This is a genomic window from Pseudoalteromonas aliena SW19, from assembly GCF_014905615.1.
In the GTDB taxonomy this organism is placed as follows: Bacteria; Pseudomonadota; Gammaproteobacteria; order Enterobacterales; family Alteromonadaceae; genus Pseudoalteromonas; species Pseudoalteromonas aliena.
Map to the genome: position 1 here is coordinate 807401 of NZ_AQGU01000025.1, position 461373 is coordinate 1268773.

414 protein-coding genes, 13 tRNA genes, 3 pseudogenes, 2 riboswitches and 1 other annotated feature (2 of these 433 only partly in view) are annotated in these 461373 nt (G+C 38.8%); of the genes and pseudogenes, 165 read left to right on the plus strand and 265 right to left on the minus strand.

The window, feature by feature from the left end; translation table 11 throughout:
- From PALI_RS09095 to ttcA, 7 genes are all read left to right on the plus strand, one after another.
- Positions 1-693: the final stretch of a heavy metal translocating P-type ATPase gene (locus PALI_RS09095; protein WP_193155644.1), read on the plus strand. The gene continues 1683 nt to the left of window position 1, outside the view; only the last 693 of its 2376 coding nucleotides appear in the window; its start codon lies beyond the left edge, outside the window; the stop codon is at positions 691-693.
- A complete protein-coding gene (gene ccoS, locus PALI_RS09100; RefSeq protein WP_002963071.1) occupies positions 690-857 on the plus strand; it encodes a cbb3-type cytochrome oxidase assembly protein CcoS in 168 nt (55 codons plus the stop codon). The genes PALI_RS09095 and ccoS overlap by 4 nt, the downstream gene beginning before the upstream one ends.
- A complete protein-coding gene (locus tag PALI_RS09105) occupies positions 850-1521 on the plus strand; it encodes a sulfite exporter TauE/SafE family protein (protein WP_138586837.1) in 672 nt (223 codons plus the stop codon). Before ccoS ends, PALI_RS09105 begins: the two co-directional genes overlap by 8 nt.
- A 41-nt stretch (positions 1522-1562) precedes the next feature.
- Positions 1563-2300, plus strand: coding sequence for an FNR family transcription factor (locus PALI_RS09110; RefSeq protein WP_193155645.1), 738 nt, complete (start codon positions 1563-1565; stop codon positions 2298-2300).
- A 412-nt stretch (positions 2301-2712) separates the two neighbouring features.
- A complete protein-coding gene (locus tag PALI_RS09115) occupies positions 2713-3864 on the plus strand; it encodes a right-handed parallel beta-helix repeat-containing protein (RefSeq protein ID WP_193155646.1) in 1152 nt (383 codons plus the stop codon).
- Between the two features lie 196 nt (positions 3865-4060).
- Positions 4061-4993: a universal stress protein UspE gene (gene uspE / locus PALI_RS09120; RefSeq protein ID WP_138584747.1), complete on the plus strand. Its 933-nt coding sequence runs from the start codon at positions 4061-4063 to the stop codon at positions 4991-4993.
- Positions 4994-5170: 177 nt separating this feature from the next.
- The gene (ttcA, locus tag PALI_RS09125; RefSeq protein ID WP_193155647.1) at positions 5171-6085 is read left to right on the plus strand and encodes a tRNA 2-thiocytidine(32) synthetase TtcA; all 915 of its coding nucleotides are present in this window, start codon (positions 5171-5173) and stop codon (positions 6083-6085) included.
- A gap of 67 nt (positions 6086-6152) precedes the next feature.
- On the opposite strand, the gene PALI_RS09130 is transcribed toward ttcA, so the two are convergent.
- The 4 genes and pseudogenes from PALI_RS09130 to PALI_RS09145 form a co-directional block, all read right to left on the minus strand.
- Positions 6153-7220, minus strand: a complete 1068-nt coding sequence (locus PALI_RS09130; protein WP_193155648.1) for a hypothetical protein — start codon at positions 7218-7220, stop codon at positions 6153-6155.
- Between the two features lie 298 nt (positions 7221-7518).
- Positions 7519-8589, minus strand: coding sequence for a hypothetical protein (locus tag PALI_RS09135; RefSeq protein ID WP_077538313.1), 1071 nt, complete (start codon positions 8587-8589; stop codon positions 7519-7521).
- A gap of 544 nt (positions 8590-9133) precedes the next feature.
- Positions 9134-9517, minus strand: a pseudogene (locus tag PALI_RS09140) (GNAT family N-acetyltransferase); the annotation flags it as partial.
- A gap of 404 nt (positions 9518-9921) precedes the next feature.
- Positions 9922-11115, minus strand: coding sequence for an IS4 family transposase (locus PALI_RS09145; RefSeq protein ID WP_193154469.1), 1194 nt, complete (start codon positions 11113-11115; stop codon positions 9922-9924).
- A 340-nt stretch (positions 11116-11455) separates the two neighbouring features.
- Here PALI_RS09145 and PALI_RS09150 point away from each other — a divergent pair, with 340 nt between their 5' ends.
- From PALI_RS09150 to PALI_RS09165, 4 genes are all read left to right on the plus strand, one after another.
- Complete coding sequence (locus tag PALI_RS09150; RefSeq protein ID WP_193155649.1) at positions 11456-11842, plus strand: AbiJ-NTD4 domain-containing protein; 387 nt, start codon at positions 11456-11458, stop codon at positions 11840-11842.
- Positions 11843-11853: 11 nt separating this feature from the next.
- Positions 11854-12426 (plus strand): STM4504/CBY_0614 family protein, encoded by a 573-nt coding sequence (locus PALI_RS20330; RefSeq protein ID WP_404935933.1) that lies wholly within the window; start codon positions 11854-11856, stop codon positions 12424-12426.
- 6 nt (positions 12427-12432) lie between these two features.
- Complete coding sequence (locus PALI_RS09160) at positions 12433-13056, plus strand: hypothetical protein (protein ID WP_193155651.1); 624 nt, start codon at positions 12433-12435, stop codon at positions 13054-13056.
- A gap of 272 nt (positions 13057-13328) precedes the next feature.
- On the plus strand, positions 13329-14522 hold the full coding sequence (locus tag PALI_RS09165; protein WP_193155120.1) for an IS4 family transposase: 1194 nt from the start codon (positions 13329-13331) through the stop codon (positions 14520-14522).
- 350 nt (positions 14523-14872) lie between these two features.
- Here the strand turns inward: PALI_RS09165 and PALI_RS09170 are convergent, their stop codons facing one another.
- Both PALI_RS09170 and queE read right to left on the minus strand, forming a co-directional pair.
- Positions 14873-15616, minus strand: a complete 744-nt coding sequence (locus PALI_RS09170; RefSeq protein WP_193155652.1) for a class I SAM-dependent DNA methyltransferase — start codon at positions 15614-15616, stop codon at positions 14873-14875.
- A gap of 144 nt (positions 15617-15760) precedes the next feature.
- Complete coding sequence (gene queE / locus PALI_RS09175) at positions 15761-16426, minus strand: 7-carboxy-7-deazaguanine synthase QueE (RefSeq protein WP_024591014.1); 666 nt, start codon at positions 16424-16426, stop codon at positions 15761-15763.
- Between the two features lie 145 nt (positions 16427-16571).
- Here queE and queC point away from each other — a divergent pair, with 145 nt between their 5' ends.
- The gene (gene queC, locus PALI_RS09180; protein ID WP_007583902.1) at positions 16572-17228 is read left to right on the plus strand and encodes a 7-cyano-7-deazaguanine synthase QueC; all 657 of its coding nucleotides are present in this window, start codon (positions 16572-16574) and stop codon (positions 17226-17228) included.
- A 93-nt stretch (positions 17229-17321) separates the two neighbouring features.
- On the opposite strand, the gene PALI_RS09185 is transcribed toward queC, so the two are convergent.
- The gene (locus PALI_RS09185; RefSeq protein WP_193155653.1) at positions 17322-17771 is read right to left on the minus strand and encodes a methyltransferase family protein; all 450 of its coding nucleotides are present in this window, start codon (positions 17769-17771) and stop codon (positions 17322-17324) included.
- 344 nt (positions 17772-18115) lie between these two features.
- On the opposite strand from PALI_RS09185, the gene PALI_RS09190 reads away from it, so the two are divergent.
- Positions 18116-19771, plus strand: coding sequence for a tetratricopeptide repeat-containing response regulator (locus PALI_RS09190; RefSeq protein ID WP_193155654.1), 1656 nt, complete (start codon positions 18116-18118; stop codon positions 19769-19771).
- 5 nt (positions 19772-19776) lie between these two features.
- Here PALI_RS09190 and msrB read toward each other — a convergent pair whose 3' ends face one another.
- From msrB to PALI_RS09230, 8 genes are all read right to left on the minus strand, one after another.
- On the minus strand, positions 19777-20217 hold the full coding sequence (gene msrB, locus PALI_RS09195) for a peptide-methionine (R)-S-oxide reductase MsrB (RefSeq protein WP_182701382.1): 441 nt from the start codon (positions 20215-20217) through the stop codon (positions 19777-19779).
- A 92-nt stretch (positions 20218-20309) separates the two neighbouring features.
- A complete protein-coding gene (locus tag PALI_RS09200) occupies positions 20310-20750 on the minus strand; it encodes a hypothetical protein (protein ID WP_182701381.1) in 441 nt (146 codons plus the stop codon).
- 8 nt (positions 20751-20758) lie between these two features.
- The gene (locus PALI_RS09205) at positions 20759-21271 is read right to left on the minus strand and encodes a DUF2919 domain-containing protein (RefSeq protein ID WP_138585826.1); all 513 of its coding nucleotides are present in this window, start codon (positions 21269-21271) and stop codon (positions 20759-20761) included.
- Entirely contained in the window at positions 21268-21612 is a 345-nt protein-coding gene (locus tag PALI_RS09210; protein WP_138585825.1) for a DUF3392 family protein, read from the minus strand. The genes PALI_RS09205 and PALI_RS09210 overlap by 4 nt, the downstream gene beginning before the upstream one ends.
- Positions 21605-23623, minus strand: coding sequence for an NAD-dependent DNA ligase LigA (gene ligA / locus PALI_RS09215; RefSeq protein ID WP_193155655.1), 2019 nt, complete (start codon positions 23621-23623; stop codon positions 21605-21607). The genes PALI_RS09210 and ligA overlap by 8 nt, the downstream gene beginning before the upstream one ends.
- 80 nt (positions 23624-23703) lie before the next feature.
- Positions 23704-24471: a cell division protein ZipA gene (gene zipA / locus PALI_RS09220; protein ID WP_193155656.1), complete on the minus strand. Its 768-nt coding sequence runs from the start codon at positions 24469-24471 to the stop codon at positions 23704-23706.
- A 74-nt stretch (positions 24472-24545) separates the two neighbouring features.
- A complete protein-coding gene (locus tag PALI_RS09225; RefSeq protein WP_193155657.1) occupies positions 24546-27947 on the minus strand; it encodes a chromosome segregation SMC family protein in 3402 nt (1133 codons plus the stop codon).
- Between the two features lie 67 nt (positions 27948-28014).
- Complete coding sequence (locus PALI_RS09230; protein ID WP_193155658.1) at positions 28015-28746, minus strand: RNA methyltransferase; 732 nt, start codon at positions 28744-28746, stop codon at positions 28015-28017.
- Between the two features lie 221 nt (positions 28747-28967).
- Here PALI_RS09230 and PALI_RS09235 point away from each other — a divergent pair, with 221 nt between their 5' ends.
- Genes PALI_RS09235 through PALI_RS09245 form a run of 3 tightly spaced genes read left to right on the plus strand, consistent with a single transcriptional unit; the run spans position 28968 to position 31485 of the window.
- Positions 28968-30068: a YjgN family protein gene (locus PALI_RS09235; protein WP_193155659.1), complete on the plus strand. Its 1101-nt coding sequence runs from the start codon at positions 28968-28970 to the stop codon at positions 30066-30068.
- 9 nt (positions 30069-30077) lie between these two features.
- Positions 30078-31100 carry a M48 family metallopeptidase gene (locus PALI_RS09240; protein WP_193155660.1) on the plus strand — a complete coding sequence of 341 codons (1023 nt, stop codon included), beginning with the start codon at positions 30078-30080 and terminating at the stop codon, positions 31098-31100.
- Positions 31087-31485, plus strand: coding sequence for a DoxX-like family protein (locus tag PALI_RS09245; RefSeq protein WP_193155661.1), 399 nt, complete (start codon positions 31087-31089; stop codon positions 31483-31485). The genes PALI_RS09240 and PALI_RS09245 overlap by 14 nt, the downstream gene beginning before the upstream one ends.
- A gap of 54 nt (positions 31486-31539) precedes the next feature.
- Here PALI_RS09245 and speB read toward each other — a convergent pair whose 3' ends face one another.
- The 9 genes from speB to PALI_RS09290 all read right to left on the minus strand — a co-directional run bounded on the left by speB (position 31540) and on the right by PALI_RS09290 (position 41088).
- On the minus strand, positions 31540-32463 hold the full coding sequence (gene speB / locus PALI_RS09250; protein ID WP_193155662.1) for an agmatinase: 924 nt from the start codon (positions 32461-32463) through the stop codon (positions 31540-31542).
- 3 nt (positions 32464-32466) lie between these two features.
- Positions 32467-34380, minus strand: coding sequence for a biosynthetic arginine decarboxylase (gene speA / locus PALI_RS09255; protein ID WP_193155663.1), 1914 nt, complete (start codon positions 34378-34380; stop codon positions 32467-32469).
- Positions 34381-34655: 275 nt separating this feature from the next.
- The gene (locus PALI_RS09260; RefSeq protein WP_193155664.1) at positions 34656-35147 is read right to left on the minus strand and encodes a hypothetical protein; all 492 of its coding nucleotides are present in this window, start codon (positions 35145-35147) and stop codon (positions 34656-34658) included.
- Between the two features lie 59 nt (positions 35148-35206).
- Positions 35207-35539 (minus strand): YnfA family protein, encoded by a 333-nt coding sequence (locus PALI_RS09265; protein ID WP_193155665.1) that lies wholly within the window; start codon positions 35537-35539, stop codon positions 35207-35209.
- Between the two features lie 77 nt (positions 35540-35616).
- Positions 35617-36486, minus strand: a complete 870-nt coding sequence (locus PALI_RS09270) for an MYG1 family protein (RefSeq protein WP_193155666.1) — start codon at positions 36484-36486, stop codon at positions 35617-35619.
- 213 nt (positions 36487-36699) lie between these two features.
- The gene (locus tag PALI_RS09275) at positions 36700-36897 is read right to left on the minus strand and encodes a CPXCG motif-containing cysteine-rich protein (protein ID WP_138585814.1); all 198 of its coding nucleotides are present in this window, start codon (positions 36895-36897) and stop codon (positions 36700-36702) included.
- A 342-nt stretch (positions 36898-37239) separates the two neighbouring features.
- Entirely contained in the window at positions 37240-39495 is a 2256-nt protein-coding gene (locus tag PALI_RS09280) for a sensor domain-containing phosphodiesterase (protein ID WP_193155667.1), read from the minus strand.
- 276 nt (positions 39496-39771) lie between these two features.
- Positions 39772-40233 carry a GNAT family N-acetyltransferase gene (locus PALI_RS09285; RefSeq protein WP_193155668.1) on the minus strand — a complete coding sequence of 154 codons (462 nt, stop codon included), beginning with the start codon at positions 40231-40233 and terminating at the stop codon, positions 39772-39774.
- Between the two features lie 237 nt (positions 40234-40470).
- A complete protein-coding gene (locus PALI_RS09290; RefSeq protein WP_193155669.1) occupies positions 40471-41088 on the minus strand; it encodes a sulfotransferase in 618 nt (205 codons plus the stop codon).
- Positions 41089-41502: 414 nt separating this feature from the next.
- Here PALI_RS09290 and cysZ point away from each other — a divergent pair, with 414 nt between their 5' ends.
- Positions 41503-42213 (plus strand): sulfate transporter CysZ, encoded by a 711-nt coding sequence (cysZ, locus tag PALI_RS09295; protein WP_193155910.1) that lies wholly within the window; start codon positions 41503-41505, stop codon positions 42211-42213.
- Positions 42214-42259: 46 nt separating this feature from the next.
- On the opposite strand, the gene rlmM is transcribed toward cysZ, so the two are convergent.
- From rlmM to hemA, 12 genes are all read right to left on the minus strand, one after another.
- Complete coding sequence (gene rlmM, locus PALI_RS09300) at positions 42260-43345, minus strand: 23S rRNA (cytidine(2498)-2'-O)-methyltransferase RlmM (RefSeq protein ID WP_193155670.1); 1086 nt, start codon at positions 43343-43345, stop codon at positions 42260-42262.
- Positions 43346-43362: 17 nt separating this feature from the next.
- Positions 43363-43731, minus strand: coding sequence for a DUF423 domain-containing protein (locus tag PALI_RS09305; protein WP_193155671.1), 369 nt, complete (start codon positions 43729-43731; stop codon positions 43363-43365).
- Entirely contained in the window at positions 43731-44378 is a 648-nt protein-coding gene (locus PALI_RS09310) for an alpha/beta family hydrolase (RefSeq protein WP_193155672.1), read from the minus strand. Before PALI_RS09310 ends, PALI_RS09305 begins: the two co-directional genes overlap by 1 nt.
- A gap of 1 nt (position 44379) precedes the next feature.
- The gene (locus PALI_RS09315; protein ID WP_077538372.1) at positions 44380-45276 is read right to left on the minus strand and encodes a transcriptional regulator GcvA; all 897 of its coding nucleotides are present in this window, start codon (positions 45274-45276) and stop codon (positions 44380-44382) included.
- A gap of 123 nt (positions 45277-45399) precedes the next feature.
- The gene (gene kdsA / locus PALI_RS09320; RefSeq protein WP_138584945.1) at positions 45400-46254 is read right to left on the minus strand and encodes a 3-deoxy-8-phosphooctulonate synthase; all 855 of its coding nucleotides are present in this window, start codon (positions 46252-46254) and stop codon (positions 45400-45402) included.
- A 9-nt stretch (positions 46255-46263) separates the two neighbouring features.
- Positions 46264-47517 carry a DUF819 family protein gene (locus PALI_RS09325; RefSeq protein ID WP_138584944.1) on the minus strand — a complete coding sequence of 418 codons (1254 nt, stop codon included), beginning with the start codon at positions 47515-47517 and terminating at the stop codon, positions 46264-46266.
- 62 nt (positions 47518-47579) lie between these two features.
- Positions 47580-48407: a tetratricopeptide repeat protein gene (locus tag PALI_RS09330; protein ID WP_193155673.1), complete on the minus strand. Its 828-nt coding sequence runs from the start codon at positions 48405-48407 to the stop codon at positions 47580-47582.
- A gap of 145 nt (positions 48408-48552) precedes the next feature.
- Positions 48553-48927 carry a SirB2 family protein gene (locus PALI_RS09335; RefSeq protein WP_193155674.1) on the minus strand — a complete coding sequence of 125 codons (375 nt, stop codon included), beginning with the start codon at positions 48925-48927 and terminating at the stop codon, positions 48553-48555.
- Positions 48928-48958: 31 nt separating this feature from the next.
- Entirely contained in the window at positions 48959-50503 is a 1545-nt protein-coding gene (locus PALI_RS09340; protein WP_171037472.1) for a response regulator, read from the minus strand.
- Positions 50504-50557: 54 nt separating this feature from the next.
- Entirely contained in the window at positions 50558-51397 is an 840-nt protein-coding gene (prmC, locus tag PALI_RS09345) for a peptide chain release factor N(5)-glutamine methyltransferase (RefSeq protein ID WP_138584941.1), read from the minus strand.
- 2 nt (positions 51398-51399) lie between these two features.
- On the minus strand, positions 51400-52485 hold the full coding sequence (prfA, locus tag PALI_RS09350) for a peptide chain release factor 1 (RefSeq protein WP_077538380.1): 1086 nt from the start codon (positions 52483-52485) through the stop codon (positions 51400-51402).
- 7 nt (positions 52486-52492) lie between these two features.
- Positions 52493-53749: a glutamyl-tRNA reductase gene (hemA, locus tag PALI_RS09355; protein WP_171037471.1), complete on the minus strand. Its 1257-nt coding sequence runs from the start codon at positions 53747-53749 to the stop codon at positions 52493-52495.
- Positions 53750-53831: 82 nt separating this feature from the next.
- Here hemA and lolB point away from each other — a divergent pair, with 82 nt between their 5' ends.
- The 16 genes from lolB (at position 53832) to PALI_RS09435 (ending at position 60948) form a co-directional block, all read left to right on the plus strand.
- Positions 53832-54419: a lipoprotein insertase outer membrane protein LolB gene (gene lolB / locus PALI_RS09360; RefSeq protein ID WP_193155675.1), complete on the plus strand. Its 588-nt coding sequence runs from the start codon at positions 53832-53834 to the stop codon at positions 54417-54419.
- Between the two features lie 2 nt (positions 54420-54421).
- Complete coding sequence (gene ispE / locus PALI_RS09365) at positions 54422-55279, plus strand: 4-(cytidine 5'-diphospho)-2-C-methyl-D-erythritol kinase (RefSeq protein ID WP_193155676.1); 858 nt, start codon at positions 54422-54424, stop codon at positions 55277-55279.
- An 88-nt stretch (positions 55280-55367) separates the two neighbouring features.
- On the plus strand, positions 55368-56315 hold the full coding sequence (locus PALI_RS09370; RefSeq protein ID WP_077538386.1) for a ribose-phosphate pyrophosphokinase: 948 nt from the start codon (positions 55368-55370) through the stop codon (positions 56313-56315).
- Between the two features lie 148 nt (positions 56316-56463).
- Positions 56464-57075, plus strand: coding sequence for a 50S ribosomal protein L25/general stress protein Ctc (locus PALI_RS09375; RefSeq protein WP_138584938.1), 612 nt, complete (start codon positions 56464-56466; stop codon positions 57073-57075).
- Positions 57076-57094: 19 nt separating this feature from the next.
- A complete protein-coding gene (gene pth, locus PALI_RS09380) occupies positions 57095-57679 on the plus strand; it encodes an aminoacyl-tRNA hydrolase (RefSeq protein ID WP_138584937.1) in 585 nt (194 codons plus the stop codon).
- 53 nt (positions 57680-57732) lie between these two features.
- Positions 57733-58824 (plus strand): redox-regulated ATPase YchF, encoded by a 1092-nt coding sequence (gene ychF / locus PALI_RS09385; RefSeq protein ID WP_193155677.1) that lies wholly within the window; start codon positions 57733-57735, stop codon positions 58822-58824.
- A gap of 889 nt (positions 58825-59713) precedes the next feature.
- Positions 59714-59790, plus strand: a tRNA-Met gene (locus PALI_RS09390).
- A 45-nt stretch (positions 59791-59835) separates the two neighbouring features.
- Positions 59836-59920, plus strand: a tRNA-Leu gene (locus PALI_RS09395).
- Between the two features lie 39 nt (positions 59921-59959).
- Positions 59960-60034, plus strand: a tRNA-Gln gene (locus PALI_RS09400).
- 5 nt (positions 60035-60039) lie between these two features.
- Positions 60040-60116 (plus strand) — tRNA-Met (locus tag PALI_RS09405).
- Between the two features lie 93 nt (positions 60117-60209).
- Positions 60210-60294 (plus strand) — tRNA-Leu (locus tag PALI_RS09410).
- A 39-nt stretch (positions 60295-60333) separates the two neighbouring features.
- Positions 60334-60408, plus strand: a tRNA-Gln gene (locus tag PALI_RS09415).
- Positions 60409-60479: 71 nt separating this feature from the next.
- Positions 60480-60564 (plus strand) — tRNA-Leu (locus PALI_RS09420).
- A 39-nt stretch (positions 60565-60603) separates the two neighbouring features.
- Positions 60604-60678 (plus strand) — tRNA-Gln (locus PALI_RS09425).
- Between the two features lie 71 nt (positions 60679-60749).
- A tRNA-Leu gene (locus tag PALI_RS09430) sits at positions 60750-60834 on the plus strand.
- A 39-nt stretch (positions 60835-60873) separates the two neighbouring features.
- A tRNA-Gln gene (locus tag PALI_RS09435) sits at positions 60874-60948 on the plus strand.
- Positions 60949-60963: 15 nt separating this feature from the next.
- Here PALI_RS09435 and PALI_RS09440 read toward each other — a convergent pair.
- Complete coding sequence (locus PALI_RS09440) at positions 60964-62541, minus strand: putative bifunctional diguanylate cyclase/phosphodiesterase (RefSeq protein ID WP_193155678.1); 1578 nt, start codon at positions 62539-62541, stop codon at positions 60964-60966.
- A 622-nt stretch (positions 62542-63163) separates the two neighbouring features.
- Positions 63164-64333, minus strand: coding sequence for an FAD-dependent monooxygenase (locus PALI_RS09445; protein WP_226894527.1), 1170 nt, complete (start codon positions 64331-64333; stop codon positions 63164-63166).
- A gap of 256 nt (positions 64334-64589) precedes the next feature.
- Between PALI_RS09445 and miaB the strand changes: the two genes are divergently transcribed.
- From miaB to lnt, 5 genes are read left to right on the plus strand one after another with little or no spacing between them, the layout of a single operon-like run.
- Positions 64590-66038, plus strand: a complete 1449-nt coding sequence (gene miaB, locus PALI_RS09450) for a tRNA (N6-isopentenyl adenosine(37)-C2)-methylthiotransferase MiaB (RefSeq protein ID WP_024598305.1) — start codon at positions 64590-64592, stop codon at positions 66036-66038.
- A gap of 51 nt (positions 66039-66089) precedes the next feature.
- Positions 66090-67145, plus strand: a complete 1056-nt coding sequence (locus PALI_RS09455) for a PhoH family protein (protein ID WP_193155680.1) — start codon at positions 66090-66092, stop codon at positions 67143-67145.
- 4 nt (positions 67146-67149) lie between these two features.
- Positions 67150-67608: an rRNA maturation RNase YbeY gene (gene ybeY, locus PALI_RS09460; protein ID WP_077538397.1), complete on the plus strand. Its 459-nt coding sequence runs from the start codon at positions 67150-67152 to the stop codon at positions 67606-67608.
- Between the two features lie 22 nt (positions 67609-67630).
- The gene (gene corC / locus PALI_RS09465) at positions 67631-68515 is read left to right on the plus strand and encodes a CNNM family magnesium/cobalt transport protein CorC (RefSeq protein WP_193155681.1); all 885 of its coding nucleotides are present in this window, start codon (positions 67631-67633) and stop codon (positions 68513-68515) included.
- The gene (gene lnt / locus PALI_RS09470; protein WP_193155682.1) at positions 68496-70046 is read left to right on the plus strand and encodes an apolipoprotein N-acyltransferase; all 1551 of its coding nucleotides are present in this window, start codon (positions 68496-68498) and stop codon (positions 70044-70046) included. The genes corC and lnt overlap by 20 nt, the downstream gene beginning before the upstream one ends.
- Positions 70047-70096: 50 nt before the next feature.
- On the opposite strand, the gene PALI_RS09475 is transcribed toward lnt, so the two are convergent.
- The 8 genes from PALI_RS09475 to PALI_RS09510 form a co-directional block, all read right to left on the minus strand.
- Complete coding sequence (locus tag PALI_RS09475) at positions 70097-70441, minus strand: 2OG-Fe(II) oxygenase (protein WP_193155683.1); 345 nt, start codon at positions 70439-70441, stop codon at positions 70097-70099.
- Positions 70442-70481: 40 nt separating this feature from the next.
- Complete coding sequence (locus PALI_RS09480) at positions 70482-70931, minus strand: ATPase (protein WP_193155684.1); 450 nt, start codon at positions 70929-70931, stop codon at positions 70482-70484.
- Positions 70932-71020: 89 nt separating this feature from the next.
- Positions 71021-71227, minus strand: a complete 207-nt coding sequence (locus PALI_RS09485; protein ID WP_226894528.1) for a hypothetical protein — start codon at positions 71225-71227, stop codon at positions 71021-71023.
- Positions 71228-71332: 105 nt separating this feature from the next.
- Positions 71333-72217: an IS982 family transposase gene (locus PALI_RS09490; RefSeq protein WP_077538070.1), complete on the minus strand. Its 885-nt coding sequence runs from the start codon at positions 72215-72217 to the stop codon at positions 71333-71335.
- Positions 72218-72289: 72 nt separating this feature from the next.
- Entirely contained in the window at positions 72290-72865 is a 576-nt protein-coding gene (locus PALI_RS09495) for an alpha/beta hydrolase (RefSeq protein WP_226894529.1), read from the minus strand.
- An 81-nt stretch (positions 72866-72946) separates the two neighbouring features.
- A complete protein-coding gene (locus PALI_RS09500; RefSeq protein WP_193155685.1) occupies positions 72947-73237 on the minus strand; it encodes a type II toxin-antitoxin system RelE family toxin in 291 nt (96 codons plus the stop codon).
- Positions 73227-73478, minus strand: a complete 252-nt coding sequence (locus PALI_RS09505) for a type II toxin-antitoxin system Phd/YefM family antitoxin (RefSeq protein ID WP_193155686.1) — start codon at positions 73476-73478, stop codon at positions 73227-73229. The genes PALI_RS09500 and PALI_RS09505 overlap by 11 nt, the downstream gene beginning before the upstream one ends.
- Before the next feature lie 88 nt (positions 73479-73566).
- On the minus strand, positions 73567-74577 hold the full coding sequence (locus PALI_RS09510; protein ID WP_193155687.1) for an RDD family protein: 1011 nt from the start codon (positions 74575-74577) through the stop codon (positions 73567-73569).
- A 215-nt stretch (positions 74578-74792) separates the two neighbouring features.
- Here PALI_RS09510 and PALI_RS09515 point away from each other — a divergent pair, with 215 nt between their 5' ends.
- From PALI_RS09515 to PALI_RS09525, 3 genes are all read left to right on the plus strand, one after another.
- Positions 74793-75368, plus strand: coding sequence for a hypothetical protein (locus tag PALI_RS09515; RefSeq protein ID WP_077539072.1), 576 nt, complete (start codon positions 74793-74795; stop codon positions 75366-75368).
- Between the two features lie 10 nt (positions 75369-75378).
- Positions 75379-75927: a hypothetical protein gene (locus PALI_RS09520; protein WP_193155688.1), complete on the plus strand. Its 549-nt coding sequence runs from the start codon at positions 75379-75381 to the stop codon at positions 75925-75927.
- A gap of 536 nt (positions 75928-76463) precedes the next feature.
- Positions 76464-76988, plus strand: a complete 525-nt coding sequence (locus tag PALI_RS09525) for a CIA30 family protein (protein ID WP_193155689.1) — start codon at positions 76464-76466, stop codon at positions 76986-76988.
- Positions 76989-77009: 21 nt separating this feature from the next.
- On the opposite strand, the gene PALI_RS09530 is transcribed toward PALI_RS09525, so the two are convergent.
- From PALI_RS09530 to PALI_RS09545, 4 genes are all read right to left on the minus strand, one after another.
- Complete coding sequence (locus tag PALI_RS09530; protein ID WP_193155690.1) at positions 77010-77534, minus strand: hypothetical protein; 525 nt, start codon at positions 77532-77534, stop codon at positions 77010-77012.
- Positions 77535-77730: 196 nt separating this feature from the next.
- Positions 77731-78207 carry an FKBP-type peptidyl-prolyl cis-trans isomerase gene (locus tag PALI_RS09535; RefSeq protein WP_193155911.1) on the minus strand — a complete coding sequence of 159 codons (477 nt, stop codon included), beginning with the start codon at positions 78205-78207 and terminating at the stop codon, positions 77731-77733.
- 2 nt (positions 78208-78209) lie between these two features.
- On the minus strand, positions 78210-80642 hold the full coding sequence (locus PALI_RS09540) for a Lon protease family protein (protein WP_226894530.1): 2433 nt from the start codon (positions 80640-80642) through the stop codon (positions 78210-78212).
- Positions 80643-80718: 76 nt separating this feature from the next.
- Complete coding sequence (locus PALI_RS09545) at positions 80719-81177, minus strand: zinc ribbon-containing protein (protein WP_138584836.1); 459 nt, start codon at positions 81175-81177, stop codon at positions 80719-80721.
- Between the two features lie 196 nt (positions 81178-81373).
- Between PALI_RS09545 and leuS the strand changes: the two genes are divergently transcribed.
- From leuS to PALI_RS09615, 14 genes are all read left to right on the plus strand, one after another.
- Entirely contained in the window at positions 81374-83962 is a 2589-nt protein-coding gene (gene leuS / locus PALI_RS09550; protein WP_193155691.1) for a leucine--tRNA ligase, read from the plus strand.
- A 1-nt stretch (position 83963) separates the two neighbouring features.
- The gene (locus PALI_RS09555) at positions 83964-84455 is read left to right on the plus strand and encodes an LPS-assembly lipoprotein LptE (protein WP_182701294.1); all 492 of its coding nucleotides are present in this window, start codon (positions 83964-83966) and stop codon (positions 84453-84455) included.
- On the plus strand, positions 84455-85492 hold the full coding sequence (gene holA / locus PALI_RS09560; protein WP_138584838.1) for a DNA polymerase III subunit delta: 1038 nt from the start codon (positions 84455-84457) through the stop codon (positions 85490-85492). The genes PALI_RS09555 and holA overlap by 1 nt, the downstream gene beginning before the upstream one ends.
- A 14-nt stretch (positions 85493-85506) precedes the next feature.
- Positions 85507-86142, plus strand: coding sequence for a nicotinate-nucleotide adenylyltransferase (gene nadD, locus PALI_RS09565; protein WP_193155692.1), 636 nt, complete (start codon positions 85507-85509; stop codon positions 86140-86142).
- A 55-nt stretch (positions 86143-86197) separates the two neighbouring features.
- A complete protein-coding gene (gene rsfS / locus PALI_RS09570) occupies positions 86198-86515 on the plus strand; it encodes a ribosome silencing factor (RefSeq protein ID WP_024610964.1) in 318 nt (105 codons plus the stop codon).
- 37 nt (positions 86516-86552) lie between these two features.
- Entirely contained in the window at positions 86553-87023 is a 471-nt protein-coding gene (gene rlmH, locus PALI_RS09575; RefSeq protein ID WP_002958522.1) for a 23S rRNA (pseudouridine(1915)-N(3))-methyltransferase RlmH, read from the plus strand.
- A gap of 9 nt (positions 87024-87032) precedes the next feature.
- Positions 87033-88901: a penicillin-binding protein 2 gene (mrdA, locus tag PALI_RS09580; RefSeq protein ID WP_193155693.1), complete on the plus strand. Its 1869-nt coding sequence runs from the start codon at positions 87033-87035 to the stop codon at positions 88899-88901.
- Positions 88898-90004: a rod shape-determining protein RodA gene (gene rodA, locus PALI_RS09585; protein ID WP_077538438.1), complete on the plus strand. Its 1107-nt coding sequence runs from the start codon at positions 88898-88900 to the stop codon at positions 90002-90004. Before mrdA ends, rodA begins: the two co-directional genes overlap by 4 nt.
- A complete protein-coding gene (locus tag PALI_RS09590) occupies positions 90004-90768 on the plus strand; it encodes a septal ring lytic transglycosylase RlpA family protein (protein ID WP_193155694.1) in 765 nt (254 codons plus the stop codon). The genes rodA and PALI_RS09590 overlap by 1 nt, the downstream gene beginning before the upstream one ends.
- Positions 90769-90821: 53 nt before the next feature.
- Entirely contained in the window at positions 90822-91982 is a 1161-nt protein-coding gene (locus PALI_RS09595; protein ID WP_077539074.1) for a serine hydrolase, read from the plus strand.
- A gap of 389 nt (positions 91983-92371) precedes the next feature.
- The gene (gene ybeD, locus PALI_RS09600) at positions 92372-92650 is read left to right on the plus strand and encodes a DUF493 family protein YbeD (protein WP_002958517.1); all 279 of its coding nucleotides are present in this window, start codon (positions 92372-92374) and stop codon (positions 92648-92650) included.
- A gap of 19 nt (positions 92651-92669) precedes the next feature.
- Positions 92670-93323 carry a lipoyl(octanoyl) transferase LipB gene (gene lipB, locus PALI_RS09605; RefSeq protein ID WP_077538442.1) on the plus strand — a complete coding sequence of 218 codons (654 nt, stop codon included), beginning with the start codon at positions 92670-92672 and terminating at the stop codon, positions 93321-93323.
- Entirely contained in the window at positions 93320-94285 is a 966-nt protein-coding gene (gene lipA / locus PALI_RS09610) for a lipoyl synthase (protein ID WP_138584842.1), read from the plus strand. The genes lipB and lipA overlap by 4 nt, the downstream gene beginning before the upstream one ends.
- Before the next feature lie 171 nt (positions 94286-94456).
- On the plus strand, positions 94457-94696 hold the full coding sequence (locus PALI_RS09615; RefSeq protein ID WP_077538446.1) for an RNA recognition motif domain-containing protein: 240 nt from the start codon (positions 94457-94459) through the stop codon (positions 94694-94696).
- Positions 94697-95130: 434 nt separating this feature from the next.
- Here PALI_RS09615 and PALI_RS09620 read toward each other — a convergent pair whose 3' ends face one another.
- The 21 genes and pseudogenes from PALI_RS09620 to PALI_RS09725 form a co-directional block, all read right to left on the minus strand.
- On the minus strand, positions 95131-95346 hold the full coding sequence (locus PALI_RS09620) for a TIGR02450 family Trp-rich protein (protein WP_077538448.1): 216 nt from the start codon (positions 95344-95346) through the stop codon (positions 95131-95133).
- Between the two features lie 75 nt (positions 95347-95421).
- A pseudogene (locus PALI_RS09625) lies at positions 95422-95702 on the minus strand (cupredoxin domain-containing protein); the annotation flags it as partial.
- A 358-nt stretch (positions 95703-96060) separates the two neighbouring features.
- Complete coding sequence (locus tag PALI_RS09635) at positions 96061-98307, minus strand: heavy metal translocating P-type ATPase (RefSeq protein WP_193155695.1); 2247 nt, start codon at positions 98305-98307, stop codon at positions 96061-96063.
- Positions 98297-98740 carry a MerR family transcriptional regulator gene (locus PALI_RS09640; RefSeq protein WP_193155696.1) on the minus strand — a complete coding sequence of 148 codons (444 nt, stop codon included), beginning with the start codon at positions 98738-98740 and terminating at the stop codon, positions 98297-98299. Before PALI_RS09640 ends, PALI_RS09635 begins: the two co-directional genes overlap by 11 nt.
- A gap of 141 nt (positions 98741-98881) precedes the next feature.
- Positions 98882-99379: a DUF2059 domain-containing protein gene (locus PALI_RS09645; protein ID WP_193155697.1), complete on the minus strand. Its 498-nt coding sequence runs from the start codon at positions 99377-99379 to the stop codon at positions 98882-98884.
- Between the two features lie 128 nt (positions 99380-99507).
- Positions 99508-99840, minus strand: a complete 333-nt coding sequence (locus PALI_RS09650) for a Na+/H+ antiporter subunit G (RefSeq protein WP_138584491.1) — start codon at positions 99838-99840, stop codon at positions 99508-99510.
- A 9-nt stretch (positions 99841-99849) separates the two neighbouring features.
- Positions 99850-100119 carry a K+/H+ antiporter subunit F gene (locus PALI_RS09655; protein WP_077538458.1) on the minus strand — a complete coding sequence of 90 codons (270 nt, stop codon included), beginning with the start codon at positions 100117-100119 and terminating at the stop codon, positions 99850-99852.
- On the minus strand, positions 100113-100649 hold the full coding sequence (locus tag PALI_RS09660; protein WP_077538460.1) for a Na+/H+ antiporter subunit E: 537 nt from the start codon (positions 100647-100649) through the stop codon (positions 100113-100115). The genes PALI_RS09655 and PALI_RS09660 overlap by 7 nt, the downstream gene beginning before the upstream one ends.
- Positions 100649-102166, minus strand: a complete 1518-nt coding sequence (locus tag PALI_RS09665; RefSeq protein ID WP_193155698.1) for a monovalent cation/H+ antiporter subunit D — start codon at positions 102164-102166, stop codon at positions 100649-100651. Before PALI_RS09665 ends, PALI_RS09660 begins: the two co-directional genes overlap by 1 nt.
- Entirely contained in the window at positions 102163-102516 is a 354-nt protein-coding gene (locus PALI_RS09670; RefSeq protein WP_077538464.1) for a Na+/H+ antiporter subunit C, read from the minus strand. Before PALI_RS09670 ends, PALI_RS09665 begins: the two co-directional genes overlap by 4 nt.
- Entirely contained in the window at positions 102516-105308 is a 2793-nt protein-coding gene (locus tag PALI_RS09675; RefSeq protein ID WP_193155699.1) for a monovalent cation/H+ antiporter subunit A, read from the minus strand. The genes PALI_RS09670 and PALI_RS09675 overlap by 1 nt, the downstream gene beginning before the upstream one ends.
- Before the next feature lie 216 nt (positions 105309-105524).
- Positions 105525-106703, minus strand: a complete 1179-nt coding sequence (locus PALI_RS09680; protein ID WP_193155700.1) for a hypothetical protein — start codon at positions 106701-106703, stop codon at positions 105525-105527.
- On the minus strand, positions 106687-107565 hold the full coding sequence (nlpI, locus tag PALI_RS09685) for a lipoprotein NlpI (protein WP_193155701.1): 879 nt from the start codon (positions 107563-107565) through the stop codon (positions 106687-106689). Before nlpI ends, PALI_RS09680 begins: the two co-directional genes overlap by 17 nt.
- Positions 107566-107706: 141 nt before the next feature.
- The gene (gene pnp, locus PALI_RS09690) at positions 107707-109833 is read right to left on the minus strand and encodes a polyribonucleotide nucleotidyltransferase (protein WP_193155702.1); all 2127 of its coding nucleotides are present in this window, start codon (positions 109831-109833) and stop codon (positions 107707-107709) included.
- Positions 109834-110360: 527 nt separating this feature from the next.
- Entirely contained in the window at positions 110361-110630 is a 270-nt protein-coding gene (gene rpsO, locus PALI_RS09695; protein ID WP_024610129.1) for a 30S ribosomal protein S15, read from the minus strand.
- A 153-nt stretch (positions 110631-110783) separates the two neighbouring features.
- On the minus strand, positions 110784-111743 hold the full coding sequence (gene truB / locus PALI_RS09700; protein WP_193155703.1) for a tRNA pseudouridine(55) synthase TruB: 960 nt from the start codon (positions 111741-111743) through the stop codon (positions 110784-110786).
- Positions 111727-112212, minus strand: a complete 486-nt coding sequence (rbfA, locus tag PALI_RS09705) for a 30S ribosome-binding factor RbfA (RefSeq protein WP_193155704.1) — start codon at positions 112210-112212, stop codon at positions 111727-111729. Before rbfA ends, truB begins: the two co-directional genes overlap by 17 nt.
- A gap of 109 nt (positions 112213-112321) precedes the next feature.
- Complete coding sequence (infB, locus tag PALI_RS09710; protein WP_193155705.1) at positions 112322-114982, minus strand: translation initiation factor IF-2; 2661 nt, start codon at positions 114980-114982, stop codon at positions 112322-112324.
- Positions 114983-115007: 25 nt separating this feature from the next.
- A complete protein-coding gene (gene nusA / locus PALI_RS09715) occupies positions 115008-116507 on the minus strand; it encodes a transcription termination factor NusA (RefSeq protein ID WP_077538480.1) in 1500 nt (499 codons plus the stop codon).
- A gap of 39 nt (positions 116508-116546) precedes the next feature.
- Complete coding sequence (gene rimP / locus PALI_RS09720; protein ID WP_077538482.1) at positions 116547-117002, minus strand: ribosome maturation factor RimP; 456 nt, start codon at positions 117000-117002, stop codon at positions 116547-116549.
- A 281-nt stretch (positions 117003-117283) separates the two neighbouring features.
- A tRNA-Met gene (locus PALI_RS09725) sits at positions 117284-117360 on the minus strand.
- A 713-nt stretch (positions 117361-118073) separates the two neighbouring features.
- On the opposite strand from PALI_RS09725, the gene PALI_RS09730 reads away from it, so the two are divergent.
- Positions 118074-118544, plus strand: a complete 471-nt coding sequence (locus PALI_RS09730; RefSeq protein WP_193155706.1) for a globin — start codon at positions 118074-118076, stop codon at positions 118542-118544.
- An 86-nt stretch (positions 118545-118630) separates the two neighbouring features.
- Here the strand turns inward: PALI_RS09730 and PALI_RS09735 are convergent, their stop codons facing one another.
- Both PALI_RS09735 and PALI_RS09740 read right to left on the minus strand, forming a co-directional pair.
- Complete coding sequence (locus PALI_RS09735) at positions 118631-118963, minus strand: hypothetical protein (protein WP_193155707.1); 333 nt, start codon at positions 118961-118963, stop codon at positions 118631-118633.
- 297 nt (positions 118964-119260) lie between these two features.
- Positions 119261-119668, minus strand: coding sequence for a hypothetical protein (locus tag PALI_RS09740; RefSeq protein WP_193155924.1), 408 nt, complete (start codon positions 119666-119668; stop codon positions 119261-119263).
- Between the two features lie 111 nt (positions 119669-119779).
- Between PALI_RS09740 and PALI_RS09745 the strand changes: the two genes are divergently transcribed.
- From PALI_RS09745 to PALI_RS09760, 4 genes are all read left to right on the plus strand, one after another.
- Positions 119780-121336, plus strand: coding sequence for a cryptochrome/photolyase family protein (locus PALI_RS09745; protein WP_193155708.1), 1557 nt, complete (start codon positions 119780-119782; stop codon positions 121334-121336).
- 111 nt (positions 121337-121447) lie between these two features.
- Positions 121448-122461 carry a phospholipase C/P1 nuclease family protein gene (locus PALI_RS09750; RefSeq protein ID WP_182701277.1) on the plus strand — a complete coding sequence of 338 codons (1014 nt, stop codon included), beginning with the start codon at positions 121448-121450 and terminating at the stop codon, positions 122459-122461.
- The gene (locus tag PALI_RS09755) at positions 122461-123654 is read left to right on the plus strand and encodes a peptidyl-prolyl cis-trans isomerase (protein ID WP_226894531.1); all 1194 of its coding nucleotides are present in this window, start codon (positions 122461-122463) and stop codon (positions 123652-123654) included. Before PALI_RS09750 ends, PALI_RS09755 begins: the two co-directional genes overlap by 1 nt.
- Positions 123651-124157 carry a hypothetical protein gene (locus tag PALI_RS09760; RefSeq protein WP_226894532.1) on the plus strand — a complete coding sequence of 169 codons (507 nt, stop codon included), beginning with the start codon at positions 123651-123653 and terminating at the stop codon, positions 124155-124157. The genes PALI_RS09755 and PALI_RS09760 overlap by 4 nt, the downstream gene beginning before the upstream one ends.
- Before the next feature lie 91 nt (positions 124158-124248).
- Here PALI_RS09760 and PALI_RS09765 read toward each other — a convergent pair whose 3' ends face one another.
- Positions 124249-124692, minus strand: coding sequence for an Hsp20 family protein (locus PALI_RS09765; RefSeq protein ID WP_182701275.1), 444 nt, complete (start codon positions 124690-124692; stop codon positions 124249-124251).
- A 222-nt stretch (positions 124693-124914) separates the two neighbouring features.
- Positions 124915-125442, minus strand: coding sequence for a redoxin domain-containing protein (locus PALI_RS09770; protein WP_193155709.1), 528 nt, complete (start codon positions 125440-125442; stop codon positions 124915-124917).
- 337 nt (positions 125443-125779) lie between these two features.
- Here PALI_RS09770 and PALI_RS20120 point away from each other — a divergent pair, with 337 nt between their 5' ends.
- The 5 genes from PALI_RS20120 to PALI_RS20125 all read left to right on the plus strand — a co-directional run bounded on the left by PALI_RS20120 (position 125780) and on the right by PALI_RS20125 (position 131506).
- A complete protein-coding gene (locus PALI_RS20120) occupies positions 125780-126058 on the plus strand; it encodes a TlpA disulfide reductase family protein (protein ID WP_264299771.1) in 279 nt (92 codons plus the stop codon).
- Positions 126059-126185: 127 nt separating this feature from the next.
- Positions 126186-128270: a TonB-dependent receptor plug domain-containing protein gene (locus tag PALI_RS09780; RefSeq protein WP_226894533.1), complete on the plus strand. Its 2085-nt coding sequence runs from the start codon at positions 126186-126188 to the stop codon at positions 128268-128270.
- 147 nt (positions 128271-128417) lie between these two features.
- On the plus strand, positions 128418-128681 hold the full coding sequence (locus PALI_RS09785; protein WP_193155710.1) for a GrxA family glutaredoxin: 264 nt from the start codon (positions 128418-128420) through the stop codon (positions 128679-128681).
- A gap of 160 nt (positions 128682-128841) precedes the next feature.
- Positions 128842-130692, plus strand: a complete 1851-nt coding sequence (locus tag PALI_RS09790) for a DEAD/DEAH box helicase (RefSeq protein WP_138585193.1) — start codon at positions 128842-128844, stop codon at positions 130690-130692.
- Positions 130693-131170: 478 nt separating this feature from the next.
- Positions 131171-131506, plus strand: coding sequence for a hypothetical protein (locus PALI_RS20125; protein WP_226894534.1), 336 nt, complete (start codon positions 131171-131173; stop codon positions 131504-131506).
- A 73-nt stretch (positions 131507-131579) separates the two neighbouring features.
- Here the strand turns inward: PALI_RS20125 and PALI_RS09800 are convergent, their stop codons facing one another.
- From PALI_RS09800 to PALI_RS09825, 6 genes are all read right to left on the minus strand, one after another.
- On the minus strand, positions 131580-133136 hold the full coding sequence (locus PALI_RS09800; protein WP_138586260.1) for an AbgT family transporter: 1557 nt from the start codon (positions 133134-133136) through the stop codon (positions 131580-131582).
- Positions 133137-133281: 145 nt separating this feature from the next.
- The gene (locus PALI_RS09805; protein ID WP_077538508.1) at positions 133282-133557 is read right to left on the minus strand and encodes a YfcL family protein; all 276 of its coding nucleotides are present in this window, start codon (positions 133555-133557) and stop codon (positions 133282-133284) included.
- Complete coding sequence (locus tag PALI_RS09810; RefSeq protein ID WP_193155712.1) at positions 133554-134717, minus strand: ATP-NAD kinase family protein; 1164 nt, start codon at positions 134715-134717, stop codon at positions 133554-133556. The genes PALI_RS09805 and PALI_RS09810 overlap by 4 nt, the downstream gene beginning before the upstream one ends.
- Positions 134707-135261, minus strand: a complete 555-nt coding sequence (locus tag PALI_RS09815) for an elongation factor P hydroxylase (RefSeq protein WP_193155713.1) — start codon at positions 135259-135261, stop codon at positions 134707-134709. The genes PALI_RS09810 and PALI_RS09815 overlap by 11 nt, the downstream gene beginning before the upstream one ends.
- A 117-nt stretch (positions 135262-135378) precedes the next feature.
- Entirely contained in the window at positions 135379-135840 is a 462-nt protein-coding gene (locus tag PALI_RS09820) for a zinc-ribbon domain containing protein (RefSeq protein WP_193155714.1), read from the minus strand.
- Between the two features lie 111 nt (positions 135841-135951).
- Positions 135952-136356 carry a DUF4112 domain-containing protein gene (locus PALI_RS09825; RefSeq protein ID WP_193155916.1) on the minus strand — a complete coding sequence of 135 codons (405 nt, stop codon included), beginning with the start codon at positions 136354-136356 and terminating at the stop codon, positions 135952-135954.
- Between the two features lie 347 nt (positions 136357-136703).
- On the opposite strand from PALI_RS09825, the gene PALI_RS09830 reads away from it, so the two are divergent.
- The 4 genes from PALI_RS09830 (at position 136704) to PALI_RS09845 (ending at position 139532) form a co-directional block, all read left to right on the plus strand.
- Positions 136704-137243 (plus strand): carboxypeptidase-like regulatory domain-containing protein, encoded by a 540-nt coding sequence (locus PALI_RS09830; protein WP_226894535.1) that lies wholly within the window; start codon positions 136704-136706, stop codon positions 137241-137243.
- 1 nt (position 137244) lies between these two features.
- Positions 137245-137442: a hypothetical protein gene (locus PALI_RS09835; RefSeq protein WP_193155716.1), complete on the plus strand. Its 198-nt coding sequence runs from the start codon at positions 137245-137247 to the stop codon at positions 137440-137442.
- A gap of 306 nt (positions 137443-137748) precedes the next feature.
- On the plus strand, positions 137749-138390 hold the full coding sequence (locus PALI_RS09840) for a DUF6795 domain-containing protein (protein ID WP_193155717.1): 642 nt from the start codon (positions 137749-137751) through the stop codon (positions 138388-138390).
- A complete protein-coding gene (locus tag PALI_RS09845) occupies positions 138387-139532 on the plus strand; it encodes a lipase family protein (protein WP_193155718.1) in 1146 nt (381 codons plus the stop codon). The genes PALI_RS09840 and PALI_RS09845 overlap by 4 nt, the downstream gene beginning before the upstream one ends.
- Positions 139533-139619: 87 nt before the next feature.
- On the opposite strand, the gene aroC is transcribed toward PALI_RS09845, so the two are convergent.
- The gene (gene aroC / locus PALI_RS09850; RefSeq protein WP_193155719.1) at positions 139620-140720 is read right to left on the minus strand and encodes a chorismate synthase; all 1101 of its coding nucleotides are present in this window, start codon (positions 140718-140720) and stop codon (positions 139620-139622) included.
- A 64-nt stretch (positions 140721-140784) separates the two neighbouring features.
- Positions 140785-141720, minus strand: a complete 936-nt coding sequence (gene prmB, locus PALI_RS09855; protein ID WP_182701261.1) for a 50S ribosomal protein L3 N(5)-glutamine methyltransferase — start codon at positions 141718-141720, stop codon at positions 140785-140787.
- A 152-nt stretch (positions 141721-141872) separates the two neighbouring features.
- Here prmB and smrB point away from each other — a divergent pair, with 152 nt between their 5' ends.
- The 7 genes from smrB (at position 141873) to PALI_RS09890 (ending at position 146370) form a co-directional block, all read left to right on the plus strand.
- Positions 141873-142430 carry an endonuclease SmrB gene (smrB, locus tag PALI_RS09860; protein WP_138586251.1) on the plus strand — a complete coding sequence of 186 codons (558 nt, stop codon included), beginning with the start codon at positions 141873-141875 and terminating at the stop codon, positions 142428-142430.
- A gap of 26 nt (positions 142431-142456) precedes the next feature.
- Positions 142457-143383, plus strand: coding sequence for an AEC family transporter (locus tag PALI_RS09865; protein ID WP_193155720.1), 927 nt, complete (start codon positions 142457-142459; stop codon positions 143381-143383).
- Positions 143384-143687: 304 nt separating this feature from the next.
- Entirely contained in the window at positions 143688-144146 is a 459-nt protein-coding gene (locus PALI_RS09870) for a hypothetical protein (RefSeq protein WP_138586249.1), read from the plus strand.
- 73 nt (positions 144147-144219) lie between these two features.
- On the plus strand, positions 144220-144822 hold the full coding sequence (locus tag PALI_RS09875; protein ID WP_138586248.1) for a DUF2589 domain-containing protein: 603 nt from the start codon (positions 144220-144222) through the stop codon (positions 144820-144822).
- A 29-nt stretch (positions 144823-144851) separates the two neighbouring features.
- The gene (locus tag PALI_RS09880) at positions 144852-145511 is read left to right on the plus strand and encodes a DUF2589 domain-containing protein (protein WP_138586247.1); all 660 of its coding nucleotides are present in this window, start codon (positions 144852-144854) and stop codon (positions 145509-145511) included.
- A gap of 54 nt (positions 145512-145565) precedes the next feature.
- The gene (locus tag PALI_RS09885; RefSeq protein ID WP_138586246.1) at positions 145566-145787 is read left to right on the plus strand and encodes a hypothetical protein; all 222 of its coding nucleotides are present in this window, start codon (positions 145566-145568) and stop codon (positions 145785-145787) included.
- A 232-nt stretch (positions 145788-146019) separates the two neighbouring features.
- Entirely contained in the window at positions 146020-146370 is a 351-nt protein-coding gene (locus PALI_RS09890; RefSeq protein ID WP_138586245.1) for a hypothetical protein, read from the plus strand.
- A 350-nt stretch (positions 146371-146720) separates the two neighbouring features.
- Here PALI_RS09890 and PALI_RS09895 read toward each other — a convergent pair whose 3' ends face one another.
- The 4 genes from PALI_RS09895 to sixA are packed head-to-tail and all read right to left on the minus strand — an operon-like array spanning position 146721 to position 148781.
- Positions 146721-147458, minus strand: a complete 738-nt coding sequence (locus tag PALI_RS09895; RefSeq protein WP_138586244.1) for an SDR family oxidoreductase — start codon at positions 147456-147458, stop codon at positions 146721-146723.
- Complete coding sequence (locus PALI_RS09900; RefSeq protein WP_193155721.1) at positions 147448-147954, minus strand: ASCH domain-containing protein; 507 nt, start codon at positions 147952-147954, stop codon at positions 147448-147450. Before PALI_RS09900 ends, PALI_RS09895 begins: the two co-directional genes overlap by 11 nt.
- Positions 147938-148288: a RidA family protein gene (locus PALI_RS09905; RefSeq protein ID WP_138586242.1), complete on the minus strand. Its 351-nt coding sequence runs from the start codon at positions 148286-148288 to the stop codon at positions 147938-147940. The genes PALI_RS09900 and PALI_RS09905 overlap by 17 nt, the downstream gene beginning before the upstream one ends.
- A 22-nt stretch (positions 148289-148310) precedes the next feature.
- Positions 148311-148781, minus strand: a complete 471-nt coding sequence (sixA, locus tag PALI_RS09910) for a phosphohistidine phosphatase SixA (RefSeq protein ID WP_182701255.1) — start codon at positions 148779-148781, stop codon at positions 148311-148313.
- A 192-nt stretch (positions 148782-148973) separates the two neighbouring features.
- Between sixA and PALI_RS09915 the strand changes: the two genes are divergently transcribed.
- Together PALI_RS09915 and PALI_RS09920 are read left to right on the plus strand one after the other, a co-directional pair.
- Complete coding sequence (locus PALI_RS09915; protein WP_193155722.1) at positions 148974-151697, plus strand: insulinase family protein; 2724 nt, start codon at positions 148974-148976, stop codon at positions 151695-151697.
- A 54-nt stretch (positions 151698-151751) separates the two neighbouring features.
- Positions 151752-154010: a sensor domain-containing protein gene (locus PALI_RS09920; protein ID WP_193155723.1), complete on the plus strand. Its 2259-nt coding sequence runs from the start codon at positions 151752-151754 to the stop codon at positions 154008-154010.
- Here PALI_RS09920 and PALI_RS09925 read toward each other — a convergent pair.
- The 9 genes from PALI_RS09925 to PALI_RS09965 all read right to left on the minus strand — a co-directional run bounded on the left by PALI_RS09925 (position 154007) and on the right by PALI_RS09965 (position 169345).
- Positions 154007-154201 (minus strand): hypothetical protein, encoded by a 195-nt coding sequence (locus tag PALI_RS09925; protein WP_138586238.1) that lies wholly within the window; start codon positions 154199-154201, stop codon positions 154007-154009. The two genes, PALI_RS09920 and PALI_RS09925, sit on opposite strands and share 4 nt — an antisense overlap.
- Before the next feature lie 332 nt (positions 154202-154533).
- Positions 154534-155106, minus strand: a complete 573-nt coding sequence (gene efpL, locus PALI_RS09930) for an elongation factor P-like protein EfpL (RefSeq protein ID WP_077538539.1) — start codon at positions 155104-155106, stop codon at positions 154534-154536.
- 146 nt (positions 155107-155252) lie between these two features.
- Positions 155253-163943, minus strand: coding sequence for an Ig-like domain-containing protein (locus tag PALI_RS09935; RefSeq protein ID WP_226894536.1), 8691 nt, complete (start codon positions 163941-163943; stop codon positions 155253-155255).
- 59 nt (positions 163944-164002) lie between these two features.
- A complete protein-coding gene (locus tag PALI_RS09940; RefSeq protein ID WP_193155724.1) occupies positions 164003-164827 on the minus strand; it encodes a sulfotransferase family protein in 825 nt (274 codons plus the stop codon).
- Between the two features lie 6 nt (positions 164828-164833).
- Positions 164834-165535, minus strand: coding sequence for a phage tail protein (locus PALI_RS09945; RefSeq protein ID WP_193155725.1), 702 nt, complete (start codon positions 165533-165535; stop codon positions 164834-164836).
- 31 nt (positions 165536-165566) lie between these two features.
- Positions 165567-166493, minus strand: coding sequence for a hypothetical protein (locus PALI_RS09950; RefSeq protein WP_193155726.1), 927 nt, complete (start codon positions 166491-166493; stop codon positions 165567-165569).
- Positions 166480-167730 (minus strand): hypothetical protein, encoded by a 1251-nt coding sequence (locus PALI_RS09955; protein WP_193155727.1) that lies wholly within the window; start codon positions 167728-167730, stop codon positions 166480-166482. The genes PALI_RS09950 and PALI_RS09955 overlap by 14 nt, the downstream gene beginning before the upstream one ends.
- Before the next feature lie 145 nt (positions 167731-167875).
- Positions 167876-168016 carry a hypothetical protein gene (locus PALI_RS09960; RefSeq protein WP_193155728.1) on the minus strand — a complete coding sequence of 47 codons (141 nt, stop codon included), beginning with the start codon at positions 168014-168016 and terminating at the stop codon, positions 167876-167878.
- A 270-nt stretch (positions 168017-168286) separates the two neighbouring features.
- Positions 168287-169345, minus strand: coding sequence for a phytanoyl-CoA dioxygenase family protein (locus tag PALI_RS09965; RefSeq protein WP_193155729.1), 1059 nt, complete (start codon positions 169343-169345; stop codon positions 168287-168289).
- 137 nt (positions 169346-169482) lie between these two features.
- Here PALI_RS09965 and PALI_RS09970 point away from each other — a divergent pair, with 137 nt between their 5' ends.
- From PALI_RS09970 to PALI_RS09985, 4 genes are all read left to right on the plus strand, one after another.
- Positions 169483-170754: an SAM-dependent methyltransferase gene (locus PALI_RS09970; protein ID WP_193155730.1), complete on the plus strand. Its 1272-nt coding sequence runs from the start codon at positions 169483-169485 to the stop codon at positions 170752-170754.
- Positions 170751-171296, plus strand: a complete 546-nt coding sequence (locus PALI_RS09975; protein ID WP_138584009.1) for a hypothetical protein — start codon at positions 170751-170753, stop codon at positions 171294-171296. Before PALI_RS09970 ends, PALI_RS09975 begins: the two co-directional genes overlap by 4 nt.
- An 18-nt stretch (positions 171297-171314) precedes the next feature.
- The gene (locus PALI_RS09980) at positions 171315-172112 is read left to right on the plus strand and encodes a hypothetical protein (protein ID WP_193155731.1); all 798 of its coding nucleotides are present in this window, start codon (positions 171315-171317) and stop codon (positions 172110-172112) included.
- Positions 172113-172562: 450 nt separating this feature from the next.
- The gene (locus PALI_RS09985; protein WP_077538566.1) at positions 172563-172949 is read left to right on the plus strand and encodes an MmcQ/YjbR family DNA-binding protein; all 387 of its coding nucleotides are present in this window, start codon (positions 172563-172565) and stop codon (positions 172947-172949) included.
- Between the two features lie 41 nt (positions 172950-172990).
- Here the strand turns inward: PALI_RS09985 and PALI_RS09990 are convergent, their stop codons facing one another.
- The 3 genes from PALI_RS09990 to fadI all read right to left on the minus strand — a co-directional run bounded on the left by PALI_RS09990 (position 172991) and on the right by fadI (position 177357).
- Positions 172991-173500, minus strand: coding sequence for a GNAT family N-acetyltransferase (locus tag PALI_RS09990; protein ID WP_193155732.1), 510 nt, complete (start codon positions 173498-173500; stop codon positions 172991-172993).
- Positions 173501-173836: 336 nt separating this feature from the next.
- The gene (fadJ, locus tag PALI_RS09995) at positions 173837-176047 is read right to left on the minus strand and encodes a fatty acid oxidation complex subunit alpha FadJ (RefSeq protein WP_193155733.1); all 2211 of its coding nucleotides are present in this window, start codon (positions 176045-176047) and stop codon (positions 173837-173839) included.
- On the minus strand, positions 176047-177357 hold the full coding sequence (gene fadI / locus PALI_RS10000; protein WP_077538572.1) for an acetyl-CoA C-acyltransferase FadI: 1311 nt from the start codon (positions 177355-177357) through the stop codon (positions 176047-176049). The genes fadJ and fadI overlap by 1 nt, the downstream gene beginning before the upstream one ends.
- A gap of 328 nt (positions 177358-177685) precedes the next feature.
- Between fadI and PALI_RS10005 the strand changes: the two genes are divergently transcribed.
- The 9 genes from PALI_RS10005 to PALI_RS10045 all read left to right on the plus strand — a co-directional run bounded on the left by PALI_RS10005 (position 177686) and on the right by PALI_RS10045 (position 186974).
- Positions 177686-178642, plus strand: coding sequence for an AAA family ATPase (locus PALI_RS10005; protein ID WP_193155734.1), 957 nt, complete (start codon positions 177686-177688; stop codon positions 178640-178642).
- A gap of 3 nt (positions 178643-178645) precedes the next feature.
- Positions 178646-179590, plus strand: coding sequence for a DUF58 domain-containing protein (locus PALI_RS10010; RefSeq protein WP_193155735.1), 945 nt, complete (start codon positions 178646-178648; stop codon positions 179588-179590).
- A 2-nt stretch (positions 179591-179592) separates the two neighbouring features.
- Positions 179593-180027, plus strand: coding sequence for a DUF4381 domain-containing protein (locus PALI_RS10015; RefSeq protein ID WP_193155736.1), 435 nt, complete (start codon positions 179593-179595; stop codon positions 180025-180027).
- A complete protein-coding gene (locus tag PALI_RS10020; protein WP_193155737.1) occupies positions 180020-181006 on the plus strand; it encodes a vWA domain-containing protein in 987 nt (328 codons plus the stop codon). Before PALI_RS10015 ends, PALI_RS10020 begins: the two co-directional genes overlap by 8 nt.
- Positions 181006-182928: a VWA domain-containing protein gene (locus tag PALI_RS10025; protein ID WP_193155738.1), complete on the plus strand. Its 1923-nt coding sequence runs from the start codon at positions 181006-181008 to the stop codon at positions 182926-182928. The genes PALI_RS10020 and PALI_RS10025 overlap by 1 nt, the downstream gene beginning before the upstream one ends.
- Positions 182922-184580, plus strand: coding sequence for a BatD family protein (locus PALI_RS10030; RefSeq protein ID WP_193155739.1), 1659 nt, complete (start codon positions 182922-182924; stop codon positions 184578-184580). The genes PALI_RS10025 and PALI_RS10030 overlap by 7 nt, the downstream gene beginning before the upstream one ends.
- A 60-nt stretch (positions 184581-184640) precedes the next feature.
- On the plus strand, positions 184641-185198 hold the full coding sequence (locus tag PALI_RS10035) for a sigma-70 family RNA polymerase sigma factor (protein ID WP_077538584.1): 558 nt from the start codon (positions 184641-184643) through the stop codon (positions 185196-185198).
- Positions 185198-185950: a DUF3379 family protein gene (locus PALI_RS10040; protein WP_193155740.1), complete on the plus strand. Its 753-nt coding sequence runs from the start codon at positions 185198-185200 to the stop codon at positions 185948-185950. The genes PALI_RS10035 and PALI_RS10040 overlap by 1 nt, the downstream gene beginning before the upstream one ends.
- A 163-nt stretch (positions 185951-186113) precedes the next feature.
- Positions 186114-186974, plus strand: a complete 861-nt coding sequence (locus PALI_RS10045) for a Tim44 domain-containing protein (protein WP_193155741.1) — start codon at positions 186114-186116, stop codon at positions 186972-186974.
- 117 nt (positions 186975-187091) lie between these two features.
- Here PALI_RS10045 and PALI_RS10050 read toward each other — a convergent pair whose 3' ends face one another.
- The 4 genes from PALI_RS10050 to PALI_RS10065 form a co-directional block, all read right to left on the minus strand.
- Entirely contained in the window at positions 187092-188282 is a 1191-nt protein-coding gene (locus PALI_RS10050) for an amino acid aminotransferase (RefSeq protein WP_182703112.1), read from the minus strand.
- Between the two features lie 80 nt (positions 188283-188362).
- Positions 188363-189022, minus strand: coding sequence for a GAF domain-containing protein (locus PALI_RS10055; RefSeq protein WP_182703111.1), 660 nt, complete (start codon positions 189020-189022; stop codon positions 188363-188365).
- Positions 189023-189077: 55 nt separating this feature from the next.
- Positions 189078-190727, minus strand: a complete 1650-nt coding sequence (locus tag PALI_RS10060; RefSeq protein WP_193155742.1) for a fused response regulator/phosphatase — start codon at positions 190725-190727, stop codon at positions 189078-189080.
- Entirely contained in the window at positions 190727-191032 is a 306-nt protein-coding gene (locus PALI_RS10065) for an STAS domain-containing protein (protein ID WP_077538596.1), read from the minus strand. Before PALI_RS10065 ends, PALI_RS10060 begins: the two co-directional genes overlap by 1 nt.
- A gap of 133 nt (positions 191033-191165) precedes the next feature.
- Here PALI_RS10065 and PALI_RS10070 point away from each other — a divergent pair, with 133 nt between their 5' ends.
- Positions 191166-191495, plus strand: a complete 330-nt coding sequence (locus tag PALI_RS10070; protein ID WP_077538598.1) for an SUI1 family translation initiation factor — start codon at positions 191166-191168, stop codon at positions 191493-191495.
- Here the strand turns inward: PALI_RS10070 and PALI_RS10075 are convergent.
- Positions 191492-194518 (minus strand): bifunctional diguanylate cyclase/phosphodiesterase, encoded by a 3027-nt coding sequence (locus tag PALI_RS10075; protein WP_193155743.1) that lies wholly within the window; start codon positions 194516-194518, stop codon positions 191492-191494. The genes PALI_RS10070 and PALI_RS10075 overlap by 4 nt on opposite strands.
- Positions 194519-194920: 402 nt before the next feature.
- Positions 194921-195036: a sequence feature (Phe leader region), on the plus strand.
- A 45-nt stretch (positions 195037-195081) separates the two neighbouring features.
- Here PALI_RS10075 and PALI_RS10080 point away from each other — a divergent pair.
- Positions 195082-196239 (plus strand): chorismate mutase, encoded by a 1158-nt coding sequence (locus PALI_RS10080; RefSeq protein WP_193155744.1) that lies wholly within the window; start codon positions 195082-195084, stop codon positions 196237-196239.
- Positions 196240-196414: 175 nt separating this feature from the next.
- Here PALI_RS10080 and tyrA read toward each other — a convergent pair whose 3' ends face one another.
- The 6 genes from tyrA to ffh form a co-directional block, all read right to left on the minus strand.
- Complete coding sequence (gene tyrA / locus PALI_RS10085; protein WP_193155745.1) at positions 196415-197548, minus strand: bifunctional chorismate mutase/prephenate dehydrogenase; 1134 nt, start codon at positions 197546-197548, stop codon at positions 196415-196417.
- A gap of 242 nt (positions 197549-197790) precedes the next feature.
- Positions 197791-198150, minus strand: coding sequence for a 50S ribosomal protein L19 (rplS, locus tag PALI_RS10090; protein WP_007378355.1), 360 nt, complete (start codon positions 198148-198150; stop codon positions 197791-197793).
- Positions 198151-198183: 33 nt separating this feature from the next.
- Entirely contained in the window at positions 198184-198951 is a 768-nt protein-coding gene (gene trmD / locus PALI_RS10095) for a tRNA (guanosine(37)-N1)-methyltransferase TrmD (protein WP_193155746.1), read from the minus strand.
- The gene (gene rimM / locus PALI_RS10100; RefSeq protein ID WP_007378357.1) at positions 198951-199487 is read right to left on the minus strand and encodes a ribosome maturation factor RimM; all 537 of its coding nucleotides are present in this window, start codon (positions 199485-199487) and stop codon (positions 198951-198953) included. The genes trmD and rimM overlap by 1 nt, the downstream gene beginning before the upstream one ends.
- A 17-nt stretch (positions 199488-199504) precedes the next feature.
- Positions 199505-199753 carry a 30S ribosomal protein S16 gene (gene rpsP / locus PALI_RS10105; protein ID WP_011327633.1) on the minus strand — a complete coding sequence of 83 codons (249 nt, stop codon included), beginning with the start codon at positions 199751-199753 and terminating at the stop codon, positions 199505-199507.
- 260 nt (positions 199754-200013) lie between these two features.
- The gene (ffh, locus tag PALI_RS10110) at positions 200014-201393 is read right to left on the minus strand and encodes a signal recognition particle protein (protein ID WP_077538606.1); all 1380 of its coding nucleotides are present in this window, start codon (positions 201391-201393) and stop codon (positions 200014-200016) included.
- 250 nt (positions 201394-201643) lie between these two features.
- Here ffh and PALI_RS10115 point away from each other — a divergent pair, with 250 nt between their 5' ends.
- Positions 201644-202450 (plus strand): cytochrome C assembly family protein, encoded by an 807-nt coding sequence (locus PALI_RS10115; protein WP_077538607.1) that lies wholly within the window; start codon positions 201644-201646, stop codon positions 202448-202450.
- Between the two features lie 61 nt (positions 202451-202511).
- Complete coding sequence (locus tag PALI_RS10120) at positions 202512-203780, plus strand: HlyC/CorC family transporter (protein ID WP_138585703.1); 1269 nt, start codon at positions 202512-202514, stop codon at positions 203778-203780.
- A gap of 45 nt (positions 203781-203825) precedes the next feature.
- On the opposite strand, the gene PALI_RS10125 is transcribed toward PALI_RS10120, so the two are convergent.
- On the minus strand, positions 203826-204434 hold the full coding sequence (locus tag PALI_RS10125) for a transglycosylase SLT domain-containing protein (protein WP_193155747.1): 609 nt from the start codon (positions 204432-204434) through the stop codon (positions 203826-203828).
- 137 nt (positions 204435-204571) lie between these two features.
- Positions 204572-206149 (minus strand): glutamate--cysteine ligase, encoded by a 1578-nt coding sequence (gene gshA / locus PALI_RS10130; RefSeq protein WP_193155748.1) that lies wholly within the window; start codon positions 206147-206149, stop codon positions 204572-204574.
- A 630-nt stretch (positions 206150-206779) separates the two neighbouring features.
- On the opposite strand from gshA, the gene PALI_RS10135 reads away from it, so the two are divergent.
- Positions 206780-208330, plus strand: coding sequence for a methyl-accepting chemotaxis protein (locus tag PALI_RS10135; RefSeq protein ID WP_193155749.1), 1551 nt, complete (start codon positions 206780-206782; stop codon positions 208328-208330).
- A gap of 786 nt (positions 208331-209116) precedes the next feature.
- Here the strand turns inward: PALI_RS10135 and PALI_RS10140 are convergent.
- The 8 genes from PALI_RS10140 to rlmE all read right to left on the minus strand — a co-directional run bounded on the left by PALI_RS10140 (position 209117) and on the right by rlmE (position 217188).
- Complete coding sequence (locus PALI_RS10140; protein ID WP_077538610.1) at positions 209117-210742, minus strand: methyl-accepting chemotaxis protein; 1626 nt, start codon at positions 210740-210742, stop codon at positions 209117-209119.
- Between the two features lie 200 nt (positions 210743-210942).
- Positions 210943-211027, minus strand: a tRNA-Leu gene (locus PALI_RS10145).
- A gap of 71 nt (positions 211028-211098) precedes the next feature.
- Positions 211099-211452, minus strand: a complete 354-nt coding sequence (gene secG / locus PALI_RS10150) for a preprotein translocase subunit SecG (RefSeq protein ID WP_193155750.1) — start codon at positions 211450-211452, stop codon at positions 211099-211101.
- A gap of 1 nt (position 211453) precedes the next feature.
- Positions 211454-212203: a triose-phosphate isomerase gene (tpiA, locus tag PALI_RS10155; protein ID WP_193155751.1), complete on the minus strand. Its 750-nt coding sequence runs from the start codon at positions 212201-212203 to the stop codon at positions 211454-211456.
- Positions 212204-212275: 72 nt separating this feature from the next.
- Complete coding sequence (gene glmM, locus PALI_RS10160) at positions 212276-213625, minus strand: phosphoglucosamine mutase (protein ID WP_193155752.1); 1350 nt, start codon at positions 213623-213625, stop codon at positions 212276-212278.
- Positions 213625-214470, minus strand: coding sequence for a dihydropteroate synthase (folP, locus tag PALI_RS10165; protein ID WP_193155753.1), 846 nt, complete (start codon positions 214468-214470; stop codon positions 213625-213627). The genes glmM and folP overlap by 1 nt, the downstream gene beginning before the upstream one ends.
- 78 nt (positions 214471-214548) lie before the next feature.
- Positions 214549-216492: an ATP-dependent zinc metalloprotease FtsH gene (gene ftsH, locus PALI_RS10170; protein WP_226894537.1), complete on the minus strand. Its 1944-nt coding sequence runs from the start codon at positions 216490-216492 to the stop codon at positions 214549-214551.
- A gap of 66 nt (positions 216493-216558) precedes the next feature.
- Positions 216559-217188, minus strand: coding sequence for a 23S rRNA (uridine(2552)-2'-O)-methyltransferase RlmE (rlmE, locus tag PALI_RS10175; protein WP_193155755.1), 630 nt, complete (start codon positions 217186-217188; stop codon positions 216559-216561).
- Positions 217189-217276: 88 nt separating this feature from the next.
- Here rlmE and yhbY point away from each other — a divergent pair, with 88 nt between their 5' ends.
- Complete coding sequence (gene yhbY / locus PALI_RS10180) at positions 217277-217573, plus strand: ribosome assembly RNA-binding protein YhbY (protein WP_077538615.1); 297 nt, start codon at positions 217277-217279, stop codon at positions 217571-217573.
- Between the two features lie 322 nt (positions 217574-217895).
- Here yhbY and PALI_RS10185 read toward each other — a convergent pair whose 3' ends face one another.
- The gene (locus PALI_RS10185) at positions 217896-218390 is read right to left on the minus strand and encodes a SixA phosphatase family protein (protein WP_193155756.1); all 495 of its coding nucleotides are present in this window, start codon (positions 218388-218390) and stop codon (positions 217896-217898) included.
- Positions 218387-219541 carry a serine hydrolase domain-containing protein gene (locus PALI_RS10190; protein ID WP_193155757.1) on the minus strand — a complete coding sequence of 385 codons (1155 nt, stop codon included), beginning with the start codon at positions 219539-219541 and terminating at the stop codon, positions 218387-218389. Before PALI_RS10190 ends, PALI_RS10185 begins: the two co-directional genes overlap by 4 nt.
- A 108-nt stretch (positions 219542-219649) precedes the next feature.
- Here PALI_RS10190 and PALI_RS10195 point away from each other — a divergent pair, with 108 nt between their 5' ends.
- The 6 genes from PALI_RS10195 to PALI_RS10220 all read left to right on the plus strand — a co-directional run bounded on the left by PALI_RS10195 (position 219650) and on the right by PALI_RS10220 (position 225365).
- Positions 219650-220453: a hypothetical protein gene (locus PALI_RS10195; protein WP_193155758.1), complete on the plus strand. Its 804-nt coding sequence runs from the start codon at positions 219650-219652 to the stop codon at positions 220451-220453.
- An 89-nt stretch (positions 220454-220542) separates the two neighbouring features.
- Positions 220543-221400, plus strand: coding sequence for a MipA/OmpV family protein (locus PALI_RS10200; RefSeq protein WP_193155759.1), 858 nt, complete (start codon positions 220543-220545; stop codon positions 221398-221400).
- The gene (locus PALI_RS10205) at positions 221390-221773 is read left to right on the plus strand and encodes a DUF3019 domain-containing protein (protein ID WP_193155760.1); all 384 of its coding nucleotides are present in this window, start codon (positions 221390-221392) and stop codon (positions 221771-221773) included. Before PALI_RS10200 ends, PALI_RS10205 begins: the two co-directional genes overlap by 11 nt.
- Before the next feature lie 21 nt (positions 221774-221794).
- A complete protein-coding gene (locus PALI_RS10210; RefSeq protein ID WP_077538627.1) occupies positions 221795-222499 on the plus strand; it encodes a response regulator transcription factor in 705 nt (234 codons plus the stop codon).
- A gap of 19 nt (positions 222500-222518) precedes the next feature.
- A complete protein-coding gene (locus tag PALI_RS10215) occupies positions 222519-223823 on the plus strand; it encodes a sensor histidine kinase (protein ID WP_193155761.1) in 1305 nt (434 codons plus the stop codon).
- 186 nt (positions 223824-224009) lie between these two features.
- Positions 224010-225365: a sodium-dependent transporter gene (locus tag PALI_RS10220; RefSeq protein ID WP_193155762.1), complete on the plus strand. Its 1356-nt coding sequence runs from the start codon at positions 224010-224012 to the stop codon at positions 225363-225365.
- Between the two features lie 129 nt (positions 225366-225494).
- On the opposite strand, the gene glnB is transcribed toward PALI_RS10220, so the two are convergent.
- Entirely contained in the window at positions 225495-225833 is a 339-nt protein-coding gene (glnB, locus tag PALI_RS10225; RefSeq protein ID WP_077539086.1) for a nitrogen regulatory protein P-II, read from the minus strand.
- 153 nt (positions 225834-225986) lie between these two features.
- On the opposite strand from glnB, the gene PALI_RS10230 reads away from it, so the two are divergent.
- Positions 225987-226568, plus strand: coding sequence for a GspH/FimT family pseudopilin (locus PALI_RS10230; RefSeq protein ID WP_193155763.1), 582 nt, complete (start codon positions 225987-225989; stop codon positions 226566-226568).
- 79 nt (positions 226569-226647) lie between these two features.
- Positions 226648-227184: a GspH/FimT family pseudopilin gene (locus PALI_RS10235; RefSeq protein WP_193155764.1), complete on the plus strand. Its 537-nt coding sequence runs from the start codon at positions 226648-226650 to the stop codon at positions 227182-227184.
- Between the two features lies 1 nt (position 227185).
- On the opposite strand, the gene PALI_RS10240 is transcribed toward PALI_RS10235, so the two are convergent.
- The 13 genes from PALI_RS10240 to murJ all read right to left on the minus strand — a co-directional run bounded on the left by PALI_RS10240 (position 227186) and on the right by murJ (position 242232).
- Positions 227186-227608 (minus strand): type IV pilin protein, encoded by a 423-nt coding sequence (locus PALI_RS10240; protein WP_193155918.1) that lies wholly within the window; start codon positions 227606-227608, stop codon positions 227186-227188.
- Between the two features lie 10 nt (positions 227609-227618).
- Positions 227619-230780, minus strand: coding sequence for a pilus assembly protein (locus PALI_RS10245; RefSeq protein ID WP_193155765.1), 3162 nt, complete (start codon positions 230778-230780; stop codon positions 227619-227621).
- A 15-nt stretch (positions 230781-230795) separates the two neighbouring features.
- On the minus strand, positions 230796-231302 hold the full coding sequence (locus PALI_RS10250; protein ID WP_193155766.1) for a pilus assembly PilX family protein: 507 nt from the start codon (positions 231300-231302) through the stop codon (positions 230796-230798).
- Positions 231290-232285 carry a PilW family protein gene (locus PALI_RS10255; protein WP_193155767.1) on the minus strand — a complete coding sequence of 332 codons (996 nt, stop codon included), beginning with the start codon at positions 232283-232285 and terminating at the stop codon, positions 231290-231292. Before PALI_RS10255 ends, PALI_RS10250 begins: the two co-directional genes overlap by 13 nt.
- Before the next feature lies 1 nt (position 232286).
- Entirely contained in the window at positions 232287-232838 is a 552-nt protein-coding gene (gene pilV, locus PALI_RS10260) for a type IV pilus modification protein PilV (RefSeq protein WP_193155768.1), read from the minus strand.
- Between the two features lie 344 nt (positions 232839-233182).
- A complete protein-coding gene (locus tag PALI_RS10265) occupies positions 233183-233884 on the minus strand; it encodes a LytR/AlgR family response regulator transcription factor (RefSeq protein WP_193155769.1) in 702 nt (233 codons plus the stop codon).
- On the minus strand, positions 233881-234915 hold the full coding sequence (locus PALI_RS10270) for a sensor histidine kinase (RefSeq protein WP_193155770.1): 1035 nt from the start codon (positions 234913-234915) through the stop codon (positions 233881-233883). The genes PALI_RS10265 and PALI_RS10270 overlap by 4 nt, the downstream gene beginning before the upstream one ends.
- A gap of 30 nt (positions 234916-234945) precedes the next feature.
- On the minus strand, positions 234946-235875 hold the full coding sequence (gene ispH, locus PALI_RS10275) for a 4-hydroxy-3-methylbut-2-enyl diphosphate reductase (RefSeq protein ID WP_193155771.1): 930 nt from the start codon (positions 235873-235875) through the stop codon (positions 234946-234948).
- Positions 235875-236315 carry an FKBP-type peptidyl-prolyl cis-trans isomerase gene (gene fkpB / locus PALI_RS10280; RefSeq protein WP_077538652.1) on the minus strand — a complete coding sequence of 147 codons (441 nt, stop codon included), beginning with the start codon at positions 236313-236315 and terminating at the stop codon, positions 235875-235877. The genes ispH and fkpB overlap by 1 nt, the downstream gene beginning before the upstream one ends.
- On the minus strand, positions 236312-236812 hold the full coding sequence (lspA, locus tag PALI_RS10285) for a signal peptidase II (RefSeq protein ID WP_193155772.1): 501 nt from the start codon (positions 236810-236812) through the stop codon (positions 236312-236314). Before lspA ends, fkpB begins: the two co-directional genes overlap by 4 nt.
- Positions 236813-236824: 12 nt before the next feature.
- On the minus strand, positions 236825-239653 hold the full coding sequence (gene ileS / locus PALI_RS10290) for an isoleucine--tRNA ligase (RefSeq protein WP_193155773.1): 2829 nt from the start codon (positions 239651-239653) through the stop codon (positions 236825-236827).
- Positions 239654-239658: 5 nt separating this feature from the next.
- The gene (gene ribF / locus PALI_RS10295) at positions 239659-240609 is read right to left on the minus strand and encodes a bifunctional riboflavin kinase/FAD synthetase (protein ID WP_193155774.1); all 951 of its coding nucleotides are present in this window, start codon (positions 240607-240609) and stop codon (positions 239659-239661) included.
- 84 nt (positions 240610-240693) lie between these two features.
- Entirely contained in the window at positions 240694-242232 is a 1539-nt protein-coding gene (gene murJ, locus PALI_RS10300) for a murein biosynthesis integral membrane protein MurJ (protein WP_404935934.1), read from the minus strand.
- A 294-nt stretch (positions 242233-242526) separates the two neighbouring features.
- On the opposite strand from murJ, the gene rpsT reads away from it, so the two are divergent.
- On the plus strand, positions 242527-242787 hold the full coding sequence (gene rpsT / locus PALI_RS10305; protein ID WP_008166555.1) for a 30S ribosomal protein S20: 261 nt from the start codon (positions 242527-242529) through the stop codon (positions 242785-242787).
- A gap of 268 nt (positions 242788-243055) precedes the next feature.
- Here rpsT and PALI_RS10310 read toward each other — a convergent pair whose 3' ends face one another.
- Positions 243056-243439, minus strand: coding sequence for a response regulator (locus PALI_RS10310; protein ID WP_077538659.1), 384 nt, complete (start codon positions 243437-243439; stop codon positions 243056-243058).
- A gap of 542 nt (positions 243440-243981) precedes the next feature.
- Between PALI_RS10310 and PALI_RS10315 the strand changes: the two genes are divergently transcribed.
- Together PALI_RS10315 and PALI_RS10320 are read left to right on the plus strand one after the other, a co-directional pair.
- Positions 243982-244227: a hypothetical protein gene (locus PALI_RS10315; RefSeq protein WP_077538661.1), complete on the plus strand. Its 246-nt coding sequence runs from the start codon at positions 243982-243984 to the stop codon at positions 244225-244227.
- A gap of 234 nt (positions 244228-244461) precedes the next feature.
- Complete coding sequence (locus tag PALI_RS10320; RefSeq protein WP_193155775.1) at positions 244462-245097, plus strand: SDR family oxidoreductase; 636 nt, start codon at positions 244462-244464, stop codon at positions 245095-245097.
- 55 nt (positions 245098-245152) lie between these two features.
- Here the strand turns inward: PALI_RS10320 and PALI_RS10325 are convergent, their stop codons facing one another.
- Both PALI_RS10325 and PALI_RS10330 read right to left on the minus strand, forming a co-directional pair.
- Positions 245153-245911: a sulfite exporter TauE/SafE family protein gene (locus PALI_RS10325; protein ID WP_193155776.1), complete on the minus strand. Its 759-nt coding sequence runs from the start codon at positions 245909-245911 to the stop codon at positions 245153-245155.
- 74 nt (positions 245912-245985) lie between these two features.
- The gene (locus tag PALI_RS10330) at positions 245986-246594 is read right to left on the minus strand and encodes a flavin reductase family protein (protein ID WP_193155777.1); all 609 of its coding nucleotides are present in this window, start codon (positions 246592-246594) and stop codon (positions 245986-245988) included.
- Positions 246595-246692: 98 nt separating this feature from the next.
- Between PALI_RS10330 and PALI_RS10335 the strand changes: the two genes are divergently transcribed.
- The 4 genes from PALI_RS10335 to PALI_RS10350 all read left to right on the plus strand — a co-directional run bounded on the left by PALI_RS10335 (position 246693) and on the right by PALI_RS10350 (position 250846).
- A complete protein-coding gene (locus tag PALI_RS10335) occupies positions 246693-248222 on the plus strand; it encodes a cryptochrome/deoxyribodipyrimidine photo-lyase family protein (protein WP_077538668.1) in 1530 nt (509 codons plus the stop codon).
- A 2-nt stretch (positions 248223-248224) separates the two neighbouring features.
- On the plus strand, positions 248225-248362 hold the full coding sequence (locus PALI_RS10340) for a DUF2256 domain-containing protein (RefSeq protein WP_077538670.1): 138 nt from the start codon (positions 248225-248227) through the stop codon (positions 248360-248362).
- Between the two features lie 294 nt (positions 248363-248656).
- The gene (locus PALI_RS10345; RefSeq protein WP_193155778.1) at positions 248657-249805 is read left to right on the plus strand and encodes a N(5)-(carboxyethyl)ornithine synthase; all 1149 of its coding nucleotides are present in this window, start codon (positions 248657-248659) and stop codon (positions 249803-249805) included.
- A 276-nt stretch (positions 249806-250081) separates the two neighbouring features.
- Positions 250082-250846, plus strand: a complete 765-nt coding sequence (locus PALI_RS10350) for an EAL domain-containing protein (RefSeq protein WP_193155779.1) — start codon at positions 250082-250084, stop codon at positions 250844-250846.
- A 106-nt stretch (positions 250847-250952) separates the two neighbouring features.
- Here the strand turns inward: PALI_RS10350 and PALI_RS10355 are convergent, their stop codons facing one another.
- The 3 genes from PALI_RS10355 to PALI_RS10365 form a co-directional block, all read right to left on the minus strand.
- Positions 250953-256268: a DNA repair ATPase gene (locus tag PALI_RS10355; protein ID WP_193155780.1), complete on the minus strand. Its 5316-nt coding sequence runs from the start codon at positions 256266-256268 to the stop codon at positions 250953-250955.
- An 88-nt stretch (positions 256269-256356) separates the two neighbouring features.
- Positions 256357-258459, minus strand: a complete 2103-nt coding sequence (locus PALI_RS10360) for a flotillin family protein (RefSeq protein ID WP_193155781.1) — start codon at positions 258457-258459, stop codon at positions 256357-256359.
- A 61-nt stretch (positions 258460-258520) separates the two neighbouring features.
- Positions 258521-259141, minus strand: coding sequence for an OB-fold-containig protein (locus tag PALI_RS10365; protein WP_193155782.1), 621 nt, complete (start codon positions 259139-259141; stop codon positions 258521-258523).
- Between the two features lie 377 nt (positions 259142-259518).
- Here PALI_RS10365 and PALI_RS10370 point away from each other — a divergent pair, with 377 nt between their 5' ends.
- Positions 259519-259782, plus strand: a complete 264-nt coding sequence (locus PALI_RS10370; protein WP_193155783.1) for a hypothetical protein — start codon at positions 259519-259521, stop codon at positions 259780-259782.
- 363 nt (positions 259783-260145) lie between these two features.
- Here the strand turns inward: PALI_RS10370 and PALI_RS10375 are convergent, their stop codons facing one another.
- A complete protein-coding gene (locus tag PALI_RS10375; protein WP_193155784.1) occupies positions 260146-261633 on the minus strand; it encodes a dipeptidase in 1488 nt (495 codons plus the stop codon).
- A gap of 136 nt (positions 261634-261769) precedes the next feature.
- Between PALI_RS10375 and PALI_RS10380 the strand changes: the two genes are divergently transcribed.
- The gene (locus PALI_RS10380) at positions 261770-261976 is read left to right on the plus strand and encodes a DUF2986 domain-containing protein (RefSeq protein WP_193155785.1); all 207 of its coding nucleotides are present in this window, start codon (positions 261770-261772) and stop codon (positions 261974-261976) included.
- A 28-nt stretch (positions 261977-262004) separates the two neighbouring features.
- On the opposite strand, the gene PALI_RS10385 is transcribed toward PALI_RS10380, so the two are convergent.
- From PALI_RS10385 to PALI_RS10395, 3 genes are all read right to left on the minus strand, one after another.
- Entirely contained in the window at positions 262005-264143 is a 2139-nt protein-coding gene (locus PALI_RS10385) for a TonB-dependent receptor (RefSeq protein WP_193155786.1), read from the minus strand.
- Between the two features lie 88 nt (positions 264144-264231).
- A complete protein-coding gene (locus PALI_RS10390) occupies positions 264232-265278 on the minus strand; it encodes an NAD(P)-dependent alcohol dehydrogenase (RefSeq protein ID WP_193155787.1) in 1047 nt (348 codons plus the stop codon).
- Positions 265279-265415: 137 nt separating this feature from the next.
- Positions 265416-266129 (minus strand): DUF1499 domain-containing protein, encoded by a 714-nt coding sequence (locus tag PALI_RS10395; protein ID WP_193155788.1) that lies wholly within the window; start codon positions 266127-266129, stop codon positions 265416-265418.
- A gap of 305 nt (positions 266130-266434) precedes the next feature.
- Here PALI_RS10395 and PALI_RS10400 point away from each other — a divergent pair, with 305 nt between their 5' ends.
- The 3 genes from PALI_RS10400 (at position 266435) to PALI_RS10410 (ending at position 269222) form a co-directional block, all read left to right on the plus strand.
- The gene (locus tag PALI_RS10400; protein WP_193154366.1) at positions 266435-268054 is read left to right on the plus strand and encodes an IS1634 family transposase; all 1620 of its coding nucleotides are present in this window, start codon (positions 266435-266437) and stop codon (positions 268052-268054) included.
- A gap of 94 nt (positions 268055-268148) precedes the next feature.
- Complete coding sequence (locus PALI_RS10405; RefSeq protein WP_193155789.1) at positions 268149-268364, plus strand: hypothetical protein; 216 nt, start codon at positions 268149-268151, stop codon at positions 268362-268364.
- 30 nt (positions 268365-268394) lie between these two features.
- A complete protein-coding gene (locus tag PALI_RS10410) occupies positions 268395-269222 on the plus strand; it encodes an alpha/beta hydrolase (protein WP_193155790.1) in 828 nt (275 codons plus the stop codon).
- A gap of 1159 nt (positions 269223-270381) precedes the next feature.
- On the opposite strand, the gene PALI_RS10415 is transcribed toward PALI_RS10410, so the two are convergent.
- From PALI_RS10415 to PALI_RS20335, 10 genes are all read right to left on the minus strand, one after another.
- Complete coding sequence (locus PALI_RS10415) at positions 270382-273564, minus strand: efflux RND transporter permease subunit (protein WP_193155791.1); 3183 nt, start codon at positions 273562-273564, stop codon at positions 270382-270384.
- On the minus strand, positions 273561-274805 hold the full coding sequence (locus tag PALI_RS10420; protein WP_193155792.1) for an efflux RND transporter periplasmic adaptor subunit: 1245 nt from the start codon (positions 274803-274805) through the stop codon (positions 273561-273563). The genes PALI_RS10415 and PALI_RS10420 overlap by 4 nt, the downstream gene beginning before the upstream one ends.
- 17 nt (positions 274806-274822) lie before the next feature.
- The gene (locus PALI_RS10425) at positions 274823-275875 is read right to left on the minus strand and encodes a DUF418 domain-containing protein (protein WP_193155793.1); all 1053 of its coding nucleotides are present in this window, start codon (positions 275873-275875) and stop codon (positions 274823-274825) included.
- A gap of 248 nt (positions 275876-276123) precedes the next feature.
- Complete coding sequence (locus PALI_RS10430; RefSeq protein WP_193155794.1) at positions 276124-276309, minus strand: hypothetical protein; 186 nt, start codon at positions 276307-276309, stop codon at positions 276124-276126.
- Positions 276310-277671: 1362 nt separating this feature from the next.
- Positions 277672-279150 (minus strand): lytic polysaccharide monooxygenase, encoded by a 1479-nt coding sequence (locus tag PALI_RS10435; RefSeq protein ID WP_193155795.1) that lies wholly within the window; start codon positions 279148-279150, stop codon positions 277672-277674.
- 323 nt (positions 279151-279473) lie between these two features.
- Positions 279474-280685, minus strand: a complete 1212-nt coding sequence (locus PALI_RS10440; RefSeq protein ID WP_226894538.1) for a pyridoxal-dependent decarboxylase, exosortase A system-associated — start codon at positions 280683-280685, stop codon at positions 279474-279476.
- Between the two features lie 16 nt (positions 280686-280701).
- Entirely contained in the window at positions 280702-282267 is a 1566-nt protein-coding gene (locus PALI_RS10445; protein ID WP_193155797.1) for an acyl-CoA ligase (AMP-forming), exosortase A system-associated, read from the minus strand.
- A 17-nt stretch (positions 282268-282284) separates the two neighbouring features.
- Positions 282285-284027: a lipid A export permease/ATP-binding protein MsbA gene (gene msbA / locus PALI_RS10450; protein ID WP_193155798.1), complete on the minus strand. Its 1743-nt coding sequence runs from the start codon at positions 284025-284027 to the stop codon at positions 282285-282287.
- Positions 284028-284051: 24 nt separating this feature from the next.
- A complete protein-coding gene (locus PALI_RS10455) occupies positions 284052-284891 on the minus strand; it encodes a lysophospholipid acyltransferase family protein (protein WP_193155799.1) in 840 nt (279 codons plus the stop codon).
- Between the two features lie 3 nt (positions 284892-284894).
- Positions 284895-285035 (minus strand): hypothetical protein, encoded by a 141-nt coding sequence (locus PALI_RS20335; protein ID WP_404935931.1) that lies wholly within the window; start codon positions 285033-285035, stop codon positions 284895-284897.
- A 386-nt stretch (positions 285036-285421) separates the two neighbouring features.
- Between PALI_RS20335 and PALI_RS10465 the strand changes: the two genes are divergently transcribed.
- Both PALI_RS10465 and PALI_RS10470 read left to right on the plus strand, forming a co-directional pair.
- Positions 285422-286114 (plus strand): response regulator transcription factor, encoded by a 693-nt coding sequence (locus tag PALI_RS10465; RefSeq protein WP_226894539.1) that lies wholly within the window; start codon positions 285422-285424, stop codon positions 286112-286114.
- A 16-nt stretch (positions 286115-286130) separates the two neighbouring features.
- Entirely contained in the window at positions 286131-287402 is a 1272-nt protein-coding gene (locus tag PALI_RS10470; protein WP_193155801.1) for an ATP-binding protein, read from the plus strand.
- Between the two features lie 295 nt (positions 287403-287697).
- Here the strand turns inward: PALI_RS10470 and PALI_RS10475 are convergent, their stop codons facing one another.
- The gene (locus PALI_RS10475; RefSeq protein ID WP_193155802.1) at positions 287698-288162 is read right to left on the minus strand and encodes a nuclear transport factor 2 family protein; all 465 of its coding nucleotides are present in this window, start codon (positions 288160-288162) and stop codon (positions 287698-287700) included.
- Between the two features lie 356 nt (positions 288163-288518).
- Positions 288519-290945, minus strand: coding sequence for an ATP-dependent helicase HrpB (gene hrpB, locus PALI_RS10480; RefSeq protein WP_193155803.1), 2427 nt, complete (start codon positions 290943-290945; stop codon positions 288519-288521).
- A 380-nt stretch (positions 290946-291325) separates the two neighbouring features.
- On the opposite strand from hrpB, the gene PALI_RS10485 reads away from it, so the two are divergent.
- Positions 291326-292219 (plus strand): hypothetical protein, encoded by an 894-nt coding sequence (locus PALI_RS10485; protein ID WP_193155804.1) that lies wholly within the window; start codon positions 291326-291328, stop codon positions 292217-292219.
- A gap of 186 nt (positions 292220-292405) precedes the next feature.
- Here PALI_RS10485 and PALI_RS10490 read toward each other — a convergent pair whose 3' ends face one another.
- The gene (locus PALI_RS10490; protein ID WP_077535644.1) at positions 292406-293284 is read right to left on the minus strand and encodes a LysR family transcriptional regulator; all 879 of its coding nucleotides are present in this window, start codon (positions 293282-293284) and stop codon (positions 292406-292408) included.
- 93 nt (positions 293285-293377) lie between these two features.
- Here PALI_RS10490 and PALI_RS10495 point away from each other — a divergent pair, with 93 nt between their 5' ends.
- The 6 genes from PALI_RS10495 (at position 293378) to PALI_RS20340 (ending at position 296969) form a co-directional block, all read left to right on the plus strand.
- Complete coding sequence (locus PALI_RS10495; RefSeq protein ID WP_182719141.1) at positions 293378-293998, plus strand: LysE family translocator; 621 nt, start codon at positions 293378-293380, stop codon at positions 293996-293998.
- 14 nt (positions 293999-294012) lie between these two features.
- Positions 294013-294705 carry a glutathione binding-like protein gene (locus tag PALI_RS10500; RefSeq protein WP_182719140.1) on the plus strand — a complete coding sequence of 231 codons (693 nt, stop codon included), beginning with the start codon at positions 294013-294015 and terminating at the stop codon, positions 294703-294705.
- 18 nt (positions 294706-294723) lie between these two features.
- Positions 294724-295395, plus strand: a complete 672-nt coding sequence (locus PALI_RS10505; protein WP_182759236.1) for a glutathione S-transferase N-terminal domain-containing protein — start codon at positions 294724-294726, stop codon at positions 295393-295395.
- 81 nt (positions 295396-295476) lie between these two features.
- A complete protein-coding gene (locus PALI_RS10510; RefSeq protein WP_077535648.1) occupies positions 295477-295857 on the plus strand; it encodes a hypothetical protein in 381 nt (126 codons plus the stop codon).
- A 242-nt stretch (positions 295858-296099) separates the two neighbouring features.
- Positions 296100-296366, plus strand: coding sequence for a hypothetical protein (locus tag PALI_RS10515; RefSeq protein WP_077535649.1), 267 nt, complete (start codon positions 296100-296102; stop codon positions 296364-296366).
- 180 nt (positions 296367-296546) lie between these two features.
- A complete protein-coding gene (locus PALI_RS20340) occupies positions 296547-296969 on the plus strand; it encodes a tetratricopeptide repeat protein (protein WP_226894546.1) in 423 nt (140 codons plus the stop codon).
- Positions 296970-297153: 184 nt separating this feature from the next.
- On the opposite strand, the gene PALI_RS10525 is transcribed toward PALI_RS20340, so the two are convergent.
- The 26 genes from PALI_RS10525 to PALI_RS10650 all read right to left on the minus strand — a co-directional run bounded on the left by PALI_RS10525 (position 297154) and on the right by PALI_RS10650 (position 320869).
- On the minus strand, positions 297154-297570 hold the full coding sequence (locus PALI_RS10525) for a hypothetical protein (protein WP_193155805.1): 417 nt from the start codon (positions 297568-297570) through the stop codon (positions 297154-297156).
- The gene (locus tag PALI_RS10530; protein ID WP_138585935.1) at positions 297560-298912 is read right to left on the minus strand and encodes a FliI/YscN family ATPase; all 1353 of its coding nucleotides are present in this window, start codon (positions 298910-298912) and stop codon (positions 297560-297562) included. Before PALI_RS10530 ends, PALI_RS10525 begins: the two co-directional genes overlap by 11 nt.
- On the minus strand, positions 298905-299537 hold the full coding sequence (locus PALI_RS10535; protein ID WP_193155806.1) for a FliH/SctL family protein: 633 nt from the start codon (positions 299535-299537) through the stop codon (positions 298905-298907). Before PALI_RS10535 ends, PALI_RS10530 begins: the two co-directional genes overlap by 8 nt.
- Positions 299538-299539: 2 nt before the next feature.
- The gene (locus PALI_RS10540; protein ID WP_077538704.1) at positions 299540-300559 is read right to left on the minus strand and encodes a FliG C-terminal domain-containing protein; all 1020 of its coding nucleotides are present in this window, start codon (positions 300557-300559) and stop codon (positions 299540-299542) included.
- Entirely contained in the window at positions 300540-302279 is a 1740-nt protein-coding gene (gene fliF, locus PALI_RS10545) for a flagellar basal-body MS-ring/collar protein FliF (RefSeq protein WP_226894540.1), read from the minus strand. The genes PALI_RS10540 and fliF overlap by 20 nt, the downstream gene beginning before the upstream one ends.
- A 6-nt stretch (positions 302280-302285) precedes the next feature.
- Positions 302286-302609, minus strand: a complete 324-nt coding sequence (locus PALI_RS10550; RefSeq protein ID WP_182703002.1) for a flagellar hook-basal body complex protein FliE — start codon at positions 302607-302609, stop codon at positions 302286-302288.
- Positions 302610-302624: 15 nt separating this feature from the next.
- Positions 302625-303938, minus strand: coding sequence for a sigma-54-dependent transcriptional regulator (locus PALI_RS10555; protein WP_193155807.1), 1314 nt, complete (start codon positions 303936-303938; stop codon positions 302625-302627).
- Positions 303939-303955: 17 nt separating this feature from the next.
- Positions 303956-304837 carry an OmpA family protein gene (locus tag PALI_RS10560; RefSeq protein ID WP_193155808.1) on the minus strand — a complete coding sequence of 294 codons (882 nt, stop codon included), beginning with the start codon at positions 304835-304837 and terminating at the stop codon, positions 303956-303958.
- 100 nt (positions 304838-304937) lie between these two features.
- Positions 304938-305020, minus strand: a riboswitch (cyclic di-GMP riboswitch).
- A gap of 152 nt (positions 305021-305172) precedes the next feature.
- Positions 305173-307248, minus strand: a complete 2076-nt coding sequence (flhA, locus tag PALI_RS10565; protein WP_182702999.1) for a flagellar biosynthesis protein FlhA — start codon at positions 307246-307248, stop codon at positions 305173-305175.
- 16 nt (positions 307249-307264) lie between these two features.
- The gene (gene flhB / locus PALI_RS10570) at positions 307265-308395 is read right to left on the minus strand and encodes a flagellar biosynthesis protein FlhB (RefSeq protein ID WP_077538716.1); all 1131 of its coding nucleotides are present in this window, start codon (positions 308393-308395) and stop codon (positions 307265-307267) included.
- Positions 308396-308398: 3 nt separating this feature from the next.
- Positions 308399-309178: a flagellar biosynthetic protein FliR gene (gene fliR / locus PALI_RS10575; RefSeq protein WP_077538718.1), complete on the minus strand. Its 780-nt coding sequence runs from the start codon at positions 309176-309178 to the stop codon at positions 308399-308401.
- Positions 309175-309444, minus strand: a complete 270-nt coding sequence (locus PALI_RS10580; protein WP_077538720.1) for a flagellar biosynthetic protein FliQ — start codon at positions 309442-309444, stop codon at positions 309175-309177. The genes fliR and PALI_RS10580 overlap by 4 nt, the downstream gene beginning before the upstream one ends.
- The gene (gene fliP, locus PALI_RS10585; RefSeq protein ID WP_077538721.1) at positions 309441-310193 is read right to left on the minus strand and encodes a flagellar type III secretion system pore protein FliP; all 753 of its coding nucleotides are present in this window, start codon (positions 310191-310193) and stop codon (positions 309441-309443) included. The genes PALI_RS10580 and fliP overlap by 4 nt, the downstream gene beginning before the upstream one ends.
- A 4-nt stretch (positions 310194-310197) precedes the next feature.
- Positions 310198-310536, minus strand: a complete 339-nt coding sequence (locus PALI_RS10590; protein WP_077538723.1) for a FliM/FliN family flagellar motor switch protein — start codon at positions 310534-310536, stop codon at positions 310198-310200.
- The gene (locus tag PALI_RS10595; RefSeq protein WP_193155809.1) at positions 310529-311452 is read right to left on the minus strand and encodes a FliM/FliN family flagellar motor C-terminal domain-containing protein; all 924 of its coding nucleotides are present in this window, start codon (positions 311450-311452) and stop codon (positions 310529-310531) included. The genes PALI_RS10590 and PALI_RS10595 overlap by 8 nt, the downstream gene beginning before the upstream one ends.
- A gap of 27 nt (positions 311453-311479) precedes the next feature.
- Positions 311480-311878 carry a PilZ domain-containing protein gene (locus PALI_RS10600; protein WP_077538727.1) on the minus strand — a complete coding sequence of 133 codons (399 nt, stop codon included), beginning with the start codon at positions 311876-311878 and terminating at the stop codon, positions 311480-311482.
- Positions 311871-312863 carry a flagellar motor protein MotB gene (locus PALI_RS10605; protein WP_077538729.1) on the minus strand — a complete coding sequence of 331 codons (993 nt, stop codon included), beginning with the start codon at positions 312861-312863 and terminating at the stop codon, positions 311871-311873. The genes PALI_RS10600 and PALI_RS10605 overlap by 8 nt, the downstream gene beginning before the upstream one ends.
- Positions 312864-312865: 2 nt before the next feature.
- The gene (gene motA / locus PALI_RS10610; protein WP_077538731.1) at positions 312866-313729 is read right to left on the minus strand and encodes a flagellar motor stator protein MotA; all 864 of its coding nucleotides are present in this window, start codon (positions 313727-313729) and stop codon (positions 312866-312868) included.
- A gap of 17 nt (positions 313730-313746) precedes the next feature.
- A complete protein-coding gene (locus PALI_RS10615) occupies positions 313747-314469 on the minus strand; it encodes a FliA/WhiG family RNA polymerase sigma factor (protein WP_138585928.1) in 723 nt (240 codons plus the stop codon).
- 12 nt (positions 314470-314481) lie between these two features.
- The gene (locus tag PALI_RS10620; protein WP_077538735.1) at positions 314482-314931 is read right to left on the minus strand and encodes a flagellar basal body-associated FliL family protein; all 450 of its coding nucleotides are present in this window, start codon (positions 314929-314931) and stop codon (positions 314482-314484) included.
- 29 nt (positions 314932-314960) lie between these two features.
- A complete protein-coding gene (locus tag PALI_RS10625; protein WP_193155810.1) occupies positions 314961-316268 on the minus strand; it encodes a flagellar hook-length control protein FliK in 1308 nt (435 codons plus the stop codon).
- On the minus strand, positions 316265-316582 hold the full coding sequence (locus PALI_RS10630; protein WP_138585926.1) for a hypothetical protein: 318 nt from the start codon (positions 316580-316582) through the stop codon (positions 316265-316267). The genes PALI_RS10625 and PALI_RS10630 overlap by 4 nt, the downstream gene beginning before the upstream one ends.
- Before the next feature lie 492 nt (positions 316583-317074).
- The gene (gene fliS, locus PALI_RS10635; protein WP_193155811.1) at positions 317075-317467 is read right to left on the minus strand and encodes a flagellar export chaperone FliS; all 393 of its coding nucleotides are present in this window, start codon (positions 317465-317467) and stop codon (positions 317075-317077) included.
- Positions 317468-317476: 9 nt separating this feature from the next.
- Positions 317477-318778, minus strand: coding sequence for a flagellar filament capping protein FliD (gene fliD, locus PALI_RS10640; RefSeq protein ID WP_193155812.1), 1302 nt, complete (start codon positions 318776-318778; stop codon positions 317477-317479).
- 126 nt (positions 318779-318904) lie between these two features.
- Positions 318905-319744 (minus strand): flagellin N-terminal helical domain-containing protein, encoded by an 840-nt coding sequence (locus tag PALI_RS10645; RefSeq protein ID WP_193155813.1) that lies wholly within the window; start codon positions 319742-319744, stop codon positions 318905-318907.
- Between the two features lie 291 nt (positions 319745-320035).
- Complete coding sequence (locus tag PALI_RS10650) at positions 320036-320869, minus strand: flagellin N-terminal helical domain-containing protein (protein WP_193155814.1); 834 nt, start codon at positions 320867-320869, stop codon at positions 320036-320038.
- Positions 320870-321447: 578 nt separating this feature from the next.
- Between PALI_RS10650 and PALI_RS10655 the strand changes: the two genes are divergently transcribed.
- Positions 321448-321891 carry a hypothetical protein gene (locus PALI_RS10655; RefSeq protein WP_193155815.1) on the plus strand — a complete coding sequence of 148 codons (444 nt, stop codon included), beginning with the start codon at positions 321448-321450 and terminating at the stop codon, positions 321889-321891.
- 34 nt (positions 321892-321925) lie between these two features.
- On the opposite strand, the gene PALI_RS10660 is transcribed toward PALI_RS10655, so the two are convergent.
- From PALI_RS10660 to flgB, 12 genes are read right to left on the minus strand one after another with little or no spacing between them, the layout of a single operon-like run.
- Positions 321926-322951, minus strand: coding sequence for a flagellin (locus tag PALI_RS10660; RefSeq protein WP_193155816.1), 1026 nt, complete (start codon positions 322949-322951; stop codon positions 321926-321928).
- Positions 322952-322972: 21 nt separating this feature from the next.
- A complete protein-coding gene (gene flgL, locus PALI_RS10665; protein WP_193155817.1) occupies positions 322973-323869 on the minus strand; it encodes a flagellar hook-associated protein FlgL in 897 nt (298 codons plus the stop codon).
- A gap of 11 nt (positions 323870-323880) precedes the next feature.
- Positions 323881-325188: a flagellar hook-associated protein FlgK gene (flgK, locus tag PALI_RS10670; protein WP_193155818.1), complete on the minus strand. Its 1308-nt coding sequence runs from the start codon at positions 325186-325188 to the stop codon at positions 323881-323883.
- Between the two features lie 7 nt (positions 325189-325195).
- The gene (locus PALI_RS10675) at positions 325196-325663 is read right to left on the minus strand and encodes a rod-binding protein (protein ID WP_077535681.1); all 468 of its coding nucleotides are present in this window, start codon (positions 325661-325663) and stop codon (positions 325196-325198) included.
- Between the two features lie 12 nt (positions 325664-325675).
- On the minus strand, positions 325676-326785 hold the full coding sequence (locus tag PALI_RS10680; protein WP_077535682.1) for a flagellar basal body P-ring protein FlgI: 1110 nt from the start codon (positions 326783-326785) through the stop codon (positions 325676-325678).
- A gap of 17 nt (positions 326786-326802) precedes the next feature.
- A complete protein-coding gene (locus tag PALI_RS10685) occupies positions 326803-327522 on the minus strand; it encodes a flagellar basal body L-ring protein FlgH (RefSeq protein ID WP_138584240.1) in 720 nt (239 codons plus the stop codon).
- A 2-nt stretch (positions 327523-327524) separates the two neighbouring features.
- A complete protein-coding gene (gene flgG, locus PALI_RS10690) occupies positions 327525-328310 on the minus strand; it encodes a flagellar basal-body rod protein FlgG (RefSeq protein WP_077535684.1) in 786 nt (261 codons plus the stop codon).
- A 14-nt stretch (positions 328311-328324) separates the two neighbouring features.
- Positions 328325-329056 carry a flagellar basal body rod protein FlgF gene (locus PALI_RS10695; RefSeq protein WP_077535685.1) on the minus strand — a complete coding sequence of 244 codons (732 nt, stop codon included), beginning with the start codon at positions 329054-329056 and terminating at the stop codon, positions 328325-328327.
- An 11-nt stretch (positions 329057-329067) separates the two neighbouring features.
- Positions 329068-330447: a flagellar hook protein FlgE gene (locus PALI_RS10700; protein WP_193155819.1), complete on the minus strand. Its 1380-nt coding sequence runs from the start codon at positions 330445-330447 to the stop codon at positions 329068-329070.
- A 26-nt stretch (positions 330448-330473) separates the two neighbouring features.
- Positions 330474-331127, minus strand: coding sequence for a flagellar hook assembly protein FlgD (locus tag PALI_RS10705; RefSeq protein WP_182702027.1), 654 nt, complete (start codon positions 331125-331127; stop codon positions 330474-330476).
- Positions 331128-331131: 4 nt separating this feature from the next.
- Positions 331132-331548: a flagellar basal body rod protein FlgC gene (gene flgC, locus PALI_RS10710; RefSeq protein WP_077535688.1), complete on the minus strand. Its 417-nt coding sequence runs from the start codon at positions 331546-331548 to the stop codon at positions 331132-331134.
- A complete protein-coding gene (gene flgB / locus PALI_RS10715) occupies positions 331548-331922 on the minus strand; it encodes a flagellar basal body rod protein FlgB (RefSeq protein WP_077535689.1) in 375 nt (124 codons plus the stop codon). The genes flgC and flgB overlap by 1 nt, the downstream gene beginning before the upstream one ends.
- A gap of 106 nt (positions 331923-332028) precedes the next feature.
- Between flgB and flgA the strand changes: the two genes are divergently transcribed.
- From flgA to flgN, 3 genes are all read left to right on the plus strand, one after another.
- The gene (gene flgA / locus PALI_RS10720) at positions 332029-332793 is read left to right on the plus strand and encodes a flagellar basal body P-ring formation chaperone FlgA (RefSeq protein ID WP_193155820.1); all 765 of its coding nucleotides are present in this window, start codon (positions 332029-332031) and stop codon (positions 332791-332793) included.
- A 95-nt stretch (positions 332794-332888) separates the two neighbouring features.
- The gene (gene flgM / locus PALI_RS10725; protein ID WP_138584244.1) at positions 332889-333176 is read left to right on the plus strand and encodes a flagellar biosynthesis anti-sigma factor FlgM; all 288 of its coding nucleotides are present in this window, start codon (positions 332889-332891) and stop codon (positions 333174-333176) included.
- Entirely contained in the window at positions 333176-333604 is a 429-nt protein-coding gene (gene flgN / locus PALI_RS10730; RefSeq protein ID WP_226894541.1) for a flagellar export chaperone FlgN, read from the plus strand. The genes flgM and flgN overlap by 1 nt, the downstream gene beginning before the upstream one ends.
- Before the next feature lie 347 nt (positions 333605-333951).
- Here flgN and PALI_RS10735 read toward each other — a convergent pair.
- The 5 genes and pseudogenes from PALI_RS10735 to PALI_RS10755 form a co-directional block, all read right to left on the minus strand.
- Positions 333952-334242: pseudogene (locus PALI_RS10735) on the minus strand (hypothetical protein); the annotation flags it as partial.
- Positions 334243-334324: 82 nt separating this feature from the next.
- Positions 334325-335674: a Fic family protein gene (locus tag PALI_RS10740; protein WP_077535692.1), complete on the minus strand. Its 1350-nt coding sequence runs from the start codon at positions 335672-335674 to the stop codon at positions 334325-334327.
- 175 nt (positions 335675-335849) lie between these two features.
- Positions 335850-338480, minus strand: a complete 2631-nt coding sequence (gene metH / locus PALI_RS10745) for a methionine synthase (RefSeq protein ID WP_193155821.1) — start codon at positions 338478-338480, stop codon at positions 335850-335852.
- Positions 338481-338489: 9 nt separating this feature from the next.
- Entirely contained in the window at positions 338490-339563 is a 1074-nt protein-coding gene (locus PALI_RS10750; protein WP_138584252.1) for a homocysteine S-methyltransferase family protein, read from the minus strand.
- The gene (locus tag PALI_RS10755; protein WP_138584253.1) at positions 339553-340500 is read right to left on the minus strand and encodes a homoserine O-succinyltransferase; all 948 of its coding nucleotides are present in this window, start codon (positions 340498-340500) and stop codon (positions 339553-339555) included. Before PALI_RS10755 ends, PALI_RS10750 begins: the two co-directional genes overlap by 11 nt.
- A gap of 221 nt (positions 340501-340721) precedes the next feature.
- Here PALI_RS10755 and ettA point away from each other — a divergent pair, with 221 nt between their 5' ends.
- The 4 genes from ettA to PALI_RS10775 all read left to right on the plus strand — a co-directional run bounded on the left by ettA (position 340722) and on the right by PALI_RS10775 (position 344447).
- Complete coding sequence (ettA, locus tag PALI_RS10760) at positions 340722-342395, plus strand: energy-dependent translational throttle protein EttA (protein WP_077535696.1); 1674 nt, start codon at positions 340722-340724, stop codon at positions 342393-342395.
- 155 nt (positions 342396-342550) lie between these two features.
- Positions 342551-342919 carry a PilZ domain-containing protein gene (locus PALI_RS10765; protein WP_182702037.1) on the plus strand — a complete coding sequence of 123 codons (369 nt, stop codon included), beginning with the start codon at positions 342551-342553 and terminating at the stop codon, positions 342917-342919.
- Positions 342920-342972: 53 nt separating this feature from the next.
- The gene (locus tag PALI_RS10770; RefSeq protein WP_138584255.1) at positions 342973-343881 is read left to right on the plus strand and encodes a histone deacetylase family protein; all 909 of its coding nucleotides are present in this window, start codon (positions 342973-342975) and stop codon (positions 343879-343881) included.
- Positions 343882-343943: 62 nt separating this feature from the next.
- Complete coding sequence (locus PALI_RS10775) at positions 343944-344447, plus strand: TlpA family protein disulfide reductase (protein ID WP_193155822.1); 504 nt, start codon at positions 343944-343946, stop codon at positions 344445-344447.
- A gap of 1 nt (position 344448) precedes the next feature.
- Here the strand turns inward: PALI_RS10775 and PALI_RS10780 are convergent, their stop codons facing one another.
- Together PALI_RS10780 and PALI_RS10785 are read right to left on the minus strand one after the other, a co-directional pair.
- Positions 344449-345450, minus strand: coding sequence for an AraC family transcriptional regulator (locus PALI_RS10780; RefSeq protein ID WP_193155823.1), 1002 nt, complete (start codon positions 345448-345450; stop codon positions 344449-344451).
- Complete coding sequence (locus PALI_RS10785; protein WP_193155824.1) at positions 345434-346354, minus strand: GGDEF domain-containing protein; 921 nt, start codon at positions 346352-346354, stop codon at positions 345434-345436. Before PALI_RS10785 ends, PALI_RS10780 begins: the two co-directional genes overlap by 17 nt.
- 299 nt (positions 346355-346653) lie before the next feature.
- On the opposite strand from PALI_RS10785, the gene PALI_RS10790 reads away from it, so the two are divergent.
- The 4 genes from PALI_RS10790 (at position 346654) to PALI_RS10805 (ending at position 352776) form a co-directional block, all read left to right on the plus strand.
- Positions 346654-348957, plus strand: coding sequence for a TonB-dependent receptor plug domain-containing protein (locus PALI_RS10790; protein ID WP_193155825.1), 2304 nt, complete (start codon positions 346654-346656; stop codon positions 348955-348957).
- 56 nt (positions 348958-349013) lie between these two features.
- Positions 349014-349988 carry a purple acid phosphatase family protein gene (locus PALI_RS10795; protein ID WP_193155826.1) on the plus strand — a complete coding sequence of 325 codons (975 nt, stop codon included), beginning with the start codon at positions 349014-349016 and terminating at the stop codon, positions 349986-349988.
- Between the two features lie 11 nt (positions 349989-349999).
- Positions 350000-351979: a phytase gene (locus tag PALI_RS10800; RefSeq protein WP_193155827.1), complete on the plus strand. Its 1980-nt coding sequence runs from the start codon at positions 350000-350002 to the stop codon at positions 351977-351979.
- A gap of 131 nt (positions 351980-352110) precedes the next feature.
- Entirely contained in the window at positions 352111-352776 is a 666-nt protein-coding gene (locus PALI_RS10805; protein WP_193155828.1) for a hypothetical protein, read from the plus strand.
- Positions 352777-353468: 692 nt separating this feature from the next.
- On the opposite strand, the gene nqrM is transcribed toward PALI_RS10805, so the two are convergent.
- From nqrM to PALI_RS10860, 11 genes are all read right to left on the minus strand, one after another.
- Entirely contained in the window at positions 353469-353681 is a 213-nt protein-coding gene (nqrM, locus tag PALI_RS10810) for a (Na+)-NQR maturation NqrM (RefSeq protein ID WP_007376137.1), read from the minus strand.
- 102 nt (positions 353682-353783) lie between these two features.
- Positions 353784-354815 carry an FAD:protein FMN transferase gene (locus PALI_RS10815; protein ID WP_138584577.1) on the minus strand — a complete coding sequence of 344 codons (1032 nt, stop codon included), beginning with the start codon at positions 354813-354815 and terminating at the stop codon, positions 353784-353786.
- Between the two features lie 107 nt (positions 354816-354922).
- Complete coding sequence (nqrF, locus tag PALI_RS10820) at positions 354923-356152, minus strand: NADH:ubiquinone reductase (Na(+)-transporting) subunit F (RefSeq protein WP_096793557.1); 1230 nt, start codon at positions 356150-356152, stop codon at positions 354923-354925.
- A gap of 18 nt (positions 356153-356170) precedes the next feature.
- Positions 356171-356779: an NADH:ubiquinone reductase (Na(+)-transporting) subunit E gene (gene nqrE, locus PALI_RS10825; RefSeq protein WP_193155829.1), complete on the minus strand. Its 609-nt coding sequence runs from the start codon at positions 356777-356779 to the stop codon at positions 356171-356173.
- A 10-nt stretch (positions 356780-356789) separates the two neighbouring features.
- On the minus strand, positions 356790-357422 hold the full coding sequence (locus PALI_RS10830; RefSeq protein ID WP_077535711.1) for an NADH:ubiquinone reductase (Na(+)-transporting) subunit D: 633 nt from the start codon (positions 357420-357422) through the stop codon (positions 356790-356792).
- Positions 357422-358174 carry a Na(+)-translocating NADH-quinone reductase subunit C gene (locus PALI_RS10835; RefSeq protein ID WP_077535712.1) on the minus strand — a complete coding sequence of 251 codons (753 nt, stop codon included), beginning with the start codon at positions 358172-358174 and terminating at the stop codon, positions 357422-357424. The genes PALI_RS10830 and PALI_RS10835 overlap by 1 nt, the downstream gene beginning before the upstream one ends.
- Complete coding sequence (locus tag PALI_RS10840; protein WP_007376131.1) at positions 358167-359369, minus strand: NADH:ubiquinone reductase (Na(+)-transporting) subunit B; 1203 nt, start codon at positions 359367-359369, stop codon at positions 358167-358169. The genes PALI_RS10835 and PALI_RS10840 overlap by 8 nt, the downstream gene beginning before the upstream one ends.
- Positions 359370-359373: 4 nt before the next feature.
- Entirely contained in the window at positions 359374-360717 is a 1344-nt protein-coding gene (locus PALI_RS10845; RefSeq protein WP_138584576.1) for a Na(+)-translocating NADH-quinone reductase subunit A, read from the minus strand.
- Positions 360718-361091: 374 nt separating this feature from the next.
- Positions 361092-362285 carry an enoyl-ACP reductase FabV gene (gene fabV / locus PALI_RS10850; RefSeq protein WP_193155830.1) on the minus strand — a complete coding sequence of 398 codons (1194 nt, stop codon included), beginning with the start codon at positions 362283-362285 and terminating at the stop codon, positions 361092-361094.
- 110 nt (positions 362286-362395) lie between these two features.
- Positions 362396-362707: a BolA family protein gene (locus PALI_RS10855; RefSeq protein ID WP_138584574.1), complete on the minus strand. Its 312-nt coding sequence runs from the start codon at positions 362705-362707 to the stop codon at positions 362396-362398.
- Between the two features lie 63 nt (positions 362708-362770).
- A complete protein-coding gene (locus PALI_RS10860; protein WP_193155831.1) occupies positions 362771-363379 on the minus strand; it encodes an alpha-ketoglutarate-dependent dioxygenase AlkB family protein in 609 nt (202 codons plus the stop codon).
- Between the two features lie 41 nt (positions 363380-363420).
- Between PALI_RS10860 and PALI_RS10865 the strand changes: the two genes are divergently transcribed.
- Genes PALI_RS10865 through PALI_RS10880 form a run of 4 tightly spaced genes read left to right on the plus strand, consistent with a single transcriptional unit; the run spans position 363421 to position 367169 of the window.
- Positions 363421-364554 (plus strand): methyltransferase, encoded by a 1134-nt coding sequence (locus PALI_RS10865; protein ID WP_193155832.1) that lies wholly within the window; start codon positions 363421-363423, stop codon positions 364552-364554.
- Between the two features lie 7 nt (positions 364555-364561).
- Positions 364562-365116 (plus strand): YajG family lipoprotein, encoded by a 555-nt coding sequence (locus tag PALI_RS10870; protein ID WP_193155833.1) that lies wholly within the window; start codon positions 364562-364564, stop codon positions 365114-365116.
- A 2-nt stretch (positions 365117-365118) separates the two neighbouring features.
- On the plus strand, positions 365119-365739 hold the full coding sequence (locus tag PALI_RS10875) for a peptidylprolyl isomerase (protein ID WP_193155834.1): 621 nt from the start codon (positions 365119-365121) through the stop codon (positions 365737-365739).
- A 50-nt stretch (positions 365740-365789) separates the two neighbouring features.
- Positions 365790-367169: an AmpG family muropeptide MFS transporter gene (locus PALI_RS10880; protein WP_193155835.1), complete on the plus strand. Its 1380-nt coding sequence runs from the start codon at positions 365790-365792 to the stop codon at positions 367167-367169.
- A 79-nt stretch (positions 367170-367248) separates the two neighbouring features.
- Here PALI_RS10880 and PALI_RS10885 read toward each other — a convergent pair whose 3' ends face one another.
- On the minus strand, positions 367249-367488 hold the full coding sequence (locus tag PALI_RS10885) for a helix-turn-helix domain-containing protein (protein ID WP_193155836.1): 240 nt from the start codon (positions 367486-367488) through the stop codon (positions 367249-367251).
- A 450-nt stretch (positions 367489-367938) separates the two neighbouring features.
- Between PALI_RS10885 and PALI_RS10890 the strand changes: the two genes are divergently transcribed.
- The gene (locus tag PALI_RS10890) at positions 367939-368127 is read left to right on the plus strand and encodes a hypothetical protein (protein WP_077535722.1); all 189 of its coding nucleotides are present in this window, start codon (positions 367939-367941) and stop codon (positions 368125-368127) included.
- A gap of 49 nt (positions 368128-368176) precedes the next feature.
- Here PALI_RS10890 and erpA read toward each other — a convergent pair whose 3' ends face one another.
- The 3 genes from erpA to PALI_RS10905 all read right to left on the minus strand — a co-directional run bounded on the left by erpA (position 368177) and on the right by PALI_RS10905 (position 370905).
- Positions 368177-368515, minus strand: coding sequence for an iron-sulfur cluster insertion protein ErpA (erpA, locus tag PALI_RS10895; protein ID WP_077535723.1), 339 nt, complete (start codon positions 368513-368515; stop codon positions 368177-368179).
- A gap of 415 nt (positions 368516-368930) precedes the next feature.
- A complete protein-coding gene (locus PALI_RS10900) occupies positions 368931-369707 on the minus strand; it encodes a substrate-binding periplasmic protein (RefSeq protein WP_193155837.1) in 777 nt (258 codons plus the stop codon).
- Between the two features lie 10 nt (positions 369708-369717).
- The gene (locus PALI_RS10905; RefSeq protein ID WP_193155838.1) at positions 369718-370905 is read right to left on the minus strand and encodes a porin; all 1188 of its coding nucleotides are present in this window, start codon (positions 370903-370905) and stop codon (positions 369718-369720) included.
- A 96-nt stretch (positions 370906-371001) separates the two neighbouring features.
- Between PALI_RS10905 and PALI_RS10910 the strand changes: the two genes are divergently transcribed.
- The 6 genes from PALI_RS10910 to PALI_RS10935 all read left to right on the plus strand — a co-directional run bounded on the left by PALI_RS10910 (position 371002) and on the right by PALI_RS10935 (position 379661).
- A complete protein-coding gene (locus PALI_RS10910) occupies positions 371002-372882 on the plus strand; it encodes a methyl-accepting chemotaxis protein (RefSeq protein ID WP_193155839.1) in 1881 nt (626 codons plus the stop codon).
- A gap of 182 nt (positions 372883-373064) precedes the next feature.
- Entirely contained in the window at positions 373065-374747 is a 1683-nt protein-coding gene (locus tag PALI_RS10915) for a chloride channel protein (RefSeq protein WP_077535727.1), read from the plus strand.
- 15 nt (positions 374748-374762) lie between these two features.
- Complete coding sequence (locus tag PALI_RS10920; RefSeq protein ID WP_193155840.1) at positions 374763-375197, plus strand: CopD family protein; 435 nt, start codon at positions 374763-374765, stop codon at positions 375195-375197.
- Positions 375198-375313: 116 nt separating this feature from the next.
- Positions 375314-376330, plus strand: a complete 1017-nt coding sequence (locus tag PALI_RS10925; protein ID WP_077535729.1) for an aspartate carbamoyltransferase — start codon at positions 375314-375316, stop codon at positions 376328-376330.
- Positions 376331-376363: 33 nt separating this feature from the next.
- On the plus strand, positions 376364-377644 hold the full coding sequence (hemL, locus tag PALI_RS10930; protein WP_193155841.1) for a glutamate-1-semialdehyde 2,1-aminomutase: 1281 nt from the start codon (positions 376364-376366) through the stop codon (positions 377642-377644).
- A 175-nt stretch (positions 377645-377819) separates the two neighbouring features.
- Complete coding sequence (locus PALI_RS10935) at positions 377820-379661, plus strand: methyl-accepting chemotaxis protein (protein WP_193155842.1); 1842 nt, start codon at positions 377820-377822, stop codon at positions 379659-379661.
- 1053 nt (positions 379662-380714) lie between these two features.
- Here PALI_RS10935 and PALI_RS10940 read toward each other — a convergent pair.
- From PALI_RS10940 to PALI_RS10965, 6 genes are all read right to left on the minus strand, one after another.
- On the minus strand, positions 380715-380987 hold the full coding sequence (locus PALI_RS10940; protein ID WP_193155843.1) for a hypothetical protein: 273 nt from the start codon (positions 380985-380987) through the stop codon (positions 380715-380717).
- 158 nt (positions 380988-381145) lie between these two features.
- Positions 381146-384052, minus strand: coding sequence for a TonB-dependent receptor domain-containing protein (locus tag PALI_RS10945; protein ID WP_193155844.1), 2907 nt, complete (start codon positions 384050-384052; stop codon positions 381146-381148).
- A 258-nt stretch (positions 384053-384310) separates the two neighbouring features.
- Positions 384311-386647 carry a penicillin-binding protein 1B gene (gene mrcB, locus PALI_RS10950; protein ID WP_193155845.1) on the minus strand — a complete coding sequence of 779 codons (2337 nt, stop codon included), beginning with the start codon at positions 386645-386647 and terminating at the stop codon, positions 384311-384313.
- 148 nt (positions 386648-386795) lie between these two features.
- Complete coding sequence (locus PALI_RS10955) at positions 386796-388025, minus strand: ammonium transporter (protein ID WP_193155846.1); 1230 nt, start codon at positions 388023-388025, stop codon at positions 386796-386798.
- A 9-nt stretch (positions 388026-388034) separates the two neighbouring features.
- Positions 388035-388373, minus strand: a complete 339-nt coding sequence (locus tag PALI_RS10960) for a P-II family nitrogen regulator (RefSeq protein ID WP_004587162.1) — start codon at positions 388371-388373, stop codon at positions 388035-388037.
- Between the two features lie 204 nt (positions 388374-388577).
- On the minus strand, positions 388578-389801 hold the full coding sequence (locus tag PALI_RS10965; RefSeq protein ID WP_077538810.1) for a response regulator: 1224 nt from the start codon (positions 389799-389801) through the stop codon (positions 388578-388580).
- A 634-nt stretch (positions 389802-390435) separates the two neighbouring features.
- Here PALI_RS10965 and PALI_RS10970 point away from each other — a divergent pair.
- A complete protein-coding gene (locus PALI_RS10970; RefSeq protein ID WP_193155847.1) occupies positions 390436-391953 on the plus strand; it encodes a S10 family peptidase in 1518 nt (505 codons plus the stop codon).
- A gap of 151 nt (positions 391954-392104) precedes the next feature.
- Here PALI_RS10970 and PALI_RS10975 read toward each other — a convergent pair whose 3' ends face one another.
- Entirely contained in the window at positions 392105-392788 is a 684-nt protein-coding gene (locus PALI_RS10975) for an START domain-containing protein (protein ID WP_193155922.1), read from the minus strand.
- Complete coding sequence (locus PALI_RS10980; RefSeq protein ID WP_182701595.1) at positions 392785-394308, minus strand: CYTH and CHAD domain-containing protein; 1524 nt, start codon at positions 394306-394308, stop codon at positions 392785-392787. Before PALI_RS10980 ends, PALI_RS10975 begins: the two co-directional genes overlap by 4 nt.
- Positions 394309-394521: 213 nt before the next feature.
- Here PALI_RS10980 and PALI_RS10985 point away from each other — a divergent pair, with 213 nt between their 5' ends.
- Entirely contained in the window at positions 394522-395127 is a 606-nt protein-coding gene (locus tag PALI_RS10985) for a TIGR04211 family SH3 domain-containing protein (RefSeq protein ID WP_193155848.1), read from the plus strand.
- Positions 395128-395185: 58 nt separating this feature from the next.
- Here PALI_RS10985 and PALI_RS10990 read toward each other — a convergent pair whose 3' ends face one another.
- The gene (locus tag PALI_RS10990; RefSeq protein WP_193155849.1) at positions 395186-395668 is read right to left on the minus strand and encodes a winged helix-turn-helix transcriptional regulator; all 483 of its coding nucleotides are present in this window, start codon (positions 395666-395668) and stop codon (positions 395186-395188) included.
- A gap of 169 nt (positions 395669-395837) precedes the next feature.
- Here PALI_RS10990 and putA point away from each other — a divergent pair, with 169 nt between their 5' ends.
- Both putA and PALI_RS11000 read left to right on the plus strand, forming a co-directional pair.
- The gene (gene putA, locus PALI_RS10995; protein ID WP_193155850.1) at positions 395838-399641 is read left to right on the plus strand and encodes a bifunctional proline dehydrogenase/L-glutamate gamma-semialdehyde dehydrogenase PutA; all 3804 of its coding nucleotides are present in this window, start codon (positions 395838-395840) and stop codon (positions 399639-399641) included.
- A 378-nt stretch (positions 399642-400019) separates the two neighbouring features.
- Positions 400020-401213, plus strand: a complete 1194-nt coding sequence (locus PALI_RS11000; protein WP_193155851.1) for an HD-GYP domain-containing protein — start codon at positions 400020-400022, stop codon at positions 401211-401213.
- Between the two features lie 262 nt (positions 401214-401475).
- On the opposite strand, the gene PALI_RS11005 is transcribed toward PALI_RS11000, so the two are convergent.
- From PALI_RS11005 to PALI_RS11030, 6 genes are all read right to left on the minus strand, one after another.
- On the minus strand, positions 401476-402519 hold the full coding sequence (locus PALI_RS11005; protein WP_193155852.1) for a general secretion pathway protein GspB: 1044 nt from the start codon (positions 402517-402519) through the stop codon (positions 401476-401478).
- 10 nt (positions 402520-402529) lie between these two features.
- Positions 402530-403450 carry an ExeA family protein gene (locus PALI_RS11010; protein ID WP_193155853.1) on the minus strand — a complete coding sequence of 307 codons (921 nt, stop codon included), beginning with the start codon at positions 403448-403450 and terminating at the stop codon, positions 402530-402532.
- A 140-nt stretch (positions 403451-403590) separates the two neighbouring features.
- The gene (locus PALI_RS11015) at positions 403591-404109 is read right to left on the minus strand and encodes an Lcl C-terminal domain-containing protein (RefSeq protein ID WP_193155854.1); all 519 of its coding nucleotides are present in this window, start codon (positions 404107-404109) and stop codon (positions 403591-403593) included.
- A 9-nt stretch (positions 404110-404118) separates the two neighbouring features.
- Entirely contained in the window at positions 404119-405777 is a 1659-nt protein-coding gene (locus PALI_RS11020; RefSeq protein WP_193155855.1) for an Lcl C-terminal domain-containing protein, read from the minus strand.
- Positions 405778-405844: 67 nt separating this feature from the next.
- Entirely contained in the window at positions 405845-406177 is a 333-nt protein-coding gene (locus PALI_RS11025) for a hypothetical protein (protein WP_193155856.1), read from the minus strand.
- A 21-nt stretch (positions 406178-406198) separates the two neighbouring features.
- Positions 406199-406897, minus strand: a complete 699-nt coding sequence (locus tag PALI_RS11030) for a DUF2982 domain-containing protein (RefSeq protein WP_182701589.1) — start codon at positions 406895-406897, stop codon at positions 406199-406201.
- Between the two features lie 247 nt (positions 406898-407144).
- On the opposite strand from PALI_RS11030, the gene PALI_RS11035 reads away from it, so the two are divergent.
- From PALI_RS11035 to msrA, 3 genes are all read left to right on the plus strand, one after another.
- A complete protein-coding gene (locus tag PALI_RS11035) occupies positions 407145-408197 on the plus strand; it encodes an efflux RND transporter periplasmic adaptor subunit (RefSeq protein WP_077535748.1) in 1053 nt (350 codons plus the stop codon).
- A gap of 3 nt (positions 408198-408200) precedes the next feature.
- Positions 408201-411299: an efflux RND transporter permease subunit gene (locus PALI_RS11040; protein ID WP_193155857.1), complete on the plus strand. Its 3099-nt coding sequence runs from the start codon at positions 408201-408203 to the stop codon at positions 411297-411299.
- An 85-nt stretch (positions 411300-411384) separates the two neighbouring features.
- Positions 411385-411921 carry a peptide-methionine (S)-S-oxide reductase MsrA gene (msrA, locus tag PALI_RS11045; RefSeq protein WP_193155858.1) on the plus strand — a complete coding sequence of 179 codons (537 nt, stop codon included), beginning with the start codon at positions 411385-411387 and terminating at the stop codon, positions 411919-411921.
- A gap of 67 nt (positions 411922-411988) precedes the next feature.
- On the opposite strand, the gene PALI_RS11050 is transcribed toward msrA, so the two are convergent.
- Together PALI_RS11050 and PALI_RS11055 are read right to left on the minus strand one after the other, a co-directional pair.
- Positions 411989-413818 (minus strand): TonB-dependent receptor domain-containing protein, encoded by a 1830-nt coding sequence (locus PALI_RS11050; RefSeq protein ID WP_193155859.1) that lies wholly within the window; start codon positions 413816-413818, stop codon positions 411989-411991.
- Positions 413819-413855: 37 nt separating this feature from the next.
- Positions 413856-414039: riboswitch (cobalamin riboswitch) on the minus strand.
- 163 nt (positions 414040-414202) lie between these two features.
- Positions 414203-414685: a YajQ family cyclic di-GMP-binding protein gene (locus tag PALI_RS11055; protein ID WP_024611901.1), complete on the minus strand. Its 483-nt coding sequence runs from the start codon at positions 414683-414685 to the stop codon at positions 414203-414205.
- A gap of 313 nt (positions 414686-414998) precedes the next feature.
- Between PALI_RS11055 and PALI_RS11060 the strand changes: the two genes are divergently transcribed.
- Together PALI_RS11060 and PALI_RS11065 are read left to right on the plus strand one after the other, a co-directional pair.
- Entirely contained in the window at positions 414999-415352 is a 354-nt protein-coding gene (locus PALI_RS11060) for a VanZ family protein (protein ID WP_193155860.1), read from the plus strand.
- Positions 415345-416247: a ketopantoate reductase family protein gene (locus PALI_RS11065; protein ID WP_193155861.1), complete on the plus strand. Its 903-nt coding sequence runs from the start codon at positions 415345-415347 to the stop codon at positions 416245-416247. Before PALI_RS11060 ends, PALI_RS11065 begins: the two co-directional genes overlap by 8 nt.
- A gap of 26 nt (positions 416248-416273) precedes the next feature.
- Here PALI_RS11065 and thiI read toward each other — a convergent pair whose 3' ends face one another.
- Entirely contained in the window at positions 416274-417731 is a 1458-nt protein-coding gene (gene thiI / locus PALI_RS11070; RefSeq protein WP_193155862.1) for a tRNA uracil 4-sulfurtransferase ThiI, read from the minus strand.
- 97 nt (positions 417732-417828) lie between these two features.
- A complete protein-coding gene (locus tag PALI_RS11075; protein WP_193155863.1) occupies positions 417829-418482 on the minus strand; it encodes a TetR/AcrR family transcriptional regulator in 654 nt (217 codons plus the stop codon).
- 184 nt (positions 418483-418666) lie between these two features.
- On the opposite strand from PALI_RS11075, the gene coaD reads away from it, so the two are divergent.
- Positions 418667-419155 carry a pantetheine-phosphate adenylyltransferase gene (gene coaD / locus PALI_RS11080; RefSeq protein WP_138586620.1) on the plus strand — a complete coding sequence of 163 codons (489 nt, stop codon included), beginning with the start codon at positions 418667-418669 and terminating at the stop codon, positions 419153-419155.
- 177 nt (positions 419156-419332) lie between these two features.
- Here the strand turns inward: coaD and PALI_RS11085 are convergent, their stop codons facing one another.
- From PALI_RS11085 to argC, 7 genes are all read right to left on the minus strand, one after another.
- Positions 419333-419866 carry a hypothetical protein gene (locus PALI_RS11085; RefSeq protein WP_193155864.1) on the minus strand — a complete coding sequence of 178 codons (534 nt, stop codon included), beginning with the start codon at positions 419864-419866 and terminating at the stop codon, positions 419333-419335.
- A 16-nt stretch (positions 419867-419882) separates the two neighbouring features.
- The gene (locus PALI_RS11090; RefSeq protein WP_193155865.1) at positions 419883-420077 is read right to left on the minus strand and encodes a hypothetical protein; all 195 of its coding nucleotides are present in this window, start codon (positions 420075-420077) and stop codon (positions 419883-419885) included.
- Positions 420078-420484: 407 nt separating this feature from the next.
- Complete coding sequence (argH, locus tag PALI_RS11095) at positions 420485-422350, minus strand: argininosuccinate lyase (protein ID WP_193155866.1); 1866 nt, start codon at positions 422348-422350, stop codon at positions 420485-420487.
- A gap of 48 nt (positions 422351-422398) precedes the next feature.
- Positions 422399-423601 (minus strand): argininosuccinate synthase, encoded by a 1203-nt coding sequence (locus tag PALI_RS11100; protein ID WP_007581653.1) that lies wholly within the window; start codon positions 423599-423601, stop codon positions 422399-422401.
- Complete coding sequence (locus tag PALI_RS11105; protein ID WP_138585088.1) at positions 423598-424530, minus strand: ornithine carbamoyltransferase; 933 nt, start codon at positions 424528-424530, stop codon at positions 423598-423600. The genes PALI_RS11100 and PALI_RS11105 overlap by 4 nt, the downstream gene beginning before the upstream one ends.
- A 7-nt stretch (positions 424531-424537) precedes the next feature.
- A complete protein-coding gene (argB, locus tag PALI_RS11110; protein WP_193155867.1) occupies positions 424538-425305 on the minus strand; it encodes an acetylglutamate kinase in 768 nt (255 codons plus the stop codon).
- Positions 425306-426316 carry an N-acetyl-gamma-glutamyl-phosphate reductase gene (gene argC, locus PALI_RS11115; RefSeq protein WP_193155868.1) on the minus strand — a complete coding sequence of 337 codons (1011 nt, stop codon included), beginning with the start codon at positions 426314-426316 and terminating at the stop codon, positions 425306-425308.
- 221 nt (positions 426317-426537) lie between these two features.
- Here argC and argE point away from each other — a divergent pair, with 221 nt between their 5' ends.
- Complete coding sequence (argE, locus tag PALI_RS11120) at positions 426538-427698, plus strand: acetylornithine deacetylase (protein WP_193155869.1); 1161 nt, start codon at positions 426538-426540, stop codon at positions 427696-427698.
- 98 nt (positions 427699-427796) lie between these two features.
- On the opposite strand, the gene PALI_RS11125 is transcribed toward argE, so the two are convergent.
- Positions 427797-428729: a hypothetical protein gene (locus tag PALI_RS11125; protein WP_193155870.1), complete on the minus strand. Its 933-nt coding sequence runs from the start codon at positions 428727-428729 to the stop codon at positions 427797-427799.
- A gap of 75 nt (positions 428730-428804) precedes the next feature.
- Entirely contained in the window at positions 428805-430190 is a 1386-nt protein-coding gene (gene radA, locus PALI_RS11130; RefSeq protein ID WP_138585093.1) for a DNA repair protein RadA, read from the minus strand.
- Between the two features lie 359 nt (positions 430191-430549).
- Between radA and PALI_RS11135 the strand changes: the two genes are divergently transcribed.
- On the plus strand, positions 430550-433015 hold the full coding sequence (locus PALI_RS11135; RefSeq protein WP_193155871.1) for a PilZ domain-containing protein: 2466 nt from the start codon (positions 430550-430552) through the stop codon (positions 433013-433015).
- Between the two features lie 133 nt (positions 433016-433148).
- Here the strand turns inward: PALI_RS11135 and serB are convergent, their stop codons facing one another.
- The gene (serB, locus tag PALI_RS11140) at positions 433149-434177 is read right to left on the minus strand and encodes a phosphoserine phosphatase SerB (protein ID WP_193155872.1); all 1029 of its coding nucleotides are present in this window, start codon (positions 434175-434177) and stop codon (positions 433149-433151) included.
- A gap of 150 nt (positions 434178-434327) precedes the next feature.
- Between serB and PALI_RS11145 the strand changes: the two genes are divergently transcribed.
- Positions 434328-434948 carry an AhpA/YtjB family protein gene (locus tag PALI_RS11145; protein ID WP_096793605.1) on the plus strand — a complete coding sequence of 207 codons (621 nt, stop codon included), beginning with the start codon at positions 434328-434330 and terminating at the stop codon, positions 434946-434948.
- Here PALI_RS11145 and PALI_RS11150 read toward each other — a convergent pair.
- The 4 genes from PALI_RS11150 to prfC all read right to left on the minus strand — a co-directional run bounded on the left by PALI_RS11150 (position 434915) and on the right by prfC (position 440261).
- Positions 434915-435682 carry a TatD family hydrolase gene (locus PALI_RS11150; protein ID WP_193155873.1) on the minus strand — a complete coding sequence of 256 codons (768 nt, stop codon included), beginning with the start codon at positions 435680-435682 and terminating at the stop codon, positions 434915-434917. The two genes, PALI_RS11145 and PALI_RS11150, sit on opposite strands and share 34 nt — an antisense overlap.
- Positions 435683-435703: 21 nt before the next feature.
- On the minus strand, positions 435704-436342 hold the full coding sequence (pdxH, locus tag PALI_RS11155; protein ID WP_096793607.1) for a pyridoxamine 5'-phosphate oxidase: 639 nt from the start codon (positions 436340-436342) through the stop codon (positions 435704-435706).
- 529 nt (positions 436343-436871) lie between these two features.
- A complete protein-coding gene (gene argS, locus PALI_RS11160) occupies positions 436872-438614 on the minus strand; it encodes an arginine--tRNA ligase (RefSeq protein WP_138585097.1) in 1743 nt (580 codons plus the stop codon).
- 57 nt (positions 438615-438671) lie between these two features.
- Positions 438672-440261, minus strand: coding sequence for a peptide chain release factor 3 (gene prfC / locus PALI_RS11165; RefSeq protein ID WP_138585098.1), 1590 nt, complete (start codon positions 440259-440261; stop codon positions 438672-438674).
- 556 nt (positions 440262-440817) lie between these two features.
- Between prfC and PALI_RS11170 the strand changes: the two genes are divergently transcribed.
- Entirely contained in the window at positions 440818-443490 is a 2673-nt protein-coding gene (locus tag PALI_RS11170) for a hybrid sensor histidine kinase/response regulator (RefSeq protein WP_193155874.1), read from the plus strand.
- A 14-nt stretch (positions 443491-443504) separates the two neighbouring features.
- On the opposite strand, the gene rimI is transcribed toward PALI_RS11170, so the two are convergent.
- The 5 genes from rimI to guaB all read right to left on the minus strand — a co-directional run bounded on the left by rimI (position 443505) and on the right by guaB (position 447761).
- A complete protein-coding gene (gene rimI / locus PALI_RS11175) occupies positions 443505-443972 on the minus strand; it encodes a ribosomal protein S18-alanine N-acetyltransferase (protein WP_193155875.1) in 468 nt (155 codons plus the stop codon).
- The gene (locus tag PALI_RS11180; protein ID WP_138586825.1) at positions 443959-444309 is read right to left on the minus strand and encodes a hypothetical protein; all 351 of its coding nucleotides are present in this window, start codon (positions 444307-444309) and stop codon (positions 443959-443961) included. Before PALI_RS11180 ends, rimI begins: the two co-directional genes overlap by 14 nt.
- Before the next feature lie 65 nt (positions 444310-444374).
- Positions 444375-444451 (minus strand) — tRNA-Trp (locus PALI_RS11185).
- Positions 444452-444606: 155 nt separating this feature from the next.
- Positions 444607-446184 carry a glutamine-hydrolyzing GMP synthase gene (gene guaA / locus PALI_RS11190; RefSeq protein ID WP_138585700.1) on the minus strand — a complete coding sequence of 526 codons (1578 nt, stop codon included), beginning with the start codon at positions 446182-446184 and terminating at the stop codon, positions 444607-444609.
- Between the two features lie 107 nt (positions 446185-446291).
- On the minus strand, positions 446292-447761 hold the full coding sequence (gene guaB / locus PALI_RS11195; RefSeq protein WP_007377818.1) for an IMP dehydrogenase: 1470 nt from the start codon (positions 447759-447761) through the stop codon (positions 446292-446294).
- Positions 447762-447908: 147 nt separating this feature from the next.
- On the opposite strand from guaB, the gene xseA reads away from it, so the two are divergent.
- Positions 447909-449240 (plus strand): exodeoxyribonuclease VII large subunit, encoded by a 1332-nt coding sequence (gene xseA / locus PALI_RS11200; protein ID WP_193155876.1) that lies wholly within the window; start codon positions 447909-447911, stop codon positions 449238-449240.
- 224 nt (positions 449241-449464) lie between these two features.
- Here xseA and cysE read toward each other — a convergent pair whose 3' ends face one another.
- Together cysE and PALI_RS11210 are read right to left on the minus strand one after the other, a co-directional pair.
- Positions 449465-450283: a serine O-acetyltransferase gene (gene cysE / locus PALI_RS11205; protein ID WP_138585698.1), complete on the minus strand. Its 819-nt coding sequence runs from the start codon at positions 450281-450283 to the stop codon at positions 449465-449467.
- A gap of 338 nt (positions 450284-450621) precedes the next feature.
- Positions 450622-453504, minus strand: coding sequence for a M16 family metallopeptidase (locus PALI_RS11210; RefSeq protein WP_193155877.1), 2883 nt, complete (start codon positions 453502-453504; stop codon positions 450622-450624).
- Between the two features lie 250 nt (positions 453505-453754).
- Here PALI_RS11210 and PALI_RS11215 point away from each other — a divergent pair, with 250 nt between their 5' ends.
- A complete protein-coding gene (locus PALI_RS11215) occupies positions 453755-454711 on the plus strand; it encodes a methylenetetrahydrofolate reductase (protein WP_193155878.1) in 957 nt (318 codons plus the stop codon).
- A gap of 179 nt (positions 454712-454890) precedes the next feature.
- On the opposite strand, the gene PALI_RS11220 is transcribed toward PALI_RS11215, so the two are convergent.
- The 6 genes from PALI_RS11220 to PALI_RS11245 form a co-directional block, all read right to left on the minus strand.
- Positions 454891-456624, minus strand: a complete 1734-nt coding sequence (locus PALI_RS11220; RefSeq protein WP_193155879.1) for a response regulator — start codon at positions 456622-456624, stop codon at positions 454891-454893.
- Positions 456625-456626: 2 nt separating this feature from the next.
- A complete protein-coding gene (locus tag PALI_RS11225; protein ID WP_193155880.1) occupies positions 456627-457166 on the minus strand; it encodes a heme NO-binding domain-containing protein in 540 nt (179 codons plus the stop codon).
- A gap of 210 nt (positions 457167-457376) precedes the next feature.
- Positions 457377-458348 (minus strand): sensor domain-containing diguanylate cyclase, encoded by a 972-nt coding sequence (locus PALI_RS11230; protein ID WP_193155881.1) that lies wholly within the window; start codon positions 458346-458348, stop codon positions 457377-457379.
- A gap of 58 nt (positions 458349-458406) precedes the next feature.
- Positions 458407-459654: a DEAD/DEAH box helicase gene (locus PALI_RS11235; RefSeq protein ID WP_193155882.1), complete on the minus strand. Its 1248-nt coding sequence runs from the start codon at positions 459652-459654 to the stop codon at positions 458407-458409.
- Between the two features lie 122 nt (positions 459655-459776).
- Positions 459777-460478 (minus strand): DUF3581 domain-containing protein, encoded by a 702-nt coding sequence (locus PALI_RS11240; RefSeq protein ID WP_182197588.1) that lies wholly within the window; start codon positions 460476-460478, stop codon positions 459777-459779.
- A gap of 242 nt (positions 460479-460720) precedes the next feature.
- A protein-coding gene (locus PALI_RS11245; RefSeq protein WP_193155883.1) for a serine hydrolase domain-containing protein crosses the window boundary here: on the minus strand, positions 460721-461373 show its 3' portion. It continues 778 nt past the right edge of the window; only the last 653 of its 1431 coding nucleotides appear in the window; its start codon lies beyond the right edge, outside the window — the gene reads right to left on this strand; it ends in the stop codon at positions 460721-460723.

Consider the following 461373-nt stretch of genomic DNA (forward strand, 5'->3'; position numbering starts at 1 on the left):
CGCACTTTTGTCGATGTTGAAATTCACCCGGGGTTAGGAATTAGCGCGCAAGATGATATGAATCATTACGCAATAGGTAAAAGTGGCTGGTTTGATAGTAAAAAAACCAATGCACAAGCGAGCTTATATATAAACAAACAGGTAGTCGCACGTTTTTACTTTATTGATAAGATTAAAAAAGATGCCAAGCAACTTGTAGACTCACTACAATCACAAAAGCTGACATGCCACATGTTAACTGGCGATGCATCAGATGCAGGGCAAAAAATTGCTAAGCAGCTTAAGCTTAACAGTGTGCAGTCTGGATGCTCGCCACAGGATAAACAAACAGCCGTTGAGCAATGGGCTTCACAAAACGAAGTCGTTGCAATGGTCGGCGATGGCGTGAACGACAGCCCTGTATTTGCCAGCGCACATTTATCAATTGCCATGGAAACCGGTGCTGACATATCAAAAAATAGCGCTGATGTAGTGCTTCTTAATAGCGATTTAGCTTCAATCGATCATTTACTTAATGTGGCAAAACAAACCAGACGGATTATTAAGCAAAACCTTGCGCTGTCTTTATTGTACAATGGTTCGATATTACCGCTTGCTGCATTGGGCCTAGTTGCTCCGTGGATGGCTGTCATTGGCATGTCTGCCAGCTCAATTATTGTGATCTGTAATTCACTAAGGCTATTAAAGTTATGAGCATAATTTACATTTTGATCCCCATTGCTATTTTATTTGTCATTATTGCCATTGGTGTCTTTTTTTGGGCTGTAAAAAGCGAGCAGTTCTCGGATTTAAACAAGCAAGGCCACAGTATTTTGTTCGAAGACGACAAAGAGCAGCATAACAAAAGCAATGATTGACCCTCTTTATACCAGTGCATTTTTAATGGGCCTCATTGGTAGCGGCCATTGCATTGCTATGTGCGGCGGTATAGCTGGTTCATTGCAGTTAGCCAGCGACAAGCGTAAAACATTCACTTACTCATTAGCGTATAATATCGGTCGTGCACTAAGTTACATGATTGCGGGCGCGCTAGTTGCAGGAATTAGCAGCCAATTTGCCAAGCAAAATACATCTTTTTCTTTAATACTTTCATTTATTGCTGCCATTTTTATGTTACTTGTAGGCGTTTATATAATGCGTCTAGGGCCCACTTTACAATGGTTAGAAAAAATTGGAAAAACTTTAATATGGCAGCATATTGTTAAGCTTAATAAATATTTAATGCCAATAAACTCCCCTTTTAAAGCTTTAGGTTATGGTGCTTTATGGGGCTGGCTGCCTTGTGGTCTGGTATACTCAGCTTTAACTTGGGCCATGACCAGCCCAAGCGCACTAGATGGCGCTTTAGTTATGTTATGTTTTGCCTTGGGCACTTTTCCAGCAATGATCACATTAGGTGTTACCGCGCAAAAGCTAAACACACTAATTAACCATCCTTGGACCCGAATTGTATTAGGCAGCGTTATAATTTGGTATGGTATCTACTTATTGATTATTGCAACCGACAAGCTGGTACTTTAATCTAGACAACGTCGTGAATAAAAATTAAAACGGATTAAATTATGGATTTCTCTCAAAGTCGCGCTAAAGGTAATTGTGCTATTAGCTGTAATAATTGCAGTATCAGTCAATTGTGTTTGCCATTCTCACTTAATGGCCAAGAAATGGATAAGCTTGACGAAATCATTGAACGAAAGAAACCACTTCACAAAGGCGACTATTTATTTGAATCTGGTGCATCTTTAAAGGCTATTTATGCAGTGCGCTCTGGTTCATTCAAATCATATACATTATCAGAGCAAGGCGATGAGCAAATTACTGGCTTTCACCTCGCGGGCGATCTTGTTGGCTTTGATGCAATAAATAAAATGACACACCCAAGCTTTTCACAAGCATTAGAAACATCAATGGTGTGCGAAATCCCATTTGATACCCTCGATGAGCTATCAGGTAAATTACCAAAACTACGCCAACAAATAATGCGCTTAATGAGCAGTGAGATTACATACGATCAAGAAATGCTGCTATTACTCAATAAAAAATCAGCAGAGGAACGCTTAGCTAGTTTCATTTATAACTTGTCAGAGCGTTTTGGTGAGCGTGGTTTTTCGCGTAAAGAATTTAGATTTACCATGACACGCGGAGAGATTGGTAACTATTTAGGTCTAACCGTTGAAACTATAAGCCGTTTACTGAGTCGTTTTCAAAAAGCCGACTTAATAAAAGTAGAAGGCAAGTTCATTACTATTTTAGACAATAATGCACTCGCTAAAACAGCCGCAATAGTAAAGCCTTGTTAATAAATACCTCCCCCTAAAAATCAGCACTTTATTCGTAATTAGAGTGTAATTATTGCAATTACACTTCCCCTCAACTAATACTTTAGAAGTGAACTTATACAAATCAGTATAAGTATGAAAACTATTTAACGATATGAAAACTGCGATCTAATTCAGTGTAATTATCCTTACAGTGCGTTTTCATTTATACCAATCTGCTTATATATGGGGTCTATTTAATGTTAAGAAAATTACGCTAGAACAGGCAAAAATTTTTGTATTTAGTTGTTCTAAATAAAAATTTTTAACGACGTTATAGTGCAATTTAATTCGTTAAATTGATCAACGATTTATGCAGTTTGGTATTAGTCATATTGCAATCCTTATCATAGTTATAAACTTCTATTTATTAACAATATAAAAGGAATAACCTATGCCTAATATTTTATATTTCCTGTTTATCTTCTCTTTAAGTATCTTCAGTAGTCAAGCATCAAGTTCAATGTTACCTGATGATAATATTGATGACTCCCAAGTATTAAAAGAGTTAATTTTAAACACTGCGGAAAATAGCGAGTTAGTGATAGAGCAACCAGGTATTTATGATATTTGCTCAGCCATCATTTTTAGAAATATTAATAATATCGTTATTTCTGCGCAAAAAGGGGTAGTACTAAGAAAGTGTGAAAAATTTGACGGTGAATATATTTTAGCTTTTTATAACTCGCGCTTTATCACTATTGAAGGCTTCACCTTTGAAGGGTTAACAAAAGACACTGTTAATTATGTGTGGGGTGAGCAAGGCATACTCTTTGCTGGTTCTTCTGATATATCGGTACGTGATAATCAGTTTTTTAACTTTGGGGATGCCGCAATCAGAGCGACCTCTTCTCATTTATCTTCTTATGATGCGCCAATTAATTCTTTTAGAGTCAAAATTACCAATAATTACTTTGAAAATATCACGCAAGTTACCACCACTCACCCTTGGAATAATAACTTTGGTGGTACGCATGATATTACTGTTGAAAATAATATTTTTGAAGGTTTAAAAGGCTCTTTAAAATTTGCTTCCGTAAAGCCAGTGTCAAAGGGGCTAATAAAATATAATACATTTAAAAATACCAAAGGGACTGCAATTGAGCTGACCTATTATTCCGATGTTAAAATAATTGCGAATACGTTTGTAGATACAGATAAATTTATACTCAATGCGTACCCAAATAAGCCAAGCAGCGTGACAACACCATTTAATTGGGGAAATATATATTTTACGCACAACAGTATTATACGTTCTAAAGGGGGGATCAGAATACAGTCTGATGTCACAAATGAGCTCATTGACGATAAATACGTCAGAGGTATTTATATCAATAATAATCACTTTCTCAATATTGATATGACTGTTTACCCTGAAAAAAAATACTGGGATCTAATTAACTTATTCTCTCGTGGTGGGAAAAGCTATGTATTTTCTACAATTAAGAACAATACTTATAACTTACTCCCAGAAGTAAACTTTGTGAAAAAAACGAGTGGATTTATCGAGAAAAATAATACATTACTCACACCTAAAAGTGATTAGAGCGTGTTGACCTTTCGTGATTGATTTTGGTTTAAATTAACTTTCAGTCTGTTTTATAGCCATTTTAGGTTATTAATTTTTAATAACCTTGGATAAAAAATTTCTTGATTTAGAACAACAATTTTTATGCTATTCCTTTAACTGTCTTGTATTTAAGTTACACTAAAATACACCTGTTCAGTAAATGGAGTAGCATATGGACACTATTAAACGCATTATTGCGATAATCGACCCTACCAAAGACGACCAACATGGTTTGGCGCGTTCAATCGACTTAGCTAAAAAATCTGGCGCAAGTATTACCGCTTTTATGACCGTTTACGATTTTTCTTACGAGATGACGACAATGCTCTCAGGAGATGAACGTGAAGCAATGCGAAAAGCCGTTATTAAAGACCGTGAACTATGGCTAAACGATCTGGTCTCTCCTTATCAAGACCTTGATATTGAAACCCAAGTTGTGTGGCATAATCGCCCTTACGAAGCCATTATCAACACTGTTATTGAGCAGCAATATGATCTCGTTATAAAAAGCACACATCAACATGGCGCACTTAAGTCGGTTATTTTTACTCCTACTGACTGGCACTTAGTGCGGAAATGCCCTACTCCTGTATTGTTTGTGAAAGAAATGGCATGGCCTGCACACGGTAATATTTTGGCAGCTGTAAATGCTGTTAGTGAAAACGAGCAGCATATGGCGCTTAACAAACGCATTATTAAAGATGCGCAATTTCTATGTGAACTCGCCAATGCCAAGCTCAATTTAGTTAACGCCTACCCTGCAACCCCAATTAATATAGCCATTGAAATTCCTGAGTTTAATCCAGGGCTTTATAATGAGTCAGTTAAAAAACACCATATTGATTCAACCAATGAGCTTGCCGCTGAGTTTAATTTACGCCAAGAACAATGTTTTATTGAAGAAGGCTTACCTGAGGATGTAATTCCTGATGTAGCTAAGCGATTAAATAGCGAGTTAGTCGTTATTGGCACTGTTGGCCGCACGGGTTTAAGCGCAGCGCTTGTAGGTAACACCGCAGAGCATGTAATTGATAGCTTAGATTGCGATGTACTTGCACTAAAACCCGATGGTTACGTGAGCCCGATGGCAAAAAAGCGGGATTAATACCAAACTGCATAAACCTTTTAGCAGGTAACAACCCGCATGCTACTTGCTAAAAATACCTTGTTTAATTTCTTTTTTAATTACACCCTAAACTCGCATATTCAGGTGGTTTGGGTATAATACGCCCCTTTATTTTTAGCAAATAACTTTGCTGTGTTGTTTTACTAGGGGGCGTAATTGTCACATTCAGATCAAGCTAAAGCTCAATTTAACTTAAATAAGCTGCAAAAGCGTTTACGTCGCCAAACTGGTCAAGCCGTTATGGACTTCAATATGATTGAAGAAGGCGACCGTATAATGGTATGCCTTTCTGGCGGTAAAGACAGCTACACAATGCTTGAAATGCTCCAGCATTTAAAACGTGTGGCACCGATAAAGTTTGATCTTGTTGTTGTAAACCTTGATCAAAAGCAACCAGGCTTTCCTGAGCATGTTTTACCCCAGTATCTTGATAAACTAAATGTTGAATACAAAATTGTAGAAGAAGATACCTACAGTATTGTTACCGATATTATTCCTGAAGGTAAAACAACCTGTTCACTTTGCTCTCGCTTACGTCGTGGTATTTTATACCGCACAGCAAAAGAATTAGGCGCGACTAAAATTGCGCTTGGCCATCATCGCGACGATATGATTGAAACCCTATTTTTAAACATGTTTTACGGCGGTAAGCTAAAAAGTATGCCGGCTAAACTGATGAGCGATAATGGCGAGCACATGGTTATTCGCCCACTTGCATACTGTAGAGAAACCGATATAGCTCAATACGCATTTGCACAAGGCTACCCTATTATTCCGTGTAATTTATGTGGCTCACAAGAAAACCTACAGCGTAAACACACAAAAGCAATGCTTGCTAAATGGGATGCCGATCATCCAGGTCGTATCGAGAGTATTTTTACCGCGATGCAAAATGTAGTGCCTTCGCATTTAGCTGATGCCGAACTATTTGATTTTAAAAACTTACAAACAGGCGACGTTATTGACGGTGGCGATATTGCCCTTGATAAACCCGATATTCCTAAAGTCCCTGTTAATAGCGAATTTGATGAACCAAAAGTTCCTGACGTAGTAACTATCAATCTAAGCTAGCTATCGTTACGGGTTTGTATGGATATACAAACCCGTAATATTTGCCAACTCGAGCTTACTCTTTATTTTACCCCTGTGCTAAACCTTGTAAAAACTCTAAACTTAATTTTTCTTGTGCATTTACCTGATATGGTAATTGCTGCAAACTATCATAAGCAAAGTCAGTGATCTCAAAATAGCTAATTTCACTGCTGCCAAAACTATTTTTCTCGCCTGGGCTTGGCGACATTCTTTCGATGACAAAATCGCTTAGGCGCATACTTGTTATACCTTGCGGTAACACTGACCAATGCGATTTTAAATCAAGTAATTGATTACCTTCAGTCAGACGCTCTTTTGCAACCAAATGGGCAAGCGGCGTATTCCCATCATATAAATTAGCTCGAACACGGTATAAACCACTTTTTATAACGTTTAAATTAGCAGGCACAATCATATTATCATTCTGTGCATACGCTTTATTAAAGCCTGTTAACGTTGCGCTTGGTGCCATGTATTGAATTTCAGCCACAGCAGGGACTTTTTTACCCGCAATATCTGCTTGAACAAACAGTTGTATATTTCGAGGGTAACTTTCCTCCCCCTTAAACGTTATAATTGCTTCGCCTTCACGTGCACTGCCTTTGTGCGTACTAATTACTTCTTTCGTATCGGTATTGGAAAGTTCAACCACTACCTTGCCTAACCTCTGTGCATTTACATTGACAACTATGTCTTGTGGGTATGTAAAGCGATACTGTTTAAGACTAACGGTAAGCGCTGCGCCGCTTTCATCAATAGGACTCGATACAGGGTAAAACTGATTTGGTTTTAAGCGGTCTTCATCCAAAGCGCTTATCGGCTGAGAGTATGGAGGAAACTTTAGCGCATTTTCGTATTGCATTGCTACCAGATCAGCTGCTTGCGATAAATTATCATCAAAAATAACGTGTTGTTTTGACGCTTGAGCTGGCTTTTTATTTTTAGGTAAATCGATAGGAATAACTTTAACTGGCTGTGTATCAAGCGTACTTTGCATTTTTTTTACCGGTAACGTAGTATGTTCAACCGACTTATTAGACTCATTTTTATTCGTAAACCACAGCGCAAATAAAGTAACGCTAACAATTAAAGCTATCGCATAAAATTTTTTCATCGTTTATGTCTTTATCCTTTATAAAACATGAGGCTTTGTACCAATTCGCTTAATTAAATAATTTATTTTGAGGTAAGCAAACCGTGTCGATAACAAGGCAAATTTTTAACGCCGTTAGCACCTGGTTTAATCCCTCAAGTTGATTACGTATTATTGCAAATTGGTATTATCTTTAATCACACACTTTTTTGCTTTTATAATTAGTGTGTGCTCATCAGATAAAAGCTCAATAAAACGTTAAACAATATTATTGAGCCATTTAACTCGTTAAAATAAACTTAATAAAATTGAGAGTAAATCACGGGATCACGTTATAAATAAGCGCTGATGCACTCACGTTATTTGAATCCTTGACGTAACGGTACTCTTTTTTCCAAAACCAACTCCCCGTTGTTTTATCAAATGTCTTAAAGCCTATATTGTTGTCTTCTACATTTACATTATTCATCGCAATGGTTACATTGCCTTTTCGTTGCGCATTATGAATTTCGCTATGATTGTAGCTTTTACTCATCATTATTGGGTAGTGATTCGGCATAAAACTAGTCACAGCATTTCCTTGTGACTTTAAATGACCATCTGTATCAATATTACCACTGCAGCTACCAAACGATTTTGCAGCACTCGCGCCACACGATGAATGCGATGCAACAACCGAATCATCATTTCCTTTTAAAAAACCACCCGTTAAACCCAAATAAGCATTTCCGTCGGCAACAAAACGTAAACGCGGTGTGCGTGCATCTGGAAACGGTGAAATTTTACGCGCATTATTTACTTTTAAATCGTGTAGAACACCTACAGCTTCAGTAACCTCGCCCCCAAGCCACCATTTGAGTGCAGCATCAACCGCAAAGTTCCATGATGCCCCAGTTAATGCACTTACAGCAACATCAGCCAATTCACTTCCGCCACCAGCACCTGCTAAATCGAACGTAGCAACAATATTAAGTGGTTTTAAACCTGCATTTTCCAGCCAGTTTTCTTGGTTATCTATAATATGGCGAGCAATTAAATCCCCTGTTGAATGGGTTACAAACACACAACCTTGCTCACACAAGTTAGACTGTGACATTTGCTTTAATTTAGGCCACACCCAATCAGTGGCTATCTTTCCTTCCACCCTTTCATAAGCGGGCCAATCAATTCGCTCATCCGCACGGCTATTCCAATATGATTGCCAATATGTTTCACCATCATTAACAACATCACTCCCCGACTTATTCACTATTTGTGATACCTGTAAACCATGAATAAGTACAATTTTGTAGTCTTTACTCGCGGCAGAAAAGCTCATAAGCATAGCCAGTCCTGCGCCAAGTAAATGGCTGGCTTTTATTAGCCCTAATGTGCGCTTTTTATTGTTCATACCATTCCTTAATGTTGTGTGTTCAGTGTTTTTTATTATTTAAGGTATTCGTGTATAACCTGCGCAAACGTGTTAGTTCACACATTCATCAGTATTAGGATTAAACAACAAAATTGCAACAATTTATTATCATTTAACTTGTTCTAAAATTAAATTCACTTATAAACAAGTAATTAAAAAAATATCGTTGTGGTATTTGAAATTATAACGAGGAAGTATCAGTAACTAACCTGAACTTTGGTTAAGAGATTTACTAACGTATTGAACAATGGTGATATTTAAATTTATTTTCTCTAGCCAGAGATTTTCAGTGAAAACAAGGCGAATTTACGCGTCAATAGCGGGCCTATTGCAAGTAAATTCAACGCAGTTAGCGCTGAAAATAGCTGCTCGAGATAGATTTATTATCCAGTTAACTAATAAGGCAAGGCTTGTATGAGTGTAGTGGCACAGTAACCCACTTTAAGCCGCCGTTTTGGGGAAGTTTATTTTTTGAGGTCTTTTAAAGGCTGCATTTAGCACATTAAAGACGTGATAACAACAGTCACAACCCGACCCGATATATGTTGAGCTGCTGCATGGTATTGTTAGCAAATGCAAAGTCGGGGATCGTATCCACTAAACTTGCACCTGATTTTAAAGCAATGTTAATGCTAGCTACATTTTGTTCTAAACATCTAAACTCAATGACTTTAGCGCTTGTATTTTTGAGTATGTTTGGCACTCTGGCGATTACTTGACTGATAATACCATTTCCTTGTGTATCACTACCTAACCAGTAACCAAGTTCCGCTATATTCAGCTCAGGACAAATAGACTTAACAGCAAAAACACCACTCAGATTATCTTTAAAATAAATCTTAAACCACCGCGAACCATTAAGCCCGCTGTTTACTCTGTCAGATACATATTTTTTAGTCGACTCAAAATTATTTACATCCTCTACTCAAGGCAAAAACTGCCCTAAACTTGCTCTACTTAAATTAACAACCCTTAATATATCCGCAGCATCGCTTTCCACTAAAGGAGCTAATTTAATCTGTTCTGTAATTTGAATATGCAAGTGTTCTTCCTTGTGAGTATTAATTTTTATAGTTGTAAGTTTAAGACTACAGCTCACTCTTAAGTAGCCCCAAACTCATTTAACGGCTGAATAACCTTTTATTTATTAAAAGATACAGAAAAGTATTACTCTAGGGCAACGCTTTTTTTATGTTACTTACTTAAAGTTTGATTAAGTAAAAGCATGAGCGAGGGATAAGTAGGCGTTCCATAATTTTGATGTACGGAGTCAAGATTTGACCCTGAGGGATCCCCACAATTGCTAATGAGCTACAAGCACTCACGGCAATCCTTATTTAATTGCTTGAGTGCTTCTAAAAAAGTTTTCAGTTTTATTTTATAACCAAATTTTTCGAAGTATTGCGTCCCCAAACTAAAGCTAGACAGCACGTTTCTATCCTTTATCGTATTCGCCTGAAAGCTTCTATGCACATTCAATATTTTTGCCGTTAAACCTGCTAGCCAAAGGATAAAATTAGCAATTAATGCAATCAATAATGCGATATTCAAGCGGCCTTTTTCATAGCTACGACAATGACGTAAGTTCAAACCATTACTCGTGTTTTTTAAGTCTCGAAAGGACTCTTCTATCTGCATTCGCTGGCTGTAAATTTTAACCATATCTTGCGCTGAATAATTAATATTGCACAGTGAGGTAAATAATAACCATGGCTCCGTGGCGCCTTTAGCATGTTTCAAGCTTACGCTGCAGCGAATCGTTTTTCCTCGAAGATTTTTCTTTTTTCTTTGTTTAGGCTTTGATTTAAACAAGTAAAAGTGACCACTCAATGAATTGGCTTTAGCGAGTTGTGTTTCAAATAGATAAGCGGGTTTTGCTGTCGCTTTAGAATAAAGTGTTTTTACTGGTGACCAACACGTATCATCTTCTGGCTTTTGATATTGTGTTTGATGCCTCACTCTGCCTAAAAAATCCCAACCAAATTTAAGCACTAATTTAAACCAAGGGTTACGAAATCCTGCATCGGTAACGATGATCGGCTTGCAATCAGAAGGTAATATTGATTTAAGTGTTTTGAGGAAATCCTTATGCACGCTTTGCTTCATGTATTCACATTCACGAAAGCTTTGCTCATAGATTGTCATTGCTCGACCTTTAACTGGCACTGCTGCTCGTAATAAATGAAACTCGCCACAAGGTGTTAACCCTGACCAATCAATCGTCACGCATGGGCGTCTAATTTGACCTATAACGCGGCGAGTAATTTCTTGGTAATAATGGTAGCGAGAATGCAGGACGCGAGGGTTGCCAAATAACCTATCTATTCGTTTAATATTGTGTTTAACCTTCGCGTTGCTCTTTAATTTTCGCCCTAAAGCAGCAATGGATAAGAACTTATGTTGGCAGAGTGTTTCTACAGCTTTCATTAATGTGCAGTGGTTACGCTTATCAATAATACCCGCTGTGTTAGAAAAAGTTTTATGTAATAATTTACCCAAGTGCATAGTCGATTTACTCTGTAATTTCTTTGGTCGGAAAAAACATATAAGATCAAAATTGGCTGTGCACTTCAACTGTTTTTTAAGCTACTTTATTGATTTATAGTATCAAATTGTGGGGATTCGTCAGGATTTGACCCTTAGGATTTATTTGAAAAGCAAAGCAATTCACAGTTCAAAAGCTAAGAGAAGCTAAAGTAATAGTGGCTGATGTATTCTTAGATGGTGTATCACTTTCAAATCAATTACTTGATAATAAGCTAGCTGTTACATATTCTGGCGGCAAGAAAAAACATGACTGGTGTAATATTAAGTCTTTAAAAAGTTAATTTAAGAGGGAATTTAAATGAGTACCTATGAAACTTACTCTAAACGACAAGCTAGATTAAATGGCGATCAAGTTGATGTTTACCAATATGACTACTTGCCTGATAAATTGAAAAATCAAATTATTCATATTTGGAATGATGTGATCGGTAACTATGAAAATTGGGATAATGGTCATGTGTACCAAATATATGGACACTTTCATAATATTTTGTGTCGAGAAATGGGCGTATTTGAACTTCCACATAATAATTTATTGACCAAAGATAAACCAAGTTTAGCAATAATAAATTTTTTTACTAAAGCCCAAAGAATAAATCAGAACCTTGACGTTATTGAGCTGATTTTTAGAGGGATAAATAGTTTTCACGATAGATTCAATAAAGATGAAGTTGAAAAGCCATAAATGAGTTAAATATTCGACTCAAAGAAAATGCGGTAGGTTACCAATTCTTAAATAATGAAATTATCCGAATTGATTCTGAGATCATACACGCAGAAGCAGTTGTACCAGCTTTAAGGTTACTCAACCTAAAAGATTATGAAGGTGCAGAAGCTGAGTTTCTAAAGGCTCATGAAGCATACAGAAAAGGTGAAAATAGCACTGCTATTATAGAGTGCAATAATGCTTTTGAAAGTGTAATGAAAGTTATCATTCATAAACAAGGTTGGCTTTATGATTCAGCTGAAAATGCAACTGATTCTTCTGAAAGGAAAGCTAAGACAAGAGCAAGTGCTAGTGGTTTAATTAAAATATGCTTTGAAAATAAGTTATTTCCAGATTATTTACAATCTCAATTGACTTCTTTAAGAACATTGCTTGAAAGTAGTATACCAACTATAAGAAACAAAAATGGTCCTCATGGGGCTGGTTTACAGACTGTAGATATTCCCACTTCATTAGCATCGTTCACGCTGCATATGACTGCTTCAACAATATTGTTCCTAATAGAGTCAGAAAAAAATTTAGCAATTATTGAAAGGATTTAAGAATTTATGGATAAAGCCACATATGGGTTAATAGGTGTTTGTCTTGGTTTTGTTTTAGGGATATTTAAAGATTGGTATCTTCAACACTTAAAACGTAAAAAAGAATATGAGTACCTTTCTATTCGGGTCGTATGTGAGCTTGATCGTTTTGTATATGGCTGCATAGATGTAATTAATGATAACGGAACTGTATGTGGTCAATATGATAAAAACGGCTATGCGATTGTACAAGTTGAACCACCAAGCTTTGAACCTTATAAGTTAGATGTAGAATGGAAATCACTACCGCACAAATTGATGTATGAGACTTTAAACTTTCCGAATAAAATAGAAAATGCGAATGAAATAATATCAGCAGCATTTGAGTATGATGATCTACCAACTTATGATAGAGGGTTCGATGCTCGGCATTTTCATTATACTGAATTAGGAATTCAAGCATTAGAATTAGCAAGTAAGCTGAGAATTTTGGCTGGACTACCTCCTTCAGAAGCATCAGTGTATTGCGATCCAAGTGAAATATTGCCTAAGAAAAAAATAGAGTTAGAAGAACGTAAAAAGTTGAAAGAGCAACATTATAGAGAAGTTGTAGAAAATTTAAATAAAAGTTCAGACGGTACTAAGAGCTAAATTTACTTTTTGTTTACAATTCACTTGCTGAATTCAACAATCTTATATTCAATATAATATCTATATAAGGAAGATAGATTATGGTGATTTTTATTTTAGTTCTACTCGGGGCTTTTCTATAAACCAGAGAAACCAGAGGGGTCAAATCCTGACGAATCCCCACAATTTGATACTATAAATCAATAAAGTAGCTTAAAAAACAGTTGAAGTGCACAGCCAATTTTGATCTTATATGTTTTTTCCGACCAAAGAAATTACAGAGTAAATCGACTATGCACTTGGGTAAATTATTACATAAAACTTTTTCTAACACAGCGGGTATTATTGATAAGCGTAACCACTGCACATTAATGAAAGCTGTAGAAACACTCTGCCAACATAAGTTCTTATCCATTGCTGCTTTAGGGCGAAAATTAAAGAGCAACGCGAAGGTTAAACACAATATTAAACGAATAGATAGGTTATTTGGCAACCCTCGCGTCCAGCATTCTCGCTACCATTATTACCAAGAAATTACTCGCCGCGTTATAGGTCAAATTAGACGCCCATGTGTGACGATTGATTGGTCTGGGTTAACACCTTGTGGCGAGTTTCATTTATTACGAGCAGCAGTGCCAGTTAAAGGTCGAGCAATGACAATCTATGAGCAAAGCTTTCGTGAATGTGAATACATGAAGCAAAGCGTGCATAAGGATTTCCTCAAAACACTTAAATCAATATTACCTTCTGATTGCAAGCCGATCATCGTTACCGATGCAGGATTTCGTAACCCTTGGTTTAAATTAGTGCTTAAATTTGGTTGGGATTTTTTAGGCAGAGTGAGGCATCAAACACAATATCAAAAGCCAGAAGATGATACGTGTTGGTCACCAGTAAAAACACTTTATTCTAAAGCGACAGCAAAACCCGCTTATCTATTTGAAACACAACTCGCTAAAGCCAATTCATTGAGTGGTCACTTTTACTTGTTTAAATCAAAGCCTAAACAAAGAAAAAAGAAAAATCTTCGAGGAAAAACGATTCGCTGCAGCGTAAGCTTGAAACATGCTAAAGGCGCCACGGAGCCATGGTTATTATTTACCTCACTGTGCAATATTAATTATTCAGCGCAAGATATGGTTAAAATTTACAGCCAGCGAATGCAGATAGAAGAGTCCTTTCGAGACTTAAAAAACACGAGTAATGGTTTGAACTTACGTCATTGTCGTAGCTATGAAAAAGGCCGCTTGAATATCGCATTATTGATTGCATTAATTGCTAATTTTATCCTTTGGCTAGCAGGTTTAACGGCAAAAATATTGAATGTGCATAGAAGCTTTCAGGCGAATACGATAAAGGATAGAAACGTGCTGTCTAGCTTTAGTTTGGGGACGCAATACTTCGAAAAATTTGGTTATAAAATAAAACTGAAAACTTTTTTAGAAGCACTCAAGCAATTAAATAAGGATTGCCGTGAGTGCTTGTAGCTCATTAGCAATTGTGGGGATCCCTCAGGATTTGACCCCTTTGGTTTCTGTAATTTCTTTGGTCGGAAAAAACATATAAGATCAAAATTGGCTGTGCACTTCAACTGTTTTTTAAGCTACTTTATTGATTTATAGTATCAAATTGTGGGGATTCGTCAGGGTCAAATCTTGACTTCATACATCATAATTAATTAGCTGTTTATATTCGCCGAAACTCAAATAAGTTACTGTGTCGGATGGCGCTTCGCTTATCCGACCTACGTTTTCAAATATATAATGCGGGGTTATTGGGTGTGGGTATTGGAGGTTCGTTGGGTTTCGCTACGCTCTACCCAACCTACGCGTTTGTCTTAAATTTTTACGCAGACAAAAATGGCGTTGCCTGAGCGCTCTGCCCATAGGGTTATTTTGTCGTAGTCATGTTCAAATATCTGGATTTCGAAGTACGGCTTTAGGGCTTCTTTAAGCTCGGTATAACTAAAAGCAACCATTGGGTGCTCGTCGTGCCATACGAGTGTTTTGTCTGCGGTGGTTTTTTCTATGCTGAGTTTTAATAACTGTTTGCTACCGCTGCCACTGTAGTGCCAACCTGAGCGAAATGTGAAGAAGCTATTTTCGCTTGTTGCGGTGTGCTCTACAAATGAATCGCTGTCGATTTTGTTTTTATCAACCGTGTTAAAACAAAATATTCCACCCACGTTTAATGCATTATGTACACTGGCAAGGCACTCTTTTAACTTATTAATGCCATCGCAGTAATGGATTGAATACAAAAAGCAGGTAATTAAATCCACGTGCTTGGTGACTTTAAATTCACTCATGTTTTGCAATGAAAATTGTGCTTCTGGGCAACGAATTTTTGCTTTATCAAGCATTGGCTGATTAATATCAAGCCCACTACTTTGATAGCCGTTATCAATAAAGTGGCGTACATGCGGACCTGTACCACAGGCTAAATCGAGATGGATATTTCCGCTATTACCAAAAATTTGGTGCAGCCTGTGAATAGAATTGCTCTGGGCTTGATAATCTATATCTGCGCACATTAAGTCGTAGTAATCAGAAAGGTCTGTGTAAAGCGCGTTTGCGGACATATAGGCCTAGTGGTAAGTAGTAGAATATTTTTAAGTCGCGCATAGTAAACTAATTATGACTATTAGCGAAGAAGATATGAGCTTTAGGGTTGTCGGATGGCGCTTCGCTTATCCGACCTACGTAATATAACTTTAAGCTGCGCTTTAACTAATTCCTAAATACTTATGCACTTGTATTGATAGGCGCCAGTTTTTAGCAATACAGGTGTCGATTGCGAGTTTAGTTGCTGATACTTTTTGGCTAATTGGCTGTAAATAAACAAGCTTTGGGTTAACGCCTGTTTTAGCAAATAATTCTTCTAGCTCTTCTACGTGCTTTTGCATAGCAACGGGGTGTTTAATCTCGTTTGCACGCTTCATCGCGCTGGTAAGTACTTCGTAACCGCCGCGCATATTAATTTTTGGCGATACCGTTACCCATGTTTGCTCTGGTGCGAGTATTTCAAACGTGCCGCTGGTTTCTATTTGTGTGCTAAACCCGTGTTCGTGTAATAAGTTACAGACTGGATTTAAATCAAACATGCATGGCTCGCCGCCGGTAATTACAACATGCTTTGCGGTATACCCACGCGATTGAAACAAGGCTAAAATTTGCTCTGCACTGGCGTTAGCCCAATGATCTGAGTCGGCTTTTTTTTCTACGGTTTCATCCAGCGATACTTTATATACATTATCAACATCCCACGTTTGCTTAGTGTCGCACCAAGAGCAACCTACAGGGCAGCCTTGCAGGCGTAAAAATATTGAGGGTGTGCCAGTAAAGCTAGCTTCACCTTGAATGGTTTCAAACACTTCATTAATTTTGTACAAAAGAGATCTCACTTACTACCTAGCAGCCAAATTGCTACTATTAAAAAACCAAAAAGCGCTGTGCAAAAATTGTTATTTAAGCTGCGGCCGTGTAGTATATCGCGCCCTGATATAAACCTCTATTAAAACTAAGAGCAAAACAGATATGACGCAAAAAGTAGTTGTTATTTATTCCGGCGGTATGGATTCATTTACCGTATTAAATAAAGCCCTGCAACAAGGCCATGATGTATATGCCCTTTCATTTGACTATGGGCAGCGTCATGTAAAAGAGCTTAAAGTGGCAGCAAGTGTGTGTGAGAAACTAAACGTGCCGCACAAAATTGTTGATATTTCGGCGATTAACCAACTTATTGGTGGCTCATCACTTACTGATGATATTGATGTGCCTGAAGGCCACTACGAAGAAGAGAGCATGAAAAGTACGATTGTACCTAATCGTAATATGATTTTGCTCTCGCTTGCTGTTGGTTACGCGGTATCACTTAAAGCTGGCCAAGTTTATTACGGCGCTCACTCTGGGGATCATGCTATTTACCCTGACTGCCGTCCTGAATTTGTGCAAAAAATGGATGATGTGTGTCGTATTGCGAACTACGACGCGGTAGAAATTTTTAGCCCGTATTTAAATAATACTAAAATTGGTATTTTAACCGACGGTATTGAAATGGGTTTAGATTACAGCCAAACGTGGACCTGTTATAACGGCCGTGAAAAGGCCTGTGGTAAATGTGGCGCGTGCCAAGAACGCCTTGAAGCATTTGCACTAAATAACATTACAGATCCGTTAGAATACGAATAAGCCGCAATTAATTAGTAATGTAATTGCTGCAAATAAAAAAGGCTATCATCGATAGCCTTTTTTGTTTGTCAGGTTTTAAGTGACTGGTATTGATTACAACCAGCGTTTTACACGCGCTTTATAGGCGGTAAACTCTTCGCCAAATAATTTAGTGAGCGCGCGTTCCTCTGGAATTATTTGAAAAAGCGTTAAATACGCAATAAATCCAACAATACAAAGCATTGCCCACAACGAGCCTAACCAAATACCCCACCCCGTTAAAATAAATGCAAAACCCACATACATTGGATTACGAGAGATTTTATAAATACCGCTCGTAATAAGTTTTGACGCTTGTTCAGGTTTATTAGGGTTTACCGTGGTATTTGCTATTTTAAAACTCGCCACACCCGCAATACAAAACGCACACCCAATAATGACTAAACTTGCCGCTAAGTAGGTAATAAATGCGGTGAAATCAATAACACTGTAATGCGCAATAAGCGCCATTATGCCTGCAAAAAACAGCACAACAATAACCGGTGGAATTTTATTATTTAACATGGCAACTCACTGTATTGACAAAAGTATGTTTATTATATGGTGGCTATGCAGCCATTAAACAATATCTTAAGTGTATAAATGATGAACGCTAATTAGCTAAAAGAAATTCAGCAACACCTTAACTTAACTGGTGCAGAACTCCACGTATTAGTTATCGCTTAAGTCGCTTTTAAATTAACTTAGTCTCAATAAAACAACACACTACACATCACTCATCTAATTTTCTTTTTTACTGCCATATAAATGTATTAGTTAAAATTAAGTACCTAATAAATACAGCTATTCCTTGTAAGCAGTTAAACTGTTGATTATAGTCAGTGTTAAATGTAATAACGCTTAAGCCAATGCCAACTAAGATCTATTCAAAAGCCAAAATACTTATAGTCGAAGAGCAGCCGCTTGCTCAAAGCTATATGAAACAGTCGTTAGAAAGACTTGGCTTTCAACAATTGCGCTTTGCCGATCATGCAAAATCAGCAAAAGAGCAATGCTTAAGTGAAGAGTTTGATCTAATTGTTTGCTCGTTCAATTTAAGTAAACAACAAGATGGCTATCAGCTTTATGAAGAGCTTAGGGTAAAACGCTTAATAAAAAATTCGACTGGATTCATTTTTATTTCTGCAGAAACAACTGGCTCACTGGTGCATAGTGTACTTGAGTTGCAACCCGATGACTTTTTAGTAAAACCATTTACAGTACAAGAATTAAAAGTACGAATAGAGCGTGTTTTAAAGCGTAAACACGATTTACAAACTATTTATACTTTGATCGATGATGGTAACGATCCAAAAGCAATTACATATATAGATACTATTTTAAATAAAGAAAATAATAGCTACAGCCCTATTTTATTACGATTAAAAGGGGATGCACTGCTTCGCTTAAACAGTAAACAAGAAGCTAAAGATTTTTTTAAATCAGTACTTAACATTCAAAAGTTTGCTTGGGCGAAAGTTGGTTTAGTCGAGGCGCTTATAGCTAATAATGAGCACATTCTTGCCCAGCGTATGCTCAAAACTATGTTGGAGCGGCAAGAAACACGCTTAGTTGCTTTAGACTTGTTAGGCCAATTAGAAATAAAACTTAATCAATTTGAATTAGCACAAGAGTTTTTAAGTCAAGCCGTTAAAATTGCTCCGCGTAACATTTCGCGCCAAAAATCGTTAAGTAATGTGTCGTTAATTAATCACGATTACGAAACCAATTATTTAACTCAAAAAGATATAGCAAGCTACGCAAAATACTCTATACACGACCACCCTAGTATCTATCTCAATGCAGCACGTGCAGGCATTGATTTTGCTCTAACAACGGATCAAACGGACCAAATACAACGAATTTCTAGGCAAACAAATCAATATATCAATGATTTAAAAAAGCTATTTCCTAATAGCAGTAATCAAGCTCAAATTGATGTGCTTAATGCCCGATTGCATTATTTAAAAGATGAACATCAAAAAGCAAAAAAACTCATCGAGCAACTTGATGATGACGACGTTATTATTGGCTCAGTTGATAGTGCGCTTGATAAAGCAAAAGCATTTCATGAGTTAGGTTTTCACCAAAAAGCCCAAACACTTTTCACTCAAATAATTAATCATTGTGAGCAACACCCTAATCAAGAAGATATCACTTATTTACGGTACATCCAACAACAACAAAGTGAACGCCGTGATATAAAAATAGGGCCAAAAGAGCTAAACAATCATGCGGTTAATCAATTTAATAGAGGGCAGTTAAATACTGCTTTAGAGGCGTTTACGCAGGCATTTAGGGTCATGCCTCGCAATCCCAGCATTGCACTTAATTTATTACAATGCTTACTTGATTCAAATAAACAACTGGGCCGATCATTTAACCTTGAGCTTGCAAAAAAATGCTACGCCCTGCTTAGTAAAACTCAGCTACCAGCAGAGCAGATGCAGCGTTTAGATAAAATTTTGGATATTGCAAAAGAAATGAAATTAGAACTTGAAACAGACACTAAATCACAAAAGTAACAACGTTAAAGCTTTTTCATTGATGCTGCATTTACGCAGTATCGCAAACCTGTAGGCAATGGGCCATCAGGAAAAATATGCCCCAAATGTGCATCACACACGTTGCAAACAACTTCAATTCGCTCCATGCCATGGCTTATATCACTCACATAACCAATCGCTTCAATTGTGGCGGGTTGTGTAAACGAAGGCCAGCCCGTACCACTGTCAAATTTTTCATCAGCATCAAAAAGTAGATTATCGCAACAAACACACGCGTATTTACCTGGCTCTAACAATGTGCAACTAGCTGAGCTATGCGGACGCTCTGTGCCTTTATTACGTGTTACGTAGTACGCATTCTCTGATAATTGCTCACGCCACTGAGCGTCCGTTTTAATCACTTTTTTACTTGGTGTAGGATTGCCGTTATTGGCAAAGTTAATAACATCATTCCACTTCAACATAATGACCTCATTGAATCGTTAATTAGCGGTACTTTTTAAATTTATAAAAAATATCGTTAAGTATTACGTTATTGATTAGAGTGGAGATCAGCCTAATCAAAGGTAATGGTTTGCTTTTCTGAATCGGTAAGTATTCGTTTAATAAAACTATCTAACTGTGCTTTTTTTACAGGTAGACTTACGCACAATTGGCGCTCGTTGTTGCTGTAGATCGTCAGCTCATCGTCTTTGCTGGTTATGCGTTCGATGCTTTTAATAACCAACCAGTTGGGGCCGTGTTTTTTATCAAAAAATCCCATCAAACTAAAGAGTAATAAATGTTGCGCATCTCGTTGGATAAAATGCTCTAAACGGTTTCTCGATTTAAAAAGCGGTGTGAGCCTATAAATACTTGAACAAAAAATAAATATCCATAAGCCAAATAGTACTTTAAACCACATAAACTCTAAAAGCTCAGTGCTAATCGTTAAAATAATAAGCACTAATCCTATTAGCGAAATCGTTATCGCTATTGTTTTATTTACAGCGTCCACAACCAGTCCTATTTAAGTAACTTTTTCTCTTCGGCTGCTTTTTCTGTTGGCTCAGGCCAATCGTTAAAAAAAACGGTTAAATAACGGCTCTTAACTAAATACCACAGCACCCATAAAACAATCATCATTTGTACTGCTAAAAATAATGAAAATCGATAATGACTATGTGCGGCTTGAATACTTAACCATGTTAAATCAACAACAGCACATAAAATAAGAGGCCAGCGCATATGCTGCCAAATTTTGGCTAACCTGTCGCTCGCACTGTGTGAGTCTCGCGGCCGCCGTAAACAAAATAAAATAGTCGGTATTATTGCAATACTACCAATCGTTATTGCGATAAAAAAATCATTTTTATTTTTAAAAAATAACGACATTAAATCCAGTTCAGGCCTGCGGCTTAAAGCCGCAATAACCCAAATGAAATAGCCGCGTAAGAGCACCAGCAAACTCAAATGAAATGCAATAGGAGTACGGTAACTCCCATACTTATCCCAGTATTCGGGTCCATATCGGCTCATAGTTGATTCTTTTTATCTGCAATCGTACCAAGAATAAAAAATGCAACGATGAGTGTCGCAGTCAGCCATTTTTTTCCAAAGAATAACAACCCTTTGGCTATTAAAGGGCTTAACCATACAACGATAAAACCAAAGCCAAAAGCGGTAATTAATACAAAGCACAAAACTCTAATCACAAAGTTATACCTGGTAACTGTGCTTTTTGTTAGCTTGATCACGTCATTGGCATATAACGACACTAAACACACCGTTAATAACATTGCGATATTATTTACGTAACCAAGCAGCCATTGCCCTGTGTCTAGTTGTAGTGTGTTCAAAAAATGTAAAATACTATCCATTATATTTTTCCAAAAGCGTTATTAAATCGTCTTCCGTTAGAATTTCTATCCCTAAATCTTGTGCTTTAGTTAATTTAGAGCCTGCTTTTTCGCCAGCGACTAACGCATCCGTTTTAGCCGAAACACTACCTGACACCTTAGCGCCAAGTTGTTGCAAACGTGCTTTTGCATCATTACGGTTAAGTGTATTAAGCGTGCCAGTAAGGACGTATATAAGCCCTGCAAGTGGCTGTTCGTCTTCAGACGGCGCACTTAGTGCAGGCCAATTTACACCTTGCTCTATAAGTGCGTTTACTACCGCTAAATTATGCTCTTCATCAAAAAAACCACGCACATGCGCTGCGACGATTTCACCTACATCACTTACTTGCGTTAGATTGTCAATGCTGGCATTTATTATATTTTCAAGGGTTAAAAAGTGATTAGCCAAATTTTGTGCCGTCGCCTCGCCCGCCTCACGAATACCCAGAGAATATAAAAACTTAGCAAGCGTAGTGCCTTTAGCCTCTTCAAGTGCTGTTACTAAGTTTTTAGCTGACTTAGGTCCCATACGTTCAAGCGACTCAAAATGCCCTTGCTTTAAAATAAACAAATCCGCAGGTGTTTTTATAAGTTCTCTATCTACCAGCTGATCAACAATTTTATCGCCAAGACCATCTATATCTAGTGCTTTTCGTGATGCAAAATGCTTAATCGCTTGCTTACGCTGTGCAGGACATACAAGTCCACCCGTACAACGGGCTACAGCTTCGCCTTCAACCTTTTCAACATGCGAATCGCAAATTGGACAAGTCACTGGAAACTCAATATCTCTCGCGTCATCAGGGCGGCGTTCAAGCACCACTTGCGTTATTTGTGGGATTACATCTCCTGCACGGCGAATAATAACTGTATCACCTACTTTCACGCCTAAACGCGCAATTTCATCACTGTTATGCAGTGTTGCATTTGATACGGTTACACCGCCGACAAAAACAGGCTCTAAACGTGCAACGGGCGTAATTGCCCCTGTGCGCCCGACTTGAAAATCAACATCAAGTAATTGAGTTATTTCCTCTTGCGCCGGAAACTTATACGCAATAGCCCAACGCGGAGCACGCGCTACAAAACCTAACCGCTCTTGTAAGGCCTTTTGATTTATTTTTATTACTACGCCATCTATTTCATATTTAAGCTCACCACGGCGCGTTAAAATATCGCTATAATACGCAAGCGCGGCATTTGGACCTTCCACTAATTTTGTTTCTGGGCACAAAGGTAGTCCCCAATCAGTCAGTTTTTCTAATTGCTGATAATGATCCTCAGGAATGCTGCCATCAGCAACAAGCCCTGTGCTGTAGGCATAAAACATGAGCGGGCGTTTAGCGGTAATTTTAGAATCGAGTTGACGTAAACTACCAGCAGCTGCATTACGTGGGTTAACAAATACTTTTTCACCGCGTTTTTGCGCTTCAGTATTCAATTTATCAAAGCCAGCGCTGTCCATAAATACTTCACCGCGCACTTCAAGCTCTTTTGGGTAATCGCCACGTAACTTAAGTGGTACATTACGAATGGTTTTAACATTTTGAGTAATGTTTTCGCCAGTAAAACCATCGCCTCGGGTCGCGGCCTGCACCAGCACACCATCGCGATAAATAATTGAAACAGCCAAACCATCGAGTTTTGGCTCACAACAAAAAGTAAGCTCATCAGCGCTCATTAAACGCTCTTTTATACGGCGATTGAACGCAATAAACTCTTCTTCACTAAAGGCGTTATCAAGCGATAACATAGGTACTTGGTGCGCGACTTGCTCAAATTTACTCAGTGCTGCACCGCCTACTTTTTGTGTGGGCGAGTCGGCGGTTAAAAATTCTGGATGCTCGGTTTCCAATGCACTTAGTTCGCGTAACAACCTATCATACTCAGAATCAGGAATACTGGGGGTGTCGAGCACATAATAATTGTAATTGTGTTGCTCTAAAATAGTACGAAGATGATTAACTTGCTCACTAATGCTGCTAGACATTTAAACCTCAATAAACATAAAAAAAGCCACTTTGATGAGTCATCATCCAGTGGCTTACAAAAATATAATATATGCGCTATTTACGCTGAAAAAGAACGAACCTGTTCAACATACTGCCTGATGCGCTCTACGGTCATTTCTTCACGTTCTGCATCTAAAATTTGCGCACCAAACTCATCCGCTAACTTTTTAGCTGCACTGTGCAACATATTAAATGCCGCTAAGCCATCACCGTCGCACGGCAATGTCATAAATAAGCTAACCCCTGCGGTACTAAACTGTTCCATATTATCAATATCAAACGTACCTGGGTTGTACATATTTACTAATCTAAATAACACAGGGCCTTGTCCTGCGGGATCGAGATGGCGATTAAAAAAGCCTTCCTCTGAGTATTTAAACCCTAACGTGTTAACGGCTGGCAATAATTTACTGCCCTGCATGCTAAGCCCTTCTGGCATTTGAATATGCACAATAACAAAGTCAGACATTTGAGCTGACGATTCTTCATCGCTTTGCTCTTTTGTTTCTAGGTCATCGACTATTTCTAGGTCATCTTCAATCGGCACTTCTGGCACGCTTGTATCAATTTGCGGCTCATCTGCAGCAAAGTTAAGCTCACCAAATTGAGGTTCGTCACGTTCTTCTATCACAGGCTCCTTTGGCTCAGCCTCAGGACGAGAAGTATGCGATGACGCTGGTGCACTTTGTTGTAATGGTTCAACCCGTTCGTTATTTGACGCTTCAGGGCGATCTTTTTTTCTGACCGACCACAAACCATGCACTAACAAACCACCAATGACAATTACACTGATAACGATTAAAACCCATCTTAATTGTTCGGCCATCCCCTCACCTTTTATTATTTGATATGCCTAAAACCTGTATATTAATTAAAAACCAATACACGTGTTATAAAAATTTATGCATGTGCAAGTTGCACAGCTTGTTCTATATCTACAGCAACCATCCGCGATACGCCAGGTTCTGCCATAGTTACACCCGTTAATCTACCTGCCATTTCCATCGCAATTTTATTATGACTAATATAAATAAACTGCACCGATTGTGACATTTCTTCAACCAAACGGCAAAAACGAACAACGTTAGCATCATCTAATGGTGCATCTACTTCGTCCAGCATACAAAATGGCGCTGGATTGAGCCTGAATATAGAAAACACTAATGATAATGCGGTCAGCGCTTTTTCTCCACCACTTAACAAATGAATTGTTGAATTTTTCTTACCTGGTGGTCGTGCCATTATACTAACACCACTTTCGAGTAAATCATCACTGGTTAATGTTAAATACGCACTGCCACCACCAAAAACTTTAGGAAATAGTTCAGCAAAATCGTCATTAACCTGATCAAAGGTCTCTTTAAAGCGCGTTTTGGTCTCTCTATCAATTTTACCAATAGCACCTTCAAGCGTGCTTAACGCTTTTGTTAAATCTTCTAATTGATTATCAAGATAATCACTTCGCGCTTTAGCTAAATCGAACTCTTCTATTGCCGCTAAATTTACCGCACCTAATTTATCCAACTGATTAGTAAATCCGGTTAACTGATTTTGTGCAGCGCTTAAACTTAGCGAGTCTGGTAACTCATTAAGTATCGCTTTTAAGCTTTGTTTTAATTCTTCTAATGGCTCAAGCGCCACTTGTGCTTTTATCAATAAACTTTGCTCTTCAATCGCTAACTTTTGATGCTGCTGTTGTAAGCCCACCAGCTCACCTTGTGAATTTTTAAGGCTCGCTTGCTTGGTGTTTAAACTTTCCTTCGCTTGAGCCAGTTCTTTTTGCAGTGATACAAAAACCCACTCACCTTTTTGATGCTGCGCCAAAAGCAGGGCTATTTTATCACTCAATTCTTGCTCTGGGATCAGCAGCTCTTTTATTTCATTAAGTAGTTCTTGTGCGCCTTCAGAAGCACTAACGTGCTCTTGCTCTGCATGGCTCAATTTAGTTTGACTCAATTGCCATTCACTGCGCGATTTTTGCAGGGCAAGCGTTCCATTGTGTGCTTGCGTTTTATATTGCTCGAGCATGTTTAATGCTTGGCTATAATTTTTATCGCTTTGTGAATGTAGGCTATTTGCAGCGTCTACCTCATTTTTTAAATTGAGTTGCTGCTCATTTAATACTTCATGTAGTTTGTTTTGCTCGCCAAGCACAGTATTTAATTGCAAAAGCTGAGTTATTAATTGCTGCTTTTGCTGCTGTAACTTTTCTAACTGTTGCAGATGCTGCGCTACTTGCTGTTTAAGCATGTCAGTGCGCGTACTGGCGACGGCACTATTTTGCGCAAGCTCATGTATGGCTTCTTTTAGCTCACTTTGCTCGTTAATTAATTGCGCTTGCTTGAGTGTATATTTATCAAGAGTGAGCGTGACGTGATGTAGCTCGTCCTCGACATCAATTAACTGCTGAGTTTTATCTTGTAACTGCTTATGCTTTAAAAGCAATGAGTTGTCAGCATTACGATCGGCGCTTACATGCCAATTACGACCATGTAACGCACCGTTTTTATCCATAACGGCTGTATAAAAACCATCATTTAATATTGTTAAATCACCGTTTTCGTTATAAGCAATACGCGTTAAATGCTCTGGATACACGCCGCTTGTTATAAATACCGCTAAGCTATTTGTTGGCATGTGATCATCATGACTTGCCCACACGCTGTTACTAGTTTGCTGCTCGCTTACATTTAAATGCTCTAGCGACTTAAGTGCTTGCTCTATTAAAGGTTCAAAGCCTTCTTTGACGCTTAGCTGGTTAAACAATCCGTTAGTACGCTCAGTTTCTTCATCGAGTCCGAGTGTACTTTTAAGCCCTGTTATACTTGCTTTTAACTCGTTTGCTTTTTGAGTGAGCAAAGAGTGCTGCTTTTGTGTATCGTTAACATGTGTGTTTTGTAATTCAAGTTTAGCGCTGCACTGTGTATGCGCAGTTTGTTTTGCGGCAAGCTGTTGAGTTAATATTTGCCTTTGCTGTATTTGCTGCGTTAATTGTTGCTCTACATCACTACTTTGTAGCTCGCTAAGCTGATCCTTTAGCTGATTAATTTGCTCGTTAACGTGGCTTATTTGCTGTTGAGTTTGTTTGATATGACCACTATGCAGTTGCGCATTAGTATTAAGCTGCTGCTGTTGCTCACTCAAAGCTTGCCAATGAGTACTGTACTGCTGCTTAAGTGCTAATAACTCTTTAAGCTCAAGCGTTAACTCGTTAACTTGCTCTTCGCACATTAAGGCATTTTCACTTGCCTCTTGCAGGGTTTCATTTAGTTGCTCGCACACAATTTGCTGCTGCACTTTAACTTCAAGGCTATGTGTTTGGCGTTGCTGTAATTTAATTAAATTTTGCTTAAGCGTTTGAGTTTGTTGTTTTACGTTTATTTGTTGTTGCTCAGCGCGAGTAAGCTCGGTGTGTATTACATGTTGTTGATGCTGGGCATCGCTTAATTTATCTTGCTGGGTTTGTACTTGCCCTTCTAAGCTTGCAAGTACATCGTCATGCCCTGAATGAGCTGTTTCAAAAAACAAAATTTGATCATTAAGTTTATTAATTAGGGCGCTTTTTTCAAGTTGCAGCTGGTGTAACTTTTGCCATTTTAAAACCGCTATTTGCCCTTTTAATGTACGTTCTTGCGCTTTTAACTCGCGGTATTTTTTTGCATCAACCGACTGCACAGCCAATTTATCTAACTGACTTTGCAGCTCTTTTCGCACATCTAACAGACGTTCAAGATTTTCGCGGGTGCTTTTAATACGAGTTTGTGTTTCGCGGCGGCGCTCTTTGTATTTTGATACACCGGCAGCTTCTTCTAAAAATACGCGTAATTCTTGTGGTTTACTTTCTATTAAACGCGAGATCATACCTTGTTCAATAATCGCGTAACTACGCGGACCAAGGCCAGTACCTAAAAATATATCGGTAATATCACGTTTACGACATTTACTGCCATTTAAAAAGTACAGTGACTCTCCATCACGCGTTACTAAACGCTTAATAGCTATTTGGTTTCGATCGGCAAATGTATTTGAAGAACTACCACTATGGTTATCAAAAACCAGCTCTACAGAGGCTTGCGATATGGCTTTACGATTAGTGGAACCATTAAAAATAACGTCGGTCATGGCATCGCCACGCAGGTTTTTAGCAGAGCTTTCACCAAGCACCCATCGCACTGCATCAATAACGTTTGATTTGCCACAGCCATTAGGGCCTACAACACACGTCATTTGATCAGGAAATGGAATTTTAGTGGGCTCTACAAACGATTTAAAGCCCGCTAATTTAATAGTGCTTAAGCGCATCTTGTTGTTATTACCAATTATTATTGTTATTGATTACAAACAATTTAACTCATAAACAGTTAAATTGTTAAGCTTGTCGTTTAAAATTATCTAAAATAATACCGGTTGCCATTGCAACATTAAGCGATTCTGCACCACCAAAAGCGGGGATGGTGATTTTATTGGTTACTAACTTTGTACATGCCTCACGTATACCATGCGACTCACTGCCCATTAGCAAAACGCCTGAGCCAGTAAATTGGGTTTTATGTACACTTTGGCCATCTAAAAAAGCACCGTAAACAGGTAAATTTAAAGACTTTAGGTAATCAGGTAAATCAACTTGGCTTACCGATACCCTTACAAACGAGCCCATTGTGGCGCTAATTGTTTTTGGGTTATAAGCGTCAGCACTGTCGGCGCTAGTTACTATATGTTTAATACCGTACCAGTCTGCCACTCTTATTATTGTGCCTAAATTACCAGGGTCTGATACGCCATCAAGCGCGAGTATTAAGCCATTTGCGTGTGGTAAAGCCGCCGTTGGCATATCAACAATAGCAATGGCTGCATTATTGCTAACTAGCGTGCTGGCTTTGGTGAGGACTTCTTCATCCGCTTCAATAAAATTAGCGTGCTGATACTTACCTTGATACGCGTTTATAAATTCGTTTGTAGCAAAAATATTAACCACATTTAATGGGCTGTTTAATAACTCAAGTACGTTTTTTTCACCCTGCACAAGGTATTGATTATATTGCTTTCGGTACTTTTTTTGGCCAAGTTGGCGGATAAGTTTGAGTTGGTTTTTTGAAATCATAACAGCCCCATAAAATTGTCCGCCCAGTATAACAGATTTAGCTATAACATCTGAACTCGAAAAATAGCAAGGAAGGTCAATTTATACTTTTTTTTATTACCCGATCAGAACTCGTGGATAACTAAAATTAAGATCTGCTGAACTGTTGACGTAATTATAAACATTGAATTTTTCACTAAAAACAGGTAAATTAACAAAAAAATCATGGAGATAGACTTTAAATGGAATCAATACACCCAACCCCTCCCGAATCTAATGAGACAATAAGCCAACCTGCAACGCCAATTTTTAGCGGCAAAGTACAATTTAGTGGTAAAGGCGCTGAGTTTTTTGGTATTTGGATTGTAAATATTTTACTTAGCGTTATAACACTCGGCATATACTCTGCTTGGGCAAAAGTGCGCACGTACCGTTATTTTTATGGTCATACCCGCATAGATGGTCATAGTTTTGATTACCTAGCAACGCCAATACAAATTTTAAAGGGCCGGATTTTAGCGGTTATTGTGTTTTTTATTTACACCTTTACCACCAGCTTTTTACCAATCGTCGGCTTTCTGTTTGCCATTGGTTTTCTATTCTTAATGCCGTGGATCATAAATCAAGGTCTACGTTTCAATATGCGTATGACACGCCATCGTAACGTCCGCTTTACATTTAAAGGCGATTACGGCGAAGCGTTTGTTAACTTTATACTCTTACCTATCGCCAGTGTATTTACGCTTTATTTATTGATGCCTTATGTTATAAAACGTATCGATAGCTATATCCATAGCAACATTAGTTACGGTGACAAACCGCTTAATGTTAATTTAAAAGGCGAAACCTATTACCTGACAGCGCTCATTTGTTTTGTGGTTAGCTCAATCACTATGGTGCTCTTTATGGGTGTTTTAGGGTTATTTGGGTTCGGTTTAATGGACATAGAAAATCAGCAGAATTCGGCAGTAATGGTTATACTTCCTATCATTATGATGATTGCCTATGTACTAATGATAGCCATAGTCACCGCCGTATGGACAGCCGCTATTCGTAATCATATTTTTGATAATAGCCAGTTTGAAAATGTTGCAACATTTAACTCAGAGTTAAAACCAATTCCATTTGCCATTTTACTACTCACTAACATGTTAGCAATTGTATTTTCACTAGGGCTAGCTTACCCATGGACAAAAGTACGCACATCAAAAATGCTTGCTGATGTAACAACGGTAACTATTTACCCTGAGGCATTAAACTTAATTGATACACAACAAGAGCAGCAGTCGTCATTCGCTGAAGAAGCTGCAAACGTATTTGATATTGACCTTTCTCTAACTTAAGAGCTCACCATGCATGTAAAGGGACATTTTTTCCCCAAAGCATCGAGTAATTATCAAGTGTGTGTTGCAACTATTAGCGACACACACATTGAGATTATTCACGATGAACACGTTATCGCTCGCCATACAATCTCAAGTCTTAATTTAAGCTCGGGGATGGCAGGACTTGCCGATGAACTAAACTTTGAAGATGGCAGTCGTTTTATTCCTCTAGATGTAAGTTACAGATGGCCATTTAAAGAAAAGAGCCATCACGTAATGGAACGGCTTGAAAAAAGTAAATGGGCAATTTTAGCCGCTGTTGTTTTTACGCCTTTATTTATGTGGTTAGTGCTTTATAAAGCCGTACCAGCCATTGCGGTTTACAGCGTAGATACGTTACCACACAATGTTATTAACCAAATGGGCGAACAAAGCTTTACGGTTATCAAAAAACTGGCACTCGATCCAAGTGAACTACCTATTGAGCAACAAGCGAAAGTACAAGCACATTTTAAAAGTATGCTTAATGCGTTATCGCTTGATCAATCGGTTTATAGGTTATCGTTTTATAAATCAGACAGCTTTGGTGCTAACGCATTTGCGCTGCCCCATGGGCGTATAGTCGTTACTGATGAGTTGGCAAATTTACTTGCCGATAAACCCAATGCCCTAAAAGCGGTATTACTACACGAAATGGGCCATGTAGTCCACCAGCACAGCGTACGTATTACAGCGCAATCTGCCGCAAGTACGATTGTGTTAGCGGTTGTATTTGGTGATTTAGAGGGTGTTGCAGAAATTGCCCTTGGTACCGGTGCATCGTTTGCTCAGCAAGGGTTTTCACGAGATATGGAGCGTGAGGCCGACAGCTTTGCACTCACCCAATTAGAATCGCTAGGGTATTCGAGTAATGACTTTGCTGATGCAATAGAAGCGCTACAAAAAAGCCATACCAGTGAAAACGAACACCTAGAAAAAGTGAATAACTTATTAGAGTACTTATCTAGCCACCCAAGTGCACAAGAGCGTATTGACAATGCTAGGAAATAATCACGGTTACATTCAACTTGCTCGCTACATAGTGAGTTTAAGTTGGATATACCACGGTTTTTTTCCAAAGCTTTACCACGTAGCGCCACTTGAAAAGTTAATGACGGGCAGTGCTGGTTTTTCAGCCGAAGTGTCTGACTTAATTACACGTTCGGCGGGTGTTGCCGAAATTATATTTGGACTGTGTTTATTTGTGTTTTATAAACATAAGCACCTAGTCACTTTAAATATATTAGCGCTTATTGGGCTTTTACTCGCTGTAGTTGTTATGCAGCCACAATTACTGATTGAAGCATTTAACCCTGTAACCACCAACTTGCCGCTTATTGCGTTAAGCTTTATTTGGTTAAAGGAAATTAAGCTGCAGAATAATCGATACCTCTAACTAAAAAAGGGTATGCGAGCGCATACCCTTTTTTGTAGTATTTAATTTGTAAAGTTAGTACTTATTTTTATGCGTCCACAAATGCAATAATTCGCTCGCAATGGTTGCTGCAGCAATAGCGGTAAGCTCGCTTTGGTCGTACGAAGGTGATACTTCTACCACATCCATACCTACCATGTTTATGCCTTTTAGCGCACGCAGTACTTTAAGTACTTTATCTGACGTTAAACCGCCGCACACAGGAGTGCCTGTACCAGGCGCAAACGCAGGGTCTAAACAATCTATATCAAACGTTAAGTAAACAGGTAGGTCACCTACTCGTTTAAGTATTTGTGCTGCAATATCATTTGCATGTAAATCGTTGGCTTGCATTGCATCAATCACAGCAAACTCATGTTTACTTTGATCAAAGTCGGTACGAATACCTATTTGTATACTGTGCTCAACATCAATCAACCCTTCCATTGGTGCATGATAAAACATAGTGCCGTGATCAAAACGCGAGCCATTGCTATAGGTGTCGGTGTGCGCATCAAAGTGCACTAACGCCATTTTGCCATGTATTTTTGCATGCGCACGTAACAGCGGAAGCGTCACAAAGTGATCGCCCCCTAAACCTAATAGCGTTTTACCTTGACGAAGTATTTGCTCAGCAGCCATTTCTAGTTGCGCAGTAAAATATTCAGGATCGCCAACGGGGTAAGTAAAGTCTCCTGCGTCTGCTACTTTTAAGCGCTCAAACAACGGGAACGTCCACGGGTATTTAGTGTCTTCCCATGCTAAATGAACCGATGCACGACGAATTGCATCAGGGCCTAAGCGTGCACCTGGGCGACCCGATGTTGCTAAGTCAAACGGTAAGCCTAAAACCACTACGTCTGCATCAATTGCATTAATGTTTTGCACCATAGGACGACGTAAAAACGTCATCCCATTTGAGTACAATGAGTGATCTGCGTGACCAAACAAAGTTGACATTGCTTATAACTCTTCTAAATAAGTGTAGCCGTCTAGGCCGCTTTGCAACTCGTCTAAAACGCTTTGCTGTTCATTTTTTTCTATCTTTGCAGACACTAACTGTTCGTATGATTGCTGAAAAATTTCAACATCTAAATGTACATAGCGCATCATATCGGCAACAGTGTCACCTTGGTTTATCTCGGTAATACTTGCAACGCCTTGCTCATCCATATTGACAATTGCGCTGTGTGTATCGCCAAACAAGTTGTGCATATCACCTAAAATTTCTTGATAAGCGCCCACCAAGAAAAAGCCCATTAAATAAGGTTTGTCAGCACTAAACTCTGGTACAGGTAATGTGCTTTCAATACCTTGTCCATCTACGTAATGCTCAAGTGCACCGTCTGAGTCACAGGTTATATCAAGTAATACAGCACGTTTTTTTGGTGCTTCAGTTAAGCCACTTAATGGCAGTACCGGAAACACTTGATCAATGCCCCATGCGTCTGGAAGCGATTGAAATAACGAGAAGTTTACAAAAAACTTATCGGCTAAACGTACGTTTAACTCGTCAATAATAGGACGATGAAAACGGTTTTTATTATCCATGTGCTTGTTAAGTTCATAACAAATACGAATATTAATTTGCTCAGCCCATGCACGTTGCGATAAATCAAGTAAACCGAGTGCAAATTGGTTATGCGCTTCAGCTAAATCACCTTGGCTGTCGTGATAAATCTCAATTAATGCACGGTCATCCGTTAAATCAGTTAACTGTACAAACGATGCCCACATGTTTTTTAATAACAGGGGTGCATCTGCTGCTGGCGCTACTAACTCTTCTGGCGTGTAACTTTCAGTACCAATAACATTAGAAATAAGCACAGCATGATGCGCCGTAAGCGCACGACCTGACTCAGAAATAATAGTCGGCATTGGTTGCTCATATTGCTTACATGTATCACCAATGGTGTACACAATGTTATTTGCGTACTCAGCTAAGCTGTAATTCATAGAGTTATGCGATTGGCTACGTGTGCCGTCGTAATCAACAGCTAAGCCACCACCTACATCAAGGCAATCAATTTCTGCGCCTAATTTGCGTAACTCACAGTAAAAACGCGCAGCTTCGCTTACACCTAAACGTACGTCACGAATGTTCGCCATTTGTGACCCTAAGTGAAAATGTACTAGCTGGAGTAAATTAAGCTGGTTTGCGTCTTTTAAACGATTAACTACATGCAAAACTTGCGATGCAGATAAACCAAATTTTGATTTTTCACCGCCACTCGCTTGCCATTTACCTTTACCTTGCGACGCTAAACGTACGCGAATACCAATGCGTGGTTTTACGTTAAGCTCTTTTGCTTGGCTAAGTACCATGTCTAGCTCAGAGAGCTTTTCAAGTACGATATATACTTTATGACCTAGCTTTTCGCCAATCAGTGCTAAACGCACGTATTCTTTATCTTTGTAGCCATTACAAACAATAACGGCGCTGGTTTTTTCAGCCAGTGCTAGTACCGTTAGTAATTCAGGCTTGCTGCCTGCTTCTAAACCAAGTTGCTTTTTTTCTACTTGTGCTTGGCTTGCTACTATTTCTTCAACCACTTCACGTTGTTGATTTACTTTTATTGGATAAACTAATAAGTAGTCTTTAGGGTAACCATAGTTTTCAATCGCAGTATTAAATGCGCCGCATAAGCTGTGTACACGATGGTGTAAAATCTGCGGAAAACGAACTAAAGCAGGTAAGCTTAAACCTTTATCTTGTAGTTGCTTTGCGATATCTGTTAATGCAATGGTTTGCTCTGGGGCATGAGCCTTGGGCGCCACATACACATCACCTTGATCATTAATACCAAAAAAACCTTGGCTCCAATGACGAACATTGTAGCTCGTACGAGCTTGTTCTAGTGATGTTGTTTCTTTCATTTATCTTTCTCTTTTATTTGATGAATGCCAATAGTGAGTATCGGCTGATTGCGCGCATTAAAAGAAAAATAGGGATTTAAGTCCAACAAGTATTTTTACTCGTAACGAGTAATTTTTAATATTAAAAAAACAATCAATAGCGTTCAGCTCGCTAGCACAGATAAAATAAGGTGTAGATAACTATTCGAGATGAAAAAAATTTACTAGAGGAGTCATTTTAAATACAGTCGACGGTGAATTTTATTAGTAAAAATGTGCAACTCGATTAGGTAAAATCAACCTTGGGTTACTTTGGTAATAGAGTCTGCTTTTGATGATTTAGAACCAACTATTCTCCACGCTTCATATTGCTCACTGTTTAGCCAAGTGATACCTATATATTCTTCAAAATGAATAAAATCTGTACTTCTAAAACGCTCAGTATTGCACCCACCAGCACCCATAGCCGTTCGGCACATATTAAACGTTAGGTATTGTCCATCGTACTGAAGCTGATTAGTTCTATTATACTGGCAGTTTGTAAATAATCGAGGTGGGACTTTTAGGATAATATTTGCCGTTTTTACGCCATTTTGGTTAATAACACGGGTAATTGACTCGCAGGGCTTTACGTAAAATTCATTATTACTAATAACTATATTGGGCGATAACGTTGACCACCAAAAGGCTTTGGCTGAAGATGTTTGGACTAGGGCTTTATCACTGCAGGCAACTAGCTGTATCATGTTAAGGTATAAGATTAAAAGCACCTCTTTACTATTTTTCATAATAACATTCATCATTTACTCAAAAAATAGGCGTGTTCTATTTAGTGAGTATAAGCTAACTACGCGTTTTTGGGTGCGAACATAATTATTGCCATACCAAGCAGTGCAACTAAACCACCGATAATATCCCACATAGTTAGCTTTACGCCATCAACAACCCATAACCATAATAGCGCAACGCAAATATACACGCCGCCATAAGCTGCATACACCCGCCCTGCGGCAGTAGGATGTAAAGATAGCAACCATGCAAATAGTGCAAGACTTAAAGCAGCAGGAATTAAAAGTAAAATGCTTTTATCTTGCTTAAGCCACAGATAAGGCAAATAGCAACCTACTATTTCTGCTAAGGCAGTAATTGTAAAAAGTGCGATTATTTTTAATTCAAACATAATGCTCCGCGCTAAAATAAAAGCATAACAACCCATATGAGTTGTTATGCTTTATCACTCTTTGTTAATCTGCGCTTTTATTCACTAAGCGCCATTGTGGCAAGTTTCATTGTGCTTTCAAACGATTTAGTACCGGCTATAAATAAACCATTGTGACAGAACACAGCGTCGTCAATACCGGTTTCATCTACAAATGCTTGATCAGATAAACCTGACCATGCTTTAGGAAGCGGTTTTCTGTCTTCAAATGATCCAGGCTCAACGGGTACTGTTTGTAATATCCATTGCCCAGAATGCGATGGGTAAACCATGTATAGCGCATCACTTGATAAAATATGCACTGTTTTTTTCCACGGTGTGTACTTTTCAAGCACGATAACTCTGGCGTCTTCTGCATTTTCAATTGCTTTAGCAACAATCTCTTTTGCATTTACACTTCCGTGGGCTGAGGCGATAAAACGAATGAGCATACGAGCTGCAAATTCAACAGCTTCATCAAAACAGGTATCAAAGTTACTTTCTTCTTCCCATGTAGGATTAAACATTGAGATTGTTTGGCTCAGGCTTATCCCTTTTGAGACACCTTCAACATGACCACAATCAATGGCGTCAATGGTTGAAACTAAGCCTGAATCAACTCTGTCGGCTACCGCTTGGTTATCATTACACAGTGCTAAACCATATTTTTTCCACACTAAACCAAACGATGAAAAAGGAATGCCATTTTCACGCTCGCCTGCACCACCACGTTGATGATGATCAAAGCGATTCGTTTGAGGGTCGTATTCGCCACCTACATCAATTACAAAGTCGGCACTTTCTATCAGTGTTTTATCGCGAGTACGTACCAGTTTAAATGTTGGCAAAACATGTTTGAGTACTGCAATACTAAAAACGTCATCTGCATGAAAATTACCATTGTGAGTTACTACTGTTATATCTGTCATTGATTTAGTGTCATTTTTAGAAAGGATAAGAAAGTCTCGCTATTTAAACGTTATGATTTGAAGGTTTGATGATAAAAATTACAAGGCGGATTTTATACGAAGCGCACTAAAAAAAACAGCAAACAGTTTTGCACTGTCTACTGGAAATCATTTTAAAAAAAGGAGATAGTAAAAACGCAGAGAGCTAAATGTACAGCTAAATCAGTTCAAACGCTAATACGCTTCATCTTCACCATATACATTAACAATCAATTCATCATCAACATTGTGCGAAACTAAAAAATTTATAGGCTTGCAACACACTTGGCAATCTTCAATGTACTGCTCGTTTAAATCCGACGCATCAATTAAAATATCAATTGCTTCACCGCAATAAGGACACTCTATTGTTCTTTCTGTTAATTGGTTCATTTTAATACCTTATGAGAATTAACTATCTAATAAACCTGAACTCTGAATAATAAATCTATCTCGAGCAGCTATTTTCAGCGCTAACTACGTTGAATTTACTTACAATAGGCCAGCTATTAACGCGTAAGTTCGCCTTGTTTTCACTGAAAAGTTCAGGTTAATAAATATATTTGGATAAATTATACCCATTGCATTAAATTAGTGATCTATTATAGCGATAAGAAAATAGCTTAATAACAAGGCTAAAGTTAGGACATAGTGTTGTTCTATATAAATAATTTTTAACGCAGTTAGTGAGTTATTTAACACGCTAGAATGATCATGTTTTTAATAAAATTGGTATTATAGTGTCTTTTCAAAGTGATCTTTGTGCCATTGCAAGTAATGATTGTGAGGCATGGGCTTTGCAATTAAATAGCCTTGAATTGAGTCAATATTCATTAATTTAAGCATTTCATATTGTGCTAATTGTTCAACACCTTCAGCCACCACCGATAAATTTAAGCTTTTACCTAAATTTATAATTGTTTGTACAATGCTAAAGCCTGTGCCGTTATCTAAAACCTTATCAATAAAGCTTTTATCTATTTTTAATTCTTTGACCGGAAAAGCACTTAAGTGCGTTAAACAAGAATAACCGGTACCAAAGTCGTCGATGGAAAACATAAACCCTTTATCTTTTAGCTCTTCCATTTGATAAATCATGCTGACTATATCACCAGATAACATTGACTCAGTGATTTCTAGCTTAATTTGTGATGGCAGTACATTAAAATGAGTAATGGCTTTGAGTAACTCACTTTTTAAAGTGGACGAATTAAATTGGCATTGGCTTATATTAATTGAGATGCAAAATGATTCATTAATGATTTTATTGCTACTCAATTCATTAATTAGAATACATATATCGCGAAGTACAATATTTTGTAACTTTTGAATCAGCCCGTATTGTTCTGCTATCGGAATAAATTCATTGGGCGCTATTAACCCTTTATTCGGGTGTTCCCATCTAATAAGTGCCTCGGCCCCAACAATGTGTCCTGTGGCATTTATTTGAGGTTGAAAATACGCACAAAATTCATCACACGCTATCGCTCTTACAATGTCTGTTTCAAGTTCAGCTTGATTCTCTAGTAAGGTTTGCAGCGCCGGATCATAAAAACTACAGCTGTTGCCTCCTTTCATTTTAGAACGGTACATAGCTGTATCAGCAAACTTTAATATATTGTCAGGAATTAAATTTATATCATCAATTAAGCAAATACCAATGCTACAACTCACCTGAAATGCTAAATTGCCAACTTCAAACTTCTCATTGAATACGCCTTGTAGTTTTTTTGCAATATTTTCTGATTCTATATTAGCGTGATTTTGTTTTTCGCCAACATGCTCTAACAAAACAATGAATTCATCCCCTCCGACTCGTGCTAATGTACCTGAATTATTTAAAACGGCACTGAGCCGATTCGCCAATTCAATTAACACTTCATCACCTGCACTATGCCCTAGCGAATCATTAATTCTTTTAAAATTATCTAAATCTAAAAATAATAAAGCCGCCGTCTTATGAGTGTGTTTTATTTTTTCTACACATAAAGCGAGTTTATCACTTAACATTCGCCTATTGGGTAGGCCCGTGAGTGCATCAAAAAAGGCGAGCTTTTCGATTTCTTTTTCTGCATTTTTACGGATCGAAATATCTCTAGCCATCCATACAACATGCCTTTGCGATGGATTATTTGGGTGATAATGATCCAAAGGAGCTGTTCGCCCTTCAAAAGTAATTTTACCTTTTTGGGTTTCAAGCTCATATTCAAAAAATTGAACATCGTTGGTTGCTAATGTTTGCGCAATCACATCCATAACCAACAATGCCTCTCTTTCAGGAAGCGCGTCACTCACATTTTTATTAATTATTTCCCTTGGTGATTTACACAATAAATCGTTAGAGGAACCATAAATGTCAGTGTATTTACCTTCTTCACTTAAAATTAAAATCAGATCAGGCATAACTTTAGTGAATGCTTTAAATTTTTCATTACTTTGCTGTAAATCAGCTATCAGTTTTTTAGCATTGAGTGATTCAACATTTTTTTCTAATGCAATACTTGAAAAGTGTACAAAATAATCAATTAACTCTAAATCTTGAACTGATGGTGATTTGGCTGTCCCATGATAAATAGCAAAAGTGCCTAAAGTCTTTGATTGTGTTGAAATAATAGGTGTTGACCAACATGACTTCAAACCAAAACCCAAAGCAAGTTCTTTAAATTCTAGCCAAAGAGGAGAAACCGCAATGTCTTCAACGATGACACGACGATTAGAATAAGCGGCAGTACCACATGATCCCATGTTAGGACCGATCGCAACTCCATTTATAGCTTGGCAATATTTTTCGTCAATATTGGGGGCGGCACAATGAAAAAGTTGCCCATCTTTTAACGATAGAATTGAGCACTTAGCTGATTCATCTTCAATAATTTCTTCAATAGATAAACAAATGTCATTAAGAATATCATTTAGGGGAGTGCCTAATGCAATTTTAGACAAGATCCCTTGTTGATGGGATAATAACTTTCTTAACCTAGTTGTATCCATATTCCACCATACGTATTAATTATTTTTATTCTTGATTTATAATATGTTAATTAAAGATTCACACTAGAGCTAAAGCGGTTCACCCTCAATTATTTAATGTAGCTGCCATAACCTGTAATTATAGTCATGATTTATGAGGTTTTTTAATTCCCACGAATTATATTAAGTTAATAATATACATATTGTTAATTATTGACATTAAAATATACATTTATGGGTACGTGATACAATTTAACAAGATGAGGTAAATTTAATACAGAAAAATACGTTCAACGCTTATTGACTCAGTCCTAGTTCCATAAATACGCTTTGTGGGTTGTCTTGATAAGCTCCAAAACTGCTACATTGCTTAAAACCAAGGTTTTCGTATAACTTTATTGACTTAATTTGTTTAGGTCCAGTTTCTAACCTTATCAGCGGAATTTGTTCTTCGCCCGCATGATGCAATAAAATTTGCATAATACGACGAGACAATCCTCGATTACGGTAGTTGGGGTTTACATAAAGTCGTCGGATCTCACCGTAAGCAACTTCATCAAACTGCTTAACAATGGCCCCACATGCAATAATTCCATCTTCATTCTTTAATCCAATAGCATAAACATTTGCATCATTGAGTTCACCAACGGTAAGCGATTGTGCTGTTGCAACAGGGTACAAAGAATTTATAAGTCGGTCGATATCAGAAAAAACATTAATCACATCCTGGTCATTTGGGTTTAAATCGACTAACTGCATAGAGAAAATCTCAATTTTATTTAAAAATATGTTAGCAAACTATACCGAATTGTAATAAATGAACAACCTTGTTTAGTTTATTTATCATTGATTTGAATATTTACTTAAGATTACTTCGATATAGAGAGATGGCCTGCTGGCTATTAATTTATAATGCCTATAACAATAGAATTGAATTAAAGAGTATTTAGTCGCCTCTAAATAGAACGAATTGTAATCCACAAAGGTCAACACGCCCTAGTAATCAAAGTATTTTCTATGCTCTGCGCCGGCCAAATTAGAGTTAATTTTATTTGGATGTTTATACTCCTTCCAATTCGCAACTTGGCGACCAACATTTAATTTAGGAAAATCAGTGTCTCCTTCTACTGTTTTGCCTAAAAATTGTTTTAATTTAAGTAAACTATTAGGTTCACTAACGTCAATGGCTAAAAAATCATTACGGTCTTTAAAATAGGTGAAAACAGCACGTTCGTGGTTTAAATAACACTCAGCTAATGCATTGTGGGTTAAAGGCAATGTTGCCGGAAATAAAGAATGAAAACTACGTTTGAGAATAGGATTAAATTTACCTGTTTTTGGCTCCAAATGCGGTGCCATTTTCTGAAGTAGCATGGTGATTGAAGGTACCCATTTATCTACATCTCGGCTTAGATAAATAAATTTTGCGCCAGGAAATAACGTATCTAAATGCATATAATCACTGAAACAAGGCGCATCTGATACAGCATCTGCCATCTCGAATGCTTTTTTGGTAAACGCGGTGTGCGCTACTAACAACCCCATTTCTAACAAGGCTACACTAATACTGGTAGTACCGGTTCTTGGCAAACCAATGATAAATATTTTAGACATCAAACGTTACTCGTTTTAAAACAGCAACGTATTATTACATGTTTGCCATACGACCATAAATAAATTAACAACGATTGTTGTAAATTGATAAGTAACCTGAACTCTAGTTAAGAGATTTATTAACATATTGAACCATAATGATATTTAAATTTATTTTTCTCTAGCTAGAGATTCTCAGTAAATTCAACGCAGTTAGCGCTGATAATAGCTGCTCGAGATAGATTTATTATCCAGAGTTCAGGTTAAGTATCAATGAAGCAGCCAGAATTCAGGTTATTTAACTTTATTACTTTGTATCTTAATACGTAAAATTAAACACTTTGTTACTTAAAAATACTGTTCAAAAAAGCTCAGCTACTTATACTAGCCTCAGTAGTAAACATTTTTGAGGTTGCTGTGCAGATCACACAAGGTATGGAATATTTTTTTTCAGGTTTTAAATTAATTAGTCAAAAAGGATTAAAGCGCTTTGTTTTGATCCCGCTGTTAATTAATATTTTACTTTTTGGTAGCTCGCTGTTTTTTTTATTTGGATGGCTAAGCGACAGCTTCAGTTACATTAATAATATGCTTCCTGAGTGGTTAAGTTGGCTTGAATGGTTAATGTGGCCTATTGCTATATTAATCGTTTTATTTAGCTACAGCATGCTATTTACGGTGATCACCAACTTTATTGCAGCCCCCTTTAACGCTTTATTGAGCGAAAAAGTGGAGCTTTATTTAACAGGTCAAAAAATTAATGATGATGGTTTTGCCGATTTAGTTAAAGACGTACCTCGTATGCTTGCCCGTGAATGGACAAAGTTGTGCTATTACCTACCACGCGCAATTGGCTTTTTTATATTACTGTGGATATTACCTGTTATTGGGCAAGTACTGTGGGTACTATTTACCTGCTGGATGTTCGCTGTGCAATATGAAGACTATGCATTCGATAACCATAAAGTTAGCTTTAAACACATGAAAGATGATTTAAAAAGCAAACAAGGTTTGTCGTATGGGTTTGGCTTTGCCGTTATGTTATTAACAACCATACCATTTATAAATTTAATCGTAATGCCGGTAGCGGTATGCGGCGCAACTCGCTTATGGGTTGATAATTACAGGTCTAAATATCGTAATTAAATCTATAAAAATGGGTCAAGTGACCCATTTTTATTGCTAATAAAGCTTAGCTGTATAGATTTTGTGGCACCTTAATAACGTTTAAATGAACCGTTATTTCCTCACGATCATGATACAAATGCTTAGCTTGCAACTCATAATTAATACCCTGTTTTTCAAGTTCTTTTCGGATCATTGAGAGGCATTCGTAAACACTATCAAAGCGTTTTTTCATCGGTAACTTTAAGTTAAATATAAATTCTTTTGCATAGGCGTTCACGGCCCAGTCAATCATTAACGTGGTCACCTTAGTTGGTTTTTCTACCATGTCACAGACTAACCACGTGATGTTTCTTTTTTCTGGGCGATATTTAAAGCCATCAGCTCTAAAGTGCTTAACTTGCCCTGTTTCCATTAAATCATCGTTCATTGGGCCATTATCAATCGCGCTTACAAACATGCCTCGACGTACAAGCTGATAGGTCCAACCACCTGGGCATGCACCTAAATCAACGCTGCGCATACCCGCTGCCACGCGTGACTCGCGTTGTTGTTCAGGAATAAACACATTAAATGCTTCATCTAGCTTTAACGTTGAACGACTTGGTGCATCACTTGGCATACGTAAACGTAAAATACCCATAAAAAATGGAGAATTATTAAAGCTATAAGAGTAACCCACGTAAGCCGTGTTATTTGTTAAAAACATAACATGCATTACTGGACGATTTGCTTTTGGTTCACGTAATACTGTGTTTTGTTTTTCAAGCGCTTTTTTTAGCGGGGTTGATATTTTTTTACAAAACGTTAAAAGCTCTTTACCTTCGTTTGTATCAGGTGTTTCAACGCGTAATTCAGAGCACAGTGTAAACTCTTTTGCAGCTTCAACTACCGCGCCTACACGATCCTCTACTGGCATGTTTTCTAGTAATGTACCGGCAAACCATTGGCGTGCAAACACCATATTTTTAAAATCGACTTTTTTGATTATTTCGTCGCTGTGATGCGCTTCAAAGCATTCATAAACAACGTAACCTGTATTTGGTTTTGCTTTTACATAACCTGCAAACCCTTGCTCGGCAGCGTGAAATGTTATTTCAGCAGCGGCATCGTTTTCAAAACCATTACGACAGTAAATCACAACACTAGACATATTAACCCTTAAACTCTTTAAAACTTAAATCGTGCAACTTGCACTAAAATAACAATCCAACCAATAATAAAGCACAACCCACCAATTGGTGTTATTGGCCCTAGCCATTTCATCTCCGTTAGAGCAAGTAAATATAAACTGCCACTAAAAAGTAGTGTGCCTGTTATAAAAAAACCACCAGCCCAGCTCAGATTTATGCCCCACTTAATTAAAATGGCAACCGTAATAAGCGCAAGTCCATGCACCATTTGATACTCAGCGGCGGTTTTAAATACTCCCAACGAATACTCCGATAAACGACTTTTTAAACCATGAGCCGCAAATGCACCTAACATGACCGAAAACATACAAAAAAGACTGCCCGCCATCAAAAATAACTTAACCATTAATTACTCTCTAAATTTGAATCCAAATTGTTTTTAATAAACTCAACTGCGCCAAGGGCAGCAGTTTCTCTATTTTGTAACTCAGTAACACCACTTTTTTTACGAGGTTTAAGTGAGTGATCACCGTCAGTTAACCATATATATTGAGGCTGCATAGGCATAGCCATTGTTGCAAGCTCCTCGCGGGTACCAAATGTATCTCGCTCGCCTTGCAGTACTAAAAATGGACAAACAACATCCGCAAAGTGATCAGTGCGAAGCTTTTCAGGCTTACCAGGAGGATGAAACGGGTAGCCAAACGCAAGTACACCTAAAACTGGGTGCTCTGTCGTACACGCAAGCATGGATGCCATTCGCCCCCCCATAGACTTACCTCCAATAAATAACGGAACGTTTGGCTGAATGTGGTTAAGTATTTGCTCAAAATAACTGAGTAATTTGGGTGCTCGCTCAGGCGGCCTGCGCTTATTCGTTTGTTTGGCTATTTGCATATATTCAAAATCAAATAAGCCAACATCTACGCCCTGATCACTGATTAATTTAGCCATTTGCTGCATAAAGTCAGAGTCACTGCCTGCACCTGCGCCATGGGCAAATATAAATTGTGCAAAAGCAGTCTGCTTAGTACTTTTAAACCATTCAATCATATTAATATTCTTGCTCTTGCTCAACTAAACTCAACATCCACTCTTTAAAGGATACTATTTTACCTAGCTCTGTTTGTGATTCTCTAAGGACTAAATAATAGGCGTTTTTACTTTCAAGACTGTGATTAAATGGGATCACTAAGCGCCCCGCGTCAATGTCAGGTTTAGCTAACACACTGTTACCAATTGCAACTCCTTGCCCGTGCACAGCAGCTTGCAACACCATAGAAGAGTGACTAAAAATAGGTCCTTGGTTAACTTGAACGTTGCGCACACCGGCCGTTTTCATCCACGTTTTCCAATTTTTACGTGTGGTATCGTGCAATAAAGTGTGTTGTGCTAAATCGCTAGGCTGATCAAGCGGCTTTGGACCGCTCAACAACATCGGGCTGCACAAAGGGACTAAATATTCAGTATGCAACTTATACGTTTGTACACCGCTCCAATGACCGCGACCATAATAAATCGCCACATCAACATCATCTGTTAATGAGTTTTCGTCTTGGTCTTGTGCTTTGATCCGTACGTCAATCTCGGGATGTAACTCATTAAATAAACTTAAGCGTGGCACCAGCCATTGAATTGCAAAACTTGGAGTTAAACTTACCGTTAATGATCCCTTAGCCCCTCGGGCTAATAACTTTTCAGTTGCATCAATAAGCTGTGTAAAAATCTCTTTAATATCGAGGAAGTAACCTTGCCCCTCTTCGGTTAATAATAACGAGCGATTTTTACGTAAAAACAGCTTTAATCCTAAATGTTCTTCAAGTGTTTTTATTTGATGACTGACAGCCGCTTGCGTTACATAAAGCTCTTCCGCCGCTTTTGTAAAACTTAAATGACGCGCTGCCGCTTCAAAAGCTTTTAGTGCGTTTAATGGAGGTACCCGTCTTGACATGATAACCAAGCTTAGAATTAGTTTTTCTTATGCGGTGAATTATATACCTATGCTGAGAAAGAGTATATTTAAGGTGTAAAAAAAGCGACCTAAGTCGCTTTTAAATATAACCCGAACATAGAATTATAAGTCGTTTGCGCTTGTATCAAGTGGTGCAAAACTTTTAATTAAATCGTCAACCGCCTTCATTTGCGATAGATAACCTTCTAACTTGCTAAGCGCTAGCGCACAAGGACCATCACATTTAGCTTCGTTAGGGTTAGGGTGCGCTTCTATAAATAAACCAGCAATCCCTAATGCCATACCACTGCGTGCAAGCTCTGCAGCTTGTGCACGACGCCCATCAGCCGAATCTGTACGACCACCAGGGCGTTGTAATGCATGTGTAGCATCAAAAATGACAGGCGCCATAGCTTTCATGTCATCCATGCCTAGCATATCAACTACCAGGTTATTGTAACCAAAGCTCGAACCACGCTCACAAAGCGCGATGTTATTGTTACCCGCCTCATTAAATTTAGTAATGATATGACGCATTTCGTGCGGCGCTAAAAACTGTGGTTTTTTCACGTTAATAATTGCACCCGTTTTTGCCATCGCAACCACTAAATCTGTTTGGCGCGCTAAAAATGCAGGTAACTGAATCACATCAACTACTTCAGCAACAGGTGCGGCTTGATGTGGTTCATGTACATCGGTAATAAGTGGAATATTGAAGGTTTTTTTAATCTCTTCAAATATTTTTAAACCTTCTTCCATACCCGGTCCACGGTACGAATTAATTGAAGAGCGATTAGCTTTATCAAACGAGGCTTTAAATACATAAGGAATATTTAATTTAGTGGTTACTTCGACGTAATGCTCTGCAACACGCATAGCTAAATCACGAGATTCTAATACGTTAATACCACCAAACAACACAAATGGTTTGTTGTTTGCTAATTCTATTTCATTGATTTTAATAATTTGGTCTTTCATTTTAATTCCTTATGGTGCAACTGCTTGCATCATTAATCCACAAAAATAAGCCATATACGTACCCACGCCATAACCAAGTACAGCTAATAATACACCCACTGGTGCAAGCGACGGATGAAATGCTGATGCAACAATAGGCGCTGAAGCGGCTCCGCCCACATTAGCTTGTGAGCCCACTGCCATATAAAATAATGGTGCTTTAATTAGTTTAGCAACTAATAACATTAAGCTTGCATGCACCAGCATCCAAATAGCCCCCACTAAAAACAAGCCAGGATTATCAAAAATGGCGGTTACATTCATATGCAAACCAATCGCAGCAACTAAAATATATAAAAAGCTAGAGGCCACTTTTGAAGCACCAAACGCTTCTATTTGCCTCACTTTAGTAAACGATAAACTAATACCAATTGTCGTTGATATAACTATTAACCAAAAGAACTTACTGTTTAAGCTGTATTCTTTTGCCCATTCATAGGTGCTACCAAAATAAGGTCCAAGAAAGTCAGCGCAAAAATGCGCAAAACCAGTAATACCAAATGCAATAGCAAGCAACACCATATAATCATTAAGTGTTGGTATACGAGCATGTTCTGCATGGTACGCTTCTATCCGACGTTTTAAACCTTCAATTGCGCTGGTATCTGCACCAATTGCGGCATCAATTTTTTTATGATTTGCTGCCATTAATAATAAAACAGCCATCCAAATATTTGCCACGATAATATCAACCGTCACCATAACAGAAAAGATATCTCCCCCGACTTCAAACATCTCTTTCATAGAAGCTTGGTTTGCACCACCACCAATCCAGCTACCAGCAACCGTTGTCATACCGCGCCAAACAGCATCAGGACCGTGGCCACCAACAATACTCGGATCAACAGCACTGACGACTAAAATAGCTAGAGGCCCACCTATAACGATACCCAAGGTACCGACTAGAAACATAATAAGTGCTTTAGGGCCTAAATTAAGTATGGCTTTTAAATCAATGCTAATGGTAAGAAGTATTAAACAGGCAGGCAGTAAATAGCGCGAAGCTACATAATAAACATTCGACTTATTGCCATCAACAATACCGAATGTATTGAGCAATGATGGTAAAAAGTAACAAAGTAATAAAGCGGGTACGTATTTATAAAAGGTTTTTAGGGCTGGGCGTTCGCTGCTCGAGGTTTTAAAAATAAACCCTAAAATAACAGCAAGTAAACCAAGTACAACGGCATCATTGGTGATTAATGCGCTTTGAGCTTCAACCATAACTATTCCTATTCTGTAGATGTATTAATCTTTCAACATCAATTTTGAAAGGTCAACACACCTCAATGGTGAGTTTTATTATTATCTTCTAGTTCTTCTATTTGATATTGAATGATCTCAATAGCGGGATCGTCTGGGCACTCATCAATAAAAAACTGTAAATCTGCGCGTGCCATTTTAGGGCAATCTAATTGATTTAATAAATAGCCTCTGTCGCGTCTTTCATAAGGGTCATCACCTATTAATTCCATTAGCATTTCTACACAGGCTAAAGCGTGACCAAATTTATTTTCACTAATAAACGACCATTTTTGCTGCGCTAAAAACAACTTATATACCTCATCATCAAAAATGAGTTCTAGGGGTTCTTGCTCTTGACCATCATCTTCATCAGCATTTTCAGGGATTATATACCAGCTTTGTTGCCCACTACTTGGCTCTATTATGTAACCTTCTTCATCACTGATGGCAACATGAACACCTAGTTCACCTTGGTTCAAGCTGATGCTGGCATCAAGTTTAGCATGTTGTAAAAAATGGCAAAGCAAAATAGCTAACGTTGTTGGAGAACCACTTCGCATCGTTAGTGCGTAACTTAAACTATTTAATTTATACTCAGGTACTTTCAAGCTAGAAGCACTGAATAGCCAATTGCTGTAAAAAGTATCAAGCAATTTATCTAAGCGTTCGTGCTCGTCTCTTAATTTTAAACAAAACGCATCAATTTTCTGCTCAAAGTCAGTTAAGGTTTCGAAACTTGCTGTTAAATCTATCTGAGGATCCCATTTAGATTCCGCTTTTATACAACGATAGATGGCCGCTGGCGTAAATTCGTCATAAGCATCATCAATATATGATTCATCGTGTTCATCAAACCCGAGGGTGGTCATCAATACTACAACATTTCTAGAAAACGAAGACGTAGTTTACCTAATTTTAAAGTTAGATACCAATATAGTAATGTGTTGATTATTTAAGGGGGGAGCTGCAACGAGGGCTTTACAAAACAAGTATAAAGCCCTAATTATTAAATCGTTAAAATAATAAAGCGGATTTAGACGTCGCTAAATAGCCTATAGCTAAAATAACTAACGTATTAATAATTGTGTAAATAATTTTTGCTTGCACTTGCGTTTGTTTAGAACTTTTAATGCCAATAAAAATATAAGCCACTACTAATACTATCTTTTCTAAAAGCCATAATTGCTCAAGCGGGTTGATTTTTGCCACATATACTAGTGCCAATGCAGAAATTAGTAGCAAGGTGTCTGTACTGTGGCTACCAATAAATACCAGTTTGTTCTTTGCTATTTTACCACTTCCCATTCTCGAAAAAGAACGAACATAAAATAAAATCACACTTAATAATGCAATTGCCATGTGTGAGTGTTTTACTGCTAAATAATCCATATGCCTCTAAACTTCTGTTTTAAAAAATACTTTAATCGGGAAAACGGATAAGAACCGCTTCCAACTCATTAATTTTGTCGTTAAAGATGTCAACAAGCTTAGGCTCAAAATGCTTGCCCTTTTGCTCATTTATTTCATCGATTACATTTTGTAATGTCCAAGACTCTTTATAACAACGTTTGTGGCGAAGTGCATCGTATACATCTGCTAATGCAACAATGCGGCCAAATATATTAATATTTTCACCTTTCAAACCTTGAGGATAACCTGAACCATCCCACTTTTCATGGTGTTCTTTAGCTATAACCGCACCGGCATTCACTATTTCATGCGGTGAATCTTTTAAAATAATATACCCTTTTTCTGTATGGGTTTTCATCACCTCCCATTCTTGGGCATCTAATTTGGCAGGTTTGTTCAACACTGCATCAGGAATACCGACTTTACCGACATCGTGCAATGGTGATGCTAAGCGGATCAACTCCGCATTATGCTTAGATAAACCATAACCTGTTGCTAAAATATGGCAAATATGTGCAACACGTTTAACATGATTACCTGTCTCACTTGAGCGCTGCTCAACGGCTTCACTTAATCTAAAAACAAGCTCTTGCTGCGTCGCTTCAATTTCAGATTGTAACTGTACATTTTCAAATGCTAATTGCACATTTTGCGAAAAAATTTCAATTAAATGGCGCTGCGTCTCTGTTAAATTTTTCGGTATGCCTGATATAAACAGCATTGATTTATGATTATATTCACTCGTACAGTATGCAAAAAGATAATTATCTTTGTATATAATCGACTTATTAATTAGCGCTTGTTCACAAGCCATTAATTGGCCTTCTTCTAGTACCTGCTCTAACTCTTTACCTTCACTTTTCTCAAAATCCCCCGTGCCAGAACACACAATTAGTTTTTTATTATTTCTTTCCTCTGGATTTTTGGCTACTAATGTGGTCGCGTACATAGCTTGTTCGGCGATACCTAAGAGAGAAACGAGCTGTTGCATCACACCTTCAATAAAGCTCTCTATTGAATGCGCCGAAAATATATCTCTTGATGCTTTTATTATTTTTTCTAGCCCTTCTCGCGATTGCTCTATGGTTATGATATCGCGATAAGAGCGAAGGCTTGACATAATAACAGTAAATAGCTTTTGCGCGGTTAATTCTGTTTTCGATTTGTAATCATTAATATCGTAATTAACAATTACTTGCCTCTCGGGCGCTTGGCCTGGCTGGCCTGTTCTTAATATAATACGGATATGGTTGTTTTGTGCTATTTCACGGATATACTTAGCGACCTGTAAGCCAGCATCATCCGTTTCCATGACAACATCGAGCAATACAATCGCTGCATCTGTATGCACGTCTATTAGTTGTTTTGCTTCAGCACCAGAATAAGCGCTTATAAATTCTAAGCGCTTATTCTGAAACTCAAAATCACTCAATGCTAACTTTGTAACAGCATGAACTTCAGGCTCGTCATCAACGATTAATACTTTCCAGGTGCCTTGCTCAATCTCACTAACTGATTCTTCTGGCTCGTCCGAAAACAAAAAATCACCCATCATAATAAAAATTCCTTCATGGCATTATTTAACACACAAGCAGGCAATTGTTATTTTTCAAGTCCACTGTGCGAGTGTTACACGGTCATTATCACCAAGATCTTTAACTGTTTTAATATTAATAAACGCCATTTGTTTAAAAAAATCACGAACAGCTTTACCTTGATCAAAACCGTGCTCTATTAAAAGATAGCCATTAGATAGTAAATAGTCACGTGATTGTATAATTATTTGTTTTATATCAGACATTCCCGAATCATCAGCAACCAAAGCTGAAAGCGGCTCAAAGCGAACATCACCTTGATTTAAATGTATATCATCACTCTCAATATAAGGAGGGTTAGTGACAATTAGGTTAAATTTTTCATTTTCCAGCGCACTAAACCAATTGCTTTGTTTAACGTTTACATTATTGATCGCCAAGCGCTGTTGGTTGCGCTTAGCCAATGCTACCGCTTCATTCACTCTATCTACTGCAATAATATTCCAGTTAGGCATTTCACTGCCAAGCGCCAGTGCGATTGCCCCCGTGCCAGTGCCTAAATCAAGCACTTTAGCTGTAGCAGGTACAGCCACTTCAAGTGCTTGTTCTACTAACGTTTCGGTATCAGGTCGAGGTATTAAAGTTGTTGCGTTAACTTCAAGCGACAAGCTCCAAAATTCACGTTGCCCCGTAATATGTGCAACAGGTTCACCGTTTAAACGTCGTTGGCAAAATGTATTAAATTGCTGTTGTTGTTCAGCATTAAGCGCATGCTCTGGCCAAGTGAAAAGGTAACTGTGAGGTTTTTGAAGAATATGAAGCAGTAAAACTTGTGCGTCTAATTTGGCGCTTTCGCTGCTAGCGGCTAATAATTCAGCCCCTGCAGCAATAGCTTGTTCGAGGGTTTGGCTCACAATTACTCGTCGCCCATCGCGGCAAGTAAATCAGCCTGATGCTCTTGCATTAACGGGTCAATAATCGCGCTTAAATCACCGGCTACCACTTCGTTTAAACGATAAAGTGTTAAGTTAATACGGTGATCAGTAATACGACCTTGCGGATAGTTATAAGTACGGATTCGTTCAGAACGATCGCCACTTCCTACTAAATCACGACGTTCAGATGCTTCTGCTGCATGACGCTTTTCATCTTCAGCTTGCTGCAGTCGAGCTGCAAGTACAGACATCGCTTTAGCACGGTTTTTATGCTGCGAACGTTGGTCCTGACACTCAACCACAACCCCTGTTGGTATATGCGTAAGTCGAATAGCAGAATCTGTTTTATTAACGTGCTGGCCACCTGCGCCTGATGCACGAAATGTATCTACTTTTAAATCAGCAGTATTAATTTGAATCGCTTCGGCCTCCGGTACTTCAGCCATTACCGCAACAGTACACGCAGAAGTATGAACACGGCCCTGAGATTCAGTTTCAGGAACGCGTTGTACGCGGTGTACACCTGATTCAAACTTTAATTGACCGTAAACGCCTTCGCCACTGATATTCGCTATAACTTCTTTGTAACCACCGTGCTCACCTTCATTGGTGCTCACAACTTCTACTTTCCATTTTTTAGTTTCTGCATAACGGCTGTACATACGAAATAAGTCACCAGCAAAAATAGCCGCTTCATCACCGCCCGTTCCAGCACGTACTTCAACAAACACATTGTTGTTATCTCGCGGATCTTTTGGCAGCATTAATACTTGAATTTGATCTTCAATTACCAGGATTTGTGCTTTAGCTTCTTTATATTCTTCTTGCGCCATTTCACGCATATCAGGGTCAGAATCTTTAAGCATTTCTTCTGCACTGGCTAAATCGTCTTGCGTTTCTTTATAAGTTAAAAACGTTTTTACGATTTCTTCAAGCTCAGAATATTCTTTTGAAAGCCCACGAAAACGATTTTGATCACTAATGACCGACGGATCGCTTAGTAGCGCTTGTACTTCTTCATAACGCTCAACTAAGGTTTCTAATTTGTTGTAAACAGACTCTTTCATTTAACGGTTATTCCTGGTCAATACCTAACATTTTTTTCAATTGATTTAATTGAGCCACTTCACCTTTTTTCGCTGCATCTTGAATAGCACGGGTAGGCGCGTGCATTAAGCGATTGGTTAATTTATTGGCCAACTCTAAAATTACTTTTTCTGCATCTTTACCACTAGAAAGTTGGCTAACAGCTCTTTCTACTAATTCCGACTTTATTGTTTGAACATCGTTTCGATAATGACGAATTAACCCCACTGAATCGAGTGAACGCAACCACATTAAAAACTCTTTAGTGCGTTCGGTAATAATAATTTGCGCTTGCTGTGCTGCTTGCTCGCGCGCAGCCATATTTTCGCTGACAATCGTTTGCAAGTCATCAACTGAATATAGATAAGCCGCATCGAGTTCACCAACTTGGCTTTCTATATCGCGCGGCACAGCAATATCAATAAACAACATAGGTTTATTGCGACGCTGTTTAAGCGCCTGCTCTACCACGCCTTTCCCTATAATAGGAAGTGTACTTGCAGTAGAACTTATAATTATATCCGCTTTATGTAAACGCTCTGGTAACTGCGCCAATGCAATAACATCAGCCGACACTTCATCAGCTAAATTGCGTGCTCGCTCTATTGTTCTGTTTGCTACTGTAATTTTTTGTGGCTCATTTTGATATAAATGTTTAGCAACAAGCTCTATGGTTTCACCCGCGCCTATCAATAGCACATTTGTTTTATCAAGTTTGCCATAAATATGCTTTGCTAAATTAACAGCTGCAAATGCAACAGACACGGCACTGGCGCCTATATTTGTTTCTGTGCGAACTTCTTTAGCTACCGAAAATGTTTTTTGAAATAAGCGATCAAACGTAACACCTACAGCGTCGTGGGTTTTAGCACTATAATAAGCTTGCTTTATTTGCCCAAGAATTTGCGGTTCGCCTAGGACTAATGAATCTAAGCCACACGCGACACGCATCAGATGATTTATTGCGTCATTGTCTTCGTGACAATATATATTACTACTCAGTTCATGTTCATCTAAACCATGGAAACTGGCAAGCCAAGTCAACAGTATTTGGGAATTTTGCTGAGCAAGGCTACAATAGATTTCGGTTCTATTGCACGTAGAGACAATAACCGCTTCATTAAAGTCAGCATGACCGCTTAATTGTTGTAACGCCTCTGAAATTTGCTCAGGCGAAAAAGCTACTTTTTCACGTAGTTCTACGGAAGCGGTTTTGTGATTTATACCTAGTGCTATTATGGTCATATTTGCCAAATATTGCTGAGCCCTACTTTAGGACGGCAATTTTACCAAAAATCAGCGGAATATGGAAAGTAAGGAACAACATTTGACTCGACAATATTTATTTTTAGCTATAACTTTTTTATTTTTAGGCGGCTGCGCTCAACAAATCGCATCTAAAACAGTGCTTTATGATGATTGGAAGCCTCGCCTTGTGAATCAAAAAACTTGGCATGTAGAAGGTAAACTTGCGTTTATAAGCCCCGATGAACGCCAATCTGCAAACTTAAATTGGCAACAAAGGGAAAATAATAATGATTTAGTGCTCACATCATTTATTGGTACACGTATTTTGCAGCTTAAGCAAACAAGTAAAATGGCTGAACTTGAGTTTGATGACAAAAAGTATTTCGATACGGATGCTGCACGACTTCTTAAGCGGTTAACAGGTTTTACACTGCCCGTAAATAATGCCGGCAGTTGGCTAAAAGGCACCATTGACGATCAAAGCTTAGTCGTTGATCAACTTGGTCGGGCAAAGCAAGTACTGTGGTTTGATAACAACGGAAAAAAATGGCAAATAGATTACAGTAGCTACATACAAAGTGAAGGCTATTGGCTACCAACCAAACTGACGTTAAAGCATCAACAGATTAAAATTAAAATTCAACTCTACGATTGGCGATTTAATTAAACATGGTTAGAACAACTTCTTTTTCAGTTATTGCACCTGCAAAGCTCAATTTATTTTTACACATTAATGGTCGTCGTGCTGATGGCTATCATGAGCTTGAAACGCTATTTACCTTTTTGAACTTTGGCGATGAACTGTCTTTTGAACTTACAAGCACACCCACTATTTTAGTAACGGGTGATACTAAAGACATACCTTTAAAGGATAATCTCATCTACAAAGCCGCTTTATTATTACAAACGCAGAATAAATCGCAGTTAGGTGTAAAAATAAATTTAATTAAACGCCTGCCTATGGGAGGCGGTGTTGGAGGAGGTTCATCAGACGCAGCCACAACATTATTAGCACTTAATAAACTCTGGAATATAAATAGTAGTGTGGATGAATTAGCTGATTTAGGGCTACAATTAGGCGCGGATGTTCCCGTATTTATACGCGGTCAAAGCGCCATAGCACAAGGCATTGGCGAGAAATTACAGCATGTAGAACTTGAACGAAAATGGTACTGTGTTGTGCATCCAAATCAGCATGTAAGTACGGCTAAAATATTCACGCATCCAGATTTAAAACGCGATACGCCAAAAATTTTAGGTGATTGGAAATGCCAAACTTTGAGCAACGATTGTGAGCCTTTAGTTAAAAAGCTCTGTCCTGAGGTTGAAAAAACCCTCCAGTGGTTGCTAAAATACGCCCCGTCGAAGATGACCGGAACAGGTTCATGTTGTTTTGTTGAATTTGCTAGTCAAGTTCAAGCACAAGATGTACTTGCTAATCTCCCCCATACTTGGCAGGGGTTTATCGCATCAAGCGTTAATACTTCCCCTGCTCATACGGAGTTAGCCGCCATATTCGATCAATGAAGTAACGTAAAAGTAATCATAAGTTAACTCGCAATGATCTTTATCATTGCTCGTTAGTCCAAAATTTCAGTGCCTGAGGAACCCAACCGTGCCTGACATGAAGCTCTTCGCTGGTAACGCAACACCTGAGTTAGCTCAAAAAGTTGCAAAACGTTTATATATTGAATTAGGCGATGCTGTTGTTGGCCGTTTTAGCGACGGTGAGATCAGTGTTCAAATAAATGAAAATGTTCGTGGCTCGGATGTTTTTATCTTGCAATCAACCTGTGCCCCTACAAACGATAACCTTATGGAACTTATCGTTATGGTTGATGCCCTACGTCGTGCGTCTGCAGGTCGTATTACTGCCGTCATTCCTTATTTTGGTTATGCCCGTCAAGATCGTCGTGTACGTTCTGCTCGAGTACCAATTACAGCAAAAGTTGTTGCCGATTTCTTATCAAGCGTAGGCGTTGACCGTGTTCTTACGGTTGATTTACATGCTGAACAAATCCAAGGCTTCTTTGATGTACCTGTTGATAACGTATTTGGCAGCCCAGTATTGCTTGAAGATATGAAAGCTCGTCATTTTGAAGATGTTGTTGTTGTATCTCCAGATATTGGTGGTGTTGTACGTGCTCGCGCAATTGCAAAACTTCTAAACGACACTGATTTAGCTATTATTGATAAACGTCGCCCTCAAGCGAACGTTTCACAAGTAATGCATATTATTGGTGATGTTGAAGGCCGTGATTGTATTATCGTTGATGATATGATTGATACCGGTGGTACGTTATGTAAAGCTGCTGAAGCACTTAAAGAACATGGCGCTAAGCGTGTATTTGCTTACGCTACGCACCCTATTCTTTCTGGTCAAGCGGCTGAAAATTTGCGTAATTCGGTTATCGATGAAGTAATCGTAACTGATTCAATTCCGTTATCTGAAGAACTAAAAGCACTTGATATAGTAAAAGTACTAACGTTAGCAGATATGTTAGCAGAGACTATTCGTCGTATTAGTAACGAAGAATCTATTTCAGCGATGTTTGAACATTAAAGTTAAACATTTTTGAATATAAAAGCGCCTTTTGGCGCTTTTTTTGTGGACTGTGTATATTTTACAAGTTCGCAGTGGTATGATAGCGCGCCTTTTGGCTGGGGTCCTTGGTCGCAAAGGCCCCACACTTATAATTATTGGAGACATTATGTCTAACAAAACTTACACTTATGACGCTGAACTTCGCGTAGAAACTGGTACTGGTGCGAGCCGCCGCCTACGTCGCGAAGACAAAGTTCCTGCAATCCTTTACGGAGCTGATAAAGAAGCCCTATCTCTTACTTTTGCTCATAAAGATATGATCAAAGCACAAGAAGACGAAGGTTTTTACACGCATATCCTTACGCTTAACGTAGATGGCGAAGCTGTTGAAGTAATCTTAAAAGATATTCAACGTCACCCATTCAAGCCTAAGCTTACTCACCTTGATTTCCAACGTGTAGATGCTACTCATAAATTTCAAACTAAAGTTCCTCTACACTTCATCGGTGAAGAGATTGTAACTAAAGCTGGCGCAACTGTTGTTCACCAGTTAACTGAAGTTGAAATTACGTGTCTTCCAAAAGCACTTCCAGAATTCATCGAAGTAGATGTTTCTAAGTTTGTTGTTGGCGATTCAGTTCATATCTCAGACCTTACTTTCCCTAAAGGCGTTAGCTCTGTAGATTTAGCTAAAGGCGAAGGCCATGATCAGTCTATCCTGACTATCAAAGCAAACAAAGCAGCTCCAGTTGAAGACGACGCTGCAGCAGCAGAATAATTTTTAAGGTCTCGCAACCTTGAATTCTATTCAAATGCTTGTGGGCCTGGCTAATCCAGGCCCCGAATACGCAAACACACGCCACAATGCAGGTGCTTGGTTCATCGAGCAAATCGCTGCACGCTATAACTGCACTCTAAAACACGATCCTAAATATCACGGCCTTACAGGCAAAGTGATCATTCAAGGCCAAGAATTCAAATTATTGATCCCCACTACTTACATGAATTTAAGTGGTAAAGCGGTCGGTAGTTTAGCTAATTTTTTCAAAATCCCTGTCGAAAGCATTTTAGTTGCTCATGACGAATTGGATTTAGACCCAGGCGTTGCCAAATTAAAAAAAGGCGGCGGGCATGGCGGTCATAATGGCTTAAAAGACATTATTGCAAAAATGGCAAATCAAAAAGACTTTATGCGCTTGCGCATTGGTGTAGGTCATCCGGGGCATCGTGAAATGGTAACTGGTTGGGTGCTTGGAAAAGCGGCCAAAGAAGACCAAGAAAAAATGGATGCTGCTGTTGATGAAGCAGTTCGTTGCATGGAAATACTTGCAAAAGATGGTGTGTTAAAAGCACAAAACAGACTACATTCGTTTAAACCCTAGTAACTTGGGTCCAAGTACACCGTTTAAACGAATTCTAAACAAGGTATCTTACTATGGGTTTTAAATGTGGCATCGTTGGCTTGCCTAACGTTGGTAAATCAACGCTTTTCAATGCACTAACCAAAGCGGGTATTGAAGCCGCTAACTTTCCTTTTTGTACCATTGAACCTAATACAGGTGTGGTGCCGGTGCCAGATCCTCGCTTAGACGAACTTGCTAAAATTGTTAACCCGCAACGAGTTCTTACCACGAGTATGGAATTTGTAGATATTGCCGGTTTAGTTAAAGGCGCATCCAAAGGTGAAGGCCTTGGTAATCAGTTTTTAGCTAATATTCGTGAGACTGATGCAATTGGCCACGTAGTTCGCTGTTTTGAAGATGAAAACATCATCCACGTAGCAGGCACTATTGACCCTGCTGACGATATTGATGTAATCAACACTGAGTTAGTACTTGCTGATATGGATAGCGCTGAAAAAGCCCTTTTCCGTAATGCAAAAAAAGCAAAAGGTGGCGATAAAGATGCTAAAGAGCAAAATGCTGTACTTGAAAAAGTAAAAGTGCATCTTGACGAAGGCTTAACTTTACGTGCTTTAGTATTAACTAAAGAAGAAAAAGCAGCAATCAGCTCTATAAACTTTTTAACTATCAAACCAACAATGTATATTGCAAATGTTGCTGAAGATGGTTTTGAAAATAACCCATACCTTGACCGTGTTCTTGCTATAGCTGCTGCTGAAGATGCGATTGTTGTTCCTGTATGTGCCGCTATCGAATCTGAGCTTTCAGAATTAGATGACGAAGACAAGCTTGAGTTTATGGCTGATCTTGGTCTAGAAGAGCCAGGTCTTAACCTTGTTATTCGTGGTGGTTATGAATTACTACAATTACAAACTTACTTCACAGCTGGCGTAAAAGAAGTACGCGCATGGACAATCCCTGTCGGTGCAACTGCACCACAAGCAGCGGGTAAAATCCATACCGACTTCGAGCGTGGCTTTATCCGTGCGCAAACGATTGCTTTTGACGACTTTGTTGCTTTTAAAGGCGAAAGCGGTGCAAAAGAAGCTGGTAAGATGCGTCAAGAAGGTAAAGAGTACATTGTTAAAGATGGCGATGTAATGAACTTCTTGTTTAACGTATAAATAAAATTAAACCCATTTAGATGGGAATTAATTTTTAAAGGCTCGTGTTTACGAGCCTTTTTTGTATCAGCTAAATACAACAGCCACTCAGCATAACCCCCTCCACTGCATTAGCAAAGCACCTAAAAGCGTGTTTATACCAACCTGTATAAGTATAGGAGCTATTTAACCTGAACTCTGGATAATAAATCTATCTCGAGCAACTATTTTCAGTGCTAACTGCGTTGAATTTACTTGCAATAGGCCAGCTACTGACGCGTAAATTCGCCTTGTTTTCACTGAAAATATCTGGCTAGAGAAAATAAATTTAAATATCACCATGATCCAATACGTTAGTAAATCTCTTAACCAGAGTTCAGGTTATTTAACGATAAGAAATAACCCATTAATGAGGCTAAAATTTTGAATAACGTTATCATGTGCTCCAAAGGGCAGCACATGTTTGGCATTAATACTGCGTTATAACGTATTAATGCCAAACATCACAGGCACAGTCTTACATAAAACCAAACACACTACAGCCAAATTTAACCACCAAAGATAAACAGGCCCTAAGTTCTCTTAATGCGTGTACGCGCATTATGATCAAACAAGTTTAAGTTTAAATTTAAATCATTAAAAACCAACCATCTCGAATGTTAAAAGGCACTAGTTGCTAATTTCTCTACTTTGGTTATGAGGCTGAATTAAAAAATTTCAGAATAAACGAGATGTTGAACTTTAAAGGGTGTTAAAAAAACAGCATTTTTATTAAAATTTAGCCGGTTAGCTTAATTTTCCTGCAAACAAACACAGTTAAGTGTTTTTTTGCAAAAAAGGTGTTGACGAATTTGGGTCATATCAGCATAATACGCCCCGCACTCAGCGATGAAGTGCTAACAAAAAAGATGGCTAAGTAGCTCAGCTGGTTAGAGCACATCACTCATAATGATGGGGTCACAGGTTCAAATCCCGTCTTAGCCACCATATTTTTTGTTGCTCAATGAAGAGTTTAAAATAACTACCTTGTGTGCGGGAGTGGCGGAATTGGTAGACGCGCTGGATTTAGGTTCCAGTATCTTAGGATGTGAGAGTTCAAGTCTCTCCTTCCGCACCATAATTCTTGATAAGAATTAAAACTATCAATTGTTATTGTTGGGATATCGCCAAGCGGTAAGGCACCAGGTTTTGATCCTGGCATTCCCAGGTTCAAATCCTGGTATCCCAGCCAACAATGGCTAAGTAGCTCAGCTGGTTAGAGCACATCACTCATAATGATGGGGTCACAGGTTCAAATCCCGTCTTAGCCACCATTTCTTTTTTAGAAGTGGCTCTGCAAGAGTTAAATTGCACTCAATGAAGAGTTTAAAATAACTACCATTTCTTTGATTAATTCAAAGTGATATGCGGGAGTGGCGGAATTGGTAGACGCGCTGGATTTAGGTTCCAGTAACTTAGGTTGTGAGAGTTCAAGTCTCTCTTTCCGCACCATGTTCTTGATAGGAACTCAAATTATCAAATATTCTTAGTTGGGATATCGCCAAGCGGTAAGGCACCAGGTTTTGATCCTGGCATTCCCAGGTTCAAATCCTGGTATCCCAGCCAACTTCTTCTACCAAAGAAAGTTGGATATAAGAATTACTCTTGCTTAGAGTTTAAATTAGCAGACTAGTAATGCGGGAGTGGCGGAATTGGTAGACGCGCTGGATTTAGGTTCCAGTAACTTAGGTTGTGAGAGTTCAAGTCTCTCTTTCCGCACCATGTTCTTGATAGGAACTCAAATTATCAAATATTCTTAGTTGGGATATCGCCAAGCGGTAAGGCACCAGGTTTTGATCCTGGCATTCCCAGGTTCAAATCCTGGTATCCCAGCCAACTTCTTCTACCAAGGAAAGTTGGATATAAGAATCACTCTAGCTTAGAGTTAAAATTAGCAAATTAGTGATGCGGGAGTGGCGGAATTGGTAGACGCGCTGGATTTAGGTTCCAGTAACTTAGGTTGTGAGAGTTCAAGTCTCTCCTTCCGCACCATGTTCTTATTAAGAACTAAAATTAATTCAAATTTATAGTTGGGATATCGCCAAGCGGTAAGGCACCAGGTTTTGATCCTGGCATTCCCAGGTTCAAATCCTGGTATCCCAGCCAATTTGTTAAACAATTTTATACCTCCTCATAAAAATATTTTTTAATAAAATCATCAATACTAATTGGCTTACTATAATAATATCCTTGTAAATAATCACAATTCATTGATATTAGCGCTTCTTGTAAATATTCATTTTCAATCCCTTCTGCAACAACCTTGCAGTTAAGTCTATTAGCTAAAAATAACGTTGATTCAACAATCGCGTAATCTGCAATCTGTGTCAGCATCTCTTTAATAAACGACTGATCTATTTTTATTTGGCTAATTGGTAATTCTCTTAAGAGTGATAACGAAGAAAACCCAGTACCAAAGTCATCAATACTAAACTCAAAACCATGTGCATTTAGTTTGTACATCATACTGCGTGCTGTATCTATATTAGTCATCATTGCACCTTCTGTAATTTCAAACATAATAAAATCACTTAAAGTCGGATCTAAATTAATTAACGGCTCTATAAATTCATAAAAGTCTAAGCTCTCTAAGTCCCTTGTTGAAAGGTTGACATGTAACGAGCCTTTAAACCCTGCTTTTTTGAGTTTTTTTAAATGCTGGATTGTTTCTAACACCACCCATTTTGATATAGCTAAAATTTGCCCCGTTTGCTCCGCCGTTTTTATAAATATATCAGGGCCAATGAACGTGCCATCATTTTGTGGCCAGCGAATTAATACCTCTGCGCCATGCATATCATCGTGTTTTGAAGCAAAGATGGGTTGTAAAAAAAGCTCGAACTCTTGGTTTTTTAATGCTCTTTTAATTTTTGTCGACATATTAAACAAATCGTCTGCTCGTGCACTCAAATCGCTGAAATAATTAACAACCTGTTGCTGTGTTTTTTTTGCTTCATGAAGAGCTAAATCGGCTTGCTTAAATAACTCATTTGTCTGCATGCTGTCTTTTGGGTAGTCGCTCACTCCTATTTTTAAGTAAACTCGTATACTTTGCTCATGAATAGAAAACGGGTTTGCTATAGCGTCGTTAATTAAGCGTATGCAGTTAATATAAGCGTGTTGAGAAACCGCATTTAATACCACAGCAAACTCGTCGCCACCTATTCGATACAATTTAGCAAATTCAGATAAATACTGGCTAAGGACTTTAGAAAACAAGCATAATAACGAGTCACCAAAGCTATTACCATAAGCATCGTTAACGCGTTTAAAGTTACTCAAATCGATCAGTAATAAAATGAAAGGTTCGTTGCATTCTATTTTTTTATTAACAACTTTAAAAAACTTTTTCCGATTAGGAAGGTTTGTTAGGCTATCGTGCTCTGCTAAAAAACGCTGATGTTCAGCAGAGCGTTCAATTTCTAAAATGCTTTTTAGACTTAGCCGAATAACCAAATAAACAAATGCACCACCTCCTAATAAAATAACCGAGACGCTTAACGCTATAGATTGATTAACATCATTATTAACAAAGTAATAAAGTACCCACCAGTAGCCAAAAATAAAGCACACAATAAAAACAAGTAATAAACCCCAAGCAAATCTATTTGTTTTTGTGCATATTTTTAAGGCCGGCTTTATGCTTACAGCTAAAAGTAACACTCCTACTGAAATCATAAAAATAAATAAATTGTCCACACACACTCTTTTAATACGCTTTGTTATCTATTTATTATGGCTAATAAAACAGATAACGGAATAAAATACATAAAAAATGTGGGGGATATCAAGGAGAAACTAAGCGCTGTTGTGCTTTTAGGATTGGAATTTTTTCTATCTTGAAGAATCTAATCGCGCCGTAAGATTTGTAATCGAAAGGGCTTAGTAACTGCTCCTGCGTTATTCTTATATCAATCTGCTTATATATGGGGTCTATTTAACGTTTAGAAAATTACAGATTTATGCAAGTTGGTATTAATGCTTACGTCCCTGTAAGCATTAATCGGCTCACTGTTCATGAGCAATTAATTGTATCTATCGTTGAGCATGCTTTATTAGGGTCTGTTGATCTTTGCGGATTAAAATTTGTTCAAACTAGGGGCTATTTAATCGCGGCGCGAGGTTTGTAATCGAGTGGGCTAAGTAAAAACCGAGCAACAAAGAGTAAATAGCCCCTAGGAAGAACCCTTTGGGCAGCGCCTGTTTGGCATTAATGCTACGTTATCGCCCATTTATGGGGAATAACCACACTACATAGGCTCTGCCTTGCCTAAATACCAAACAGACTGCTGCAAATTTAACCTTGAAAGATCAACAGACCCTAGCCAATTTCACCACTAATGGCGTATTTTAAAACCCAATTTTTTATCGGTCCGGTATTATTAGCCATTTTTAAAAACTGGCTACGTGCCCATTTAAGTGGCGTAATTTGATTAGAAAACCCAAAGTAACACGCATCCATCATGCTCATCATTAATAAATTAGCCCTACGGCGAGCTCGTTCGTATTCTTTAAGTTTTAGCGGGCAACCTATATCTCCTGCTTCATTTAAAGCCTCAGCAAGTGCCACTACGTCCTGAAAACCTAAATTAACGCCCTGCCCTGCAAGTGGGTTAATTGTATGTGCCGCATCGCCCACTAAAACCAAGCGCCCTTGCGAATAATTGTTTGCATGTTGTCGAGTAAGCGGAAATATCGCATGGCTTTGTACTTCAAAATCCCCAGCAAGCTCAGGGAATTTACTCAATATGTGGGTTTTCAACTGAGCTGAGTTTAGCCCTTTAAACGCTTGCAGTGTGTTGGCATCGTCGTACCAAATTAAATTAGCGTATGGTGCCTGCATTGGTAAAAAGGCTAACGGCCCACTTGGCGTAAACTGTTGCCATGTTTTAATTTGTTGCGGTGCATCGAGTTTAATTAACACCCCCATGCAATGCTGCTGATACTCCCAGCCAGTCATACCTATATTTGCTTTGCTTCGAAGTTGCGACTGCCCGCCATCGGCTGCAATCACTAAATCGGCTGTATAACTCTGCTTGTCATAAATAAGCGTAATTAAATCTGCCGTTTGCTCTATTTTGGTTATTGGTGCTGCTTGCTCTATAACCTCGATATTATATTGTGAAAATTGCTGCCACAAACTCGCTTGAATTAAATTATTTTCAATCAAGTGGCCTAAATGGGTCGTATTTATATCGGCGCAATCAAATAACAAATTGTCGCCACCGCGCTCAAATGCTTCTAATTGTTGATAAGGCGCTATGCGGTTTTGCCTTAAAAGCGCCATTGCCCCTAATTCATCAAGTAAATTTTCTGAAAAACGATTAATAGCCGACACTCTAATATCCACCTTATCGCTACTAAGAATTTGCGATGGGTCTATTAGGTGTTTTTCAATTATACGTACGCCAAAGCCTTGCTGAGCCAACTTTATCGCCATAGCCGCGCCAACCATGCCCCCGCCAACCACTATCACATTATTTTTGGTCATGTTTTTCATCATTTTATTATTACTTGAGTCTGTTTTGATTGTATCAAAATTAATTTGTTTTATACCAGAGGATATCCCTAACAGCTGATTAAACTCGCCCTGTATTGATTTGAGATCACAAACATGAAAACTATACTTGGATCTGGGCGGGTATCCAGCTAAAATACGCGTCCTTTAAGTGAGCATGCTTGCTCCTTAATCCTGTTTTAAGCACATTTTTGTGCCACTATCGAATTGAACACGAGGCTATATTTCAATGAGTAAAAAGCTGCATATTAAAACCTGGGGTTGTCAGATGAACGAATACGACTCTCAGAAAATGGCTGAACTTTTAGATGCGACCAACGGCTATCAGCTAACTGACGATGCAACAGATGCCGACGTAATCTTACTCAACACCTGTTCAATTCGTGAAAAAGCACAAGAAAAAGTATTTCACCAATTAGGCCGTTGGAAGTTGTTAAAAGACGACAAGCCAGACTTAATAATTGGTGTAGGTGGTTGTGTTGCCTCACAAGAAGGTGACTCTATTCGCCAACGCGCCCCGTTTGTAGATGTTATTTTTGGCCCGCAAACGCTACACCGTTTACCAGAAATGATTAAACAAGTGCAAGGCGATAAAGGCTCATCGGTTGTTGATATTTCATTCCCAGAGATTGAAAAGTTTGACCGCCTGCCAGAGCCAAAAGCGGATGGCCCATCTGCCTTTGTATCAATAATGGAAGGCTGTTCTAAATACTGTACTTTTTGTGTTGTACCGTATACTCGCGGCGAAGAAGTTAGCCGCCCAGTCGATGACGTATTACTTGAAATTGCACAGCTTGCTGAGCAAAACGTACGTGAAGTAAACCTGCTAGGTCAAAACGTAAACGCCTACCGCGGGGACACGCACGATGGCGAAATATGTTATTTCTCAGATTTAATTCGTTTAATAGCTGCTATTGATGGTATTGACCGCATTCGTTACACCACATCGCATCCGGTAGAATTTACGCCAGACATCATTGACGTTTACGCCGATGTACCTGAGCTTGTAGATCATTTACACCTACCAGTACAAAGTGGTTCAGACCGTATATTAAACTTAATGAAACGTGGCCATACGGCAATTGAATACAAATCGACAATTCGTAAGTTACGCAAAATTCGCCCTAACTTAAGCATGTCGTCAGATTTCATTATTGGTTTCCCAGGCGAAAGTAAAGAAGACTTTGAAGCAACTATGAAGCTTATTAGCGACATTGGTTTTGATATGAGCTTTAGCTTTATTTACAGTGCACGCCCAGGTACACCAGCGGCAGATTTGCCAGATGATGTAACAGAGCAAGAGAAAAAAGAACGCTTATACTTATTACAAAATCGTATTACACAAATGGCGCAACAAATTAGCCGTCAAATGTTCGATACAGAGCAACGTATACTTGTTGAAGGTCCTTCAAAAAAGAACCCAATGGAATTACGTGGCCGTACCGAAAACAACCGTGTAGTAAATTTTGTTGGCCCGCACACGGTGATCGGACAGTTTGTTGACGTACGTATTACCGAAGCACTACCTAACTCTTTACGTGGTGACTTAATTCGTACAGAATCAGAAATGAACTTACGACGTGAAATCGCGCCTTCAGCTATTTTAACTAAAGCTGCAGCTGCAGAGCCAAAACCAGACACTGTTAACGAAATTGGCGTAGCTACTTTCGTTCCTTAGTCAAAATTATTAGCGCCAGTTAACACTGGCGCAGTACGATAGGAAGCAATTTTGAGTAATCAGTTAAAAACATTAGAGATTTATTTAGAACCTGCCGATAACAAACGCCTTTCTTCTTTATGTGGCCCGTTTGACGAAAACATCAAACAAATTGAACGCCAACTAACTGTTGAAATAATTCACCGTGACAACTTTTTTAAAGTAACCGGTAAACTACACAACTGCGCCGGCGCTGTAGAAATCTTAAAAAACCTTTATGTTGATACTCAGCCAGTGCGTGGTATTTTAGGCGAAATAGAACCCGATGCCGTTCATTTAGCTATTACCGAATCAAAAGCCCTAGAGCAAGATGCATCAAGCAGCGCTTACGGCAAAGAAATGGTGATTAAAACGCGCCGTGGTGTTATTAAACCACGTAACGATAACCAAGGTGTTTATGTGGCTAATATTTTAAACCACGACATTACCTTTGGTATTGGCCCTGCTGGTACTGGTAAAACCTACCTTGCCGTTGCTGCCGCCGTTGACGCCCTAGAGCGCCAAGAAATTCGCCGCATATTATTAACGCGCCCCGCTGTAGAGGCAGGCGAAAAGCTTGGCTTTTTACCTGGTGACTTAAGCCAAAAAATAGACCCATATCTGCGCCCGCTTTACGACGCTTTGTTTGAAATGCTAGGTTTTGAAAAAGTAGAAAAACTCATCGAAAAAAATATTATTGAAGTCGCACCGCTTGCTTACATGCGCGGACGTACTTTAAACGATGCCTTTATTATTTTAGATGAAAGCCAAAATACCACCGCCGAGCAAATGAAAATGTTTTTAACCCGTATCGGGTTTAACTCAAAAGCGGTTATTACGGGTGATATAACACAAGTCGATTTACCTCGTGGTACGCGCTCAGGCCTTCGCCATGCAATTGAAGTGCTTGATGGTGTAAACGAAATTAGCTTTAACTACTTTAAGGCTCACGATGTAGTACGCCACCCTGTTGTAGCGCGCATAGTTGAAGCCTACGAGCGTAACGACGAAAGCGAGCGACTAAAGCGCATTGAAAAGCAAAATGCAAAAGACGCACTTGCCGCTCAACAACTGTCTACAAAAGAGTAATGCCTTGACAACAGAACTTGATTTACAAATAGCCTGTGAGTTTGACAACCTCCCAAGCGAAGCACAATTTGCACTGTGGGCCGACAAAGCCCTTAGCCAATACCGTGACGAGTCAGAGCTCAGCATCGTTATTAGCGACGAAGCGCAATCGCAACAACTTAATAACGACTATCGCGGTAAAAACAAACCGACCAACGTATTGTCGTTCGAATTTGAAGCACCACCGGGAATCGATATTCCCTTGGTTGGTGATTTAATTATTTGCCCAGCCATTGTATTAGCTGAAGCAATTGAGCAAGAGAAGTCATTTCATGATCACTTTGCGCATATGGTTATTCATGGATGCTTGCATTTACTTGGATTTGACCATATAAAGAGTGAAGATGCTTTTGAGATGGAAAGCATCGAAAAGCAATTACTTGCAGAGCTAAACATAGCAGACCCATATCGGGACGATATTTAAATTAACGGAGCAATTAGACGCAATGAGCGACGGTAACTCGCAATCTAGCCAGGGTTCTTCTGGCAAAACGTGGTTGGGCAGAATAGCTCAAATGTTGCAAGGGGAACCCCAGAATAGAGAAGAGCTGGTCGAAGTAATTGCCGATGCGCAAGAACGAGACGTAATCGATCCAGAAACAAAAGAGATGATAGAAGGTGTGCTTGGTGTTTCCAAGCTTAAAGTGCGAGACATTATGGTTCCGCGCTCACAAATGATCACTCTTGAGATCGACAGCCCGCTTGAAGAGCTAATTCCAATGATGGTCGATTCAACTCACTCACGCTTTCCGGTGGTGATTGAAGACAAAGACCATGTAGAAGGGATTTTACTTGCTAAAGATCTATTACCACTGATCTTAAATAAAGACGAGCTACTCCCTTCGCTGCGTGATTATTTACGTCCAGCTATGGTAGTGCCTGAAAGTAAACGTGTTGATACACTGCTTAACGAGTTTCGTCAGCAACGATACCATATGGCGATTGTAATTGATGAGTACGGCGGCGTATCGGGTTTAGTGACCATTGAAGATATTCTTGAAATAATTGTTGGCGAAATAGAAGATGAGCACGACGAAGAAGAAGATCAACAAGATATTCGTCGCCTCGCTAAACATGTTCACGTTGTACAAGCACTTACGCCTGTTGATGACTTTAACGAGCATTTTAAAACAGGTTACAGTACCGATGAAGCAGATACCATAGGTGGCACTGTACTGCATGCCTTTGGTCATATGCCAAGTCGTGGTGAAACAATTGACATAGAAGGTTACCAATTTAAAGTAACCAACGCCGACAATCGCCGTATATTGCAACTGCAAGTCACCGTTCCTAAGGCTGATGATCACGACAGTGAAGAAACTGCTAACTAGACTTACCCTACTAGCAAAAGATAAAAAAGCATGGCTCGCATTTATTGCGGGCCTTGTTTTAACTTTTGGCTATGCCCCTTTTGAAATTTGGCCCATTGTATTTTTAAGCCTTGCTGCCATAATTTTTTGCGTTAATCCTAATAATACCGGTAAAGCACACGCAAAAACCGCTGCTAAATATGGTTTTATATTTGGCCTAGGCTGGTTTGGCGCGGGCATTAGCTGGGTACATGTATCTATTGCTACCTTTGGCGGCATGCCCCTTATAGCATCACTGTCGTTAATGGCCTTGCTGTGTTCATACTTAGCGTTATTTCCAGCACTCGCCTTTTATTTAGCGTCTCGCCTTGCCAGCGGTCCGAAAAGTTTTGGTGCGCTGCTTATTACCAGTTTTGCGATTAGCGAATATTTACGTAGTACACTGCTCACTGGTTTCCCGTGGTTAAGTTTTGGCTATACACAAACTGACGGACCACTTAGGCTATTAGCCTCTTATATTGGCGAGTTTGGCCTGACTCTTGTGTGTATTATCATTGGTTTTGCGCTTTATCGTGCAACTCAAAAAGATTTTAAAACCCCTGTAGTTACCGCGATTACCTTTGCCCTTATTTTTACAGCAGCACTTACCACAGGGTCGGTGCAATATTCAGGTAAAAGCATGTCGACTTTACTGGTGCAAGGTAATATAAAACAACACCTGCGCTTTGAGCCAAGTGAGTTTTGGACCACCATGAGCAAATACCAAGACATGACGCGTCCACATTGGGATGCCGACTTAATAGTCTGGCCAGAAGCCGCAGTGCCTGAAATAGAAATGCTTGCTGACTCCTACCTAGCAGGACTCGACAGCGCCGCCTCGTTTAATAAAACCGCCCTTGTAACCGGCATTGTTGACTACCAGCGAGACACCAAAAACATATTCAATACGCTTATTGTGGTTGGTAATAAAGAACGCGGCGACGAGCACGGCCATTACCGCTACCTCGATAAAAACCGTTATCAAAAACACCAATTATTACCGATTGGCGAATTTGTGCCATTTCAAGACTTTTTGCGCCCTATTGCCCCATTATTCGATTTACCTATGTCGTCCTTTACGCGTGGCGACAAAGTGCAAAACAACTTGCGCGCCAATGGCTATAACTTACTCCCTGCTATTTGCTACGAAATAGTATTTGCCGACTTAGTACGCGGTAATTACAAAAGCGATTCCGACCTACTATTTACTGTCAGTAACGATGCTTGGTTTGGCGACTCTATTGGGCCTTTGCAACACATGCAAATAGCCCGCATGCGGGCGCTCGAACTACAACGCCCTCTAGTGCGCGTTACCAACAATGGGGTAAGCGCCGTATACGACCCCATAAGCCACACACAACAAACCATGCCTCAGTTTGAAGCTACTATATTAAAAGCCAACATTAAGCTTATACAAGGCGACAGCGTATACAGCCAATACGGCAACATGTTTGTGTGGGGATTTGTGGTGTTATTAGGGATTGGTGCATTTGGAGTTAGGTTAAGGAAGTAAATTGAAGTTTATAGTTGGGTTTCGCTTCGCTCTTCCCAACCTACGTCAATTTACTTTTTAATCCAACCTATACTTAAAATATAACGAATACCTTGTTCTATTTTTAATACTTGATGCTGCTCAATATCGGGCCTGAAAAGTTTAACTCGGCTGTAATTTATAATTGGATTTCCACAAATAAACTCACCACCTTTTGCGGCATGCTTCAACACAATATTGAGCCTAAAATGTCTGCCAGTTTTTACTTCATCGATATGCGGTTTTATTTCACTCCCTTGTGGGAATTTAATTAAGTATACATCAAATTTTAAAGGGAATAGTATGCGGCACAATAACATTTTATCGTAGCCCGACTCTTGTCGCCCTTGCTGCCAACTAAATAATTTTCTTGCCATAACTACACTTTCACTCGTTCTAAAAATCCTTTTTAAAATGTTAAAACCACTTAAACTTTAATTCTGCAGAGTGTACTCTGCTCGCCTGCGGTCTTAATAGATTGCAGTGAATATCAATATAGCTACTCTTATTTGGTTCTATAAATATGTCATCGCTTTTACTTAAACAATTACCAACAAATTTGCCGTTCTCATCAAATGTAGAAGCAATAACTCCACCAGCATATATGCTTTCGTTGGTTATATTTTTTAGCTCTGCAGTTATTCTTACACGCCCATTTTCTTTAAAAATATCAGAAAGAGTAAGTTTGTAATCATTACTTAAATCAGACGTGCTATCTAATACGTTATTAGAAACCAGCTCTTTAAATCCACTATCCACTTCAGCGGCTATTGTTAGCGCGTACACACTAATACCACCTAGAGTTGCAATTACAAACCCTACTCCCCAAAAAAAGCCTTTTATAATGTCATTGAAATTATTATTCATTTAATTCCCTTTTAATTTTTACCACTGAATTTCGTAAATACTATACCCAAAGTAACTCCTTTTCTCTTACCAAGTTTACAGGTTAAAGTTTACCGTTTTAATAAGCTTTTTAACCCATAATACCAACTAAGTGCGGCGGCTGTGCCATGAGTTTCATCTTCAAAGTAACGTTGATTTATAATTAGATTATCGCTTGAGTGTGCTTTTAACTTTTCAACAAATGCTAAACCCCATCGGTAATTTGTTTTACCAATTTCGCCAAACGCTTCGCCGTTATTTGCAAAGGTAAAATACACATTGCCTTTAAGCAGCTTATTTATTAGCTGCTTCTCATCAAAATAACGGTTTAGGAAGTTATTATCCCACAGGTAGGTTGCATCAATAATTAACCTGAGATCTGCTTAAGCGATAACTAATGCATTAAGCTCTACGTCAGTTAAATTAAGGTGTGGCTTATTTTCTTTAAAGCAATAAGCCACCAATCCAGCCACTAAATTCAACATAAAGCCGTTCATACTCCGATGTCTCGAATGTTCAATGAAGGATATATTCTTGAGTTGGTCATTAATTGTTTCGATTATAAAACGCTTTGAAAGCATCGCTCTATCCCATAATGACATCGCTTTTGCCTTCATATTTTTGCGAACCGTCGTAATGAGCTTTACCCCTTTATCGAGCAAATCCGCTTCTAAAGCCTTACTTAAATATCCTTTGTCACCGTATAATTTATCCGTCAGGCAGCTCGCTAATTCGCGGACTGGTTGAGTATCATGTACATTTCCTGTTGTCACTTTCGCAGCAACAATTTCACCATGATGATTAACGACTAAATGCAGCTTGAAGCCGTAAAACCATCCCATCGTTCCTTTACCTCGCTGGGCTATTCCATCAAAGGTTTTGTGTCTTGGAATACGAATATTGTGGCAGACCTTAATAGATGTAGAGTCAATGAATTCAACGCCTGTGGGTTTACCTTTAAGTGAAGTGAAATAGGCACACATTGGCACAATTACTCTCGGCATAACGGCTAGAAATCGTGTGTAACTGAGTAAGTTAGGAAATTCACTTTTGTACATAAGTGATACATAACCAAGGTAGTAGTTTTTGAAATCACGATGATGTGACATGTGAAAACTAATAACAATAGTCATAATTTCACTGGTCGTCATACGCCCTGCTCGCTGACGTTTTTGGGTGCCATCTTCGAGTAATTGTTTTTTCCATTGGGGTATAAATACTTTGCAAAAATCATCGACATCGCAAAACAATTCAACTAATTTAATCATGCCTGTTCCTTGTTTATCCAATCGTTCTTGGTCGAAAGATCGGATCTCGGAACAGGCATTTAGTTCAATTTCTTAAACGAGATTCAGGTTAATTAAGTAATCTGTAAATAGCGCATGGTTGGAAAGCAATACATAGCTGGCAAACAAACCACCAAAAGACTCGCCAATTAATACGCGTTTAGTTGATGTGCGGTAATTTTTATTAATCAGTGGAATCAGTTCTTTTTCAAAAAAGGCGCTGTAGTTTGCAGCGTTGCCAATATTTTCAAACTTTTCTAGAAGTTTACCGTTAAATATCCAATCAACATTGGTTGGGGTAAAGTCACGTTCTCTTATCGCATATTTACTATTAGGAATGGCTACTATAATTGCTTGTTGTATTTGCTGCTCTAGCCGTTCCGTACTAAGTGCCTCTACTAGCCCGGCGACAGCTTTTAGATGTGTTTGGTCACCATCGAGCAAGTAAATAACTGGGTATACTTTATTAGAATTTTCATTATAGCTTGGCGGTAAATAGACACTAAAGCTGCGTTGCTCATCTAAAATAATAGACTTAAGCTGGTGGGTTTTAGCTAAAATAATAGGCTCTGAGGCATTTACATTTACTGTAAAAAATAAATATAAAAATATTATTGATAAGACTTTCATACCTATCCTTGTATTAATAACAAACCAAGAAGAAACGTCTGGCTTTCTTTGAACAAGCAAAACACTGCTTTTATTGCTAAGCTACTCCTTAGTTCGTGACGCTAACTTTTTATATATTGCATCTTTATCGCGTTTACCAATTGCCAGTACATAAACCACAATTTCGTCATCAATAACTTCGTAAGCTAGGCGATATCCTGCCGTACGCAATTTTATTTTGTAAACATTATCGAAGCCGCGTAATTTAGAGGCTGGCACATGCGGATTATCTAAGCGCTCAATGAGCTTCTTTTTAAACTGGCTTTTAAGTGGAGGTGCAAGCTTCCCCCACTCCTTTAGTGCCGCAGGTAAAAACTTTAACTTATAAGTCATCTATACTAACTGCAATCGCTTGAGATAAATCGCCTCTGCGGCTCTGAACAACTTTCGTTAGTTCATAATCATCCAGTTGTTCCATTAGTAGCTCATACATTTGTGCAGGCACTAAGTAAGCTGCGGGCTTATTATGATTTAATATGGCTATTGCAGCACCATCTGCTTCATTCAAAAGCGCGGTTGGATTTTTTTTAAGCTCTGAAATACTTGCCGAACAATCAGCTAAAACCTGTCTCATAAAACACCTAAAAAGAACTAAATTAAGCTCTAATTTTAGACCTTTTTTTATTTTTAGCTATACTTTTTTATAATTTCGTCAGTTTTTGTTACTCTTTCACTGTATCTACAACGGTTTCAACATTTACAACTTGATTCAAGTTACCTTTAATAACCACTGTTGCTGATATTTTATCTTGAATGGCTTGTCTGTTTGGATCCCAGTATATCTGCAGGAACCCCAATAACCCCGTAGCAAAACCTGCGCCGTAGCCGCCGTAACGGCCAAAGCAATCGAGCAACCCTAATGCCTCACCATTTAAAGCAACAACACGGATATTGCATGCTTTTTTACCCGGTGTTTGGCCGCGCCAAAGTAAGGAGAACAACGTAAAGTAAACAGCAGCCCAGCCAAAGCCTAGTCCTAAATCTTCAATAATGCCTTTGCCCCACTGCAAAATACTATTTGTGGTTGTTTGTGCTGGTTTTTCTTCTATTGACTGTGCAGCCTTTATTTCGTTATTTTCACTGAGCACTAAGAGTTGTAAAAATACAGTAGCAAGTTGTGGGTTTTGTAGGTCATCCATTTCTGCTAACTTGGGAACTTGCCCAATTAAATTATCAAGTGCGTTTTGTTGGCAAGGTTGATCACAGCTTTCATCGGCTGTTTGCGTTAAATAAGCATTTACGCGTTGTTTTTCTGCGGGAGTAAGCTCAATTTCATCTTGTATTTTTACGCCCTGAACAGCCAAACTTTGATCTGCGTTATCGTCTTCTAGGTAATCTATGCCAATTGAAAGTACAGTAAGTGCGCTTACAAATAAAAAACCTGCTGCAAAAACTTTTAGGGCTCTGCGCCAAAACGATGACATTTTTGGAAGGTATTGCTGCGCAGTGCCTTTATAAAAAGCCATTGCAGCGACAAGTGCGATTAAAGCCGCGCTGAGTTTAGCGGCTAAAAATATCAGCGCTACATCAATTATTATCGCGAATGCGCGTCGTGTGGGTGTTGCTAAAGGCAAACCTAGTAAGGTCTGATCAATTTTAAAGGCGTATGGCGTAATAACCTCTCTAGTTTCAGAGCTCGATAATTGTAATTGCTCTATTTCTTTGGCTTTCATTTATATGCTTATTATTAAAATAGGTACTCGTACTAACTTACCCGTTTTTGATTTTTTGCTCAAGATTAAAAATTATAAAAAAATCACATGCTTATAATACTTTACAAACTTTAACAAACCAACAAATTACATTATTTACAATTATGTAAACTTTATCTATATTTACCGCCCCACATAGCATTTTTAGCTGTGTATTTAAATATATGGAGTATATTTTGAAGTTTATATTAAATTTATTTTTCTTGTTTTCGGTGGTTGTGTTGAGCGGTTGTGCTCACCAAATAAGTTTAAATCCCGATACAGAAAAACTACAAGTGACAGAAAAAAAATCAGCATCGATTGTAGGCTATTATATTTCTGAAGATGACATTAAAAAACAAGTAAAAACACCAGGCGGTGGTGGCGATAATGTTAGCTATAAGCCTTATAAAGACACAGAAGCGGCTTTGTATACCGTACTTTCAAATAAATTTGAAAACGTTTATAAAATCGAATCTTTAACCGATAGTGCTTTTTTAAAAGACAAGAATATAAAGTACGTATTTATTCCAACAATAACAACAAACTCTAGCTCAGATAGCTTATTTACATGGCCACCAACAGAGTTTACATTTACGCTAAATTGTAAAGCTTTAAATAATGATGGTGATATAGCGTGGAATAAGGAAGTTAAAGGTTTTGGTAAAGCTGAATTTGATGAATTTAAAAGCGATTTTTCTTTATCAGCAAAACGCGCAACAGAAGAAGCATTTAGCAAGTTAGTTGTAGAACTTGATAATTCAAATTTATAAAGGAATAAAAATGAAATTCAAAAGCTCATTTGGATTGATTGCTGCTTTGTTTCTAAGCGCATGTACTATACAAGTCCCACCTTACAATGCTGACATTAGCAATGTATCAAAATTAAAAGAAGTATCAAAGAATCCTATTTCTGTTGGTAAAATTGAATCAGAAAAAAAATTAAACAAAATATCGTTACGTGGTTCTCCTTTAATTTCCTCTGTGGGTACTAGCTACGGTGAGTATATTGAAAACGCTTTATTACAAGAATTAAAGCTTGCTAAGCTGTGGTCTGGTGTTGCAAAAAAACAAGTAACTGGAAAGCTAGTTGATCACGATATAGATGTGACTGGTTTTTCAAATGGTAGTGCATTTATAAAAGTTAACTTTGTTGTTTCAGAAGGAGATAGCATTTTATTCGAAAAAGTAGTGTCTGCTGAGCATACCTTTGATTCATCTATTATGGGTGCAATTGCAATTCCAAATGGTCAAAGAAGTTATGTGGCGTTAATTCAGAAACTACTTAAAAACTTATATTCTGATGAAAAATTTATTGAATCAATACAATAAAATACATAACATCTAACTAAAATAACTAATTTAAGTTCACAAGGAGCGGTATTATCTACCTCTCCTTTTTTATAATACACGCTAATTAGTATACCTACCATTGCTAAAAAAAATCACTCCAACCATGCTAACGTTATGTAAAAGAAGTAATCTGAATTCTGAATAATAAATCTATTTCAAACAGCTATTCTCAGCGCTAACTGCATTAAATTTACTCTAGAGAAAAACCCATATCCTTTAATAATGACTAAGTGGATGCGTAAACATAAATTAGTTTTGAAATAAGTGAACAAATAAAGTGCGAAGCCGTATATCTAACCTGAACGCTGAATAATAAACCTATTTCAAGCAGCTATTTTGTGCTAACTGCGCTGAGTTTACGTGCAATAGGTTCTCTATTGACGCGTAAACATGCCTTGTTTTCACTAAAAACCTCTGGCTAGAAAAACAAACTTAAATATAATTATGATTCAATATGTTAGTAAATCTCTTAACCCGAGTTCAGGTTAACTATTTAAATCAACTAGGAAAACTCTATGACCACTAAGCAACTTTCATCACTTTTTATATTTAACGCATTACTATTAAGCACTGAGGCCAATGCTGATCAACGCTGGTATGTTGTTAATGATTCTGTAATGGGGGGTATGTCTAATAGCCAAGTGGTTCAAACGCAAGACAGTTTAGTGTTTACGGGTAATGTATCGCTCGATAATAATGGGGGCTTTGCATCAATACGTACGGAGCTAAATACACAAAGTCAAAATACTAAAGGTATAACGCTGCGTGTTAAAGGTGATGGGCAAACTTATCAGCTCAGACTCAGGACCACAGATTATCTTGATGGTGCAGCGTACACACACTCATTTAAAACAGTAAAAAACGAGTGGGTAAATATTAATTTTATCCCGAGCGATTTTACGCTAACCTTTCGCGGAAGAGTGCTAGATCAACAACCTACTATTGATTTTAACGATATAAAACAGCTCGGCTTTATGATTGCAGGTAAGCAAGAAGGTAAATTTAAGCTTGAAGTGAGTAAAATTCAGTTTAGGCCCTAATCCACCAGCATGTTGGTGGCGCTAAATAGTATAGTCATCGCCTCGCCTTCTCATTTCGTTAATTATCAGCTCAATCATTTGTTGCTTTAGTGCAGCTTGCTCTGTTTTTAACTCACCTAGTTGCAGCTCTAACATATTTATTTGCTGCTGTTGTTGCTCGCTTTTATATTTTTTAGAACCCATATGCTCGGTATCTATAGTCAAACGGGCATCGTCTTTATCTTGTTCATATGCGCTACTATCTATGGTTAAGCTACGTTGTAGCGGGCTCTGTTTAAGCTTGTTAATTTGCTCCTGTAATGCAACAACCTGCTGCGTGAAGTACTTATATGCTTTTTCTAGATTTTTATACTGATCACTAAATGTTGCATTATCTTCACTGTACTTTTGCACCTTAGCGTCTAAAAATTCTGATAAAACATACTCAGGTTCTTCTTCAGGGACTTCTTCAGATGTGTCTTCAGCACGTTGCTGTCCTAATTGTATTAAAGGCTGGTTGCTGTAGTTGTATGCTTGATGTTGAATGGGTGCGGGTGAAATTTTCATTATTTTATCCCTAAAATAGCTTTGTCACATTTATACCAATTTTATTAGCGCTATAATAGAACACTAATTTAATGCAATTGGTATTATAACTATCGACCTCGTATTAAAATCCTTGAGTAAATTTTAACGTGAACTAAAAGCAAAAAGCCCCACTTTATTAAAGTAGGGCTTTAGCAATTAATTACTTCAAATCAAGTTACGACTCAATTGCCAGTAACTCTACTTCAAAAATAAGTACTGAGGCAGGAGGAATACTCCCCACACGTTTTTCGCCGTATGCTAATTGGTGCGGTACATAAAAAGTGTATTTATCGCCAGGGCTCATTAGCTGTAAGCCTTCTGTCCACCCTTTAATCACTTGGTGCAACCCAAAACTAATCGGTGTTTTACGCTCTACTGAACTGTCAAACACAGTGCCATCGATTAATGTGCCATGATAATGCACGTTAACCATGCTTCTTGAAGTTGGTTTATTTACGCCTTCACCTTTGTGCACTACTTTGTATTGCAAGCCAGAAGCGGTTTCAACTACCCCTTCTACTTTTGCGTTAGCCGCTAAATAGTCAGCGCCTATTTGTGCATTTATGCCTGCTTGTTGTTTTGCTTTTTTACTATTTTGAAATATTAAAAAACAAAAAATAGCGATTACCACCGCCAAAATTATATTGATCATCATTAACCTTTTTCGGTGCCTAGCTTTTCATTATCTAGCTCTTCGTCTTTTTCATCATCGCCGTTTACTATGTCGGCAATCTCTTTTAGGCGAGCAAGCGCAATACCGTTTACTGAGTTTTCTGGATACTGGTCATCAATAATATCGCCTGCTTCTATATCCATTAGTAAGTTAAGCGCTTGATCAACAGTTTCTACCGCGTAAATATTAAATTTACCACTTTCTACTGCGTTGAGTATTTCATCGTCTAGCACTAAGTTAACTTGGTTTGATTTAGGAATAATAACGCCTTGCGAGCCAGTTAAACCACGCATTTTGCACAGTTTAAAAAAGCCTTCTATTTTTTCGTTTACGCCGCCAATGGCTTGTACATCACCGTGTTGGTTAATAGAACCTGTAAGCGCGATAGACTGGCTAATAGGCAAACTAGTGATGGATGATATAAGTGCACAGAGCTCAGCTAAAGATGCACTATCGCCATCTATGTAACCATAGCTTTGCTCAATAGCAATGTTTGCACTAAGCGTTAAGCTAAAGTGCTGGGCGTATTTATTGCCTAAATAACCAGTAAGCAACATCACCCCTTTTGAGTGAATTGCTTTGCCAAGCTCGGCTTCACGTTCTACATCAATGACCCCATCAGCGCCGGCATAAACGGTTGCCGTAATACGCGCCGGTGTACCAAATGAAGTGTCACCAATGTGCAGTACCGTTAAGCCATTTACTTTACCAATAGCTTGGCCGTCGGTTGCAATAAGCGTGTGACCTTCTTTTATATCACTTAGCATATTTTCGCTAATTTGACCAGTACGGTATTGCTTGCCTTCAATAGCTTCATCAATATGGTGCGCATCAACTAATGTTTGATTATCTTGCTTGGCGTAGTAACTCGCCTCTGCAACAAGCTCTAAAACATCAGCAAAACGAGCAGATAATTTATTGTGATGCTCTGCTTGTCGATAGCTAAATTTAAGTAACCTCACCATCGCCGCTTGCGTAGTGGTGCATTTTAAAGTTTGCTCGCAATACTCTGTAACTTTGGTAATAAACTGGTACTGTAATTTATCGCTGCTTGGCAGGTAGTAGTCAAAGTCGGCTAATACTCTAAATAGTTCAGCAAATTCTTCGTCATATTCACCTATGGTGTAGTACAGCTCGCGAGAGCCTAATAAAATAATTTTCACATCGAGTGGAATGAGCTGCGGGCGAAGTGTAAAACTCGTCCCGACTGTACTATCTTGATACGGTAAATCATTTTTTATCTGATGCGTTTTTAAACACAATTTCAAACCATCCCACACTTGCGGGTTTGCCATTATTTTTTCAGCATCCATTATTAAGTAACCGCCATTAGCACGATGCAATGCACCTGGCTGAATTGACCGGTAACTCGTAATTAACGTGCCTTGTGATGTCGCGTATTCAATTTTACCAAATATGTTACCAAAGGTTGGGTTTGGCTCATACACCACTGGCGCTGCATCGTCTTCTTTAAACTCAACTAAAATATTGGGTGCAAAAAAGTCGGTCAGCATGCCTTTGCGGTCAAAGTCTTCTTTGCTTTCTTCACTTTCATCTTCGTCATCTAGCCATTCAAGTACAGCATCGATAATTTCAACGCGTATATCTTTTAAATAACGCAGTACGCCAATGTGTGTGGCGTACTTATGTTCTAAATCTTTTAGAAGTGGTTTAGTGGCTTGCTCTGCAGTCGACTTTTTAAGATTACGAAGTTTTTCTTTTGATTCACGCTTCCAACGCGGCAATTCTATTAACGCTTCTATTAGTGCGTCTTCTAGCTTTTCTATTTTTTCAAAAAACTCTTCGCGTAATGTTTCTTCAAGTTCGCCAAATTCACTGTCGCTTAATTGTTTACCGTCAACAAGTGGTGCAAACCCTACTGAGCTTTTTTCTTCGACTAGTGCAACGCTTTGCTCAAGTGCCGCTATTTCTACAGCCGTGATGGCGCTGTCGTAAGCGTCATTAAATTCGCGATCGATTGATTTTTTCTTGCGTTGATACGCTGGGTTATCGAATGCAGCGGGAAACGTATCGAGCACTTCATCTAAAAATGAGTCGATGTCGTCACTGAGTAGTTTGCTTTGCCCTGCTTGCATAAACAATGCAATGGGCTCTCGGTGATCGGCGTAATTATTTACGTATAACCATTCGTTAGGTGTCGCTCTGTCTTTTGCATGTTGTTTGAGTTTATCTTTTACGAGTGTATAACGCCCATGAGCCGCCTCGCCCATTACATAAACGTTATAACCAGGTAGATCCATCCCCAAGGAAAAATCTAGCGCACTTTGGGCACGTTGTTGGCCTATAAAAGTAAGTGGCTCTGGATATGGATTACTCATACATGTGTTTACATGATGAGTCGAAATACTCGGTGCGAGTGCAGATACAGGTAATGGCAGCAATTTTTTCGTCATTCTAACTTCTTTGTTTACCAGCATATTCACTGGCTTTAAATGCATTAAGTGGCTTAGCGCCACTCAATACTACTATTTAGGGTTGCAAAGCCTTGCGGCTAAACTCTATTGAATCACATTCTATGCAAGGCGTTATTTGCGTCGCGTGATAAATGTCGTGGCTATGGTTACAATTCTTACATACTAATGTGCCTATGGCTATCCATTCGCCTACGTGATACACACCATTATGCTTAAAATCTTGACTTAACGATTGCCATTCAAGCTGTGTTTTATCTTCTATGTGCGATAGTTCAAGCCAAATAGACTCTTTAAGTTCTTGCCATGCAAGTGAATTATAATGAGCCTCGTGCTCTACAAGATGTTCAATGTCGTTCTTTAAATAGCTTTTATAAAGCTCATATCTTTCTTGGCTTAAATCTTTTAGTGCCTGCTCAGATCCAACAAACCCAGAAATCACGTCTTTTACACCATGCTCTTTCACCTCTTTTAGCCAATGGGTAAAACTGCCAAGCCATGTTTTGTAATCAGTCATTTTTTACTCCTTCAAAATTGCTGTTAAATCAGTCTGTAACTTATGTTTTTAGCTAACTACAGTATAAAAAGGCAGGTTAACCTGCACTGAAAGTTACAATTTAATAAAAGCATGTTTTTGACGCTGTGAATAGTGTTTTATTTGGGGTATCCTAACGGCAATTTTTTATTAGTTTGCAAGAAGTCTGGAACCATAGATGCAAGAGCAATATAACCCGCAAGATATAGAGTCAAAAGTACAAAGCTACTGGGAAGAAAACCAGGTATTTAAAGTCACTGAAGATGAGAGCAAAGAAAAGTATTACTGCCTTTCTATGTTCCCTTATCCGAGTGGTCGACTGCATATGGGTCATGTGCGTAACTACACCATTGGTGATGTTGTTTCTCGTTTCCAGCGCCTGCAAGGCAAAAACGTAATGCAACCTATGGGTTGGGATGCGTTTGGTTTACCTGCAGAAAACGCTGCTATTAAAAACAAAACAGCACCAGCAAAGTGGACTTACGAGAACATTGACTACATGCGTAACCAACTTAAGCAATTAGGTTTTGGTTATGACTGGGATCGTGAAATTGCAACCTGCCACCCAGAATACTACAAATGGGAGCAGTGGTTTTTCACTAAGCTTTACGAAAAAGGCCTAGTGTATAAAAAAATGTCTACAGTTAACTGGGATCCAGTGGATCAGACAGTACTCGCTAACGAGCAAGTTATTGACGGTCGCGGTTGGCGTTCAGGCGCTGTGGTTGAGCAAAAAGAAATTCCACAGTGGTTTATTAAAATTACCGACTACGCACAAGAGCTACTTGACGATTTAGATAAGCTTGAAGATTGGCCAGAGCAAGTTAAAACAATGCAGCGCAACTGGATTGGCCGCTCTGAAGGGTGTGATATTGAATTTAAGCGCACCGATAACGACGAAACATTTAGCGTATACACAACTCGTCCAGATACCTTTATGGGTGTTACGTATGTTGCTGTTGCCGGTGGCCACCCGATTGCACAAGAAGCCGCTAAAAATAGCGATGCTATTGCAATGTTTGTTGAAGAATGCAAAAACACCAAAGTTGCCGAAGCAGATATGGCAACAATGGAGAAAAAAGGCATAGCAACAGGCTTTTACGCCACTCACCCATTAACGGGCGAGCAAGTACCAATTTGGGTCGCTAACTTTGTATTAATGCATTATGGCTCAGGCGCTGTAATGGCAGTACCTGCACACGATCAACGCGATTTTGAATTTGCAACCGCTTACGGTCTTGATATAAAACAAGTCATTGCACCGGTTGAAGGTTCAGACCTTGAAGTAAACCTTAAAGAATCAGCATTTACCGATAAAGGTGTACTTGTAAATTCAGGTGAATTTAACGGCCTTGATTTTGACGCTGGTTTTAAAGCGATTGCCGATAAATTAGAAGCACTCGGTGTGGGTGAGCGTAAAGTAAACTTCCGCCTGCGTGACTGGGGTGTTAGCCGCCAGCGTTACTGGGGCTCACCAATCCCAATGCTTAGCGACGAAGAAGGCAAAGAACTTGCTGCAACAGAAGATATGCTCCCCGTTCGCTTACCTGAAGATGTGGTAATGAACGGTGTAACGTCACCACTTAAAGCAGACCCAGAGTGGGCTAAAACAACAGTCAATGGCGCACCTGCGTTTCACGAAACTGATACGTTTGACACCTTTATGGAATCGTCTTGGTACTACGCCCGCTACTGTAGCCCACGCTACGACGAAGGTATGCTAGACCCAGCTGCTGCTAACTACTGGTTGCCAGTAAATCAATACATTGGTGGTATTGAGCACGCTATTTTACATTTATTGTACTCGCGCTTTTTCCATAAATTATTACGTGACTTTGGTTTAGTAAACTCAGACGAGCCGTTTGACCGCTTACTTTGTCAAGGTATGGTGCTTGCTGAAACATTTTATCGTAAAGATGAAAAAGGCGGCGATATTTGGATTTCGCCAAGTGATGTAAATACCGAAACCGACGACAAAGGCCGCGTAACTAAAGCATGGCATAAAGAAGATGGCGAGCCGGTATTCTCATCTGGCATGAGCAAAATGTCTAAATCTAAAAATAACGGTATAGACCCACAACATGTAATTGCCCAGTACGGTGCAGATACAGTGCGTTTATTCATGATGTTTACAGCACCACCAGAGCAAACGCTTGAATGGTCAGACTCGGGTGTTGAAGGCGCGCATCGTTTCTTAAAACGTGTATGGAAATACGCGGTAGACGTTAAAACTGTGGGTTACCAAGCACTTGATAAATCAGCGCTCACTAATCCGCAAAAAGTACTTCGTCGCGATTTACATAAAGCGATTGCTAAAGTGACTGACGATGTTGAACGCCGTCAAACCTTTAACACCGCTATTGCAGCTATTATGGAGCTTTCTAATAAATTATTGAAAGCACCGCTTACAGATGCACAAGATGTGGCGATTGCAAACGAAGCGCTTGAAGCGCTTGTTATTATGCTTGCACCTATAACGCCGCATTTATCGCATGAGCTTTGGAAAGAGCTTGGCAAAGAAGGCGAAATTTTAGATGCAGCATGGCCAAAAGTTGATGAGTCGGCACTTGTTGAAGACGAAAAGTTAATTATTGTCCAAGTAAACGGTAAGCTTCGCGCTAAGTTAACAGTTGCAGCAGATGCTACACAAGAGCAAGTAGAAGCCCTTGCGTTTGCTGAATCTAACGTCACTAAATTTACTGATGGCGCAACTATTCGTAAAATCATTTATGTGCCGGGTAAACTACTTAACGTGGTAGCTAACTAACATGGCGACATTTAACGCCATTAAAAATGGACTAGCCTTAGTGCTAGTCTGTTTTTTGTTATCGAGCTGTGGCTTTCATTTTAAGAAAGCCTCTAGCCTGCCTGATAACTTAAAACAGCTAACACTAGTAGGCGATGATGAAAAATCGGCCTTGTTCGAAAGCCTTAAAAACGAGCTAAAAGCCAGTAATGTAGAGCTAATACCGTCAGCTAAAGGCAAAGCTCAATTGTATTTACGTCAAGAAACAGTTGAACGTCAAACACTTTCGTTATTTAAAAATGGTCAAGTTGCTGAATACGAACTTGCTTATGGTGTGTCGTATATCGTTAAGCGCCCAGGCGAAAACGCAATAGAAAAGCGCTTCGAGCTTTATCGTAATTATCAAGACGATCCAGATCATGCGTTAGCTAAAGCAAAAGAGCTTGAGCTACTCATTAGCGAAATTCGTGAGCAAGCTAGTCGTCGTATTGTTAGAGAGCTGTCGCAACTCTAATGCGCTGCTACGCAAATCAACTACCGAGCGAATTAAATAAAGGGCTAAAGCCCTTTTATTTAGTATTTGGGGAGGAGCCTTTTCAAGAAGCGCAGTGTGTACGGCAAATTCGCGACACGGCTAAAGCGCAAGGCTTTGATGAGGTAATTAAATTTACTTTAATGCAAGGATTTGATTGGCAAGAGATTATAGCTCAGTACCAAAGCATGTCACTGTTTAGCGCACGTACTATTATTGAGCTTGATTTAAACCAACAAAAACCTGGTATTGTTGGCAGTAACACATTTAAAAAAGTTATTGAACTGGTCAATCCTGATACCATCCTTATTATTAAAGGCGCTAAGGCTAGTCAAGAAGTACAACGCGGTGCGTGGTTTAAAGCTCTCGATAAGCTTGGTGTATTTGTCCCTTGCTACCCACTAACTGGCTCACATGTAAAACGATGGCTTGACGAGCAGTGCCAACGCTTATCGCTTAACATGCAAAACGATGCCAAACTTAGTTTAATAAATGCCACCGAAGGTAATTTATTAGCGTGTTTTCAAGAACTCGAAAAACTCTCGTTATTACACGGCAATGCGCTTATTAATCAGCAGTTAGTCATGCAAGGGCTATTAAATCAGGCCAAGTTCGATATTTTTGATTTAAGCGACGCCCTATTAAATGGCCACGCTAAACAAGCTATTAAAGTATTAAACAAACTGGCCAGTGATAACACCGAAGTGGTGAGCATTTTGTGGGCTATAACCAAAGAACTTACTACACTTATAAATGTGCAACTTGGTTTATTAAATGGCGAGCCTATTGCTAATTTATTTAAACAAAATGCAATTTGGAAAAATCAGCAAGGCCCAGTTCAAAACGCAATAAATCGTTTAAACATGCATACACTTGAACACATAAACAGTGATGTTGCTTTGTTTGATGCCAGTTATAAGCAAGGTAATTTAATTGCACCTTACCAAGCGCTTGCTCATATTTGTATTAAATTTTGCCAGCCGCTCGACATCCCAATGCCTTGCCACACGGTTAATTAACGGGTGTATGTGAAATGATTGCAATTTTTGGTGGCACATTCGACCCTGTCCATTTAGGGCATTTAAATATGGCGCAGCAATGCGTTAAAACATTTAATTTAAATACACTCTATTTTATGCCTTGTGCATTACCTGCCCACAAAGCAGTACCGGGTATTAGTACACAGCACCGTATAAATATGCTAAACGCGGCGATTGAACCTTATCCGTATTTTGATCTCGATTTAAGAGAGCTTAACAGAGCCGGTCCATCCTATTCGTTACTTAGCTTGCAAGAATTGCGTAAAGAACACCCAGCTACGCCTATTTTATTTTTGATTGGTATGGACTCGTTTAACAACCTCGACAAATGGTTTGAGTGGCAAACAATAACGCAGCTATGCCATATCGTCGTTTATCAGCGCCCTGCTCAAGATTGCAGTGTCAATGGTGAACTTAAAAGTTACTTGCAACATGCAAAGGTAGACGAAGTAACGGCACTTGAACAAACTCTCGCTGGGAAACTTTATTTTTTATCCGGTGAAACCCATAATGCAGCCTCGAGTATTATTCGAGAACAGCTTAAAAAAAGTAATAAAAAGAATGAACTATTACCCGATGCAGTGAGTCATTACATACAAATGCATCAGCTCTATCAAATTGATGCTTAAAAACGCCTACCGTGTTAAAATGCGCGCCATTAAATTTTTAAATTGAGACAAAACCTTGGATTCAAAACAATTACTCGCTTTTGCTATGGATAAAATTGACGATATGAAAGCGCGTGACATTATTCATATTGACGTAACAAAGACATCTGACATCACTGACTATATGGTTATTTGTTCAGGCACATCGAAGCGCCACGTACAATCAATTGCCGATCATTTAGCAAAAGAAGCACGTCACGCAGATTCAGAACCTCTAGGTTATGAAGGCGAAAGTGATGGCGAATGGGCACTGGTTGACTTAGGTGACGTGGTTGTTCACGTAATGCAAAGTGAAGCACGTATCTATTACGATCTAGAAAAACTGTGGGGCTAAACCCTTACTCATTTTAGACAATGCTTGGAAGTAATTCGTGAAAATACAAATGATTGCTGTTGGTACAAAAATGCCAGCATGGGTAGAAACGGGATTTGCAGAATATCAGCGCCGTTTCCCTAAAGACATGGCCCTTGAGTTAATTGAAATTCCAGCCGGAAAACGTGGCAAAAATGCAGATATAAAACGTATTTTACACATTGAAGGTGAAAAAACATTAGCGGCTATTCCAAAAGGCAATCGTATTGTTACGTTAGAAGTCACAGGGAAAGCGCTAGATACTCACCAGCTTGCTAAAAACATGGAAAAATGGCAACTCGACGGCCGCGATGTAAGTTTACTTATTGGCGGACCTGAAGGACTTGCTCCAGAGTGCATTGCAGCTTCAGAGCAAAAATGGTCGTTATCTAATTTAACATTACCGCACCCATTAGTGCGCATTATTGTTGCAGAGAGCCTTTACAGAGGCTGGAGCTTAAATAACAACCATCCTTATCATCGCGAGTAACCTCTTGCCATGCTAAAACAAAGACCCACTATTCGTGACCACTCCGCAGAAGCAAACTTATTTGCTAGGCGTGCATTCGTGGGTTTTGTTTTTGTATTAGGGTTAATGGCTGTACTGCTTTCTAATTTATATACAATTCAAGTAAAAGATCACGATGGCTACCAAACCCGCTCTAATGATAATCGTATTAAAGTTATACCTATCCCCCCCAACCGTGGTTTAATTTACGATCGTAATGGTGTTCTCCTTGCTGAAAACAAGCCTGTTTATAACCTTGAAGTGATACCTGAAGAGGTGGATGACTTAGCCAAAGCACTGGTGCAAATAAGTAAATTAATCGCGCTTACTGAGCAAGAAAAAGAAGACTTTTTAGAAGATATAAAACATACGCGCCGTTTTAAATCACAGGTTCTTAAAGCCCATTTAGATGAAACTGAAGTCGCTAAATTTTCGGTTAATCAACATAAATTCCCTGGATTTAGTATTGAAGCACGACTGGCCCGTTATTATTCATTTGGCGATACCCTCACCCATGCTTTAGGCTATGTAGCTAAACTCAATAAAAAAGAGCTCAATCAATTAGAGCAAGAAGGCCGCGATACAAATTACCGTGCCACTCACGATATTGGTAAACTCGGAATAGAGAAATACTACGAAGAAACACTCCATGGTAACGTTGGCTCGCAACGCGTAGAAGTTAACAATCGTGGACGAATTATCCGCACGCTAAGTATAACCCCCCCACAACCAGGTAGCGATTTGGTGCTTACCCTCGATGTCGGCTTACAGCAAATAGCGCAACATGCACTTAAAGATATGCGTGGTGCTGTAGTGGTTATGGACGCTAAAGATGGCGGCGTACTGGCACTTTATTCAAACCCAAGTTACGACCCTAATTTATTTGTGCATGGCATTAGCAGCAAAAATTACAAAGCGTTACTTAATCAAGACAGTCCATTAATAAACCGTACTACGCAAGGTCGTTATGCACCCGCCTCTACGGTAAAACCTTTAATGGCAGTATTAGCGCTTGAAGAAAACATCGTAAACGAAACAACATCAATGTGGGATCCTGGTTTTTTTCAAATTCCTAATGTGGATCATAAATGGCGTGACTGGAAACGCTGGGGTCATGAGCACGTTGATGTATATAAAGCAATTGAAGAGTCGTGCGATACTTACTTTTACGATGCAGCCTATCGGTTAGGGATCACTAAAATAAGTGACTTTATGACCCGTTTTGGCTACGGTGATTTATCAGGTATTGATATACATGAAGAAACCACGGCTATATTACCTTCAAAAGAATGGAAAGAAGGCCGCTTTAAAGAATCCTGGTGGCGCGGCGACACGATTTCAGTTGGTATTGGCCAAGGTTATTGGACGGCGACCCCGATTCAAATTGCGAACGCGACTAATATATTAGTTAATCGCGGCATTAATCACCCGCCTCATTTAGTACAAGTGGTCAGAAAAGACGGTGATGTAACGCAAATTAACAATGAAGAAAAACCGCCTATTATTTTGAAGAACCCACACCATTGGCAGGTGTCTTTAGATGCAATGCACAATACAGTTAAAAAAGTATCCGGCACAGCACATAAAGCTTTTAAGGGGACTCGCTACGACTCTGCAGGAAAAACAGGGACTGCGCAAATAGTTAGCATTGCACAGGGTGAGCGTTACGATGCAAAATCACTAAAAGAACGACAACGCGATAACACCATTTACATTGGTTTTGCACCGTTTGACGATCCTAAAATAGTCGTTTCTGTGGTATTGGAGAATAACCATGGCGGGATCCAAATCGCTCGACAACTTATGGATTATTACTTTGCAGCTAACCCCATTAATATTGCTAGGAATACCACACCATGACTAGGTTGCATGATGAACGCTCTATTTGGATGCGTATGCACCTTGATTTGCCGCTATTTATTGCACTAATTGTGATGATGATAGGCAGCATAATGGTTGTTTACAGCGCCAGTGGTCAAGAATCGTCAATGATGATTAGACACATGACGCGTATGGGAGGTGCTGTTGTTGCGATGATTGTTTTAGCCCAGTTATCGCCAGCTGCGCTAAAACGCTTAGTGATCCCACTTTATTTTGTTGGTTTATTAATGTTGGTCGCAGTACTTTTATTTGGTGTAAGCTCAAAGGGTGCACAACGTTGGCTCGATTTAGGAGTTACTCGATTTCAGCCTGCGGAGCTAATGAAACTAGCAGTACCTATGATGGTTGCGTGGTATATAGGCCGTAATCACCTTCCCCCTCGTCCAATGCATTTAATTATTGGTTTTATGATTGTTATGCTTCCTACGCTGCTAATTAAAGAGCAGCCTGATTTAGGCACTGCCATCCTCATTGCAAGTTCTGGTATATTTGTATTGTTTTTATCAGGTTTGAGTTGGCGATTAATTGGCTTTTTAAGTTCAATGGTAACGCTTGCCGCGTGGCCTTTTTGGCATTATGGGATGCATGATTACCAAAAGCAGCGCGTGCTGACATTTTTAGATCCTGAAAGCGACCCTCTAGGGTCGGGTTATCATATTATTCAGTCAAAAATAGCGATAGGCTCTGGTGGCGTTGAAGGTAAAGGCTGGTTACAAGGTACACAATCTCAACTAGAGTTTTTGCCTGAGCGCCATACCGACTTTATATTTTCGGTGCTAAGTGAAGAGTTTGGGCTATTCGGGGTATGTATTTTACTTAGCCTCTATTTATTTATTATTGGCCGTGGTTTATATATTGCCGTTAACGCACAAGATGCATTTGGAAAATTACTAGCCGGCGCGCTTACTCTCACTTTTTTTGTTTATGTGTTTGTAAATATTGGCATGGTATCAGGCCTTTTACCGGTTGTTGGCGTTCCTTTACCATTAATTAGCTACGGTGGCACATCAATGGTCACGCTAATGGCTGGTTTTGGCATAATAATGTCCATTGCCACAGACAAAAGGATGCTTTTAAAATAATGCGACTTTATATACAGCTGTTACTAAGTACACTGTTAATTATATTTTTAAGCGCCTGTAGTAATTCAGGTAGCCGCTACCATATGCGCCATGACACTGCTCCACTTAGAGCGCCAACGGTGCTTGAAATGCAAGATGCTGTAATCACCGACGTTACTAAAAGTGCAAGCACGAGTCGCCCATATACAGTACTTGGTAAGCGCTATACGCCAATGCTTGATGAATCAGGCTACTCTGAAGAAGGCATTGCTTCGTGGTACGGCCGTAAATTTCATGGATATCATACTTCAAACGGTGAAGTTTATGATATGTTTGCTATGACGGCTGCACATAAAACGCTGCCGTTACCTAGTTTTTTGCGTGTGACTAACATGAGTAACGGCAAATCAGTTATTGTACGTGTTAATGACCGTGGCCCCTTTCATGATGACAGGATAATCGACCTCTCGTACGCTGCCGCTTATAAGCTTGGTTACTATACTCATGGTACAGCAAAGGTTAAGCTCGAGGCAGTTACGCTAGGTGGCTCAGCTAAAACGAATGAAACTTATATTCAGGTTGCTGCTGGGAGTACACTGGAAAATATTGAAGCACTGGCAAGTACCTTGCGCCTTCAATACAAGTTGCCAACTAATATTGTACAAAAAGACGCTATTTATAGACTGCATTTAGGTCCAATTAAAGACGCTCAACATGCACATCAAGTCTTAGAAAAATTAAAACAAGATCAATTTCAAAACGCGTTCTTGCTTTACACTCAGTAAGGCCTTTAGAATGGCGTAACGCGAATTTTTAACTTTAACCATTAATGAGTATGATGAAATCTATTAAATATAAAATCCTCAAAGGTGTATGCGGCTTAGTTTGTTCTGCCGCCGTATTTTCAGCCAGCGCCCAAATTATTCCGGCACCACCTCAAGTTAATGCAAAAGGCTATTTTTTAGTGGACTTTACAACGGGTAAAGTAATAGCTGAAGGTGAAGCTGATACACAACTCGCTCCTGCTAGTTTAACTAAAATGATGACCAGTTATGTAATTGGTACTGAAATTAAAGCCGGTAATATCGCCCCTACAGACATGGTTACTGTGAGCGAAAAAGCGTGGGCTAAAAACTTTCCTGAATCGTCTAAAATGTTTATTGAAGTAGGCAAACAGATTAGTGTAGATGAGCTTAACCACGGAATAATTATTCAATCAGGTAACGATGCGTGTGTTGCAATGGCTGAGCATATTGCAGGTAGCGAAAGCGCATTTTCTGACTTAATGAATGCACATGCGGCTAAATTAGGCATGAGCAACAGCCATTTTATCAACAGCCACGGCCTAGATACTAATGAGCACTATACAACACCACGTGATATGGCAACGTTAAGCGCGGCACTTATTCGTGATGTGCCAGACGAATACGCTCTTTATAAACAAAAGTCATATACCTACAATGGCATTAAGCAATATAACCGTAACTCGCTGTTATGGGATGAAAGTTTAGATGTAGACGGCATTAAAACAGGCCACACATCTGAAGCGGGCTATAGTTTAGTAACATCGGCTACTAAAAACGGTATGCGTTTGATTGCCGTTGTTATGGGTACTTCAAGCGAACGTGCGCGCAAAATAGAAAATAAAAAATTACTTAATTACGGTTTTCGCTTTTTTGAAACAATTACACCGTACAAGGCAGGCGACAGCTTTGCAGAGCAACGTATTTGGATGGGTAATAAAGAAAACGTATCGTTAGGTATTTTAGAAGATACACCAATCACTATTCCACGTGGTCAGCATAAAAACCTTAAAGCCAATTTTGAGCTAGACAATACACTTGAAGCGCCTCTAGCGAAAGGTACTAAAGTAGGGACTTTATTCTTGCAATTAGAAGGGGAAGATATCGCTCAATACCCACTAGTAACGCTTGAAGAAGTGGAAGAAGGCAGCTTCTTTAGTAAAATTTATGACTACCTACGTTTACAAATAATGTAAGTGTAAAAATAAACTCACAGCGATTGTGAAGTTAAACGAAACGCCTCCATTATGAGGCGTTTTTTTTTGCTTGAAAAATGCTAGAATGCGCCCCATATAAAGCAATCATAATGAGTTTTTATTTTGGGTTTCCCAAAATAATATCAATCTGTTTAAATATGAGGTTTATTTAACGATAAAAAATCGCACTATAACAAGGCAAAAGTTTTTATATCTAATTGTTCTAAATGAAAACTTTAACGTCGTTATGGAATGATTTAGTTTGTTAAATTGTCCAAATACTTATGTCGATTGATTATTACATTAACTCAGATTGTCATCACCCTGTCAGTTTAGCGCCTAGCATTATGCTCAGAGCCAATACTTTATTTGTTTGAGGAGTCACCGTCGTGGTTCAACCTGTTAAAGATACAAAATTTGATGAGTACTTAGAGTACCCTTGCCCATTTACATTCAGAATTATGGGTTTAGCTAACGTAAACCTAACTGATCAAATTTTAGCTAAGTTACAACCTATTGCACCTGGCGACTATGCACCTAAAGTAAAACCAAGCAGCAAAGGCAATTACGAATCAGTAAGCCTTGTAGCAACGGTTACAAGTGGCAAACACATTGAAGAAATTTATAACGTGATCAGTAATATTGATGACGTACGCCACATGCTTTAAGCCATAGTTGAGATTTGTTGTGAACGAAAACACCTTAATCGTACGCCAACTGGGTCGCCAGCGTTATATGCCTATTTGGCAAAAAATGCAGGACTTTACCGACACCCGAGATGAAAATACACCAGATGAAATTTGGCTTGTAGAGCACGAGAGTGTATTCACTCAAGGTCAAGCCGGTAAAGACGAGCACTTACTTGCCCCAGGCGACATTGAAGTTATTAAAGTGGATCGTGGCGGACAAGTAACGTACCACGGCCCCGGCCAGCAAATGATGTATGTATTATTTAATCTTCGACGTTTAAAAATTGGCGTACGTGAACTGGTTACGTGGCTTGAAGAGTGCATTATTGAATCACTCGCCGAGTACGATATTAAAGCGTACGCTAAAGCTGACGCACCGGGTGTTTACGTCAACGACAGTAAAATAGCATCACTTGGACTTAGAGTTCGTCGTGGCTGCTCGTTTCATGGTTTAGCATTAAATGTTAACATGGACCTAAGTCCATTTTTACGTATTAATCCGTGTGGTTATGCGGGCATGAATATGGTGCAAACTAAAGAATTAGATGGTCCTCAAAACCTAGAAAGTGCGGGTGAAGGATTGGTAAAACACATGATCAATAAGCTTAATGCAACACAGGTTAAGCATACTGAAGGGTTTGAAAACGAATGAATAAACCAGTCAAAATGGAACCAGGTGTAAAACTACGCGACGCAGCAAAAATGGCGTTGATCCCAGTTAAAGTTTTACCTACAGAAAAAACCGAAATGTTGCGTAAGCCAGAATGGTTAAAAATTCGCTTACCTAAATCAACCGAGCGTATTGACGGTATAAAACAAGCGCTACGTAAGCATGGCTTGCACTCAGTATGTGAAGAGGCTTCATGCCCTAACCTCTCTGAATGTTTTAACCACGGTACAGCCACCTTTATGATCTTAGGTGCAATATGTACTCGCCGTTGCCCATTTTGTGATGTTGCCCACGGTCGTCCATTAAAACCTGATGCCGCTGAGCCTGAAAAACTAGCACTGACAATTAAAGATATGAAGCTAAACTACGTCGTGATCACGTCAGTTGACCGTGATGATTTACGTGATGGTGGTGCACAACATTTTGCCGATTGTATTCGCGAAATCCGCAAACACAACCCAACAATTACTATCGAAATTTTAGTGCCTGACTTTCGTGGCCGTATGGATCGCGCACTCGAGATTTTAATCGAAACACCACCAGATGTATTTAACCACAATCTTGAGACTGCGCCACGTTTATACAAACTGGCTCGCCCAGGTGCCGATTATAAATGGTCGTTAGAATTACTTCGTCGCTTTAAAGAAGCTCACCCAGAAGTTAAAACTAAATCTGGCTTAATGGTTGGCTTAGGTGAAGAAATTAGCGAGATTGAAGAAGTACTCCGTGATTTACGTGCGCACAACGTTGACATGCTAACAGTGGGTCAATACCTACAACCTTCTAAGCATCACTTACCAGTTAAACGCTACGTGCCACCAGTAGAATTTGACGGCTTAAAAGTATATGCAGATGAAATTGGCTTTACTCACGCGGCTTCGGGCCCGTTTGTACGTTCAAGCTACCATGCAGATCAACAAGCTGCGGGTAAAGAAGTAAAATAAATAGACCTAAGTACTAAATTACTTGTAGAGTCATTAAATGCCGTTAGTTAATAAATTAAACTAACGGCATTTTTGTTTATAATAAGTTTTTTTAACTGTTTATCAAATAAAATTAGGTTAAATCCACCTAAGTTGAGATAATTAATACTGATATAATTATTTAGGTTCATTATGAAACTATTAGTTCGTAACTTGTCTCGCGCTACAACAGAGCATGAGCTTCGTATTTTGTTTGCAGAGCACGGTAAAGTGACTACTTGTAACTTAGTACTTGATAAAGAAACAGGCCAATCTAAAGGCTTTGCCTTTGTAGAAATGCCAAACGACATTGAAGTTAAGGCTGCGATTAATGCACTTAACCAAACGAGTGTTGATAAAAGCAAAATCCGCGTAAAATTAGCAGATGCTTAATACCAATCTGCTTATATATGGGGTCTATTTAACGTTAAGAAAATTACGCTAGAACTAGGCAAAAATTTTGTATCTAGTTGTTCTAAATAAAATTTGTATCTAGTTGTTCTAAATAAAAAATTTTAACGACGTTATAGTGCAATTTGATTCGTTAAATTGATCAAAGATTTATGCAGTTTGGTATAAATAATTACTTATTCGTTACTTAACCTTAAAAACCAGCATATGCTGGTTTTTTGCTAACCGCGATAATAATTTTTACGTTTTTTTCAGTGAAAACAAGGCGAATTTACGCGTCAATAGCGGGTCTCTTGCGAGTAAATTCAACGCAGTTAGCGCTGAAAATAGCTGCTTGAGATAGATTTATTACCAGAGTTCAGGTTACTTAACTTTAGTTCTGTATTTATCAGCGAGATTTACTAAAACGATTTAAATTACTTCCAGCCTTGGCACCACTTTTGAGTATCTTTTAGATCTCGCCAGCTAATTGGATATTGGTTTTTAGAAAATACTGACTCAGTAATACACTCTATTACGTTGGCATCTTCATCGTACTCTACAGCGACTATAATAAAGTGCTTTTCTTTATTGATGGCAGGAGTTGCCGTCCATTTACTATTTAGTAATTTTTTAGGGTTTAAATTATTCACAATATACAAAAGCTCCAATTTTCTTAATAAGCACTAATACGACCCAGCCACTTGTTTAGCTCAACAACTATTTTTCTACTGTACTATTAACTTGCCTTTGTACATTTTCATTTGGCAATGAAATTCATACTCACCGACTTCAAGTGCAGGTAGTTTAACTGTATTGCCATCACCCATTACCAGAGTTTTATTATATCAAGCTGTGGAAATACTACTGTCTCGGCGCATGGCGCGCTGTCTTTTCTATCAAAGGTAAGTACAGCCTCTTTGTTAGCTGCCACTTTAATGTGTCCTGGCTTATAAACACCGTTATCAACAACTATCGTTACTTTATTGTCATCACTTTGTGTTTGCTCTAGGGCGTGTTGACCTTTGTGGATTGAAATTTGTTCAATCTAGGGGCGATTTAATCGCGGCGCGAGGTTTGTAACCTAGTGGACTAAGTAAAAACCGAGCAACAAAGAGTTAACCGTCCCTATAAAGAACCCTTCGGGCAGCGTATGTTTGGCATTTATGCTGCGTTATCGCCTATTTATGGGGAATAATCACACGACATAGGCTCAGCCTTGCCTAAAAACCAAACAGTCAGCTGCAAAATCAATCACGAAAGGTCAACACGCTCTGGTTTGTATAGCCAAAACCAATAAATAATTGCGGCTATTAACAGTGCACCACCTATATTAATCATCAACATAATGTACTCCTTAGCTTAAATTACGATTTATTTGGTTTGAAAAAACGTAAGCGATTAGCGTTACTTACCACTGTAAGCGATGAAAGTGCCATAGCTGCACCTGCAACAACAGGGTTTAGTAGTATGCCAAAAAATGGATACAACACGCCGGCTGCAATCGGAATACCCGCCACGTTATAAATAAAGGCACCAAATAGGTTTTGTTTAATATTTGAAATAGTTGCATTACTCACTGCAATTGCATCAGCAAGTCCATGTAACGAACCACGCATTAAGGTAATGTCTGCACTTTCTATTGCAACATCGGTACCTGTGCCAATTGCAAACCCTACATCGGCTTGCGCAAGTGCGGGAGCATCGTTAATACCGTCACCGGTCATACCCACTATTTCACCGTTTGCTTGACGCTTTGTTACTTCGTTTACTTTGTCATCGGGCATTACTTCTGCAATAAAGTCATCAATACCAACTTGCTTAGCAACGGCTTGTGCAGTGGCTTTGTTGTCACCTGTTAGCATAACTAAGTGGATACCTTTATTTTGCAGGCGTTTAATAGCGTCAACTGAATCCTCTTTGATAGGATCTGCTACTGCAATAATAGCGTGGAGCTTATTATTACTTGCAAAATACATGAGCGTTTTAGCATCACTGGCAAGTGTTTGAGCTTGCTCGGTTGCATCATCAACGGCTACATCGTATTTATCCATTAGCGTTTTATTACCAAACAACAATGTTTGCCCGTCAACACTGCCGGCTACACCTTTACCTGTAATTGCGTTAAAGTCAGCTACTTTACTTAAAGCTAAGCCCTGCTTTTTAGCGTGTGCCGTAATTGCCTCTGCCAGTGGATGCTCTGAGCTACTTTCAAGGCTTGCAACAAGTTGCATTACTGTATTTTCATCACTGTTGTTAAAGGTAACTACATCGGTAACTTGCGGTGTGCCTTGAGTAATAGTGCCTGTTTTATCTAAAATCATGGTGGTGATTTTAGATGTCGTTTGCAGCGACTCACCATTTCGAATTAATATTCCTGACTCAGCGGCTTTACCAATACCCACCATAACCGACATAGGGGTTGCGAGTCCTAACGCACAAGGACAAGCAATAATAAGTACCGTAGTTACCGCAACAACGGCATAAGCAATTGATGGCTCAGGTCCAAAGTTTAACCATGCAAGGCCCGCAAGTACTGCAATAATCATAACTGTTGGGACAAATATGCCTGATATAACATCGGCTAAGCGCCCTATTGATGGCTTAGAGTTTTGTGCACGCTTTACCATATTGATAATATTAGCAAGTGTGGTTTCGCTACCAAGGTGCGTGGCTTTAAATAATAAAGTACCACTTTTATTAATACTTCCGGCAACGACTTTGTCGCCCGTTTTTTTGCGGGCAGCCATTGGCTCACCAGTAAGCATTGACTCATCAACCGTACTCCTGCCTTCAATAACATCGCCATCAACAGGGATTTTTTCACCAGGGCGTACGCGTACTTCATCATTTTTTACAACATCACTAATGTCGATGTCTTGCTCTTCGCCACCACGAATTACGCGTGCCGTTTTTGGTTGCAGGCCAATTAAGCGTTTAATTGCTTGTGAGGTGCGCCCACGTGCTTTTACTTCAAAAGCGAGCCCTAAACTAATTAAACCGATGATCATCGATGATGCTTCAAAATATACGTGTCTTGCGACTTGTGGTAATAAGTTTGGTGCTATTACTACGAACATTGAATACAACCACGCAGTACCTGTACCAAGTGCTATTAATGTATCCATATTCGCAGCATGGTTTTTAAATGCCTGCCATGCGCCGTTGTAAAATTGCTTACCTGATATAGCCATAATCACAAGCGTGACGATACCCACTAAAAACCAGGCTATTCTTTGTGTGTCCGTGGTCACACTCATGTCAAAAATAAGCCCGTATATCATTAACGGCGCACCGACCCCTAGCGCTAATATCATATTACGCATTAGCTTTTTGTAATGTGCCGCGTCCAACTTTGCTTTTTCATCAAGTGTATCTTGATCGGACTCATTACTCATTGGCTTAGCTGAGTAACCAATATTTTTAACTGCGTTAATAAGGGTGGTTTCGTCGGCTTTACCTTCTACACGTACTGTGCGCTCTGCAAAGTTCATTTCTACATTTTGTGCACCTTGTACACTATTGAGAGCTTTTTCAATTTTGGCCACACAACTGCCGCAATTAGCGCCTTCAATAATAAAGTTTTGCGCGGTGTCTTTTGTATTAATCGTCATTACGCTGCTCCTTATTTACGGAATCGTTTATTGGATCAACAAACGATTCTATTAAACTACACACGTCACTGGCATTTGCACCATCGACTGATGTCTCCCATTGCGTTATGGCTGCATGCATTCGGTTTCGTAGTTTTAATGTTTCTTGAAACAGTACTTCGGTTTCTTCTAAGCGTTTAGCTATGAGTTTACGTGTTAATGGGCATGGACAATTCCCCTGCTCTGACTCATCTACAATTTGCTGAATATCTTTGAGTGAAAAACCAAGTTGGCGGGCGCTAATAATAAACTTTAAACGTTGCTGGTCTTGCTTTGTATATTCTTGATAACCATTTTCTGCACTGCGTACAGGATTCAATAACCCTACACGTGTGTAATGACGTACAGTGTCTGCAGTCACGTTCATTAATTTGGCGAGTTGTTTAACATACATAATCTAGCTCCGTCGCTTTCCAATAGCGTCATAATAAACCTAGGTGTAACACACAGGTCAATGGCTATTTTTAAACTAGATAAATAATGGCATAAACATAATCTGGGGGCTGAAAGAAAAAGCGCCTAAGGCGCTTAAAAGTTAGTTCGATTCGTTACGACTTTGTTGAAGTTCTTCGCCTAGTTGTTGTGCTAAAGCTTGGATTTTAGGCATAGCACCTTGCACTAAATTTTGTGACATTTGCATAGACTCTTGCATTACCACTGGCATTTTAGCAAGAATAGCTTGCCCAGTTTTAGTTTTGTAAAATGCGAGCATGTCGCTAATTTCTTCTTCATTAAAATGCTTATCGTAAACATTAACCATTGTTGGCTGCATTTTAGCCCAGCTCATTTCTGTTTTTAATACATCGGTCATATCGCCATAGTACTTATCAAAAATAGCTTGCTCAGACGGTTTGACACCCATCTGATCAGACATACCTTTCATCATGCCTTCTACTTGAGCATACATAGAGTCAACCATAGAATCCATGTTCATTACATTAATCAGTTCATCTATTTTTTGCTGTTTTGGTGTTTGTGCTGCATATAAGCTGCTTGAAAAAATAAATAATGAAAGAAGTAGTGCCTTACCCATAATAATATCCTTTTGTGCTTTTAAGGCCTTAATACTCACATGATTTAATACAGTTGTAAATGGGAGGAAATAGCAAAAACCCGAATAAATTAACGTTATTCGGGTTTAAAAACAAGCAGTGATAGGAGTTAGCTATCTTCAATATTATCGAGGCCTTTGGTGCCCTCTTTAGCCTTAAGTTTATGATGTATTGCAGACTTAATTAACATATAGCCACTAATTGGCGCTGTGATTAATAAAAAAATCGTAATGAGTATTTCTTTAACACTAAGGCCAGTTTTTGTATTAGCAAAAAATACCATAGCGGCAATTAAGATACTCGCCATCCCTAACGTTGTTGCTTTTGTTGGGCCATGTAAACGCATAAAAAAGTCTGGTAATTTAATTAACCCGATAGAGCCAATTAAAATAAACGTTCCGCCAAACAATAATAAAATTGATACAACCCATTCACTAATCATCTTTTCACCTTATTCGATTATATCGCCACGTAGTAAATACTTACATACTGCTACCGTACTAATAAAGCCAAGCATAGCTATTAGCAAGGCTGCTTCAAAGTAAAGTCCGGTTCCCATGCTGATGCTATACAAAATAATTAAAGCAATAACGTTAATATACATAGTATCGAGCGCTAAAACACGATCGGGTACTGATGGGCCTATAATAAGTCGCCATAAATTAAGTAGTAACGACAATCCAATCATTGAAAAAACAATGAGTAATACGATATCTAACATTTAAATATCTCCTTTAATGGAGCTTCGTAGCGCTGTTTTATTTGCTTTATAAGTGCTTCTTCGTCTTTTAGATCAAGTACATGTATCAGTAAAAAACGCTGTGTTGTCTCATCACCTTCAGCTAGCGCTTCATTAATAGGGTAGACCTCAGCGCTCACCGTACCTGGCGTTAACGACACACAGCTTGCCAATATAGTAATTGGCATGTCATGGGTTAAATCTATAGGTACTTTTATAAACGCTGGACGTAACTTTCTAGATGGCCCTAGTATAAGCAAAGACACTTGTAAGTTTGCAACAATAATATCGTAAAGCACAATGAGTAATTGTTTAAACGCTAAGCCTGGTTTTAAAATAAGTGGTTGCGGATCTCGAAATGAAAAACTGAGTAAAGGAATAGATATTGCAAAAAACGTTGCTAATACCAAGTGCCCAGCCGACACGCTATTATTTAATAGCAGCCACACTATAAATAAAAACAAACTACGAAATGGCGTTGGTAGCCAGCGAAAACGAGCTTGTAATCTCATCACATGCCTCCTTTAAGTACTGCATTAATACCGCCATTTATGTCATGTAACTGAGTCGCAGCAGCCATCATATATTCGCTAATTGGTCCGCCAAAAATAACCATTAATGGAGAGCATGCTAATAACCCTAGAATTACGATTACTTGCAGTGAACGAGCATTTTTATATTCAGCACTTTCACTGCGTTTATCTTTACACTCCCAAAATAAGCTAGTGCCTGCTCGAGAAAGTGCTATTAATAGTGCAAAGCTAGTTACTAGATATACAGGCCAAAACAAAAGGGCCTGTTCACTGTTTAATGTTGCTTTAAGTATCCAAATTTTACCCACAAATCCCGATAAAGGTGGCATACCAACGACGGTTAACGCAGCAATAATAAAGCATACGCCTAATAAAAAAGGCTGTTTAACTGAACGCCCTGCTACAAGCCTATCGGCTACTTTACCTCGTTGTGTGGCAATTAAATCAGCAAGTAAAAATAGCGCTGCACATACAAGTGTTGAATGCACTAAATAATACAGAAGCGCAGCGGTGGCATTTACATTTTGCAGTGCAACGAGTGCAACGAGTGTCCCTACCGACACCAATACTAGGTTGGCAGTTAATTTTCGTAAGTCTTGCGATGCTATAACACCAATTGCACCCACTATAATAGTTGCAATTGCTAAACCCCAAAGCCAAGGTTGCGCAACATGCTCAAGTGCACCGGCTTGTTCGCCAAATACAACCGTGTATACACGTAACATAGCGTAAACACCTACTTTGGTCATAATAGCAAATAGAGCAGCAACTACGGGCTTAGCACTTGCGTATGTATTTGGAAGCCATAAATGCAGCGGTAACAGCGCCCCTTTTAAGGCAAATACAACCAGTAGTAATAAACCACCGGCTTTTGCTAGGTATACATCGTCACCAGTAAGAAGCGAAACTTTATGAGCCATATCTGCAATATTAAGCGTACCTAATACACCATACAAAATCCCTAAACCAATTAAAAATACGCTTGAACCAACTAAGTTTAATATTACATACTGCAGCGCAGCACGTGTATTTTGTTTATCTCCCGCATGCATAAGTAATGCATATGAAGCAATAAGCAGTACTTCAAAAAATACAAATAAATTAAACAAATCACCCGTTAAAAATGCACCATTCACACCTAAGACTAGAAAGTGGACAAGCGGATGAAAAAAGCTACCTTTTTCGTCATCGCCAGCACTGCCATATAAAATAGCGCCCAGCCCTAAAAAGGAAGTTAGCGCGACCAACAAAGTAGATAGCATATCGGCTACTAACACAATGCCAAATGGTGCAGACCAATTGCCAATCGCGTAAACATTAATACCCGTGTGATGAACATGCATTAATAGCAGCGCACTCACAACAAAAGTAATAATTGCCATTACACTTGAGACAATACGACGGATTTTAACGCTTTTACCACATGGCGGAAGCAGTAAAATAACCGCCGTTAGCATGGGGAGTAAAATAGGCAAAGAAGCTAAATGTTGAATCATTTTTGCTCCTTACTGTCAGTAGATGCATTAGGCACGTAACCATCAACATGGTCGCTACCTAAGTCGGCGCGCCCACGTATTGCCAAAATAACCACAAATGCAGTCATCGCAAAACCAATTACAATAGCAGTAAGCACTAATGCTTGTGGTAACGGATCGGCATATTCTGCGCCTGTACCAAGTACTACCGCTTTATTAATAGTAAGACGCCCTGCTGAAAACAAAAACAAGTTCACAGCATATGAAATCATAGTAAGCCCAAGTACAACAGGGAACGTACGAGCTCTTAGCAGTAAAAATATACCGCAACTGACTAATACTCCAACGCAAGATGCGTACAATAATTCCATTAAATATTTACCTCTTTTTTCTGGGTATCTGCCGTCATATTACCTAAGCTTGCTAAAATCATTAGCGTAGCGCCAACAACAGTGAGGTATACACCTAAATCAAACACAATTGCACTGGCAAGCTCTGTTTTACCGATAAATGGAATATCAAAGTAATCAAACCACGTCGTTAAAAATGGCTTATCGAAGAACCAGCTACCTACACCGGTAAATAGTGCAATACCAATACCTGAAGCTATAATTTTACGGTAATTAACATCAAAGCGTTCATTTATCCATGAAGTACCATGCGCCATGTATTGTAAAATAAACGCGATAGATGTTACTAACCCAGCAATAAATCCACCACCTGGTAAGTTATGACCGCGTAAGAAAATATACGCAGAGACTAATAACGCAAGTGGTAGTAAGCTTTGTGAAATACTCGCCAGCAATATTGGATGACGCTCTCGTGCCCATGGGCGGCCTTCGCCGTCACTGGCTGGCATAAATAATGGAATTCTAGAGAGTACTTTAAATATACCTAAAGCAGCGATACCCAATACCGTAATTTCACCAAGTGTATCAAAGCCCCTAAAATCGACCAAAATAACGTTAACCACGTTGGTACCCCCACCACCTATTTTTGCATTAGCGATAAAGAAGTCGGAGATTGAATCTAATGGACGAGTAAGTAGCGCATAACAAATGCTCGCAATAACGACTCCCAGTGTAGAGGCTATTGCTAGGTCTCGTAGAATTCGTAATGAACTCGATTCTTTGGGCGTATACTGCGGTAAGAAAAACAACGCCAGCATAAGCAAAATAATAGTCACAACCTCAACTGTTAGTTGGGTAAGCGCTAAATCAGGTGCCGAAAAACGTGTAAATAAAACCGACACCATTAGCCCCACAATGGATAGCATTAACAACGATACCATTCGAGAACGGTGCCAAAGAACTGTAGCGAGGGCACCAATAATCAACAAGCCTGCACCAATCGCATTGTGCACATCAACAGGAGTACGCGGCATACTACCGGCCAATTGCTGCATTTCAAATAATGGCCAACCTGCACACAATAATACGACAACTAACATAATTACAAGGTAGCGCTGCAATGAGCCATTTTCTGTGCTATTTATTTTTGACTGACACCAAGCAATGACGGTTAAGATCACCCGCTCATATGTTTTCTTAGCATTAAGAGGGGGTAACGATGCTTGAAATTGGTATAGGTATTTACGATTAATGTAAATAAACAAACCACCAACAATAGCCATTGCACTCATCAACAGTGGTAAGTTAAATCCATGCCAAATAGCCAATTCATAAACAGGCATTTCTTTGCCAAGTACGGCTAAAGACGCAGCCGATAAAATACCGTCAATAGTAAAGTGTGGAAACATGCCTACCAATAAACAAATCACGACTAATATTTCTATTGGTACACGCATATAACGCGGTGGTTCGTGTGGTGTACGAGGTAAATCAATAGGTTCACCATTAAAAAACACATCATGAATAAAGCGTGCTGAATACGCAACCGCTAATGCACCAGCAACCGTTGCCAACACTGGGATCAACCAGGACATAGAGCCGAGTACTTGCTGGTGCAAGGTTTCTGCAAAGAACATTTCTTTGGATAAAAAACCATTTAACAACGGTACACCGGCCATTGCAGCTGCAGCAACCATGGCGAGTGTTGCTGTGTAAGGTAAGTATCGCCACATCCCATTGAGCTTACGCATATCACGCGTGCCTGTTTCATGGTCAATAATACCCGTTGCCATAAAGAGTGAGGCTTTAAATGTTGCGTGGTTTATTATGTGAAAAATGGCTGCAACGGTCGCAAGCTCAGTATCAAGACCTAACAACAGCGTTATTAAACCTAAATGACTTATTGTTGAATACGCCAACAACCCTTTTAAGTCATGTTTAAAGAGCGCAATATAAGCACCAAATAACAACGTAGCTAAACCCGTTAATCCCACTAGGATAAACCACGTCTCGGTACCCGCTAGAGCAGGGTAAAAACGCGCCAATAAAAATATACCGGCTTTTACCATAGTCGCAGAATGTAAATACGCACTTACTGGCGTAGGTGCAGCCATTGCATGTGGTAGCCAAAAATGAAACGGAAATTGTGCCGATTTTGTAAACGCACCTAGTAGCACTAATACCAATGCTAGCTCGTATAACTCATGCGATTGAATGATCGCCTTGCTTGCTAAAATAACATCAAGGTCGTAACTACCAACAATATCTCCGAGTAACATTAACCCAGCAAGTAACGCTAAACCGCCCGCACCTGTAACAGCCAGTGCCATACGCGCGCCTTTGCGTGCTTCCGATTTATGCCACCAAAAACTAATTAACAAGAATGAACTAATACTGGTTAATTCCCAAAATAACCAAAGTTGAATAACATTATTTGACATCACAATGCCAAGCATTGCGGTCATAAACAGCATTAAATAACTGTACAGTTTGGCCATGGAGTCATTAGCGCTGAGGTAGTAACGAGTGTATAAAATAACAAGCAAGCCTATGCCTAAAATCATAAACATAAACAATAAACTGAGGCCGTCTAATCGCAGCGATAAATCCAGACCGATTGAAGGGATCCAAGCCAAAGAATAACGAATAGTTTCGCCCGCTAATACCGCAGGTGCATGGTATAGAGTAATCCCCAAAGCAGTTAAAGGCGCAAGAGCCGTTAAGCTAGCGCTTTGATTGCGAGAGAGCTTACTTGTGCATGCAGAAATAACACTGCCAATCAAGGATAACAAGGGTATCCAGAGCAAAGTCATAATATAGGGCCTTTTATAATCATAAATTTATCAGGACGTCACCCATTTAGAACTAAGTGATGCTTTTACTGCCTGTTTTTTAACGACATTAATAGTTATAGTTATACTGAAAAACACTTATTTTGTCTATAAAAAGCGGGTCTATATGGATGTTTTTCAAGCAAGAAACAACAATTTTTAAAGCATAAAAAAACCGTAAACTAATATTAAAAATTGTTAATTCAATATAGCCTTGTTTGCTGGTGTAAGCGTATCAAAGTAACGAGAGATATGACCATTGGTCATATCTAGGTGTTTTAACCAAAGTGTCCTGTATTGCGCTGAGAGTCCTAATTGTTGATACTGCATAATAGACCATTTTTCACTTGGTTTATAAGCTACACCATAGTATTGACAACTTTGGCTTTTATGCCAACCTCTTGGAGGCATTTCACCATGAGAAATAAATAAGTTAGGCGCAACCAATCCGCTTTTTTTACACAACCATGCTTGTTTAGATAGTGGTAAAACATATTCGTCTTCAAATCCACTAAAATGCATCAGCTCATGCAAAAACACCGCATAATTCGCTTGAGAGCTCAAATGCATTATTTCATTTCTCACATTAGCGCTACCGTATTTTGGCATCATTATTATAAAATCGAAGTTATCAGGAAGGTGCTTTTTTAGTAATGATGACGGCCAGTTGCACTGCGCCATTTTAGTGGCTTCATTATTACAATCAATAGCCCCTGCAACATACATAGGCTTAGAAAAACAAAATACATTCTTAGCGGGCTCTGGTTGCTTATCAAAAATGTTTACCAATTCAGCCAGTTTATAAAGACCGCTGCGATGATCGCTCATCATTAAAACGTTAAATCTACATTGAGGATCTGGTTCAACATTCGGATTGACTGATAAAAAACCAAGCCTTTGTAAAAATAGCTTAGGTATAACGCGATAAGACCTGCCTACTTCTAAGTTTAAATGACTCAAAACATCACTGCGTGGAAGGCGATTGTTATTAGCTAATAATTTCAGATCACCCCAACGCGATTGCTCAAGTAACTGCTCAGCTAATTCTATTTTTTGCTGAGAAGTTAAACTGCCTAAACTAGGCAGCCAGAATAGCTTAGCAGTTTCACTTTGACCCTTGCCTAATAAGGTTAACGAATATTCATATTGTGCTAAAGGGATTTTGTTTCGCGCTAACAAAGCCAATGTGCTCTGCGGGAGTTGTTTTAAATGCGTCGAAAAATAACGGGGAAATAACCAAAAGCTTTCAAAGGGATTGGCTTTTGCATTTAAAACCTGCCAAAAGCCAATTTCATTAGATCTATTACTCGATGCTGTTATGAGTAAACTACAAAGTAATATGCCAACTAACTTTAAAATATTAACCGGCGTTTTCATCTGTCATTAGTTCAAGCTCTAAACGCGCATATTTGTATTCAATAAATTCATGCACGTTAGTTGCAAGAGCTAATTTAAAGTAATCAGCTGCTAGATAGTTATTACCCGCTGCTTGATGTAATTTAGCTAAGTAAAAATAAGCCTCGCATAGACGCTGCGCGTATTCTTGTTCTGATTTAACACCATCGCTTATACCCGATAAAAACGTATTTTCACTCATATCTCCGACAAAAAGAGCAATTAACTGATATGCCCATTGTGACTCATCCAGCGCTTTTGCATTCGCTTTAAGCTCTACAAGTGCTTGCTCTTTATTATCTTGAGCCTGCGCTAAATAAAGCCATAACACACGATAAGGATCATTTGGAGAGCGCGCCAAAAATTCAATAAAGTCACTTTTAGCTATACTTGCACGATCGCCATAATAAAGCGCTATACCACGATTTAAATAAGCATACTCATGCCCTTCATCAAGCTCTAATGCTGAGTCGAAAAATTCATAAGCTTTTTCATATTGTTGCATTAACGTATGTTGAATACCTAAAAAATTATACACCTCAGCAAGATCGGGCTTAAGCTTTACTGCGCGGTTAAAATCAATACGTGAAAGCGTAGTCATACCTAAGCTGTCAAATAATACGCCACGGTCGTAATACAGCTTTGCCTGTTGTTCAGGGCTTAAGTCTGCTCGATTAAGTAGTTCAGAATAACGTGCAATAGCTATTTCGCTTCTAAAGTCAGAAACTAAAGGTGCAGTAAAGGGCACATTAACAATCGGAGTTAGTTCTGATTCTGTAGTCGTTTGGCAAGCGCTTAAAGACAAAATAGCAAAAGATGCCAAAGCTAAATGTTTGAGTATCATTAAAATCCTTAATACCTAGATATATCGCGATAAGTATAAGACAGACCTTATCTTATAAGGTTTCATTAAAGCATAAAAAAAGGGGCTAAACAGCCCCTTTTTTACTATCTAGCTAATATAACTAGATTGATAAGTTCGCAATTACGCGTCAGTTGTCGCGTCAGCTGCAGGTGCTGCTGATTCCATTGCTTCTTTAATACTTAGACGTACACGGCCTTGGCGATCTACTTCTAGTACTTTAACTTTAACTTCTTGACCCTCAGAAAGGTGATCAGCCACGTTATTAACGCGCTCAGTACTAATTTGAGAAATATGTACTAAACCATCTTTACCAGGAAGAATATTTACAAACGCACCGAAATCTACGATACGTACAACCTTACCTTCGTAGATAGTACCTACTTCTAGCTCAGCTGTTAATTGCTCAATACGGCTAATTGCATTAGCTGCACTTTCGCCATCTGTAGCGGCAATTTTAATTGTACCGTCATCACCGATTTCAATCGTTGTGCCCGTTTCTTCAGTAAGCTGACGAATAGTTGCGCCACCTTTACCGATAACTTCAGCGATTTTCTTCTGTGGGATCTTCATTGTGTAGATACGAGGAGCAAACATTGATAGCTCTTCAGAAGGAGCAGAAATCGCTTCATCCATCACTTCTAAGATATGTAAACGTGCAGCTTTTGCTTGTTTAAGCGCAATTTGCATGATTTCTTGAGTGATACCTTCGATTTTGATATCCATTTGAAGTGCAGTAATACCCGCAGCAGTACCCGCAACTTTAAAGTCCATGTCACCTAAGTGATCTTCATCACCTAAGATGTCAGAAAGAACAACGAATTTTTCGTCTTCTTTAACTAGACCCATTGCGATACCCGCAACAGACGCTTTAATTGGAACGCCAGCATTCATAAGTGCAAGTGACGTACCACACACAGAAGCCATTGAAGATGAACCGTTTGATTCAGTAATTTCAGATACTACACGGATTGAATATGGGAATTCAGTCAGTGTTGGCATTACAGCAGCAATACCACGCTTAGCAAGGTTACCATGGCCGATTTCACGACGCTTAGGAGAACCAACAAAACCCGTTTCACCTACACAGAATGGAGGGAAGTTGTAGTTAAGCATAAAGTGGTTTTTGTGAGTACCCGTTAAATCGTCGATTAACTGTGAATCACGTTCTGTACCAAGTGTCGCTGTTACTAACGCTTGAGTTTCGCCACGAGTAAAGATTGCAGAACCGTGAGTACGCGGTAATACGCCAGTCATTACGTCTAGTGCACGAATCATATCTGGTTCACGACCATCGATACGTTTTTCGCCAGCAGCGATACGGCCACGAACAATTTTCTTCTCAAGTGAACCGAAGATTTTACCAACTTCTTGCTTGTCTAAAGACTCGCCTTCAGCAAGTTCAGCTGTTAATACAGCAACAACTTCGTCTTTCGCTTCGCCAAGTGCTTCTTTACGCGCTACTTTATCAGTGATTAAGTAAGCTGCGCCTACTTTATCAGCAGCAATTGCAGCTACTTTATCTGCTAGTGCAACGTTTTTCTCAGGTGCAGTCCAATCCCAAGTAGGCTTGCCCGCTTCTGCTTTAAATTCTTCAATTGCAGTGATGATCGCTTGAGATTGCTCATGACCATATACAACAGCGCCAAGCATTACGTCTTCTGCAAGTACATTAGCTTCTGATTCAACCATAAGTACCGCTTTATCAGTACCGGCTACCACTAAATCAAGTTGGCTTTCTTCAAGCTCTTTAAGTGTAGGGTTAAGTACGTATTCGCCGTTGATGTAACCAACACGAGATGCACCAATTGGGCCACTGAATGGGATACCAGAGATAGCAAGTGCAGCTGAAGTACCAATCATTGCAACCATATCAGGTTGAATTTCAGGGTTTACAGATACAACTGTCGCGATAACTTGTACTTCGTTTACAAAACCGCTTGGGAAAAGTGGGCGAATTGGACGGTCAATTAGACGTGCAATAAGTGTTTCGCCATCGTTAGGGCGACCTTCGCGCTTTAAGAAACCACCTGGGATACGACCAGCAGCGTACATACGCTCTTGGTAGTTAACTGTTAGTGGGAAAAAGTCTTGACCTGGTTGTGCTTCACGCTTACCAACAACAGTAACTAAAACTGAAGTATCGCCAATGCTAGCAAGTACAGCGCCGTCTGCTTGACGAGCGATTGCACCAGTTTCTAGCGTAACTGTATGTTGACCAAGTTGAAATTTTTTAATAATTGCTTGCACTTAAAATGTTCCTTAAATGTGTTCTTAAGTAAGTTGCCATCAAAGTACCAATTACAGTACTTAATTGTATTTATTTTAAAATCAATTAAGTACTACAATTGGCGATGACGTAAATAATCAAGCTAAACCTTTTTAGCTTGTGCCGTAGTATATACCAAAGCACCGTTAAAATGCGAGCTTAGCAATCAGATAAACACGACTCTAAACTCGTATTTAAAATCATTTTTGTTACTTTGAATAGTGGGGTTTTTATTTTGAAATTCAAGAAGTTTATACCGATTGGCATTAATACCAAACTGCATAAATCTTTGATCAATTTAACGAATTAAATTGCACTATAACGTCGTTAAAAATTTTTATTTAGAACAACTAGATACAAAAATTTTTGCCTAGTTCTAGCGGAATTTTCTTAACGTTAAATAGGCCCTATATATAAGCAGATTGGTATAAATTATATTCTAGGTCTTTAGAAGAATTTTAGGCACAAAAAAAGGAGCTAAAAAGCTCCTTTTTCTGTAATCAAGTTCTTAGCGACGTAGGCCAAGCTCTTGGATTAATGCAGTATAACGCGTGATATTTTTACCTTTAAGGTAATCAAGCAGTTTACGGCGAGTACTTACTTTACGAAGCAGACCACGACGTGAGTGGAAGTCATGCTTGTGGTCAGCAAAGTGACCTTGAAGCTTGTTGATATCAAAAGTAAGTAAAGCTACTTGTACTTCAGGTGAACCAGTGTCGCCTTCAGCACGTGCAAATTTAGCAATGATATCGATTTTTTCTTGATTACTTAGTGACATAATAACTCCAAAAATTAAATTTAAAAGGTGTCTTAGCCGATCACTAATTCAGCCAAAAACGATTAAGCGGGCGTATTCTACCAAGTATGGAGATAACTACAAGTTAATTATCCCACCGTATAGCTAATAGCCAGCTTTAAATAACAACATTAGCTATTCAGGTTTTACGTAATCATCTTGCTGACTGGCAAGTCCACGCTTCACTTTTAAGTGACCGTTAACATTCGCTTCGCCTGTACCGATGAAAACACCATCAGCCAATACCTTAATTGAACCATCAGGTAACGCTATTGGTAATTCGACCGCTTGCCCGTGACTAAACACCGAGCCCTGCTCTTTCGTTATTTCAACCACAGGTAAATCAACTAAAGCGGTATCAATTGGTAGCAGCAATGGATCGATATAAGTAGAAGGTGCAATTTCTTCACTTTTTGCTTTTGCTAATAACGCTTCAACGTCATCGAGCGAAACCATTTTATCTGCAGGGTACTGACCAACCGCAGTTCTGTGAAGCATTATGACATGTGCGCCACAGCCTAGATTTTCACCTAAGTCATCAACAATAGTACGAATATAAGTCCCTTTTGATACATGGGCCGTCATTTGCAATACGTTGTTTTCTTCATCAAACTCGTCAAATGATAAACTAAACACGTTTATCTTTCTGCATTTACGAGGTACTTCAATACCTTCACGTGCATACTTATATAACGGTCTACCTTGATATTTAAGTGCCGAATACATAGATGGATATTGATCAGACTCGCCAACAAACGCAGCAATTTCTTTTGTTAGCTGTTCACGCGTTACATTAACGTCTTTGGTACTGACAATTTCACCATCAGAGTCTGATGTTGTTGTACGCTCACCTAACTTAGCGCGAACAACATAGGTTTTGTCAGTATCAAGTAAGAACTGCGTAAATTTAGTCGCCTCACCAAAACAAATCGGCAGCATGCCTGTTGCAAGCGGATCAAGTGCACCTGTATGGCCCGCTTTTTGTGCAAAATAAGCACCCTTTGCCTGTTGCAGTGCTTTATTTGATGAAATGCCTTGGGGTTTGTTTAACAACAAAATACCGTCTACTGCACGGCCTTTACTGCGCTTTGCCATCTGTATCAGTGCCTTTTTCGCTATCTGTTTCGTCTTCGTGTTCAATACTTTCTTCGCTATCTGACACATCAGCAGCATCAACACTTTCTACGTCTTCATCAACATGTTTTGCGTTATCTTCGCGGATAATAGAGTCCACCAAGTTAGAGATACGCATGCCTTCCATAAGTGAGTTATCAACTAAAAACTTTAACTCAGGCATTATACGTGCACGAATACGCTTACCCAGTAACGAGCGAATATAACCCGTTGCTTCATTAAGTACTTTTGCGCTTTGCTTTGCAGCATCTTCATCTTGTGTATTAAACACAGTAATAAAAATTTTGGCATAAGATAAATCGCGCGATACTTCTACCGCTGACACTGTCACCATACCTAGGCGTGGATCTTTAATTTCGCGTTGTAAAATTACAGCAATTTCTTTTTGGATTTGCTGTGCAACACGATCAGTGCGAGAAAATTCTCTCATTGCATTTGTCCTAAAATCATAACTTATTGAAATTTAATAATAAGCTAATTAAATAATGGATACACAAATGGGGGCTAAGCCCCCATTTATTAGTTTAGCGAGCTAACAATTAAAGAGTACGTTGTACTTCAACTGTTTCAAATACTTCGATTTGGTCACCAACACGTACGTCATTGTAGTTCTTAACACCGATACCACATTCCATGCCGTTACGAACTTCAGCAACATCGTCTTTAAAGCGACGAAGTGACTCAAGCTCACCTTCATAGATAACCACGTTTTCACGTAGTACACGGATAGGCGCGCTACGTTTAATAACACCTTCAGTAACCATACAACCAGCGATTGCGCCAATTTTTGGAGACTTGAATACGTCACGAACTTGAGCAAGACCAATGATTTCTTGTTTAAACTCTGGCGCTAGCATACCTGACATGGCTTGCTTAACTTCTTCGATTAAGGCATAAATTACGCTGTAATAACGAAGATCTAAGTTTTCAGTATCAATCACTTTACGAGCAGAAGCATCAGCACGAACGTTAAAGCCAACTACAATTGCGTTAGACGCTGCAGCAAGCGTTGCATCAGTTTCGGTAATACCACCAACACCTGAACCTACAATCTTCACTTTTACTTCATCAGTAGAAAGTTTAGTTAGTGAATCAGAGATTGCTTCGATAGAACCTTGAACGTCTGCTTTAAGTACCACGTTAACTTCAGACACATCGCCTTCAGTCATGTTAGTAAACATGTTTTCAAGCTTCGCTTTTTGCTGACGTGCTAGTTTAACATCGCGGAACTTACCTTGACGGTATAAAGCAACTTCACGCGCTTTACGCTCATCTTTAACAACAGTCGCTTCGTCGCCCGCAGCTGGAATACCAGAAAGACCTAAAATCTCAACTGGAATAGATGGACCAGCTGATTTAATGTCTTTACCGTTTTCATCGCGCATTGCACGAACACGGCCATACTCAAGACCACATAATACAATGTCACCTTGATTAAGTGTACCAGATTGAACAAGTACTGATGCTACTGGACCACGGCCTTTATCAAGACGAGATTCAATAACAACACCTGCAGCCATACCTTCAGTAGGTGCAGTTAATTCTAAAAGCTCAGATTGCATAAGCACAGCTTCAAGAAGGTCATCAATACCTAAACCAGTTTTAGCTGATATATGAACATACTGTGTATCGCCGCCCCATTCTTCTGGGATAACGTCTAGTACAGCTAGTTCGTTTTTAACGCGGTCTGGATCTGCGCCTTCTTTATCCATTTTGTTTACAGCAATGATTAAAGGAACGCCAGCTGCACGTGCGTGCTGTACCGCTTCTTTAGTCTGTGGCATAACGCCATCATCTGCTGCAACCACTAGGATTACGATATCTGTCGCTTTAGCGCCACGAGCACGCATTGATGTAAATGCAGCATGTCCTGGTGTATCTAAGAACGTGATCATATTGCCGTTTACATCAACATGGTATGCACCAATATGCTGTGTAATACCACCGGCTTCGCCTGAAGCAACCTTTGCAGAACGAATGTAATCAAGAGTCGATGTTTTACCATGGTCAACGTGACCCATAACAGTTACTACTGGCGCACGTGGCTCTGACTTACCATCTTCATGGCGGTCATTAAGTACTGTTTGCTCTAATTCGTTTTCTTTAACAATGATAACCTTGTGGCCCATTTCTTCTGCAACTAGTTGTGCAGCTTCTTGGTCAATCACTTGGTTAATGGTAACCATGTCACCCATTTTCATCATTGTTTTAACAACTTCAGCGCCTTTAACGGCCATGCGTGATGCAAGCTCAGCTACTGTAATTGTTTCGCTAATACGCACTTCATTTTTAACATCAACAGTTGGTTTTTGGAAACCATGTTGCAGCGATGCTGGTGCTTTTAACTTAGACTTGTTACGGCCTCTTGACGCTGCAAATTTATCTTTTGCTGGCGCTTTTTTCTTTTTCTTAGCACGGCGTGTACCTTGCTCATCACGAGCATCGGCAACATCTTCTGCTTCACGTGCATAAGTAGAAGTCGTAAGATGGTGATCCGCTGTTTCTTCGCGTTTCTTACGTTCTTCTTCTTCTTTCTTCCAGCGTGCCGAGTTTTCTTCAGCTAGCTTTCTTGCTTCTTCTGCTTGACGTTTCGCTTCTTCTTCAGCTTTCTTCAATGCGGCCTCTTCTGCTTCTTTTTGCAGACGCTCAGCTTCTATGCGATCTTTCTCAGACTTAGCACTTTGCTCTGGGGTCATCTGCTTTTGTTTCGCTTTACGCTCTGCATCAGCTTTGCGTTTAGCTTCTTCTTTGGCTTTACGGTCAGCGTCTTCTTTTGCTTTGCGTTCTGCCTCTTGTTTCGCTTTTAATTCTGCGGCTTCTTGCTCAGCTTTTTGCTGCTCTTCAAGACGTACTTTTTCTTCAGCGGCTAAGCGTGCTTGCTCTTGTTCTTGTTCCATTGCGCTTTTCTTCACGTAAGTACGTGTTTTGCGAACTTCAACTTGAACAGCTTTAGCTTTACCCGTAGAGCCAGTCACACTTAATGTGCTCTTGCTCTTGCGTTGTAAAGTCATACGCGCTGGACCATCTGAACCAGTACCGCCATGGTGCTTGCTTAAATGATCAAGTAACGTTGCTTTTTCTGCTTCAGTTACATTATCAGTTGCTTGCTTAGTGATACCTGCTTGTGAAAACTGCTGTAGCAATTTATCAACAGTTGTACCTATATCGCCGGCTAGTTTTTCAACATTTACTTCTGCCATAGTGTGTAATACCTCCGTTAATAAATTACTCGTCTGCAAACCAACAAATGTTTCGTGCAGCCATAATTAGTTCACCCGCTTTTTCAGATGAAAGTTCTGTAATATCGACGAGTTCATCAATACCTTGCTCTGCCAAGTCTTCAAGTGTAACAACACCCTTACTTGCCATAACAAAAGCCAGATGACGCTCTAAGCCTTCAAGCGCAAGTAAGTCTTCAGCTGGCTCTGCGCCTTCTAAACTTTCTTCCGTTTTAAGTGCTTTAGTTGTTAATGCATCTTTTGCGCGTGAACGCAGTAGATCAACTGTTTCTTCGTCCAGACCATCAATTTCTAAAAATTCAGAGGCTGGTACATACGCCACTTCTTCAAGTGTCGAGAAACCTTCATTAATAAGCAATGAAGCAAATTCATCATCAATTTCTAAATTTTCAGTGAATAAGTTAAGTAGCTTATCTGATTCAGCTTCATTTTTAGTACGCATGTCTTCAACAGTCATAACGTTTAGTTCCCAACCTGTTAGTTGGCTTGCTAAACGAACATTTTGACCATTACGACCAATCGCTTGCGCTAGGTTATCTGCATCAACTGCAATATCCATTGAGTGAGTGTCTTCATCCATTACGATTGAAGCAACTTCTGCAGGTGACATTGCATTAATTACAAACTGTGCTGGGTTGTCGTCATAAAGAACGATATCAACACGCTCGCCACCAAGTTCTGACGATACCGCCTGAACACGTGCGCCACGCATACCAACACATGCGCCAATTGGGTCAATGCGTTTGTCATTAGATTTTACAGCTATTTTAGCGCGTGAACCTGGATCACGTGCTGCGGCACGTAATTCAATCATTTCTTCGCCAATTTCTGGCACCTCAATGCGGAATAATTCCATTAGCATTTCTGGCTTAGAACGCGTTACAAATAATTGTGCTCCGCGTGCTTCTGGCTTAACTTCGTATAAAAGACCACGGATTCGGTCACCCGGACGAAAGTTTTCACGAGGAAGCATATCATCACGAAAAATAACCGCTTCAGCATTATTGCCCAAGTCAAGTACGATAGAATCACGTGTTGCTTTTTTAACAACACCCGTGACTAACTCACCTACTTGATCTTTGTATGCATCAACAACTAAAGCACGCTCAGCTTCACGTACTTTTTGTACGATCACTTGTTTTGCCATTTGCGTTGTAATACGGTCAAATTTAATTGAATCAATTTGCTCTTCAACGTAATCGCCAAGCTGCAAATCAGGTTCATCAACCTGCGCTGCTTCTAGTGTGATTTCGCTGTAAGGATTCTCTAATGAACCATCTTCTTGCACTGCTGCAATTTGCCAACGACGGAACGTATCGTAATCACCCGTTTTACGGTCAATTGCTACACGCACTTCAATTTCGCCATCGTGTTTTTTCTTTGTCGCTGTCGCTAATGCGAACTCTAGAGCTTCAAAAATCTTTTCTTTTGGAACCGCTTTCTCATTGGAAACGGCTTCAGCAACCAATAATATCTCTTTTGCCATGGGTAATGCCTCGCTTGCCCTATTCCTTCGCACTCGAATTTAAAACTTTGCGATTAAATTCGCACGTTCGATGTTACTAAGCATGATTAGATGCTCTGCACCATCACTAGATAGTGTGATCATATCGCTGCTAACTGCTACTAAGTCGCCTTTAAAATTACGACGACCATCTTGTGGAAGCTTAGTACGTACACGTACTTCCTCTCCTTGCGCCTGCTCGTAATGATCTTGTTTGAATAATAGACGATCAACACCAGGAGACGATACTTCCAAATCATATTCATTTGTAATCGGGTCTTCGACGTCTAAAATCGCACTAATTTGGCGACTCGCATCCGCACAGTTATCAACTGAGATCCCATCCTCATGAGCAATGTATACTCTCAAGGTAGAATGGCGACCCGCTTGTACAAATTCAAGACCATATAATCCAAAGCCTAACATTTCTACCGCAGGCGATAACATGGTTACTAAATCTTGTTCAAGTTTTGTCACGAAAATCCTCCATACAAACAAAAAAAGGGCTTATAGCCCTAAAATACTGAGTTTAAATTTTAATTTGATGAAAATAAACATCAAACCGAAAGGTGCAGATACAACAACGCCCCGAACCAAGCGGGGCGTCACACCAAAAAGCATAAAACTGTGTGGCCTAGGGCCGAGCTTGGCTGCGAGTCAGCTATCTGACCAAATTAAACTACACTAGCTTAAACGCAAAACGCGCATTACTTAGAATGCGCGACATAAATTAATAAGCTTTCGCTTATTATTAGAATTGGTTGCGGGAGCCGGATTTGAACCGACGACCTTCGGGTTATGAGCCCGACGAGCTACCAGACTGCTCCATCCCGCGCCAATAGATATTAAAATCTTAATTTAATATCGCTGTTAGCTTTTTAGAACAAGCTAAACAATGGCGGCTATTATAAGGATGCGTGGGGTAATTAGCAACTATAATCACTAATAACTTTACAAATTATCTAATTCAACATAGTTGTCAATTTAATGTGTATTTAATTAACACGCATAATTAGGGCTCGTTTATCTTTCGAGGTTGAATTTGTAGCAGACCGTTTGGCTTTTAGGCAAGGCAGCGGCTATGGTAGGTGATTACTTTCCACAAAAAACTTGAGTCATTACCAAACTAACCTGAACTCTAGTTAAGAGATTTTCAGTGAAAACAAGGCGAATTTACGCGTCAATAGCGGGCCTATTGCAAGTAAATTCAACGCAGTTAGCGCTGAAAATAGCTGCTCGAGATAAATTTATTATCCAGAGTTCAGCTTAACTAAGTTACAAGTATTACATTACTGTTAAACCATCTCTAGATTACCTAAATTCCAGCTTTCAAAAATCAGTAAAGCACTACTGTATAATCTATGAGATAGTTCTTTATAGATAATCACTCTCATTATTAATTATAAAAATAACATACAAATCAAAATATTGGTCGCAGCTTTGTGTTTTGTCATTAAAAAACCGTGCGATTTTTTATCTACTGGCTATACTAAAAACCAAAATATAGACTCTAAAAACCAATGATGACCTGATGCAGCGAGGCATTTAATGAAAACACATCAACCAGAATTATTAAAAAGCCTTAGCATTATAAAACCAAATTTTCATGCTTTCACTAAGCGTTTTCACACCAAATTAACTCAATCTTGTATTACCATGAGTTACCCCACTGCTGCGCAATTTAATGAAAGAAGTTATACCCTTTACTGTATGTTAGAACGTATTATTAAGCATTTGGATAACCCTTTATCTGTTGCTCCTTTTTTATCATATCAATTACAGTTTTTGAATAATGATAATATTCAACAATCCGACATTAAAGTATTGTGTGACACGTTTTATGCCACACTAGAAGAGCACCTTGGGCAACGTTTTAGTTCAGAGAAAAAAGTAGCTTGGCGTAAAGTTTTAATGTTTTTTGAAAATTTTTCGAATAACAGTCTGTTTCATACCTCAAACGTAATTTCACTGGAACAACGGATGCTTAAAAAAGCAAGCCATGAGGAAGCAAATAGTTAATTGCCTCAGGTAGCAAAAATTTTAACTCTGAAAGATCAACAACCCCTTATGTCATGGTAAATAAATAGCCTGATCGTTTAAGCGATTTAGCTTTCTATTTCTATCAGTAATCCGTAATGTGTACTTAAAGCATCTATTCGCTTAGATAAGGCAAGATGAAAGGTGGTATCGGCTTCACTACTGCCTTGGTAGTCCATCCGTTGCTCTAATTTTAATGTTTCTTCTTTGAGTTCATTACTTAATGTGATTACTTTACTACTTGCGGCTTTTATTTCCCGATGTAATTGCTCTTTACGAATGAAACCATCAATATTTTCATTGCCAGTCTGATTTGCGTTATCACTTTTTTTTGTCTTTTCAAGATTTTTGATCTGCTGAGTTACTCTGTCTATACTCATTTGTTGATTTTTAATAAGCACATCAAACTTTGATATGGTCGCAATTATTTGCTCAGCAATTGCTACACTTTGCTTGGGGCGTGTTAACCTTTGTGGATTGAAATTTGTTCAATCTAGGGGCGATTTAATCGCGGCGCGAGGTTTGTGACCTAGCGGGCTAAGTAAAAACCGAGCAACAAAGAGTTAATCGCCCCTAGAAAGAACCTAAAGGGCAGCGCATGTTTGGCATTTATGCTGCGTTATCGCCTATTTATGGGGAATACCACACCACATAGGCGCTGCCTTGCCTAAATACCAAACAGTCTGCTGTAAAATCAATCACGAAAGGTCAACACGCCCTAGACCTGCTAAGTTATTAGCTTGCAAATCAAAACTGTTATTAAACATGCTAAGTTGTTTTTGCATTTGTGACTTATACGTTTCGATTTTATTTTGATGCTCACCAAGTTGCTTTTTCAGAGCCGTCATTTTTATGTACGAATCGATTGTATTTGAATCAGCACTCGGTTTTGGGTTAATACTATTTTGCTCGCCGCTATGTCGTTTATCATCGCGTGGCGTCATTACATTTAAATGCAAAATTTGTGGATTTTCAGCGCATGGTTGTTGACTAAACTCCACTGCGCCGCTCGTCTCACATTTATAAATAGCGGTGGTTTCGGCTGAGCCGGTAATTGGACTCCCGCAAACAAATAGCATTAAAACCGTTTTTAATTTTTTCCTCACTTCTCACCTGAAATATGCATTGCTAAAAATTAACTTTAAGGTAATAACTTAAAATTCAACAAAGCGATCTGCTAATTAAACATACCCGTATACTATTAATTTGGCTTAACTATGACTCATTATAAAACATTAAGACTTATTTTAGGTGATCAACTTAACCCGTCTCACTCCTGGTTTAAACATAAGGACAATGACACTCTTTATCTTGTCGCAGAGCTTAAGCAAGAAACTGATTATGTTAAGCATCATATTCAAAAGATATGTGCATTTTTTAGTGCTATGGAAAACTTTGCTCATGCGCTAAGTTGCGCAGAGTTTAATGTATTACACTTAACCCTAGATGAAACCCAAAATGATAAAAATTTACCCAGTTTACTTAATCGAATAGCGAAAAAATATCACTGCTCAGCCATACAGTATCAATATACTGATGAGTTCAGACTCAAAGAGCAACTTTCACTATTTAAACAAGCAAGCACATATAATGTAACCGCAGTCGATAGCGAGCATTTTTTACTTCCCTTTTCGCAAATAAAAGAGCGTTTTTCAAAAAACAAACATGTAACGATGGAGCATTTTTATCGCGCTATGCGTAAGCAATTTGATGTACTTATGGAGCAAGGAAAACCTGAAGGCGGTAAATGGAATTTTGATAGTAATAATCGTAACAAGTTTTCTAAAAACGACTTAGTGGATATACCTTTACCCAAGGTTTTTAATAATGATGTAAGTACAATTATTGATCGCTTAGATAAACATCAAGTGAGCTACCTTGGTGAAATAAAAAATCAACGTTTACAATGGCCAACCACTAGAAAACAAGCTATTAGCTGCCTTGAGTACTTTTGTGAAAATTTACTTATTAATTTTGGTCAGTTCCAAGATGCAATGACAAATCAAAGTGAGCACAACACTAGCCTTTATCATAGCCGATTGTCGTTTGCCATAAACGCAAAATTGCTTCATCCTCTTTATGTCATTAATCGAGTCATAAACGAATATAGGCAAAGGCCTAATGAAATATCAATCTCACAAGTAGAAGGCTTCGTTAGACAAATTTTAGGGTGGCGAGAGTATGTCCGGGGTATTTATTGGATCAATATGCCCGACTACGCACGTAAAAACCAATTACAGGCGAAAAATAAATTACCTGAATACTTTTGGCATGGCTCTACAAAAATGAACTGTTTGAGCCACTCTCTTTCGCAAAGTTTAACAACGGCTTATGCCCATCATATTCAACGCTTAATGGTTATTGGAAACTTTTGTATGCTCACGGGAATTAATCCTGATGACGTAGATAACTGGTATTTAGGTGTTTATATAGATGCTATTGAATGGGTAGAAATGCCTAATACACGTGGCATGAGCCAATTTGCCGATGATGGTATTATTGCGACAAAACCCTACGCAGCAAGTGGAAACTACATTAATAAAATGAGCGATTACTGCAAGAGTTGCCAATACGATGTTAAACAAAAAGTGGGAGAAAAAGCATGCCCCCTTAATAGCCTATACTGGAACTTTATGCACACCCACCGCAGTAAATTAGAGAAAAACCCGCGTATAGGCATGGTTTATAAAAACTGGGACCGACAAACCGAAGAGCAAAAAGCAGCGCTATTAAAACAAGCTGCTGCGTATTTAGTTGATTTAGAAAGTCTGTGACATATGAAATAGGTAAATTTGTTAATTAAATGTTTAATTTTTCTGTCATTGTACTGTAATAGCGCTATCTTTTAATAGCGTTAATCCTTTAAATACAGCAATGAGATAAAAATGAAAAAAATATTAACATCGGCAATTATATTACTTACAAGTATCAACCAAGCACATGCATTTAGCCAAGAAACCCATAAGCGGATTGTTATTGACGCTGTAAGTTATATGGAGCAAAACCCACAATCAACGCAATATGCGGCGCTGTCGCAATATGCTTTACAAAATAAAATGTCAGTTTCACAGCTGGCTGAGCTACTAGGGCAAGCAGCCTATGATGTTGATGATTTTGAAGATACTTTTTTATGTGGTGCCATTACGGGCTCTTGTGTCCAAGCTCCTCTTTGGGGCGCGGCTGAAAGCATTGTAAAATATACTAGCTATTGGCACTTTCAAAACCATACGCAAGGCGCTGATCAGCATGGTAATGATTTTGGCGGCTATAACTACGACAAACTCACTGTATGGGGCACCATTGATAGCTTAGCTGCGGCTTGGTTAAAAGGGGACTATTTAGATGATGGAAAGGGAAGAGAAACAGGCTGGTTTAATGCTGACTCTTCAAAATATAATAGTTATGACATTACCGAAGCTCATTACCGAATTGATAGTCAATCAAACTATAATATGTATGATGATTTTGAAAAAATTCCTTTTCAACCAATCGATAACTTAGGCCAATACTGGTTTCAAAGCTATTTAGACAGTGGTAATCCACAAGTACTGGGGTTTGTATTTCATACAACTGATTTACTTCAGCCGCATCACACATGGACAACTTCAGATTTAAATCACTCTAGCTGGGAAGGCTGGGTAAAGGATTATTATGATCAAGAACAACTCAATGATCCTAGCTTAATACGTCAAGCAATAAATACCTTTTCACCGTTAGATGAAGCCTCAACGGATGTACGTCCATTGCTAACCCAAGGCGGTTCTTTTTCGTACGCTCAAGGAGGTATTGTGCTTAATTCGAAAGATCATTACGATCGTGTCGATACCGCTAAACAAGTTATCCCTCATGCTATTGCAATGGTTGTACATTTATTAAATCATGCCATGGTTGCCCGCTAATGAGGTATTTCGTCTACCTATTTGTAGTAATGTTTGGGCTGCTTTACAGCAGCCAAGCATTTACGAGTGTTGAAAAGTACACACCCGCTGAAATACAGTTGATGCATCAAATATATCAACAGCAAAATAGTGACATTAGTCTTTCGCAAACACGTTATCGTTTATACGAGAACCAATTTTTGCTAAGTGAAGCACAGCGCCTAATGCCCGACAAGGTAGCGCGTTTGTCTGATGTAGGTTTTACCACCGGTTACCATGTAGAGCGCTACCTAAATAACCTTTTTATAAAGCAACTACATTTACCACCGACCATCGAAGCTTCTAATAATGTTAAACATTTTACGGCCAGCTGGCTTACGAACACATTAGGTGAATATCCTGCGAATGGACAATATTCTGAAACGCAAAAAAACACATTAAATTTAGTAAAACTTGAACATTTTGCGTTTCCTGCAATGTCTGTTTATGACTTCATTAAACCACTTTCTATGCAAATACGGTTTAGGTTGCATCAAGGCGATAACCAGTTATTTCAAGCAGAAATAGCTAAAAAGCATCAATATTTTATAAATTTAGAAAAAGCGACCAACGCATTTAAAGCAAAAGATATCAACATTGATAATTTAATAAGCATTGCTCAAGGTGACATATTGCGTCCTTCGATTCAAAGCTGGCTTGGCGTAAAAGACATGATGCATGGACAAAGCCCGATACTCGAACAATTAGAAAAACAAGTTTCTGAACAACAAATAAATCAGTATTACCAAGCAAATAAAAGTCGCTTCAAATATTTATATCAAATAACAGCCCAAGGTGCTGAATTTAAAAATAGAACTGACGCGGTTAAATTTAAGAATGAAGTGGCAAAGAGTACTTTCAAAGCGGCTTTAAGAGCGGCTAATATGAATGATATTTATAGTAAATTTGATAATAATATCAATCGAGGGCATAAAAAAGAGTGGGTAGTACAACTTGCATTTACTCAAAATGAAAATGAGCTTTCTGAAGTCATTCGTTCGCCAGCGGGATTATGGGTTGTGGTGTTAACTAATGACTATGAATATAGATATTTTGCAGCAACGGGCCAAACAGTTCGCTATCAAGCGATTAAATCTGTGGCGTTACAAAATGCTCATCAGCAATACCAGCAAAAGTGGGCTGCGTGGCACACACAAAATGAGATTAAGTTATGAAAATAAAGCTCACGGCACTCATCACAATATCTTTAGCCATTACCTTCATATACTATTTCTCTGGCTCCACCGAGCAGAAAAAAATGGTACTAGCGACTAAACAACCAACAGGTGAGCGACCTATAATAAAGCAAGCTGTACACACCGTAAAAAAAATTGAAGATGTACATCCTTCAAATATTAAAAAAAGCACCTTGGATGGGCATATTCAACAGGTAATTACTGAACCGAATTACTTACCCCCACTAAATAAAAGTAAACTAAGCAGTGTTCAATACAAGGGAGATTTAGACGATCATAAAGCCTACCAACAATTTCAACAAGAGAAGCAGCACGCACTAGAAAGTAGCTTTATCAGTGCTGTTAATACCAAAGTTACAACGTTAGAAAGCTTAATTACTAAAGGGCGTAAACAAGGGATGAAGCAAGAGCAGCTTCAAGAAGCGATTGATAAAATCGCTCTGCTGAAAAAAACACAACAGAGTTTACTTAACCAAGATTAAGAGGGCGTTGTAGATTTAAATTCAATTGCATAAAAAAGCCGTCTCAAGTGAGACGGCTAAATAATCAAGGGAAACTAAGGTTAAACAGGGTTTATTTATCTTCGATTAAATGACCTTGCCCTATCTCTATTTTACGAGGTTTAAGTGCTTCTGGTATTTCACGCTGAAGCTCTATAGTAAGCAAACCGTTAGCTAGGTCGGCACCAAGCACTTTTACATGGTCGCCAAGCTGAAACTTACGTTCAAAGTTGCGCTCTGCGATACCTTGATGAATAAATTTACGCTCTTTGTCATCTTTATTGGCTTTAATACCAGCCACTTTCAATGTGTTGTTTTCTGACTCAATGGTCAATTCGTTATCACTAAAACCAGCAACGGCCATAGTAATTCTGTATCTGTCTTTATCGAGAGCTTCAATGTTATAAGGAGGAAAACTTGGCTGCTTGTCTGTACTTGCCGCCGCGTCCATAAGTGATGCTAAATGTTCGAAGCCGATGAATGAACGATAAAGTGGTGATAAGTCTACTGTACGCATAATAATATCCTCATATTTAAGCGATATTTTGCAAGTGCTTTTCCGTAGAACAAGCGCTAGCAAATATTATTTAATAATATAAATTTCAATTGTTTAAGTTTAATTTAGGACCCATCAGGCGCCCTACTAAACTATATATGGACGGTAAAAATGTTTTCAAGTAAAAAAATTAAATAATTTAAAAAATAAAAGACACGTATAATAAATACGTGTCTTAATAAACTATTCAGTCAACGTGCCACGAATGGGGTAATCGTTTTCGCGAATAAACTTAATTCCCGAGAGTAAATCGTTTAAATCGGGTCTTGAGAATGGCGCATTTGATTTATCAACTATCTGAATTTGATCCTGCTCGTTAACAATAAAAATTGCCGGCTCTGCAAATGGATGATCGGTTTCATTTTCATTACGCGGCTCACTAATATACAAGCCAAGATCTGTCATCTGCACGAGCGAAAGACTACTGTACAATGGAAAATTCACTTCTAAATCTTTTAGGTGTTCCGTCAGTTGTTCGTGGCTATCGCCACTAACAGCCGCAAGCTCAACACCGGCATCAATAAATTGGCCTTTCATTTTCGCTAATGCATTAAGTTGTTTAGTACACAATGGACAGTGCTTACCACGATAAATAACAATCATTTTCCATGATAAATCTGTTTGTCTAACTGTAATATCAGCCTGCTTATTATCACTGTCTTTAACAACAAGTGCTGGTATTTTCATCGCTGGTTGTAGGTCGTTACTCATAATCATATTCTCCTTTGTAAAAGTTAAATATTGTTATTGCTTGCTAAGTAGAGCTTAGGGTTAAACTTATTAATTCAAGCATTAAAATGTAATCAATCTTATTTAACTGAGGAGGAACGCATGAAAATACGATGTAGTGCGTTTATAAATATAAGCTTGCCAATATTAGTCTTTCATTTAGTAAGTACTTTTCAAGAACGCAATTTACTTCAAACGAATGATGTACCAGCGCCCTATTTTAATTTACCACTTTTAAACCAACCGACTGAAAGAATAAGCATTACACAATTTAAAGGCAAAACCACTACTGTCTACTTTTTGCGCGCCATGGTGCACAATTTGTCGTTACAGCATGCCGAATTTAGAAGCTGTACTAGAGAGTTCTAATATTAATGCAATTGGTATTGCGCTTGATTATAGAAACCCACAGGAAGTAGTTGATTTTGTATCAGATCTTAACTTAACAATGCCAATTCTATTAGGTGATCGCCATACTCAAAGCAATTATAAAATAAGCGCGTTTCCAACTTATTATATCATCAACGAACAGTTACACATCACCGCACGCTCAATGGGGTATTCAAGTGAACTTGGCATAAAAATAAATGCTTTATAAACCACGAAACATTTTGTAACAGCTCCCTACATTTAGGTACATTTTCACAACATTTTTCTAAGCATTTATACGATTTTTAGCTCTATCATACGTGGCAATCACATTTGTTCACAACCATGGAAGAGACATGATAGCCAACCAACTGCACACACTTTTTCGTTTAACACCGCTTGCCCTTTGCTTGCCACTTTTAGCACAGGCAAATACTAATACATCAACAAATAAAGACACAATGGAACATATAGACGTTGTCTATAAACGCAGCAGTATCACCAGTGAAATAACAGAAAACACCGAAAAATTAGTCACTATGCCCGGCGCAATGGGCGACCCGCTACGTGCTGTTTTTGCATTACCAGGTGTAGTTGCTGCGGGTGGCTCAATGAGTGAGCCAGCTGTACGTGGTTCATCACCTGATGACAACCTATTTGAAGTTGACTTTATGCCTGCAGGCTATATCTTTCATGATTTTGGCAGCTCTATTTTTAATCGTTATTTAATTCAAGATTTCCAGCTTTACTCTGCAGGCTACGGTTCCAGCTATAGCAATGCCACTGGTGCCGTATTTGACGTAACACTGCGTAACCCAAAGTACCAACCGATTACAACCACACTGGATTTTACAATGTTTAATGCCGGTGTCTTTATGGAAGGACAGTTAACAGAAAACACCGCATTTTATTTATCAGGGCGAAAAAGTACCTTACCCCTATTTTTCTCAAAGGGTGAAGAGCTTAAAGATGACGATGGAGAGCTCAGTGGTGTCACCATCAACGATGCGCCTGATGATCATGACTATCAAGGAAAGTGGATTTGGGACATCAATGATAAAAATGCACTTACGGTATCATTTACAGGCGCTAAAGATTCAGTTGCAGCAGGTTTTAATCAGCGTGCCGAATTATCACTAAAAAATCCAGAGTATCAAGGCGATGCTGATTTCATTCGCGAATTTACCAGCCAAAGTATTTTGTGGGATCACTTCAATAAAGACTTTAGTTTACGGTTAGGTATTGGTGCACTCGATCATTCAGGGCGATTAGAATACGGTAAACGCGCCACCTCAAGTGATGGTTTCTTTGAAGAAGAACAAGAAAAACAAATCACCTATAAAGGACGCGTAAATTGGCGTATAAACAAAACTCAGCAACTCGTGTTTGATGCTGCTTATTTTGATAACGACACAACTTACAGTTACGATGGGTTTCAGTATCTTTGCACTGAGCTGGACCCTGATTGTGATTTAAATAAAGGCGAACGCATCACGGGTAAAGACAGCTTGGCCCTAGACAAGTACTTTATTGGAGCTAGCCACATTTGGAATATTAATGACCAATGGCAAAGTGAAGTGGGTGTGCAGTATCAAAGCAATGATTACACCGATGAAGATTTTGTAATGCCACGCCTTGCGCTTACCTACTTTATTAATGAGCGTAACAGTATTAATGCCAAATATGGCCACTATAACCGCATGCAAGATGTTGACTACATATTACCAGAGCACGGTAACCCTAATTTACGTTCGCAAACCTCAAAACACAGCAGCCTAGGTTTTGCTCAGGAACTTGCGGGGGATTGGACATGGTCTATTGAGGGATATTACAAAACCATGGATGATTTACCATTGGCATTAAATAATTATCCTGATGCAGCAACACTTTACAGCAACGATGTCACAGGGCGTGCATACGGTGTTGATTTATTAATTAATAAAAATAAAACCGATAAATGGTATGGCTGGCTCGCTATAAGCTATGCAAAAAGTGAGCGTACTGATCAGCGCCAAAACATAACCCGAGACTATTACGCTGACACCCCTTTAGTAGTAAACATAGTATTTAATTACCAAATCAGTGAAAAGTGGCAAGGTGGCTTTAACTTTACAGCACGCAGTGGCCAAACTTACACCCCTATTATTGGTGTAAAAGAAAACCCTGAATTTGAAGGCCGCTTTTTGCCCGAGTACGGTGACCCTTTCTCAAAACGTTTTGATGTATATCATCGTATTGATTTACGCTTTGAGCGAAAAACGGACTTCTGGGGCCTAGATGGTGTGTTAATTTTAGAATTAATGAACGCCTACGGCCAAGCAAACACCAGCAACATAGATTTAGATTATCAAAAAATTACCTCAACCAATAACTTGATCATTAAAGAAAGTGAAGATGACTTTGAAATGCGCCCTTCTATTGGTTTTAGCTTAACCTTTTAACCTAGCACAAGTGAGCCACTCAATAATATTGAATGGCTCACTTGTAACTGCTCTAATCATAAAAATAGAACAACACAATCGGTTTTTTACGCTTTAAAATATTTTTTAATCATTTAAACTGAAAAAAATCAACTAAAGGAGAGCGTTATGCTTACTGTAATTTTTGGCCGAGAAGGTTGTCCATTTTGTGTACGTGCAAAAGACGTAGCAGAACAACTAGCAAATGAACGCGATGATTTTAAATTTCGTTATATCGATATTATAAAAGAAGGGATAAGCAAAGTTGATTTAGAAAAGTCAGCGGGTAAACCTTGCCCTACCGTACCACAAATTTTTGTAGACCAAAATCACATTGGCGGGTTTACCGAATTTGAAGCATATGCAAAAGAAAGCTTAGGTTTGTACAAATAAGTTCTGTATTAAATATGTTAACCAGTTTCATAAAGCCTATATTGAACTGGTTAAATTTCGACCACTTTCAAATACATATAAATTAGTTTCAATTTATACAAGCATTTGCCTCGCTAATCCTATATAATGCGCGCCTCTTTAAATTCGTTGAGGCGTATTAATGTCAGAACCAGTCACGTTTGAATCTCTAAATCTTTCTCCTGCAATTTTGAAGGCAGTTGAAGAGTTGGGTTACAAGACACCATCTGAAATCCAAGCTCAATGTATACCGTTATTGCTAGAAAGAAAGGACGTACTGGGACTAGCTCAAACGGGTACAGGTAAAACCGCAGCATTTGCACTGCCATTACTTAATAATATTGACCCGTCTGTGAAGCAGCCACAGATCCTTGTACTCACACCAACACGTGAGCTTGCGATCCAAGTAGCTGAGGCATTCGAACAATATGCTAAACATGTTCGTGGTATTGAAGTATTGGCACTATATGGTGGCCAAAGCTACAGTATCCAATTAAGCGCACTTCGTCGTGGCGCTCAGGTTATTGTTGCAACTCCAGGTCGTTTAATCGATCACATTAACCGTGGCACAATCAAGTTTGATGCTCTACAAGCGCTTGTACTTGATGAAGCCGATGAAATGTTACGTATGGGCTTTATCGATGATGTAGAAAGCATCATGGAAAAAACACCGCGCGAAAAGCAAACATGTCTTTTCTCTGCGACTATGCCTAAGCAAATTCAAAACATCAGCAGCAAATATATGAACAATCCTGAACAGGTTCATATTTCTGCGCGTAACTCAACAGTATCATCTGTTGAGCAAGTATTTTGGAATGCAAGCGTACATAAAAATAAAGCAATTGTTCGTTTCTTAGAAGCTGAGCAATATGAAGGTGCTATTGTTTTCGTTCGTACACGTAACGATACTGTACAACTTGCTGAATTATTAGAGCGCGAAGGTTTCTCGGCGGCTCCACTTAACGGTGACATGAACCAGCAAGCACGTGAACGCACTGTAGATCGTTTAAAAAGTGGCATGCTAAACATTGTTATTGCAACAGATGTAGCGGCACGTGGTCTAGATGTTGACCGTTTAAGCTTAGTTATCAACTACGATATTCCACAAGATTCTGAAGCCTACGTTCACCGTATCGGCCGTACAGGTCGTGCTGGTCGTACTGGTAAAGCAATTTTATTCGTAAAACATAACGAACGTTATTTACTTAAAAATATCATTCGTCATACGAAGTCTGAAATTGCACAAGTTGAATTACCAACTGCAAAAATTGTTGAAGAAAAACGTATCGAAGCGTTACAAGCAAAATTAACTATTGCGCTTGAAAACAAAGACATTACATTCTTCAATGATGTAGCTACTAACATGGCTGAAAAACTTGACCTTCCTCTTGAAAGCTTAGCGGGTGCGTTACTGTGTTTAGCACAGCAACAGTCGCCAATTAAAGTTGAAGAAGTTAAGATTCAACCTCGTGAACGTAACGAGCGTAACGACCGCAACCCACGTAATGACCGCAACGATCGTGGTGACCGTGGACGTCGTAACGAGCGTGGCGGCGAACGTGGTGGTGAACGCGCTGAGCGTAAACCTCGCGAACGTAACAGCCGTGATGCAGGCCCTATGGATACGTACCGTATCGAAGTAGGTCGTGAACATGGTGTTCAAGTTAAAAACATTGTTGGCGCTATCGCTAACGAAGCTGACATCTCAAGCAAGTTTATTGGTGATATTCGTCTGCACGATAATCACAGTACGGTTCAATTACCGCAAAACATGCCTAAAGATGTACTTGATCATTTCCAAAAAGTGTTTATTTGTAAACGTCCTATGGGCTTAACAATCACACAAGATCAAGGCCCTGCTGAACCACGCGGCGAACGCTCTGAGCGTCCAGCTGGTGATAAACGCAGCTTTAACAAAGACGACAGTGCACGCGGTGATAAGCGCAGCGGTCCTCGTAAAGAACGTCGCCCAGTAAGCTTCACAGCTAAATAGCAACAACTCTTTAATAAAAAAACCTTGCCACGAAAGTGACAAGGTTTTTTGTTTTTAAGCTGCTGTTACAGTGAAAACAAGGTAAACTTTCGCGTCAATTCAATAGCGGCTTGAGATAGTTTTATTAGCTTACTTAATGCCTATAAATATATTTTCTTTCATCTTAAAACAACAAAAATTCTGTAAACTAGACAAAGGCTATAATTCACGGACGAATTAAAAATTGAAAAAGATTTACGACAACTTGCTCCTTCTAGCAATAATACTCCCCATTTTATTATGCATTACTATTCCTATTTTAATGGACTTTACAGATCCGCCATTCATCTCAAATGAACTATACGACGTTGTTTTCTTTATAGCCCTCCCTGTTATCTGTTGTGCACTATTTATTTATTTAAATATTCTTATATTCAATAAATATAAACGCTGCAGTAAATATAGAGAATCACTTAAATACAATTTTTCAGATACTAAAATGAAATTGGCATCCATTTTCATGTACCCGTTATCCCCTTTATTAATCTATGGAATACTCTATATTTTTATCTCTGATCCTATTAAATTATGGGCTTACTACACGCAAGGCGACTATTGGTATAAAGAATATATCCTGACCAATGTACAAGAGTGTGGCACTGAGTATGAAGATAGTTGTACTCGTTTATACTTCAAAGACCCTAAAACGAATAAAATTCATGATTTTAGATGGTATGACGATAAGTCTACAATAATGAGCAACAAAAACGATTATATGTATATTGTCGGTGAGGCCAGCTTGTTTGGCTATATAGTGAGAGATTTAGAAAGGTAACTTATTTTTACATTACAGGGCGTTTATTTAAAAACCTCACCAAATGAGTGAGGTTCATAAATCAAGATTTAGGTTAAGGCGCTACTGCCGGATACACATAGCTGGCATCAAGACCTAGCGGGATACCGAGTGCCCAGTAGCCTAGCAAGAAGATACTCCAGCCAATCATAAAGGCGATTGAATACGGTAGCATCAGCGCAATGAGCGTGCCTATGCCAGTGCCTTTGACATACTTTTGACAATACACAACAACAAGCGGAAAGTAAGGCATAAGTGGTGTAATGATATTAGAGCTTGAGTCTCCGACTCTGTAAGCCGCCTGGGTTAAATCTGGCGAGATCCCCAATTGCATCAGCATTGGCACAAATACGGGACCAAGTAATGCCCATTTAGCTGAGCTTGAACCGACAAACAAGTTAACAAAGCCTGTTAAAAAGATGATACCTACTACAGTGACTGCGCTCGGTAGCTCCATTGCTTTTAAAAGCTGTGCGCCTTCGATTGCCAGTAATGCACCTAAGTTTGATTTACTAAAAGCGGCAATAAATAACGAACAAAAGAACGCCATTACAATATAATACGCCATGCCGCTCATCGCTTTGCTCATAGCATCGATCATATCTTTGGTACTTTTAAATGTGCCGACTGTAAAGCCATATACAGCACCTGGGATCCAAAAGAGTAAAAAGATTAACGGAACAATTGATTGCATTAAAGGGGAGCTAAAATTGGTAAGCGATCCATCACTGCTACGCATTGCAGAATCTGCGGGGGCTGAAACAAACGCTAATAATGCAAGGCCTGCGATCATCACGCTACTTGCAATAAAAAAGGCGCGCTTTTCATCACTGCGTGCATCTTCAAATACAGGTAAGTCTTCTTCTGTGCCATCAACTTTTGTTTTTTGTAGGCGTGGTTCGATAATTTTATCGGTGATATACCAGCCTACTAATACGATAAATAAACTTGACGCTGAGGCAAATGCCCAGTTATTAAGCGGATTAATAGACATAGCAGGGTTAATAATTTGCGCTGCACTTTGCGTAAAGCTTTGCAGTAATGGATCAATTCCCGATGGAATAAAGTTAGCACCAAAACCACCACTTACACCCGCAAATGCCGCTGCAATACCTGCAAGTGGATGACGCCCTGCGGCATAGAAAATCACGCCCGCTAATGGGATAACCAATACATAACCTGCATCGGTTGCCGTGTGACTAACAATGGCCACTAAAATGATCGAAGGCGTTAATAACTTTTTAGGTGTTACTTTTAACATCAGTTTTAAGCCGGTATTAATAAAGCCAGAATGTTCGGCAACGCCCACACCAAGCATAGCCACTAACACTACGCCTAAAGGAGCAAACCCTGTAAAGGTTTTTACCATTGATGATAAAAAGGTCGCTAATGAGTCACTTGCCAGCATGTTATTAATTATAATGGCTTCGCCTGTACGGGGATCAATTGCGTCAAAACTTACGCCTGAAAACCACCACGATAAAAACCAGATCAATAACATAGCAAATAAAAATATAATTGCCGGGTCTGGAAGCTTATTCCCTATTCTTTCAACAAAATTTAAAAAACGCGCGACTAGCCCCGAAGGTAAGGCGTCCTGATTATTATTCATATTTGATTACTCATTAAAATTTATTTTAACAACAGTATCGCATTAAAACGCAACAGTAAATTAACATAACAATCTATTTTAGGGCCTTTAAAAGCAAAAAACACGACAGCGCTGAGCTAATCGTGTTTTTCTTTTATCGGTTTTGTTAAGCGAGTGCTTTTACTTCTTCCCACAAGCGTACAACTAATGCCTTGTCTTCCTCGTTAAGCTCACCATTGCGATACGCTTTAACTAAGCTTTGCTCTACAGTTTCGTTTAGCTCATCAATACTAATTGTGAGTTTTTCTACTTCGGCATAGCCTACAGCAAGATCAAAGTGGCCTCGTAAATAACCGCCTGCAAATAACTCATCGTCGGTTGCTTTTATTACTAAGTCATCGAAGTACTGCTGAGCTGCATCGATATAGTTCACTAAACTCATTTATTAATCTCCTGGTTTTGCAAAGCATCCATTTCTTCAAGATGTTGGTGCCCTACTGCATACATAATATGATCGTTAAATCCGGTGGTTACTTTTATATAACCCGTTAATGTGTCATCAAGTTCGCCGTCGCCCGTATCGCAAATAAGCGGACGCCCATTTAGCGCCTGTAGTTTTGTTTTTGTTGCGACTACAATAATATTTTCTTTGCCTATTGCGCGTATAAGCGCAGGGCTCAATTGCTGATTACCACGGCCGAATATATGCCCTTGCCCGCCAATGAGCGTAATAACTAACTTAGTACTTTGCTGGTGAGTATATTGCAGTAATTGCGCAGCCGTTAAATCTTGGGCAACTAAGGTTTGATCTTTAATTAAATCCACGCCAAGCAACGTATTCTCAAGTCCCATTTCCTCCATTATCGCCTCAACCGTTGAGCCGCTACCCATAATGTAAAATGTGTCTTCATCCATTTGTGATACAACATGCGCAGCAATGTCGGCAAGCACGAGCTCGTCGGTTTCTTTACCGCCATTTTTAACCGCTTGCATATAACGTACTTCACTTGGGGTTTGCATTTCGCCGTAGCGCTTTGCTTTTACTGTGCCTTGTCTAAAGGCATCTTCATCGATATCCATTACATCGGCATCAGCTAAAGTAACTAACTCACCTTTAACCAGCATTTCGACTACGCGCCCTGCAGCTTTTGGTGTAATAGCGTACACACCAGAGTGGATTTTGCAGCCTGCGGGAATGCCAAGTACAGGCACAGTGTCTTCTATTGCATGGCAAATATTACGTGCTGTACCGTCACCTCCGGCAAATAAAACTAAATCAACACCACAGTCTTTAAGTACTTTTGCTGCTTGTTCTGTGTCATCTGGGGTTGTTATTGCAGAAGTGTTGTACACAACCTCTGCATTAAAGCCTAAGGCTTTGGCTGCTTTCTCACCCATGTCACCGTTAACAGTGTAAATAGTCAGGCGCTCTTTATAAGGTAATAGCACTTCAAGCGCTGCTTTTGTGCGGCTATTGGCTTTTGGCTCTGCGCCTAGCTCAATAGCTCTGGCAGCAGTTTGTGCGCCATCACTGCCTTTTAAAGCAACCGTGCCACCTAAACCCGCGACTGGATTTACAATTAAGCCTAATTTAAACGCCATTACAAAGCTCCTTTGGGTATTGCCAATTAAATTGCTGTGCAGTTAATGGCCACGGTGTGTTGTAAAAATGAGAGAGCGCTTTTAAAAGTGACTCCGTACGAGAGTTAAAACCGTTTTTAATCAAGGTAAGCACTCGTTGATGCACGCGCTGCTGAAAATCAAACCGACACGTTTGTTCGCCGTTTAAGTTATCTACCGACACATTAAAATTAAACCCTGCTGCGGTACTTAATAACCACTCGATGGCTTGGGGCTTTACTTCAACGTTTTCAAAATCAGCTTGTTGTTGTTTATCACGCCCATCGGGGCAATACCAATAGCCGTAATCCTCTGATAAACGCCGTTCATTACCCGCCACCAGCCAGTGTGCAATTTCATGCAATGCACTGGCGTAAAAACCATGGGCAAATACGACTTGGTGATAGAGCACATAATCTGTTGCCGGTAAATACACAGGCTCGCTGTCGCCTTTTATCAACCGAGTATTATAAGTTTGATAAAAAGTGCGTTCAAAAATTGAAATTAGATCAGCTATTTGATGCATAAAATTAGGCTAACTCGTCTCGGTTACAGCGCTACATAGCGCACTAAAAACGAGACGAATTGTACGGGCTTTTACAACTAAAGTAAAAATAAGGCGTGATAGTAAAATATGAGTAGGCTAACCATTCACTTTATTGATATTTTTAATAATACCTAAACAGTAAAGAGTCTTTGCAAGCGCTTTATGCTCTGTTTTTTCACTGACAGTTTTATTGGCTGCATTTGCTAACATATCGTATCGTTTACGAAGAGTAAGTATATATCTGGCATGCTTACGGCATCCAAAACAATGAGTACAGTGCGAATCGACCCAAAACCCAAGTACCTCAAACCAATACTGCTGCTCTTGAGCAAAAAAAATAAATGCCCTAGAGCAAGCCCCGCACTGCACCTCAATATCAACATAGAGTGTTCGGGGGTAAATGGCATAATTTTGCTTTTCTATATCTGCCAATATTACCGTATTAGGAAAATATTTAAGGTTTGAGTAATGCCAGTGTGCTCGCTCAATCGCTTCTACCGCCATTGAAATATTGGTAACTATGGGCTTATTACCATACCTAGGGTGATCAAGGTACATACATTTACCTGTTATAAGTTAATAGCTTACATTTTTAAAAGCGAACTAAATAAAAGTAAGCCAATGCGAAATATACGATACATAATTGTTATCTATAAGTAATTTATACACTTAAATAACTGAGCTTTCATTACCGTGCGCTTTTAACTGCTTAGCTATATGCTTTTTTAATAAATGCGTGTTTCGTGTATTTGCTTTAAAAAACGCATCAAAAATATCACCAAAAAATGGCACTAAACCGCCCACAAAGTCTATAAGCATATTGATAATCATCTTAGTCTTTATACGTTTACTCACACCGAAACGCTGCGCTTCGATAAGCACATAGCTTGATAAAATTAGCCCTGCGGCATCACCTATAACAGGGATTAAACCAATTACAGCTTCCAAACCTATATTAAATTTAGTAAAAGGAATGCCGATGCTGCTATCTGTAAAGTGAGAAAACTTTTCTAAACGTTTAATAGCTGTTTCATATTCATAATGTACGACTGAAGGTTGATTGTTTATTCGCATAATAACTGTCTTGTCATTTTTAAAGTTAATACTAATCATTGTAAGGTCTGACTAACTAATTAAATAGCTCAATAAATAAAACCTCAACAGTATTAGCACTTGAAAAAGTTATACTATACACATAAAGTTCAGTTTAGAATCTAGTACAAAAAAACCTTAATATTAATTCACCACTCCGTGAAAATAGGTATTCTCTACTTAACATGTATATTCTTGTCGGTTAAAATTCAGAAAGTTACGCAAGGATTACCTATGAGTAACTCAAGTTTGAGCTTCAACTTCGACTCGTGATCTTGTTTATTATTGCATGTGTCATTATTTTCCCAGCCATTAGTCAAGGAGAAGATATGTTTAGCTGGTTCAGAAAGAAAAAAGAAGTATTTTTAAGCCCTGAAGTCAATGGTGTTGTTACAGAAAATGGCACACCAATTGCCAATTTAGAAATAATACGATCACTAATCTATATAGATGAAAAAGTCCGCAGAGATATAGCAACTACCGATGAAGATGGGCGCTTTCATTTTCCTAAAAAAACTATTCTTTCCTCAATACCAAATAAGCTAATAGTTGAAAACCGTGTTTCGCAAGAAATCTTTATTGAAAGCGAAAGCACTTTAATTCCATTATGGGTTGCAAATCAATCATCAATTATAGAAATTCCCGAGTATAGTCAAAAATTAGCATTCCTAGAGTGTGAATTAACTAATAAACGCGTTACTTTTGAATTTAAAAAAAATAATAACGAACATTTAAATTATGTAGCATCGAGTATTTGTCGTTGGAAAACAGACTATATGCCATTTTGGTTATATGACGGAGATAGAGAATATAAAATTAATAATGGTGATTTTAACAACTTAACTGAGCGCAACATCAAGGAAGATTAACATGGAAAAAGTCCAAGCAGTATTACTGCCAAGCATTGCAGCGAGTGCCGCAGCAAGGGTTTACGATATTAGAAGCTCAACAAGTTTTAGCGGTATTTTCCACCCAACATTTAGAGACAACTTCAAAATCACCAACAACCAAATAAAAGGCGTTAGTGGCGGTTTAATTAACCAACCCGCACCACAGGTTTCGCTTTAACTGCAGAAGGTGCATTACCACAATTTAAAGGCCAACTTATTATTGGTATACGTAGTACCGTAATACTTCCTGTGCTGATTGGTTCAAAGATCTAAAAGAAAACCGTAAAAACTTAGAAATACACTCAGGATTTAATAAACTTTTACTAGCTTGAAGTTCAGCTAATTTTTTGTTCAAGCCAAAAGACTAAGTCATATCTAACTCTTGTTTTTAAATAATATTAAAATGTTACAGTTTTTTGAACACTACCCTTTACACTGTCTTTAATCTCAATTAATATTTAGTAAAAATATGCAAGGATTGCTTATGAATATATCTAGCTATAACCCTCGATTCATTATCTTATTTATTCTTGCTTGTCTTATTATTTTCCCAGCCATTAGCCAAGGAGAAGATATGTTTAGCTGGTTCAGAAAGAAAAAAGAAGTATTTTTAAGCCCTGAAGTCAATGGTATTGTTACAGAAAATGGCGCACCAATTGCCAACTTAGAAATAATACGATCATTAATGTATTTAGATGAGATTGACCGTCGTGACACTGCAATTACCGATGAAGATGGGCGCTTTCATTTTCCAAAAAAAACAATTTTTTCCTCAATTCCGAATAAACTTATCGTTGAAAACCGTATTTCCCAAGAAATTTTTATCCGAAATGATGATAATAAAATTGAGCTCTGGAGTGCTAATCAGTCTGGTATTAAAGAAATACCTGAATATACCAACAAATTAGCATTCATAAATTGCGAAGTAACAAATAAATTAGTCAGGTTTGAGTTCAAAAATTACAATAATGAGCATTTAAATAGAATAGCCTCCAGTATTTGTAGATGGGAAGATGACTATATACCAACACATATCATAGAGAACGGAGAGATAAAGTACAAAATACATGATGGAGATTTCAATAAGATTACAGAGCTTTTTACAGGGAAGGAGGTTGAGTTATGAATAATAAGTTGTCACCCAACACAGCTGCGAGCGTTGCCGCAAGAGTATATGATATAAGAAAAAGTAACAGTTATAAAAGAGAGTTTAACATAGATTTTATTGAAAACTTTAAAATCACCAACAACCAAATTAAAGGTGTTAGCGGTGGCTTAATCAATCAACTGCTAAACCGCACGACAGGTTTCGCTTTGACTGCAGAAGGTGCATCACAACAATTTAAAGGCCACCATATTATTGGTATACGTGGCACCGTTTTTACCTCCTGCGCCGACTGGCTAACAAACTTAAATGTAGCCATTACCCACGGCCCTAAAAATTTAGAAGTGCATTCTGGCTTTGAGAAAGCCTTTACCAGCATGAAGCCGATGTTTGAAAGTTATGTCAAGCAGCATAAACCTAAGTGTTTGCACCTTGTTGGTCATAGCTTAGGTGGTGCTATAGCACAGCTCACTGCAATTTGGGCAAGTGAGCAAGGTATTCCCACTAATTTATATACGTTTGGTGCGCCTAGGGTTGTATTAAACCAGTTTGTTCATTCTGCAGCGTACAATATAGGCCAGTACCGCGTAACGCACGGCGCAGATCCGGTACCCTGCGTACCAGCTTGGCCATTTAGTCATACTTCAAGCGAATATCAGACAGCGATGAATGAAGGATCTTTTTTTAGTATTGGTGCACACTCGATGGAAGAAAATACACCAGGTTATGTTAATACTGTGGCTGCTTATAAAGACTACGCAAGCATGGAAAGCTCAATAAAGCCTCTTCACTACAATCACACTGTGTTAAAGTATGAGCAGCGCTTTAATGTTACGTTTTCAGCTGCCTGCCAACGAATAATTACCAATGGCTTAATTACCTTTTTAAAGAAAACAGGACAATACGCCTTTATCTCTGCACAGGCAGGTGTAGCTGTTGGGTTAACTTTTTATGATATTTTAGCCCGCTGCCTATTTGAATCAGTGGTTAAATTTGTAGAGCTTACAGAGGAGTTAAAGGGATTAATTGGGCACATGCTCGCGTTTGTTGGTAAAGCGACATATGAAGTCAAAGAGCTTACAGCTCAATTTATCCGTTGGGTATTAGGTTTAATGGTCAAAAAGCTATACTTGGTGGCAAAACATGCCATTGACCGTATTTAAGCTTATTGTTAAATTTTCTCCAATCAAAAACGCGGCAAAATCAGAGCCGCGTTTTGAGTTTTATATTTCTTACTAAATCAAACCAAGTTAATCAATCGAGCCTTTAATTGGCCCGTGCTGATGATTTACATGTGGATTTTGACCGCGTTGACGCAGTAAATGGTCCATTAATGTAATAGCCATCATTGCCTCAGCAATCGGGATTGCACGAATGCCCACACACGGATCATGACGACCTTTGGTGATCATCTCTACCGCTTCGTTGCTCGTATTAATACTGTTGCCAGGAATAGTAATGCTCGAGGTTGGTTTAAGCGCAATAGAAGCAATAATATCTTGCCCTGTCGAAATCCCCGCAAGTACACCACCGGCGTGGTTTGATGTAAAACCTTCAGGGGTTAACTCATCACGATGCTCAGAGCCTTTTTGCTCAACCACATCAAAGCCATCACCAATTTCCACGCCTTTAACTGCGTTAATACTCATTAAGGAGTGTGCAAGTTCGGCGTCAAGGCGGTCAAATACGGGCTCACCTAGACCTACCGGTACGTTGCTTGCCACTACTTTTACTTTAGCGCCAACTGAGTCACCTTGCTTTTTAAGGTCGCGCATATATTCGTCAAGCGCTTCAAGCTTACTTGCATCAGGGAAGAAGAATAAGTTATTTTCAACTTCATCCCAATCAAACGTTTCAGCCTTAATAGGACCTAGCTGGCTTAAGCATGCTTTAACTTCAATACCATGAAATTGCTTTAAATATTTTTTAGCGATAGCCCCTGCTGCGACTCGGATTGCGGTTTCGCGTGCAGATGAACGCCCACCACCGCGATAGTCGCGCAAGCCGTACTTATGCCAATACGTGTAATCGCCATGACCTGGGCGAAATACATCTTTAATTTTGCCGTAATCTTGCGAACGTTGATCGGTGTTTTCAATTAATAAACCAATGCTAGTACCTGTGGTTTTACCTTCAAAAACGCCTGCTAATATTTTTATTTGATCGCTTTCACGGCGCTGCGTTGTATAACGGCTTTGGCCTGGTTTTCGGCGATCTAAATCAATTTGTAAGTCGGCCTCTGTGATTTCAAGACCTGCGGGAGTACCATCAACAACGCCGCCTAATGCAACGCCGTGGCTCTCACCAAAGGTGGACACTTTAAATAACTGTCCAATGCTATTACCTGCCATTAACTTTCCTCATTCCTAATGACTACCAATAGCCAAGCACAGGGCTTGGCTATTCATTTTTTACTTATTTTGCAAAATACTCATCTAGCTGCTTTTTACTAATTACAAATACACCTAAGCCGCCTTGTTCGAATTCAATCCATTCGAACGGCGCATCCGGATACAGTGCGTCCATATGTACCATAGAGTTACCAACCTCTACAAATAACAAACCGTTATCAGTTAGATGCTCACTCGCTTCGCTTAATATAGTACGCGTTACGTCTAAACCATCGTGGCCTGATGCAAGGCCAAGCTCTGGCTCATGATGAAACTCGCGTGGCAAGTCAGCCATATCTTCTGCATCAACATACGGTGGGTTTGCTACTATTAGGTCGTATTTTTGACCTGGTACACCGCTAAATACATCAGACTGAATAGGTAACACGCGCTCAGTTAACATGTAGTCGTTAATGTTAATGTCTGTTACTTCAAGCGCTTCATACGATATATCTACCGCATCAACTTGTGCTTGCTCAAAGGCTTGTGCAAGTGCGATTGCGATACAACCCGACCCCGTACATAAATCTAATATGCGGTTAACCGATTGTGGTTCTTCAAGCCAAGGTGTAAAGCGGTTACTGATAAGTTCAGCAAACGGTGAGCGAGGAATAAGTACACGCTCATCTACATAAAATGGCATACCTGCAAACCATGCAATGTTTGTTAAGTAAGGTACTGGTGTGCAGTCATTAATGCGCTCTGCGATAAGGCCCGCAAGTCGGTTTTTTTCTGTACTTGTTAAACGTGCATGCATTAATTCTTTTGGCGCATCAACGGGCAAGCTAAGCGCAGGCAGTAATAAGCTTACAGCTTCATCCCATGCGTTATCTGTACCGTGACCAAAAAATATACTACTACTTGCAAATTGGCTTGTAGTCCAACGTAACCAGTCATGTAAAGTTGACAGTTCTGCAACGGCTTCTTCGAGTGTTGCTTCTTCTATTTGTAAATCGCTCATATATTTTACCTGTATTAGCTTACTGACTGTTTTGAGTCTTTAAGACGATTGCATTGCCTATCTGCGCTGGGCAAATTACAATTGCCCCTCATTTAAGTATTGTACCGCCTTTTGCGCTGCGTTTTTACGTTTTTTTGTTTAGGTAAAAAGTTATGAAAAAAGACATTCCATCCCATTCGTCCCTAAGCAATGACGACATAAGCTTATTTCGTCAAACGATCACAGGCGCTAAAGTATTTAAACAAGATACTCATCGTTTTGATACAAAACCTAAGGTGTCACAAGCTAAGCAATTTGCCCAGCAAAAAAAGCAGGCTCAGTCTGAATTTTTTTTCTCAGACGTTTATATTCCCGATATAGATACCCACGGCACGGTCAAATATGTAAAACCAGGTCAAGATACCTTCCTAGCTAAACAGCTTCGCCGTGGTGACTTTGCACCCGATTTGACCCTAGATTTACATGGTTTAAATAAAGAACTTGCTAAAGATGAACTCGCAGGGCTCATTCACGAGTGCAAAAAGCAGCATTACTATTGTGCATGTGTAGTACATGGTATTGGCGGCGGCGTACTAAAGCACAAAGTGCCTCAGTATTTAGTACAACACCCCGATGTAATAGCCATGCATCAAGCACCTCTTGAATATGGCGGCAGAGGCGCTGTACTTATTTTAATTAATTTACCGCAAAGTGATGAATTTAGACGTTAATTTATCTATGACTAAGGCGTAACTGCGTGCACATTTTATCGATTATTTTTCCGCTCATCTTTATTGTCGTACTGGGTTATAGCTGTTGCCGATTAAAGTTTTTTGAACAGCAGCATATTGCTGGCCTGAGTAAATTTACGTTTTACGTTAGTTTGCCCGCTTTTTTACTGCTAAATATGTCGCAAATTAATTTACAACAAAGTATTAGCCTCTTTGCATTTTTAAGTTTTTATATTCCAGTACTGAGTATATTTGGTGTTGGCATTTTAATTGATCGCTTCTATTTAAATAAAAAACACAAAAAAAACTATCAACAACATGGTGTATTTGGGCTTGCCTCAAGCTACTCAAACATGGTGTTAGTGGGTATCCCTATTGTTATTGCATCGTTTGGTAAAGAAATGATAGCCATCGCGTTTATGATCATCACTTTTCATAGCACATTGTTGTTTGCACTTACGTTTTTAATTGGCGCTAAAGGCAGCAGCAAATTTTCGTGGTCAAAATTTGCTAAAAACATGGTATTAAACCCTATTGTATTGAGTATTAGTTGTGGGCTTATTTTAAATATAGTGGGGATCACTTTATTTGAAGATGTCGCTAATAGCCTTACGTTATTAGCGTCGCCTGCGATTGCTTGTGCGCTATTTGTACTTGGTGCAAATTTAGCATTTTATAAAGTAGCGGCAAACTGGCAACCGGCCCTCATTGCATCAATCTTAAAAATAGTCCTATTACCAGCATTGGTGCTATTGGTGGGCACTTATGTATTTAAGCTAGACACGCAAATACTTAATGTATTGGTACTTTTAAGTGCATCGCCTGTTGGCGTAAATGCTTATCTTATTGCGAGTCAAATAAAACAACATGAAGCCACACTTGCTGGCGCTGTTGTACTGTCGACTATTTTAAGTGTTGCTAGTTTTACATTTTGGCTGGCTATATTATTGTAATCGAAAATAAAACCATGTTTTCCTCTTTTAAAAATGGGTTAAAGCGACTTAACCATCATTCCAAATTTATAACTTGAACGGGATAAAATATAATAATTTTTCCTTATCAGCTTCACACAAAAGTCCCCATAACAAAAACAAAAACAAAAAAGAATCAATTGAAATAAAAACGTTTACAAAATGTTAATTTCATATGAACCATTCTTATGTCCTTATTAACTCCTAAAAACTACAAATAAAGAAACCCATACAAAACTTCAAGGTTACGCCTTTGAAGTGTATACCTTCAGTGGAGCCGCAAAGGATGCATTACGAAATTTTTGGCGCAATTTATACAAACAAAATAAATCATATGAATGAGTTATATATTTTCTATGAAGAATACAAAGTTGAAGTACTTGCTAGGCTGCCCTTTTTTTTATCTGAACTAGTAGAGCCATACACTGCTAATGAGTTCTACGATTTTATAGAGAAGCATGGTGGGAAAAAAATTTACTTAGGTAAGCATAAGTCAAAATTAGAAATAAGTTTAGAGATAAATTTAACTGAATCTCATTACTGCAGACTTTGCTCTCTTGCTGATTCGTCTGGTTATATTGAAATTCCTAATAGGTGGGGCATCTTTAGCTTGCTTAGAAAAATAGCGTATGAAAATTCAATAAAAAACGGCATGGCAAACGATGAGCTAATCAGGGTGTTTGGTATTAGTCAGCGCACAATATCGACAGCAAGAAAAAAGATGGCCATTTCAAAACAATCATAAGATCAGCTCTTATTAACTTATCTTCTTTTAATACCTATAACTGACGTAACAAAGTCACTACGGAATATTAAAGATGATTAAATTTAGATCGCTTATACATGAACTTCATTCAAGCATTAAGCAAGCCGCTAATGAGGTTGAAGCTCAAGGTATAAAACACATTAATAAATTTTTTGAGATTGTAGAAATACCCACTGAAAATGTAACAGACCTTGATGATGAGTCAATTCAAAAAGTTAAAACATTTATCGATAGTGATGATACAGAAGCAGCGCTTAGCATTCTCAAAAACCACAATGAAAAATTAGCTTCTAATAATCAAGTTCGGCGTGTGCTCAAACCTAAAACAATGCAAATGGCCTTTCCTGATAAAGACCATAATGGGCCTAAGATCAGCTATGTTGATGTACCAATTATAACGCTAACACCAATCAGCTCACAAAAAATACAAGAGGTTAGCATTAAAGCAAACTTAGAAGTTACTGCTAACGACCAAAATGAATTATTTGTCGCATTTCCAAAACAAGCTCAAGGAGGCATTTTTTCTAAATCGCAAGAAAGAAACACCTCTAATGTGGAAATCGAAATAAAACTTCAAGGAGGTGAAACTCCTGAAGGCCTTCAAAAACTTATTGAAGGTTACGAGCGTTCACTTAGAGCGCAAATCCCTGGATAGAAAACTAACATTAGAAAAAGGATACTATAATGGAAAATTCACTAGTAAGTATGGCTCAACAATTTTCTGGTCTACCAATGAAGTCTTTAATTGGTGCTCCTTTAAATGCAGCAGCTGATGCCAATGCAAACATGGCAATTACGCAAACGCAGTTTTTATTAGAAACGTGTTTTCAACCAATCGATGATAAAGATAAGGAAGGAGGTGTACGTAGACCTATTATGGTCAAGCTTGAAATTACTCGCCCTGTTATTAATCAAGATACAGGTGAGCCATCAACTCCTGCAACTTCGACTTTAAATTTACCCATTTTGACTATTTTACCTCTAAACTCACTTGCCGTTAAAAATGTTGATGTTAATTTTGAAATGGAAGTGAAAAGCTCTTATTCACACGACACTGAAAAATCAAATAGTGATAGTACAGAGACTAGCGGTAGCTTTGAAGCTGGTTTCAGCTATATGGGATTTTCTGCCAAAGTGGAAGGCTCGGTTAAATCAACTAGTCAGTCATCGTCCTCTGATAAAGAGCACTATGAAAAGTCAAATTCAGCTAAATACACCGTAGCAGTTAATGCTGGGCAGTTACCACTTCCTGAAGGGGTAACAACAATAATCCAAGCGTATACGGCAGCTATTCAGCCTATAATGATCAAAAATCCTAAAAATGAGGATACAAAACCTGGATAACAACTTATAAGCGCCTTTTAATAAAGGCGCTATTTAAAACATGTAGGAACTACGATGAATTTAACAAATACCATTAACTGTCCTCACTGTCAGCATTCTAAAATTATTATTAGTATTGAAGCCTTATGTGCAGGAGAAAAGTTTTGCTGCCAATTATGTAATACTGTAATTAGCTTAGCGGCAGAAGACAGAGTGCAAGTAAAATCCGCCAGTGAAAAATTACAATCTAGCTCTGCAATAGGAAGCTGTAATAGCGATTATGCTAAGTTTAGTTAATGTTGAGCGCATTATCATATGGGTTATTTTAACCCTCCACATTTACATACAACCAAGCCTTAGAGTTGATTTCAATAGTGAAATCAACTTTCAATATCTTTATTTAACACCTCTGCAATACACTACATAAACTATTTTAAAAACAAAATCATATGAACCATTCTTATGCCTAAAATTGTTTGTTTTTGCTATTTTTACTTAGCAACTTAATGCAACAACAAAGGTGAAAAATATGAAAACCATTAATATAAAATTGATTAAACTCATTGTATGCTCATTAAGCTTATTATCACTTAGTAGCTACGCGGAATGTATAGTCAGTAAAAATGCCATTTTCCCTCAAAAGCAAGGTAGTATCGCTTTCTGGCAACAGTTAATCCGAGATTCGGATGATAACACGCTTGCTATATTCTGGGATCAGGGTAATTGCTTTATCTCAAAAGGCCCTCACTATGGTGGGACAGCGCCAGCTAAGGGCGATGGCTCTACATTGCATATAACTGTGCAAGATAGCTTTAGAACATGCCATGTGTTTAATCAAAAAGACAGTGCGCTAAAAACGCTAACGACTTGTCGCCCATAGTCCTGCTAAAAAACAAACTCAAATAGAATAGGTAGTCTCAAAGATAGTTTTGGCATCTAATTGAAGAAAATTCGTATACCTAAACTTTTCTTTGAGAGTACTTTAGAAGTACAACGGGGTAATGACTATACAAAATTTTTCTTATTCACATACTGATTAAAATATTAATGCTTATTTTTTAAATAAGTTTGTTCCTATAAAATGGGGTCATGAAAATAGTATTAAATAAATAGCCAATACCGCATATAAATACCTAATATGCGTGCCTTAAAAATTCTTTCTAAGAACGATATCAACCTGAAAAAACAGCTCTAACACTGTCTCTTACTTACGTAATTAAATAAGAGACACTATGAACCACCAGCTACATCAATAAAACTACCGGTGGTAAATGAAGCTGCACTAGAGGCCAAAAAATAAATTGCCGACGCAACCTCTTCCGGCTTTCCACCTCGACCTAGTGGTAACCCATGTTTTAACCTGTCAACTCTATTAGGCTCACCGCCGTCACTATGCATATCGGTATAAATTAGTCCTGGACGGACACAGTTAACACGAATATTTCGCGCTGCAAGTTCTTTGGCAAGGCCTATTGTAAATGTATCTATCGCCCCTTTTGAAGCAGCGTAATCAATATACTCATGAGGGGAACCTGTTTTAGCAGCCCCAGAGGACACATTCACAATACTGCCCCCTGCAAGCATCAATTTAACAGCCTCACGGCTACATAAAAAAGCACTCGTAATATTGGTGGTCAACACTGTGTTTATTCGCTCTGCACTCATTTTTAACAAAGGCATTTGTGGTTTTAAAATACCGGCATTATTAACAAGTACATCCAGCTTTCCAAATATGCTATATAGCTTTTTAAACATTGCGACCACTTCAGAGTCTTGCGAAACATTTGCCTGTATGATCTCTACGCAAACACCATAGTTTGATGCTTGTTGTGCGACTTGTTTTGCGCTTTGGTGGTCGACATTGTAATTAATACAGATATCGTAACCATTACGTGCAAAATGAATTGCTGTTGCAGCACCAATTCCCCTGCTTGCCCCTGTTATTAAAGCTACTGGGTTATTTTTCATTCGTTGCTCTGGTTTGAAGTTGATGCGCGGCTGTAAATATTAATTTAAACCGTTCACACACTAAAGGCATTGTTTTATTACACTGAAATGGAGTGTCTGCAAGCTCACGCTGATAATAGGCCCAATGTACTTTATTCCAATAAGCAAGGCTCTTATCACCCTCCCCCTCTAAAGCGGCATACGCCGCTGTAATTTCATTATAAGGAGTAATAGTGACATCTGTGGTTTCAATTATACCCAGAGGCTTTCCTTGCCAATTAGTGAAAATATTTAAATCACCGACTTGAGGTAGCGCTTCATTATTGTGTTCAAACCAATAAAGTGACGACGTAGTGGCCGTTTTCACTTTTTGTAAAACAAGTTGTGCGCAGTCGTTTGCATCTATTTCGTTATCACAAAAATACCAAGCAGGAAGTGAACTTATAGCCTGATCAGTTTCTTTATTAAAATCACTGATCAACAATGCTATTTCTGTTTGATTATTTAAGGGCTGCAACAACTGAAACCTCAACAAGTAAAGCATCTCGTGCCATTTTAGCTTCAACACAGGCACGTGCAGGGGCATACCCTTGTGGTACCCATGTATCCCATACCGCGTTCATATCAGCAAAGTAATCCATACTTTTCACATAAATGGTCGCGCTTAACATATGCTTTTTTGAGCTACCCGCTTCATCAAGTAAAGCCTCAACTTTATCGAGCATAGTTTTGGTCTGCTCTTTTATACCTTTTGTAGCGTCGGCACATACCTGCCCACACAAGTAAACTGTGCCATTATGTTTTACAATGCGGCTCATTCGCGCACCCGTTTCAAGGCGATCAATCATCATTTACTACTCTATATTATTTGATTTATACATTTGCAGGGGCGTTTATACTTATATATTGGCTACGTTGAGTTTGCTCATCGTAGTGAATTACAGCAACGGCTCCTGTATTAAAAATAGGCATGTCACCTGAGCTTAATTGATCAACTAAATAACTCACAATAGGCATATGCGCAACGACAAGCCATGTGTTGCATTGAGGATGTGCAGCAATCAGAGTTTCCAAATAATCAGCAGCAATTTGTGATTTACCTTCGGGTACTAAATCACTTGTTGTTTCACTAAATTTAAATGTGTTATTTTTTGCTACATTCTGTGCTGTTTGCTGTGCCCGAATGTAAGGACTAACTAACAAAGCATCCGGTTGATGAACTTTGCTGAGCCACAAGCCCATTTTTTCGGCCTCTGTATGCCCTAATTGAGTTAAATTTCTGGCTGCATCGTCAGCCTGCATCGGTGTTGCTTCGCCGTGGCGCATTATTAAGATTGTTTTCATAAAAAATCAACCGATTAAAGAATATAAAACAGTAGCCAGCCTGCCCATTTGTTCGCTATATTAACAACATAAAGCTATTTATTTCTAAAGTAGTTCTTTCATGATATTCAGGTCAATCTTTTAGCATTATTTCGCTACCCTGAAGCTATCATCTGTTGTTAACAAGTAAACGTTTCGTTTCAGGAGCATCATTTGAATATCAGTCGCAATGATAACAGAGCATACCGTGCCTTTACACTGGACAATGGTCTAAAAGTACTCTTAGTGCAAGATAAAGATTCAACTAAAGCCGCTGCATCTATGGCTGTTAATGCTGGCCACTTTGATGACCCTGTTGATAGGCAAGGCCTTGCACACTTTTTAGAACATATGGTTTTTTTAGGCACCGATCAATTTCCTGAATCAGGTAGTTTTAATAACTTTGTGTCTCAGGCTGGTGGAAATACAAATGCATGGACTGGAACGGAACACACTTGCTATTTTTTTGATATAAACAATCAAGAATTTAAACGTGCACTGCAGCAATTTAGTCGCTTTTTTATTGCTCCACTACTCAACCCAGCAGAAACAGAAAAAGAACGTAATGCGATTGAAGCCGAATTTAAATTAAAAATAAAGGATGATGGTCGCCGCATTTACCAAGCGCACAAAGAAACAGTAAACCCTGCTCACCCCTTTGCTAAATTTTCAGTCGGTAATTTACAAACACTTGCAGATAGAGAACGCTGTATAAGTGATGAACTACGTGATTTTTTTAATACTTTTTATCAAGCACAGTGGATGACCTTAGTTATTTGCGCCAACGAAGAACTCGATACGCTGCAAGACTGGACTAACACGTATTTCAATCAAGTAAATGGTCATAAAAATCTTAAAAAGCCAGCTATCAATGAGCCGCTATATCGTAAGCAAGACATAGGTAAAATACTCCATATTGAGCCGCACAAGCACATGCAAAAATTGATTGTCAGTTTTGCGATGCCAAACATTGATGATTTTTATCGTCATAAAACGGTGAGCTTTATTGCCCATTTACTGGGCTATGAAGGAGCAGGATCGCTTTACTCTATTTTAAAAGAGCAAGGCTGGATAAATGCACTTTCTGCCGGAGGGGGGATTAACGGCAGTAACTTCAAAGACTTTAATATTAGCATGGCGCTAACTGACGAAGGCATTGAGTACTTTGAAGACATTATTGAAGTGGTCTTTGAGTATATTTGCTTAATAAATACCAATACAGATAAGTTACCTCGCCTTTATCAAGATAAAAAAAACCTATTACAAATAGCTTTCGATAACCAAGAAAAGTCTCGCTTGATTGACTGGGTCAGTAATTTAAGTATTAACATGCAGCATTACGACGAATGTAACTATGTTCAAGGTGACTATTTAATGGAAGGCTTTAAAAGAGCGACCCATGAAATGGCCATGCAATGGTTAACGCCAAATAATATGCGTGTTGTTCTAATACACCCTGACGTGGAGCCTGAGCATAAAACAGCGTGGTATAACACACCTTATAAAGTAGAAAAAGTATCATCCAGCTGGCTCGACGCGCTCAGTGATATAAATGAACCCCTTAATGAAATGCTATTACCGACCGCAAATCCTTACTTAACCAAAGAAGTGGTATTGTTTGATATTGAAAAACCACAAACTCAGCCAAAATTGCTTGTGAAAGAGACCGGCTTTGACTTTTGGTTTAAGCAAGACAATACATTTAGAGTCGCTAAAGGTCATTTCTATTTAGCGATGGATTCCGACTTTGCAGTTAAAGACGTAAAACACATGGCACTGACTCGCTTATTTACTGATTTATTTATGGATAGCGTAGGCGAGCAGTTTTATCCAGCAGAACTTGCTGGACTTAGTTACCACCTAACCTCGCATCAAGGTGGGTTAACCCTTCACACTGCGGGCCTTTCTTCTAGTCAGTTAGAATTAGTCGATCAACTCATTGATGCCCTTTTTAATGTCGAAATTTGTGCAAAGCGCTTCGCTGAATATAAAAAACAACTAGTGAGGCACTGGCGTAACAGTAACCAAAATAAGCCTGTTAGTGAGTTATTTAGCATTTTAGGTGCCAAAGTAATGCCTTGGAATCCACAACCTGGAGACCTTGCATCTGCATTAAAAAACACAAGTTTTCAGCAATTTAAGGAGTTTAGGCGGGACTTTTTTAAAGCGCTTCATGTTGAGTCATTTTTACACGGTAATTGGCAGCAAGACGATGCTATTGCATTTCAGAAAAAAGTCGCTGCCCATTTAAAAAATGCTACAACCATTGATGATTTAAGACGCCCACTATTTGAAATCAAAAAAGTGACGCGTTACGAGCTAGAACTACCATGTAACGACCATGCAATGGTTATTTATTATCAGGCCCAAACGAGTAGCGTAACGGAAAAAATAAAGATGATGGCACTCAATCATCTAATAAACCAAGACTACTTTAACGAACTGCGCACCACACAGCAATTAGGCTATTTAGTAGGTGCGGGTTATGCTCCTTTTAATACCAGAGCTGGTATTGCCTTTTATATACAATCACCCACGTTTGATACCAAGACACTTATCCACAGGCATAACTGTTTTATTAGCCAATACTTAAATACTATTGATAAAATTGATGAACATATTTGGCAGCAACAAAAACATGGTTTAACAACCCATATTGCTGAAAAGGATAAGAATTTACGCCTACGTTCGCAGCGCCTTTGGCTTGCTATAGGCAATAGAGATCATGAGTTTAATATGCAACAGAAGCTACTGAAGGCATTAAATGCTCTCACCCTTGAAGACATAAAAAAATATGCTGTTCAACTTTTTGATGAAGATAGGCCAAGGTATGAACTTTTAAGTTCTGCAAAGGTGAGTAAATCACAAAATATGCCAATTTATTCTCATTCTCTTTGACTATTGGTCAAGCTTGATTTAAGTTATCGTTTGTAAATTATAAGTAATAAAAAAATGATAAAAACAATAACTATAAGACTAAGTTTGTCACTTGTATTACTTGCTTACTCATTTGAGCTTTGTGCCTTCGAGTCATCATTTAATTACAATTCAGATACAATACTATTTTTAGCAAGCGCAATTATTGCGTTTGCTTTGCCCTATTTACTGTTTAATATTTTTAAGCTCAGACGTTCGCGTCAAGAGCTTTGTCTCTCGCAAAAACGCCTAAAAAGCACGGTAGAAGGCAGTGGCGATACGCTATGGGATTGGAATATAAAAACGGGTGAAGTTATCCGTATTAATGATAAATATTTGATGAATTCAACCACATTACTTGGATTCCCCCCAAATAAAAGCCTAATTCATCCCCTTGATGTTGCCAATGTTGAACTTCTCCTTAAAAAGCATTTTGCTGAACAAACCGTTTTTTTTGAAGCAACGTACCGCATTAAAGATACTTTTGGTCGTTGGCACTGGGTACTCGATCGTGGCAAAATAATCGAAAAAGACGCCAACCTATCTCCACTTAGAATGACTGGCACTGTTCGCGATATATCACAGTTAAAGTCGACTGAGGAGCGTTTAAATTTATTTGCTAAATGTGTAGAGTCACTAACCGATGCATTAGCAATTTATGACAAAAATTTTAAGTTAGTTGATATTAACCCTAGCTTTTTAACGCTTTTTGGTGGCCAGCGTGATCAATACCTTGAAAAAGATTTTAACTTACCTGGGTATGAGCAAAGCTATATCAATAACATTATTGAAATTGTCCGCGAAACCGATCATATTCAACAAGAAGTTAAATTGCGCAATAGTGAGCGTGTTTTACTTCCTATTGAGATTTCAATTGATGAAATTAAAAACGATCAAAATCAAATCACTAATTACGTTGTTGTTTATTCAGATTTAACTGAGCGTAAAAAAGCAGAGTCGCAGCTGCATAACTTATCAAACAGAGACCGCACTACCAGCCTACCTAATCGCAACTTATTTTTTACTGATTTACACAAGCTGGTTAAGCTACATTCGCACCATGCGTTATTAGTATTTGATTTAGATAACTTTAAAAAAATAAATGATTCGTTAGGCCATCAATTAGGTGACAGTTTACTTGCAAAGCTGGCTATGCGTTTAAATAAGCTAACCCGTGAGAATGATGTATTTTATCGTTTAGGCGGTGATGAATTTGCCTTAGTCATGTCGGACACTAACGATATTCATATGATCACGCGTATGGCCAAGCAATTTTTAGCCGCCATTGCGACACCGTTTAAAATGGCAGGCCACGAACTTGTTATCACTTCAAGTGTCGGTATTGTGCTGTTCCCCGAAGATGGGAATACACCTGAGTTATTATTAAAAAATGCTGACACTGCTATGTATCATGCGAAAAAGAAAGGTAATAGCTATTTATTTTTTAACGATACAATGAACCGCCAAGCAGTTAAACGTCTGCAAATAGAGAACTTAATGCGTTTTGGTTTAAAAGAAGATCATTTTGAGGTGTATTATCAACCAAAAATGAATATCCGGACCGGTAAGCTAACGGGCATGGAAGCATTAGTACGTTTTATTACTCCCAAAAAAGGAATTATTAGTCCTGGTGTGTTTATACCGATTGCAGAAGAAACAGGACAAATAATAGAAATAGGTGAAGTCGTATTAAATAAAGCCTGTAGAGACGTTAAAGAATGGCTCGATAGCGGTTTATTTAACGGCAGAGTTGCCGTTAATTTATCTGCAAAACAATTTAGCTTACCGGACTTAACATCGCGTATTGATGTTATTTTACAAAAAAACGAATTACCTTCATACTTTTTAGAGCTTGAAATAACCGAAGGTACGGTAATGGATGATCCTAAAGAAGCAATTTCCATTATGCGTTCGTTAAGTGCACGCGGTATTCATTTAGCAATGGACGACTTTGGCACAGGCTATTCATCGTTAGCGTATTTAAAACAATTTCCACTTAACACGCTCAAAGTTGATAAAGCATTTATAGATGATATGAAAAATGAGCGTGGCCGCAATATGGTCGACTCAATAGTGACTATTGCGCATAACCTTGATTTACATGTTGTTGCTGAAGGTGTTGAACAAGCCGATCAAATAGAAATACTTAAAACCCTAAACTGCGAAACAGTCCAAGGGTTTTATTACTCTAAACCTTTATCAAAAGCTGAATTTACTGCGTTTTTAAAACAACAACAAAGCAAAGCAGCGCCAAGCTTAATTAGAGAAGAAAAAGTCGTAGCGGCAATAAGTTAAGAGTTCCAAATACATGCATTTTGACCAGTATGGCGGATCAACGCCCGTCGATAGTGCAGATTAAATAAACACCATGCAGCAGGCCCCAATAAACCGCCTAAAAATACCCAGCGCTTTACTGGCATGCCTTTTTTTATCGCTTCTAAATACATAACAGCTATAAATACGCAGCTTAAAAAAACAAAAAACAAACCTACTCCTAATACCAATCTGCTTATATATGGGGTCTATTTAACATTAAGAAAATTACGCTAGAACTAGGCAAAAATTTTAGTATCTAGTTGTTCTAAATAAAAATTTTTAACGACCTTATAGTGCAATTTAATTCGTTAAATTGATCAAAGATTTATGCAGCTTGGTATAACACCACTTAAAAATAAGGCGAGCATTTTAACGTCTATTTGACCAAATTTAAAGCAATAAACTCATGACATAAAAAAGCCGAGATAATAAAACCTCGGCTATTAAAACTACAATCTATAGCTTATATCAATATTGTTAAAAACATGTTCACTTAAGTGAGCTACTTTTCAGCACGGCCCATAAATTTATGCTCAACGGTATTAATACGGATACGGTCACCTGTTGAAATATGCTCTGGAACCGAAATATTTAGGCCAGTAGACATACGTGCAGGCTTAGAGCGAGCACTGGCAGAGGCACCTTTAATAGAAGGGTCAGTCTCTTCAACGACCAGTTCAACACTTGAAGGAAGATCGAGCCCTACAGGTGCGCCATCAATCACAATCACATGTACACCTTGTGTTTCTTCATTAACAAACTGAATCTCTTCAGCTATCGCGTCTTTGTTTAAGTTATATGGCGTGTAATCTTCATTATCCATGAATACATACTCGTCGCCATCAACGTAAGAAAGCATCACCTCACGGCGTGTTAAATCGGCAAGCGTTAACATATCACTGTCTTTAAATGTTTCGTCAACTTTACTGCCCGTTACTACGTCGTATAAACGCATACGGTATAAGCTGCCACCAGCACGGCCTTGTGGAACAGAACGTACAATATCTTTTACAACTAAAACTCGGCCATTAAAATCAATGGCAGTACCCTTTTTAACATCACTCGCCTTTGGCATTGGTGAATTCCTATTATTTTTTTGATTGCGAGAAACATACCACGAACTGAGGAATCTTCAATAGAAACAAAACAACTTAGTGATACTTTTTAAAAATATGTGGCTCAGCGCCGCTAATAGCGGCGCTGATCACACTACGCATCAACTTAAAAGCGTACTTTTATCCCCGCTGATAACTCACTTACATCATTTTTTGAAACTTTATAATAAGTATACTTTAGTAATAATTCAGTCTGTTTATAAACCGAATAACCTAAAGCGGCACCAATATAAGGTTTCGTAGCGTGTTCTTTATACTCTAAACGAGCTCCATCCGTGATGCTACTTTGTATTTTATACTGATGACGATAAGCGCCTAAAAATACCTTTGTACTTAAAGATTCAGCAAGCATATGTCGGTAACCTACTTCAGCTGCCACCCCTTTTGGTAACACCGGTACAAAGCGTGAATAATCTTGATGTAATTTATCTGCATCAGCTTTCACTGTTTGGGCAGTTAAATCGGCTCGACCTTCACCTAAATCAATATATCTTATAGCGACTTCCCAATTGGGTGACAGGTCATAATAAGCGCCAATTGACCAGCTAGTATCAGTATCATCAATAGAAACTAAATTAGCCTTGTTGTCTTTAGTTACTAAAGAATGCTTTGCTTTAGACTCACCTAGCGTGGCCTCAAACGACCATGTATCAGCCATTGCACTGGTGCTAATTAAGCAACTGGTCGTTACTATTGCAAAGCTTGGAAGCATTGACCTTCTTCGACTAATAACAAGTACTGAAATCAGCAATAAACCCAAACCTCCCATACTTCCTCCTGATGACTTATTAGTGATGGCCACTGATTTAACAGCGCTAACCGTCACTTTTACTTGTGCTGTAGACTTTGCACCTTTGCTATCTTTTATTGTGTAATCAATAATATCAACACCGTCGAAGCCGCTTTTGGGTGTGTATTGTAAAGTGCCGTTAATGTTAATTGTTACTGTGCCTTGAGCTGCAACTGCATTAACGACAAATAATTCATCACCATCAATATCTGAATCATTACGAAGTACATCTATTTCTATCGATGTGTTATCTGTGGTTGTTGCCGAATCAAAAACAGCTGTTGGTGCATTATTTATAACTAAGTTAACTTTAACTTGGCTGTTTGATGTGCCCCCTTTGCCATCACTAATACTATATTCAATAATCGCAACACCAACAAATCCAGCTGGTGGGGTATACAGTAACTGCTCATCAACAATACTTACATCACCAAAATCAGCCGTCGCGCCGCTTAAAGTAAGTGTATCGCCGTCCATATCTGTATCATTTTTTAATACATCAATAGTCGTTGATTCCCCTGCACCAATTGTTATCTCATCTTGATTAGCCTCAGGAAGCTGGTTCGATGTGCGAACAATTGCAACACCACCAGGGTCGACTATTGAGCGATTCGCTTTGCCATCGTCATCATTAGGGCCACCATCAACAATTTGTAATTGCACACACCAAGCGCCTTCAGTAAGCCCTTGCGCCCACTCACTGCTTCTTGGTGGAGGACAATAGCCAGGTTCACCCGCTGTAGAGAGTAATTGGTTGTCACCTGATGTATCAAAATCAATCCACTGTCCCTCTTTTAATTTTCTGTAAACAGAGTTTTGTGAGATTGGTTTTCTTTGCGGTATTACTATGCTGTAAGTATCTCCAGCATTAGGTAAACCTGTTGCGATAAAATCAAATAGTCCGCCTGTATTTATCGCGCCTTCATCTTCAGGTAATTCACTATCAAGCAACTGAACACCGCCCGTTGCATTTTGTGAAACTGTAACCCCTTTTCTAACGCAAACGCCCGGCTCGCCTTCTACTAAGAACTTATCACTGTCTTTAACTTGTTCTTGCATGACATTACATTCACTAATTGCATCTAAATAATCAGGAATGCCATCACCGTCACTATCACCGTAACCTTCTTGTGCATCTGGGATAAGGTCACCATCGGAATCTTCCTGCCCTAGCGCCTCAAGTGAGGTTAATACTTCAACGTAAACATCTTTTGTTGTTGAGAGACTTGGCTCGCCAGAGTCTTGCGCTGTTACCGTTACTTTATAAATACCAGGAGTTAGTGATTGTGTTGAAAAAACAAATTCGTTTTCATTTGCGCTTGTATTAAGAAGTTTATTATCCTCTGATACCCACTTTAACGTTACGTTATCGTTCGGATTTGCATCCTGAGCAACAGCTTTAATCGTGACAAGATCATTACCTATGGTAACAAGTGATCTTTGTTGAGAACCTTGTGTAATACTGGTACTAATAGTAGGTGCTACATTATTTTCAACAATAGTGATTGTTGCTGAAGACTTCGCACCTAAATTTAGTGTATCTGCCAGTGTAATTACAACGGTTTCATTGCCTTCCGTTTCGGAGTCTGCATACGTTGTAAAATTAACTTGTCCCTGCGTGCCACTGTTAATAACCAACTCTGACGACACTAAATCATGATCAGAGCTATCAGCAGTACCCGATACTTCATAGGCAATGGTCACTGGATAACTTGGTGCTTCACCATTTAAAAACACATTAAAGCTATGTGTTTTATTCTCAGCTATTTCGCTATTTTTACTAAGCGAAATAAGCGGACTCACGTTTACATTTTGCGTTGCGATTGCTTCAAGCCCGCTGCTGTCTACAGCTTTCCAGTAAACTAAATGCTTACCTGGCGCATACAACAAACTTGGGTTAACTAATGAAACCGCTAATTTATTACCTTCGCTATCCGTTGCCGAAGGGACACCTAACTTGACCTTAGTAAACAACCCTTTTGCATTAACATCAATATCAGCCGGCGTTTCGATCGTTGGCACATTGTCTGCTTGATTATTTAACGTTAATGTTGCTGTTGTTCTACTTGTTTCTTTATCAGGGTCTTCAATCAAATAGTTAATTTGAATAGCCCCTTTAGTGCTTGCCTGAGCCTGATAAATCAGCGATCCATTTTCAATTCGCACCGACCCCACGCTTGCATTGGCGCTAACAATAACTAATTCATCGTCATCAACATCTGTATCATTAACTAGCACATCAAGTGGGTAGCTATTATCAGCGTTGCTATTTAATGAATAACTATCTGGATTGGCAATTGGCGCATCATTAATAGAAGCTACCGTAAAGTTCACCGTGGCAATAGCAGATTTTTCCTTTGTATCATCTGCAAGATAATTAAAACTATCAGGGCCAAAATAATTTGCATTAGGTGTATACGTGAATGTATTGGCTTGTTTGGTTAATGTACCAAATTGAGGCTGCGACACAGCGCTAATTGTCAACGTATCTGAGTCCACATCCGTAATATCAGGGGAAAAACTGATATTAGAATCTTCATCAAGCTCTAAACTTAAATTCGACGCAACCGGAGCACTATTTGTTGATACCACTTCTAAATTGAAAGGTGGCAAGCTTGCTTGCTCGCTACCGTTACTCACAGTAATGGCGATATTAGGGTAGAGCCCTACGTCAGTTTTAACGGGAGTACCCAATAAATTACCCGTCGCGCTACTAAAACTCGCCCAACTTGGCTTATTAGCAATACTAAACGTCAGTGCTTTATTTTGTGGATCCGTTGCTGTTGGTGTAAAGCTATAAGCCTCACCTTGGTTTACTTTTGTTACTGGTGCGCCACTGATTTCAGGGTTAGTTGGTTTAGGCGCTTCAGTTACGGTAATAGCAAATGATTTTTTAAAGGTCGCAGCACTATCGTTTGTTTGTATACAAACAGTGTAAATACCCAGTGGCAATGCGGCTTTTGTTTCTAACGTATTGCCATTGATTTGGAAAGAGCTATTGCCTGTACTTGCAGTACAGCTGCCCGCAGCCAATGACGTTGATGAAACTAACGAATAAGTATGACTGCTCGAATCGGGATCAGTCGTTGTTAATAATCCAACATCAGCACCGGCACCAACAATTGATTCACTAATCGTAGAGCTTGAAAGGTTGATATCAGTAGGTGCATTGTTTTCACCCACGACGCTAACTGTAGAGGATCCAAAACTGCCAATTGCTCTATCATCGCCACCATTAGCTGTGCCGCCGCTGTCTTTTATTGATGTAAGTGTAACAACTCTATTATCGGTGGTTGGTGATTCACTGGTGTTTTTATATTGTAAAAACGGCACATAGTTTTGCCATACCGCAGCTGAATCGGTTGCGCTAACCGTTACCGTTGCTGTTGAACCACTTAACGTGACCACGTAGCTAAAATTAACGGCTCCCGAATACGTGCCCGATGCATTATGCTCTAAGTTGATAAGATCGGTGCCAAATTGAAGGAACTCATGACCCGTGTCTTTTACATTAGTTATTGTTAGTGATATTTGTTCAATATCTTGCCCACTCTCAACCGTACTAATAGAAGCTGAAGAGAAAATCCCCACTGCTGAGCCATTTTCTGTAAAGGTTGGATTAGCCCCCACTGCTGATACCGTAGGCGCATCGTTAACCGAGGTAATAGTAACTGACGCCTGATTAGTACCTGTGCTATCTACGACTCCATCATTAAAGGTATAGTCAAGCACAGTTGCATTTAGAGGAATATCTGAGTTATTGGCGTAGGTAATTGCTTGCGCAACAGAATCTACGATTGCAGAAGTAGCATTGCTATTAAATGTTAGCGTTAAAGTGCCTGCCGAGTTTGTGGTAACAGTCCCTATATTATTAGCATTGTAACTAAATGTATTGCCTTCAGTTAACGTCCCTAATAGCCCCGAATGACCAAATCGATCTTCGGCACTCGCACCGCCGCGTCGTCGAATAGTTAAGCTAGCATTGTTGTAATCCCCTGCGTTGCTGTTAAGTGCATCAAGCTCTGCATCTGCAATGGTCATATCACTATCAATGGTGACTGCACTGAAACCTTCGATAAACGTAGCACCGCCATTAAGCGAGCTAAATGTAGGTGCTGAGTTTGCTGAAACAAATGTAATGAGCGTGTCAGAGCCGCTATCAGCAACCGTAAAAGCTAAATCATTGCCAGGCGCATTAGTAAGTGAAAGAGTCAGTTCAGAAATATTAAAATCGGTGGCGTTGGTATCTACTTCTAATGTACTCGTGCCATTAAAACGCACGTTACTGGCTGAAAGCCCTGTAATACCAGCAATAGTAATACGATCGCCTGCGGCTAAATCGGTAATGGTATCGCCTGATAATTGAGATGAGCTACCTACAAAATTATCATTACCTGCGTTACCTGTTAACGTATCTGTACCAGCGCCTGGGCGTAAAGTATCAGCCCCAGAGCCGCCTTTAAGTACATCATCACCATTAAAATCTGATGAGGTCATTGTTAAAATGTCAGCGCTAAATGCACTTGCATCTAGCGTCACTGCAGCTGTAATAGCACTGCCACTAGCATTAGAAAAAGACACAACGCCAGCATCAGTATTAAAATTATCGGTTAAGGTGATAGTCGTGTTGCTATTAGTGCCGATTGCCAGATTTTCAATACCCGATACCGTGGTGCTGGAAAAATTAAAAATACCACCATCCATAAGTTTTAGCGTATCAGCGCCAGCAGAGCCTGTAATGGCAGTATTAAAATCATTAATATTATTAACATCAATTGCTACTGTCGCTGTAGAGGCTAAGCTTAATGTACCAATATTAAAGAATGAGCCAGAAGTCACGTCAGCACCGTCAGTGACACTCACCTTATCTGCAGCATTTAGCTCTGAGGTTAATGAACCACTAAACCCAGCGCCACCAAGTGCAAAGGTCATTGCTGTATTACTAGATCTATCTATTATACTTTGAGTCGCTGAGACTATCGTAATTGTTCTACTGTTTGAAGAGTCATCAAATACGTTGTAAGTTTCAACATCACTGAAAGTAGAAAAATCACCATCGCCATAAACATCAATTGTTTCAGAACCTATTGCAGATATAGTGCCTGTAAAACCTGCATGTTGCGAACGCGTTATTGAAACCCTTGCACCACTGCTAAGTGTTAGGTTTTCAATATTGGAAACTGTTGCAGCGGTAATATCTCCCGTATTACTGATAGACAGCGTATCGTTAACGCTTGCTTCACCTGTTATTGTGCCAGTAAACGTTAATCCACTGACATCAAACGTATTTGCGTCGGTTGTTGATGCGCTTGTTACATTAACAGACGAAGAACCTAACGTAATTGTTCGTGTATTTGTTGAATCATCACCAACGTTAAACGCTTCAATATTGCTAAGTGTTGTAAAGTTACCATCACCCGAAACCGTAATCGTTTCAGCGCTTGGCGCTGTAATCGCACCTGTAAATGTACTCACTTGCGCTGCAGATAAAGCCACCGATGAGTTTGCTGCGAGGGTTAAGTTTTCAAAACTAGACATTGTAGCACTTGTGGTGTCGGCACCTGTTGCCATGCTTAATGTATCGGTACCACCATTTGCATTGAGTGTACCTGTAACCGTTAAACCTGCAATATTTAGCGTATCATTGCCCGTGCTGCCGGTTATATTTTGTGAGCCATTTGATAAGGCAATTGTGTTTGCACTACCGAGTACATACGTTTCAATATCATTCGCAGCAATTAAACCATTAGTTGCGTCTGAAATGGTAATTTGATCAGTGCCTGAGCCTGTGATTGTAGTAAACGCGTTATGCTGCGCTACTTTCATAGTCAGAGATCCACCGCCGCTCAGATTAAGTGTTTCAAAGTTTGAGATTGTCGCAGCGGCTATACTTGCACCATCGATAAGTAGAAGTGTATCAGTACCATCCCCACCATCGAGGGTTCCTCTGTACGCAAAGTTAGAAATATCGACTGAATCAGCTAAATTACTACCTGTAACCGACTGGTCTCTGTCTACAAGCGTTAATGCAATGGGTGTGTTCAAAACGTATGTTGCGATCGCGCTATTTGCCGTTAAATTTGCATCGCCCCCACTGCCTGCTGTAATCGTAAAGACAGGAGCTCCGCTCCCCGAAATCGTTGTAAATTGCTCATGCTGCGCTTCACTTAGCGTTAAAGTAGCGCTGCTAGGCACTGATAATGTTTCAAAGCCTGTTAATGTAGTAAAAGCCGTTAAATCGGATCCAGTCGGAACGTGAATGGTATCTGTACCAGTACCACCATCAGCCACTGAACCTGTAATATGTGATGGATTACTTATCGTTAATGTTTCGGAGTCACTACTAAACGTTATTGCCGGATTTAAATTTGTACCATCTAAGGTGCTAAAACCCGCTGCTGTAGAGCTAGCTGCTGTAAGATTAGCCACTGAAATTGTCGCGGTACGGCTAGTACTGTTTTCAGTGCCATCATTGATAACAACTGATACTGTCCGCGAAGTTGTGTTGGGCGACGAACTGGTATTGTTATACGTGATTGCTTTAAGGAAAGTGGTAACTTCAGCCGTTGTTGCAGTTGCACCTGTAATAGAAATTGTATCTTGTAAACTAATATCTGATGCACCACTAATTCCACTCAGTGCATTTTGCGCACTGGCAGATACATTAAGACCTTCTGAGGCGCCATCTTGATCATTTGTTAATGCAACGGTTATTGTTGTTATTGAGTCGCCATCACTATCACCGGCTTCAGCATCGGGTGCAATATTTACAGCACCACTACCTTCGGTAAATGATACTGAACTCCCTGTACCTGGAATCCCACCATTTAAATCAACAACAGGCGCTGAATTAACAGGAGTTGAAGACAAGTTAGTGATGGCAAGGTTGTCAATTTTTAACCAGCTAAGAGTAGAGTTATCAGAATAAGCTATTTTTAACCATTTTATTTCTGTAAATAACGCACCAGAAGCATTTACAGTCTCGCTGCTACCGCTCGGTAAAGTCCCGCTATCCGCTACGCCTCCTTTATCCGTTGTTAGTCGTATAACTCTATTAATACCACTTGAGTTATAAACATATAAACTAGATAAATCAAACGTTTCGTTATTTGTAAAATATATTTTACTGTATGTCTGAGTTGATGAGTCTGTAGATATATAAACATAGCCCGCTGAAAAATTATATAAATCTTGACCCCCACCAGCCCCAGACTTAACTTTTATGCTGTAGCTGGTACCCGGTATTATATAACTCTTATTATTAGCGTATCCCGTAGGTACATTATCAAAATTCAATGTACCATCAAACGCTAACACCTCAGAAAAGTCAATCAAGGCTCGCTCTGAAAATGGTCTATCAGCAAAATCGACATCCCCTTTAACTATTTCTAAATCCCAATCTCCGCCTTTATGACTATTACCGGTTAAATCGTTAGAAGCGGCTACATCAAGCTCCGTTGACTGACTAAAGAGTGTTAAAAATTGATCGCCTTGCAGACCCTTACCAATGTCACAGCCATAAAAAAAAACATCCCCACCAGGTTTTACAGCCCCCTTAAATACCGCCATAAATTGTGGGTTACTTTCAATAACCGCAGTATTTATTTGGCTGTTACCTAGTTGTAGCTCGCCACTGCGCCCATGAGAAAATATACTCACGCTCTCTAACTGTTGGTAACGACCAAGCAACTCTTCAAGTTGATTTATACCTGATTCATCAGCATTGAGTTCAACAATCTCTGTCTCTGCATTTAAATCGCTATAAAATAAGGCTTTATCAGGTACTCCCGCATCGATAATGACTAGATGGTTAACACTGCTTGCAGCAGTTAACACAAGATCATCAGCCTTTGCCTTAAATGAATTAATACTTGGCACTATAAGTGGGGTGAGTTTAAACTCTGATTGCACTGGCACTTGTACACTCTGTGCAATGCCTGCGGTTTGAGTGAGCCCTAAAACCGAACCGACAACAATAGAAATAGGCGATAAGGAGAATTTCAGCATGTATTCAATCCTTTAATATATTTATGGAGAACAACGTTTTTAATACCATTACTGGTAAATTAAGGTGTTTTTTGTGTTATTAAACTTGCGTTACTGCCTTGTGGTTCTAACCAAAAAGCCATATCACTGTATTTTTTAAATAGTTCAGGAGGGAGTACAGTTTTGCGACCGGTAAACTCCACTTTACTTTTAACTTGATGTAAGCCATCTGCGCCCAAATTTTTATCAAATTCACTGGCGTTATATGTCACATTTTCAAAGTCATGCGCAAAGTTCGGTAAGCCTAAAAACTGATAAATTAGAGCCACACTCTTTTCAGGTTTACTTACGAGCAAATCGTAGTCGATCAGTAATAACTGATCCGAAAACTCACCATAAAAACCTTCTTTTAGCGCAGCCCAAGCACTACCAAAAGGCCCTTGATTAGACGCAATGTGCTCACAGCGGGTATACACGTTTTGTCGTGCTGCGGGGGAATAAATACGGCTAAATTCAAGACTGTTTTGCCTATAGACACGTTCAAAACTGTCCATTATCCAAGCTGGATTTCTGACTAAACAAATCACTTTAAAATCATTACCAAATAAGGAATTTAAGATATTAAGCTTTGCAGTCCACAGTCTATTGGTATCAAAAATAATGGGCTTTTCAACATCTTGGTAATACCCAGACCACACCCCATGACATATATTCAAGCGCTGCGCTGAACTTATGCTACTAGCAAACTCACTCCCAGCTCCCATTTGCTCAAGTAAACTAGTAACAAAACCAGCTACAGGGGTTGACATATCGGCATGAAAATCGGGGTTTTGCCGTAATATACCAGCCAATAATGTTGAGCCCGTCCTCGGTAAACCAGCGATAAAATGATAATGACGCGACATAAATAGTTAACTCCGACTCGGATAAATCCCTTGCATTGCGATGATATGATGCATAGCAACAAATGGTGACTGAGAATAAAGCGATTGGCCACCACCATGTAAATTAACGATACCTGTTAAACTATTCGCGGGCAGAGTTAGGGCAATGTTATCTTGTGCTGGAACATCAAATGTATCAACTGTCACATTACCAATACTGATCAATGAACTTGGTGCCGTAGATTGATATATTTTTTCTTGTTTATCAGGCCCACCACCAGCAACAACCGTAGCAAGTACTGCACCTGCTGTTGGTTCTCCACTATTAGCATCTTGTGTTGTTGCAATGTTTGCAGCTCCCGTTACTCCACTTATCGTCTGCCCAGGAATACTGACAGAAACTGACTGTGCAAAACTTGGCAATGCAATCACACTTTGCATCGGTGGCAAATTATTAGATGTAATTTTACTAAATTCTCTTCCGCCAAGCTCGCCCCACTCACGACTGGACAAGCCAGCCCCACTACCAACACCTACCGGTGTACGTCCTCTGATATCTGGTAACGCCATTGACGAACGGCCGTCACCACCATAAATAGTACCAACAAGTGAAAAAAGGGCGGTATTTTGAGCAATACTCAATAGCTGTCCTGCACATATAGCCCAACCTCTAGGGGCAAAATTTCCTGCAAAAATCTCCACTTCGCCTAAAAATGGGTCTGCGCTCATAACGTATTTCCTTTTAAAATAATTTATATAATTACAATTGCATACCAGCTGTAATATTAGCTAAAGATGCAAAACGATAACCTGAAATACACCCAAACTGACATGAAACAATATCTAATGCCACTGAGCCTTGTTTAGTCTGCACAACTAACCCTTGTGACTTGTCAATACTTAAGACCGTACCAGCTGACTCTGTGAATGAGGCTTGATCAACAAAGGATGCTTGTAGCACATTAAAATCACCAAATTTACCCGATAAAATAAAGCCACCATAAAGCGGGTTACCCGCTCTTGCCGCCGCGACTAAATCAACCGCGCTGTACTGTTCAAAAGACAATGTTAAATTATCATAGTTCAGGGCTGTCGCGACCTTGATTTGTTCAATGTCGGTATCTGATTGCCAATGCAAATTATCAAATTGTTCGAAGAAAATACTCAACACTTGTGGGATTGCAGATGCAACGCGAATAGCAAGGCTTTGATAAGTATCAAATGGATGAATGGCTATACTCTGCTGTAACGAAAATTGTAGGGGGTGTTCGCAGCTTAAGCGATAAACAGTTAGTAACAAATTATCTTGATGCTCTCTAATTTGCCAGTAGAGTGGATCAGTACCTTGATAATCTGATAACTTTGCAGGGTAAATTCCATAAGCATTACCATGAAAAAAATCAATAATCGTTTGACTTTGAGTTCCCGCATTAAAACAGCTCAAGGCCATTGATACTTGCCAATCATCGAGTTGTGCAAGCAACGTATCATCATTATTCCATACTGAAAATTGTATATTTTGTGATGTGCAATGTGCTTGCAATTGACCAATTTCGCTTTGCATGTTATTTGTTTGCGTTGGCACTAATACTACAGCGACTAACAACTGGCGCTGTATCAACATATCAATCGTAGGTATAGATAAACAACTTGAAGTAAATAACACCACCTTGCTAATTTGCTCCATAGTGTACCTCTTCGTCAGCTTTCGTCGGCAAAAAACCTGTCAAACCGGTAAGCTTATAATAAAAATCTATTTTATCTTTTTTTGTAAGTAATAAACCATCTACTGCGGGGGCTTTTGGTACAAAATCAATACATACCGAAAACATAGGCAATGGATGCGTAATGCCTGACTGATATTGCTGTAACCAATGCCCATTATACGTCATTACTTCAGCGTAAAGGACAAGCGTTAGTTCACTTACATCAGTGGCTGTTTGAGGAATAGAAACTGTGTTACAGCGTACAACTTGTTGTTCCCCAAGAGCAATTATATCTAGCGTGAGCAAACTATAACGATCAAGAGTTAATATATTTCCCAGCTCAATTCTTTCATTCAACGTATCTTGATTTAATATCGGATTCGCAGCATCGCTTTGCGGTTGCAGCCACTGTTCAACATATTCTCGTTGGCAATTAACTAATGCAGCATTAACCATGATTTTACACGGTAACATTACTCCATGATGGCTTAATTGAGAGGCAAAGTTTCTGCATATACTCAAATGAGCTTCTTTAGAAAAACCATGCTGAAATGCCTCAGCAATAAAAATATCAAACGCTTTGTTACCTTTAAACAAAGCAGCATCAGCCTCGTAAATGCCATCGATATAGTCATTAAGTTGCAACTCATTAACTAACACCTTGAGAGATTTGATCGCTCCAGGTTGAATATCGACTAAAGAAATGCGTACTTTTTGTGGTGAAATAATTTTTTGCTGATCCATATACAGCAAAATAGGTAATAATAACGGGGCGAATGGCCCACAAGCTGGGTAGACAATATTTATTTGCGAATCCCGTTGTTGTAAATCATTAATAAGCTCAAAAATCCCTTTGTAGAAACGGGTGTTGCGATGTACATCTTTTATTGTTGTTGTGCAGTTTAAAACCGACATCACTAGGCCATGTTGATTAATATACTGTTTTGTCATTTCAACTTCATGCAATTGAGCTTGCCTAAGGACTTTCATTGCTTCTTCGTAAGCGTCAACAAAAAGTTTTTCAATTAACACAGCATCGTCTCTTTCAGTCAGTGCTTGATCTGCGATTGCTAAAAAAGACTGCTGTAGAGTCAACGCTGTAGCTGGTTGCTGTTTAAGCAAACTAATTTGATCGCGCAGTGCCTGATTAAGTAACCCAGTTACAACTGGCTCTTCACTAATACATGCGGCTGACTTAGACAATTGATGGTGTAGCACCACACACTCCTTATAATTTATAATATATATTTCTTAGCGTACAATGATGTAGCAATTAAACTGTGAAGCCATCCATTTTATCAATATTATTGATTGCACAACTTGATCATGTATGGCCTCAAAAGCGTTCACTAATTAAAGGTGTTCAACTTGGGCGTTGTTCAGTTGTTAATTTAGATTTTAGAAGAGACTCAAGCTGGGTATGTATTGAATGTTTTAATAGCTCATCAATGCGGGGCTCTGCATATTCCAAACACGCTTTAGGGTGAGAGCTATATGTTTTCATAATTAAGCATTTCCTTGGACTTTGATTACCATGTAAAATATTCATTCGTTAATACTACATTCAGCTAACATTTTAACCCACAAGGCTTAGAACGCAATTTTTTTTGCATAAATATCAATAATAGTTACTTTAAATAATAAACTAAGAAGAAATTACTAAATCATTGATTAAATGGCATTTATAAAAAACAATATGCCACAAACTTGCTGTAAAAAATATTACACTTTATTACACGGCATTGTTTATTACTCATAGCGAGTCTTTAGCTACTTACTTTAATGGAGCCATGTTTATATATTGTACAATACGAGGTCTACTTCCCTTATTTGGACAACTACCGTGCGGTAATGTATGTCGCCAAACAATTAAGCTACCTGCTTTTGCCGCTAATGGAGTGCTGTGGCATTTATCGAAATCAAAAGAGTGTGGATTAGTATTTTTAGGTAAGTTAGCTAGCCAGTTATCTATTTTTTTATGAAAGCCAGGTACACAACTAAACGCACCTTGCTCAGCGGCAACGTCAGTAAGGTACAACAACCCTTGCGTTGCAAAGGTGAGTGGTTTATTAAAGTTTATATCCCAGTGAAGATTTGGCCCAGGAAACTGCCAACTTTCTGTCTGCGGTGGATTAAAACTAATCCTATCAGTGCTTACTATTAAGTTTTCTCTTCCCCAAAGTTGCTCAAAAACATCTCGAACTTGAGGAAGAGAGCGTATAACTTGCATGGTTATATCATTAAATATTTGTACCATAATCCCCTGTTTATGCGCATGACAGCTATACCATGAAGCGGGGTTGTTTTTATCCATTTTTAAACGTTCATAAAGCATATTACAAACGTCTTCACATAATTTTTTTGACACCAACGCTGGAATAATAACATAACCATTATCATCCCAGCTTTGCCACTGCAGTGGCGTTAAAATATAGTGACGAGGCGTCTCTACTGATGCTGTTTCATTTTTTATGTCTGTTTCCTCAAAAAATGAAACAATGTTTTTATTAAGCTGATTTCTTTTTGCGTTTGAAATAACTCTGCCATGCACTTTTTTTACCCAATTTTCAAATTCGAAAAAACTATCACTCGCAAAAATAGACTCTATAGCCGGAGTGAGCCCTAAACCTAAAGTGTCAATGATCATGACATCAAGCGACCATTCGTCTTCTATTATTTTTTTATCCGCACAGCCTTGTTTTTGTAACTGTGCTTTGTGCCACATTCGCTTTAATTGAAATAGGCCTAAGCCCCCAGTTTCTTTATAACAAGGAAGTGTATTCTGCGTTATTGTGTGCGGAGGTGGCACTTTTGCTATCAACTCATTTTGCATAATAACTCCTTTTTCTTGCCTGATTTCAGACAACTAGAACACCTTAAATTGATTTCTTAACGCTGACTAAACTTAATTAGAATAGAGTGCTATATTATTGCAAGCAACTATTTTTGTAGCTAAATACAGAGAGTGATATGGATAGTGAGTTACTGAACAGATACCGCAATGCGATTACACATTTGCTAAATGAGCCAGCCGATGCGGGCTTGATGAAGCCTTTTATCAACGATTTAAAAAATTACTTAGGGAATATTACGTCTATTTCAACTGACTTAGATATGAATGACTGGAATGATGAAAATACATCCCAAGGCGTTGCAATTTCTCCCGTACAAGCAGCTAAATGCATAGAAGAAACTCTTCGTACGCAAATCTTTATGCAAGGTGTTAAACTCGCTATTGAAGAACGTTTAAAAGCAACGACTGATGATATTCATGTTCTTTATGCCGGTACAGGTCCTTATGGCACGTTACTTATTCCTTATTTAGGTCTTGCCACAAACTCACGTATAAAAGTCACACTCATTGACATTCATCCAGAAAACATCAGTGCAATTAAAAAGCTAGTAAAGCACTTTTCAATCACCCAAAACATTGTTGCAATTACGTGTGATGACGCAACTTGCTGGCAAGCGCCCCCCTCTCAGCAATTTGACATCATTATTTCAGAAACTATGACAGCGCTATTAAAGCGAGAACCTCAAGTGTTCATTTTCTCTCATTTATACCAATACCTGCATAATTCTGGCACCTTGATCCCACAAAATATTTCTTTAAAGGCATGGCTAACACCTTTTAAATCTTTAATGTCTGCAGAAGCTAATACTACAGATGACATACTCCTAAAAGAGTTTTATTGCTTAAACATCGACGAAGCAAGGCGTTTAAATGCAGGAGACGCATCTTCTTTCAAAGGTAATATGCTGATCCCAAATGGCGTTGATACTAATTACAGACTCAAACTAACAACCGACATTCAAGTATACAAACACCATAAACTAACGGAAAATCAATGTAGTTTAAATATACCGCTTATTTTTTTACCTCATGATGCGCAGCTTCGTGGCGGTGAAGCTATTCATTATGAATACATAACACCTAACAATGCAGACTTTATATTTACATTCCCAATAAAAAACACGATTAAAACGATGAATGAATTGGCAAGATTTACAGATCTCAATAACTTGGGATTGCCTGGTGTAAAGCGTATGTTTGAGCATGCGCAAGCAGCTAAATCCGGTCACCCTTTTAGTATTGCCGACGATGAATGGGCATTATGGACAGAGCTACTAGATTCATTAACGCTGCCGTACCATGAAACAACGGCAGCACTTTATCAAAGTCAACGTATTGAAGAATTTGAACATTGGCTAGTCACTAACAGTAATCTCAAATCATTATGACTATTAGCACTGAACACAATACAGATAAGCAGTTAACTGAGGTTGAAAATATTTTAGCCTTTCTTACTGATATAGGTATAAACCACCGGTATGAAACGTTAAACGAAAAGACTTTTTTACCTGGCCTTAAAATAGAACAAGGCACTTTATTACTTGATTTAGAAAAGCTGTTATACCCAGGTGATATTCTTCATGAAGCAGGTCATATTGCAGTTACCTCAGAAACGACAAGAACGTGTTTAACAGGAGATATGAAAAACCATGATCATCAAGCGGCCGAAGAAATGACCGCAATAGCTTGGTCATGGGCTGCAGCTTGCTATTTAAATATCGCCCCGAATATTTTATTTCATGAGCAGGGTTATAAAGGGGCATCTGATAACTTAATCGAGGCCTTTACCAACAGCACGGGTTTTGGTTACCCTCTTTTATATTCGTGGTTTATGTGTGAACAGCCAGACCACCCTAACGGTTATCCAAACATGTTAAGGTGGCTAAGAAATGACGCCTATACACAAACCCAGTTAAGCAAATTACAATAACGATTTTGGGAAATATACGTGCTTGATAATAACTTCACACCACAACAGCTAACAATGATCTGCAACGATCTGGCACAACTAAGATTAGTCGTCGATTTAAAACTTGCACCTAAAATGCCTAACTTTGCCAACAAGCCTTATCCGATAGGACGTTGCAGAGAAATTCGCGATGAAATGTTTGCATTATTACAAGCACAATTACCACACACAGATAAGCTCGGGCTCAGTTTATTAAAAGAATGCATTCACCAAGGTACTGATTTAAAAAAGGCCTGGGGATCACTACGAGATGAGTACTTTCAAAACGCGCTCATACTTGGACCTTGGTATATTGATGTTGCCAATGATACGGTGAACGCGAATAAACCTAGGGTTGAAATTCTGCCTCTTGCAACATCCAAATTTACGACAATTGAAAGTTTTACTCAATTTATAAAAATAGCGCGCCCATACTGGCAAGTTGAAATATACAAAAACAATGTATGCCCAGCGTTGGCACCTTATATGCCATTACTTTGCGTAGGCACTAATGGCGCTAGTTGGCTAGCCGCTGCTAACGATGACATGCTTAATGTGGCAATTAATAGTAATTTTGAAGAATCTAAACTCATTTTAAATGCTTTACCAAACCCACCCCCCTCTATTGTAAAGCGCTGGAAAGAGACGTTACTGCAATTCACCACTGAAGCTTATTTAACACACGAAGGCGATCCCATAGAATATTGTCGTCTTTATAGCCACAATACAACGAGCCCCAATCTCACTCAACGTGACGCCGCTGTAATTGCTTATTCATCGCTACCGAAAACTGTCTAGCTCTATAGCGTTAGCTTGGTTACTTTTTCGTATTTATAGGGTTTTTCTTTGTGTCAATACTAGGGCGTGTTGACCTTTCGTGATTAATTTTGCAGCAGACTATTTGGTATTTAGGCAAGGCAGAGCCTATGTCGTGTGGTTATTCCCCATAAATAGGCGATAACGCAGCATAAATGCCAAACATGCGCTGCCCTTTGGGTTCTTCCTAGGGACGATTAACTCTTTGTTACTCGGTTTTTACTTAGCCCACTCGATTACAAACCTCGCGCCGCGATTTAATCGCCCCTAGATTGAACAAATTTCAATCCACAAAGGTCAATACGCCCTAATAACTTCCACGACTTCAGTGTATTAATGAAGAAAAAATGAGTACAAATAATATTTCGTATCACAAAACTAATAAAATAATGCTATGGTATGTATATCGAGTATGACTTCAAGGAATGGATCATGGACCAAATAAGAGTACATGAGTATTTAATTAAAAAGCCACTTGTTCAAGTTACAAAACCATTTGCTCAAGAGGTTGACGTTTATAAAGTGAATCATAAAATGTTTGCCACCCTTGCCGTTGGCAACGATGGCGAAACGAATGACAATGGAGACCCTATTTGGTGGCTTAATTTAAAATGTGATCCCGATGAAGCACTTTCATTACGTGACATTTTTCCTGCGGTGATCCCAGGCTATCACATGAACAAACGCTTATGGAATACGGTTATTTTAGATGGCTCAATTCCTCAAGGTGAAATTGAACGTATGATTGATAATTCGTTTGATTTAGTTGTGCAGAATATGCCGGAGAAAGATCGCAACGCAATCGCAATCCATTTATAAAATTAAACGGGCTAGTTGCATACTAGCCCATTTAATTTTGATTATATATTAAGCGTATAAATAAGGTCATCATATAATTTATTAGCAATTGTGTGTGCTTGCAAAATTGTATCAGTCAATGTGAGTCCGCATTTACTTAATACATTTTCTGATCCTACATTTCCCCGAGTTACCACGGCTTTAAACTGTTTAATACCACACGCTTTTTGTGCCCATTCAATGACTGCTTTTAACGACTCTGTTGCATACCCTTTAGCGAAGTATTTTGGCAAGAATAAATACCCTAGCTCCGCAGTTGTTCCATCATAAGTAAAACCAGTAACACCTATCACTTGCTGCGTTTCATTATTTATAACAACAAAACATAACGGATGGCGCGAATTTGGATCCCACGTCGGTAAGCGTTGCTCAAATCGGTGCTTCACAAATGCGTCTTTTGGCTTATCAAAACAATATAAAAGCACGTCAGGCTCTTGATGAAGCTCTAAAAAAAGAGGCCAATCAGCTTGCGTGATTTGCCGCATACTGAGTCTTTCTGTAAATAACTGCATATATTTCCTTTTATGTTAATCGGCTTAAATATGGGGTCTATTTAGCGACGTTATGGGGTGATTTAATGCGATAGAATGATCATGTTTTTAATAAAATTTGTATTATACTAATCTGCTTATATATGGGGTCTATTTAACGTTAAGAAAATTACGCTAGAACTAGGCAAAAATTTTTGTATCTAGTTGTTCTAATTAAAAAATTTTTAACGACGTTATAGTGCAATTTAATTCGTTAAATCGATCAAAGATTTATGCAGTTTGGTATTACCTTATTAATATCACAGGTATAAAAAAACCGCATATAAAATGCGGTTTTTTTTTCAAACGGGTTAAATGTTATTTAGTGTCGCCTTTAACATCTTCAGCTGTAGTGGCTTGCTCTTGTGAAGACTCTTCAGACTCAACATCGGCTGTTTCAATCAACGCAGCTTCTGCTGGTTTATCACCATAAAACGTTGCGCCTGAGGCAGCCATTGCTACGAGTGATTCACATGGTTCAAAAATAACATTGCTGTTAGCCAGTGTAGACATTTCAGAGCTTATTTTGCTAGCGCCTAGTTTGTCCATATAGCTAAATGGGCCCCCTAAGAACGGAGGGAAACCAATGCCAAAAATAGCACCAATATCGCCATCACGTGGGCTTGCAATTATGCCATCATCTAAACAACGTACAGCTTCGTTAAGCATTTGTGCTACACAACGCTTAGCAATTTCACTTTTGTTTAAACGCGGTGTTGGCGTAACACCCAGTAGCTCATAAACTGACTCATCAACCTTTTTGCCTTTTTTATCGTATTCGTAAAAACCACGACCCGTTTTGCGGCCTAGGCGTTTTGAGTCAATCATACGGGTAAATGCATCTGGGCCTTTAAAACGCTCACCGAGTTCTTTTTCAAGAATTGGGGCAATTTTGGATCCAATATCAATACCTACTTCATCAAGCAGTGCCAACGGCCCTACCGGAAAACCGAACTCGACAAGGGCTGCATCAATTTTTTCAATTGGCTCGCCTGCAAGCATTAAGTTAGCGGCTTCGTTAAGATAAGGCGCTAATATACGGTTCACATAAAAACCAGCCATGTCTTTTACCACAATTGGCGTTTTACCTTGCTTACGTGCAAAATTTACCACGCGAGCAATGGTTTCTTGTGAAGTGCCTTCGTGTGGGATAATTTCCACTAACGGCATTTTCTCAACTGGCGAGAAGTAATGCAGGCCAATTACATTTTCAGGACGCGTTGCCTGCGCTGCAATTTGCGAAATAGGCAGTGATGACGTATTACTTGCAAAAATAGTGTTTGCTTGGCATTGCTGCTCTACATCAGCAACCATACCTTGCTTTAGTTCTAAATCTTCAAAAACCGCTTCAATCACTAAATCAATGTGCTTAAAGCCGCTGTAATCAGTTGTACCAGTAATACGGTTCATTGTTAACTGCATGTCTGATTTAGACATAATACGGCGTTTAAGGCGCTTATCTAAAATTTTATAGGTGTAGTTCATGGCATTGCTAATGCCTTGCTCTGCTACATCTTTAATGCGTACTGGTACTTTTGCTTTTACTGCACTTACATGTGCAATACCTGCGCCCATTAAACCACCGCCTAGTACGGCTGTTTTAGTAATGGCCGGTGCATCATCATTGCGCCACTCTTTTTTCATTTCCGTGGTGGCAAAGAAAATACCACGAAGCGCTTTAGATTCGTCACTCATTACCAGTGTGGCAAAGCCTTCGGCTTCGGTTTTGTACGCTTTTAGCTCATCAAGCTCTACGCTTGCACGTACCGCTTTAATAATCGCTAGCGGCGCTGGGTAATGCCCACCGGTTTTTTTCAGTACGTTTTCTTTCGCTTTTTTAAAGATAAAGTTACGACCAAACGGGTTTGACTCTAGCAGTTGACTAATTTTATCCAGCTTAGGCTCTTTAGCTTGTGGCTTTTTCTTGGCGGCAAATTCTTTTGCTACGTTTAAAAGTACACTGTGCGGTACACAATCATCAAGTACGCCTGCTTTTTTAGCTTGCTTAGGACGAATTTGCTTACCTGTAAGCATCCATTCAAGTGCTTTTTGAATGCCAACAATTTTAGTTAAACGCTGCGTACCACCGCCACCAGGCAATAGGCCAAGTTGCACTTCTGGTAAACCAATTTTTGTAATATCGCTATCTGAGCCTACGCGGTAATCACAGGCTAAAGCAAACTCTAAACCGCCACCAAGTGCAGCACCATGAATGGCACTAACTGTGGTATAAGGCAGTTTTGTCATATCAAAAAACGCTTGATGGCACAGCTCGCTAATTGCTAGCGCATCTTCACGTTTTTGTACGCTGTCGAGCATTTTTACATCGGCACCGGCGATAAAGTTATCACTTTTACCGCTAATAAATACCATGCCTTTTACAGCATGTTCTTTAGCTTGAGCCAATAACGCTTTTAAGTCATCCGCAAACGAATCGCGCAAGGTGTTCATTTTCTCACCCGGCACATCAATGGTCACTACGGCGATTTTATTTTCATCTACCGTTAAATTAAATACTGAATCAGTCATTACGCGCTCTCCAATACAAAGGCTGCACCTAAACCACCAGCAGCACAGGCTGTTGTTAATGCTAAACCGCCACCACGACGTTTAAGCTCGTATAAGCTTTGCGTAATTAAGCGAGCACCTGTTGCTGCAAATGGATGACCATATGCCAGTGAGCCGCCATTAACGTTAAACTTATCCATGTTAATTTCGCCAATTGCTTTGCTACGACCTAAATGCTCTTGCGCAAATTTGTCTGACGCAAACATTTTCATGTTAGCAAGTGTTTGTGATGCAAATGCTTCGTGCATTTCAATTAAATCTAAATCAGCAAGGGTAATGCCGGCTCTATCAAGTGCGATAGGCGTTGAATGAGCAGGACCCATTAGCATGTCTTTTTCAACACCAATGGCTGAAAACGCAAAACTACGTACGTAACCTAAAATTTCGTAACCCAGTGCTTTTGCTTTGCTTTCGCTCATCATCAGTACCGCTGCGGCACCATCTGTAAGTGGGGTTGCATTTGCAGCAGTTACTGAGCCATGTTGGCGGTCAAAAACAGGTTTAAGCTTTGCATAGCCTTCAACCGTTGAGTTTTTACGAATGTTATTATCTTCTGAGATAAAGCCTTTGTATGGCGGTAAATGCGCCGTCATTACTTCATCTTTTAATTTGCCATCGGCCCAGGCTTGAGTTGCAAGCGTATGAGAGCGATGCGCGAGTGCATCTTGATCTTCACGACTAATATTGTGCGTTTTAGCCATTTGCTCAGCAGTTTGCCCCATTGAAAGGCCTGTTGAGTACTCTGCAACCGCTGGCGGTACAGGTAGTAAATCTTTCAAACGCAGTTTTGAGAATATTTTTAAACGCTGACCAAGCGTGCGGGCTTTGTTTAAATCAACTAAGCTGCCTGCTAACTTTTTACTAACACCAATAGGAAGTACCGATGATGAATCTGCGCCACCTGCAATACCTACACTTACAGAGCCTGCCATAATAGATTCAGCTACATTGGCAATTGCCTGAAAACTAGTAGCACAAGCACGCGATACCGAATATGCATCAACTGATACAGGCATACCTGTACCCAATACAATTTCACGGGCAATATTAGGTGCTTCTGGCATTTGTATTACTTGTCCAAATACCAGTTGATCGATTTCTGATTTATCAAAATTTAGTCGTTCAAGCATCTCGTTTACGACTAACTTACCCATATCAAGTGCAGATATATGATGAAATGCAGTTGCTTGCTTAGCAAAAGGTGTACGTAAGCCGCTAACAATGGCAATACGATCGCCCTTTGGTGTTTTTAGTATATTTTGTTCAGACATTATGCTCTCCCGCTGACAGGTCTGACCTGTTTATTTTTCTCGATTCTAAACAACCCGTGTACTAAAGCCAATAGATAAACTGTAATTAATGCAAATGCAGCAATATAAATAATCCACAAGCCCGTAAAATCCGCTACAACCATATGCTTTTTTAAACGCATTTACAAAATTTTGTGATAGGCTAAAAATCATTAATAAATAACGAACTATTTTAAAAAATACAGTCTAACCCTTGAGTTACACAACTATAAACCTTATAAATAGGTCAGTATTTAACGCCTAAAACATTCAGGTATAAACCCAGCTGACGAGGAAAGTCGAAATTATTATGGCAGCTAACGCATTTTCACAATTAAAAACGTATTTAGATACACAAATTATTGGCCAGCCAGAGCTTACTCAAGCACTACTTATTGCAATTTTAGCCGATGGTCACTTATTAGTAGAGGGCCCTCCAGGGCTTGCCAAAACACGTGCTGTAAATGCACTGGCAAAAGGCATTGAAGGCTCGTTCCAGCGTGTACAATTTACACCAGACTTATTACCTGCCGATGTCACAGGTACCGATATTTACCGTCAACAAACCAGTGAGTTTGTATTTGAAAAAGGCCCTCTTTTTCATAACCTTATTTTAGCCGACGAAATTAACCGTGCTCCAGCAAAAGTACAATCAGCATTATTAGAAGCAATGGCAGAGCGCCAAGTCACTGTAGGTAAAAATACTTACCCACTTAGCGAACTGTTTCTAGTTATGGCAACGCAAAATCCGCTAGAGCAAGAAGGCACATACCCGCTACCAGAAGCCCAGTTGGATCGCTTTTTACTGCACCTTAGTATTGGCTACCCTGGTGCAGAGCACGAACTAGATATACTGCGTTTAACGCGTGGCGAAGCGCTTAACGAGCAACAACCGGTAATGCAAAAAATTAGTCAAAGCGATTTATTTGCAGCTCGTAAAGAAATACTAGCCCTGTATTTAGCTGAGCCGCTTGAGCAATATTTAGTGCAACTCATTATTGCCACCCGTGAAGGCGCTAAATTAGACGCGCAACTTGGTAGCTGGATTGAATTTGGTGCAAGCCCACGTGCAACGATTGCACTTGATAAATGTGCTCGCGCCCACGCATGGTTACAAGGCCGTGATTTTGTAGCCCCTGATGATATTCAAGCGGTTGTGCATAACGTACTGCGTCATCGCATTATTTTAAGTTACGAAGCGCAAGCCGATGGCATTACTAAAGATCAGGTAATAAGCCGTATAGTTGAACTTGTAGCCGTACCATAAGTCATGCAAAAACAATTAGAATCCCAAGCATGGCTCAAACAGAGCCATAGCCACGGTGTTAATTTAGCACTTAAAGAGTTGATGTATTACAAAGCCAAAGCGCAATTGCTTGAGCTTGCCCTTAAGGTAAAAATAAAAAATACCTTAACAGGGCAATATCTTGCGCCGCACAAAGGCCGAGGAATGGAATTTGCCGAAGTGCGACATTATCAGCAAGGTGACGATATTCGATCGATTGATTGGCGAGTCACTGCCCGTACCGGCGAAACACACACAAAGCTCTTTCAAGAAGAAAAAGAACGCCCTGTGTTTGTGTTTACTGATTTTTCGAACTCAATGCTGTTTGGCTCAAAGTTACTGTTAAAGTCAGTGCAAGCAGCGCACATAAGTGCCCTTGTTGCGTGGTCGGCGTGCCAGCGCGGCGATAGAATTGGCGGTATTGTGTTTAATCAGCATTCGCATTTAGAGCTTAAACCCAGTGCTCGCGAAAAAGCAGTCCTTAAGCTTTGCCATAATTTATGCGACAGCCACCAGCAAGCGCTCAACAATATCGATAAGGCAGCCACTAACAACTTTAGCGATAATCTAAAGCGCCTTAATCATTTAGCAAAGCCCGGCAGCTTAGTGTATTTAGTCTCTGACTTTAATGCCTTGGACGATGCCAGCTTTAAGCAACTTGAAATATTAAGTCGTCACTGTGAGCTGATTGGTTGCCATATAAGCGATCCGTTTGAGCATCAGTTACCTGCGTTTAAGCAAGCTGTTACAGTTAGTGCAAATGGTCAAGATTTTTCCCTGCCATTAATGGATAACAGCTTTAGAGAACGCTTTGCTAAAAATGCGGAACACGCATTTAGCACGCGCCTTAATCGCTTAACTAAATCAGGTCTTAATTTAATATCATTCAATGCAGCAACACCGCTTGAGCTGCAATTAGTGAGAAAATAACCATGCAAACCAATCCACTCGATGGACTGCACGACATAATAGCGCCAAGCCAAGTAAATTGGTGGCCACTCGCCCCCGCTTGGTGGGTTATTATTGCACTGCTGTTTTTAACACTGTGCACAGCTATTTATATATTTTACAAAAAACATAAATTTAAAAAGCCTAAACGCTATGCAATAGCATTAAGCCAAAGTGAGCAAAACCCTCAGCAACTGCATATTATTTTAAAACGTTTAGTGCTTGAGTATTACGACAAGCGCCTTGCTGCGCAACCTACTGCAAAATGGTGCACCACGCTTAATACGCTTACCGGTTTAAACTTTACAGAACAAGAAATACTAAGCTTGTATAACCCCAACCAAAAAGATACAACACTGTGCGAAAAATTTCGCCAAGGTATTAAACAATTTAAAGTAAAGGAGCCAGTCCATGTTTGAATTTAGCTGGCCATGGTTATTTTTATTACTCCCCTTGCCTTTGTTACTTTTACTATTAAAACCCGCTGCGAGTAACGCTAATACGCGTTTACGTATACCCAGTTTTGCAAAGCATAATTTAACCAGCCAAAGTATTGAGCCACAGTCGCGACGTTTAAATCCCCTCGAATGGATAATTTGGTTATTGCTTGTGACGGCTGCCGCCAATCCAACATGGTTAGATGAGCCAATTTCATTACCAAATGAAGGCCGCGATATAATGCTAGCGGTTGATTTATCAGGCTCTATGACCGAACAAGACATGGCTTACAATGGCCAATATGTTGACCGCCTTACTATGGTAAAAGCCGTACTCAGTGATTTTATAGAGCAGCGTCAAGGAGATAGGCTTGGGCTGATATTATTTGGCGATACCGCGTTTTTACAAACCCCGCTCACCCGCGACGTTAAAACAGTAAGTAAAATGCTCAGTGAAGCGCAAATTGGTTTAGTCGGGCGCGCCACAGCTATTGGTGATGCATTGGGTCTTTCGGTAAAACGTTTTGCCAATAAAGATAAAAGCAATCGTATTGTGGTGCTATTAACCGACGGACAAAACACCGCAGGTAACCTAAACCCCGAAGATGCCTTACTGCTAGCTCGCGAAGAAGGGATTAAAGTGTACACCATTGGCGTTGGCTCAGATAATCCGCGCGGCTTTAGCTTATTTAATATGGGTGGCTCTGGTGGCAGTAATTTAGATGAAAGCTTACTTAAAAAAATTGCCGAGCAAACTGGCGGATTATACTTTAGAGCGAAAGATGTAGCAGGCCTTCAACAAATTTACGCAGAGCTTGATAAGCTTGAACCTATTAGCGCGGATGAACAAACATTTCGCCCACAAAGCTCATTATTTTACTACCCGTTACTTATCGCTATTTTACTGATTAGCTTAAAAGTAATACTTAGTACACTGCGTGCATTGAAGGAGCCAAACTGATGGATTTTGAATTTATTCGCCCCGCTCTTCTATGGTTACTCATACCTGCTGTGGCATTATTTTTTGTTGCCTTAATTAAGCATAAAAAAACCACCAGTGAGCAGCTAATTGCACCGCATTTAGCACAATTTATAATGAGCGAAGCAAACACTAAAGCCAGCCAGCCACTTTGGCTTGTTGCATTATTTTGCAGCCTTGGCATTTTATTTAGTGCTGGACCTAGTTTTGAGAAAAAACAAGTTCCTGTATTTCAAAGTAAAAGTGCCCGTGTAATTGTTATGGACATGTCGTACTCGATGTACAGCACCGATATTTTACCAAATCGGTTAATGCAATCACGCTTTAAAGCGCTTGATATGATTGAACTATTCAAAGAAGGTGATACCGCGCTTGTCGCTTACGCAGGAACGGCCTATACAATATCGCCACTGACAAACGACGCTGCAACACTCAGCAACTTAATTCCAAGCTTAAGCCCTGAAATAATGCCTGACAAAGGCTCAAACGTTTTAGCCGGTCTTGATATGGCCAAAGAGCTATTAACGCAAGCGGGCTATATTGATGGCGACATTATTTTAGTGACTGACGGTATTGACCAACAAGAACAAAGCGACGTAAGTAGCTTTACCAGTAACACCCAATATAGATTAAATATATATGGCGTAGGGACCGCTCAAGGCGCTCCAATTAAGTTACCTGAAGGTGGTTTTTTGAAAGACAGATACGGCCAAATTGTAGTACCTACACTCAATGCCAACCAGCTTAAAAATTTAGCATCGAGCAGTGGTGGTAAATTTGCTAGTTACCAACCTAGTAATAACGACATAAGTACGTTTGCCCCAAATGCACAGAGTGAATTATTGAAAGACGAAAAACAAAGCCATGCGCTTTGGCGAATAGATGCAGGTATATACGGACTCTTGTTATTACTGCCATTTGGCTTGTATTTATTTAGACGCGCCGCCTTGTTAGGCGCATTTTTAGCTTTTGGCTTTTTACCGCAGCAAAATGCATATGCCGTAGAGCTCCCTACTCTTTTGAAAAATGCAGATCAACGTGCATTGCAGGCGTATAAAAATAAAGAATACGAGGCAGCAACACAGGCTCAATCGAGTGAGCTAAAAGGCGCTGCGCTTTATCAGCAAGGTAATTTTGATGCTGCACTTAATGAATTTAATAGTGATAAGTCGGCTACCGGTTTATACAACTACGGTAATGCCCTTGCCAAAGCTGGCAAGCTTGAGGACGCTATTGAAGCTTATAAACAAGCCCAAGCCTTACAAGATGACTTTACGCAAGCAGCCGATAACCAAGCCTTGGTTGAGCAATTACTAAATCAACAAGAGCAACAAAACCAGCAAGATCAGCAAAGCGACGGCGACGACTCTAAAGACCAAGATGATAGCCAGAAAAAAGATGATCAAAAGCAAGGACAAAATTCTGATGAGTCAAAGCAGGATCAGCAACAAAATGGTGATAAAAGCGACTCTGAAAAAGGCGAAAACGAAAGTCAGAGCCCGAGCGATGAAAAATCGGATAAAGAGCCTGAACAATCAAAAGATCAACAAGGCGAGCAATCAGACAAACAAAATGAACCTGATATGCAAGCCCAGCCACAAAGTGAACAAGGGCAAAATAAAGACGCTGAGCAACCCAAAAAAGACGAGCAGCAACAAAATAAGCCAAAGGCAATGAGTGAGCAACCTGCCACTGATGAGCAAAAACAAAATGCGCAGCAAGAGGCTATGCAAGCTCAAGCCAGTGAGCTCACTAATGAAGAAAAAGAAAAAGCCCAACAGATTAATCAATTACTTAGAAAAGTACCGGATGATCCGGCTATTTTATTACGGAATAAAATGCAATTAGAAGCCCAAAAAAGACAATATAAACGTCGCCCTACAGGAGTCGAAAAATCATGGTAATGCGATTATTTTGCTGTTTATTGCTGTTAAGTGCGATGCCTTTGTGGGCTGCCACCAAATTAGAAGCCAGCGTAAATAAAAACCCTGTGTTAGCGGGTGAGTTTTTTATGCTTAATATATCGGTAGATGATACCGTTAAAGGCGATCAGCCTGATACGTCAGCACTATTAAAAGACTTTGTGGTAGGACCGACTAGCTTAAGCTCGCGCACCAATATTGTTAACGGCAGTATAAATAAACAAACTACGTGGTCTGTAAAGTTAATGACCCGTGCAGAGGGCGATTACACAATCCCAGCATTTAGCGTTGCGGGGTTAACCTCACAGCCTATTAAACTAAAAGTGGCAAAACGCTCTGTTGATGCAGATAAAAATAACGAAATATTTTTAAAAACGTCGCTCTCGAGTAATTCATTATTTGTGCAAGAAGCCGGTGTCTATACTGTTAAACTTTATCTGGCGAAAGAACTACTTGATGGCAGTTTAAGCACACCAAGTATGGAAGACGCTCAGCTGACCCAATTAGGTAAACAAAAAGAGAGTTATGAACTTGTTGACGGTAAACGCTACCTCGTTATTACTCGAGAGTATTTGATCCAGCCGCAAAAAAGTGGCGCTTACACAATTGCGGGCCCTGCTTTTCAAGGTCGAGTACAACAAAATTACCGACAATTAGAAGTGTCGGCCCTTGGCGACGATCAGCAACTAGAGATCAAACCCATTCCAAGTGATTATAAAGGTGCGTGGTTACCAAGTGAGCTAGTTAACCTTAACGAAGAGTGGCAGCCTAACGATAATACCGTCGAAGTAGGTACACCTATCACACGAACAATTACACTGACCGCACTTGGTGTCACAAAAGAGCAATTACCTGAAATTTCTATGCCCACCATTGATGGCATACGTAGTTACCCTGATAAAAAAGAAAATAACAATGCAGTACGTGATGGTCGAGTTGTATCGCAACAAACTGCTTCGTATGCGTTGCTACCACAAAAACCGGGGACTTACACCCTGCCTGAAATAAAGCTACCTTGGTTTAATACAAAAATGAATCGTATTAGCATGGCTACACTCCCAGCGCGAACAGTGACTGTAATACCAAGCAGTAATGCCATTAGCCCGGCAATAAATAACAGCCAGCAAAATGTAAATACGCTAGCTCCTGCGCCAAATAACAATGTAAACGTCTCACATACACAATCAGTGCAAGTACAAAATCAAACGCCTCTATGGCTTATTATTGTTGCAGTATTGGGTTATGTTTTATGGATTGCGACTGTGATGTTTTATTGGTTTAACCGTTCTACTAAAAACACCATAAAAAAATCACAGCCTACTGCAAGCACCATTAATCAACCTAGTTTAAAAAAGCTGGTTGCAGCCGCAAAATTAAACGACAATAAAGCATTTTATAATGAGCTTAATAATTATGCAGTGCAGATTACAAATAAAAATGTGGGTTCAATCGATGCATTACGCGACGCTGTAAATGACAGCCAATTAGATAGCCATATTGCCCAACTACAGGCACAACTTTATAGTAATAAAGCTACAAGCTGCGAGCTTAATGCTATCATTAAAATTCTTGAGAAATATCAAGCTCAAGCATCAAAGTCGCAACAACCTGTATTAAAAGATCTTTATAAATAATTACTACGATACTCAGGTCTTCTTTTGCAATAAATTATAATTTTTAATAAAAAAGTACTTATGCTTGGAAAGAAAAAATCAAACAATCAGGTCTTAATTAATATGGTAGAGAAACAAAAACGCTATGAAGCCTTGGTGCACGTTTACAATAAGGAGCTTTATCGCTTTGCTTATTGGTTGTGCCGAGATCCGCACATAGCAGATGATTTAGTCCAAGAAACGTTTTTACGTGCTTGGCGTTCACTTGACTCTTTGCTTGACCAAAAAGCAGCTAAACCATGGCTACTGACTATATTACGCAGAGAAAATGCACGCAGATTTGAACGTAAACAGTTTGATTACAGCGACGTAGAAAACGACACGCTTGTTGATGAAACCAGCCATTCATTAGACGATGAAATGGAACAAACGGTAATTCAACGTCAAATTGCACTATTGTCAGATGAATACCGTGAGCCATTATTATTACAAGTTGTAATGGGGTGCTCTGGTGAAGAAATTGCAGACATACTCGATTTAAATAAAAACACGGTAATGACTCGTTTATACCGTGCTAGAAATCAACTTAAAGAGGCCTTAAGCCGTGATGATGAACAACTTAAAGGGGCATCAAAATAATGGATGAACTTGAGTTTCGTCGCCGCACTATTGCGCAGCCAAACGACATTGATAAGGAGCTTATGGAGTTTGCCGACAATAACCCAGAGCGACAAAGTTTTATTAACGACATGAAAGAATTTGATCAATATATCCAAGATGCGCTTGATATACCTGTGCCTGAAAATCTTGCGGATCGCATTCTTTTAAACACATCATTAAAAGAAAAAGCGTTGCAAGATGAACAAGCAGCTGGTGACAATGTAGTAGATGCCCGCTCGCGATTTAAATTTGATCGCGTACATCTTGCATTAGCGGCATCATTTTTCGTCGCTATTGGTGCATTTTTTATGAGTACAGAGCAAAATATTGCCCACGAAGCAGGTGAACATGCCCTCGCCCACGTGTACTACGAAATTAATGCACTTGATAAGAAAGAACCGATTAGCTTGCAAAGCGTTAACGACAAGCTCGCTGTTTTAGGCGGTCATATCGAAGAGCTACCAGGTGCAATAACCTATGCGATGTTTTGCGATTTTAAAGGTGAAAAAGGCTTACATTTAATTTTTGAATCTGACTTTGGTCCTATGACTGTATTTATAGTGCCTTCTGAAAATAAGTCATTTGGCTTTGGCGATGATAATTTTCGTGATGAGCGTTTTGAAGGTCATATCAATCGAGGCTCACAAGCAGATACTATTTTAGTGGCAAGTGTTGGAGCTCCTCTCAATATTTATAACGAACGCGTTACAGGCGCCATTCGCTGGCTTTAAAACAAACAAATTCACCGCTTAGTTTTTACTGAGCGGTTTTTTATTAAGTAACATCTAATAAATTCTTCCTTTTATACTTAAAACCTCTGATTTTTAAAGTAATTAATTAAATTCCTCATGAAAGTAAATTATAATCGCGGCTCGATTAAAATTAAGGATTTTCATGAAAAACATCATCGTTATTTTTTCACTATTGGCATTATTATGTACTGCCAGTTTTGATGTACAGGCACGTAAAAAGTTTGGCAGCAGTAAACGCGGAAAAACGCCTGCAACACAACAAACAGCGCAAAAACAAAAAGCCGATACAACAACCCCAACGGCTGCACCTAAAGCTAAATCAAATAAAAAAGGCATTATGGCTGGTGTACTTGGTGGGCTCTTAGCTGGTGGCTTAATTGCAGCTATGCTAGGCGACAATTTTGAAGGTTTTCAGTTGCTAGAAATGATTTTATTAGCCGGTGGACTCTTTATTTTATTCAAATTAATAACAGGCTTTTTACGTGCTAATCGTGCACCGCAACTTGCAGATGGTAAGCTTGCAGGTACAAGTGCTCAGCAAAATGCGTTTAAACAAGCGCCTATAGAGCAAACGACAAGTACAGGCTTTGCAAGCAACGCACCACAAGCCCCAGATGTTCCTTTTAATTTACCATCTAACTTTGACGTAAATGGTTTTTTACAAGGTGCCCGTAGTCATTACCATACGCTACAAACTGCCTGGAATAATGCTGATTACACCACAATGGCTGAATACTTGAGCCCTGAACTTGTTGCCGAGTTTACAACTGAGCGTGAAGCCATAGAAAACGTAGACACTGAAGTTATGTTTATTGATGCTGAGCTTGTCCGTGCAGATACTAATGCCAATTTATGGCAAATGAGTGTTCGCTTTAGCGGGAAGTATCGTGATTTAGGCGATAAAAAAGAGCAGCCTATCTTAGAAATTTGGCACTTAGAGCGTGAGCTCGCAGATGATGCGCCTTGGTTAATTGTAGGTGTTGAAGATTTAATTGATAAATAATTTTCGTTAATTACCCGAACTAGGGTTAAATATAAAAGCGATACTGTTAATTTAATGCTTCCTCATTAATTAAAAATAGCTCAATAATGAGGGAGCATTAACTTTATACGATTACTATTATTTACATACAGCAGCAACCGCATTAGCAAAGTAATCAATATTTGCTTTACTAACACCCGCTATATTTACGCGGCTAGAGCCAACAATATAAATTGCGTATTCTTTTTGCAGGCGAGCAATTTGCTCTTTATTAATACCTAAGAAAGAAAACATACCGTTTTGGCGCTCAATAAATGAAAAATCTTGAGCGATGTCTTTAGTCGCTAGCGTTTCTTTGATCAGGCTACGTAAACCGTTAATACGGTTTCGCATTTCATCAAGCTCAGAATGCCACATTTGTGTCAGTTCTGTGCTGCTCAAAATAGTATTTACTATGTCTGCACCATGCGCTGGCGGCATTGAATAAATGCTACGAACGACACTTAGCATTACCGAGTTTGAAATATCAGCCGCTGCGCTGTCTTTTGCAATAAGTGAGCAGGCACCAATACGTTCACGATATAAGCCAAAGTTTTTAGAGCATGAAGAACAAATAATAAGCTCTTCAACCGCATTAGCTAAAATACGCAAACCGCGTGCATCTTCTTCAAGTGATGCGCCAAAGCCTTGGTATGCAATATCAATAAGCGGTGTAAAGCCAACATCTTTTGCTAGTTCAGCGACTATATTCCACTGTGTTTCACTTAAATCCATGCCACTTGGGTTATGACAACATGCATGAAGTAAAACAACATCACCTTTAGGCACTTGCTTTAGGGTATTGATCATTTCATCAAATAATAGATCTTTATTTTCATAGTCGTAATATGGGTATTCTTTTACCGTTAAGCCTGCGGCTTCAAATAAACTAATGTGATTGGCCCATGTAGGGTTAGTAACCCATATCGTTGCTTTTGCATTGCAACGAGCAATAAATTCAGCAGCAACACGCAGTGCACCAGTTCCACCAGGAGCCTGTGCTGTACGTACGCGATTAGCTAGCAACGCTTGATGCTCGCCTAATAGTAACTGCTCCATTTTTTGACAATAATCTAAATTACCCGCTAAACCGATATAAGACTTGCTGATTTCATTTTCGAGACGAAATGCTTCTGCTTTTTTTACCGATTTAAGAACCGGTGTATTGCCTTGCTCATCTTTATAAACACCTACGCCTAAATCTATTTTATTAGGATTCGTATCTTGTTTATATGCAGCCATAAGGCCAAGAATAGGGTCGGTTGGTAATGGTTTTAATACTGAGAACATTGGCTATCTCTTATCGTTATTTAGGGGTTAGCTGTTAGGCTAAGCTTAACATAAAAGCCCGTCACATTGACTAGTGTTATTTACACTAAAAAGTGAGGAATTTTAATACAGCATGCGATTAGCACTGCAAGCGCTTTCTCATCAAAAAAATCATTATTAAATGCTTCTGCATCAATGATACCAACACAGTCATTTTGAAGATTAAACAAAGGCAAACACACTTCAGACTTAACTTTTGGATCGCACGTATAATACTCACCACCTTGAGCTAAGTATTGTTCAACATTATTTATAACACGTCCTTTGTTAGACAATGCAACTTGCACATTATTGCTACCAGTGGCAAATGCTTGTGTTAACGGAAATAATGGTCGACTTGGTGCCCCGTGATAGGCTAGTTTTAATAACTGCTTACCTTCACTTGTGTTTGTTGATTGATAAATACCGTACCAATCCACGCCCGTTTGTAATTCAATATAACTCACTATACTTTGTAAATTAGCCAGCTTACGCTGTGTTTGCTCATTGCTTTTAATATAATCCGTTAATTTGAATGGCTCATCCTGTAAATAACCAAATAAGCTGCATGCACCGCCCTCGCCAAGTTCCGGTATTTGGTACTGCCAACGAACATCAGGTAAAGCTGTATTTTTGAGGTGTTGTTCAAGCTTCTCAAGCTCTGCTGAAATCAGCGTAGGATTAACACTTAGTTGTGCTTTATTTAAATAAGAGGAAATCATTTGGCCATCCATACATCTATAGTGAAGGGATAATAGCATGGATATTTTTACAGAGCTAGCTCAACTTATAGCACATTTCCACTTGGTTCCCACTGGCATTATAAGTGACCTTTTCAGCTATTTCTTCAAGCAATGATAATCCTCGGCCGAATTCATTATTGCTAGCTTCCAGCTCATCAGCTTTACTAATAAAGCCGCGTCCTGAATCACAAATGATAAAGTATAAACTCAAGGTCTCTGGGCAATAACGCATATCAATAATAATCATTGCATCGCTGAGCTTCGCTAGTGCTTTTTCTCGCATTTCGTAATACTTAAAAAAACCATCTTCTTGATGCTTAACATTAGAATCAAGACCCAATACACCATGATCAAGCGCATTATTATAAGCCTCAGAGAGAAGTAAAAATATATTTGAACGATGCGCTTTTAGCCCGCCCACACTGCTTAAAATATTCACTAAATCATAAACAGGATCGGTTTGTTTTATTTGTTTGGCATTTAAGCTTAATGATAAATTAAAAGCTAATGTCGAAAACACTTCTATCGATTGCTTTTCTGCCGTCAACGGTAAGCAATTGAGCAAAACAATACTTACATCATCTTGTTGTACATTACCTTGTGCAAATTCACTGACGTCATCAACTATATTTTTACAGCTGATCATGTGCCTACTCTTTAATATATCTAAAAAGCGCTCTTCGCCAAAAAATTCGTCGCCTTTATTCGCAGTTTCGATAATGCCATCAGTTGCTAGTGCAAGGCGCATTTGCTGGTTTGTTTCAAAATGAATAACACCATGCTCAAACTCATCTTCATCCAAAATACCCAATGCCATATGCTGGGATTCTAGTCGTTGTTTAACACACCCTTCTTTATCAATTAGGTACGCATCTGGTAGGCCTCCCAGCCATGCTGATATGCTTTTTCCTGAGGCACTAAGTTCTATAATTGTGGCTGCACAAAACATGTGTCCGGGTAATAAATTATAAAGCAGAGTGTTGAGCTCACTTGCAATATCATTAACCGCCATGCCTTTTTGTACCATGGAGTAAAATACGTGAGAAGCTGGTAACGCACCAATAGCAGCAGCAAGGCCATGTCCAGTAAAGTCGCCAAGCATACAATATAAATTACCAATTGGGCTTTGTGCGACTAAAAACATATCCCCATTAAACATAGAGGCAGGAGAGAGGTTAAAATCAAGATGTTGCTTAAACTTATCCTGATTTTCTAACGAATTATTAAAAATATGCTCAATTATTTCATGTTCACGCTCTATCTGGTTATGGTGATATTGGAGCATTTTTTTTTGTTGATTCGCTTTTTGGCTAAGCTCTCGAGTGCGATTATGCGCTTTGATTTTTGCGTGTAATATAACTTTATCGAAGGGTTTATGAATAAAATCATCACCCCCAACCTCCAAACAACGCTCAAAACTTGCTTGGTCGTCTAACGAGGTGATAAAAATAATTGGTAAGTATACTTCGTTAAAACGCTGTTTAATCAACTGCGCAGCTTCAAAACCGTCCATCACTGGCATTAAAACATCGAGTAAAACAACATCAATCTCGTTTTTTTCTAATACATTTAATGCTTCAAGCCCATTATGAGCCATCGATATTTTATAACCTTCTTGCTCTAGCATCTTACTAAGTAAAATGTGATTAAGCGTTTGGTCGTCAACAATGAGCACATGGATCATTAGCTAATATCAAATTTTTTATCGAAACGTGAGATCTGTAATATTTTCCTTAATTGTGGTTGGCAGTTACTTATTTGAATAGTGCTAACTTGGCTTTCTATTGTTTTTCTCATATTTAATAACATGCCAAGGGCTGAGCTATCCATATACTCTGTTTCTCTTAAATCAATAACAACTTTAATAATACTCTCATTTATTTGCGCATAGGCTTGTCGAAAAGACTGCACTAAATTAAAGTCAAATTTACCCTTAATTTGTATTGTTAAAGTAGTGCCATCAATAGACTCATTTTTAGTTAAACTCATCTTAAGCTCTCAATAGTATTTCCTTTGAACTAAATATAACCTGTTAAAAGTAATTAGCAAAAATAAAAACACACAAGCGCAAATTTGCTATCATTTATGCCATTGTTTAATTCATTTTATCTATAGGTAAAAGATGAGTGATAGTCAGTTAGTATATTCAACAGATACGGGCAGAATAAGCCAACCAAAGCCAGAAAAAGAGGTCGCTGGTAAGATATTCAAAGACGGTTTTTTACGAATTGAACGCCAGACAAAAGGTCGTAAGGGAAAAGGCGTTATGCTGGTCACAGGTATAGACCCAAAAGAGCATGACCTAAAAAAATTAGCAAAAGTAATTAAAAGTAAAATGGGTCAAGGTGGTGCTGTTAAAGAGGGCGTTATAGAAGTACAAGGTGACGACCGCGATAAATTAAAAGCTATTTTAGAAGGCTTAAAATTTAAAGTAAAAATTGCGGGTGGTTAACCCGCATTTTTATTTAAGTTTTCAATACGCTGAATATTATTTAATTTCTCAAACAAACTAGGAAATTCACGCTCTGGGATCGGCGCACTAAAATAGTAACCTTGCACAACGAAGCAGTTGTTGTTCTGTAAAAATTGAACTTGCTCTATTGTTTCAACACCTTCAGCAACTACATTAATGTTCAACTTTTGTGCCATTGCAATTATAGCCGCCGTAATTTCCATATCATTGGTGTCTTCGGGAATATCTCTTACGAAAGAGCGATCAATTTTTAATATATCAACAGGGAATCGCTTTAAGTAGCTTAGCGACGAATACCCAGTTCCAAAATCGTCTATTGAGATTGAAACGCCTAATGCCTTAAGTTCATGTAATTGTGTGATTGCGGCTTCAACATTACCCATCAACATGCTTTCGGTTAGCTCTAAATGAAGGCGTTTGGCCGACACTCCCGACTTAATAATCATTTTGCTAAGCATGGTAACTAAACTCGCATCTTTAAACTGACGAGCGGACAAATTAATTGAAATATTGTTTTCTCTACCTTGTTCTTTTAACCTAACCGCAAAGTCGCATGACTCTTGTAATACCCACTCGCCTAATTCAACAATTAAACCGGTCGCTTCTGCAATAGGAATAAATTTAGTTGGAGGAATAAGCCCTTCGGTTGGGTGAAACCATCTCAACAAGGCTTCATAACCCATTACCTGTTGATTACGACTATCAACTTGAGGTTGGTAATAAATAACAAACTGTTTTTCTCTTAAGGCTTGGCGTAGTTCATTTTCGATAAATAAACGTTCGTTTGCTGCGGCATCCAATTCTTGGCTATAAAAGTGGAATGTATTACGCCCTTTGGCCTTCGCCTCATACATTGCTAAGTCAGCATGTTTTAAAAGCTGATCTTCTTCTAAGCTATCGTAAGGCGCCATTGTAATACCAATGCTAGCACTTATAATAACTTCATTACTGCTAAGCTTTATAGGAACATTTAACGTTTTTTGGATCGTGTTTGCCACATCTGTTGCATGCTCTTGACTCTCTATTCCACTAAGTAAAACAGCAAATTCATCACCACCAAGGCGTGCAATCGTATCCTCTGCGCGCAGGCGTTTTTTTAATCTGTTTGCAACCTCAACCAAGAGTTGATCCCCAGCATCGTGTCCCAGCGTATCGTTAATGCGTTTAAATTCATCTAAATCAAAATAAAATAATGCAAAAGCGTAATGCCCACGTTCAGCCAGTGCCATAGATTTACGAAGTTGCATTCTAAAAAATGTTCTGTTTGCCAACCCGGTTAATGTATCAAAATAAGCTAGTTGCTCCATTTTTCGCTGGCTTTCTTTTACAAACGAAATATCTTGTGCAGACGCCACATAACTGGTGATTTTACCGCTCTCATCTCGGATTGGCGACACACTAAGGGATACCCAAATTGATTGCTTATCTAAGCCTTGGATAAGGGTATCGCCTCGCCAATAATTGCGACTTCGCAAATCAATATCAATGTCGTCAACCAAAATAGCCATTTCGGTAGCAATAATACTCAACAATGGGGTTCTGTTAAAATGACTCTCTGGGTAACCTGTCATTTCAAGCATTTTGGGGTTTACGTATTCAATAATAAAGTTTTCATTTGTGATCACCACACCAGTACCCGAAAATGCAACCGCTTTGGACAGTCTGTTTGCTGCTTTTTCAGCTATTTCTTTTTCTGTAATGCGTTGAGTTAGGCCATCTATAAGTTTACGGATCTCTACCGTCATATCTCTAAATGAACCATTGAGAGTACCTATCTCATCTTTATTTTCTGGTGGGAACTCTATTTGCAAATTCCCTTTACCAAAATTTGTAACTGCATAAACTAAAGTGTGCAATCTGCGAAGTACAAGTTGATAGAGTGCTTGATGTAATAACAAAGCAACTAAAACAGCGTACATAATAAAGAGTCCAAAAAATTTCAGCTTTAAATCTTGTAACGCTGATAACGTAGATGAACGTTTTTTATAAACACCTATATACCAATCTAATTCATCTATTTTACGGATATTAATAATATGTTCTTCGTCATTTTGCTCAAACGAGTTTGCATATTCAGAAAGATGCATTGTTCTAGCTTCATTAATAATGGCTTGTAATTCGTCATTAACGAAATCTTGCGTGTTAAGTGTTTTCCCTTTACTACCATAGTTAGCTAATAAATTCTGACTAACATCAGGATGTGCTAATAGCTGACCTTTACTATCAAATACAAGTAAATGCTTTTCTTTATCACCAACAGGGAGCTGTGAAATAAGTGTGTTTAACGCTATATCGTTCCCTGTCACGCCCAAAAACTCATTTTCTACATAAATAGGCACTAATAAGCTGATAACCCATTTATTCCACACCTTGTCGTAGTAAACTTTTGACCACTTAGGCTCTTGAGTCGGGTTAATATTTTTTTGAACTGCGTTATAGGTAGTCCCCGTTGTAAAATTAAAGTTTGCAGGTGCATTTAATGCCCAATTAGGTGGGGAGATTCGAATGAAATTGTCTTTTGTGATGAGATAAAAATTAAAAAAATCATGTATTAATGTTGGCGCGATTATTCGCCATAACGATTCTGAATCATTAATTAACTGCTTATAAAAAGGGGAGTAATTTTTTTGGGCTAAATAAGCCGCTGACATACCATCTGCTGATGCACTTCTAATTGTACCGTCATTATTAAATTGCAACTTAGCATTATTACTTAGGTTAATTGATTGTTGTTTTGAAAAAAGCTGTTCGACGACAACACTATTTGCTTGCTCAGCAATATTTACTTTTGTGTTAACTTTTTCGTTAAACTGTTTTACTAATAAATCAGTCGAGCTTTTTAGTACTTCGTGCTCTTCAAATACAAGTTGTTTTTCTTCTGACTTGAGCATTAAGGCAGCAGCGCACACACCCGCAATCAAACAAATTGCAGAAATAAGCAGTGATAATTTTACACTTAAAGAGTTTAATCCAAAGCGTGATGGAGGGCGTCGATACACCACAGGCCAGCCTTATTATTAATAATTATTTTTATTTAAGTCAGTACTACGAAATATACCAGATCAGAACCTTAAATTATAAATTTTTTGTTAACTTTTTCATAAATCGTACTCGCTTAAAAGTAAATACTGATTAGTCTGCTATTAAGTACAAATTACTTAACCTTAACTCGGGTTAAGAGATTTACTAACACATTGAACTATATGATATTTAAATTTATTTTTCTCTAGCCCGAGACTTTCAGTGAAAACAAGACGGATTTACGCGTCAATAGCGGACCAATTGCAAGTAAATTCAACGCAGTTAGCACTGAAAGTAGCTGCTTGAGATAGATTTATTATCCAAAGTTCAGGTTCCTTATTGACATTAAAGACAACACTCCATACATTAACATGATGAATATTATTTACGCTCACACCTTTTTTTCGTTTTTTAGCTTCTTTATATAGAAGAGGCTTCCCTGTTTGTGAGATAAAATCAATCGAATAGTAAAGCCTCCCAACTGGGAGGCTTTTTTGTTTCTGCCGTATAATTCGGCGGATTTTTTTGGAATGAGGAAACCAAAATGACTAATGATGTATTAAATACATTAAGACACGACATAAACGAAATTGATTCTGATCTACTCGTGTTATTAGCAAAACGCCGCCGTATTAGCCATGGAGTTGTAGAGTATAAAATAGCTAATAACAAGCCTATTCGTGATGAAGCACGTGAGCTAGCATTGCTTGAAAAGCTAATTGGCTACGGAAAGTCACTTGGTTTAGATGCTTATTATGTGAATAATGTTTTTCAAACCATCTTAGAAGATTCTGTATTACATCAGCAAGCGATGCTGCAAAAAAACTTAAACCCTGATGCATTAAGCGAAACTCATCGTGTTACTTATTTGGGCGGCCAAGGATCATACAGCCAATTAGCCTGTCATAAATACTTTAGTCGCCGTCCAGGTAAACTTATTGAAATAGGCTGTACATCATTTGATGAAATAACGGCTAAAGTAGAAAACGGCCAAGCTGATTTTGGCTTACTCCCTATCGAAAATACAAGCTCTGGTAGTATTAATGAGGTGTTTGATTTACTACAACATGCGCAAGTATCTATTGTTGGCGAAGTTACCCACAGCGTAGAGCATTGCTTACTCGCAAACCCCGGCAGTGAACTCAGCCAGCTAACTAAAATATTTGCACATCCGCAACCATTTGCTCAGTGTAGTCGATTCTTACAAGGGCTAGGTGACTTACAACACGAAACCTGTGATTCAACATCAAGCGCATTACAGTCAGCTTTAAGCACACCTAATAGCGCCGCAATAGGCTCTGCACAAGCGGGGAAAAACGTAGGGCTTGAGGTTATTAAATCAAACCTAGCAAACCAAAGCGAAAACCATAGCCGCTTTATTGTTGTTGCGCGTAAGCCTCTTCAGGTATCCAATCAAATTCCAACCAAGACCAGCTTAATAATGTCGACAAAACAACAAGCAGGATCGCTTGCTGACGCATTAATGATTTTTAAACAGCACAAAATTAATCTGGTAAAACTAGAATCTCGCCCTACTCCGGGCAACCCATGGGAAGAAGTTTTTTATGTTGACCTAGAGGCGAACCTTGCAGACAATCAAGTAAAAACAGCACTAGAAGAACTTAAAGAGCATACTCAGTACGTGCGTATTCTGGGCTGCTACCAAAGTGAAACGTTACAGGCAGTGAGCGTAAATAGTTAATTGAGTTTAACTTGAAACTACGGGGCCGACAAAGGCCCCAAAGAGCTGCGCATGTTTAGCATTTATGCTGCGTTATCGCCTATTTATGGGGAACATACATCACAGGGTCTCTCTTGCTTAAATAGCAAACAGTCTGCTGAAAATCAAACCACCAAAGTTCAACACGCCCTGAACGTTAATCGAGTACCTTTGCATCATTCGCTTTATTTAATAAACTTCTACTCTGCGTTAAAAAGTGCTGCGTTGAATCAGAAAAATACGCCTTTGCATCAGCAAAGGAAGCTATTAACGCGCTTTTATCTCCCGCTTTTAATTTTGCTAATGTACTAGAAAATGTATCTTGATACTGCGCAAGCAAACTTTCTACATCGTCAAATTGAGCCAACATGATATCCGAATAAAGCTCTGGTGATTGAGCAAATAAACGTCCCACCATCATTAATTCAAGCTGATAAATTGGTGAAGAGCAGCTTCGTAACTCTTCTAACGTATGGCTTTGCTTAGCTAGAAATTGCCCATATACAAAGGTGGTTAAATGGCGCATTACTTGAATAATTTGCATTGCTTCATCGTGCTTTTTCGCATCAAGTTCAACAAGTTGGCAACCCCATACTTGTAACTGCGCTAATAAACCTTTAGCAGCTTGATGATTTCGACCTTCACACACAACTATTGTTTGTTTTACCCAATGGGATATGTCTGGTCCGAACATAGGGTGTAAACCAACCACAGGGCCACTGTGTGCAGCTTTCAGTGCTTTGATCGGCGATTGCTTCACTGATGTTATATCAACAAGTAAACAATCATCATCAAGTTTAGGTAATTTGGCAACTACGGAGTCTAATGCATTAATAGGCACACTCATCATTACCAACTTAGCGCCTTTTAAAATATTTTTCGCATCGCTTTGCTGATCTTTATCTAAAATTTTAACGTCGTAACCTGAGCGAATAAACTGCTGTGCAAATAACTGCCCCATAGCACCTTGACCACCCACGATCACAATGGGCGAAAGTTCTGGCGCTGCACATGCAAGTTTTGCTTGTTGGTTTTGATAGGCTTCTCGCATCATGCGTCTTAGTATATCTTCAACGAGATCTGGGCTTACATTTTTATTTATTGCTTCTTGTCGTCTTGCCGCTAATAGCTCTGCTTCACGAACAGGTGCATGTAAAGGCGCACCCGTTTGTTGTTTTATCTCACCAATTTTTTGCGTAATACCGTTGCGTTTAGCGAGTAAAGCAACCAGCTGTGCATCGCATTCATCTATACCTGCTCTTAGCTGTGCTAAATCATTTATGTCAGCCACGTTCATACCACCTTAAAAAACAAATAACGTAAATATAAATTTACATAAAAGTAAACTAATCAATACGATAAATACTAACAGGATCGATGAACTGAGAAAAGATTAATCCCAAAATTTTACGGGTAATGAAAGCTAGATGAAGAGTTAAGAGTTAAGAGTTAAGAAAATAATATCACAAAAACCAAAACGGGTTGCAACCCGAAGGATGCAACCCGTTTTTTTGCGTTGATAAACAGCGCGTATTAGTTAAGTTTTTCTCTAATACGTGCAGATTTACCAGAACGCTCACGTAGATAGTAAAGCTTAGCACGGCGAACTGCACCGCGACGCTTAACTGTTACGCTATCAATAAGAGGGCTGTGCGTTTGGAATACACGCTCAACACCTTCACCGTTCGAAATCTTACGAACAGTAAATGCTGAGTGAAGACCACGATTACGCTTAGCGATTACAACACCTTCAAAGGCCTGTAGACGCTCTTTAGCACCTTCTTTTACTTTTACCTGTACAACCACTGTATCACCAGGGCCGAATGTAGGTACGTCTGTTTTAAGCTGCTCATCTTCAAGCGCTTTAATAATATTTTGGTTTACTTTTGCCATTATGTTTCTCACTTTCCTAGGTGTAACTGTCTTCTAGCCACAAGCTTTTTGGTACTCTTGCTGAAATTTCGCGAGTAATACCGCTTGCTCCTCAGTCAGAGCTAGGTTATGCAACAAGTCAGGACGTCGTAACCAAGTTCTGCCTAATGACTGCATAAGCCGCCATTTTGCTATCTTTTGGTGGTTGCCACTGAGTAATACAGCAGGAACCTGTTTGTCGTCCAATGTTTCTGGTCGTGTATAGTGTGGACAATCTAACAAGCCATCCGAAAACGAATCTTGTTCTGCTGACTGGTTATGACCTAACACGCCTGGCACTAATCGCGCTACTGCGTCAATTAATGTCATGGCAGGTAGTTCACCACCACTCAAAATAAAATCACCAATTGACCATTCTTCGTCAACATATGATTCTATTATTCTCTCATCTATACCTTCATAGCGACCGGCAATCAAAATCAGTTTTTTAGAACTTGCGAGTTCGCTTGCTCCTTGCTGATCAAGTTTGCGCCCTTGTGGGGACATATAAATTACTTTAGCACCATCACCTGCCGCTTTTTTAGCGTCAAGAATGGCTTTTTTTAATGGTTCAACCATCATTAACATACCAGGTCCGCCCCCGTAAGGGCGATCATCCACTGTTCTATGCTTATCTAAAGCGTAATCCCGTGGATTCCAACAGTTAAAATCAATTAAACCACTTTTTACTGCGCGACCGGTAACCCCTTGCTGGGTAATTGCATCAAACATGTCTGGAAAAAGGCTTATCACCCCTACCCATAATGAACTAGTTTGCGTCATTAAAACCCAGGATCCCAGTCTACGGTAATTTCTCTTGCATCGTATTTAACGTCTTTAATAACTGAATCAGTTAAAAAAGGAATTAAACGCTCAGCTTGACCAAATGCGTCTTTACTGTTTGCTTTCACAACTAGTACGTCATTTGATCCTGTCTCCATTAGGTCATCAACAATGCCTAAGTCATAACCTTTATCAGTTACAACGGACATGCCAATGAGATCTCGCCAATAAAACTCACCTTGCGGGAGTTCTGGTAATTGCGCTGAATCCATTGAGATTTCGGCATGGGTATAAGCCATAGCTTCGTCTCGGTCGTTTACCTGCGCAAATTTAGCGATAAAGCCTTTGTTGTGGCGACGCCAGTCGACCACTTCTAAGGACTGCCATTTACCTTGCTGCCCTATCAACCACGGGCTGAAATCGAAGATCCCTATGGGATCATCAGTAAATGAATGTACCTTAAGCCAGCCCTTTATACCATATGGGGCACCGAGCTTTCCTACGACAATTATTGATGAGGTGTTCTCTTGACTCATGGTTACACTTACGCCTATTAAGCCGCTTTACGAGCGTCTTTTACTAACTTAGCTACGCGATCTGAAAGAGATGCGCCCTGACCTACCCAGTGTTCAACACGTGGTAAATCTAAACGAATTTTTTCTTCTTGACCTGCAGCAATTGGGTTAAAAAAGCCTACTTTCTCGATGAAGCGACCGTCACGCGAGAAACGGCTATCCGCAACCACAATTTGATAGAAAGGGCGTTTTTTAGCGCCACCACGTTGCAAACGAATAGTTACCATACCGTCCTCTATAAAGATTGACTGTTTTCATTAATAAGATTTACTCCCCAGAATGGGGAGCTGGGGAATTGTACGAGTTTTTGGCAATAACGCAAGTAAGAAGTGAACCAAAAAGACAGTTTAGTAGGTTAAATTGTGATCTGAACGAGGAAATAGGATTAACTATGTACAATACGCATAATTTATTCAATAAAAAAGGAGCAATTTGCTCCCTTTTTATTGAATATGATTTTTATTTTAAAAATAGCGCTGAGCTAATTTTAAAATTTAGGCCCACCGCCTCCCATCATTCCTGGAGGTAACATGCCTTTCATACCGCGCATCATTTTCATCATGCCGCCTTTACCTTTCATCTTTTTCATCATTTTTTGCATTTGCGTAAACTGCTTGAGCAACTTATTGATCTCTTGCACTTGTGTACCAGAGCCCGCTGCGATACGTTTTTTACGCGAACCTTTAATGATTTCAGGACGAGCACGTTCTTTTTTCGTCATAGAGCTAATAATTGCTTCCATTTGAATGAACGTTTTATCACCCATTTGCCCTTTAACTGCATCGGGTAAATTAGACATACCAGGCAGTTTATCAAGCATTGACATCATGCCGCCCATGCTTTTCATTTGTTTAAGTTGATCGGCAAAATCGTCAAGCGTAAAACCTGCACCTTTAAATACTTTTTCCGCAACTTTGGCAGCCTGCTCTTTATCGACTTTCATCTCGACTTCTTCGATTAATGAAAGTACATCACCCATACCTAAAATACGCGACGCTATACGGTCCGGATGAAAAGGTTCTAATGCATCAGTACGCTCACCCACACCCATAAATTTAATCGGTTTACCCGTGATATGGCGAATAGATAAAGCGGCACCACCACGCGCATCACCGTCGGTCTTTGTTAATATAACACCGGTAAGTGGTAATGCTTCGTCAAATGCTTTTGCTGTATTGGCGGCATCTTGGCCTGTCATTGCATCAACAACAAATAATGTTTCAATTGGGTTGATTGCTTTATGAAGATCTTTAATCTCATCCATCATGTCACTATCGACATGTAAACGACCAGCGGTATCAACAAGTACTACATCGATAAATTTCTTTTTTGCATGAGAGATAGCAGCTGTTGCAATATCTACCGGCTTTTGCGAGATATCACTTGGGAAAAAATCAACATCAACTTCAGCAGCAAGTGTTTCCAACTGCTTGATTGCCGCTGGGCGGTATACGTCGGCACTGACTACAAGCACCGATTTTTTCTTACGCTCTTTTAAAAACTTAGCTAGTTTTGCAACACTCGTGGTTTTACCTGCACCTTGAAGACCTGCCATCATTACAACCGCTGGCGGTTGTGCATTTAAACTCAGCTCTTCATTGGCTTCACCCATTGCTTTTTCAAGTTCTTCGCGTACGATTTTTACGAATACTTGGCCTGGGCTTAAACTTTTAGTAACTTCCACACCAACGGCGCGTTCTTTTACTTGTTTTACAAAATCACGAACAACAGGCAACGCCACATCGGCTTCTAAAAAAGCCATACGCACTTCACGAAGAGTGTCTTTAATGTTGTCTTCTGTTAGGCGGCCTCGACCACTGATATTTTTTAAGGTTTTACCTAATCGTTCTTGGAGGTTCTCAAACATGTATCGGTTCCGATAAGACGTTATATCAATCTAATCACACGACCGCTTAGTCTGGTCGTTCAATTAACAATATTGATATTATTAAATTTGAATTAAAAACAGTATACCGTAAATGGTGGCGGACAATACAGTGTTCAAGTGCTAGTAGTTGAGTTTCTTTTTTTAAGGTCTATGCATTTGCTTTGCTATAAAATACAATGGCTACATAACAACAAGAATTTTTTGACTCAAATTAAGTGGCCCAAGCATTATGCTGATTATTAGTTTAACTATTATTGCCAGTTTATTTTATGTGCTAGCAACGTCTCACGTGCTTTCACGACTATTTCACCAACAAGGCCCGAGCCAAAAAGTCACCATAGTACTGAGTACGGTTGCTATATTGGCGCATATGCTATTGTTGGTAAACTCTGTTTTTCGTGCCGACGGCCAAGATTTAAGTATCGTTAATGTGGCTTTACTAACCTGCTGGGTTATCGTTGTATCCGTCACGGCCGTATCGTTAAAGTTTCCTGCAACCTTGTTACTCCCTGTTGTATATGGTTTTGCCGCATTATTAAGCATTGCAAGCTTATTTATCCCTCACCACTTGCTTTTGCAAAGCTTGCAAGTTGAAATTGGCTTAGTCACTCATATTTCTTTATCTTTACTGGCATATTGTATTTTAATTATTGCTACTTTATACGGGGTTCAGTTTTACTTTATTGATAAGCGTTTAAAACGTAAAGATTTAGCCATAGTGCATAGTCATTTACCACCTCTTATGGTTGTTGAGCGCCAACTATACCAACTGCTTAACTTAGGTACTGTACTACTTACTTTTGCATTAATATCTGGCTTTGTTTTTCTGGATGGGATGTTTGCAAAAGAATTTATCCACAAAACGATACTATCTTTGCTCGCTTGGGTAATATTTGCTGTCGTTGCATTAGGTCATATGAAAAAAGGATGGAGAGGAAAACCCGTTGTTATTACCATCATGGTCGCTGCATTTATCCTCACACTTGCTTATTTTGGCAGCCGTTTCATACAAGAAGTGGTACTTAATAAGTTTTAACTTGACTCTGCAAGCTCACTCTAGCTTAATACGCATTGATTTATAAGAAAAGGATCCATCGTTGGACGACATATCGACAAGTACCCTATTTATCATTTTAGGTTTATTGGTACTTTTTTCTGCTTATTTTTCCGGTTCAGAAACTGGGATCATGTCAATCAATCGTATACGCCTGCGACATCTTGCTAAACAAGATCATCGTGCAGCTAAGCGAGTCAGTAAATTACTCAGCCGTCCAGATAGATTAATTGGTTTAATTTTAATCGGCAATAACCTAGTCAATATAGCAGCGGCGCAAGTTGCCACTATTATTGGTATACGTTTATATGGTGATTTAGGTATCGCTATTGCTACAGGTGCACTCACACTTGTTGTGCTGATATTTGCCGAGGTGACTCCTAAGACACTTGCCGCTTTATATCCTGAAAAAGTTGCTTTTCCAAGTTCAATAATACTCAAAGGGTTACTTAAAATTCTATTCCCTTTTGTTGTTGTTATTAACTGGATGACTAATGGAATACTGCGGTTATTTGGTATTAGTGCCGCTCAAATTGACGAACACAGCATGAGTAAAGAAGAATTAAAAACAGTGGTAAACGAATCCGGTGCTCTATTACCCGCCCGTCACCAAAGCATGCTAACTTCAATTTTAGATTTAGAACAAGTTACCGTTGAAGATATTATGATCCCACGCAACGAAATTGTGGCGATAGATATAAATGACGACTGGAAACTAATTAGCCGCCAGCTTACGCACTCTCAACATACACGCGTATTACTTTATCGAGATAATATTGACGATGCTGTTGGGTTTATTCATTCGCGTGATGCGCTTAGACTACTTACAAAAGAGCAATTTGATAAACCATCACTATTGCGTGCGGTTCGTGAAATTTACTTTATACCTGAAGGTACTTCGCTCAATACGCAACTTTTAAAATTCCAACAATCTAAAGAACGTATTGGTTTGGTGGTTGACGAATACGGTGACATTCAAGGTTTAGTTACACTCGAAGATATTCTTGAAGAAGTAGTTGGTGACTTTACAACAACGCAAACACGCACACCAAGTGAAGAAGTTACCACTCAAACAGATGGTTCTTTTATTGTTGATGGTGGTGCTAACGTTCGCGATTTAAACAAAGAAATGGGTTGGGAATTTCCGCTCGATGGCCCTAAAACACTTAGCGGCTTAATTGTTGAGTATTTAGAAGACATTCCTGATGCCAACATTAGTTTACGTATTGCTGGTTACCCTGTTGAAGTGCTCGAAGTAAAAGAGAACATGATTAAACAGGTAAAAATACAGCCTAGTAAGCGAACCCGTTAAAACAAAAAAGGAGCCATTTGGCTCCTTATTTAAACTGTTTTTCTATTACGTAAATAGCCGTTCCAACCAACCTTTATCAAGTTCATCTTCACATCGCTTTAATTGCGCACCATAACGGCTTGCTCTGTTTTTTACCTTATTAGCTACGCCCATTAGCCACTTTTTTTTCTTGTAAGTACCACGTTTGTAGCCGCCCCACCCTTCATGATAATTAAGGTATTGTGCGTAAGCATCCCATTTAGAAATACCATTCACTTTGTGAGTTTTATAAACAAACCATGCCATAAAATCAATTGCATCATCGAAGTCGTCCCGATCTGCGCCACTGTTACCCGTCTCTCTAATATAATCAGACCACGTAGGCGTTTTGGCCTGTGAATAACCATAAGCATCACTGGCACGACCCGTTGGGATTATCCATAAAAAATATTCCATCGGTGGGGCTGCGTCGTGTTTAAACGAGCTTTCTTGATACATCATACTCATGAGTACGTGCTTTGGAGAGCCCCACTTTTCTTGAGCGTCTTTTGCGTCGTAATACCAATCTGACTTTTCTTCAAAAATTTTACAAATATCATTAGGTTGCTTTGGAGGAGCTGTTGCACAGCCAGCTATAGTCAGCACTAGAGATAAAATAATTGTGTTTTTTTTCATATTTTAAGATCTCACTGAACTTTTATAAAATGTGTAGGTCTGATTTTATAATGCAGCAGTACAGCATTGTTTCATCCCTGAAGAATATTTACGCAGCCACTTAAGGGCTGCGTTTTTTTATTTTAACTAACAGCCAATTATTTCCCTTTAAAATACGCATCCAAAAATTCAGTAAACGATTGCGTATCAGCCCCTTCAATCGCTGCCTGAGCCTCATTAGACTCTACAACTTGTTGCTCCAACCAAGGCTTTAAAAACTCACTGTACTGGGCCTCAGCATGGTTTTTCCTATACTTATTAGCCAACGCTAAAGCAAAATGTCCATTATCTAAACCAGACTCTTTTAGTTCTGCCACATAACGCCCCGAATAGGTCAATGCTGGGTTATGGATCCATGTAGCCATCCGCTTTACTGTACTTGAGTAATAATCAACACCGTAAGCATTATCCATCCACACAGCTACTTCACTTAATTGAGAAAATATCTCATCTCCCCATGATTGAAGACTACGTGATTCATTATTAAAGTTAAGCATGAGCCCTTCTTCGCGACCCTGATTTACAACCGTATCGAGGTTTTCAGTGCTACACGCTTGTTCTTTCCAATCCATTTGTGGTGAATTTTTTAATAAGCAATACGTCAAAAAAACATCTAGAAAGTGAATCTGCTCTATATCAATACCCACTTCGCTAAATGGGTTTACATCTAGTGCGCGAATTTCAATATACTCAATACCCGCTCTAAGTAATGCATCTGTTGGCGTTTCACCATTTTTAGCATTGCGTTTAGGGCGTATAGGTGAATAAAATTCATTTTCGATTTGCAGTATATTTTTATTTAGTTGCTTAGGTGCTGTACTCGTATAATCATCAAGATTACTGTAAATGTCTGATGGCGTATTAATTGCTTTCTTAAGCCCTGCTACATACTCATCAAGCGAATTATACATAACACGTAAAGATGATTGTGCGCTATTTGTATACCCTAGGTTACCTAAACGCAGCGCAGTGCCCACCTCTAAATAAAGTGTGCCTTTGCCCAGTTTTTTGAAGGGTAACTCTGTTTTTCGCCCTTGTAAAAATGAGCTGCATAAAGCCGGTGATGCACCAAATAGATAACTAATTAACCATAGTTCGCGCTTAAAGTTTCGGATAAGTGCTAAATAACCATCAGAAATAAAATCTTGCATGCTTGCATTGCTTTGTTCTAGCGAATGAAGCGAGTGCCACAAGGTATCTGGAAAAGAAATATTAAAATGCACACCCGCGATGGCTTGCATCATACTACCGTAGCGATTTTTTAACCCTTCACGATAGAGTGTTTTCATTTTACCTGTATTGGAACTGCCAAATTGAGCTAAAACAATATCATCTTGATGCTCGATAAAGCATGGCATACTAATAGGCCAAAGCAGTTCATCACCCATTTTTTCTAGCGTAAACTTTTGTAAATCTTTTAATTGCTTAAGAGTTTGCGACGACGAATCACTAACAGGGGTGATAAACTCAAGTAATGACTCAGAAAAGTCAGTTGTAATATGACCGTTAGTTAACGCACTACCCACACCTTTAGGGTGCCCTTTAGGAGATATCACGCCATTACTTTGTATTCTTAGCGACTCTCGTTCAATGCCACGTTTAATGCCTTTAACTGCGTTGTGGTGCTTTTCAGCTGATAACGCATTAAGCGCATTTGTTAAATCATGTGTTGTCAAAAATATTTCCTCGGGCCACGTGGCTTAATCATAGGGTTATGGGGGCTAGTCACTTATTACTCAAGATTAAATTGCTAAGAACGATACAATTTTTTACCAATGATCGTTTGCCCTGTTTTGAAGGTACGCGTGATATGAATTACACCATGCAATAAATCGTAATACTGCCACTGCTCTTAACATTATACAATTGCTTTGCACGGGCAATTAACCAATTTCTAGTAAAACATATTAGGCCGTGCTGACTTTTCGTAATTAATTCTTCAGCTAACAGTTTGGTATTTAGGCAAGGCAGAGGCTATGCAGTGTGGTTATCCCCCATAAATAGGCGATTAGAATAAATGCCAAACATACGCTACCCATTGGGTTTCCCCTAGAGGCGATTAACTCTTTGTTGCCTAAACGGATGTAGGTTAACCTTAGTATTAAGTTAGCCGCTTAATAGACCAGAATTTAGATAAAAATAATTCAAAGCACTTTCAATAATTATAATTTAATTTAAAAAGACTTGATGTAGATCATAAAAGTGTAAGATATAAATTGTAAGCAGGTATAGATTGGTTCGATTTTTTGCTTTGTACCCAGTAAGCAATATAATAGCGACAACATTAAAGGATGACAGTAAATACAATGCGCAATAATAAAAGCTTAATAAATGAAGAGGTTCACTTTGATGAATCACAAGAGCTCGTTTCCACAACGGATCTCAGAGGTGTAATTACATACGCTAATCAAGAGTTTTGTGCTATCGCAGGATATAGTCCAGAAGAGCTAATGGGTAAAAACCATAATATTGTACGTCATCCAGATATGCCGAAGGCGGCATTTAAAGAAATGTGGACAATACTAAAGCAAGGTCACTCTTGGCGAGGCATGGTAAAAAATCGCTGCAAAGATGGACGCTACTACTGGGTAGATGCCTTTGTGACGCCAATTTTTGAGCACGGGCAATTGATCGGCTATCAATCAGTAAGAAGTAAAGCAAGTGAACAACTTAAACAACGCGCCCAGCACCTTTACAATAAAATAAACGCGGGTAAATCACTGTTCAACCTTCGCGAGCAAACAAATCTTAGACAAGGTATTACACTTATTGGCTTAATCGCTTGGTTAGTTTCTGTTGCTTTATTGGCCTCTTGGAGTGCTGCGTTAATTAATTCACTTGTGTGTGTTTTAGTTATAGCGCTAAATTATGATGAATTAATTGCCACCCCCAAGATATTAAACACACAAAAAGCAAATTTCGATTCGGTCTCTCGCTACATTTTTAGTGGAAGTAATCCACATAGTGTGAGTGATTATAGAGAGCAAATGCTTAGCGCAAAATTACGAACTGTACTTGGCAGAATGAGAGATTCAACGCTGAATTTCAATAATATAGCGATACACCTAGATGAACAATCAACACTAACGGAAAAAGGTATCGCCTCACAAGGACAGCGCTTAGAACAAATAGCCTCGGCAATGCTACAAATGAGTTCAACTATTGGTGAAATATCTAATAATACTCACCATACAGCTGATAAAGTAAATCTTACGCATCAAAGTTGTTCTGATATAAAACAACATATTGCTGGCAATAGCTCGATGGTATCTGACTTAGCGACACAAGTAGAACAAGCAGCTACAACAGCAAATAGTTTAGCTTCTGAAGCGGATAAGATCGGCCAAGTAATGAGTGAGATTGAGGGTATTGCCGAACAAACCAACTTGCTTGCGCTTAATGCCGCTATCGAAGCCGCTCGTGCTGGTGAACATGGACGTGGCTTTGCCGTTGTGGCTGATGAAGTGCGTGCACTTTCATCTCGTACTCAAAATGCAACAGCTCAGATTCATAGCTCAATAAAAGAAATCCAAGACACATTATTTAGCTGGTCTAAAATAATGCAAGATACTAAAACACAAGCCGATAGTTGCGTTAGCACAACAGATCAAACTCAAGTAGAGCTTGATGGTATATTTTTGCAAATAAGCGAAATATCTCAACTAGCGACTCAAATATCTGCTGCTGCAGAAGAACAACAAGTTGTTAGTAGTGACATTGGTGGCAACGTAACACAGATTAAAGAGCTTGGTGACGATAACTTAAACTTGAGCTTTAATGTTGCAAAAGGAGCCGCTGAGCTAGTTGAGGGCTCACGTAAGGTAAATGATCTTTTACTTACTTTTACTGCCAAATAACAATTAACTTTAAACTGCCTCTAAGTTCTACGCATTGTTTTCTTTTGAACTGGGCCCTATACGGGCCTTTTTTTATAAAAGAAATACCTTACGTGGTTATTCCCTATAAATAGGCGATAACGTGGAATAAAAGCCAAACATGCGCTGTCCTTTGGATTTTTTCTAGGGACAATTAACTCTTTGTTGCTCAATTTTTACTTAGCCTAGCTCTTTGTTATCTATAAAGGAAAGAAGTAATATTGAGTTATATCGGACATAAATTACATAGCTACCGTAATTAAAGCCCGATAAATTTAATTCCTCCAGTCAGGCTAATAATGCCTATTCGCTGGTAATACTTAATTAAAAAGATTTAATCTGACGCAAGTGGTGTTAAAAACTTCTGATATACAACTGCATGACGTAAGAGGTAGAGCAATGCAAGAGTAATTACCGAGAGCAACTAAATAACGAGGTTTCTTCCTTGTTATCAACAAGATTTTCTTACCTCAAAATAACTCACTTAATTAATACCAATCTGCATAAATCTTTGATCAATTTAACGAATTAAATTGCACTATAACGTCTTTAAAAATTTTTTATTTAGAACAACTAGATACAAAAATTTTTGCCTAGTTCTAGCGTAATTTTCTTAACGTTAAATAGACCCCATATATAAGCAGATTGGTATAAGTGGATCAATACAAAAGGCTTGTATTTAGATACCACGAAAATTAGTTAAAAAAAATGGGCTATAAATTAGCCCATCTTTTATTAACAACTTTTGATAGCCATTAAAGCTATAACTTACTCAATTCTAAACTTAGCCGTCGCATCTAGCAGATTATCCGATAAGTAATGTAGGTTTTTAGCTACATCACGTACTGCTAGCAATGAATCCATGGTGTCTTCAAATGACACATGCATATTAGATACATTCTCAACAACCATAGCGGCAACAGAGGTCTGTTCTTCAGTCGCAGCTGCAATCTGTGAGTTCATACCATTAATTTCTAGCATCTGCTCTGCTATTTTTTCAATTGAGATACCTGTTTTCTCAGCAGCGGTCGCGTTGTCAGTTGCCATATCACGAGCCGAAGTCATTGCTGTAACAGACTCATTAGCTGCTTTAGTTAGTGCGCCTAATAGTTCACGAATTTCATTAGTAGAATGCGCTGTACGAGAAGCAAGCTCACGAACTTCATCAGCAACAACGGCAAAACCACGACCATGTTCACCAGCACGTGCAGCTTCAATTGCAGCATTAAGCGCTAATAAGTTAGTTTGATCAGCAATTGAAGTAATTACGTTCAAAATTTGTGACACATTTTTTGTATCATCTGCAAGTTTATTGATTGTTGTAGCTGCTTGATTTATTTCATCGCTAAGAGTGCGAGAAGCGGTTACAGACATTTGTACTTGAGAGCGGCTTTGTTCTACTTCTTTTTCTGCAGTTTGAACCGCATGTGAAGCATTACCTGCTGATTGAGATATATCGCCAACACTCTGCTTCATTTCTTCCATTGACTGCTTGACAATTTCTGCGTCAGTGGTTTGCTTTGTTGTAGCTTTTTCGGCTTGCTCCATGCCTTGCATTAACCGTGTTGAGTTTTCCATTAACGGCTCACATACCGCAATTACTTCAAGTACAGTATCTTTAAGTAAGGCTATAAACGCATTAAAGTTAATTGACACTTGCCCGATTTCATCTTCTGAGTTTACTGCTAACTGCGTACTTAAAGAACCCTTACCGCTTGCAAGTAAGCTTAAGTTATTTGCGGCATCACTCGCTGATGAACCGATCCCTTTGGCAATCCAAATAGCCATAAACAAAAGCAACGTTAGAGATACAACTGCAACAACAAGCATCAAAGTGAGGGCATCATCTGAGCGAGAGCGGGTATTCCCTACCAATTCAAAAAATCTGTCATCCGCTTTTTGCTGTGCACCTTTAAAACTTTCTAACACTGAGCTATATAGAGTTGTTTTTAATTTAGCTTGCTGCTGTATTTTACTAAAATCAGCTCCGCCATTAACCATTCCGTTTGCAATGCTAGAAGATATTCTTTCGTAATTAACGAGTTCTTTTTTTGTTGTGCTATTAACGAAAGAAGGATTTATCTGTTCTATCAACTCTATGTTTGATTCAAGCATTTTATAAGTATCATTTGCTTTTATAACAAGCTCTTGCTCACCAAATGTTACTGCTTGGGTGTATAACTCATCAAGTTTTTCTAAAAGGGTTACATTTGATGAGGTTAGTTTTACGACTTTGTAAGATGACTTCTCCATTTCATCAAGCGACACTCTGTTATCATTCATCGCAAAGTAATTGATCAAAACGATCATTAGAAATGCAATAACAGCTATGCTCGTTATCGCATGTATTTTTTTAGTAATACTTAAATTTTGAAAAGAGAAGCCTGAAGCCATACTGTTTACCCTATTTTATTGTCTAGATCTATTATCGGCTCAATACCTATAAGTGTTAACTATATTTTTAATATTTCTAGTTTTTTTATGCTTTTTTTGAAATTAAGTGTAATTAGCAACAGCTAAATGTTCAAAAAACGCTCTAATTCAAATTTCAGTAAAAAAAAACCAGTAACATTGCTGTTACTGGCTTATTAATTTGGTGCGGATGGGGGGACTTGAACCCCCACGCCCGAAAGCACCACCCCCTCAAGGTGGCGTGTCTACCAATTCCACCACATCCGCATTTCAACTTTTACGTAACTGTTAAATTTAATGATTTATTTGAGGAATATAAATCGTTTAACAATTAATTATTAATTAGGTACATCTGAATTTTTATCTTGAGTAATTGTCACTGGCACATCTTCTTCAACAGGAATTACTGTTTCAGCTGACGGTGCTTTTTGTAAAATTTCCCACTCATCGGTTTTTTTGATCTGACTTGCTGTAAGGTTGCCTAAAACAATACTCAAAACAAAAAACACAGTGGCTAAACTTGTTGTTGTTTTTGTCATAAAGTTACCTGCACCTGATGAACCAAAAACAGTCCCAGAAGCGCCAGCACCAAATGATGAACCCATATCTGCGCCTTTACCTTGTTGGATTAAAACCATACCAACTAGAGCTAAAGCAACTACTAAATAAACTACTAATAAAATTTCGTACATCTTATAGGGTTCCTTTCGCACTTTCACAGATCGCAGAAAATGAATCTGCTTTTAAACTAGCACCGCCAATAAGGCCACCGTCTATATCTGTTTGTGCAAATAATAATTCGCTATTTTTTTCATTTACGCTACCACCATACAAAATGGTAAGCCCTTGTGCTAAATCACTATCTAGTGCAGCAATTTTATCACGGATAAATTTATGAACGTTTTGCGCCTGTTCTGGCGATGCCGTTTTACCTGTGCCAATGGCCCAAACGGGCTCGTATGCTATCACAGAATCTTTTAATGCTGCTACACCTAATTTCTCAATTACAGCATCTATTTGTGCAGCAACTACAAGTTCTGTTTTACCATTCTCTTGCTCAGATTCACTTTCCCCTACACATAAAATAGGAGTCAAACCGACTTGTTGAGCACGTGAAAACTTTTCAGCCACAGTACTATTGCTTTCATTGTAAATACTTCTTCGTTCAGAGTGCCCCACTAGCACATACTCTGCCCCTAAGTCTTTAACTAGTTGTGCATCAACTTCACCTGTAAAAGCACCAGGTTTATACTCAGAAATAGTCTGAGTTCCAGTAGATACACCACTTGCAATAAGCGCTGAAACTAATGGGAACGGAGGAAATAATACAACGTCTATCTTTTTAGATTTAACATTGTTAATAGCGTCAGACATTTGCTTAACTAGTTCTAAAGAACCATTCATTTTCCAATTGCCTGCGACCATCGCTTTGCGTATTGCCATTTTTCCACTCCACATTAGAAAACGGGCGAGATATTAACTTTTATCGCCCAAAGATACAAGCGGTTATTGTTATCAATCAGTGTGTTTGCTCATAGATTCAACAACAGCTGCGATTTTTTGCGCACTATCGATTACAATCTTTTCTTGTTCTGCTTCAACCATAACGCGAACAACTGGCTCGGTTCCTGATTTACGAAGTAATACACGCCCTTTTTCACCTAATGTTTGCTCTACTTCAGCAACAGCTGCCAGCACTTCAGATGATTTGGTTGGATCTGTTCCTGGCGTATAACGCACATTAATCATTTTCATTGGGTATTTTGTAAAGCCTGCCCCCAAATCTTGTAATGTACGATTTTGTGCAACCATTGCAGCTAATACCTGTAAACTTGAAATGATACCATCACCCGTGCTTATTAAATCAAGATTTAGAACGTGACCAGAGCTCTCTCCACCAATTTTCCAGCCTTTTTGCTGTAGCAGCTCCATTACATATCGGTCACCCACTTTACTGCGTTCAAACTCGATTCCTTTAGCTTTTAAGGCATTTTCTAAACCCATGTTAGACATTACAGTACCAACAACACCACCACCTAGGTTATCATCTTGAGCAGCCTGACAAGCAATGATATAAACTAAATCATCGCCATCAAATACACGACCATTGTGATCAACCATCATCACACGGTCGCCATCTCCATCATAAGCAATACCAACATCAGCCTTTAACTCAAGCACTTTGCGTTTTAAGGTATCTACATGTGTAGCGCCACACTCATGATTGATATTTACACCATTGGGTTCACATGCGTGGGTTATTACTTCTGCGCCTAATTCACGCATAACTGAGGGTGCAATGTGATAGGTGGCACCATTAGCACAATCAACAACTACTTTTAAACCTTCTAGCGACAACCCTTGTGGAAACTGGCTTTTACAAAACTCAATGTAACGGCCATCAGCGCTAGGCAAACGACTCGCTTTACCTAGCTTGTCTGAAGCAACACACGTCATTGGCTCATCTAACATAGCTTCAATTTGAAGCTCAACAGCATCATCGAGCTTTAGGCCTTGCCCATTAAAGAACTTAATACCATTATCATAATATGGATTATGTGAAGCACTAATTACAATCCCTGCTTCAGCGCGAAACGTCTGTGCTAAATATGCAACAGCAGGCGTCGGCATAGGGCCAAGTAATATAACATCAATACCGGCAGCAATTAAGCCAGCCTCAAGTGCTGTTTCAAGCATATACCCTGAAATACGTGTATCTTTACCTATGATTACTTTTTTAGTACCGCTTTGAGATAACACTCGTCCTGCAGCCCAACCTAATTTCATCGCAAATTCAGGGTTAATTGGTGAAGTGCCTACCAATCCGCGCACACCATCTGTGCCAAAATATTTTCTTTCTTTCATTATAAAATTCCTTGTGTGCAGGCTTGATATACATTGAGTACGTCTGCAGTTTCTTTTACGTCATGTACACGAATAATTTTTGCACCATTTTGCGCTGCAATTAACGCGCCTGCTAGGCTGCCTGCTAATCGCTCGTTTATGTCTCTATTTAACAAATTACCTATCATCGATTTACGTGATAACCCTGCCAACAATGGCAAATCAAATTTATTAAAATCATCAAACTTAGCTAATATTTCATAGTTATGAGCAAGCGTTTTACCAAACCCAAAACCAGGATCTAGAATAAGTTGTTCTAACTTAATTCCCGCTGTTTCACAGGCTTTAATACGCCGAGTAAAAAATGTGTTGATATCGGCAAATAAATCATCGTAATGAGGGGCTGATTGCATACTACGAGGTTGTCCTTGCATATGCATTAAGCAAATAGCTACATCTTCAAACTGAGAAACGACCTCTAACGCTCGGTGTTCTTGTAGTGCGCGAACATCATTAACAATATCTGCTCCTGCTAATATTGCTTGCTCCATTACTTGCGCTTTACTTGTATCTATTGAGATAATACAGTCACTTTGCTCACGAATTACTCTTATGACTGGAATTACTCGGGCAAGTTCCTCTTCAAGCGTTACATCGGGGGCACCTGGGCGAGTAGATTCTCCCCCTATATCTAAAATTTGCGCTCCATCATCTAATAATTGCATCGCACGCTTTAACACTTCAGCAGGCTTTAAAAATTGCCCACCATCAGAAAACGAATCCGGCGTTACATTCAATATCCCCATAATAACGGTTTTTTCAAGATTGAGTGTACGCCCTCTTGGAAGAGTTAATGTGCTAGTCATTGCCAACCTTTATTTTTTTCTAAATCGCTGATACAAAAAAGCCCCGAAGTTCGGGGCTTTCATTAACTATTTTAACGATTATTCAGCTTTATCATCAAGGTTTGTTTCATCTTTTTTTGATGAATCATCCAATTTTTGACTTTCATCACTAACAGGCTCTTGAGGTTCTTCTACTTTTGCAGGTTTTGCTTCGTGGCGATCGTGTGCATCACGAGGTTCACGAACTTCCTGACGCGCCATTAAATCATCAATTTGCTTAGCATCAATAGTTTCATATTTCATCAGCGCATCTTTCATTGAGTGAAGAATATCAATGTTTTCTTTTAATATTTCTTCTGCTCGTTGATAGTTACGATCAGATAGTAATCGAACTTCTGCATCTATTACTTTTGCTGTATCATCCGACATGCTTGATGAACGGCTACTGCCACCGCCCATGTACATTTCGTTTTGATCTTCAGCGTAAAGTAACGGGCCTAGTTTTTCACTTAAACCCCAATGCGTAACCATTTTACGCGCTATGTCTGTAGCTCGCTCAATATCGTTACTTGCACCCGTTGTTACTTTATCAGCACCATAAATAAGTGCTTCAGCAATACGACCACCATAGAGGCTAGAAATCATCGATTCTAAAAGCTCTTTTGAATGGCTAACGCGATCTTGTTCTGGTAGATACATTGTTACACCGAGCGCTCGGCCACGTGGAATAATAGATACTTTATAAACAGGATCATGCTCTGGCACCATACGGCCAACAATTGCATGGCCTGCTTCGTGGTAAGCTGTCATCTCTTTCTCTTGCTCGCTCATCACCATGGTCTTGCGCTCAGCACCCATCATGATTTTATCTTTAGCAGCATCAAACTCAGCCATACTCACAACACGCTTATTACCACGTGCTGCGTAAAGCGCAGCTTCATTTACTAAGTTTGCTAAATCAGCACCTGAGAAACCTGGCGTACCACGTGCTATAAGAGCCGCTTCTACGTTATCGCCTAATGGCACTTTACGCATGTGTACTTTAAGTATTTGCTCACGACCACGAATATCAGGTAAACCTACTTCAACTTGACGGTCAAAACGACCTGGACGAAGTAATGCAGGGTCTAATACATCTGGTCGGTTAGTTGCTGCGATAACGATGATACCTTCGTTACCACCAAAACCATCCATTTCTACAAGCATTTGGTTAAGTGTTTGCTCACGTTCGTCGTTACCGCCGCCCATACCAGCACCACGTTTACGACCAACAGCGTCAATCTCATCGATAAAGATAATACAAGGCGCTGCTTTTTTAGCTTGCTCAAACATGTCGCGCACACGTGATGCACCAACACCTACGAACATTTCAACAAAGTCTGAACCAGAAATTGTGAAAAATGGGACTTTCGCCTCACCGGCAACCGCTTTTGCAAGGAGTGTTTTACCAGTACCAGGTGGGCCGACCATTAGTACGCCCTTAGGAATACTACCGCCTAGCTTTTGGAATTTTGATGGGTCACGTAAAAAGTCTACCAGTTCGGTAACATCTTCTTTTGCTTCATCACAACCTGCAACATCAGCAAAGGTTGTTTTAATTTGGTCTTCGCTCATTAAGCGCGCTTTGCTCTTACCAAACGACATAGCCCCTTTACCACCACCGCCTTGCATTTGACGCATGAAGAATATCCATACACCAATAAGCAGTATCATCGGGAACCAAGAAATAAATATACTTGCTAAAAACGATTGTTCTTCAGGTTTAACACCCTTCACAATGACATCGCCTTTAAGTAAGTCATTTAAAATGTCTTTATCGTAAATTGGCATAATCGTTTGAAAACGCTCGCCACTGGATTTAGTGCCAGTGATTGTGCCACTGGTACTTTCAATTGCCACTTCTTGTATAGAGCCATTTCGGGCATCTTTAACAAATTGACTGTAGCTTGTTTGACGATCTACTTGATCGCCGCCATTAAAGCTCTGAAAGACTGACATCAGCACAACTGCAATGACCAGCCATAGTATTAAATTTTTCGCCATATCGCTCAAGGGGTTAACCTCTTGTATCCAATTAATTTAAATTCAACTAAACGCCAAGCAACTGTACTACAGTTTGTATCCAGTCGCTACTATATATACTTCCCGAGAACGGGCACGCGAGGCATCAGGTTTACGTATTTTCACTACTTTAAAACTATTACGTACGTCTTGTAAGTATTGATCAAAGCCTTCACCTTGGAATACTTTTACAATAAATGCGCCATTTTTCTTTAGTACTTGATTACACATGTCTAGTGCAAGCTCTACCAAATACATACTACCAGCTTGATCAACTGAATTATTACCACTCATATTTGGTGCCATGTCAGAGAATACCACATCAACATTTTTACCATCAATGCGTTTTAATAACGCATTTAATACCGCCTCCTCACGAAAATCACCTTGTAAAAAGTCAACACCGGCAAGAGAGTCCATTGGTAAAATATCACACGCTATTACCTGACCTTTATCACCCACTTTTTCAGCTAGATATTGAGACCAACTACCAGGAGCCGCACCTAAATCAACTACGGTCATACCTGGACGCAGTATTTTATCTCTATTTTGGACTTCATCTAATTTAAAAACGGCTCTAGAACGCCAGCCTTTTTTTTGCGCTTCTTGAACATATTTATCATCAAAATGTTCTTTCAGCCATCGCTGTGAACTGGCTGACTGTTTTTTATTTGTCATAAATTAACACGCAACTAATTAGTAATATTCTTTAGATGGCGGTAGAATACCCTTAATTCAAGCCATATTCAGCAAAATTTGTATAAACATGACATTATCAAACAAACAAAAGCAGTTTTTAAAAGGTCAGGCACATAGCCTCAAGCCTGTAGTTTTACTAGGTTCTAACGGTTTAACCGAAGGCGTAGTAATGGAAATTCAAAGCGCATTAGAAATTCACGAATTGATTAAAGTTAAAGCTCCAACTGACGATCGTGAGACTAAAGCACTTATTTTTGAAGCTATCGTTCGTGAAACAGGTGCGACTAAGCTACAAACAATCGGTCATACTATCGTGCTTTACCGTCAAAGCGCTGAGAAAAAAATACATTTACCACGTAACTAAAATAGTATTTTATTTCGCATATAAAAAAACCAGCTAACGCTGGTTTTTTGTTCTAGGGGCTATTTAATCGCGGCGCGAGGTTTGTAACCTAGTGGGCTAAGTAAAAACCGAGCAACAAAGAGTTAATCGTCCCTAGAAAGAACCCAACGGGCAGCGCATTTATGCTGCGTTATCGCCTATTTATGGGGAATAACCACACTACATAGGCTCTGCCTTCCCTAAATACCAAACAGTCTGCTGCAAAATAAATCACGAAAGGTCAACATGCCCTAGACGTGTTAATCTTTGTGGATTGGAAAATTTAATTAATGGCTATTAGGGCCTAAAAGTTCATGGTTAAATCACTTACATCATATTTATGCGTCTCATTATTTTTATTTAATAAAAAGTAACGCGTAAAATCTGTTTCATGCATTGGCTCAACATTGTCACCTGAGAGTAACTCTGCAAGCTTAGGTGTAGTGTTACTGTGTCCAATTACAATCACAACCCCATCTAAATCAAGTAATGTATTTTGAAGTGTAATTAAATCACTTGCATTATATACCTCAGCTTTAATCTTAAAGTACTTTTCTAATGGCGCTACTGTTTGTAATGTGCGCTTGTAGTTGCTGCTAAACAACTGAACTTTACTATATTTTTCAAATAGACTAATCAAACTCTGCGCACGCTTTTCACCCTGTTCTGTTAGGCTAGGATTCTCCCCTGATGATTTTTCACTATGGCGGAATAAATAAATTTCATCCGGCGCTGCAAATACTGAATCACAGCTCAGTAACGCAAGTAAAAGTAGCATCATTATATTTTTAACATTCATATTTTTTGACCTCGTTTATACTCTAATAAGCGATTAATAAATTCCGTCGTCAGTTCATTTATTGCACCGGTTTCTGCGTTTATTATTAAACTGAAACCAACGTTTAAATGTGGAAAAACAACTAAGTCACTGCGATACCCTTGAACCCAACCACTGTGATAATAAAGTATTTCATCGGCATAATTATATATTCTCCACCCTAACCCATAGAATGTGCCCTCTAAATGCTTTTTCCATACGCGCCTATAGCGTTCTTTTTTTGTCAAAGTATAAGGACGAGTTTGAATTGCCAATGCATCAAGTGATAAAACTTCGGGATACTGACCTAATTGTGCTTTTAACCAAATAGCCATATCACTCGCACTTGCGTTAATGCCAGCTGCAGGCCCGACTTTATAATAATTTTTTTTAAGCTTGGTACTGTACCAACGTTTTTTTCCACGCACGTGCGGCAAGGCATAATTACGATCTTTTACCATTGCGTCATAGCCTAAGCTGGCGTCAGCCATTTTTAGGGGACTAAATATCGTGTCAGTTAACCAGCTAGTGTAGCTTCTGTCTGTGCTTTTTAAGATAACCTCATTAATTAAACTAAACATAACATTTTGATAGCCATAACAACGTCCAGGTTTACAGATTGGTTCAACATTTAGTAACTGCTGAACAATATCGGGGTAACTCATAGGCGATTCAATCAAATTGTCGTAAGCATTTGGAACCAAGCCGCTTGAATGGCTTAAAATATGAAACACTTTTAAATCGTTTTTATAATTCGTGTTTTTAAAATCAGGAATATATTCACTAATTGGACTATCTAATTTAAGTAGGCCCTCGGCGGCTAGTTGAGCAGCCAACGAGCCTGCAAACGTTTTAGATACAGATGCTAATCTAAAGCGGGTATGCGCGTTTACTTTTCTCCCGTTGGGTACTTTAGTTAAGCCCATAGTATGAATATAATCTCGGTTTTTTGTATTAACTATAGACAAGGCAGCACCAGGAATACCTTTGCTTTTTAGCTTTTTTTCTACGTAACGACCGTATTTTTTTACAAATGCATCCCAGTCAGGATCTGCTTTTGCTGCAAAGCCCACCGTGCTAAATAATAAACACACTGCGGCAAAGCAATACAGCAAAGGGTTAAGGTACTTCATTTTATAATTTTATCTTTTAACTTTATCTAGGCACATAATATCATGAAGTTTTGTTTGGACTAACGTACAATACGGCAATTATTATGCTTTAGTGGGTGTTTAGTTCTTATGCGTTTTTTAGTTGTATCACTTTTTATTTTTTTATCCGCTGGTTGTTCAATCACAAAGCAACCTGCTGAATCTTTAACCATGCCGTTAAAGCCAACTTTAAAAAGTCAAACATACCTGCTTGAGTATGAAACAGAGCACGCTTCTCCAAAAGTAAAGTCTGTTCAATTACCTGCTCATAAAATACAGTTTAATCAAACAGTTAAAATCGTATCAGATAAAGCAAGTATGACTGACACGTTATTGTCGCAAATAAGCCAAGCACTTAACGAAAAACAATTAAAAGTAACAACAAGAAACGATAGTGATTACATTCTTACAATTCAACAACTTGATTTAGCATTTAAAGACGATATTCAATACACACCAAGTAAACCAGAAAAAATATATTCTCTGTATAAAATGGTTGTTCAACAATACCCTACTCAACAATGCGCAGCGATTTTTGCAGAAGTAAGCATGCGGTTAACCCACAAACAGTCTGGTGACGTTGTGTGGTTTGCAAAATCATCAATAGACAGTGCAAGCTTTCACCAAGAGCCGCTAGCTTATAGCTTTAACGAAGAACAAAAAGTATCTAACGAGTTAGAAGTAGCTGCTTTTATCCACCAACAAAATACAGAGCAAGCGCGCCTTGCTCGAGTAGATAAAGAAATAGAAATACCCGATTATAAAATAATATCGAAGCTATCTAGCCTGACAAAAATAAGTGGACCATGTAATCGCACAGAAGTGAGCGCATTGACTCCCATGATGCAATTTTACTTAAGTAGTATATTAATAGATAAAATTAAAGTGCAGTAAAGCTCGGCTTTCACTACATTTTCTTACAGATTATGAAAGGCTATTAACAATATACTACGCTTTATAACAACTAATAATTAGGTCGAAAGATGAAACACTCTTTACTTAACCATACTTTATTTTACATAAGCTTATTTTGTAGCTGCATGTACAGCACTACAAGTATGGCAAGTAATCGCTACTACGCCGATAATACACTAGAGCCAACTCAAGGCTTTGCCTGGGATTGGAGTGCCGGTGGGGGCTATTATATTAAAGATTCATACTTAGTCGGTGTTGACTCCTACGCCGACGGTATAGAGATTGATTTAAGCCTTGCTATATCTTACGATAAATTCTATCTCGATTTTGACCATAACCAACTCAGTGGTGGCCTTGTAATAGGCTATAGCCTAGTTGATAAGTTTGATTGGGGATTAGATATTTTAGCCACAAATATTCAAGCAGGGTTTGATGAAAGAGGAATTGGCCTTTCCGACAATGATATAATCGATGAGTTACGTGGTATTAAAACACGTAACTATGACTTTGATACTGGTCTTAGATTAACTCGTCGCTTTGCTAATTCACAAATATCATTTGAATACCTTCATGATATTTCAAGCACCCACAATGGCTGGGTTATTAATACCTTTTTTAGTCACATTTTACCTTGGCGAAATTGGGAGTTTAGATCGGGTGTTGGACTAAGTGCATATTCTGCCAATTTTACTAACTATTATTTTGGCATAGATAAAGATGAAGCTTCAGCACTACGCCCTATTTATAAAACAAACGTTAGTGCCAGTCTTATTTTTGAATTTCATGCCGAGTACCCTATAAACCAAGATTGGGTTTTCTTAGCTGGTTGGCTTACTACATGGTTTTCAAAAGAAATTGATAACAGTCCTATCATTTCTCAAAGGTATCAACACAAAGCCAAGGTAGGCCTACGTTATGTATTTTAGATGGATTTGCATGCTCGCAATTTTTCCTACTGTTTTGTCTGCACAGACAGAAAGTGACCCTGCACCACTTATTGTAATTCCCGATACATGTGTCGCCTTACGTGAAGGGCGAAATTGCTATGCCGACGTCGTCATAACATGGCAGCAACCGACTATTGGCAACTACTGCTTACGTGATGCAACCTCTAAATATATTATGCAGTGTTGGCTAAAACAAAAACAAGGCACGCTTAATTACACCTTTGACTCAGAGCAAAGTATCTCGTTTGAGCTTTTTGACAGTAACACATCAAAAGTAATCTATACCAGCGAAGTTAAGCTACAGTGGGTATACCAAAACAGGCAAAAAAAGCGCCGCTGGCGACTATTTTAAACAACATATTAAGGATAGTTTATGGATAATTACGGTACTATTTTACTCGTTGAAGACGATGTATCGCTTGCTCAATGGGTCGCTGAGTATTTAACTGAGCAGGGTTACACCACCCATGTTTGCCACCGAGGTGATGAAGTAATAAGTAAAGTAAAAACCTTAAATCCAAATATTGTTCTACTCGATATTATGTTACCTGGGCAAGATGGCATCAGTGTATGCAGAGAGCTTCGTAGCTTTTATACTGCACCAATTATCATGCTTACCGCTCGAAACGAAGAAATGGATGAAGTAATAGGTTTAGAGGTCGGAGCAAGCGATTATATAATGAAGCCTGTTCGTCCACGTGCGCTTTTAGCACGGATCAAAGCGGCACTTCGCCAAAACAATGAACCTAATAAGCCAAAAACAAACAATAATATTGTTACTGTTGGTACGTTGAGTATTAACACCGAATCACGTAACGTAAAATTTAACGAGCAAGATATAAATATTTCGAGCGCCGAGTACTTATTACTGCACTACTTAGCGAGTAACGCAGGTCAAGTAGTGTCTCGCGATGCCGTTTTTAAAGCAACTAAAGGCAGGGAATACGACGGCCTTGATAGAAGTGTTGACGTGCTTATTTCTGCGCTTCGTAAAAAGTTTAACGACGACCCGCAAAATCCAGAAAAAATTAAAACCATCTGGGGACGAGGCTATTTACTCGTTACCACCGCGTGGTAATAAAATGATGCGTATATAGATGAAAACGTTTTATATCTCATTACTTGGCAGTGCACTTTTATCGATTGTAGCGTTAGGGTGGTTAATAGATACATTTAGCCAACAAACCCATACACCACAAGATGAGTTTGCAGTACAAAGTAAAATGATTACTGGTTTCAGTCAGCAGTTAACTCATATTGCCACTTCCGAACGTAAAGCTTATGTAAAACAACTTGCTGATGACTTTAATTTACTGCTTGATTATAAATTAAATGACTCACTTGCTCTGCCCCCTTCACTATTATTACAAATGCATAGACCTAATGGTTTGATTTTAGAAGATCAACAAGGCTTTTATATGCTTTATAGCAGCCAAACGTTAAGCCCCTATCATATTTCAATGCGGCTAGATAAACGCGCAAATAAAGAGCAGCGTAACGATATCGTACTGACTCTTCTTTTTTATACTGGGTTATGTGTTTTTATGGGTTTTATTATAGCCCCCCTAGCAAAACGCCTCACTGTTTTAAACGAAGCGGCTAAAAAGTTTGCATCAGGTAACGTGCAAGCCAGAATTAAAGTATCGTACTTTACTTATATTAAAGATGTAGAGCTTACTTTTAACCGGATGGCCAGCCAGATAGAAAAACTAGTTGCTGAAAATAAGCTTATGGCTTCGAGTCTTTCTCACGATATACGCACACCAATTGCCTGCTTAAGGTTTGGGCTCGACGCAGCATTAGACAGCCGCGAAGAACAAAAAATAAAGCAATACTTAGCCCGTATGGAAAATGATTTAGATCATATGGAATCAATGCTAAAAAGCTATTTAGCATTTTCAACACTTGAACAAAATGCTAATAAATTAACGTATTCATCCACTAATATTAAGCACTACCTTGAAAATATTTTAGTGCAGCTAGCCCCTAAATTAGAATCACAAATGCTCAATATTCAACTCAACAGTTCGAACGATACAATTAACGCCGACTTACACTGGCTCGCTCGCGCAATCACAAACTTATTAACCAATGCATGCGACTTTGCTGAACAACATATTTACCTCAGTGCACGCCTTGATGAGCAACAACTTGTTATTACTGTTGAGGACGATGGGCCTGGTATTGCTAAGGAAAACTTTAACAACGTATTCAGTCCATTTTTTAAAGAAGAAGCACACCGAAATCGTGCAGATAAAAGTTATGGCCTTGGTTTAGCTATTGTGGCTAAAGTTGCCGATTGGCATCACGGTAATATTCAAGTCAGTACCAGCAAACAACTTGGAGGCGCCTGCTTTACTCTTACTATTGATCAACATTATAAAACGCAAAGTATTAGTTAAGTGCTGTGCCTAATGACTTTTAAATCAAATCGGTAATTTATAAAACTCGGTAATACTAATTAAAATTCACGGTTATAACACACTGCTCACTCAATAAATTGCGCAAGATCAGCAATAAGCACTTTTTATTTTTTTACATTTCCAGTAGATTGTCAGCGCCGTCACAAAATAGAGAAGTACAAGAATATGAGCGCAATTAGAGGCGAGTTTAGCTCTCGCTTTGGTTTCATTATGGCCGCTGCGGGTTCTGCCGTTGGTTTAGGCAATATTTGGGGTTTTCCCACACAAACAGCCAGTAATGGCGGTGCAGCGTTTTTAGTTGCATATTTAGTATTGGCATTTTTTTTAGCCTACCCTGCATTAATGGCAGAGCTAATGATTGGTCGACACGGCCAAGCAAATGCTGTTTCATCACTTGCAAAAATATCAAATAAACCTTGGCAAAAGCACTTTGCTTTTATTGTCGGCTTTGGCGGTATTTTATGTGCAGGCTTTATACTTAGCTTTTATGCCATCGTTGCAGGCTGGATGCTCAGCGCGACGATAGAGCCAGTCACAACATTAGTTGGCGCATCATCGGCTTCAACGTGGTTAAGTGAACAATCACTTACCCGCAATATCATATTTACTATCGTGTTTATTCTATTAACAGTGGCGATTATTAGCCGTGGTGTCGAAAATGGCATTGAAAAGTGGTCAAAACGTTTAATGCCTGCACTTTTAGGAATTTTATTTTCGCTAATAGCTTACGTAATGACTCAAGATGGTGCAGTTGAGGGCTTAAAAGCGTACCTTGTTCCTGATTTTTCGTCTATTTTTGACGCTAAATTATTAGTTAGCGCATTAGGCCAGGCCTTTTTCTCATTATCACTGGGCACCAGTGTTATGATTATTTATGGCTCTTATATCAGTAAAAAAGAAAATTTAGTTTCACTTGGGGCTTATGTAACGCTTATAGACGTATTCATTGCCTTTGTCGCAGGCTTACTTATTATTCCGGCTATGTACGTTGCACAAGCACAAGGGGTTGAGATTTTCTCTTCGACAACAGGTGAGCTGCTCTCAGAGGACACGTTAGTATTTCAAGTACTGCCAGCGCTTTTTGATGGTATGGGTGACATGGGTTTATTTGTAGGTTTTGCATTTTTTGCGCTAATGAGTATTGCAGCACTAACATCGTCTATTTCAATGCTTGAAGCGCCCGTATCGTATACCGTAGAGCGATTTGCACTTAAGCGGGTACAAGCAACATGGCTAATTGGTGCATTAATTGCTGTAGTTAGTATTACTATAGTCTGTAATCTAGAGAGCTTATTTGGTTTAGTAATTACACTTACAACCAAAGTTGCTCAGCCTTTACTTGGTCTGATGTGCTGTATATTTGTAGGCTGGATCTGGTATAGAGGCTCGTTGCTTAAAGCAATTCAGCAAGGTAATCCAGAAGTACATAACACATTATTCTGGAAAATATGGCCTTGGTACACTAAGTTCGTATGCCCGCTCGCTATAGGCATGGTATTTTTGCACTCACTGCTAAGCTAAATACCTCGAAAATACGCTATAAAAATAAACCATCCGTAATTAGCATGCTAATTACGGATCTCATATTAAAACCACGAGAATTCAAATTAAAAGCCGGTGAGTTTTAATAAAAAACAGATATAAAAATGCTTAAATAGCATCCTCATCTTCTTCAGCAGTTCGAATACGAACAACACGTTCTACATCAGTGACAAATATCTTTCCGTCGCCGATTTTTCCTGTTTGTGCTGTTTTAACAATAACGTCTATAGCACGCTCTACATCGTCATCCGCTAAAATAATATCTAGTTTTACCTTAGGTAAAAAATCAACCATATACTCAGCACCACGATACAATTCGGTATGCCCTTTCTGACGCCCAAAGCCTTTAACTTCACTCACCGTCATTCCGTTGATACCGACTTCCGATAGCGCTTCACGCACATCATCTAATTTAAAAGGTTTGATGATTGCTTCAATTTTTTTCATATTCATTATTTTCCAAAGCTTTAATTACCTCGATTTTAGACAATCATTATCTTCATAGCAAACAAAGCAATTGAATTGCGGTGATAAAACAATCAGCCGTGATATAATTTTCACTATAACAACAACTACACTATCGCAGTAAGTGAGATTAATATGAAAAATAAGAAACATGGCTTTACCCTATTAGAGCTAATGGTTACGGTTGCGATTGTGGGGATTGTCGCTTCAATTGCGCTTTGGAGCAGCAGTAACATGCTAGAAGAGAACCGCGCTGAGAATTTTTTGTTAGAATTAAAGAGGAATGTTAGCTATGCGCGCTCTCAAGCAGCCAGTTCCGATGAAATTGTCATTGTTTGCCCAGTACAGTTCAATGCCCTAAAAAGAAACGATCAACAATTATCATGTAGGAGTAATTGGGATAAAAATAAAATAATCATTGTTTTTATCGATAAAATCAATTCAAAAGAAGACCGTGATAAAAATAAAGTTAGCTACAATTCACCCGGAGATAGCTTACTGCGTGTAATGGAAAAAATTGGACCAAACGATAAGCTAAAATATACAGGAAACGAAAGTATGTTGCGATTTAATACAAGTGGCCGAATTACCACTAAGCCGGGTGATTTCGTATATTGCCCAAATAGTGGTAGCGGTAGCGAGAACGTAAAAGCGTTGACTATAACTCAGTCGGGCACCGCCTTTTATCTTGGTGATAGCGAAAATAAATGCGGTTAAAAAACAGCCAAACATACTTGTCATATTGTTATCATTTACTACACTAAAATAATGTTTTGCACTAACGAGAACTTCAAGGATGAGGTATATCACACTTTCACACAACGTTGTTGGAATGACCCTTTTAGAAATAATGGTATGCATAACTATTTTTGCAATAATTGGCCACCTTACCCTGTCTTTTTCCCCTGATTTTTTAGCCTTAAATCGTGCAAGTAACCAAATGAACTTATTACATCGTAACATTAACTATGCAAGGCTATATGCCATAGATAATGGAACATACGTTACATTGTGCGCGCTAAAAAATAATGAGTGTGTGGTAGATTATTGGGATGATCAGGTATCACTATTTATTGATAGTGATAAGTCTACATCGCTAAATGACGAAGAATTACTATTAAGTACGTTTGAGCATACTCACCATGCAGATAGTCTTGAATACCCAAGAAATGCGATTACATTTAGACCTGATGGCTCATTAAATGGTTTTCAAAACGGTACTTTTATCTACTGCCCAAACAATGATAAAGCAAATCTGGAAGGACTTGCTTTATCAATAAGCCAAACAGGAAGAATTAGAATTAAATCAACGAATAAATGCCAGAAAAAATAAGCTACCTTCCCCAGCAATAATTAATATCTGAATTGCCTTTTTTACCCTTAGCGCCTTTGAGCCCGACATCAGTAATGGACAATTCTTTACAGTCTGCATCATCTTTTACCACTCCTGCAATTGGTTTTGCTGTTATAGTAAATGTCGTTTTTTCTGTGTTTAATTCTATTGATAACTCGAAGTGTTTGTTTTCAGTTTTATTTTCAATACCTAAATCTGAGAATGTTTTAGTATATTCACGATTATCAACAAAAAACTGCTCTTCTTTGTTTGCTGCATCCAATAAAGCAGCGGCAGCTTCTGCTCTAGATGCGCGCTTTACGTATTCGGTATAATTAGGTAGCGCTATAGAAGCTAATATACCAACAATAGCAACGGCTACCATAAGTTCAATGAGTGTAAATCCACTCTGCTTTTTTAGCATTTGTATATCCTTAGTTCTTAATTTCATCATTTTCTTCACGTTTATAAATATAAGTTTGGAAAACCTCAAGCCCTAAAGTCACTTGATTTCCTGAAGCATCCTCTTCATCGACTAGCTTTATTTTGCCATCAACAACCACCAAATCAGGCCCTTGTATTTTAATCGGCTTCATCGGATTATCTCCATCTTTTCTTAATGGACCCGGAAAATAAAATTGGCTTTCTAGGGTAACGTCAACACTAGGGTCGCTATCACATTTGCCATCAGCATTGCTATCAACACAAGAGGGTGATTCACCAAAGAAGAGTTGAGGGGTATCTGGCACATCATAACTCGTTGCAAATTTTAACTCGTCATAAACTTTAGTCCCATAATGCAAATGAAAAGCATATAAAGAGCCCCCACCGCCACTGAGTGAACATTGATTTTCAGTTGATGTTTTTGACTCAGGTGTAAAAGAGGTAAAGTAAGCAACGCCACCAACCACAGTTGAAGCTGCTAGGGACTTTTCACCGATTCCAAGCTCATATCGCCAGCCTTTAAAATCAGCTAAGTCAGCTTCTAACTCAATAAACTTATCTACATCATCCAATGCATTTCCAAATGGGTCACTATTCATTTGCATCAAATCTGCTGGCTTAATACTATCTGGTGCTTTAGTTTTATATGATTTTGTAAGTGTATTTTCATCTCGGATCATAAATAGCTGATCTTTTTCATTCGTATCAGTTGGCTTTGAACGATTACCACTTCCAATCACTACCGCATCATAGGGTGTATCAAGGCGAGTGACTGTTTTTTTACCGTTGATTGTCGTTTCTGTAACCTTACTAAACATAGTTCTTGCCACTAATGGTTGGTAAAAAAAACGCCTATCTTCTGTTGCCTTGCTACTACCTAATTCAGCTAGTTTAAAGTGGCTAAACTCATCTACATCTGTTCCTGGCATATCTATACGCCATATATTACCACCTGTGTCTGCCGCATAAATCCTATCAATATAACCATCATAATCAGAGTCAAGTGTTGTTACATCAGCGGCAATACTGTGCTTACCTGTAAAACCATTTTTGTCTGGAGTCAAGGCCCATACAAGAGTCCCTTCTTTCGCATCCACAATAAAAACACCTCGCCCGATATCATCCTCACTACGTATAGCGGCATCTTTATTGGTGTCGTACCCTGCACCAAAAACTAATAATGGCTTATCACCAAAAGCTTTAATATAGGCAATTTTTGGTTTAGACCATGTTTGAGCAAGTTCCTTAAAGTCTCCTTTGCCGCCTTCTATTGGCTTATCCCATAATTTTTCAGGCTTATTTGGAGATGTTATATTCAACGCATAGTAATTTTTCCCTCCACGGCGCATTCCAGCAAAAGCCCAAACCTCATTACCTTTTTTAGCATCTATAATGCCATCGTTTATACCATCGTTATTTAAATCTTTATTATTAAAATAAACACTAATCGGCCCATCCATACCATACACTTTGGTCTCAGCCTGATTATTGCGTAATGGCTTAATTATGTCGTATAGATCAGAGGGAATAAATGCCCAGCTTTCGCTCACTGTATTACCACTATCTTTAAACATATGTAAAAAGCCAGCATTAGTGCCAATAAGTATACGAATATCATCATTGCCATAATCAATGGCAACAGGTTTCGAGTGCAGTGGATCGCCAAAAATATCTAAACGCTGATCGTTTGATGAGCCGTCTTTATCTTCATCGTCTACATCTACCCCCATAGCCCATTTTATGTCTGAACTTGCTAAGCTAAGGGGATTATCAGTAACTAAATCAAGTATGTCGCCTACAACTGATGTGTTAAAACTGACTATTTTTCCCTCTTTATCAGTATATAAATTTCGACTAGTCGTATTTAGTGTCGTTAAATGAAGATTAACGCCACCTTGCGCGACGGCATTACCATCGGCAGGATCTCCACTGGGGAGCCAAAATGTTTTGGCCCCTTTATCAATTAAACCATTATTATCTAGCGCTTGTTTACTTGCTGAATCTATAATTGTACTGCCAGAGACTTCTAGTTTCTTTAAGTTCCCTCGCCATCGAGCACCTGTTTCCGGATAAAACATGGCAAAATAAATCGCGTTACGACTCCTCGTTTGATCTACATTGTTACTCGCGACCGATGGAGATGAAAAACTATCATTAACCTCTCGAATCCGTGAAATTGTATTTTTTAAAGCATCTGATAATTGCGTTGCAGTATTTGCATGCAAATATTGACCACCACCATAAGACGCTGTATCAGAGAGTAAATTTTTACCTGAATTACTCATCCCTGTCCCAAAGCCTATCGGATAGACTCTACCAATATCATGCACTGTTTTTGTGTTTGTATATAAATCAATCTCAACATCTTTAGTACCATGAATAACTTTAGCTAATGCCGTTAAATAGCTATTACTCACAACGGGTCCATTACCGGAAAAATAGCTTTTATGTAATTCATTTATGTCGCTGTTTCGATTTGCATCTTCAGATGGGTCACCATCTGTCATTAAGATTATGTTTACACTGTTATCACAGCGTAATGGCTCACCAGATACTGGCTTAAAAGGTGACTGATATACCCCGAAAGATTCTGCAGTAAAATCACGAGAATTAGTGTTAGTCCCATAGTAAACACGCTGCCCTGTGATATACAAATACGCCTCCCACAAGGTTTCAGTTAATGGTGTAGAGCCACTTGCCGGCAATGCATTAATTTGGTTTAACAAAAATGCCTTTCCAGAACCAATTCTGGCTAAAACATAGCCACCATTATTGCCATTAAAACGCATTAAACCAAAATCAATGTCATCATTATCATTGACTAATTGCTTAATGGCATTTTGTGCAACTTTTAAACGACTATCCTGACACGAAGCCCGCAAAGAGCCATTCACTCTTTTGTAGCATTGCTGATTTCGGTTATATATGGACTTGCTTTCAAAGCACTCTATCTGAGAATAGTTCCTGTCATAACACCTATCTCCATCTGTTACATCCCACGCCATGCTGCCGGATGTATCAAAAATCATTAAAACACGTGGCTTTTCATCCGTCTCAACGTTGTGATTTACATATAGCTCTATATCTTCGGCAATGACCGATAAACTTACAATTGAACAAAGGAATGAGGCAAACACTTTCTTAAATTTCATTTTAAATCCGCTCACTTAATTAACTACCTGTTGTGCCATTCCAGTTACTATTGTTAACTGGTGCTTGCTTTTTGAGCCATATTCAATAGTCGTCGTAACTTGTAGTATATTGCATGAAATACCGGTAGTTGCTGCATTACTTCGCAGGCAAGTTAAATTTTGAACCCCCTGATTTAAATTAGTCATTGTGCTTTTCATACCGTCATGGTTCGCTATATCTTTTGCTGAAATGAAAGTATCGGCTTCACCTTCTTTAACTACTTTTGTTATCGTTTCCTCAGGGCTTAATAAAAAACTACTCTTACCGCCTTTTTTTATTTCAGTAAAAATTACGCGCTGTATCTCTCCAATTAACTTATTCTCTGCTACTTCTCTTTCTTGTGCCGCATTTGTAATTTTCACATCAATACTGCTGCTACTCATTAATGTTACTGCAATACCCGTTACAGCAATAACCATGATCAGCGCTGTTATAAGCACCACTCCTTGCTGTTTTACCGAGGTGTTTTTTAAATTCGCCATGAATTTCCTCCAACATTATTCAAACGAATCGTTGTCGTGAATACGGTACGTCTAAAGTTATCAGTGAATTTTAATTCACGTTTATTTGCATCTTCACCCAAGGTATAGGTTTGATTTTTAACCTTAAGACCGGCATCCGGCTGTAGTGCTCTGATCAATAAAAACATCTGCACCGTTAATATCCTTCTGCGGGTTTCCCAATCACTCGGGGTCATATCGTTAATGCTTCTGTAAGTATCCACACGATTGTCGCCTGTAGTGTCCAAACCAAAAACAAAACGCATATTTTCAACCCCTTCCATAATTGTTTCTGTTTTCATAGCATCATTAACTAAGCGACTTCGCATTAAAGCAGGTACTGTTAAACTTTTGTTATTTACTTTATAGGTTTGCTTCGCAAGATAATAAACATGGTGGCTATAAGGCCAAACAGTTGCACTAACATTTAATGTTCCAGGAGCTATAATTCCACGAACATATTGGGCTTTTTCTTGCTCTGCAATAAAATAGTTTTCGTCATCTTGTGTATTGTTATTTCCAGGTTCGATTATAATTTGCTTACCCTGTAAAAACTTTATTTGTAGAATATCACTCCCTTTAATCGGATTTTTTACACAGTTAAGCTCGGTTCCTGAGTCGGCTTTTTTTGCATAAATAGATCTAAAGTTACTCCCGCTTGAAAAATCTGGAAAACTTCCATTATTTACCCCTTCAAAGCAGTCACCACCAGGGGCAGATAAAGTCTCAGTGTTTTTTGCTGCGAATGAGTCTTCGTAAAAAGTTCCCCAAAAGCCAACTTGTTCTATATCACGCTGCATTATATTTATTGCTAGACGACCAGTCTCTTGAAGCTCGCCTATGGTCATTGTGTCTTTCGTCGTGACTTTCATGCCAATATACGTAAACATAACGCCACCTAAGATCAGCACACCGATAAAAAGTGAAATCATCATTTCTAAAAGCGTAAAGCCTCGTTGATACATACTAACTCCTAATATAAATGTAGCTGGTTAAAACGACTAGACGGCGTTTCTTATCCGCTGCACCACACTTAACGTTGCTTGTTTGTGTGTTTGCTTTAAATTCTTGTCGGCCTTGCCACGATACAATGACCTCTAAATTAAATGCCTTACTACCTGCTGGTGTTAAGTTTATGCATACTGTTGCACCATCTAGTGAGCCCGTATTTTCACGCGCTCGAATAGCACGTTTCCACTGCTCTATATTAAGTAAAGCTATTTGAGCTGCACTACACGAGCCTTCAAAACACGTGGTTGATGAATTAGTTGCTGTTTTACTCGTAAAGGACTGTTTATAAAGAGTCGCTAATTGGGGGCTGTCGTTAACGCGAATTCGCTGGACTATATCATTACCGAGTGCAATAGCAGCAGCACGCTGCATAGAGTCAAAGCTGGCTTGTTTTGCTTTCGCTTGCAGTGCAACGGCACCTAATAAACCAAAACTAAGAATAATAAATGCAATAAGCACTTCAATAAGTGTGAAACCTTTTTGCAATTTAAACTGGTACGATTGCATAGTAAAACCAAGTAAAGTTATCTAATTGTAAGTTTATGCAATTTATAGGTAGATTCAAGTAGCACTACGACAGACGGTTATATTTGTTGATAAACGGTTAGGGCCTGCTTATCTTGCGAAATTAATTTGCAGCAGACTGTTTGATATTTAACCTGAACTCTGGTTAAGATATTTACTAATATATTGAATCATGGTGATATTTAAATTTATTTTCTCTAGCCAGAGATTTTCAGTGAAACAAGGCGAAATTACGTGTCAATAGCGGGCCTATTGCAAGTAAATTCAATGCAGTTAGTGCTGAAAAAGCTGCTTGAGATAGATTTATTATCCAGAGTTCAGGTTATTTAGAGTGCATCCTTAACGGCTCTTAATTCACGGCGGCTAACGGGAAGTAATTCATCACAACCTTGTAATTGAATAACATGGTGTCCATTGCTTTGGCTATGTAAAGCGATAATCTTGCTTCTGTTTACCAAGGTGTTGCGATGAATACGTAAAATGAAAGTTTGGTATAACGCTTCGAGCTGCTTTAAGCTTTGCTCAATAAGTGCGTCACCCTCTTCGAATACTATTTTTGTATATTTTTCTTCCGCACTAAAATAAAAAATTGATTTCATTTCAATACTTTTAAGCGTACCTGCTAGCTGATAGCTAATTTTATTCATGTGCTGCTTTTGTACCTGTACTCTAGTTAAGCGCCCTAACTGCTCTATTGCTTTTTGTAAGCTTTGCTCTGATATTGGTTTTACTAAATAACCCGCAGCATTTAATCCAATAGCATCTAATGCATGCTCTGGATGCGCCGTGGTAAATATAATTGCAGGAGGAACAGCCGAAAAATTCAATTCTTTAGCAACCTCTAACCCACTCATTCCAGGCATATCAACGTCTAAAAAAACTAAATCAGGTATCTGTTTTTTAGCTAATTGTAACGCTTCTCGGCCATTACTTGCCTCCCCTAATAACCTTATCGTTTGGCTATTAGTAAGTAAGCGCTTTAAGCGTACCCGAGCAAGGGGCTCATCATCAACAATGAGTATATTCATGAAATATTCTCAACACGTTTAGGGATCACAACTTTCACCCTAAATACGCCATGGTTATTAGCTATTGTTAGTTGTGCTTTATTTTTATAATAAATATTTAATCGCTGGCGAATATTATCAAGTGCCATGCCGTTATTAGCTCTTTTTTTAGTTTCACTCACCGTTATTGGGTTAGAAACAATAATAGTTAAATAGCCAGTAGTAACATGCAGCTCAACATTAATAACAGCCCCACTTTCGCTCGTTTCTACACCATAGTAAACCGCGTTTTCAATTAAAGGCTGCAATGTTAAGCACGGAATTAAAAGTGCTGGCAACTCATTTGGTATGTGCCAATCAACTTGTAAACGAGTACCGAAACGCCACATTTCGAGTGCAATGTATTGCTTACTCAACGCAATTTCATCTTCTAAAGATACATTTTGCCCTGAGCGCATTGCGGCTTGCGATAATGCTGCTAACGCCAAAATAGCCTGTTCAGCAGCTTGTGCATCTTGATGAGTCAGTTCTGCGGCTGTATTTAAGCTATTGTATAAAAAATGAGGGCGAATACGCGCTTGGAGTGCATCGAGTTCGGCGCGAGAAAGCGCTTTTGTTTGCTGTTCATTTTCAAAGTAAAGTAGTAAAAATTGTACAAATAATGCCGTAAGCAAAAAAACAATAATGCAATTTCGAAGAGTAAAAAACACCAGTTGTTCTCTATTTTCTATATCAAAAGCAAAGTATGAAAACAGTATGCTAAATGCAATCGTACTTACTATAAAAGTGATAAAAAAATACGCTAATTGAAAAAAATGAGTGTGTTTTTGTAAAAAGAGCCGACATAAATATAAAGAAGAAGTGCTGACTAAAACAATTAAATGGATAAATAAACTGATAACCCCGAGGCGTTGCCATATATCCCCATCGGTATTGGGTGAAAACGCCAGTACAATAGCAATAACTTGAGACACAATAAGCGAAGCTAAAACGCCTCGCTCATTAAAAAGAGCCGAAAAAAGCAATGCACCCGATTGAAGCGACTTGCTCATAACGACTCTCCTTTAATCTAAATTTTTAAATTAACGCAGCTCTACTGGCACAGCAAATACAATATTCTCTATTTCACCTGGATTCTCAACAACCTGTTTACCACCAAGCTCTTTTAATCGGTTAATTACCTGTTGTACGAGCACTTCTGGCGCCGATGCACCGGCAGTGACTCCCACTGATTTAGCATCTACAACCCACTGGGCTTGCACATCAGTGGCATCATCAATCAAATAAGCAACCGTACCCATTTTATCTGCAAGCTCACGCAAGCGATTTGAGTTAGAGCTGTTTTTAGCCCCTACGACTAATAACACGTCAACTTTGTCTGCTAAATCACGCACTGCATCTTGTCGATTCTGTGTTGCATAACAAATATCATCTTTACGCGGTCCATCAATAGATGGAAATTTAGTACGAAGCGTATCAATGACATCCGCAGTATCATCTACTGATAACGTTGTTTGACTGCAGTAAAAAAGATTGTCTGCATTTTTTACATTTAATGACAGAACATCTTCCACTGTTTCAACTAGGTAAATACCTCCGGCTGAGTTATCGTATTGTCCCATTGTACCCTCTACCTCAGGGTGCCCATGATGACCTATCAAAATACACTCAATACCTTTGCGGCTAGCGCGCGTAACTTCCATATGTACTTTAGTTACAAGCGGACACGTTGCATCAAATACTTTTAAATCACGGCGTTTAGCCTCAGACCGAACAGCTTGCGATACGCCATGTGCGCTAAAAATAACAATGCTATCGTCAGGTACTTGATCAAGTTCTTCAACAAATACTGCACCACGGCTTTTTAGCCCGTCAACCACATAACGGTTATGCACTACTTCGTGGCGAACATAAATCGGTTTTTCAAAAATATCTAAAGCGCGCTCAACAATACTAATAGCACGGTCAACACCAGCGCAAAAGCCTCGAGGATTAGCTAATAATATTTCCATTAACCTTCTACCTCAATAATATCTACTTCAAACGTTAAACGCTGACCCGCTAAAGGATGATTAAAATCAATCGTTACCGACTCACCTTGCACTTCGCGAACTAAACCTGGGAGTTCAGTCCCATCAGGTTGTGTAAACGCAATAATTGCACCTACTTTAGCTGGTGTTTCTGGGCCAAATTTACTACGGTCAACGTAGTAAATATTATCTGGGTTTGGCTGACCAAACGCATCTTCAGGTTCTAGTTCAAAGGTTTTGCTTTCGCCTGCAGTTAAACCTAATAAACACTTTTCGAAGTTTGCCGTTAAGCTACCGTCACCCATTACTAATTTAGCTGGCTTGTTATGTACCTTAGTAGAATCAGCGGCAGAGCCATCTTCTAATTTAATAGAAAAATGGAAGATAACTTGCGAGTTTTCACCAATTACAGCTTGGCTCATGCTTTATGCTCCTTCGGACTCTCACCGGTAAAGGCGTCAAATAACAATAATGCTGCACCAATACAAATAGCGCAATCGGCAATATTGAATACAGGAAAATGTGAGTCTTTATAAAATACGTGAATAAAGTCGATTACATAACCATAGGCAATACGATCATATAAATTACCAATAGCACCTGCAAGTACTAGCGCATAAGCACCGCACAGCACTTTATTTGTTGCAGGGAGTCGCTTTAACCACCACACAAGCAAAGCACTAATAGCGATTGCAATGCCACTTAAAAACCAGCGCTGCCAACCACCCGCATCACTTAAAAAGCTATAAGCGGCACCATAGTTATGAACATAGGTAATACTAAAAACAGGCAGTAAATTTATCGACTCTTGATAAGTCATAGTATTTACAACAAGTGTTTTACTGGCAAAGTCTATTACTAATAGTAATAGACTTAACCAAAGCCACACTAAACCACTTTTTTGGGCTAGTTTGCTCACTAAAAATAACTCCTAAGCGAATTGACGCTTTTCGCCTTCGCCATCGACATTGCTTACACAACGACCACAAATTTCAGGATGAGCTGGCTCAACACCTACATCTTCGCTGTAATGCCAACAACGCTCACATTTAGCAGCATCTGTTGCAGCAACACTAATAAATAAGCCTTCAATTTCGGTGGCTTGTGTATCCGCAGGCTGGCTATCAACTTCAGTTACATTTACAGCTGATGTTAACAATACAAAGCGCAGTTCATCGCCAAGCGCATTTAATTTAGCGGCAAGCTCTTTACCCGTAAATAAATTAACCGTTGCCTGAAGCGTTGCACCAATGACTTCTTCTTTACGTGCAGCTTCTAATAAGCGGTTTACTTCGTCGCGCACGGTTAAAATCTCTAACCAATCATCGTTACTAAATTGGCTATTTGTTGGCGCTTGTAAGCCATCGTACCAAACTGATGTAAATACGTAGTCACTACGTTCACCCGGTAATGCTTCCCAAATTTCTTGTGCGGTAAAGCTCATAATAGGTGCCATCCAACGCGTCATTGCTTCTGCAATATGATAAAGCGCTGTTTGACAAGAACGACGTGCATGGCTGTCACTCTTGGCTGTGTACTGGCGGTCTTTAATTACGTCTAAGTAGAACGAGCCAAGCTCACCCGTACAGAAGTTCATTAGCTTTTGCGTTACTAATAGCATTTGGTAGCTATCGTAAGCGGCTAAAATCTCGTCTTGCAACTGAGCTGCGCGGCCAACAATCCACTTATCAAGCTCAACCATGTCATTAATAGCCACTTGATCTGTTTTTGGATCAAAACCATTTAAGTTAGCTAGCAAGTAACGGCTGGTGTTACGAATACGGCGGTAACGATCGGCTGAGCGTTTAAATATTTCATCCGACACAGTCATTTCTGCCGTGTAATCGGTAGAAGCCACCCATAAACGAAGAATGTCGGCACCTAGTTTATTCATCACATTTTGTGGTGAAATAACATTGCCTAGTGACTTAGACATCTTGCGGCCGTTTTCATCAACTGTAAAACCATGAGTCAATACTTGGCGGTATGGCGCATGACCATTAATAGCCACTGATGTCATCATTGATGACATAAACCAACCACGGTGCTGATCAGACCCTTCAAGGTATAAATCAGCGGGACCCACTAAGTCTTCACGGGCATCTACTACACAAGCGTGCGATACACCTGAGTCAAACCATACATCTAGCGTATCTTGCACTTTCATGTATTGCTTAGCATCTTCTTCACCAAGTAATGTAGCTGGTTCTAAATCGTACCATGCTTGAATACCAGATTTTTCAACAAGCGCTGCTGCTTGTGAAATTAGCTCTTGTGTATTTGGGTGAAGTGCACCGGTGTCTTTATCAACAAACAAGGCAATGGGTACGCCCCAAGTACGCTGGCGAGAAATACACCAATCTGGGCGGCTTTCAACCATGTTAGAAATACGGCTTTCGCCCCACTCTGGTAACCACTGCGTGTTTTTAATTTCTTTTAATGAATCTTGACGCAAGTTAGCCTGATCCATACTTACAAACCATTGTGGTGTAGCACGGAAAATAATAGGGGTTTTATGACGCCAGCAATGTGGGTAACTATGCGTAAGCGCATGATGATGCATAAGCGCACCACGCTCTTTTAATACTTCAATTACGCTCGCATTCGCTTTAAATACATGCTGACCTGCAAAAAGCTCGGTATCTGGTAAATAAACACCATTTGCACCAACAGGGTTAGCTACTTCAAGGTTGTAATTTAAACCAGCCACGAAATCTTCTTGGCCATGACCTGGGGCAGTATGTACAACGCCAGTACCTGAATCAGTCGTTACGTGTTCTGCTACAATTACCGGTACATTAAAATCATAAAAAGGATGCGCAACTTGTAAGTTTTCAAGCGCAGCACCTTTTACATAACCTAATACGTGAAAGTGATTAAAGCCAAAGCGGTCCATTGCATCTTTAACAAGCTCAGAGCCTAAAATTAGACGTTGTTGTACGCCTTCATCTTCAACTTGTACTAATGCATATTCTAAATCGGCGTGTACAGCTACGGCACGGTTTGCAGGAAGCGTCCACGGTGTGGTTGTCCAAATAACAGTACCAACACTGCCCTCACCTTTATGGCCTTCAAGCAAATCAAATGCGCTAACAACAGCATTTTGATCAACAAAAGTAAATCGTACATCAATCGCTGGTGATTGCTTATCTTGGTATTCAACTTCAGCTTCTGCTAATGCTGAACCACAATCTGTACACCAATGCACAGGCTTAGCACCTTTATGCAAATGACCTTTTTCAATAATACGACCAAGTACACGAATTGCATTCGCTTCAAAGTCAAAGTTCATTGTTAAGTAAGGCTTATCCCAATCTGCAAATACGCCTAAACGTTTAAAATCAACTTTTTGACCTTCAACTTGTTTTTTAGCGTAAGCACGGCATTTTTCACGAAACTCGCTCGCGGTTACTTTTACGCCCGGCTTGCCTACTTTTTTCTCAACCATTAACTCGATTGGTAAACCATGACAATCCCAACCAGGAACTAATGGTGAATCAAAGTCAGATAATGTTTTAGACTTAACAATAATGTCTTTTAATATTTTATTTACTGAGTGGCCTAAATGGATATCGCCATTTGCATACGGAGGGCCGTCATGCAAAATAAAGGTCTTTTTACCTTTCTTAGCGCTGCGAATTTGACCGTACAGGTCGTCTTCATACCATGCTTTAAGCATTTTTGGTTCACGTTGTGCCAAATTGCCACGCATTGGAAACGGTGTTTCCGGTAAGTTCAAAGTATGTTTATAGTCGCTCATTTATCCTACATTCCGTCTCTATCGGCTACCTGATTTAAACCAAAACACTGCTTAGCGGCAGCAACATCGGTTGCTATTTGTGCCGTTAATTGTGTTAATGTCTCGAATTTTTTTTCATTGCGAAGTTTTTTTATTAACTCCACATGCATAAATTGTCCGTAAATATCTTGCGCAAAATCAAAAAGATGAACTTCTAATAATGCGCGCGTTCCATTAAATGTGGGCTTATTACCTACATTTGCAACGCCAAAAATTTGTTTTTCTGCAATCGTTGCTTGTACAGCAAACACCCCATTAACGGGACACACTTGGCGTTTTAGCGCAATGTTTGCGGTTCTAAAACCAAGCTCTCGCCCTCTTTTCCAGCCATGTATAACACGTCCAGAAATAGCATAATCGTGGCCAAGCATTACTTTTGCACTGGCTAAATCGCCTGATGCTAAAGCATCTCGTATTAAAGTGCTGCTCACTCTAGCATTTAACTGGCGAAAACTCGCGGTGCTTTTTACATCCATGCCCGCTTGTTTTCCCATGCTAGCAAGTAAAGCAAAGTTACCTTGGCGCTGTTTACCAAACTTAAAATCATCGCCAACAGTGAGCGCTTTAACACCTAACTTTTTAATCAAAATATCGCTAACAAATTGCTCAGCGTGCATATTTGCAAACTGCTGAGTAAAGCTAATGCAAATAACTCTCTCAATGCCTAATTCACTTAGCAAACGTAGCTTATCTCGTAAGCGCGTTAAGCGTGCAGGTGCATTGTTTTTGGCAAAAAACTCTTGTGGCTGAGGCTCAAACAGCATTACAGTGCTAGGCAAGCTATGCGCTTTAGCATCAGTAAGTAAACCTTTTAATACTTCAGCGTGGCCTAAATGAACACCGTCAAAATTACCAATAGTTAACACACAACCAAAATGGTGTGGGCGAATATTGTGTATACCTCTAATTAACTCCATGCCACCTGATGCCTTGTTTAGCGAGTTATTAATTACGACTAAAAAATACTTAAAGCCGCAGAGTTGCCGATTATAATCTTTTTTTTAATTTGATTCAGTAATTGCTACACTTTTTATCGTATTTAGTCTAACGCCCATCAAAAATAGCATTGCAAAGTAACTAACACCTGCCAAAACCACTAACGCTATTAATAATACAACTTGCTCTGCAAAGGCCCAAGTAGCCCAATAATAGTAACTGCTCACAAACCATGTAACCGCTCCCATAACAATGCTTGCAACAAAACACTTAACAGTAAAGCGTATACTCATTGATGAAAACTGATATACGTTTTCTTTTTTAAGCTGCCTGTAGAGTAAAAATGCATTGCAACTGGCCGATAATGAAGTAGCCAGCGCTAAACCTAAATAACCAATAAAAGGAGCTAAAATAATGTTAAACACCATATTTAGCACAAGGGTAATAATACCAATACGAACCGGTGTTTTGGTATCTTGGCGAGCATAAAAGCCTGGCGCGAGTACTTTAATGAGCATAAAGCTGACAAGGCCAACTGAATACGCAACAACACCTAAGCTTACGGCTTTAACATGATCAACACTGTCTTCTTTAAACGCTCCGTGATCAAATAAAACAGTAATAATAAGTGGACTAATGATCATTAAGCCTATCATTGCTGGCAGACCTAAAAATATAACAAAACGCACCCCCCAATCGAGAGTGTGTTGGAAGTCACTATTTTTTTTACTGCTGTGCAGTTTAGAGAGCGCCGGTAAAATAACTGTCGCTATACCAATACCAAATAAGCCCAGCGGAAACTCAATTAAACGGTCAGAGTAATAAAGCCACGCAATTGAGCCTGTCATTAGTAATGACGCAATCATGGTATCTAGCAACAGATTAATCTGACTAATAGATACACCAAATAAAGCCGGTAACATAAGTTTGCGTACTTTTTTTACGTTTTCGTCTTGCCATGCCCAACGCGGTCGAGCCAGCATTTTTGCTCTATACAAAAATGGAAGTTGAAACAACAACTGCACCACACCACCAACAAACACGCCAATTGCGAGAGAATAAGCCCCAACGCTAAATTTATCGTGCAACAATATGGCGCACGAAATAATAGATACATTGAGTAAAACAGGTGTAAATGCAGCCACTGCAAACCGGTTATACACATTCATTACTGCACCACTTAGCGCCACTAAACTTACAAAAAATAAATAAGGGAAAGTAAATTTAAGTAATGAACTGGCAAGTTCAAACTTTTCGGCATCAGGGCCGCCTTGCCACCAATCAATAAACCAGCCTGTGCCAAATAGTGCAGCGATAACAGGAGACGCAATTACACCTACAATAGTCACAACAAGTAAAATAGTGCCTAACGTACCAGCAGCCTGTGCAACGAAGAGTTTAACTTTATCATCCCCCTGTTGCTCTTTGATTTCACTCAATACAGGTACAAACGCTTGAGCAAACGCACCTTCGGCAAACAAACGGCGTAAAAAATTTGGAATACGATTAGCAAATAAAAAAACATCAGCTGCAGCACTTGCGCCTAACAAATTAGCCACTACGGCATCACGTACAAGCCCCAAAACTCGCGATATCATAGTCATGCAGCTAACAATCATACCGGAACGAAATAAACCTTTTGACACTTTAAACCTACTTGAAAATCCCTAATAAATGCAATTATGCCACAGTCTTTTTTATAAATCGCTTTAAAGCACTAGGCTGAGGGTCTGTGCTTTGTTACAATGTCGTCATTAACTGCTAAAGCGGCAAATTGATGCTCGTTACATGGTGCAGTTTTTCTTGGATGTTAAATTTAAATTGACATTCATGATAGAAACAGGCATATTCCACGGCCTTTAATTTAAGCTTTATTTTAAGATTGTTAGGAGCAAACCTTGGCTAACATCAAGTCTGCAAAAAAACGCGCTATCACAAGCGAAAAGAACCGTCAGCACAACGCAAGCCGTCGCTCAATGATGCGCACTTACTTCAAAAAAGTACTTGTTGCTATTGAAGCTGGCGATAAAGAAGCTGCACAGCAAGCTTTTTCTGTTGCTACACCTATCCTAGACCGTTACGCAACTAAGGGTCTAATCCACAAAAACAAAGCAGCTCGTCATAAGAGCCGTATAGCAGCTAAAATTAAAGCTCTATAATTTGTTTTTGTTAGAATATAAAAAACCGGCTTTAGCCGGTTTTTTTTTATCTAAAACTTAATTTCGTAGTTTATGCCAATCTGCTTATATATAGGGTCTATTTAACGTTAAGAAAATTACGCTAGAACTAAGCAAAAATTTTTGTATCTAGTTGTTCTAAATAAAAAATTTTAACGACGTTATAGTGCAATTTAATTCGTTAAATTGATCAAAGATTTATGCAGTTTGGTATTATAACCATCGGCATAAATATTTAAGCAGATTGGTGTTATACATTTTCCAAGTCTGGATAAAACTTCTTAAGCATTGCCGCTATTTTTTTAGGAGTAAATGGTTTAACTACAAAACCTTTGGCCCCCTTATCTATTGCATCTTTTACATTTTCAATACCAGAGTGAGCCGACACCATAACAACATTCGTCTCAGGGCTTAAATCGTTGATCTGCGCTATTAACTCTTTGCCGTCCCCGTCTGGTAATTCAATATCTAAAAAAATAATATTATAATTTGCAGCCTGGCACTCACTAATACATTGTGAGGCGGTAGATGCTTCCTTTACATTGTCTATCCCTAAATGCATTAGCGTTTGACTCAAAAAGCTACGCACCGTGCTAACGTCATCTACAATTAAAATTGATAGCTGCGTATTCATCTTTATTCCTTCATAGGCTATAAGCTAGGTTATAATTAATTCCTAACTTCATATATAAATTTACTTTTTTAATTATAGAGACCTACACCAAAAAGACCACATTTGCTTTATGTTAAGCCATAAATAAAAAGTACCAGTTAAATAAAGGAGTCATACATTTATATAATGACCAAACATGAGAACGCATTAATAGTGTCAGCCTGCTAAAAGCAAAGCTCCATATATTATAAATACTTTAAAGCAATGCAGATTATCTCGTTATTAAGTGAAGTCTTGTCGTAAGTTACTCTTAACCCAGATGAACAACCCACTTCTCGAGTTAAAATCTCTATTTATAATAAATGTTAATCAAATAATTCACTGTACTATTTAAACCCCCACCAAAAGCATTAAGAACCGTAATTGATGATAAATACATAACAATAATGATTTTTTGGATTAAAAAAACTAATCTGAAAATTTAAAATTACTTGGTTGAAAGCTGTGCAAAATATCAACATAATGGCGCTCCTTTTTTCAACAACTGAACTATTGAAACGACCATGCTAAACGAGCTAGATTGGCTTTTAAATACTATATTACTTGCACTAGGTTTAGGTGCATTCTTTATCAACCAGATCACTTTACTGCGCATTGCAGCTATTAGTGCGTGTGGTTTATTATTCTTATCATTTAGCTTAGATCTTATGTCGTCGAGTGTTATTTCAAATATGAGTTTGGTGTTAATAAATACTTTTTACTTGTTCAAGGTTTATACTTTTGGGCAATTTAATGTAACCCAAAGTTAACAATTTCTCCTTAGAATATTTTATAACCCAGCTCTGCTGGGTTTTTTTATGATTAAACCTCAATCTGCACTAATAACGACAAGACAACTTCCCCTTACTAGCCCGTAAATTTTTATTTAAATAAAATAAATTAATTAAAATTCCAATTTACCCTTTAAAAATATACTCACACCCCAACGTCTATTTGCACGGCACATTACTTTTTCAATCTATTAAATTAAGAAGGAATTAATTATGAGCAAGACCCTAATTATTGGTGCAAGCGGACAAATTGGTAAAATGACTACCGAGTTACTGCTTAAAAATGAACAAAGTGTAGTTGCCTTAGTGCGTGACAAAAGCAAACTAAGTGATTTACAAAGCCCTTTTTTAAATATTGTCGAGCAAGATCTCGAAGGTGATTTTAGTAACGCACTAAAAGACTGCGAACAAGTTATATTTGCGGCTGGTTCGGGTGGTAATACTGGGGATGACAAAACTGTGTTAATTGACTTATGGGCTGCAACTAAAGCGGCAACCTACGCTCGAGAGCATGCAATTAAGCACTTTATCATGGTCAGCTCAATTGGTGCAGACGACCCTGATTCAATTAATGGCGATTTAAAGCCATATCTAGTTGCTAAGCACATGGCCGATGAACATTTAATCAACAGTGGTTTAAGTTACACTATTGTTCGCCCAGGAACATTAACTAACGATGCAGCTTCATTAACAGTAACAACTAAGCGCCCACAAGATCAGGATAAAGCTAAAATTAGCCGAGAAAATGTGGCTAATGCGTTACTTCATATTGCTACAAATAGTCCCAATGGCAGTCGCATTTTTGAATTATTTGATGGTGATAAACCAATTAAAGCAGCTGTTAAATAAGCCTTAATGAACTGATTTTATTAAAACATGCTCATTCTACCTCGTAGAATGAGCATTAATTACATAACGATTTAAAGCCCTGCCAAGCTAATTGCAATGCTAATAATGTTAAAATATATTTAAAAATGCACTTAAATTTGTCTGTTGGTATATGGTTTAATAATCGAATTCCCAGCCATGTGCCTATAGCCCCACTAAAAACCATTGCACCGACTAAAGGTAGCCACTGCCAAAAGCTAAAACCAACGACCCCATATATGCCAGCTTTAAATAAATGCTGAGTTGACATAATACTTGAAAACGTGGCTGTAAAACGCATCTTACTATAGTTGCTCATGTGTAAGCAGCTCCCGACTAATGGGCCACTTGCACCGATAAACATCGAAATAAATGTAGTAGCAAAGCCACCAGCTAAACGCCAAAGTATCGATCTGCTGTGCAATAATGGAGTCTTTCCCCACAAAATATAAATGACAAAAACTCCTGCAACTAACTTCATAACATCAAATTGAATGTTTGAAACAATAAAACTCGACAATACCGCCCCAGCTGCGCCTCCAAGCGTAAAATAAATAAACATACTTTTATCTATATGTTTAAAACTCAGTAATAAGCGATTGATATTTGACCCTAGTTGCACGAGCCCATGAATAGGAACAACTAAAGTCATGGGCATAAACGATGCCATCACAACAAGTAACATTAGCCCGCCGCCCGCACCAAAGGCAGCAGAAAAAAATGAAGTAAAACCTGCCAACAAAACAAACACTAATGCCAACATAGGCGAAATAAGATCAGTCGTAAATAAATCCATATTTAAAGCATTCTTTTCATAAAGCGATTAAACATAACTAAATTTAGAATCTATACAGTCTCTATTGCTAAACACTAAAACAGTGGTCTTTTGAGCACAAATTTGTCTTTCGTGGTACTAAAATAATCACCGCCCATTTTACCCACTGTATTTGAACGTGTTGGATCTATATATCCATTGACTAAAACCTCATCATCTATATTAATGCCAATCACATCTAATAGCATGACTTTTCCTCCTCCCGGTTCCTTTGAAATAGTAATGACCTCTCGTAATCTGCATTCAAATTTTATTTTAGAATCGGTAACACTTGGCGCATGAACTAGCTGACTACTCGTTTGAGAGATATTAGCGGCATCAAACTCACTTATTTCACTTGAGTAATTTGCACCGCTTTGATTCATTTGTTCAATAAGATCATGACTAACAATATTAACTACGCACTCTTTGGTAACGAGTAAATTATTTAGCGTGTCTTTATTTTTGTTATTACTTGGGTTTACTTGCGTTACGCTCAACACCGGTGGGTTACAACTGGCGACAGTAAAAAAAGAGTAAGGCGCAATATTGGCAACCCCCTCGCTACTTAACGTACTTACCCAAGCAATAGGTCTGGGACTTATCCCACCAACTAGATAAGAGTAAACAGAGTGGTTACTGTTATTGGTTAAATCTAAAAACATGGTTTCTCACTTTTAATCTTGAAAACTAAATCGGAAAATCACTACGCTGCGTACAACTTAAACCCTAAATAGCATTTTTTAAATAATATGTTGATTTCATGCGTATAAAAATAAACATAGTCTGGTTTAAACGCGATTTACGCCTACGCGACCACCCGCCTTTAAAAAATGCTTTTAGTAACGGTCTACCCACGCTATTACTTTATAACTTTGAACCTCTGCTACTTGAAGATGCTCATTACAACGAGCGCCATTGGCGCTTTGTATACCAATCAATCGTTGAATTAAATAAACAGTTAGCTCGTTTTAACACCTGCGTTTATATATTTAATTTAAACATGAGCGACTTACTTGAATCATTAAAAACGCAATTTGAAATAATTAATATTTTTAGTCATCAAGAAATAGGCTTAAACAACACGTTTAAGCGAGATAAAGTTGTTAAAGCGTGGTGCCAACATAATCACATTAATTGGCTGGAGTCGCAAACAGGTGCTGTTATACGCGGTAAAAAAAATCGCGATAATTGGAATGAGCATTGGCAAAAAACAATGCAATCACCTATTGCCGTACCCAACTGGAAAAACATTCAGACTATTGCGCTAAATAACTATCAAGCACCTGATTTACCCAATACTTACACACAAGACGATGATAATTTTCAACGAGGCGGCCCGCTACATGCCCAAGAGATCATGCATAGTTTTTTTGCTGAACGCGGTAAAGGTTATCAAAAGGGTATATCTAGCCCAAGTTTAAGCCAAACTCATTGCTCTCGGCTTTCGCCTTATTTAGCGTGGGGTAATATTAGCCTCAGGCAAGTGTATCAAATGGCTATTGAGCAATATCATTCAAAGCATCCAAATAAAAAAGGCTGGAAACGCCCGCTTGCAGCGTTTGTGTCTCGCCTGCATTGGCATTGCCACTTTATGCAAAAATTTGAAAGCGAATGCACAATGGAATTTTTGGCCCTTAATCCTGGTTATCATGTATTTCCTTATCGTGATGACAAAAACGTGAAAAGTGATGTTCAACGCTGGGCGCTGGGCCAAACAGGCATTCCAATTATTGACGCTTGCATGCGCTGCTTAAAGGCGACTGGGTATATAAACTTTAGAATGCGCGCCATGCTTGTGAGCTTTGTAACGCATCATTTAAATATAAGCTGGCAGCAAGCAAGCTTTCCTCTCGCTAATTACTTTTTAGATTTTGAGCCAGGAATTCACTACCCGCAAATTCAAATGCAAGCATCGGTAACAGGGATTAATACCATTCGGCATTACAACCCAATTAAACAATCAGAAGATCAAGATCCAACAGGTACTTTTATTAAAAAATGGTGCCCCGAGCTTGAAAAGCTCCCTATTGAATATTTGCACGAGCCTTGGCAACAAACCCCGATGGAAGCGCTATTTAACGACTTTAAGCTAGGAGAAGATTACCCCGAGCCAATGCTTGATTTAACCACGGCTTCAAAGCAAGCGCGCGAACGCTTATGGCAATACCGCGAGCGAGCAGATGTTAAACGCGCCATAGGAGTCATCCTTAAAAAACACGTAACCCAAACCAAAAAAGTTACTCGCGTAAAACGCAAAATACCTAGTAAAAATAACAAAGAGGACTCATAAGTATGGTGCATAAAAAAATTAATCTACCGAAAAAAATTTGCCCTGTGTGCAACAAGCCCTTTGCATGGCGTAAAAAATGGCAACGCGATTGGGAAAACGTTATTTATTGCTCAGAGCGCTGCAAACGTAATAATAAATAGGCGATATAAAATCAATTTATCGATAATAATTTTAACCTAAGTAAGCACTGTGCATTGCTGTTATAGTAGTTGCTTACAATTACCTACTTTCAACTTGTAATTCGATATAAGTTAACTTTCTGATCCATCACTGCTTAAAATTCATCGCTCTAATTTAGCGACTTAAAATAACACCCTTTACCAAGCACTATTTTTACAGCCAAGGCATTCGCGCGCCTGTAAAAAAATACCAGTTTGTTTGCGAAGTAGCATTATTCGTTTATGAACTCAGCATACTTTGAACAAGGATATAGCATGAGTGAATTAACCATCGGCGTAATTGGAACGTCACGTAAAACAGACGAAAGGCGATACCCTATTCATCCAGAACATTTAATTCGCATACCAGAAGCACTTAGAAAAAAAATGATTTTTGAGCAAGGCTACGGGAATGCATTTAATGTAAGCGATAAAGAAATTGCAGCTCTGAGCGGTGGGATAGCATCGCGCAGTGAAATACTCACTGGTATAGGCACTGCTATTATTGCAAAACCAGTCCTTGCTGACTTAAAAGAACTCAAAGAAGGTGGCACAATTTGGGGATACGCTCATTGCGTACAACAACAAGAAATCACCCAAGCCGCACTAGATAGAAAGCTCACATTAATTGCCTTTGAAGATATGTTCGTATGGTCGCCTCAAGGTAATGTAGGTCGCCATACTTTTTATAAAAACAATGAAATGGCAGGCTATTGTGCCGTATTGCATGCTCTACAACTGAAGGGGATTGATGGCCATTATGGTAATCAACGCAAGACTATTATTTTTAGTTTTGGAGCCGTTAGCCGTGGTGCTATTTATGCCCTTAAAGCCCATGGTTTTAGGGATATTACAATTTGCATACAACGCCCAGATCATGAAGTACGCGAAGAAGTACTCGATTGTCATTACGTTAAAGTACGTCTAGGAAACGAAGGCGAAGCCCGTATGATGGTAGTTGAACACGACGGAACACAGCGCCCCCTCACTGAACTCATTAGCGAAGCTGACATTATTGTAAATGGCACCTACCAAGAAACTGCCAATCCGGTTAATTTTGTAATTGAGTCTGAAGCCCAGTGTTTAAAACCTAATAGCCTAATTATTGATGTAAGTTGTGATGAAGGTATGGGGTTCTTTTTTGCAAAGCCAACCACGTTTAAAAATCCGATGTTTAACTATAAAACCATAGATTATTATGCAGTTGATCATACCCCTAGCTATTTATGGGAAAGTGCAACGCGCTCGATCTCTGGTGCACTTATTGTTTATTTACCCACTATAATTGCAGGTGCAGAACAATGGCAAAAAGACGATACTATTCGTCGTGCTATTAATATTGAACAAGGAATAATTAAAAACACCGCTATTTTATCATTTCAAAACCGTGAAAAAAATTACCCATATAATTTAATAACATCATAGGGCTACAAGTAAAAATTCAAAGCCAAGAAAAATAGCTTGGCTTTAAATTTACTATAAATGATAGTGATGTAGTCATGTTCTTCCTTAAACATATAGCGCTATTATAAATTTAATAGGCAGACAAGGGCCTGCTAACTGTCATTAAATCCTATGACATTAGCCACCATACATTATTTAAATCGTTATTAACTACCATAAAAGCCAATACCCTATTCGTTTGTGTTAGGTTCTAATATCAACTAACCTAAAATAAATAAACATAAGAGGCTGAGCTAAATGAATGAAAAATCAAAATATTGTGAAAAAGTCACATGCAGTAACTGTGCTGAAACAAAAAAGCTCAAGTTTGATTTTTCAATGGCTTTTCAACCAATCATTAACTGTCACACTAGTCTTATTTTTGGTTATGAGGCCCTCGTTAGAGGATTAAATGGCGAATCTGCCTACTCTATAATTTCTAAAGTAAACGAAGATAATCGTTATGCGTTTGATCAACTGTGCCGCATTAAAGCCATTGAGCTTGCCGCAAAATTGGGGGTAAAGTCTATGTTGAGTATTAACTTTTTACCAAACGCTATTTATAAACCCGAGCGATGCATACGCACCACCTTAGAAGCGGCTAAAAAATATAACTTTCCTATAAAAAACATCATGTTTGAATTTACCGAGGTGGAAAAAGTAGAAGATACTGCACACATAAAACGCGTTGTTGATTACTACCAATCACTTGGCTTTAAAACGGCAACCGATGATTTTGGCGCAGGTTACTCTGGATTAAACCTACTAGCTGACTTTCAAACAGATATTATTAAATTAGATATGGCGCTTATACGCAATATTAACAACGACAAAAAACGCCAATTTATAGTCACCCATTGCTTAAATATGTTTCGCGACTTAAACATAACAGCACTTGCTGAAGGAATAGAAACAGTAGAAGAATATACATGGCTAAAACACGCAGGTGTTGAGCTTATGCAAGGCTATTTGTTTGCAAAACCAAGCTTTGAGAGCCTACCTGATGTAAATCTCAATTTTTAACGCCACCAGTAACGCCTCTTAACTATGAAAACGTATACTTGGTTAATACCACTTTACTATAGTGTGGTATTAACCGTTTGCTTAACGAATATAGTCCAGCCTGTACTTATTGCTTACCAGACCACGCTTGTACTAACTTAGTTAATTGTTGCTGCACATTATTATCGGTAATTGCCTGAACTAAGGCTTTCATTTGAGCTTTATTATCGTTTAGCGCAATCAGCTCATTTAATTGCTGACCAAGCATCGCAATAGCTTGATTCGCGTTGTTAGCACATAGTGTTTGATTAAGTTCACTCAATTGAGATTGATGACTACTCTTTTCAATAACCTCAATTAGTTGAGCAAAACTATTTTTATCTGGCGTATGATTGAAGCCATTACTGAGTGTTTCGTTGAGGGCATTTAAACCATTATGGCTATCTAAATGAGTGAGGTTTTCACTCATAGCGCCAAGCGACTCACTGTAATCGTAGCTTAAATTGCCCTTACTTAATTTATTCGCAATGCCTTCTAACGACTCATGTAAATAACCCATTTGCTCAACAGCCATCATCACAGGGCTACCTGCACCATCGAGCTTATTTAGCCTTACAAAATCACTTTTAATTTTGTCAAACCGCGCTTGTTCTTGCGCTGTTACAGTACCGCGTAGTTCACCAAGTTTAAGGAGGTTTTCTTCTGAACCTTTACTCAGTGTTTGCGCTTCACCACGGTAATGATCACAAATTAAGTTCTCTAGCTCTTCGTCATTCATGGCTGCAACCACTTTTTCAGCCATTTTATTCATATTCCGGTAACTACCTTGCAGCTTAAAGGCAGGCTCTGTACGGTAATTGTTATCTTGGGCTGCTGAGGCAATATATTGGGCATTTACCTTTAAAACAGTATCTCTAATGGTGATTAATTTACTAATAACCGCTTTTATCTCATTCGCTTCCGCTTGTGAGTAACCGTATTCAAGCTCGTTTAATGGAATATCTTCGCCTTCGCACATACGTACAAATTTATATAAATCATCCATATTTCTATTTGCAAGCGGCGCAAGTGCTGTGTTTGATGTTAGAGCATTTTCAATAAAGCTCATTGCAAACTCTTTCTCGCATCCCGCTAGCGTGTCACCTAAATTATAAATATCAGCACGGTTAGCAAGCATATCAGGTATTTTAAAACTCTCTCCAGATTCAGTGTAAGGATTACCAGCCATTACAACAGCAAACTTTTTACCACGTAAATCATACGTTTTGCTTTTACCATTCCAAACACCGTCAATTCGGCGAGAGCCGTCACATAATGAAATAAACTTTTGTAAAAACTCAGGATTAGTATGCTGAATGTCGTCTAAATAAAGCATGACGTTATTGCCCATTTCAAAACTTTGATTAATTTTAGCAATCTCTTTTTCGGCCGTTGCATTGATTGCTTGAGCAGGATCGAGGGATACCTGATCGTGCCCAATTGATGGGCAGTTCACTTTTACAAAGGTTAAACCTAAGCGGTTAGCAACGTACTCAACTAAGGTAGTTTTACCATAGCCTGGGGGCGATATAAGCAATAGCATACCCATTAAATCGGTGCGCTTATTCTTTCCGGCAGAACCAATTTGCTTGGCTAAGTTATCGCCAATAATTGGAAAGTACACTTTATTAATAAGTTGATTTCGCACAAATGAGCTTAAAGGGCGTGCTTTAAATTCGTCTAACTGCAGACGCTCTTTTTGCTGTGCTAAAATTTCGCTACGTAAAGTATGATACTGCTCAAATGCAGGTACTTGCTGTGTAATATACGCACGGGTACGCGCGTAAAATGCAGCGTAATCAACATGTAATATTTGATCTTGAATTTGTTTATGCTGGCCCATTAATCCTGTTACAAGGTTATCAGGGGTGACATCTAATACTCGATATTTAAAAGATGTTGTTGCGCTTAAATGTAAGTAATTAGCAGCTTCGGCTTGCACTACTGTGCTTATTTTACTGTGCTGAAGGCTGTACGCATTCAGCCAGCTTAAATAAAGTAATGCGCACTCATCTGTGCTGTTTATTGTGGTGTTAGCCTTTGTTAGCTCGCTGTTATAGCCTTTGCTATTTGCATCACTGGTAAACTGCACAGCAAGATTTTTTGCTTGCTGTGAAATAATAAATAGATGCTCATCAGCACTGCTTTGTTGTGCGAGTTGTTTAACTAAATAGGCGGCGCTTAACTCACTTGATAAATCACTAAAGTGCTTACATAGCTTAGGGATTGATTTTAAAAACTCAGCAATAAAGTCGCCAAGCTGGGTGCTTAAAGATGTAGTAAAACTAATTGCACCAAAATGCTGTTCCATTAACAGTGCGTTTTTTGCTTGGTAATAAAAAGTAGATAACTGCTCTGACGATAGCTGAGCGCTATAAAGTTGGGCTGCAACTCTGCAACTTACAGGATAAATAAGTAAATCAAGGGTATTTTTTTGATTAAGTAATGAGTCAATAATTGCCGTTGCATCGTGATCATGTATGCCTTTTTCGTAGCCTTCTTGATAACGGGGCTCTGCAAATTTTTGCACTGTGTTTAATAATGTATTTTCGTTTTTTGCTTGCTGTAGCTTTGCAAAAGTAAGTGGGTGTTCACTATTTTCGCATGCTAATAAAATTTGCGCTGCAAGGTATTCACCACGGTAAATATCCGTATTTTCAGAAACCAATACTTGCTGCCATAAATGGCGGCTTTGCGCTAAGGTTTTAACACTTGCCTCATCGGTTATTGGCTCAAAATAATCGGTCCCTGTTAAATGCAGCATTAACTGCTCATCGCGCGGCAGTAATGTTAAATCTAAAAGCTGCTTATTAACGCTAAATGCATGCTTACCGATGCTGACTGTGTTACCGCCATCTGTAAATATATCTTGCTTGTCGCGCAGTGAACGAATGCCCTGATCTTTGCTTGCCTTGAGCTTTGATTGAATATCATCTGCGCGTATTTCATCACCAATATCCTTTAACTCTTGAGTGAGAGCTCGCAGTTTGCTGATCATCGGATCGGCTGCAAAGTAGGTATTTAACGCATCTAATTCACTAAAGCTTTGCGCTCGACGATTAACACCTTGCAGTATCCGCTCTGCAGCATTAGCCAGATTAAGGGCTCGGCGTTGACGGGCATCAATTAAACTTTGTTTATGCGCTTCAAAGCTTTCATAAACATCATCGCGCTTAGCTATAATTTCGCTAAGATATTCGTCAAAATCACTAAATTGCGACTCAAGTTCTTCAAGTTGAATAAGCAAGCGAGACAGTTGCTCATCACACGCTTCAGGAGTTTTGGCGTTATTTAGCGCGTTGGTAATGCTTTGTGAAAACAGTTTAAAGCGTGCTGCAAATTCAGCCTTTGCTTCAACACTACCTAAACTTTTTTGACGAATTTCAATTCCCGCTTTGGCCCTATTAACTAAGGCATAAACACCGCTAATATCTTCTAATATTTGGGTTCGTACACGGCTATCATCAATGTCTAAATCAAGCATAGTATGATTGAGTAAATCAAGTTCAACACTTTGCTTATCTAGTTCTGTGATATAAGCTTTAAGCTCGCTAACACTTTCACTTTTAGCACTTAACTCTTCAAGCTCTTTTAGCTTTTTATGGTACGGTTCAAGTGCTGTAGATTGCTGTAAAAAGGCCGCTGTCGCTTTGCTTACGTTACTAAGGTGCCCATCAACCTCTACTTGTAACTCATTTAGCGCGTTAACATCTATGTACTTAATGTCTTCAAGGCTAATAATTTGACCCTTTAACACCTTTAACGCGTCAATTGCACTCACAAACTGAGGCACCGCTTTAAAACTATCGGGACGAACTTCGCGGGTTACGTCTTTATATTGCGCGGTTATATCAGCTAAAGCCTGTTTTGCTTTATTTTGTATTTCGGTTACTTTTTCAAACTCATCAAGTACTTGCTCGGCGGTCTCATAAATACTATGCAGGCTTTGTGCTATTTCGCTAAACTCGCCTTCATTAAGCCAATGATAACGGTCAAAAATATTACGGCTTAGCGCAATCATATCTTCGTAATGAAACAGACTCGGACTTTGCTCGTTAATTGCCTTACACACACTGTAAAGGTCGGAAATGCCGCGTACTAAATCAGGGTTACCGATTTTGCCAAAAAAGCTGGTCAATGCAGGGGCATTCGCTGCAAACTCTGCAGATACAAAGGGGCTTTGCCAAATTTGAATAGGATGTACACGCTCGGCTTGTTCTTTATCGGCTTTAAAAATAAGGGTTAAACCATCGTTATAAATGCCATAACCATGGCAGTAAATTGGGTTCTGTAGGTTTTTATCAATAATATTGTAGGCAAATAAAGCATAGCGGCCTTCGCTTGGCTCATAAAAAACATACAGTACATCTTCACCATTGGGTGACTTTATTTGCCTATGAAACTCTAGCTCATCAATCTGTTCTTCAAACGAGCGAGCTTGACCCGATTGTAAATAATAACCACCAGGAAAAATAATACCGTGATCTTCTGGTAAGGTTACACAAGCGCTACCAATGGCATCTTGGCGCATAACTTGTTGTGTGCGGCTGTTATAAATAAAGTAACGCCACTGTTTTTCTCTATAAGGAAGTATTTTTAGCAGGATCAAATCACCTACTTGGGCATACTCAACCTCACTATCGGCAAGGGACTGGTTTTTATCTTCAACGGGCTCTTCGTGAATGCCTTCACCTGTTTCAGTGCTATTTTCTATTTTTATTGTTAGCGTGCCACCAATGGTTTCAACAAACACTTTATCGACAATATTAATGTGTCCGTGACGCCCTTCAACGTGATCACTGCGGTCTGTTTTCTGCCATTCAAAATCATAATCGTGAGCGTGTTTTATATCTCGCTCACCCCGATTATCGATGTAATTTATGGTGTTATCTGGGTGTATTTCCCATCTAAAAACACGTACATCCGAGAGCTTTTCGCCTATCTGAAATAGCGCAAATAATTTACCATTTTGTTGATATAAGTGCTGCAAACGAGTTTGTTTGTAGTAAGTGTATAACTCTTCAAAATCACGAATAAAGCGGGTATCAGTTAAAAATAATGTAGACTCAGGATAAGGCTCAATTTCAAAGTGGTCATCTTGCTGAACCAGCTTTTGCACACTAAACACATCTTCAATCGAGGTTTCTTTTTTTAGGCCTAAAAACACGTTGTAAGCAAAAATAACTTTGTCACCCACAATAATAATATCCCGTGGCGTACAATTTTGCTCGGTGCGTGCACGAACACGCCCTTTTACTTTTAATTCTGTACTACCAAATTCGCTAATACGTTGGCTGTTTACGGTATCGGTTTGTGTTTTTAACGTTGCGCCAAAGTTATTTAAACGGCGTTTAATTAAGTCGTAAGATCCCTGCTCTAAAGCATGTTGTGTTGAGTCCGTCATGTAACCTTTCCTGCAGCTGTATTACTTTAATATGTGTGATCAAAAAAGCCGTAAAAACAATTTATTACGGCTATAAATTCAGAGGGATTTAGTCCTGTGGGTCGAGTTTTATTTTCTCATCCAGCACGCTATTCATATTCCCCCCAAGCATACTTAGTAATTGGCTTTTTTCTGCAGCAGTTGTGTTACTTAATTGCTTTAATAGCTTACTCATATTAAAGTTTTTCATGGTTTCAGCTGAGCCATTTGCCCCCGCTAATACACCTTTTAAGTCTTCAATTAAATTACGGTCACCATTTAGGTGATCTTTAAATACGGTTTGTACTATTTTACTTTCATCAACTAAACCATCGATAGATTTACCTAGGCTAATTGCACTCATAAACTGATTAAAGAACTGACCATCGCCGCCCATAATATTAATATCGGCTTCGCCCAACGCTTTACTCATAACATGAGCTTGATGCTCTGCAATATCTTTACTCGCTGCTATTTTTGCCATAACTAATTCTTTTTGCTGATTAAGCTGCAGCGTAAAGCTTTCGTAGTCACGTGCATCTTGATCCATTGCATTAAGCGCCTGTAATTTTTCTTCAAGACCTTTAGCTTCTGCTCGCATTTTACGTTCAAGGTTAATGGCTTCAACTTCACCTTGTTTTTCATTCGCATCAGCCATTGCTGTTTGTACTTGCGCTTGAGATAAGCCAATTTCACGGTTACCTTGCGCTTGAGCTTCTAACTTTTGGCGAAGTACTTTAGCGTCAACTTCACCTTGCATTGCGTTTGCCTGTGCTTTGGCTGTTATAATGTCGGCTTCAGCAAGTCCTTGGGCTGCCGTTTCTACTTGTCTAGCTTGAGCAAGTATTTTCTTCGATTCGGCCTGTTGATTTGCAATACGAAGCTCTGCATTAGCCATTGTTTCTAGCTCGCGCGCTTTGTATTCTGCAGCTTGTTCATGTGCTTTAGCTGATTCAATATCTTTTACAAAGGCTTCTTCAGCCTCAGCTTTTGCACGGATAATAATCGCGTCTTTTTCACGTTCAGCACCAGCTAATACCTGTACGTCTTTAATACGTTCTTTTTCTTCAGCTACTGATTTTTCAACAATCACGCGGTCACGCACAACATCAGCAATTTCTTTGCGCTCTACTTCAAGAGCCTTTTCTTTGTTGATTCGTAAAATTTCAGTTTCTCTTTCTCGCTCTATCACTTCTATTTCACGAGAGCGTAATACTTTTTCTTCTTCAATACCTAAAACACGTAATCGGTTTTGCTCAGCAATATCTAGTTCTCGCTGCTTATTTTGTTCACTAATACCAATCGCTTCTTCTGATTGGATACGCGCCTGCTCTGATTTTAGGCGTTCTTCGTGACGTACTTTTTCAGCTTCGGCGTACTCACGCGCTTTTACAGTTTCTATTTCACGTACTTGACGTGACATTGCATCTTGTTTTTGACGCTCTATTTCAAGTGACTTTTCAGTCGCTTCTTGATTTTGAATTTCTACTTTAGCTCGTTCATCACATTTTAACTGGTTAGTTAATACATTTTGTGTGGCTGTCATTTCGGTAATGCGGCGAATACCTTCAGCATCAAGGATGTTTTGTGGATCCAATCTTTCAATTGAAGTTTGCTCTAAATAATCTATTGCCACATCTTCCAGGGTATAGCCTGATAAATCTTGACCTATCACTTCTTTAATATTGTCTCTGAACTCATTTCGGTGAGTAAAAAGCTCAACAAAATCCATGCGCTTACCAACGGTTTTAAGGGCTTCTGAAAACTTTGCTTCAAATAACTCTTGTAGAGTGTCGTGTTCAGAGGCACGTGCACAACCTACTTGTTTTGCAACACGTAAAATATCGTCTTTGTTTTCATTAACGCGAATATAAAAAGTGATGGCGATGTCGGCACGTATATTATCTTTACAAATCAATCCTCCTTTATCTTTTCGCTCTAGTACCATGCGCTTAGTTGAAATATCCATGATTTCCATTTTATGGATAACAGGGTAAACAATTCCCCCTGTTGTTGTTACATCAGGTTCGCTTTTCATTTTATTTATAATGAGTGCTTGGCCTTGCTCAACTTTGCGATAAAACTTGCCAACAATTAACAAAATAGCAAAAATGACCGCTATCGCTATACCTACAAACGTGAATATAGGCAGTAAGTTATCTAAAAATTCCATGTTATGTCCTAACGTAATTATCGATTTATTATGTGTTATTTACAGCAAAATTATGTTTTTGTTACCACGGTTTAGCGGCAATAATATAGCAATGCTGGTCTTTTAAATGCTCAAGTAATACAACCGTATCGCCTGAGCTAAATAGTTGGTTGTCATGCGCTCTTATCTCGATTAACTGCTCAGTGCCTTGAAAATTAATTCGGGCTTGGCCAAATGTTGGGGTAACTTTGCCTGTTACTACAACACACTCAAGGCCTAGCAGATCACTGCTACGGGATGTTTCTACACTTGAAAAAAAACGTTGCAATGGTTTTGAGATAATTACCGCTACAGGTAGGGCAATAACGACGCTAATTACCAGCATCACTAAGCCTAATAAATAAAACAAAATCCCATCGCCAAGTAAGTAAGCAAAAAACTTATGTGCATAGATACTTATTAGCCAGCTAAGCATAATCACTAGAGTTATTGAAACAGTAATAGGTATGCCACCAAAACCAAGATTTAAGAATGAGTGGGTGCCACTTGTGTTAGATGAATCCGCTTCAATGTCTAAATCAGATTCAAACATATCAATATCAGCAAAACCCAGTAACGTAATAATCCAAAATAAGATAACAACCAAAAGTAGAGCCGTGAAAATAATGGTAGGAAAAGTAAGAGCTAAATTTAAAAAGTCCATATTACCGCTATCCGTTTGTATTAATGCAGTTAAAGTTTTACCACTTTGCAGTAAATTTGTTAAGTATTTTGTAGTAAATCACAATTGTTTATATAAACAATTGTAAACACCCACTCAGAAAGTTAATTTACTGTATGATAAATGTAATAAATAAACGCTTTATTACAATAATTCAATTGCCACACAGAGCGCCTCAAATACAATACCCTTTACAGAAACAAGGTTAATACACTCAATTTACTTAATAATAAAAAGGATATTTAGGCGCGTTTTAATACTACTTTATTTACTTACACTTAGCTGCACACCCTCTTCACATGCCGAAATATAATCATAAAAACAATGATTTAACGCTATTAACTATTCAAAAGTTAATAATGAATCGCGAAACTATGAAAGCGAAGCGTATACAGTCGCAAGCCGCTATTATTTTTCGCTACAAGAGCATTCAGGTGTGTGGGATGATTTTGGCTACCTTGATACCGATAGCTATCAACTATGCTAACGATAGTTTTTCAAATAGTAATGGTATTTTTGGTGAAGGCTTTTACGGTAATGTATTTTCAACGCTTGAAATTGCAGGTTTAAGCGAAGCTAGCGACTACTCACTGGGCTTTGGTTACTTATTTGCAGACGCATAAAGTACACAGGTTCAATGCGGAAGCCTTGCTTGATTTTTATACTCCCCTTACAGGGATGGAAGTCATTAGAGTAACGCAGGAGTAGTGACCGAGCCCACTAGGTTACAAATCTCTCGCCGTGATTCCCCCCCCTAGATTGAACAAATTTCAATCCCTAAAAATCAGCACGCCCTAATTAGAAAAAAGCCCAACATATTAAATATGCTGAGCTTTTTTAAGTTCATTTTAAATAAATTACATAACCTGAATTCTGGTTAAGGAATTTACACGTCAATAGCGGGCCTATTACAAATAGATTCAACGCAGTTAACGCTGAAAATAGCTGTTTAAGATAGATCTATTATCCAGAGTTCAGGTTACAAGTTACATATTACCTAGCTCTATCATCATCGCTGTATACATACGTAAGTTAAGCTCTAATTGCTCAAGGGTAATAAATTCATGTTCTGAGTGGCCCGTGTAACGTTTACCAGGCATAGAAGGGCCAAACGATACTGCATTATCAAAAAGTTTGGCATTAGTGCCGCCGCCAATTGATACAAAATCAGCTTTTTCGTCGCCTGTAAAGTGCTTGAATATATCAAGCAACTTTTGTGCATGCGGCGCACTATCTAGCAGCATAGGTGTACCAATAGTCGTTTCTATATTTGCAAGCGTGATGCTATTAGCCGCTTGCCAACTAGCAAGTGCATCATCAATCTGCTTTTGTAATACGGCTTCATCTTTACCCATCGGGCGACGTGCGTTCACAGCGAGTGTTAGCGCATTGCCATCGCGCTCAATAACAGTAGGAGCCACAGTCATCGGGCCCATAAAATCATGCTTATACGCTATATCACCAAATTGCTTACCGTGAAGATCTAAACCAATTAACTGGTTTACAAAGTCGATTAGCTCCCCATCGCTGTTATTTTCAAGCTCGATACCTTTAAATAATTCGGCTAAATAAGCAATGGCATTTATACCAGACTCGGGCTCTGATGAATGCGCCGACATCCCTTTAACACTTATTGCTAAGCCATCATTTTGCTTAGTAAAGTTAAACTCAACTTTATTTAATGCTTTGGCTTTGGCTTTTAATGTATTAATAAGTGCAGTATCTGCATTATGAAGTACTAAGCTTGCGTCTTCTGGAATTTGGCTTCTAAACGCACCACCCGTTACGTTACTTACATATAAACCCGCTTGTGGTGATGTTGCATTAAAGGTAGGGGCAATTAAGCTCCAGCCTTTCTCGGCAACAACAACAGGGTATGATGCATCAATCGTTACTGCATATTTGGGTTGCTCATACGTTTTCATAAATTCAGTAAGCGGGCCCCAATCAGACTCCTCTGCTAGATAAATCATTAACTCAATACGATTATTAAGCGGTATACCTTTGTCTTTAATTGCTTTCATTGCGTAGAGCGCTGTCGCTATTGCGCCTTTATCATCTTCGGTACCACGGCCCACAAGTTTGCCATGCTCTGATGTATCAATAATAAATGGACTTTGTTTCCATTTACTCGCATTAGCGGGTTGTACATCGCCATGCGTTACTACGGTTACTTTTTCGCTTTGCTCACCCATACCAATTAATACTGTGTACCCTAAATCTTGGTAATCAAAGCCAAGCTCTGCCGCTTTCATTTTTAAAAGAGCTTTAAAGCCAATAAAGTCGGGATTTTGAGGAGCCGTAATGTCGCTTTTATTAACGGTTGGAAAAGCCACTAAGTTAGTTAGTGTGTGTATTTGAGCATTTTGGTAGGTATTTACTGCGTAATCGGCAACGCTATCAATATTTTTATTTAACTGCGCATGAGCGCCAAATGCAAATAAAGCAATACTGGCTAAAGCTAACTTTTTCAAAACAATTCCCATTTAATTAATAACTAAGAGCGGCAACTATAACGCTTGGAAGAGTTTACATATAGCACTTTGCGGTAAACGCACAAGTTACCTGAGTTAATATTTATATAGCGGCTTTTATGTGGATGGCTGTATAATGCGCGACTTAAAATTAACAGGGCATTTAATTGTGAACCGTCGTAAAAAAATCGTCACTAAATTTCAAAAAAAAGACAAGCGTACTAACGCAAAGCTACACAAAAGCAACAAACCTGCTTATGTGTCAAAAGCCGAACGAGAAAAACTTGAGCAGCAAGATAATACTGCGCAAATAATTGATGAAAATAGCCAAGAGCAGGAATAACCTGCCCTTGTTGATTAGTATAATGCAATTAAAATACGTAGCTTACGCCCATATTAAATGAACGCCCCTGCCCTGCGAGTTGCTCAAAACGATTACTACTTCCCTGTTTAATCTGAGCAATACTCACTCCGCCAAGCGGTAATTGATAGTATTCATCAAATAAGTTTGTAACTTCTGCGCTGAGCGTTAAATTCCCCCACGATGCTTTTGAATTCAAATTTACTAAACTGTAACTGCTTGTTTGGTTCTCAAAGCGGTTATTATCTATACGCGTTTTAGTATCAACCCATTGCCACGATAATGTATTTTCAAAGCGCCCTAGTTGCTGGTTAATAGCAAACTCGGTTTGCAGTGGTTTTATTTGATAAAGCGGCTGGTTAGTATCGTCGCGATTGCCTCTGGTATTGGTAACTTTCGCTTTTAATTGCCAGTTACCTAACTGCTTAGATTTATAAATGTTAGCGGTTAAGTCTAATTTAACGCCATATAAAGTGGCATCTACATTGGTAAATTTGAGCACATTACGTGTAGTGTCCTCTAAACCAAAGCGATTGAAGGGCCTAATAATATCAGCGTCAATATAATCTGTAATATTGGTATACCAAACATTAGCACTAATACGCCAGTCATCTTCTTTTGCCGATTTAATATACGTCGAACTAAATGTATGCGCCGTTTCAACAGCTAAGTTAGGATCGCCAATATAACCATTTGCATCACCGTACCAACCAATCATAGTGGTCGCCATGTTGCTTACTCCCCAACTGTATCGCTCGTACAAATTGGGCGCTCTATTTTTACGAGCAAGACCAAACTGAAGCTCATCATTATTTGTTATTTGATAATTAAGCAATAAGCTAACATCAACGACCGTATCTGTTTTAGCTCTATCACTGGCATTAAACTCAATAGCTGCAGTGGCATTATTTGGCTGCATAGGCATAGAGTTCATTGTGCCCATATTCATCATAGGCATGCCATTGTTGTATCCCTGCACTTCACCTGCATTTGTGCTTATATTTTCAATTCGTACACCAGTGTTTAGCCACCATTGTTTGTTTAACTGACTCTCATATTCAGCAAATACAGCAATACGCTCGCGTTTGCCATTATTTATATTTACGTACTCGTTTGGCCCCATCATCATTGACCCTTCAACAGCTGGCCACCAATCATTAATACTGTAATGATAATATTCTTGACCGAGTAAAATACTGCTGTTTTGATCAAGCGCAATGCGCCACTTTAGTTGCGAGCTTATATCTTGGGCATCGGTTTTCATTGGCATCATGCCTGTTTTTTCTGCACTGAAAAATCCCATTTCGTGCTTTACGCTGTGCCAATTTAACTGTGCTTCAAGCTCACTGTTTTCAAAAGAGCGTTTATATTGAGCTATAGCACCGTAACTGGTGTTATCGGTCATATCCATATATTGATTTACAAATCCCTGATACGGGATTTTTTGATGACTTAGCTTAAGTACAAACTGTTGTTTTTCATCACGTATTGCCGCAGTTAAATTGTGGTTTTGTACGCGATATAATGTATCGAACACTAAATCGCCATTACCATCGTCGTAGCTTTTCGCGTCACTAAAAGCACCTTGATAATTAAAGCTAACAGTATCACTGGCAACACGCGCTCCCATACCCAATTTACGGCCATTACCCAAGCTGTTGTACTGCGCCGACACATAACCTGAATGCCAACTAAGGCCGTTATTTTCGTTATACTGCGCAGAAATAGAATTTACGCTTATTACACCTGCAATATTATCGCCACCAGCACTCACTGGCGATATACCCGCAACGACGTTGTAAGCGGTAATTTGATTTGCAGAAATATAAGAAAGGGGTGGATTCATATGGTTAGCACACGCAGCGGTTACATCAGCGCCATCAACACGCACTTTTATTCTATCGCCCATTAAACCGTTTAAAATGGGTAAATTTGACACCCCACCTGCCGCTGAAAAATCCACACCTAAATCACTTAATAGTGATTCTGACGAGCCAAGCGCTAAATGTTTATTTTGCACATGACCGTGTACTTCAATTACTTCCAACAACGTGTCGTCGGCAAATACTGTGGGTGATAACACACCGCTAATTAGAAGTGCGAGGGGAGTTAGTAAATATGTTTTTTTAATTTTTCTTTTATAAACCATTTTAATTTATGCCACTGTAATAATTGGCATAAATTATAGTACGTACGGTTAAAGCAAAAGCGCGACAAATTGTCGCACTTTATCAGTTTTAATCACTTAACGACGCCATATCAATGACAAAACGGTATCGAACGTCTGACTTTTCCATGCGTTCGTACGCGGTGTTAATTTCATCAATGTTGATCATTTCACACTCTGGGAGTACGTTGTTCTCGCCACAGAAATCGAGCATTTGCTGCGTTTCTGCTATACCACCAATCAACGATCCTGCAATTCGGCGACGTCCCATTAATAGGGGGACCGTATTTACTTCATCCACAGGACCCACTTGGCCAACGATAACTAAAGTACCATCAACATCAAGTAGCGGTGTATAAATAGACAAATCATGCTTTACGGGCACGGTATCGATAATAACGTCAAAAGCAGATTGCGCCCCTTTCATTTCATCGTCATTTGATGATACTAAGTAATGGTCTGCACCTAATTTCACTGCGTCTTCTTTTTTAGACTCACTACGACCGACAACTGTAACCGTTGCCCCCATAGCAACTGCATTTTTAACAGCCATATGACCAAGTCCACCCAGACCTACAACAGCAACTCGACTACCTTTTTTTACACCCCATTTATGAAGTGGAGAGTACGTTGTAATACCTGCGCACAGTAGCGGTGCAACGCGTGAAAGATCTAGGTTTTGTGGTACCGAAAGTACAAACTCTTCCCGTACAACCACGTGTTTTGAGTAACCGCCTTGAGTCATGTCGCCATTGACTCTGTCTTTACCTGCATAAGTACCTACCATGCCCTCTCGGCAAAACTGCTCTTCGTCGTTATCACACTGATCGCAGCTTTTACACGAATCAACCATACAACCAACAGCAACCGTGTCGCCTTGCTTATATTTTTTTACGTCGTTACCTACCGACAGTACTTTGCCTACAATTTCATGTCCAGGAACTAACGGATAATCACTGCCACCCCAATCATTTCGGACGGCGTGTAAGTCTGAATGGCATACGCCACAGTATAAAATTTCAATTTCTACATCGTTATTTCGTAAATCGCGGCGCTCAAAAGAAAACTCTGTGAGTTCAGAACCTTGGCTTTTTGCTGCATATCCTACTGTTTTCATAATAACTCCATAGTTGTTAAAAATTTAAATCATCAACAGTATGCTACATCCGCTGTGAATAGAAACTGACAATACAAAATAGACATAAAAAAGCCCGAACATTGCTCGGGCTTTTTATTACTTTGACTAAAAATGCGCTACTTCGTTAGCTCTGCATTTATCTCGTTAATTAGTGTATGAATACGCTGTGCATTTTTTCCGAGATCACTTCGCCCTACACGTGATTTACTACGAATATCAACAAAGCGTTGACTACCTTCATCATTGACTCGCACAACCACATCGTCTTTAAAACCAAACCATGTTGTTGTATCTGTTGCCTCTACAAGCCCTGAGCTAGCATCAACATTAACAAGCTCCCAACCTAAATTTTCAACCGCTTGCTCTGTAGCTACGATTAAATCAGCTTTTGATTGAACAAAGTTTAATGTAGCTAGTTCAGGGTAAGCTTTACGTTGTTGATTTGCGGTTTCTTCACCCGCATAAGCCACTGGGTTTGGTGCATCAGCACGAAGTGGTACAATAGCAACAAACTTAGGCGGATTAACTAAGTCGGTAGAAATGTCATGTATTGGCGGTACGCTTTTAGCTGTACTCATCATATTTAAAGGCATAGCAATGGCAATCGCCGAAAATACAACCGCAATCGCTGTACTACCAAATGTTACTGTTTTACGCATAAATATAACTTGCAGTAAAAGCAGCGCAAGCGCAGCGCCACCGGCATAAACAGCAAACCGAAAACCTGTAAATGCAGTTCCTAGTTCTACAATACCAAACTTATATAAAGGGCCTGGTAGTACAACCAATAAAAAGGCGATTAAGCTCACCAAACTTACTAATATTTTCATCAAATTGCTCCGCTACTGTGTGATTGTTATTTTTAAACAGTTTAATACTGTTAATAAATATTTTTAGATTACTATTAGCGACTAATTACACAAAAAAGTCCAATGTTGTGTGATCAAAATGATATAAGTTTGAAGAAACACCTACAAGTTCAGAGTGCGCCACATAGTGACTAAACTGTAAAACTTACAATTTAGCCCTTTATTTTTACCAGACATTGATCAGACCAATTTCAAAAATTTCGATTTAATTTAAACGCTTAATTCTCTTTAATTTGATAAAATAACATCTCAACTTTGAGGTGTATATGAATCTAAAAATCAAACGGTTAGACCATCACGGTATTGTTTCAGGTATTATAGAAGACTTAAAAATTGTCAGCCTTTTAGATCAATACTTACCTCAAGACGATAAACAAGAAATCACCCCCGGTGAAGCTGTAAAAGGCATGATCATGAATGGACTCGGTTTTGCCAATCGACCTTTATCACTCAGCCCTCAATTTTTTACTAACTTGCCTCTTGAACATTTATTTCGTGAAGGGGTTCAAGCATCACATTTTAATCGTCACAAACTTGGTAGAACTCTCGATCAATGCTTCGAGTTTGGCTGTGAAAGCTTATTTTCATTAGTCTCCGGACAAGCATGTGAAATAGAGCAAGTTGATAAAACCTTTGAATCACTTGATACAACGAGTCATTCACTGACAGGTGAATATGCTTTTGATGATGGAGATAGTGATGAAAATGTCATTAAAATTACTCATGGCTATAGCAAGGCTCACCGTCCTGATTTAAAACAAGTCGTACAAGAAATCATTGTTAGCCAAGATGGTGGGATCCCGCTTGCATGTAAAAACTGGGATGGTAACAGCGCAGACACCGCTATTTTTAAAGCGCGAAGTAAGGCGCTTGTTGATGAGTTCACAAAAAGCCAAGCTCCTAAATACCTTGTGGCAGACTGTAAACTTTATCATAAAAGTAATGCTGAGTTTTTAACCAAAATTCAATTTCTCACGCTAGTACCTTCAACAATTTCTCTTGAAAAATCCTCTATAAGTACAGCCATAGCAGCCAACCAATGGGTTAATATTGATGATAATTATCAATATGTTATTGAAGAGGTTGATCATATGGGGATAGAGCAAAGATGGATGATTATTTATTCAAAAGCAGCTAATAGCCGAGCACAAAAAAGCATTGTTCGACAAGTTGAGCGAGCACACACAGGCATCAAAAAAGACCTCTTCCATTTACAAGCTCAACGTTTCGCTTGTCAAACTGACGCACAACGCGCATTAGATAAATTAGCGAAAAAGATGAAGCATCATCAAATAGCGACTCAGCAATTTATTAAGCATAAAGTCTATGAAGGTAAAGGGCGACCTAAAAAAGATGCGCCAGTAAAAAATATTGAATGGCAAATCACGGCAGAAATTGAAGAAAACGAAACCGCAATAAAACAGATTGTAGAACAAAAGTCATGCTTCGTATTAGCAACGAATATTGATAAAGAAGCCCTTTCACCAGTAGGTTTACTTAAGCATTACAAAGCACAATCTGAAGTAGAAAAAGGGTTTAGGTTTTTAAAAGACCCCTTGTTTTTTGTTTCATCATTATTTATCAAAAAGCCAAGTAGAATAGATGCTCTGTTGATGGTGATGACACTTTCATTGTTAGTTTATTCAATTGCGCAAAGACGAATGAGAGCGAATATGAAAAAAGAAAAAGCCACGATCGCGAATCAAATCAATAAAGAAATATCTAACCCAACATTACGTTGGGTCTTTCAGTGTTTTGAGGGAATTAATCTACTCCAGCAAGGCGACAAAATCAGCTTGGATGGTTTTGATGAGTTCAGGGAAAAAATAATAAGGCTCATTGGTGGACATGCGTTGAATTTATATAAAATCCAAAAAGTTGCCTAGGGGTCTGATCAATGCCTGTTTTACCATTGAAACTTGACTATCTCTATAAAATGCACACACTGCGGGGGTAAAAATAGTCAGAGCTTTATTATTTATGAAAACAGAAATTAGCTATCGTTTTGAATCATCACAAATTGCTAACCGATTTGTGCATATGCTAAAAAATTGGCCAGTAAACGAGGTAAAAACTCGCTTATTTAATGGTGGGGATAGTGTTAAAGTAACTTATAAGTCTGATGAAGGCGGATTTGATTACACTTCAGCTGAACTTGACGACTTAGCAGAAAAACATGGCGGAAAAGAAGTCTAAACTTTAACAATAATAACTAAAGGCAGCCCTATGAAAAATAAAACTCTAAGTTTATTTGCAATAATATGTTTAACCATTAGCGCTTTTAGCTACGCAGAAAAGGTTAAAATTGAGCCTTTTAGCATTGGCGAAATCCTGACACTTAATTCAACAACACTTAGCCAGCAACGCATTATAAACGTGTACCTGCCAAATAGTTACCAACAGAATACAGAAAAACATTACCCCGTTATTTACTTGCTTGATGGCTCAAAAGATGAAGACTTTATCCATATTGCAGGGCTTGTACAATTTGCCTCTTTTTCGTCGATAAATCACATGCCTGAAAGCATTGTTGTGGGTATTGCGAATATAGATCGTAAACACGATTTAACGTCAGCAAGTAGTCACCCGCTTGATATAAAAGATTTACCAACGCATGGCGGCTCAAAAAAGTTTATTCATTTTATAAACGATGAACTACGCCCGCTAATTAATAAAACATACCGCACAAACTCAACGAATACTTTAATTGGTCAGTCGCTCGGCGGGCTATTTGCCACCGATATTTTATTTAATCATACAGCTATGTTTAATCATTACGTAATAATTAGTCCAAGCTTATGGTGGGCCGATAATGAGTTACTAAACGGCCCTTTTGAACCAAAAACTTTTCCACAATCGGTTTATATTGGCGTTGGTAAAGAAGGCGAACTAATGGAAGGTCTAGCAAGACAATTACACAAAAAAATAGCGCCTATTCTTAACAAAAAAAGCCAAGTGCAATTTAAGTATTTTGAAAACCTAGATTATACCGAAACTCTACACTTAGCTGTTTACGATGCTTTTAAAAAAGTCAATTACCACCCAAAAAAATAGCTAAAATAAATAACTTTACGGTATAGTCGTTAATCTGAACTCTAGTTAAGAGATTTTTAGTGAAAACAAGGCGAATTTACGTGTCAATAGCGGGCCTATTGCAAGTAAATTCAACGCAGTTACCGCTGAAAATAACTGCTTGAGATAGATTTATTATTCAGAGTTCAGGTTAAAGCGTCGAAGAGATCGATATCTCCTTCGTCAAATCTAAACTGAGCAATGCAAGGGCTTCTTCCACAGTATTTAACACTTTTATTAGCTGTATCTCTTGTTTACCTACACATAACCAGTTTCGACTCAACATCACTAAATGCATTCAGAGCAACTTGACCATAAGCAGATATCGCGGCACGTTGTTGTGCATTAGTAACATCTATTTACGCTTTGAGGCACCGCCCCTTTTACTTGCAATCGAACTAAGTCAACAATCCGTTCAAGATTACCCCAGACTGCTTGATAATATAAGTCTGGATATCCGCATTAATGGCGGCAAAGTAAGAAGATACAATGTTTGCTGCAAGTGAATACTACGCAAATCGGCAATCACCGCCTAGGAAGAAGCTTGTGCCGTATACCTTTGTGAGCGTAATCGCCCCAAAATCAAGTGCCCAAAAGACCTAAAGCGTTCTTCTACTTGAATCGACAACAGCACTTTGCTGCCCCTGTGGACCTAAGAATACTTCCAATCCCAACTTGGGTTTTAGCACTGCAGTGGCTTGTCGAAACAATACACTGGACTCTGCAATTATACCAATTCACTTAATTAAGTGATCTATTTTGAGGTAAGAAAATCGTGTCGATAACAAGGCAAAAATTTCGTTATTTAGTGTTCTATATCAGAAATTTTTAACGCAGTTAGCGTCAGATTTAATCCCTCAAATTAATTAAGTATTATTACTAACTGATATTACTGCGGCCAAGGCCTGTAGTTCTCGATTATATTGCTATGCTTCAGAACCAGTGCTGAGAGTATCGGATCATCAGATTGCTCACCCTGCCAGCTGTATCTTTCAACTCGACACGCTCAATCACTGTGGTGGAGACACCCTTGCCGCTTGCTATATGATGTCAGTTCCAAATTTAGGCGTGGCGCACGCGCCGAGTCCGAATGCAATGACACTCAAGATCATTATTCTCCAAACAAGGTACTTGAAGTCACTTATTTATCTGCATTGAGCTTGCTACTCATTGGATTTTCCTCACTTTCTTGTTCTATATTATCCGGTGTCAATAATAAGAACAGGCAAGGCACTATAAGTAAGGCAAGAAAGGTCGCAAACAACAAGCCGCTGATAACAGTGGTTGATAGCGGTAGCCACATTTCCTGACTGATAGCTAAAGGAATGAGACCAACGATAGTCGTTACACTAGTAGTGACTATCGGGCGAAGACGATCGGCTGCGCCATGTGCAGCCGCCTCTACAACACTTTTCCCTTTTTTAATATAACTATTCATTGTATTGATCATAATAATAGTGTCATTTACGACTATACCAATCAAAGCAATGATACCCACCATTGCCATAAAGGAAAATGGCAATTGCATAACGAAAAAACCGAAGAAGGTTCCAGTTAACGCCAGTGGAATGGCTGACATGATCACAAATGGCTGCTTGAAGCTATCGAATTGCAGTGCGAGCAGCGCAAACACCAAAAATAAAGCCAGAACTAACATTTTTCCAGCCGAACCAAATGCTTCCTCACTGGCTTCAGCTTCACCAGCAATCTTTACACGATAGCCAGAAGGCCAATGCTGCTTAAGATTATCTAAGCGTGGTTTTAAATCTGCGAGTATTTCGCCGGCGGTGCGCCCATCAGTTTTAGCCATTACCATCAATGCTCGCTCTCCGTTTTTGTGCAATATTGATAAAGAGGATTCTTCTAGACGCCAATCAACTACCGATGGCAATGGCACACCACGACCACTCTGCGTAATAATATTTAACAAATAAAGCTCGCTCATGGTCGTTGGTCCACCCAAAGCGCCGTCACGGCTCGGCCAAGCGTAGCCCATACGAATCGGTAGATCTTCTTGTACGCCACCGCGAACAAATTTATTTACTTCATCACTGTTCATCATATAACGTATTTGCTCAGAAACATCTGCTGCAGTTAGCCCGTAAAAATTCAATGCTTCTCGATTTGGATAGGCACGAAGATCCATTTTTGGTACGCCGTAATTATCGCGAACATCGGAAGTGCCCAGAATAGTTCGAAGTTCAGCGGCAACTGATTGTGCTAACTGTCTCAGTATTGTCATGTCCTCACCAATAATTTCGATCTGAATGGGATCCTCAGCCGAAGCTCCACCAAGTTGCGGCGAAAAGAATGCCTGCCCCCCTGGGCATGCTAACATAGCAGCCTCAACGTCTTGACGAATCTCCGGCACATACTTATAAAGTGGTAATTTTCGATCTTTTTTAAGAATAAAAGTGGTCGAGAATCCAACAAGGTAATTACCGCTCGTTGGCGATAATTGATCCGTCGTTGAGACAAGCGTAAACGGACTTTTTTCGCCTACATGTTTGGTCACATTTTGAATATATGCTTTGTTAACAAGCTGCTCACCTACAGCATCCGCGCAACGTTGGGACGTCGCGAGAGACGCATCTGGTGAGAGTTCAATAGTGATACCCATAGAGCGACCATCCCCCTTAGGCGACAATTCGGTTGGTAGTGTACTAAATAGAGCATACCCTAGTACGAAGATACTAGTGGCAACTCCAACCGCAACCCACGCATTCCTGCGACTAGATAAAAATCGCCGACGTAATAGGTCGGCTAGTTTTTCACTGTAAACCTCAGTAAAGTTATCCATACGGGTCTTCTTCGCTTTATGCTTTTCTAGCACAAATCGAGACAAAGGAACGGCAATAAATATTGAGACAAGATAGCTCATGACTAAACACGCTATAGCGGTTACCGGCATCTGCCGGATAAATTTCCCTTCAATGCCTGCTATACCCATCAACGGTGCCATAGCAAGGATCGTCGTCAGACTGCCAGTTAATGACGGTAAAGCATAGGTCTTGATGGTAGCGATGGCTGCCTCATCGAAATGCATTCCACGGACATAAATATTTTCGTGCATACCTTCCATCATCAGAATGAAGTCGTCCACTAATAGCCCAAGCGCCAACACCATGCCTATGATTACGATTTGATTCAATGAATAACCGAGCGCGAACACAATGATCAGTGCACCAGCGAAAGTTATTGGGATCGCGAGGCCGGCGACGAGCGCTTCTCGCCAAGTTAGGCTAATCAGTAGTATGGTAAACACAGCCAACATGGCTTGCCACCCGTTATTAAAAATATTGCGTAGGTCAGTATTGATATATATCGATTCATCCGCAACCACTGTTGTTTGCAATCCAGTAGGCCAGCGGGCCGTTGCCTGTTGCCGTGCGACCACCCGTTCAATGGCCTTAATGGTCTTGATCACGTCGGAGCCCGGCCGCTTAGTCAGCGTAATATCAATCGCCTGATGAAACTCACCACCGCTCGTTGCGAAAAAAGTGCGGCTGTGCTCCTGCTCAGGCCCACGTTTAATCTCTGCAAGCTCACTCAACAAAATAGTTCGCCCACTTTGTGCATTACCAACAGGCAAGTTGCGGATGTCTTCTACATCACGAAATCGCCCTAGAAATCGAAAACCAGCACCGATTTCTTCACCATCAAAATCTCCTAAAGGCAAATCGAGACTAGCTTGATCCAGCACCTGACGAAGCGTGTTTGGCGAAATTCCATAGGCAGCTAATCGTGCCCCTAATAGCCGAATTTGAATAACCTCATCACGCTCCCCCGAGACTGAGACTTTATTGACCCCAGAAGTTCGCTCAAGCTCTCGCTTTAAATCCTCAGCAACACCAGCTACAACCGCTAGATCAATATCACCCGACAGGCGAATACTGTAGATGGGTGTATCATTGATAGAAGCTTCAACAATAGTCGGCTTTTTTGCTGCACGAGGAAGTTCACCTTCGGCGGCAGCCACCTTTGCACGCAGCCGCGTCATCGCATCAACCTGTTTAACATCTGGCCTGAATTCAGCCACGATGAGCGAAAAACCGGCATAAGATCCGCTTTGAAGACGCTTTAATCCTTTAATACTCTTCAGCTTTTTCTCTATTTTATTGGTAATTTCTTGCTCAATTGATTGTGGATCACCACCAGCCCACTCGGTAAATACAATGCCCACACCTATTTCAAGATCCGGCGTAGTCTCCTTAATAAGATTCGAATAAGCGATGATCCCACCCAAAACCAAAGCGAATACAGCTAGTCGTGCGAAGGTATTCTTTACAAAGAATGTGTGCGCAAGTGAAAATGCCCCGTTCATTGTTGCTTCTTATTTATCGATGCGGCCTGACGCACAGTCATTCCTGATGCTAACCGAAAGCGCCCTTTTGTCACTACCTGTTCATCAGGCAACAATCCGGACAGTACCTCCATGCCTTTGAAGCCTCCGATACCTAATTTTAATAATCGCCGCTCAACTTTATTCGTCTCAGAATCAAACACGAAGGCATATGCTGTTTGATTTCGGTAGACCAGCGCCTCCATTGGTATAATCACCGCATCATCACGTCGGGAGACTTCGATCCAAACAGTGACATACCCGCCGTCAGCTAGGCGCTCTATCGTTTCATTCGTAACAACTCGCGCACGGATCGCCCGAGATCCTGGATCTACTGCGGGACTAACCGATGCAACGCGTGCCGGTGTTAATAAATCACTAAAACTGTCAGGCGTACTCTCTGAGTTGAAACCTCTTTGTTGTACTGAAGCAAGTGTGCCTTCATCGAGAATATAGGCAAGTTGATCTGAGCGCACGCACCTGCCATCCACGACAGGTAATTCGACAACAATCTCGAACGCATTTGGATCAATTACGACTATTGGCGCCGTCCGCACTGCTGCTTGGTCAGATGTTGTATCGAATTGCGCTAGAGACACATATTGACCTTCTCTAATATTTACAAACGACACAACACCATCGAAAGGTGCACGGATCTGTAACTGACGAAGCCCTGCAGTGACGCGTTCCAAGCGCGCCTCAGTGCCTCTCACGTCTGCAAGCGCCTGTTCATGTGCCGTTTCAATTGCCTCAAATCGACTGATTTGAATAACATCGCCAACGCGCAATCGTCTTGCTCGGTCCAGTTCCTTTTTAGCGTTAGCAAGGGTTGCCCTACTGGTATCAAGTTCAGCCCGAGCAGCACGAGCCGTAGCATCCTCAATACGTCGATCCAGTTCAGCGAGTAACTCTCCATTATTGACCGAGTCCCCTTCACGCAGCGGACCACCGTCATTGTTAGATTTCAAAAAATTAACACGCCCGCCAGACTCAAATAACAAGAAATCCCGACGAATTGCTCGTGAATTGCCATCGGCGAACACAAACTCGCTTAAAGACCCTCGAGTAACAGCAGCAATTTCAACGGCAAGAGCCGCACGAGTCGCCGATCCATCATTCGTTTCACCTTGTTTTTTTTGTGCCCGTGCTATTGAGCTGCCGACAAGAATAACCATCAAGCCTAATAATGCGTAAAACAGTCGGTTAAAATAGGCATTTTTCATCTTATAAGTCCTTTTTATTAGCCTGCAACCTTTCGCATAATGGCTTCTATCGGTCCGCGCTTAAAGTAACGTGACCACAATAAAGCGTAGACTGTAGCAATTAAGCAAAACAGCAGCGCCGCCATAACCGCCGTCGACAAGTTTTGCTCACCCAACATACCTAATCCTTCCAGCACGCCCATACCAATCAAAATATGGGCAATGTAAAGTGTGAGAGTTTGTCGACCAGCGGGTGTCACGATCCGCATAATGCCTATTCGACTAAACAAGCTTGCAAAACGCAGACAAAAGCCAACTATGAACGAAGCAACACCCAAGCCTGCTATCATATACAGAGGCATAGGAGGTACCGGTGCAGTGGTTGCAAATACGGCAAGTTCGGGATGAATGCTAAAGAGAATGTTTGTTAAATTGGTGCCCACAAACTCCGCAGATACAAAGGCAACGGCTCCAAATAATATAAGTCGATTTTGTGTCGATGCCTGCGATAGCGATATTCTACTAAGAGCTATACCAAACAGTAAGAAGCCAAGCCAAGGAATGACTGGATGCCAACCATTGAAAAATAGGTTTCGTATAAATCCCGCTGGTGTCCATAAGTCGGTATAGCTGTAATCATCCCAGTTCCAACCAAGGTCATAGTCAAAAGCTAATACCATAGCTACGAACACGACGTTAAGCAGCACAATACTGGCAAGAAGCCAACGCGATTTAGTCGTTAACATCATTACACCAAACAAAAAATAGAGGGCGTAGTAGTGTAAAATGTCTGCATCAAATATAAGAGAGTTGAGAAGACCAATAACAAACAGAAACACCGCACGTTTGAGTGTTACAATGACCGTTTGACTATACTCACTGCGAAGTGCAGCCAGTCCTAGGCCTATACCCGCCAGAGTTACAAAGGTGGCCGCTGCTCTACCTTCGATCGCAATCGTTAGCAAACTAAGAATACCAGCACCATCGTCAGCCCCCATCGCAATCTTAAAGTTGATAATAACCATACCGACGAAGGCAATGAACCTAGCAAGGTCTAAGCCTTCAAGACGTGTTGAGTGTATTTCAGTCATAGCGATACCCTGAATATTTGTAGAAGCCAACAAGATTCATACCTCCAAGATGCCTATGTTTTTGTAATCGCATTTTGCACCTCCATATATATGAATATTCAATCATAAAGTGCTCCAAACAAATTACAATAAAACGAGTGTTCGCTTTATCGTAACTTTATAATTGAGCAGATATTTCACTGATAAAGATTTTAAAAGTCTTATGTCTCAAAGATCTGCCTATTTGATTACCCATTCGAATTTAGTATTTAACGATCTTTTGGGGTATCTTCCTCAGGTTTATTCTTTTGAGGAATGAATTCCAAAAACCAAAAAAACCAAAGTAAATTAATTAAAACGAACCAGTTGCCTGTTCCTTGAAAAAAGTCAATTATTACTGGTAATTTATAAAAACCAATAAACCCCAAAAAACCTAGCCACCAATATTTTTTCATTAAAGCCTCTTTAAAATTTCAATATTATAAGTCGTAAATACCTAACTGATATATTTAAATACTTATGCTAACTCAACCAATTACTAAACTTAGTAAAACTGTATTATGTAAGCCTTTTGGGCCTACTTTTTCAAAATCAGATAAGCCGCTGCCAACATTTCGTTTCTTATGTGATTTACTTCAGTTTTAACATTGTAATTATCAACACGGCTAGCATTTACAGTACTGCCGTAATATTTGACCTAATTTAGATTCTTAGCCAAGCTCACCAATTCAAGTATTTAGTTTGTTTTATTACATACCAACTCTAGAAAAAATAAGCGATATTTAAGATTAGCAGAAAGTCCACATTTCATTATTAAAACGAGAAAACACATAGATAAGCTTAAAGAAAATCACTCTAAAAAACTGTAAGGGACTGTAAGGAATTAGGGCTTGTTGATCTTTCGAGGTTGAATTTACAGCTGTATGTTTGGTTTTTAGGCTAGGTAGCGCTTATGTACCGTAACTATTCCCCGTAAATAGGCGGATAACGACGCATAAATGCCAAACATGCGCTGCCCGAAGGATTCTGCCTAGGGGCAGTTTACTCTTTGTTGCCTACATGGATGTCATAGGTAAGATCTTAAGAAATTGAGTTGAAGCTCAATTCACGACCAATTTGAACAAAAAACAAGCTAACAAGAGTCGTTGGGTATTGGTCTAAAAAAGAAAAAAACATACATTTTTGGTCACTAATTTATCTATTGATGAATTTACAGCGACTGAAATAGACAAATTATATAGGTTATGCTGGCAGCGTTGAATTACTTTTTAAAGAATATAAGTTTTATAATAATTTACGTGGCTTTCAAACATCAAACGCAACCTTACAAGAAGCGCTAATTTATGTAAGTTTAATAGTAACCACGCTTAAAATGTTATTAACTTTTTGTATTAAAAAGATATTAAAAATTTAAATATCTACAACGACAGTAGCAAAAACAACGGGAGCTTGGTGGATTAACATCCACCAGCGATTATTAGGAAGCATAGGAAAGGATTGTTAAATGCAATTAACGGAGCATTTGACTTTCTGAGAGAAAATGCAGCTAGGGCGCACCCCAAACGCGATCGAAAAAAACAGGAGTATTTAAGTATAGGATAGAGCCAAATTTTTAAGGCTTTACTTAAGATTTTTCTTAAGTACCTACCTATGACACGGATGTAAGTAAGGGGCGTGAGCAGGACACAGAAGCTTTGCTCGGTCTTTACTTATTCTTACAGGGATGTAAGCCATTAGAGTAACGTAGGAGCAGTTACCAACTGCCCACTAGGCTACACACCTCGCGCCGCGATTAGATGCCTATTAAGACAATAATATTAACGCCAAACACCCCATTTTCCAGTCGTTCCAGGTACCTCCCCTCTAGTCCACCACTGTGCAGTCCATGTTTTACCATTATAAGTCACAGTGTCTTTCGCTATATAAGTTTCACTTGCATTCCATAGTGTTGGGTCTACAGGTTCAACCGAGTCTACTGATTCGACCACAAAAGAGTACACTTCTTCATCCGACACATTATCACTAGTAACTACTAACTTAAATGTCAGTTCTTGACGTGTATTAGGAAGGTTTTCTGTATTAATAATAAGTTCATTATTTGAACCAACCGTTGTATCAACAGCAAGGCCGCTAATTTGTGTCCATTGAATATCAGTTATTTCCCCCTGACTTTCATTATGAGTTAATACAACAAACTCACCGTGTTCCACACTCGCATCATTTAATGCGGTAAGTACTTTAGGTGAAATTACAGCTTGTATGCTCTCATCTGTTGTTGTGATAGAAAATGTCCCCGATGCTCGGGAATTTTTTGAGTTAAAGTAGTTACTGCGTAAATCATTTTTAAAGTACATATAGTGCTTCATTTCTTCATGCCAAGCGCCAATAAATACGTTTCCATCATGGTTAGATTCATACCAACCATTTATTTTAGAAGCCAGTAAACGATCCCAATCGTTTCTGTTATCAGCTGTGATGTCAATTGAAAATGAAGAATGTACTATCCCATTTTTATTTAAGACTTCATAATTTACTGTATCACCTGCTGACACTGAATCTAAATTAACATCGTCAGGAATAAAAGCATCGCCTTGTACTAGATAAGGATCATTCATTTCTGGATCAGGGTCGACTGGCGGAAGTGTCACATCATCATTTACAATTGTAATATCACTACAATTATAAAAGCCTTCTCCAGCAGGATCTATACGTTGCCAGCGCACAAATAAAATGGCATCACCAACACGATCTGTTGGAATAGTCACATTCATGCGGTACTTACCATTGACCGCGACGTTATTGCTTTCCTCTTGAATTAATTCGAGATCTCCCCAAGAAAGCGCCTTAGATAAGTCTGCATTCGGTTTAGTTAAATAAAATTCCCAAAAAGAGGGGTTATGCTGCGCTGTTGCCTTAAATATATATTCAAATGCACCCGCTGTTATCTCTGAGCGAGTCCATCCATCATGGGCTGCGCCCATCCCTTTTTTCTGACTGTCGTTTGCATAACACAAGGTGCCATCAGGAATGGCATTTTTTATTGCTTGAATATTATTAAAGTCAGTGACATTAATAGAGTATTCGTTTCGTTGGACAAATGGGTACGTTCCTGAAATATCTTTGGCCTGTGCGCAAGCAGCATTAGGTGGAGTTCCACTCCATATTCCACCTTGGTCATAGCAAATTGCTTGTCTCGCTGCTGGGTACTCTGACCATCCATGTGACTGAGCAGGAATACTAAATAGGACCAAGGATACTGATGGTAAAATAAGTGAAAATAACGATTTTCTGTACATATTAAACTCCATAACTTTTTAATTGATCATTAAGTGCAAAAATATCCTATAGTAAATAATGCTCGAAAACAGTAAGGGATTGTAAGGCCTTTATGACAATACTAAATAAAATACGATATCTAAAAAATCATACAAATTCATTTGGATAATTGACCAATTCAATGCCATATTTGACTGACTAATGGATAAAAATTTGACAATAGCATAGCCATAGATTCATAAATGCAGAACAAAAGCACTGTTTCTAGTATTTTTGTTCTTAAAAACGGATATATCTCAAGCACCTGATAAGCAATATAATTATTATGTATTTTTAAAAATAATTACAAAAGTAGTTCTCTTAACTTTGGTTGGCTTAGAAATTCTTGCGGACTGGCACTTGCACCATATGCCCCCGATTGCAACACCGCAAAAATGTCTCCAACTTCAGCTAGCGGTAAAGATACTCCACGAGCAAGGATATCTAGAGGAGTACATAAAGGGCCAACAACATCAACAGTTTCGCATTCACTATCTTCAATACGATTCGCTAACAAAACAGGGTAGTTCTTACGAATTACTTGACCAAAATTACCAGAATTTGCCAGATGATGATGCATACCTCCATCTACTACTAAATATGTTTTGCCGCGTGACACTTTTTTATCAATAATCTCAGATAAGTAAACTCCACCAGATCCCACAAGATAACGCCCTAATTCAAGGTGTATTTCGGCATTATTTAGTTTTGTTTGGTACTGCGACATTAATAAAGATAAATTATCCGTAATAGCTGACAGTGGTAACATTTTATCATTTTCAAAATATGGTATGCCAAACCCACCACCGATATTTATTTGAGAAGCACTAACGCAGGCTTGATCTAATAATCGATAAGCTAAATCAAAGGTTTTGTTATGAGTTTCGACCAAGGCATGCTGATTTAGGTTTTGCGATCCTGAAAATATATGTAATCCCTTAAAGTTTACAAAGTCAGTATCAATAGATGAAATTATTTTCGGTGCTAACTCAGCATCAATACCAAACACTTTAGAACCTCCTCCCATACTCATTCCAGAGTGCTTTAATTCAAAATCAGGATTTATACGCAGCGAAATATTAGCCTTACATTGGTGACTCTCACAAATACCATAAATACGCGTCAATTCTAAGCTAGACTCTACATTTATTATTGCTCCACTTAGAATCGCCGCCGCTAAATCATTGTAAGATTTACCCGGTCCAGCTAAGCTTATTTTATGACTTGGCATCCCACAAGATAATGCAAGTAATAGTTCTTGATGTGAAGCGACATCAAAACCATCAACCCATGTAGCTATTTGACCAACTAGCGGAGGAAATGGATTTGCTTTTACAGCATAATGTAGATGTATCCTTGCCGGTAATTGAGATTTCAAGCTTGCTATTTGTTTTTTAATTTTATTTGCATCATATATATAACAAGGGGTACCGCCGGCTATAGCTATGATTTGTTTCGCCGTTTTACCCGCAATGATTAATTGATTATTTTCTTTTTGTATCAAATGAGTTTTCAAGTGATTCTTCATTAAATTAGTTACTCTTTATAAATAAATTCTGATATTTTTTTTGCCAAAAAAGACGGTCGAATTTTCCATTGTTATTTCGCGGTAACGAATCAGTAAAAATAATTTTTTTGGGTAACATATAATTGGGTAAATCCACTTTACAGTGCTTTAAGATAGACTTTTCATCTAGTGTTTGCTTGGAGTTAATGACCGCTAACAATACTTGCCCTAAGTCATCATGTGGGATACCAATAACAATAGCTTCCTGTACATTCAGGAATTGATAAAGCACTTCTTCAACTTCTTGAGGACTCACGCGATAACCGGAGGTTTTGATCATGTCATCTTTACGACTAACAAAATAGAAATAGCCGTCTTGGTCTTTATAAACAATATCACCAGACCACACGGCTATTTCGGGTAAAGGTACTTGAGGTAAAGTATTAGGAGCAGGTCTAAATCGTTCCGCAGTTTTAAAATCATCATTCCAATACCCCTGACTCACCAAAACACCACGATGAACAAGTTCCCCATGTTCAAAAGGAGAACATTCATGGCCTACGTCATTGATTACTGATATTTGTGCATTAGGTATAGCTTTACCAAAAGAATTAGCTTTTTTCTCAATTTGCTCGGGAGGTAAGTAACAGGAACGAAATGCCTCGGTTAATCCATACATTAAATAGGGCTGTGCATTAGGCATATGTTGGCGAAGGCTAGTTAAGATAGGTTTAGGCATAACTCCACCTGTATTACAGAAATAACGAATCTGACTACGAAGCTCTTCAGGCCAATGACAATTTGCCAACCTTGCCCACAGAGGAGGAACTAAAGCTAAACAAGTGATTTTCTGATCAACAATAGTGTTTAGCAAATCCTGTTCGAATATATAATCTTCCATATAACAGCTAGCCCCATTAAGAAATGCTAGGGTTAATTGACTAAAGCCATAGTCAAAGCTCAAAGGCTGAACTGCTAACATCACATCACTAGATAAACAAGGAAGATATGCGCTAACACTTTTAGCCCCCATCACTAAATTCCGATGATTTAGTACGACTCCTTTTGCCTTTCCAGTACTGCCAGAGGTATAAAAGATAGCCGAAATATCACTATCAATGATGTCAGGAAAAGCATTTTGTGAAGTTTTGATAAGCTTGAGTTCTTGCCAGTTCCATACCTTTTTACCATCAAAGTTATCAGTAATACTATCTATCAATATAATATGACGAAGATCATTGTGATCCTTTAAATCAAGTAAATTTAACCGCGCTTGATTTGTTATTAAGATACTTGCGCTGCAGTCTTGTAAAATATGTTCAACCTGCCGTGCTTTTAGTATTGGGTTAACAGGAACAAAGACCCCACCGCAAGCACTTGTGGCAAATATACTAATGACTGCTTCAAATGTTTTGGGTAAATAGATCGCTATTCTTTGTCCTTTACTGATTTTTAAGAAGTTAAAAATATGGCTATATTGAATAACTAATTCAGTTAATTGTTGATAGCTCAGCCAATCTTTTTTATGACCAAGTACATTTTTATTATGGTTTTTTTTTGCTTGTTGGGTAAGCAACTCATGTAATAGCATAGGTATTTTTCTTCTCTCTAATCTTTTTGTTTTTGATATAGCTGGTAATAAGTACCTTGTTCTTTTAACAAGCTATCATGGCTTCCTTGTTCAACTAGTCGTCCCTTACCCATAACTAAAATATGATCTGCCTTTTCAACTGTTGATAACCTATGTGCAATAACTAGCATCGTTTTATTGATACTTAATTTAGCAAAGGCTTCCTGCATTAAACGCTCTGATGTGTTGTCTAGCGCAGATGTAGCCTCATCCAATATAATAATGGGAGCATCCCGTAGCAAGGCCCTAGCTATGGCAATTCGTTGTCTTTGACCTCCAGATAAACGCCGGCCATTTTCTCCTATTAGAGAATCTATTCCAGCTTCCATTGATTCAGCAAATTCAACGACATTAGCATCAATTGCAACCTGTTCAATCTCAGCGCGGCTCACTAAACGCTGACAACCAAAAGTAATGTTGTTAGCAATAGTGTCATCAAATAAAACGATACGTTGTGAAACTAAGGAAAATTGTGATCTAAGAGATTCCAGTGTAAATTTTTCAATAGGAATATTATTTATTAAAATTGAATTACTAGGGCAAGAGTATAAGCGTAGTAATAAGTTAGTTATTGTTGTTTTACCGCTACCTGATTCACCGACTAATGCTACCGTCTTCCCAGCAGGAATAATGGCTGTAAACTTATATATTGCAGGCTGTTTTGCAGATTGATGATAAAATGTTAAATCAGAGAAGTTAATGTCAATCCGAGTATCTTTTAACATTGTTTTACCTTCATCAACTTCGTCTTTTTGATCTAATAATGAAAAGATGCTCATTGAAGCGGCTAAGCCTCTCTGTAGCTGTTGGTTTATATTTGTTAATTGTTTTAAAGGACGTAAGATTGACCCCATAACAAACAGTACCATTGTAAAAGTACCTGCGGTTAAACTATGTAATATCTCTTCCATACTAGCCAATAAAAGCACTGCGGCTATAGCAAAAGAGGCAATAAATTGAATAGCTGGATTACTTAATGCTGTTGCTGTTGCTAGCTTCATCGCTTGCTGACGATTCTTGTTATTAGTGTCAGAGAACTGTGCCGTTATTTCATTAGCAGTATTAAAGACCAAAATTTCCTGGTGAGCTAAAATTGACTGTTCAGATTTTTTAGTAATATCACCCATGGTGTTTTGCAGTGCAGTACTAATTTTCTTAAAGCGCTTTGAAACTTTATTGATAATTAACGCAATCACCGGGCCAATAAGTAAAAATATCATTGATAACTGCCAACTTGCGTAAAACATCATGCAAAGCAACACAACAATGATTAATGTCTCTCTAATAAACACAGCAATAGCATTGGAGATAGCAGCTGAAATTTGTTCTGTATCATAAATAATTTTCGATATTAGACTCCCACTGCTATTTTCGTCAAAAAATAACATGGGTAACGATTGTAATTTAGTAAAAACCTGCTGGCGAACGCCGTACGTAATTTTTGCACTTGTATAAGCAATCGCATAGTTTGAAATAAAACTTGCCACTCCCCTTAATAAAAAAATAATAACAACTAATAATGCTCCTATCTGTAAAGTTTTGCTATCAGCTTTGCTTAAGCCTTCATCAATTAACGGCTTAATAAAATAGATCATTCCTGCATCGACAAAGCTGAATAAACTCAGGCCTAAAAGACCGACCATAATTACAAATTTATGAGGCTTAAAATAGGCAAGAAGGCGTGAATATTGGATGTTTGATGCATATTTAGCATTCTTCATAAGTAAATTGATTCCTTTGCTAAATTAATCGCGCCAACGGTTATATGACCAATACCATTGATTAGGATGCTGTAAAATTATTTCTTCAAAACGTTGATATATCGCTTGTGTTGCATTATCAATATCAGTTTTGTTACTTTTGACGTGGTTTGCGTTAACTGTTTCAATATAAACCTTATATCGACCATTTTTTTGCAATATGGGATAGCATAATAAAAGGGGCACTTTACTGTATGCTGAAATAATAGCAGCACCATTTGGAGCGCCCGTTTTTTTATTGAAGAAGTTAATTTTCACATCATTAGCGTAATGATCTGAATGCAAACAAATAACTGATTTATTACGCGAAGCCTGTAAAAGCTTTAAAAAATAATTGTCGCTATTTTTGTTAATAACTTGAATATTTGCTTTGTCATATATATTTTTTGCTGACTTAATATAGGAAGGAATTTTAGATAATGTTGTTATCGGCCATGTAAGTTGCTGTAGTGCAAATGGGGCCATTTCATAGCAGCTCATATGCATCGACGCGACACTTGCTCCTTCTTTATTTTGCAATAAACTTAATGTGTGTTCGTCACATAAGATATCAATTTCATTCTCAAGATCTGATAACCAAAAACTCTCTAACACACCAAAAACGATTGTTTGGTATGATCTGGTCAAAATCTCTTCTCTTTGCTGCATACTTAATTCAGGTAATGCATTCGCAATGTTTTTCATTGCTCTGAGTCGAGTTTTTTTCGAAACTTTTATAATTACTTTACCTAGCCAAAAAGCAATACTTTGACGGCGCACACGAGAAAATAACTTTAGCGTATATATGATTAAGCGAATTAGTTGATTTAGAATAAAATGTTTCATTGACTAAACAACTAATTGCTTTTGTGAACTTGCGCTTTCAATGCACCGTACTAATGAACCAAAAGTTGCGAATGTATCTGCATTTAAATCAATATCGTTCATCTCTATAGAGAATGAAACTTCTAGCTCTAGTAACAATGTCATTATGCCCATAGAGTCTAATTCTGGATATTCCCCTAATAAAGGGGCTGTAAGATCAAAGGATTGATTTTCATTATTCAGAATGACATTTAATATATTATTCAGTGTAGATTCTATACTCATTAATGTTTTACAGCGTTATTTAAGATGACGTCTATTTTACCTCTGCAAACAAGATAACTTCAGTAAGGAACCGTAAGAGATTGTAAATTCTGGTAAGAGTGTGTTGTGCTATTTCAAAATGAGGGCATAAAAACTGATGCTGTTGATTTATCGCATGCTTTATATATTGTAAATTCTATTTTTTAAGAGGTTGTGTAATAATATTGTGAAAGCTCTTATTTTATTTAAAGAACAATAGGAGCAGCTAACTTTTTGGTAAATTCAAATTGAAAATTAAAGATAAACAAATCCTTATAGTAGAAGACGACATTCGACTTTGCGAAATGATGGCTGAGATGTTGCGTGAGGAGTTTTATAAAGTAAATTGTGTTAACGATGGGATATCGGCTATTTCTTCTATCATAGCAAATCAGCCCGACATAGTTTTATTGGATATGAATTTACCAGGATGCAATGGTTTAGACATACTTCGTAAAATTAACGGTCAGTTTACAGGTATTATTTTAATGATAACTGCTGATAATAGTGAGATATTAGAGGTATCAGCACTCAATTTAGGTATTCATGACTTTATAATAAAGCCTATTCGTCCTCACGTTTTATTAGCAAAACTAAGGGCTTTATACCGCCTTACCCATCAAAATGAATTAGCTGAAAATCATCTAATAAAAATTCAAGATTTAACAATTAATATAAATTCTAGAACCTTCTTTGTTGGCGAAAAAACAGTCAGCATTACAGCCGCTGAATATGAAATAATTCTTTATTTCATGAATAACCCTGCCATTATTCATACCAGAGAAATGATAATAAAAAAAATACGAAATATCGAGTATGATGGCTTAGATAGATCGATAGATATGCGTATAAGTTCGTTGAGAAGAAAGCTTAATGACGCTATCCCCCCTTATAAATACATAAAAACCATTCGCGCTAAAGGCTATATTTTACCCTATTAAAATTTATGGATTTACCATGTTCTCAAGCTTATTTTTTCGAATTATTGTTATCTCAATTTTGGCTCTAGCATTGGTATTAGTATTGCTCGATGAGTTATATATTGAGGGAATAAAACACGATGAATGGAACAATACTAAAGGCATTAATCAAATAGTTATAATTGATATTTATAAGGGCCAAGATAAAGTCAAACGCTTGAACTATTGGTCTGAATTATTTAATTATCAATTTTCTCTAAAATCAGTCGACGAAATTTTACTATCTAAAGCACACTATAAAGAGCTATTGAGTAACGGTGTGTATATCGAAGTACTAAGTGGTTGGACAAGCGACGATGTAGCTCTTTATTACTACCATATAATGTGTAATTGTATTTTAAAAATGGAAAAGAAATATCCCATCAATGGAGTATGGCTTACATATATCCAATTGTTTTTTATAATTCTCTTCTTTATCTTAGCTTTTTTTATTTTTCGTTATTCTAATGGGCATAAAAATCAAGTTAATCAACTAACTCGGATATATGATCTCTACGGCAGAGAAAACTTTAAAGTGCGCACTAATACTGATGTTCCGGAACCGTATTCGACTTTAGCAAAAACCTTTAATCAAATGGCAGAAAGAATTGAGTTTTTATTACAGGACCAAAAAATCTTAGTTCACGGAGTATCACATGATATTAGAACTCCGATCGCAAGATTACGTTTTGCATTAGATATGACAAGAGGTTGTAATTCTATATCCGACTATCAAGAAAAGTTACAAGATATGGATGAAGATTTAGATGATTTAGATGGTTTAGTTAACGAATGGCTTTTCTATGCAGAGTTAACAGGTAAAACAATAATAATGAAAGAGGAACGGTTTGATCTGCAACAAAAAACCATTGAAATAATGGATAGAATAAGCAAAATTCACCCGCTTATTCAACTAAACTCTTCAACAGAAAAAGTAATTATAAATGGAGATATACGATTACTAAATAGAGCAATAGAAAATATAATTATGAACGCCTTCAAATTTACTAAAACAACAGTAAGAATTACACTAAAAAATCATGGCTCTGAAATTTTTTTAGGTATAGAGGATGATGGAATGGGTGTTCCTATGTATTTAAGCACTCAAATATTTCAACCGTTTGTTAAACAATATAACAATGAGCAACAAACAGCTGGGTTTGGATTAGGCCTTGCTATTGCAAAAAATATTTTTGATAAACACCATGCTAAATTAAGTATAAATACGAGTAAATTAGGCGGTGCATTTTTCTCTATTTCTTTTAAGTAAAATTATGACCGTATTAAAACGATGTTTTCAACTAAAAATTTATTAACCAAAATTCTGATTTATCAGTAGCTAACGCATTAAGTTCTAAGTTAGTTAAATCAGTCATGGTGATTTCAATGGTCAGTTCACAGATGTTGGGTCTATTTAACCTAAAATCTGGTTAATAATATTGCGCTAGAGCTAGGTAAAAATTCATATTTATTTGTTTTAAAAGAAAATTTAAACAACGTTGTAATTTAATTTGTTAAATTTCTCAAATATTTGTGCTGGTTGGTATTATTTTTTATTTATCCAATTACTCATGGTATTTACGGATCATCGCCACTTTACCGTTTTCAATTTCGATTACGTCCAGCATTGTGGAGGTATATTCTATTGGTTGTTTATTTTGCGGGTGAATACCTTTTACATCGTTTTTATAACGAATAGCAAAACCAGTATCATTAAACACAAATGTATTAAGCAGTGTGCTTTTATAAAACGTATGTGCACCTAGGTAAAAACTCATACCTTTGCGCATTTGTTCTTTGCCATCGGGAGTACGTGAATCATCAGGCTGATACGGGATATGCTGATTGCCAATGTCATCAGTTAACAATGCAAGGTAAGCCTCGAGCTCTTTAGCACCTGCGTTAGGTGCTTGTGTGGCGGTCATTGTTTTATAGTACTGCTGCGCAAACGCGTTTAAGTCGAGCTCTTTTTCAGCATGTGCTGAAAAGCTAACAGCTAAACCCAAACCTAACGTTAAAAGTAGTTTCATGACTTATTCCCTGTAACTAATACCAATCCGCAATAATACTTAATTAATTTGAAGGGTTAAATCTGACGCGAATTGGTATAAAAAATTGAATCGGTTGTAGATACACTATCTTAACCTGAACTCTGGTTAAGAGATTTACTAACATATTGAACCATAATGATATTTAAATTTATTTTTCTCTAGCTAGAGATTCTCAGTGAAAACAAGGCGAATTTACGCGTCAATAGCTAGCCTATTGCAAGTAAATTCAACGCAGTTAGCGCTGATAATAGCTGCTCGAGATAGATTTATTATCCAGAGTTCAGGTTATCTTAATATGCTTGATAATAAAACAACTAACGTTAAGTAAATAACACTCACATTTTACTTTTTACTCTGTTGGTTGCCACACTATTTGCAGGGTCATCTGGCCAAAAGTGCTTAGGATAGCGACCTTTCATTTCTTTTTGCACATCACGGTAACTGCTAGCCCAAAAGTGCGCTAAGTCTTGGGTAAGTTGCAGTGAGCGTTTACCCGGCGATAATAACTCCATAAGTAACGGCAATTTGCCATTAGCCAGTATCGGCGTATTGGTTAAACCGTACACTTCTTGCATGCGCACACTGAGTTTTGCTGGACCGTCGAGCTGGTATATTATTTTAATATTTGAACCACTCGGTACGGTTAAGCGCAGTGGTAATAATTGTTTCAATCGCGATTGCTGTTGCCAATCAAAACAATTTTGCAGCGCTTCAAAGTAATTAAACTTTTTAAGTTGATCTAAGGTTTTAATATCTTCTAAAAATACGCCTAGCCACTGCTCTGCATTGTCAATCAGTTGTTGCTCTGTTATCTGCACAAAATCATTGGGCATAAACTTACTTGCCAAGCTCATTCGAGTAAGTAACTGCTCACTTTCTTGTTGTTCATTAAACAGTGAAAACCCCTGCTTTGAAAATAAATTAAGCCATGCTTTTGCACGTTCACTCTTATCTAGTTTTTGTTTACTTGGTTGGCTTGAAAGCACAATTGCACCGAGCTTCACTTCATCTTGATGAATAAAACGTGCAGTTTTTTCGTCAAATTCGCAGCGGGTAAGCGTGCTAAATAAATGCGGTAAATATTGCTGTAACTCAGTGGGGTTGAGCGCGGTGGCGGCAAAAATACGTCCGCCTTTGTGCCCGCCCATTGTGGCGATAGCTAGGTAGTCGTCGTTGTGCCAGTAATCGTTGTTCAGCTCAGCGCCTGCACCATTGGCAAGTAGATAACCATTACCGCGTTTTTTAGCAATGCGATCGGGATACGCGAGTGCCACTAGCAAACTAATATAATGCGTATTTAATTCGCTGTTTTCATATTTTACCTTTAAACGGCTTTGCCAATACTTTAACTGCTGCTTAAATACCGGATGCGGCCGTTGCTGTTGGCTATGAAGTGCCAAACTCAACTCATTAGCGCTGTTTACTCGACTCTCTAATAATGCGACTAAATATATAGCAAGACGATAAATACCAGGGAGTTGCTTATCCAGCATTTGTGCTTTTATTAACATATGCGCTAAGCGGATATCAGCGCCAAAACCTAACATTTTACTGCCAAGCGCGGTGAGCTTGCCTTTGCAGTCAATCGCCTCAAGCATGTTAAGTAAATTGCTTGCCTGTACGCATTGCTGCTCAGTGGGTTTATCGAGCAAAGTCAATTCATCAATACTGGCCCCCCACTGCTTTGCCTCAAGCATGAGTTGGCTTATGTCTGATGTTAGTATTTCGGGGTTGTCGTGGCTATTGCGCCGCTCAAAGGTTTGCTTTGAGCCAATTCGATAAACAATGCCCGGCTCTATTCTCCCTGCACGTCCTGCACGCTGTACAGCAGACGAGCGCGATATACTTTGTGTTGTGAGCTCAGTAACCCCTGTTTTTAAATTAAAGGTCGCTGCACGGCGTTTACCGCAGTCAATTACGATGCGTATGCCTTCAATAGTTAAACTGGTTTCGGCCACATTAGTAGTAAGCACTACTTTGCGCATGCCCTCTGGCGCGGGGGCAATAGCAGCTTGCTGATTAGCTTTATCTTGCTCGCCAAATAGCGTTGCCACCGTGCAGTTATTGGGTAAATCAGTGAGTGCTTGTTGTACACGTAGTATCTCAAACTGCCCAGGTAAAAATACTAATGCACTACCTGTTTGCTCATCAAGCGCTTGTTTTATTATTCCAGGAATTGCATCAAGCCAGCGGCTTTCATCTTTTATGGGTATATATACTTCGTCTATTGAGTAGCTGCGACCATTTGATTGAATGACAGGGCAATCAAAAAACGCAGTGTAACGATCACTATCAAGCGTTGCCGACATAAGCATGATGGTTAAATCTTCACGCAATGCGCTTTGGGTCTCTAGTGCAAACGCCAGTGAAGTGTCGGCAGCAATTGAGCGCTCATGAAATTCATCAAATATCAGTAAATCAATATCACTTAATTCTGGGTCGTTTTGTAGCATGCGTGTCAGCATGCCTTCGGTCACTATTTCAAGGCGCGTATTACTGCTTACTTTGCTCTCACCGCGAATGCGTAGCCCCACACTTTGCCCAACACTCTCGTTTTGGCATTGTGCTAAATAACTGGCAATATTACGCGCAGCCAATCGGCGAGGTTCTAACATTACAATACGTTTAAAATGGCCATCGCGCATAAGCTGCAGCGGTAACCACGTAGACTTACCCGCACCAGGTGGTGCTTGTAATAATGTAATAGGATTACTTTGTAATGTAGTAACAAGTTGTTGATATATGTCTTGAACCGGCAGCACTTTTATTTACTCTAAATTACTTTGCAGATAGTGTAACAATAAAGTAGGAACTGTTGTTAGGGCGCTCAGTTTTTATTGTAGTAGCTCAGATTTGAGCTTACAGTTTTGACGAATAAGTTTAGATTTTATCTGACAGACCGATATGAGCGATAAGCGGTCAGTCAGGTGAGTCGTCATTAACTTAGTCAGAATAAGAGGAAACTTTCCTCTTTTTTACATGTTTATATATGCCACAGAAAGAATAATATTTATATCTGGCAATCACTTACGTTATTTGCTATTAATGTAAGTTCACAAAATAAGGACGTTTTCGCGCTAAAATAGGGAAAGTGTCCTCTGATAAAGAATGTTGTGCATTTTCCAGAGCATTGAGATAATAAATGAACATAGATTTTCTTTCGGATTTGTCAGATGAGCTGCAAGCAGCTCTTAAGGAATACGGCTTAAATGTCCCTTCGCCTGAACAATTACGTCAACAAGATAAACGTTCTGATGAATTAAAAGATAAGATCGAAAACTACGACCTACACAATCTCTTACATCACTTTTTTACTGCTTATACTCGGCGTATATCTGTACGCAAATGGAATGTCCATATATCAGACAAACTGTCGGAGTCGAGTGAAATTATCGAGATAGTTAACAAGCTGTCACATGGTAATGACATAAATATTTTGTTAAGTAATAGAGTAAGGAAACTGAATCAATCTAAGTTTGCTGATTTACTTCTCTCAGAGTGGGGAATACACCATTTGCACTTTGATGAGAGTAGAAGTAATGAGCTGCTTTTTATTTACTTTAATGAAAGTGATGCTTATCTGATCGACATCTTGCAGCATGAGAAAGCTGATGGTTCGGTGGTGACCTGGACTAATACTGATTTAATTCAGGCTATGCATGACAATTGGCCAAGTGTGTTGAAACCATATGTTTTTAAAACAAACTCTCAATCGCCAGTTTTAACAACTAAGGAAAGAAGAGTCTTAAGAAATAAAGCTGCGAACACTACTATAGTGGTAAACGATGGTACTGAGTATATGCCTATGGGAGGTGGTTACTCAGCAAGTAAGCACCCAACCCGTGCTATTGTGCAGTCTGATTCTTTGTATCTAACAGTCAAGCAGTTACAAAAGACTGTTGAAGAAAATTACCTTGCTATTAAACAAGCTCTTTCTTCATATACATCCAGTCCGAATTTGGAGCTAAAACTCGGTACCAACCTAGAACCAATAGTGATAGAAGTTGTTCATAAAGTTCAGCTTAATTTGCAATAAGGAGAAAAACACATAACAAGCGCGTCAATAAGGGGGTTAGAAAGCTCGCGCCGATTACGCGAGCGTTACCAGTGTCCGCTGTTGGCACAGAGCCGTCATTCGGATCTAAATTGTTTATGCCCCCAAAATAATTTAACGTAAATACTCTAAAGCAAACTGTAATAGAGATCTGCATAATGCTTTACCTTAGTTAGTTAAATTTTCTGAAACAAAATCTATGAACTTCCTAACTTTTAACGGTTGTTTTTTGTCTGCATAAAGAAGGTGGACATTTCTAACTTTTGGTTGACACCCTTCAAGTACTCTAATGAGTTCTCCAGATTGGATGCTTTCTTCAAGCAAATGATAGGGTTGAAGAATAATGCCAATCCCCTTGAGTGCTGCATTTTTTAGTGCACTACCATTATTACTAATGAATCTACTGGTTTGTAAATGTAAGAGGTCAATTCTAAACTCCTTTTTAAAATTAGAGCTATCAAACCAAGGTTTAAAGCCTAAAAAATGATGATTTTCTAAATCCGTTATATTTTTTGGGGGACCGTTAGTTTTTAGGTATTTTGGTGAAGCACAAAAAATAAGTTGTTGGGAAAAAACTCTCTTTGAGATGTAAGAAGCGTCTTTCAAATCTCCGACTCTGAAAACGATATCATAATTGTCTAAAACAACGTCAGTTAAAGAATCGGATAATGTAAGGTCTATTCTTATTGCGGGGTTGGCCTCTAAAAAGTCGGCAATGATTGTTGTTAATACATGAGTACCAAAGTTGTGCGGAGCATTCACGTTAATCAAACCTTCAGGCTCTTTTGTAAAATCATCCATTGAAAGAACTAAATCTCTATATTGCTTTTGTAACGCTTTAGCTTTGTTTAGATACACCTCACCAGCTTCTGTTATGTTTTGTCCTCTAGTACTTCTATTAAGTAGTTTAATATTTACTTCCTTTTCTAGAAAATTCACGTATTTGCTTACCATTGTTGTGGAAATATCAAATTTCGTTGCGACTTTCGAAAAGTTTTTTTCCTTGCAAACAGAAATGAAAATCTCAATAGCTTTTAATCTGTCCATGTAAACCTCAGGTTTAAACTGTTTTAATCAAAAGTGGGTTAGTGATTTTATCCTAGCAGTATAAAATGGGCTCGTAAATCAAATGGAGTCAATATGGAAACTTACCACTTAATTAGCTTTGCATTAGTGTCATTCCTGACTGTGCTTAGTCCAGGTCCAGCTGTGTTATTTACAATTCACAATGTGTTTAATGCTAATTCACAAGATGTACTGAAGGGGGTTCTGGGTGTTGCAACAGGAATATTAATAGTAGGTTTCTTTGCAACGTTGTTAATCATGTTTACAACAGAAGCCGTTGGCGGCGCATTTAAGGTTCTTAATCTTGCAGGAGCTTTTTATTTTTTATATTTGGCAGCAAATAATCTTAAGGCATTTAAATATAAAAATAGTTTGAGCAATGAACAGAAAAAACATTTTTTTCACGGCCTAGTCATCAGTCTACTGAACCCAAAAGCACTTGCTTTTTTTATATTCATCTTTCCTACATACATGCAAGAAAATTATATTTCTGCGGGTATAGCAACACTATTAACAAGTATTTTTGCTTTAAATGTATTACTTGTTCATTGCTTCTATTATTTTAGTTTTAACTACTTAACTAAAACAATAGGCATTGACAAGTTCGCAAATTACTTCAATCGACTATCAGCATTTACTTTTTTTATCTTCGCTTTGTTTATGTTTAATCAATTTTTAACAAGCATTACTCAATAACTTAAGGTATCACTATGATTGATTTATATTACTGGACTACGCCCAATGGTCATAAAATTACGATGGCACTTGAAGAGCTAGGTTTGGATTACAATTTATATCCAATAGATATATCTAAAGGGGAGCAGTTTTCACCTGAGTTCAGCGAATTGAGCCCCAACCAAAGAATACCAGCAATAATCGATAACGCCCCATTCAATACTTTTAAACCAATCAGCATTTTTGAATCAGGCGCTATTTTGCAATATTTAGCTGAAAAATCAGGGAAATTAATCGGTGAATCTCTCACTGATAAATATAAAGTCTTACAATGGTTAGCTTGGCAAGTAGCCGGACTTGGCCCTATGGCTGGACAGAATCATCATTTTATACATTATGCTTCTGAGCAAGTACCTTATGCAATTAACCGCTATCAAAATGAGACGAATCGTCTTTATAGTGTTATGGACAAGCAACTGGCGCAAACTGAATATTTAGCTGGTAACTTTTATTCAATTGCTGATATCGCGTGTTACCCTTGGATAAGAATACATGCTTTTCAAAGTATTGATATTGAGAAGTTTAGTAACCTTAAGCGCTGGTTAAATAATATCAAAACGAGACCGTCAACAATTAAAGCTTTTGAGGTGGCAAGTAGAATTAATACCCAACCTACGGTTAATGAAAAGGCATCGCACCTACTTTTTAATCAATCGCATGTTAAGTGATTTATTTAGGAGAACAACATGATTAAATTGTATGAATTAGCAGGAAAAAATGGGGTTATTTTTAGTCCTTATTGTTGGCGTATAAGAATGGCGTTAAGTTTTAAAGGGGTGAATTTTGAATGCGAAGAAGTAGCTTTCACGGACATTAAAAACATCAGTAAAGGGCTATTTAAAACGGTGCCAGTAATATCAGATAACAACAATGCTATTAATGATTCATATGATATTGCTGTCTATCTGGACAAAACTTACCCAGATACACCTTTACTTTTTCCAAATGAAGATTCAAAACAAACCTTTAGATTTATTGAAGCGTGGTCTAACTCGCTTCATTCTGATATCGCACAGATTGCAATTTTTGACATTTACAAAAAATTACAAGATAAAGATAAAGCATATTTTAGAAAATCAAGAGAAGCTCTTTTCTCAATGCCTCTTGAAGATGTACAAGAAAGCAAAAGTGCTGAAGCTACATCTAGTTTACTAAAAAAATTATTGGTTTTAGAAAAGTACCTCACAAGAGCAAGGTTTGTAGGCGGTTTAAATCCAACATATGCTGATTTCATCATTTTTGGTAGCTTGAAGTGGCTACTTCAAACGAGCGAACCTTTCAGTCATCATGAACTTCCAGAAAAGACTAGAGAATGGTATGTCGAGCTTTCAAATCGATATAGTGCACCTTCAAGTTAACGTAATGTCTTTAAAAATTAACCTTAGAAAAGGGACTGAAGTAATGATTTGCTCTGCAATAAAAGTTTTGTGGAATGTAATATGTATATCCGCTTTGTAATTAACGAATTTTGTCATGAGTCAAATCAGCGTCTAGGTCTATTTCTTGCTGTTAGGTATATGAAAGATGATAATAAATTTTTGGATTATGAGTTGGAACAAGCAGAGAGCATTATGGAGTGGTTTAACAACCACCTAGAATCGCCATTGGATTATTTGAATGCTCAAAAACTTAGAAAAGCTGATATTTTCATAAGTTGGTTCAAAATATCGGCCAAAAAACATATTTCTAAGGTTAGAGAATTTGTTGTATTGCTAGAAAGTAAAGGTATCGTAGTTGAAAAAATCAGAACAGAAAGACCTGGAAAAATAGTTTATTCAGATGAATATCAAGTGTTTGCTAAGCCATTTGAAAAGTATTAACTTTAACCACCCCTGATAGTTTAGCTGTACCACTTATCAATTGGAAAGTACTTTACTGTTATACATACACAGACATATATAAATTTTACCTAAATCAACCTCAAATAAAGGTTACTAACCCGTATTTGAGATTTTAAATTACTGTGTGGATGCAATTCACTCTAGTTGATTAATAATGGATTGTAGTTAACTGTTTTAAGAGCTGATACCAAAAACGAATTGTAAAAAATAAGAGACAATAGATGACAAGTGATACACCAAAAGACTATAGCGAGGATATGTATAAATTCTACTTTGAGGTTGGTGAGTGGAAGGGCGAAGCTCTTACAATCATTAGCTCATTTCTAGGTCATTATCATTCGAAGAATATAACCAAATTAGAGTTTGGTTATGAACTGATAATGCCTATTCAGTGCGTACCAGATTTGGTGTCACTTTTGATTGAGAAAAACATAGCTATTTATCAGATAGTGCGTGGTGAAAAAACACAAGAAACTTGGCGGTTATGACGAACTTGTAGAGTTGAATCAGTTTTTGTCACATTTTTCCTGTCCCTTGGTTTTAGTGTTTAAGGTGGTAGCTATTTTGTGTAATGTACTTTATTAAGATGTTATTAGCTTTGAGGAGATTATGGAAAGTATAATAAAACAAGCAATTCAATTGCGAAAAGAGGCAAACATCATGAGTCAATAGCGTTACTTAAAACGCTACTAGATAATGAGACATATTCTGCTAAAGCTCACTTACAAATTGCTTGGTCGTACGACAATCAAGGTAAAGAGAAAGAAGCGGTTGAGCATTATCTGACATCTCTTACAGGTCCTTTATCATCCATTGAAAGATTCGATGCTTTGTTTGGACTGGCAATTAACTATCGAAGCCTTGGTATGTATTCAGAGGCCCTAAGCTATTTCGAGCAAACGATCAGTGAGTATCCTAGTTGCATTGAAATCCAACCTTTCTATGCCATGTGCCTTTACAACATAGGTCGTCACAAAGAAGCAACAAAGTTGCTGCTCGAACTTTTAGTATCCACGACGAATAGTAATGCTATTAAAGAATATCAACGAGCTATTTCTTTATACGCTCAGGATTTAGACAGAACTTGGTAAAACGAAACACATTTACTAGTGGCAATTCGAGCAGATTTACAATACGTAGTTATCAGTATTATTAAGTCGGCTTCAATGTCCGCTTATGGCACATGTGCGACTGTCAGATTGGATTGAGTCCTGTTAATTGAGCCTGACAGTTCACGTTAATACTTATTCAATTAAAGGTGTTAATTTGGTAGGTTTATTTATAAAGCTTGCGAACATATGCTTGGCTTATCATTTCATCTAAGTTTTTTTCTTCTTGTTTGTTAGCATAATCTTGTTTGGTTAATACACGGTTACTAACAATACCTTCAATGCCTTTAGTAAAGCTCATTTGCTTTAAGCAAGCTTGCTGCTGCCTTTTCTCATCTTGTTGAGAGTCTTTAAATCTTTCTATTTGCTGATTTGATAGCCCACTTAAAATGCCTTTCATTCCTGATAAGTTTTGCAAACTTAACGCAGATCGCATTTGGCTACTTTTATCCATACTATCAATATGCAATTGTAATTGGGCTAAACGCTGTTGCTCTTCTAAACTTTTTAGCTGTAACTGGGCTTGTTTAGCTAACATAATATCTAATTTATTTTTTTGAATTACTAAAAACTTATTTAACATTCAACTTACCCATAACGTCATTTAACTGCTTTGCCGATTGCGCAAAGTCGAACTTTTCATTCAGGCCTTGGCATAAAAACGATTCAATTTCAGGATACAATGCAACCGCACTATCAAGCTCTGGATCTTTTCCTGCCTGATAAGCCCCAAGTGGAATTAGTTCATGCACTTGCATATATCGACTGTATAATTTTTTTAATTTATAGCAGTAGTCAAGTTGTTCTGGTGTAACAATATTAGGCATAACACGGCTAATAGACGCACCAATATTTATTGCAGGATAATGCCCTTTTTCAGCAAGCGTTCGATCAAGCACTATATGTCCGTCGAGAATTGCGCGAGCATTATCAGCGATAGGATCTTGTTGATCATCCCCTTCTGCAAGTACGGTATAAATAGCCGTCATTGATCCTTTGCTTTTTTCGCTATTACCAGAGCTTTCAACAAGTTGTGTAAGCTTGCTAAATACCGAAGGTGGATAACCTTTTGAGGCGGGTAACTCACCGACTGATAAACCAATTTCACGTTGAGCCTGCGCATACCGGGTTAAAGAATCCATTAACAACAGGACATTTAAATTTTGATCTCTAAAAAAGGCGGCAAGTCGATGGCTTAATTCTGCGGCTTTAATACGCAACAATGGCGAATCGTCAGCTGGGGAGGCAATAACAATCGCTTTTTTTAAGCCTTCTTTACCTAAACTTTGTTCAATAAATTCTTTAACTTCCCAACCACGCTCACCAACTAAACTAACAATAACAACATCGGCTGATGTATAACGTGTCATCATACCTAAAAGCTTACTTTTACCAACGCCGGAGCCTGCAAATAAACCTAAACGCTGGCCTTTTCCAACACTAAACAAGCTGTTTATTGCTCTTATGCCAACATCTAAAGGCTCGGTTACCCCTTTACGCTCTAAGGGCGTTAGTGAGTAATCTTTTGGTAATTTAGATAAATTAACAGTATCGTCTTTATCTAAATCGCCTAAGTTATCAATTGGCTGCATTTGAGCATCAACCACTCGGCCAAGTAGCTTTTCAGAAATAGCGACTGTAGATACCTTCGCAGCAGGGCGAACTCGCCCACCGGAGCATAAGTTTTGTGCCTTTTTTAAAGGCATCAAATAGGCTTCAGCTTGATTAAAGCCAATAACTTCTACGTCATACCAAACCCCATCCACACTCTCAACTTGGTACTTTTCGCCAATAGCAAACTGGCCGCCAGTAGCGGTTAATGTCAAACCATTAACTCTAATAAGACGGCCGTAACTTTTAATTAAAGGAGGTGGAGAAAGTGAATCTAAAGCTGACTGAAGTCGAGTATGTAAATCACTATTCATCGCTGTCATTTCTTAGGATTTGGGGAGTAATTTCATCAAGTAATTCCTGCAAACGCTGAGAAAAAGAAAAGCTATGTGTTTGTTGTTCAGCAATTAACTCAACATCACCTGAAATAAGTTCATCATCAAAATTAACGGGGATAGCAAAGTTACTTAAAATATCAGAATCTAACCATTTTTTATCTTCAGAAGAGAAAACAATTTTTGTTACAACGTCTCTATCAGAAAGTAATTCAATTGCTTTTTCGATCAACTCTGTTCTTATTTCGGGCCTTGCTTTGAGTTCACCATCAATAACAAATTCAGCTAATTTGGTTATAATTAATGTAATGTCACTCTTTAAATCAGTAGAAAGAGTAGATAACTCATTATTCGTTTTTTCAAAAATCACATTGAAATGATCAATTAAATGTTGTTTTTCAGATTCCAACCGTGCATTTAATAGCGTTTCAACTCGTGAGTCTATTTCTTGCTCCAAAGCCATTTGCTTATCAATTGCTCCTTGCTCAAGCCCTTTTTCATAACCACTTTGCCAACCAATGCGCTGAGCAGCATCAAGACGCTCTTGGAGTGTTTGATGCTGCTCTACTTTATTGAGCGTTGGAAACCGAAATACTTGGCTCATAATTATCCCGCTGTTTCTTCTTGATACAAGCGGTATTCTATTTCGCCTCGTTTGGTCATGTCTCTCACAATAGACATTATTTCTTTTCTAGCGGCTTTAACTTTACTAACAGGCTGCGAAGTTAAACCGTCAATTTGTTGTTGATATACTTGAGCGAGTCTTTTTGGTAAAGCGCCAAGTACACGGTCAACCAAGTCTCTATCGGCACCTTTTAAAGACATTGTCCATAACTCATCAGGAATATCATTTAACAATTGAGTGAGTGTTTCATCCGTTTGTTTAGCTAAGCCATCAAAGTCGTACATTTTTTCTTGTATTTCATCGGCAACATTACTGTTTTGTTTTTTCATCATCTCGATAATTTGACTCTTATTACCGTTATAACGATTAATTATTTCAACAGCCTTATCAACACCGTTTACTTGAGCGCCAACTTGACGACCCACAAACTCGATACATGCCTCTAATGTTAGTCGAACATCATCTATCACATGTTCACTGACTTCTCGCAAACTTGCGATTCTGTAAAGTAAATCGTCATGTTTCGATTCAGGAAATAATGCAATGATCGCTGATGCTTGCTCTGGCGGAAGAAACGCTAAAAACAAAGCTTGCATCTGTACATGCTCTTGTTCAAGAAAGCGAACAATTAACTCAGGTGGGATCCATTCTAAACGGCGTAAATCATCGTTCATTGCACCGCCGTAAATATCATCAAGCATCGTTTTAGCGAGTTTACGACCAACAGCTTTGTCTAATGCGCGCTCTAAATAAACTCTAGATGCGCCATTAACGCCACTTTCATTTCTATAGCAATCAAAAAATTCGCTCAACGTAGAAGCCACATCTTTTTGAGTCACATTAGAAATTTTAGCCATTTTCTCTGAAATAACTTGAACTTCACGACGCCCTAGCTTACGAATAACACTCGCGGCATTTTCTTCACCCATACTTAGCAGTAAAATAGCTGCTCTATCTAATGCTGGTAATGGTGTTACTTTCTCAAGCTTTTCTTGATTCAATTTCAACCCCTTGTTCTACCCAGTATTTAATAACCGATGTTACTCGTTCAGTCTCTCTGCTCGCTAAAAGCTGCATATGCGCAATTTGCTCTTCAAAATCGTTACCTATTTGAGGCAATGAAATAGATGAAGGGTCTGAATTTTTATCTTTAGAACCCATGCCATCAGCTTTTGCATTAGCACTAATAGCATCATCAAGCGGAGTAATATGTCTATCTCTCACATCGTGATTAGATTTTGCTGTGTTTGAATCTTGCGTTGTAGCTAACAACTCAGAATTACTCTTTCCTTTGATTAAATGATTAACCAACGGACGTACACCAAATAAAATAAGTAAAATACTGATCAATGTGCCAAAAATATAACGCGCATATTCTCTAAGTTCTGGCATTTGCCACCATTCGAGGCCCTCACCAGGTGCGAGTACTTTTTCTTGTACAAAGACAAAGCTAGTAATATTAAATTGATCGCCTCGAACATCGTTGTAACCAGTTGCTTTTTTAACCATTTCACCTAAAGATGCAAGGCGCTCATCGGTCCAACCTTCATCTGAAAGTGACGCACCTTCATTAATAAGTACAGACAAACTCATTGATTTAATTCGCCCAACTTCAAATTGAGTGTGTGTAACAGAACGCCCATTTTCAAACTGTCTGTTACTTTCACTTCGCTCTGAGGTGCGCTCATTATTTTCATCACCACCTTGTTCATTTGGTACAGGCGGTTCATTTGCAAGTGATCCAGGGATACCCGCAGCAAGTTGATCTAATGTGGTATCTGATTTAACAAACTCTTGCGTTAAAACATTTTGCGGGTCGACAAGTTCTTTCGTTTCTTCTACAACGCTAAAATCAACATCGGTAGATACTTGAATCCTAAAGTTACCTTCACCTAATATCGGCAATAACATGATTGAAGCTCTTTGTTCAATATTGCGCTCAACCTTGCCTACAAACGCTAATTTTTTATCCGTCTCTTTACCTACCGGCGTGTTATCAAATAAATCACCGCTTAATAATTTACCGCGCTGATCCACAACTGAAACTGACTTAGGATTTAAACCCGGCACGCTACCTATCGTTAATGCAATGATTGCTTCAACTTGCTCTGGTTTTAATTCGTGCCCTGGCGCTAAATCAACCATCACCGATGCTGCGGTTTTTTGCTCTGTGCGACCAACAAACAGGCTCCGTTTTGGCACAGCCAAGTGCACTCGCGCATTTCGAATACCTTGCATATTAATAATAGTGCGTGCTAACTCACCCTCTAAGGCATGTTGATACTGCATAGATTCAATAAATTGGCTCGTACCCATTGATACTTTATCGCTGATACTTTCCATGCCCTCTGGCATCGACGCTTTAATACCACGTGCTGCTAGGGTGATTCTTGCATCAGCTAATTTTTCTTGTGGTACTAAAATATTTCCGCTATCGGTATCAATACGAAATGTAATTTGCTCTTTATCTAAAATCTCAAGAATATTCGCTTTATCGTAACTTTCTTGATTTCCGTAAAGGGGCACATAATTTTTAGCTGAAGTCCATAAAATCAGTACAATTGTTGCCGCCACCAATGTCGCTAAAAGCGCAATAGTTGCAACGCTTCTGTCACTGCCACCGCTAAAATTCAGTTTGTGAGAGAAATTAACAACTTTTTCTTTTAATTTCATATCGTTGCTACTTGGCTCTGGCACTTTAGTTAATTCACCTTTCATCATCAACCTCTACAACGACATTCGCATTACATCATCAATGCCATTGAGTACTTTATTGCGCATTTCCATCAGCATTGAAAAACTTAAACTTGCCTTTTGGCTTGCAACCATAGCACCAACAACATCTTCACTTTGCCCAGTATCAACAGCTTTCATCATATCGCCGGCGATATTTTGTTGTTCATTAATAGAGCGCACAACAAATTTGAAATCTTCACTTATACTCACATCTGAATTAGGGATAAGATTTGGTTCAATTCGATCGGAGGCAGCTAACTGCTGCATTTCCGTCATTTTTCCAAGCATCATTCGTTGACTTTCGATCGGTGACATTAGGGTTTCCTTAAATTATGCGATTGCATCTATGTCTATGCCGTATTCACGCATAGCAGCAAGTTTATATCTTAATGCTCGAGTACTAACCCCGAGCGCATCGGCTGTTTGAGTTCGGTGACCTTTGAAGCGGCTTAGCAAACTATATATGTAGTCAAATTCAGCTTGTTTTTTATTTTCTTTTAATTGAGATGAGCAAAAGCTCGCTGCCGGAACTAAGCAATGAGGCAAATTAAGATCATCCGATTGAATTTCTACACCCCGTGCCATAACGAGGGCTCTTTGCATAACATTTTCAAGCTCTCGGACGTTTCCTGGCCAGTTATAACAAAGCATGACATCCGCAGCTTGCTTGCTAATATTAAATTCAGACGTACCATACTTTTTTATAAAGTAATGAGCTAAAGGTATTATGTCGTCTGTACGATTACGAAGTGCAGGCCAGCTTAGTGGTAACACATCTAGGCGATAAAATAAGTCTTCTCGAAAAGCGCCTTTTTCGACCTGCTCTCTTAAAATTTTATTTGAAGCGGCTATAACTCTAATATCAAGGTGAACCTTTTGATGGCTACCTAATCTTTCGACTTCTCGCTCTTGTAAAACACGTAATAATTTTGCTTGTAAATCAAGTGGCAGCTCGGTAATTTCATCAAGTAAAATTGTTCCGCCATTAGCCAATTCAAACTTACCTGGTTGCGCGTTTATAGCCCCAGTAAATGCGCCTTTGTTGTAGCCAAATAACATTGCTTCAAGCATATTTTCAGGTATAGCAGCACAGTTAACCGCTACAAAAGGTTTATTTGCGCGCTCTGATGCTTTGTGAATAAAAAGGGCTAATTTTTCTTTACCTGTTCCCGACTCTCCAGTGATTAACACACTGGCTGAGGTTTGTGCAGCGCGATTAGCTAAACGAAGCACTTGTTGAGATTTTGTTGAAACAGCAATTAAATCCTCAACACCATGCTTCATCGAATTCGCATTTCTGATAGTGTTTTTAAGTTGTTCTTCAAAAAATGGTTTTAATAAGTAGTCGACAGCCCCACCAACATTGATTGTTTTTGATGCGATCTCACTTTGCGATGAATCAACAAGCGAAACGACTTGGGTCATAGGGCAAGTTCTGCGCAAAAGCTTCACAAACTCGACTAATTCAATTTGTTGAATATCGGCATCAACAAAAATGAGCTCTGGTTTATTACTAATGCAATAACTAACAGCATCAGCTACGGAGTCTGTATATAAAAATTTAAAACCTTCAGATACAACCGTTTGCTTAAACTCAACATCTGGCTGTTGTTCACTGATCCATAAAAGGTATTTTTGGCTCATGTTATCCTCTACAAAACTCATTTAGTCGTATCTCGGAACAAACGAATTAAAACACGACGGTTAGACTCTCGTCCTACCTTTGAATTCTCTACTACGGGGTAACGTTGGCCATGAGCTCGAACCTCTAACATATTTTTAGGCAAACCAAACTCAACCAAGCGAGATGCAATATCATCAGCCCTTTCTTTAGAAAGTAGTCGATTCGCTAAAGGCGACCCTACATTATCGGTATGACCATCAATCATTACTTTGGTCACCTTTGTATCAAGCGATATATAACGTACTAAATCTTTCAAAAAAGCTAAATCAGCCACTTTTTCGACGATACGTTTACCGGTTTCAAAATATATTTCATAATCCCTCGCTTGTTGCCAAGACAACGGTGATAAATCTGTTAAACAGTGCTGGTATTGATCAATTGCAAGATTACTATTTGTATTTGTAAAAGTAAGTCGAACTTGCTCGTCGCCAAAACCAATGACGCTGTCTAGCCAACCACCTTGCTTTATAACACGCAGCAAAGTACTGACGTTCGCGTCAAATGTAACTGTATTATTATTTATGTCAGCGGAGAAAAAATTCAGTTGAGGGGGGGATACGCGACTTGATTGCCAATCAGCTTTTCTAGAAAGGATTTGGATATCGGTTATTTTTTTATCTGATAATAACCAATTAAAAACCAGTTTTTGAGGCTCTGCAGGCACGCTAACTATTTCTAGTTTTGCATAACTATCGAAGGTTTGCTCTAGGCTACAAAAAAAAGACGTTTCTTTTGCTGACCAAAACCCTTGCTCATAATTTTGAATAAAACTTTGCTCTGCTGCTGTTACTTTGTTAATCGTAAAAATAACAATGCAAAAAAAAGTAAAAACTCTAACTTTTAAAAATATATTACCCATGAGTATTCCATACAACATTAAACCGGACCAATCTGGTCTTTATAATATAAACAGCGAAATGCATTGAATGCAGTTTTAGCACCAAACACTATCACTAAGTTAATGTGGCCCCACGATCTTAGTTAACACCTTAGACTGGTAGCTTTGCGTCCTACACTTTCGTGAAGTTTGCCATTTAATTCTCTTAAATATTCCGATTCTAAATAGAATACCTGCTAGGCAATACTAATGCGTACGGCCTAGCCAACAATTAGACTATAGTTAATTATTATTAAATGCAAACATAATTGCATTTAATTCATTACTGGTTCATAAAAGCTAGAACTTTATTATTATCATCCCAGAGAACCTAATATATCGACTCTTACAAAATCAGGAATTTCATTATAAGAAAGAACAACTAACCCACCTTTCGTAAACGTTTTAGCATATCTGGCCAAAAGAGGCCTAAGCTGTGGAATGACGATTAAGGTCGGCGTTACACCTCTTGATTTCATATCATCAACAAGTAACGGCATCATACGCTGAAACTGCCCTAACAAATTAGGGTCAACAGGAAAGCTATCTAATGAGACCTTGCCCGCTTGCATAGCTTGATCTAACGAACTTTGCATTGTGCTTTCAAGTTTCTCATCTAGGCTATATGCTGCCAGCTCATCACGATTACCCATAACCTGTTTTACTAATACTTTTTGCAAGGCACAGCGCACATCAGATACTAATAGAATCGGATCTTTTGTTACTTCAACACTATCAATTAAGGTTCCTGCAATAGTTACAATGTCCTTAATACTTATATGCTCCCTTAACAGCAAGCGTATAACTTTTAGCTGCAGATTAGTGGGCAACGCTTTTTCAAATGTTTCAGCTAAACTTGGCGATATTTCTTTTAAACGCTCATTTAATCTTTGCACATCTTCATAGCTAAACAACTCATCTAAATGATCTTTAATTACCTTGCCGGTATGCGTAGCAATAACCGTGCCTAAGTCGACAACGGAGTACCCCATATTCAAAGCTTTTGCTTTACTGTCGTCTTTTATCCAAACGGCTTCAAGCCCATAGGCCGGATCTGTAGTTATTTCCCCATCGAGTGTTCCGTACACATCACCTGTATTTAGTGCCAGTAACTCTTTTGCATTCAAATGGCCATTTGCCACCGCTACGCCCGCTAGATTAACTTTGTACTCTTGAGGGTTTAACTTTAAATTATCTTTTATTCTAATTTCTGGTAGTAAAAAACCGAGTTGCTCAGAAAGGTTTTTTCTCACCCCACGCAATGTTTTGACAAGTTCCTCACCTTTATCTTTATCTGCTAAATAAACGAGACGAAAACCAAGTTCAACCGCCAATTTATCGACGTGAGAAATATCGCGCCACTCTAAGCTAGCTTGTTGTTCACTTAAAATAGTGTCAGTTATTTGTTCTGCTTCAAGTAAATCTGAGGTGGGTTGTGATTTTTGCAATCGCCACGCTACATAAAATAGAGGCGCTGCGAACCCCAAAAATGCCACGGTAGGCATTCCTGGTACAATCCCTAAAACCACCATAATTAAGGCGGCAGTTAAAATAACACGAGGTGAAGCTAAAAGCTGCTTCCCTACTGTTTCACTGACATCGCCTTCATCATTCATTCGCGTAACAATGATTGCGGCCGCTACAGCAAGTAATAAAGAAGGAATTTGTGCTACAAGGCCATCACCGATAGTGAGTAATGCAAAACGCTGAAACGCCTCGGCTAAACTAAGGCCATGTTGAAATGCCCCAATAGAAACACCACCCAGTAAATTAATTACGAGAATAATTAAACCGGCAATTGCATCGCCGCGAACAAATTTAGAGGCACCATCCATCGAACCATAAAAGTCAGCTTCTTGAGCTATATTTGACCGTCGTTCTTTTGCTTGTTCAGGACCAATTAAACCCGCATTTAAATCTGCGTCAATGGCCATTTGCTTACCTGGCATTGCATCGAGTGTAAATCGCGCAGCCACTTCAGAAATTCGTTCACCACCTTTGGTGATTACAACAAAGTTAATAACCATTAAAATAACGAAAACAACGATACCAACAACATAGTTTCCGCCAATAACAACTTCACCAAATGCTTGAATAACTCGCCCTGCTACATCTGAGCCTTCATGACCATGTAATAATACGACACGAGTAGAGGCGATATTAAGGGTTAACCTCATTAACGTCGCGACTAATAAAATAGTAGGGAACACAGAAAAGTCGAGCGGCTTTTTGGTCGAAACAGCCACTAAGAGTACTATAATTGAAAGCACTATATTAAAAGTAAATAACACATCCAGTAACCAACCTGGCAATGGTAAAATCACCATTGAAAGTATCGCTAATAGTATTACGGGAATAGCTGTATAAGGTCGAGTAAAACTGCGCCAGTTCAAATTATGACTCCAACATCTAAGATTTTTGTAAGTTTTTAGGAATTTTTAGTTTAGGTAAAGGTGCAGGTGGTTGCCCACGGCCTTGTTTATAGGCTTTTAACTGCATTACATAAGTTAAAACATAAGCAACGGCTGTATATAAACCGTTAGGCACTTCTTGATCTATTCGGGTCGAAAAGTATATTGCACGCGCTAAAGCGGGCAACTCTATAACCTCTTTATTATTTTGACGAGCGACTTCTCTAATTCTTAAAGCCATTTCATCCACACCTTTAGCGACTACATAAGGTGCTTTGGCTGCACTTTCACTGTACTTTATTGCAACCGCATAATGTGTTGGGTTAGTTATAATAACATCGGCAGTAGGTACTCGCTCTTCAACTTTACGATTTGCTTGTTGAAACTGGATTTGCCTAATTTTATTTTTTATTTCAGGGCTACCATCAGAAGATTTCCGCTCTTCTTTGACCTCTTGGTGCGTCATTTTAATTTTTTTAGAGATTTGATGCTGCTGAAAAGGAACATCAATTACAGCAATAAATAACAGTAAAGTGACTGTTATCATTAACGATAAAAACAAAAGTTCAATTCCCTGCCCTATTGCCACTTTCACATCCAAATTTTGCAAAAACATGAGCTGCATCCACAATTTGGTCAAAAACGTATATAAACAGATAGCAAGCAGCGAAATTTTTAATATCGACTTAACCAGTTCCACTAATGACTGTATGCCAAACATTTTAGCTAACCCTTTCAAAGGGTTTAATTTACTAAATTTTGGAGCCACAAGTGACATTGAAAAAACAAAACCACCAGGTAAGCACCCTGTGATCCACATCGCAATGAACATTAAAAGCAAAAAAGGCGTTAACGTGGATAACATATCCAGCACGGCTTGCGCTAAAGCAATCGGCATCATTTTTGTGTTATTAATAATATTATGATCAAGCTGCATGCTTGTGCTCATTAAATCTGCAAATAGCTTATAAAATAAATTGGCAAACCAAAGTAAACCCGAAATACCCACCATGAGTAAAATAGCCGTATTCAACTCTTTCGATCTTGCGACTTGTCCGTCTTTTTTAGCTTTTTTTAGACGTTTTTCTGTGGGTTGTTCTGTTTTTTCTTGGGAGCTATCTTCAGACATAACTTATCTCATAGCCTCCGTAAACGTAGACAAAACATAGTAAGTTAGTGAAGAAAAAGAGCTTCCAGTATATTCCAATGTCATAAAAACACAGAAAAACCCCATTAACAGAGACATAGGAAAACCCAGCACAAATATATTTAAAGAAGGAGCTGCTCGACTCGCAACACCAAACGTTAAATTAACTAATAGCATCGCAATAATCCCAGGCATAGAAAGCAATAGAGCTGAAGAAAACATCCAGGCAAACAACATAATTATTGATTGAATATTAAACTCATAAATACTTCTACCGATAGGGAACAGTGTAAAACTTTCGACCATTACATTGAGTGTAATTAGATGCCCATCCGCTGCAAAAAATAATAAAGCGCACATTATCCAAAATAACTGCCCTAATAATGCCACCTGATTCCCGCTACCAGGATCCATAACAAGTGCCATAGATAATCCCATTTGCATAGACAGTATTAAGCCTATCATTGCCATAACTTCAAACAGGATCCGTAATGACAATCCCATCATTACACCAAAAATAATTTGCTCGGTCGTTAAAATAACCGCATCTAAAGAGAATATATCAATTGCAGGCGCAAGCGGTAACTGAGGAGCCACCAAAAAAGCAAGCATCATTGAAAGCATTATTCTTGAACGAGGTGTCACTGCAGGATTATCAAAAACAGGCATTGACCATAGTAGCGCTGAAAAGCGAACAAATGGCCACCACATAGTCCCAATCCAACTCACTAAGTCAGCAGCAGACAATGATAAAAGAGAGCTCAACCAAACACCCCAGGAAGCATAAACTTGAGTTTATCAAACCAGTCTATCATTACCTGTAACATCCAATGTCCTGCAAAAACAATCATTAACAACGTCAGTAACATTCTTGGTAAAAAAGTAAGAGTTTGTTCTTGGATTGATGTTGCACCTTGAATTATTGCAACAACAATACCCAAAATAAGCCCAGGCACAATCAAAACCAATATTAGTTTAATAATTGTATACACTGCACTGGCAATAAGTTCTACAGACATTTCTGGTGTCATGGTGACATACCAAATGTAGCGGCTAATGTACCGGCAATCATCGACCAACCATCGGCTAAAACAAACACCATTAATTTAAAGGGCAAACTAATTATTAAGGGCGATAGCATCATCATACCCATCGACATCAAAACACTACTTACCACTAAATCTATAATCAAAAATGGAATAAATAACATAAACCCAATTTGAAAAGCGGTTGTTAATTCACTTAGTACAAAAGCAGGCATCAAAACTTCAAAAGGAATTTCTTCAGCTGTTAATGTGGTTGGCTCATTTGCGATTAGCAAAACTTGCCTTAGCTCACTTTCACGAGTTTGCCTTAGCATAAAAGCGCGCAGTGGTTTCTCTGCTGTTAGTAATGCTTCTTCTAAGCCAATTGTTTCAGCCTGAAAGGGTTTATACGCATTTTGATACATATCTTGCCAGACCGGTCTCATAATGAGCATGGTAAGCATGAGTGATATTCCAATCAAAATTTTATTGGGAGGGCTTTGTTGAAGCCCCATAGCCTGTCTTAAAATGGCCAGTACAATAATAATTCGAGTAAAAGAAGTAAGTACCATCAATAAAGCGGGGATCAAGCTCAGCACAGTCATCAGTAACAGGATTTGTAACTTGACGCTATAATCCTGCCCCTGCGCTGTATCCTTTAAAGAAAATAGCGTAAGTTCTTCAGCATTTAGCCAACCTGGTACTAATAGTAATAATAGTACTAAGCTGGCTTTTAAAATTACGCTTTTATTCATTTGATTACGCTTCCTCTTGCTCAGAAGCTTTTTTTGTAATGAATTTCAGACCATATTGTCCTTCTGTCATAACCACTTCTGCTTTAGCAAAGAAAATGCCATTTACTTTAACATCTAAAGGTTCACCTGCAACTTTGTCTAGCCTTAAAACATCACCATCTTTTGCCTGGCTCAATTCGCCTAGTGTAATTTCGGTACTGGCAACTTCTAAAGTAACTAATAACGGAACATCTTGAAAAAAAGACATATTTTCAGCATTTCCTTGTGTTATCGATTTCCCTTCAAAGTCATCCATTGCATCTAGGTCTAAACCAGCTAAAGCGTTATCAAGATTTTCATTCATAATTTATGCTACTCGTTTCTTTATTTGTTAATTCTGTGATTTGAAATGCTAGGCCTGTATCTTGTTCTACAACCTGGCCTTTAAAAATATTTTTATTACCCAGTTTAAACAGTGCCGGTTCATTAAGTTCAATCGGCAAAATTTTGCCATTCATGCACTCTTTTAGCTGTTTGAGGGTCACTTTCTTCTTTGCCATTTCTATTTTGCCTTGCACTGCAAATTGCGGCCAAGCGTCCATAGAAAGGTGTTCTGCATTACTTTCTTTATGACTAATTGTCTTTGTTTTATCGCTAAAAAAAGTAATTGGTAGCCAAAGAAACCAGCTTATAACTTCATTTTCTAAAATAAAGCGCACTTTAAAAGCCAAATAATTTAATGGATCTGGAAGCTCTTCATACTTTTGAACTTCACCTAATAAAGTGGAGCGTTCTTTAAAGAGTAAGTTTTGCATTCCTTGGATCTGTCTTTGTAATAAACGGCAACATATTCTATTTTCAGTTGAACTCAGCTCTGCAGGTAGCTCAACGTCCTCATCTGATGAGGGATTTAAACTATTAAACTGTCCACCAAGGCAAAGATCGGCTGTTTTGTGGGCGCTTTTATAATCTAACGCTAAATAAGCAAAGTCTTCTTCTGGTACAAATAAAGGTGACTCAATAAAGATGCGAGGCGACTCTTTAAACCAACTTCTTATCACCGAATGATTACACTGAGATATATCAATATCAAAGCGAGTGTCATTGAAAAGCTGAGCAAGCTCTAATTCAAAAACCTTTCGCATATTTACTTTTACTTCATCCGCTTTTTTTGCGGCATAATCTAAAACACGCTGCTCTAAAGTAAGAGGAAAAGAAGTAACATCTTCAGAATCTTTAGCTTTAATTAATTTCGGCCTAAAATTTACATTTTTGCGCATATCAAAACATTTCCTGATTCATTTTTTTCATTTCAATCTTTGCTCTTTTTTATACTGAGCCTGCTGCTGTAAACGCGTGACTATTGTACTGCGTTTTTTATCATTTTTAGTCGTCCACTCCACACCTAAAAACGCCAGCTTTTCATTCACTTTTCGACGATACATTACCTTACCAACCAAGCGGCTATGCTCATCAAAAACGACTGTTACTGTATCTGGTATTGTTTTTTCATTTGGAACTAATAAGCCAACGCCACCTAAACTAATGTCTTTTGCAACCGCGTGACAAATTGAAATATCAAAGAAAAAGTTTCTTAATAGTTCAACAGAAACCCCACCTCGCTGAACAGCTTCTGGCTCAAAGTTGTCTTTAGGATTTAAATTCCAGCGTTTATAATTACGTTTGGTTTCAAATTCACTACTCATAACTACCTTCTAAACGTAGTACAGGCTTATTCGCTGTTGCAGCTCTGGCCGATTTATTTACTGGGCTGTCGATATTATCATTGTTAAACAATTCATTAAGCTCTTTTTCAGCCTTTTTTGTTAAAATTAACAGTTCAACTCGTCTATTTTCACTAGCCGTTATATCATCTTTATTTAAAGGACGATTTGAAGAAAAAGCATTTACCTGTAAAACACTGTTGATTGGCATGCCTCCGGCAGTCATAACGCGCCTTGCTTCTTGCGCCCTTGCCCCCGAAAGATCCCAGTTTCTTGAGCTTCCATCTTTAAACGTACTTGCATCACTGTGCCCAGAAATAATGATTTTATTACCAATGCCTTGAAATAAGCCGCCGAGATGTAAAAATAAATCTTCAAAAAATGGGGTCATTTCTGTTTTCGAACGCTCAAACATTCTATGGCTATCATCATCTCGTATAATAACTCTTAAGCCTGAAGGCACTTCCTCTACTAATAAGTTATTTTTCAATAGGTCTTCTTTTGTTAAATCTTGAAAGCTTTTCAAAAGTAAACTTAGCTCTGAAGACGCTTTAAAATCACTGTTAATCACTGAATTTAATTCTTTACCTTTACCTGCTTTAGGATCTATATCGCCTTTAGGTATTTGCAAAAATTCACTCATACCCGGTTTTGGTGAATCAGGTGGCGTATCTCCAGATTTGAAATGTTTTACAACAGAAGGTGAACCGCCAAGATCAACAGGGAAAGGACTATTTTGAGGATCAAAAATAGCAGGACCACCATCAAATACTGAATGAGTTCTCATATAATGCGCTATTTCTTCACGCTCAGATTCGTTGGTAATGGCCATAATCCACATGACCATAAAAAAAGCCATCATCGCTAACGTAAAATCAGCAAATGCCACTTTCCACGCTCCTCCATGCGCTTCCGCTTTTGCTTTTCTTCGGCCTCTTTTTATTATTATTTCATTATTTTTTTCCATAACTAGGCGGCCTTATTATTTATCCATTCTTCCATAGTGGTAAAAGTAGGCTTAATTTCTTCATTGATTAATTTTCTACCCGAGTCAGTAGCAACAATAGGCACATGCCCTTTTGCATGAGCAACAAGCATCGCACGTACACATTCAAGCATTGCCATTTGTTTTTTTACATATTGCTCCATCGCAGAAGCTAAAGGCGCAATTAAACAATAACAGGCAAATATACCTATAAATGTTCCTACTAACGCAGCCGCAACATGATAACCAATTTCACTCAATGCACCGTCAAGGTGTTGCATTGTTATGATAATCCCACCTACAGCCGCCAAAATACCAAAACCAGGCATCGCCTCTGCTGTATTTGCAAGGGCATGCGAAGGCTTTAATTTTTGTTCTTCTATTGTATAGATTTCTTGCTCCAGCATGGCATCAAAATCATGTGATGTAATTTTACCCATACTAAATAAACGTAAGTTATCGCAAATAAACGTCACTAATTGAGGAAATTCATACACTTTTGGGTAAGCAAGAAATATAGAGCTTGTTTCAGGGTTTTCAACATGCTCATCTAAGCCTTTAATCCCTTTAACGCGAGCCAAGTCAAGCAGTGAGTAAATAACTAACAACAGATCGTGGTACAACTCAGCGGTATTACTTCCTTTGCCACTTATAAATTGGTATTTAAGTTGGCTTAACATTTCGGTTAAAACATACTTAGAGTTGCCAACAATAAGAGCTCCAATACCTGCACCCAGTATGATCACAAATTCAGCTGGCTGCCACATAGTTGCAATATTGCCGCCGGCGAAGGCAAAGCCGCCAAGTACTGTACCTAGCACTACTAGTAAACCGATAACTCTTTGCATTATTTATCCCTCAGATATTAAATTTGTTGAAGCTTTTTGGTTAGTGTTTCGAGCGCTCTTTTATGTAACTGGCAAACTCGAGCTTCTGTAAGTTCAAGAGTGAGTGCTATCTCTTTCATATTCATTTCATGTGTATAATATAACTGTAAAAGCAGCTTTTCTCGGGTATTCATCCCGCTCATTGCTTTTTTTAACATCAATACCGTATCGGCTTTATCTTCTGAACTAGGTGAGGTAATTGACAATTTGGGATTATCTTCAAGTAAGCTCTCCAAACTCTCAATAGCTTCTGCTTGTTCGCTATACTGAAGTTTAATTAATTCATTATGCTCAATGTTAAGCGCATCACACAGCTCAGTATCTGTTGCCTCTCGACCGTGTTGCTTTCTTAATGTGCGTGTCATGTCACGAAGTTGATGAGACTGCTGCCTTAACTGCCTAGGTCGCCAATCTAAGCGCCTAAACTCATCAAGCATCGCACCGCGAATACGTTTAAATGCAAAAGCGGTAAATTTTTCATCTATATCTCGACCATAGCGCCTGAGTGATGATAATAAAGCCACCAAACCTATTTGTTGAATATCATCGTTATCAACAAGCACGCCAACTTGTGTTCGCATGTGCGCTGCCGCTCTTTTTACCAAAAAAGAATACTGGGTTAACAACTCAGTTTCTTTTGCCGGTGATAGCGTCACGAGGGGCTCTGATGTGAGCTCACCCCACTCTTCATTCAGCAACATACTAAGCGTATCCTATTGAATGAATACATTAGTGACGAGAACATTATCTAACCTTAAAGGCGTTTTATTTATTAAAACGAGGTTAAATTGCTCTAGTAATAGTTTTTGGACTGCATCGATATCTTTAAATAAAGCTTTTACGTCAGCATGACTCATATTCGCAAATTGCTTTACCAGTACATTACGCAACAATGGGGTTGCTTCTGCAGCATATACTTTATTATCAATATAAGGCGGAATTACCAAAACAAGATCCAACACTAAGTAGCGTGCATAACTCTCATCCGACACACTAATTATAAATCGCTCCATCTCATGGTACTGCGATTCAGTTATGTTCGCTTCTGTATTCGTTGAGCCTGCATCTCCTTGTTGATTAGAGTCACTATCGAGTAATTTACCAGCAAAAAATGCACCTATAATCAAAACTAAAGCGCCAACGCCTAATATTATTTTCTTCACATTTACCTCACTCTAACCAATATTAATAGTTATACTAATTTGTTTAACCAGCCTGATGATACTGTTTGTCTCAGTTCATCGTCTTGCTCGGTGTTATCAACTAACGAAATGTTTTCAGCGACCTTTTCGTCGCTATTGCTATGTTGTTGCTCTTGTTGTTTATCATCAAAATTTAAATCTACCGACACGCTACCATTTTGAGAAAGCGTTTGACGCAGTTGATCCAATGTTTGCGCAATAGCATCTCTAACTTGTGGATTGCTGGTTATTAAACTAACTGACGTTTTATCTCCATCAACACTAATAGAAATGTCTATTCGCCCTAAATTCGGAGGATCTAATCTGATCTGCGCTTTTTGTAGTTGCTGCCCTATTTGCAAATTGACCTTATCACCTAGCACATTGAGTAAGCGTTGCCCCCACTCATTTGGTCCACCCTTGAGCTTTTCTTGCCGCCATTGGAATGTATCAGCTAAGGATTCATTATGTGCAAACGGGTTAAGTACAGCTGCTTTTTGAGTTAATAAGTCACGGCTTTCAATGCTAAAACTATTGGGTAGTGCATTTAGTGTGTGCTTGTGCAAATCACTCTTATGAGTAGGTACTTCACTGATATTCGTATCAACTGAATTAACCTTGCCATTTACCGTAGGTTGTATTGATGAAGGCCGAAGTAGCCCTTGCAAACTTTGAAGTGCGATACCCGAGTGCTGTAAATTGTTATTTTTCGTTACTGTATTTAGCTCTGTATTAATAATTTGGGCCGCAGTATCTAGATTACCTACATTAAAGCCGTTATTTAAAACTGCGTTTGATTGCTCTGCATTTAAATTCACTTGAGCAGTTGCGGGGGCACTCTGCAACTTTGTTGAATTTAGCGCACTATTTATGGCTTGCTCATTAATAAGCGAAGCAGTTGCAACCTCCTTATTGGGGGGCGTTTCGGGTAAATTAGCTTGTTCAATCAGGGGCTCATCTAAAATAGCCGCGCTGTTTTCACTCTCTGCAATTTGTGAAGGTATCTCATTTAAAGTGTTGAGACCTGAACTTTTATATTGTCCAATTGAATTTAATAAAGGGTGATTAGCCGGTTGCTCTGGCGACACTTCAACGGGTTCTATAAGCAAAAATTCATCGCCTGTATCATCATCAATAGAATCTTCGTTAATTAACTGCGCGCTGTTTTCATCCATCTCTTTTTGAGTAGACAAAGCATGCTCGTCAAACGCAGGTTCGTTAACAGCAGAATCAACTGCATTCGCGTTACTTATTATTTTTTTACTGCTTGTAACATCAAATTCAGCTTTCGATGCAATATTGCCAAGTTGAATATTCATAAATCACTTCCTTCGCTCAGTTCTTTATACGCTTCAATGCCTTCTTTATTATTTTGGTGACTTTGCATTTTCACTTTGATATCTGATTGCTGTTTCGCAATTACACTTATAATTTTTGTATAGCGTTTTTTAAGTGATCTACGCTGAGGCTCTATTGAATCAAACCAAGGTTTTTTTTCAGATAAGCCAAGCAATAAGTGCATTTTTTTATCGGCTTCCTTTACTTTAAACCAATTGTTATCTTGAACTGCTCGCTCCATAGCGCAAAGTAACTGTTCAATTTTTTGCTCAGTTTGCTTCTTAGATATATCCATGAACAGTATCAACCTATAATAAAACACATTGAAATATAGCAAAAATCAAGCCAATAGCAACTCATTGTTTTTACTTAATAAAAACATTAAAAACCACCCAAAACGGAAGTTTAACTTCCGCTGCGGAAGTAGCTTGGAAGTAACTCAGCCCACTAACAAAAAAACCAGCTAAAATTAGCCGGTTTTTGTTAACTAACCTGAACTCTGGTTAAGAGGTTTACGTATTGAATCATGGTGACATTTAAATTTATTCTCTCTAGCCAGAAACAAGGCGAATTTACGCGTCAATAGCTGGCCTATTGCAAGTAAATTCAACGCAGTTAGTGCTGAAAATAGTTCAATAACAAGACTAAAGTTATGATACATAGTTGTTCCCAGCAATTGCTCTCTGCATTACCCTCCTGCATCCATGCAGTCGACTATAAGTAGTCAGTGAGTTGTTTAATACGCTAGAATGGTCATGTTTTTATAAAATGGGTATAACATAAATCATCAAGCTATTTGCGTACCCAATCCTTGCCAGCCTTCCTGCAAGTTCGTCATTACCACACGTGTTGAATCTATAAATGCCAAATCATTTTTTAAACTAGCTTGCAATAATGCTTGCCCACAGTGCTGGTAAAGTTTCTGCATGTTTAATGCAACCTCTCCCCCTTTATCAAGGTCAAGTGATGCTTCAAGGCCCCCGAGTATGCGCATTAATTTTTCAATGCTCTCGGCTTTTTTATCATAACGCTTTTGAGTAATATGCCCTGAGGCTCTTTCTAGTTCATCCAAAAAGCCATCAAATAACATCTGTACCAATTTATGTATATCTGCGCTCGCCGCTTTCGCATCAACAGACGTGCTTTTATAAGCCGAAAAGCCATCATTTAAATCTAACATTCTTAACCCCTAGCTTCCAAATTGGCCCATTGTAGATTCTAATTGCGCAATAGTCTGTTGCATTTGCGTAAATTGCGACAAATAACGCTGATACACCTGCTCCATTGAGGTGTTATGGCTTTTTTGTTGCCTCACTACAATATCTAAACTTGACTGTAGTGTATTTTTTTTGTCCGTCATTAAGCCATAGCTTTTTGTATAAGGCTCCACTCGTTTTTCAAGCTTAGACATCAAACCCGTTTCACCCTGAAGCATTTTAGTTAATGCCTCTGGGTCGTTTGTCATAGCAGCTTCTAATCGTTCATTATTGATTGTTAAATTACCGCTACGATCAAACTCAATACCTACTGAATAAAGCGTTTTTCCTTCAAACGTACCCTGAAAGTCATTTCGTAATGAACGAGCAAGACCAGAAGCCATATTATCTCGCTTTAAATTATCGTTACTTGTAATACCGTTAACTAAGCTATTAAAGGCATCAACAAAGCTTTTAACATTCGCTTTACTTGATTCTTGATCTTGTGAAACCGTTACATGAATAGGGCTATCACCTAGCGCTTGCACCTTCGTTAAGTTTAACGTTACGCCTTCAATCACATCTTCAAGTTTATTCGTTGTTGAAGTAATTGTCAGCGCAGAGCTTGCACCTAATTTTATAATAGAATCTTGGGCTGCGGTAAGTTCTGTTTTAGTGGCAATAGCATTGGTAATATCAGCGCCATTTGCATCAGCCCCTGCAGTAAAGTTTAATGAGACCTGGTTAGCCGCCCCAGACTCTTCACTGGTCATCACTAGAAAAGTTTCACTGCCAGAGCGCATTAATGTAGCTTTTACGCCACTATTATCTGCATGGCTATTTATAGCACTGGCTAAATCACTTAATTTTGCATCAGCACCCAGTGTAGAAAGGTCAACACTGAACGAATCCCCAGCTAAATCAATATTAAACTCACCATCTGTGCTTAACGTTTTTGTTGGATCAAAACTTAACGCTACTTGATGTGCTTGGGCCAATTGCTCGACAAACACATCATAATCGCCACTTGTTGCCTTACCGCTTGCCGTTACACTTAAAGATCCTTCATCGCTTAGCGTTGCACTATTACTAAACAAACTTGTTTCAGTTTTCAACCCAGCTTTTAAGTCTGTATAAAAGCTCGTTAAGTTACTTTTTAAGCCATCAAATGCTTTAATTCTATTAGTAAAATCACTATTTTTATTATTTAAAAGCTGATCTTTTGATGCTCGTTCAATTTGTGTATATTGACTAGCCAAATTAGCAGGGTCGATACCTAGTGCTGATAAACTCATTATATTCTCCAAGTATTTATTTTAATAAATAAAAACTCCGATGAATTTTTATTTATTAAAATAGCTATAAAAAATATAGCTATTTTAGTTTTACAAAACTAATTAATCCGTTAATGAACTAAATTATTAACGAAGTAATGAGCCAATCATTTGTGTTGTGCTGTTTGCTGTACTAAGCACAGAAATGCCTGAGTTCATTAGTAACTGTTGCTTTGTCATATTAGACGTTTCAGCTGCAAAATCAGCATCCATTAACGTACCCACAGCCGCTTGAGTATTTTGTTTCATGTTTGTTACGTTATTCATAGTGTGATCTAAACGATTCATAGACGCACCTAATGTAGAACGTGCAGTACCGATCGTGTCAATTATTGTATTAACTTTTGCGATTTCTGCTTGCGCAGTTGCAACAGTTGTAAATGCAGTAGCAGTACCATTAGCTGTAGTTACCGCGCCTAATTGAGTAGAAATATCTACCTTAAGTGTCTCCGCAGCACTTGCTCCCACTTGAAAACTTACTTCACCAGCACCGAATTTCCCAGCTGCTGCTAGTAATTTAGTGCCGTCACCAAAAGAGGTATTATCCATGATATTTGTAAGCTCTAGTGCTAATGCTGTGTATTCAGCACTTTGAGAAGCCCATTCTTTTGCGCCATTAGTATCACTTGAACCTTGTGTTGCCAGCTCTTTCATTCGATAAGCAATATTAGTCATTTCGTCAAACGCGCCTTCAGCTGTTTGCATCATCGACATAGCGTTATTACCATTGTAAAGACCTGCTTCTTGACCACGTACTTGTGCGTTTAGGCGCGAAGCAATTTGTAGACCTGCCGCATCGTCTTTTGCTGAGTTAATTTTAAAACCAGATCCTAAACGCTCAAGCGCAGTAGATAAATCGTTGTTACTACGACCTAATTGATTTTGAATTGACATTGACGCCATATTTGATTGAATTGATAAAGCCATGCTTAATTTCCTTTATGTTTTTTTAACGCTACCCACACTTTAAAAGCATAAATAGCAGTGACTAATCATTTAGAGCGACCACATTAAGAAAAAACTAAACTTTATTTTGATTTTATTATTGTTATGAATGTTTGTACTGACATTTATAGTGACGCTAAATCACAAACAGCCCTCTAAAAAACTAAATAGTTAGACTCAACACCTACTACAAACAAAAACAGCCGCACTAAAAGTGCGGCTGTTTTTATTTACTTATCGATTACTTAGTTTAAGTAACCTTTCGCTAAACTATTAACGAAGTAACGAGCCAATCATTTGTGTTGTGCTGTTTGCAGTACTAAGCACTGAAATACCAGAATTCATTAATAACTGTTGCTTAGTCATGTTAGATGTTTCAGCCGCAAAATCAGCATCCATTAATGTACCTACAGCCGCTTGAGTATTTTGTTTCATGTTTGTTACGTTATTCATAGTGTGGTCTAAACGGTTCATTGACGCACCTAATGTAGAACGCGCATCACCAATACTATCAATTATTGTGTTTACCTTTACTATTTCAGCTTGCGCTGTTGTAACATCAGTAAATGCAGCAGCACTAGCTTGTGCAGCTGTTACTGCTGTTAATTTTCCTGAAATATCAACAGCAAGTGTTTCTGCTGCACTTGCACCTACTTGAAAGCTCACACTAGCAGCAAACTTACCACCGGTTAGTAATTTAGTGCCATCACCAAATGAAGTGTTATCCATAATATTTTTCAGCTCTAGTGACAGTGCTGAATACTCGGCACTTTGAGAAGCCCACTCTTTAGTACCATTGGTATCACTTGAACCTTGTGTAGCTAGTTCTTTCATGCGGTACGCAATATTAGTCATTTCATCAAACGCGCCTTCAGCTGTTTGCATCATCGACATCGCATTATTACCGTTATAAAGACCCGCTTCTTGACCACGTACTTGTGCGTTCAAGCGTGAAGCAATTTGTAGGCCTGCTGCATCATCTTTTGCTGAGTTAATTTTAAAACCAGACCCTAAACGCTCAAGTGCCGTAGATAAATCATTGTTGCTGCGACCTAGTTGATTTTGAATTGACATTGACGCCATGTTTGATTGAATTGATAAAGCCATGTTTATTTCCTTTCGTTTTTAGTTAGTATCTGCAATTTAAATAACGTGTGTAATTAACGCCTAACCATAAAGAGCGACCAAACTTAGGAAAAACTAAACTTTTTTTGTTTTTTATTTTCATAAGAAAATATGCTTAAAAATACGCACCTTAAATTCAAGAATTAAATAAATCTACATGAGCGTAATTTTCTTTACTCACTTAAATTCAATTTCCATCCACAAATCAACCATTGAAATAGCGTAAACAGATCAATATATAACTCGCAATAAGTCAATTATACTTACTGGGAAACATTAAATATTGGCGTGCGACCCATAGTTAGCGGTATGAGTACGACTTATTTAATATAAATACTCCACATGATAAGACGATTGCGTGTTTAGTTTACAAATTAAAAACCGATGAAATTAAAAACACACTTTTGTCTTAATGGTAAATTATTTTCAAAGGATCATTTTAACTATTGACCGATCCCGCCAGTATGCCAACATAGGGTTATTACCTATTATCAATATACAAAGTGTCAACATGCCTTGTGTATATCCAAGAATTAGAAAGGGCATGGGAGCAAGATGGCATGCAATGGGCAAAGGAGTTGCAAACTTTCCTGAAAGAAATCAATCAACATCAAATACATAACCCCGAGCTAGATGCAGACACAAAAGCGCACTATATAGAGAGGTATCAACACATATTGGCTCAAGGTGACGTTAAATGCCCTCCACCAGATGAAAATAGCCGTGTAAAAGGCCAGCACGTGATATTAAAGCGAATAAAATCCAGGCCGTTGTTAAAGCTGTTAAGAAATTATCAAGATGATGTCTTACGCTTCATGGCGGAAATTGCGGTTCATGAAAAGATATCAGGGTGTTTCAGGAGCATGCAAGGAACAGAGATGTTTTGTTTGATCAGAAGCTATCTCTCGACTTGCAGAAAACAAGATGTATCTGCAAGCTTAGCACTTGAGCTACTCTTCAAAAATCAGCTACCTGATATATTTATTAAAGGTGTGGCTGAATAGTTACCGTTATAAAATATTAATTACAATGTTATTTCTAATTAAGGGAATATTGCACCATATTACGCGTTACATTAGCTTGCGCCATGATAACACTCACACTATTAGCACCGGCACTGAGCATTTGTTGTTTTGCATTACTACTAAGATTTGTAAGCGCTTCACTGTTATCAAGTGAGCTTGCGGTATCTAATTGCTGTAGCTGGGCAAGTAATTGCTGTCTCTTAGCTTGAACTTTCATTAAATTAGCTTTTAAGTGTCGTTGTGCGTTTTGTATTCTATCTCTATGCTCTTGAATAGACGCATTTTTATCTGCTATTTTTGCAAGTTCATTTAAAGGATTATCAATATCATTTAATTGTAATGAAATTGGATTTCCGGCGGCTACACGCACACCTTGACCACTAATTACCCATGGTTCTAACAAAGGGCCTGCGTTTTCTTTTTTTGCACTAAAAAGTAATCGATTTTCACGACTCAATTCCACACTAATTTGATGCTGCGAAAATGCATTTTGTACAGCACTAAAGTTAGCACGCTCATCCTGGTTGGCAGGTAAACTTAAATTCAATGATTTGCCACTTCTACCCATAAGTAACTGAATATTTTCATCATGTGGACGTTTACTTATAAGATCCATATTTGCATTAAGCTGGCGTGTAATTGGTCTATTTGGATCATTTGTTCTTAATTGAGCATCGAGCCCAGAGCCTTTTCTACTCGCCGCATTTTGTAACATGGTAATTTGCGAGCTGATACCGCGCTGCTGCATTGCTTGAGGTTTAGTATTAGCGGCTTGCGTATTAAGTTGTTGCGAAAGCCTTTCTAAGCCAATAAATAAATTACGAATGGTTGCTTCACTTTGCTCTGCTTTTGCCAGCTCTTGACTTAAAGCGCCTCGAATTGACCAATTAGTTAATACCTGAACCTGCTCTTGCTTAGCAACAATCTTATTTTTCCAAAGATTATTAGCCGAATCTTTTGAAGATGTAACGACGCCACTAGATTTAGCTGTATTAGCCGGCTCCAGAGATTGAACTTTTTCGCTACTTTTAACGAGCATGGTATGTTCCTGGTATTATAATTAAATATACGAAAACAAAGAGAGTTTACTTACATTTGAATAAACTTGCATTGATGACTCGTAAGCCGCTACTGACTCTTTTAATGATACAAATGCTTCAGGATAGTCTAAAGAGCTTAAATCGTCACGAAGATTAACCGTAAAAGTTTTTATATCTTCGTTACTTGTAGTTACTGAGTCAAGTGATGCCATTGTTGCACCAATTGTAGTGACTTGACCACTAATCGTGCTCAAAAATCCTGCAAGCTTATCTATCATCACTCTTGATTGTGCACCAACGCCACCGGCAGGCGGGTTATTAACATCAACAAGATAATCTTTCATGGCATTTAAAAAGCCGGCACTAGGGTCGAGGGCATCACCAATAATATTATTAATAACACTCGAATCATCAGACACAGATACTTCCCTAACTATGCTATCCCCACTATAAGCGTAGTTACCTGCACCATCAATTTGAAAAGGTTTGTCGTCTGTTTTACTTCCCGAGAAGTAATATTTACCAGCACTATCTGTCGCATTAAGTAAATCAACGATTGCCGGAAAAGCAATACTCATTTCTTGCCCAAGTGCTTTAATTTCAGTATCACTGTATGAGCCATCAGCAGCCGTTGTAATTAAGCTCTGCAATGAATAAATTTGATTCACAATACCTGTTAACTGCACCTCTTGTTGACCAAGTGAAAAATTAACCGCATCCATATTCGTTTTATACTGCTCTAGCGAATCAATTTCTGAACCTAAATTCATCAGCATTACAGTCCCAAGTGGGTCATCTGATGGCTTTAGTATTCTTTGATTTGTACCAAGCTGAACAGATTTTTCATTAAAGATCCCAGCATTAGTTTGGATGTTTTGAATAGAATTTAAATGATATTGATGGCTACTAACTCGCATTATATTTTCCTTTAAAACATTTGCAGTAAAGCATTAAACATTTGATCTGCTGTGCTAATTACTCTGGCGTTAGCGCCGTACATTTGCTGAAAATGCATCAGACTTGCAGCTTCTTCATCCAAGTTAACGCCACTTAGGCTGTCGCGCGCAGCAATTGCATTTGTGTTTAAACTCGACGCGGTAGCAATACTGGTTTTATTTTGTTTACTCGTAATTGCAAGCTCCCCAACCAGTAAAGTAAATCGCTCTCCTTTACCTGTCATTGCCGACAATATATCAGCAATATTAGAGTTATCACCAGGGCCTGTTGTACTGCTATTTTTGAATGCAAGTTCATCTTTACCCATATTAGGATTAATACTTATGCTACCTAACGGGTTTAATGGATCATATTCGAATAAAGGAATACCTGCATTGTTATTTAAGTCAAAGCCGGCAGTTAGCGCTGTATTAACATCATCAGCTAAGTCTTTTACTAAGCTGTTTAGACTCGCTAATGTAGGTTTTATAATATCTTTTTCTGCGCTGATCAAGCCGCCAAAGTGCCCGCCAACATGTTCATCGAGTTTAAATTCTTGGCCTAAAAAATGACTACTAACGTCTGTATTATTAACCTTTATTGACGCAGCTTTAGTACCCACAACTAAAGGGGCACCACTTAACGTGCTAATATCTAAAAGGCCAGAATCACGTTCAACGATAGACACGCCAATATGTTCAGACAATTGGCTGATTAATCTTTCTCGGTTATCTTTTAATTCAGCACTGGGTTGGTTGTTTGCTATTGCTTTACCAATACTGCCATTTACTTGTGCTATTTGCTGGGTAAGCGATGTAACCTCAAGAGACACATTACTCATTTCTGAGCTCAGCTTTTTTGATTGCCCCTCTAACGCGCCATTTATTTGCGCAAAATCTTGCATTAAACCTTCAGCAGCTGATAAAAACTGTTGACGATATGCTGGCGAGTCAGGTGTCGTTGATGCTGCATTTAATGCATTGCTTAACGTTGTAATTGAGGCGTTTAAATTAAGCGAGTCGGTACCAACAACCTGTTCAATAAAACCTAAATACGTTTGTTTGTTTTTATAGTATGAGGCGTCAGAGTTTGTGCGCCAAATATCATCATTTAAAAAAGCATCTACGATGCGATCTACCGAAGAAACCTCAACGCCGCCTAATTGAACACCCGTTGTTTTAAACTGTACAGACTGTCGTGAATAACCTTCCACTGCTGCATTTGCAACGTTTTGCCCTGCAACTGTAAGCGCTACATTTGCAGCATTAAGTCCACTTAATGCATTGTTTAACATCGACATAATTTAACTACCTAATAGGAATAATATTCAATGATTGAGTAAATGATGCACCAGAATAAATATCATGACTCTGGGTAGGCTCAACTTTTTCATTGTTCTTATATAATGGATCAGCGACCGCTATTAAGTCTTTCTTAAATGTATTTTCAATAGGTTCTATTTTTTCGTTAAATTGTCTAATAATTGCTTCAGCTAAACCGAGCTCATGTTTAGATGCAAGATGCTGCGCTGTTTGAGCATCGTACATATCTCTAAACTGTGCTTGTTCTTTACTATTAAAAAAGCCATTTTCACCCGACATTGTTTCTGTCGCACTGTTCATACTTTTTAAAACAAGTTGTAAAAATATGGCTTCAAATTGCTCAGCAGCTTGTTTGATCCCTTCACTCTCAGTACTATTTTTAGCTATATTAACTACATTAGTTGGGTCAATAGCCAATGATTGCGATAGTGTGTGTGGAGTCTCTATTTTCATTGCGTTATTCCATTAAATAACTAAAAGTTCAGCTTCAAGTGCACCGGCATTATCTAAAGCAATTAATATAGACATTAGCTCTGCGGGCGTAGCTCCAAGTGCATTAACCGCTTTAACAATTTCGTCCAAAGATGTGCCTTCAGGCCATAAAAGCATATTTTTTTGCTGTTGCTCAACGCTAATATCACTGGCTTGGGTAGGCGTAGTTTGTCCATTTGAAAATGGACCTGGTTGCGACACACCTTCTTGCTCACTTATGGTAATCGTTAAATTACCGTGATTAACCGCAGCTTTATGCACTCTCACTGTATCGTTCATTACAACAGTGCCTGTGCGGCTATTAAATACAATTTTTGGTCTCTCAGTACCTTCCTCAACCACAATATCTTGTAACATCGACATAAAGGTATTACGGCTGTTTGCATCACTTGGCGCACTTACCACTAACCGCCCCCAGTTTTCGGCTGTTGCTACGTCAGGGCCAAATACTTTATTTATTGCTTTTACTACATTGCGGGCAGTTTGATAATTTGGCGCTTTTAAGTTTAATACAACATCGGGTTGAGTTTTAAACATATCCACTACGCTGCGTTCAATAATAGCGCCATTTGGAATAAGCCCTGAGGTAGGAACATTGACTGTCACCGATGAGCCATTTTTACCGCTGGCATTAATCCCCCCCACAACAAGGTTACCTTGTGCCAGTGCATAAATTTTGCCATCAACACCTTTTAGCGGCGTTAACATTAAGCTGCCACCGTGTAAGCTTTTAGCGTCGCCTAAAGAGTTAACTGTTACATCAATTAATTGGCCTGGACTTCCCATAGGAGGAAGTGTTGCATGCACTGCAACGGCGGCAATATTTTTTGATTTTGGTAAACTTTTTTCATCAACCGAAACACCAAATTGCTTTAGCATATTGCTCAATGACTGACCCGCAAATTTAACTTGTGCTTTATCACCAGAGCCCGGTAAACCTACCACTAAACCATAACCAACTAATTGATTTTCGCGAACGCCTAATACATCCACCATATCTAATAATGGTCTAGCTTTAGCTGCATAACTTACCTGTGGTACAAAGCCTGAAAGGCTAATTAATAGCAGTAATAAATATCTCATTAAAACCTCAGTCGTCACTAGAATGGATTTAAGAATCGAGTAAACAGTGTAGTAAACCAACCTGGTCTATTCGCATCAGCCAATGTGCCTCTGCCTGTATAACTGATCTGTGCCTCTGCTATTCGCAAAGAAGACACTCTATTGCTTACATCAATATCAGCAGGGCGAACTAAACCTTCAATCTCGATATATTCATCGCCTTGATTTAGTTTTATTTGTTTACGCCCTTTTATTACTAATGAGTTATTTGATAAAACATGCTCAACCCGAACCGTTATAGAACCGCTAAGAAAGTTTTGCTGACTTGCACTGCTTTCACCATCAAATTTAGTACTTGAACCAACACCTAAATTTAAATCGGTGACATTTAAATTACCGGCAAGAGGAACACCGACATCAAAATCAGTTTTTTTGTCTAAACTCGAGTCAGAACTTTTACTTGATTGAGTTCGCTCGTTTAAAACAACCGTTAAAATATCACCAACTCTGTACGCGCGTTTATCGGAATAAAGCGAAAACATGTAATTATCTTGAAATAAGCTGCCATCTTGATGGTTTAAACCTTCTTGATAAGACTCTTGGCTGATCTCGTAATCTTTACGTGTTTTCTTTTTTTTGTTTTGAGGGCATTTAACTTCGCCATAAACAACTTCGCATTGAATAAACTCTCTGTTGTAGGGGGCATTACTGCACCCTGCCAACAACAAAAACACGATTAAAAAAGCTAACTTATTCATAATTATACGTTTTGATTTATAAAGCGTAACATTTCATCCGCAGCTGAAACGACTTTAGCATTCATTTCATAAGCACGTTGTACAGCAATCATACTGACCATTTCATCAACAACACTCACGTTAGAGCCTTCAATAGTAAACTGTTGTAAAGCACCAAACGCCTCTTCACCAGGTATTCCTTCTACTGGCTCACCTGACGCTGCGGTTTCACGGTATAAGTTACCACCTAAGCTTTGCAGACCCGCAGGATTGGCAAAATTAACCGTTAATAGTTGACCTAACTCAACTGGCTGCGCTTCTTTACCAACAATAGCTGTAATTGACCCATCCGTGCCAATAGACACTTTTGTTGTTCCCTCTGGAAGCGCTATATTTTGCGCCAAAGGTAAACCATTGCTGTTAACTAGTAATGATTCTGAATTAAGCTGAAACTGGCCATTACGAGAGAACAAAAGCTCTCCATCTGGACTTTCAATTTGAAAAAAACCTTGTCCTGCAATCGCAACATCAAGTTGATTACTTGTTGTTTCAAAGCTTCCTTCAGTAAATTCTTTTTGAGTGCCGTTAATTCGAACACCAGTACCAACTTGGATACCTGAAGGCAGCTGATTTAAATCATCAGCTTGAGCGCCTGGTTGTTTTTGTACTTGGTAAAATAAATCTTCAAATACGGCTCTGTCTTTTTTAAAACCTGCGGTGCTTACGTTAGCTAAATTATTAGAAATAGTGGTCATTCTAAGATCTTGAGCTGCAAGACCTGTTTTACTTACCCATAATGCTGAATTCATGATTAACTCCCTCTTTATCCACGTTCGCTAATAAGTTTATTGCCGCTGGTTGCAAGCTCGTCTGCCGACTTCATCATTTTTACATTCATTTCGAATTGGCGGCTAATATTCATTGTTTTTATCATTTCGGCTACCGCATTTACGTTAGAGCCTTCGAGCGCGCCGGTTCTTACTTTAATTGTCTCGTCGGCTTCAAGTTGTTGTAAATCAGGACTTCTTAGTAACCCATCAGGGCCTTTAACTAAGTTTCCATCAGTACTGGCGAGCTTAATTCGGGCATCTTCTGCAATAACCCCACCGCCAATTGGCGTAAGGTTAATTATACCGTCAGAGCCAATCTCAATTTCGCCAAACTCAGGTAGCTGTACATCGCCCCCATCACCTTGCAAACGACGACCATTGACAGTTACAAAACCGTCGGCATCAACAAGTAAGTTACCAGCTCGGGTATAGGCTGGGTTCCCATTATCATCCATGACTTCAAGGTAACCACCTTCACTTAAAGCAATATCTAAATTACGACCCGTATCCATCACAGGACCTGCCGATAAATCAGTGGTAACAGGAGTCAATTGAGCAAGGTAGCGGGTTCTAAATCCGCCACCTTGAACCATCATAGATTGAGCCTGTTCCATATCAGCTTTAAACCCAGCTGTACTGACGTTAGCCAAGTTATTAGCGGCAACACGTAAGGCTGTATTATTTAGTTCAGCACCAGAAACTGCGGTATAAATTAATTTTTCCACAATCAGCTTCCTTAAGTGTTACTAAACAAAATTTGCATCATTTCATCAGCGCTGCTGATTGTTTTAGCATTTGCCTGATAATTTTGCTGAAACGACATTAAGCCAACTAATTGCTCACTAATATCAACATTCGATCCCATAAATGAACCCGAAAGTAATTTACCTAAAGAGCCGCTATCTGGCTCACCGTAAAGTGCACTGCCCGACTCTTCAGTTTGATACCACACAGTATTACTGCCTTGCTCTAACCCATCTACGTTTGCAAATGAGGCTAAAACAACTTGCCCTTGTAATTTAGATTCGCCGTTAGTAAACGTTGCAAATACTTTACCGTCATCGCCCACTGTAACACCAGAAAATGCACCCGATGTATAACCATCTGCGTCATTTTCATTAACACTAAAGCTAGAGCCAAATTGAGTTGTACCATCAAATTTTAGGTTTATGGCTAAAGCAGCAGCACCAGTACTTATTTCAGCATTTGTTGTTGCAGTAGCGCCCGCAACACCAACAGATAAGTTGACAGCTCTTACATCCGGTGTTGTCGAATAAGGGATCATTTGACCGTTTGTATCAAACGTCATCTTTAAAACACCAGCTGAAACAGCAGTCCCTGTTCCATCATCAACACTTTGATTACCAACATTAGCTCCTGGTACTGCTGGTGTACTAGACATACCTGATGTAAGCCCAGCGCCTGTTAGTTGAGTTTCAGTTAATGGCTTTCCGTCAAGGAAGAACATGGCTTGCCATTCATTACTACCCGTGTGATTAAAATACTGGGTCATCACGTGGCTATTGCCTAATGAGTCAAACACTTCGGTTGATTGAGAAAAGTTATACTGGCTACCATCTTTAGGATCGAAAAGAGCCGGTGCAACAGGGTATGAAATTATATCACTTGCTGAACTTAAATTACCGTTAAAATCAATAGAGGTACTTGCTTGAGCTGGAATATTAGACGCTTCAATTTTTAAATCGGTTAAAACACCCGATACAATTGTCGTCTCTCCACCTGCGGCTTCAGATACGCCAAACCCTTGCAATGTGGAGCCATTCGCATTGACGATATTCAGATTATTATCTAGCGTAAATTGACCTGCTTGGGTATAAGCCGTGCGACCATTTTCTGATATTGCAAAAAAGCCTTGCCCATCAATTGCAATATCAAGTGCATTACCAGTACGAACAATTTCACCGCCCGTTACAAAATCTTCTTTAATATTAGCAACTTTAACACCACCACGCTGACCACCGTTGTAAACAGCAGCAAACTCGGCCGTATTATTTTTATATCCTGCAGTGCCAGAGTTTGCGATGTTATTACTTGTTACTTCTAAGCCGGTTTGTGTACTTTTAAGGCCACTAAGACCTATATTGAACATAGACATATTGTTTATTCCTTTTTTAGTTTTACTTATGCCAGTTGGTTAATTTCAGTGAGACCAAAATTACCCAAACCATCAACTTGTAATAAAATATCTTCTGGTGTTTTACCAACCGATACTCGCTCAACATTCCCACTTAGCCATGTATCAAGCTGCTTTGGAATGCCTGATGTTGTTGCATAAGCCCTAACAGCGTATCCACCTGCGTCTTGGTTATCAAACGCAAAACGAAGTGCACCCACGCCAGAATATGGCAGGTTTTTCTCTTCTATTAGCTCACCATTTTGGTTGTATAACTGAACAGTAACCGAATCTGCTGGTGTATCTAAATTGACTAACCCTGCAACAGTACCGTCTTGCTCTAACGCCACACTGTTTGCTTTAACATCAACAGACTGACCAACCATGCCCGTTGCTTCAAGCACAGTTAAACTGCTCATATAATCGAGCCCTGTGCTGGTATTTTGTCTAATACCTTGTAGTGATTCAACATTTGAAAACTCAGCGAGCTGGCTTACATAAGCCGTACCATCCATTGGTTCTAATGGATTTTGATTACTAATTTGAGCAACAAGAAGTTCTAAAAACATCGTCGACATTTCTGCAGATGAACTATTACCTGAAATGTTAGTTTTGCTATTAACAGCATCTTGCGCATTTTGATTGGTTGTATTCACTTGCATTTTATTATTGTCCTAATTTTAGAATACTTTGCTGCATACTATTAACGCGCCCCATTACCTCAACAGACGTTTGGTAGCTACGACTTGCTGACATCATATCGGCCATTTCTTCAAGCACGTTCACATTAGAATAAAAAACATAACCATCACCGTTCGCAATAGGGTTATTTGGCTCATAACGCTGTTCAACCGTTCGGTTAGATTCGGTAATACCCAAAATATCAACTGACGCTGAAATAGATTGACCATCTTGTGTTTGTTTATATAGAGCCGAAAATACGGGTTTAAGCGCTTTATATGCGTCGGCTTCTGAGCCTGCTGCCGTATCGGCATTTGCTAAGTTAGAAGCAATCGTATCAAGACGAATAACCTGAGCACGCATTGCGCTGCCGCTTGCATCGTAAATTGAGTTAAAAGACATTACACATCTCCTTTAATAACTTTATACAAACCATTTATTTTCATATTTAAAAAAGTCATGCTGGTTTGAAAGTCCATGCTGTTATTTGCAAACTTTGCTTGTTCAATATTAAGCTCAACCGTATTCCCGTCACTTGATGGTTGATAAGGTACACGGTATTTTAGTTGTTCTGCCTGAGCACCCATAAAGTCAACATTTCGATTTTGTGAAATACTTGATGAAACGTCATTCATAATTTGACGATAATCAACATCTCGAGACTTAAATCCCGGTGTGTCTACATTTGCCAAATTACTTGCTATTATTTCGGCACGATCTAGCCTTAGCTGCATTGAAAATGGATGAACGCCTAACGCCTTATCAAATAGTTCCATGTTGCCTCTACTTTTTGATTCTTGTATGCTCACACATTCGCATACTTCTACCTGTTGCAACTTCTATTACAACCTTTATGCCAACTTTATAAAAAATTAGGAATCAATGACTTATATAAAAAACAATCTCATCCGCCAATACAAAGCGGAAGCTAAACTTCCTCAAGGGAAGTATGTTTTTTTCCGTATGTTTTTTATACTTGTTTTTTTTAGTACGCAGCAAAGTGTGGCAAGTAACATTAATTTCGATAAGCAGATACATACCTACCTACAAAAAGAAATTGATTCTTATCTCGCATCAACCGGCTCAAATAAACAACAACAAAAAATTAAACTCTTCATTCCAAAAGGGAGTACTGATTTAAATTGTGAAAACGTGCTAATTAGCCGTTCAAAAAAAGAAGACCCGCCTGCGGGGCGAATTAGCCTTACAGTCCAATGTGAATCACCAAAATGGAAGTTTAGAGCAAGTGCTAAAGTAAATTTATGGATTGATCTTGTTGCAGCTAAAAGAAACCTAAGCAGGGGCGAGTTACTTACCGCTGATCTTTTACACTACAAAAGCGCAGATGTAAGTAAACACTTACATTCAACAGAAGCAAAAATAAAACCATTAGTTGGCATGACGGTAAAGCGAGAAATAAAAAAAGATGATATTATTTCGCGCCGCCATTTAGAAAACATGTATTTAGTGAATAAAGACGAGTTTATTTTATTACAAGTAAATACCGCTAGTTTTTCAGCTAATGTAAAAGCTGTTGCACTACAAGATGGGCAGTTTGGCGAAATCATCAATGTTAAAAATCTATCTTCAAACAAAGTTGTTCAAGGCAAAGTAATTGACAAGAGAGTTGTAGAAGCTATTTTTTAAAAATTATTAATAAAAAAGTTAAGTTAAAAGTATTATTGGTCGCTACCTATATTTATGCAGGTATGAACAATTTTAAATATGATGAGTAACCCAGTATGAATATAACAAATGCACCCGCTTTACACGTTGAACAGAGCCAGAAGTTAACTTCTCGCTCTGCAACGCCAAGCACACAAGAGCAAAAACCTAATCACGCTCCTGAAAAAAACACCAGTGAAGTCAGTGCGCTTAGTAAATCTATAGACTCTACATTTGAAAGCCTATCATCTCAGCCTGATGTAGATATGGAAATGGTTGCTAAAGTTAAAGCCGCAATCGCTAATGGTGAATTTCAAATAGATATTGATGCAACCGTTAATGCCCTTGTTGAGCTACATAAATAATGACCATAAGCACGTTAAAAGAATATATAGTTAGCCTAAAAAACGACATTAAAAAGCTCGATGCATTAATTGTATTTCTTGAGTCTCAGTACGTATTATTAAGCCAGCGCGACATACAGCTTGAAGAACATAATATTAAAATGCTGAAGCTTTTAGATAGCCTCAATGATTCGCATACTAAGCGTGATGCATTTTTAGTGAGTTTAGGCTTACCTAGCGGTAAGGAAGGACTAACTCAATTAAGAAGTAAACTCCCTAGTGATGTGAATGCAATCACCACCAAATTATTGCAAGAACTAGAAATAAAAACGAAAACATGCAAAATGATGAACGAACGTTCTGGGCAATTACTCTCAAGCCAACGTCGATTGATGCAGCGCTTAACGGGTGGCGAAAACAAACAAGCCTATCCAGAAATGCAATTATAAAGCGAATCACCTTTGTAAATGCATACTTTGCAGAGGCTATAACTAATTTTGTATAACTACTTATCACCCATTTCAATTTCTGAAAGGTCAAAGTAAGCATTTTTTTCCACTACTTCAAAAATCATCAGACCAACGACAAATACTTAAAGCTTCAAATTTATAGCCTTCAGTTTTCTTATTCTCAAATTTAAAAAGAACCTTTTCATCAGTGGTATTGTAGTCATATTTAAATTGAGTCTAAATAATAAGAACACTTAGTTTTTGAATAAAAAGATCAAGAAAACACAGCTGCCTGCTTGACCGGAACTTTCTAATGGGTGACCCTTTTGGCTTCCTCATACACCAACGCTATTTAGCATAATTCCGCGCGAACCCACTTTTTCCCAATCAGTATTAATATTAGAGCTGCCAATAACTACTACTAACTCATCATTAAACACCTCATCAAAGCGGTTAATAAACTCAGCCTCATTTTTAATGTCAGGTATGGGGTATCGCCTTTTTAGTGGGTAGCGAATAAGTGCTGCAATCGCAGTTTTATCATGCGTTTTAAAAGCAGTAATAACAGGCAAAACGCTCTCGTGATACTTTTGATCAAGCGCAAATGTGTTAGATGTAAAAAGTAGGCATAACCACAATACTATGTGGTTATGCCCTTAAAAGTTGAACCTGTTCTTAATTATAGTCCTTCATTTAAAGGTTTTAATATAGCGAAACTAATTATATTTTTAGTTTTTCTCTTAACCCTGCAGGAGATAAATATCTAATAGCTTTGCTTTTTTTACTTTTCGTAGCAATTAAAAGGTCTGCATCAACTAATCCATTTAAATATGTTCTTGCTGTGTTCTCATTAATATCAAATTCTATGGAAACCTGTTTAGTAGTAAATATTTTACCTGGATGCTTTACGGCTTCTTTGAGCAACTCTAATTGACCTCGCTTGAAGTTCTTTGATAGAGGGCTTTTTTCGATCCATTCCATGAATTGATAAAATTCACTTTTTTTAGATTCTATGTGAGTATTTAATGAATTAACCGCTTTCATGACAACATCAACCTGATGGTAAATAAAGTAAGTTAAGTCGAATTCGTCTGTTTCTGTATAAACAAATGCTGCATCATAATCACTTCTCTTTTCTTGGATTAGCTTACTAATTGACACATATTCAAATAACCAATAACCAGAACTAAGCATATACCAATAAAAAATAGCTCTGGCGGTTCTTCCATTCCCATCCCCAAAAGGATGAATGTAACCGATCATGAAATGTAAAATAATCGCTTTAACTAATGGATGTATAAACGTGTCGCTATTAGCCCCATCATGCTTTTCATTTGCAAAATCACATAAAGATAATAACCTTTCCTTTAAAGAAGAGAAACATGGAGGTGTATGCGCTAATTCATTGTAGAGGTTTGAAACTGCTATATCATTGTCCTCTCTTAAAGCTCCTGAAATAGCATCATTATCAATAGCTTTATATGTAGCAATTGCATGAAGCTCTAGTATTAGCTCTATAGAAAGAGCTTCATCTTTTCTCTCTAGTGCTTTTTTCATCAAAAGGTAATTATTGAAAATCATTTGTTCAGATTTATCGATAGGTTGCCTTTTTGTTTCAAGCATTTCTTTCGCTATTTTCCTCGTTGTAGATGCGCCTTCTAGTTGAGAAGATGTTATTGCTTCTTCCATCATTAAGCTCTTAACCAGATACCTATCTTTTTCTTTTGTAGTAATAAATGAACCATCACCAATCGCATGCCCACCACCAGATAATTTATCGATCTGATGAAGTAATGCATGAAGGGAGTCTGGAATACAGTAAGTGAATTGTTTATTTTTTTCTGCAACTAATGATATTTTTTTTGATATAGTTTGCCTTGCCAGCTTCGTAGCTACCCAAGCAGCTTGTTCTGATATATCTTTAGGTATACGCCATATAAATTTATCCCAGTGGAGATATTTCCCTTCTGAATTTGTAGGACCAAACCTCCCTAAAAGTGGAACAAACTCACCAGGAGGTGTAATAGGTAGTAACTCGTTTAATGGTTTGGGAACTCTAATTCTTGCCATAGTAAAACACCTAAACTTAATTTTTATATAATGAGTTTACTTATAATTAAAAACTCGTCAACGTAAAAAAATAAATTTAAGTTTAGATAAATAACTTTATACCAAAAACGAGCCTCATTTGGCTCGTTTTTGCTTTAACTGATAGCTGACAGCTAAAAACTGACTGCAGCTCTATTTACTCCGGATCATACCCCAAATTAGGCGATAGCCATCTTTCAGCCTCTGCAAGCGTCATATTAGTTCGTTTAGCGTAGTCTTCCACCTGATCTTTTTGTACTGCTGCTACTGCGTAATATTTTGCTTGTGGGTGTGAGAAGTACCAACCCGAAACAGCAGCACCTGGCCACATGGCGTACGAACTAGTTAGTTGCATACCAATGCGTTTTTCGGTGTCGAGCAACTGCCAAATTTTCTTTTTCTCAGTGTGTTCTGGGCACGCTGGGTAACCTGGCGCAGGGCGAATACCTTGGTAGTTTTCGCGTATTAGCTCATCGTTTGCTAGGTTTTCGTCTGGTGCAAAACCCCAATACTCTTTACGAACTTTTTCGTGTAGGTATTCTGCAAACGCCTCGGCGAGCCTGTCGGCAACCGCTTTAACCATTATTTTGTTGTAGTCGTCTTGCTGTGCGTCGAACGCATTGGCGAGGTCGTCTTCTTCTAGGCCGCCCGTTACTGCAAACGCGCCAAAATAGTCTGGTGTGCCTTTGGGTGCTATGTAGTCGGCTAGGCAATAATTAGCAAAGTCGGTTTTTTCGGTTTGCTGGCGTAAATGGCACGAAGTAGTTAATACTTCTTTGCGTGTTTCGTCGGTGTATATTTCTATATCATCCCCAACGCGGTTAGCAGGAAATAAACCAATTACACCAAGTGGTTGCAAACTGCCTGCTTTTTCAAGGTCGTCTAACATATCGTTAGCGTCTTTAAATAAGCTTTGCGCTTGCTCGCCTACTACTTCGTCGTCCATTATGCGCGGGTATTTACCGGCAATTGACCATGTCATAAAGTATGGCGTCCAATCTATGTATTTACGCAAAGTGGCGATTGATACGTTTTTAAACTCGATCACGCCGAGCTTTTTAGGCACAGGTGGCGTGTAGTTATCCCAATCAAGCACCGCTGCGTTATCGCGGGCACGCCCAATTGTAACAGGCTTAGAGCGTGGCTTTTTGCGCGCTTGTTGCTCGCGCACTTTTACATATTCAGCTTGGGTTTTAGCTAAAAAATCAGGCTTAATGTCTTTCGATAATAAATTAGATACTACACCTACCGCACGGCTGGCATTACTTACATACACTACGCCTTTATCATATTGCGGCTCAATTTTTACTGCGGTGTGCGCTTTAGAAGTAGTAGCACCACCAATGAGTAACGGCAGTTCAAAACCACGGCGTTTCATTTCTTTTGCTACGTGTACCATTTCGTCAAGCGATGGCGTAATTAGGCCCGATAACCCAATAATATCGGCTTTTTCGTCGATAGCGGTTTGTAGTATTTTATCGGCAGGTACCATTACGCCTAAATCGATAACTTCGTAGTTATTACATTGCAATACCACGCCTACAATGTTTTTACCTATGTCGTGTACGTCGCCTTTTACGGTCGCCATGACTATTTTACCATTGGTTGAACCCTCTTCTTTTTCAAGCTCAATGTATGGGTCTAGGTAGGCCACGGCTCGCTTCATTACGCGCGCCGATTTAACCACTTGTGGTAAAAACATTTTACCTGCGCCAAATAAATCCCCTACTACGTTCATGCCGTCCATTAACGGCCCTTCAATTACGTGAATAGGTTTAGCTGCTGCGGCGCGGCATTCTTCGGTATCTTCATCTATAAAGGTAGTAATACCTTTAACAAGCGCGTGCTCAAGGCGTTTTGCAACAGGCCATGTGCGCCACTCTAAATCTTCTACTCGCTCGGCTTGCGCCATCCCCGAGTATTTTGGTGCAAGCTCTACTAAACGCTCGCCTGCGCCTGAGTCGGTGTTAAGTATTACGTCGGTAACGGCTTTACGTAGCTCTTCTGGTATATCATCGTAAACGGCTAGTTGCCCCGCATTTACAATCCCCATGTCCATACCAGCTTGAATAGCATGATATAAAAACACCGAGTGAATGGCTTCACGTACTGGATTGTTACCCCTAAACGAAAACGATACGTTTGATACACCGCCCGACACTTTACAGTGCGGTAAGTTTTGCTTAATGCGGCGTGTGCCTTCAATAAATTCTACGGCGTAGTTATCGTGCTCTTCTATACCGGTGGCTACGGCAAATATATTAGGGTCGAAAATAATATCTTCAGGCGCAAAGCCAATGTCTTCTACTAGAATTTTATAACTGCGCGCACATATTGCGAACTTACGGTCGGCCGTGTCTGCTTGTCCGTCGGTATCAAACGCCATTACAACGGCAGCTGCACCAAAGCGTTTTATTATTTTAGCTTGGCGAATAAATGGCTCTTCGCCCTCTTTAAGCGATATTGAGTTAACAATTGCCTTGCCTTGAATACACTTTAAACCGGCTTCTATTACTTCCCATTTTGAGGAGTCGACCATGATTGGTACACGAGAAATATCGGGCTCTGAGGCTATTAAGTTTAAAAACTTAACCATGGCGGCTTTTGAGTCCAACATGGCTTCGTCCATGTTTATATCAATAACCTGTGCGCCGTTTTCTACTTGTTCGCGGGCCACTGTTAGCGCGGCTTCAAAATCTTCTTCCATGATTAGGCGTTTAAACATAGCCGAGCCAGTTACATTGGTACGCTCACCAACATTGGTAAATACTGCTATTTGCTGTGTCATGTTGGCTCCTTAATTTAAGTTACAGGCTTCAAGGCCCGATAAACGCATACGTACTTCAAGCTCTGGCAATTGGCGAGGCTTAACGCCTTCGAGCCCTTTTGCAAACGCGCGAATATGCGCAGGCGTGGTGCCACAGCATCCGCCTACTATATTAATAAAGCCCGATTTACCCCAATCGATAATTTCGGTTGCCATATCGCCCGCTTCTAAGTCGTATTCACCAAACTCATTAGGCAAGCCCGCATTAGGGTGTACCGACGTAAAGGTTTCGCATACGCGCGACAACTCTTCTACATATTGGCGCAGTAAATCAGGACCAAGCGCGCAGTTTAAACCAATCGAAATAGGCTTAATATGGCGAATAGAATTATAAAATGCTTCGGTTGTTTGCCCAGAAAGCGTACGCCCTGAGGCGTCGGTAATAGTGCCCGAGATCATAACTGGTAATGTACGCCCAGCTTGCTCAAAGGCTTCCTCTACGCCAAACGAGGCGGCTTTTGCATTAAGGGTGTCGAATATAGTTTCGATTAGTATTAAATCGGCGCCGCCTTCCATTAATGCAAGGGTAGACTCAACATACGCAGTAACCAACTTATCAAAGGTGACATTTCGGTAACCCGGATCGTTTACGTCTGGCGAAATTGAACACGTTTTAGAGGTTGGTCCTAAAACACCGGCTACATAGCGTGGTTTTTGTGGCGTTTTAGCTGTAAATTCATCGCAAATTGCGCGTGCTAATTTAGCCGACTCTCGGTTTATTTCACGGCTTAGGCTTGCCATGTCGTAATCTTCCATCGAGATAGTGGTCGAGTTAAACGTGTTAGTTTCGATAATATCGGCGCCCGCTGATAAAAAACCACGATGAATATCAGTGATTAAGTCGGGCTTGGTTAGGCTTAATAAATCGTTATTGCCTTTAATTAATACATGCCAGTCTTTAAAACGCTCTGCGCGATAGTCTTCTTCTTCTAGCTTATGATCTTGGATCATGGTGCCCATAGCACCATCTAAAATTAAAATGCGTTCTTTTAATGCTGCACTTATTTCGGCTTGCTTATTATTTGTAGGCGCGTTATTCGGCATAGTTGTTAGTCCTCACATCTTGGCTAACTAAATTAATATCATACGGTGTGGTTTGGTACACGTAGTAATTTAACCAGTTCGAAAAAAGTAAAAAAGCATGGCTTTGCCACGTTTTTGAAGGTTGTTTGGTTGCATCATCGTCCACAAAGTAATTTTCGGGTTTTGGTGCATTGGGGCTTTTTTTACAATCTCGCTCATATTCTGCTTTTAGCGAGTCGGCGTCGTACTCTGGGTGACCGGTTATAAACACTTGGCTACCCGATTTATTTTTAAGTAAATAAGCCCCTACTCGCTCAGAGCCAGCCAATACCACCAGCTCATCACAGGCGTTTATTTTATTTATATCAATGTGGCCATAGCGTGAGTGCGGTACTAAAAAAGTGTCGTCGAATCCGCGAGTCAGTGCACCGTGCTCAAAATAACATTGGTGAGTAAATACGCCACACAGTTTGTCGTCTTTTAAATCGCGCTTTAAATTGTAATGGTGATATAACGCGGCATGTGCTGCCCAGCACGAAAATAACGTAGAGGTAACGTGTTGCTCGGCCCAATCAATAATGACCTTTAGCTCATCCCAATACGCTACATCGTCGTATTCTAAATGGGCAAGTGGCGCGCCTGTTACTATTAATGCATCGTAATTGTTGTCTTTCACTTCAGAAAAATAACGATAAAAGGTATCAAGGTGCTCTTCTGAATTACTGCTACTGCGGTGAGTGTCAAGGCGTAGTAGTTCTACATTTACTTGCAAAGGCGAGTTGGCAAGTAAGCGAATAAACTGAACTTCGGTTTCTACTTTATTAGGCATTAAGTTTAAAATAGCCAAACGCATTGGGCGTATTTCTTGCGTTTTTGCACGACTTTTTGGCATTACAAATACGTCTTCTTGACGTAAACGCGCAATAGCCGGCAACTCGTCTTTTACTGTAATTGGCATACTTCACTCCTGTTCATAAAAACCTATGCTAATTATGAACTGAAAGTAAAAAATATCAACCTCTAGATGTATAGATGTCCAAATGAAATTTATTCATGATTTTATACTTTGCTTACAAGCATGCTTTAGTGCTTTAAAACTATGCCATTCGTTGACTGTTTCACCTGAGAGCCACTACAATACAACATTGAAATTTTTATTATTATTTGAAGGCTCCTTTCATGGTTTTACCTGATAAATTTATATTCTCGATGAGTCGAGTATCTAAGGTTGTGCCACCTAAGCGCACTATCTTAAAAGATATTTCGTTGCACTTTTTCCCTGGCGCAAAAATTGGTGTGCTTGGTTTAAACGGTTCTGGTAAATCTACTTTACTTCGCATTATGGCCGGTGTTGACCAAGATTTTGAAGGTGAAGCACATCCTCAGCCTGGTACAAAAATTGGTTACTTGCCACAAGAGCCTGTACTGGACGAAAGTAAAACAGTGCGTGAAATTGTTGAAGAAGCTGTTGGCGAAGTTAAACATGCACTTAGCCGTCTTGATGAAGTGTATAACGAATACGCAATGGAAGGTGCTGACTTTGACGCACTTGCAAAAGAGCAAGGCGAGCTTGAAGCGGTTATTCAAGCGCACGATGGTCATAACATCGATAACGTTTTAGAACGTGCTGCTGATGCACTTCGTCTGCCAGAATGGGATGCTAAAATTGAGCACCTTTCAGGTGGTGAGCGTCGTCGTGTTGCTATATGTCGATTATTACTTGAAAAACCAGACATGCTTATTCTCGATGAGCCAACTAACCACTTGGATGCTGAGTCGGTTGCATGGTTAGAGCGTTTCTTACACGATTACGAAGGCACCGTTGTGGCAGTAACGCATGACCGTTACTTCCTTGATAATGTAGCTGGTTGGATATTAGAGCTTGACCGTGGCGAAGGTATTCCATGGGAAGGTAACTACTCTTCTTGGCTTGAACAAAAAGATGCGCGCCTGCAGCAAGAACAAAAATCAGAAAAAGCGCGTCAAAAATCAATTGCGCAAGAACTTGAATGGGTTCGTTCAAACCCTAAAGGTCGCCAAGCTAAGTCAAAAGCACGTATGGCTCAGTTTACTGAAATGCAGCAATCTGATTACCAAAAGCGTAACGAAACTAACGAAATGTTTATTCCACCTGGCCCGCGTTTAGGCGACCAAGTACTTGAAGTAACTAATCTTCGTAAGAGCTTTGGCGATCGCGTTTTAATTGACGATTTAAGCTTTAGCATGCCAAAAGGTGCCATTGTGGGCATTATTGGCGCGAATGGCGCGGGTAAATCAACGTTATTTAAAATGATAAGCGGTGAGCAAGAGCAAGACAGCGGTAGCATCAGCGTTGGTGAAACTGTACACCTTGCGACTGTTGATCAGTTCCGCGACGGGATGGACGAAAGCAAAACTGTTTTCCAAGAAATATCAGACGGTCAAGACGTATTAAAAATTGGTAACTTTGAGTTCCCAAGCCGTGCGTATGTAAGTCGCTTTAACTTTAAAGGTAACGATCAGCAAAAGTTTGTTAAAGACCTATCAGGTGGTGAGCGTAACCGTTTACACCTTGCTAAGTTATTAAAAGCGGGCGGCAATGTGTTATTACTGGATGAGCCAACCAATGACTTGGACGTTGAAACACTACGTGCACTGGAGAACGCTATTTTAGAGTTCCCAGGTTGTGTAATGTGTATATCGCATGACCGTTGGTTCCTTGACCGTATTGCTACACATATTTTAGATTACCGCGATGAAGGTCAAATTAACTTCTTTGATGGTAACTACACTGAATACGAAGAGTGGCTTAAAAAGACATTGGGTGCAGCAGCAGCTCAACCTAAACGTATTAAGTACAAAAAAATTGGCTAATATTCACTGTAGCTAATTTATTACAGTAACACTAAGCCCTGCATTTATGCGGGGCTTTTTTATGCCACCAGTATTCTAAACACTTATTTTCTAGCATGTAGAGAATTACCCGCTATGATTAATTTATTATAAAAACAATAAGGCCAAGTTAGGTTATGCAAAATCGTCGTCAGTTTTCTCGTGTTTTATTTTCAACCGATGCACAAGTAATTTTTAATGATCATCAATACCCATGTAAATTACTCGATATCTCTTTACACGGCGCGTTAATTACTAGATGTGACGCCTTTTCTAGCAGCACTAATACCAATGCAATACTGTGCTTTACACTCCCGCAAAGCGAAATAGAAATAAAAATGGAAGTTATGGTTTCTCATATAAAAGCAAACCACATAGGCCTAAAATGCCATTATATTGATATAGACAGTATTACGCATTTAAAGCGCTTAATTGAGTTAAATTTAGCCGATGACGAACTATTACATCGCGAGCTCGCTATGTTGATCCACGACACACAACAATAGACTCATTTAGATTAGTTGATTACCATAGAGCAAATTTTTTAACTTGTGCAAACATGATCTTAAATCCACATTTACCTTTAGTGTATCACCCCAATTACTCGTTTAGTTTTGATCCAAAACACCGCTTTGCAATGAGTAAGTTTGCACATTTATATGAGCATGTTGCAGAGCTTGGCTTAATTGGCAATAATCTAGTTGAGCCAATATTAGGCAAGCCAGGGCCACTTGAACTTGTGCATTGCGATAACTACATTCAAGATCTATGGCACAACCGCTTAAATGAAAAAACCATGCGTCGCATTGGCTTACCTTGGTCCCAAGAGTTAATGAATCGTACATTTACAGCCCCGCAAGGTACGCTGCAAACGGCTCGCTTAGCACTTCAACACGGCATAGCGTGTCACTTAGCTGGTGGCACACATCACGCACATCATGACTTTGGTTCAGGTTTTTGCATGGTTAATGATTTAGCCTTTACTGCCGAGACGTTAATAAAAAGTGGCGAAGTGACTAATGTGCTTATTTTTGATTTAGATGTGCACCAAGGCGACGGCACAGCTGCAATGTTACAGCATCAACCCTATGCTTATACTTGTTCTATTCATTGTGAAAAAAACTTCCCCTTTAGAAAGTCCCCTAGTGATTTGGATATTGGCTTGGCCGACAATATGAAAGACGACGAATACCTCGCCATAGTAGACGACACCTTAAGTTATTTACTTAAAGAACTAAACCCAAGCTTAGTGCTTTACGACGCAGGCGTTGATATATGGCAAGACGATGGGCTAGGTAAATTAGATATCAGTTGGGATGGAATAGTCAAACGCGATCACTTAGTGCTTAAACGCTGCCTTGAGCACAACACGCCAGTAGCCACTGTGATTGGCGGCGGTTATGATAGAGATCACCTTCGTCTTGCTAAACGCCACGCAATTATAGTTGAGCAAGCCGCTCGCTTTTAATATGAAATAAAAATGTTAAATTCTCGTTCTTATTTAATACAGACAATAAAAACGAAAACACTATGACACAACTACTTACTGCTATCTCACTCTTTTTATTAAGCTTTACTCTATATGCGCAAGATCAAAACACAGATGAAGCGTATCCTCAATTGCCTACATTAAATTTACAAATGGCAGATGGCTCTATCATTAATACTCATGACTTAGTGGGCCAGCCTTATGTTTTGCATTTTTGGGCGACTTGGTGCCCATACTGTAAAAAGCTGCAACCCGCGCTTCAAAAAATAAACGACATGGGCTTAAAAGTTATTGCCGTGAGCTTTAAAGAAGATGACGATGCCACTCCCGCTAAAGCACTTTCAAACAGAGGGTATACTTTTAAAACAGCAGTAAAAGCGGACGCAATTGCAGCGCAATTAAGTATACGAGGTACACCGACTACCTTATTTATTGATAAAAAAGGCAGCGTTGTTTGGCTTACTAACACTTCAAACCCAGAAGATGCAAACCTGCATTTAAATGCACGCACCTTACTGCATTCTATTAATGTAAAAACAAAGTAGCTTACTGCGTTTTTAACTGGCTCGGAGTTAAACCTGTCCAACGTTTAAATGCACGCCGAAAGTTAGGTATATCATAAAAAGCCAACTGCTCAGCGACTTGTTCATTTCGTTTAGCACATAAGGTAAGTAAATAAATCGCTTTATGCTTATTTTGAGCATCAATTAACGTTGAAAAGCGTACACCATTGAGTTTAAGTTTGCGCTTAAATGTTGCTGGGCTCATTGCAAAATGTTTGGCAGTAAACTCTAAATTGACACTTGGATAGGCATATAAGTACCGACAGACCGCTTCAATAAAAGTCATGCTAACTACATTTTTGTTATGTAACTGCGACTGAGCTTGCATAAAGCGTAATTGACTAGCATGCGGATTTCTGGCCCGTAACATAGTTTTATTTAATACCCAGCGTGTACATGGCTTATCAAAACTAACCTTGAGTCCCAAATTATGTTCGTATTCTTGAATATGGCGAGGGCGCTTAAACGCAAAGTCAAACTGGCAATGGGGATAACTTGTGCTTACTCGTTTAAGTAAACTATAAAATGCGGTGCTGTATATCTCTAAAACATAATGGTATAAATCTTCGTCGAGCCCGTGCGCGGGCTGAATATAAATATAAAAATTATTGTTTTTAATATACGTTTGACTAAATAACAAAGGCGCTAGCTGCATTCTTAAAAGCGATAACTGCTTTAATACTTGAGCTAAATTAGCGCTGTACATAAGGGTTTGTGCTTCAGCTCGTGTGTCGTTAATTAGCTGGCTACCGAGTAAAAAGCCACTGTCGGTACTTTTCATCAATGACTTAAATTGTGCTAATAAACGCACCTGCTGAGAGATACTAAATGCATGCTGAAAATTAAGTAAATCTTGCTCAAAAATACCAGTCCCCCGCAACAGTTTATGTAAATCAATCCCTCGGTTCTGTGCCAGTTCTACAATTGTTGTGATAAGCCCTTGTGCGCTTAAGTACTTATCATTTTGATTAACAAAGGTATGCACGTTGCGCTACTTTTTGTTGATACTTTTTTTGCTGTAATTGGCTGTGCAACTGGCTTGTTAATGTCCGCGTGTTATTGCGTACATTTCCTTGTATTAAAGCTGTCGTTACATGCTGAAACCTTGCTTTTTTTGACGCCTCAACTTTAAATGCGCAGTACTTTAGTGCTCCTTTAATTTGCGCCATCAACTCTTTTGCTTGTTGCTCTGTGGTCGCAGGCATTAGCACCATAAAACAATCTCCCGCATAACGGCACACCACATCACTTAATCGGCAATTCATAAGTAATAACTCACTTATTTCACGCAGTAACCTGTCACCCTCACTAAAACCAAATTCATTATTAAAGTGCGAGAAATCACGTATATCAATAGCTCCTAACCAAAACGGCTGCGTGCTAATTAATTGCTCGTTAATTACTGAATCTAAATACTGCGCTTTATAAAGGCCTGTGACTGAGCATACTTTGTCGTGCTCACGTAAATGCACTTCGCGACGGCGTAACTGACGATTTAATACATATTGCTCTTGGTGCCAGTAATACAAACCTACACTCGTTAATAGCATGCCTAGCGGCGCGGGCAGTGATTCAATCCAACTTAGCCATTGATGCGCAGGATGCATTAACCACTCATCAAGTAAATCGAGCGTGGCTGAAAACATAAATAGCCCGACACCAATCACCAAGTAAGTTGTTACTTTACTGGGGGGCCTAGATATTAATAACACGGAGATCCAAACAAGAGTCATTAATACAATGCCGCCCTCCCCCATAATATCGAGCCATTGAATATCAGCATATGTTTTAAGTTCACCTAAATAAGCACTTAAAAACACAGCACTTAAAAATAGGCTAATGATGGCGTTTGTTAATAGTCGGTGACTGGTAAAGGGATTAAATCGCATGTGTTGTATCTTTTGTTTATAAATGAGTTTTAAAGTTAGTTCATATCAGTTTGTGTTAGCAGGGTCATATTAGCTCAGCTATATGACAACAAAATGATAGGGACTTTAAAAACAGCGCTGCACAGTGCATAACGCATTGCTTTACCAGGAGTGCGAGAAGCTCAATAAGCTCTGCGTGTTGCTCAAACGTCACTAAATACGCGTGTTTAATACATACCTTGTCACATTTACGTCATCAAACAACCTTAGTTTGCTCGCCATACCAAGAAACAACCCTGTAATAACCAAGAGCAAATACAATGAAACACTTTAAAATAAAAGCACTGGTAGCCGCATTAGCATTATGTAATTTAACGGCGTATGCAGAAGATGATGCAAAAGAAACTAAAAAGAAAGACATTGAGGTTTCTGAAAAAATTGTTGTATATGGCGAAATTGGTTACAGAAATCGCTCAGACGAACTTGCACCCACTTTAGAGTATTCACAAGAGTACTTTCAACGCTTTGAACCGCTTACAGCCGGTGATGCTTTAAAACGCGTACCTAGCGTTACATTCTTATCGGATGTGCTTGAATCGGATGGTGCGCGGATGCGAGGCTTAAGCCCTGCCTATACTAAAGTGCTTATAAACGGTGAGGAAGTGCCTGGCGCGGGTGCCGACCGTTCATTTTTTGTTGACCGAATTCCGGCTGAGTTAATCGAACGCGTTGAAATAATTCGCTCATCAAGCGCGAATCGTTCAGCCGATGCGATAGCGGGCACATTAAATATTGTATTGCGCGATGGTTATAGCCTCGACGGCGGTTACTTACGTGTTGGTGGCTTACGTTATGACAATGGTGAGTTTAAAGAAAGTTTAGCGGGCGTATACGGTACCGAATTAGCCGGAGGGCGATTACTGCTTGGTGCAAATTTACAAGGACGATATAACCCAAAACAAAAAACCAGCCAGCGCTATGGCGATAGCCCAGAAAATAATAAAAACTATAGAACGGAAGAATTTGATAACCGAGAAGATCAATCTGATACGCGCGATGGCGACGACACATCACTTAACGCCAGTTACGAAATTATTTTTAATGACGACAGTCAGTTTAATATTAGCGCAATGTGGGTTGATACAGAGCGAACTGAAGATGAGCGCTCATTTGAATACAATGACCCCACTGCTACCAATAGCGATATTGTAAATGGTGGAAACTTAGAAACCGATAACGCCAATGTTAAGTATATCGATCAGACTAATTACAATATCAATACCGCTTATGAGTTCCCACTTCTAAACGGCACCAGTAAATTTAAGTTTGGGTTCGCCAAATTTGAAGAATCCGTCTATGAGCAAGAAGTAGAGCTAGATACCTCAGAGCTGCCTATGGTATTTGAAGAAGAGCAAACTAAAAGCGCAATAGACGACAAAGAATGGACACTGCAATGGCAACATAGCCAGCCTTGGGGCGAAAATAAAGAAATTCAATTTGGTGCATTTTTACAAAGTAAAAAGCGTGACAGTGAAATTTTTGAATCGCAAAACGAGCGAGCGTTAGGCCTTACCCGCTGGGATCAATATGCGGCAACCCCACTAACACTCGCTACCTTTGACAGTGAATATGAAGCTGTTACTGGAGGCGTAAGTACCTTAGAAGAAGATCGCTTTGACGTGTTTGCACTTGTTAAACACCAAGATGATTTGTTTGCTTGGGAGCTGGGCGCACGCTGGGAATCTACCGACTCAAAAATCAATGACAAAACTGTTGCTGTAACCGAAGATAACAATTATGACTTTATTCTTCCTTCTGCACACTTTCGTTATAACGTCACTGAAAATGGCCGTATTAGCGCATCAGTTGCACGTAGTTTACGCCGCCCTGAATTTGATTTTTTGACACCCGCACTTATCGAAAAAGAACTTGGCGATAACGACCAACTAGGTAACCCTGAATTAAAACCCGAATCAGCTTGGGGTATGGATTTAGGCTACGAATATCGTTTAGGAAAAAGTGGCGTTGTGGGTATTAATTTATTTTATCGCAAAGTAAACGACCTAATAGAAATAGCAAACACAGAGCAACAAGGCTCTGAAGGCGAAGGCACGTTTGTACTGCAACCACGCAATACGGGGGACGGTAATGTAAAAGGGATTGAACTTGATTTATCGACACCACTTGGCGCATTTAATATGCCTAACACTGGCGTGTTTTTAAACTATTCGTGGCTTGATAGTGAAGTCACTGACTTTTTTGGGGAACGCAAATTTAATGACCAATCAGACTACGTGTATAACGTTGGGTTTATCCAAGATTTACCGAAGCTTAGAGCGGCTTTTGGCGCAACTTATCGTAAGCAAGGTGATGCTTATGGACGCATTGTAGGTGAGGAAGTAACAACGTCTTACAGTGCCGATTTTGAAATTTTTATAGAAAAACGCTGGGAAGACATAACGCTGCGCTTAGTAGGCTCAAATCTACTTGATGCAAGTAAAGACGAAACCTTTAATAAGTTTGATACCGTTGATGATCAGTTTAGTAGACGCTTTGATGAGTACGAAATTGAATCTGAAGAAGCGGGTCCTGTTTATCAAATAATGCTGCGTTACGCGTTTTAAGTAAATTTGTTAAGTGGTGCTCATCAAATAGCATCACTTAACATGGGAGAGTAACCATGATTAAAAAAACATTATTGCTAATCGCACTTAGCCTATGCCCCATTCAATGTGCATTAGCAAACGTAACCTATACCAACGCGGTATACGAGCAACAAAAGATAGCTGATTTGAGCGCACTACCTAAAAGTTTGAATTTTACGGTAATAGGTGATTGGGGTCATAATGGCCATTTTGATCAAAAAGAGGTCGCCCACCAGCTAGAAATAGCGATGTATCAAACGGATGGAGATTTTATTATTTCAACCGGTGATAACTTTTACCCCAATGGCATTGCAAGTATTAACGACCCACTTTGGCAAAGTGCATACGAAGATATTTATCACGGCCCTCACACATTTGAGCCTTGGTATGTGGTGCTGGGCAATCACGACTATTTAGGTAACGCACAAGCACAACTTGATTACAGCAATAAAAGTCAGCGCTGGAATTTACCTGCACGCTATTACAGCAAAACCTTTACTTTAAAAGATGGCGAGCAAGTATTAATGGTATTTTTAGACACTAATCCATTAAATCCAGAATACAAAACACGCGAAAAATATAAAGCAACACAAGCGCAAGACGGCCAAGCACAATTAACATGGCTGAATAACCAATTGGCTACCAGCAAAGCACGCTGGAAAATAGTTATAGGCCACCACCCGCTTTATAGCAGCGGTAAACGTTATGGACTAAATGAAAAATTGCGTAATTTACTTGAGCCTATACTTGAGCAAAATGGTGTTCAAGCATACATAGCTGGGCATGAGCATGATCTTCAACATAACCAGACAAAAAACAGTAAACTCGCGCATTTTATATCCGGCGCAGGTGGCAAAATACGTAATGTAAAACAACGTAAATTTACGCGTTTTGCAGAAGCCACACCAGGATTTTTGAGCTTTTCAATAAACGATAAAGTACTAAAAGTAACCGCTATAAATTATAAAGGCGAAGTGCGTTATAGCACCCAAAAGCGCTTTGACCAATAAAGGGTAATACCATGAATTTTAAATTAAAAACACCTCTTAGCCTAATTGTAAGTGGCCTAGTATTTAGCGCGTTAAGTGCTTGTAATAATAGCGTTACTACGCATTCAGCGGTACAAAATACAGCGTCCCAAGCTGTCATTGATAATACTGAGTTTGGTCCAACAAATAATATGCAAGGATCACAAGCTGCATGGTTAAGTAATAATAACTGGTTACTAACAAGTAAAATCAAAGGTTTGGTGATTGCTGATAGCACAACGCAACAAAGTAATATTATTAAAAAAGGTAACTTTGAAGCGCTTTCTATTAGTCAATTAACCGCGAGCTCGTTTTTAGTCGCTACAATCGATAACAACCAAGATAACGTAATTATATTCAAACTAGAACAACATAAAACTAGCTGGAAAATCACTGAGGTTACACGTATCGCACCGCCACAAGCGCGACCAGATACAGTATGCTTATTTGCAAATAAAGAAACTGGGGCAATATCAGCATTTGTACCCGATGTACGCGGATTAATTACAGAAACCATTATTTTTAATACCATAAATAATAAAGCGCTTAATATAAATGTACGTGAATTTTCAGGCGTAAATGAAGCGTCTGGCTGTGCGGTAAGTACGGCGACTAATACTTTATTTGTAAGCGAAGGCGAAATAGGTATATGGGCAATAAATGCCAATGCTGAATCGAAAGCAAATAAAAAGCCAATCGCTTTAGTGGCGCCTTTTGGTGCACTAAACGCCGAGCTGGGTGCCCTATCAACGTCATCTGATGGGATGATTTGGTTTACCAGCACCGAAAATAATCAAGTCTATGCGTATGATCCAATCAGCAAGGCTTTAAAAAACTGGACGCTAAGCGGAGGCTTAAGCTTGGAGTCGGTAGCAATAAATTACACAAGCAATAGCACTGCAACTGCCATATTATATAACGACGAAACGGGTGTTTATATGCAAAGCTCGCTACCTGTAACGCCTATTAATAACTCATTAAAAACAAACGTACAATCAATCACTAAAATTAAAGCCAGCGCACAAACGACTCCCGTGAAAGCTTTTGGTGATGCAGCAGACGATCCAGCAATTTGGATCAACCCTAAAAACACAGCAAACAGCTTGATTTTAGGCACAGATAAACGCCGTGGATTAATGGTGTATAACCTTAATGGCAAGCTTGAACAGTCACTTGAAGTGGGCCGTTTAAATAACGTTGATCTGCGCCAAAATAACACTATTAAAAACAACACAAATACATTAATAACGGCCAGTAACCGTAGCCTTAATAGTATTAGTGTATTTACCGTACAAGCCAGTAACAATATAAAACATATCACTGATATTCCAACTAATCTTAATGAAATTTACGGTTTATGTATGTATTCATCAGGCACTGGTAATTATGTATTTGTAAATGATAAATCAGGGCTTTATCAGCAATATAAACTTAATGAAAATGGCGATAATATTACCGGTAAACTAGTTCGTGAGTTTAGCTTACCCAGCCAACCTGAAGGCTGTAGTGCCGATGATAAACTAGGGCAATTATTCGTAGGCGAGGAGGATGCTGGCATTTGGTTTATTGGTGCAGAGCCAACGGCAGGAATAACGCCCACTTTACTGCAAACAGTAAACGAGCAGCTCATTGATGATGTTGAAGGCATGGAGATTTATCATGGCGACAAAGCCCGTTACCTAGTTGTTTCGAGCCAAGGTGATGACAGTTATGTGCTTTATAAAATAAATGGTGATGATCAGGGCGTTACAGCACCAAGTTTAGAGTTTGCGGGAAAATTTAGCGTTATAAGTGATTTGTCTCGCGGTATTGATGGCGTATCAGAAACCGATGGATTAACCGTTACGGCTAAACCCTTACCAGGTTATCCTGAGGGCATTTTAGTTGTACAAGATGGCTATAACCGACTACCACAACAACCGCAAAACTTTAAAATAATAGATTGGCGAGAGGTTAAAAAAGCAATTAAGTAGTGCTTATTTAACCTGAACTCTCGTTAAGATATTTATATCCTGTAGTTCAGGTTATTTATTCAGATATTTAAAAGGCTCATACGAGCCTTTTTTATACTATAATTTAAGCCTATAAATTGATTGAGATAATTATGCGCCTATTATTTACTTTGTTACTAATAACGATAAGTAGCTTTACTCTAGCAGAAGAAGAAAAAGTAGAGCTTCCGCCGGTCGATCCCGCATATAATGCTGAGCACGCTATGGTATTAATAAATCAAAACTCGAGTGTTTTTGCCGTTAATTTGCCAGGCTATGAGCTCCCTCATGATGTGCAAGTCGTTTATAAAGTGGATGTTTCTGATGTTCCTTTTTTGGACTTAGTCAGAGATGCAGAGCTAATTACAATTAAGCCACAACCATTTAATATTCAACGTTTAATACGAGGCGAAGAAGTCACAATTATTGCAGATGTTTATGATGGTGATTATCGGCAAGGTGGTAATAAGCTCTACACAAATAAATCGATAGTCCTGAGTAAACAGCTTTACGCGAGAGAGTTAACCGATTTAAGTGAACCATCACAATGGCAAGAATACGATATGATCACGCTAAATAATGATGGTCGTATATACATTCATAAAATAACAAAAGCACCGAGTTTCAATCATCTAATTTTTGTAGATTTAAAAAATGCCTGTTTGCAGAAGATCCGCACTTCAAAGCTCGTCCCACCTGATAGCGAACTAAACTATAAATTTGTAAACTGTGGCACCTTTAAGCCCCTTTATTACAATGCGGATGATTTTAAAAAATAGTTATACCAATCTGCTTATATATGGGGTCTATTTGACGTTAAGAAAATTACGCTAGAACTAGGCAAAATTTTTTGTATCTAGTTGTTCTAAATAAAAAATTTTTAACGACGGTATAGTGCAATTTAATTCGTTAAATTGATCAAAGATTTATGCAGTTTGGTATTATTTAACCTGAACTCTGGTTAATTAAGGATAACAATATAACTTTGAAGAATAATCTGGAGGAATAACGGAACACAAATAAAAACAGCCCAAATTCAGTCACCACCGAAATTGAGCCGTTTTTCACACTGACAACATCTTCACACACAATATAAAGATTTTTGGTTTACATTACGCGGCGCTGTAGAAAATAAAAACAACTCAAATTCTTTTTTATAGAAATAAATCCACGAACCTGAGTTGTTTTTCACACTGACAACATCTTCACACACAATATAAAGATTCTTTTAAGCGAGGCTAACTTTGCCTCAAACTTATGACAAGAGCCTTGCTCTGTGTCTATGGTTAAACTTTAGAGTGTTAGCTCCAATTTTACAAACGAGAAAAATAAACCTAACAGGTGAAAAAAACTAAACCATAGACCTTTGTCTAATACATTAAGATTGGATTACTTTAGAAGCTATCGAGTCAAGCAGTTTTACAGACACAAAAAAAGCGCTATAAAGCGCTTTTTAATATTTAAGGCGGACTTAAATAATTTGATTTTCTTTCCAGGCTTGCTCTTTTGCTAAACGGTTTTTGCGCTTATCACATGGATCATCGCAATCACAGGCTTTATCAATACCAACCGAGCCCAAACCACCACAGCTGCTTGCCATAGATTTTTTTTGCACGATCATACCAACGGCCATAGCCGACACTATCAAAATTAGTAAGCCAAAAGTAAGAAGAAAAAGTGACATTGCTTAGCCCCTATTGATCAGCAATAAATTAAGCTCAAAACATTTCTGAGCGACTGCAATTATATACCCAAATAACGTGGAAATAAACAAGCCCGCGCCTTACTATAAATAAGGTTTAAATGCAGGGCTTGAGTATGTTATTAAACCGTCTTTCGATTTAGCGATTAAATATACAGGTAAGTCATGCTCCTGAGCATAAGCTTGCGCTTTATCCATGCCCATAACGGTTAATGCTGTCGCTAAACCATCAGCTGTCATAGCACTTGGATGAAGCACGGTTACCGATACTAGGTCATGCTTAGTTGGCATTCCTGTTGTTGGGTCAATTAAATGAGTATAAATTTCGCCATTCATCTCATAAAAAATCCGGTAATCACCTGACGTTGCAATACCATTAGTACCCGGCGTTAAAATACGGTGTACTTTACGCTCTCCAGGTTGTGCATCTGGTTGCTCTATAGCTATTACCCAATCTTTATTATTTGGCTTTTCGCCTGCAATTCGAAGCTCACCGCCAATTTCAACCATGTAGTTGGTAATATTGTGGCTTTCTAATAATTGCGCCACCTTATCAATACCGTAGCCTTTAGCCGTTGCCGAAAACGATAGCTCTAAGCCAGCCACTTTTTTAGCCAAACCTTGAGCTGTTAGCGTAAGCTTATCAACGCCTATATTTTTAATCATACTAACTAACTCTTCATCGCTAGGACGATTAGTTGGTTTTTTATCTGGGCCAAATCCCCATAAATCGATTAATGGCCCCATAGTGACATCAAGTGTTTTGGTTGACTCACCTAACCGAATAGACTCAGATATAACAGCCCTAAAATCTTCACTAATCGGCATAACCTGATTTGCTGGTAATCTGTTGAATGTATTTATCTCAGAGTCTTCTATGTAAGTAGACATAGATTGATTAACATCTTTTAAAACAGCGTCTATTTGCGACTTTAATTGTGAGGCCGACAACTGAGCTTGCTCATCGTAATATTTAATATGATAAGTGGTCCCCATAGTTTTACCTTCTAAAAAGGTCTCTTTTAACTCAGGCTTTTCACCACACCCAGACAATAATAAGGTCAGTGTAATTAGCAAAAAAGCCATTATGCCTTGTGAAGTACTTACTCGATTCATAGCTGCTCTACTTAATAGATTAAAAAATTAAAGAATAAAAAAGCCTCGTAACACAAGTGCTACGAGGCTGGTATTTTAACCAAAACTAAACTGTTTTGGTATGAGTGTTAGCCACCGAAGTCATCTAGTAAGATATTTTCGTCTTCAACACCTAAATCTTTAAGCATAGTAATAACTGCCGCGTTCATCATTGGAGGACCACACATGTAGTACTCACAATCTTCCGGCGCTTCATGATCTTTAAGATAGTTCTCAAATAACACGTTATGGATGAAGCCAGTATAGCCTTCCCAGTTATCTTCAGGTTGTGGATCTGAAAGCGCTGTATGCCATACGAAGTTAGGATTCTCAGCGGCTAAGCCGTCAAAATCTTCTACGTAGAACATTTCACGTTCAGAACGTGCACCATACCAAAAGCTCATCTTACGTTTAGAGTTCAAACGTTTAAGTTGGTCAAAGATATGAGAACGCATTGGCGCCATACCAGCACCACCACCAACAAATACCATTTCTGCATCGGTGTCTTTAGCGAAAAACTCACCAAATGGACCTGAAATAGTTACTTTATCGCCAGCTGTAAGTGACCAAATGTACGAAGACATTTTACCACACGGCAAGCTAAGGTTTCTTGGCGGCGGAGCAGCAATACGCACGTTAAGCATAATGATGCCTTCTTCTTCTGGGTAGTTAGCCATTGAGTAAGCACGAATAGTTTCTTCGTCTACTTTTGACTCCAGATCGAAGAAACCAAAGTGGTTCCAATCACCACGATATTCTTCAGGAACATCGAAATCTGCATATTTAACGTGATGAGGTGGCGCTTCGATTTGGATGTAACCACCCGCACGGAACGGTACTGACTCACCATCTGGAATTTGAAGCTTAAGTTCTTTAATGAACGTTGCTTTGTTATCGTTAGAGATAACTTCACAATCCCACTTCTTAACACCGAAAATTGACTCTTCAAGCTCAATTTCCATGTCGTTTTTAACATTTACCTGACACGCTAAACGACAGCCTTCACGGGCTTCGCCTTTAGATATGTGATCAAGCTCAGTTGGCAGGATATCGCCACCACCTTCTTTAATGTGTACACGACACTGGCCACAAGAGCCACCGCCACCACATGCAGATGATACAAATATACCTGACTCAGATAATGCACTTAAAAGCTTATTACCTGCTGATGTAGTAATGGCTTTATCTTTATCACCATTAATACCGATGATGATATCACCGCTTGCAACTAACTGAGATTTAGCACCAATGATGACTAAAACCAGTAGTACAACGATAGCGATAAAAACACCAACGCCTAAGAAAATCTGATAATCCATGATTTATCCTCGCTACCTTTACAGTGAAATACCAGAGAATGACATAAAGCCAAGTCCCATTAAACCAACAGTGATGAAGGTAATACCTAAACCACGTAAGCCGTCTGGCACGTCTGAATACTTCATTTTCTCACGGATACCTGCAAGTAATGTAATTGCAAGTGCCCAACCAACACCAGCGCCAATACCATAAACAACAGACTCACTGAAGTTATAGTTACGCTCAACCATGAAAGATACCGCACCAAAGATTGCACAGTTAACTGTGATCAATGGTAAAAAGATACCTAACGCGTTGTAAAGTACTGGGAAGAATTTATCTAATACCATTTCAAGAATTTGCACTAGCGCTGCAATAACGCCAATGAAAGTTAAGAAACGTAAAAAGCTAAGGTCTGCATCAGGATAACCAAGCCACGTAAGTGAGCCTGGTGCTAACACAGCATGGTAAACCAAGTTGTTAACAGGTACAGAAATACCTAAAACAACGATAACCGCTACACCTAGGCCAATTGAAGTAGTCACTTTTTTAGATACTGCTAAAAAAGTACACATGCCTAAGAAAAATGATAACGCTAAGTTTTCAATAAAAACGGCTTTTACAAATAAACTAATATAATGTTCCACTGTGTGCCCCTTACGCTTTAGCTTCTACTTGGTCTTTCTTATAAGTACGAAGTACCCATATGAATAAACCAATGATGAAGAATGCACTCGGTGGTAATATTAATAGACCCATAGGTTGATACCAACCGCCATCTTGTACTAATGGGATAATATCAACACCGAATAGTGTTCCTTTACCGAATAGCTCACGAATGAAACCAACAGTAAGTAAAACAACAGAGTAGCCTAAACCATTACCAATACCATCAAGGAATGACATAAGTGGTGGTGACTTCATCGCATATGCTTCAGCACGACCCATTACGATACAGTTAGTAATAATTAGACCAACAAATACTGAAAGCTCTTTAGCTGTAGCATAAGAAAACGCTTGCAATACTTGGTCAACAACAATTACTAATGATGCAATAATCGTCATTTGTACAATGATACGTACTGACGATGGGATCTGGTTACGAATAATCGAGATAAAGAAGCTAGAAAATGCAGTTACTAACGTCAATGCGATTGACATAATTAACGCATTTTTTAAGCTAGACGTTACCGCTAGCGCAGAACAAATACCCAGTACTTGTAGTGCGATTGGGTTGTTAGCTAAAACCGGACCAAATAGGACCGCCTTCATTTCTTTAGTATCAGCCATTATTTCAATGCTCCTTTACGTACTTTCGCAAGGAAAGGGCCAAAGCCATTTTCGCCAGTCCAAAAGTCAACTGCATGTTCAACACCGTTAGACGTTAATGTAGCACCTGAAAGACCATCGATCTTATGCTCATTGCCGTTAGCAGTACCTTTAACAATTTGAATTGGTAGCTCTTTGCCTTGCCACGTAGCAGTCCACTGTGGATTTTGGATTTCACCACCTAAGCCAGGCGTTTCATTATGTTTGTAGAAGATAATGTTTTTAACTGTTTCGCCATCGCTCTCAAGCGAGATAAAACCGTACATTAAGCCCCATAAGCCATAGCCCTGAATAGGAAGAATGATTGCATCAATAGAGCCATCTTCTTTTTTCGAGATATACACCGGTGACTCTTTAGTCACACGTTGAATACCAGCAATGTCTTTAACGCCTTTCTCTTTTAGAGAAACACTTAGCGCTGCATCGTATTTGCTTTTTTCAAAATCAAAGATTGTTGGGTCTGTATCTACAAACTCACCTGTGGTCATATTTACAACGCGCGCTTCGATTTTAGCATTAAATGTATCAGATACATTTTCAACTTTATCTATGCCCGCAGCTGCTAAGATATTGCTTTGAATATCTTTATTTTTATTAGCTTGCTGTAAAGGACGAAGCTGTACAGAAGCAAACGATACAATAATTGCACACACTAAACATAGTGCGACAACAACTGCTAACGTTTTACCGATTGATTCGTTATTACTAGACATTACGTGCCAACCTCCGCTTGATATTAGCTTGCACTACAAAGTGATCGAACAGTGGAGCGAATAAGTTAGCAAATAAAATTGCTAGCATCATACCTTCTGGGAAAGCAGGATTCACAACACGGATAAGAACCACCATAAGACCAATTAGTAAACCGTATGCAAATTTACCTTTGTTAGTAAATGCAGCCGATACAGGGTCAGTAGCCATAAAGAACATACCAAACGCAAAACCACCCAGCACTAAATGCCAATACCAAGGCATTGCAAATACAGGGTTAGTTTCTGAGCCAACAGCATTTAATAAGAATGCCGTTGCTACCATACCTAGGAATACACCTAGTACGATACGCCAAGAAGCGATGCGAACGTAAATTAAGAATAAACCACCTACAAGTAATGCAAGTGTCGATGTCTCACCAACAGAACCTTGAATGAAACCGTAAAATGCATTCCACCATAATTCCATGTTTGAAAAATCAAGTGTGCCAACAAAAGCTTGGCCTAGCATAGTCGCACCAGAGAAAGAATCTACTGCAGTCCATACTGTGTCACCCGAAATTTGCGCAGGGTATGCGAAGAATAAGAACGCACGACCAGCCAAAGCAGGGTTTAAGAAGTTACGACCAGTACCACCAAAAATTTCTTTAGCGATTACTACACCGAATGTGATACCTAGTGCAACTTGCCATAAAGGAATTGTTGCAGGTAAAATAAGTGCAAATAATACAGAAGTAACGAAGAAACCTTCATTAATTTCATGCTTACGCACAGAAGCAAAAATCACTTCCCAAAAACCACCTACAGCAAATGTGACTGCGTAAATTGGTAGGAAGAAACATGCTCCGTAAAACATTTTAGCGCCCCAGCCCGCATTAGCGGTTAATTCACCACCAAAGAACTGAAACAGACCAACCTGCCACGAGTTTGCTAGTTCAAAACCTTGTGCTAAAGCACCTGCGGCCTGGTGACCGATGTTGAACATACCAAAAAACATAGCTGGGAACGTCGCCATCCACACTAAAATCATCATGCGTTTTAGGTCGATATTATCGCGTACGTGTGTCTTGCCTTTATTTACATAGCCTGGTGTATAAAAAATAGTTGCAGCTGCTTCATACAGTGCATAAAACTTTTCATATTTTCCACCGGCTTCAAAATTCGGCTCGATATCTTCTAGATATTTTTTTAAACCCATCTCTCTAGCCTTCCTTCTCGATCGTTGATAAGCAATCGCGCAGGATAGAACCATACTCGTATTTGCCAGGACAAACGAAGGTACATAACGCTAAATCTTCTTCATCAAGTTCAAGCGCGCCTAATGAAATTGCACTGTCTAAGTCACGTGCAATTAAGTCACGTAATAATAGCGTAGGCAAAATATCTAACGGCATTACGCGCTCGTAGCTACCAATTGGTACCATGGCACGTTTTGAACCACCTGTAGACGTTGTCATTTTAAATAAACGACTCGGTGTGAGGTGAGAAAGGAATGTACGCGTTACAGAGAATTTATCACTACCTGGTGCAATCCAGCCAAATAGTTCTTTTTCGCGACCTTCAAGTAATACAGATACTTGAACGTGGTAACGACCTAAGAACGCATTAACACCGTTTGAAGTAGCACCAGATAAAACAGAACCAGAAATAACACGGTTATCACCGTCTTCTAATTCTCCAGCAACTAAATCATCCAATGAAGCACCTAATTGTGTTTTCACTAAACGTGGGTTTTTAACACGAGGACCTGCAAGCGAAACAACACGACTTGTGTAAATTTCACCAGTAAGGAATAAGTGACCATACGCAATAACGTCTTGGTAACCAATATGCCAAACTTGTTTACTAGCAGATACAGGGTCAAGATTGTGGATATGAGTGCCTACAAGGCCAGCCGGATGCACACCACCAAACTCATGTACTTCTACTTGAGCTATAGATGAGCTAGGAACTTGACTGCCAACTTGTTTACAAACAAATACTTTCCCATCAGTCAAACGCGATACAACGGCTAAACCCGCTTCAAATGCTTGCACATTATCAGCAATAACTACCGCAGGATCTGCAGCAAGAGGATTAGTGTCGATAGCGGTCACAAAAATAGAGCTAGGATTTGCATCCACAGCCGCAACTTTGCTGAATGGGCGAGCACGAAGTGCCGTCCACTGACCAGACTGGATAAGTACTTCTTTAGCTTTTTCACGATCTAAGCTCGTAAGCTCAGTGTCAGAGAAAGAGTCAAAGGTGATTTGCTCACTGCCGTCTACTTCAATAACAACAGATTGCAGTACACGTTTAGCACCACGATTTATTTCTTTTACAACACCAGAAGCTGGTGCGGTAAATAGGACGCCTGGGTTCTTTTTATCTTCAAAAAGTACCTGGCCTTTTTTAACTTGGTCATCCATACGGATATGCATGGTTGGACGCATACCAATAAACTCTTCACCTAGCACAGCTACACGTTTGACGGGAGAACCGTCGTGAATAACTTGCTGAGGTGCGCCCTCTATGGGTAAATCCAGACCTTTTTTTATGTTGATCATACGCACTTGCACTACATTAACGGAAAGAAACTGAAAAATCGTACCAACCACGTCGCCATTTGAGCTATCCCAAGTTATTTCAATGTATAAAAGAACAACTCGCTATGAATACTAAATAAGCAACGCGGTAAAAACTCTTCACATATTGCCTTAATTTTAACATCATTGTGGGCGACTATGCGAGTCTAATTATGAAAATTATACGACAGAAACACTTATTTAGTTTTGTTATGTGTATTTAATAAAATTTAAGTTAGACCAAAGTGGTAGCTTAAGCAAAGAATGACATTTTTTAACCTCGATTGTTCAAAAAATCCCACAAAACAAAAAAGTCGCACTAAGCGACTTTTTAATTACATATTTGAAAAATATGGTTAATCGATCATATTTGTAATTGGTTTGACCGAATCCACATCTTGTTCGTAATCAACACCCTCAATACCAAAGCCAAATAAACGTAAAAACTCGCTATGGTAACCGACATAATCGGTTAACTCATCAATGCTGCTCGTATCTACTTTATCCCAAACAGCTTGAATACGTGCTTGCACATCATCTTCTAATTCTTTGTAGTTTTGAAATAAGTGGCCGCCGTCATCAAAGCGTGGGTTATCACCATATAAGTTTTCACTAAATAGTGCTTGGATCTGCTCAATTGTACCTTCGTAAGTACCATCTGCCTTCATTACTTTAAATAATGCTGAAATGTATAACGGCATAATAGGAATAGCAGAGCTTGCTTGTGTTACCACTGCATTAAGTGATGATACATAGGCTTCGCCATTTAAATCCTTTGTTGACTCTTTAATAGCAGCCGTTGCACGGTCTAAATCTTCTTTTGCTTTACCTATTGTTGCATGTCCGTATATTGGCCATGTTAGCTCTTTACCGATATAAGTGTACGCTGTGGTTTTAAAATTATCAGCTAACACATCAGCGGCTTTTAATGCCTCAATCCACATTTCCCAATCTTCACCACCCATTACTTTAATGGTGTTATCGATATCGTCTTGATTTGCTGCTTCAACGGTAATTTCGTCAATTTCGCGTTTTGACGTATTCAAGTTTTTAGTGGTTACTGCATTACCTATTGGCTTAAGTGTAGATGAGAACACTTCGCCCGTATTTGGATCTGTACGACGAGGAGACGCTAGGCTGTAAATAATACAATCTACTTTACCCAAATCTGCTTTAATGGTGTCGATTGCTTTTTGCTTGATTTCGTTTGAAAACGCGTCACCATTAATATTTTTAGACCAAAGACCTGCTTCGTCTGCTGCTTCTTGAAATGCTGCCGTATTGTACCAACCAGCAGAACCTGTTTTACGTTCAGTACCTTCTTTTTCAAAGAAAATACCGAGTGTTTTAGCACCGCCACCAAATGCAGCTGTGATACGCGATGCCAAGCCGTAGCCTGTAGATGCGCCAATAACTAATACATTTTTTGGTGCGTTTTTTAACGCCCCTTGTTGTTTTACATAGTTAATCTGCTCTTGAACATGCTCGCTACATCCCGTTGGATGTGCGTTGGTACAGATAAATCCACGAATTTTAGGCTTAATGACCATTGATGATCCTATATCTTTTACAATAAAAATTAGCGCTAGTTTAAAGGCTAATACTAAAAACACTGATCTGATCAGTTAATCACTAATCAAATGTCTTATAAAACGATTACTTAGCTAGATTTAGAACCGCCCATACAATTAGGCGAATCAGGCGCTTCGCCGCCCTGTTCGGTATACTCATCCGGTGTATAAGTATGGATAGCGAGTGCATGAATATGATTTGCTAACTCATCTTTTAATATTTCATTAATTTCACGATGGCGTTGTAACAGGCGTTTGCCGGCAAATTCTTCGCTTACCACGATAACTTTAAAATGTGACTCAGTGCCTTTGCTGTGCATGTGGCTTTCATTAATTACATTTAAATGCTTACAGGCAATTGCGCTGCTGATTTTTTCTTGAATTTGTTGCTGCATTGACATAAAAACCATTTTTGTAGTTAAGTTATATTGTTATCATAACAACTAGCCAAGCCTATTGGCTAACTAAAATTGAGCTTGTTTGATTTGCTTTATGTATCTGAACGTTAAGCTAATTCGTGGGTGAGCTAATGTAGTTTGCTTTGGGATTGCATGTTGATAATCGCGTTGACTGTCGCCATTCATGACTAAACAGCTGCCACTTTGTAACTTTAAGTCGGTTATTTTGTTTGTCGATTTTTGTTTAAGCTTTAAAACACGCTCTGCCCCAAGCGATACACACACGATAGTAGGTTGATGGCCCAGTTCTATTTCGTCATCACTGTGCCAGCCCATAGTATCGTTACCATCTCGATAATAATTAACCAATAAAGAATTCAATGGCTGATTTAAATGTTTTTCTAAGCGCTTACGCATTGCGAATAAAATATCAGGCCAAGGCTCTACTATTAATTTGCTATGGGAATACCCATATTCAAAATTATGCTCGCTAATAAAGCATTGCAGCCGAGGAATTGGGCCTGTTTTTGAATAGACAGTGACGTCGGGTTGCTGCCAAGTTAGATTTTTTTGTAAATAATAAAATAAATCGAGGCTTTTTTGCGCGCTAAGTGCCCTACTTTGATAAGAAAAGCCATTTGGTAACTGTTGGGGGTTGGCGTTTTGCCGTTGCATGTTAGAATTTACCTACATTAGTTTACTGATCAAATACCATTATGACGACACAAGCCCAACTAGGCGATAAAACATTTACTCTTGAACGCTTTCCTTTGGATCAAAAAAACCGCAGTTTACAAGCGTGGGATTCAGCCGATGAGTACCTTATCAATTATGTTAACGAACATCACCCAGATTGTCGCTCACTGCTTATTTTAAACGATAGCTTTGGCGCACTTGCTTGTAGTTTTAATCAATTAACGGTCTGTTCAGTTAACGATTCTTATATTAGCCATCAAGCTGTAGCGTATAACTTACAAATAAACAAACTATCTACGGTGCAGTTTAGCCAAATAGATAGTCTGTCTGCATTGCCTGACGACATAGATTTAGTGTTAATAAAAATACCGCGTAACGTGGGTTTTTTACAATTTCAACTAAGTGAATTAAGCGAAATACTTGCACCAGGTACACCGGTAATTGCAGCAGGTAAAACAAAAGAAATTCATAATTCAACAATAAAATCGTTTGAGCAATTTATTGGTGAAACAAAAACAAGTTTAGCGGTTAAAAAATCACGCCTTATATTAAGCACTGCAAAAGGTGGCTACAAAGCAGCTGATTTCCCTATTACTTGGCCACTTGAAGGCACTGAATTTAATATAACAAATCATGCAAATGTATTTTCACGCGATTCATTAGATATAGGTGCTCGATTCTTTTTTAATTATTTACCAGAAACTAAAAAAGAAACCAGCATAATCGACTTGGGTTGTGGCAATGGCGTTGTAGGTGTTATGGCGCTTGCTCGTTGCCCTAAAGCATCCGTTACCTTTGTTGATGAGTCATACATGGCGGTTGAGTCTGCACGTTTAAATGTAGAACAAAACATGCCTGAACAATTTGATAACTGCCAATTTATTGAAAACGATTGTTTAACTGACTTCACTCAAGACAGCGTAGATATGGTGTTGTGTAACCCTCCATTTCATCAAGCACAAGCGGTAACAGATCATATTGCATGGCAAATGTTTAAACAGGCTAAAGAGACTTTAAAGCAAGGCGGTGAATTACGTATTATCGGTAATCGTCATTTAGACTACCACGATAAACTAAATCGTATGTTTGGTAACTGTAAACTGCTAGGCTCCAATAAGAAGTTTGTAGTGCTTAGCGCAACTAAAAACTATTAGGAACGTAATGATTAAAACTATTTTTAGCCTATGTGCGCTACTTATATTATCTGGTTGTGCTAATCAGCCTAATCAGGTGATCCTTAACCCAATTTATAAAAGCGGGCAAGTAAGCACAATAAATAGTAGCTTAAGTACTAGCGTAATTGATTTACGAGGTGATACTTCAACGCTTAAGCTTATTGAATCTGATAAAACAAAAACGTTTGCCAGCCAAGGGATTACACAGTCAGTTAAAAGTATTTTAGATAGCGCGCTTAGCCGAAATGGTGCAAGCATCTCAAATTTAGCAACCGTGCGCTTTGAAGTTGATATTCATGCATTGCAAGCGGTGGTAACCGAAAAACTAGTCAGCCATACCAGCGAAGCCCAAATAGAGCTTGGTGTTCGTGTTATTCGCGCTTCAAGCAATTTTAGTAAGGTGTACCGAGGTAGTGCTAATTTAGAAGGGCCATTTGGTCACGATCGAGCAAAAATAGAAGGTCAGCTTAATAAGTTGACTGAGCAAATGATTACTCGCATTGTGTCTGATCCTGAATTAATAGAATTTTTAGAAGGTTAATTATGAAACGATTTTTTCTAGTCGGCTTAAGCCTATTTTTCAGTATTAATAGCTTAGCGGCACAAGAAGGCCGCTTTGTGCAAAAAGATAATATTTTTCCGCGCGTCGAAATCGTAACCTCAATGGGCAGTATAACTGTTGAGCTTGATCGCTCAAGAGCGCCCATTACAGTTAATAATTTTTTAACCTATGTGTCGGATAAAAGCTACCAAGGCAGTGTTTTTCATCGAATTGAGCGCGATATAGAAAATGAGCGCGATTTTGTTATTCAAGGTGGTGGCTACGACAAAGATTACGATGGCTTACATGAAAACGATCCTATTTTTAACGAAAGTGGCAATGGCTTAAAAAACGATATGTACAGCATTGCTATGGCATACCAAGACAGAGAACCACACTCGGGAACCCGCCAATTCTTTTTCAATATGGATAATAACGATCATCTAAATCCAAACAAAGATTGGGGTTTTGCTGTTTTTGGTAACGTAATGGACGGCTACGACACACTTGATAAAATTATGACTGTAGAAACAGGATTCAACGAAAAAATTAGTTATGACTTTGTACCAAAAACACCGGTTGTTATTTTAAATATTAAATTACTTGAGCAAACACCATTATAAATTTTTTAAGAGCAGCCTAGCTGCTCTGCATCTAAGCCAATGAAGGCCCTATGAGCAAAACTCTCTCAATCAGCGAATACTTCTCTTATTTTAAAGATAAACGCTTAATCAATATTTTTATATTTGGCATGAGTAGTGGTTTTCCTTGGGTGTTAATTGGCTCTGTACTATCTGCATGGCTGAAAGATGAAGGCTTAAGCCGCAGTATGATTGGCCTATTTGGCATTGTATTTGGCGCTTACAGTATAAACTTTTTATGGTCGCCTCTAATTGACAGAACCAAACTCCCCTTTTTATATAAATGGCTAGGCCAACGTCGCAGCTGGATACTATTGTGCCAAAGTTTTATTTTAATAGGTACACTGCTATTAGCTGGGCTCGATCTTAAAGCAAATTTGGCAATGGTTGCTGCAATTTGTTTGTTGATCGCAATTGCCTCTGCAACACAAGATATTGCAATTGATGCATTTAGAATAGACACACTCAGTGAAAGCGAATCTCATAAAGCCACCGCAGCCGCCGCAATGGCGACATCAGGTTGGTGGACTGGCTATGCGCTTTTAGGTGCAATTCCGTTTTATATGGCGGATATTCCTTCTCTTGATTGGCCGCAAATTTACTATTTTCTAGCCGCTGTAATGTTACTGTTAATGAGTGGTGTACTATTCGCAAAAGAGCCAAAATCAAACAGAGAAGCAGTACACGCTGAGCTTGAGCGTGTATACCTTGAAAAACTATCATCAACAAAACAAACTCCTTTTACTAGAACCATCGCTTGGCTCGCTGTCACAGTTATAGATCCGTTTAGAGCGTTTTTTACTAAAAATGGCGTTAAAACAGCACTCGCGCTATTGGCCTTTATTTTCTTATTTAAAATAGGTGAGGCATTTTTGGGCCGCATGTCTATTGTGTTTTATAAAGAAATTGGCTTTAGTAATAGCGATATTGCTACATTTTCAAAAGTAGGCACAGCCGTACTGACTATTATATTTACCTTTGTTGGCAGCTTATTTAATCAAAAATATGGCATTGTTAAAGGTTTATTTATAAGTGGTATTGCAATGGCGGCGTCAAATTTAGCATTTTCGTGGATTGCGTTAGTTGGTCCCGATTTAAGATTGTATGCCTTTGCTATAGTTATTGATGGTTTTACACAAGCATGGTCGCTAGTCGCAATGGTAGCGTTTATTTCAATGCTATGTGATAGAGCATTTAGTGCAACACATTATGCGTTATTAGCATCATTAGGAAACTTAGGAAGGACATTACTTTCTAGCTACAGCGGTGTGGTAATTGATGATTGGTTAGCGGGTAATTGGTCACTGTTCTTTATTCTTACAGCGTTAATGGTTTTGCCATCGCTGGTATTTTTGTATTTAATTAGGCATAAGCTATATGAGCTTGAAAAGAATTACCATGAGAATAATTGAGGTATTTAATGCATCCCTGCATTAATTTATTGCTTAGAACATTTAAACGCCCCTTAAAACAAACTAAGCAACTTTATCGTTAATCAGCTTTAAGTAGACTTAATGCTTCATGCGGATCTGCTTCTAGTGCAATACAATAACGAACAAATTCAATTACATCTAAACGGCGTTCTTGGTTTTCAATTTTACCGATAAATGAATGAGGTGTACCAAGCACTTGTGCTAGGCTACGCATTGTATGGCCTTTTTCTTGGCGTTTGCTTTTAAGCCATTTTGTTAGCTTTGCGTTTTCTTCTGAAGAAACGGTCTTGCCCATCATTTTACATCTCCTACTCGATGATTTGACATACCCATAAAAGCGGTAGTCTATCAATAGCTGTAGGTAAGCAAGCAGCGATACTCAATGTTACTTCAATAGCAATAGAGCTAATTAAGCACGTGTTGCTACTTACTTTTACCCACACAGCTAAAACTACGCTAATAATGTGGTATAGGTTTGTTTTTAAAAGAATGAAATTTTGCCCGTCTCACTCTTGGATACATTATATACTATTAATACTTTCGTTGAATAATTAATTACATACTCGGTACAAGTTTGAGCATGCTCTAATATTTATAAAAGCTGAATATTCATCCTAAGTTATCAGAAAACATTAAAAAATTATATTTTTCGGCTAAACATTTTTTATAAATATTTATGGTAAATTTATTTCATTTTACTGGTACAGGTTTATTATTAAGACATAATCAGCGCGACAAAGGTTAAATAATGTTCAGATTACTTTTTTTATTACCTATCATATTATGTTTAGGTTGGTACTTTTTTTTGCGCCATAACGGTGTGCCTATTAAGCAAGGTAAAAAAGGCTTTATGTATATTTTAGCTTTTTCTGTATTTGTACTTGGTTTTTTTATATTAATAATGCAAATAACTGAGTACGCCCCAAGCGATTTTTAGGCATTAAAAAAGCCGCAAAAGCGGCTTTTATTTCGACCTTAGCTCATGATTAAACGCTAAAGCTTGCACCACAACCACAGGTTGTTGTTGCATTTGGATTAGATACGAAAAAACGAGCACCTTCAAGGCCCTCAGTATAATCAACCTCGCCATCAACTAAATATTGAATGCTCATAGGATCAACCACTAAGGTGACACCATTTTTTACTATTTCTAAATCGCCTGGATTTGCTTTTTCATCAAAAGTAAAACCATATTGAAAACCTGAGCAACCTCCACCGGTTACATAAACACGTAGTTTAAGTTCAGGGTTTTCTTCTTCATCGATTAACTGCTTAACACGAACTGCAGCCGCATCGCTGAACTTAATTGGTAATTCGTCAGACATTTTAAACCCCTCAATATCGCAATGGCATGATTATCCAATACCCGAGTATTTTAATCAAGTATAGCCTTTAATTGCTAAGCACTTCTTATCCTTAAAGTAGGTAACTGTAAAAAATATCCCCCGCATTGCCGCAAGTACATACGGTGTTATAAATACAACTGAAGAAATTTATATTAGCGTACTAAGACTTTGCTTAAAAGCACCAGAGAAGCCTATAGATACAATAAATATGGGGATTATTCAGCAACGTAAGCACTCCGGTCTGACTATTGGTAGTGAACACATAATTAATAACTAAAAGTCGCTTAGAGTAAAGCTCAGTCAACAATAGAGTGTGAAATTATGTAAGAAAATTGCCTAGCTGGAATTGATAAGAACATAAAATGTTGAAATAACAAACGATAAACTATTTGATTTACTCAGTTACTGATTCATCTATCAGATCAAGCAAAGCCCTATTCATTCTTTTTATAAAATCGTCTTTATATGGAGAGGTAAATTCACGGCTAAAGCCTATGTGTGCAGTTCTGTGATTAATTTCATCTTTCTCTATAACCGTAATCGCAGCATATTGTGGGTAGCTTTTTTTTACGCTTTCTAGTTCATACTGTGTGGCTTTTCTATCATTAACATAGCAGTCTATTTTATTAGTAAGTAATTTTATGACATTAGCTTCTGTGCTTTTATTTTCCCATAATTGAATACGCCCTTGCGTTATTGCCTTTTTATAACGTTCATCCAGCAGCAAATAACCTGCATTCATTCCTAAATGAACACGTTTATTAGTAGCCGAATTTAAATTTAACGTAGCTTTTAAATCAATATTTTCACGACAATAAGTCACCACAAACTCAGTGCCTAATGCCACCGAATATGATGAAATAAAAGGCCTTGAATCGTAATGTAAATACGGGGGAACTACCGCTATAACATCACCATTTTTTACGGTAAGCAGTGCTCTTTTCCAAGGCATCGGTATTATTTTAACGTCGTAATCTAGCTTTAGTTGATCGCCAGCACGTCTCAATAAATTAATATAAACCCCTTTCAATTCACCTCTTTCTAAATAGCTATATGGTGGATAATCATCGTCAGCTAATATAGTAATATCGACTTTGCTGTTGCTTGTAAATGTACATACAAACAGCAGTAAACTCATTGTCAGTGTTAAAGGTTTTTTTAGTATATGCATGTTTTTACTATTAATAGTCCCACACTTGTGAGTAGTCGTAGCGAAACCCTACAGAGAATGAACTAAAATCAGCTAAATAATCAAAGTCTCGGTAAAGGTATTCAACATGTAAACGTAAGTTTTCTGCTGGCAGCCATTCAAGAGTAAGGTTTGCGCCATTATAATTTTGCGTTTGAGCTGCTTGGTGGCCATCATCAAAGTCAAAATAACCCATTTTTACTTTATAATTTTTGCTCAGCGGATAAGCCATTGACACATCAAGCGTATGCCCATTTCTATCTATACCTAAATCCCTATTGTATTTTTTAGCCTGGTAGCCTAGGGCAAAGTAAAAACCGCTATCAAAAGAATAAGCTAAAGATCCGCCAACAATATTATTGTCACCCAATTCTTGTTCATTCTCATATATACCTTTGTTGGTATACGTTAAAGCAACATGCAAGTTATCTTTGTCGTAACTTACCCCACCATTAATAAGGTCACTTTTATTATCGCCTTGTGTGCCATTAAACTGACTAACTAACATCCATGTAAAATCGCCTTGTTTAATCTGATAAGTAAGAAGGTTATCAACAAAAAAAATACTTTCCGGATCATATGCAAAAGGACTGTTGCCGTGATTAAAAATATCGACATATTCAGCAATAAACAAATATTGAGCTGGTCGCTGCTTTCCTAGTCCAACTTTGCCGTATGGGCTGTCTATTGCAGCATATACCTGTCGTGCATTACCAAAATTGCCGTTATTTGATAAATCAATGCCCCATTCACCGTGTAAGATGCCTTGCCATTGCTGATTAAATTCCACAGTCGACTTAATTCCAGCATGAGAAAGTGCATCTTTTACGTCCCATGACGCTTCATTTCCCTCATCGATGTAGCCAAACGTTGGCCTAACTGTCGCGTATACTTTTATATCTTTTTTGGAAGGAATATTTTTAATGTTTTGATCTGTAGAAATAGATATCTGCTTTTGAGGCCGTTTATCTTCTGAATTTTGCGCCCCCACCTTTTCAAGGACTTCAATTCTCTTATTTATCGTTTCATACTGGACGGATAAAGAACTTAAAGCAGACAATTGAGTACGAATATCCGCTAATTGCGACTTTAAATCCTGTAACTCATCTTGTTCATTTTGTGCCTGCACCAAAGGAGCGCATAATGCAGCAAACAAAAAACAAATACTTTTTTTTTGCATAAAAAGACTCAACTATTTAAACTTTTTTTAAGTGTAGACTATATTTATTTATGCATAATAAAAATAATTGCCTATTTAGCTAAAGAGTGAAACCCTATGAAAATTAGAACAAAGTTCTCAATCGCTTCCGGTATTGTAGTATTTATCGTCATTTCACTACTTGCAACAACAACATATCTACTCGTTCAACAAACGCTAAAAAAATCCACTACAGCTTATATACAAGATAATGCGTCGCTACTTTCACAAAGTATTGGCAATTGGCTTATCAGTAAATCAGCTCAGCTCAATGTTCTAAAAAAACACATTGAGTCAGACTTTTCGAAACAAAACTTTCAGTCTGGGTTAGAAAACCCAGCTTTTACAGACGATTTTTTATTAATGTTTGGCACATTAAATGACGAAAAAGAACTACGCTCAAATAATAAAAACAGAGTAAATCCGCCCGGTGTTGATTTCAAACAAAGGCCGTGGTTCAAGTTAGCTAAAGACAATGAAATGATTTCTTTTACCGCCCCTTACACTGATGCGGCAACCAATAAATTATTACTTTCGGCTGTAACCGCAATAAATACTGCAGATGGTTTTCAAGGCGTTATTGGAGGAGATCTTGGCTTAAGCGATATCGCTGATAGCGTTAATACCATAAACTTTAATGGTAATGGTTTTGCATTTGTTGTTGATGGCTCAGGTAAAATAATCACTCACCCTACAGCCAATTTAAGTAATAAGCAGACACAAGACATTTATCAACAATCCCCAAAACAGAGCAAGCAGATTTTAGAAATAGAACACGAAGGAAAAACTAAACTCTTATATTTTTACCCCATTGGTGATGAAATCGGTGTTAACTGGTCTGTAGCCATGTTATTAGATAAAGACAAGGTCTATGAATCACTTACCGTATTCACTATTCGCACATTTTTTATAGCTATCATTAGTATTACTTTTTGTGTTTTAGTATTTAGAACCTTAATTAAAATTTTGCTCAAACCACTTGACGAGTTAGAGCATGCTATTAGTGAAATTGCATCTGGTGGCGGAGATTTAACGCAGCGATTAAAAATAACCTCTGAGGATGAATGTGGTGTTGTTGCTAAAAGCTTTAATCGATTCTTATCATCCTTACAGGAGCTTGTAAGTGGTGTTATTAATAAAGCAAATAATGTTGAAGAACAAAGTGCAGCTGCTAAATCCTTATCGACAGAATCAAGTAAGTCACTTAATGACCAATATTTATTAATTGATAGCTTAGCGACTGCTATTAATCAAATGAGTACGACATCTGCAGAAATAGCATCCAGCGCACAAGAAGCGGCAACGTCAGTCACCTCTGTTAATAATTCAACAAGCTCTAGCAAAACACTTTTTGAGAAGACAACCTCGGACATTACCGATTTGTCTAATTCTATCTCGAATTCACAAGAACTAAGCAACCAACTAGCAGAGCATAGCAATAGTATTGAGCAAATATTATCTGTTATTAATAACGTTGCAGAACAAACAAACTTACTTGCCTTAAATGCAGCGATTGAAGCAGCAAGAGCTGGTGAATACGGGCGGGGGTTTGCAGTCGTTGCGGATGAAGTAAGAACACTCGCTTCAAGAACACAAAGTTCAACAACAGAAATTAAACTAATGATTGAGCAAATTCAGTTATTTTCATCTAAAGTTCAACAAGCAATGGAAAAAAGCAAAACGAAAGCGACGCTGTGCGTTGAACAAACCGAAATAGCGAATCAATCACTCAATACCATTTCGATGTCTGTAAAAGATATTATGGATAGAAATTACCAAATAGCCGCCGCAATCGAAGAGCAAAGTACTGTTATTGAAGATATAAATAAAAGCACCATTGATATTAAAGATATTAGTGTGCAAGTTGATGAATACGCTAAGGAGCAATTTGAGACAAATACTAGCTTAGCTGAAAACGTAAAAGACCAACAAGACTTACTTAAAAAGTTTATTGTTTAAGATATATTGATCTTTTAGGGTTAAATTTAATCCTGAAAGATCATTTTGATAAGCAATAACAGAGTTAACATACTGATTACCTTTTGCCACAAGAGGTCTTTGCACAAAACTCTAAAATCAAAAGGACTTAGTGATAAGCTTTTGCTAAACTGCACGCTGAAAATGCTTTGAGGAAATAATGCATGTGGCTTGAGCAGCTCAGGCGTCGGCTGGCAAAACCTAAAACATCTGTACAATTATGCTTATTAGGCGTAGTTGCCGGATTGATTGCTGCATTTTTTATTATTTTATTTCGTTTAACCATTCTATTTTTCCAAAGCCTATTTTTAGAAACGCCTGACGACTTTACTACCTTACCTACTCTTGAGCGCGTTTTAATGCCACTAATAGCGGCACTTTTAATCGCATGTTTTGCTGCATTTACTGGCTTTAAACATTACCGTTTAGGTATTCCCTTTGTTATTCATCGTATTAAACGTCATTACGGACAAATGCCACTTTATAATACTGTAAATCAGTTTGTTGGTGGCGCACTAGCCCTTATTAGTGGCTTTTCGGTCGGTCGAGAAGGTCCTTCTGTTCATATGGGTGCCACAGGCGCGAGCATTTTAGCTGATAAACTTCACTTACCTCATAATGCAATGAGGACATTGAGCGGGTGTGGTGTTGCAGCCGGTATTGCTGCATCATTTAACACGCCTCTTGCTGCCGTTATTTTTGTAATGGAAGTCGTACTTAGGGAGTATAAAGTCCATATATTTGTGCCTATTATGCTCGCTGCGGTGACCGGCGCACTAGCTACTCAGTTTGTATTTGGTGAAGGCTCTGAGCTGGCACTTATTACAATAGCGCCATTGAGTGGTTGGCATTATCCGTATTTAATATTATGTGGTATGGCATTAGGTGCTATTGCATTTAGCTTCAATCAAAATTTAATGTTAATTATTAAAACATTTAAACCTTTAAGCATGTTTCCTCGTTTACTGATTGCAGGGTGTATTGCTAGCTTAATTGCATATGCAGTACCTCAAGCAATGGGCTCAGGTATGAGTGCGATTACCATTGCGGTTGAATCTCCTGATAACGTAAAATTACTCACCACTATTTTAATTGCTAAATTACTTGCTACGCTATTTGCAATTGGTTTGGGTATTCCCGGTGGGTTAATTGGCCCTGTGATTGGGCTTGGCGTATTAGTTGGAACTCTGATGGCTTTTTGTGCGCAATTTATTAGCCCTGGCACTGATATAGCGGGTACTTATGGTGTTTTGGGAATGGCTGGATTAATGGCCGCAACCCTGCATGCTCCCCTTGCAGCCTTAACAACGGTCATGGAGCTAACATCATCACCTGAAATTATCGTACCGGCCATGCTTGTTATCACGACAGCCTATGTAACCGCATTACAGTTTTTTGGTAATCGCTCTATATTTTTACAACAACTCGATTTTCAGGGGTTGCCGTATCATGTGTCTCCCGCTACAGAGGCCCTACAAAAAGTGGGCATAATGGACGATATGGATGAAGATTTTAAATTACTGTATTCAGACGATAAAGAGCAAATAAAAAACACCCTTGATGCAATGGACAGCCAAACGCCACTGATTGTATTTGATGAGGAAAATGGTTATAGACTTGCAGAATATGACTTAAGTTTAATGTCGGACCAAGCGATTAATTTAAACTACGTTAGCCTGCAAGGCATTAGTAGCCAAGCAACCTTAGCTGATGCATTCGATATATTAAAAGATAAAAGAAGTGGTGCATTATACGTTTACAATCTTTTAGATAATCAACAAATTATGGGCCTATTACGCTGGGATCAAATTCATCATATTCTAACCATTCGTAACAGCTTACTTTAAACAATAAGGAATAGTATGAGCGCATTACTAATTTATAAAACCTTGCATATATTTTTTATGATTGCGTGGTTTGCCGGCATTTTTTATTTACCAAGATTATTTGTCTACCACGCAATGAGCGAAGAAAAATCGTGCAACTCTATGCTTAAAGTAATGGAGCGTAGGCTACTTTATTTTGTGACTCCATTCGCTGTTTTAACGGCTGTATTTGGCGTTTTAACCATTGTTGAATATGGCCGTGACTGGTTTAGATATAGTATGTGGTTACATTACAAACTCGTACTGGTGATTATTTTATATATCTACCACGGTTACTGTTTTAAGTTATTAAGCGATTTTAAGCATGATCGTAATACTAAAACCGACCGATTTTATCGAGTTTTTAACGAGCTACCGGTTATTGCGCTACTCATAATAGTGGCATTAGCCGTGATAAAGCCAAGCTTGTAAAATTGTTATTGCGCTCTAATGAGCACAAGTAACATTTTAACTTTGTTATAATATGCGCGATTGCGTGCCCCATTTTATGGATTATCGTGCCCTTTTGAAAAACTAGGAATAACCCCATGTTAAGTTTCCAAGGTGAAAACATACTCTCTGTTAGTCAACTAGACAGAGACTGCATTGAACGCATTTTTGCAGTTGCTAAAAAAATGGAGCCTTACGCTAAAAAGCAAAAGCGTACCAACGTACTTGAAGGTGCTATTTTAGCTAACTTGTTTTTTGAACCAAGCACACGTACACGTGTAAGCTTTGGTACAGCGTTTAACTTACTCGGTGGTTTAGTTCGCGAAACAACAGGTATGCAAAGCTCTGCGCTTGCTAAAGGTGAATCTCTATACGACACAGCACGTGTTATTTCAGCCTATGCAGATGCCGTTGCTATGCGCCACCCAGACTCGGGGTCAGTCAGCGAATTTGCTACGGGCTGCAGCGTACCGGTAATTAATGGCGGAGATGGTCCAAATGAGCACCCAACTCAAGCATTACTTGATTTACTTACAATCGAACGAGAACTCAGCAGGTTTGATCAAAATATCGATGGTATGCACATAGCCTTAGTAGGCGATTTAAAATACGGCCGTACCGTACACTCGCTTTCAAAACTGTTGTGCCATTATAAAAACATAAAATTTTCGATGGTTGCTCCTGATGGCTTACAAATGCCTGATTACATTTTAGATGCAGTGGATAACGCGGGTCATAAAATTGAACTAGTAAATAAAATGGAAGGTAATTTAGCCGCCGATATCGTTTACCAAACACGTATTCAAGAAGAGCGTTTCCCTTCTCAAGAAGAAGCAAATAAATACCGTGGTGGATTTAGAATTAGCCAATCAATTTACAGTGCACACTGTAAACCTAACTCTGTACTTATGCATCCTCTACCGCGCGATAGTCGCATTGAAGCCAATGAGCTCGATAACGACTTAAACACTAACGACAATTTAGCTATATTTCGCCAAGTACAAAATGGCGTATTAATTCGTATGGCACTGTTTGCTTTAACACTCGGCGTAGAAAATAAAGTCGAGAAGTATGAAGTAGACGTACCTTGGTTTAGCCGCAAACGCGATAGCTAACCCCCTTTCAAGTGACAATTTATAGGATTTTTCATGACAATTAGCCAAGACTTATTTGAACGCGCTCAAGCCTCGATTCCAGGTGGCGTAAATTCGCCAGTTCGTGCTTTTAATGGTGTAGGCGGTACGCCGCTATTTATTACTAAAGCAGAAGGTGCGTTTACATTTGACGCCGACGGTAATCGTTATATTGATTATGTGGGCTCTTGGGGTCCAATGATCATGGGCCATAACCACCCAGCCATAAAGCAAGCCGTTCATGAAGCGGTCGAAAACGGCCTTAGCTACGGTGCGCCCACTGAAGCCGAAATTTTAATGGCTGAAAAAGTAAAAGAACTAGTTCCATCAATCGAAAAAGTGCGTATGGTTAGCTCCGGTACTGAAGCGACAATGAGTGCAATTCGCTTAGCTCGTGGTTTTACGGGTCGCGACAAAATATTAAAATTTGAAGGATGTTACCACGGTCATGCTGACTCGTTATTGGTAAAAGCTGGCTCTGGCGCACTAACAATGGGCGTACCTAATTCACCAGGCATTCCTGAAGATTTTGCTAAGCATACGCTTACGGTATCATTTAATAACTTAGATGAAGTAAAAGCTATTTTTGCAAAATATGCAGACGAAATTGCCTGTATTATTGTAGAGCCAGTCGCCGGTAACATGAACTGCATTCCACCAGTACCAGGCTTTTTAGAAGGTTTGCGTGATGTCTGTAACGAATATAAATCGGTGCTTATTTTTGATGAAGTAATGACAGGTTTTCGTGTTGCACTGGGTGGTGCACAAGCCTATTACAACATTAAACCAGACCTTACATGTTTAGGTAAAGTTATTGGCGGTGGCATGCCTGTTGGTGCATTTGGTGGTAAAACCGAAATAATGGATTACATTGCGCCTGTTGGCCCTGTATATCAAGCCGGTACACTTTCAGGTAACCCTATTGCGATGGCAGCAGGTTTAAAATCACTTGAGTTATTAAGTGAACCTGGCCTGCACGATAAATTAGAAGCTATTTCTAAAGCGCTTTGTGAAGGCTTTGAAGTCGGCGCTAAAAAAGCAGGCATAGCGCTAACAACCAATTACGCTGGTGGCATGTATGGCTTCTTTTTTACTGATGCTGAAAAAGTAACAACCTACAAACAAGCTACTGAGTGCGACCTAGAACGCTTTAAACGCTTTTTCCACCTTATGCTTGAAGAAGGTGTTTACCTAGCGCCATCAGCTTTTGAGGCGGGTTTTGTATGTGCTGCACACACTGAGCAAGAAGTACAAGAAACAATAGCGGCAGCTGAACGCTCATTTGCTAAGCTTTAATATAAAAATTATTTTTTAGAGTTTTAACCACTTGTTTTTGCAGCATGTAATTAAGACTAAAGATTGAAAAAAGCCCGAAAGGGCTTTTTTTATTTGTAAAGTACTATAAATGAATGATAATTGAGGTAATCAAGGTCTACTTATCTCATCCATTACAAAATAACAAGAGAGTCTTATGTCAGGATTACGACAATTTGCAGCGCCTGCAATTAAACTAATGGCTAATTTAAAATATAAAACAAAAATAAGCCTGATGTTTGGCATACTATTACTACCTCTTGCATTGAGTTTGTTTTTTTTGGTCTCCTTACTAAGCGATAGTATTAACGTCTCAAAATTGCAGCAGCAAGGCTTAAAAGGCTACCGTGCGATTCTTAGTAATCAAATTCAAGGAACAAATGAGAAAAACATCGCTATTGCACAAAAATTAGGGTTTACAGTAAAAAATAATCAAGCTGATGATGTGCTCGAGCTTGTTTCAATTCAGTCTAACTTAGCGCTCGACAGCCAACTTGCCAGTTCTTATGTTAATCGTGCTTTAGTGACGCCCATTCCAGCATTAATAATGCAGATAAATTTAACAGCAGCAAGTGCAAATACAGTAATTAATAATAACCAGTTTACACCAGATACTTTTATAGCACTTTCAAACTTAAATAAGTCATTACCACTGTATGAAAAGCAATTAGATAAGACATTAAGTGTAGCAACCGCTTCAGAAAAATCAGTTGATAAAATATTAGCACCAGCTTTAAAGCAGTTACAAAGCGCTGTATATGCATTTAAAAATGCAATAGATAAAAAACTGCTTGAACCAGATGATCTAGAACTAAACAAAGGTGAATTTACGCAGCTAACAAATGATGTTCATAATAGTATTAATGCATTAATTGATAAAAGCATTCCAACATTAGAGTCCTTAGTAAGTGAAAAGCTACAAATCCAACAATGGACCCGTGATATCGTATTAGCCGCATCGGTTATAAGCCTACTTTTTGCTTTTTACTTAATGATTGGTTTTTATTTTGCTGTCGTAGATACAATTAACCGCTTTGCAGAAGCGGCAAATAGAGCAGCAAACGGCGACTTGAAAGCAACACTTGAATCAAATGGCAGTGATGAAATGAGTACGATTGCATTACAGTATAATGCCCTGCTTAATGCATTTTCTCACTTATTATCAAATGTAAAAACAAGCACGATAGAACTTTGTAGTGCAACTAAATCATTATCGCAAGCCAGTAGCCAAACTAGTGATGATGTTAGCAAACAACAAACTCGTGTAAACGCTATCCACAGCGCATTAAGCGATATGGCTCAAAGCGCACATACTGTTGAAGAGTCAGCGCATCAAGCAACACTTATAGCTCAAGACGCCGCAGCACACGTTAAACAGGGTTCAAGCAATACAATGGAACTCGCTAAGTATATGCAAGATTTGCAAATTGAATTTGCAGAAAGCCAACAAGCTCTTGATAAACTGGCGCAAGATAGCCAAGAAATAAGTAAAGTAAGTAAAGGGATCAGCGAAATTGCAGATCAAACAAACCTACTAGCCCTTAACGCCGCCATTGAAGCGGCAAGAGCCGGTGAATACGGACGAGGCTTTGCCGTTGTTGCTGATGAAGTAAGAACACTTGCTCAGCGAACACAAACTCAGACTCAAGAAATTCATCAAATTATTACCTCTTTACAGCAAGCATCTGACGACACACAACAGAAAATGCGTTCCAGCGTAGACAAAATGGAACAATCAGTAAAAGCGGCCACTGAAACCAATACGGCATTACAAAGCGCCGAACAAAGCATGGGCAATATAAAACACCAAGGTGAAGTGATCTCTGAACGTGTTAAGCAGCAGTCAAATGCGACAACACAGGCACTTAGAGACTCACAAGAAGTAAGCAATTTAGCGGATCAAACATTAAACTCGGCTCAATCAACTTTACAAGATGCACAACAATTAAGTCGCCTATCGAACGACTTAACAAAATCAATGGGCTTCTTTAAATCTTAATTAAAGTTAATTGCAATGAGGTAATAACTAACACTATTGGAATAGGGCCTGTTTATCTTTCGAGGTTAAGTTTGCAGCTGTATGCTTGGTATTTAGGCAATACAGAGCCTATGTAGTGTGGTTATTCCCCATAAATAGCCGATAACGTGGAATAAATGCCAAACATGCGCTGCCCGAAGAGTTCTGCCTAGGGGCTATTTACTCTTTGTTGCTCGGTTTTTACTTATTCTTATAGGGATGTAAGCCATTAGAGTAACGCAGGGTCAGTTACCGAATCCACTAGGTTACAAACCTCACGCCGCAATTAAATCGCCCCTAGATTGAACAAATTTTAATCCTGAAAGGTCAACAGGCCCAAACTTTACTAGTTAAGTATATTTTATCAATTGCTATAACTGGTTTTTCGAAACACAAATAGCCCTAGGGTCTGTTGATCTTTCAAGGTTAAATTTGCAGCCGTCTGTTTGGTATTTAGGCAAGGCAGAGCCTATGCAGTGTGGTTATTCCCCATAAGTGGGCGATAACGTAGCATTAATGCCAAACAGGCGCTGCCCAAAGGGTTCTTCCTAGGGGCTATTTACTCTTTGTTGCTCGGTTTTTACTTATTCTTACATGGATGTAAGTCATTAGGGTAACGCAGGAGCAGTTACCGAGCCCACTCGATTACAAATTTCGCGCCGCGATTAAATAGCCCCTAGATTGAACAAATTTTAATCCGCAAAGATCAACAGACCCTAGGGCGTGTTGACCTTTCGTGATTAATTTTGCAGCAGACTGTCTGGTATTTAGGCAAGGCAGAGTGGTTATTCCCCATAAATAGGCGATAACGCAGCATAAATGCCAAACATGCGCTGCCCTTTGGGTTCTTTCTAGGGACGATTAACTCTTTGTTGCTCGGTTTTTACTTAGCCCACTCGATTACAAACCTCGCGCCGCGATTAAATCGCCTCTAGATTGAACAAATTTCAATCCTGAAAGGTCAACAGGCCCTAAGGCTGTTTTACTTTTAGCTCGGTTTAATACCATATATGGTATTAGATAATTTTAAAGAGTTTAATTTTGAACTCCGGCAGAACTTTTTTGAGAATTTAACATTTCTCTTGCTTGAGCCTTATCTGCAACAATCTGTTCGGTTGTACGACAACGTTTTTTCTGAAACTTAGTTCCGGTGATAATTTCTTTGTCACATACATAATTTTGAGAGTTATGCTTTTTTAAATTAGATGCATCATTTTTAGAATCAACTTGTGTAGTCTCCATTTCACTTGGCGTAGATGTACATGCAGAAAGAGCAATCAGTACAATAAACAATAAAGTATTTCTCATTTTTTTTCCTATAAAAAGAACCCAAAATAAAGATTTATTTTGGGTTCTTTATTATTTAATACTGCTGAATTCAGTTTAAATAACGGGCGACTTGCTCACAATATAAAATTTATAGATCACAACCGCTTATGTACCTAAACAGAAACAGCTTCTAATACTTAGTTAAAGCTATAAGTAAAACCAGCAAATAAATACCTTCCCAGTGCATCATATGAACCTGGGAAAACATTACCATTAGCGACACCTGAAGGGCCATTAGGGATAAGCGGTGGAGTAACATCAAATAGATTATTTATCCCCGCCCTAACACTAATACTAGAGTTCACATTCCAACTACCGGCTAAGTCAAAATATGTTTGCGCATTCAAAGTGGTTGGCCCTGATACAACTTCATTTTTTGAGTCGCGAGTATATTCATCTGTATCACCAAAATAGCGAACTTTCGCGGTTAAATTTGCATCCCATGGTGTCATCCAAGTTGCACTTAGGTTTGTACGTAGTTTCGGCATAGGAGCTTCACATACAGCACGATCCCAATAGCCTACGCAATCATCTATATCACCACCAGGTAAATTTTGAACTGAGAATTTATCTAGAAAAGTACCCACCATAGTAAAACGAAGACTACCTAATTCCTCTAAAGAATGGCGATACGAAATATCAAAATCAATACCAGCCGTCTCAATTTCACCAATATTTACATCTGTCGCTGTAATTGCATTACTGCCAACCCAAAGCGAGCCAGTCTTTGGATCTCGGTTAATTAAATCACAAAACTCTTTAATATCATTTACGGCACATTCGTTATGGATTGAAGCCTCAGGAATTGCTTGAATAGCATCACTTACTGTTATATTAAAATAATCAATAGCGATATCTAAGTTATCTATTGGTGATAGTAAAATACCGAATGAATATGTATCTGATTTTTCAGGTGCTAAATCAGGATTACCACCAGTAACAGAATTATACTGTCCCGCATCATTAATTAATGCTTTTGAGCCATATTGGCTATCCGTAACACCTGTTCTCGCACATTGCTCTTTTGTTAGTGGATTTTTAGCGCCAGCACCACATGGATCTTCCCAGTTAAATAGACCTTGACTTGGCTGTCTGAATAAGTCACGGACATTACCAGCTCGTACAGCTCGTTGATAGCTAGCTCTTAAACCAACTTGTTGGTTAAAACGAACATCAAAAGCTGTTTTATACGTATTTGTCTGTTTATCTGTTGAGTAATCAGAGTAACGATATGCTAGTTCAAGTGTAATATACTCAGCATATGATGTATCTTCTACAAGCGGGACATTAAATTCTGTAAAGAACTCATTTACATCAAACTCACCTGTTACACCGCTAGTAGGGCCACCTTGACCTGCTCCATCACCAGAAGTGAAGTTACCATCCGGATTAAGAGTTAGGTATTCGTTACGATGCTCAAAACCAAATACAACGCCAACGCCCGTTGAGGTACCCGGTACAATAATTCCAGCATCAGTTAAATCACCTGTAACATAACCACTAAGTTGCTTTGTCTTTGTGTCACCACGTGAGTAAAGTGGGATAGTTAAATAATCCAATTGGCTTTTATCAATCTTACTTGGATCAAATACATTCCAAGGAACACAGCTTGGATCCGAGCCATCAACAACTGACTTACAAACAATATTCCCTTTATCATCTTCCACTGCTTGCAGCGCTCGACCAATTCGTTTGATAGATAAATCATTCTCGTAAGTTTGAACATACGCAACTGAACCAAAATTCATAAATGCGTCGTAGCTCCAGTCGTCATTTATTTCACCTCGTATACCTAATACAAAACGAGATGAAGTATGTCTTAAATCATCTTGGCGAGGCCCACCTTCAACATTACGCTTTCCAATAAACATAGAAACCGCATCATCTCGGCCTAAGCCCCTGCTATCACACAATTTATTATACTGTTGTTCAGACAATAGAGGGTTATCACATTGAATGTCGATCGATTCATTAAAAAAAGATCCCGACGGTGCGATTTGTGCAACTGTTCTATCATCCATATAACTCATTTCGGTGTATACAGTATGTGAGTCAGATAAATCATAATGACCTGTTACACCAAATGTTTTACGAGTATCTGGACGTTGAAAATAATTAAGTGGTCCATAGTTGTAAAGCAAGCCATCACGCTCAACAAATGTATTACCATTCGTTGTTAAATCTAACTCATCAAAATCAGTAAATCGACCCGTGGGTATTGTACTTGAACCTGCACAAACACGTTTACCACTCTTATCAGTATTCATTGCGCACGCACTGTAATCACGATTATTTTGTGTTACGGCATCAACTTCACGAAGTGTTGCATAGCCTGTTAAGTTACCGCGTCCATCCGCTGAATTTACACCTAATAAAACAGAAAAGTCGTGAGTATTTCCATCTGTTACATTTTTTTCTGGCGCCTCAAAACCTACATCATCCAACGCTCTTTGCATATCGCCATGATCATTCTTATGTTGATACATACTACCTTGATATTCAAATTGGAAACCTTCAAAGTCATCTTTAAGAATAAAATTAACAACCCCTGCAACAGCATCTGAACCATATGTTGCAGAAGAGCCACCTGTTAATACATCAACTCTTTCAACTAGTGCGGCTGGAATTTGATTTATATCAGCACTTATTCCTCCCGCTGATGGAGAGCCTGATGGCATGCGTCGTCCGTTAATTAGCACTAGAGTACGCGATGGGCCTAAGTTTCTTAAATCAACAGTTGCAGTCCCTGTCGCGCCATTGGCTGTACCCGATGTTTGCCCTGCAAATACGGCTGGCAGATCATTTAATAGATCCTCCACTCTCGTAATACCAGCAACTTTAATATCTTCTGAAGTAACGGTTGTAACTGGACTTGCACCTAGCATCGCAGCACGTTTAATTCGTGAACCTGTTACTTCAATACGCTCAACGCTTTCAGTAGCTCCTTTTTCTGCTGCAATGAGCATAGGAGTATAACTTGATGCGGCAATGGAGGTAGCAAATATAGAAAGCTTTATTGCATGCGATAATGATGACTGTTTCATATTAAATATCCCTAATTTAATTGTTATTTATATTATTATCACAAAAAAATTAACCCAGAAGACAATCACAGTCAACACAAATGCAACTTTTTGTTAAATATAAAGTTCAATATTCAACCAAAAAAACAGATTAATTCTAAAATAAAAGAAAACACTTATTACAAAAATAGCTTGATGCATCTCTTTTTTATAACTAAAACCATAAAAACGCTAAATCTATATCTATTCAAAAGTTCAAACGTAAATTACCATATGTTGTTAACAACTTGGTCTTGGTTCAAATTCACTAGCTCTCAAAGGTAATTGAATTACTTTTCCGCAGCCTGGTGGGGCTTGTTTTCCAGTTTGCTCGTTAACAAACGCCCAGCGAATTGATGCAGGGCGTGTATCAGCAATGGCTTGGGGGTTAAGTCGTTTTAAATAGCGAATATACGTTTCTAGTGCCCCAACACTGCCAGTTAGTCCCGTACTTTTATTATCGTCTCGACCAAGCCAAGCTACCGTTACCGTGTTTTGATCAAACCCTGCGAACCAGCTATCACGCAAATCATTACTGGTTCCCGTTTTACCTGCCAGTTGAATTGACGGAAAATGTAAATTTAAGCGTTTAGCGGTACCGTCTTTAGTTACACGCTTCATTGCGTACTTAGTCATGTAAATCGCGTCTTTATCAAATCTGGATTCTGGCTTTACAATATGCTTATAAAGCACTTTGCCTACAGAATCGGTAAGGGCCGATATTGCAGTAAGTTGTCTGTATTCGCCATCTGCAGCTATCGTTGTATATAATTGAGCAACTTCATAACTAGACATTTCAATAGCACCTAAAAGTAGCGATGGGTATTCATCTATTCTCCCCGTCGCACCGAGCCCTTTTAAAGTCTTTGCTACTTGGTCAACACCGACATCAAGCCCTAAATTAACCGCCGGAATATTAATACTATTACTAAATGCTTTATAAAGTGGGATTGCACCACGGTATTGATGATCAAAATTCTCTGGTTGCCACACATTACCCTGCTCGTTTGTCACCTGTAATGGTGAATCATCAAGCAGTGTAGCTAAATTATAATGCGGTAATTGTAGCGCCGTTAAGTACACTGCGGGTTTAACAAGCGATCCTATATTACGCTTTGTATCTAAAACACGGTTAAAGCCCGAGTAACGCACATCACGGCCTGCAACAAGCGCAGATACACCGCCTTTTTCTACGTTAACAGAAATCATCGCAGTTTCTAATTTTTCTGTTTTTGGGCGTCTTTCTAAGTACGGTAGACTATTTTTTATCGACTCTTCCATTGCTGTTTGTTTTTGTAGATCAAAATAAGTAAATACTCTCACGCCGGCATCAAGCGTTTGTTTATTTGGTAATAGCTTATTTAATTTTCGATTTACTAACTCTAAATAGCCTGGGTATGATTTTTGTAAACTTGCTTTCATTGGCGCAATATCAATAGGGCGTTTAAGCGATGCGCGATATTCCTTTGTGCTAAGCAGTTTATTTTCTACCATAAGACGCAGAACGAGATCTCGACGTTCCATTGTGCGCTCTTTGTAACGACGAGGGTTGTAATAAGAGGGTCCTTTAACCATTGCCACCAGCAGAGCAATTTGATCATATTCTAGTTCATCAACGGGTTTAGAAAAATAAAAGTCTGCAGCGAGCCCCATACCGTGCACGCCTTGGTTATAAGATTGCCCTAAATAGACTTCATTTAAATACGCTTCTAATATTTGATCCTTTGAATAGCGATAATCCAGAATAAGAGCAATAAATGCCTCATTTATTTTACGCATTAAAGAACGTTCACGCGTTAAGTAAATATTTTTAGCTAGTTGCTGAGTAAGTGTACTACCGCCTTGAACTGTACGACCTGCGCGTATATTAGTGTAAAGCGCCCGTAAAATAGAAAACACCGACACACCATGGTGCTCATAAAAATTACGATCCTCAACCACTAATAATGTGTCTTTTAACATGGCTGGAAATTTATCAAGCGGCACAAACTCTCTATCTTGTTTAGAATCATTGCCTATACGGGCTATTTGAACAGGCTCTAAGCGCGCACTATTTAAGCGTCTGCCAAACTTATCTTTAATCGTTGCGACTTTTTGCCCTGAAAAACGCAATTCAATAATATGCGACGCTTCAAATCCATCGTAAAACTCAAAATCACGACGATAAATTTTAATACTACTGGCCGTTTTAACAAACTGTCCTGTTCGGCTTAATCTATTAACTAATGAATAATTTAGACGTTCAAGTTCCCATATTACTTCTTGGCTTGATAAAAATTGTCCTGGATAAAATGCCATTGACCGCGCATAGACTTGCGCTGGAAGTTGCCATTTATTTCCTTCAAATTGACGTGTTATTTTTGAATCTAGATAAATAAAATACATTGCCATGGCAATAAAAACAGCCAAACTTAGCTTCCAAAACACTGACCATACTTTTTTCATGAAAGAGCGTTGCAGCGTTTTTTTTACTGCTTTTTTAGTGCTTTTTGAGGTTTTTTTCTTTGCAGTGCCTGATGGCTTACTCACACGTTTAGTTGCAGGTTTACTGGTAGGTATTTTTTTATTATCAGCCATTTAAGTGTAATTTATTCCAAGGTTATTCACGAGTGTGAGCTTAGCATATTGAACATACCCTAACATCCGAAAAGTTAACCCTTCCTGAAACAAAAAAAGCCCTACCGAAGTAGGGCTTTGCAGAGCACACCGTCATGTCTATTTAGAATTAGTTACTGCGAACAGAAACAAACTCTGGGTAGGCTTCAATACCACAATCGTGTTGATCCATCCCGTTTAGCTCCTCTTCTTCGGTTACACGTATACCCATTGCTTTGTTAAGCACAGTCCAAACAATAAATGATGCTACAAATACAAAGGCAAGAATACATACTAGACCTATTAGCTGATTAACATAGCTTGCGTCAGCATTGGTTAGCGGTACCAACATAATGCCTAATGCACCGCACACACCGTGTACAGAGATTGCACCTACAGGGTCATCAATCTTAACTTTATCGAGAGCAACAATACTAAATACAACCAAAGCCCCCCCTAGTAAACCTAATAAGCAAGCCATTACTGGTGATGGTGAAAGAGGGTCTGCGGTGATAACAACCAAGCCTGCTAATGCGCCATTTAATACCATAGTTAAATCTGATTTACCCCAAAGTACTTTACACACAAACAGCGCAGCAATAGCTCCCATTGCAGCTGCGGCATTAGTATTTAGTAATATTTGACCTACCGCTGTTGCATTTTCTTTATCAGAAAGCAGTAATTGAGAACCACCATTAAAGCCAAACCAGCCCATCCATAGTATGAACGTACCGAGTGTAGCAAGGGGCAAGTTTGAACCTGGAATTGGGTATATTTCACCATTTTTACCGTATTTCCCCTTACGAGCTCCCAAAATTAAAACACCTGCTAGTGCGGCGGCAGCACCTGCGCCATGCACGATTGCAGAGCCTGCAAAATCAACAAAGCCCATTTTAGATAAAAAACCACCGCCCCATGTCCAATAACCTTCAACAGGGTAAATAAAGCCAGTCAGAACAACAGCAAATGCTAAAAAGGCCCATAGTTTCATACGTTCAGCAACAGCACCTGACACAATCGACATGGCAGTTGCAACAAAAACGACTTGAAAGAAAAAATCAGACTCTAAAGAATGATTTGCATCAGCAGCTTGTGTACCAATTAAAGCACCTATTGAGGGAATTAAACCGCCTTCAATATTGTCTACATACATAATGTTGTAGCCAACTAATAAAAACATCGTACATGCTATTGAATAGAGCGCGACATTTTTAGTCAAAATTTCAGCGGTGTTTTTAGAGCGAACTAAACCCGCCTCTAACATCGCAAAACCTGCTGCCATCCACATTACTAATATACCTGATATTAAAAAATAGAAGGTATCGAGTGAGAATTTTAATTCTATTATTGTATTTTCCATGATGCCTCCTTAAATCGCTTCTTCGTCAAGTTCGCCTGTACGAATACGAACAATTTGATCTAAGTCGTATACAAAAATCTTGCCATCACCGATCTTACCTGTTGATGCGATTTTAGTAATTGCCTCTACAACACGCTGGCAGTTTTCAGTTCGAGTTGCAATTTCAAGTTTAATTTTAGGAATAAAATCAACTTGATACTCTGCACCACGGTATAACTCTGTATGACCTCGTTGACGCCCAAAACCTTTTACATCAACGACGGTCATTCCTTCAATCCCTAAATCAGCAAGTGCTTCACGCACATCATCTAATTTAAATGGTTTTATAATTGCACTAATCATTTTCATAGCGGCCCCCTCGGACTCTTTATTGTTATCCTATTGACTAATACAATCCAACCTTTATGCCAGTATTTTATATTTAATTTAAACAACAACTTAAGGATAAAAATAAAAATAAAATCAAAAAAACGCACCATTTAGGTGCGTTATATTAACAATATAGCTACATTGGTGCGTAAACTAACCTCGCACTAAAAAGCTAACTAAATATTATGCGATACAATTACGACCTTTGTTTTTAGCTTTATACAAAGCACTGTCGGCCGTTCGCATAGCATCAGTTAAACTGGTATTTTGAAACTCAGCTAAACCAATGCTTATAGTAATAGTGCAAGACTTGTCACTGATAGAAAAATCATAACTCGCCATTTTTTTTCTAAATGCTTCTAAATATTCTCTGCCCTTTGTTAGTTCGATTTCAGGTAAAATAATTGCAAACTCCTCACCGCCTACTCGCGCAACTATAAAGTTAGAGAACGTAGAACGAATAAGTGAACCTACTTGTTTTAACGCCTGATCTCCACCTTCATGACCAAATTTGTCATTAATATTTTTAAAAAGATCAACATCAAGTAAAGCGAGCGTATTATTTTGATTTCTATTTTTTAATAGCTTTTCCGCATATTGATAAAAATAACGGCGATTATACAAACCCGTTAAATCATCTCTAAAGGCACTTTCTTTTATATCTGCAATTAATGAAAGCTGCTCCATTGTTTGCAATACTCGACAGTGGAACTCTTCATTCATAAACGGTTTAGTCAAAAAGTCGTTTGCGCCATATTTAATAAATCGCGCTGATAAACCATGCTTGCCCGCACCTGACAAACCAATAATAGCTAAATCATCACGGCCTCTAAAATGACGAACCGCTTTAACAAGTTCAAAGCCATCCATTACAGGCATAGCATAGTCAGTCATTAACAACTTTATCTCTGGATCCGCTTTTAATAGATTAAGCGCTTCTTGGCCATCATTAGCTACGGTTACATCAAACAATTGTTTTTCTAACATTTGCTTCATTAATGAGCGGCTCAGCATTGAATCATCGGCAATAAGCGCTTTGCACCCTTGGTTTCTTAGCAATTGCGCCACAAGCTTTACGGCATAATGATAAGAATCACGATTATCCTTAATTACGTAATCAACAACACCAAGTTCAAGCATTTGCTGGCGTTTGTATTCGTCAATTTTAGACGTAAGTACAACTGTGGGGATTTTTTTAGTCAAGGTGTACTGCGCAACTTCACCATGAGGCGCATCTGGTAGGGTCAAATCAACTAAAGCGAGTGAATAATCATGTTTTTCTACATAGCTTTTACATTCAGCTAAAGACCAAGCAAAATCAATAGCGACATCAAGGTACTGTGCAGTTAAGTGGCGTAAAACCTGCTGTACTACTTTACTGTCTTCAACCACTAATACTCTTTGCATAGTTCTTCTCTTTACTTTGGTTAACTTTATACCGTCAGTAACAAATATAAAATAATCGCATTTCATTTTTGCAGCTAAAATAGCAAAAACTCGTGAATAATAAACATCCTGCTAAGCATTGTTATATTGCGCATTAAAATTAAAGCGAATTCCATTAGATTTGATTGGTAATAGTTTGCAAACTCTAAATACAAACTACTAGGGTCTGTTGAACTTTGCGGATTAAAATTTGTTCAAACTAGGGGCTATTTAATCGCGGCGCGAGGTTTGCAACCTAGTGGGCTAAGTAAAAACCGAGCAACAAAGAGTAAATAGCCCCTAGGAAGAACCCTTTGGGCAGCGCCTGTTTGGCATTGATGCTGCGTTATCGCCTATTTATGGGGAATAACCACACTACATAGGCGCTGTCTTGCCTAAATACCAAACAGACTGCTGCAAATTTAACCTTGAAAGTTCAACAGACCCTAATAAATATACCTGATTTTTACGATTAGCTAAATAAGTAAACAGAAAACAGCCTTTTTTAAACGTATTATCTTTACTTAACTAGTAATATCGACGACTAGTCTCAATACTTTTGTTATTTTGCTCATTATTATCTTTAATAGCTTATCAACAATAATTAGGAAACATCATGAAGCTTAATCGTATTATCAGTTTATCGATAACTGTGATTACATTAATACTCAGTACCGCCTCTCTTGCAAGTAACGAACGCCGCATCGACATTGATAGCAAAGTAATAACCCAACACAAAGCGAATATAAACGGTCAACGCTTTACCTATACAGTAGCAACTGGCACACAGCCTGTTTGGGATGATAAAGACAACGCTGTTGCAACACTGCAATACACTTATTACACGCGCGACAAAGTAGATGATAATACAACACGCCCATTACTTATTTCCTTTAATGGTGGACCGGGTTCTGCCTCAGTCTGGATGCATCTCGCTTATACTGGCCCTCGTGTCTTAAAAATCGATGATGAAGGCTACCCAATCCAACCTTATGGCGTAAAAAACAATCCTTACTCCGTACTTGATGTTGCCGATATTGTGTATGTAAACCCAGTTAATACTGGCTACTCCCGCGTACTGGAAAACGATAAAGGCGAGCTTCCTACTAAAGCAAAACAAAAAGAGCTATTTTTTGGTGTTAACGCCGATATTAAATACCTTGCAGAGTGGCTCAATACATTTGTAAACAGAGCTGAACGATGGCGTTCACCTAAATTTTTAATCGGTGAAAGCTATGGTACAACACGTGTATCAGGCCTTGCTCATGAGCTTCAAAATAGTCAATGGATGTATATAAATGGTGTTGTACTTGTATCGCCCACAGATATAGGCATAAAACGCGACGGGCCAATTAAAGCAGCTAACCGCCTGCCTTATTTTGCAGCTACGGCTTGGTACCACAAAACACTTAAAACCGATTTACAAGCTAAAGACTTAGACGAGTTACTCCCCGAAGTAGAGCAATTTACAATCAACGAATTGATCCCAGCATTAGCGAAAGGCGGGTTTATTGCCGCAGACGAAAAGCATCGCATTATAAAGAAAATGGCCGATTATGCAGGCTTGTCAGAGAAGTTTGTTAAACAAAACAACTTAGATATTCCAACTCAATTTTTCTGGAAAGAGCTACTGCGCGATCGCGGTCAAACAGTCGGTCGCCTAGACTCTCGTTATTTAGGAATAGATAAACGTGATGCGGGTGAGTCTCCAGATTATTGGGCCGAACTGACTTCGTGGTTACACTCATTTACACCAGCAATAAATCACTATTTACGTGACGAGCTAAACTATAAAACTGATGTAAAATACAATTTATTTGGTAATGTCCATCCATGGGATAGAACGGGTAACAATACTGGCGAAAACCTGCGTTTAGCAATGGCACAAAACCCATATTTAAATGTAATGATTCAATCAGGCTACTTTGATGGTGCAACTAATTACTTTGATGCTAAATATACATTGTGGCAATTAGATCCAAGCGGAAAAATGAAAGACCGTTTAAGCTTTAAAGGCTATAGAAGCGGACACATGATGTATCTTCGTCATGCAGACCTTAAGCGCTCAAATAATGACTTGCGCGACTTCATATTAAAAGCCTTGCCTAAAGAGGCTCAGGCAGCAAAATATTAATCGTCAATTTATAAATGGCTCTGCTTTGAGCCATTTTTTTTTACAGTTGATCACGTTTAAAAATTAAATATCCTGTTCTGTACAGCCGTCCCCCTATTTTTGTAAGTAATTTAAGTAAACTTGAAAATAATTCGAGGTTGTAAAACCTTGCCTACTCAGTACTTAAACATGCTCCTGCTTCAATTACAGGCTCCTTTGCTTGATACTTTTTATGGGCCAGCATATCGCGTAAATTAAAAAGGGTTTTAAAAACACTATTGAGCCCTACTTTATTGTTAACCCAAGTAGGAATAATTCCACCTGGCAATGCGTAAACCTGATAAACGATATTTAAACTACCATTGTGTTGAGTTAACAACCAATGTGCAGTTAAGGTTTCGATTCTGACCACATTTTTATAAAGTGGCAGCTCATTTAGATGCGCTTTAACAACAAGTAAACTTTGTTGCGGGGTTAATTGTGAGTAACACGAATAGGTTACAACATCTCTATTCGCTATTGGCCATGGAGAGTCAAAGTAACTATATACAATATTTTCTGAAGGGCTTAACGTTTTAATGACACGTACTTTGGAGACATTTTCTACCCAGTGCGGAGCTACATTTGTATCACTGAGTAATTCTAAAAAGTCCTTTGCAGATACGTACTCTACATCCACCTCACCTTTAACTTCAAACGTGTTATCGCTGTGACTTTGATAATGTACACTCACTCCTTGCTTATTTTTATACTCTTGCCATACAGGCTCTGAGTAAACGTAAAAGCATTGAGTTAAAAGCACAATGCCTACGCACTTTTGAATTAAGTTGATATTACAAAAGTGCGTTACTCTCATTTTTGCCAATAAGGGTCTTTATCAAAAGACGCAAGCCGGCTTTGTTCCATAGCGCTGACTAAGTATTCAGATTTTTGCTCAAGCCAAGATTGAATCTTAGCAAGCTGCTCATCTTCCTGACCCGCGCATAGCTGCTTTAAATACTCTAGCGTGCTCAGCTCATACATACCATGGGAAATATCTAACCAAGGCAGTCGAAACTCTAACCGCTCTTCATTATCAAATAAAGAGCCTAAACAATTACCGCTCAGTAGGCTATTTTCTAACTGCATTCGCAAACTCAAATAATCAGTTACGTTGAGTGTTTGCTCTTTAGGTAATAAGTGATGAAGGTTTTTCCAGTCTTTATTAAACAACCGATTTGCAATTGATAAAACCGGCTTTTCTGAAGCTTGAAGCTCAACTTGGCCCCAATCTTTACGCCATTGTTTATCTATCAGCCAAGTTGTTAGCGATAGCAGTAAACGGTTATAACGCGCACTGTGAAATAGCGCATTAATATCATCAATGCTTGGCTGTAATTCTTTTAAATCATTAATAACTTGAGCTAAGGCAGGTGCTGCATTTATCTTTTTGTAAAATGCATGACGTTTAGATGTGTATGTTTTTAATTGAATCGCATTTTCTACCCATGCTAATTCACTCAATAGCCACTTAAGTTCAGTACGTAAATACTCGGTATTTTCTTTAGAAACAATATCGTCGTATAACCAAAACGTATGGCGAATTAAGCTAATGCCGTCCGTCACTCTTTTTAGCGTTTTTAAACTTGGTTTATCGAAGTAACACTGTTCGTGTTTTTGCACAAACCGAATGCCAAAATTCATCGCTTCCATCAATGCTTTTTCTTGGCTTGATGTATTCGTTAACTGCACAAACCCAATTGACTTACTTGGTTTTAAAGGTTTATCGTCTGCAAGTCGATACCCACGAGCTGCTTTTGAATATAACCCTAAGCGGATGCAACTTTGACTTACTAACTTATCCGCTAAAGCGAATAACTCATTTCGACTACCTTCAATTAACTCAATTTCAAGTTCACTAATAACCTCTATCTGGCCGGCTGCTGCAATCTCCCCCTTGTCGAGTACCACTTCAATTTTCCCGCCAGTCTCTGTTTCAATTAGCCATGTACGACGAATAAAGTTAGTACTAAAAATAGGGTATAAATTTTGCGAGATTGAACTAACTTGCATGCCATGAGGCCATATATCAACATTGAACGCCATCAAATTAGGGCGGTTTGAGTCAATAGGCAGGTTATACTCAGGTCGTTGATGCAAACCACCAACGACCTCGCCTGCAAGCTTTATAGTTTGCTCACATTGGCTATCTGCACAACGGGTCCTGAAACCAATATCAAGGGCTCTAAGTTCACGACTCGGCGTGTCGTAGTATGCATTTTGCAAACTGCGCGAGGGCTTATTAATAACAGTTTTAGCAAATTGAGTAATTAGCGAGGGGATCAGTGGAATTACGGCATCTGATACCAAAAACTTCAGTTCTATCTCAGTATCCATTCGGTCTGCGGATTACCTTTAAAATAAATAAGTGCTCAAAATAAACAAAGCACACACACAATGCAAATTTTTTAGCCTTATTTTGCCATCAAAATAGGGGCAGAGTTACAATATCTACCTTGCTATTACGTTATTTAATCCATACTATCTAGTTACTTATGTGACATAAAATCACGTTTATAACGGACACAGCTAGATCAACAAGGTAGATAAATGCTAAAACATTGTTTATTAGGGCTACTTTTAACAGCCACCACATTCATGAGTTACGCGCAAGAAGCACAAGATACAAACTCAACGGATGAAAATACCGCCTATATTATCGATAACTTATACACTTTTATGCGCTCAGGGGCGAGTAAAGACTATAGATTACTTGGCTCTGTAGACGCGGGAACAAAATTAACTGTGTTATCTGGCGAAGAAAATGGCTTTATAAAAATTAAAGATGATAAAGAGCGTGAAGGCTGGATCGAAACTAAATTTGTGACTAAAACAGCAGGCTTAAAGCAACAATACAAGGTATTGAGTGACGAAATAAGCAATATACAAGAAAACCTGCGTACTGCTCAAATTAAATTACCGCAGTTACAAGAACAAAATCAGGCTTTAACAGATCAAAACCTACAGCTGTCTGAGCAAATTGCTCAATTAAAAGCGACGTTAGAACAAGAGCGGGCTCAAAAAGAATCTGTCAGCGCCCAAGAGAAGCGCCAATTACTGACTTATGGTAGTGCGATTGCTTTCTTAGGCTTATTTTTAGGTATCATTTTAACAATTGTACTATCGCGTCGTAAACGTTACGAAGGCTGGGCATAAAACGTAATTAATGTTCGGGGTAAAATAACCTGTATATTTTACCCCTATTAGTTACCTATCAAATATCAATTAGTAATCCCTTATCTTCTTTTATTTTTTCAATAACCATATAAGTATGGTGCGTACCTACGCCCGGAATATCGACTAAGTCACCCAAAACTTGCCTATACTCTTCCATATTAGACACTCGTATTTTTAATAAGTAATCATAGCCACCAGCAACCATGTCACATTCAACAACTTGTTTAATTCTTATAACATGCTCTCTGAACACCTTAAATACAGCGGTATTTGAGGCAACAAGTGATATTTGCACATGTGCCACTAAACTTTGGTTAAGTTTTGCTTCACTTAACTTGGCGTAGTAGCCTTCGATGTAACCATCTTGCTCTAATCGTTTTACACGATCAAGGCATGGGCTAGCGCTCAAATTAACCTGCTTTGCGAGGTTAACATTAGAAATTCTGCCGTTCTTTTGGAGAACGTCTAATATTGCTAAATCGATGCGATCTAACAGCCGTAATCTATTTGGAATTGTCATAACAGAATTTTATGCGGATAAGTTAAATTTATGCCCTGTAAATTATCGTAAAACGCGAAATTTAACCAGCATATTCTGCTGAAATTTAATTAGAATGCACACATTATATCACTGGTAATTTATTGGTAATTAATTTTACTTTAAATCTTAACACTCCTGGGAGTTGCTTATGTTATTCAAAGGCGATTTAACAACACACTGTCCTATCAGACAAAAAATTCGTGACTTTTACCGCATTGATGAAAATGCGGTTATTGATCATATTTTACCGCTTGCAGAAGTCGGTGTAAAAGCACGAAGTCGTGCATGGGAAAGAGCTCGCCAGATTGTTTTAAACATTCGTAAAGAACAAGATGGGCAAGGCGGTGTTGACGCGCTTTTAAATGAATTTTCACTATCAAGTGAAGAAGGCGTTGTATTAATGTGTTTGGCTGAAGCCTTACTTCGCGTACCAGATAAAGCAACTCAAGAAGTTCTGATCCGCGACAAGTTAGCAAAAGGTGATTGGAGCTCTCATTTAGGAAGCAGCGATTCTTTATTTGTAAATGCGTCGTCATGGGGATTATTAGTAACCGGTAAAATGGTTAACTACACAGATAAAACGAAAGAGCAGCAGTTTGGCATGCTTAAAAGAACCATTGGTCGTTTAGGTGAACCGGTTATTCGTAAATCTGTAAATTTTGCTATGAAAATTATGGGTAAGCAATTCGTTATGGGTCGTACCATTGACGAAGCAATTGAACGTGCTGCCGATACAGAGCAAAAAGGCTATGTATATTCTTACGATATGCTAGGCGAAGGCGCGCGCACAATGAAAGATGCGACGCGCTACTTTGACAGCTACATGAATGCAATACACGCAATTGGTAAAGCAGCAAACGGCCGCGGCCCAATTAAGAGCCCTGGTATTTCAGTTAAACTTTCAGCTATTCATCCACGTTATGAGTTCACTCATAAAGATCGTGTAATGGCAGAAATCGTACCTAAGTTAAAAGAGCTTGCGCTTGCTGCTAAAAAATACGATATCGGCTTTACGGTTGATGCAGAAGAAGCTGATCGCTTAGACATCTCTCTTGATGTAATTGAAGCCGTATTTAGCGATACAGACTTAGGCGATTGGCAAGGGTTTGGTTTAGCGGTTCAAGCGTATCAAAAGCGCTCTATTTTCGTTATAGAGTGGCTAACAGAACTTGCGACCCGAGTGGGTCGTAAAATGATGGTACGCCTAGTTAAGGGTGCTTATTGGGATACAGAAATCAAAACCACACAACAAGATGGTTTAGAGCATTTCCCTGTATTTACGCGAAAAGCCACAACCGATGTTTCTTACAAAGCATGTGCAATTAAAATGCTTGAAGCGCGCGGCGTGCTTTACCCGCAATTTGCAACCCACAACGCTTACACGGCAGCTACTATTTTAGAAGTTGCAAAAGGTGATAACACCGGCTTTGAATTCCAACGCCTACACGGTATGGGTGAATCATTATTCGACCAAATCGTCACCGAGGAAAAAATTCAGTGTCGCGTGTACGCACCTGTTGGCCAACACGAAGACCTACTTGCATACTTAGTACGTCGTCTCTTAGAAAACGGCGCTAACTCCTCCTTTGTAAATGCCATTGTTGATACAACAAAACCGGTTGAGTCATTACTGCCAGATCCAGTAGAAACACTGCAGGGCCTGCGTAACAAGTACAATACGCAAATCAAAATGCCGATTGATTTATACGGTGAAGAACGTGCTAACTCTAAAGGCATGGATTTAACCGATATAAACGTTATCACCCCTTTCAAAGAAAATCTTGAATGTTGGTTTAACGAACATCTCATTGAGCAAAGTCAAGTACCTGAAGGCTCACTGGCTGTTAAAAATCCAGCGAATCATAAAGAAATTATCGGTCACGTTAAATTACAAACTGGCGAAGAGATGAAAGTGCTATTGGCTAACGCTGAAGCGGCTTTTGAATCGTGGTCACAAACACCGGTGAAAGAACGTGCAAATTTACTGCGTCGTGTTGCTGATATTTTAGAGCGTCATCACGACGAACTAGTCGCTATCTGTATTAAAGAAGCAGGTAAAGTAGCACAAGATGGTATTGATGAAGTACGTGAAGCGGTTGATTTTTGTCGTTACTACGCAGCGCGTGCTGAGGAGTTATCGCAAGATGAACGCTTTGAAGCCCGTGGCGTTATTCTATGTATTAGCCCGTGGAACTTCCCGCTTGCAATATTCTTAGGGCAAGTTGCCGCTGCGATTGTTACAGGTAACACTGTAATTGCTAAGCCTGCAGAGCAAACAAGCTTAATTGCCCTTCGTGCAATTGAACTTATGCTATCAGTTGGCTTACCTGAACATGTTGTTCAACCTGTTATCGCTCGCGGTAGTGAAGTCGGTAAGGTGATTGTGCCAGATGAACGCATTCAAGCAATTATGTTTACCGGCTCGACAGAAACCGGGACGTTAATTTCGCAAACGCTGGCTGCTCGTAACGATATTCAAGTACCGCTAATTGCAGAAACTGGCGGTCAAAACTGTATGATTGTTGACTCAACAGCACTTCCTGAGCAAGTTGTTGACGATGTAATTAGTTCTGGCTTTCAAAGTGCAGGTCAACGCTGTTCGGCTCTTCGTGTTTTATTTATTCAAGAAGACGTAGCTGATGGCATAATCGATATGCTAAAAGGGGCACTTGCTGAACTGCATATTGGCGACCCATCGTTACTATCTACCGATGTAGGTCCTGTGATTGATGAAAAAGCACTTAAAAACCTAAACGATCATGTTGAGTACCTAAAAGGTAATGCGACGCTTCATTACGAGTGCAAAATTCCTGATAACACACAAAATGGTGCATTCTTTTTTGCGCCTCGCTTATACGAAATTAAAGACCTATCGGTACTTAAACGTGAAGTATTTGGCCCATGTGTTCATATTATCCGCTTTAAATCGAACGAGCTTGATAATGTGATGGATCAAATAAATAATACAGGTTACGGCTTAACAATGGGTGTGCATTCGCGTATTGAAGAGCGCTGTGAGTACTTAGCAAAAATGTCACGTGCAGGTAACGTATACATTAACCGCAACATGATTGGCGCTATCGTTGGTGTGCAACCGTTTGGTGGCCGTGGTTTATCTGGTACTGGCCCTAAAGCCGGCGGTCCTAACTATCTACAACGTTTAGTAAAAGAAAAAGCATCACCAGATAACGTGCAAATGACGAACCTAACGCCTGACGAGCTTGATTTACACCACTACAGCGGTGCAAATGAGCAAGTTAAAAAGCTAATGGCTAACTCAATGCGCGATGAAAAAATCTGGCGTGCAACACCACTAAACGACCGTGTTTCGGCTGTGCGTCAGTTACTAGCTAAAATTGCAACAGTAGAGATCATAGACGACTTAGCAGACGATTTAGCATTAACATTATCTGAAGCACGCGCTCAGCTTAATCGCCTTGAAAAGCACATGCGTAAATTTACTACTCTTCCAGGGCCTACAGGTGAGTCTAATACTCTTCATCTAGAAGCACGTGGTTGCGTAGTATGTTATGCGGATAAGAGTACATCATTTAACTTCTGGGCACTGTCTATTATTACTGCCATAGCTGCAGGTAACACAGTAATTACAGTAGCGTCTGAGTTATTTTATGATGAAGCCGTTGCCTTTAAAGATAAGTTTATCTCGACTGGCGTTGCTGAGGGCGTTTTCCAAGTAGCCAAACCTAATCAGTTACAAGCTATCTTGGCGCACCCTCATTTAGCAGGTGCCGTAGTGGCTGCTCGTTCGTCTCGTTTTGGCTACTTTAGCCAACAACTTGCACAACGCAAAGGCGCTATTTTACCCGTGATTAGCTCAGAGTATTACGATACGCTAATTAAGCGTCTTATCACTGAAAAAACGATCAGTATTGATACAACGGCATCAGGTGGTAATACATCACTAATGACGCTTGTTGAAGACGATGAATAATTAGCTTAAAGCTAGGGCGTGTTGCTCTTTGTGGATTGAAATTTGTTCAATCTAGGGGCGGTTGAATCGCGGCGCGAGGTTTGTAACCTAGTGGGCTAAGTAAAAACCGAGCAACAAATAGTCAACCGCCCCTAGAAAGAACCCAAAGGGCAGCGCATGTTTGGCACTTACGCTGCGTTATCGCCTATTCATGGGGAACACCACACATCATAGGCTCTGCCTTGCTTAAATACCAAACAGTCTGCTGTAAACTCAACCACCAAAGATCAACACGCCCTCATCCATAACCATTAAAAAAGGCATCATTTGATGCCTTTTACTATATAAAAGTATTATTCTTTGCTATTTTATATATAAATAAACCATTGAGTTGTTAATTTGAAAATTGTTCCTATTTCACAGTTACTCCCTGGTATGTTTGTACAAAGTGTCACTAAACAAACAGGTCGTATTAAAATAAAAAACCAAGGCTGGGTTAAAACTCAAGCCGGCATTGATAAACTTAAAAAAGCAGGTATTTTAGAAGTCGAAATAGACCCTGATAAAACACTCACCGAGTCAGTCCCCGAAAAACAACCACTTGATATCCCTACTCCAATTAAAAAACGCGATCCTTGGCAAAAAGTACACAGTGCAGAACAAGAAATGGGGAAGGCCAAAAAACTATACGACGAAGCTAGAACGCTACAAACTAAAGCGTTTAAAGACATAAAAGCAGGTCGTGATATAGACATAACCCCTTTTAGAGAACTTGCCAGTGGCTTTATAGATTCTGTATTTAGGAATCAAGATGCGCTTGCATGCCTTACGCAAATGCGCCAAAAAGATGCTTACTTACTTGAGCACTCTATTAATGTTTCAATTTTAATGAGTATCTTTGCAAAACATTTAAATATAGAAAAGGACATAATAGAAGAGCTAACTACTGGCGCACTTTTGCACGATATAGGAAAAATAAAAATTCCTGATGAAGTACTTAATAAGCCAGGACGTTTTACTGAAGCTGAGTTTGAGATAATGAAAAACCACTCACTGTTTAGCAAAGAAATTTTAGAAGAAGCAGGACTAACAGGTATTGCTGTTGATATTGCAGGTATGCATCATGAGCGGCTAGATGGTAAAGGTTATCCATTTGGTAAAAAAGGCGAAGAGATAAGCCAATATGTACGAATGGCTTCTATTGTTGATGTGTATGATGCACTCACTGCAGAGCGAGTATATAAAGCAGGAATGGAGCCAATAAAAGCATTTAAAATATTAAAAGACGGCTGCCCTGATAGCTTTGACCCTGTATTACTGAATAAATTTATTCAGTGTATTGGCATCCATCCTGTAGGTACTCTGGTGAGGTTATCAAGCCAAAAAATTGGGTTAGTTACCGAAAGCAACCCTGCGACACCTTTAAAGCCCGTCGTTAAAACGTTCTACAGTGCTAAACATAGTCGCTACACTGAAATAAAAGATATAGATTTAGCAAGTAAAAGGACCTTGGATTCACTTGAGTCTGCGGTTAAGGCTAAAGAATATAATATTGATATAGAACGTTTTTATAAAAATACGATTCTATCTTAAATTAATTTTGCTACTTCAAAGTAAAAACATCTATGAAGTAGCATACAGCCATTATACTAATTGTATTAAATTAGTGAACTATTATAGCGATACGAAAATAGCTCAATAACAAGACTAAAATTATGACATAGTGTTGTTATCAATAATTGCTCCGCGCATTGCTCCCCCTCCTGCATCCATACAGTCGGCAATAAATAATTTTTAACATAATTAGTGAGTTATTTAAGACGCCATAATGATCATGTTTTTAATAAAATTGATATTATTCAGGCCAATCTTGCAATGCTTTTAAGCTAAACTCATATCCATCAAAATCTAGAACACTTTGCTCAGGTGTAATTTCGCGAACAGTGAGCGCACCGATACTTTCACCTTCGTGAAGTTCTCGCCCATTAAGCTTTATCCAGCGCTTATCGGCACTTGATGAATAAATATGTGCTTGATATTTTATTGGAGGCAAAATAACCTGCAATCCATCAGGCAATAACTCAACAGGATCAACGCGAGAAGAATGACGGGTTCCTTGCGTTACTTCGTAATCTTGATTTTTTTCTGCATCTTGCACTGCTTGAGCAAACGCATTTTTTAAAGTAGTGGGTACTGCATCAAGCTCTGGATCAGTGATTTGCGGTTGCTCAGTGCTGCCATTTATTGGCTTGCCAAGAACTTTATACTTACTCATATCAAGTTGCGCCGATGCCGTATTTTGATTTTGCCCAAATACCGACGAATTTTGTGCATTACTCGGATTATAATTAGTTTGTGGATTAAATGCTTGCTGATTATAATTTTGAACAGGCATGACCTGCTGCACAAACTGTTGCTGATTATAACCAGTGGCACTCAAGGGGGTATTTGATGGCATAGGAATATATTGTCCGCTCGGTGTTAGTAGCATTTGCTGCACACCATTAGGTGTTTGCACATGTACCAACTGCCCTTCTATTGTGGCGGTATTTGTTGCCGCGACTTTATTGGCTGACTCTAACTTAGCTAATTGCTGCTTTTGAAGCTCAGCATCCTCTGTATCAGGCTTTATTTCAGGCGCTGGTATTTTACTTTCAACCACTTTAAGTTCATCAGCTAGCGAGGCTTTTAATAAAGGGCTCACTTGCAGCCATTTACCTGTTGTAAAACCCGTTGCAACGGCAATAAACGCGACCAAACTTCCGCCAAATATCAATGCTAATCGTCTGTAACGTTTAAGTGCTTGCTGCTGTTTTAATTGTTCTGACTGTAAATCATATTGCTCAGCACTCATATCAGCTTGTTCTGACTGTTTTAATGCATCTAATAAATAAGACATAACTACCTAACTATAAAATAAATGAAAGCCCAATACCGACTGTAAATAAAGCAGCGAACGCAATGCCATATGACCAAAAAGAAATAGAGTTTTGCGGTTTTTTATTGGTTGAGGCAATAAAATCCATAGGAAGTGATTCATGGGCTGACTTTTTTATTATATCGCCATCAACAACTAACTGCTGTTTTGCAAAAGTGCCCACTAAAGCTCGCTCACATACTAAGTTCATTAGGCGGGGCACCCCACCCGTTAATTGATGCACAGCTTGCATAGCATCCATTGAAAATATTCCTTTATCACACCCAGCTATATGTAGCCGATGTTTAATATAGGCTACGGTTTGTCCTTGCGTAAGTGGCAATAAATGGTAACGAGCTGTTATTCGCTGAGCCAGTTGCCTCAGCTCATTTCGCTTTAAAAGCTCTTGTAGTTCAGGTTGACCCACGAGCACTATTTGTAATAGTTTTTTATGATCGGTTTCTATATTTGTCAGCAAACGCAATTGTTCAAGCACATTGGGTGCAAGCAACTGCGCTTCATCAATAATTAGTATGGTATGCCCACCCGATTTATTATTTGTCTCTAAATGCTTTTTTATAATATCGGTAAGGCTTTTTAGCGTTGCGTTTTGTGTATCATCACTAATTTTTAACTCGTCACAAATACTGGCTAATAATTCAAGCTCTGAAAGTGCTGGGTTATGGATCATAGCCACTTGTGTATTTTCAGGAAGCTGCTCTAGCATACTGCGGGTAATTGTCGTTTTTCCTGTACCTACTTCACCCGTTAATAATACAAATCCTCCATCTTCACCCAATCCGTAGGTAAGGTGTGCTAAGGCTTCTTTATGTCGTTCACTTAAAAATAAGTAGTGAGGGTTAGGCGAGATAGAAAATGGTTTTTCGTTCAGGCCAAAATAGCTTAAATACACCGTGATGTTCCTTCGTCAATAAATCACGGCCTATAATGGCAAAAAAACGCTTGCAGTGACAACACTGTAAGCGCTTTATTATTGAAATAACGTAAATTTATGTAAAATAAAGTGCACATTACAAAAAAGAGTCTAAGTATTTACTTTTCGTAGCGCACTAAACGTAAATACACATCACTGGTTTTAGCATGCAGGCTATTTAAACCACTATCAAATTGATAAACCCAAGCTGAGCTCATGTTGCTGACCCCTGAGGTACTAGACCAATAATTTTGTAGCTTAGTGCCAAAAAAAACAGTTTCATTAATACTTGGCTCTGTACAGCTATGCTCTAAAATACTTGCCAGCTCTTTAATATTGGGCACTTGCCAATCATTATGCTTTGCGGTTGCATCGTTAACCGCTACCTTTAATGCTTCTTGCCAAGTAAGTGATGGTGTAGATCCATCACAATTATTAGTCTGCGCATTGTATACTTGTCCATAGCTACAACGTTGCCACATTAAACCTGTTTGTGGATCCGATACAGTGCCATCCGTGTTTATAACAAATCGGTCAGTTGGCGTTGTTGTATCGGTTGATGAGTAACAAGTTTGTTCGGCGGCAAGATTAAAGCTCAGAGCCATTATCGTTAATGCGTAAAATGATGTTATTTTCATAATTTTCTCCTAACGGCTTCTGACTAAGCGGACATAAGCCGTTTTATCTTTAGGGTAGGCAAGATCATTACCACTACTCATATCTATTATATAAGCTTGCGATAAACTCGTTCCATCAGCCGCCGTTTGCGACGTCCAATAAGGCAAGCTGACCCCACTTATAGCTCCAGCTAAGGGAATATGAGGAAAAATGCTCGTATCTATTAGTACTCTTTGTCCTTGCTTACCGTAATCAATTAAGCCTAATAACTCTGTATAAGTAGGTACTCGCCAATTTGTACCACCACAAAAATCAACAGCGTTAACTTCATTAATATACGTTTGTAAGCCGCAGTCGGTATCACTTGGACATGTGGTGTTAGCACCACCTGTAGTTGCAGCACCGGAATCTGCATCACTTAAATTCCAAGTGTAATGATTTTGACCGTCACGTAACGGGGTATTTGGTAAAGAACCCGATATTCCGCTTTTCACTTCCCAAACCAAGCCCGTTACATTATCGCGAATACAACTAAAGTTAGTGCTGTCGTCAGCAACTTCATCTGCAAACTCATTCAGCTTTGTATAATCAAACGCTAAGTTACCTTGGCCCACTTTATCTAGACGATTAGCAAAGCTATCACGACCAAGCTCTGCATCTTGACCCGGAAAGTCATCATTATCGCAATTTATGCGCAGAGTATTGTTGTAACATTCACCAACACCACTGTCATTTATAAGCCCCAGTGATTTTGGTGATACATCAATAAATAACGCATCTGTATCGGTGCGTCCTTTCGAATCAGTTACCGTTACCTCAAAGCTTAATATTGTATCTGTATCTACATCGGAGGCAAAAAATGTTGTTATACATTGGCTACTATCAGTCAGTGCCTCAGCACTTCCGGTAAGTTGTTGCCATTTACACTGATATGTATCAGTAACTGTTTCACTGCTAGTTGCATCTAAAGTTACTTGTTCGAACTCTTCAATATTTTGATCCTCTCCAGCATTTGCATCTACTAACTCATTCGTTTTATTAAGTGTCATAGTATATTGCGTGCTGGCCTCACCGCCTTCATCATCTGTGACTGTTAATTGCCACAATAAATTCTCACTACTTTCCAATAAAGGATGTGAAAAACTAAGGGTAGCCTCATTGAAAGTAGTAATATTTAAATCTGGACCTGATAACAGCTGCCATAAATAGCTATTAATTTGACCGTTTTCATCTGGTTCACTTGATTCGAGGCCACTTAAAGTTACAGTGTCTTTGTATACAGAAGGGGGAGTTACTGGTAACGTTTGTGTAATAACAGCGAGGGGGAGTTGATTATTAGAACTAACTGAAATAGAAATATCGTCACTTACGGCGCTACTACCTGAGCTTTGATAACTAACTCGTAAAACGATATTGCTGTCGGTTTTAATATCAGGTGCCGTAAGTGTTTGCTCTGCACCATCAAGCGGAAAACCGTCTAAACTTGGGCCACTTACTTGTTGCCACGTAAATGTACCATCGGCGGGAGAGCCCTGTGCAGTAATGGTAAATTCAGTTTTTTCGATAACACTTAAATCAGCTCCTGCATTAACCGATGTCTCTACAGCTAAATTATCATCACTACCACCACCTCCACATGCACTCAGTAAGCTGCAAGAAATGAGAGGAATTAAAGCAAACGCTTTCATGCGCAGCACCTTCTATGTTAAATAATTACTATAGTGTAATCACAAGCAATAAAGATGCCATTAAAATTTACATATAAGTATCTTGATGAATGCGTACAAACAACTTCGTACCTACTTTACTGTAATCTACTTTGTATTCACGCCCATCTAAAGCTTGAATAAACAGAAGTTGTTTTTCTTCGCCAAACAAATCAGCACTTCCAACATACACGACTTCTAAGTATCGCTCTTTCGCATCGCGGCGATTTTTTGGCAGTTCTTCTTTAAATGGTTCTAAACCACTTTGCGTCACTTTAATCCGAGGGTGTGATTCCGAATTTACAATAACTAAATCAAGTTTTCGATCTTTATGTATTATGGTATTTCGACCACTTTTTAAAAAGGCTCTTTCTTGGCTCATTACGATTCCTACTATCGCAGTTTAATCTCTTACTTGCGATGCTATAAACTGACTGGGTTGATGCTTCCATTTATTCAAGTTAGCACTGAAATCCCAAACATCTCTATCTAATACACTGGCAGGCAATAATAAATCATAACCTGTTAGCAGTTGAAGGAACTTAGCTCTGTTTGCAAACATAGCTATAAGTCCATTATAGCAAATCCCTTTTTGGGATTTATATTGTGTGTCTTCTATTAACCATTCTGATGGGCAATTACCATTTTTGCAATGTTTTTGAACAGCTTGCATAAATAAATATCGTTGCTCTATAAGTAGTTTGCCTGCGATTCGAGGAGCAATATCTGCTAAAAACTCATCTATATCATTTACTTTCACTCCCACAGCATTCAATTCTATGTATTCAAAACTATCTTTTACTTTAGGTATGCCACTGTGATGAAAATTAGCATGAGGCAAACGCCAAGAACCATATTTATGGTTATAAACAAGTGTTGCTTCATCTAACACTAAACTATAAAAAGGCTCTTGAGTTTTTAAAAAACCAACAAAAATGGCAACTAGGCAAACACTCACTAAAAAAATTTCTAAAATACTGATTTCACCTGGGCGTAATAAATTAAATGCCATAATAAATGCCAATCCAACAGCACCTACTATTAATATTTCAATACCATTGCGCGTGCCTTGCGCTCTATATTTTATATTATTTTTACCCATGTTGATAAAACACCATATAAAATATAAACATAATAATAGCCCATGCAATGACTTTTCTGGCCCTTATACAAGCCTTGCAGGATGTTTTAAAATTCATATATTTACCTCTTTAATTGCAACAAAACAGGTACGCACTATTATTCTCATCAACTTTTACGCTTAACGCACAAATTTATGAGACACATAACCGTCTTTCTCCGGTCTTATTTCGTACAATAGTTACAATTAATTTTCAGGTATGAAAACGATGTACTCAAGACAATCAGGCAAAGCTCTTTTCCCATTTATTATTACGCTATTGCTAATATTTAGCGTCTACTTATATTTACCGTCTAGCCATGGCGAACAAACAGATTTCTCTAAAATGTCTACTCAGGTATCTGCGCATACTGTTACCTCACAAGAAAATGCTGTCATGATTGAGGCCATCGGCAGTGCACGTGCAAATCAAGCCATTTATATAAAAAGCGCACAAAACGATTATGTCACAGATATTTACTTTAAAGATGGTGACTTAGTCAGTAAAGGCCAAAAGTTAGTACAGCTGCAAAGTAAGCAAGAACAACTTGCTGTTAAAGAGTTAAGTATTAATCTACAAGAAGAAAAACGCCAGCTCAATCGACTAACCGAACTTTCACGCTCGCAATCAACTGCAAAGTCGTTATTAGAAGAACAGCTATCTCGTGTTGATGCAACTAAAGCGCAGCTAGAAAGCGCTACGGTAAAACTAAATGAAATGACAATAACCGCACCATTTTCTGGTCTTTTAGGTAAGCGTGAAATATCGGTGGGTGCTTATGTTAGCAACGCAACAATAATAACTACGCTTGATGATATTAGTATTATTAAGGTTGATTTTAAAGTACCTGAAAAATACTTGGCGCAACTTAGCGTGGGTATGAAAGTACTTACTCAAAACGACGCTTACCCAGATAAAACCTTTACCGGTAAAGTAACACATATTAGCTCACGTATTGACTTTGTAACACGTAGTGTTGAAGTAACAGCAAGTTTTGCTAATAAATCAGGGTTATTACGCCCAGGTATGCTACTTAACACCGCACTCGAGCTTAGTAGCAATCAAGCTTTAATGGTGCCAGAAAAAGCGGTGATACCTTTGCAAGACAAACACTTTGTTTTTCAAATTAAAGACGGTATAGCTAATCGCATAGAAGTACATGTTGCTAGCAGAAACAACGGCTGGGTTGCTATTGATGAAGGCTTAACAGACGGCCAGCAAATTGTTACCGAAGGGCTGATAAAAATTCGCTCTGGAAGTAAAGTAAGCGTAAAGGGGTAATATGTGAAGATTACAGATACTAGCGTCAAACGCCCCGTTTTTGCCATTGTAATAAATTTACTGCTCCTGACTTTTGGAGTGGTTGCATTTACCATGCTGCCACTTCGAGAATACCCTGATATTGAAACACCTATTGTAAACATCAGTACTGAATATACCGGCGCTTCTGCGGAAATTATAGAAACCAAAATCACTCAAGTTATCGAAAACCGTATCTCGGGTATTGAAGGTATTAAAAGTATTAATTCGTCGAGTCGTAATGGACGTTCAAACATTACTATTGAGTTTGATATAAACCGCGACATAGACGCCGCATCTAACGATGTACGCGAGCGCGTAGCCCGTGCACTTGATAGTTTGCCCGATCAAGTTCGACCGCCAGAAGTCTCTAAATCTAATAGTGATGAAAGCCCAATAGCATGGTTTGTATTAAACAGCGAAACAATGGACTCATTACAACTATCTGACTATGCACAGCGTTTTATAGTTGACCGTTTAGCCGTAGTAGATGGTGTATCTAATGTACGCATTGGTGGTGAACGCCAATATGCCATGAAAATTTGGCTAAATCGCCAAGCAATGGCCGCACGGGGTATTACCTCAAGCGACATAGAAAACACACTTCGTACAGAGAACGTTGAGTTACCGGCTGGCGAAATAGAATCAATAGACCGTGACTTCACCGTGCGAACAGCACGCAGCTATAAAGATCAACGCGATTTTGAAAATCTGGTTATTAAACGCGGTGAAGAAGGTTATTTAGTGCGTTTAGGTGAAGTCGCCGATGTTCACCTTGAAGCCGCCGATGACGAAAGCTTGTTTCGTGGTAACGGTCGTAACATGATTGGTTTGGGTATTGTAAAACAAGCTAAAGCAAACACACTTACCGTAGTCGATAACGCACGTAGCGAACTTGAAAAAATCAAACGAAACTTGCCTGAAGGGACCACTATTCAAGATAGCTATGATTCGTCTGTATTTATTAAAGAATCAATTAGTGAAGTTTACAGCACGCTTGCTATCTCTATGGGTTTAGTCGTGCTCGTTATATTTTTGTTTTTAGGCAATATAAGGGCAACACTTATACCAGCGGTGACTGTACCTGTCGCATTGGTTGGTAGCTTTATGTTTTTATTAGCTATGGGTTACTCAATCAACTTACTTACCCTACTAGCGCTAGTACTCGCTATCGGTTTAGTGGTAGATGATGCCATTGTCATGCTTGAAAACATTCACCGTCGTATTGAACTGGGTGAGCCGCCGTTACTAGCTGCATTTAGAGGCGCGCGTGAAGTCGGTTTTGCTATAGTAGCAACCACGCTTGTACTTATATCTGTGTTTGTACCACTGGTATTTATGGATGGTCGAATCGGTGCATTATTTACAGAATTCGCTATGGCGGTAAGTGCTGCCGTGTTTTTCTCAAGTGTTACGGCACTGACACTGGCACCTGCGCTATGCTCTAAAGTACTTAAAGTATCAGATAAACCAAACAAATTTAGCCAATGGATGGACCGTCAATTTACTAAAATTGAAGTCAGTTACCGCAAGTCACTCTCTACTAATATAACCCGTAAATGGGGCTTAATGGTGAGCTTATTATTAGCGGGCTTTGTTAGTTACTCACTGTTTTTACAAGTTCCCTCTGAGCTAACACCAAAAGAAGACCGTGGTACATTCTTTATCATGATGAGCGGCCCTGAAGGGGCAAGCTACGAAAACAACGCTGCTAATATGGCTAAAATAGAAGAGCGCTTAATGCCTTATTCTGAAGCAGGTGAACTGAGTCGCGTACTTGTTAGAGTACCTGGTTGGGGTGGCAGTGGCGGTGTTGCGATTGTGGGTATGGCCGATTGGGATAAACGCAAACGCTCAACGTGGGAAGTAATGGATGAAATAAGCGGTAAAATGCAAGAAGTGACTGATGTTCGTGCATTTGCCATTATGCGCCGTGGTATTGGCGGTGGTGGCTCATCTCGCCCTATTGAGTTTGTATTGCAAGGTAATGATTACGCACAACTTGCCGACTGGCGTGACCGTATAATTAAGCGTGCTGAGCAAAACCCTGGTCTTGTAAGAATTGACCATGATTACAAAGAAACTTTCCCGCAATTTTTAGTCAGCATAGATAAAAACAAAGCGGCTGATTTAGGCGTGTCGGTATCAGATGTAGGCCGTACGCTCGAAACAATGCTTGGTCAACGCCGCGTGACTACCTTTATTGATCGTGGTGAAGAATATGATGTGATTTTAAAAGGAACGAAAGAAGACTTTGCTAACCCGACCGACATTTCGAATATATACCTAAAATCACGTAGCGGTGAACTAGTGCCACTTGATAGCCTTATCAGCTTAAAAGAGGAAGCAACAGCCTCACGCTTAAACCGTTACAACCGTATGCGCGCAATAACGCTAAGCGCCAACTTAGCAGATGGCTATACGCTTGAAGAAGCACTTAACTTTTTAAACGAAGTCGCTGCTGAGGAAAACGATATAGACGGTGCAGTAGACTACAAAGGTGAGTCGCAACTTTATTACGAAGGCGCATCAGCAATGACCTACGTATTTATACTCGCGTTAACCGTGACCTTTTTAGTACTTGCGGCGCAGTTTGAAAGCTTTATGCACCCGTTTGTAATTATGCTTACCGTACCACTTGGTTTAATGGGTGCTATGTTTGGCCTTTGGGCTACAGGGCTTACCTTAAATATTTACAGCCAAATAGGTATTGTTATGCTCATCGGGTTAAGCGCTAAAAATGGTATTTTGATTGTTGAATTTACTAACCAATTACGCGATAAAGGCGTTGAATTTAGTGAAGCAATATTACAAGCTGCTACACAGCGCTTGCGCCCAATCATTATGACGTCATTAACAACCGTTATGAGCGCAGTGCCTTTAGTACTTGCCTCAGGCCCAGGTGCTGAAAGCCGTATGGTCATTGGTGTAGTCGTATTTACCGGTGTTATTGTATCAACCCTGCTAACTCTTTTTGTTGTACCAGCTGCATATTATGCACTTGCACGTAACACTCAATCACCTGAGTTTTTGCAGCAAAAATTAGACAAACAAGCCGCTGAAAAACCACTAGAAGAGATCTAGCTTCTTAATTGCGCCGTAACCTTGTTGTTACGGCGCATACAATTTATGCTCGCCTTTAAACCCCATATACATTTTAGGAATACTTATGAGCTCAACAACGCAAGTAGCAACATTTGGTGGCGGCTGTTTTTGGTGTATAGATGCTGCATTTAGACGTGTAAATGGCGTACTAACCGTAAGTTCTGGCTACACCGGCGGCGAAACTACTAACCCAACATATGATTCTGTATGCTCAGGCACAACCGGTCACGCTGAGGTCGTTGAAATTGACTTTGACTCGACTGTAGTTAGCTTTGAAACACTGTTAGCAATGTTTTTCACACTGCATGATGCAACACAATTGAATCGCCAAGGTAACGATATAGGCACACAGTATAGAAGCGTTGTGTATTATCATGATGACACCCAGCTAAAACAAACCAATGAGATAATAGCTCAACTGCAAAGTCATGTAAGTAATCCAATTGTTACTGAGGTAAGCCCTGCTAGCACTTATTACCCAGCTGAGCACTATCATCAAGACTATTACAATGAAAACCCACAGCAGGGTTATTGCAGTATTTTAATCGCGCCAAAATTACATAAGTTTGAAACCGTGTTCGAAGAGTTTTTAACTGAGTGAATAAATTTAGTCGTACAGTAAAAAGCCCAATTTAAATCGGGCTTTTGTATTTTTTACTCTTTAACGATTAAAACTGGTAACTTGCGCCTGCAAAAAAGCGACGCTCTGGCGTGTTATAGTAGTACACTTTACCTGTTGTAGCATCTACGTGCGAATCAACAGCGTTATACTCTTTATCAAATAAGTTTTCTACACGAAGCGAAACTTCAATATGTTCATTTACTTGATAATTACCCGCTAAGTTCCAAAGTGTATATGAGCCTAAGCGCGCCTTAGCACCTTGGCGATCGCTACGATATTGCATATCTAAGCTTGCATCAAATGCACCAAACTGCTTTGCAAGTTCCCAGTTAAATGTGCGTTTAGCAACATTGCGTAGCTCTGCGCCAGTTTCTTTATTTTCAGCACTTAAATAAGCAAAGTTAAGGTTGCTATCAAATCCAAAAATATGTTGAGAAAGGCTAAACTCAACGCCTTCATAACGCGCTTCATTAATATTAGCTAACGCAAAACTTGTATTATAATCAATTTTATCTTCAATATCGTTTCTGAAAACTGCAACATCAACTTGCGCAAAATCAAAATCGATATTTAATCCAAGTTCACGGTTTACTGATTTTTCTGGCTGTAAACTAGGATTACCAAAAGCTGGAAAATATAAATCGTTAAATGTAGGGGCTTTAAAACCAGTACTTTGATTTATACGAAACGTTGCATCTTTAGATAAACGATAACCAGCAGCTGCGGTATATGTTATTTCGTCACCAAATTGCTCGTCATCATCTTGGCGAACAGTTAAATTAGCCAGCACTTTATCTGCATCGTAGTAAGCTCCTACAAACACAGCCAGTACGTCACGTTCTTGCACTTCAAATATAGTAGAACTTTGCGATACATCGTCGTTATACCAGTTAATACCCCCACTAATATTAAAATTATTAGATAGTCGGTATTGGCCGTTATAATCGACCTGTGTGCGTTTAGTTATAAATGTACTTGTTATTGGCATACCAGTAGAAAAATTAACATAAGTGTTATCAGAGTTATCCGTTGCAAGCGCTAAATCAATGCTGTGCGATTGGTTCGTGTAGTTTTTACTCCAACCTGCAGAAAGCTGATAGTTTTTAAAATCACCTATTTCTACAGTACTTGTGGCAGGGCTAAAGCGACTGTCGTAATCTGCAAAACCTTCACTGTATTGACCTAATAACTTAAAGTTACCGTAGTGTGCATCTGTGTAATTTACTTTAAAACCAAGATTTTTATTTTCATAGCCATCTTCATCTGGTGCTACGCTTTGCAGTACGTCAAAGTTATCTGTTTTTTCAAAGCCTGCGTTAAATGCTGTAGTTATATCATCTGATTTTACAGAGCCTGCAACTTGATAATTTTGATAAGAGTCTGAACCAAATGTAGCGCTTAGAGATAAGTTATCTGATTCACGCGTAATAATATTAATAACACCAGCGAGTGCATCAGAGCCATAAACAGCTGCGCGAGAACCTTTAATAATTTCTATGCGTTCAATACTATTTAGAGGGATATTACTTAATGCTTTTATACCAAGGGTTGCAGAACCTGTACGTACACCGTCAATCAAAATCAACGTATCGCCAGAGCCCGTACCACGCAGTGAAACACCTGTATTTTGACCAAAACCACCGTTTGGGTTAACTTGAAAACCCACCTGTTTACTTAGTAATGCTGGTAAATCGCGTACGTTACTTGATTCTATTTCAGCACGTTCAATAACATTTACGCTCGCTAAAACATCATTAATTGATTGCTCAAACTTATTAGCTGTAACGGTTATTTTTTCAATTGATTGTTCTGCACCAGACGCAGAAAATGAAAGCGCAGCAGAAATTGCAACGCCAAGGGTTGTTTTGTTTAGCATGAGATCCCCTACCTTTGCCCACCGCAAAGATTTAAGTAAGTAAGATTGCATCAAGGCCGGTCTCCGGACTCAGTAAGCACATAAAAACATGCCGCACTTTACCGTTGCGGGGGCAGTGTTGGGTTTGTAGTCATCATGAAAACGCACCAACTTCCCGATTATCCTGCTAAAAACTTATTAACTTGAAGCGTTTAGCAAGCACCTTGAAAATATGCCGCTATTGTGAGTATTTTGTTGATAAATGTCAATGGACGTCTATATAGCTAAATACAGATTTACCAATGTGAGTTATGAAAGAGCAAGCCCATATAACAAAAAAGCCAAACACTGCTGTTTGGCTTTTAATTAACCCCCTAGCTGGTTAGCTAGATTTTTGAAGGTGTTTTAATCACGGAAATTTTTAAATTGGAAAGGCTGGCCTAAATCGGCGCTGCGCACAACCTGCATTGCTTCTTGAAGGTCGTCGCGTTTTTTACCTGTTACACGTACTTCTTCACCTTGAATCGCCGCTTGCACTTTAACTTTCGAGTCTTTAATGGCTTTTACAACTTTTTTAGCCATGTCTTTTTCGATGCCTTGCTTTAACCCTACATTACGAAAAACATTTTTGCCTGCACGACTAATATCTTGTAGCTCTAAACTTGATACGTCCATGCCACGCTTAGATATTTTGTTCGCCAAAATATCAAATAACTGCATAACCTGAGAGTCTGCTTCGGCTTTTAATTTAATTGTTTTATCGTTTAACTCTATAGATGCATCAACGCCTCTAAAGTCAAAGCGTGTTTCTAGTTCACGATTTGCGTTATCGACTGCGTTTTTAGCTTCGTTCATTTCTACTTCAGATACAATATCAAATGAAGGCACTGGCTTCTCCTAACGGTCTAATACCAATTTTATTAAAAACATGATTATTCTAGCGTATTAAATAACTCACTAACGACGTTAAAAATTATTTATATAGAACAACTATGTATCATAATTTTAGCCTTATTATTGAGCTGTTTTCTTATCGCTATAATAGATCACTAATTTAATGCAATTGGTGTAATCTTAATTTATGCCGCAATTATAACGCTAAAATAATAAATCTTTACATTTTTCTGCATCTTGTTCAGGTGCGATACTAAATTAGTTTGATATACTTCGGTCTCTTTTTTAAGCGATTTTAGGATTTGTCGTGACAAGGCGTGTTTATCAAGCAATTTTTTTGATCAGTATCGTAGCGTTTACCTTTTTATTTGCCAAAGAAATAAAAGGAGGGGTTACAAGTTTATTCCCTCATATTGATAAAGTAGCCCACTTTGGGATTTTTTTCGTACTTGCCATAATAATGGATAAGGCATTTAAGCTACCTTTATACGCACAAATATTGTTACTAGCAGGTTATGGCGCTTGCATCGAAATAATGCAAGATGCCCTTCCTTACAGGCAAGCATCTATAGGTGATTTTATTGCCGATTTTGCAGGTGCAGCTAGCTATTTTTTACTCAGAGTGATTTTTACTCCTCGCAAAAAGAATCCTTATGACTAATATTCTTGTTGTTGGTGATGGTGCAATTGGTTTACTTTTAAGTCATTTTTTAAGTAACCAACACAACGTTTATGTTTTAACACGTAAAGCTACAAATAATACGCGCTTTTATAGTCGTAAAAACAGTGCCTCACAAAAAATAAATGCCCGCTTCATCTCACTAAATCAACTAGCTGCACAACCAAAATTTGACGTGATATTAATGACTGTGAAAGCTTTTCAAGTGCAAAGCGCGTTTGAGCAGGTAAAGCCTTACTTAACTGAGCACACAAATATAGTACTTTCACATAATGGCATGGGTAATGTTGAAGAATTAAAGTCAGAATTAATCCCAAGCCAAGCTCTCTACTTTTTAACAACAAGTATGGCAGGCTTTAAATCGAATCAATACATTGTGCAACATACCGGTGAAGGCCAAAGTGTAATTGGTGGCTGCAATAGTTTAGCACTTAAAAACATATCAACTATGGCTAACACTTTAAAAAGTATTCCAAAGCTACACGCTACAAGCAACATACAACAACTACGATTCGAGAAACTATTCGTTAATATTGCCATAAATCCATTAAGTGCATTACATAACGTTAAAAATGGCCAACTTCGCGATCCCCAATACAATTCAATGATCATCAATTTACTCACTGAAGCATGTAACATTGCAAAAGCACAAGGCCTTAATATTCCTTTAATTAATGCACTAACTACAGCCTATAACGTAATGGAACTAACAGCGCAAAATTACTCTTCCATGCAACAAGATGTGATTAACGAGAGGCCAACTGAAATAACAGCAATGTGTGGTTATATTAATGAACAGGGTAAAGTTTATAATATTAAAACCCCCTATAATAATCAGTTATTAGCTAAAATTCAGGCAAAAAAAAGCGTGGTATAAACCACGCTTATATCAATTTTTAACTTTTATGGACGATAAACCTTTACAGTATCAAAGCCTTGCTCTTGCAACATAAGTGCCTGTAGCTGACTCATTACGCCTCTATCACAATATAAATAATAGTCCGTATTTTTTGGTAAATCACCAAACTTAGTTGCTAAGCGAAAAAATGGTAAGTGTATAACTTCAACTCCGTCTATCTCAAGTGGCGATGCGTCTTCTTCCTCTGGAGAGCGAATATCAACAACAACCGCGCCCGCAGGTAAATCAGCAACTGACTCAGCTTCTTTTAGCTCTTGCTTAGCCTCAACATCGATATCGCGCACATCCATTATACGTGCATTATCTACAACCGTATCAAGCACATCAAAGTCGAACTTTTCTTCTTCGGCTTCTATTACTTCAATTTTGGCTTTAACAGTCGGTTTTTTAGAAATAACACCACAGTATTCTGGCATCGTTTCGGCCATTTCGGCGGTACCAATTTGGCGAGCTAGGTTGATAATTTCTTGTTTGTCGTTTTGAATAAGCGGGCGTAAAATAAGCGTTTCAGTAACACGGTCAATCACGCTTAAATTAGCTAATGTTTGACTAGATACTTGCCCAATACTTTCTCCGGTAACAAGTGCTTGAATGTTTAGCTTTTGCGCTACAACACTCCCCGCGCGCATCATCATACGCTTAAGCACGACACCCATTTGGCTGTTTTCAACGTTTTCTAAAATTTCAGCGACAACGGGTTCAAAATCAATAGTTATAAATTTAACTTTGTGTGTTGAACTGTATTTTTTCCATAAAAAATAGCTTGCTTGTTTAACACCAATTTCGTGCGCTGCGCCACCTAAATTAAAGAATAAAAAGTGTGTACGCGCGCCTTTTCGAATCATTTGATAGCTTGCTACGCCAGAATCAAAGCCACCAGACATCAGCGAAAGTACATCTTCTTGAGTTGGCAACGGGAAGCCCGCCATACCAAAATGCGTTTGCGAAACAATGTAAGCTTTATCGTCTTTTACTTCTAGGCGTATTGTCACTTCTGGGCGGCTAAGTTTAACGCTTGCGCCTTCAATGTGCTGATTTAACCCGCCGCCAACATAGCGTTCTAAATCAGTTGAGGTAAAGTCGTGTTGCCCTATACGCTTAGCACGTACGCAAAAGGTTTTACCTACAATAGTATGACCAACTAAAGCGATGGTTTTTTGATAGATATCATCGAGTGTTTCAAATTGCGTTTCGGTTACTTCAATAAACTGAACAATACCAGGTATGCGCTTAAGGCTGTCGATAAACTCAAGGCGAACTTGTGCATCTTCAAGCTTGGTAACAACTGAAATATTATCCCAGTTATTTCTTACTTGTACTTTTTCGTCAACACGACGCAATACAATCTTAATGTTATTTTCTAACACTTTGGTAAAGCGTTTACGGACTGAACGGCTTTTAATGGCTATTTCAGGGTGTAGTTTGACGATAAATTTAAGCATAGTTCACTCTTAGACTGCGGGAATTCGCGCTCCCAGACATTTGGCGCGCGATTATAACAAAAAATTCAGCGTCTAGGAAATAACCAAAACTTAATCGTTAGATATCACTTTGGGCATGTTGTGCTAACTCAGTGTATTTATCTCTTAACTGATTAAGCTTATTAATACTTTTATCCGTACTGTAAGCTCTAAATAATGTCAGTACTTTTAAAATACCATGATAAATATCTTGCTCTAACAGTGTCCCACTTAATCTACGCGCTTTAATATAAGGCGTCCAAAAACTTACTGTAAGCTTTAGTGTGTGAGCCAGCTCAATAGCATCTTCTTCATCTATAGCAATCATTTCACTATCACGTAAACCAATAATAATCTTACGCACCTGCTCTAATAACTCTAATTGAAAGTCAATATAGGCCTGCTTTAAATAGGCATCTCGCGATAAAATATCACCTAGATTGTCGTAAAAAAAATGATATCGCCACATCAATTCAAATAACGAGTCCAAGTAGGCTGTTAAATGGCTAAAAGCATCATCGTCTTTATTAATTGGTTTAAAGTGAGTGCTTAAATGATCACGATAAAGTGCAAATATATGACGAATAATGTCTTCTTTATTTTTAAAATGATAGTAAAGATTACCAGGGCTCATCCCTAAATGCGACGCAATATGATTGGTCGATATTGCACGTTCACCTTGTTCGTTAAATAACGAAATACTGGTGTGTATTATTTTGTCCTTGGTATTCATATGCTAATACTCAAATTATCTAAGGGCTACGTTACACTAAAAAAGAGGCTATGCAGTATAAACAAATATCTACCATATAACACTCCTACCCCACATATTCCCTTTGAAGCATTGCTATTTGCAATTGCTGATTTGTGCAAAAAACACTGTTAAACTAACGTTAAAATAATAAATAGTGAATATTATGAACATAACTGCAATTTACCCTGGCACTTTTGATCCGCTGACAAACGGTCATACTGACCTTATTCAGCGTGCTGCAAAAATGTTTGATACCGTATTAGTCGCTATTGCGCATAACCCGAGTAAAAAACCTTGTTTTAGTCTTGAGGAACGTGTGGAGCTGGCCAACACCATTTTAAGTCATTTAGATAACGTGAAAGTAATTGGTTTTTCAGGGCTGCTGGCAGATTTAGCAAGAGATAATAATGCCAATGTATTGATTCGTGGAATTAGAGCGGTATCTGACTTTGATTACGAGTTTCAACTCGCTAATATGAATCGCCGCCTCAACCCAGATTTAGAAAGCGTATTTTTAACCCCAGCAGAGAGAAACTCATTTATTTCCTCAACACTTGTTAAAGAAGTGGCGCGTCACAATGGTGATGTCAGCGAATTTGTAGACCCTGTTATAGTAAAGGCTTTAAAAACCAAATTAGGCTGTGACTCTTAATAGCCATTGACCGCATTAGCGCATTATAAGCATGCGCTAATTAAGTGCTTTTCTGCTCTAGATAATATAGTCAGATATGACTACAAAACACCTTAATGAGATTACCCAAGGTAATAAGTTTTCATCGTGAGTTATTGCAAGTTAGCTAAAAAATACAAACACAACCTATACTTATAGTTATAGCCTTTTGTAGTTTTTTTTAGGTTTTAAAAGGCTAACGAATTTACTTTTAAGTATGTGAAGGCCTAAAAAATCTCTATCTGTTATTAGAGCTACAATCATCATCAAGTCAATTATATTTACTGAAAATGTGTATATATTCCAAAGAAACCAAGGTTCTTGGTTTTTGTATATATACATATCTATATACATAGATAAAAATAAAGAGGAGTTAATTGTTAAACCTACAATTAAATATAAAAATGAGGGAGTTGATTTCTTAATAATTAAAAAAGCCACAGTAAGAATGGCAATAGTGATTAAATCATATATAGCCCAATCTAATAAAACAGTTGTTTTTATCGATAACCATGTAAAGAAGTAATCTGACACTGTATATGAGAGCATCATAACAAATGAACTGAGTAATAAGGTTGTATTTCTTTTTACACTAAGGGAATAAACAAAGGCATTAAAGAAGAACGCCATTAGAAAACCCCACATTGTGAGAGCAGATAACGAAAAAAAGCCAAAAAACTCAGTTAAAAACATCCATAGCCTTTATATATCATTTAGGTTTAATAGGTATTATTCCACCACCACGTTGAAGTTCAGTTCCAGCTGCAGCCATGGCTTCTTGAGAGATACTTACTGTATCAGACTGTAAGGTTTTAGGGCTAGTAGTTTGTTCCATTGCAGGCTTTAATTGTTGCGTTTTATTGTATGCTTGCATCTGTACTTGGCTATTGTTTGAAATTTGCATGTGATTGTTCCTTATAAAGTTATATTTGGCGCAACTTTTAATCACACCATTGTACCGGTAAACACGTTACCTATTTTAGTCCAAGTAGCCACTTTTGCTACTTGGTTTATATTAAAGCAACCAGTGTGCCAATTTTTTTTGACGCTAAAAAATTAAGGATCAAAATTGCTGTCACACGCATAAATACCTACTTGCAGTAATACTGAATCAATTTAAAGGACTAAGCTTGGCGTTAATTGCGTTAAAATTGCTGGTAAATGAATGCAGAGCAATTACCGAGAACAACCAAATAACGAAACTTTGCCTTGTAATTAACAAGATTTTCTTACTTCAAAATAGACCACTTAATTAAGCGAATTGGAATAAAAGCGCACAGGGATAACCGTACGCTTTTGTATCTAGGGAATTTAAGCTACGTATTTACACGGGATCTCCGCACTTTTACTTAACTTTAAAATATATTCCATTGCGACTTCGTCACAATTATCTTTACGAAGACAAAGCTCACAGTCTTTCATTACTTTTTCAGGCAAACTCTCTTTTGTACAAAATGTAAAACACTGTTTTTCAAAAAACTCTGGTACACGCGTTAGCACTATGACTCTATTTAGTGCCAATTTTTTGGCTTTTATTAATAGATGGTCAACTAGCTGCCTTCCTTGTCCCGTTACTGTACTGTGTGGATCTATTCCTAATGAGCGTATTTCAGCAAGTCCCGTATCGTAAATATATAAAGAAGCGCAACCTGTTACCCTACCGTTAATTTCAGTAACCGCAAATTCATTTATAGAATGCACCATGTCACTTTTTGCACGCGGTAAGTTTTCACCTACTGTAGCCCAGTGCTGAATGAGCTTAGCTATTGACTCAACATCATCTAGATTTGCATCACGAACCGTTATTTGCTGTTTTTTTTTGGCGGCTTTAATTGCCCCCGTTACTTGCTCTATCGATGTGCCGCCAAAAGCTTGACGGGCTTTTATACATGCGTCTATTTCTAAAACCGGATATACATCGTCTTCAAAAACATCATTTACTGATTTGTACTGTTCAAGCGAAAGTGCTTCTAATGTTTTATTTTCACTAATAGCTAGCTGCACTAAAACACCTACAATGTGATGCCCCTCCCTAAAGGGTATGCCCTTAGCCACAAGGTAGTCAGCCAGCTCTGTTGCATTAGCATGACCCCCTTTAGCAGCCGCAAGCGTACGCTCGCCTTTTACTTTTATACCTTTAATACATGCTTGAGCCATATGAATACACGCAAGCCATGTTGGCATCGCGTCGAAAATGCCTTCTTTATCTTCTTGCATGTCTTTGTTGTAAGCCAATGGAAGTGCTTTTAGCGTCATCATCATTGCACTAAATGCACCAAATACACGACCCGTTTTACCGCGAATAAGTTCGAGTGCGTCTGGATTCTTTTTTTGTGGCATTAAAGACGAACCAGACGTCACATTATCTGCAAGTTCTATAAAGCCGGCTTCACCCGAGTTATAAAATATTAAATCTTCAGACATACGCGATAAATGAATCATCGAAATTGACGCACAGCTTAATAACTCTACAACAAAATCGCGATCGGATACGCCATCAAGACTATTTTTAGTCGCACCAGTAAAACCCAAACCTTGCGCAAGTGCTTGACGATCAATTGGATAAGCAGTGCCAGCCAACGCGCCACTGCCTAGCGGGCAATAGTTCATACGGGCTTTAGCGTCTTGTAAACGGCTTTCGTCGCGTTCCAGCATTTCAACGTATGCCATACACCAGTGACTAAATAGTACTGGTTGAGCGCGCTGTAAATGAGTGTAACCTGGCAAAATAGTACCGAGTTCTCGCTCAGCAAGCGCTACAAATTCACCTTTTAATTGTGCGATTGCTTTTAAAATATGCTCGGCTGTATCTCTACACCATAATCTAAAGTCTGTCGCTACTTGGTCATTACGGCTTCTGCCTGTATGTAATTTTTTAGCTAAATCACCTACTTTTTCGATTAATGCAGCCTCAACATGTGAATGAATATCCTCTGCGCCTGATGTTGCTACAGCGAGTGGATCACCTTTTACTTCTTCAAGTAACTCATACAATGCCGCAACGAGTTTTTTGTGTTCATCATTTGATAACACATTGACTTGCTCAAGTGCGCCAGCCCATGCCACAGAGCCGATAATATCTTGCTCTGCTAACTGATAATCGAAGGGAAGAGAGTCGTTAAATTGCTTAAACGCCTCATCTGGACCCGTAGAAAAACGTCCGCCCCATAATGCCATGAAATATCTCCAAACCCTTTAGTGCCCCTTTTACAGGGGCGTAATAATTTACTTTTTAGCGAGTGCTGAAATTCTACTTGAAAGCGAAAATAAACGAATAAAGCCTTCAGCGTGTGATTGGTCGTACACATCGTCTTCGCCAAATGTAGCAAATGCTTCGCTATATAAACTATTTGGTGACTGCTTTTGAACCGCAGTTACTTGACCTTTATATAGCTTAAGTACCACTTCACCTGTTGCCACTTTAGAAAGCGCTTCTGCACCGGCTAAAATAGAATCTTTAAGTGGTGTAAACCAACGGCCGTCGTATACTAAATGAGAAAATTCACCACCCAATACTTCTTTCCATTTACGGCTTGCTTTATCAAGTACTAGCTCATCAATTGCTTGAAGTGCAGCCATAATAACTGTGCCGCCTGGCGTTTCGTAACAACCGCGTGACTTCATGCCCACTAAACGGTTTTCTACAATATCAACACGTCCAACACCATGAGGTGATGCAATATCGTTTAATTTAACTAGGCAATCGTATGGTTTAAGCTCGACGCCATTTACAGCAACCACTTCGCCTTCAACAACTTTTAATGTTACTAATTCTGATTTGTCTGGTGCTTGCTCTGGAGAGTTAGTCCAAGTCCATACTTGCTCTGTGGGTTGACACCATGGATCTTCAAGTTCGCCACCTTCGTGCGAAATATGCCATGCATTGGCATCACGACTATAAATTTTTGTAGCTGACGCTGAACAGGGAATATCACGCTCAGCTAAGTAATCGAGTAATGATTCACGACTGGATAAATCCCACTCACGCCATGGCGCAATTACTTTTAAATCAGGGGCAAGGGCCGCAAAACATGATTCAAAACGAACTTGATCATTACCTTTACCTGTACAACCATGAGAAAGTGCATCAGCACCTACTTTACGTGCAATTTCAACCTGTGCTTTAGCAATAATAGGACGCGCCATAGACGTACCTAATAAATAAGTACCTTCGTAAATTGAACCGGTTTTAAGTGTTGGGTAAATGTAATCACTTACCATTTCATCTTTTAAGTCAACTACGTAACATTCAGATGCACCAGAGGCGATTGCTTTAGCTTCTACGCCTTCAAGTTCTTCTGCGCCTTGGCCTACATCAGCTACAAACGCGATTACTTCGCAGCCGTAGTTTTCTTTTAACCATGGCACAATAGCCGACGTATCAAGACCTCCAGAATAGGCTAAAACGACTTTTTTAATTGAACTCATAGGTGTTCCTTAACAAAATTTGGATTTAGTAATGTCACTAACAGAGCATTTTGCGCATGCATGCGATTCTCTGCTTGTTGAATAATTCTTGATGCTGGACCATCCATTACCTCAGAGGTAATTTCAAATTCACGGTGTGCCGGTTGGCAATGTAAAACCGTAGTTGCACCGGTTTGATTTAGTAATGCCTGATTTAATTGATAAGGCATATATTTTTCTTTAACTTGCTCAAGCGGTGTTGTATCACCCATTGATACCCATGTATCTGCGTATACAACGTTTGCACCAACAGCTGCTTCAACACGGTCGCTTACCATCACTGATGCACCATTCATTGCTGCAATTTGCTCTGCTTTTTTAAGTATTTGTGAATCAGGCGAACACCCTTTTGGTGTTACAGCAACAAAGTCAGTACCTAAAGTAGCAGCTAGTAACATCAATGAATGAGTCACGTTATTACCTTCACCTAAGTAAGCAACTTTAAGCTGACTCACATCGCCATGTACTTCTTGAAGCGTTAAAAAATCAGCCAGTGCTTGGCATGGGTGATACAAATCACACAAACTATTTACTACAGGTACCGATGAGAACTCACCTAACGTAGCTAATGTACTGTGCTGATTTACACGCGCCACAATACCGTCAGCCCAAGTAGAAATATTAAGTGCGAAATCTTTAATTGATTCACGTGCGCCCATAGCACCATTTTGCTGATCTAAATAAACTGCATGACCACCTAAACGATTTATACCAATATCAAATGATAAACGAGTACGTAAACTTTGTTTTTCAAACAATGTAACGATTGATTTTCCCGCTAATACATTGCTGTATTTTTCTGGCTTTGCTTTTATATCTTGCGCTAGCTTTAATAAATTAAGTGCGCTTTCTTGGTCTAACTCTAAACCCGTTAAAAAATTCTCAAACATAATAAACCTATGGTGTAATTTTAGTTCCTACGTGCTTGCCCTCAAGCAAAGCAATTAAATTTTCTGGCTTTTGCCAGCTGGAAATATACACACCGCGTCGTAAGTGTTGGGCAGCGTCAAGACTGGTCTTAACTTTGACCTCCATCCCGCCCACAATTACTCCATCCGTAATTAAAGTATCAATGTGTTTTGTGTCAAGTTGATGTAACGGCTGCTTATTAGCATCAAGCACCGCTTCTACATCAGTCATAAATATAAGTTCTGCATTTAAATTACCCGCAATAGCTGCTGCAGCTTCATCAGCATTTACGTTGTACCAAAGCCCTTGTTCATCAAAACCAATAGAACTAACGATGGGTAAGCGGCCAAGTTTAAGTAAATCGTTAACAATAGAATCGTCATTGCTTGTGCATTTACCCACTAAGCAAAGCGCTTTTAACTTTTGTGTAGCGCTAACACCCGCCTCGAAAAGACTCAAACCAACAGGCTTATGACCAGTACGAATAGCTTGAGCCATTAATTGTTTATTTGCACAACCAGCAAGGGCACCCACTATATAAGGCATTTGCTCTGCGGGGCTGATACGCAAACCTTGGTGTTTAGCACTAGCAAAGCCAGCCCCTTTTAACCAAGTATCAACAAGTACACCACCGCCATGCACAATGACAAACTCATCATTTGTTTGCTCATTGAGTACATCAAACAACGCTTTTGCTGCATTTTCTGTATTAAGTACTGCACCACCGAGTTTAATAACCCACGTTTTTTTACTCATTTAAAACGCTCCTTTTAAGCCCGTAGTGTGATCTAAGTTCATTGATAAATTGATGCACTGCAAAGCTTGTCCAGCAGCGCCTTTTAATAAATTATCAATTGCAGCTATTACAATGAGCTGCTGCCCTTGTTGCTGCCAACCAATATCAACATAGGGCTGCTTTGTTACGCCTTTAATGGATGGAATCTTATCGCCGAGTAAACGAATAAGAGGTTCATTAGCAAGAACTTGATACGCTTGATTTACCTGAACACTTGTTACATTTGGTTTTAATTGCACATAAATAGTTTCTAAAATACCACGAGGAAAGTTGCCTAAGTGCGGCGTAAATAACACTTGGTGACCAAGGTGTTGCTCAATTTCAGGACCGTGACGGTGGTTAAATAAACCATAAGGAGCAAGTGATACCTCACAAAAATGAGTACCTACACTGGCTTTACGCCCAGCACCAGTTACACCCGACACCGCATTAATGATAATACGTTGCTCGCTTAACAAACCTGCTTGTTGTAGGGGTTTCAATGCATTAAGTGCAGCTGTAGGGTAACACCCTGCCACAGCAACTAATTGAGCTTCAGCAATTGCATCGCCATTCCATTCAGCTAAACCATAAGCAGCTTTATTTAATAACTCAGGATGTTTGTGCTCAAAACCATAGTAGGTAACGTAATCATCATTGCTCGCAAGGCGATAACCGCCAGATAAATCAAAGACCTTTTTACTCATTGCTAAAAAACGCGGTGCTAAATCAACACTCACTTTATGATCAGTACATAAACACACATAATCAGCACCAATTTGAATGTCATGAAAAGCTGATTCACTAAGAGGAAGTAATGGTAGGTCAAGCAAGCCGAGATGCTCTGGGTATAAATCACTCAGCAATTTTTTTTTATCTAAGCTACCCTCAGATACATAACAGCCTGTTAACGTTAAGTTTGGGTGTTTAACAACTAAACTTGCTAACTCTGCGCCGCTGTATCCACTTGCGCCAATAATCACTACATTCATTTGTATCTCGTTATCTTAAAATTAGTTATTACTTACCTATAATGTTCGCTTAAACTAGCCTTGGCGCTAATTCAGCCTTTTATTAATGAATTTTGATTATCGTCGCACTGTTTTCATAACGTTACTTTTAATATATTTATGCTTAAAAAGTGAATTGATATTCATCATAAATACTTTTATATTGTTATGCAATTAAATTGAATACTTATTTTGGATTTTTTATGCCTTTGCCATCGTTTATTTCTATGTATCAACAACTGATTGCAGCTCCTTCTATCAGTGCAATTGAAGACAGCCAGTGTATGAGTAATAAAAGCGTCATTGAGTTACTTACACAATGGTGCGAAACACTTGGTTTTACGTGTGAAATTATTGAACTAGAAGGCGCTAAGGGTCGCTATAATTTATTAGCCAGACGCGGAAAAGGCGATGGAGGACTAATGCTTGCGGGTCATACCGATACAGTACCGTTTGATGATAGCCGCTGGAATCACAACCCATTTAAACTTACCGAACTCGATAATAAATTATACGGGCTGGGAAGCATTGATATGAAAGGTTTTTTTGCTTTTGTGCTACAAGCTATTAGTGAGCTTGATGAAAAACAGCAAACTCAACCTATTTTAATACTCGCCACTGCCGACGAAGAAACTACAATGGCCGGTGCACAACAAATTTGTAGGCACCCAAATTTAAAACCTGCGCGCTGTATCATTGGCGAACCGACTGATATGACTCCAGTATTTACACATAAAGGACATATGAGTACAGCAATTAGAGTAATTGGACGTTCAGGGCATAGCTCCGATCCCGAACGTGGTATTAACGCCATCGAAGTAATGCATAAAATCATTTCAAAGTTACTGATCTTAAAAGAGCAATTAAAGCATAAATATTCATTAGAACATTTTAAAATACCTTACCCTACATTGAATTTTGGTAATATTCATGGTGGTGACAACGCGAATAGAATTTGTGGTTGCTGCGAAATGCATATAGATATGCGACCGCTTCCAGGGCTAAGTGTGAAAGAGTTGCAAGCATTAGTACTTGACGCAACTAAAGAGATTAATCAGCAATACCCTAATGCGGTCAGCGTCATTGATCTACACGAGCCGATCCCCGCTTTTACTGGCAGCACCGACAGTGCTTTGGTGATATTAGCTGAAAAAATAGCAGGGCAAAAAGCCATTGCAGTAAATTACTGTACCGAAGCACCTTTTATTCAGCAACTAGGGTGTGAAACTATTGTAATGGGGCCAGGCTCAATTAACCAAGCACATCAACCTGACGAATTTTTAGCAATGGAAAAAATAAAACCATCACAACAAATAATCACCGATATTATTAAAGTAAGTTGTTTTGGCGATCAAAATTACTAATTAACCTGAACTCTGGTTAATAACTTAAAATAACAAAGGCGCCAATTGACGCCTTTGTTATAGGTACATAATTAAATATTTATCTTTAATTAGCTTGGTTAACTACCTTTAACTTCTAAGTTAATAAACTTAACCAGCTCTTCAGGTTGGCCCATTAACATCATTATTTGTTGATTCACTTCTATCATCGTTTTACCTTCAGGTAATTTTGCTGACACAGAAAATGAGTTTAGCCCTTTCACAAAACCAATGATTGCTTGTGCTATTTCTGGGGTTACAGGGGCCTGTTGTAGCTGCTGTTCAACCATCATCTGCATTTGCTCTAACGTCATGCCCTGCTTTTTAAGTTCGCTTTCTAATAGAGCTTTAAGATCACCTTGATCATTTAAGACGAAATTCATACTGCGAGGCTCTAGCTTACTGATAGCTTGCATAATTAGCGTTTGTTCTTGTAACTGTTGCTCATAAGAAAACGATTCATTATCTGCTTCTTGCTGTGTTTTATTGATCGCAAGAGATGCATCCATTAGCGCTTTAGAATTCGCCAATCCAACATCCATATTAAAACTAACAATATCTTTTGCATCAAGCTTAATAACGATATCACTGTCGCCTGAGTTTTCATCATAATCTAATGACGAGTGTAAATCGTAACTTGCCGATGCTAACATCGTATTTGTATCTGCTGGTAGCTTCGCTACGAAGTCTTTATTAAATTGAAAGCTTTTTACATCCAGTGATGTATACGGTGAAACTTTATCTGTTTCATAACCAGTCAATTCAATGCTTTGAATATGCGCCACGTTATCACCCTCTGGGCTCGTAACTTCCATATTAATAATTTCCACACTTTTAGAAATGACACTGGCCGACAGCTCTGTATACTTAAACGTAGCACCTGTTTGTTCAGTAACTAAAGCTAGTTGTTTATCTACTTCTGTGCGAACTTCTTGCGTTGCCACGTAATTTGCGTAACTTACGCCACCAATACCGGCTGCAATAATAGCGACAGCTATAACTAATTTTTTCATTTTATTTCCTTATTCTATTCTTTATATAAACCGACTCAGCTCAAGAATAACATTGAGAACATTATCGGTTAAGTGTTAATTAATCAGGCTAAGTAGCTCATGCACTGTTTTTACTGGGGTGATTTTAGCCCCCAGTCCTTCCATCGATTTATGATAATTACGAAATGGAATAAATATTTCAGTAAACCCATGCTGCGCCGCTTCCTTAACTCGCGGTACACCGCTATCAATTGGGCGTACATCGCCATTTAAGCTAAGCTCGCCCATAATACACGTAGTACGAGGCACAACAAATTCATTCAAGCTACTAAGCAGTGCGGTAACTAGCGCTAAATCAATACAAGTTTCTGTTTCATCAATTCTTAAACCACCCACAATATTAAAAAATGTATCATGAAATATTTTAGTTTTAGTGTGCTTGCGTAATATACCAGTCAGCATTTTTATGCGGTTCATATTTAAACCAACGCACACACGCTGTGGAAATTCCGCCTCGGTTTCGGTGGTTAAACATTGAATTTCGAGCAATAAATTACGATTACCTTTACGAATACAGGTAATTGTGGAGCCTGGTGAGTCGGTCGTTGATCCTGATAAGAAAATTTCACTTGGGTTATCAACGCTTAACATACCGCGTTCACACATTTTAAAAATGCCCACCGTATCAATATCACCAAAGCGGTTTTTATTTGCACGAAGCGTTCGAATTTGCCCATCATTGGTGTCAATATGTAAAAGCGCATCTACTATGTGCACCAGCGTTTGCGGGCCGGCTATTTCATTATTTTTATTTACATGAGCAATGATGAACATAGTGACATCATTTTGCTTACAGTATTGAGTTAATGCCTGAGCAGCGCTTTTCACTTGTGAAGGCGAGCCTGGACTACCATTTGCAGTATCCGTTACAACCGCTTGAATAGAGTCAATAACTGCAAATTTAATTTTATTTTTATCGAGCTCTTCAATTATCGTTTCAACGCTAGTTTCTGAAAGTAAATAAAGTTCATCAGCGTTATAATTTAGTTTTAAACGATTTACTCTGTTTTTAAACTGCGATAAAGACTCCTCAGCCGTACAGTAAAGAGACGGCATACGTTGTGACATTCTGGCAACTAAATCTGATAGTAAGGTTGTTTTACCTGCACCAGGATCGCCCGATATAATATTAACCGATCCCGTTGTTACACCTCCGCTTAAAACACGATCGAGTTCACCTATTTCAGTTAGCTGTTTTTCAGCTTCAGATGTCGCAATATCATTAATTTTTTTAGAGCCGCCACCAATTCCACCAGCGTAACCTGCAACACTGGCTCTTACTGATGATTTTTTACTTTGCCCTGCTGAGGGTTTAAATTCTGCTAATGTATTCCATGCACCACAACGGCATTGCCCTTGCCACCGCTGGTAATTCATACCACATTCAGTACAAACAAACTCTACTTTTGCCGCTTTTGCCATTAATAACCTTACCTACTATTTTTTAAATTTTTAAATATTTACTATTAAATACCTACTTTAGCATTTCAAACTCTTGCTTAGTAACATACTCTTGTTGTTACAAGACTCAACACAACAATTATTGCATGCAAATGCTGTTTTCTTTTTTTCTCTAATTTAGGGCATACTTATTGCTTTAGAAATGGTTTAAAGTAACTTGCCAATAAAATGGCGCATAACACATAATAACAAGAGCTAAATTACAATTACTCAAATAATCATACCTGTATTAATAAAGGTGCGATTTACGTTAATTAATTTTCTAATAAATTAGCTTCTCAGTATACCTACTTTTAAATTAGACGGTGATGGTTTTATAAATGGCTGATGACATATTACTCAAGCACGAAGACCTTGTGAATGAGCTGAAACAATATTTAGGTAATACTAAGTTCGACCTAATTTTCAAATCGAAAACAACAGGGCTAACCAAACCTGAACAGTTTTTAATTAAAATGGAAATGTCGCGTTTATCTCAGCCTGTTGCCCGCTTTATTGACTTACGAGGTTCGGTTAGCGGGTTAGTAAAACCTTACGAGCATAATGGTAAACAGCACTTCATGGATGATGCTGCTATTGAAGCGTTTGAAAAAGCCTTAAAACAATACGGTGAATATACTTTGGCTGTTTACGAGGCGGTACTGAGCACAAGAAACCACAATCGGGATATACAAGATAAAGAACAACAGCAAGTACTAGATAGCCTGCTAAGCACCGATGTAGTTAAATTTGCCTCTTACGAAAGCCGTTGCGAAGAGCGGATGAATTATTCAATTAAAGTTACGATTGAATATAATGATAAGAAAAATATTTCTGCTAGTACCTCTGATATATCCTTAAGTGGCTGTAAGGTAAAGCTTGCCACTGAAAATATTATAAGAAAAGGTCAGCTTATAGCAATGCGCCTGGTTGGCCTTGAACAAGATTTTGAGCTAGGTTTAAAAAATGGCATCCAATATGAAGTTGTTGCTATTGAAAATACCTCTCCTGAATTTAATCATGTTCGATTAAAGCGTACCTATATAGAAAAAAACGATACCTTCGATAACTTTTTAAACAGCTTTATCAACGGAAATAAACGTCGCTATAAAGTTAATCTAGATAACACACTTGATGCGGTAGTTTCTAAAGGCTATGAGCAGTTTTATATTCCACGTGTAACGTCGTTATATGTATTTTTAAGTAAAAAAGATGAACAGTATTACCCAAGCCTGAGTTTAACCACTGAAAACAACATTTTTATTCAACGATACTTTACTGACGAAAGAAAAGCGTCATGTTTGTATAGCGTGCTTAACCACAAGCGCATTAAAAAACTGCTTACTCAACCTACGGCTATAAAAGAAGATTATCTTTACACTTTTACGCATATCGTATCTGGGAAAATTTATTATTACTCTGCCACCCGCAGCGAACTTAATACTAATTCTGAACTAAAAAAATTATTTTTTGGCCTAGGTAGTCAAAAAGAAAATTGGCAATGCTTTAAAATTCAAATAATGCCAAGTCATCCAAGCGACTCATATATCCCTTTATCTCTGCCAAATAGCGTAAGCGCAAACATTGCAAAACTAAATCGTCCACCTATCCCACGTGTTGAGGGCCTTATAAAAAACGTTAAATATTTAGTTGTGTTAACAAGTGTTGGTAATACCATTGAAAAACATAATTACCAAAGAACGGATTACGATAAGTCTCTTGTTAATCAACTAAAGTTATTTGGGCATACTAAACACAAAGTTCCTCCACATTTAGATACCGTCGCCCTGGAGTATATAAATTTGCGCTCACAAAAACGCTATCTATACAAAACGTCTGTGGAAGTAAATATTAATGGTGTGACAATTGATGGCCATACTCGGGATTTTTCAGTGATGGGTTTGCAGCTAGAGTGCAAGCAATCGACCACGTTTAGTAAAGGTGATATTGCGCTACTCTCATTTCCTGAACTACAAAAAATAACGAAAAACTATAATCTAAAAGAATTAAAATATGAAGTTATGGCCGTTGGAAAAACACTCGTCACATTAAATTTAAAAGCAAATGAGGAGGCTGATGCAGAGCATACTGGGGTTGGCTTTTTCACCCAGCTAATTGAAAAAAATAAAGATAAGTTAAAAATATCCGAAGAAGCTCCTGAAGTGGAAGGCATTTCTACCGCCTTAAGAAATATGGTGACAAAAAGTATTTGCCAATTCCCGTTATATCTAAATAAAGAAGCAGCTCATTTTAAAATTGGCGCTGTAGGTTTTGGCTTATACGCAAGCCCACTACATACAATTTTGCAAAATTTTGGTCTATTAAATAATAAAACAGACTTTTCGAGCATATTAAGTAAAGAAGATCTTTTTAATGTTATTACCCCCAATATAAAAGATCGCAGCCGAAAAGATCCGCCTTTACCATTTACCCTTGTTATTAATTTTAATCCTCGCGTTAGCAACATTGAAGATGCAATTACAAGCCAGTGTATACTCGGCGATGATTATCAAAAAAGCTTAAAGCAGATAAAAAGTGGCATTAAATCTGAGCTTATTTTCGTTATGCGCTTATTTATATCTCGCACCGGTCGTCCCGATACTGATTATTTATCTAATGAGCTTAAGTATGTAACTCATTACGCTATTCACAAAGCAAAGGAATTAGAGGATGCATTATGGTCTGTGACTGGTGTAGGTGACATAGTAGATATTACGGAGGAAGCGCTTGGCCATTTAGACCTTAATCAGCAAGAAGTTGAACAAATGGGACGTCGTAAACTCATGTGGTTAAACCGCTTACGCTAAGCGGTTTAACACTTTTAGCAAAACATGCTGGCCTTGTTTATTTTTCCACACCAATACTTTTCAGTGGATACAAAGCTAATTTATTTAATCTAAAATCTCGTTAAGATATTTACTATTAAGGGCTGAGATCAGTCTAAATTTTTGGCTCTTCATTAAGCGGAATCGCCAACATATACAACAGTTGTAATAACGATCCTTGGCAAATAGCCGCTTGAGCTTGTTCAACTACTTTAGCCTTGCCATGCACTGCAACACCTAAACCCGCTTTAGCCATCATCACTAAATCGTTCGCGCCGTCACCAATAGCCACGGTTTGCGTTTTTATAAGCCCTAGCTTTTGCTGCAATGACTCTAAAATCACCGCTTTTTGCTGCGCATCCACAATTGTGCCAAGCACTTTACCCGTTAATTTATTATTCTTAAACTCAAGTATATTTGCATGTACTTCATCTAAGCTAATCAACTCTTGCACTCGCTCTGCAAACGGTACAAAACCACCAGATGCTATTGCTAAATACCAGTTGTGCTGCTTTAAAATTTGGCATAATGCTTTAATACCGGGCATTAAAGGGAGTGAGTCTTTTAATTCTTCAATTAAGCTTTTTTCAATACCCTCAAGCTTAGCCACTCGTTGATTTAAGCTTTCGCTAAAATCAAGCTTACCCGCCATTGCAAGCGCAGTAACTGACGCAACGTCATCGTATACATTTGCCAAGCGTGCTATTTCATCAATGCACTCAATCGTAATCGCTGTTGAATCCATATCCATAACCAATAAGCCAGGCTCATATAAGTTAGGCGGTGTATTAACTTGTACAAGCTGACACTCTAAGGTTTTTGAGAGCGCTTGTAGCACTAATGGGTTTATAGCTTGATTTGCATCTTGGCTATAAAAGCACAATGCGGGTGCTAACTCTAAATCAGGCTGATATTGGCATAGTGCTGTAACACCTTGATTATGCTTAGCTAAAAACGCTGCAATCAATTGGATTTTTTCACTATTAAAATCCCCTGCGAATGCAATACTAAATAGCCCACGCTGCCTATTTGGAGTACCATTGAGTGGCAAAAAGGTGGTGTCTTGATAACTAAACCATTGATTTAATGTGAGCGTTGATAGTGATTGCTCAGCATTGGGCTGTGCCATGCTTGTTTTCGACATGGGATCTCCGTGTTTATTTTTATTATCCTGATATAAAACTAATTGATGTTAGGTATTATTAGCGCTAAATTCGCCATCAGGTAGGATTTAAGGTTATAGTAGTAGTTGTAACATCAAATTAAAATCCTGTCAGTAGCATATACGGTGACTATGAAAAATAACCATCTTAAAAATCCAATCTCGGCATCTCAAAAAAAGCGACTTGTGCGTTTATTTCTTGCGGCTGCCTGTTTTGTATTACTAAGCTGGGTGGGTGTAAACAGTAGTTTTCAAAGCCATCAGTTACTTTACGATAGCGCCGATAGCACAGCCAAAAGCCTGACTCAATTTATGGCCTTAAATGTTAAAACACCTCTTATCGAAAAAAACAAACCACAGCTTAATGCTATTTGTAACGATATAAGCAAAGACGAGTTTGTACTTTCAGCCACTATTTACGATCAGCAAGGCATTTTAATAGCCAGTAGCGATAATTGGCAATCGCACCATATTTTTGGCCAACTTCCTGATTCAACCCCTGGCATTAGTAAATTAAAAACCCCTTTTGTAGAGCCCGTAGTTAGCGATGACGACCGTCCACTTGGATTTGTGTCAGTCACTTATTTAACCCGCTCAGCCATAGCGCAAAGTCATAGCCATTTTCATGACTTAGGTCGCCAAGTACTATTAATGCTAGTGATTGCCTGTATTTTTACGTGGCAATTAGGGCGTGGATTAAAAAGTTGGCAGGTAAGTCGTTATATCCGAAAAACATCTGAGCAAGAATCATAAAGGCATTTTGCAAGCGTATCTCTCTTACTGAGTGACTTTAAATCACACAATGCATTAAACACATCGGGTATATGCAATGGCGTGTTAACTTCACCTTGATAGCCGCTTAAGGGCATTGAGGGAGAATCTGTTTCTAGCACTAAATTCTCTGGCTCGATAGCAGCAATAACAGCCCGTGTTTTAACTGCGCGCTCATAGGTAATAACACCGCCTACTCCTAGCTTAAAGCCCTGTTTGATATAGTACTGCGCTTGTTGGATTGAACCTGAAAATGCATGAATCACTCCCCCATTTTTTGGCTTACAACGTTTAAACGATTGCGCAATTAAATCATGGCTTTGCCTATGGTGCACAATGATTGGCAAGTTAAGCTTGTTTGATAGCTCTATTTGCTGCTCAAACAAAAAAGTTTGTTTAGCCAAGTTTTCAATACTTCTATCAAGCCCACATTCTCCAATAGCCACAAGCTGATGCTTATTTGCAGTCGCGAATTCATATAGCGCTTCAATGTGCGATTCTTGATGTTGTTCTAAAAAATAAGGATGTAACCCTGCGGCTATTTTTATACTTGGATAGGTTGCTTTGAGCTTTATGAGAGTACGCGATTGAGCAAGCGTAATACCTGGCACAATAAACTGATTAACTCCCTTTGCTACACACTCGTTTATGAGCGATTCACGATTCGAATCAAACTCGCTAAAGTCGAGGTGGCAATGAGAGTCAATAAATTGCACGGTTACTTACTCATCGATTTATTAAGGGTTTAAGCGTGTAATTTGCCAGCTATTATCTGCTTGGCGCTGATACATAAAACGGTCGTGCAAACGATGCGCCCCACCTTGCCAAAACTCGATTTTAGTGGGTACTACACAATATCCGCCCCAAAAATCAGGGAGTGGAATTTCACCCTTAGCAAATTTATTTTTCATATTGGCAAAGGTTTCCATTAGTACTTTACGTGATGACACCGGACGACTTTGCGCTGATGCCCACGCGGCTAATTGGCTTTCTTTAGGACGAGATAAAAAGTACTTTGCCACAGCAGATGTAGGTAATGGTTTAGCCTCGCCATAGACAATAACTTGGCGTTCCATGTGGTGCCACGGAAAGTGCAAGGAAATTTTATTATTACCTTTAAGCTCTTGCGCTTTACGCGAGCCGGTATTAGTAAAAAACACAAACCCGTTATCATCTAAATGTTTTAAAAGCACAATACGCTGTGAAGGTTGACCAGTTTCATCAACGGTTGCTACAACCATTGCAGTAGGATCGGGTAGTTTGCTTGCTACCGCATGCTCAAGCCACGTTTCAAACTGCTTAAACGGATCATCTTGCAAGTTATCTTCGCTTAACGCGTCTTGCAGGTATTCACGACGGATATCTTCGAGTTTCATAACAAGTCCTTTAAATAAAGCCTTAGAGAAGAGCTTAGAGTAGCGAGCTTAAAACATTAGATGTTGAGTAATAACAAATATCGAGTCTCAGATGTATCGTTGGGTTTCGTTTCACTCAACCCAACCTACAACGTAAACTACACAGCTCAGATATCTGCAAGTGTAGGAATGCTAGCAAGGCAAGAAGTTTATTTATGCCAAGGAGCATACAGTTTGTATGTAACTTAGGCTAAATAAACTTCTTAACGCAGCTAAAGCGAACTACACAACTCAGATATCTGCAAGTGTAGAAGTGCTGACAAGACAGAGTGCTTTTTTATGCCAAGGAGTATACATTTAGTATGTGACTTAGGCTAAATAGTTTTACCAACGCAGCTAAAGCGAACTACACAACTCAGATATCTGCAAGTGTAGAAGTGCTGACAAGACGGAGTGCTTTTTTATGCCAAGGAGCATACATTTAGTATGTGACTTAGGCTAAAAAAGCACGACAACGCAGTCAAAGCGAACTACACGCTGCAGAAGGTGATTACATTTGATCCATGACTTCGATGCCTAGTAAGTCTAATCCCGTTTCTAGTGTTTTAGAAACCAAATTACACAGCACTAAGCGGCTATCACGTACATTTGGCTCTACACCCTCTTTTAGTACTGGGCAGGCTTCATAAAATGTCATGTATAAGCTTGCTAGCTCATATAAGTAACCACATAGTACGTGCGGTGTTGCTTCACTGATCATTAAATCAAGTACTTCTTCAAGCTGTAGTAGCTTAAGTGCTAGCGCTTTTTCTTGAGGCTCAACAATTGTAACGTCTGAATTTAATGTAGCTGCATCAACGCCTGACTTACGGAAAATACTGCGTATACGTGTATAAGCATATTGTAAGTAAGGAGCGGTTGCGCCTTCAAAGCTTAGCATGCTGTCCCAGTTAAAAATGTAATCGCTGGTACGGTGCTTAGAAAGGTCAGCGTATTTAACTGCGCCAATACCTACTTTACGGGCAATTTCGCTGCGCTCAGAATCACTTAAATCAGACTCACGTTCAGCTAGTTTTGTTGCGGCACGGTTAATTGATTCTTCTAATAAGTCAGCAAGTTTTACTGTGCCGCCAGTACGTGTTTTAAATGGTTTATTATCGGCGCCCATCATGGTGCCAAACGGGCAAAACTCGTAACTTGTTTCGTCTCGTAATAAACCCGCTTTACGCGCTGTTAGCTCTACTTGATTAAAGTGTAGATTTTGACGTGCATCTACAAAAATTAAGATGCGATCAGCACCTAATTTATTTGAACGATAATCACATGCTGCTAAATCGGTAGTTGCATATAAAAAACCACCGCCAGATTTTTGTACGATAAACGCTGATGGCTCGCCATCTTTGTTAGCTAGCTCTTCTAAAAATACAACTTGCGCGCCTTGTGACTCTACAGCAATGTTTTTATCTTTAAGTAGGCTAATAATATCGTTAAGTTCTGCGTTGTATGCGCTTTCAGCCATAATATCGGCTTGAGTAAGCGTTACATTTAAACGTTTGTATACTTCTTCAGAGTGCTTAACTGAGGTTGCTATAAATAGTTTCCACAGTTTTTCACAATGCGCATCGCCACCTTGTAATTTAACAACGTAGTCACGTGCTTTATCTGCAAAGCCTTCTTCGTCGTCAAAGCGTTTTTTAGCGTCGCGGTAAAACGTTTCTAAATCAGCAAGTGCTACAGAATCTAAATCAACGCCTTGGCTAATTTGATCTTCTAAATGCGCGATTAACATACCAAATTGTGTGCCCCAATCACCCATGTGATTTTGACGTACAACCGTGTCGCCTCTAAATTCAAGCGCACGTACAATTGAGTCACCAATAATGGTTGAACGTAAATGACCTACGTGCATTTCTTTAGCAAGGTTTGGAGATGAGTAATCAACAACCACTTTTTGTGGGTTGGCGTGCTCATTTACAGCAAGCTTTGCATCACTGTTAGCTGCTTTAACGCTTTGTGCTAAAAACTCAGGCTTTAAATGAATATTAATAAAACCAGGGCCCGCTATTTCAGTCTTTTGAGCAATATCGCTTACATCAAGGTTATCTATAATTTTTTGTGCAAGTTCACGTGGGTTGCTTTTCATTTTTTTAGCCGCGCCCATAGCTGCATTAATTTGGTAATCACCAAATTGTGGACGTGTGCTTTGCGTTACTGCTGGGTTTGTATCTTCGGGTAAGCCTGCACCCGCCATAGCAGCAATGGCTTTTTCGATTAAAATAGTACGAATATTCATATTTTTACCTTTTTAAGCCCGCCAAAGCAGGCTTTCTTTAATTCTGATAAGTTAATTCTAGTTTTCGCGAGTGTGGTTAAATGTTACCTCAGGGTAACGCTCCACTGATAAGTTAAGATTTACACGGCTCGGCGCAATGTAAGTTAAGTTATCGCCACCATCGAGCGCTAAATTACTTTCGCACTTACGCTTAAAGTCTTCAAACTTTTTAACATCGTCACAGCTTACCCAACGCGCTGTATTTACGTTTACACCTTCGTAAATAGCATCTACGTTATATTCGGCTTTTAAGCGCGCTACAACTACATCAAACTGAAGTACACCTACCGCGCCTACAATTAAATCGTTGTTTATAAGCGGTCTAAATACCTGCACAGCCCCTTCTTCAGAAAGCTGTACTAAGCCTTTTAATAATTGCTTTTGCTTAAGTGGATCGCGAAGACGAATACGACGAAACAATTCAGGCGCGAAGTTAGGAATACCACTAAACTTAAGTTTTTCGCCTTGCGTGAACGTATCACCAATTTGAATGGTACCGTGGTTATGCAAACCAATAATGTCGCCCGCGTAAGCATCAGCTGCGCGTTCACGGTCGCCCGCCATAAAGGTTACCGCATCAGAAATACTCACTTGCTTGCCAATTCGCACATGATTCATTTTCATGCCTTGGCTGTACTTACCCGATACAATACGCATAAATGCAATACGGTCACGGTGTTTAGGGTCCATGTTGGCCTGAATTTTAAATACAAAACCAGTAAAGTTTTCTTCGGTTGCAACAATAAGTCTGTCTTCTGTTTCGCGAGGCAGTGGCGTTGGTGCCCATTTAGTTAAACCATCTAACACGTGGTCAACGCCAAAGTTACCTAGTGCAGTACCGTAATAAACAGGTGAAAGTTCACCCGCTAAAAACAGCTCTAAATCAAATTCGTTTGATGCGCCAATCACAAGTTCTAGCTCATCACGTAATTGCACAGCCAAATCTTCGCCAATAGCAATATCTAGCTCAGGGTTATCAAGGCCCTTAATGGTACGTACTTCTTGTATTTTATGACCTTGGCCTGATTTGTATAAAATCGCTTCATCGTTATGGATGTGATAAACACCTTTAAAGTCCTTACCACAGCCTATTGGCCAAGTAATTGGAGCACAGGCAATATTTAGCTCCGTTTCAACTTCGTCTAGCACTTCCATCGGGTCGCGAATTTCACGGTCACATTTATTCATAAACGTAACAATTGGTGTTGTACGTAGGCGTGTTACTTCCATTAACTTACGAGTACGGTCTTCTACACCCTTTGCCGCATCAATAACCATTAAACATGAATCAACCGCAGTGAGTGTGCGGTATGTATCTTCAGAAAAGTCTTCATGCCCTGGCGTATCAAGTAAATTAACCAAAGCGTTGTTATATGGAAACTGCATTACAGAAGTAGTAACCGATATACCACGCTCTTTTTCCATTTCCATCCAGTCAGATTTTGCATGCTGGTTAGAACCACGGCCTTTTACAGTACCGGCTCGTTGAATAGCTTGCCCAAATAACAATACTTTTTCGGTAATGGTTGTTTTACCCGCATCTGGGTGAGAGATGATAGCAAAGGTGCGTCGTTTATTAATTTCACTAAGGAGATTTTGATCTGCCATTAAAAAGTTCTTTTAGTTTGTATACGGATATTATCCACTTTAAGTATGCTGAGCTTTCAAGGCTTAACTAATACCAATTGCATTAAATCAGTGTTCTATTATAGCGATAAAAAATAGCACAATAACACGGCGAAATTACACATAGAGTTGTTTTCTATGAATAATTTTTAACGTAGTTAGTGAGTTATTTAATACCCTAAAATAATCATGTTTTTAATAAAATTGCTAAATTGCAACCACGAAAGCTCAACATACCATCAGAAAAGCCCCAAATTGGCTCTTCACATGCGATCCGTTATGTTAATCGTAATTGAAGACTATTTTCGCTGATCTTGGCCTTATAAACAATCAATGGTTAGTTATTAGCTGATCTTTTTATTCAAGGCCTCTGAGTTCTAAAATAAAATGCCAAAGTTCACCTCACAGCTCCCTATTATTTATACACAAGCTTCTTTAATTTGTTATAGAAATTAGCCATCAAGACACCTACAGACTTGTGTAATATAGCGGTTACGCATATTATTGATAAATTGCATGGAGGATAAGTAGTTTGGTCATGAAAACCAGTAAGTTAAGCATTCGATTATTATGGTATATAACGCCACTTGTTATATTGCCTTTATTATTTTTAGGTGGCTTTACACTTACTAATGTGACTAACTCAACACAAAAGCAAGCTGATCTTATTATGAGCCGCTTTGTTGAGCAGCAACAGCAAAAAGTATTTAATTACATTGATTCTTTTCACTCCACTACCAAATTACTTTCAACCTCCCCTGTACTGAGTGATTTTTTAGCAAATGATGTGCATGTCAATGGAAATTATACGCGTAGACTAGGCGCATTAATGGATGTATTTGCCAGTTACAGTGAAGCCTATCCCGATATAATAAGTATTAATTTGGTTTCGGCCAGCGGAAAAAGTGACGCCTACTATTCTAATAATTTAACCACAGCGCCTAAAAGCTATCCCTTTATGGATAAAGTGTTGCAGAGTAATTTAAGCCAGCAACAATTTATGGAACAAGAATCCGACGGCACCACTAACCTGTACTTTATTCAGCGCATTTACAGCGTTGATTACTACTTAAAACGCCCACAACAGCTAGGTTTTATTGTTTTACATGTTGAGCCTTCAATCCTTAACACCAGTATTTTAGAAGCACCTTATAACAATACGCTTAATTTACTGCTCACCAAAGACGGTAAAATATTATTTAGTTCTGATTACAGTATGCGTGGCCAATACATTAGTGAATATGAGTTAAATAAAATTCATGATTTAGCTGATATAGGCACACTTTCGACTATCGAGCTATCCAGCATTGATAAAATAGAACGTATGATTTTTGCGGTGCAAATGAGTGGAGGATATTATTATGTTTCAACCATTCCAAAAGCCCTACTTTATCAATCGGGTAAAGCCATTAGTTTAATTACCGGTTTAATTGTTATTATTTCGGTGATCACCTTACCTATATTAATTTTTGTGGTTGTTCGTAATTTACTGTTAAATCCTATTGAGCTTTTAGGTGCGGCCAGTCATCGCGTCGGTGACGGTGATTTAGCAGTCGTTTTACCCGCGCATACGAACGATGAAGTGGGTGTGTTATTTAACGATTTTAATCACATGGTTAGTCAAATAAGGCACTATCAAGAACAAGTAGAAGAATACAAACATCACCTAGAAGATAAAGTAGAAAGCCGAACTAAAGCACTTGAGGCAATGAATAGTCAACTTGAAGTTGCAATTACACAAGCAGAGCAAGCAAATCAACTTAAAAGCCGCTTTTTGGCAAATATGAGCCATGAAATACGCACACCATTGACTGCTATTATGGGCTTTACAGAGCAACTATTGCATAACGATAAAATAACCAACGACAAGCAATACTTAAGCACTATTTTACGTAACTCTAAGCACTTATTAGAGCTAATTAATAACATTTTAGATTTATCAAAAATAGAAGCAGAAAAGCTCGCTGTAGATCAAGCGCCTATAAACGTCGTGCAACTAGTGCACGATATTAAATCGATTATTGAACCATTAGCACAAGAAAAACAACTCACCCTAACCATAAATTATAACCTCCCCTTACCTTGCACTATATACAGCGATATTACTCGTTTAAAACAAATACTCATAAATATAGCTAATAACGCAGTGAAATTTACCGAACAAGGTAACGTCTCCATTTGTGTGCACTATCATCCACGAAAGAAAGCACTCGAATTTGTAGTAACAGATACGGGTATAGGCATGTCGGAGCATCAAATAGAGCGCGTTTTTAAGCCTTTTGAACAAGCTGATGCAACCACAACACGTCGCTTTGGTGGCACGGGACTTGGATTGTGTATTTCTAAAAACTTAGCGCAATTACTTGGTGGCGATGTCGTTTTAAAAAGTGAAGTTGGTGTAGGGAGTCGATTTGCAATTAGCGTGGCATGCCATTTAAGCGGGAAAAAGCCTGAACTTGAATTACTAACAGAGCATAGCCAACTGACTCCTGAAAAAGACCCGCTGCTATCATTTGCAAGCAATCATTTTGATGCCAATATTTTAGTTGCCGAAGACAACCCTGATAATCAACTATTAATAAAACTACTCTTACAAACGTGGGGCCTTGAACCTGATATTGCCAGCAATGGTGCCCAAGCAGTTGAAATGGCATTAGTTAACGACTATCAACTCATTATTATGGACATGCAGATGCCGGTTATGGGCGGATTAGAAGCCACTAAAATGCTGCGCCATGCCGCTTATGATGGCCCTATCATCGCGTTAACTGCAAATGTAATGAACCATGATATAGACACTTATTTAAATGCAGGCTGCGATAAAGCCCTAGGTAAACCCATAGACAAAGACGCACTAGAGAGCGTATTGGTAAGCTACCTACATCTTGAAAAAGATAACCAAAACAAATGGGATAGTTTATTAAAAAGTGAAAAATTCCAACAAATTGCAGATAACTATTTAGCTAACTTGCCAACCTATTTAAATGAAGTAAAAGCACTGCAACACTCTGATGACTGGGAAGCACTACGCAGCGTTGCGCATAGTATAAAAGGCAGTGCGGGGTGTTTTAATTTTGACGACATCTATCAAACTGCAGGGGCGCTCGAGGATAACCTAAAAAGCAATAACAAGGTCCCTCGAAATGAGTTAGTTAATAATTTAATAGCCGCAATAGAGCATTCAATAGATACAAATAACAAGCTGCTGTAAGCCAAAAAATAGTATTATTGAAAACCTAAACTTAATGCCATACCCATTAAAATAGCGTCTTCAAAGCCATTTTTTGCAGGGTTGTCGCTTGGGTAATAGTTTTTACGCACTGACATTTCAATAAAGCCTGCGCGTTCATACAGGGCAATTGCGCGCGTGTTAGATTCGCGTACCTCTAAAAATAAGTTTTCAGCGTTTTGTTGCTCACCGTATTCAATAAACTGAGCTAACAACTGCTTAGCAATACCCTTACCTTGTTGGCTTGGCATTACACAAATATCCATAAGCGTAAAATCAGGTCCTGCTTTTTCGCCAATATAAAAACCAACCATATTCTCATCTTCAAACGCGGCTACATTAAAGTACCTTCCGCCTATACATGACTCCATGGTATTTAATGTCCACGGGTGGCTATGACATGCTGTTTCGATAGTCATTAATTGAGATATTGCGGTTTTGTCTACTGATTTAAAGTTTATCAAGGTGTTCACTCATTAAAGCCCATAAAGCGCGCTTATCGGCCGTGCTGAGCTGTGGTGTTGTAAGTACTAGCTGATCGCCTTTTAATTGCACCTCAGCGCTTTGCACAACGCTATTAATAGCAATAGGGACTGCTGCACGTTTAATATCTGCAAGTAACTGACTAGAAAGCTCTATAGGCTCAAGCACATTATTTTGTGATACTGTGTCAGGTGCATGACTATCTGTTAAAAGATTATCTGTAGAAAAACTATCTGCTAGAAATGTATCGGCTGGTTTAAAGTGTTTATTTAACTCGAGGTTTTCAATACCAAAAACAGCTGCGTACCGTGAATGCATAACGACTCGATGAAATTAGTAAGTAAGGTAATATAAGAATTAATAAATACGATGTAAAGAAGAAATGGCAGGGGCGGAGAGACTCGAACTCCCAACCATCGGTTTTGGAGACCGCTGTTCTACCAATTGGAACTACGCCCCTGCAATGACGACGAATTATAGAGAAGTTTCGCCAAAGGTAAAGAGAAAAATCACACTTTTAGTTCAACTGCTTTTTAAATAAACAAAACGGCGAATTAGCATGCTAATTCGCCGTTTTTTAATCACTTAAAATTAGTTAATTAAAACTAAAATTAATTATTCCCATTCGATAGTTGCAGGTGGTTTACCTGAAATATCGTAAACAACACGAGAAATACCATCAATTTCGTTAATGATACGGTTTGATACCACACCTAAAAACTCATACGGTAAATGTGACCAACGCGCTGTCATAAAGTCGATTGTTTCTACACAACGAAGTGATACAACCCAATCGTACTTACGTGCATCGCCCATAACCCCTACCGATTTAACCGGTAAGAATACCGTAAACGCTTGGCTTACTTTATGATAAAGCTCAGCTTTGTGTAGCTCTTCGATGAAAATCGCATCAGCGCGGCGTAATAAATCACAGTATTCTTTTTTGATCTCGCCAAGTACACGCACACCTAAACCAGGCCCTGGAAATGGGTGGCGGTATAACATGTCGTACGGTAAACCAAGCTCTAGGCCAATTTTACGCACTTCATCTTTGAATAACTCACGTAATGGTTCAACAAGCCCCATTTTCATGTCATCTGGTAATCCGCCCACATTGTGGTGAGATTTAATAACATGCGCTTTACCGGTTGCAGATGCCGCTGATTCAATTACATCTGGGTAGATTGTACCTTGCGCTAACCATTTCGCATTTTTAAGCTTTTTGGCTTGCTCATCAAACACATTAATAAACGTATGGCCAATGGCTTTACGTTTATCTTCTGGATCTGACTTACCAGCAAGATCATTTAAAAACTGCTCTTCAGCTTCAACTTTAACAATATTTAAGCCAAATTTATTACCAAACATGTCCATTACTTGTTGGCCTTCGTTTAAACGAAGTAAACCATTATCAACAAATACACATGTTAGCCTTTCGCCAATTGCACGGTGAATAAGCATAGCTACAACCGATGAGTCAACGCCACCAGATAAGCCTAAAATAACTTCGTCATCGCCAACGGTTTCTTTAATTCGTTCGATAGCATCATCGATAATTTTTGCCGCAGTCCATAATTTTTCACAGCCACAAATATCAATAGCAAAACGCTCTAATAAACGCTGACCTTGATGTGTGTGCGTTACTTCTGGGTGAAACTGTACGCCGTAGAAACGTTTAGCTTCGTTAGACATTGCTGCATGTGGGCAAGTAGATGTTTTAGCTGTTGTTGTAAAATCAGCTGGAATATCCATTACTTTGTCGCCATGGCTCATCCAAACGTCAAGTATGCCGTTGCCGCCATCAGTAATGTGGTCTTCAATTGCATCAAACAATGCACAACTGCCTACTTTTTCAACTTGTGCGTAACCAAACTCTTTTTTATCAGAGCTGTGTACATTTCCGCCAAGTTGAGTTGCCATTGTTTGCATACCGTAACAAATACCTAATACAGGCACGCCTGCATTAAATACATACTCAGGAGCGCGCGGGCTGTTTTCAAGCGTTGTTGATTCTGGGCCACCAGAAAGAATGATACCTTGTGGGTTAAACTCGCGGATTTGCTCTTCAGTTACATCCCATGCCCACAGCTCACAATAAACACCAATTTCGCGTATACGGCGCGCGATTAGTTGCGTGTATTGTGAACCAAAGTCTAAAATGAGAATTCGTGAATCGTGAATATCTTTGCTCATGGAGTATCTCGTAAAGTAGATGCTAATGCTAAATGCCGTTTGTTAATGTAAACGACTAAAAAGAGGGCTTGCAAAGCAAGCCCAGTATATTAAATTAATTACGCTGCTTAACCTAAGCGGTAATTTGGTGCTTCTTTAGTGATTTGCACATCATGAACATGCGACTCACCCATACCTGCAGATGTAACACGTACAAACTGTGGTTTTGTATTTAGCTCTTCAATTGTTGCACAACCCGTTAAGCCCATAGCACTTCGTAGGCCGCCCACTTGCTGATGAATAATCGTTGCAATAGGACCTTTGTACGCTACGCGACCTTCAATACCTTCTGGTACTAGCTTGTCTGCTTCGTTTGATTTTTGGAAGTAACGATCTGATGAACCTTCTTTTTGATCCATCGCGCCCAATGAGCCCATACCACGGTAAGATTTGTAGTAACGCCCTTGGTATAGCTCAACTTCACCTGGTGCTTCTTCAGTACCAGCAAGAAGAGAACCCACCATTACACACGATGCACCAGCAACAAGTGCTTTAACAATGTCACCAGAAAAACGAATGCCACCATCAGCAATAACAGGAATGTCGCGACCTTTTAAGCCTTCAACAGCATCTGAAATAGCTGTAATTTGTGGAACGCCACACCCTGTAACAATACGTGTAGTACAAATAGAACCTGGGCCGATACCTACTTTAACTGCATCCGCTCCCGCATCAGCTAGTGCAATCGCACCTTCAGCTGTTGCAATGTTACCTGCAATAATTTGTAAGTCTGGGTACTCTTTGCGAGTTTTAGTAACACGGTCAATAACGCCTTGAGAGTGACCATGCGATGTATCGATAAGTAAAACATCAATACCCGCTTCTACTAATGCAGCAATGCGCTCATCAGTACCTGCGCCAACACTTACAGCAGCACCTACACGTAAACGACCTTGGTCATCTTTACATGCGTCAGGTTTGTCTTGGGCTTTTTGGTAATCTTTTACTGTGATCATGCCTTTGAGTTTAAATTCATCATCAACAACTAAGATTTTTTCAATGCGGTGTTCGTGCATTAAGCCTAAAATTTCTTCGCGGGCCGCACCTTCTTTAACGGTAACAAGCTTTTCTTTTTTAGTCATAACGGTAGAAACAGGCTGTTCAAGCTTAGTTTCAAAACGCATATCACGGCTAGTAACAATGCCTACAAGCACATTATTGCTATCGGTAACCGGAAAGCCTGAAAAACCTTTTTCATGCGAAAGCTCAACTGCATCAGCAATTGTTAAATCGGCAGTAACCGTTACAGGATAAGAAACAATACCTGCTTCGTAGGTTTTAACTTTACGTACGTTTTTCGCTTGTTCTTCAATAGTCATGTTTTTATGAATAAAACCAAGACCACCTTCTTGCGCAAGGGCAATAGCTAAACGAGCTTCTGTAACAGTATCCATAGATGCTGAAATAAGCGGCAAGTTAAGTTTGATACCACGCGTTAAGCGAGTTGAAATATTTGCCGTGTGTGGCAAAACAGTAGAATGACCAGGTACTAAAAGTACGTCATCAAAGGTAAGAGCTTCTTTAGCGATTCTAAGCATTTTGGCAACTTCTCACATGTGGATCTAAGATAAGGAATTGCGGCCAAATTTTAACAGCGTTGTTGGCGTGAGTAAATAATATTTCGCAAATATTTATGATAAACTTATCTTATAACTTGCCTCATAAATAATTTTAGGTTGTTTTTTATGTTTTCGAAGCCTTCGCAGACGGTTTACACCGTTTCACGCCTTAATAGAGAAATTCGCACATTACTTGAGCAAGGCTTTGCCTCATTAGTATTAACAGGTGAAATTTCTAATTTTATTACCCCAGCATCCGGCCATTGGTACTTTTCGTTAAAAGACGACAAAGCACAAATTAAAGCCGCAATGTGGCGCGGAAACAATCGCAACCAAAGCTACCGCCCTGCAAATGGCGCGCAAGTTACAGTAAAAGCGCGTGTATCACTTTATGAACCTCGCGGTGACTACCAGCTTATTGTTGAGCATATGGAGCCGGCCGGCGAAGGTCAGCTAAAACAAGAATTTGATGCGCTTAAAATGCGCTTAGCCGCCGAAGGATTATTTAGCTCTGCTCACAAGCAGCCATTACCGCAAAATATTAATCGTATTGGCGTTATTACCTCAGCAACCGGCGCTGCTATAAAAGATATTTTAACGGTACTCAAACGCCGCGCGCCGCAATTAGAAGTCATTATTTACCCTGCGATGGTGCAAGGCAAGGAAGCACACCTGCATTTAATTAAGCAAATAGAATTAGCCAATGCCCGTGATGAAGTAGACGTAATTATTTTGGGGCGCGGCGGCGGATCACTTGAAGATTTATGGTGCTTTAACCACGAACAACTTGCCCGTGCTATTTATCAAAGCGATTTACCGATTATAAGCGCCGTGGGTCATGAAGTTGACACTACTATTAGTGACTACGTGGCCGATATGCGTGCGGCTACTCCATCAGCCGCTGCTGAGTTGGTAAGCCCTAACACGCAAGAGCTACACAACAATGTTACGCAACTCATTAACCGTTTAAACAATGCCTTTAAACACGATATTGCTGATAAGCGCGCGCTTGCTACACATCTACAGCATCGCCTCAACCTATGCCACCCACGTAATCAGCTTAATCAAAAATCACAACGTTTGGATGAGCTAAGCATTGCACTGCAACAAGCTATGCAACATCGTTTATACCAGCAAGAACGCACACTTAATAACTTAACGCCGCGTTTAATGCGCCAATCGCCTGATAAAAAACTCGCTTCAGCAGGCCATCAACTTTCGCAATTACAAGCTAGGCTAAACCAAGCTATACAGCATCAGTTACAGCAGGCGAATAATAGCTTAGCACTGCAAGCAAGCAGGTTAGATTCGGTAAGTCCGCTTAATGTTTTAGCTCGCGGTTATAGCATCACTAAAACACAACAAGGCAAAGTGGTTAAATCTGTGGGTCAAATTAAAACAGGCGATGTTTTAATTACAGAGCTGGCGGATGGCGTAATAAAATCAACAGCGTCGTAAAACGTTCACTTAATTGCTGGTGTTACTTCTTTACTTTTTGGATGCAGAGCATAAGGTTTTTGCTGCTTTGCATTACTTTGCTATAACTTAGTTGGCTCTGAATCACTTGAAGCTAAATTAAAGTAGCCCCAAGTTAAACCAACACCAGCAATAAAGCCAATTCCTAGCACCAACAAGCTATTGTTGTTCATTTTAATTCCTTTTATTTTTATTTTTACTTTTGCTTATAACATTGAGCTAGTGTGTGATTCATTTTCAGGTTCTGGATTTGCTAAAAAATTTTGGTTCATACTTTGCGCTGGACACTCACAATCCGGTCGACCAATAATTTTAGCCGGTACGCCAACAGCCGTTGTATGCGGTGGTACATTACTAAGTACAACAGAGCCTGCACCAATTCGCGCTCCCTCACCTACTTCAATATTACCAAGCACCTTAGCGCCTGCACCAATTAATACACCCGCTCTAATTTTAGGATGACGATCACCCTGCTCGTTGCCTGTACCGCCAAGCGTTACCGATTGAAGTATTGATACGTTATCTTCAATTACCGCTGTTTCACCAATAACAATCCCAGTTGCGTGGTCAAACATAATGCCTTTACCTACTTTACATGCTGGGTGAATGTCGACCCCAAATACTTCAGATGTACGGCTTTGAATAAAACGCGCTAACTCTTTACGGTTTTGTTGCCATAAGCAGTTAGCTAAGCGGTGCGCTTGAATAGCATGAAAACCCTTAAGATTTAATATAACCGTAAGGTAGGTTTCGGCAGCGGGATCCCTGTCTTTCACCGCCTTAATATCCTCTGCAACAAACGAGAGCATTCGGTCACACTTTACAAACGATTGATCAAACAACTCCCGAATAGTAAATGCAGATACCACCGCATCGGCCAATTTATTAGCAACAATAAAGCTTAATGCCGAACCTAAACAATCATGATTCAAAATGCATGAATACACATGACTCGCTAATAGTGGTTCTCGTTTTACTACATCGTTCGCTTCACCGCGAAGCTGTTGCCAAATTGCATGACGCATAATACTGCACTGCCTTAAGTTGATATAAAATAGCCTTTCCCAAGTCTAACGGATTTAAAGCTTAAGGTGTTAACCCCTTAGTTATTTGTTCTAGTTATTAGGTATAACCGTTTATTAAGTTTCATTATTAGATAACTTGAACTGTGGATAATAAATCTATTTCAAGCAGCTATTTTCAGCGCTAACTGCGTTGAATTTACTTGTAATAGGCCAGCATTGACGCGTAAATTCGCCTTGTTTTCACTGAAAATCTCTCAACCAGAGTTCAGGTTAAATAATAAAAAGCCCCAATACTTTAAGCATTGAGGCTTTTTTCTAACATTTAAAAACCGCTTAGATTATTGAAATACTTTATCGACTTTCATCACTTCAATATTTTTTGCAGGAATTGCTAATTTGTAATCAGCAATTACTTCATCCTCAGCAACTAGCTCAGCCGGTTTATTGGTATTGTAGACCATTGGTGAGGTTTGCTCAGACGCTAAACGTTTTTGCATATCAGCGCCGTCACCAGTAATAAACACATATTGAACATTGTCTGTTTGTAAGTTGTCTTTAATAACGCGGTTTACATCAGCAACGCTTAGCGTTTTAAGTTTGTTAGTTACGTAACTTACAAAGCTATCTGTATTGTAAAATTCGCTATCAAGTGCGTAACCTAATTGGCGGTTTTGACTTGCCACCATTTGCGGCACAAAGTTAATTAAAAAGTTACGCGTTGCTTCAAAGTCCTCTTCGCTCATACCATTTTTAATTAGCTTATCTAGCTCAAACAAGGCGGTACGTGTTGCAAAGTGCGCATCGTTATTAGAGCGAAGTGGGCGTAACCACACTTGAAATATTTGCTCAGAGCGTCCTAGGTTTGCATCAGGTTTAGTTTGAAACATACCACGAGGAAAATATTCAATGTAGGCGTAATCGCCATAGTTCATGCCGCGAGTTTCACGAATGCGCTCATATAAAAAGCTGTTAGAACTACGGTGCTCACCAAAGTACGAACGCACAAGCCATAATGCAGTCCAGTCTTCACTGCTTCTAATCGTATCAATAGGGAAACCAAACGATACCGCAGTCGATTGCGCCGACTTTTCTACTATTGTTGCATGATGACCTTTGAGCGCTGGCGCATCAGGAATACTTAAACGGCTTTGCTCACCTTTTGGTAGCGTTGCAAAATCGCTCATCATTTTAGCTTTAAGGTTTGCAGGCACAGCCCCAATTAAGCCAACCGTGAGTTTAGATTGCGTAAGCTCGCTGTTATAAAACGCTTTAACATCATCCAGCGTCAACGCTTCTAAATCCGAAATATCACCATAGTTGTAGCTTTCGTAAGGGTGATTTTTGTAAAGCGCACTGTATAGCACTTCTTTGCCTAGCTCTTCATCGTTAGATGCTTTTAAGCCTGACTTAATGCCGTCGATCATTTCTTTTTTAAGGCGCTTAAAGTCGTCATCTCTAAAGCCTGGGTTTAGTAGTTGATCGCTCACAAGTGCATACCACTGCGGTGCATTATCTTTATGGATACGCCCTTGGAACGACAACATTTCTTTATCTATTTGATAACCAAAGCTACCCGCAAGCGGATAAAGTGCTTTTTGGATATCTTTATAGCTTGTCGCCTGCGAGCCACCTTGTGCAAGCATAGCCGCAGTGAGCGCAGCAACACCTTTTTTGCCTTGTGGGTCGGCAGCAGCACCGGTATTGAATAAAAAGTTAACATCAATTAATGGCGAGCTATTGGTTTTATCAAGTACTTTAAATACAGGCGCTGCAGGTGCTTGTTCAAGCTTTGCAGTAAGCGCGTTTAAATCAGTTTCTTGCTCAAACCCAAGCGCTTTATCAAGTGCCGACATAGTGACTGTTGTACGGGCGTTATCAGTAAAGTATTTATTAGCAACGGCTTTAATATCTTGCGCTGTAATGTTGTCTGCAGATTTGTAAAGCTGGTTTATAACCTCAGGATCGCGCTCAAAATGCATGTAACTCGCAAGTGTTGAAGCAATTGCTTGCGATGAGTCTAAACCATTAATAAAGCTGTATTTAAGATTTGATTTTAAATCACTGAGCTTTTGCTCATCAACCAATTCGGTGCGTGCTTTTGCATAAGTTCGGTTAATTGCATCGCGCGCAGTGGCTAAATCGTCTGCGTTTTCTACTTTAACAAATACGTGTAATAAACCCGGATCTTTAGTCTCTGGGTTATAGGTAAACATTTGGCTGGCAATTTGTTTGTCGACTACTAACTCTTGATATAAATCTGAATTACTAGAAAAATAAAGCTGTGAGATTAAATCAAGTGCCGCTCTGTCTTTTTTAGCCGGCTCCCATGCAGCGCCTTTGTACGATACAAGTAACCAATGCCCTGGTAGCGCTTTATCTTGCTGGTGCAAATATTTTGGTGCTTGTTGAACAGGCTCTGCTTTAATGTCAGCAACATAGTTACCTTTTTTCCAGCTTCCCCAATGCTTTTTAACCATTGCCATTGTAGCTTGTGGGTCTACATCGCCCACAATAACAAGTGACACATACTCAGGCTTATAAAACTTAGCAAAAAATTCTTTCCCGTACGCCATTTGATCAGGCATGGCTTCTATGTCTTCAAAAAAGCCCATCGTGGTGTGTTTATACGTGTGCTTATCAAACGCTTCTTCGCGTACAGCGCTTAATAATTTACGAATTGGGCTCGCGTTGTTTTTTAAGTACTCACCTTTTACCGTTTGTGCTTCTGTTCTAAATTGCTCTTCGGTGTAGGTTAAGTTTTGAAAAATATCAGCTTCAAGCTCAAGTACTTTATCAAGGTGCTGCTTTGAAAAATTTAGATGATAGTTTGTGTAATCGTTTGTTGTATACGCGCGGTTATCTACACCTGAATTTTTTAAAATGTCTGAATATACGTCTTCTGGGTATTTTTGTGAGCCTTTGAACATCATGTGTTCAAAAAAGTGAGCAAAGCCTGTTTTGCCTTCTTCAACTTCGTTACGCGATCCAACCGATACCGGAATTTGCAGCGAGACTACATCAGGGTAATCAGTTTTAACAACCATGACACGTAAGCCGTTTTCTAGCTCTTCAATTAAATAGTCTTGCGAAAAAACACGGTCATCAGCTTTATTTACTTGTTCTTGTTGTGCTGTTGTTTGCGTGCTTTGGTTTTGTTGCATGGCGCAACCCGTTAACGCCAGCGATACCGCTAAGCTGGTTGCTAATAATTTAAATTTCATTGTTGTCCCTTTTTAAATTGAGCAAATTTGTTGTCAGATTTAACTCTTTAATTATGCCCCAAAGCCAATAAATATAAGAGTCCCAAGGGGATTTATTATGTAAACAACTGTGTCAATTACACATTATGGGAACAAGCACTATGAATAAACATCATGTTAGTTGAAAAACTTTCATTAAATAAATCTATCTAGACGTCTAAATGGCTGCTATATTAAATCCATCAGAACAAACTTAGCTGGAATGAGGATTATGGCTTTATCACTAAAAGAGAAGATAGTGGACACCAAACAAGGTGTTTACCTTATTGGTACTACCCCGCCTAAAATCGGCACCGATAAAGCGCAATTGAAAGTCATTGCAGAAAAGCTACTAGGTCGCTTACACGAAATTGAATACGACGGCGTAATAATTTACGACATTCAAGACGAAAGCAGCAGAACTAATCAAGCTCGTCCATTTGCGTTTAAACAAACCGTTGATCCGCGTGAATACAGTCATTTACTACGTAATTTATCTGCACAAGATGTGATTACTTATAAAAGTGTGGCACAGCGTGGCGTAGGCGAATTTAAGGATTGGCTAAGTGAAACTAAAAACGACTATGATTTACAAAATGTTGTTTTAGTAGGTAGCCCATCATCGATAGGTGATATAAAGCTAAGCCTGCCAGATGCGTATAAAGCATTGGCTGAGCAATCAGATGATTTCTTTTTAGGTGGCGTTACTATTGCTGAACGCCATTCAAGTAAACGAAATGAGCACGAACGATTAATAGAAAAAACAGCACAAGGTTGTCAGTTTTTTATATCGCAAGCTGTTTACGACGCACAAGCCACTATAGAGCTAATTACTAGCTACGCACGTACGTGTAAAGCACAGGGTATTATACCTCAACGTATTATATTAACGTTTACCCCGTGCGGCGGCGAAAAAACCTTAGAGTTTATGCAATGGCTGGGTATCTCAGTGCCAGAGGCAACTAAATGGCGCATGCTTGATGCAGACAATACATTAAGCGAATCAGTCCGTATTTGCCGCGAAAATCTCGACTTAATACTTAAAAGCTGTGCGCATTTAGATGTACCGCTGGGCTTAAATATTGAAAGCTTAACAAACCGTAAAGAAGAAATTGACGCGTCAATTAACTTATATCGTTTATTAAAGGCAATAATGGAATTAAACCTAGCCGAAAAGCAAATAGCTTAGGGCTGTTGATTTTTCAGGATTAGAATCAGTTCAACCTAGAAGGGGCTAAAAAGGTAGCGCGCTTGGCAGTTATGCATCGTTATCGCCTGCTTATGGGGAACAACCATTCGACACAGGCTATGTTTTTTCTAAAACAAACATATAACTGCTTGAGATAGATTTATGATCCTGAGCTCAGCTTATACACGTACCCATTTTGCAATCACTTCAAACATACTTTCGACTGCAATAGGTTTTGAAATATAACCATTCATGCCACTAGTTTGTGCTTTTAAAAGATCTGCTTCCATAGTATTTGCAGTCATCGCAATAATAGGTAAATCTTTAAATTTCGACTGTTTTTTTATTTCTATAGCTGCCGTATATCCATCCATTCTAGGCATTTGGCAATCCATTAACACACCATGGTAAGCTTTATGCTTTAGCGCTTCGAGTGCTTCAATACCATCAGCGGCTATATCAACTAACAAGCCATTTGAACGAAGAATTTGTGACGCAACTTGCTGGTTAAGTGGATTATCTTCGACTAATAAAATATGTGCGCCTTGTAATTTTTTTAGTGACGCATTCGTTGCAGGTTTGGTTTGTACTGTCGATTTTTTTAGCGGTTGTTTATGCAAAACCTGTAAAAGTAAGTTATAAACATTACTTTTTATAATCGGCTTTATAAGAATTCTATAGGTATTTTCAGTAAACCCATGCAAGCTTTCATTAAGATCCTGGTTTTCGTATGGCGCAATAATAATGAGTTTTTTTGCATTTATTTTTAGCTTATTTCGTAGTGACTCAGCGGTATCTACGTGTTTAAGCTTTAAAATTCGCCAATCTATAAAAATAAAGTCATAAGTTGATGAGTTAGTCAGCGTATCTAAAGCTTCACCTGCATTGTTAACTACACTTATATTAACTTTAAAACTGTTCAGTAACCTCTGCAATGAACATAATTTACTATCCGTACTCTCAATAATGAGTGCACGTTTATTTTGTAATAACGCTAAATCAAAACTTGCCTGTTTAGTTGCGTTACCTAATGGTATTTGAAAAGTAAAACAGCTCCCTTTTTTAATTTCACTTTTTACAGTAATTTCACCTTGCATTAGTTCAACGAGCGTTTTACTAATAACTAAACCTAAACCTGTACCTCCAAATTTACGCGTTGTTGATACATCAGCTTGAGTAAAAGGTGTAAATAATGATTCAACTTGTGGCGGGGTCATCCCTATGCCGTTGTCGGTTACCGAAAAAACAACGTGAGTGCATTTGCTACTTTTACTAATTAAATTAATAGCTAATGTAACAGTCCCACGCATTGAGAATTTAAGCGCATTGTTGAGTAAATTTAATATGACCTGATTTAATCTTAAGGCGTCACCAGTAAAATAATCTGGCAGCTTAGGATCAACATCAAATATCACTTCAATGTTTCTTTCACAGGCTAAGCCGCTAATTAAATTAACAAGGTTTTCTAGAAAATGATTAAAGTTAAATTGTTTATTTTCAAGTTCTAACTTGCCCGCTTCTACCTTTGAAAAATCCAAAATATCGTTAATGATCCCCAGTAAAGACTGAGCCGAATAATGAATTTTCTCAACGTAGTCTCGCTGTTTTTCAGATAATTGCGTATCAAGGGCAAGGTAAGCCATACCAATAATTGCATTCATGGGAGTACGAATTTCATGGCTCATATTCGCTAAAAATCCGGATTTAGCTTGATTTGCAGAGTCAGCCTCTTGTTTTGCCAACATAAGTTCATGCGTTCTACTGGCTACCTCTCGTTCTAAATTTTCAGCAGCATTTTTAAGCACTTCGTTTGCTTCATAAAGTTGTAGCGATTTTTGCTCTAATAATTTTTCAGCTTCTTTGCGTGCAAGCCGCTCTCTCTCAAACCGTCTTTGTAAAAGTGCTACATCCATACTTAATCTACCAACGTTAAATTAAAAGTAGCTACTTGATGATTTTCACTGATATCACTGTTTACGTGTATATTTTCACCAAAATGATTAGCAGCCCCTTCAATTAACCCCTCAGCTAAAAGCGCAAATGGATTACTTGAGTGATAAAACATTTGCATTTTAGTACTGCTCAAACGCTTAGTTTGAAAGTTTGGTAAATCGGCATCACGATATAACTTTTTAACCTCAACATGCACATGCCTGTCGATGGTATCTAAAAAATCAAATGTTGTAGTTAGGTCTTGAAAAAACTGCGGGTAGTAAATTAAAAAATGGCTTAAAAGGTATTTTCCATATTCTTTAAGCAGTACGCCAACTGGCAGGTTAACGCATTCACTAAGTGATGTGATTAGCTTTATAAGCTCTTGTTTATCGTAATTACCAACACTCGTATAAGCACCTTTAGAGTCGAGATCATTTTGCTCTATTATTTGGTCGGCCACTTCTACAGAAAAGTGACTTTCAACCATTTCTAAAAATTCAGTGAAAATAATACCTTTCATCAAACTACCTTTTTATTAGCGATGAATTAAGTATAGTTTTAAACTGTAAAAGTTCACGTTTATAAGTCCTCCGGCTAAGGCGTATTAGTCGAGGGGCGAGCTAGGCAAGCTAAAGAGTTAGGTAACTACTTATGCCATATACTTACATTTACTCAATCAACAAAGAGTCTGCTTTTAATAAAAATACACTCCAACTGCCTTCGTTTTTCATCACTTATCTCGTTTTTTGCTAAGTTTATTTTTATACATTGCTTGATCAGCACTATTCAGTAAGGTTTCAAACGATTGTTTTTTGGATTCGGTAAAACTATAACCAATGCTTAGCGATAAATCACAAATGTCGCTTTTAACCAAGGCTTTTGAATATTCAGTCGAAATTTTATTAGTAATACCGTTGAGTTTATTTTTATCATTTACTTGCATTACAGCAACAAATTCATCGCCACCTAAACGACCAACTATATCGGCATCTCGTAAATGTGCCTTTAATGTAACTGCTAATATAATTAAAGCTTTGTCGCCCACTTCATGTCCGCATGTGTCGTTTAATTTTTTAAAGTCGTTTACATCAATAAATAAGCAACACACATCAAAACCTAGCCGAAAAGCTAAGCTTAGCTTTTGTTGAGCTAGCAAAATCAGGGCCCGGCGATTATAAATATTAGTCAGTGCATCCAGCATGGCTACTTCGCGCATTTGCTCAAAGCTATTTATAAGTGCTAAATCGTCTTCAATTAAGTCACGTAGCTGCTCTATCAGTTCAAAATATTCATCGGTATAGCTTGTTTTTTTAGTATCTTTTAAACACAAGGTGCCAAATATTTGGCCTTGTGGCCAATGAATAGGTAAACCTAAGTAGGATTCAACACCGTCTTCAACTACTTCTGGTAGGGTGTTCCACGCTTCGCTCTTACTTGCAGCATTGACGTAAACAATATTATTACTTTGGACTACGTATTTACAAAAAAGAGGGGTATGAGGAGAGAGTATAGGGTTTGTCTCAAAATGAGAGCCGCCTTCATTACTTTTTATTACAACACGATAGCCTTTACTTGTAGCCTGAACTATATAACCAGACGGGGCTGAAAAAAGCCCCGTGATAAGGTCGATTATTTTTTGCCATTTGTGTAATGATATTTTGCCATCAACACCTGAAAATGCCCATTGATCAGTTTCAAACATTACGTTACCTCGGCTATGTATTAGCTCCAGTATAGGCAAAAAAACAGAGCAAAAGCTATTACTTACGGCGTCTACTTGGCTCTCTTTTACCTGTAATGCGTTTTTTATCACGATCTTTTCGCGACTTATTAGTATTTTTACGATTATCTTTTGGCTTTTTATTTGGATCAGGCTCGTAGCCTTCTAACCACTGTGGAGTTAAACGCGTATCTAATAGCACTTCAATTTCTTCTAGCAACCATTGCTCATCAAGACTTACTAGTGACATAGCAAGGCCTTGTTCGCCCGCTCGACCGGTACGGCCAATACGATGCACATAGTCTTCTGCTATGTATGGCAGCTCAAAGTTAATGACGTATCTAAGTGTAGAAATATCTAAACCACGTGCAGCTACATCAGTAGCAACAAGTACACGAGTAACGCCTTCTTTAAAGTTTTGTAGTGCGCGGTCGCGTGCGCCTTGCGATTTATTACCATGTATTGATTCGGTTTTTAAACCGTCTTTACACATTTCTTTAGCGAGTTGGTCGGCCATTTGTTTTGTGCGAGTAAAAATAAGTACTTGGCGCCAGTTTTTCATGCCAATCATGTGCGATACAAGTTCACGCTTACGATCTTCATCTACAGCGTAAATAACTTGCTCTACCTCAACCGCTGCTGAGTTGCGCTTATCAACTTCAATTAGCTCTGGGTTTTTAAGTAGTTTTTTACTGAGTTCAAATACGCTGTCATCAAACGTAGCTGAAAAGAGTAAAGTTTGACGATCACCTGGAATATGACGCAATATACGTCTAATTTCATCAATAAAGCCCATATCAAGCATACGGTCTGCTTCATCAAATACGAGCGAATCTACACTTGAAAGTACAACGCTGCCTTTAACTATATGATCGAGCAGACGCCCTGGTGTGGCCACGATAACTTGTGCTGTTTTAAGCGCTTTTATTTGTGGGCCAATACTTACGCCACCATACGCCAAAGCACCATTGATATTAGTGCCTTGTGCGTATTTTTCAAAGCTGGCAAATACTTGCTGAGCAAGCTCTCGCGTTGGCGTTAAAATTACAACGCGGGCAAGTCCTGACTCATCTTTTTTGGGGGTATTTAAAAGCTTATGTAGCAAGGGTAAAACAAACGCGGCGGTTTTACCTGTGCCTGTTTGCGCACTGCCCATTACATCACTTCCCGCTAAAATAGGCGGAATAGTTTTAACCTGAATTGCGGTAGGTAGCGTGTAATTATTTTGCTCAATCGCTGTTAATAATAACGGGTCGAGATTAAGTGATGAGAACGTAGTGGCAGACATAGGCTTAGCTTTAAAATAACAAAGAGCGCTATTGTACGCATATTAACGCACTGCGTAAATTAACCAATAAAAAAGGCGTTAAATACAGCTGTATTTAACGCCTACTATAATTTGCTTTAATTTTAAGCTGGTTTTAGCGTTGTTTTTCGTTCGTTGTAAAACGCTATTAAATTGTCAACCGTTGCTTGGCAGTATTCGCGTATACCCGAAACCACCATATGCTTTTCACCACACCCTACTTTAACGCCGTTTTCTAACAGGTTAAAACGTAGTGTAATTTTCCCGCGCTTACCGGCGTACTCAAAACTTGGCTCTGCAAACTCAAGTACTGGCGCTGTAATATCAAGATTATCAAGATTAATAAGCATTGATTCGTAAATAATCATCGGACGTGCAGGGTTAATCATTACCTCTTGCTTGCCCATTAACGGAATAATCACATGCGGAAAGGTAGTACCCGAAAACTCTACATAATTTTTTATTAGGCTATTAGTCAATGTTGGGCATTGGCTGGTTTTACCTTTGCGCTTTACCTTTAAAATAACTTTTTCGCCATTGGTTACATCAAACTCATCTGCTCCCTCAGGAAAATGTAGCTTGGTGTTTTCATCAACCATACCGGCAAAGGTAAATTCCATTTGTTCACTAATACCATAGCGATCTAGTACCAATGAAAAAAGTAAGTCTCCTGGCGCGCAAAACTTTTTGGCATCTTTGTCATGAAGTGGATTAAAATCATCAGCTACGCATTTAGCGAATCGACAACCTTGCTCACGAGAAATAGAAACGTAATCAGCGTGCTGCTGAAAAAAAGGACTTAACATAGTGTGTTCACTGCTTAAACTGCTTATAACCTGCCTATACTACCAGAAAAAAAATACAGAGAGGTCGAATCTGTTCAATTATACCAATCTGCTTATATATGGGGTCTATTTAACGTTAAGAAAATCACGCTAGGGCCTGTTTATCTTTCGAGGTTAAATTTGCAGCAGGCACCTGCTAATATTTTAAAAAGGGACTGGAGAAAGAGCCAATCCCGCCAACTTATTTTCTTAGAACGTATTTATTACAAACGCTCTATCAATTGATCTACTTTTGCCACAACAGGCCATGCTGAAGATTGAAAGTTACCTAATACTACTAAAATGTAGCCTTTGTCTTGATACATATTTAGTCTGGCTGTCATACCTAAATGAGCACCATTATGACCCACTATTTTGTTATTATCAGCGCCTCTCACTGAAAATCCATACCCCCAGTTTTCTGCACCAAGTTCGGGCTTCGAAGTAAGAGCTTCTTGGGAAAGTTTACGACTAATCAAAGTTCCATTTTGCATTGCTAAAGCGAACTTATGTAAATCGCCTACTGTCGAATACCCACCTCCAGCGGGACCCCCTTTAACTGATTGAAACATTAAGTTTTCAGTAATTTCTCCAGTTTCAACTGAAAACCAATAGTTACGCGCAGTGTTCCTAATAGGTACATCCAAATCAAAACTACCACTATGTTGCATATTAGCTTTCTGATAGATGTTTTTATCAATGTATGTAAAATAACTTTCCTTAGTAACAGATTCAATCACCTGACCAAGTAATAACATACCTGTATTACTATATCGCCATTGAGAGCCTGGTTTAAACGTTGTTTCAATGGAGCTGTATAAGTGTTGAATATCTTCAAGTGAACGTACTTTATACTGTATTTCGTCAACCCCAGCTA

What these genes read in the sequence shown, in the direction of transcription:
- PALI_RS09225 (WP_193155657.1), bottom strand. Translation starts at nt 27,947, where the DNA reads ATGCGCTTAAGCACTATTAAATTAGCGGGCTTTAAATCGTTTGTAGAG.
- PALI_RS09305 (WP_193155671.1), bottom strand. Translation starts at nt 43,731, where the DNA reads ATGGTTAAGTTATTTTTGATGGCGGGCAGTCTTTTTTGTATGTTTTCG.
- motA (WP_077538731.1), bottom strand. Translation starts at nt 313,729, where the DNA reads ATGCAAAGAGTTATCGGTTTACTAGTAGTGCTAGGTACAGTACTTGGC.
- PALI_RS09530 (WP_193155690.1), bottom strand. Translation starts at nt 77,534, where the DNA reads ATGAAAATTTCACCCGCACCCATTCAACATCAAGCATACAACTACAGC.
- PALI_RS09150 (WP_193155649.1), top strand. Translation starts at nt 11,456, where the DNA reads ATGAGTACCTATGAAACTTACTCTAAACGACAAGCTAGATTAAATGGC.
- pilV (WP_193155768.1), bottom strand. Translation starts at nt 232,838, where the DNA reads ATGCAATCGTACCAGTTTAAATTGCAAAAAGGTTTCACACTTATTGAA.
- PALI_RS10860 (WP_193155831.1), bottom strand. Translation starts at nt 363,379, where the DNA reads ATGCAACGGCAAAACGCCAACCCCCAACAGTTACCAAATGGCTTTTCT.
- PALI_RS10230 (WP_193155763.1), top strand. Translation starts at nt 225,987, where the DNA reads ATGAAAAATAAGAAACATGGCTTTACCCTATTAGAGCTAATGGTTACG.
- PALI_RS09280 (WP_193155667.1), bottom strand. Translation starts at nt 39,495, where the DNA reads ATGGATACAACTAGGTTAAGAAAGTTATTATCCCATCAACAAGGGATC.
- PALI_RS10185 (WP_193155756.1), bottom strand. Translation starts at nt 218,390, where the DNA reads ATGAATGTTAAAAATATAATGATGCTACTTTTACTTGCGTTACTGAGC.
- PALI_RS10245 (WP_193155765.1), bottom strand. Translation starts at nt 230,780, where the DNA reads ATGAAATTTAAGAAAGTGTTTGCCTCATTCCTTTGTTCAATTGTAAGT.
- PALI_RS10880 (WP_193155835.1), top strand. Translation starts at nt 365,790, where the DNA reads ATGAGCAAAACTCTCTCAATCAGCGAATACTTCTCTTATTTTAAAGAT.
- PALI_RS11170 (WP_193155874.1), top strand. Translation starts at nt 440,818, where the DNA reads ATGAAAACCAGTAAGTTAAGCATTCGATTATTATGGTATATAACGCCA.
- PALI_RS10335 (WP_077538668.1), top strand. Translation starts at nt 246,693, where the DNA reads ATGCGTATAAAAATAAACATAGTCTGGTTTAAACGCGATTTACGCCTA.
- PALI_RS10410 (WP_193155790.1), top strand. Translation starts at nt 268,395, where the DNA reads ATGAAAAATAAAACTCTAAGTTTATTTGCAATAATATGTTTAACCATT.
- PALI_RS10945 (WP_193155844.1), bottom strand. Translation starts at nt 384,052, where the DNA reads ATGAAACAGTCATCATTATCGCATGCAATAAAGCTTTCTATATTTGCT.
- PALI_RS09445 (WP_226894527.1), bottom strand. Translation starts at nt 64,333, where the DNA reads ATGACCAAAAATAATGTGATAGTGGTTGGCGGGGGCATGGTTGGCGCG.
- radA (WP_138585093.1), bottom strand. Translation starts at nt 430,190, where the DNA reads ATGGCAAAAGCGGCAAAAGTAGAGTTTGTTTGTACTGAATGTGGTATG.
- flgA (WP_193155820.1), top strand. Translation starts at nt 332,029, where the DNA reads ATGACTTATATAAAAAACAATCTCATCCGCCAATACAAAGCGGAAGCT.
- PALI_RS10920 (WP_193155840.1), top strand. Translation starts at nt 374,763, where the DNA reads ATGAGCGCATTACTAATTTATAAAACCTTGCATATATTTTTTATGATT.
- PALI_RS10765 (WP_182702037.1), top strand. Translation starts at nt 342,551, where the DNA reads ATGCAAAATCGTCGTCAGTTTTCTCGTGTTTTATTTTCAACCGATGCA.
- PALI_RS10510 (WP_077535648.1), top strand. Translation starts at nt 295,477, where the DNA reads ATGTATATCCGCTTTGTAATTAACGAATTTTGTCATGAGTCAAATCAG.
- nusA (WP_077538480.1), bottom strand. Translation starts at nt 116,507, where the DNA reads ATGGCAAAAGAGATATTATTGGTTGCTGAAGCCGTTTCCAATGAGAAA.
- mrdA (WP_193155693.1), top strand. Translation starts at nt 87,033, where the DNA reads ATGCTAAAACAAAGACCCACTATTCGTGACCACTCCGCAGAAGCAAAC.
- mrcB (WP_193155845.1), bottom strand. Translation starts at nt 386,647, where the DNA reads ATGGCTGATAATAAAAAAATACCTACCAGTAAACCTGCAACTAAACGT.
- PALI_RS10985 (WP_193155848.1), top strand. Translation starts at nt 394,522, where the DNA reads ATGCTAAAACATTGTTTATTAGGGCTACTTTTAACAGCCACCACATTC.
- PALI_RS10195 (WP_193155758.1), top strand. Translation starts at nt 219,650, where the DNA reads ATGCGTTTTTTAGTTGTATCACTTTTTATTTTTTTATCCGCTGGTTGT.
- PALI_RS09960 (WP_193155728.1), bottom strand. Translation starts at nt 168,016, where the DNA reads ATGAAAACATATAGCTCTCACCCTAAAGCGTGTTTGGAATATGCAGAG.
- PALI_RS10015 (WP_193155736.1), top strand. Translation starts at nt 179,593, where the DNA reads ATGCAAACCAATCCACTCGATGGACTGCACGACATAATAGCGCCAAGC.
- PALI_RS09105 (WP_138586837.1), top strand. Translation starts at nt 850, where the DNA reads ATGATTGACCCTCTTTATACCAGTGCATTTTTAATGGGCCTCATTGGT.
- PALI_RS10350 (WP_193155779.1), top strand. Translation starts at nt 250,082, where the DNA reads ATGAATGAAAAATCAAAATATTGTGAAAAAGTCACATGCAGTAACTGT.
- PALI_RS10595 (WP_193155809.1), bottom strand. Translation starts at nt 311,452, where the DNA reads ATGCGCAAAAATGTAAATTTTAGGCCGAAATTAATTAAAGCTAAAGAT.
- PALI_RS10420 (WP_193155792.1), bottom strand. Translation starts at nt 274,805, where the DNA reads ATGAAAAATGCCTATTTTAACCGACTGTTTTACGCATTATTAGGCTTG.
- ftsH (WP_226894537.1), bottom strand. Translation starts at nt 216,492, where the DNA reads ATGGCGAAAAATTTAATACTATGGCTGGTCATTGCAGTTGTGCTGATG.
- PALI_RS09830 (WP_226894535.1), top strand. Translation starts at nt 136,704, where the DNA reads ATGTTTAGCTGGTTCAGAAAGAAAAAAGAAGTATTTTTAAGCCCTGAA.
- PALI_RS09340 (WP_171037472.1), bottom strand. Translation starts at nt 50,503, where the DNA reads ATGATGGGTGATTTTTTGTTTTCGGACGAGCCAGAAGAATCAGTTAGT.
- PALI_RS10740 (WP_077535692.1), bottom strand. Translation starts at nt 335,674, where the DNA reads ATGGCAAGAATTAGAGTTCCCAAACCATTAAACGAGTTACTACCTATT.
- thiI (WP_193155862.1), bottom strand. Translation starts at nt 417,731, where the DNA reads ATGCTTAAATTTATCGTCAAACTACACCCTGAAATAGCCATTAAAAGC.
- PALI_RS10385 (WP_193155786.1), bottom strand. Translation starts at nt 264,143, where the DNA reads ATGGTTTATAAAAGAAAAATTAAAAAAACATATTTACTAACTCCCCTC.
- PALI_RS11220 (WP_193155879.1), bottom strand. Translation starts at nt 456,624, where the DNA reads ATGGATGTAGCACTTTTACAAAGACGGTTTGAGAGAGAGCGGCTTGCA.
- fliF (WP_226894540.1), bottom strand. Translation starts at nt 302,279, where the DNA reads ATGATGAAAGGTGAATTAACTAAAGTGCCAGAGCCAAGTAGCAACGAT.
- PALI_RS09635 (WP_193155695.1), bottom strand. Translation starts at nt 98,307, where the DNA reads ATGACGATTAATACAAAAGACACCGCGCAAAACTTTATTATTGAAGGC.
- cysZ (WP_193155910.1), top strand. Translation starts at nt 41,503, where the DNA reads ATGGAATATTTTTTTTCAGGTTTTAAATTAATTAGTCAAAAAGGATTA.
- PALI_RS10660 (WP_193155816.1), bottom strand. Translation starts at nt 322,951, where the DNA reads ATGCTCGTTAAAAGTAGCGAAAAAGTTCAATCTCTGGAGCCGGCTAAT.
- PALI_RS11085 (WP_193155864.1), bottom strand. Translation starts at nt 419,866, where the DNA reads ATGTTTTTAACTGAGTTTTTTGGCTTTTTTTCGTTATCTGCTCTCACA.
- PALI_RS10470 (WP_193155801.1), top strand. Translation starts at nt 286,131, where the DNA reads ATGTTCTCAAGCTTATTTTTTCGAATTATTGTTATCTCAATTTTGGCT.
- PALI_RS10035 (WP_077538584.1), top strand. Translation starts at nt 184,641, where the DNA reads ATGCTTGGAAAGAAAAAATCAAACAATCAGGTCTTAATTAATATGGTA.
- PALI_RS10615 (WP_138585928.1), bottom strand. Translation starts at nt 314,469, where the DNA reads ATGTTGCTGAATGAAGAGTGGGGTGAGCTCACATCAGAGCCCCTCGTG.
- PALI_RS09500 (WP_193155685.1), bottom strand. Translation starts at nt 73,237, where the DNA reads ATGACTTATAAGTTAAAGTTTTTACCTGCGGCACTAAAGGAGTGGGGG.
- rodA (WP_077538438.1), top strand. Translation starts at nt 88,898, where the DNA reads ATGACTAGGTTGCATGATGAACGCTCTATTTGGATGCGTATGCACCTT.
- PALI_RS10910 (WP_193155839.1), top strand. Translation starts at nt 371,002, where the DNA reads ATGAAAATTAGAACAAAGTTCTCAATCGCTTCCGGTATTGTAGTATTT.
- PALI_RS09495 (WP_226894529.1), bottom strand. Translation starts at nt 72,865, where the DNA reads ATGAAAGTCTTATCAATAATATTTTTATATTTATTTTTTACAGTAAAT.
- PALI_RS09805 (WP_077538508.1), bottom strand. Translation starts at nt 133,557, where the DNA reads ATGAGTTTAGTGAACTATATCGATGCAGCTCAGCAGTACTTCGATGAC.
- PALI_RS09825 (WP_193155916.1), bottom strand. Translation starts at nt 136,356, where the DNA reads ATGCGAATAAACAATCAACCTTCAGTCGTACATTATGAATATGAAACA.
- nqrF (WP_096793557.1), bottom strand. Translation starts at nt 356,152, where the DNA reads ATGGATTATCAGATTTTCTTAGGCGTTGGTGTTTTTATCGCTATCGTT.
- PALI_RS10605 (WP_077538729.1), bottom strand. Translation starts at nt 312,863, where the DNA reads ATGGAAAAAAATAATGAAATAATAATAAAAAGAGGCCGAAGAAAAGCA.
- PALI_RS09505 (WP_193155686.1), bottom strand. Translation starts at nt 73,478, where the DNA reads ATGAGACAGGTTTTAGCTGATTGTTCGGCAAGTATTTCAGAGCTTAAA.
- rlmE (WP_193155755.1), bottom strand. Translation starts at nt 217,188, where the DNA reads ATGACAAATAAAAAACAGTCAGCCAGTTCACAGCGATGGCTGAAAGAA.
- PALI_RS09920 (WP_193155723.1), top strand. Translation starts at nt 151,752, where the DNA reads ATGATAAAAACAATAACTATAAGACTAAGTTTGTCACTTGTATTACTT.
- PALI_RS10405 (WP_193155789.1), top strand. Translation starts at nt 268,149, where the DNA reads ATGAAAACAGAAATTAGCTATCGTTTTGAATCATCACAAATTGCTAAC.
- ccoS (WP_002963071.1), top strand. Translation starts at nt 690, where the DNA reads ATGAGCATAATTTACATTTTGATCCCCATTGCTATTTTATTTGTCATT.
- nqrM (WP_007376137.1), bottom strand. Translation starts at nt 353,681, where the DNA reads ATGTCACTTTTTCTTCTTACTTTTGGCTTACTAATTTTGATAGTGTCG.
- PALI_RS09160 (WP_193155651.1), top strand. Translation starts at nt 12,433, where the DNA reads ATGGATAAAGCCACATATGGGTTAATAGGTGTTTGTCTTGGTTTTGTT.
- flgN (WP_226894541.1), top strand. Translation starts at nt 333,176, where the DNA reads ATGACCATAAGCACGTTAAAAGAATATATAGTTAGCCTAAAAAACGAC.
- PALI_RS10550 (WP_182703002.1), bottom strand. Translation starts at nt 302,609, where the DNA reads ATGTCACCGATCGAAAGTCAACGAATGATGCTTGGAAAAATGACGGAA.
- PALI_RS11090 (WP_193155865.1), bottom strand. Translation starts at nt 420,077, where the DNA reads ATGCAAATTTCAAACAATAGCCAAGTACAGATGCAAGCATACAATAAA.
- PALI_RS10485 (WP_193155804.1), top strand. Translation starts at nt 291,326, where the DNA reads ATGAACATAGATTTTCTTTCGGATTTGTCAGATGAGCTGCAAGCAGCT.
- PALI_RS09835 (WP_193155716.1), top strand. Translation starts at nt 137,245, where the DNA reads ATGGAAAAAGTCCAAGCAGTATTACTGCCAAGCATTGCAGCGAGTGCC.
- PALI_RS09535 (WP_193155911.1), bottom strand. Translation starts at nt 78,207, where the DNA reads ATGATCAATATAATTTTGGCGGTGGTAATCGCTATTTTTTGTTTTTTA.
- msbA (WP_193155798.1), bottom strand. Translation starts at nt 284,027, where the DNA reads ATGAAGAATGCTAAATATGCATCAAACATCCAATATTCACGCCTTCTT.
- hemA (WP_171037471.1), bottom strand. Translation starts at nt 53,749, where the DNA reads ATGACCATAATAGCACTAGGTATAAATCACAAAACCGCTTCCGTAGAA.
- PALI_RS11020 (WP_193155855.1), bottom strand. Translation starts at nt 405,777, where the DNA reads ATGAAAGCGTTTGCTTTAATTCCTCTCATTTCTTGCAGCTTACTGAGT.
- PALI_RS09810 (WP_193155712.1), bottom strand. Translation starts at nt 134,717, where the DNA reads ATGGCGTTTAAATTAGGCTTAATTGTAAATCCAGTCGCGGGTTTAGGT.
- cysE (WP_138585698.1), bottom strand. Translation starts at nt 450,283, where the DNA reads ATGCGTCATGCAATTTGGCAACAGCTTCGCGGTGAAGCGAACGATGTA.
- rplS (WP_007378355.1), bottom strand. Translation starts at nt 198,150, where the DNA reads ATGGCAAAAGTAAACCAAAATATTATTAAAGCGCTTGAAGATGAGCAG.
- PALI_RS09315 (WP_077538372.1), bottom strand. Translation starts at nt 45,276, where the DNA reads ATGTCAAGACGGGTACCTCCATTAAACGCACTAAAAGCTTTTGAAGCG.
- PALI_RS11125 (WP_193155870.1), bottom strand. Translation starts at nt 428,729, where the DNA reads ATGAAAAAATTAGTTATAGCTGTCGCTATTATTGCAGCCGGTATTGGT.
- PALI_RS09670 (WP_077538464.1), bottom strand. Translation starts at nt 102,516, where the DNA reads ATGGAATTATTGTACGCATCTTGCGTTGGAGTATTAGTCAGTTGCGGT.
- msrA (WP_193155858.1), top strand. Translation starts at nt 411,385, where the DNA reads ATGAGCTCAACAACGCAAGTAGCAACATTTGGTGGCGGCTGTTTTTGG.
- PALI_RS10705 (WP_182702027.1), bottom strand. Translation starts at nt 331,127, where the DNA reads ATGCAAGTGAATACAACCAATCAAAATGCGCAAGATGCTGTTAATAGC.
- PALI_RS09290 (WP_193155669.1), bottom strand. Translation starts at nt 41,088, where the DNA reads ATGTCTAAAATATTTATCATTGGTTTGCCAAGAACCGGTACTACCAGT.
- PALI_RS20335 (WP_404935931.1), bottom strand. Translation starts at nt 285,035, where the DNA reads ATGACATTGTTACTAGAGCTAGAAGTTTCATTCTCTATAGAGATGAAC.
- PALI_RS10980 (WP_182701595.1), bottom strand. Translation starts at nt 394,308, where the DNA reads ATGGATACTGAGATAGAACTGAAGTTTTTGGTATCAGATGCCGTAATT.
- PALI_RS10845 (WP_138584576.1), bottom strand. Translation starts at nt 360,717, where the DNA reads ATGATCAACATAAAAAAAGGTCTGGATTTACCCATAGAGGGCGCACCT.
- PALI_RS10370 (WP_193155783.1), top strand. Translation starts at nt 259,519, where the DNA reads ATGAATCGCGAAACTATGAAAGCGAAGCGTATACAGTCGCAAGCCGCT.
- argC (WP_193155868.1), bottom strand. Translation starts at nt 426,316, where the DNA reads ATGAATGTAGTGATTATTGGCGCAAGTGGATACAGCGGCGCAGAGTTA.
- PALI_RS10400 (WP_193154366.1), top strand. Translation starts at nt 266,435, where the DNA reads ATGAATCTAAAAATCAAACGGTTAGACCATCACGGTATTGTTTCAGGT.
- PALI_RS11235 (WP_193155882.1), bottom strand. Translation starts at nt 459,654, where the DNA reads ATGTCTGCCACTACGTTCTCATCACTTAATCTCGACCCGTTATTATTA.
- PALI_RS10190 (WP_193155757.1), bottom strand. Translation starts at nt 219,541, where the DNA reads ATGAAGTACCTTAACCCTTTGCTGTATTGCTTTGCCGCAGTGTGTTTA.
- PALI_RS10965 (WP_077538810.1), bottom strand. Translation starts at nt 389,801, where the DNA reads ATGCAAAGAGTATTAGTGGTTGAAGACAGTAAAGTAGTACAGCAGGTT.
- fliP (WP_077538721.1), bottom strand. Translation starts at nt 310,193, where the DNA reads ATGAATAAAAGCGTAATTTTAAAAGCCAGCTTAGTACTATTATTACTA.
- PALI_RS10425 (WP_193155793.1), bottom strand. Translation starts at nt 275,875, where the DNA reads ATGACTGAAATACACTCAACACGTCTTGAAGGCTTAGACCTTGCTAGG.
- prfC (WP_138585098.1), bottom strand. Translation starts at nt 440,261, where the DNA reads ATGGCAGATCAAAATCTCCTTAGTGAAATTAATAAACGACGCACCTTT.
- PALI_RS09235 (WP_193155659.1), top strand. Translation starts at nt 28,968, where the DNA reads ATGGAATCAATACACCCAACCCCTCCCGAATCTAATGAGACAATAAGC.
- PALI_RS10795 (WP_193155826.1), top strand. Translation starts at nt 349,014, where the DNA reads ATGATTAAAAAAACATTATTGCTAATCGCACTTAGCCTATGCCCCATT.
- PALI_RS10890 (WP_077535722.1), top strand. Translation starts at nt 367,939, where the DNA reads ATGTTCAGATTACTTTTTTTATTACCTATCATATTATGTTTAGGTTGG.
- PALI_RS09800 (WP_138586260.1), bottom strand. Translation starts at nt 133,136, where the DNA reads ATGAATAATAATCAGGACGCCTTACCTTCGGGGCTAGTCGCGCGTTTT.
- PALI_RS09525 (WP_193155689.1), top strand. Translation starts at nt 76,464, where the DNA reads ATGACCACTAAGCAACTTTCATCACTTTTTATATTTAACGCATTACTA.
- PALI_RS10495 (WP_182719141.1), top strand. Translation starts at nt 293,378, where the DNA reads ATGGAAACTTACCACTTAATTAGCTTTGCATTAGTGTCATTCCTGACT.
- PALI_RS09520 (WP_193155688.1), top strand. Translation starts at nt 75,379, where the DNA reads ATGAAATTCAAAAGCTCATTTGGATTGATTGCTGCTTTGTTTCTAAGC.
- PALI_RS10785 (WP_193155824.1), bottom strand. Translation starts at nt 346,354, where the DNA reads ATGCGATTTAATCCCTTTACCAGTCACCGACTATTAACAAACGCCATC.
- PALI_RS10680 (WP_077535682.1), bottom strand. Translation starts at nt 326,785, where the DNA reads ATGAGATATTTATTACTGCTATTAATTAGCCTTTCAGGCTTTGTACCA.
- PALI_RS09750 (WP_182701277.1), top strand. Translation starts at nt 121,448, where the DNA reads ATGAAAAAAATATTAACATCGGCAATTATATTACTTACAAGTATCAAC.
- PALI_RS09885 (WP_138586246.1), top strand. Translation starts at nt 145,566, where the DNA reads ATGAATTTAACAAATACCATTAACTGTCCTCACTGTCAGCATTCTAAA.
- PALI_RS10205 (WP_193155760.1), top strand. Translation starts at nt 221,390, where the DNA reads ATGTATTTTAGATGGATTTGCATGCTCGCAATTTTTCCTACTGTTTTG.
- PALI_RS10835 (WP_077535712.1), bottom strand. Translation starts at nt 358,174, where the DNA reads ATGTCTAGTAATAACGAATCAATCGGTAAAACGTTAGCAGTTGTTGTC.
- PALI_RS10270 (WP_193155770.1), bottom strand. Translation starts at nt 234,915, where the DNA reads ATGAGCAAGTCGCTTCAATCGGGTGCATTGCTTTTTTCGGCTCTTTTT.
- PALI_RS09985 (WP_077538566.1), top strand. Translation starts at nt 172,563, where the DNA reads ATGGACCAAATAAGAGTACATGAGTATTTAATTAAAAAGCCACTTGTT.
- aroC (WP_193155719.1), bottom strand. Translation starts at nt 140,720, where the DNA reads ATGGCAGGTAATAGCATTGGACAGTTATTTAAAGTGTCCACCTTTGGT.
- flgC (WP_077535688.1), bottom strand. Translation starts at nt 331,548, where the DNA reads ATGTCTTTTAACTCAATTTACGATGCAAGCGGCAGCGCAATGCGTGCT.
- PALI_RS10255 (WP_193155767.1), bottom strand. Translation starts at nt 232,285, where the DNA reads ATGTATCAACGAGGCTTTACGCTTTTAGAAATGATGATTTCACTTTTT.
- PALI_RS09650 (WP_138584491.1), bottom strand. Translation starts at nt 99,840, where the DNA reads ATGATTAGTGAATGGGTTGTATCAATTTTATTATTGTTTGGCGGAACG.
- PALI_RS10360 (WP_193155781.1), bottom strand. Translation starts at nt 258,459, where the DNA reads ATGGAATTTTTAGATAACTTACTGCCTATATTCACGTTTGTAGGTATA.
- PALI_RS09330 (WP_193155673.1), bottom strand. Translation starts at nt 48,407, where the DNA reads ATGACCACCCTCGGGTTTGATGAACACGATGAATCATATATTGATGAT.
- PALI_RS09335 (WP_193155674.1), bottom strand. Translation starts at nt 48,927, where the DNA reads ATGGATTATTTAGCAGTAAAACACTCACACATGGCAATTGCATTATTA.
- ligA (WP_193155655.1), bottom strand. Translation starts at nt 23,623, where the DNA reads ATGTCTAGCAGCATTAGTGAGCAAGTTAATCATCTTCGTACTATTTTA.
- speB (WP_193155662.1), bottom strand. Translation starts at nt 32,463, where the DNA reads ATGTCAACTTTGTTTGGTCACGCAGATCACTCATTGTACTCAAATGGG.
- fliD (WP_193155812.1), bottom strand. Translation starts at nt 318,778, where the DNA reads ATGAGTTTATCAGCACTAGGTATCGACCCTGCTAATTTGGCTAGTCAA.
- PALI_RS09905 (WP_138586242.1), bottom strand. Translation starts at nt 148,288, where the DNA reads ATGATGATTGATCGCCTTGAAACGGGTGCGCGAATGAGCCGCATTGTA.
- PALI_RS10830 (WP_077535711.1), bottom strand. Translation starts at nt 357,422, where the DNA reads ATGGCTGATACTAAAGAAATGAAGGCGGTCCTATTTGGTCCGGTTTTA.
- rimM (WP_007378357.1), bottom strand. Translation starts at nt 199,487, where the DNA reads ATGAGTCAAGAGAACACCTCATCAATAATTGTCGTAGGAAAGCTCGGT.
- PALI_RS10800 (WP_193155827.1), top strand. Translation starts at nt 350,000, where the DNA reads ATGAATTTTAAATTAAAAACACCTCTTAGCCTAATTGTAAGTGGCCTA.
- PALI_RS10905 (WP_193155838.1), bottom strand. Translation starts at nt 370,905, where the DNA reads ATGCAAAAAAAAAGTATTTGTTTTTTGTTTGCTGCATTATGCGCTCCT.
- PALI_RS10080 (WP_193155744.1), top strand. Translation starts at nt 195,082, where the DNA reads ATGACTAATGATGTATTAAATACATTAAGACACGACATAAACGAAATT.
- PALI_RS10915 (WP_077535727.1), top strand. Translation starts at nt 373,065, where the DNA reads ATGTGGCTTGAGCAGCTCAGGCGTCGGCTGGCAAAACCTAAAACATCT.
- PALI_RS10815 (WP_138584577.1), bottom strand. Translation starts at nt 354,815, where the DNA reads ATGAATCGAGTAAGTACTTCACAAGGCATAATGGCTTTTTTGCTAATT.
- PALI_RS10135 (WP_193155749.1), top strand. Translation starts at nt 206,780, where the DNA reads ATGCGCAATAATAAAAGCTTAATAAATGAAGAGGTTCACTTTGATGAA.
- PALI_RS09970 (WP_193155730.1), top strand. Translation starts at nt 169,483, where the DNA reads ATGGATAGTGAGTTACTGAACAGATACCGCAATGCGATTACACATTTG.
- PALI_RS11025 (WP_193155856.1), bottom strand. Translation starts at nt 406,177, where the DNA reads ATGAGCCAAGAAAGAGCCTTTTTAAAAAGTGGTCGAAATACCATAATA.
- PALI_RS10430 (WP_193155794.1), bottom strand. Translation starts at nt 276,309, where the DNA reads ATGAAAAAATATTGGTGGCTAGGTTTTTTGGGGTTTATTGGTTTTTAT.
- holA (WP_138584838.1), top strand. Translation starts at nt 84,455, where the DNA reads ATGCGCTGCTACGCAAATCAACTACCGAGCGAATTAAATAAAGGGCTA.
- PALI_RS10650 (WP_193155814.1), bottom strand. Translation starts at nt 320,869, where the DNA reads ATGGCTTTATCAATTCAATCAAACATGGCGTCAATGTCAATTCAAAAT.
- msrB (WP_182701382.1), bottom strand. Translation starts at nt 20,217, where the DNA reads ATGTTGAAGTGGAATGATGTTATTAACTTTGCCAATAACGGCAATCCT.
- pdxH (WP_096793607.1), bottom strand. Translation starts at nt 436,342, where the DNA reads ATGAAACTCGAAGATATCCGTCGTGAATACCTGCAAGACGCGTTAAGC.
- PALI_RS10935 (WP_193155842.1), top strand. Translation starts at nt 377,820, where the DNA reads ATGTCAGGATTACGACAATTTGCAGCGCCTGCAATTAAACTAATGGCT.
- PALI_RS11050 (WP_193155859.1), bottom strand. Translation starts at nt 413,818, where the DNA reads ATGCTAAACAAAACAACCCTTGGCGTTGCAATTTCTGCTGCGCTTTCA.
- flgM (WP_138584244.1), top strand. Translation starts at nt 332,889, where the DNA reads ATGAATATAACAAATGCACCCGCTTTACACGTTGAACAGAGCCAGAAG.
- PALI_RS09555 (WP_182701294.1), top strand. Translation starts at nt 83,964, where the DNA reads ATGGCGACATTTAACGCCATTAAAAATGGACTAGCCTTAGTGCTAGTC.
- PALI_RS10590 (WP_077538723.1), bottom strand. Translation starts at nt 310,536, where the DNA reads ATGAATGAAAATCTTGATAACGCTTTAGCTGGTTTAGACCTAGATGCA.
- argE (WP_193155869.1), top strand. Translation starts at nt 426,538, where the DNA reads ATGCCTTTGCCATCGTTTATTTCTATGTATCAACAACTGATTGCAGCT.
- tpiA (WP_193155751.1), bottom strand. Translation starts at nt 212,203, where the DNA reads ATGGCAATACGCAAAGCGATGGTCGCAGGCAATTGGAAAATGAATGGT.
- PALI_RS09845 (WP_193155718.1), top strand. Translation starts at nt 138,387, where the DNA reads ATGAATAATAAGTTGTCACCCAACACAGCTGCGAGCGTTGCCGCAAGA.
- ispH (WP_193155771.1), bottom strand. Translation starts at nt 235,875, where the DNA reads ATGGAAATATTATTAGCTAATCCTCGAGGCTTTTGCGCTGGTGTTGAC.
- flgB (WP_077535689.1), bottom strand. Translation starts at nt 331,922, where the DNA reads ATGGAACTATTTGATAAGGCGTTAGGCGTTCATCCATTTTCAATGCAG.
- nlpI (WP_193155701.1), bottom strand. Translation starts at nt 107,565, where the DNA reads ATGATACTCAAACATTTAGCTTTGGCATCTTTTGCTATTTTGTCTTTA.
- PALI_RS09645 (WP_193155697.1), bottom strand. Translation starts at nt 99,379, where the DNA reads ATGGGTAAGGCACTACTTCTTTCATTATTTATTTTTTCAAGCAGCTTA.
- rpsO (WP_024610129.1), bottom strand. Translation starts at nt 110,630, where the DNA reads ATGTCACTAAGTAATCAAGAAAAAATCGATATCATTGCTAAATTTGCA.
- PALI_RS09590 (WP_193155694.1), top strand. Translation starts at nt 90,004, where the DNA reads ATGCGACTTTATATACAGCTGTTACTAAGTACACTGTTAATTATATTT.
- rbfA (WP_193155704.1), bottom strand. Translation starts at nt 112,212, where the DNA reads ATGAGAGAATTTTCTCGCACTGATCGTGTTGCACAGCAAATCCAAAAA.
- PALI_RS10220 (WP_193155762.1), top strand. Translation starts at nt 224,010, where the DNA reads ATGAGCGCAATTAGAGGCGAGTTTAGCTCTCGCTTTGGTTTCATTATG.
- PALI_RS09115 (WP_193155646.1), top strand. Translation starts at nt 2,713, where the DNA reads ATGCCTAATATTTTATATTTCCTGTTTATCTTCTCTTTAAGTATCTTC.
- PALI_RS10320 (WP_193155775.1), top strand. Translation starts at nt 244,462, where the DNA reads ATGAGCAAGACCCTAATTATTGGTGCAAGCGGACAAATTGGTAAAATG.
- PALI_RS10030 (WP_193155739.1), top strand. Translation starts at nt 182,922, where the DNA reads ATGGTAATGCGATTATTTTGCTGTTTATTGCTGTTAAGTGCGATGCCT.
- uspE (WP_138584747.1), top strand. Translation starts at nt 4,061, where the DNA reads ATGGACACTATTAAACGCATTATTGCGATAATCGACCCTACCAAAGAC.
- PALI_RS09785 (WP_193155710.1), top strand. Translation starts at nt 128,418, where the DNA reads ATGCTTACTGTAATTTTTGGCCGAGAAGGTTGTCCATTTTGTGTACGT.
- PALI_RS10515 (WP_077535649.1), top strand. Translation starts at nt 296,100, where the DNA reads ATGACAAGTGATACACCAAAAGACTATAGCGAGGATATGTATAAATTC.
- PALI_RS09170 (WP_193155652.1), bottom strand. Translation starts at nt 15,616, where the DNA reads ATGTCCGCAAACGCGCTTTACACAGACCTTTCTGATTACTACGACTTA.
- PALI_RS10685 (WP_138584240.1), bottom strand. Translation starts at nt 327,522, where the DNA reads ATGAATAAGTTAGCTTTTTTAATCGTGTTTTTGTTGTTGGCAGGGTGC.
- PALI_RS10625 (WP_193155810.1), bottom strand. Translation starts at nt 316,268, where the DNA reads ATGAATATTCAACTTGGCAATATTGCATCGAAAGCTGAATTTGATGTT.
- PALI_RS10340 (WP_077538670.1), top strand. Translation starts at nt 248,225, where the DNA reads ATGGTGCATAAAAAAATTAATCTACCGAAAAAAATTTGCCCTGTGTGC.
- PALI_RS11035 (WP_077535748.1), top strand. Translation starts at nt 407,145, where the DNA reads ATGTACTCAAGACAATCAGGCAAAGCTCTTTTCCCATTTATTATTACG.
- PALI_RS09665 (WP_193155698.1), bottom strand. Translation starts at nt 102,166, where the DNA reads ATGATTCAACATTTAGCTTCTTTGCCTATTTTACTCCCCATGCTAACG.
- PALI_RS10600 (WP_077538727.1), bottom strand. Translation starts at nt 311,878, where the DNA reads ATGAGTAGTGAATTTGAAACCAAACGTAATTATAAACGCTGGAATTTA.
- fabV (WP_193155830.1), bottom strand. Translation starts at nt 362,285, where the DNA reads ATGGTCATTAAGCCTAAAATTCGTGGATTTATCTGTACCAACGCACAT.
- PALI_RS09545 (WP_138584836.1), bottom strand. Translation starts at nt 81,177, where the DNA reads ATGACTGATTACAAAACATGGCTTGGCAGTTTTACCCATTGGCTAAAA.
- PALI_RS09490 (WP_077538070.1), bottom strand. Translation starts at nt 72,217, where the DNA reads ATGATTAAATTAGTTGAATTGTTTTGCGATGTCGATGATTTTTGCAAA.
- infB (WP_193155705.1), bottom strand. Translation starts at nt 114,982, where the DNA reads ATGGCAGAAGTAAATGTTGAAAAACTAGCCGGCGATATAGGTACAACT.
- PALI_RS09940 (WP_193155724.1), bottom strand. Translation starts at nt 164,827, where the DNA reads ATGTCGCGTCATTATCATTTTATCGCTGGTTTACCGAGGACGGGCTCA.
- PALI_RS10505 (WP_182759236.1), top strand. Translation starts at nt 294,724, where the DNA reads ATGATTAAATTGTATGAATTAGCAGGAAAAAATGGGGTTATTTTTAGT.
- PALI_RS09780 (WP_226894533.1), top strand. Translation starts at nt 126,186, where the DNA reads ATGATAGCCAACCAACTGCACACACTTTTTCGTTTAACACCGCTTGCC.
- PALI_RS09210 (WP_138585825.1), bottom strand. Translation starts at nt 21,612, where the DNA reads ATGGATAGTATTTTACATTTTTTGAACACACTACAACTAGACACAGGG.
- PALI_RS09935 (WP_226894536.1), bottom strand. Translation starts at nt 163,943, where the DNA reads ATGCTGAAATTCTCCTTATCGCCTATTTCTATTGTTGTCGGTTCGGTT.
- PALI_RS10500 (WP_182719140.1), top strand. Translation starts at nt 294,013, where the DNA reads ATGATTGATTTATATTACTGGACTACGCCCAATGGTCATAAAATTACG.
- PALI_RS09510 (WP_193155687.1), bottom strand. Translation starts at nt 74,577, where the DNA reads ATGAAAGCCAAAGAAATAGAGCAATTACAATTATCGAGCTCTGAAACT.
- ychF (WP_193155677.1), top strand. Translation starts at nt 57,733, where the DNA reads ATGGGTTTTAAATGTGGCATCGTTGGCTTGCCTAACGTTGGTAAATCA.
- PALI_RS11230 (WP_193155881.1), bottom strand. Translation starts at nt 458,348, where the DNA reads ATGTTTGAAACTGATCAATGGGCATTTTCAGGTGTTGATGGCAAAATA.
- PALI_RS09790 (WP_138585193.1), top strand. Translation starts at nt 128,842, where the DNA reads ATGTCAGAACCAGTCACGTTTGAATCTCTAAATCTTTCTCCTGCAATT.
- fadJ (WP_193155733.1), bottom strand. Translation starts at nt 176,047, where the DNA reads ATGACTGATTCAGTATTTAATTTAACGGTAGATGAAAATAAAATCGCC.
- PALI_RS10655 (WP_193155815.1), top strand. Translation starts at nt 321,448, where the DNA reads ATGCAATGGGCAAAGGAGTTGCAAACTTTCCTGAAAGAAATCAATCAA.
- fadI (WP_077538572.1), bottom strand. Translation starts at nt 177,357, where the DNA reads ATGTCTGAACAAAATATACTAAAAACACCAAAGGGCGATCGTATTGCC.
- PALI_RS11145 (WP_096793605.1), top strand. Translation starts at nt 434,328, where the DNA reads ATGAAAAATAACCATCTTAAAAATCCAATCTCGGCATCTCAAAAAAAG.
- PALI_RS10925 (WP_077535729.1), top strand. Translation starts at nt 375,314, where the DNA reads ATGTTAAGTTTCCAAGGTGAAAACATACTCTCTGTTAGTCAACTAGAC.
- PALI_RS09270 (WP_193155666.1), bottom strand. Translation starts at nt 36,486, where the DNA reads ATGACAGATATAACAGTAGTAACTCACAATGGTAATTTTCATGCAGAT.
- queC (WP_007583902.1), top strand. Translation starts at nt 16,572, where the DNA reads ATGACGCAAAAAGTAGTTGTTATTTATTCCGGCGGTATGGATTCATTT.
- PALI_RS10240 (WP_193155918.1), bottom strand. Translation starts at nt 227,608, where the DNA reads ATGCTAAAAAAGCAGAGTGGATTTACACTCATTGAACTTATGGTAGCC.
- PALI_RS10125 (WP_193155747.1), bottom strand. Translation starts at nt 204,434, where the DNA reads ATGAAAAAAAACACAATTATTTTATCTCTAGTGCTGACTATAGCTGGC.
- PALI_RS11030 (WP_182701589.1), bottom strand. Translation starts at nt 406,897, where the DNA reads ATGGGTAAAAATAATATAAAATATAGAGCGCAAGGCACGCGCAATGGT.
- PALI_RS10115 (WP_077538607.1), top strand. Translation starts at nt 201,644, where the DNA reads ATGCTGATTATTAGTTTAACTATTATTGCCAGTTTATTTTATGTGCTA.
- glmM (WP_193155752.1), bottom strand. Translation starts at nt 213,625, where the DNA reads ATGAAAGAAAGAAAATATTTTGGCACAGATGGTGTGCGCGGATTGGTA.
- PALI_RS10265 (WP_193155769.1), bottom strand. Translation starts at nt 233,884, where the DNA reads ATGAATATACTCATTGTTGATGATGAGCCCCTTGCTCGGGTACGCTTA.
- PALI_RS09675 (WP_193155699.1), bottom strand. Translation starts at nt 105,308, where the DNA reads ATGACTTTGCTCTGGATACCCTTGTTATCCTTGATTGGCAGTGTTATT.
- PALI_RS10365 (WP_193155782.1), bottom strand. Translation starts at nt 259,141, where the DNA reads ATGGACTTTTTAAATTTAGCTCTTACTTTTCCTACCATTATTTTCACG.
- fliS (WP_193155811.1), bottom strand. Translation starts at nt 317,467, where the DNA reads ATGTTAGATTTAAATGATGGCTTTTCGGCTTATAAAAGCACGTCTGTT.
- PALI_RS09760 (WP_226894532.1), top strand. Translation starts at nt 123,651, where the DNA reads ATGAAAATAAAGCTCACGGCACTCATCACAATATCTTTAGCCATTACC.
- PALI_RS10530 (WP_138585935.1), bottom strand. Translation starts at nt 298,912, where the DNA reads ATGAATAGTGATTTACATACTCGACTTCAGTCAGCTTTAGATTCACTT.
- PALI_RS10235 (WP_193155764.1), top strand. Translation starts at nt 226,648, where the DNA reads ATGAGGTATATCACACTTTCACACAACGTTGTTGGAATGACCCTTTTA.
- PALI_RS10525 (WP_193155805.1), bottom strand. Translation starts at nt 297,570, where the DNA reads ATGTTAAATAAGTTTTTAGTAATTCAAAAAAATAAATTAGATATTATG.
- efpL (WP_077538539.1), bottom strand. Translation starts at nt 155,106, where the DNA reads ATGCCAAAGGCGAGTGATGTTAAAAAGGGTACTGCCATTGATTTTAAT.
- PALI_RS09230 (WP_193155658.1), bottom strand. Translation starts at nt 28,746, where the DNA reads ATGATTTCAAAAAACCAACTCAAACTTATCCGCCAACTTGGCCAAAAA.
- speA (WP_193155663.1), bottom strand. Translation starts at nt 34,380, where the DNA reads ATGAAAGAAACAACATCACTAGAACAAGCTCGTACGAGCTACAATGTT.
- argB (WP_193155867.1), bottom strand. Translation starts at nt 425,305, where the DNA reads ATGAGTAAAAAAACGTGGGTTATTAAACTCGGTGGTGCAGTACTTAAT.
- PALI_RS11100 (WP_007581653.1), bottom strand. Translation starts at nt 423,601, where the DNA reads ATGAGTTCAATTAAAAAAGTCGTTTTAGCCTATTCTGGAGGTCTTGAT.
- PALI_RS09205 (WP_138585826.1), bottom strand. Translation starts at nt 21,271, where the DNA reads ATGAGCCGATATGGACCCGAATACTGGGATAAGTATGGGAGTTACCGT.
- PALI_RS09145 (WP_193154469.1), bottom strand. Translation starts at nt 11,115, where the DNA reads ATGCACTTGGGTAAATTATTACATAAAACTTTTTCTAACACAGCGGGT.
- nadD (WP_193155692.1), top strand. Translation starts at nt 85,507, where the DNA reads ATGATTGCAATTTTTGGTGGCACATTCGACCCTGTCCATTTAGGGCAT.
- secG (WP_193155750.1), bottom strand. Translation starts at nt 211,452, where the DNA reads ATGTACGAAATTTTATTAGTAGTTTATTTAGTAGTTGCTTTAGCTCTA.
- PALI_RS09475 (WP_193155683.1), bottom strand. Translation starts at nt 70,441, where the DNA reads ATGGCAAGAAAATTATTTAGTTGGCAGCAAGGGCGACAAGAGTCGGGC.
- PALI_RS10065 (WP_077538596.1), bottom strand. Translation starts at nt 191,032, where the DNA reads ATGAGTTTAACTAAAAATGAGTCTATTGATGGCACTACTTTAACAATA.
- truB (WP_193155703.1), bottom strand. Translation starts at nt 111,743, where the DNA reads ATGGCAAAGCGCAGTAAAGGCCGTGCAGTAGACGGTATTTTGTTGTTA.
- PALI_RS11105 (WP_138585088.1), bottom strand. Translation starts at nt 424,530, where the DNA reads ATGTTTGAGAATTTTTTAACGGGTTTAGAGTTAGACCAAGAAAGCGCA.
- PALI_RS09655 (WP_077538458.1), bottom strand. Translation starts at nt 100,119, where the DNA reads ATGTTAGATATCGTATTACTCATTGTTTTTTCAATGATTGGATTGTCG.
- PALI_RS09945 (WP_193155725.1), bottom strand. Translation starts at nt 165,535, where the DNA reads ATGAGCGCAGACCCATTTTTAGGCGAAGTGGAGATTTTTGCAGGAAAT.
- PALI_RS09480 (WP_193155684.1), bottom strand. Translation starts at nt 70,931, where the DNA reads ATGAATAATAATTTCAATGACATTATAAAAGGCTTTTTTTGGGGAGTA.
- PALI_RS09770 (WP_193155709.1), bottom strand. Translation starts at nt 125,442, where the DNA reads ATGAGTAACGACCTACAACCAGCGATGAAAATACCAGCACTTGTTGTT.
- PALI_RS10445 (WP_193155797.1), bottom strand. Translation starts at nt 282,267, where the DNA reads ATGCTATTACATGAGTTGCTTACCCAACAAGCAAAAAAAAACCATAAT.
- PALI_RS09745 (WP_193155708.1), top strand. Translation starts at nt 119,780, where the DNA reads ATGACTCATTATAAAACATTAAGACTTATTTTAGGTGATCAACTTAAC.
- prmB (WP_182701261.1), bottom strand. Translation starts at nt 141,720, where the DNA reads ATGAGCGATTTACAAATAGAAGAAGCAACACTCGAAGAAGCCGTTGCA.
- PALI_RS10990 (WP_193155849.1), bottom strand. Translation starts at nt 395,668, where the DNA reads ATGACAATTCCAAATAGATTACGGCTGTTAGATCGCATCGATTTAGCA.
- PALI_RS10050 (WP_182703112.1), bottom strand. Translation starts at nt 188,282, where the DNA reads ATGTTCTCAGTATTAAAACCATTACCAACCGACCCTATTCTTGGCCTT.
- PALI_RS10315 (WP_077538661.1), top strand. Translation starts at nt 243,982, where the DNA reads ATGCTAAACGAGCTAGATTGGCTTTTAAATACTATATTACTTGCACTA.
- PALI_RS09190 (WP_193155654.1), top strand. Translation starts at nt 18,116, where the DNA reads ATGCCAACTAAGATCTATTCAAAAGCCAAAATACTTATAGTCGAAGAG.
- yhbY (WP_077538615.1), top strand. Translation starts at nt 217,277, where the DNA reads ATGACATTATCAAACAAACAAAAGCAGTTTTTAAAAGGTCAGGCACAT.
- PALI_RS11210 (WP_193155877.1), bottom strand. Translation starts at nt 453,504, where the DNA reads ATGAAATTTAAATTATTAGCAACCAGCTTAGCGGTATCGCTGGCGTTA.
- PALI_RS10070 (WP_077538598.1), top strand. Translation starts at nt 191,166, where the DNA reads ATGAGTGATAGTCAGTTAGTATATTCAACAGATACGGGCAGAATAAGC.
- PALI_RS11180 (WP_138586825.1), bottom strand. Translation starts at nt 444,309, where the DNA reads ATGCATTCACGGTACGCAGCTGTTTTTGGTATTGAAAACCTCGAGTTA.
- PALI_RS10330 (WP_193155777.1), bottom strand. Translation starts at nt 246,594, where the DNA reads ATGTTTTTAGATTTAACCAATAACAGTAACCACTCTGTTTACTCTTAT.
- putA (WP_193155850.1), top strand. Translation starts at nt 395,838, where the DNA reads ATGTTATTCAAAGGCGATTTAACAACACACTGTCCTATCAGACAAAAA.
- argS (WP_138585097.1), bottom strand. Translation starts at nt 438,614, where the DNA reads ATGAATATTCGTACTATTTTAATCGAAAAAGCCATTGCTGCTATGGCG.
- PALI_RS10475 (WP_193155802.1), bottom strand. Translation starts at nt 288,162, where the DNA reads ATGAAACTACTTTTAACGTTAGGTTTGGGTTTAGCTGTTAGCTTTTCA.
- PALI_RS10355 (WP_193155780.1), bottom strand. Translation starts at nt 256,268, where the DNA reads ATGACGGACTCAACACAACATGCTTTAGAGCAGGGATCTTACGACTTA.
- PALI_RS10535 (WP_193155806.1), bottom strand. Translation starts at nt 299,537, where the DNA reads ATGAGCCAAGTATTTCGGTTTCCAACGCTCAATAAAGTAGAGCAGCAT.
- PALI_RS10855 (WP_138584574.1), bottom strand. Translation starts at nt 362,707, where the DNA reads ATGTCAATGCAGCAACAAATTCAAGAAAAAATCAGCAGCGCAATTGCC.
- ettA (WP_077535696.1), top strand. Translation starts at nt 340,722, where the DNA reads ATGGTTTTACCTGATAAATTTATATTCTCGATGAGTCGAGTATCTAAG.
- PALI_RS10215 (WP_193155761.1), top strand. Translation starts at nt 222,519, where the DNA reads ATGAAAACGTTTTATATCTCATTACTTGGCAGTGCACTTTTATCGATT.
- coaD (WP_138586620.1), top strand. Translation starts at nt 418,667, where the DNA reads ATGAACATAACTGCAATTTACCCTGGCACTTTTGATCCGCTGACAAAC.
- ileS (WP_193155773.1), bottom strand. Translation starts at nt 239,653, where the DNA reads ATGAGCGACTATAAACATACTTTGAACTTACCGGAAACACCGTTTCCA.
- PALI_RS09875 (WP_138586248.1), top strand. Translation starts at nt 144,220, where the DNA reads ATGATTAAATTTAGATCGCTTATACATGAACTTCATTCAAGCATTAAG.
- PALI_RS09240 (WP_193155660.1), top strand. Translation starts at nt 30,078, where the DNA reads ATGCATGTAAAGGGACATTTTTTCCCCAAAGCATCGAGTAATTATCAA.
- PALI_RS10380 (WP_193155785.1), top strand. Translation starts at nt 261,770, where the DNA reads ATGCGCGACTTAAAATTAACAGGGCATTTAATTGTGAACCGTCGTAAA.
- PALI_RS10900 (WP_193155837.1), bottom strand. Translation starts at nt 369,707, where the DNA reads ATGCATATACTAAAAAAACCTTTAACACTGACAATGAGTTTACTGCTG.
- PALI_RS09540 (WP_226894530.1), bottom strand. Translation starts at nt 80,642, where the DNA reads ATGACGAAAAAATTGCTGCCATTACCTGTATCTGCACTCGCACCGAGT.
- PALI_RS10310 (WP_077538659.1), bottom strand. Translation starts at nt 243,439, where the DNA reads ATGAATACGCAGCTATCAATTTTAATTGTAGATGACGTTAGCACGGTG.
- PALI_RS10975 (WP_193155922.1), bottom strand. Translation starts at nt 392,788, where the DNA reads ATGAGAGTAACGCACTTTTGTAATATCAACTTAATTCAAAAGTGCGTA.
- PALI_RS11240 (WP_182197588.1), bottom strand. Translation starts at nt 460,478, where the DNA reads ATGTTAAGTCCTTTTTTTCAGCAGCACGCTGATTACGTTTCTATTTCT.
- argH (WP_193155866.1), bottom strand. Translation starts at nt 422,350, where the DNA reads ATGGCATTATGGGGCGGACGTTTTTCTACGGGTCCAGATGAGGCGTTT.
- PALI_RS10005 (WP_193155734.1), top strand. Translation starts at nt 177,686, where the DNA reads ATGGCAGCTAACGCATTTTCACAATTAAAAACGTATTTAGATACACAA.
- PALI_RS10955 (WP_193155846.1), bottom strand. Translation starts at nt 388,025, where the DNA reads ATGGAAAATACAATAATAGAATTAAAATTCTCACTCGATACCTTCTAT.
- PALI_RS10025 (WP_193155738.1), top strand. Translation starts at nt 181,006, where the DNA reads ATGGATTTTGAATTTATTCGCCCCGCTCTTCTATGGTTACTCATACCT.
- guaA (WP_138585700.1), bottom strand. Translation starts at nt 446,184, where the DNA reads ATGAGCAAAGATATTCACGATTCACGAATTCTCATTTTAGACTTTGGT.
- PALI_RS10840 (WP_007376131.1), bottom strand. Translation starts at nt 359,369, where the DNA reads ATGGGTTTAAAAAAATATCTAGAAGATATCGAGCCGAATTTTGAAGCC.
- miaB (WP_024598305.1), top strand. Translation starts at nt 64,590, where the DNA reads ATGAGTAAAAAGCTGCATATTAAAACCTGGGGTTGTCAGATGAACGAA.
- PALI_RS09275 (WP_138585814.1), bottom strand. Translation starts at nt 36,897, where the DNA reads ATGAACCAATTAACAGAAAGAACAATAGAGTGTCCTTATTGCGGTGAA.
- rlmM (WP_193155670.1), bottom strand. Translation starts at nt 43,345, where the DNA reads ATGTCTAGTGTTGTGATTTACTGTCGTAATGGTTTTGAAAACGATGCC.
- PALI_RS09595 (WP_077539074.1), top strand. Translation starts at nt 90,822, where the DNA reads ATGAAATCTATTAAATATAAAATCCTCAAAGGTGTATGCGGCTTAGTT.
- PALI_RS10140 (WP_077538610.1), bottom strand. Translation starts at nt 210,742, where the DNA reads ATGGCTTCAGGCTTCTCTTTTCAAAATTTAAGTATTACTAAAAAAATA.
- PALI_RS09975 (WP_138584009.1), top strand. Translation starts at nt 170,751, where the DNA reads ATGACTATTAGCACTGAACACAATACAGATAAGCAGTTAACTGAGGTT.
- ribF (WP_193155774.1), bottom strand. Translation starts at nt 240,609, where the DNA reads ATGGAGTTAATTAGAGGTATACACAATATTCGCCCACACCATTTTGGT.
- PALI_RS09990 (WP_193155732.1), bottom strand. Translation starts at nt 173,500, where the DNA reads ATGCAGTTATTTACAGAAAGACTCAGTATGCGGCAAATCACGCAAGCT.
- PALI_RS10010 (WP_193155735.1), top strand. Translation starts at nt 178,646, where the DNA reads ATGCAAAAACAATTAGAATCCCAAGCATGGCTCAAACAGAGCCATAGC.
- murJ (WP_404935934.1), bottom strand. Translation starts at nt 242,232, where the DNA reads ATGACTATGATATCGCGAGTTTTGGGGCTTGTACGTGATGCCGTAGTG.
- PALI_RS10675 (WP_077535681.1), bottom strand. Translation starts at nt 325,663, where the DNA reads ATGAAAATAGAGACTCCACACACACTATCGCAATCATTGGCTATTGAC.
- PALI_RS10770 (WP_138584255.1), top strand. Translation starts at nt 342,973, where the DNA reads ATGATCTTAAATCCACATTTACCTTTAGTGTATCACCCCAATTACTCG.
- PALI_RS10580 (WP_077538720.1), bottom strand. Translation starts at nt 309,444, where the DNA reads ATGACACCAGAAATGTCTGTAGAACTTATTGCCAGTGCAGTGTATACA.
- prfA (WP_077538380.1), bottom strand. Translation starts at nt 52,485, where the DNA reads ATGAAAGAGTCTGTTTACAACAAATTAGAAACCTTAGTTGAGCGTTAT.
- PALI_RS09680 (WP_193155700.1), bottom strand. Translation starts at nt 106,703, where the DNA reads ATGAAAACGCCGGTTAATATTTTAAAGTTAGTTGGCATATTACTTTGT.
- PALI_RS09660 (WP_077538460.1), bottom strand. Translation starts at nt 100,649, where the DNA reads ATGAGATTACAAGCTCGTTTTCGCTGGCTACCAACGCCATTTCGTAGT.
- PALI_RS10045 (WP_193155741.1), top strand. Translation starts at nt 186,114, where the DNA reads ATGAAAAACATCATCGTTATTTTTTCACTATTGGCATTATTATGTACT.
- PALI_RS09260 (WP_193155664.1), bottom strand. Translation starts at nt 35,147, where the DNA reads ATGAAAAATAGTAAAGAGGTGCTTTTAATCTTATACCTTAACATGATA.
- flgK (WP_193155818.1), bottom strand. Translation starts at nt 325,188, where the DNA reads ATGTCGATGTTAAACAATGCATTAAGTGGACTTAATGCTGCAAATGTA.
- PALI_RS10490 (WP_077535644.1), bottom strand. Translation starts at nt 293,284, where the DNA reads ATGGACAGATTAAAAGCTATTGAGATTTTCATTTCTGTTTGCAAGGAA.
- zipA (WP_193155656.1), bottom strand. Translation starts at nt 24,471, where the DNA reads ATGGCCGAACAATTAAGATGGGTTTTAATCGTTATCAGTGTAATTGTC.
- PALI_RS11075 (WP_193155863.1), bottom strand. Translation starts at nt 418,482, where the DNA reads ATGAATACCAAGGACAAAATAATACACACCAGTATTTCGTTATTTAAC.
- PALI_RS09245 (WP_193155661.1), top strand. Translation starts at nt 31,087, where the DNA reads ATGCTAGGAAATAATCACGGTTACATTCAACTTGCTCGCTACATAGTG.
- corC (WP_193155681.1), top strand. Translation starts at nt 67,631, where the DNA reads ATGAGCGACGGTAACTCGCAATCTAGCCAGGGTTCTTCTGGCAAAACG.
- PALI_RS09870 (WP_138586249.1), top strand. Translation starts at nt 143,688, where the DNA reads ATGCATTACGAAATTTTTGGCGCAATTTATACAAACAAAATAAATCAT.
- PALI_RS10790 (WP_193155825.1), top strand. Translation starts at nt 346,654, where the DNA reads ATGAAACACTTTAAAATAAAAGCACTGGTAGCCGCATTAGCATTATGT.
- PALI_RS09820 (WP_193155714.1), bottom strand. Translation starts at nt 135,840, where the DNA reads ATGTACCTTGATCACCCTAGGTATGGTAATAAGCCCATAGTTACCAAT.
- PALI_RS10555 (WP_193155807.1), bottom strand. Translation starts at nt 303,938, where the DNA reads ATGAGCCAAAAATACCTTTTATGGATCAGTGAACAACAGCCAGATGTT.
- smrB (WP_138586251.1), top strand. Translation starts at nt 141,873, where the DNA reads ATGAAAAAAGACATTCCATCCCATTCGTCCCTAAGCAATGACGACATA.
- PALI_RS10040 (WP_193155740.1), top strand. Translation starts at nt 185,198, where the DNA reads ATGGATGAACTTGAGTTTCGTCGCCGCACTATTGCGCAGCCAAACGAC.
- glnB (WP_077539086.1), bottom strand. Translation starts at nt 225,833, where the DNA reads ATGAAAAAAATTGAAGCAATCATCAAACCTTTTAAATTAGATGATGTG.
- PALI_RS09325 (WP_138584944.1), bottom strand. Translation starts at nt 47,517, where the DNA reads ATGGTTGAAGCTCAAAGCGCATTAATCACCAATGATGCCGTTGTACTT.
- PALI_RS10645 (WP_193155813.1), bottom strand. Translation starts at nt 319,744, where the DNA reads ATGGCTTTATCAATTCAATCAAATATGGCGTCAATGTCAATTCAAAAT.
- PALI_RS11005 (WP_193155852.1), bottom strand. Translation starts at nt 402,519, where the DNA reads ATGTCTTATTTATTAGATGCATTAAAACAGTCAGAACAAGCTGATATG.
- fkpB (WP_077538652.1), bottom strand. Translation starts at nt 236,315, where the DNA reads ATGAGCCAAGCTGTAATTGGTGAAAACTCGCAAGTTATCTTCCATTTT.
- PALI_RS09185 (WP_193155653.1), bottom strand. Translation starts at nt 17,771, where the DNA reads ATGTTAAATAATAAAATTCCACCGGTTATTGTTGTGCTGTTTTTTGCA.
- PALI_RS09110 (WP_193155645.1), top strand. Translation starts at nt 1,563, where the DNA reads ATGGATTTCTCTCAAAGTCGCGCTAAAGGTAATTGTGCTATTAGCTGT.
- serB (WP_193155872.1), bottom strand. Translation starts at nt 434,177, where the DNA reads ATGTCGAAAACAAGCATGGCACAGCCCAATGCTGAGCAATCACTATCA.
- PALI_RS10775 (WP_193155822.1), top strand. Translation starts at nt 343,944, where the DNA reads ATGACACAACTACTTACTGCTATCTCACTCTTTTTATTAAGCTTTACT.
- PALI_RS11225 (WP_193155880.1), bottom strand. Translation starts at nt 457,166, where the DNA reads ATGAAAGGTATTATTTTCACTGAATTTTTAGAAATGGTTGAAAGTCAC.
- PALI_RS09265 (WP_193155665.1), bottom strand. Translation starts at nt 35,539, where the DNA reads ATGTTTGAATTAAAAATAATCGCACTTTTTACAATTACTGCCTTAGCA.
- PALI_RS09730 (WP_193155706.1), top strand. Translation starts at nt 118,074, where the DNA reads ATGAAAACACATCAACCAGAATTATTAAAAAGCCTTAGCATTATAAAA.
- PALI_RS11135 (WP_193155871.1), top strand. Translation starts at nt 430,550, where the DNA reads ATGGCTGATGACATATTACTCAAGCACGAAGACCTTGTGAATGAGCTG.
- PALI_RS10020 (WP_193155737.1), top strand. Translation starts at nt 180,020, where the DNA reads ATGTTTGAATTTAGCTGGCCATGGTTATTTTTATTACTCCCCTTGCCT.
- PALI_RS10560 (WP_193155808.1), bottom strand. Translation starts at nt 304,837, where the DNA reads ATGGGTAATATATTTTTAAAAGTTAGAGTTTTTACTTTTTTTTGCATT.
- PALI_RS09310 (WP_193155672.1), bottom strand. Translation starts at nt 44,378, where the DNA reads ATGATTGAATGGTTTAAAAGTACTAAGCAGACTGCTTTTGCACAATTT.
- PALI_RS09950 (WP_193155726.1), bottom strand. Translation starts at nt 166,493, where the DNA reads ATGGAGCAAATTAGCAAGGTGGTGTTATTTACTTCAAGTTGTTTATCT.
- PALI_RS10970 (WP_193155847.1), top strand. Translation starts at nt 390,436, where the DNA reads ATGAAGCTTAATCGTATTATCAGTTTATCGATAACTGTGATTACATTA.
- PALI_RS10325 (WP_193155776.1), bottom strand. Translation starts at nt 245,911, where the DNA reads ATGGATTTATTTACGACTGATCTTATTTCGCCTATGTTGGCATTAGTG.
- PALI_RS10865 (WP_193155832.1), top strand. Translation starts at nt 363,421, where the DNA reads ATGACGACACAAGCCCAACTAGGCGATAAAACATTTACTCTTGAACGC.
- kdsA (WP_138584945.1), bottom strand. Translation starts at nt 46,254, where the DNA reads ATGAAAGACCAAATTATTAAAATCAATGAAATAGAATTAGCAAACAAC.
- hemL (WP_193155841.1), top strand. Translation starts at nt 376,364, where the DNA reads ATGACAATTAGCCAAGACTTATTTGAACGCGCTCAAGCCTCGATTCCA.
- PALI_RS09755 (WP_226894531.1), top strand. Translation starts at nt 122,461, where the DNA reads ATGAGGTATTTCGTCTACCTATTTGTAGTAATGTTTGGGCTGCTTTAC.
- lipA (WP_138584842.1), top strand. Translation starts at nt 93,320, where the DNA reads ATGAATAAACCAGTCAAAATGGAACCAGGTGTAAAACTACGCGACGCA.
- trmD (WP_193155746.1), bottom strand. Translation starts at nt 198,951, where the DNA reads ATGACGCAAACTAGTTCATTATGGGTAGGGGTGATAAGCCTTTTTCCA.
- folP (WP_193155753.1), bottom strand. Translation starts at nt 214,470, where the DNA reads ATGACTAGCACATTAACTCTTCCAAGAGGGCGTACACTCAATCTTGAA.
- sixA (WP_182701255.1), bottom strand. Translation starts at nt 148,781, where the DNA reads ATGAAAACAATCTTAATAATGCGCCACGGCGAAGCAACACCGATGCAG.
- PALI_RS10250 (WP_193155766.1), bottom strand. Translation starts at nt 231,302, where the DNA reads ATGGCGAATTTAAAAAACACCTCGGTAAAACAGCAAGGAGTGGTGCTT.
- PALI_RS10200 (WP_193155759.1), top strand. Translation starts at nt 220,543, where the DNA reads ATGAAACACTCTTTACTTAACCATACTTTATTTTACATAAGCTTATTT.
- PALI_RS10755 (WP_138584253.1), bottom strand. Translation starts at nt 340,500, where the DNA reads ATGCCAATTACAGTAAAAGACGAGTTGCCGGCTATTGCGCGTTTACGT.
- PALI_RS09165 (WP_193155120.1), top strand. Translation starts at nt 13,329, where the DNA reads ATGCACTTGGGTAAATTATTACATAAAACTTTTTCTAACACAGCGGGT.
- PALI_RS11215 (WP_193155878.1), top strand. Translation starts at nt 453,755, where the DNA reads ATGGCTTTATCACTAAAAGAGAAGATAGTGGACACCAAACAAGGTGTT.
- PALI_RS10435 (WP_193155795.1), bottom strand. Translation starts at nt 279,150, where the DNA reads ATGTACAGAAAATCGTTATTTTCACTTATTTTACCATCAGTATCCTTG.
- flgG (WP_077535684.1), bottom strand. Translation starts at nt 328,310, where the DNA reads ATGAATTCAGCATTATGGGTAAGTAAAACAGGTCTTGCAGCTCAAGAT.
- PALI_RS09890 (WP_138586245.1), top strand. Translation starts at nt 146,020, where the DNA reads ATGAAAACCATTAATATAAAATTGATTAAACTCATTGTATGCTCATTA.
- PALI_RS10345 (WP_193155778.1), top strand. Translation starts at nt 248,657, where the DNA reads ATGAGTGAATTAACCATCGGCGTAATTGGAACGTCACGTAAAACAGAC.
- guaB (WP_007377818.1), bottom strand. Translation starts at nt 447,761, where the DNA reads ATGCTTAGAATCGCTAAAGAAGCTCTTACCTTTGATGACGTACTTTTA.
- PALI_RS09375 (WP_138584938.1), top strand. Translation starts at nt 56,464, where the DNA reads ATGTCTAACAAAACTTACACTTATGACGCTGAACTTCGCGTAGAAACT.
- PALI_RS09640 (WP_193155696.1), bottom strand. Translation starts at nt 98,740, where the DNA reads ATGTATGTTAAACAACTCGCCAAATTAATGAACGTGACTGCAGACACT.
- PALI_RS10630 (WP_138585926.1), bottom strand. Translation starts at nt 316,582, where the DNA reads ATGGATATATCTAAGAAGCAAACTGAGCAAAAAATTGAACAGTTACTT.
- PALI_RS11065 (WP_193155861.1), top strand. Translation starts at nt 415,345, where the DNA reads ATGACTAATATTCTTGTTGTTGGTGATGGTGCAATTGGTTTACTTTTA.
- PALI_RS10395 (WP_193155788.1), bottom strand. Translation starts at nt 266,129, where the DNA reads ATGAAAATATTAGTAAGTTTGGTGAGCTTAATCGCCTTTTTATTGGTT.
- PALI_RS10700 (WP_193155819.1), bottom strand. Translation starts at nt 330,447, where the DNA reads ATGTCTATGTTCAATATAGGTCTTAGTGGCCTTAAAAGTACACAAACC.
- PALI_RS10750 (WP_138584252.1), bottom strand. Translation starts at nt 339,563, where the DNA reads ATGCCGAATAACGCGCCTACAAATAATAAGCAAGCCGAAATAAGTGCA.
- PALI_RS10870 (WP_193155833.1), top strand. Translation starts at nt 364,562, where the DNA reads ATGATTAAAACTATTTTTAGCCTATGTGCGCTACTTATATTATCTGGT.
- PALI_RS10805 (WP_193155828.1), top strand. Translation starts at nt 352,111, where the DNA reads ATGCGCCTATTATTTACTTTGTTACTAATAACGATAAGTAGCTTTACT.
- PALI_RS09130 (WP_193155648.1), bottom strand. Translation starts at nt 7,220, where the DNA reads ATGAAAAAATTTTATGCGATAGCTTTAATTGTTAGCGTTACTTTATTT.
- PALI_RS10885 (WP_193155836.1), bottom strand. Translation starts at nt 367,488, where the DNA reads ATGATGGGCAAGACCGTTTCTTCAGAAGAAAACGCAAAGCTAACAAAA.
- PALI_RS09895 (WP_138586244.1), bottom strand. Translation starts at nt 147,458, where the DNA reads ATGAAAAATAACCCAGTAGCTTTAATAACAGGGGCAAGCAGGGGAATT.
- ispE (WP_193155676.1), top strand. Translation starts at nt 54,422, where the DNA reads ATGGTTAGAACAACTTCTTTTTCAGTTATTGCACCTGCAAAGCTCAAT.
- PALI_RS09840 (WP_193155717.1), top strand. Translation starts at nt 137,749, where the DNA reads ATGAATATATCTAGCTATAACCCTCGATTCATTATCTTATTTATTCTT.
- PALI_RS10960 (WP_004587162.1), bottom strand. Translation starts at nt 388,373, where the DNA reads ATGAAAATGATTAGTGCAATTATAAAACCATTTAAATTAGATGATGTG.
- PALI_RS09765 (WP_182701275.1), bottom strand. Translation starts at nt 124,692, where the DNA reads ATGCGTACAGTAGACTTATCACCACTTTATCGTTCATTCATCGGCTTC.
- xseA (WP_193155876.1), top strand. Translation starts at nt 447,909, where the DNA reads ATGTTTTCGAAGCCTTCGCAGACGGTTTACACCGTTTCACGCCTTAAT.
- PALI_RS10060 (WP_193155742.1), bottom strand. Translation starts at nt 190,727, where the DNA reads ATGATCCATGTGCTCATTGTTGACGACCAAACGCTTAATCACATTTTA.
- PALI_RS10390 (WP_193155787.1), bottom strand. Translation starts at nt 265,278, where the DNA reads ATGAAAACAGTAGGATATGCAGCAAAAAGCCAAGGTTCTGAACTCACA.
- PALI_RS10415 (WP_193155791.1), bottom strand. Translation starts at nt 273,564, where the DNA reads ATGAACGGGGCATTTTCACTTGCGCACACATTCTTTGTAAAGAATACC.
- PALI_RS09815 (WP_193155713.1), bottom strand. Translation starts at nt 135,261, where the DNA reads ATGCATCAAATAGCTGATCTAATTTCAATTTTTGAACGCACTTTTTAT.
- PALI_RS10455 (WP_193155799.1), bottom strand. Translation starts at nt 284,891, where the DNA reads ATGAAACATTTTATTCTAAATCAACTAATTCGCTTAATCATATATACG.
- leuS (WP_193155691.1), top strand. Translation starts at nt 81,374, where the DNA reads ATGCAAGAGCAATATAACCCGCAAGATATAGAGTCAAAAGTACAAAGC.
- erpA (WP_077535723.1), bottom strand. Translation starts at nt 368,515, where the DNA reads ATGTCTGACGAATTACCAATTAAGTTCAGCGATGCGGCTGCAGTTCGT.
- PALI_RS10055 (WP_182703111.1), bottom strand. Translation starts at nt 189,022, where the DNA reads ATGATTTCCTCTTATTTAAATAAAGCACAACTAAGTGTTAATCCTACG.
- PALI_RS09965 (WP_193155729.1), bottom strand. Translation starts at nt 169,345, where the DNA reads ATGCAAAATGAGTTGATAGCAAAAGTGCCACCTCCGCACACAATAACG.
- flgL (WP_193155817.1), bottom strand. Translation starts at nt 323,869, where the DNA reads ATGCGAGTTAGTAGCCATCAATATCATTTAAATTCTATTCAAAACATC.
- rpsP (WP_011327633.1), bottom strand. Translation starts at nt 199,753, where the DNA reads ATGGTAACTATTCGTTTGCAACGTGGTGGCGCTAAAAAACGCCCTTTC.
- PALI_RS20125 (WP_226894534.1), top strand. Translation starts at nt 131,171, where the DNA reads ATGAAATTGGCATCCATTTTCATGTACCCGTTATCCCCTTTATTAATC.
- PALI_RS10875 (WP_193155834.1), top strand. Translation starts at nt 365,119, where the DNA reads ATGAAACGATTTTTTCTAGTCGGCTTAAGCCTATTTTTCAGTATTAAT.
- PALI_RS11015 (WP_193155854.1), bottom strand. Translation starts at nt 404,109, where the DNA reads ATGAAAATAACATCATTTTACGCATTAACGATAATGGCTCTGAGCTTT.
- PALI_RS10210 (WP_077538627.1), top strand. Translation starts at nt 221,795, where the DNA reads ATGGATAATTACGGTACTATTTTACTCGTTGAAGACGATGTATCGCTT.
- PALI_RS09880 (WP_138586247.1), top strand. Translation starts at nt 144,852, where the DNA reads ATGGAAAATTCACTAGTAAGTATGGCTCAACAATTTTCTGGTCTACCA.
- flhB (WP_077538716.1), bottom strand. Translation starts at nt 308,395, where the DNA reads ATGTCTGAAGATAGCTCCCAAGAAAAAACAGAACAACCCACAGAAAAA.
- ffh (WP_077538606.1), bottom strand. Translation starts at nt 201,393, where the DNA reads ATGTTTGAGAACCTCCAAGAACGATTAGGTAAAACCTTAAAAAATATC.
- PALI_RS09285 (WP_193155668.1), bottom strand. Translation starts at nt 40,233, where the DNA reads ATGCAGTTAGTCGATTTAAACCCAAATGACCAGGATGTGATTAATGTT.
- PALI_RS10940 (WP_193155843.1), bottom strand. Translation starts at nt 380,987, where the DNA reads ATGAGAAATACTTTATTGTTTATTGTACTGATTGCTCTTTCTGCATGT.
- metH (WP_193155821.1), bottom strand. Translation starts at nt 338,480, where the DNA reads ATGACACAGCAAATAGCAGTATTTACCAATGTTGGTGAGCGTACCAAT.
- PALI_RS09135 (WP_077538313.1), bottom strand. Translation starts at nt 8,589, where the DNA reads ATGAACAATAAAAAGCGCACATTAGGGCTAATAAAAGCCAGCCATTTA.
- PALI_RS09615 (WP_077538446.1), top strand. Translation starts at nt 94,457, where the DNA reads ATGAAACTATTAGTTCGTAACTTGTCTCGCGCTACAACAGAGCATGAG.